The organism is Myxococcus xanthus (assembly GCF_006402735.1).
Classification (GTDB): Bacteria; Myxococcota; Myxococcia; order Myxococcales; family Myxococcaceae; genus Myxococcus; species Myxococcus xanthus_A.
Genome location: NZ_CP017174.1, coordinates 8,105,745 through 8,565,375 on the forward strand (window position 1 = coordinate 8,105,745; position 459,631 = coordinate 8,565,375).

General features: G+C 69.7%; 402 protein-coding genes, 2 pseudogenes and 3 riboswitches (2 of these 407 only partly in view). Of the genes and pseudogenes, 194 read left to right on the plus strand and 210 right to left on the minus strand.

The genetic code is table 11. The annotated features are described in order from the left end of the window. The 3 genes in view from BHS09_RS33300 to BHS09_RS33310 are tightly spaced (at most 35 nt apart) and all read right to left on the minus strand, a layout consistent with a single transcriptional unit that may run on beyond the window. Positions 1-260, minus strand: the 5' portion of a protein-coding gene (locus BHS09_RS33300; protein WP_020478006.1) for an anti-sigma factor family protein. 49 nt of this gene lie to the left of the window's left edge; the window shows 260 of its 309 coding nt (coding positions 1-260); it begins with the start codon at positions 258-260; its stop codon lies beyond the left edge, outside the window. Continuing rightward, positions 257-871: an RNA polymerase sigma factor gene (locus BHS09_RS33305; RefSeq protein ID WP_140795401.1), complete on the minus strand. Its 615-nt coding sequence runs from the start codon at positions 869-871 to the stop codon at positions 257-259. The genes BHS09_RS33300 and BHS09_RS33305 overlap by 4 nt, the downstream gene beginning before the upstream one ends. A gap of 35 nt (positions 872-906) precedes the next feature. Then, on the minus strand, positions 907-1,491 hold the full coding sequence (locus BHS09_RS33310) for a DNA-3-methyladenine glycosylase (protein ID WP_140800041.1): 585 nt from the start codon (positions 1,489-1,491) through the stop codon (positions 907-909). 107 nt (positions 1,492-1,598) lie between these two features. Here BHS09_RS33310 and BHS09_RS33315 point away from each other — a divergent pair, with 107 nt between their 5' ends. Next, on the plus strand, positions 1,599-3,149 hold the full coding sequence (locus tag BHS09_RS33315; protein WP_140800042.1) for a 4-alpha-glucanotransferase: 1,551 nt from the start codon (positions 1,599-1,601) through the stop codon (positions 3,147-3,149). Positions 3,150-3,204: 55 nt separating this feature from the next. Here BHS09_RS33315 and BHS09_RS33320 read toward each other — a convergent pair whose 3' ends face one another. Next, complete coding sequence (locus BHS09_RS33320; protein ID WP_140795404.1) at positions 3,205-3,516, minus strand: hypothetical protein; 312 nt, start codon at positions 3,514-3,516, stop codon at positions 3,205-3,207. A 156-nt stretch (positions 3,517-3,672) separates the two neighbouring features. On the opposite strand from BHS09_RS33320, the gene BHS09_RS33325 reads away from it, so the two are divergent. Further along, complete coding sequence (locus tag BHS09_RS33325) at positions 3,673-5,820, plus strand: BamA/TamA family outer membrane protein (protein ID WP_140795405.1); 2,148 nt, start codon at positions 3,673-3,675, stop codon at positions 5,818-5,820. Beyond that, the gene (locus BHS09_RS33330; RefSeq protein ID WP_140800043.1) at positions 5,817-10,553 is read left to right on the plus strand and encodes a translocation/assembly module TamB domain-containing protein; all 4,737 of its coding nucleotides are present in this window, start codon (positions 5,817-5,819) and stop codon (positions 10,551-10,553) included. Before BHS09_RS33325 ends, BHS09_RS33330 begins: the two co-directional genes overlap by 4 nt. A 58-nt stretch (positions 10,554-10,611) precedes the next feature. Here the strand turns inward: BHS09_RS33330 and BHS09_RS33335 are convergent, their stop codons facing one another. Next, on the minus strand, positions 10,612-11,658 hold the full coding sequence (locus BHS09_RS33335) for a hypothetical protein (protein ID WP_140795407.1): 1,047 nt from the start codon (positions 11,656-11,658) through the stop codon (positions 10,612-10,614). 207 nt (positions 11,659-11,865) lie between these two features. Between BHS09_RS33335 and BHS09_RS33340 the strand changes: the two genes are divergently transcribed. The 3 genes from BHS09_RS33340 (at position 11,866) to trxA (BHS09_RS33350) (ending at position 14,612) form a co-directional block, all read left to right on the plus strand. Beyond that, positions 11,866-13,194, plus strand: a complete 1,329-nt coding sequence (locus tag BHS09_RS33340) for a hypothetical protein (RefSeq protein ID WP_237079978.1) — start codon at positions 11,866-11,868, stop codon at positions 13,192-13,194. 60 nt (positions 13,195-13,254) lie between these two features. After that, the gene (locus tag BHS09_RS33345; RefSeq protein WP_174258959.1) at positions 13,255-14,163 is read left to right on the plus strand and encodes a LysR family transcriptional regulator; all 909 of its coding nucleotides are present in this window, start codon (positions 13,255-13,257) and stop codon (positions 14,161-14,163) included. A gap of 119 nt (positions 14,164-14,282) precedes the next feature. Further along, a complete protein-coding gene (trxA, locus tag BHS09_RS33350) occupies positions 14,283-14,612 on the plus strand; it encodes a thioredoxin (protein WP_140800045.1) in 330 nt (109 codons plus the stop codon). 315 nt (positions 14,613-14,927) lie between these two features. Here the strand turns inward: trxA (BHS09_RS33350) and BHS09_RS33355 are convergent, their stop codons facing one another. The 8 genes from BHS09_RS33355 to BHS09_RS33390 all read right to left on the minus strand — a co-directional run bounded on the left by BHS09_RS33355 (position 14,928) and on the right by BHS09_RS33390 (position 27,291). After that, a complete protein-coding gene (locus BHS09_RS33355; RefSeq protein WP_140800046.1) occupies positions 14,928-17,672 on the minus strand; it encodes a VWA domain-containing protein in 2,745 nt (914 codons plus the stop codon). 124 nt (positions 17,673-17,796) lie between these two features. After that, positions 17,797-19,581, minus strand: a complete 1,785-nt coding sequence (locus BHS09_RS33360) for a BatA domain-containing protein (protein ID WP_140800047.1) — start codon at positions 19,579-19,581, stop codon at positions 17,797-17,799. Positions 19,582-19,639: 58 nt separating this feature from the next. Beyond that, complete coding sequence (locus tag BHS09_RS33365) at positions 19,640-20,488, minus strand: DUF58 domain-containing protein (protein ID WP_174259371.1); 849 nt, start codon at positions 20,486-20,488, stop codon at positions 19,640-19,642. An 8-nt stretch (positions 20,489-20,496) separates the two neighbouring features. Beyond that, positions 20,497-22,026 carry an ABC transporter permease gene (locus BHS09_RS33370; protein WP_140800049.1) on the minus strand — a complete coding sequence of 510 codons (1,530 nt, stop codon included), beginning with the start codon at positions 22,024-22,026 and terminating at the stop codon, positions 20,497-20,499. Beyond that, entirely contained in the window at positions 22,023-23,009 is a 987-nt protein-coding gene (locus BHS09_RS33375) for an ABC transporter ATP-binding protein (protein WP_140800050.1), read from the minus strand. The genes BHS09_RS33370 and BHS09_RS33375 overlap by 4 nt, the downstream gene beginning before the upstream one ends. After that, the gene (locus BHS09_RS33380; protein ID WP_140800051.1) at positions 23,006-24,760 is read right to left on the minus strand and encodes a hypothetical protein; all 1,755 of its coding nucleotides are present in this window, start codon (positions 24,758-24,760) and stop codon (positions 23,006-23,008) included. The genes BHS09_RS33375 and BHS09_RS33380 overlap by 4 nt, the downstream gene beginning before the upstream one ends. Beyond that, the gene (locus BHS09_RS33385) at positions 24,753-25,751 is read right to left on the minus strand and encodes an AAA family ATPase (protein WP_174260607.1); all 999 of its coding nucleotides are present in this window, start codon (positions 25,749-25,751) and stop codon (positions 24,753-24,755) included. Before BHS09_RS33385 ends, BHS09_RS33380 begins: the two co-directional genes overlap by 8 nt. Before the next feature lies 1 nt (position 25,752). Next, the gene (locus tag BHS09_RS33390; RefSeq protein ID WP_237079979.1) at positions 25,753-27,291 is read right to left on the minus strand and encodes a hypothetical protein; all 1,539 of its coding nucleotides are present in this window, start codon (positions 27,289-27,291) and stop codon (positions 25,753-25,755) included. Between the two features lie 208 nt (positions 27,292-27,499). Here BHS09_RS33390 and BHS09_RS33395 point away from each other — a divergent pair, with 208 nt between their 5' ends. The 7 genes from BHS09_RS33395 to BHS09_RS33420 all read left to right on the plus strand — a co-directional run bounded on the left by BHS09_RS33395 (position 27,500) and on the right by BHS09_RS33420 (position 32,410). Beyond that, the gene (locus BHS09_RS33395; protein WP_140800053.1) at positions 27,500-28,411 is read left to right on the plus strand and encodes a helix-turn-helix domain-containing protein; all 912 of its coding nucleotides are present in this window, start codon (positions 27,500-27,502) and stop codon (positions 28,409-28,411) included. A gap of 80 nt (positions 28,412-28,491) precedes the next feature. Further along, positions 28,492-28,614, plus strand: coding sequence for a hypothetical protein (locus BHS09_RS40000; protein WP_257792127.1), 123 nt, complete (start codon positions 28,492-28,494; stop codon positions 28,612-28,614). Between the two features lie 154 nt (positions 28,615-28,768). Then, positions 28,769-29,251 (plus strand): DoxX family protein, encoded by a 483-nt coding sequence (locus BHS09_RS33400; RefSeq protein ID WP_140800054.1) that lies wholly within the window; start codon positions 28,769-28,771, stop codon positions 29,249-29,251. 13 nt (positions 29,252-29,264) lie between these two features. Continuing rightward, positions 29,265-30,263, plus strand: coding sequence for an aldo/keto reductase family protein (locus BHS09_RS33405; protein WP_140795421.1), 999 nt, complete (start codon positions 29,265-29,267; stop codon positions 30,261-30,263). A 166-nt stretch (positions 30,264-30,429) separates the two neighbouring features. Further along, complete coding sequence (locus tag BHS09_RS33410) at positions 30,430-31,152, plus strand: MotA/TolQ/ExbB proton channel family protein (RefSeq protein WP_140795422.1); 723 nt, start codon at positions 30,430-30,432, stop codon at positions 31,150-31,152. A gap of 3 nt (positions 31,153-31,155) precedes the next feature. Continuing rightward, positions 31,156-31,590: an ExbD/TolR family protein gene (locus BHS09_RS33415; RefSeq protein WP_140795423.1), complete on the plus strand. Its 435-nt coding sequence runs from the start codon at positions 31,156-31,158 to the stop codon at positions 31,588-31,590. 16 nt (positions 31,591-31,606) lie between these two features. Then, complete coding sequence (locus BHS09_RS33420; RefSeq protein ID WP_140795424.1) at positions 31,607-32,410, plus strand: energy transducer TonB; 804 nt, start codon at positions 31,607-31,609, stop codon at positions 32,408-32,410. A gap of 10 nt (positions 32,411-32,420) precedes the next feature. Here BHS09_RS33420 and BHS09_RS33425 read toward each other — a convergent pair whose 3' ends face one another. Beyond that, positions 32,421-32,912 carry a MarR family winged helix-turn-helix transcriptional regulator gene (locus BHS09_RS33425; protein ID WP_140795425.1) on the minus strand — a complete coding sequence of 164 codons (492 nt, stop codon included), beginning with the start codon at positions 32,910-32,912 and terminating at the stop codon, positions 32,421-32,423. Between the two features lie 184 nt (positions 32,913-33,096). Between BHS09_RS33425 and BHS09_RS33430 the strand changes: the two genes are divergently transcribed. Continuing rightward, positions 33,097-34,500, plus strand: a complete 1,404-nt coding sequence (locus BHS09_RS33430; RefSeq protein ID WP_140800055.1) for a TolC family protein — start codon at positions 33,097-33,099, stop codon at positions 34,498-34,500. A 145-nt stretch (positions 34,501-34,645) separates the two neighbouring features. Further along, entirely contained in the window at positions 34,646-34,855 is a 210-nt protein-coding gene (locus BHS09_RS33435) for a hypothetical protein (RefSeq protein WP_237079980.1), read from the plus strand. A gap of 23 nt (positions 34,856-34,878) precedes the next feature. Here the strand turns inward: BHS09_RS33435 and BHS09_RS33440 are convergent, their stop codons facing one another. After that, the gene (locus tag BHS09_RS33440; RefSeq protein ID WP_140800057.1) at positions 34,879-35,928 is read right to left on the minus strand and encodes a Rieske 2Fe-2S domain-containing protein; all 1,050 of its coding nucleotides are present in this window, start codon (positions 35,926-35,928) and stop codon (positions 34,879-34,881) included. A 112-nt stretch (positions 35,929-36,040) separates the two neighbouring features. On the opposite strand from BHS09_RS33440, the gene BHS09_RS33445 reads away from it, so the two are divergent. After that, positions 36,041-36,937 (plus strand): DUF547 domain-containing protein, encoded by an 897-nt coding sequence (locus BHS09_RS33445; RefSeq protein ID WP_237079981.1) that lies wholly within the window; start codon positions 36,041-36,043, stop codon positions 36,935-36,937. Between the two features lie 6 nt (positions 36,938-36,943). Here the strand turns inward: BHS09_RS33445 and BHS09_RS33450 are convergent, their stop codons facing one another. Beyond that, the gene (locus tag BHS09_RS33450) at positions 36,944-39,769 is read right to left on the minus strand and encodes a cation-translocating P-type ATPase (RefSeq protein WP_140795429.1); all 2,826 of its coding nucleotides are present in this window, start codon (positions 39,767-39,769) and stop codon (positions 36,944-36,946) included. A 324-nt stretch (positions 39,770-40,093) separates the two neighbouring features. Beyond that, positions 40,094-41,179 (minus strand): Gfo/Idh/MocA family protein, encoded by a 1,086-nt coding sequence (locus tag BHS09_RS33455; protein WP_140800058.1) that lies wholly within the window; start codon positions 41,177-41,179, stop codon positions 40,094-40,096. A gap of 123 nt (positions 41,180-41,302) precedes the next feature. On the opposite strand from BHS09_RS33455, the gene BHS09_RS33460 reads away from it, so the two are divergent. The 3 genes from BHS09_RS33460 to BHS09_RS33470 are packed head-to-tail and all read left to right on the plus strand — an operon-like array spanning position 41,303 to position 44,051. Further along, positions 41,303-42,466, plus strand: coding sequence for a HEAT repeat domain-containing protein (locus tag BHS09_RS33460; RefSeq protein ID WP_140800059.1), 1,164 nt, complete (start codon positions 41,303-41,305; stop codon positions 42,464-42,466). Continuing rightward, positions 42,466-43,452, plus strand: coding sequence for a HEAT repeat domain-containing protein (locus BHS09_RS33465; RefSeq protein ID WP_140800060.1), 987 nt, complete (start codon positions 42,466-42,468; stop codon positions 43,450-43,452). Before BHS09_RS33460 ends, BHS09_RS33465 begins: the two co-directional genes overlap by 1 nt. A gap of 50 nt (positions 43,453-43,502) precedes the next feature. Continuing rightward, positions 43,503-44,051: a M23 family metallopeptidase gene (locus BHS09_RS33470; RefSeq protein WP_174258963.1), complete on the plus strand. Its 549-nt coding sequence runs from the start codon at positions 43,503-43,505 to the stop codon at positions 44,049-44,051. A gap of 65 nt (positions 44,052-44,116) precedes the next feature. Here the strand turns inward: BHS09_RS33470 and BHS09_RS33475 are convergent, their stop codons facing one another. After that, positions 44,117-44,566, minus strand: coding sequence for a DUSAM domain-containing protein (locus BHS09_RS33475; protein ID WP_237079982.1), 450 nt, complete (start codon positions 44,564-44,566; stop codon positions 44,117-44,119). A gap of 357 nt (positions 44,567-44,923) precedes the next feature. Here BHS09_RS33475 and BHS09_RS33480 point away from each other — a divergent pair, with 357 nt between their 5' ends. Continuing rightward, positions 44,924-45,463: a VOC family protein gene (locus tag BHS09_RS33480; protein ID WP_237079983.1), complete on the plus strand. Its 540-nt coding sequence runs from the start codon at positions 44,924-44,926 to the stop codon at positions 45,461-45,463. A 7-nt stretch (positions 45,464-45,470) separates the two neighbouring features. Here BHS09_RS33480 and tpx read toward each other — a convergent pair whose 3' ends face one another. From tpx to BHS09_RS33510, 6 genes are all read right to left on the minus strand, one after another. Beyond that, a complete protein-coding gene (gene tpx / locus BHS09_RS33485; RefSeq protein WP_140795435.1) occupies positions 45,471-45,986 on the minus strand; it encodes a thiol peroxidase in 516 nt (171 codons plus the stop codon). Between the two features lie 32 nt (positions 45,987-46,018). Next, on the minus strand, positions 46,019-46,951 hold the full coding sequence (locus tag BHS09_RS33490; RefSeq protein ID WP_140800062.1) for an ROK family protein: 933 nt from the start codon (positions 46,949-46,951) through the stop codon (positions 46,019-46,021). Positions 46,952-46,963: 12 nt separating this feature from the next. After that, on the minus strand, positions 46,964-47,515 hold the full coding sequence (locus tag BHS09_RS33495) for an NADPH-dependent FMN reductase (RefSeq protein WP_140800063.1): 552 nt from the start codon (positions 47,513-47,515) through the stop codon (positions 46,964-46,966). A 1-nt stretch (position 47,516) separates the two neighbouring features. After that, a complete protein-coding gene (locus BHS09_RS33500) occupies positions 47,517-48,887 on the minus strand; it encodes a phosphomannomutase/phosphoglucomutase (RefSeq protein WP_140800064.1) in 1,371 nt (456 codons plus the stop codon). A gap of 139 nt (positions 48,888-49,026) precedes the next feature. Further along, complete coding sequence (locus tag BHS09_RS33505) at positions 49,027-51,015, minus strand: serine/threonine-protein kinase (RefSeq protein WP_237079984.1); 1,989 nt, start codon at positions 51,013-51,015, stop codon at positions 49,027-49,029. Between the two features lie 272 nt (positions 51,016-51,287). Next, positions 51,288-52,352 carry a mannose-1-phosphate guanylyltransferase gene (locus BHS09_RS33510; protein WP_140800066.1) on the minus strand — a complete coding sequence of 355 codons (1,065 nt, stop codon included), beginning with the start codon at positions 52,350-52,352 and terminating at the stop codon, positions 51,288-51,290. 178 nt (positions 52,353-52,530) lie between these two features. On the opposite strand from BHS09_RS33510, the gene BHS09_RS33515 reads away from it, so the two are divergent. The 5 genes from BHS09_RS33515 to BHS09_RS33535 all read left to right on the plus strand — a co-directional run bounded on the left by BHS09_RS33515 (position 52,531) and on the right by BHS09_RS33535 (position 59,362). Then, positions 52,531-55,278, plus strand: coding sequence for a GDSL-type esterase/lipase family protein (locus BHS09_RS33515; protein WP_140800067.1), 2,748 nt, complete (start codon positions 52,531-52,533; stop codon positions 55,276-55,278). A 1-nt stretch (position 55,279) separates the two neighbouring features. Continuing rightward, positions 55,280-56,695 (plus strand): MBOAT family O-acyltransferase, encoded by a 1,416-nt coding sequence (locus tag BHS09_RS33520; RefSeq protein WP_140800068.1) that lies wholly within the window; start codon positions 55,280-55,282, stop codon positions 56,693-56,695. Between the two features lie 193 nt (positions 56,696-56,888). Further along, positions 56,889-57,323, plus strand: a complete 435-nt coding sequence (locus BHS09_RS33525; RefSeq protein ID WP_140795443.1) for a YciI family protein — start codon at positions 56,889-56,891, stop codon at positions 57,321-57,323. 120 nt (positions 57,324-57,443) lie between these two features. Continuing rightward, a complete protein-coding gene (sitA5, locus tag BHS09_RS33530) occupies positions 57,444-58,805 on the plus strand; it encodes a SitA5 family polymorphic toxin (protein WP_174260608.1) in 1,362 nt (453 codons plus the stop codon). A 101-nt stretch (positions 58,806-58,906) separates the two neighbouring features. Then, positions 58,907-59,362, plus strand: a complete 456-nt coding sequence (locus BHS09_RS33535) for a hypothetical protein (RefSeq protein WP_237079986.1) — start codon at positions 58,907-58,909, stop codon at positions 59,360-59,362. Positions 59,363-59,376: 14 nt separating this feature from the next. On the opposite strand, the gene BHS09_RS33540 is transcribed toward BHS09_RS33535, so the two are convergent. After that, on the minus strand, positions 59,377-59,970 hold the full coding sequence (locus BHS09_RS33540; protein WP_140795446.1) for a CoA pyrophosphatase: 594 nt from the start codon (positions 59,968-59,970) through the stop codon (positions 59,377-59,379). 18 nt (positions 59,971-59,988) lie between these two features. Further along, entirely contained in the window at positions 59,989-60,882 is an 894-nt protein-coding gene (locus BHS09_RS33545) for an undecaprenyl-diphosphate phosphatase (protein WP_140800071.1), read from the minus strand. 114 nt (positions 60,883-60,996) lie between these two features. On the opposite strand from BHS09_RS33545, the gene BHS09_RS33550 reads away from it, so the two are divergent. Further along, positions 60,997-61,467: a YchJ family protein gene (locus BHS09_RS33550; protein ID WP_140800072.1), complete on the plus strand. Its 471-nt coding sequence runs from the start codon at positions 60,997-60,999 to the stop codon at positions 61,465-61,467. Positions 61,468-61,565: 98 nt separating this feature from the next. Next, a riboswitch (S-adenosyl-L-homocysteine riboswitch) is annotated at positions 61,566-61,639 on the plus strand. Between the two features lie 91 nt (positions 61,640-61,730). Continuing rightward, positions 61,731-63,161, plus strand: a complete 1,431-nt coding sequence (gene ahcY / locus BHS09_RS33555; protein WP_140800073.1) for an adenosylhomocysteinase — start codon at positions 61,731-61,733, stop codon at positions 63,159-63,161. Positions 63,162-63,369: 208 nt separating this feature from the next. On the opposite strand, the gene metK is transcribed toward ahcY, so the two are convergent. Beyond that, positions 63,370-64,560, minus strand: a complete 1,191-nt coding sequence (gene metK, locus BHS09_RS33560) for a methionine adenosyltransferase (RefSeq protein WP_140795450.1) — start codon at positions 64,558-64,560, stop codon at positions 63,370-63,372. A 238-nt stretch (positions 64,561-64,798) separates the two neighbouring features. On the opposite strand from metK, the gene BHS09_RS33565 reads away from it, so the two are divergent. From BHS09_RS33565 to rpsN, 8 genes are all read left to right on the plus strand, one after another. Next, positions 64,799-65,374 carry a Tgt2/MlaC family protein gene (locus tag BHS09_RS33565; RefSeq protein WP_140795451.1) on the plus strand — a complete coding sequence of 192 codons (576 nt, stop codon included), beginning with the start codon at positions 64,799-64,801 and terminating at the stop codon, positions 65,372-65,374. A gap of 103 nt (positions 65,375-65,477) precedes the next feature. Further along, the gene (locus tag BHS09_RS33570; RefSeq protein ID WP_140800074.1) at positions 65,478-67,616 is read left to right on the plus strand and encodes a site-specific recombinase; all 2,139 of its coding nucleotides are present in this window, start codon (positions 65,478-65,480) and stop codon (positions 67,614-67,616) included. 112 nt (positions 67,617-67,728) lie between these two features. Beyond that, positions 67,729-70,413 (plus strand): efflux RND transporter permease subunit, encoded by a 2,685-nt coding sequence (locus tag BHS09_RS33575; protein ID WP_140795453.1) that lies wholly within the window; start codon positions 67,729-67,731, stop codon positions 70,411-70,413. Positions 70,414-70,482: 69 nt separating this feature from the next. Then, on the plus strand, positions 70,483-71,079 hold the full coding sequence (locus tag BHS09_RS33580; RefSeq protein WP_140795454.1) for an MXAN_6521/LA_1396 family lipoprotein: 597 nt from the start codon (positions 70,483-70,485) through the stop codon (positions 71,077-71,079). A gap of 11 nt (positions 71,080-71,090) precedes the next feature. After that, positions 71,091-71,585, plus strand: coding sequence for an MgtC/SapB family protein (locus tag BHS09_RS33585; RefSeq protein ID WP_140795455.1), 495 nt, complete (start codon positions 71,091-71,093; stop codon positions 71,583-71,585). A 162-nt stretch (positions 71,586-71,747) separates the two neighbouring features. After that, a complete protein-coding gene (gene rpmG, locus BHS09_RS33590) occupies positions 71,748-71,861 on the plus strand; it encodes a 50S ribosomal protein L33 (RefSeq protein WP_140800075.1) in 114 nt (37 codons plus the stop codon). Continuing rightward, positions 71,858-73,105, plus strand: a complete 1,248-nt coding sequence (zigA, locus tag BHS09_RS33595) for a zinc metallochaperone GTPase ZigA (RefSeq protein WP_140795457.1) — start codon at positions 71,858-71,860, stop codon at positions 73,103-73,105. The genes rpmG and zigA overlap by 4 nt, the downstream gene beginning before the upstream one ends. Further along, positions 73,105-73,419 (plus strand): 30S ribosomal protein S14, encoded by a 315-nt coding sequence (gene rpsN, locus BHS09_RS33600; RefSeq protein ID WP_140800076.1) that lies wholly within the window; start codon positions 73,105-73,107, stop codon positions 73,417-73,419. The genes zigA and rpsN overlap by 1 nt, the downstream gene beginning before the upstream one ends. A 19-nt stretch (positions 73,420-73,438) precedes the next feature. On the opposite strand, the gene BHS09_RS33605 is transcribed toward rpsN, so the two are convergent. From BHS09_RS33605 to BHS09_RS33635, 7 genes are all read right to left on the minus strand, one after another. Beyond that, the gene (locus BHS09_RS33605) at positions 73,439-73,888 is read right to left on the minus strand and encodes a hypothetical protein (RefSeq protein ID WP_237077712.1); all 450 of its coding nucleotides are present in this window, start codon (positions 73,886-73,888) and stop codon (positions 73,439-73,441) included. Between the two features lie 133 nt (positions 73,889-74,021). Further along, complete coding sequence (ptsP, locus tag BHS09_RS33610) at positions 74,022-75,875, minus strand: phosphoenolpyruvate--protein phosphotransferase (protein ID WP_140795459.1); 1,854 nt, start codon at positions 75,873-75,875, stop codon at positions 74,022-74,024. Between the two features lie 46 nt (positions 75,876-75,921). After that, a complete protein-coding gene (locus BHS09_RS33615) occupies positions 75,922-76,200 on the minus strand; it encodes an HPr family phosphocarrier protein (protein WP_002633201.1) in 279 nt (92 codons plus the stop codon). A 17-nt stretch (positions 76,201-76,217) separates the two neighbouring features. After that, a complete protein-coding gene (locus BHS09_RS33620) occupies positions 76,218-76,988 on the minus strand; it encodes a PTS system mannose/fructose/sorbose family transporter subunit IID (protein WP_140800078.1) in 771 nt (256 codons plus the stop codon). Continuing rightward, a complete protein-coding gene (locus tag BHS09_RS33625) occupies positions 76,985-77,701 on the minus strand; it encodes a PTS sugar transporter subunit IIC (protein ID WP_140795461.1) in 717 nt (238 codons plus the stop codon). Before BHS09_RS33625 ends, BHS09_RS33620 begins: the two co-directional genes overlap by 4 nt. Positions 77,702-77,705: 4 nt before the next feature. Continuing rightward, complete coding sequence (locus tag BHS09_RS33630) at positions 77,706-78,191, minus strand: PTS sugar transporter subunit IIB (protein ID WP_011556464.1); 486 nt, start codon at positions 78,189-78,191, stop codon at positions 77,706-77,708. Positions 78,192-78,224: 33 nt separating this feature from the next. Then, a complete protein-coding gene (locus BHS09_RS33635; RefSeq protein ID WP_140795462.1) occupies positions 78,225-78,644 on the minus strand; it encodes a PTS sugar transporter subunit IIA in 420 nt (139 codons plus the stop codon). 429 nt (positions 78,645-79,073) lie between these two features. Between BHS09_RS33635 and BHS09_RS33640 the strand changes: the two genes are divergently transcribed. Then, positions 79,074-79,577 (plus strand): peroxiredoxin, encoded by a 504-nt coding sequence (locus BHS09_RS33640; protein ID WP_140795463.1) that lies wholly within the window; start codon positions 79,074-79,076, stop codon positions 79,575-79,577. Between the two features lie 50 nt (positions 79,578-79,627). Here the strand turns inward: BHS09_RS33640 and BHS09_RS33645 are convergent, their stop codons facing one another. Beyond that, positions 79,628-80,587 (minus strand): TPR end-of-group domain-containing protein, encoded by a 960-nt coding sequence (locus BHS09_RS33645; RefSeq protein ID WP_237079987.1) that lies wholly within the window; start codon positions 80,585-80,587, stop codon positions 79,628-79,630. A gap of 373 nt (positions 80,588-80,960) precedes the next feature. Here BHS09_RS33645 and BHS09_RS33650 point away from each other — a divergent pair, with 373 nt between their 5' ends. Next, positions 80,961-81,623: a protease gene (locus BHS09_RS33650; protein WP_237079988.1), complete on the plus strand. Its 663-nt coding sequence runs from the start codon at positions 80,961-80,963 to the stop codon at positions 81,621-81,623. A gap of 54 nt (positions 81,624-81,677) precedes the next feature. On the opposite strand, the gene BHS09_RS33655 is transcribed toward BHS09_RS33650, so the two are convergent. Together BHS09_RS33655 and BHS09_RS33660 are read right to left on the minus strand one after the other, a co-directional pair. After that, the gene (locus BHS09_RS33655; protein WP_140800081.1) at positions 81,678-82,598 is read right to left on the minus strand and encodes a diacylglycerol kinase catalytic domain-containing protein; all 921 of its coding nucleotides are present in this window, start codon (positions 82,596-82,598) and stop codon (positions 81,678-81,680) included. 16 nt (positions 82,599-82,614) lie between these two features. Beyond that, complete coding sequence (locus BHS09_RS33660; protein ID WP_140800082.1) at positions 82,615-83,580, minus strand: SPFH domain-containing protein; 966 nt, start codon at positions 83,578-83,580, stop codon at positions 82,615-82,617. A 344-nt stretch (positions 83,581-83,924) separates the two neighbouring features. Here BHS09_RS33660 and BHS09_RS33665 point away from each other — a divergent pair, with 344 nt between their 5' ends. From BHS09_RS33665 to BHS09_RS33750, 18 genes are all read left to right on the plus strand, one after another. Continuing rightward, on the plus strand, positions 83,925-84,632 hold the full coding sequence (locus BHS09_RS33665; protein WP_140795467.1) for a metallophosphoesterase family protein: 708 nt from the start codon (positions 83,925-83,927) through the stop codon (positions 84,630-84,632). Positions 84,633-84,816: 184 nt separating this feature from the next. Next, the gene (locus BHS09_RS33670) at positions 84,817-85,539 is read left to right on the plus strand and encodes an imm11 family protein (protein WP_140800083.1); all 723 of its coding nucleotides are present in this window, start codon (positions 84,817-84,819) and stop codon (positions 85,537-85,539) included. 117 nt (positions 85,540-85,656) lie between these two features. After that, positions 85,657-86,835: a serine/threonine-protein kinase gene (locus BHS09_RS33675; protein ID WP_140795469.1), complete on the plus strand. Its 1,179-nt coding sequence runs from the start codon at positions 85,657-85,659 to the stop codon at positions 86,833-86,835. Positions 86,836-86,877: 42 nt separating this feature from the next. After that, entirely contained in the window at positions 86,878-87,954 is a 1,077-nt protein-coding gene (locus BHS09_RS33680) for a PEGA domain-containing protein (protein ID WP_140800084.1), read from the plus strand. A 53-nt stretch (positions 87,955-88,007) separates the two neighbouring features. After that, positions 88,008-90,017, plus strand: a complete 2,010-nt coding sequence (locus BHS09_RS33685; RefSeq protein WP_140800085.1) for a TonB-dependent receptor plug domain-containing protein — start codon at positions 88,008-88,010, stop codon at positions 90,015-90,017. A gap of 272 nt (positions 90,018-90,289) precedes the next feature. Continuing rightward, positions 90,290-91,045, plus strand: a complete 756-nt coding sequence (locus BHS09_RS33690; RefSeq protein WP_140800086.1) for a hypothetical protein — start codon at positions 90,290-90,292, stop codon at positions 91,043-91,045. A gap of 40 nt (positions 91,046-91,085) precedes the next feature. After that, positions 91,086-92,312, plus strand: coding sequence for an ROK family transcriptional regulator (locus tag BHS09_RS33695; RefSeq protein ID WP_140795473.1), 1,227 nt, complete (start codon positions 91,086-91,088; stop codon positions 92,310-92,312). Next, positions 92,309-93,163: a glycoside hydrolase family 16 protein gene (locus BHS09_RS33700; RefSeq protein ID WP_140800087.1), complete on the plus strand. Its 855-nt coding sequence runs from the start codon at positions 92,309-92,311 to the stop codon at positions 93,161-93,163. Before BHS09_RS33695 ends, BHS09_RS33700 begins: the two co-directional genes overlap by 4 nt. Then, a complete protein-coding gene (locus BHS09_RS33705; protein WP_140800088.1) occupies positions 93,160-94,800 on the plus strand; it encodes an ABC transporter substrate-binding protein in 1,641 nt (546 codons plus the stop codon). The genes BHS09_RS33700 and BHS09_RS33705 overlap by 4 nt, the downstream gene beginning before the upstream one ends. Before the next feature lie 5 nt (positions 94,801-94,805). Beyond that, positions 94,806-95,786: an ABC transporter permease gene (locus BHS09_RS33710; protein WP_140800089.1), complete on the plus strand. Its 981-nt coding sequence runs from the start codon at positions 94,806-94,808 to the stop codon at positions 95,784-95,786. Then, the gene (locus BHS09_RS33715) at positions 95,779-97,539 is read left to right on the plus strand and encodes a dipeptide/oligopeptide/nickel ABC transporter permease/ATP-binding protein (protein ID WP_140800090.1); all 1,761 of its coding nucleotides are present in this window, start codon (positions 95,779-95,781) and stop codon (positions 97,537-97,539) included. Before BHS09_RS33710 ends, BHS09_RS33715 begins: the two co-directional genes overlap by 8 nt. Positions 97,540-97,660: 121 nt before the next feature. Then, the gene (locus BHS09_RS33720; protein WP_140795478.1) at positions 97,661-98,656 is read left to right on the plus strand and encodes an ABC transporter ATP-binding protein; all 996 of its coding nucleotides are present in this window, start codon (positions 97,661-97,663) and stop codon (positions 98,654-98,656) included. Next, positions 98,637-100,007 carry a GH1 family beta-glucosidase gene (locus BHS09_RS33725; RefSeq protein ID WP_140800091.1) on the plus strand — a complete coding sequence of 457 codons (1,371 nt, stop codon included), beginning with the start codon at positions 98,637-98,639 and terminating at the stop codon, positions 100,005-100,007. The genes BHS09_RS33720 and BHS09_RS33725 overlap by 20 nt, the downstream gene beginning before the upstream one ends. Next, positions 100,004-103,219: a glycoside hydrolase family 2 TIM barrel-domain containing protein gene (locus BHS09_RS33730; RefSeq protein ID WP_140800092.1), complete on the plus strand. Its 3,216-nt coding sequence runs from the start codon at positions 100,004-100,006 to the stop codon at positions 103,217-103,219. The genes BHS09_RS33725 and BHS09_RS33730 overlap by 4 nt, the downstream gene beginning before the upstream one ends. Before the next feature lie 10 nt (positions 103,220-103,229). Then, positions 103,230-103,784, plus strand: a complete 555-nt coding sequence (locus BHS09_RS33735; RefSeq protein WP_237079989.1) for a hypothetical protein — start codon at positions 103,230-103,232, stop codon at positions 103,782-103,784. Next, positions 103,781-104,425: a hypothetical protein gene (locus BHS09_RS33740; RefSeq protein ID WP_140800094.1), complete on the plus strand. Its 645-nt coding sequence runs from the start codon at positions 103,781-103,783 to the stop codon at positions 104,423-104,425. Before BHS09_RS33735 ends, BHS09_RS33740 begins: the two co-directional genes overlap by 4 nt. Before the next feature lie 99 nt (positions 104,426-104,524). Beyond that, the gene (locus tag BHS09_RS33745) at positions 104,525-105,889 is read left to right on the plus strand and encodes a hypothetical protein (protein ID WP_140800095.1); all 1,365 of its coding nucleotides are present in this window, start codon (positions 104,525-104,527) and stop codon (positions 105,887-105,889) included. 357 nt (positions 105,890-106,246) lie between these two features. After that, entirely contained in the window at positions 106,247-107,653 is a 1,407-nt protein-coding gene (locus BHS09_RS33750) for a fibronectin type III domain-containing protein (protein ID WP_140800096.1), read from the plus strand. Between the two features lie 16 nt (positions 107,654-107,669). Here the strand turns inward: BHS09_RS33750 and BHS09_RS33755 are convergent, their stop codons facing one another. Beyond that, positions 107,670-110,459, minus strand: a complete 2,790-nt coding sequence (locus BHS09_RS33755; RefSeq protein ID WP_237079990.1) for a serine/threonine-protein kinase — start codon at positions 110,457-110,459, stop codon at positions 107,670-107,672. Between the two features lie 116 nt (positions 110,460-110,575). Here BHS09_RS33755 and BHS09_RS33760 point away from each other — a divergent pair, with 116 nt between their 5' ends. Further along, positions 110,576-111,577 carry a hypothetical protein gene (locus tag BHS09_RS33760; RefSeq protein ID WP_140800097.1) on the plus strand — a complete coding sequence of 334 codons (1,002 nt, stop codon included), beginning with the start codon at positions 110,576-110,578 and terminating at the stop codon, positions 111,575-111,577. Positions 111,578-111,598: 21 nt separating this feature from the next. Here the strand turns inward: BHS09_RS33760 and BHS09_RS33765 are convergent, their stop codons facing one another. The 4 genes from BHS09_RS33765 to hprK form a co-directional block, all read right to left on the minus strand. Continuing rightward, a complete protein-coding gene (locus tag BHS09_RS33765) occupies positions 111,599-112,276 on the minus strand; it encodes a hypothetical protein (protein ID WP_140795486.1) in 678 nt (225 codons plus the stop codon). A 101-nt stretch (positions 112,277-112,377) separates the two neighbouring features. Then, positions 112,378-112,983 carry a hypothetical protein gene (locus BHS09_RS33770; RefSeq protein WP_174260609.1) on the minus strand — a complete coding sequence of 202 codons (606 nt, stop codon included), beginning with the start codon at positions 112,981-112,983 and terminating at the stop codon, positions 112,378-112,380. Between the two features lie 124 nt (positions 112,984-113,107). Then, complete coding sequence (rapZ, locus tag BHS09_RS33775) at positions 113,108-113,971, minus strand: RNase adapter RapZ (protein ID WP_140800099.1); 864 nt, start codon at positions 113,969-113,971, stop codon at positions 113,108-113,110. Continuing rightward, the gene (gene hprK / locus BHS09_RS33780; RefSeq protein WP_140795488.1) at positions 113,968-114,933 is read right to left on the minus strand and encodes an HPr(Ser) kinase/phosphatase; all 966 of its coding nucleotides are present in this window, start codon (positions 114,931-114,933) and stop codon (positions 113,968-113,970) included. The genes rapZ and hprK overlap by 4 nt, the downstream gene beginning before the upstream one ends. Before the next feature lie 192 nt (positions 114,934-115,125). Here hprK and BHS09_RS33785 point away from each other — a divergent pair, with 192 nt between their 5' ends. Both BHS09_RS33785 and BHS09_RS33790 read left to right on the plus strand, forming a co-directional pair. After that, a complete protein-coding gene (locus BHS09_RS33785) occupies positions 115,126-115,476 on the plus strand; it encodes a histidine triad nucleotide-binding protein (RefSeq protein WP_140795489.1) in 351 nt (116 codons plus the stop codon). 46 nt (positions 115,477-115,522) lie between these two features. Next, complete coding sequence (locus tag BHS09_RS33790; protein ID WP_237077718.1) at positions 115,523-116,293, plus strand: YoaK family protein; 771 nt, start codon at positions 115,523-115,525, stop codon at positions 116,291-116,293. A gap of 1 nt (position 116,294) precedes the next feature. Here BHS09_RS33790 and BHS09_RS33795 read toward each other — a convergent pair whose 3' ends face one another. The 15 genes from BHS09_RS33795 to BHS09_RS33865 all read right to left on the minus strand — a co-directional run bounded on the left by BHS09_RS33795 (position 116,295) and on the right by BHS09_RS33865 (position 137,186). Next, entirely contained in the window at positions 116,295-118,532 is a 2,238-nt protein-coding gene (locus BHS09_RS33795) for a fused MFS/spermidine synthase (protein ID WP_140800100.1), read from the minus strand. A 69-nt stretch (positions 118,533-118,601) separates the two neighbouring features. Next, positions 118,602-119,384, minus strand: coding sequence for an ABC transporter ATP-binding protein (locus BHS09_RS33800; protein WP_140800101.1), 783 nt, complete (start codon positions 119,382-119,384; stop codon positions 118,602-118,604). A 4-nt stretch (positions 119,385-119,388) separates the two neighbouring features. Beyond that, positions 119,389-123,312 (minus strand): serine/threonine-protein kinase, encoded by a 3,924-nt coding sequence (locus tag BHS09_RS33805; protein ID WP_140800102.1) that lies wholly within the window; start codon positions 123,310-123,312, stop codon positions 119,389-119,391. 85 nt (positions 123,313-123,397) lie between these two features. Next, the gene (locus BHS09_RS33810; protein ID WP_140800103.1) at positions 123,398-125,083 is read right to left on the minus strand and encodes an FHA domain-containing protein; all 1,686 of its coding nucleotides are present in this window, start codon (positions 125,081-125,083) and stop codon (positions 123,398-123,400) included. Between the two features lie 142 nt (positions 125,084-125,225). Then, positions 125,226-125,729 carry a QcrA and Rieske domain-containing protein gene (locus BHS09_RS33815; protein ID WP_140795495.1) on the minus strand — a complete coding sequence of 168 codons (504 nt, stop codon included), beginning with the start codon at positions 125,727-125,729 and terminating at the stop codon, positions 125,226-125,228. A 32-nt stretch (positions 125,730-125,761) separates the two neighbouring features. After that, positions 125,762-126,526, minus strand: a complete 765-nt coding sequence (locus BHS09_RS33820) for a cell surface protein (RefSeq protein ID WP_140800104.1) — start codon at positions 126,524-126,526, stop codon at positions 125,762-125,764. Further along, positions 126,523-127,842 carry a hypothetical protein gene (locus BHS09_RS33825; protein ID WP_140800105.1) on the minus strand — a complete coding sequence of 440 codons (1,320 nt, stop codon included), beginning with the start codon at positions 127,840-127,842 and terminating at the stop codon, positions 126,523-126,525. The genes BHS09_RS33820 and BHS09_RS33825 overlap by 4 nt, the downstream gene beginning before the upstream one ends. Before the next feature lie 143 nt (positions 127,843-127,985). After that, a riboswitch (cobalamin riboswitch) is annotated at positions 127,986-128,197 on the minus strand. A 20-nt stretch (positions 128,198-128,217) separates the two neighbouring features. Continuing rightward, complete coding sequence (locus BHS09_RS33830; protein ID WP_140800106.1) at positions 128,218-129,303, minus strand: FecCD family ABC transporter permease; 1,086 nt, start codon at positions 129,301-129,303, stop codon at positions 128,218-128,220. After that, a complete protein-coding gene (locus tag BHS09_RS33835) occupies positions 129,300-130,193 on the minus strand; it encodes an ABC transporter substrate-binding protein (RefSeq protein WP_237077719.1) in 894 nt (297 codons plus the stop codon). Before BHS09_RS33835 ends, BHS09_RS33830 begins: the two co-directional genes overlap by 4 nt. A gap of 19 nt (positions 130,194-130,212) precedes the next feature. Then, positions 130,213-131,829: an MXAN_6577-like cysteine-rich protein gene (locus tag BHS09_RS33840; protein ID WP_140800107.1), complete on the minus strand. Its 1,617-nt coding sequence runs from the start codon at positions 131,827-131,829 to the stop codon at positions 130,213-130,215. Next, entirely contained in the window at positions 131,801-133,864 is a 2,064-nt protein-coding gene (locus BHS09_RS33845) for a TonB-dependent receptor plug domain-containing protein (protein ID WP_140800108.1), read from the minus strand. The genes BHS09_RS33840 and BHS09_RS33845 overlap by 29 nt, the downstream gene beginning before the upstream one ends. Before the next feature lie 59 nt (positions 133,865-133,923). Beyond that, positions 133,924-134,170, minus strand: a riboswitch (cobalamin riboswitch). A gap of 6 nt (positions 134,171-134,176) precedes the next feature. Further along, the gene (locus tag BHS09_RS33850) at positions 134,177-134,533 is read right to left on the minus strand and encodes an FHA domain-containing protein (protein ID WP_237077720.1); all 357 of its coding nucleotides are present in this window, start codon (positions 134,531-134,533) and stop codon (positions 134,177-134,179) included. A 273-nt stretch (positions 134,534-134,806) separates the two neighbouring features. After that, positions 134,807-135,088 (minus strand): hypothetical protein, encoded by a 282-nt coding sequence (locus BHS09_RS33855; protein WP_140800109.1) that lies wholly within the window; start codon positions 135,086-135,088, stop codon positions 134,807-134,809. 14 nt (positions 135,089-135,102) lie between these two features. Next, entirely contained in the window at positions 135,103-135,759 is a 657-nt protein-coding gene (locus BHS09_RS33860; protein WP_237079991.1) for a hypothetical protein, read from the minus strand. Positions 135,760-135,875: 116 nt separating this feature from the next. Further along, positions 135,876-137,186, minus strand: a complete 1,311-nt coding sequence (locus BHS09_RS33865; protein ID WP_140800111.1) for a Vgb family protein — start codon at positions 137,184-137,186, stop codon at positions 135,876-135,878. Positions 137,187-137,282: 96 nt separating this feature from the next. On the opposite strand from BHS09_RS33865, the gene BHS09_RS33870 reads away from it, so the two are divergent. The 9 genes from BHS09_RS33870 (at position 137,283) to BHS09_RS33910 (ending at position 151,183) form a co-directional block, all read left to right on the plus strand. Then, positions 137,283-138,521, plus strand: a complete 1,239-nt coding sequence (locus BHS09_RS33870; protein ID WP_237077722.1) for an FIST signal transduction protein — start codon at positions 137,283-137,285, stop codon at positions 138,519-138,521. Positions 138,522-138,537: 16 nt separating this feature from the next. Then, positions 138,538-141,132: a PAS domain-containing sensor histidine kinase gene (locus tag BHS09_RS33875; protein ID WP_140800112.1), complete on the plus strand. Its 2,595-nt coding sequence runs from the start codon at positions 138,538-138,540 to the stop codon at positions 141,130-141,132. A 238-nt stretch (positions 141,133-141,370) separates the two neighbouring features. Then, the gene (locus tag BHS09_RS33880; RefSeq protein ID WP_171410524.1) at positions 141,371-141,622 is read left to right on the plus strand and encodes a hypothetical protein; all 252 of its coding nucleotides are present in this window, start codon (positions 141,371-141,373) and stop codon (positions 141,620-141,622) included. Then, complete coding sequence (locus BHS09_RS33885; protein WP_140795507.1) at positions 141,619-141,969, plus strand: ComEA family DNA-binding protein; 351 nt, start codon at positions 141,619-141,621, stop codon at positions 141,967-141,969. Before BHS09_RS33880 ends, BHS09_RS33885 begins: the two co-directional genes overlap by 4 nt. Positions 141,970-142,121: 152 nt before the next feature. Next, on the plus strand, positions 142,122-143,825 hold the full coding sequence (locus BHS09_RS33890) for a dipeptidase (protein WP_140795508.1): 1,704 nt from the start codon (positions 142,122-142,124) through the stop codon (positions 143,823-143,825). A gap of 204 nt (positions 143,826-144,029) precedes the next feature. Then, positions 144,030-145,205, plus strand: coding sequence for an ADP-ribosyltransferase domain-containing protein (locus tag BHS09_RS39740; RefSeq protein ID WP_237079992.1), 1,176 nt, complete (start codon positions 144,030-144,032; stop codon positions 145,203-145,205). 242 nt (positions 145,206-145,447) lie between these two features. Then, complete coding sequence (locus BHS09_RS33900) at positions 145,448-146,011, plus strand: MarR family winged helix-turn-helix transcriptional regulator (RefSeq protein WP_140795509.1); 564 nt, start codon at positions 145,448-145,450, stop codon at positions 146,009-146,011. A 250-nt stretch (positions 146,012-146,261) separates the two neighbouring features. After that, positions 146,262-149,405 carry a DUF4175 family protein gene (locus BHS09_RS33905; RefSeq protein WP_140800113.1) on the plus strand — a complete coding sequence of 1,048 codons (3,144 nt, stop codon included), beginning with the start codon at positions 146,262-146,264 and terminating at the stop codon, positions 149,403-149,405. Continuing rightward, entirely contained in the window at positions 149,402-151,183 is a 1,782-nt protein-coding gene (locus tag BHS09_RS33910; protein WP_140800114.1) for a peptidase MA family metallohydrolase, read from the plus strand. Before BHS09_RS33905 ends, BHS09_RS33910 begins: the two co-directional genes overlap by 4 nt. Positions 151,184-151,195: 12 nt before the next feature. Here the strand turns inward: BHS09_RS33910 and BHS09_RS33915 are convergent, their stop codons facing one another. Further along, complete coding sequence (locus BHS09_RS33915; RefSeq protein ID WP_237079993.1) at positions 151,196-151,636, minus strand: tetratricopeptide repeat protein; 441 nt, start codon at positions 151,634-151,636, stop codon at positions 151,196-151,198. Positions 151,637-151,899: 263 nt separating this feature from the next. Between BHS09_RS33915 and BHS09_RS33920 the strand changes: the two genes are divergently transcribed. The 3 genes from BHS09_RS33920 to BHS09_RS33930 all read left to right on the plus strand — a co-directional run bounded on the left by BHS09_RS33920 (position 151,900) and on the right by BHS09_RS33930 (position 153,535). Further along, complete coding sequence (locus tag BHS09_RS33920; RefSeq protein WP_140800116.1) at positions 151,900-152,331, plus strand: DUF1622 domain-containing protein; 432 nt, start codon at positions 151,900-151,902, stop codon at positions 152,329-152,331. A 164-nt stretch (positions 152,332-152,495) separates the two neighbouring features. Next, a complete protein-coding gene (locus BHS09_RS33925; protein ID WP_237079994.1) occupies positions 152,496-153,170 on the plus strand; it encodes a DUF4142 domain-containing protein in 675 nt (224 codons plus the stop codon). An 86-nt stretch (positions 153,171-153,256) separates the two neighbouring features. Further along, entirely contained in the window at positions 153,257-153,535 is a 279-nt protein-coding gene (locus BHS09_RS33930) for a hypothetical protein (RefSeq protein ID WP_237079995.1), read from the plus strand. Between the two features lie 67 nt (positions 153,536-153,602). Here BHS09_RS33930 and BHS09_RS33935 read toward each other — a convergent pair whose 3' ends face one another. Continuing rightward, a complete protein-coding gene (locus BHS09_RS33935) occupies positions 153,603-155,639 on the minus strand; it encodes a S9 family peptidase (RefSeq protein ID WP_174258967.1) in 2,037 nt (678 codons plus the stop codon). A gap of 190 nt (positions 155,640-155,829) precedes the next feature. Here BHS09_RS33935 and BHS09_RS33940 point away from each other — a divergent pair, with 190 nt between their 5' ends. Next, entirely contained in the window at positions 155,830-156,450 is a 621-nt protein-coding gene (locus BHS09_RS33940) for a DsbA family oxidoreductase (protein WP_237079996.1), read from the plus strand. A gap of 3 nt (positions 156,451-156,453) precedes the next feature. On the opposite strand, the gene fliB is transcribed toward BHS09_RS33940, so the two are convergent. Beyond that, complete coding sequence (fliB, locus tag BHS09_RS33945) at positions 156,454-157,737, minus strand: flagellin lysine-N-methylase (protein WP_140800119.1); 1,284 nt, start codon at positions 157,735-157,737, stop codon at positions 156,454-156,456. A gap of 9 nt (positions 157,738-157,746) precedes the next feature. Continuing rightward, on the minus strand, positions 157,747-161,136 hold the full coding sequence (locus tag BHS09_RS33950; protein ID WP_237079997.1) for a TIGR02266 family protein: 3,390 nt from the start codon (positions 161,134-161,136) through the stop codon (positions 157,747-157,749). A 192-nt stretch (positions 161,137-161,328) separates the two neighbouring features. Here BHS09_RS33950 and BHS09_RS33955 point away from each other — a divergent pair, with 192 nt between their 5' ends. Next, entirely contained in the window at positions 161,329-162,471 is a 1,143-nt protein-coding gene (locus BHS09_RS33955; RefSeq protein WP_140800121.1) for a hypothetical protein, read from the plus strand. Between the two features lie 86 nt (positions 162,472-162,557). Further along, a complete protein-coding gene (gene mltG / locus BHS09_RS33960; protein ID WP_140795519.1) occupies positions 162,558-163,577 on the plus strand; it encodes an endolytic transglycosylase MltG in 1,020 nt (339 codons plus the stop codon). Positions 163,578-163,586: 9 nt separating this feature from the next. Here the strand turns inward: mltG and BHS09_RS33965 are convergent, their stop codons facing one another. Both BHS09_RS33965 and BHS09_RS33970 read right to left on the minus strand, forming a co-directional pair. Then, the gene (locus BHS09_RS33965; RefSeq protein ID WP_140800122.1) at positions 163,587-164,378 is read right to left on the minus strand and encodes an enoyl-CoA hydratase/isomerase family protein; all 792 of its coding nucleotides are present in this window, start codon (positions 164,376-164,378) and stop codon (positions 163,587-163,589) included. A 27-nt stretch (positions 164,379-164,405) separates the two neighbouring features. Further along, positions 164,406-165,776, minus strand: a complete 1,371-nt coding sequence (locus BHS09_RS33970; RefSeq protein WP_140800123.1) for a hypothetical protein — start codon at positions 165,774-165,776, stop codon at positions 164,406-164,408. Positions 165,777-166,049: 273 nt separating this feature from the next. Here BHS09_RS33970 and BHS09_RS33975 point away from each other — a divergent pair, with 273 nt between their 5' ends. The 7 genes from BHS09_RS33975 (at position 166,050) to BHS09_RS34005 (ending at position 174,217) form a co-directional block, all read left to right on the plus strand. Continuing rightward, a complete protein-coding gene (locus BHS09_RS33975; protein ID WP_011556536.1) occupies positions 166,050-167,078 on the plus strand; it encodes an AAA family ATPase in 1,029 nt (342 codons plus the stop codon). A 13-nt stretch (positions 167,079-167,091) separates the two neighbouring features. Further along, positions 167,092-167,970, plus strand: coding sequence for a DUF58 domain-containing protein (locus BHS09_RS33980; protein WP_140795522.1), 879 nt, complete (start codon positions 167,092-167,094; stop codon positions 167,968-167,970). Beyond that, positions 167,967-170,066, plus strand: coding sequence for a BatA domain-containing protein (locus BHS09_RS33985; protein WP_140800124.1), 2,100 nt, complete (start codon positions 167,967-167,969; stop codon positions 170,064-170,066). The genes BHS09_RS33980 and BHS09_RS33985 overlap by 4 nt, the downstream gene beginning before the upstream one ends. Positions 170,067-170,580: 514 nt before the next feature. Then, entirely contained in the window at positions 170,581-171,216 is a 636-nt protein-coding gene (locus tag BHS09_RS33990; protein ID WP_011556539.1) for a sporulation delaying protein family toxin, read from the plus strand. 74 nt (positions 171,217-171,290) lie between these two features. Then, complete coding sequence (locus tag BHS09_RS33995; protein WP_140795525.1) at positions 171,291-171,872, plus strand: SdpA family antimicrobial peptide system protein; 582 nt, start codon at positions 171,291-171,293, stop codon at positions 171,870-171,872. After that, positions 171,866-172,858, plus strand: a complete 993-nt coding sequence (locus BHS09_RS34000; RefSeq protein ID WP_140800125.1) for a sporulation-delaying protein SdpB family protein — start codon at positions 171,866-171,868, stop codon at positions 172,856-172,858. Before BHS09_RS33995 ends, BHS09_RS34000 begins: the two co-directional genes overlap by 7 nt. A 273-nt stretch (positions 172,859-173,131) precedes the next feature. Beyond that, on the plus strand, positions 173,132-174,217 hold the full coding sequence (locus BHS09_RS34005) for a YcjF family protein (protein WP_140800126.1): 1,086 nt from the start codon (positions 173,132-173,134) through the stop codon (positions 174,215-174,217). 9 nt (positions 174,218-174,226) lie between these two features. Here BHS09_RS34005 and dbpA read toward each other — a convergent pair whose 3' ends face one another. Next, complete coding sequence (gene dbpA, locus BHS09_RS34010) at positions 174,227-175,612, minus strand: ATP-dependent RNA helicase DbpA (protein ID WP_140800127.1); 1,386 nt, start codon at positions 175,610-175,612, stop codon at positions 174,227-174,229. A gap of 356 nt (positions 175,613-175,968) precedes the next feature. Here dbpA and BHS09_RS34015 point away from each other — a divergent pair, with 356 nt between their 5' ends. From BHS09_RS34015 to nagZ, 4 genes are all read left to right on the plus strand, one after another. After that, positions 175,969-176,898, plus strand: coding sequence for a DUF6209 family protein (locus tag BHS09_RS34015; protein WP_140800128.1), 930 nt, complete (start codon positions 175,969-175,971; stop codon positions 176,896-176,898). A gap of 159 nt (positions 176,899-177,057) precedes the next feature. Then, positions 177,058-178,557, plus strand: coding sequence for an ATPase domain-containing protein (locus BHS09_RS34020; protein ID WP_140800129.1), 1,500 nt, complete (start codon positions 177,058-177,060; stop codon positions 178,555-178,557). A gap of 2 nt (positions 178,558-178,559) precedes the next feature. After that, complete coding sequence (locus tag BHS09_RS34025; RefSeq protein WP_140795531.1) at positions 178,560-178,925, plus strand: response regulator; 366 nt, start codon at positions 178,560-178,562, stop codon at positions 178,923-178,925. 100 nt (positions 178,926-179,025) lie between these two features. Next, complete coding sequence (gene nagZ, locus BHS09_RS34030) at positions 179,026-180,135, plus strand: beta-N-acetylhexosaminidase (protein WP_140795532.1); 1,110 nt, start codon at positions 179,026-179,028, stop codon at positions 180,133-180,135. Between the two features lie 93 nt (positions 180,136-180,228). On the opposite strand, the gene BHS09_RS34035 is transcribed toward nagZ, so the two are convergent. The 3 genes from BHS09_RS34035 to BHS09_RS34045 form a co-directional block, all read right to left on the minus strand. Then, entirely contained in the window at positions 180,229-180,720 is a 492-nt protein-coding gene (locus BHS09_RS34035; protein ID WP_140795533.1) for a hypothetical protein, read from the minus strand. Between the two features lie 303 nt (positions 180,721-181,023). Further along, positions 181,024-181,788 (minus strand): thioredoxin-dependent thiol peroxidase, encoded by a 765-nt coding sequence (bcp, locus tag BHS09_RS34040; RefSeq protein ID WP_237079998.1) that lies wholly within the window; start codon positions 181,786-181,788, stop codon positions 181,024-181,026. A gap of 61 nt (positions 181,789-181,849) precedes the next feature. Then, positions 181,850-182,350, minus strand: coding sequence for a hypothetical protein (locus BHS09_RS34045; RefSeq protein WP_140800829.1), 501 nt, complete (start codon positions 182,348-182,350; stop codon positions 181,850-181,852). A gap of 67 nt (positions 182,351-182,417) precedes the next feature. On the opposite strand from BHS09_RS34045, the gene BHS09_RS34050 reads away from it, so the two are divergent. Then, positions 182,418-183,065, plus strand: a complete 648-nt coding sequence (locus BHS09_RS34050; protein WP_140795535.1) for a hypothetical protein — start codon at positions 182,418-182,420, stop codon at positions 183,063-183,065. 52 nt (positions 183,066-183,117) lie between these two features. Here BHS09_RS34050 and BHS09_RS34055 read toward each other — a convergent pair whose 3' ends face one another. Continuing rightward, a complete protein-coding gene (locus BHS09_RS34055; protein WP_174258968.1) occupies positions 183,118-184,437 on the minus strand; it encodes a response regulator in 1,320 nt (439 codons plus the stop codon). 114 nt (positions 184,438-184,551) lie between these two features. Between BHS09_RS34055 and BHS09_RS34060 the strand changes: the two genes are divergently transcribed. From BHS09_RS34060 to BHS09_RS34085, 6 genes are all read left to right on the plus strand, one after another. Continuing rightward, complete coding sequence (locus BHS09_RS34060; RefSeq protein WP_174258969.1) at positions 184,552-184,902, plus strand: MXAN_6627.5 family MYXO-CTERM protein; 351 nt, start codon at positions 184,552-184,554, stop codon at positions 184,900-184,902. A 10-nt stretch (positions 184,903-184,912) separates the two neighbouring features. Next, complete coding sequence (locus BHS09_RS34065; RefSeq protein ID WP_140795538.1) at positions 184,913-185,956, plus strand: class I SAM-dependent methyltransferase; 1,044 nt, start codon at positions 184,913-184,915, stop codon at positions 185,954-185,956. A 111-nt stretch (positions 185,957-186,067) separates the two neighbouring features. Further along, entirely contained in the window at positions 186,068-187,513 is a 1,446-nt protein-coding gene (locus tag BHS09_RS34070) for a UbiA family prenyltransferase (RefSeq protein WP_174260610.1), read from the plus strand. A gap of 13 nt (positions 187,514-187,526) precedes the next feature. Further along, entirely contained in the window at positions 187,527-188,921 is a 1,395-nt protein-coding gene (locus BHS09_RS34075; protein ID WP_140800132.1) for an FAD-binding oxidoreductase, read from the plus strand. A gap of 24 nt (positions 188,922-188,945) precedes the next feature. Next, positions 188,946-189,683 (plus strand): SDR family oxidoreductase, encoded by a 738-nt coding sequence (locus BHS09_RS34080; RefSeq protein ID WP_140800133.1) that lies wholly within the window; start codon positions 188,946-188,948, stop codon positions 189,681-189,683. A 115-nt stretch (positions 189,684-189,798) separates the two neighbouring features. Then, on the plus strand, positions 189,799-191,160 hold the full coding sequence (locus BHS09_RS34085) for a DoxX family membrane protein (protein WP_140800134.1): 1,362 nt from the start codon (positions 189,799-189,801) through the stop codon (positions 191,158-191,160). A 1-nt stretch (position 191,161) separates the two neighbouring features. On the opposite strand, the gene BHS09_RS34090 is transcribed toward BHS09_RS34085, so the two are convergent. The 8 genes from BHS09_RS34090 to BHS09_RS34125 form a co-directional block, all read right to left on the minus strand. Then, positions 191,162-192,199, minus strand: a complete 1,038-nt coding sequence (locus tag BHS09_RS34090; protein WP_237079999.1) for an MBL fold metallo-hydrolase — start codon at positions 192,197-192,199, stop codon at positions 191,162-191,164. A 234-nt stretch (positions 192,200-192,433) separates the two neighbouring features. Further along, the gene (locus BHS09_RS34095; RefSeq protein ID WP_140795544.1) at positions 192,434-193,531 is read right to left on the minus strand and encodes an NAD(P)/FAD-dependent oxidoreductase; all 1,098 of its coding nucleotides are present in this window, start codon (positions 193,529-193,531) and stop codon (positions 192,434-192,436) included. Positions 193,532-193,612: 81 nt separating this feature from the next. After that, complete coding sequence (locus BHS09_RS34100; RefSeq protein WP_140800136.1) at positions 193,613-195,391, minus strand: fatty acyl-AMP ligase; 1,779 nt, start codon at positions 195,389-195,391, stop codon at positions 193,613-193,615. After that, the gene (locus BHS09_RS34105) at positions 195,388-195,669 is read right to left on the minus strand and encodes an acyl carrier protein (protein WP_140795546.1); all 282 of its coding nucleotides are present in this window, start codon (positions 195,667-195,669) and stop codon (positions 195,388-195,390) included. The genes BHS09_RS34100 and BHS09_RS34105 overlap by 4 nt, the downstream gene beginning before the upstream one ends. Then, on the minus strand, positions 195,662-196,237 hold the full coding sequence (locus BHS09_RS34110; protein ID WP_140795547.1) for an isoprenylcysteine carboxyl methyltransferase family protein: 576 nt from the start codon (positions 196,235-196,237) through the stop codon (positions 195,662-195,664). Before BHS09_RS34110 ends, BHS09_RS34105 begins: the two co-directional genes overlap by 8 nt. Further along, entirely contained in the window at positions 196,231-197,313 is a 1,083-nt protein-coding gene (locus BHS09_RS34115) for a type III polyketide synthase (protein ID WP_140800137.1), read from the minus strand. Before BHS09_RS34115 ends, BHS09_RS34110 begins: the two co-directional genes overlap by 7 nt. Before the next feature lie 239 nt (positions 197,314-197,552). Beyond that, entirely contained in the window at positions 197,553-199,139 is a 1,587-nt protein-coding gene (locus tag BHS09_RS34120) for an MXAN_6640 family putative metalloprotease (RefSeq protein WP_237080000.1), read from the minus strand. Further along, entirely contained in the window at positions 199,136-200,074 is a 939-nt protein-coding gene (locus tag BHS09_RS34125) for an HmuY family protein (protein ID WP_261344754.1), read from the minus strand. The genes BHS09_RS34120 and BHS09_RS34125 overlap by 4 nt, the downstream gene beginning before the upstream one ends. 165 nt (positions 200,075-200,239) lie before the next feature. Here BHS09_RS34125 and BHS09_RS39745 point away from each other — a divergent pair, with 165 nt between their 5' ends. Then, complete coding sequence (locus BHS09_RS39745; RefSeq protein ID WP_237080001.1) at positions 200,240-200,416, plus strand: hypothetical protein; 177 nt, start codon at positions 200,240-200,242, stop codon at positions 200,414-200,416. Position 200,417: 1 nt separating this feature from the next. On the opposite strand, the gene modC is transcribed toward BHS09_RS39745, so the two are convergent. From modC to modA, 3 genes are read right to left on the minus strand one after another with little or no spacing between them, the layout of a single operon-like run. Continuing rightward, positions 200,418-201,488, minus strand: coding sequence for a molybdenum ABC transporter ATP-binding protein (modC, locus tag BHS09_RS34135; RefSeq protein WP_140800140.1), 1,071 nt, complete (start codon positions 201,486-201,488; stop codon positions 200,418-200,420). Beyond that, complete coding sequence (gene modB / locus BHS09_RS34140; protein ID WP_237077732.1) at positions 201,485-202,138, minus strand: molybdate ABC transporter permease subunit; 654 nt, start codon at positions 202,136-202,138, stop codon at positions 201,485-201,487. Before modB ends, modC begins: the two co-directional genes overlap by 4 nt. A 20-nt stretch (positions 202,139-202,158) precedes the next feature. Beyond that, positions 202,159-202,917 carry a molybdate ABC transporter substrate-binding protein gene (gene modA, locus BHS09_RS34145; RefSeq protein ID WP_140800141.1) on the minus strand — a complete coding sequence of 253 codons (759 nt, stop codon included), beginning with the start codon at positions 202,915-202,917 and terminating at the stop codon, positions 202,159-202,161. 96 nt (positions 202,918-203,013) lie between these two features. On the opposite strand from modA, the gene BHS09_RS34150 reads away from it, so the two are divergent. Together BHS09_RS34150 and BHS09_RS34155 are read left to right on the plus strand one after the other, a co-directional pair. Next, complete coding sequence (locus BHS09_RS34150; protein ID WP_140795554.1) at positions 203,014-203,532, plus strand: MarR family winged helix-turn-helix transcriptional regulator; 519 nt, start codon at positions 203,014-203,016, stop codon at positions 203,530-203,532. A 117-nt stretch (positions 203,533-203,649) separates the two neighbouring features. Further along, positions 203,650-205,188, plus strand: coding sequence for a trypsin-like peptidase domain-containing protein (locus tag BHS09_RS34155; RefSeq protein WP_140800142.1), 1,539 nt, complete (start codon positions 203,650-203,652; stop codon positions 205,186-205,188). Here BHS09_RS34155 and BHS09_RS34160 read toward each other — a convergent pair. Next, on the minus strand, positions 205,169-205,810 hold the full coding sequence (locus BHS09_RS34160) for a YdcF family protein (RefSeq protein ID WP_174258972.1): 642 nt from the start codon (positions 205,808-205,810) through the stop codon (positions 205,169-205,171). The genes BHS09_RS34155 and BHS09_RS34160 overlap by 20 nt on opposite strands. Before the next feature lie 259 nt (positions 205,811-206,069). On the opposite strand from BHS09_RS34160, the gene BHS09_RS34165 reads away from it, so the two are divergent. Together BHS09_RS34165 and BHS09_RS34170 are read left to right on the plus strand one after the other, a co-directional pair. Continuing rightward, the gene (locus BHS09_RS34165; RefSeq protein ID WP_174259083.1) at positions 206,070-206,456 is read left to right on the plus strand and encodes a hypothetical protein; all 387 of its coding nucleotides are present in this window, start codon (positions 206,070-206,072) and stop codon (positions 206,454-206,456) included. 117 nt (positions 206,457-206,573) lie between these two features. Next, positions 206,574-207,125, plus strand: a complete 552-nt coding sequence (locus tag BHS09_RS34170) for a hypothetical protein (RefSeq protein WP_140800143.1) — start codon at positions 206,574-206,576, stop codon at positions 207,123-207,125. Between the two features lie 24 nt (positions 207,126-207,149). Here BHS09_RS34170 and BHS09_RS34175 read toward each other — a convergent pair whose 3' ends face one another. Further along, positions 207,150-208,013, minus strand: coding sequence for an endonuclease/exonuclease/phosphatase family protein (locus BHS09_RS34175; protein WP_140800144.1), 864 nt, complete (start codon positions 208,011-208,013; stop codon positions 207,150-207,152). A gap of 273 nt (positions 208,014-208,286) precedes the next feature. On the opposite strand from BHS09_RS34175, the gene BHS09_RS34185 reads away from it, so the two are divergent. After that, positions 208,287-208,508: a hypothetical protein gene (locus tag BHS09_RS34185; RefSeq protein WP_140795560.1), complete on the plus strand. Its 222-nt coding sequence runs from the start codon at positions 208,287-208,289 to the stop codon at positions 208,506-208,508. Positions 208,509-208,546: 38 nt separating this feature from the next. Here the strand turns inward: BHS09_RS34185 and BHS09_RS34190 are convergent, their stop codons facing one another. The 3 genes from BHS09_RS34190 to BHS09_RS34200 all read right to left on the minus strand — a co-directional run bounded on the left by BHS09_RS34190 (position 208,547) and on the right by BHS09_RS34200 (position 210,635). Continuing rightward, positions 208,547-209,170, minus strand: coding sequence for an MXAN_6652 family MXYO-CTERM-anchored protein (locus BHS09_RS34190; RefSeq protein WP_140795561.1), 624 nt, complete (start codon positions 209,168-209,170; stop codon positions 208,547-208,549). Positions 209,171-209,242: 72 nt separating this feature from the next. After that, positions 209,243-209,980: a TetR/AcrR family transcriptional regulator gene (locus tag BHS09_RS40005; RefSeq protein ID WP_140800145.1), complete on the minus strand. Its 738-nt coding sequence runs from the start codon at positions 209,978-209,980 to the stop codon at positions 209,243-209,245. After that, positions 209,961-210,635: a DUF4336 domain-containing protein gene (locus BHS09_RS34200; RefSeq protein WP_140800146.1), complete on the minus strand. Its 675-nt coding sequence runs from the start codon at positions 210,633-210,635 to the stop codon at positions 209,961-209,963. Before BHS09_RS34200 ends, BHS09_RS40005 begins: the two co-directional genes overlap by 20 nt. A gap of 159 nt (positions 210,636-210,794) precedes the next feature. Between BHS09_RS34200 and proS the strand changes: the two genes are divergently transcribed. The 4 genes from proS (at position 210,795) to BHS09_RS34220 (ending at position 215,797) form a co-directional block, all read left to right on the plus strand. Continuing rightward, complete coding sequence (gene proS, locus BHS09_RS34205) at positions 210,795-212,246, plus strand: proline--tRNA ligase (protein WP_201800543.1); 1,452 nt, start codon at positions 210,795-210,797, stop codon at positions 212,244-212,246. Positions 212,247-212,428: 182 nt separating this feature from the next. Further along, complete coding sequence (gene thpR / locus BHS09_RS34210) at positions 212,429-212,986, plus strand: RNA 2',3'-cyclic phosphodiesterase (RefSeq protein WP_140800148.1); 558 nt, start codon at positions 212,429-212,431, stop codon at positions 212,984-212,986. Positions 212,987-213,065: 79 nt separating this feature from the next. Further along, a complete protein-coding gene (locus BHS09_RS34215; RefSeq protein WP_140800149.1) occupies positions 213,066-213,683 on the plus strand; it encodes a YiiX family permuted papain-like enzyme in 618 nt (205 codons plus the stop codon). A 53-nt stretch (positions 213,684-213,736) separates the two neighbouring features. After that, positions 213,737-215,797 carry a putative metal-binding motif-containing protein gene (locus BHS09_RS34220; RefSeq protein WP_140800150.1) on the plus strand — a complete coding sequence of 687 codons (2,061 nt, stop codon included), beginning with the start codon at positions 213,737-213,739 and terminating at the stop codon, positions 215,795-215,797. 6 nt (positions 215,798-215,803) lie between these two features. Here the strand turns inward: BHS09_RS34220 and BHS09_RS34225 are convergent, their stop codons facing one another. From BHS09_RS34225 to BHS09_RS34265, 9 genes are all read right to left on the minus strand, one after another. Beyond that, positions 215,804-216,571, minus strand: coding sequence for a methyltransferase domain-containing protein (locus BHS09_RS34225; protein ID WP_140800151.1), 768 nt, complete (start codon positions 216,569-216,571; stop codon positions 215,804-215,806). 100 nt (positions 216,572-216,671) lie between these two features. Then, positions 216,672-217,418, minus strand: a complete 747-nt coding sequence (locus tag BHS09_RS34230; RefSeq protein WP_237077734.1) for a hypothetical protein — start codon at positions 217,416-217,418, stop codon at positions 216,672-216,674. A 151-nt stretch (positions 217,419-217,569) separates the two neighbouring features. Then, positions 217,570-218,325 (minus strand): ABC transporter ATP-binding protein, encoded by a 756-nt coding sequence (locus tag BHS09_RS34235; RefSeq protein WP_140795570.1) that lies wholly within the window; start codon positions 218,323-218,325, stop codon positions 217,570-217,572. Continuing rightward, on the minus strand, positions 218,322-219,206 hold the full coding sequence (locus BHS09_RS34240) for an ABC transporter ATP-binding protein (protein ID WP_140795571.1): 885 nt from the start codon (positions 219,204-219,206) through the stop codon (positions 218,322-218,324). Before BHS09_RS34240 ends, BHS09_RS34235 begins: the two co-directional genes overlap by 4 nt. Beyond that, the gene (locus tag BHS09_RS34245; protein ID WP_140800152.1) at positions 219,203-220,267 is read right to left on the minus strand and encodes a branched-chain amino acid ABC transporter permease; all 1,065 of its coding nucleotides are present in this window, start codon (positions 220,265-220,267) and stop codon (positions 219,203-219,205) included. Before BHS09_RS34245 ends, BHS09_RS34240 begins: the two co-directional genes overlap by 4 nt. Further along, the gene (locus BHS09_RS34250; RefSeq protein ID WP_140795573.1) at positions 220,267-221,187 is read right to left on the minus strand and encodes a branched-chain amino acid ABC transporter permease; all 921 of its coding nucleotides are present in this window, start codon (positions 221,185-221,187) and stop codon (positions 220,267-220,269) included. Before BHS09_RS34250 ends, BHS09_RS34245 begins: the two co-directional genes overlap by 1 nt. Then, positions 221,187-222,392, minus strand: coding sequence for an ABC transporter substrate-binding protein (locus tag BHS09_RS34255; RefSeq protein ID WP_140795574.1), 1,206 nt, complete (start codon positions 222,390-222,392; stop codon positions 221,187-221,189). The genes BHS09_RS34250 and BHS09_RS34255 overlap by 1 nt, the downstream gene beginning before the upstream one ends. A gap of 123 nt (positions 222,393-222,515) precedes the next feature. Beyond that, positions 222,516-223,235, minus strand: coding sequence for a YsnF/AvaK domain-containing protein (locus tag BHS09_RS34260; RefSeq protein ID WP_237077735.1), 720 nt, complete (start codon positions 223,233-223,235; stop codon positions 222,516-222,518). Positions 223,236-223,269: 34 nt separating this feature from the next. Further along, positions 223,270-223,656: a hypothetical protein gene (locus BHS09_RS34265; protein WP_237080002.1), complete on the minus strand. Its 387-nt coding sequence runs from the start codon at positions 223,654-223,656 to the stop codon at positions 223,270-223,272. A 338-nt stretch (positions 223,657-223,994) separates the two neighbouring features. Here BHS09_RS34265 and BHS09_RS34270 point away from each other — a divergent pair, with 338 nt between their 5' ends. Further along, positions 223,995-224,813 carry a YsnF/AvaK domain-containing protein gene (locus tag BHS09_RS34270; RefSeq protein WP_174260612.1) on the plus strand — a complete coding sequence of 273 codons (819 nt, stop codon included), beginning with the start codon at positions 223,995-223,997 and terminating at the stop codon, positions 224,811-224,813. A 57-nt stretch (positions 224,814-224,870) separates the two neighbouring features. On the opposite strand, the gene BHS09_RS34275 is transcribed toward BHS09_RS34270, so the two are convergent. The 5 genes from BHS09_RS34275 to BHS09_RS34295 form a co-directional block, all read right to left on the minus strand. Then, on the minus strand, positions 224,871-226,316 hold the full coding sequence (locus tag BHS09_RS34275; protein ID WP_237080003.1) for a serine/threonine-protein kinase: 1,446 nt from the start codon (positions 226,314-226,316) through the stop codon (positions 224,871-224,873). A gap of 120 nt (positions 226,317-226,436) precedes the next feature. Continuing rightward, positions 226,437-226,733 (minus strand): hypothetical protein, encoded by a 297-nt coding sequence (locus BHS09_RS34280; protein WP_140800155.1) that lies wholly within the window; start codon positions 226,731-226,733, stop codon positions 226,437-226,439. Between the two features lie 70 nt (positions 226,734-226,803). Continuing rightward, on the minus strand, positions 226,804-228,627 hold the full coding sequence (gene dnaK, locus BHS09_RS34285; RefSeq protein ID WP_140795578.1) for a molecular chaperone DnaK: 1,824 nt from the start codon (positions 228,625-228,627) through the stop codon (positions 226,804-226,806). 5 nt (positions 228,628-228,632) lie between these two features. Continuing rightward, entirely contained in the window at positions 228,633-229,505 is an 873-nt protein-coding gene (grpE, locus tag BHS09_RS34290; RefSeq protein WP_140800156.1) for a nucleotide exchange factor GrpE, read from the minus strand. A gap of 92 nt (positions 229,506-229,597) precedes the next feature. Next, entirely contained in the window at positions 229,598-230,107 is a 510-nt protein-coding gene (locus tag BHS09_RS34295; protein ID WP_140795580.1) for a transcriptional regulator, read from the minus strand. 218 nt (positions 230,108-230,325) lie between these two features. Between BHS09_RS34295 and BHS09_RS34300 the strand changes: the two genes are divergently transcribed. Further along, the gene (locus BHS09_RS34300; protein WP_140800157.1) at positions 230,326-232,347 is read left to right on the plus strand and encodes a lamin tail domain-containing protein; all 2,022 of its coding nucleotides are present in this window, start codon (positions 230,326-230,328) and stop codon (positions 232,345-232,347) included. Positions 232,348-232,402: 55 nt separating this feature from the next. Here the strand turns inward: BHS09_RS34300 and BHS09_RS34305 are convergent, their stop codons facing one another. From BHS09_RS34305 to BHS09_RS34320, 3 genes are all read right to left on the minus strand, one after another. Beyond that, positions 232,403-232,690 carry a DUF3349 domain-containing protein gene (locus BHS09_RS34305; protein ID WP_140800158.1) on the minus strand — a complete coding sequence of 96 codons (288 nt, stop codon included), beginning with the start codon at positions 232,688-232,690 and terminating at the stop codon, positions 232,403-232,405. Between the two features lie 114 nt (positions 232,691-232,804). Then, complete coding sequence (locus BHS09_RS34310; protein WP_140800159.1) at positions 232,805-233,602, minus strand: hypothetical protein; 798 nt, start codon at positions 233,600-233,602, stop codon at positions 232,805-232,807. A 579-nt stretch (positions 233,603-234,181) separates the two neighbouring features. Further along, positions 234,182-235,387: an IS701 family transposase gene (locus tag BHS09_RS34320; RefSeq protein WP_140800833.1), complete on the minus strand. Its 1,206-nt coding sequence runs from the start codon at positions 235,385-235,387 to the stop codon at positions 234,182-234,184. 370 nt (positions 235,388-235,757) lie between these two features. On the opposite strand from BHS09_RS34320, the pseudogene istB reads away from it, so the two are divergent. Beyond that, positions 235,758-236,321 (plus strand): annotated as a pseudogene (gene istB, locus BHS09_RS34325) (IS21-like element helper ATPase IstB); the annotation flags it as partial. A gap of 144 nt (positions 236,322-236,465) precedes the next feature. Here istB and tnpC read toward each other — a convergent pair. The 5 genes from tnpC to BHS09_RS34350 form a co-directional block, all read right to left on the minus strand. Beyond that, on the minus strand, positions 236,466-237,986 hold the full coding sequence (gene tnpC, locus BHS09_RS34330) for an IS66 family transposase (protein WP_140800160.1): 1,521 nt from the start codon (positions 237,984-237,986) through the stop codon (positions 236,466-236,468). A 46-nt stretch (positions 237,987-238,032) separates the two neighbouring features. Next, on the minus strand, positions 238,033-238,437 hold the full coding sequence (tnpB, locus tag BHS09_RS34335; RefSeq protein ID WP_140795585.1) for an IS66 family insertion sequence element accessory protein TnpB: 405 nt from the start codon (positions 238,435-238,437) through the stop codon (positions 238,033-238,035). After that, complete coding sequence (gene tnpA, locus BHS09_RS34340) at positions 238,403-238,717, minus strand: IS66 family insertion sequence element accessory protein TnpA (RefSeq protein WP_140795586.1); 315 nt, start codon at positions 238,715-238,717, stop codon at positions 238,403-238,405. Before tnpA ends, tnpB begins: the two co-directional genes overlap by 35 nt. Before the next feature lie 205 nt (positions 238,718-238,922). Next, on the minus strand, positions 238,923-239,345 hold the full coding sequence (locus BHS09_RS34345; protein WP_140795587.1) for a hypothetical protein: 423 nt from the start codon (positions 239,343-239,345) through the stop codon (positions 238,923-238,925). Between the two features lie 95 nt (positions 239,346-239,440). Then, the gene (locus BHS09_RS34350; RefSeq protein WP_140801119.1) at positions 239,441-240,868 is read right to left on the minus strand and encodes an ISKra4 family transposase; all 1,428 of its coding nucleotides are present in this window, start codon (positions 240,866-240,868) and stop codon (positions 239,441-239,443) included. 915 nt (positions 240,869-241,783) lie between these two features. Here BHS09_RS34350 and BHS09_RS34360 point away from each other — a divergent pair. From BHS09_RS34360 to BHS09_RS34395, 8 genes are all read left to right on the plus strand, one after another. Beyond that, a complete protein-coding gene (locus BHS09_RS34360) occupies positions 241,784-242,476 on the plus strand; it encodes an RNA polymerase sigma factor (RefSeq protein WP_174258974.1) in 693 nt (230 codons plus the stop codon). Next, positions 242,473-243,231 (plus strand): hypothetical protein, encoded by a 759-nt coding sequence (locus tag BHS09_RS34365; RefSeq protein WP_174258975.1) that lies wholly within the window; start codon positions 242,473-242,475, stop codon positions 243,229-243,231. The genes BHS09_RS34360 and BHS09_RS34365 overlap by 4 nt, the downstream gene beginning before the upstream one ends. After that, the gene (locus BHS09_RS34370) at positions 243,228-244,961 is read left to right on the plus strand and encodes a caspase family protein (protein WP_140800161.1); all 1,734 of its coding nucleotides are present in this window, start codon (positions 243,228-243,230) and stop codon (positions 244,959-244,961) included. The genes BHS09_RS34365 and BHS09_RS34370 overlap by 4 nt, the downstream gene beginning before the upstream one ends. A gap of 11 nt (positions 244,962-244,972) precedes the next feature. Beyond that, positions 244,973-246,835, plus strand: a complete 1,863-nt coding sequence (locus BHS09_RS34375; RefSeq protein WP_237080005.1) for a DUF7151 family protein — start codon at positions 244,973-244,975, stop codon at positions 246,833-246,835. Between the two features lie 46 nt (positions 246,836-246,881). After that, on the plus strand, positions 246,882-248,507 hold the full coding sequence (locus tag BHS09_RS34380) for a DUF7151 family protein (protein WP_140800162.1): 1,626 nt from the start codon (positions 246,882-246,884) through the stop codon (positions 248,505-248,507). A 30-nt stretch (positions 248,508-248,537) separates the two neighbouring features. Next, positions 248,538-250,415 (plus strand): DUF7151 family protein, encoded by a 1,878-nt coding sequence (locus BHS09_RS34385; protein ID WP_237080006.1) that lies wholly within the window; start codon positions 248,538-248,540, stop codon positions 250,413-250,415. A 219-nt stretch (positions 250,416-250,634) separates the two neighbouring features. After that, positions 250,635-252,242, plus strand: a complete 1,608-nt coding sequence (locus tag BHS09_RS34390; protein ID WP_237080007.1) for a DUF6311 domain-containing protein — start codon at positions 250,635-250,637, stop codon at positions 252,240-252,242. 58 nt (positions 252,243-252,300) lie between these two features. Beyond that, positions 252,301-253,689: an ATP-binding protein gene (locus tag BHS09_RS34395; protein ID WP_140795596.1), complete on the plus strand. Its 1,389-nt coding sequence runs from the start codon at positions 252,301-252,303 to the stop codon at positions 253,687-253,689. Between the two features lie 88 nt (positions 253,690-253,777). Here the strand turns inward: BHS09_RS34395 and larC are convergent, their stop codons facing one another. The 9 genes from larC to thiL form a co-directional block, all read right to left on the minus strand. Next, positions 253,778-254,950, minus strand: a complete 1,173-nt coding sequence (gene larC / locus BHS09_RS34400; RefSeq protein ID WP_174259377.1) for a nickel pincer cofactor biosynthesis protein LarC — start codon at positions 254,948-254,950, stop codon at positions 253,778-253,780. A gap of 5 nt (positions 254,951-254,955) precedes the next feature. Next, positions 254,956-255,708 (minus strand): nickel pincer cofactor biosynthesis protein LarB, encoded by a 753-nt coding sequence (gene larB, locus BHS09_RS34405; protein WP_090488050.1) that lies wholly within the window; start codon positions 255,706-255,708, stop codon positions 254,956-254,958. Positions 255,709-255,733: 25 nt separating this feature from the next. After that, the gene (locus BHS09_RS34410) at positions 255,734-256,336 is read right to left on the minus strand and encodes a chemotaxis protein CheC (protein ID WP_140795598.1); all 603 of its coding nucleotides are present in this window, start codon (positions 256,334-256,336) and stop codon (positions 255,734-255,736) included. Next, complete coding sequence (locus BHS09_RS34415; RefSeq protein WP_140800165.1) at positions 256,333-258,831, minus strand: chemotaxis protein CheA; 2,499 nt, start codon at positions 258,829-258,831, stop codon at positions 256,333-256,335. The genes BHS09_RS34410 and BHS09_RS34415 overlap by 4 nt, the downstream gene beginning before the upstream one ends. A gap of 53 nt (positions 258,832-258,884) precedes the next feature. Next, positions 258,885-259,253: a response regulator gene (locus tag BHS09_RS34420; protein WP_011556618.1), complete on the minus strand. Its 369-nt coding sequence runs from the start codon at positions 259,251-259,253 to the stop codon at positions 258,885-258,887. A gap of 70 nt (positions 259,254-259,323) precedes the next feature. Further along, complete coding sequence (locus tag BHS09_RS34425) at positions 259,324-259,746, minus strand: chemotaxis protein CheW (RefSeq protein WP_011556619.1); 423 nt, start codon at positions 259,744-259,746, stop codon at positions 259,324-259,326. 43 nt (positions 259,747-259,789) lie between these two features. Then, positions 259,790-260,422: an MmcQ/YjbR family DNA-binding protein gene (locus BHS09_RS34430; protein ID WP_140800166.1), complete on the minus strand. Its 633-nt coding sequence runs from the start codon at positions 260,420-260,422 to the stop codon at positions 259,790-259,792. Next, positions 260,419-261,804 (minus strand): methyl-accepting chemotaxis protein, encoded by a 1,386-nt coding sequence (locus BHS09_RS34435; RefSeq protein WP_140795601.1) that lies wholly within the window; start codon positions 261,802-261,804, stop codon positions 260,419-260,421. Before BHS09_RS34435 ends, BHS09_RS34430 begins: the two co-directional genes overlap by 4 nt. 56 nt (positions 261,805-261,860) lie before the next feature. After that, positions 261,861-262,808, minus strand: a complete 948-nt coding sequence (thiL, locus tag BHS09_RS34440; protein ID WP_140800167.1) for a thiamine-phosphate kinase — start codon at positions 262,806-262,808, stop codon at positions 261,861-261,863. Between the two features lie 127 nt (positions 262,809-262,935). Here thiL and BHS09_RS34445 point away from each other — a divergent pair, with 127 nt between their 5' ends. After that, positions 262,936-264,465, plus strand: coding sequence for a hypothetical protein (locus BHS09_RS34445; protein ID WP_140800168.1), 1,530 nt, complete (start codon positions 262,936-262,938; stop codon positions 264,463-264,465). Positions 264,466-264,488: 23 nt separating this feature from the next. Here BHS09_RS34445 and BHS09_RS34450 read toward each other — a convergent pair whose 3' ends face one another. From BHS09_RS34450 to BHS09_RS34470, 5 genes are all read right to left on the minus strand, one after another. Further along, a complete protein-coding gene (locus tag BHS09_RS34450; RefSeq protein WP_140800169.1) occupies positions 264,489-265,883 on the minus strand; it encodes a di-heme oxidoreductase family protein in 1,395 nt (464 codons plus the stop codon). 96 nt (positions 265,884-265,979) lie between these two features. Then, positions 265,980-266,810 (minus strand): hypothetical protein, encoded by an 831-nt coding sequence (locus BHS09_RS34455; RefSeq protein ID WP_140800170.1) that lies wholly within the window; start codon positions 266,808-266,810, stop codon positions 265,980-265,982. Between the two features lie 143 nt (positions 266,811-266,953). After that, positions 266,954-267,541, minus strand: coding sequence for an NYN domain-containing protein (locus BHS09_RS34460; protein WP_140795606.1), 588 nt, complete (start codon positions 267,539-267,541; stop codon positions 266,954-266,956). Between the two features lie 70 nt (positions 267,542-267,611). Then, the gene (locus BHS09_RS34465) at positions 267,612-269,120 is read right to left on the minus strand and encodes an ATP-binding protein (protein ID WP_140800171.1); all 1,509 of its coding nucleotides are present in this window, start codon (positions 269,118-269,120) and stop codon (positions 267,612-267,614) included. Next, entirely contained in the window at positions 269,117-269,836 is a 720-nt protein-coding gene (locus tag BHS09_RS34470; RefSeq protein WP_140795608.1) for a GTP-binding protein, read from the minus strand. Before BHS09_RS34470 ends, BHS09_RS34465 begins: the two co-directional genes overlap by 4 nt. 288 nt (positions 269,837-270,124) lie before the next feature. Between BHS09_RS34470 and BHS09_RS34475 the strand changes: the two genes are divergently transcribed. From BHS09_RS34475 to BHS09_RS34495, 5 genes are all read left to right on the plus strand, one after another. Further along, the gene (locus BHS09_RS34475; RefSeq protein WP_140795609.1) at positions 270,125-270,661 is read left to right on the plus strand and encodes a GNAT family N-acetyltransferase; all 537 of its coding nucleotides are present in this window, start codon (positions 270,125-270,127) and stop codon (positions 270,659-270,661) included. Positions 270,662-270,910: 249 nt separating this feature from the next. After that, a complete protein-coding gene (locus BHS09_RS34480; RefSeq protein ID WP_140795610.1) occupies positions 270,911-272,617 on the plus strand; it encodes a type IV pilus twitching motility protein PilT in 1,707 nt (568 codons plus the stop codon). A 1-nt stretch (position 272,618) separates the two neighbouring features. Beyond that, positions 272,619-273,728 carry a type IV pilus twitching motility protein PilT gene (locus BHS09_RS34485; RefSeq protein WP_140795611.1) on the plus strand — a complete coding sequence of 370 codons (1,110 nt, stop codon included), beginning with the start codon at positions 272,619-272,621 and terminating at the stop codon, positions 273,726-273,728. A 36-nt stretch (positions 273,729-273,764) separates the two neighbouring features. Next, positions 273,765-274,154, plus strand: a complete 390-nt coding sequence (locus BHS09_RS34490) for a VOC family protein (protein ID WP_140795612.1) — start codon at positions 273,765-273,767, stop codon at positions 274,152-274,154. Between the two features lie 63 nt (positions 274,155-274,217). After that, positions 274,218-274,781: a regulatory protein RecX gene (locus BHS09_RS34495; RefSeq protein WP_140800172.1), complete on the plus strand. Its 564-nt coding sequence runs from the start codon at positions 274,218-274,220 to the stop codon at positions 274,779-274,781. Positions 274,782-274,841: 60 nt separating this feature from the next. Here the strand turns inward: BHS09_RS34495 and BHS09_RS34500 are convergent, their stop codons facing one another. The 8 genes from BHS09_RS34500 to map all read right to left on the minus strand — a co-directional run bounded on the left by BHS09_RS34500 (position 274,842) and on the right by map (position 282,090). Continuing rightward, positions 274,842-275,045: a YtxH domain-containing protein gene (locus tag BHS09_RS34500; RefSeq protein WP_140795614.1), complete on the minus strand. Its 204-nt coding sequence runs from the start codon at positions 275,043-275,045 to the stop codon at positions 274,842-274,844. A gap of 75 nt (positions 275,046-275,120) precedes the next feature. Beyond that, entirely contained in the window at positions 275,121-275,492 is a 372-nt protein-coding gene (locus tag BHS09_RS34505; protein WP_140795615.1) for a hypothetical protein, read from the minus strand. A gap of 113 nt (positions 275,493-275,605) precedes the next feature. Then, positions 275,606-277,060 carry a S28 family serine protease gene (locus BHS09_RS34510; RefSeq protein WP_140795616.1) on the minus strand — a complete coding sequence of 485 codons (1,455 nt, stop codon included), beginning with the start codon at positions 277,058-277,060 and terminating at the stop codon, positions 275,606-275,608. A gap of 156 nt (positions 277,061-277,216) precedes the next feature. Continuing rightward, complete coding sequence (locus BHS09_RS34515) at positions 277,217-277,885, minus strand: hypothetical protein (protein ID WP_237080008.1); 669 nt, start codon at positions 277,883-277,885, stop codon at positions 277,217-277,219. Positions 277,886-278,076: 191 nt separating this feature from the next. Continuing rightward, a complete protein-coding gene (locus BHS09_RS34520; protein ID WP_140800174.1) occupies positions 278,077-279,822 on the minus strand; it encodes a hypothetical protein in 1,746 nt (581 codons plus the stop codon). Then, positions 279,819-280,421 carry a hypothetical protein gene (locus BHS09_RS34525; protein WP_140800175.1) on the minus strand — a complete coding sequence of 201 codons (603 nt, stop codon included), beginning with the start codon at positions 280,419-280,421 and terminating at the stop codon, positions 279,819-279,821. The genes BHS09_RS34520 and BHS09_RS34525 overlap by 4 nt, the downstream gene beginning before the upstream one ends. A gap of 134 nt (positions 280,422-280,555) precedes the next feature. After that, on the minus strand, positions 280,556-281,212 hold the full coding sequence (locus BHS09_RS34530) for a DUF2231 domain-containing protein (RefSeq protein WP_174258977.1): 657 nt from the start codon (positions 281,210-281,212) through the stop codon (positions 280,556-280,558). 95 nt (positions 281,213-281,307) lie between these two features. After that, entirely contained in the window at positions 281,308-282,090 is a 783-nt protein-coding gene (map, locus tag BHS09_RS34535; protein WP_140800176.1) for a type I methionyl aminopeptidase, read from the minus strand. 77 nt (positions 282,091-282,167) lie between these two features. On the opposite strand from map, the gene BHS09_RS34540 reads away from it, so the two are divergent. Both BHS09_RS34540 and BHS09_RS34545 read left to right on the plus strand, forming a co-directional pair. Next, positions 282,168-282,446, plus strand: a complete 279-nt coding sequence (locus BHS09_RS34540; protein ID WP_140795622.1) for a LysR family transcriptional regulator — start codon at positions 282,168-282,170, stop codon at positions 282,444-282,446. 88 nt (positions 282,447-282,534) lie between these two features. Further along, the gene (locus BHS09_RS34545; protein WP_237080476.1) at positions 282,535-284,760 is read left to right on the plus strand and encodes a TonB-dependent receptor; all 2,226 of its coding nucleotides are present in this window, start codon (positions 282,535-282,537) and stop codon (positions 284,758-284,760) included. Positions 284,761-284,763: 3 nt separating this feature from the next. Here the strand turns inward: BHS09_RS34545 and BHS09_RS34550 are convergent, their stop codons facing one another. The 3 genes from BHS09_RS34550 to BHS09_RS34560 form a co-directional block, all read right to left on the minus strand. Then, entirely contained in the window at positions 284,764-286,752 is a 1,989-nt protein-coding gene (locus tag BHS09_RS34550) for an ATP-dependent DNA helicase (protein ID WP_140795624.1), read from the minus strand. Positions 286,753-286,915: 163 nt separating this feature from the next. Then, the gene (locus tag BHS09_RS34555; protein ID WP_140795625.1) at positions 286,916-287,662 is read right to left on the minus strand and encodes a hypothetical protein; all 747 of its coding nucleotides are present in this window, start codon (positions 287,660-287,662) and stop codon (positions 286,916-286,918) included. Further along, a complete protein-coding gene (locus tag BHS09_RS34560; protein WP_174258978.1) occupies positions 287,659-288,657 on the minus strand; it encodes a site-2 protease family protein in 999 nt (332 codons plus the stop codon). The genes BHS09_RS34555 and BHS09_RS34560 overlap by 4 nt, the downstream gene beginning before the upstream one ends. Positions 288,658-288,868: 211 nt before the next feature. On the opposite strand from BHS09_RS34560, the gene BHS09_RS34565 reads away from it, so the two are divergent. The 3 genes from BHS09_RS34565 (at position 288,869) to BHS09_RS34575 (ending at position 290,861) form a co-directional block, all read left to right on the plus strand. After that, positions 288,869-289,216 carry a hypothetical protein gene (locus tag BHS09_RS34565; protein WP_140795627.1) on the plus strand — a complete coding sequence of 116 codons (348 nt, stop codon included), beginning with the start codon at positions 288,869-288,871 and terminating at the stop codon, positions 289,214-289,216. A 78-nt stretch (positions 289,217-289,294) separates the two neighbouring features. Then, on the plus strand, positions 289,295-290,098 hold the full coding sequence (locus tag BHS09_RS34570; RefSeq protein ID WP_140795628.1) for a hypothetical protein: 804 nt from the start codon (positions 289,295-289,297) through the stop codon (positions 290,096-290,098). A gap of 46 nt (positions 290,099-290,144) precedes the next feature. Next, entirely contained in the window at positions 290,145-290,861 is a 717-nt protein-coding gene (locus BHS09_RS34575) for an HAD family hydrolase (RefSeq protein WP_140795629.1), read from the plus strand. Positions 290,862-290,916: 55 nt separating this feature from the next. Here the strand turns inward: BHS09_RS34575 and BHS09_RS34580 are convergent, their stop codons facing one another. Next, positions 290,917-291,399, minus strand: coding sequence for a transcriptional regulator (locus BHS09_RS34580; protein WP_140795630.1), 483 nt, complete (start codon positions 291,397-291,399; stop codon positions 290,917-290,919). Between the two features lie 134 nt (positions 291,400-291,533). Here BHS09_RS34580 and BHS09_RS34585 point away from each other — a divergent pair, with 134 nt between their 5' ends. Then, complete coding sequence (locus tag BHS09_RS34585) at positions 291,534-292,643, plus strand: lipid kinase (RefSeq protein ID WP_237080009.1); 1,110 nt, start codon at positions 291,534-291,536, stop codon at positions 292,641-292,643. A 79-nt stretch (positions 292,644-292,722) separates the two neighbouring features. Continuing rightward, positions 292,723-295,572, plus strand: coding sequence for a carboxypeptidase regulatory-like domain-containing protein (locus BHS09_RS34590; protein ID WP_140800178.1), 2,850 nt, complete (start codon positions 292,723-292,725; stop codon positions 295,570-295,572). 6 nt (positions 295,573-295,578) lie between these two features. Here BHS09_RS34590 and hrcA read toward each other — a convergent pair whose 3' ends face one another. Beyond that, entirely contained in the window at positions 295,579-296,610 is a 1,032-nt protein-coding gene (gene hrcA / locus BHS09_RS34595) for a heat-inducible transcriptional repressor HrcA (protein ID WP_140795632.1), read from the minus strand. 234 nt (positions 296,611-296,844) lie between these two features. On the opposite strand from hrcA, the gene yedA reads away from it, so the two are divergent. Continuing rightward, complete coding sequence (gene yedA, locus BHS09_RS34600; RefSeq protein ID WP_140800179.1) at positions 296,845-297,828, plus strand: drug/metabolite exporter YedA; 984 nt, start codon at positions 296,845-296,847, stop codon at positions 297,826-297,828. Between the two features lie 3 nt (positions 297,829-297,831). On the opposite strand, the gene BHS09_RS34605 is transcribed toward yedA, so the two are convergent. The 5 genes from BHS09_RS34605 to BHS09_RS34625 all read right to left on the minus strand — a co-directional run bounded on the left by BHS09_RS34605 (position 297,832) and on the right by BHS09_RS34625 (position 303,559). After that, positions 297,832-298,737 carry an NADP-dependent oxidoreductase gene (locus tag BHS09_RS34605; RefSeq protein ID WP_140795634.1) on the minus strand — a complete coding sequence of 302 codons (906 nt, stop codon included), beginning with the start codon at positions 298,735-298,737 and terminating at the stop codon, positions 297,832-297,834. Between the two features lie 151 nt (positions 298,738-298,888). Beyond that, positions 298,889-300,754 (minus strand): hypothetical protein, encoded by a 1,866-nt coding sequence (locus BHS09_RS34610; protein ID WP_140800180.1) that lies wholly within the window; start codon positions 300,752-300,754, stop codon positions 298,889-298,891. 71 nt (positions 300,755-300,825) lie between these two features. After that, complete coding sequence (locus BHS09_RS34615) at positions 300,826-302,352, minus strand: caspase family protein (RefSeq protein WP_140800181.1); 1,527 nt, start codon at positions 302,350-302,352, stop codon at positions 300,826-300,828. Beyond that, complete coding sequence (locus BHS09_RS34620) at positions 302,349-303,062, minus strand: hypothetical protein (protein ID WP_140800182.1); 714 nt, start codon at positions 303,060-303,062, stop codon at positions 302,349-302,351. Before BHS09_RS34620 ends, BHS09_RS34615 begins: the two co-directional genes overlap by 4 nt. Continuing rightward, the gene (locus BHS09_RS34625; RefSeq protein ID WP_174258979.1) at positions 303,059-303,559 is read right to left on the minus strand and encodes a sigma-70 family RNA polymerase sigma factor; all 501 of its coding nucleotides are present in this window, start codon (positions 303,557-303,559) and stop codon (positions 303,059-303,061) included. The genes BHS09_RS34620 and BHS09_RS34625 overlap by 4 nt, the downstream gene beginning before the upstream one ends. A 169-nt stretch (positions 303,560-303,728) precedes the next feature. On the opposite strand from BHS09_RS34625, the gene BHS09_RS34630 reads away from it, so the two are divergent. Beyond that, on the plus strand, positions 303,729-304,901 hold the full coding sequence (locus tag BHS09_RS34630) for an ankyrin repeat domain-containing protein (protein WP_161605193.1): 1,173 nt from the start codon (positions 303,729-303,731) through the stop codon (positions 304,899-304,901). A 100-nt stretch (positions 304,902-305,001) separates the two neighbouring features. Here BHS09_RS34630 and BHS09_RS34635 read toward each other — a convergent pair whose 3' ends face one another. From BHS09_RS34635 to BHS09_RS34645, 3 genes are all read right to left on the minus strand, one after another. Beyond that, the gene (locus BHS09_RS34635; protein ID WP_174258980.1) at positions 305,002-306,984 is read right to left on the minus strand and encodes a hybrid sensor histidine kinase/response regulator; all 1,983 of its coding nucleotides are present in this window, start codon (positions 306,982-306,984) and stop codon (positions 305,002-305,004) included. 122 nt (positions 306,985-307,106) lie between these two features. Further along, positions 307,107-314,543 carry a HAMP domain-containing protein gene (locus BHS09_RS34640; RefSeq protein WP_140800184.1) on the minus strand — a complete coding sequence of 2,479 codons (7,437 nt, stop codon included), beginning with the start codon at positions 314,541-314,543 and terminating at the stop codon, positions 307,107-307,109. A gap of 199 nt (positions 314,544-314,742) precedes the next feature. Then, on the minus strand, positions 314,743-315,627 hold the full coding sequence (locus BHS09_RS34645) for a hypothetical protein (RefSeq protein WP_140800185.1): 885 nt from the start codon (positions 315,625-315,627) through the stop codon (positions 314,743-314,745). Between the two features lie 120 nt (positions 315,628-315,747). Here BHS09_RS34645 and BHS09_RS34650 point away from each other — a divergent pair, with 120 nt between their 5' ends. Together BHS09_RS34650 and BHS09_RS34660 are read left to right on the plus strand one after the other, a co-directional pair. Next, positions 315,748-318,057, plus strand: a complete 2,310-nt coding sequence (locus BHS09_RS34650; protein WP_237080010.1) for a TonB-dependent receptor — start codon at positions 315,748-315,750, stop codon at positions 318,055-318,057. Between the two features lie 986 nt (positions 318,058-319,043). Beyond that, entirely contained in the window at positions 319,044-319,616 is a 573-nt protein-coding gene (locus tag BHS09_RS34660) for a bZIP transcription factor (RefSeq protein ID WP_140795643.1), read from the plus strand. Positions 319,617-319,644: 28 nt separating this feature from the next. Here BHS09_RS34660 and BHS09_RS34665 read toward each other — a convergent pair whose 3' ends face one another. The 4 genes from BHS09_RS34665 to BHS09_RS34680 form a co-directional block, all read right to left on the minus strand. Beyond that, entirely contained in the window at positions 319,645-319,950 is a 306-nt protein-coding gene (locus tag BHS09_RS34665; protein ID WP_140795644.1) for a cyclic-phosphate processing receiver domain-containing protein, read from the minus strand. Positions 319,951-320,049: 99 nt separating this feature from the next. Further along, the gene (locus tag BHS09_RS34670) at positions 320,050-320,397 is read right to left on the minus strand and encodes a TipAS antibiotic-recognition domain-containing protein (RefSeq protein WP_140800186.1); all 348 of its coding nucleotides are present in this window, start codon (positions 320,395-320,397) and stop codon (positions 320,050-320,052) included. A gap of 79 nt (positions 320,398-320,476) precedes the next feature. Beyond that, the gene (locus BHS09_RS34675) at positions 320,477-320,704 is read right to left on the minus strand and encodes a hypothetical protein (RefSeq protein WP_140800187.1); all 228 of its coding nucleotides are present in this window, start codon (positions 320,702-320,704) and stop codon (positions 320,477-320,479) included. A 30-nt stretch (positions 320,705-320,734) separates the two neighbouring features. After that, the gene (locus tag BHS09_RS34680) at positions 320,735-321,604 is read right to left on the minus strand and encodes a 2-oxo acid dehydrogenase subunit E2 (RefSeq protein ID WP_140800188.1); all 870 of its coding nucleotides are present in this window, start codon (positions 321,602-321,604) and stop codon (positions 320,735-320,737) included. A gap of 117 nt (positions 321,605-321,721) precedes the next feature. On the opposite strand from BHS09_RS34680, the gene BHS09_RS34685 reads away from it, so the two are divergent. Both BHS09_RS34685 and BHS09_RS34690 read left to right on the plus strand, forming a co-directional pair. Further along, the gene (locus BHS09_RS34685; RefSeq protein ID WP_140800189.1) at positions 321,722-322,624 is read left to right on the plus strand and encodes a DUF1684 domain-containing protein; all 903 of its coding nucleotides are present in this window, start codon (positions 321,722-321,724) and stop codon (positions 322,622-322,624) included. A gap of 113 nt (positions 322,625-322,737) precedes the next feature. Continuing rightward, positions 322,738-323,901: a PQQ-dependent sugar dehydrogenase gene (locus tag BHS09_RS34690; protein ID WP_140795649.1), complete on the plus strand. Its 1,164-nt coding sequence runs from the start codon at positions 322,738-322,740 to the stop codon at positions 323,899-323,901. Positions 323,902-323,953: 52 nt separating this feature from the next. Here the strand turns inward: BHS09_RS34690 and BHS09_RS34695 are convergent, their stop codons facing one another. Continuing rightward, on the minus strand, positions 323,954-324,724 hold the full coding sequence (locus BHS09_RS34695) for an SDR family NAD(P)-dependent oxidoreductase (RefSeq protein ID WP_140800190.1): 771 nt from the start codon (positions 324,722-324,724) through the stop codon (positions 323,954-323,956). A gap of 113 nt (positions 324,725-324,837) precedes the next feature. On the opposite strand from BHS09_RS34695, the gene BHS09_RS34700 reads away from it, so the two are divergent. Beyond that, complete coding sequence (locus tag BHS09_RS34700) at positions 324,838-325,752, plus strand: LysR family transcriptional regulator (RefSeq protein ID WP_140795651.1); 915 nt, start codon at positions 324,838-324,840, stop codon at positions 325,750-325,752. An 18-nt stretch (positions 325,753-325,770) separates the two neighbouring features. Here BHS09_RS34700 and BHS09_RS34705 read toward each other — a convergent pair whose 3' ends face one another. From BHS09_RS34705 to BHS09_RS34735, 7 genes are all read right to left on the minus strand, one after another. Then, on the minus strand, positions 325,771-326,940 hold the full coding sequence (locus BHS09_RS34705; protein WP_140795652.1) for a tetratricopeptide repeat protein: 1,170 nt from the start codon (positions 326,938-326,940) through the stop codon (positions 325,771-325,773). A gap of 194 nt (positions 326,941-327,134) precedes the next feature. Beyond that, complete coding sequence (locus BHS09_RS34710) at positions 327,135-329,453, minus strand: M56 family metallopeptidase (protein ID WP_140800191.1); 2,319 nt, start codon at positions 329,451-329,453, stop codon at positions 327,135-327,137. 4 nt (positions 329,454-329,457) lie between these two features. After that, positions 329,458-329,841 carry a BlaI/MecI/CopY family transcriptional regulator gene (locus BHS09_RS34715; RefSeq protein WP_090487935.1) on the minus strand — a complete coding sequence of 128 codons (384 nt, stop codon included), beginning with the start codon at positions 329,839-329,841 and terminating at the stop codon, positions 329,458-329,460. 127 nt (positions 329,842-329,968) lie between these two features. Next, positions 329,969-331,381: a hypothetical protein gene (locus BHS09_RS34720; RefSeq protein ID WP_140800192.1), complete on the minus strand. Its 1,413-nt coding sequence runs from the start codon at positions 331,379-331,381 to the stop codon at positions 329,969-329,971. Positions 331,382-331,514: 133 nt separating this feature from the next. After that, positions 331,515-332,009, minus strand: a complete 495-nt coding sequence (locus tag BHS09_RS34725) for a hypothetical protein (RefSeq protein ID WP_140795655.1) — start codon at positions 332,007-332,009, stop codon at positions 331,515-331,517. Between the two features lie 152 nt (positions 332,010-332,161). Then, a complete protein-coding gene (locus BHS09_RS34730; protein ID WP_237077746.1) occupies positions 332,162-333,712 on the minus strand; it encodes a phospholipase D-like domain-containing protein in 1,551 nt (516 codons plus the stop codon). 131 nt (positions 333,713-333,843) lie between these two features. Beyond that, on the minus strand, positions 333,844-334,083 hold the full coding sequence (locus tag BHS09_RS34735; RefSeq protein ID WP_140795657.1) for a chaperonin: 240 nt from the start codon (positions 334,081-334,083) through the stop codon (positions 333,844-333,846). Positions 334,084-334,553: 470 nt separating this feature from the next. Between BHS09_RS34735 and BHS09_RS34740 the strand changes: the two genes are divergently transcribed. Both BHS09_RS34740 and BHS09_RS34745 read left to right on the plus strand, forming a co-directional pair. Further along, a complete protein-coding gene (locus BHS09_RS34740; protein ID WP_140795658.1) occupies positions 334,554-335,129 on the plus strand; it encodes a hypothetical protein in 576 nt (191 codons plus the stop codon). Positions 335,130-335,188: 59 nt separating this feature from the next. Next, positions 335,189-335,974 carry a hypothetical protein gene (locus BHS09_RS34745; RefSeq protein ID WP_237077747.1) on the plus strand — a complete coding sequence of 262 codons (786 nt, stop codon included), beginning with the start codon at positions 335,189-335,191 and terminating at the stop codon, positions 335,972-335,974. Positions 335,975-335,990: 16 nt separating this feature from the next. On the opposite strand, the gene BHS09_RS34750 is transcribed toward BHS09_RS34745, so the two are convergent. The 8 genes from BHS09_RS34750 to BHS09_RS34785 all read right to left on the minus strand — a co-directional run bounded on the left by BHS09_RS34750 (position 335,991) and on the right by BHS09_RS34785 (position 341,495). After that, positions 335,991-336,419 (minus strand): hypothetical protein, encoded by a 429-nt coding sequence (locus BHS09_RS34750; RefSeq protein ID WP_140796718.1) that lies wholly within the window; start codon positions 336,417-336,419, stop codon positions 335,991-335,993. Positions 336,420-336,442: 23 nt separating this feature from the next. Then, complete coding sequence (locus BHS09_RS34755; RefSeq protein ID WP_140795660.1) at positions 336,443-337,087, minus strand: anti-sigma factor family protein; 645 nt, start codon at positions 337,085-337,087, stop codon at positions 336,443-336,445. 72 nt (positions 337,088-337,159) lie between these two features. Then, positions 337,160-337,774 carry an RNA polymerase sigma factor gene (locus BHS09_RS34760; protein WP_174258981.1) on the minus strand — a complete coding sequence of 205 codons (615 nt, stop codon included), beginning with the start codon at positions 337,772-337,774 and terminating at the stop codon, positions 337,160-337,162. A gap of 81 nt (positions 337,775-337,855) precedes the next feature. After that, positions 337,856-338,788: an Immediate early protein ICP0 gene (locus BHS09_RS34765; protein ID WP_237077748.1), complete on the minus strand. Its 933-nt coding sequence runs from the start codon at positions 338,786-338,788 to the stop codon at positions 337,856-337,858. Between the two features lie 75 nt (positions 338,789-338,863). Then, positions 338,864-339,367 carry a hypothetical protein gene (locus BHS09_RS34770; RefSeq protein WP_140800193.1) on the minus strand — a complete coding sequence of 168 codons (504 nt, stop codon included), beginning with the start codon at positions 339,365-339,367 and terminating at the stop codon, positions 338,864-338,866. Position 339,368: 1 nt separating this feature from the next. Next, positions 339,369-340,274 (minus strand): oxygen-dependent coproporphyrinogen oxidase, encoded by a 906-nt coding sequence (gene hemF, locus BHS09_RS34775; RefSeq protein WP_140800194.1) that lies wholly within the window; start codon positions 340,272-340,274, stop codon positions 339,369-339,371. Between the two features lie 82 nt (positions 340,275-340,356). Beyond that, positions 340,357-341,115: a hypothetical protein gene (locus BHS09_RS34780; protein WP_140795665.1), complete on the minus strand. Its 759-nt coding sequence runs from the start codon at positions 341,113-341,115 to the stop codon at positions 340,357-340,359. 89 nt (positions 341,116-341,204) lie between these two features. Next, the gene (locus tag BHS09_RS34785; protein ID WP_140796719.1) at positions 341,205-341,495 is read right to left on the minus strand and encodes a DUF3467 domain-containing protein; all 291 of its coding nucleotides are present in this window, start codon (positions 341,493-341,495) and stop codon (positions 341,205-341,207) included. 75 nt (positions 341,496-341,570) lie between these two features. On the opposite strand from BHS09_RS34785, the gene BHS09_RS34790 reads away from it, so the two are divergent. From BHS09_RS34790 to BHS09_RS34845, 12 genes are all read left to right on the plus strand, one after another. Next, the gene (locus tag BHS09_RS34790; protein ID WP_140795666.1) at positions 341,571-342,377 is read left to right on the plus strand and encodes an alpha/beta hydrolase; all 807 of its coding nucleotides are present in this window, start codon (positions 341,571-341,573) and stop codon (positions 342,375-342,377) included. 65 nt (positions 342,378-342,442) lie between these two features. Further along, positions 342,443-343,171: an ABC transporter ATP-binding protein gene (locus BHS09_RS34795; protein ID WP_140795667.1), complete on the plus strand. Its 729-nt coding sequence runs from the start codon at positions 342,443-342,445 to the stop codon at positions 343,169-343,171. Continuing rightward, complete coding sequence (locus BHS09_RS34800) at positions 343,168-345,708, plus strand: ABC transporter permease (protein ID WP_140800195.1); 2,541 nt, start codon at positions 343,168-343,170, stop codon at positions 345,706-345,708. Before BHS09_RS34795 ends, BHS09_RS34800 begins: the two co-directional genes overlap by 4 nt. Positions 345,709-345,711: 3 nt before the next feature. Further along, positions 345,712-346,950: a lipocalin-like domain-containing protein gene (locus BHS09_RS34805; protein ID WP_140800196.1), complete on the plus strand. Its 1,239-nt coding sequence runs from the start codon at positions 345,712-345,714 to the stop codon at positions 346,948-346,950. A 189-nt stretch (positions 346,951-347,139) separates the two neighbouring features. Next, positions 347,140-348,015 carry a toxin-antitoxin system YwqK family antitoxin gene (locus BHS09_RS34810; RefSeq protein WP_237077749.1) on the plus strand — a complete coding sequence of 292 codons (876 nt, stop codon included), beginning with the start codon at positions 347,140-347,142 and terminating at the stop codon, positions 348,013-348,015. A 165-nt stretch (positions 348,016-348,180) separates the two neighbouring features. Beyond that, the gene (locus tag BHS09_RS34815; RefSeq protein ID WP_140795671.1) at positions 348,181-349,821 is read left to right on the plus strand and encodes a ligand-binding sensor domain-containing protein; all 1,641 of its coding nucleotides are present in this window, start codon (positions 348,181-348,183) and stop codon (positions 349,819-349,821) included. Positions 349,822-349,988: 167 nt separating this feature from the next. Continuing rightward, complete coding sequence (locus BHS09_RS34820; protein WP_140795672.1) at positions 349,989-350,213, plus strand: hypothetical protein; 225 nt, start codon at positions 349,989-349,991, stop codon at positions 350,211-350,213. Between the two features lie 92 nt (positions 350,214-350,305). Further along, positions 350,306-351,796 (plus strand): glycerol kinase GlpK, encoded by a 1,491-nt coding sequence (gene glpK / locus BHS09_RS34825; RefSeq protein WP_140795673.1) that lies wholly within the window; start codon positions 350,306-350,308, stop codon positions 351,794-351,796. Then, positions 351,793-353,151 carry a hypothetical protein gene (locus BHS09_RS34830; RefSeq protein WP_237080011.1) on the plus strand — a complete coding sequence of 453 codons (1,359 nt, stop codon included), beginning with the start codon at positions 351,793-351,795 and terminating at the stop codon, positions 353,149-353,151. Before glpK ends, BHS09_RS34830 begins: the two co-directional genes overlap by 4 nt. 53 nt (positions 353,152-353,204) lie before the next feature. Next, the gene (locus BHS09_RS34835; RefSeq protein ID WP_140795675.1) at positions 353,205-353,516 is read left to right on the plus strand and encodes a 4a-hydroxytetrahydrobiopterin dehydratase; all 312 of its coding nucleotides are present in this window, start codon (positions 353,205-353,207) and stop codon (positions 353,514-353,516) included. Beyond that, positions 353,513-354,805, plus strand: coding sequence for a hypothetical protein (locus BHS09_RS34840; RefSeq protein WP_140795676.1), 1,293 nt, complete (start codon positions 353,513-353,515; stop codon positions 354,803-354,805). Before BHS09_RS34835 ends, BHS09_RS34840 begins: the two co-directional genes overlap by 4 nt. A gap of 227 nt (positions 354,806-355,032) precedes the next feature. Then, positions 355,033-356,541 carry a hypothetical protein gene (locus BHS09_RS34845; RefSeq protein WP_237077751.1) on the plus strand — a complete coding sequence of 503 codons (1,509 nt, stop codon included), beginning with the start codon at positions 355,033-355,035 and terminating at the stop codon, positions 356,539-356,541. Between the two features lie 74 nt (positions 356,542-356,615). Here BHS09_RS34845 and BHS09_RS34850 read toward each other — a convergent pair whose 3' ends face one another. The 6 genes from BHS09_RS34850 to BHS09_RS38945 all read right to left on the minus strand — a co-directional run bounded on the left by BHS09_RS34850 (position 356,616) and on the right by BHS09_RS38945 (position 360,897). Further along, a complete protein-coding gene (locus BHS09_RS34850) occupies positions 356,616-357,017 on the minus strand; it encodes a cell envelope biogenesis protein TolA (RefSeq protein ID WP_140800198.1) in 402 nt (133 codons plus the stop codon). Positions 357,018-357,184: 167 nt separating this feature from the next. Next, on the minus strand, positions 357,185-358,273 hold the full coding sequence (gene dapE / locus BHS09_RS34855; protein WP_140795678.1) for a succinyl-diaminopimelate desuccinylase: 1,089 nt from the start codon (positions 358,271-358,273) through the stop codon (positions 357,185-357,187). Between the two features lie 25 nt (positions 358,274-358,298). Further along, a complete protein-coding gene (locus tag BHS09_RS34860; protein ID WP_140800199.1) occupies positions 358,299-358,949 on the minus strand; it encodes a cupin domain-containing protein in 651 nt (216 codons plus the stop codon). Positions 358,950-358,989: 40 nt separating this feature from the next. Then, entirely contained in the window at positions 358,990-359,814 is an 825-nt protein-coding gene (locus BHS09_RS34865) for a 2,3,4,5-tetrahydropyridine-2,6-dicarboxylate N-succinyltransferase (RefSeq protein ID WP_140800200.1), read from the minus strand. 53 nt (positions 359,815-359,867) lie between these two features. Next, positions 359,868-360,185, minus strand: coding sequence for a hypothetical protein (locus BHS09_RS34870; RefSeq protein WP_237080012.1), 318 nt, complete (start codon positions 360,183-360,185; stop codon positions 359,868-359,870). Between the two features lie 475 nt (positions 360,186-360,660). After that, positions 360,661-360,897 carry a SelT/SelW/SelH family protein gene (locus BHS09_RS38945; protein WP_237080013.1) on the minus strand — a complete coding sequence of 79 codons (237 nt, stop codon included), beginning with the start codon at positions 360,895-360,897 and terminating at the stop codon, positions 360,661-360,663. 187 nt (positions 360,898-361,084) lie between these two features. Between BHS09_RS38945 and BHS09_RS34880 the strand changes: the two genes are divergently transcribed. Both BHS09_RS34880 and BHS09_RS34885 read left to right on the plus strand, forming a co-directional pair. Then, positions 361,085-362,527, plus strand: a complete 1,443-nt coding sequence (locus tag BHS09_RS34880; protein WP_140800201.1) for a pyridoxal phosphate-dependent decarboxylase family protein — start codon at positions 361,085-361,087, stop codon at positions 362,525-362,527. Positions 362,528-362,608: 81 nt separating this feature from the next. Then, positions 362,609-363,328 (plus strand): glycosyltransferase family 2 protein, encoded by a 720-nt coding sequence (locus BHS09_RS34885; protein WP_140796721.1) that lies wholly within the window; start codon positions 362,609-362,611, stop codon positions 363,326-363,328. A 42-nt stretch (positions 363,329-363,370) separates the two neighbouring features. Here the strand turns inward: BHS09_RS34885 and BHS09_RS34890 are convergent, their stop codons facing one another. Both BHS09_RS34890 and BHS09_RS34895 read right to left on the minus strand, forming a co-directional pair. After that, positions 363,371-365,470 (minus strand): monovalent cation:proton antiporter family protein, encoded by a 2,100-nt coding sequence (locus BHS09_RS34890; protein ID WP_140795682.1) that lies wholly within the window; start codon positions 365,468-365,470, stop codon positions 363,371-363,373. A 136-nt stretch (positions 365,471-365,606) separates the two neighbouring features. Further along, entirely contained in the window at positions 365,607-366,056 is a 450-nt protein-coding gene (locus tag BHS09_RS34895) for a hypothetical protein (RefSeq protein WP_237080014.1), read from the minus strand. Between the two features lie 387 nt (positions 366,057-366,443). On the opposite strand from BHS09_RS34895, the gene BHS09_RS34900 reads away from it, so the two are divergent. The 4 genes from BHS09_RS34900 (at position 366,444) to BHS09_RS34915 (ending at position 370,946) form a co-directional block, all read left to right on the plus strand. Further along, positions 366,444-368,288, plus strand: coding sequence for a hypothetical protein (locus BHS09_RS34900; RefSeq protein WP_140800203.1), 1,845 nt, complete (start codon positions 366,444-366,446; stop codon positions 368,286-368,288). A gap of 187 nt (positions 368,289-368,475) precedes the next feature. Then, positions 368,476-369,027, plus strand: a complete 552-nt coding sequence (locus BHS09_RS34905) for a putative ABC transporter permease (protein WP_140795685.1) — start codon at positions 368,476-368,478, stop codon at positions 369,025-369,027. A 166-nt stretch (positions 369,028-369,193) separates the two neighbouring features. Then, positions 369,194-370,228 carry a rod shape-determining protein gene (locus BHS09_RS34910; protein WP_120598366.1) on the plus strand — a complete coding sequence of 345 codons (1,035 nt, stop codon included), beginning with the start codon at positions 369,194-369,196 and terminating at the stop codon, positions 370,226-370,228. 106 nt (positions 370,229-370,334) lie between these two features. Further along, a complete protein-coding gene (locus BHS09_RS34915; RefSeq protein WP_140800204.1) occupies positions 370,335-370,946 on the plus strand; it encodes a hypothetical protein in 612 nt (203 codons plus the stop codon). Between the two features lie 12 nt (positions 370,947-370,958). Here the strand turns inward: BHS09_RS34915 and BHS09_RS34920 are convergent, their stop codons facing one another. Then, complete coding sequence (locus BHS09_RS34920; protein ID WP_140795687.1) at positions 370,959-371,693, minus strand: glutathione S-transferase family protein; 735 nt, start codon at positions 371,691-371,693, stop codon at positions 370,959-370,961. 208 nt (positions 371,694-371,901) lie between these two features. After that, on the minus strand, positions 371,902-372,915 hold the full coding sequence (locus tag BHS09_RS34925; protein ID WP_174260116.1) for a zinc-dependent alcohol dehydrogenase family protein: 1,014 nt from the start codon (positions 372,913-372,915) through the stop codon (positions 371,902-371,904). Between the two features lie 118 nt (positions 372,916-373,033). On the opposite strand from BHS09_RS34925, the gene BHS09_RS34930 reads away from it, so the two are divergent. The 4 genes from BHS09_RS34930 (at position 373,034) to BHS09_RS34950 (ending at position 376,441) form a co-directional block, all read left to right on the plus strand. Further along, entirely contained in the window at positions 373,034-373,951 is a 918-nt protein-coding gene (locus BHS09_RS34930; RefSeq protein WP_140800205.1) for a LysR family transcriptional regulator, read from the plus strand. A 134-nt stretch (positions 373,952-374,085) separates the two neighbouring features. Then, positions 374,086-374,385 (plus strand): DUF378 domain-containing protein, encoded by a 300-nt coding sequence (locus BHS09_RS34935; protein ID WP_140795690.1) that lies wholly within the window; start codon positions 374,086-374,088, stop codon positions 374,383-374,385. A gap of 290 nt (positions 374,386-374,675) precedes the next feature. After that, positions 374,676-375,599, plus strand: coding sequence for a bestrophin family protein (locus BHS09_RS34945; protein WP_140800207.1), 924 nt, complete (start codon positions 374,676-374,678; stop codon positions 375,597-375,599). Positions 375,600-375,715: 116 nt separating this feature from the next. Next, positions 375,716-376,441, plus strand: a complete 726-nt coding sequence (locus BHS09_RS34950; RefSeq protein ID WP_237080015.1) for a hypothetical protein — start codon at positions 375,716-375,718, stop codon at positions 376,439-376,441. 46 nt (positions 376,442-376,487) lie between these two features. Here the strand turns inward: BHS09_RS34950 and BHS09_RS34955 are convergent, their stop codons facing one another. Further along, entirely contained in the window at positions 376,488-376,865 is a 378-nt protein-coding gene (locus BHS09_RS34955) for a VOC family protein (RefSeq protein ID WP_140800209.1), read from the minus strand. Positions 376,866-376,964: 99 nt separating this feature from the next. Further along, positions 376,965-377,696, minus strand: a complete 732-nt coding sequence (locus tag BHS09_RS34960; RefSeq protein ID WP_140795695.1) for a helix-turn-helix domain-containing protein — start codon at positions 377,694-377,696, stop codon at positions 376,965-376,967. 126 nt (positions 377,697-377,822) lie between these two features. Between BHS09_RS34960 and BHS09_RS34965 the strand changes: the two genes are divergently transcribed. Further along, positions 377,823-378,221 (plus strand): hypothetical protein, encoded by a 399-nt coding sequence (locus BHS09_RS34965; protein ID WP_140800210.1) that lies wholly within the window; start codon positions 377,823-377,825, stop codon positions 378,219-378,221. Positions 378,222-378,237: 16 nt separating this feature from the next. Here the strand turns inward: BHS09_RS34965 and BHS09_RS34970 are convergent, their stop codons facing one another. Then, positions 378,238-379,530: a type I restriction enzyme HsdR N-terminal domain-containing protein gene (locus BHS09_RS34970; protein WP_140800211.1), complete on the minus strand. Its 1,293-nt coding sequence runs from the start codon at positions 379,528-379,530 to the stop codon at positions 378,238-378,240. A 201-nt stretch (positions 379,531-379,731) separates the two neighbouring features. Here BHS09_RS34970 and BHS09_RS34975 point away from each other — a divergent pair, with 201 nt between their 5' ends. Beyond that, positions 379,732-380,613 carry a symporter gene (locus BHS09_RS34975; RefSeq protein WP_237077757.1) on the plus strand — a complete coding sequence of 294 codons (882 nt, stop codon included), beginning with the start codon at positions 379,732-379,734 and terminating at the stop codon, positions 380,611-380,613. Here the strand turns inward: BHS09_RS34975 and ppsA are convergent. Beyond that, positions 380,610-382,949, minus strand: coding sequence for a phosphoenolpyruvate synthase (ppsA, locus tag BHS09_RS34980; RefSeq protein ID WP_140800213.1), 2,340 nt, complete (start codon positions 382,947-382,949; stop codon positions 380,610-380,612). The two genes, BHS09_RS34975 and ppsA, sit on opposite strands and share 4 nt — an antisense overlap. A 300-nt stretch (positions 382,950-383,249) precedes the next feature. Here ppsA and BHS09_RS34985 point away from each other — a divergent pair, with 300 nt between their 5' ends. The 3 genes from BHS09_RS34985 (at position 383,250) to rpsD (ending at position 386,701) form a co-directional block, all read left to right on the plus strand. Then, a complete protein-coding gene (locus BHS09_RS34985) occupies positions 383,250-384,305 on the plus strand; it encodes an NAD(P)-dependent alcohol dehydrogenase (RefSeq protein WP_140795699.1) in 1,056 nt (351 codons plus the stop codon). 282 nt (positions 384,306-384,587) lie between these two features. Next, the gene (locus tag BHS09_RS34995; protein WP_237080016.1) at positions 384,588-385,928 is read left to right on the plus strand and encodes an MATE family efflux transporter; all 1,341 of its coding nucleotides are present in this window, start codon (positions 384,588-384,590) and stop codon (positions 385,926-385,928) included. 140 nt (positions 385,929-386,068) lie between these two features. Beyond that, positions 386,069-386,701 (plus strand): 30S ribosomal protein S4, encoded by a 633-nt coding sequence (gene rpsD, locus BHS09_RS35000; protein WP_140800216.1) that lies wholly within the window; start codon positions 386,069-386,071, stop codon positions 386,699-386,701. Between the two features lie 62 nt (positions 386,702-386,763). Here rpsD and BHS09_RS35005 read toward each other — a convergent pair whose 3' ends face one another. Continuing rightward, on the minus strand, positions 386,764-387,765 hold the full coding sequence (locus tag BHS09_RS35005) for an alpha/beta fold hydrolase (protein ID WP_174258984.1): 1,002 nt from the start codon (positions 387,763-387,765) through the stop codon (positions 386,764-386,766). A 248-nt stretch (positions 387,766-388,013) separates the two neighbouring features. Between BHS09_RS35005 and BHS09_RS35010 the strand changes: the two genes are divergently transcribed. Continuing rightward, positions 388,014-389,684, plus strand: a complete 1,671-nt coding sequence (locus BHS09_RS35010; protein WP_140800217.1) for a carboxylesterase family protein — start codon at positions 388,014-388,016, stop codon at positions 389,682-389,684. Between the two features lie 127 nt (positions 389,685-389,811). Here the strand turns inward: BHS09_RS35010 and BHS09_RS35020 are convergent, their stop codons facing one another. After that, positions 389,812-390,267: a hypothetical protein gene (locus BHS09_RS35020; RefSeq protein ID WP_237078927.1), complete on the minus strand. Its 456-nt coding sequence runs from the start codon at positions 390,265-390,267 to the stop codon at positions 389,812-389,814. Then, positions 390,254-390,605 (minus strand): annotated as a pseudogene (locus BHS09_RS40400) (hypothetical protein). The gene BHS09_RS35020 and the pseudogene BHS09_RS40400 overlap by 14 nt, the downstream one beginning before the upstream one ends. Before the next feature lie 339 nt (positions 390,606-390,944). Here BHS09_RS40400 and BHS09_RS39770 point away from each other — a divergent pair. The 6 genes from BHS09_RS39770 to BHS09_RS35060 all read left to right on the plus strand — a co-directional run bounded on the left by BHS09_RS39770 (position 390,945) and on the right by BHS09_RS35060 (position 398,271). Continuing rightward, positions 390,945-391,226: a hypothetical protein gene (locus BHS09_RS39770; RefSeq protein WP_237080017.1), complete on the plus strand. Its 282-nt coding sequence runs from the start codon at positions 390,945-390,947 to the stop codon at positions 391,224-391,226. A gap of 655 nt (positions 391,227-391,881) precedes the next feature. Further along, positions 391,882-392,160: a hypothetical protein gene (locus BHS09_RS35040; protein ID WP_140800219.1), complete on the plus strand. Its 279-nt coding sequence runs from the start codon at positions 391,882-391,884 to the stop codon at positions 392,158-392,160. Between the two features lie 146 nt (positions 392,161-392,306). Further along, entirely contained in the window at positions 392,307-392,978 is a 672-nt protein-coding gene (locus BHS09_RS35045) for a DUF5819 family protein (RefSeq protein WP_140800220.1), read from the plus strand. A gap of 15 nt (positions 392,979-392,993) precedes the next feature. Next, positions 392,994-393,983, plus strand: a complete 990-nt coding sequence (locus BHS09_RS35050; RefSeq protein ID WP_140800221.1) for an HTTM domain-containing protein — start codon at positions 392,994-392,996, stop codon at positions 393,981-393,983. A gap of 218 nt (positions 393,984-394,201) precedes the next feature. Then, entirely contained in the window at positions 394,202-396,709 is a 2,508-nt protein-coding gene (locus BHS09_RS35055) for a carboxypeptidase-like regulatory domain-containing protein (protein WP_140800222.1), read from the plus strand. Positions 396,710-396,810: 101 nt separating this feature from the next. After that, a complete protein-coding gene (locus BHS09_RS35060; RefSeq protein WP_161605194.1) occupies positions 396,811-398,271 on the plus strand; it encodes a serine hydrolase domain-containing protein in 1,461 nt (486 codons plus the stop codon). A gap of 9 nt (positions 398,272-398,280) precedes the next feature. Here BHS09_RS35060 and BHS09_RS35065 read toward each other — a convergent pair whose 3' ends face one another. Both BHS09_RS35065 and BHS09_RS35070 read right to left on the minus strand, forming a co-directional pair. Further along, a complete protein-coding gene (locus BHS09_RS35065; RefSeq protein WP_140800224.1) occupies positions 398,281-398,700 on the minus strand; it encodes a thiol-disulfide oxidoreductase DCC family protein in 420 nt (139 codons plus the stop codon). Positions 398,701-398,798: 98 nt separating this feature from the next. Then, positions 398,799-400,886 carry a prolyl oligopeptidase family serine peptidase gene (locus BHS09_RS35070; RefSeq protein WP_140800225.1) on the minus strand — a complete coding sequence of 696 codons (2,088 nt, stop codon included), beginning with the start codon at positions 400,884-400,886 and terminating at the stop codon, positions 398,799-398,801. A gap of 235 nt (positions 400,887-401,121) precedes the next feature. Here BHS09_RS35070 and BHS09_RS35075 point away from each other — a divergent pair, with 235 nt between their 5' ends. The 3 genes from BHS09_RS35075 (at position 401,122) to BHS09_RS35085 (ending at position 403,367) form a co-directional block, all read left to right on the plus strand. After that, positions 401,122-401,355: a hypothetical protein gene (locus BHS09_RS35075; RefSeq protein WP_140800226.1), complete on the plus strand. Its 234-nt coding sequence runs from the start codon at positions 401,122-401,124 to the stop codon at positions 401,353-401,355. 11 nt (positions 401,356-401,366) lie between these two features. Then, entirely contained in the window at positions 401,367-402,098 is a 732-nt protein-coding gene (locus BHS09_RS35080) for a 2OG-Fe dioxygenase family protein (RefSeq protein ID WP_140800227.1), read from the plus strand. Between the two features lie 156 nt (positions 402,099-402,254). After that, entirely contained in the window at positions 402,255-403,367 is a 1,113-nt protein-coding gene (locus BHS09_RS35085; protein ID WP_237080018.1) for an acyltransferase family protein, read from the plus strand. 6 nt (positions 403,368-403,373) lie between these two features. Here BHS09_RS35085 and BHS09_RS35090 read toward each other — a convergent pair whose 3' ends face one another. Next, entirely contained in the window at positions 403,374-403,880 is a 507-nt protein-coding gene (locus tag BHS09_RS35090; RefSeq protein ID WP_140800228.1) for a hypothetical protein, read from the minus strand. A 36-nt stretch (positions 403,881-403,916) separates the two neighbouring features. Here BHS09_RS35090 and BHS09_RS35095 point away from each other — a divergent pair, with 36 nt between their 5' ends. Beyond that, positions 403,917-404,165 (plus strand): hypothetical protein, encoded by a 249-nt coding sequence (locus BHS09_RS35095; RefSeq protein ID WP_020477966.1) that lies wholly within the window; start codon positions 403,917-403,919, stop codon positions 404,163-404,165. A 3-nt stretch (positions 404,166-404,168) separates the two neighbouring features. On the opposite strand, the gene BHS09_RS35100 is transcribed toward BHS09_RS35095, so the two are convergent. Further along, positions 404,169-405,554 (minus strand): bifunctional lysylphosphatidylglycerol flippase/synthetase MprF, encoded by a 1,386-nt coding sequence (locus BHS09_RS35100; protein WP_140800229.1) that lies wholly within the window; start codon positions 405,552-405,554, stop codon positions 404,169-404,171. A gap of 210 nt (positions 405,555-405,764) precedes the next feature. Between BHS09_RS35100 and BHS09_RS35105 the strand changes: the two genes are divergently transcribed. From BHS09_RS35105 to BHS09_RS35120, 4 genes are all read left to right on the plus strand, one after another. Beyond that, positions 405,765-406,343 carry a Wss1p-related putative metallopeptidase gene (locus tag BHS09_RS35105; protein WP_140795714.1) on the plus strand — a complete coding sequence of 193 codons (579 nt, stop codon included), beginning with the start codon at positions 405,765-405,767 and terminating at the stop codon, positions 406,341-406,343. Positions 406,344-406,356: 13 nt separating this feature from the next. After that, a complete protein-coding gene (locus BHS09_RS35110) occupies positions 406,357-408,909 on the plus strand; it encodes a M1 family metallopeptidase (RefSeq protein WP_140795715.1) in 2,553 nt (850 codons plus the stop codon). Beyond that, entirely contained in the window at positions 408,906-410,270 is a 1,365-nt protein-coding gene (locus BHS09_RS35115; protein ID WP_174260613.1) for a DUF6986 family protein, read from the plus strand. The genes BHS09_RS35110 and BHS09_RS35115 overlap by 4 nt, the downstream gene beginning before the upstream one ends. 168 nt (positions 410,271-410,438) lie before the next feature. Then, the gene (locus tag BHS09_RS35120) at positions 410,439-411,569 is read left to right on the plus strand and encodes a hypothetical protein (RefSeq protein ID WP_237080019.1); all 1,131 of its coding nucleotides are present in this window, start codon (positions 410,439-410,441) and stop codon (positions 411,567-411,569) included. Between the two features lie 154 nt (positions 411,570-411,723). Here BHS09_RS35120 and BHS09_RS35125 read toward each other — a convergent pair whose 3' ends face one another. The 4 genes from BHS09_RS35125 to BHS09_RS35140 form a co-directional block, all read right to left on the minus strand. Further along, on the minus strand, positions 411,724-412,791 hold the full coding sequence (locus tag BHS09_RS35125; protein WP_140800232.1) for a DUF2804 domain-containing protein: 1,068 nt from the start codon (positions 412,789-412,791) through the stop codon (positions 411,724-411,726). 130 nt (positions 412,792-412,921) lie between these two features. Further along, positions 412,922-414,094: an ABC transporter permease gene (locus BHS09_RS35130; protein WP_140800233.1), complete on the minus strand. Its 1,173-nt coding sequence runs from the start codon at positions 414,092-414,094 to the stop codon at positions 412,922-412,924. Beyond that, positions 414,091-414,828 carry an ABC transporter ATP-binding protein gene (locus BHS09_RS35135; protein WP_140795720.1) on the minus strand — a complete coding sequence of 246 codons (738 nt, stop codon included), beginning with the start codon at positions 414,826-414,828 and terminating at the stop codon, positions 414,091-414,093. The genes BHS09_RS35130 and BHS09_RS35135 overlap by 4 nt, the downstream gene beginning before the upstream one ends. 13 nt (positions 414,829-414,841) lie before the next feature. Further along, positions 414,842-416,359, minus strand: coding sequence for an alpha/beta hydrolase (locus BHS09_RS35140; RefSeq protein ID WP_140800234.1), 1,518 nt, complete (start codon positions 416,357-416,359; stop codon positions 414,842-414,844). 84 nt (positions 416,360-416,443) lie between these two features. Here BHS09_RS35140 and BHS09_RS35145 point away from each other — a divergent pair, with 84 nt between their 5' ends. From BHS09_RS35145 to BHS09_RS35165, 5 genes are all read left to right on the plus strand, one after another. Continuing rightward, positions 416,444-417,286, plus strand: a complete 843-nt coding sequence (locus BHS09_RS35145; protein ID WP_140800235.1) for an LEA/WHy family protein — start codon at positions 416,444-416,446, stop codon at positions 417,284-417,286. Between the two features lie 105 nt (positions 417,287-417,391). Then, positions 417,392-417,784, plus strand: a complete 393-nt coding sequence (gene panD, locus BHS09_RS35150) for an aspartate 1-decarboxylase (protein WP_011556755.1) — start codon at positions 417,392-417,394, stop codon at positions 417,782-417,784. 109 nt (positions 417,785-417,893) lie between these two features. Then, entirely contained in the window at positions 417,894-418,337 is a 444-nt protein-coding gene (locus BHS09_RS35155; protein ID WP_140800236.1) for a hypothetical protein, read from the plus strand. A 3-nt stretch (positions 418,338-418,340) separates the two neighbouring features. Further along, complete coding sequence (locus tag BHS09_RS35160) at positions 418,341-418,973, plus strand: EcsC family protein (protein WP_140795724.1); 633 nt, start codon at positions 418,341-418,343, stop codon at positions 418,971-418,973. A gap of 159 nt (positions 418,974-419,132) precedes the next feature. After that, positions 419,133-419,720 (plus strand): MarR family winged helix-turn-helix transcriptional regulator, encoded by a 588-nt coding sequence (locus BHS09_RS35165; RefSeq protein ID WP_174260614.1) that lies wholly within the window; start codon positions 419,133-419,135, stop codon positions 419,718-419,720. A gap of 51 nt (positions 419,721-419,771) precedes the next feature. Here the strand turns inward: BHS09_RS35165 and BHS09_RS35170 are convergent, their stop codons facing one another. Both BHS09_RS35170 and BHS09_RS35175 read right to left on the minus strand, forming a co-directional pair. Continuing rightward, positions 419,772-421,484 carry a carboxypeptidase-like regulatory domain-containing protein gene (locus tag BHS09_RS35170; RefSeq protein ID WP_140800238.1) on the minus strand — a complete coding sequence of 571 codons (1,713 nt, stop codon included), beginning with the start codon at positions 421,482-421,484 and terminating at the stop codon, positions 419,772-419,774. Positions 421,485-421,489: 5 nt separating this feature from the next. Beyond that, positions 421,490-422,353, minus strand: coding sequence for an exonuclease/endonuclease/phosphatase family protein (locus BHS09_RS35175; RefSeq protein WP_140800239.1), 864 nt, complete (start codon positions 422,351-422,353; stop codon positions 421,490-421,492). Between the two features lie 313 nt (positions 422,354-422,666). On the opposite strand from BHS09_RS35175, the gene BHS09_RS35180 reads away from it, so the two are divergent. The 5 genes from BHS09_RS35180 (at position 422,667) to BHS09_RS35200 (ending at position 426,321) form a co-directional block, all read left to right on the plus strand. Continuing rightward, on the plus strand, positions 422,667-422,990 hold the full coding sequence (locus BHS09_RS35180; protein WP_237080020.1) for a hypothetical protein: 324 nt from the start codon (positions 422,667-422,669) through the stop codon (positions 422,988-422,990). Between the two features lie 47 nt (positions 422,991-423,037). Continuing rightward, on the plus strand, positions 423,038-423,643 hold the full coding sequence (locus tag BHS09_RS35185; RefSeq protein WP_237080021.1) for a hypothetical protein: 606 nt from the start codon (positions 423,038-423,040) through the stop codon (positions 423,641-423,643). Between the two features lie 136 nt (positions 423,644-423,779). Further along, complete coding sequence (locus BHS09_RS35190) at positions 423,780-424,418, plus strand: hypothetical protein (protein ID WP_140800242.1); 639 nt, start codon at positions 423,780-423,782, stop codon at positions 424,416-424,418. 117 nt (positions 424,419-424,535) lie between these two features. Further along, on the plus strand, positions 424,536-425,237 hold the full coding sequence (locus BHS09_RS35195) for a hypothetical protein (protein ID WP_237080022.1): 702 nt from the start codon (positions 424,536-424,538) through the stop codon (positions 425,235-425,237). A gap of 112 nt (positions 425,238-425,349) precedes the next feature. After that, positions 425,350-426,321: an Ig-like domain-containing domain gene (locus tag BHS09_RS35200; RefSeq protein ID WP_140800244.1), complete on the plus strand. Its 972-nt coding sequence runs from the start codon at positions 425,350-425,352 to the stop codon at positions 426,319-426,321. 1 nt (position 426,322) lies between these two features. Here the strand turns inward: BHS09_RS35200 and BHS09_RS35205 are convergent, their stop codons facing one another. Together BHS09_RS35205 and BHS09_RS35210 are read right to left on the minus strand one after the other, a co-directional pair. Further along, positions 426,323-427,642 (minus strand): MFS transporter, encoded by a 1,320-nt coding sequence (locus BHS09_RS35205; protein WP_140800245.1) that lies wholly within the window; start codon positions 427,640-427,642, stop codon positions 426,323-426,325. A gap of 42 nt (positions 427,643-427,684) precedes the next feature. Then, positions 427,685-428,272: a Crp/Fnr family transcriptional regulator gene (locus tag BHS09_RS35210; protein ID WP_140800246.1), complete on the minus strand. Its 588-nt coding sequence runs from the start codon at positions 428,270-428,272 to the stop codon at positions 427,685-427,687. Between the two features lie 65 nt (positions 428,273-428,337). Between BHS09_RS35210 and BHS09_RS35215 the strand changes: the two genes are divergently transcribed. Further along, positions 428,338-429,585 (plus strand): sterol desaturase family protein, encoded by a 1,248-nt coding sequence (locus BHS09_RS35215; protein WP_140800247.1) that lies wholly within the window; start codon positions 428,338-428,340, stop codon positions 429,583-429,585. Between the two features lie 7 nt (positions 429,586-429,592). On the opposite strand, the gene BHS09_RS35220 is transcribed toward BHS09_RS35215, so the two are convergent. Beyond that, positions 429,593-430,432, minus strand: a complete 840-nt coding sequence (locus BHS09_RS35220) for a hypothetical protein (protein ID WP_140800248.1) — start codon at positions 430,430-430,432, stop codon at positions 429,593-429,595. Next, positions 430,429-432,885, minus strand: coding sequence for a TonB family protein (locus BHS09_RS35225; protein WP_140800249.1), 2,457 nt, complete (start codon positions 432,883-432,885; stop codon positions 430,429-430,431). Before BHS09_RS35225 ends, BHS09_RS35220 begins: the two co-directional genes overlap by 4 nt. A gap of 116 nt (positions 432,886-433,001) precedes the next feature. Between BHS09_RS35225 and BHS09_RS35230 the strand changes: the two genes are divergently transcribed. Then, positions 433,002-433,889: a hypothetical protein gene (locus BHS09_RS35230; RefSeq protein WP_418763972.1), complete on the plus strand. Its 888-nt coding sequence runs from the start codon at positions 433,002-433,004 to the stop codon at positions 433,887-433,889. A 7-nt stretch (positions 433,890-433,896) separates the two neighbouring features. Here the strand turns inward: BHS09_RS35230 and BHS09_RS35235 are convergent, their stop codons facing one another. The 7 genes from BHS09_RS35235 to BHS09_RS35265 form a co-directional block, all read right to left on the minus strand. Next, complete coding sequence (locus BHS09_RS35235; protein WP_140800251.1) at positions 433,897-435,132, minus strand: hybrid sensor histidine kinase/response regulator; 1,236 nt, start codon at positions 435,130-435,132, stop codon at positions 433,897-433,899. A gap of 195 nt (positions 435,133-435,327) precedes the next feature. After that, the gene (trxA, locus tag BHS09_RS35240) at positions 435,328-435,705 is read right to left on the minus strand and encodes a thioredoxin (protein WP_140795740.1); all 378 of its coding nucleotides are present in this window, start codon (positions 435,703-435,705) and stop codon (positions 435,328-435,330) included. Positions 435,706-435,718: 13 nt separating this feature from the next. Continuing rightward, on the minus strand, positions 435,719-436,042 hold the full coding sequence (locus BHS09_RS35245) for an FKBP-type peptidyl-prolyl cis-trans isomerase (protein WP_011556774.1): 324 nt from the start codon (positions 436,040-436,042) through the stop codon (positions 435,719-435,721). 150 nt (positions 436,043-436,192) lie between these two features. Beyond that, the gene (locus BHS09_RS35250; RefSeq protein WP_140800252.1) at positions 436,193-437,404 is read right to left on the minus strand and encodes a hypothetical protein; all 1,212 of its coding nucleotides are present in this window, start codon (positions 437,402-437,404) and stop codon (positions 436,193-436,195) included. Between the two features lie 90 nt (positions 437,405-437,494). Beyond that, the gene (nadE, locus tag BHS09_RS35255) at positions 437,495-439,387 is read right to left on the minus strand and encodes an NAD(+) synthase (protein WP_140800253.1); all 1,893 of its coding nucleotides are present in this window, start codon (positions 439,385-439,387) and stop codon (positions 437,495-437,497) included. A 78-nt stretch (positions 439,388-439,465) separates the two neighbouring features. Continuing rightward, a complete protein-coding gene (locus BHS09_RS35260; RefSeq protein WP_026114049.1) occupies positions 439,466-440,122 on the minus strand; it encodes an LON peptidase substrate-binding domain-containing protein in 657 nt (218 codons plus the stop codon). Positions 440,123-440,168: 46 nt separating this feature from the next. Further along, a complete protein-coding gene (locus BHS09_RS35265) occupies positions 440,169-440,780 on the minus strand; it encodes a hypothetical protein (protein ID WP_140795743.1) in 612 nt (203 codons plus the stop codon). 52 nt (positions 440,781-440,832) lie between these two features. On the opposite strand from BHS09_RS35265, the gene BHS09_RS35270 reads away from it, so the two are divergent. Continuing rightward, positions 440,833-441,822, plus strand: coding sequence for an alpha/beta hydrolase family protein (locus BHS09_RS35270; RefSeq protein ID WP_140795744.1), 990 nt, complete (start codon positions 440,833-440,835; stop codon positions 441,820-441,822). A 27-nt stretch (positions 441,823-441,849) separates the two neighbouring features. Here BHS09_RS35270 and espC read toward each other — a convergent pair whose 3' ends face one another. Continuing rightward, complete coding sequence (gene espC, locus BHS09_RS35275; protein WP_140800254.1) at positions 441,850-444,378, minus strand: serine histidine kinase EspC; 2,529 nt, start codon at positions 444,376-444,378, stop codon at positions 441,850-441,852. A gap of 131 nt (positions 444,379-444,509) precedes the next feature. Here espC and BHS09_RS35280 point away from each other — a divergent pair, with 131 nt between their 5' ends. Then, entirely contained in the window at positions 444,510-444,731 is a 222-nt protein-coding gene (locus tag BHS09_RS35280) for a DUF5683 domain-containing protein (RefSeq protein ID WP_026114050.1), read from the plus strand. Between the two features lie 57 nt (positions 444,732-444,788). Here BHS09_RS35280 and BHS09_RS35285 read toward each other — a convergent pair whose 3' ends face one another. From BHS09_RS35285 to BHS09_RS35315, 7 genes are all read right to left on the minus strand, one after another. Continuing rightward, entirely contained in the window at positions 444,789-445,910 is a 1,122-nt protein-coding gene (locus BHS09_RS35285) for a HupE/UreJ family protein (protein WP_140795747.1), read from the minus strand. After that, positions 445,907-447,082, minus strand: a complete 1,176-nt coding sequence (locus BHS09_RS35290) for a tetratricopeptide repeat protein (protein ID WP_237077769.1) — start codon at positions 447,080-447,082, stop codon at positions 445,907-445,909. The genes BHS09_RS35285 and BHS09_RS35290 overlap by 4 nt, the downstream gene beginning before the upstream one ends. Positions 447,083-447,259: 177 nt before the next feature. Next, a complete protein-coding gene (locus BHS09_RS35295) occupies positions 447,260-447,847 on the minus strand; it encodes a putative glycolipid-binding domain-containing protein (RefSeq protein ID WP_140800255.1) in 588 nt (195 codons plus the stop codon). Between the two features lie 15 nt (positions 447,848-447,862). Next, the gene (locus tag BHS09_RS35300) at positions 447,863-448,522 is read right to left on the minus strand and encodes an HAD family hydrolase (protein WP_140795750.1); all 660 of its coding nucleotides are present in this window, start codon (positions 448,520-448,522) and stop codon (positions 447,863-447,865) included. 86 nt (positions 448,523-448,608) lie between these two features. Continuing rightward, a complete protein-coding gene (locus BHS09_RS35305) occupies positions 448,609-449,193 on the minus strand; it encodes an ExbD/TolR family protein (RefSeq protein WP_140795751.1) in 585 nt (194 codons plus the stop codon). 25 nt (positions 449,194-449,218) lie between these two features. After that, positions 449,219-449,707, minus strand: coding sequence for an ExbD/TolR family protein (locus BHS09_RS35310; protein ID WP_140795752.1), 489 nt, complete (start codon positions 449,705-449,707; stop codon positions 449,219-449,221). Positions 449,708-449,829: 122 nt separating this feature from the next. Further along, positions 449,830-450,567, minus strand: coding sequence for a MotA/TolQ/ExbB proton channel family protein (locus BHS09_RS35315; protein WP_140795753.1), 738 nt, complete (start codon positions 450,565-450,567; stop codon positions 449,830-449,832). A 325-nt stretch (positions 450,568-450,892) separates the two neighbouring features. Between BHS09_RS35315 and BHS09_RS35320 the strand changes: the two genes are divergently transcribed. Both BHS09_RS35320 and BHS09_RS35325 read left to right on the plus strand, forming a co-directional pair. Continuing rightward, a complete protein-coding gene (locus BHS09_RS35320; RefSeq protein WP_140800256.1) occupies positions 450,893-451,780 on the plus strand; it encodes a GspE/PulE/PilB domain-containing protein in 888 nt (295 codons plus the stop codon). 244 nt (positions 451,781-452,024) lie between these two features. Continuing rightward, a complete protein-coding gene (locus tag BHS09_RS35325) occupies positions 452,025-453,140 on the plus strand; it encodes a bifunctional methionine sulfoxide reductase B/A protein (protein WP_174259380.1) in 1,116 nt (371 codons plus the stop codon). Positions 453,141-453,148: 8 nt separating this feature from the next. On the opposite strand, the gene BHS09_RS35330 is transcribed toward BHS09_RS35325, so the two are convergent. The 3 genes from BHS09_RS35330 to BHS09_RS35340 are packed head-to-tail and all read right to left on the minus strand — an operon-like array spanning position 453,149 to position 458,768. Next, a complete protein-coding gene (locus BHS09_RS35330) occupies positions 453,149-455,065 on the minus strand; it encodes an ATP-binding protein (RefSeq protein WP_237080023.1) in 1,917 nt (638 codons plus the stop codon). Next, positions 455,055-457,037 (minus strand): GAF domain-containing sensor histidine kinase, encoded by a 1,983-nt coding sequence (locus BHS09_RS35335; RefSeq protein WP_237077771.1) that lies wholly within the window; start codon positions 457,035-457,037, stop codon positions 455,055-455,057. The genes BHS09_RS35330 and BHS09_RS35335 overlap by 11 nt, the downstream gene beginning before the upstream one ends. Positions 457,038-457,091: 54 nt before the next feature. Next, entirely contained in the window at positions 457,092-458,768 is a 1,677-nt protein-coding gene (locus BHS09_RS35340; protein WP_237080024.1) for a right-handed parallel beta-helix repeat-containing protein, read from the minus strand. 401 nt (positions 458,769-459,169) lie between these two features. On the opposite strand from BHS09_RS35340, the gene queD reads away from it, so the two are divergent. Together queD and ydfG are read left to right on the plus strand one after the other, a co-directional pair. Then, a complete protein-coding gene (gene queD / locus BHS09_RS35345; RefSeq protein WP_140795758.1) occupies positions 459,170-459,532 on the plus strand; it encodes a 6-carboxytetrahydropterin synthase QueD in 363 nt (120 codons plus the stop codon). A gap of 39 nt (positions 459,533-459,571) precedes the next feature. Beyond that, a protein-coding gene (gene ydfG, locus BHS09_RS35350) for a bifunctional NADP-dependent 3-hydroxy acid dehydrogenase/3-hydroxypropionate dehydrogenase YdfG (RefSeq protein ID WP_140795759.1) crosses the window boundary here: on the plus strand, positions 459,572-459,631 show its 5' end (the start). The gene runs 690 nt beyond the window's last position; only the first 60 of its 750 coding nucleotides appear in the window; the start codon lies at positions 459,572-459,574; the stop codon falls past the right edge of the window.

A 459,631-nucleotide genomic window follows, 5' to 3' on the forward strand; every position in this document is an offset into this window, starting at 1 on the left:
GAGACTTCCTTCGGCATCTTCGCCACCAGCGCCTTCTTGCATAGCCCGGGCGTGGCCCGGTAGGTGCGCAGGAAGTCCACACAGGGGCTGCACCCGCGCAGGTGCTCACGCAGGTGCTGTGTGTCCTCGGGAGACATCTCTCCGTCGAGGAATTGCAGCAGGAGGTTGATGGAATCTTTGCAGTTGTACATCCGAACCTCGGCTGGCTGCGGCGCGCCCTCGTTCCTCTCGATGATGCCGAGCGCTTCGTCGCGTTTCACAACTCCCGGCTGTCCCGGTTGTAGAAAGCGTCGATGGCTTCACGGAGCGCGAGCCGTGCCCGGTGCAACCGGCTCTTGATGGCGGGGATGGAGTCCCCCGTTGCCTCTGCAATCTGTTCGTAACTGAGGCCCTCCACGTCTTTCAAGAGGAAGACCTCCCGGTACCCCTCGGGCAGGCGGTCCGAGGCTTGCTGGATGGCGGAGCCCAGCTCGGCGTCCAGGGCCTTCTCCTCGGCGTCCCGGCTCCAATCCGTCTGGGGATAATCCGCCAGGGAGCCCCGCTCGGTGAACTCCGGGCCCTGGAGCTCCTGCTCGGCTGCCTGGGCCACGCGGCGGTGGCGCAGGCGCATGAGCGCATGGTTGGCGGCGATGCGGTGCACCCAGGAGCCGAAGGCCGCATCCCCCCGGAAATCCTTCAGGTGTTGGTAGGCGGACAGGAAGGTATCCTGGGTGATTTCGGCCGCGTCGGCCTCCGAACGGGTCATCCGGAGCGCCAGGCCATACACCTTGTCCCGGTGGGCATCCACCAGGGCCTCGAAGGCGGAAACGTCTCCATCCTGTGCGCGAGAGAGGAGCTGACGGTCCTCTTCCCTGATGGCCTCGTCGGACATGGCGGGGCGCACCCAACCAGCCAGAAAGCCCGCCGTCAAGCGGGCTTGCGGCGCCCCGGTGGCGGCCCCTTGCTGACATGTTGACTGTCCCGGACCCACAAACGGAAGGGTTCGGCGGCCCACGCCCCGGCGTAGTCCACGCCAATCCGAGGCCCCCGGGACACGGCTGACTCGGGAACAGGCGTCCCGGGTCGCAGGTGCAGCGCGGGCGTGCACAGGCCCCGCCGGTTGTGCGCCCGGGTGAGGCCCAGCGCCTTGCACAAGCGGCCCGGCCCGTCCGTGCGCGTCCCCGGGGGAAGGCCCTCCACCGGCTCCACCGCCCGCACCAGCACCGCCGCGCCCACCCCCGTGGCATCCGTCACCACGTTGAAACAGTGGTGCATGCCATAAATCAGATAGACGTACGCCACGCCGGCCGGGCCGAACATGACCTCGGTGCGAGGGGTGAGCCCCTTGGCCGCGTGGCACGCCAGGTCGTGCTCGCCGATATAGGCCTCCGTCTCCACGATGCGGCCCACGCGGCACTGTCCGCCCTCCTCCACCACCAGCAAGGTGCCAAGCAGCTCCCGGGCAACCACCAGCGCGGGACGGGCGTAGAAAGACTCCGGCAACCAGTTCACGCCTGGATGTTAACGGCCCTTCCGTTCGGAAAGCGAAGAACCCAGACACACTCGGAGAGCGTCGGCAGTTCCCACCGGCGCGGGGCTGGGGCAGATTGCATCGCACCATGTCCACACCCGGCCGGCTCTCCGGTCTTTTGCTCCCGCTCTTCTCCCTCCGCTCGCAGACCGACTTTGGCATCGGTGACTTCGGTGCCCTGGAGGGACTGTTCAGCTGGATGAAGGCCGCCCGCCAGCGGATGCTGATGGTGCTGCCGCTGCTGCCCACCGCGCCGGGTGACCCGAGCCCCTACGCGACGCGCTCGGCCTTCGGCCTCAATCCCCTCTTCATCGACCTGCAGCGGCTGCCGGAGTTCACCGCGGCCGGCGGCGAGGCGGCCCTGTCCGACGCGCAGCGCGCCCAGCTGACCGAGGCGCGTTCGGCGCCGCGCGTGCGCTACGATTTGGTCTTCCCCCTCAAGGACGCCGCCTTCGCGCGCGCCTTCGACGTCTTCGAAGCGCAGCACTGGGCGCCCCAGTCCGAGCGGGCGAAGGCCTTCCGCCAGTGGCGCGACGCCCAGGGCGAGTGGCTGGAGAGCTACGCGCTCTTCACCGCCATCAGCGAGCAGGAGGACCGCCGCCCATGGTGGGAGTGGCCGGAGCCGCTGCGCACCCGTCAGCCGGAGGCCCTGGCCCAGAAGTCCCGGGAGCTGGAGCGCCGCGTGCGCTACCACGCCTGGCTCCAGTGGGTGGCCGAGCAGCAGTGGAACGAGGTGCGGACGCAGGCCCGCGCCCAGGACGTCCTCCTGTGCGGCGACGAGCCGTTCATCATCGGTCAGGACAGCGCGGACGTGTGGGCGCACCCGGACATCCTGCGGCGCGACGCCCGCCTGGGCGTGCCTCCGGATGACTTCTCCGCCACGGGTCAGGACTGGGGCCTGCCCTACTTCGACCTGGCGGCCATGGAGAAGGACGACTTCGCGTGGCTGAAGATGCGCGCGAAGAAGGCGGCCAGCTACTACGACTTGCGCCGGGTGGACCACGCGGTGGGGTACTTCCGTCAGTGGATTCGCGACGCGCAGACGCCCACCGGGCGCTTCATCCCGCCGGACGAGGAGAGCCACCGCCGCCTGGGCGAGAAGACCTTCCGCCTGCTGTCCGAGGGCGCCGGCATCGTCGCCGAGGACCTGGGCGTGATTCCGCCCTTCGTGCGCCACATCCTCGCGGAGCTCAAGCTGCCCGGCTACCGGGTGATGCGCTGGGAGCGCGATGACAACCACTACCGCGACCCGCGCCAGTTCCCAGCGGTGTCCCTGGTCACCACCGGCACGCATGACACGGACACCGTGGCCGAGTGGTGGGAGGGCGCGGGCGACCACGAGCGGCAGGCGGCGGCGCGCTCGTGGCCGGAGCTCAACGGCGTGGCCATCACCCGCGAGTTCACCCCGGACGTGCACCGGGCCATGCTGGCCTCGGCGCTCAACGCCAACAGCGACCTGTGCGTATTGCCCTGGCAGGACGTGCTCGGCACCCGGGACCGCATCAACCTGCCCGGCTCCATGAGCGATTCGAACTGGGCCTACCGCATCGAGCAGAACGTGAGCGACCTGCTCACCGATTCGCGCACGCGCGAGGCCGCCGAGCGGCTGGCCTGGCTCACCGCGTCCGCGCGGCGCTGAGACACCGTCCGCCCGGGGGGCCCAACGTCCGCGGATACGCGCGGCCGCGACGGCCTCACGGTTTGATGCACTTCACCTGGGCCGGGAAGCCGTCGAACAGGGCGCAGGTGCGGTTGGAGTTGGCGCACTCCAGCCGCTCGCAGATGTCGTCGAAGACGCAGATGGGCGGCGAGCGGCCGAACTCCAGGAAGATTTCCGTGCAGAACTGGTACGGGTCCACGCAGCCGAACGAGCCGCAGTAGGGCGCGTCCGACAAGCTCTCGCCCTCCTTGGGGCGCACCGCCTCGTCCTCGGAGACACCACACGAGGACGCGCATACCGCGAGCACGGAGAACACCAGGCTTCTGATTCGCCGGGACTGGGCCATGGCCCCCCATCTTGGGCCAGGCGGGCGCGGCTTGCACGTCTTCGCGAGGCGTCATTCCGCGACACCGGACACTGGGGTTTGACCCGACGTCCCGGTATGCGACAAAGCACTGTCATCCTGGACGGAAGAAGTGTTGGGGCCGCGAGCCTTCCGGCTATGAAACATCCCGTGGCCGCCGACCTGCTCAGATACCTCCGCCTTGCCACTCCGCTCGCGCTGCTGCTCACCGCGGCCTGCGCCACCACGAATGCGCCGCCCCCCTCGGGACCCAAGGTCACCGACCTGGAAATCCAGGGAACGGACCAGGTGAGCGAGGGCGCCATCAAGGACCACATCCTCACCACCGCCACGCCCTTCTGGGGCTTCTGGCCCTTCGGCGGCCCCAGCTACTTCGACGCCAACGCGTGGCAGGCGGACCTGCGCCGCATCGAGCGGTACTACCAGGCCCAGGGCTACTACCAGGCGAAGGTCACCAACGCCGAGGTGAAGCCGGACGGTGACGACAAGGTCGCCATCGACATCAGCGTGCAGGAGGGCGAACCCACCCGCATCAGCGAAATCCAGGTGACGGGCCTGGACACCCTGCCAGAGGACGTGCGCGAGGAGCACCGCAAGTACGTGCTGGACGGACTGCCCCTGCACGAAGGCGACGTCTTCAAGGAAGAGTCCTGGGAGGAAGCGAAGGTCCGCGTCCAGGAGCGGCTGCGCGAGCTGGCCTACGCCGAGGCCGAAGTCGACGGCGAGGTCCGGGTGGACGTGGACACAAGGCAGGCGGTGGTGGAATTGCGCACCCGGCCCGGCATCCGCTATCGCTTCGGCAACACCTTCGTCGCCACCGACGCCAATCCCCAGGTGCCTCCGCGCCGCATCATCGAACAGGTGACGGGCGCGCTGAAGAAGGGGGACTGGTACAGCGAGACGGCGCTGGCCAACGCGCAGGCGCGCGTGTTCCGCATGGGCGTGTTCGGCGCGGTGAAGGTGAACCGTGGCGCGCCGGACCGCGAGTCCGGCACGGTGCCGGTGGTGGTGGACGTGCGGGAGGCGCCCTTCCGCTCCGTGCGGCTGGGCGGCGGCCTGGGCGTGGACGCGGCCCGGCAGGAGGTCCGCGCGGTGGGCGAGTGGACCCACCGGAACTTCGGCGGCGGCCTGCGCCGCTTCACCGTCCGAGGCCGGCTGGGCTACGCCTTCATCCCCAACGTCCTCAGCTTCAACAAGGACGGTCCTGTCTTCGACGTCACCGCCGAATACGAGCAGCCCCGCTTCCTCTTCCGGGACTTGCGGGCGCAGAACTCGCTCAGCGTGGAGAAGGGCCTGGAGCAGGCCTATGACTTCTGGGGCGGCAGGCTCCAGACGGGTGTCATCTGGCAGCCGCACCCCGACTTCTCCATCTTCCCGTCGTACAACCTCCAGGTGTACCGGCTCAGCGGCCGCGTCAGCGCCGACTCCCGCGTGCCGCCCATCGTCCTGGGCTGCGGCGAGGGCCAGGCGCAGTGCAACGTGGCGCTCAGCTTCCTGGAGCTGGCCTTCACCTGGGACCGACGCGATGACGTCATCGAGCCGCGCGACGGCTACTACATCTCCCTCTCCGTCCAGAAGGGCGGAGGCACGCCCCTCATGGGAGACTTCAACTACGTCCGCCTGCTGCCCGACCTGCGCGTCTACCGTTCGTTCGGCGAGGACAAGCGGTTCATCCTGGCGGCGAAGGTGCGCGCGGGCACGCTGAACCCCGCGGGCGGCGGCCAGAGCTCCATCGTCACCCGCTTCTTCTCGGGCGGTGGCACGTTCATGCGCGGCTTCAACGGCCAGCGCCTGTCTCCCCTGGCCGCCCTGCAGCGCACGGCGGACGTGGACGGCGACGGCAACCCGGATGTCGTCCAGGACGAGGAATGGGACACCGTGCCCGTGGGTGGCAACAGCCTCTTCGAGACCTCGGTGGAGATGCGCTACCAGTTCACGGAGAGCCTGATGGTGGCGGCCTTCTATGACACGGGCCTGGTGGGCATCGAGGACTTCTCCCACGCGAACCGGCCCAAGCTCTTCGGCCCCCAGCACTACCACGCCGTGGGCATGGGCCTGCGGTATCTGACGGTCGTCGGGCCCATCCGGCTGGACATCGCCCGGCGGTTGAACATTGGCGGGGGATTGCCCGTTTCCACCCCGGGATACATCTATCCCGAAGCCGGAGGCTGCTTCGGCATCGGAAGCCGGTGGAGACCCACGGGCCCGACGACGCCCAGCGGCGCGTTCGCGGGCGCTCCGGACGGGCTGTGCGCGCTGCACCTGTCGATTGGAGAGGCGTTTTGACGCAATCCCCCCCGAGCGCCGCGCCTCCCCCACCCCGCCGGCCCGCGCGCTGGGGCCGCCGCGTGCTGTGGGGTCTGCTGGGCCTCGTGGGCCTCATCGTGCTCGTCGTCGCGGGCGTGCTCGTCTTCGCCACGACGTCGCGCGGAGAGGCCTGGCTCGTCCAGAAGGGACTCGCGCTGGCCCATGAGCAGCTCTCCGGCCGGCTGGAGCTGGGGCGCCTGGACCTGTCCCTGGGCGGCGTCATCCTCGAGGACGTGAAGCTGTATGACCCCGAAGGCGAGCTGGTGGCGGAAATCGCCCGGGTGGACGTGCGCGCGCGGCTGGCGGGGCTGGTGCGCCAGCACGTGAACCTCCCCTCCGCGCGCATCGAGCGTCCGCGCCTGTATCTGGCCCAGGACGAGCGCGGGCTGAACCTGACGCGCGCGCTGGAGCCCCGCACGCCCAGCCCCGAGGAGCCCTCCACGGGCCGCGGCTCGCTGGTGCTGGACTTGCGCGAGCTCGTGCTCGAGGACGGCTACGTCGACTTCCGCCAGGCGCTGCCCGAAGGCGGTGAGCGGCAGGTGCGGCTGGAGGACCTGGATGCCCGGGGCTCGGCCCGCTACGCCGCCGCGACGCAAGGCGTGGGCGCGAACCTGGAGGCCACCGCGAGCCTCGCCCGCCCCGTGCCCGGGCCCGTGCGGCTGGCGCTGAAGGCCCGCGGCGAAGAGGGCGCCTTCGAAGGCGATGTCGACCTGGAGGCCGCGGGGCTGGTGCTGGACGCCAGCGGCCGCGCGAAGCTCCCTCCAGAGACGCCGCCGGGCGTGCCGGAGGGCCAGCTCCAGGCAGGACTGGAGCTGCGGCGCCTGTCCGCGCCGCCCGACCTGCTGCGGGCCTTCGTGCCCACCTGGCCGTTGCGGGTGCCGGTGTCCGCGGAGGGCTCCGCCGGACTGGACGGCGACGCGGCGCGGGTGGACGTCACCGCGAAGGCCGCCAGCGCCTCCCTGTCCGTGAAGGGCGGAATGGATTTGGAGCGGATGCGCACCGACGGCCTGTCCGTGAAGGCGCGCGACGTGGACCTGTCGGAGCTGATGGCGCAGGGCCCCAAGACGCGTATCGCCGCGGACCTGGACGCGAAGGGCGGAGGCACGAGCCTGGAGTCGATGGAAGGCGAGGTGAAGCTCACCGTGTCCCCGTCCGAATACCTGGGCCAGCCGCTGGGGCCGGTGGAGTTGGAGGCCAGCGCGAAGGAGGGCCGGTATTCGCTGATGCGGCTGCGGATGCTCGCGCCGGGCGTGGCCCTGCAGGCCAAGGGAGACGGCACAGCGGAGTCGGTGCACCTGGAAGGTGGCCTCACCGCCGGCAACCTCGCCCTGCTGTCACAGATGCTGTCCAAGCTGATGCCGGGTGTGGTGGCCCCCATGGCGGGCAACGGCACGTTGGACTTCTCCGTGAAGGGCCCGCTGCGCACGCCCGCCGTGAAGGTCGACGGTGGCTTCGCGGCGCTGCGGTACGGCGACGTGGCGGCGCAGGACGTGTCCCTGAAGCTGGAGATGCCGGACGTCAGCCACCCCCTCACGTCCAACGCCACGCTGGTGGTGTCCCGGCTGAAGGCGGGCGGACGGGACTTGCGCGACGTCGCCGTCACGCTGGCCACGCAGGAGCGTGCGCTGGAGGCCAGCGTGCGCGTGGCGGGAGACGCGGAGCTGGGGCTCACGCTCAGTGGCCAGGTGGACGACAATCGCCAGGGGCTGGCCATCCGGCAGATGGCGCTGTTCTGGCCGGAGGCCACCTGGACGCTCCAGGCGCCCACGCACCTGGGCTTCGGCGGAGGCAACGTCGAGGTGGCGCCTGCGCTGCGGCTCGCGTCGGAGGGGCAGACGCTGTCGCTGCAGGGCGCGATGCGCGGCCAGCGCGTCAACGCGCGAGTGGAACTGGGCGCGTTCGATTTGTCGCGGCTGCCCCGGTCCTTCGTCCCGGAGTCGCTGGGCCTGGGCGGCAGGCTGACAGGCCACGCCGCCGTCAGCGGGACGATGGCGCGCCCCGACGCGGAGACCGACCTTCGGCTGGAAGACGGCAGCGCGCGCGGCTACGAGGGGCTCCAGGCGGAGCTGAAGGCGCGCTACGTGAAGGACCGCGCCACCGGGACGCTGGCGGCCAGCCTACCCGTGGCGCGGCTCGCCGCCGAGTTCGACGTGCCGGTGCAGGGTGTGCTCAAGCGCCGGCGCGATGCGATGTCCGTGCGCCTGAACCTGGAGGACCTGGACATCGCCGGCGCCATGAAGCTCGCGGGCCAGCCCGAGAGCGCCAGCGGCCGGCTGGCCGGCACGCTGACCGTGGAAGGCCCCGCGCGTGAACCCCTGCTGGACTTCACCCTCCGCGGACAGGACGTGCGCTACCAGACGCCGCCGCCGGGCTTCTCGCTGCCTGTGCCGCTGGCCTTCCAGTTGCGCGCCGCGTCCGACCGCGAGGACCAGACGCTGGATGCGCGCCTGGACGTGGAGGGCCTGGGCTCGCAGACGTACGTGGCCCTGCGGACGCCCTTCACGGTGGGCGGGCTGATGGCGAAGCCGCCCACGCCCGATGAGCTCTTCGCGACGACGCTGGGCGTGGAGGCCCGCGTGACGCAGCTGCCCCTCACCCTGCTCAAGGGCATGAGCGGTGTGCAGCAGCCGGGCGGCACGGTGACGGCGCAGCTGGACTTCGAGGGCTCGGTGCTGGTGCCCCAGGCGACGCTGCGCGTGCAGGCCAACGCGGTGACGATGAACGGGCTGCCGCCCATGAACGGGCAGCTCAGCGTCGTGGGCGGCGACAAGGACGTGAAGCTCACGCTGAACGCGCGGCGCCAGGACGGACCGCTGGCGCAGCTGACGGCCACGCTGGCGGCCCCGCTGGGCGCGCTCCAGGACCGCGAGGTCTACGGCTACATCCCCTTCGACATCACCGGCCGCGTGGGCCCGGTGCCGCTGCAAGAGATTCCCGGCCTGGCCACCCCGGCGTCGCCCGTGGCAGAGGGCGCGCCGCCACCGCAGGGCGGCCGGCCCCAGGGCATCCAGGGCGTGCTGGCCATGGAGCTGGGCGCGCGGGGCACGCTCGACACGCCGCAGATGGAGCTCACCGCCGGCGTGCAGGACCTGGGCGTGGGCAACACGGGGCTGGGCCAGGTGCGCCTGAACTACACGTACAGGGACACCCGCTCCCGCTTCGACCTGCTGCTCACCGAGCCGGGCGGCGGCACCATGCTGGTGAACGGAGGCCTGGGCCTGGACGTGTCACTGCCCGCGCTCAACCGGGGACTCCAGACAGACAACGCGCCGGTGGAGGTCGCGCTCAAGGCGCGCAACTTCAACCCGGCCTTCCTGTCCGGCACGGTGGAGATGCTGCGCAGCATCGGCGGCGTGCTCCAGGCGGACGCCAGCGTCGCCGGCACGTTGGGCGCGCCCAGCATCAACGGCAGCCTGGAGTGGAAGGACGGCAAGCTGGGGCTGATGGGCCTGGGCGAGTACCGCGACATCCAGCTCGCCCTGAAGGCCAGCCGCGAATCCATCGCCGTCACGACGCTGTCGGCGAAGGCCGGCAACGGCTCACTCAACCTCAACTCGCCGTTGACCGCGGTGCTCAACGCCCGGAATGAGTACGAGCTGTCCAGCCCCGGAACGTCCGACCCGCCGCTGGTGATGCGCAATTTCCCCATCATCGTCGACGACCAGCTCATGGCGCTGGTGAGCCTGCGCGCGAAGGTGGAGGGCACGCTGTCCCGGCGACTGGTCAACCTGCGCAACGTCACCATCCCCGAGGCCACCATCGAGCTGCCGGAAGCCAAGCGCAAGGACCTGCAGGCGCTGGAGCGGCCCGGTGACGTGATGCTGGTACGCAACGGCGAGCCGCTGGACCGCAAGAAGCGCAAGGAAGCGGCCCAGGCGCGGCCCCCGGCGAATCCCGACGAGACACCCGTGGAAGGCGCGGCCCCGGCGGAGGGCGTGGCGGTGGAAGACGAGGAGGAAACGGCGACGCCACCCATTGTGTTCTGGGTGAATGTGAATGCGCCCCGCAACCTCTGGGTGAAGGGCTCCGACATCAACGCGGAGCTGGGGCTGTCGGATGACTTTCGCGTCGAATACACGGACGTGGCGCGCCTGTTCGGTGAAGTGCGCGTGCTGCGCGGACGCGTGGACGTGCTCGGCCGCCGCTTCGACATCCAGCGTGACAGCCAGGTGCGCTTCACCGGCCCGGCCATGGCGCCGTACATCAACGTCACCGCCGAGCACCGCAACGACAGCGCCAAGGTCACCGTGTTCGTCACCATCCGGGGACAGGGGCGGGAAATCACGCTCAAGCCCACCAGTGACCCGCCGCTGCCGGAGTCGGAAATCTACACGCTGCTGGCGACGGGCCGGCGCACGCTGGAGCGCAGCTCCGGTGCCTCCATGAACGCCAGCGCGCAGGCCGCGTCCGTGGTGGGCTCGCTGGTGGCCAACGAGGCCCGCAAGGCCCTGGCCGCGAAGCTGCCCCTGGACGTGGTCTCAATCGAGGCGGGGGCCTCCGGCATCGCGGGCACCAAGCTGGAAGTCGGCACCTACGTGACGGACAAAATCTACGTCGGCTACACCGGCCGCGTGGGCGCCAACCTCCAGCAGGGAGAGAACGCCAACGCGGTGCGCTTCGAGTACCAGTTGGGCACGCGCTGGAGCCTGGAAGGCCAGTACGGCGACGCGCGCTCGGGCGGGTTGGACCTCATCTGGACCAACCAGTACTGAGGCTCACTGGGACACGGCGGGCTCCTGTCCTTCCGGGCGGGAGCCGCCGCTTCGACGACTAGAGGCCGTACATCGCGAAGCACGAGCCCGCGGGGCCCGCGCCGGAAATGGGCGCGCTCGGCGCGCTCAGCCACGCGCTGTTGGCGCCGCACTGGTGCCACTGCTGGTCGCCCGTGGACTGCACGCAGGTGCGCGCCGGCACGGAGCGGCCCAGCGTGGCGGAGGAGCACCAGCCGTAGGACGCGGTGCAGTTCGTGGGCTTGGTGGTGCTGCCCGCGGTGAAGGCGCCCGACTGGCACTGCCGCCACATGGCGTCCGACGAGCTCTGCACACAGCCGAGCTCCGGCACGGTGGCGTCGGCCGTCTCGGAGTAGCAGCCGGAGGCGGAGCCCCACGCATAGGCCGACTCGTAGCGGTGGTAGACGACGGACACCAGCGACGAGCCGCCCACGTTGGTGCGGCCGCACTGGAGGGCATACGCGCCCACCCAGGGCGTGTACGTGTAGAGCGCCGCCGTCGCCTTGTTGACGGGACGCACCGAGCACGGGTCCGACGTGGACTTCGTCACGCCCACGCGCCAGCCGGAGATGGTGGCACGGCCCGCGTCCAGGTCCGTCAGGTAGCCGCGCAGCTTCTTGGCGGAGCAGTCAATCTGCTTGCCGAAGCCCACGTATTGCGCGTCACAGCCGCTGGTGTCCGGACAGCCACAGCCGGTGGCCTTGGCCAGGTTGTTGGAGTTGCCGCTCTGGACGAGGCTGGACTCCACCTGGATGCGGGCCAGCATGTACAGCGGGCTGATGCCAAAGGCCTTGGAGCGCTCGACGATGAGCGCGGCGGCCGTCTTGTTGCTGAAGGCCGGGTCCCGGTAGTTCGCCAGGAACGAGTTGTTCTGCTGGAGGAAGGCCTGCACCTGCGCGGTGGTAATCCACTGGCCACCAGTGATGTCGGTGTCCTCCAGCAGCCGGTGCATGTCGTACTTCGTGGTGGCCTCCAGCAGCACCTGGCCAGTCAGCTCGTCGATGACGGGCTCATCTGCCGCGTCGATGGGACCACAGCCGGCCGCCACCAACGCGGGCACCAGGAGCAACCACAATCGCGTCTTCATCGCGTCCTCGGGGGGATGGGCCGCGAACCCGGAGAGCGGTGCTCACCGTCCACCGGACACGGCCAGGGGGAGTCCGAGGCTCCAGCCGCGTGAAACATTATTCAAGAATTTCTTATCTTTAATGCCTGACGGATTATTGGTGTCCTGTTGAATCCGTCACCCAGGCCACACAGCCAGAGCGCAGGCGCCGGGAGTAGCGTACCCGCCATGAGCCACTTCCACGCTCCACCGAGGCCGAGGCGACTTCTCTCCCTGACGATGGGACTGCTGCTGGTGGCGGGCTGTTCCAGTTCGGACGGTGACAGTCCCGGGCCCGGGCCCTCGGGTGGAGACGCGGGCACGGGTGCACCGGACGGCGGCGGCCTGGAGCCTTCCGGCTGCCTCAATGAGACCTTCTTGTCGTCGCTGGGGAAGAACCGGCTGCTCGTGGGCGCGCAGATGGCGGACGGCACCGCGGCCAGCGCGCCTTTCGACATCCACTATCTCTACATCGCCGGTGGGCTGTTCGACTCGCCCACCGCCTGCACGTCCTGCACGTCCGGGTGCAGCACGTCGGGCACGTCGTGCCAGGGCGGCGGCTGTGCGTGGTGGGGCTGCTGGCAGGACGTGTCGCGGCCGCCCGGCGATTACGTGCGGGGCTTCGTGTCCCGTGCCCGGGCGCGCGGGCAGCTTCCGCTCATCACCTACTACCAGCAGTTGCTGGGCAGCGGATTGGGCGAGGGCGAACAGCAGCTGGGCGCGCTCAACAATCTGTCCTTCATGCGGCGCTATCTGGCGGACTGGCGCTTCGTGGTGCAGCAGGTGGGCGACGCGCAGGCGCTCCTCCACATCGAGCCGGACCTGTGGGGCTACGTGCAGTTCTTCCACGGCGACGCACGCCGCGTCCCCGCACAGGTGGCCAGCGCCAACGCCACGGACTGCTCGGCGATGGAGAACAACGCCGCGGGCCTGGGGCGCTGCATGATTGCCATGGCTCGCAAGTACGCGCCCAACGCGAAGGTGGGCCTGCACGCCAGCCCCTGGGCGACGCGGATGGACGTGTACCTGAACACCAACGCGTCCTTCGACGTGGCCGGCGAGGCGCACAAGGTGGCCGACTTCCTCCTGCAGGTGGGCGGGAGCGAAACGGACTTCGTCGTGGTGGAGGCCTCCGACCGCGACGCGGGCTTCTACCAGTCACAGGGCGAGGACGCGTGGTGGGACGCCACCAACGCCACCCGGCCGAACTTCCACCAGGCCTTCGCCTGGGCGAAGGCAATCTCCGAACGGATGAACACACCGAACCTGTGGTGGCAGCTGCCCGTGGGCCACATGAACCTGCCCGACACGAACACGCGCTGGCGGGACAACCGCGTGGACTACTTCTTTACCCACGCGAATGAAGTGGCCGCGGCGCACTCGGTGGGCTTCTCGTTCGGCGCAGGCGAAGGGCGGCAGACGACGCCGGAGACGGACAACGGCCACCTCGTCAGCCGGGTGCGGGCCTACGCGCAGTCGGGTGGACAGGCCCCATGCATCCCCACCCTGGCGCCCTGAGCGCCCTGCCCGTCCTGGTAGGCTGACCGCGTGCCCGCGAGCCCGCCCCTCCTGGATGACATGCTCCTCTTCACCGAGGTGGTGGCGACCGGTGGCATCACCGCCGCCGCGGAGCGGCTGGGGCTGCGCAAGTCCACGGTGAGCCGCCGCCTCGCGGCGTTGGAGGAGCGGCTCGGCGTCCGGCTCATCGAGCGCAATACGCGCGGGCTTCGGCTCACGGAGGTGGGCCGCGACTACCACGCCCACTGCGCGCGGCTGGTGGCGGAGGCTCGCGAAGTGAACCGCGCGCTCGGCGAGTCGCGTGTCACGCCGCAGGGCACCTTGCGCATCGCCACGCTCTCACTGCTGGGCGAGCTGCTGACACCGCTCATCGCCGAGCTGCTGTTGCGCAATCCCCTGCTCCGCGTGGAAGTCTCGCTCGCCGAAGCGCACGTGGACCTCATCTCCGAGGAGTATGACCTGGCGCTGCGGACCGGCCCACTCGCGGACTCCGCCATGGTGGCCCGCAGGCTCGGGCGCCTTCGCACCGGCTACTACGCCAGCCCCGCCTATCTCGCGAGGCAAGGGACACCCCGGACCTCGGCGGAGCTGCAAGGCCATGCCTGCGTCGTGCTCGCCGCTCCCGGCACCGACGAGGTCTGGTTCTTCGGCGAGGGCCGGGGCGCGAAGAGCCTACCGGTAACGGGGCGGCTGCGCGTGCCCAGCGTGCGCGCGGGGCAGGCGGCCGCGCGCGCGGGCCTGGGCGTGGTGCGGCTGCCCGCCTCGCTCGTCGCCGAGGACGTGCGCGGCGGGCTGCTCGTTCCGGTGCTGGAAACCGAAACGCCGCCGGGCATCCCTGTCTTCGCCGTCTATCCCAGCAAGCGGCAGCTCCCGCCCAAGGTGCGCGCCTTCCTGGCGCTGTTGAATGAACGCGGCGCCGCGCTCCCCTGGGACGACGCCACCGAGCCCGCGTCCTCCCGAAGCCGGTAGGGGACGTCGCGCAACACAGCGTTCCCTCGCGGGCGCTCGTCCGTTCCCGTTGAGGCCACTACACCTGTGTCCACACCCAGGCAGGGCCCACGCGCCCGGCCGAACGAGGAGGACACGCCATGACGACGAACGTCATCCCGCTGGACGACGCGCACTTTCAACGGGAGGTGCTGGAGTCATCCGAGCCCGTGCTGGTGGACTTCACCGCTACCTGGTGCCCGCCGTGCCGTGCGCTCGCCCCCGTGCTCGACGCGATTGCCGCCGACTTCCGGGGCCGGCTGAAGGTGACCAGCCTGGACGTGGACGACAATCCGGAGTCCGCGATGCGCTATGGCGTCCGCTCCGTCCCGGCGCTGCTGCTCTTCAAGGAGGGCAAGGTGGTGCGGCAACTGCTGGGCGCCCAGCCCCGCGCCAAGCTGGAGCAGGAACTGCGCACCCACCTCGGGTGACGCGGCGCCCCTCTTCCTTCAGGCCGTATTCGGCGTTGTTGCTCGCCCTGCCTGTGCCCAACACCCCGGGCCAGCCAGGGCGTGCGCTACCGCACCACATTCCACCCGCAGATAATTTTAGACCAATGTTGCAAATCATACACTGTTCGTGTATCCACTCACTCGCCCTGTGAGTCTCGCAGGGCGCGGGTCGCCCCACATCTCCGATCCCCCCTTCTCGTTCGGGGCGACTCGTACCCACCGCGGACAGTCGCCCTCACCCGTGCCAGCCCCTTCCAGTCCGGGGCGGCCCGCTCCTCTACCAACGCTTTCGTCTCAACGGTCCAGCCGCCGGCGGGCCCGGGCTCGCGCGGCGTCCAGCGCGGAGTCCACGCTGCCCTCGGCCGGCTTCGCTGGCGCCGGAGCCGCGTCGCCCTGATGGGTGGGCGGAGCTGACGTCGGGGTTGTCCGTGTTGCCGGAGTGGACGACGGCGCCGCGGGTGTCGCGGGGACGGACACGGAGCGCTCGCGGGTCCGCGGCGCACGCAGCCGCGGCGCGGAGAGGAAGCGGCGCACGGCCACCTCCGCCAGCAGCAGGGCCAGCGCCAGGGCCACCAGCCACGGCGCCAACGCCACGCGCCCCAGCGACTCCGGGGCCTCCATGAAGAGGCCCGTCATGGACAAGCGCTCCACGCCGCCTCCCACGGCCGCGATGGCGCGCAGCAACTCCAGTCCCGCCTTCGCAGAGCCGGGCTCGAACTCCGGCGCGTAGGGCAGCGTGACGGGCGGCGCGCGGAGCACCTTCGCGCCCAGCCGGACCACCGGGTGCCACGTTCCACTGCCCTCCAGCGGGTACTCGGCGACGAGCCGGTCTTCATCCTCCCACCGCATCGGACGCTCCACTGGCGCGGCGCGTCCGTCGCCGGGCAGGAGCACCATCGTCGGTGCCGCGCCGGGCAGCGCCTCGCCCGGGGGCAGGTCCAGCGTCACGCGCAGCAGGTGCCCCCTCCGCTCGGTGCGCACCACCGCGTCCCCGACGGGCGCCGCGCCCGCCAGCGTCCAGCGCACCATCCCCTCCAGGGCCGCGCGCAGGGAGGACCACGTTCGCAGCTCGCCGGTGTACCGCCCATCCACCTCCGCGGTGAAGGCCACCGTGCGTCCCGCGCCTCGCGGCCACATCGCCAGGATGGGCGCGCCATTCGTGTCCAGGGTGCGCAGCGCCACGTTGGCGCGGGGCTTGAGGTAGGTGAGGTTGTAGCCGCCCACCTGGGGCAGCCCTTCCGCGGACAGCCGACCGAGCAGCGGCAGGTCCGGCGCGCCTTCCAGCGACGCGGGCTCATCCACGAAGGTGGCACGCGCCACAGTGAGCGTCTCCTGGCTGAAGATGCGCGGCAGGCTCATCGCATCCTCGGCGAAGTAGACGCGTCCACCGCCCCGGTGGGCCACTTCCCGGAGCAGGTCCGCGTCCGGGTCCGAGGGCACGCCCAGCCCGATGACGGACACCGTCACGTCCTGCTCGCGCAAGTGAGCCAGCGTGCGTTGGTAGTCATCGGGCTCCTCGGAGTCCGCGGCGTCGGAGAACAGGAGGATGTGGCGCGTGGGCTTCTCGCTGCGGAGGATTTCCGTGCGGCCGGCGCGGAGCGCCTCGCCCACGTAGATGCCGCCACCACCACTGAAGCCGCGCGCGACGGCATCCAGGGGCAACCCTGCCTCCACCGGGCTGAGCGGGAAGATTTCATGGGCCGCCGTGTCCACCATGTGCACGGAGACCTCGTCCTTGGGGTTGAGCAGCGTCAGCGCTGCCACGACGCCCTCGGCGGCCAGCTCCATCTTCGTCCGCCCATCCGGGACGGTCATCCCCATGGAGCAGGAGGCATCCATCAACACGCTGAGCGCCAGGGACGCGCGGCGCTGCTCCTCGCGCATCTCCAGGGACACCGGGAGCAGCGGCTCCACGGGCGAGCGCCGGAACCCACCCTCGCCGAAGCTGTTGCGTCCGCCGGTCATCACCAGCCCGCCTCCGGCCTGCTCGACGTAGGCCGCCAGCGCGTTGAGCCCCGGCTCGCCGAGCGCATTCGCGTCCACGTTCTCCAGCACCACGGTGCCCACGCCGTCCAGGTCATCCAGCGTGAGGCGGAACGGCGTGCGCACATCGAGCTGCAACCCCGAAGCGGCGAGCGACTGCGCGAGCGTGCCCCGGGACTGATTCGTGAGCAGCAACACCCGGGGCGGGCCCTCCACGCGGAGCACGGCGACGCCCCGGTCGTTCTCCACGACGCCGTCGCCGGGAGCGGCCACGGAGAGCTGGTAGCGGACCAGACCGGGTTCCTCGACCAGGTCGCGCAGCGGCAGCACGTTGGGGCCAGGCTGGAAGTCGAAGGGCCCCTGGAGGAGCACGCGGCCATTGCGCTCCAGCCGGACGGTGCCGGTGACGGCGGAGGAGGCATGCACCACGGCGGAGAACTGGAAGGGCTCGCGCTCGGAAACGGCGGCGGGGACGTCCACGGAGACGACGGCCACATCGAGCGGCGGTTCGGGGCGGGCGATGTGACGCCAGTCCACGGCGAGGCCCCGGGCCGCCAGTCGTCGCGCGGCGCCGCGTGCATCCACGCCCGTGGCGCGGCCATCGGACAGCACCAGCACGCGCCCGGTGCGCTCGTCGGGGATGAGGGCGCTCGAGGCATCCAACGCGGCGGACAGGTCGGAAGCCTCCACGTCCACGGGGCGCGTGAAGCCGCCAAAGCCACCGAGGGTGGAGAGGGGTTGCTCGACGCGCGCGTCCCGGCCGAAGGTGATGACGCCCACGCGGTCCCCGGGACGGCGCTGCGATTCCAGCAGGGTGATGAGTTCCTGGGCCGTGCGGTCCATGTCGCGAGGCATGGACGCGGAGCGGTCCACCACCACGACGACGTCACTGCCCGCGTCGGCCAGCCGCAGTTCGGGGCCTGAGAGCGCGCCGACGACGAGCACCAGCAGCGCGGCGCGCAGCCACATGGGCGGGCCCGGCCGGCGGCCGTACTTCCAGAGGAAGAGCCCCAGCGGCAGCAGCAGCACCCACGCCTGCGGGAGGGAGAAGGTCATCCGCGGCTCCAGCGCAGGGAAGCCATGGCGGCATCAATCGGCACGGGCACCGGGCGTCCCATCACCCACCACGCGTTCACATCACGCGCCTTCATCGAATCCTCCCGTCGCACCGATGACGCGCTCATGAAGCGCCCCCGGTCCTTGGTGCACTCGCTCCGGAAGCGCCCGGCGTCTCTCGCCGCGTGAGGTAGAAATCCGCCACCAGCGCGGCGAGCAGAAGAACCAGGGGCCATCGGGCCCGGCCCGGCGCGCTGCCTCCCGCGTCGTCTTCCCCTGCCTCACGTGCCGGCACCTCCGCGCGTCCGCGCTCACGCAGGTCCGACTCCCGGGCGTCCAGCGCCAACACCTGCGCCGTGTCCACCACGTCGCCGTCACGCTCCAGCGAATAGGTCCCAGGCCCGGTGGGAGGAGACAGCGTCACCTCGCCCGCGCCAAATACCGGCCGGCGGCCCCCCGGCCCCACGAGCGAGTAACGCGCCCCTGCGAGCGTCACCACCGGCAGCGGCTCGCCCAGCATCAGCTGCCGCCGAGGAAAACCCTCCCGCGTGCGGCGGGCCTCGCGCACCAGGTTGCTCAGCAACACCGGCCACGCGGACACGCGCTGCACGTTCGAACGCGACAGGTCCACGTTGACGTGAACCCGGCCGTCCACCTCCTCGGACACCAGCACCGCGTCCCCGGCGCTCACCAGCGGCTTTCCAGGCGGATTGTCCCCCGCCGTCCACCGCACGCCCGAAAGCTGCACGTCATCCAGCAGCGGGTGCCCCTTCTCGGAGAAGAACGGCCCCACGAACGTGCGCGGCGCGCCGCCCGCCCCCACCGTCACCCGTGCATCCGTCCCCGGCGGCCCCAGCACCAACACCACGTCCGTCGCCGAGCCCTCCGCTCCGCGCGCCACCTCCGGCGATACCGCGAGGAACCGCTCCAGTGCGGTCTGCTCGGGAGCCCCCAGTCCCTGCGCCAACGCCACCGCGATGGGCCGCGTGGGCGCGGGCGGCAGCCGCACCTGGCCGTCCTCGGGCAACGCGTCGTCCGGAAGCGACACCTCGACATCGCCCGCTTCCTGGAACGTCAGCCGGACCGTCGCGGTGCCCTCCTCCGGAAGCTGCACGCGTTCCAACCGCTCCGTGCCGGCCTTCGCACCGGCCCCTGGCAACGCGCGGACCCGAACGTCCACCTCCTCCGGCGCCTCCCCGAAACGCGCCACCCTCAGCGTCACCATGGCCGTGGGCCCGTCATCGCGCCGCTGCGCGGAGACCAGCGCCACGTTGCCTCGCGCGGTCCCCAGCGCCGTCCACCGCACGGACTCGGGCACCAGGGCCGCGTTCACCGGAGGAACGTCCGTGAAGAAGGCCACGCGCCGTCCCGCCCCCGCCAGCTCCTGCGCCCAGATGAGCGTGGGCAGCGGGTCATGGTCCGCGCCCTGCGCCTGGAAGGACTCCAGCGCGGCCAACGCCCGAGAAGGCTCCGCCTCCGGGCCCGCGAGCATGCGCGGCGTGACGCCACTGGCCAGCAGCGTCACCTGCGTGGCCTCCTCCGACTCCACACGCGCCGCCGCCTCGCGCCGAACCTGCTCCAGCACCGTCACGCCGTCCGGCCCACGAGCTGACATGGACAGGCTCCCATCCACCACCAACACCAGGTGCCGGACCCGCGCCGCATCCCCCCACCGAACGTCCGCCAGGAAGAGCGCGGCCGCCACCACCGCCAGCACCTCCAGCAGCAGTGAGGCCTCCCGCGTGAAGCGCTCCCAGCGAGGCCCCGCCTCGGCACGGGGACTGGGCCTGCGCCAAAGGAAGAGCGCGCTCACCACCACCGGCTTCTGCCGGCGCCGCAGGAAGTACGCCGCCACCAGCGGGGCGAGCGCGCCCAGGGCCAACAACCCCCACGGGAAGCCGAAGCTCACGCGTCACCTCCCACTGCGCGCTCCATGCACGAGGCAACGTCGTCCACCCGGCGCCCCCTCACGACGCACCCGCCGCGAGGAACAAGGGCCGCAGCGGTCCCGCGACCAATGCACCCAGCCCATCCTGAGCCCGTGCGGTGAGCAGCGCTCCACGAGCACGCAAGGCCGCGCCCCTCAAGCCGCGCTGGTGCTCCGCGAAGCGGCGCGTGTACGCGGCCAGCACCTCATCCGTCAGCAACTCCTCCAGCGCCGCGCCGCTCTCCGAATCCACCAGCCGGGCTCCATCTCCACCCGCGGGGTCCAGGTCCTCGGCATCCAGCACCTGCGCTAGGAAGAGACCAGACGCGCCCCGGGCCAACCGCGCACAGAGCGCCGGCAGGTCCGCTTCGAAGAGGAAGTCACTCACCACCACGCGCAGCCCACACGGCCGCAGCGGCGGCAGGCGCCCCAGCGACTCCGGCAGTCCGTCCCGCGCGTCGAAGTCCGCCACGTCCAAGGCCGCCCGGCACGCCTGTCCCTGAGCACGCTCCGGCCGGGAACCTGCCACCAGCAACGTGGGCGTCAGTCCCTGCCGCGCCGCCACCTCCACCGTCAGCAGCGCCACCTCCCGCGCGCACGCGGCCTTGCGCGGAGACAGCGCCATGGAGCGCGAACCATCCAGCACCACCTCCACGCGCGGAGACACCTCGTCCTGGCGGATGCGCAGCACGAGTTCTCCCGTGCGCGCCACCGCGTTCCAGTCCACCTGCCGCAGGTCATCTCCAGGCTGGTACGCACGGAAGTCATGCAGCTCCAGCGCGCTGCCCGCGGACGTGGCACGGACCTCCCCCACGAGCCCCCGGTGGGGCCCCCTGGGCAGCGCCAGGGCCAACCCCGGAACCAGCCGCGCGACAGCGGATGCGTCCATCCGCTCACTCACGACCTGTGGGCCCGCCGCTCACGCTCCACGAGCATCCGGTCCGTCCCGAAGGCCGCCACCAGCGCCACGCCCACGACCGCTCCCAGCAAGTCCCAGGACATCTTCGACCCGGACGCCCCGTAGTCGTACGTGGCGAAGTTCGCGATGCCCACCACGGGGTTGAAGAGATTGAGGACGGGGTCATCCCCATCGAATCCCATCAACACCGCCACCAACGGAGGCAGCGCCGAGGCCAGCGCCACGGAAGCCACGAACATCAACCGCACCGCCACGGGCGTGGCCAGCCGGTCCGGGCGCACCTTCCGCCCCAGCCACACCGCCAGCGACAGGAAGAGCACGCCGTACGCCGGCAACGCCAGGGTGGCCATCCGCAGGGAGAGGCCCTTCAGCGGCAGGTTCGAGGACCCCACCTGCAAGCCCCAGAACAGCACGCCCCAGGCGCACAGCAGGAACACCATCCAGCGGAAGCCCCGCAGCGCGCCGGGCCGCAGCACGGACCAGGGCCGGGTGGTCGCGCGCAGCGGGCGCGCCTGGCCATCCACGTCCGCGACCACGAACATGCCCACGCCCATCAGGTGGACGCCGCCCAGGAGCGCGAACATCTCCGGCACACTGTGCTTGCGCCCCGTCAGCCACCAGATGGCACAGCCGACGAGCATGCCCACCAGCACCTGCACCCCCACCGCGCGACGCGGCCCCCGCGTGTAGTCCTCCGTGGGCAGGGACAGCCGGGATGCGGCGGCCTCGAAGAGCAGCCAGCCGTCCATGAGCATCAGCATCAGCGTGATGCCCACCAGATAGAGGAGGTCCACATCATTCAGGAACCGGTCCCCCATCTCCGATATCGCGAAGGCAGCGCCCAGGCCCTGCACCAGCGCCAGGCCCAATGCGCCCAGCAGGCCGAAGTGGACGAAGGCACGCCCCATGCGGCCGTCGGCCAGCGTCGCCGCGCACACGCTGGCCACCGTGAGGAATACGAGCCACGCGCCGCCCAGCGCCAGCACCACCAGAATCGTGGGCAGCGCGATGCCATTGAGGAAGTAGCTGAAGAGGAGGAAGGGCCCCGCCGCGGAGGCATACAGGGCCGCCTGCACCAGGAATGACGCCACCTTGCCCCGGAGGATGCGGCGCGGCCCCAGACCGGTGAGCACCAGCAGCACCCACGTCTCGTCCTCGCGCTCACGCGCCAACGAGCGGTAGGCGCTGTACGGGATGACGAAGAAGTGCGCGACGCTCAGGCAGACGAAGAAGGCGAAGAAGTAGCCTTGGCCACGCCGCGAGTAGGCGCCCTCGCGCGTGTCCACGTAGGCCACCAGCGCCACCGCCAGGCACGCCAGCAGCATCAACCCGAAGCACACCCAGAAGACGCGCGTGCGCAGTCCCTGGCGGAGCTCCTTCACCACCAGCGGGTTGAGCCGGTCCCCCCACCGCTGCGACCAGGGCTCCGCGCCCGCGACCTGGCCACCACCCGAAGCCATCGGCTCCGGGGCCGGAGGGCTCATCGCCGTATCCACGGGCGCGCTCACGCCACCCTCCCCTTCGTCACCGTCATGAAGGCATCCTCGAGGTTCCGCTCCCGCGCGCTGAAGGCGCACACGGGAAGCCCCGCGGCCACCAGCGCCGCCAGCAGCACCGCCGCAGCCGCGTCCACCTGCGCGGGGCCCGCGCCCGCATCCAGCTCCAGACGCACGCGCAGCGCCTCGCCCTCCCGCGCCACGCGCTTCACGCGCGGCTGCTCCAGGAGCAACCGCTCCGCGCGCTCCCAGACGGCGTTGCCCGCGTCGCCCACGGCCAGCCGCACCGTCAGCTCGGGCGTCACCGCCGCGCCCACCTCCTGCTGCTGGAGCAGGTCCGCCACCTTCCCGGTGGCCAGTAGACGCCCCTGCTCGATGATGGCGCAGGTGTCGCAGATCTCCGCCAGCTCCGTGAGGATGTGGCTGGAGATGATGACCGCCTTGCCCTGGTCCGCCAGGGCGCGCAACAGCTCGCGCAGCTCGATGCGGGCGCGCGGGTCCAACCCGTCCGCGGGCTCGTCCAGCAGCAGCAGCGACGGGTCGTGCAGCAGCGTGCGCCCCAGCGCCACGCGCTGCCGCATGCCCTTGGACAACGCGGTGGTGAGCCGGTCCGCCAGGGGCGTGAGTCCGGTGAACCCCATCACCGACTCCACCCGCTGCCGGCGCGCCGCGCCCTTCAGTCCATAGGCGCGCGCGAAGAAGTCCAGGAACTCGAAGACGGTGACGTCGTCATAGGTACCGTACCGGTCCGGCATGTAGCCGATGAGCGGACGCGCCCGGTCCGGCGCATCCACCAGCGAGTGTCCGTCCAGCAGCACCTCGCCCGACGTGGGCACATCCAGCGTGGCCAGGATGCGCAGCGTGGTGCTCTTGCCCGCGCCGTTGGGCCCGATGAAGCCCAGGATGCTGCCGGCCTCCAGGGAGAACGACACGTCATCCACCGCGCGCAGCGGCCCGTAGTCGCGCCGCAGTCCCTTCACCTCCAGCAGGCTCATGGCCGCCCCCCTTCCGACTGGCCTCGCACCAGGTGGATGCCGGCCTCCAACTGCACGTCAACGGCGGACGAGGGCGCCGGCCCCAAGCCTCCCAGGCGCGCGATGAAGCCACCCTCCGGAAGCGGAGCGCGGAAGTTCTCCTCGCCCCCTGACAGACGTCCCTCGGCGAACGACTGCCCGCCCACGCTGGACACCAACTGGCTCACCGGCGTCGCGCTGGCGGGCAGCGGCTCGCCCAGCGTCCCTTCCGCGCCATCCTCCAGCGCGGGCAACGCGTAGCTTTGGTTCCCCACCCGAACGTAGCCCTGCTCCAGCCGCGCCCCCAGCGCGTTCTGGACGCGGACGGTGCCGCCCTCCCGCCGGACTACGAGCCGCGCGCGAGAAGGCAGCACGGCCACCTCGCCCCACTCACGGTAGGTCCGTGGCGGCAGGAAGCCATGCGTCACCGTCAGGCCATTCGTCCAGTCCAGGTCCGCCAGCATCTCGTCGGTGTTGTCCGGTGCCAGCAGCGCGCTCGTCGCCGGGAAGCGCACCGGCCCCGAAGACACGTTGGCGTACCAGGCGGAGACGCCGAGCGTCACCACGCGCGAGCGCTCCGCGTCCAGCCACGTGAGGCTGTAGCGCGCGGAGTGCACGGCGAAACCATCCACGAGCACCGACCAGGTCACGAGCGCCACACAGGTGAGGACCGACACCAGGGGCACCGCCACGAGCACCGCCACCGGCCCTCGGCGCCGCGCCAGCATCAGCCCGCCCGGCCCCACCGCCAGCACGAAGGCGAAGATGAGCAGCAGGAACCGCCCCACGGGCGTGTTGGCATGGTCCAGCAGCGGCGTGATGCCCCCGGCGAGCAGGTTGCTTCGCTCCCACCGAGGCGCGGCCCCCGCGGGATTCACAACCCCTGGGATGACCTCCCCCAGCATCGCGTTCAAGACCTGTCCGCATTCGAGCGCGGCGCCACACAGCCGCACCCGCCCAAAGCCATACGGCACGGCATCCCTGGAGCCTTCCGCGGTGAACAGCGGCAGATGCTCCGTCAGGCTGCTCGACACCTGCGGCAGGACGAGCCGTCCGCCCGAGAGGACGTAGGACTCCAGCACGGCCCAGACATCCGCGGGCACGGAAGCCAGGTCTCCCGGCACCATCACCACGGAGTAGCCCACGTAGGAGGACAGCTCCCTGGGCGCATCGCGCGGGTCAACGGTGCGCACGGAGAACAGCGGGCTGCCGGTCGCCTCCACCCGAGGCACCCCCGACGTGTCGTCGAAGGCCTTGAGCGTCCCCAGCACCAACACCGTCCCTCCCGTGGAACGCTCCACATAGATGGGGGTGTGGGCGGGGAGCGTCAGCGGAGACAGGCCGGGCGACTCCACCAGGATGCTCCCCGCCTGAGCTGTCGCTGGCACCGGCAGCCAGGTGACGAGCCGCCGCTGCGGCGGCACCTCCACGGTGCGCTCGGAGGTTCGCTGCCCCGAGTTCGAATGTCCCTGGAAGGTCAGACGGACCTGGAGGGGCACGAGCCCCGTGTTGTGGAGCACGACATCGATCGGGGTGTAGCCGCGCTCCGGCTTCAGCGCGCTGGTCCGGATGGAGACGCTCAGGGGGCCGTGGTTCCGCGTATCAATGGTTCCGGAAGCATCGCGATACCCGTAGCCCGTGGGCGCAGCCTCTCCCACGAACGATGTGGCGAAGGCCCGTGAGCCTCCCAGGACGCAGAGCAGGACACTCGCCGTCAGTACCGCGCTACGCACGCGGCACCTCGGGGATGGCCTGGAGCAGCGCGCGCACCACGTCCGCCGCGCTGACCTTCTCCAGCGAGGCCTCGTAGGCGAGCACCAACCGGTGATTGAGGGCGGAAGGCGCGGCGGCCACCACGTCATCGAAGCCCACGTTGGGCCTGCCTCGCAGCAGCGCCAGCGCGCGCCCGGCGGCAGCGAGCGCGAGCGCCGCGCGAGGACTGGCGCCATAGCGGACGAAGCGGCGCACGGCGTCGGGCGCCGACGGTTGGCGTGGGTCTGAGGCCTCCACCAACCGGCCGATGAAGTCCGCCACGGGGCCCGGCAGGTGCACGCGGTCCGCGGCGGCGAAGAGGCGGCCCAGGCCCTCCGCGTCCAGCACCGGCGACAGCTCCGGCGGCGCGCCACGCACGCGCGTGGTGAGCAGCGCGCGCAGCGTCTTCGCGCCTACGGGGGGCACCTGGATGCGGAAGAGGAACCGGTCGAGCTGCGCCTCGGGCAACGGATAGGTGCCCTCCAGCTCGATGGGGTTCTGCGTGGCGAGCACAAAGAAGGGGTCCGGCAACGGACGCGTCTGCCCCAGCACGGTGACGCTGCGCTCCTGCATGGCCTCCAGCAGCGCGGACTGCGTCTTCGGGCTGGAGCGGTTGATTTCGTCCGCCAGCACCAGGCTGGCGAAGAGCGGGCCTTCGCGGAAGACGAAGTCGCGGCGGCCGTCACCTTCCAGCACGTAGGTGCCGGTGATGTCGCCGGGCAGCAGGTCGGGGGTGAACTGGATGCGGCGGAAGGGCAGCGACAGCAGCCGCGCCAGCGCCTTGCACAGCTCCGTCTTGCCCAAGCCAGGCAGGCCCTCCAGCAGGACGTGCCCGCGCGCGAGCACCGCCACCACCACCTGCTCGACGACGGATTCCTGGTCCAGCATGACGGTGTTCAGCCCGTCCTTGAGCCGGGCCGCCACCTCCGCCGCTCCCTGTGCCTCGGCGGGACTGAGAAGCTCCGCTGCCACGTCATTGCCCCCTTCCAGACGACTCGCCACCAAAGTACCGCCTCACCATGTCCCGGTTGCGGGGAAGCAGCGGCGCCGCACCGGGCCCCGCCGTCGCATCGCCCCGCGCCTGGGTGCCCTGCGCTCCGCCCGGCCCCGCCGGCCCCGCGCGACGCCTCGGGTCCGCGGCCCGGAGGCCCCAGAGCTCCTCGCCCTCGTCGCCCCCATGTCCGGGAGGCAACGGCTCGAAGGCGAGCCGCTCCGGGTCCATCTCCGCCTCGTCACCAAAGACGAGCGGTTGGCTTCCGCCGCCGCGTGACACGCCCGCGCCGTTCCGCACGCCCCGGCTCGCATGCCCCTGCTGGCCGGAGTTGGATTGCCCTTCGCCCTCGCCGCCGCGCCCCGACTGCCCCTGCCCTTGCCCTTGCCCCGAGTTCTGGCCGCGAGAACCCTGGCGACGGGCCTGCGAATCGGAACCGTTGCGGCTGTTCGAATCGAAGCGGTTCTCCAGCGACTGACGCCTGCGCTCCAGCGCCTCGCGCAGGCTGGCAATCTGGTCCGGTGAACCGGAGGCCCGCGCGCGGGCAGCGGCCTGCGCCTCACTCCGCGAACCTTCCGTGCCCTGCTGTCCCTCGGCGCCCTGCGCTCCTTGTCCGGACGCGCGCGTGGCATCCGCCTGTGCCCCTTCGCCGTTCTCGGATTCACGCGGCGCCCCGCCCTCCTCCGTTCCCTCCGCGTCGTCGGACGAGCCGCCCTCTTCGCCGCCTTCCAGCGCCATCAGCGCCTGCTCCAATGCCTCGCGCTCACGCGTGGCGGCCTCGGCGCCTCCCGCGGCGCCCAGCGCATCCTCCAACGCCCGCGCGGCCTCCGCGGCCTGGGCCAGCTGCGCGGCGGCCTCCGCGGCCTGCTCGGCCAACCGCTTCTCCAGCGCGTCGGCGGCCTCCCAGTCTCCGGCGTCGAAGCGGCCCTCGGCGACTTCCTCGGCCAGGCGCCGCAGCTCGTCCTCGACGGCCGCCTCCAGCACCTCTTCCTTGGCGAGCGCCTCCGCCTGCGCCTGGACCGCGGCCACCTTCGCCGCGGCGGCGGCATTCACGGCGCGGCCTCGTGGCGCGGACAGGGGCAACAGGAAGCCCGCCACCGCGAACAGCACCGCGCCCGCGAGCGCCGCGGCCGGGCGCAGCCACTTCACGTCGGGAGGCTTCACCCCACCCGCGAACTGATTGACGGCCAGCTCCCACTCCCCCACCGGGCGCTCCAGCCGGGTGAGGAGCAGCCCGCCCGCGTTCGCCGACCGGTCCGCGAGCACCGCCGCCTGCTCCAACGACACCCGCCGGGAACGCGCACGCCAGAACCACGCGCCCAGCCCCAACGCCAGAAGCGGAGGCAGGGCCCACACGAAGGCGCCGCGCAGAAGGAACCGGGCCAGCACGCAGGCCGTGGCGGTGGCCCACATCGGGACGATGCCGGCCTCCGCCCATGCCACCGCGTTGAGGCGCCGCTGCACGCGCCGGATGGGCGCGAGCACCAGGGCCTGGAAGCGGCGTTCTTCACTGGCAGCCATGAAGCGGCGAGTGTCGACTACTCGGCCCACTCCCCACAAGCGACGCGACGCCCAGCCGTCGCGGTCCGGGTGTGAGCGGTCGCATCCCGCCGTGCATTGACGCCCCCTTCCGCCGCCTGGCACGGACCGCCCGAGCCTCGCGGACACCGACGCAGCATCCCCGCGGAGGAAGTGCCCATGGCCGCGCCTGCACGCGAGACTGCCCCAGGTGCCGCCCCGCGCGGCAAAGACGGCCCACGCACTGTCCCCCAGTGCCATCAAGCCCACCGGACTGCTGCTACAACCCCTCTTCCGGATGCTCCTCGCCCGCCCTCCAGAACTGGCGCCCCAGGCGCCGTGGCCGGACATGCCACTGGTGGTGTGGCCCACCGCGCTGGCGATGTGGGGCCCCGGCGACGCAACGACAAAGCACGCCCACCACGCCATGCACCTGGTGCTGTGCCGGCAAGGCGCCCTGTGCGTCCGCGCGCAAGGCATGAAGACCACCGAGCAGGCAGCCGGAGTGCTCGTGGGCCCGGACATTCTCCACGCGCTCGACGCACGAGACAGCGAGGTCATCCTCCTCTTCGTCGAACCCGAGAGCGACGACGGCGCGCGACTCCAGGCCGCGCTCGACGGTCCGATACGCCTGTTCGACACGACGCAGCGCGATGCCCTCCTCGGCGGGCTGCCCACGGCGGGAGCGCTGGCGCACGAAGCGGTCGGCGGATGGATGGAGTCCACGCTGGCCGCCCTCTCCGGGACGCCCGAAGCCCCCCGCCACCTCCACCCGCGCGTGCGCAAGCTGCTGCGCCACCTGCGCGCGGAGGCCGCGCCGGAAGACACCTCGCTCGAAGCCCTGGCCCAGGTCGCGGGCCTCTCGCCCGGAAGGTTGATGCACACGTTCACCGAATCCGTCGGTGTGCCGCTGCGGCCCTACCTCCTGTGGCTCCGGCTCCAGCGGGCCGCGGGCGCCATCGCCGCGGGCCGCACCTTGGGTGAAGCCGCCCACGCGGCCGGCTTCTCGGATGCGGCGCACCTGACGCGCACCTTCCGGCGGATGTTCGGCACCACGCCGTCATCACTTCAGCGCCGTGGACCGCGCGTCCAGGCGCAGGGCCGCGACGCCGCGGCCCGCTGAGTACCCCGCACCTGTGGCGGCAGGCGCTACGGCTTCCGCGACGCTGTAGCGCGGCCCGTCACTCGTCCCGCCAGGCCCGCATGCTGGATGGCGTCGCGGCCCGGAACAAGGTCTGGTGGCCCATCGTCAGGGCCGTGGTCCGGGCCACCGTCAAGGTCATCGTCAAGGTGATGGAAGCCGTCAACCAGCGCGACAAGCGGTAGCGGCAAGGCCGGGGGCGGCAGCACGACGCGCGCCGCCCCCGCCTCTCGGATCGCAGCCAGTTCGTTCAAGCGAACGCCAGCACCGGGGCCCCATCCTGAAGTCAACGGCACGGCAGGCCACACCCTCCCGTGCCTCTCTTCAGGAGCACACCCCATGTCCTTCGCCATTCTCCTGCTGTCCTTCTTCCTGCTGCTGCACCTGCCGCCGCTGCGGCGCATCCCCGCGCTGTCCACCCCCACGGCGCGCGCCGCGGTCGCCGCGGGGCTCTTCTTCGTGGGCGCGGGCGTCATGCACTTCGTCATGCCCGCGCGCTACGCGGCCATGATTCCGCCGCGACTGCCGTCACCCGCCTTCTTGGTCTACCTCTCCGGAGCCGCGGAGGTCGCGGGCGGGCTGGGGCTGCTGCTGCCACGCACCCGTCGACTCGCGGCGCTGGGGCTCATCGCGCTGCTGCTGGCCATCCTCCCCGCCAACATCCACGAGGCCCAGGCCAACACCGCCGCCCATGTGCTGCCCTTCCCGGACTGGTACTTCTGGCTGCGCATCCCCTTCCAGCTCGTCTACGTCGCCTGGGTGGCATGGGCTGGCGGCTGGTGGCCCGTCAGCGGCCGTGCACGCCTGGCCGCCCACGGTTAGGCTCGCGCGCACCATGCACTTCCGCAAGCTCGGCCGCAGCGGCCTCGTCGTCAGTGAGATTTCCTACGGCAACTGGATCACCCACGGCTCCCAGGTGGAGGAGGAGGCCGCGTTCGCCTGCGTGCGCGCGGCGCTGGACGTGGGCATCACCACCTTCGACACCGCGGACGTGTACGCGGCGACCCGCGCCGAGGAGGTGCTCGGCCGTGCCCTGAAGGGTCAGCGCCGCGCCGGCTACGAGCTCTTCACCAAGGTGTACTGGCCCACCGGCCCTGGAAAGAATGACCGCGGCCTGTCGCGCAAGCACATCCTGGAGAGCATCGACGGCTCACTGCGCCGGCTGCAGACGGACTACGTGGACCTGTACCAGGCCCACCGCTTCGACGTGGAGACGCCGCTGGAGGAGACGATGCTCGCGTTCGCCGACATCGTCCGCCAGGGCAAGGCGCTGTACATCGGCGTCTCCGAATGGACGGCCGACCAGATTCGCCAGGGCGCCGCGCTGGCCCGCGAGCTGCGCGTGCCCTTCATCTCCAACCAGCCGCAGTACTCCATGCTCTACCGCGTCATCGAGCCCCAGGTCATCCCGGCCTCCGACGAAGCAGGCCTGGGGCAGATTGTCTGGTCCCCCATCGCCCAGGGCGTCCTCACCGGCAAGTACCTGCCCGGCCAGGCGCCCCCCGTGGGTAGCCGCGCCACGGAGGCCAACGCTGTGCGCTACGGCATCACCCGCTTCATGACGGATGACGTGCTCACCCGCGTGCAGCAGCTCGTCCCGCTGGCGAAGGATGCCGGCCTCTCCATGGCCCAGCTCGCCGTGGCCTGGGTGCTCCAGAATCCCAGCGTCTCCTCCGCCATCGTCGGCGCCTCCCGGCCGGAGCAGGTGCATGACAACGTGAAGGCCGCGGGCGTGAAGCTGGAGCCGGAGCTGCTGCGCCGGATTGACGCGGTGCTGGGCCCCGCCATCGAGCGAAATCCAGCCCTGACCGACGTCCCCGCCCAGCGCCCCTGAGCCCGCCCCACCCGGGCGGGCGCCTGAGCGTCCGCTTCCGGGAGGGCGGCACCCAACCCGAGCCGTTCCATTTGACTTTCCGCGCCAAGGGAACAAGACATGGGCCCGCAAGTTGGCAACCGGGTTGCGAGTACCCCGTGGCCCACCTTTACCCAGGCTTCCCTTCATGACGCCCTTCCTCTCCCTGGCCCAGACGAATCACACCGAGCTTGGCTGGCTCAGCAGCAAACTGCTCGGCGTGACGCTCACCTCCGCCGAGTGGGTGCTCTGGGTGCTCGTCATCCTCTCGGTGCTCTCCATCGCCATCATGCTGGAGCGCACGGTGTACTTCGCCCGCCACCGGCTGCCGGACTCGGAGGCCCTGGCGGTGCGGCTGGCCCGCGGCGAGTACGACGTGGCCCGCAAGGCCATTGAAGGCAAGACGGGCATGGAGGCCGCCATCATCCGCGAGGCCCTGGCCTCCGCCGACCAGGGCGCGGACACGGTGGAGCAGGTGATTGCCTCCACCCTGTCGCGTGAGCGTCCCCAGTACGAGCGCTTCCTGTCGTACCTGGGCACGCTGGGCAACAACGCGCCGTTCATCGGTCTGTTCGGCACGGTGCTGGGCATCATCAAGGCCTTCAATGACCTGGGGAAGATGAACGCCCAGGGCGGCGGCGGGGCCATGCAGCAGACCGTCATGGCCGGCATCTCCGAAGCGCTCGTCGCCACGGCCGTGGGTCTGGCGGTCGCGATTCCGGCGGTGGTGGCCTTCAACGTCTTCAACCGCCAGCTCAAGACGCTCACCAGCCGCGCCAATGCCCTGGGCTACGCCCTGGTGGGCAGCATGCGCGCCCAGCGCCCCGCGTCCAGCACGGCCACTGCGGCTCGCGCCGCGGAGGCCCGCTAGGCCATGGCGGGCGGCGCGCAGGACAACGACGACGAAATCACCGGCATCAACGTCACCCCGCTGGTGGACGTGGTGCTGGTGCTGCTCATCATCTTCATGGTGACGGCCAACTTCATCGTCCGTGAGACGGTGGAGGTGGACCTGCCCCGCGCCGCCAACGGCGGTGAGACGGTGCAGGGCCTGGTCAACGTGGTGCTGGACAAGGAGGGCAAGCTCTTCTTCGACGGCACCGAGATGACCGAGAAGGACCTGGAGAAGCGCGTTCAGGAAGCGGTGGCCAAGGACAAGGAGACGCGCGCCATCATCAGCGCCGACCAGTCGCTGCCCTACGGACGCGTCATGCGGCTCATCGACGTGGTGAAGGGCCAGGGCATCGCCAAGTTCGCGCTCAACATCGAGAAGGACGTGGCCCCCGCGGCCGCGCCCGCGACCCCCTGAGGCAAGGCGTCACTTCATGAGTCAGGCGGTCCTCGACAACGCTCCAACGCCCCGACGCGACCGCTCACTGGCCGTGGTGGGCGTCTTCCTGCTCGTGTCGCTGGGGATTCACGTCGGCGGCTTCTGGGCGCTCGGGGAAGGCGCCTCGCGCACCCTCCCCGCGGCCAAGCGCCCCGTGGAGATGGTGATGGTGGAGGTGGTGAAGCCGCCCCCGCCGCCCCCCGAGGAGCCGAAGCCGGAGGAGCCGCCCAAGCCGCCGCCCCCCAAGCCCAAGGTGGTGAAGCCGCCGCCGGTGAAGGTGGCCGAGGCCCCCAAGCCGCTGCCCCCGCCGCCCGTGGACGCGCCGCCGCCGCCCAACGACACCCCGCCGCCGGAGCCGCAGGCCAAGCCGCCGCCGCTCGTGGTGGGCATGACGATGTCCTCCACCACCAGCGCGGGCTCGTTCGCCGCGCCCGTGGGCAACACCGCGTATGGCAGGACGGGCCCCACCGCGAAGGACCCCAAGGACGTGAAGGGGTACAGCGCGCCGAAGTACGCCCCCATCTACCAGGTGGACTCCGAGCCCACGGTGGCCTCCGAGGTGAAGATTCCCTATCCGGAGGAAGCGCGCCGCGCGGGCGTGGAGGGCACCGTCACGCTCTCCATCACCATCGACCACGAGGGCAAGGTGGTGGCGGTGAAGATTCTCAAGGGGCCCGGCTATGGCCTCAACGAGGCGGCGAGGGATGCCATCCGCCGCTTCCGCTTCAAGCCCGCCATCAAGGGCGGCGAGCCCGTCTCCACGGAGATGAAGTACTCGTACACCTTCCTGCTGGACTGACGCGGGGCGCCTACTGCGCGCCCAGCGCGCGGCGCATGATGTCGCGCAACGCGCACAGGTCCTCTTCCGGCAGGCCGCAGATGGCGTTCGGGGGCTCGAAGATGCGCTCCAGCAGCCGCTCGCGAAGCGCCGCGCCGTCCTCCGTCAGCACCAGCATCTTCACCCGCCGGTCCTGCTCGGAGCTGCGGCGCGCCACCAGCCCGCGCGCCTCCATCCGGTCCACCAGGCCCGTGACGTTGGACGCGTCGCACGACAGGTAGGCGGCCAGCGTGCTCATGGCCAGCGGCCCTTCTCCCAGCTGCCGCAACACGTGCGCCTGCACCGGCGACAGGTCGAACTCCGCCGCCAGTGCGGGGAAGTTGCGCATGTGCGTGTGCATCAGCTCGAAGAGGAGTGTCCACGCCTGGCGTGGCAAGTCACCCGCGGGTCCGGCCTGCCCGGGCCCACTCCCCGGCTTCGTCTTCCGCTCCAACTGCTCGCCGCTCCCATTCATGCCTCTCATGTTATGTCACCTGAGCCACCTAAACAATTGACTTCATCAACTATTGAGAGCTACTACATTCCGGAGCTTCCAAATTCGGACGTCATGGACTATGGCTGCCGACCCGAGGCTCGAACCCGTAGCAAGTCCATCCTGGACGCAGTGGCCCGCGCCGGCGCGGGCCCTTGAGGAGGTAGAGGCGGTCATGAGTTCATTCCTGGCGCTGTCCCTGGCGGCCACCCTGGCCGCGGCACCGCCGCCTACGCTGACCCTGGAGGACGCGCTCAACCGCGCCCGCAAGGAGAACCTGGACCTCAAGGCCGCGCAGGCCCGCCTCGCTCAGGCGGATACCGCGTCGCGCAAGGCTTGGGCCGGCTACCTCCCCAACGTCACCGTCAACGGCGCCGTCATCCGCAACTCCATCGAAGCGGTGATTCCGGCGGGTCCGCTCGCGCCCGTGGAAATCGTCATCCAGCCGCGGGTGCAGATGCAGGCCCAGGGCCAGGTGCGGCAGGCCATCATCGCCCCGCAGCTGTGGGCCGGCATCCAGGCCGCCTACAAGGCGGAGCGCGTGGCGGAGCTCAACGTGGAGCAGGCGCGGCGCGAAATCTTCTTCGGCGTGGCGCAGGCGTACTACGGCACCGTGGCGCAGGCACAGGCCGTGGCGGTGCAGGAGCGGCTGGTGGAGCTCAACGGCGCGCGCGCCAAGGACACGCAGGTCCGCTTCGACGCGGGCACGGTGACGCGCGTGGCGCTGCTGCGCGCCGAGCAGGACCTGACCCGCGCGGAGCAGGACCTGATCCGCGCGCGCAACGCGGAGGCGTCCGCCAAGCTGGTGCTGGCCACCCTGCTGGCGCTGGACAACCCGAACTTCGACGTGGCGCCGCCGCCGGAGCCCCAGGTGCCGGAGAAGACGGACACCGACGTGCTCGTCGAGCGCTCGCTCGAGCAGCGCGCGGACGTCGCCGCGGCGCGTGAGTCCGTGGAGCTGGCGCAAATCAACAAGCGCGGCGTGTGGCTCAGCTACCTGCCCAACGTGCAGGTCTCCGGCACCTACAACATCAGCAACGCGGCGGGCTTCGTCGGCTCCAACCGCTTCTGGTTCATCACCCTGGGCGCCAGTTGGACGTTGTGGGACGGCGGCCTGCGTGAGGCCAACCTGCAGGAGGCCTCGGCCGTCATCGCGGAGAACCGAGCGCTGCAGCGCAAGGCGGAGCTCACCGCGCGCCAGGAAGTGAATACCGCGCAGCTCGACCTGGAGAGCGCCCTGGCCAACCGCCTCAAGGCCTCGCAGGCCGTGGAGTTGGCGCGCGAGTCCCACCGCCTCACCGAGGTCTCCTTCAAGGAAGGCGTGGCGACGTACCTGGAGGTCGCGGACGCGAACACCGCGCTGACGCAGGCGGAGATTGGCCTGGTGGGTGAGCGGCTGCAGGCCTCGCTCGCCGGCCTGCGCCTGCTGCGCGCGGTGGGCGTGTTCGGCGCCCGTCCCCTGACGACGGACCTGAAGGTGGAGACCTCGGAGGCGCCGTTCCTCCAGCCGCTGCCGGAGCAGACGCAGCCGACGCAGCCCACCCAGGAAGGGCCGGCGGACGCCCCCCGGCAGCAGTAATTCCGCGCGGCATCCCGGCGCCCGCCATTCCCAGGCGCCGGGTTGCCCGCCGTGGAAGGCGGGCGCCGAGCGCCGGTTGTGAGCGGCCTTCGCCAACCCCACCCTCGTGGAGAGAGGCATCACACCCTTTCCCGAGGAGGACGTCATGGCGGAAGGACAGTGGGGCAACTGCAAGGGCTGCCGTTACTTCGCCAACCAGAACCCCCAGAGCGCCGGCGAGACGCACCGCTGCATGCAGCCGGAGCTGGCCGAGTTCGAATTGGAGGTGTCCGGAGAAAGCGGCTGCAACGCCTACGAGGCACGCACCGGGGTGGCCACTCCGGCGTATGAAGAGCCCTCTCCGTCACTGCACTGAGCGCGAGCGCGCCCTGGGGGCCTTCAGCCGCCCGGGGCCTCGCGGGGGAGCGGCACCACGGCCCCCGTCATCTTCGGACCGGCGCCGTAGTAGATGCGCTCCAGGAGCCGCCGCTGGTGCACCAACGGCGTGTCGAAACGGTCCAACCGCATGCCCTTGTGACTGTATGGCGTGTCCGCCACGGTGGTGATGAAGCGCGCGTCGTCGCGCACCTCCCACCAGGTGAGCACCATGGCCGCCCGCGCCGCCACGGGGAGCAACGGGCGCAGCAGCGGCTGCTCGGTGCGCAGGAATGAGAAGACGTGCAGGCGCGTGGTGCGCGCCGTCTCCGGCACGAAGAAGATGTTCGCGCGGGTGATGAAGGGACGCGGCGAGCCGTCCGGCGCCACCCAGCGAATGGTGTACTGGCTGCGCACCGGGTCGAAGCGCGTCACCCAGTCGTTCTGGAAGAAGTCGCCCCTGCGCACCCCCAGCACCGTCATGATGGGCGCGGGCCGCTGCGGCGCGCGGTAGTGCACCTCCGTGCGGTCCTCCAGGTTGCGCGCCTCGAACTCCACCCGGTCCGCGTTCGGGTCGTCCCAGCCCAGCCGGGTGTGGACGTAGGGCGTGTGCTCGTCCTCGCTGAAGTTGTCGAGCGACACGTGCAGCGGCGCCGCGAAGTGCGTGGAGAACGCGCCGCCGAAGACGTAGCCCTCATCGCCCATGTCGGGCATGGCCGAAAGCGGCGTGTCCCGCTCGGCCAGCCAGAGGTAGCCGTAGCGCTCCACCACCTGGAAGCTTCGCGCGTCACAGTTGCGCAGCTCCGGCTGGCTGGGATTGCTGCCGCGCCCCTCCGCGTCGAAGCGCCAGCCGTGGTACGGACACTGGAGTCGGCCGTCCGCGCGCACCGTCCCCTTGGACAGCGGCGCGAAGCGATGGGGGCAGGCATCCGCGAGCGCCGCGGGCTGTCCCGTGCCATCCCGGAAGAGCGCGTAGGCGCGGCCCGCCACCTCCACGCGGACCGGCCTGGTGCCCAGCGCGCGGGCGGAGAGCACCGGATGGAAGTGACGGATGACCTTGGGGGTAGGCTCCATGGGGGCCCAGTATAAGTCGACGACTATCCCTGCTTGAAATGGACTCCGAGTTACGCGGGGTGAACTGGAGGACCGGGCAGCCCCCTTCCCCCTGGGTTATGCTCCCGCCCCCGTGGCCACCCCTTCCGCTCCTCGCCGTCGTCCCCACGTCTTCGCCGTGCTGCTCGCCGTGGCCGCGTTGCTGGGCGCGGGAGGCGCGCTTCATGTCCAGGGCCGCTTGCCCGCGCGCGTGCCCTCCCCCGCCACCCCGTTCAGCTACCACGACTACGAGAAGGTGCTGCGGCACGTGCGCCCGGACGGGGACGTGGACTTCGCCTCGGTGGGGCGCGAGCGCAAGACGCTGGACGGCTTCGTCGACTCTCTGGCGTCGTTCTCCCCCCACAACCGCCCGGACGTCTTTCCCACGCCGGAGGACGCGCTGGCCTACTGGCTCAACGCCCACAACGCGCTCGTGCTCCAGCAGGTGGTGGACGGCTACCCGTACCTCGAAACCGTGCAGCAGCCCATGCTGGGACGCTTCTTCTGGGGCCGATCCTGGACGGTGGGCGGTGAGCGGCTGACGCTGTGGGCGCTGCACAACCGCGTGCTGCGCCGCGAGTTCGCCGACCCGCGCATCCACCTGGCGCTCTTCCAGGCCGCGCGCGGGGGCCCCCGCCTGGACGGCTCGCACTTCCAGCCGGAGTTCCTGGACTCGCAGCTCAACGAGGCCGGACGCCGCTTCGTGGGCGACCGGCGCAACGTGCGGCTGGAGCGGGACACCGTCTACCTGACGTCGCTCTTCGAGGAGTACCGCGAGGACTTCCTCGCCGCGCTGCCCGAGGGCCGCGGCGGCAACGTGCTCCAGTTCGTCTGGGCCTTCCTGCCGGACACCTGCGAGGAGCGCCCGGGCTGCGACACCCGCGGTGACCTGGACCGCGCCTGCGGCCCCCGGCTGGACCAGTGCCGCATCGCCTTCATGGAGCGGGACTGGACGCTGCCGGACGCCGCCGCCCGGCCCGCACGTCCCTGAGCCGCCTCACGTGGGAACACGCTCGCGCAGCCGCGCGGCGCCGCGTCCTGATGAAGCGTCCGTGTCATCCTTGCGCTGCCGCAGCCACTTCTCCAGTCCCACCACCGGCAGCACGACCGCGCCCACCAGGATGGACAGGCCCACGTCCTCCAAGCCGAGGGGCGCGGTGCCGAACACGCGCTGCATGAAGGGCAGGTACATGAAGGCCACCTGGAGCAGCACCAGCAGGCCCATGCCCACGAACACCGAGCGGTTGCTGAAGAGGCCCACCTTGCGCACCGAGCCCATGAGGCTGCGGCACATGAACAGGTAGAACATCTGGAAGCTGATGACGGTGTTCACCGCCATCGTCTGGGCCTCGGCCAGCGCGTGCGCGTGTCCCGTGCGAGGAATGTCCCGGCGGTACTCCCACAGGAAGAGGCCGATGGCGCCCGCGGCCATCAGCAACGCCACCAGTCCGGTGCGCATCACCACGAAGCGGTTGAGCACCGGCGCCCCGGGGGCCCTGGGTGCCCTGCGCATGACGTCCGGCTCCCGGGCCTCGAAGGCCAGCGGCAGCGCCAGTGACACCGTGGCCACCAGGTTTATCCAGAGCAGCTGCGTGGGCAGCATGGCCATCAGCGGCACCAGCCGTCCGTCCACCTCCTGGATGGGGAAGAGGGACACGCCGAACAGCAGGATGAGCGCCAGCCCCAGGTTGGTGGGCAGCACGAAGGCCAGCGACTTGATGAGGTTGTCGTAGACGCGCCGCCCCTCCTCCACCGCCGCGACGATGGAGGCGAAGTTGTCATCTGTCAGCACGATGTCCGCCGCGTCCTTCGCCACCGCCGTGCCGGTGATGCCCATGGCCACGCCGATGTTGGCCTGCTTGAGCGCGGGCGCGTCGTTGACGCCGTCTCCCGTCATGGCCACCACGTGCTGCCGGCGCTGGAGCGCACGCACCAGCCGCAGCTTGTGCTCGGGCGCCACCCGCGCGAAGACGTTGGAGCGCAGGGCCACCTCCTCCAGCGCCGCGTCATCCGTGGCGGCCAGCCGCGCGCCGGGGATGCCCTCCTCCCCCGGCTTCAGCAGCCCCAACTGCGCGCCGATGGCCGCCGCAGTGGAGGGGTGGTCACCGGTAATCATCTTCACCGTGATTCCCGCCTCGTGGCAGGCGCGCACCGCGGCCATGGCCTCCTCGCGAGGCGGGTCAATCATCCCCTCCAGGCCGAGCAGCCGCAGGCCGCCCTCGACGTCCTCCATGCGCAACGCGACGTGTGACACCGTCACCTCCCGGTATGCCACCGCGAGCACGCGCATGCCCTGCCGCGCCAGGCCGTCCACCTCCGCCAGCACCGTGCTGGACGAGCAGCCGTCCTCCAGCGCGCAGCGGCGCAGTACGACTTCCGGCGCCCCCTTGAGCAGGATGCGGCGGCCGCCCTTCCCGTCGTCGTGCAGGGTGGCCATGAACTGGTTCTCCGACTCGAAGGGGATGGCGTCCACGCGCGGGTGCGCCTGCCGGGCGTCGTCCACGTGCATGCCCGCCTTCTCCGCCGCCACCAGCAGCGCGGCCTCGGTGGGGTCGCCCGTCATGTCCCACTGTCCATCGCGGGGCTGGAGCGCGGCGTCGTTGCACAGCGCGCCCGCCAGCAGCAGCTCACACACGTCCGGCGGCGGCGCCTCCAACGGCTGGCTCCCCCGCGTCAGCGCCCCCTTGGGGGAGTAGCCCACGCCGCTGAGCGCGTAGCGCCCGTGGGTCGTCCACAAGGCCTGCACCGTCATCTCATTGCGGGTGAGCGTGCCCGTCTTGTCCGTACAGATGACGGTGGTGCTGCCCAACGTCTCCACCGCGGGCAGCTTGCGGATGACGGCGCGCCGGGCGGCCATTCGTTGCACGCCAATGGCCAGGGCGATGGTGACGATGGCGGGCAGCCCCTCGGGAATCGCGGCGACGGCCAGCGTAATCGCCACCACGACGGCCTCGCTCACCGCGTAGCCGCGCACCAGCCCCACCGCCAGCAGCGCGGCGGAGATCACCAGGATGCCCAGGGTGATGTACTTGCCGATGACGGCCAGCGCCTTGGTGAGCGGTGTCTGGAGGTCGGTGGCCTCGCGGAGCAGCGTGGAGATGCGGCCCAGCTCGGTGGCCTGCCCGGTGGCCACCACCACCGCGGTGGCGGAGCCGGACGTCACCAGGGTGCCACCGAAGAGCAGGCTGGCCCGGTCTCCCAGCTCCGCGTCCTCCGGCACGGGCGCCACGGCCTTCTGCGCGGGCACGGACTCGCCCGTGAGCGCGGCCTCCTCCACCGTGAGGTTGCGCGCGGAGAGCAGCCGCATGTCCGCGGGCACCTTGTCACCCGGCGCCAGCTCCATGACGTCGCCCGGCACGCCCTGCGCCGCGGGGACCCGCAGCTTGCGGCCCGCGCGAATCACCGTGGCGTTCTCCGGCACCATGCGGCTGAGCGACTCAATGGCCTTCCCCGCGCGGTACTCCTGCACGAAGCCGATGAGGGTGTTGAGCACCACCACCGCGGCCACGACCAGCCCGTCCGTCACCTTGCCCATGATGACGGCCAGCACCGCGGAGGCGATGAGCACCCAGATGAAGGGGCTGTTCACCTGCCGCCACAGGAGCTTCAGCGGACCGTCGCCCTGCGCGCGCTCCAGCACGTTGGGCCCATGGCGCGACAGGCGCTCGCGCGCTTCCTCGTCCGTCAGCCCTTCCGCCGTGCTTTCAAGCGACGACAGCACCTGTTCCGGTGGCAGCGAATGCCACGGGGGCTTCGTGCCGGCAGGCGGTCTGGCGAGCGCTGGTGCACCCGGTCGTTCGGGTGCGGCGGGCTGGTCTTTCATCCGGTGGCTCCTTCCGATGCAATCTGGCAACGGTCGCGCGCATCTCCACCTGGGCAGTGGGCGGGTGGACATCGCGCTGCCCTCCAGGGCCATTGTTCCGGTCTCCCAGGGAAAGAAAGGCGCCCGCGGGGCGAGGCACGGCCCAATCCCCCACGGTTTTCCGCACCCCGAGGACGCCTGCCATTCGCACTGCGATTGCAATCACTCTGCAACGAACAATGGGTCCGGGAGGCGCAAGTGATTGTGAAGCAATGGAGGCTTCACCCTCCTCCTGAGGCTGTCGCCCTGAAGCCCGCCGTGTCCTCCGGGATGGGAGGGGAGCACTTACGTCCCAGAGGACAGGCGAATCCACCGGCGCTCGGCATGGGAGCGCCGGGCCGCGTCCAGCACCTGCTGATTGCGCCAGCCGTCCTCCAACGTGGCCGCGTCCTCCACCGAGGCGCGGCCTTCTCGCAGGGCCTGAGTCATCGCGCCCGCCAGCGCCAGGAAGCCACGCGCCCACTCGTTGTCCGGCAACCCGGGTGGCAGCGGCGGTTCCGCGGGAAGCGCCACCCGCTCCCAGGAACGTGTCCCCACCGTGGAGCGCCACAGCTCGCGGCCCTCCACGCGCAGGCCCCCGCGCTCGCAGGACACCTCGACGCCGTGCACGGGCTTGCCGGGGGACACCATCGACAGCTCGATAGCGGCTGTCGTCGCGCCGAAGCGGAGCAGCAACCGCGCCTCGTCGTCGCTCGTCACCGGGCGCGACTGTCCCGTGAGCGCATCTGGCCGCGCGGGCGTGTGCGTGGTCAACTCGCCCAGCACCTCGTCGGGCTCGGCGCCCAACATGAAGCGCAGCGTATCCACCGCGTGCGAGCCGATGGCCCCCAGGAGGCCGCCTCCTTGCGACGCGTCCGACCACCAGTCCCACGGCCGCTCCGGCGAGGCGCGGTTGTCGTTGCGGTAGAAGACACGCGCGCCGCGCACCTTGCCCAGCTCACCGGAACGCAGCAGGGCGCGCATCCGCTGCCGCGTGGGCAGGAAGCGCAGCTCATGGTCCAGCAGCGCCAGGACACGCCGCTCACGGGCCGCGTGCCACATGGCCTCCGCTTCCCTCGCATCCAACGCGGTGGGCTTTTCACACAGCACCGCCTTGCCCGCTTCCAGCGCGGCCAGGGTGATGTCCCGGTGCAGCGCGGGCGGCGTGGAGATGCACACGCACGTCACCTCCGGCCGTGACACCACCTCACGCCAGTCCGTCGTCACATGCGGCACGCCCAGTTGCCGGCCTGCCTCCTCCACCTTCTCGCGCCGCGCGCTGGCCAGGCTCACCACCTCCACGCCCGGCAGTGCGCGAAGCACCGGGATTTGCGTGGTGCGCGCGAAGCCCGCGCCAATGACACCCATCCGAACCGTGCGTGCCGTGGACATTTCTGTCTCCCTTGAAGCGATGACGCGGCGCGCAGGCTGAGTTCTGGGTGTCCCCATTGCCAAGGCCCTCGAATTCAAAGTATCCAAGAATTCGCAGAATTCACTGATTCAACCCCTCCCCTGATGACTTCCAGAAACCTTCGTTGGACCGTGGCCGCAGGTGTCTTGCTGGTCGCGGCGGCCGTGGCGTTGCTGTGGCCACGGACTGTCCCCTCTCTTTCCAGCGAGCCCGTATCAGCCGAGCCCTCCGCTTCGGCGGCCTCCGGCCCTCGCGGCACGCCCGGTGCCCCGGGCACCACGCCCACGGAGCCCGAACCCGCTGTGGAGCAGATCCCCATGCCCGGGTGCTGGGACGGCCTGCACGCCTTCGACGCCTCGGTGTCCATGGACTCGTTCCGGCAGGCGCTGACGACGGCCATCGGCAACGGCGACCGGTACCTGGCGGCGTACCTCCAGGAGCGGCTGACGGAGCTGGTGGGCAACGACGCGACCCGCGCGCTCCAGGTGCTGGAATGGGCCAGGAGCGCCAGCGGACCGGAGCTGAGCATCTACATGGACGCGCTGAAGGCCGCGCCCGCGGTGCATGCGCCGCAGGTGGCGCAGAGCCTGCTGAAGATGGGCGAGGACCCAGGCGCGCCCTTGCAGACGCGCTCCGCCGCGCTGGATGCGCTGGAGACGCAGCGGAAGCTGGCGCCCGGAGACATCCAGCGGCTCAAGAAGCTGGCACTGGACGAGACGCTGGACTCCACCGCGTGGGTGGCCACGCGCACGCTGGGCCGGGTGATGAAGGAGGACTTCGAGCGCACCGGCAACTACGCACCCTACTGGAAGGAGCTCCTGGACATCGGCGGCACGTCCGACGACATGGCCGTGCGGCTGCTCGCGCTGGAGATGCCGTCGTATTCGAACCCCATCATCGGCGCGGAGTCCCTTGACTCACTCAAGCGCATCCTCTCCAACGACCGCGAACGGGACGTGCGGGAGATGGCGGCCTTCCGGCTGGGTGTCACCAGCGAGCCGGAGAAGGCGATGGAGATCCTCCGCGCCGCCTTCCTGGCCGAGCATGACCTCTGCGTGCGCTGGGCCATCTTCCGATTCGCCGTGCGCGCGGGCGGCGACAAGGCGCTGCCGATGCTGGAGCAGTTCGCCGCGAAGGACCCGCGCTTCACGCAGGACTACCTGGAGTTCCAAGCCCTCTACGCGTCGGGCACGGTGGACTTCGCCCGCATCTGGCTGGGCAAGCGCGAGCACCACAACTGCCTGGTCGAAGAAGGAGCGCCGCACTGATGTCCCCCCTGTCGATGAAGCGAATGGGGCGCGCGGCGCTCCTGATGGCCCTTTCGTCCCTGACTCCCGTGACGGCGCGCGCCGAGGCAACGCTCCGCCCCGCGCAATGCACGGTGCAGGGCATGCTGGACGACGTGCGCGTGGCGATGAAGAACGGCTCCCCCGCGCTGAAGCGCTACGTGAAGATGCGGCTGAAGGAAGCCGCGCTCGCCATGCCCGCGGAGTCACTGCTGGCGGCGCTGCAAGGTGAGCGGGACCCGGAGGTGCTGGAGGCCCTGGGCGCGGCCCTGGCCACCAAGGCGAGCAACGCGGAGAACCCAGGCCTCATTCAGCCGCTGCTCGTCCGGGCCACCGGGGATTCGGACCCGGCGCTGCGCGCGGCGGCGGTGCGGGGCCTGCGCGGCGTGCCCTCCGTCGAGTTCATGGAGAAGAACGGCGGAGTGGTGACGTACGAGCAGTTGGTGCGCGACGCGTCCCCCGAGGTGCGCGCGGCGGTGGCGGACAACATCGTCTCCGAGAGCGCGGACGTCTACAGCGGCCATGACCGCCGGGTGTCGGAAGCGGCGGTGTCGGTGGCGGCGGTGTCGGAGGACCCGGAGGTGGCGGCGAAGCTGCTGCGCGAGGTCTCCATGGAGGCCGTGGGCCACGAGGCGGTGGAGCAGGTGACGCGCCAGCTGCGCTCGGAGAACCCGGAGCTGCGAGCGGCGGCGGCCACAGCGCTGGGCGGTGTGCCCGGCGGCGAGTCCGCCGGTGCGCGAGGCTCGCTGGTGGACCTGTTCCGCGAAGACAAGGACCCGGCGGTGCGCAAGGCGGCGCTCCAGGGAATTGCCCGGCTGGGGCAGGCCCACGCGGTGCCCGTGCTGGAGTCCTTGCGCGGCGTGGATCGCGCCATGGATGCGGAAATCGACGCCTGGGTGTCCGTCCTGAAGCTCAACCTCCAGGAGTGGGAGCTGGTGCTGCGCGAGAAGCAGCGCCGCCGGAGGTGACCCCTGCTTCACCGCAGTACGCAGCGCTACACCAACGAGGGAGTCTCTTGATGAAGACGATGAAGCTGACCATGGCGGGCCTGGTGCTCGCCGCCGCGGGCTGGGCCACCTCTGTCACGGCCGCCACGGCCGTGGGTCCCATCTGCGACGCTGCCGCGCGCGTGGGTTCCACGACGTACTACTCGTGCTCGGGCAGCAGCCACAACGCGCTCGACATGAGCAACGGCACCTGCAGCGTGTGGAACCACCGCGGGATGATCAACGTCAGCCGCTACTACGCCTACTACGGCGGCTGTGCGAACAACTGCAGCGGCGGCACGAGCTGCAACGGCGGCGCGGGTAACTACTACGTCGTCACGGGCGGCAGCGGCTGGGACTTCCGCCAGCTCCACCTGAACTCCAACGTCTCGTCGGGCTCCAAGACGTGCGACCGCTGCGCGCTGGGCCTCGTGGGTTCCACGGGCAACTCCACGGGCGCGCACGTCCACGCGGACAACCGCCAGTACGGCACGCGCAAGACGGCCTGGTACACCAGCGTCGGCACCACCTGCGGCTCCAGCGCGAACTGCAGCAACCGCGTCGGCACGCCCACGCTGTAGTCACTCCGCAGCCTGATTCACCCACACCCCGCCCCGTCCATGTGCCGCGAAGCACCTGGGCGGGGTCACTCCAGGTGACTGAGCTCTGCTTCCGCGTGCTGCCGGTAGAGGGGAACGACTTCCACAGCGAGCACCTCTTCCAAGCATTTCCGGGCGCCGGTCATGTTCCCCGCCTCCACGAGGCGATTGGGCTCAGAGATGGCGCGCATCAAACGCTGCGAACCTTCTCGAGTGCGGCGGCGTATTTCGCGAACCAGCACGGCGCTCCCAGCGGGCGTCATCAGTGCTCGCGGGACCTCCGCATCGGGCACCACGACATCTCGTGCGACGGTGCGGAGCAACTCCGTCACCTCGGGTGTGAGTTCCAGGGCCGCCTCACTCGCAAGCTGACGCTCCAATGCGGCGACCTTGTCCCAATCGTGCGCTTCACACATCAACGGACCTTGCCCCTTCGCGAGCAGATCGGCCGACGATGCAGCATCTTCCGAATCAGCCTGAGCGGCCTCATTGAGCACGCGAGCGCCATTGAGGAGTCCCGCGGCCTCCGCCGCACTGAGGCACACCCAACCGCCTAGAGCCCCAACAGCAGCACAGAAGCTGGCACGGACAATTGAATGCGCTGTTTTCGCGTCGGCACAGACATGGCGCGAATTCAAACAGAAGCATCGGCACGCCAGGGGGCAGCGGTTGGGTTGGCAGCGAATGACCGACTCCGCCTGGATGGCCCCTGGCCGACAAGCAGTGTCCGCCACCCACGAATGAACACCCGCCTACCCTGTGGGGCCCCGCACATTGACGGGACACTTCGTCACACCGCACCGTGGAGGAGCCCAGCAGTCTGGCGTTCCATCCCATTCAGGAGCGTGCGCGCCATGCCATCGACCTCTCCCGGAGCACGCGGCATCGACCATGTCGGCGTGACGGTGCCGGACCTCGAAGCCGCAACGGCCTTCTTCATCGAGGCCCTTGGCGCCGAAGTGCTCTACGACACCTTGGCGAAAGGCCAGCCGCCACAGGAAGGCGCTGACCTGCAGCGACGCCTGCGCTTCCTCCCAGGCTCCAGCATCCGAGCGATGCGGCTGCTCCGCCTGGGCAACGGCCCCAGCCTCGAGTTGTTCGAATACGCAGCCCCCGAGCAGCGCCCACCGGCACGCCCCAATGACTTGGGCATCCAGCACCTGGCCGTCTACGTGGATGACATGGACGCGGCGCTCGCGCGCTTCCAGGCGGCGGGAGGCGAGGTCTTCTCGAGCCCCCACGAACTGCCAGCGCTGGAGAAAGGCCCGGGCAACGCCTTCTGCTACGCCCGAGCCCCCTGGGGCACCATCATCGAGTTCATCACCTACCCGTCGCCCCAGCCCTACGAGCAGCAGACCGCGCTGCGGCGCTGGAAACCGCCGGAGCGCGGCTGAACCTCCATCACAGCGCCGCGCGGACCGCCTTCATCGCGCCGTCGTAGTCCGGCTCGTGCGTCATCTCCGGGACAATCTCCCGGAACACGACCTTGCCCGCACGGTCCACCACGAAGGTGCTGCGCGCGAGCAGCCCCAGCTCCTTCATGTACACGCCGTACTTCTCACCGAACTCGCGGTCCTTGTAGTCCGACAGCGTGGTGACGTTCTGGATGCCCTCGGCGCCGATGAAGCGGCCCAGCGCGAAGGGCAAGTCCAGCGTGACGAACCACACCTTCACGTCCGGCCCCAGCGCCGTGGCTTCCTTGTTGAACGCGCGAAGCTGCGCTGCGCACACCCGCGTATCCACGCTGGGCGCCACGCTCACCACCACCACGCTGCCCTTCACGTCCGACAGCCGCACGGCGTCGTTGAGCCCCTTGAAGACGGTGAAGTCCGGAGCCGCGTCCCCCACCTTCACCTCGTCCCCCACCAGCGTCACCGGCTGCCCCTTGAACGTGACGATGCCCTTGTGCTCGGCCATGGAATGCCTCCTTCTCCGGAAAGGGGCGCGGACTACTTCACCAGCAACGCCGCGCCAATCAGACCGCTGTCGTCTCCCAGCTCCGCGTCCGCGATGAGCAGGCCCTCGCGCGACGTCGTGGAGGACCAGGCGCGCACGCCCTCCTCCACGCGGCGCCGCAGCCCCGGGCAGTGGCTCAGCACGCCGCCCCCCAGCACCAGCCGCGCCGGGTTGAGCATCGTCACCTGGTTGGCCACGGCCAACGCCAGGAACTGCGCCGCCCGCTCATAGACTTCACCGGCCGCCACGTCGCCCGCCTCCGCCGCCTTCTCCAGCGTCACCGGCGTGATGCGCGCCGGGTCTCCGCCCGTCAGCCGAGCCACCTCCGGCGCATTGCCGCTCGCGAGCAGCTCCCGCGTCTGCGCGATGAGGTTGTGGCCACCGACGTAGGCCTCCAGGCACCCCAGCTCACCGCAGCCGCAGCGGCGTCCTCCGGGAACCACCTTGATGTGGCCCAGCTCGCCCGCCACGCCGCCACCACCGTCCACGAGCCGTCCGCCCGCGATGATGGCGCTGCCGACACCCGAGCCCACGAACACCACCAGCATGTCCTGCGCGCCCCGACCCGCGCCCGCGTGCAGCTCACCCCACGCCGCAGCGGCCAGGTCGTTCACTACACGCACCGGCTGGCCCAGCCGGTGCGTGAGCAGCGCGCCCAGCGGTACGTTGCGCCAGCCCAGGTTGGGAGCCACCGACAGCACGCCCGAGTCCTTGTGAATCTGCCCGGCGGCCGCCACGCCGCACGCGCCCAGAGGCACACCGGCGGCCCTCACCGCGTCCGAAGCAGCCTGGGCAATGGTCTCCACGACAGCGGAGGGACTGCGCTCCACCAGGGCCACCTTCGAGGCGGCGATCAACTTGCCTACCTCGTCCACCACGGCGGCGCGGGCAAAGGTTCCCCCCAGGTCGATTCCGAGCGTTGGCATGAGCGCGTCCTCTCAGGGCTTCAGCTTGGAAACCAACGCGGCCGCCAACCCTTCCACTTCCTTCTGGCGCGCCTCGTCCTTGAGCTTCCCGTCCGGGGTGAAGGCATCCGACACGCGGGCCATGTGCACCTGCGTGGGCAGCACGTGCGCCCCCACGGAGGCCATCACCTGCCGCAGGTGCGGCTGCATGCGCGCGGTGCCGAAGACGCCGGGCGTGGCGCCCATCATCGCCACCCACTTCTCCTGGAAGAGCCTGCCGGGCGGGCGGGACACCCAGTCGATGGCGTTCTTCAGGCCTCCAGGAATGGAAGAGTTGTACTCCGGGCTGGCGATGAGCAGGCCCTGGGCCTTGCCCAGCCGCTCGCGCAGTTCCTCCACGGGAGCAGGCAGGGCCTTGGCCTCCACGTCGCCGTCGTAGACGGGCAACTCCAGCGTCTTCAGGTCCACCACATCCACCTCCGCGCCCAGCGCGCGGGCGTGGGCAACGGCGATGGCCAGGAGCTGGCGGTTGAAGCTCCCCGTCCGGAGGCTGCCACTGATGGCGAGGATGCGCGTCGTCGTCATGTCAGCCCCCGACCTCGACCTTGACCTTCTCCACGGTGCCCTCGATGAGGGCCTGGATTTCCTTGAGGCGCTCGGGCGTGTTGGCCTCGAAGCGCAGCACCAGGATGGGCTGCGTGTTGGAAGCACGGATGAGGCCCCAGCCGTCGGGGAACGTCACGCGCACGCCGTCCACGTCGATGATGTCGTGGCCCGCGTCGCGCAGCGTCTCCGTGGCGCGCTTCACCATCTCGAACTTCTTCTCTTCCTTCGTGTCGAAGCGCAGCTCCGGGCTGGCGTACGTCTTCGGCACGTCGGACAGGAGCTCCGACATGGTCGCCTTCTCGTGCGTGAGAATCTCCAGCAGGCGCGCGGTGGAGTAGATGGCGTCGTCGAAGCCGAAGTAGCGGTTCTTGAAGAAGATGTGGCCGCTCATCTCTCCAGCCAGCTCCGCCTGCGTCTCCTTCATCTTCGACTTGATGAGCGAGTGCCCGGCCTTCCACATGACGGGCTTGCCGCCGCGCTTCGCGATGTCGTCGTACAGCGTGTAGCTGCACTTCACCTCGCCGACGATGGCCGCGCCCGGGCTCTCCTTCAGCACGTAGCGGCTGAAGAGCACCATCAGCTGGTCGCCCCAGAGGATGTTGCCCTGGTCGTCGATGACGCCAATGCGGTCGCTGTCGCCGTCGTAGGCGATGCCCACCTCGGCCTTCTCGCGCTTCACCGCCGCGATGAGGTCCTGCAGGTTCTCCACCACCGTCGGGTCCGGGTGGTGGTTGGGGAACGTCGCGTCCATCTCACAGAACAGGGGCACCACGTCGAAGCCCATGCTCTCGAACAGCGGCACCGCGATGGCGCCGCCCGTGCCGTTGCCGGCGTCGATGACGATGCGCATCCCCTTGCGGCCCACCTTCACCGTCTGGCGGACGAAGTGGCTGTAGGGCGTGATGATGTCGTACGGCGTCACCGTGCCCGGCTTGGGCGACACCTCGAAGTCCCGCGCCTCGATGAGCTTGCGCAGGGCTTGAATCTCGTGGCTGTGGAAGGTCGTCTTCCCCGCGCCAATCTTGAAGCCGTTGTACTCGGGCGGGTTGTGGCTGCCGGTAATCATCGCCAGGCCGTCCACCGGCAGGGTGTTGGCGGCGAAGTACGTCAGCGGCGTGGGGACCACGCCCACGTCGAACACGTTGAGGCCCGTGGAGGTGAGGCCCGCGCAGAGCGAGTCCCGGAAGCGGGTGGAGGACTCGCGACAGTCGCGGCCCACCGCGATGGAGCGCCCGCCCAGGCGACGGATGATGGTGCCCAGGCCCTTGCCCAGCAACTCCACCACCTCGGTAGTGAGGTCCTTATCGACCAGGCCTCGGATATCGTATTCGCGGAAGATGTGCGCGTTCATGAAAGTGTCCCCGCCCTCGTGACTTCAGAGGGCATGGCAGAGGGCGGCGGACTCTACACGAGCGCGGGCCAGGGGGGCACCCGGCCAGAGGGCGCCCCTGGCCCGTTGGAGGGCCAAGGGGCCGGAGAAGGCCCCCGCGCTACGGAAGCAGGGCCGCAGGGGCCACGGCCCCCTCGTGGAGCACGGGGGGCATGGAAGGCGTCAGCCCCTGCGCCCGCTGGCGCAGCTCCTGGTAATGCCTCAGCCACGACACGTTGAGCGGGTCCAACGCCAGCGCGTTCGCATAGCGAGAGAGGGCGGCGCGCAGGGCCCGCTGCACCTCCAGCGCGTGTCCCTGGGTGAAGAGCGCACGGGCCCGGGCCTCCGAGCCCGGCCGGGCCGACAGGAAGGCGTGGCGCAGGGGCTCCACCTCCTCGTCCGGCAGCCCTGCTTCCACGCAGCGGGCCAGCCCGGGCAGGTTGCCTCGAACGGCGTCGAAGCCGGCGCGGCTCAGCGGCTCGCCCAGGGTGCAGCGGGCGGACTCCACCCGACCCCGCAGGGCCTCCAGCGCGCGGCGCTGCCCGGACGGCAGCGGACGGACGCGGAAGCCCTCCAGCCGGCGCAGGGCGGCGCTGGCCCGGCGGCGAATCTCCTCGAAGTCGGCGTCGGGCCGCGCCCCCAGCAGGACATACGGGTCCTTCGCGGCCTCCGCGGCCCGGGCGAGCAGCCGCGCCAGCTCCCCATCGGGACGCGGCTCCGGCCGGCGGCCCTCCTCCAACATCCACGCCACCCACTGGCGCAGCGCCGGCGCGGGCTCGGCGAAGTGGATGAACGCGCCCGCGGCCACGCCCCAGGTCCGGGCCTCGTCTCCCGTGACATGGCGGACGACGTCGCCCTCGCACGTCACGGTGCGCCCCGCGAAGGACAGCTCCACGCCCAGGCGCGCGGCCAGCGGCGGCAGCGCGCCATCCCACGCGGCGAAGAAGCCATCCACCGACACGTCGTTGGCCACCACCAGCGTCCAGCCCTCAGCGAGACTCACGCGAACGTCCAACCCCGCGGGCGCGGCGACTCGAGGGGCCGGCGCCTCCAGCACCGGCTCCGCATGGGCCGCCGCCCGCAGCGCCAGGTGCAGCGGCGTGGCACCGTCCTCCGGAATGGCCTGGCCGAAGATGGTGACGTTGCCTTCTGGCATGCGCATCTCCGGCAGCAGCAGGATGGGCGCCTGGGACACGGGCTCTGCGTCCTCGTCGAACGTGATGTCGATGTCCACCAGCAGCTCCACGTCGTCGACCAGCGCCGCCTCGCGCTCCGCCGCGCGGGCACGCGGGTCCATGCAGCGCGCCAGTTCCTCGCGGAACGCGCGGGCATCCGGGAAGCGCTCGGCGGGCCGCGGCGCCAGGGCCCGCAGCAGCACCGCGGACAGCGCGGGTGGCACGCTGGGATTGAGGACATGCGGCTCCGGAGGCGCCAGCTCCCCCGCGCGGCCGATGCCGAAGGGCAGCCGCCCGGTGAGCAGCAGGTAGCCCACCACGCCCAGCGCATACACGTCCGCGCGGCCGTCCACGACCTCACCGGACCACTGCTCGGGCGCGATGAAGGCCGGCGAGCCCACCACCATGCCGCGAGCCCGCTCCGCGGGAGACAGGCTCGAGCTGAGGATGGCGCTGGCCCCGAAGTCGAGCACCTTCACCCGGCGCTCCCCCCGCGCATCCCGCGTGAGGACGAGGTTGTCCGCGGACAAATCCCAATGCATGAGCCCGCGCGCGTGCGCGGCCTCCACGGCCTCCAGCGTCTGCCCCAGCAACTCCACCGCCTCCACGGGCGCCAGCGGCATGGGAAGCCGGGAGAAGGACTCACCGTCGGCGTACTCCATCAGCAGGCACGGCAGACCGCCGGGCCCCGGGCGCGCGTCCAACACGCGGGCCACGTGCGGGTGGACCAGCTCGCGCAAAGCATGCGCCTCCGCGTAGAAGCGGCGCTGCATGGCCGGCTGCGCCGCCAGGTGCGGGTGCAAAACCTTCACCGCGAAGCGGTGCCCCGTGGGGAGATACTCCGCCAGGTACACCGTGCCCAGCGCCCCCGCCCCCAACCAGCGCCGGAAGACGAGCGGCCCGTGCCGCTGTCCCTCCAGGCAGCTCGCTGACACTGCGACGCCGTCATGCACCTCCGGGCAAGACGCCCCGGCCGGATGGTCCACGTCACACCGCATGCAGGCCATACCCCACCACCCTCTGTCGCCCCGGAGCGGGGCAGGCCGTGGGGGCCTTGCAACGAGCGTGCAGAGGACCCTTGTCCACTCATCGACAGAGCAAGCCCCCAACTGACCGAGGTCACCAGTGAATCAGGGGTTCACGGCCGGTAATTCTTCCAGGGTGGGAACCGGGCGTTTCTCCAGCGCACCCGGCCCCACCTGGACGCCTACAGGTACTTCGCCAGCTTGCGAGCCTTGAGCGCCTCCACCACCTTGCGCACGTCCTGGCTCTTGTCCTTCGGCACCACGAGCACCGCGTCGCCGGAGTCCACCACCACCATGTCGGTGAGGCCCACCACGGACAGCGGGCGCTTGTCGGCCAGCACCACGCAGTTGTGGCAGTCCACCACCACCGCGAGGTTGCCGGACACCACGTTGCCGTTGGCGTCGGCGGGGCGCACCTCTGGAATCGCCGCGAACGAGCCGACATCCGACCAGCCGAAGTCACCCGGCAGCACCGCGATGTTGGAGGCCTTCTCCATGACGCCGTAGTCGATGGAGGTGGAGGGCAGCCTGGGGAACACCTTCTTCAGCACCGCGCCGAAGGTCCGCTTGCCCGCGGCCTTGCGCAGGGCGTCCAGGCCCTTCTGCATCTCCGGCATGTGCTTCGCGAAGGCCTCCAGGATGACGTCCACGCGGAAGACGAAGATGCCGCCGTTCCACAGGTAGTCACCGGAGGACATGTAGCCGCGCGCCGTCTCCAGGTCGGGCTTCTCCTTGAAGGCCTGCACCTTGCGGCCACCGCCCTCCAGCGCCGCACCGACCTGGATGTAGCCGTAGCCCGTCTCCGGGCGCGAGGGCTTGATGCCCAGCGTGACGATGTGCCCCGCCTCCGCCAGGTCCGCCGCGTCCGCGAGCGTGCGCTTGAAGCCGGGCACGTCCGCCACGTGGTGGTCGGAAGGCAGCACCACCATGACACCCTTGGGGTTGCGCGCGGCCACCTGCACCGCCGCCAGGGCGATGGCGGGCGCGGTGTTGCGAGCCACCGGCTCCACCAGCAGGTTCGACTTGGGCAGCCCCTTCACCAGCTTCGCCGCGGCCTTCGCGTGCAGGGGGCCGCAGACGATGAAGGTGTCCTTCACCGAGGCGAGCCCCTTGAGGCGCGCGGACGTGTCGGTGATGAGCGGCAGCTTGGAAGCCAGCGGCAGGAACTGCTTGGGCCGCGCCTGACGGGACAGCGGCCAGAAACGGGTGCCGGAGCCTCCGGCCATGATGACGGGGTAGAGGGCCATTGCGGGTGTTGTACTCCTGAGGGCCCCAGACCAAGCCGGCGGCCATGGCGGCGCACCATACCGTTTCAGCCTTGCCGGGAAAGAGGGACTGTCGCCTGCCCGCCCTCCAGACGACGAGGCCAAGAAGGGTGGTGAGAGTTTTGACCCGCCACCAAAAAGCCAGTCTCATGCCGCGCTGTTGGACTTCCTCAAGGCCAGATCCACCGGGCTGACGCTCATCCTCACCGTCGCACTGGCGTTGGGGCTGTCGCTTGCCCCGGTCCCAGACGCCCTCCGGCCCCTCCCGAGTCTCCAGCGGGGTCCCCTGCCCGAGAAGCTGGTGGCGCTCGTCCTGCCGACCTCGCTGTCGGGCGGTCGCGCCACACGTCCGCCCGGAGAAGTGATGACGGCGGGTGCGGGCGCGGCCAAACGCCCGCCGGAAGAGACGGGAGAGGTGGAGGAGCCAGCCGACGCCGGTGCCCTGGTGGCGGAGCCTCTGCCCGCGGTGCCCACGACGCCGGGCATCGGCCTGGAGGAACTGAGCGCCCCCACCCTGGCCCGCGCGAAGGACCTGGAGGCCCTGCGCGAGCGCATGGGCTCCCAGCACGTGGACATCGAGCTGAACTGCCGCAAGGCGGGGCCAGACGGGAGCTGCCTGGAGGACGGACTGGCGCCCTACACCCGGGCCCTGGCCGAGCTGCGCGAGGACGCACGGCGCACGCCGGTGCGCGTGGTGCACCTGGGCGACTCGCTGGTGGCCTCCGACCACATCACCGATTTGGTGCGCGACCGGCTCCAGGAGCGCTTCGGCGCGGGCGGCAAGGGCTTCCTCTTCATCACCCGCCCCGCCAGCGCGGGCCGCTGGACGCGCTCGGGCCGAGGCTCGGACGGCTGGGAAATCGAGCGGCTGGTGGACTCCAAGTGGCCCCGCGACCGGGTGGGCTGGACGGGCGTGGCCTTCAGCTCGGAGAAGGGCTCCCAGAGCACGCGCTATGACGTAGAGGGCTCGCGCGTGGCGGAGCTCTTCTTCCTGGCGCAGCCCGCCAGCGGCACCGTGCAGTTCTCCGTGGACGGCAAGCCGCTCCAGCGCATCCACACGCGAGGCTTCTCCAAGAACAAGTCGGAGGCGGCCTTCGCCCGCGTGACACTGCCGCAGGGCGCGAAGTCGCTGACGCTCACCACGTCCGGCAAGGTGGAGCTGCACGGCATGACGCTGGAGTCGGGCACGCCGGGCGTCGTCTACGACACGGTGGGCCTGCTGGGCGGCATGGCGGAGGTGTACCTGCGCGCCCAGCCCGCCGCCTTCCGCGCGCAGCTGCGTCAGCGCAAGCCGTCCCTGGTGGTGATGATGGTGGGCGGCAACGAGGCCTTCTTCTACTCGCGCGACCGCACCACGCTGGACGAGGTGCGCGCGCAGATAAAGGAGCTGATGTCTCGCGTGCGCACCAACGTGCCGAACGCCGCGTGCCTGCTGATGGCGCCCATCGACGCGGGCGTGCGCACCATGAGCGGCGAGGTGGTTTCACGCCGGGGCACCCGGGAGATTGGCGACATCTACCGCGAGGAGGCCCGCGAGGCCGGCTGCGCCTTCTGGGACGCCTATGCCGCCATGGGCGGCGAGGGCTCCGCGATGCGCTGGCTCGAGGAAGGGCTGATGCTGGATGACCTCGTCCACCCGCGCGCCCGGGGCTCGGACTTGTTGGGCCACCTCTTCGACCTGTCCCTCCAACGCGCGTTCGCGAAGAGCCGGGCGCCGCTGGTGGCCGTGGCGGACCCGACCGGCCTGCAGAACGCGGACACCGCGCTGGCGCGCACGTTCGACAAGCTGAAGCGCCGCGAATCCGGAGAGGCCCTTCGCGTGGGCGTCGCGCAGCTCGGCGGCTCGCACACCGCTTCGCACTACTTCACGGACGTGGTGCGCGAGGTGCTGACGAAGCGCTTCGGCGACGCGGGCCGAGGCTTCATCGCCGCCGGCAAGGCGTCCCCCCGCCTGGAGCCCGCGGGCGTGACGCGCGCGCTGGAGGGCGACTGGACCATCGAGGACGCCGCCAAGGACGCGCCTCCTCCCGGAGGCCTGTGGGGCCTGACGGGCATCCGCGCCGTGGGCGGGCCGGGCGCGAAGCTGCGCATCCAGTTCTGCAAGGAGTGCCCGGAGGCGAAGGAGACCTCGGGCCGGTTGGATTTGTACGCGCTGGACGTGCCGGACGTGCTCGCGCCGGACATCGCGGTGGACGGCGAGCTGCTGCCGCCGGACGCGCCTCCGCCGGAGCCGTTGACCGAGCCCACCGTGCGCATCCGCTCCTTCCCTGTCACGGGGTCCTCGCACACCGTGGAGGTGACGGCGCCGAAGGACGGCAACGTCACGGTGCTGGGGGCGTCCCTGGAATACGACACGCCGGGCGTCGTGTACGACGCGCTGGGCCTTCCCGGTGCCACGGCCTCGACATTGGGGGCCATGGACGCGGCGGCGGTGGACGCGCAGTTGGCGTCGCGGCGGCCGGACCTGCTCGTGTTCTGGTACGGAACCAACGAGGCGGGCCGGTCAGGCCTGGACGCCTCGGCGCTGCGCCGGGACTACGCCGCGATGCTGACGCGGCTGCGCAAGGCCACCAACGCGGAGTGCCTGGTGATGGGCCCCACGGACCGGCTCACGCAGGACGCCAACGGCCGGTGGAGCGAGGCGCCCTCGCTGGCGTCGGTGCTGAACACGCTGCCGCAGGTGGCGAAGGACGCGGGGTGCGCGTACTGGTCGACGCGCGCGGCCATGGGCGGAGAGCGCTCCATGCTGCGCTGGCAGCGCGCGCAGCCCGCGCTGGGCCACGCGGACGGCGTCCACCTGACACCGGAAGGCTACGCGCGGCTGGCGGGGGCCTTCTCCCGAGAGCTGCTCACCGCGTACGAGGCCCACAAGAAGGCGGGCCCCACCTCGCGCGTGGAGGACAACTGACGTGCTGTCGCACAGCGTCCAGTACCTCGTCTTCGTCATCGCGGTGTTCGCCCTGTACTGGGCGGTGCACCGGCACTACTGGCCGCGCATCGGCGTGCTGCTGGTGGCCAGCCTCTTCTTCTACGCGGCCTTCACGCCCTTCCCCATCCTCATCTTCCTGGTGGGCGTCACGGTGGACCACCTGTGCGTGAAGGGCATGGGCCGCGCGCGGTCGCAGGGGGTCCGCAAGGCGCTCGTCACGGTGTCGGTCGTCTCCAACCTGGGCCTGCTCGCGGGCTTCAAGTACCTGGAGATGCTGCGACAGACGCTGCTGTCGCTGCTGGCGCCGTGGGGCATCGAAGTCCGCGCCGAGCCCTTCAACCTGCTGATGCCGGTGGGCCTGTCCTTCTTCGTCTTCCAGGCCATCAGCTACACGGTGGACGTGTACCGGCAGAAGGCGAGCGCGGAGCACTCGTTCATCGAGCACCTGCTGTACCTGCTCTTCTTCCCGCGCGTGGTGAGTGGCCCCATCGTGCGGGCGTCGGAGCTGATGGTGCACTTCCGCCAGACGCCGAGCCTCACGCCCGAGGCTGGTGGCCACGCCCTCTTCCGCATCGCGGTGGGCCTGGTGAAGAAGCTGGTCATCGCGGACGTGCTGGGCGCGGGACTGGTGGACCCCGTCTTCGCCGCGCCAGAGAAGTACGCCTCCGCGGAGTGCATCGTCGCGGCGGTGGCCTACACCTTCGAGCTCTACTACGACTTCTCGGGGTACTCGGACATCGCGATTGGCGTGGCGGCGCTGTTTGGCTTCAAGTTCCCGGAGAACTTCAACCGGCCGTACCTGGCGAAGAACATCGGCGAGTTCTGGAACCGGTGGCACCTGAGCCTGTCCACGTGGTTGCGGGACTACCTGTACCGGCCGCTGGGCGGCAACCGCGTGTCGAAGCCGCGCGTGCTGCTCAACCTGATGACGGTGATGGTGCTGGGCGGCCTGTGGCATGGCGCGGACTGGCGCTTCGCCGTCTGGGGCGCGGTGCACGGCGTGGCGCTGTGCGTGTCACGTTGCTGGGAGTGGTCGGTTGGCAAGCCCGAGTCCCCGGGCATCCCCCGCGTGGCGATGGGCATGCTGACGACATTCACCATCGTCGTGCTGACGCGCGTGGTGTTCCGGGCAGCGGACATGGCGCACGCGGGTGAGTTCTACGAACGGATGATGGCGGGCGTGCCCGGCATCGCCAACGTGAGCCCGCTGGTGTGGGGCATGCTGGCCGCGGCGGTCTTCTTCCATGCCGTGCCGATGAAGCTCTACACGGTGTCGTCGGACCTCTTCGTCCGCATGCCCGTGCCGGTGCGCGCCGCGGTGCTGGTGGTGCTCGGCCTGGGCATCCGCCACCTGTCCGCGGTGGAGACGCGCCCGTACGTGTACCTGCAGTTCTAGGCGGGTAGACGTACCGTCGGCCCCTTGGCCTCTGCGCTTGGGGGTCGCGCGACAAGTCCCTGAAAACATTGGGCCTTCACGACATTCGCAGGGGTCGTGACGGTTTTTTCAGCCGCGTGTCGATCCGCGCCGGGCTTATTCGTCGCCATTTTGAACGAGGACGCAGCGCCTCCCGAACCGAAAGGAAGAACCGATGCGCGTCATGGTCATTGTGAAGGCGACGAAGGACTCCGAAGCCAATGTGATGCCCGACGAGAAGCTGATGACCGAGATGGGCAAGTACAACGAGGAGCTGATGAAGGCGGGCGTGCTCCTGGCCGGTGACGGGCTCCACCCGAGCAACAAGGGCAAGCGCATCCGGTTCGCGGACGGGAAGAAGAGCGTCATCGACGGTCCGTTCGCGGAGACGAAGGAGCTCATCGCCGGCTATTGGCTCTGGCAGGTGAAGTCGATGGACGAGGCCGTGGAGTGGGCGCGCCGCTGCCCGCCCCCTATGCCCGGAGAGGAGTCGGAGCTCGAGATTCGCCCGGTCTTCGAGGCCGAGGACTTCGGCGCCGAGTTCACCCCGGAGCTGCGCGCGCAGGAAGAGAAGCTGCGCGCCGAGCTGGAGCAGAAGCAGAAGGCGTAACTCGCGGCGGTGTGAGCTGAGTGAGGTCCGGTGCCTCCGGACCTCCTCGGGTCGTCAGAGCCGGGTGCTAATTCCTGACGAGTGCTCCCACGGGTTCGGAGCACACGCCAGGGGGATGACATGACGTTGCGTGGAGCAGTGGCTCTGCTCTTGAGCATACTTCTCGTGGGCTGCGCGACACCGCGAGTCGTGCGCCTGGATACGGGACAGGGCGACCCCATCGTCTACATCCCGCCGAAGAACGCGAAGCCGGTAGAGGTGGACGAAGCCGCGTTCCAGAAGGTGATGACCCGGCTCGTGCTGGACATGCGCTTCTCTCTTCGCGAGGAGGCGGAGCGTCCACGCGTCCGGCTCGCCTCGTGGGACTCGGAGCCCCGGGGTGCCAGACACGACTACGGCGCCTGGTGCTCCCGCCAGGACAGTCCTGGCGAGTGCCTCACGCTCCTGGAGGGTGGCTTCTCCTTCCTGGATGCCAACGCCCGCCGGCAGATGGCGCTCGCCTTCGCCTGGGATGGCGTGTGGGAGGGCGTGCAGGACGCGGTGAAGGAGGTCGTCAACCCGCTCGCGCTCAAGGCAATGCTGACGTCGGCGATGGCCGCGTACATGTTCCTCGTCGTCGCCCCGGAGCCCATTACCAAGGTCGTCGCTGTCGCACTGACGACTTTCGTCCTCGCCTACATCGGTGTCGACGCCTTCATGAGCCTCGTGGAGGGCTGGCACCGGCTGTCCGCGGACTCTGAACGAGCAGTGTCGTTCAAGGAGTTGGAGGACGCAGGGCACCGCTTCGGCCGAGTCATGGGAGAGAACGGAGCGCGCGTGCTCATCCTCGCGCTGACGGCGGCGCTGAGTGGTGGGGCCGCGAGCATGGCCTCCAAGGGGCCGACGCTCCCTGGCTTCGCCAGCGCGGCCCTGGCCGCGGAGACACAGGCGGGGTTCCGACTGTCTGCGGCGATGGCAGGAGGCGTGCGCTCCATTTCCGTGGCTGAAGGGGTCATGACCGTGGGCCTTGCGCCTCACGCGGTCGCCATGACGGCTCGCGGTCCTGGAAGCGGAGATGCCCCCCGAACTGACGGCACAGCGCCCGCGCAAGTACTCAGCAACCAGCTTCCAGAGCGCCTTCCGAGAGAGCTGGAACTCGCGCGGAAGCTTGGGGTCCGACCCGTCAGTGTAGATTCACCCCAGTTTGCACGCTATGCCAACGAGGAACGAGTGAAGTGGGTCATTACTGAAGAGGGCCACCTGAGAATCGTTCCTCAAACATGGGACACACTCGAAATTGCGCATTCGGTCGCGAGTGGCGGGCGCCCTGTATTAGCTGCTGGTGAAGCGGAACTGGCCGTCCATGGAACCAGATACTTCGGTGTTCGAATCACGCCTCATAGTGGGCATTACATGAACGGCGCCGCCAAGGCCGTGAGCGACAGGGTACTGGAGCTCGGACGGCAAGCATTCGCTCGCCATGGCATCACGTTCCCGCCCTGACCAAGGCCATGAAAACGACTCCATCCCTGGTTGAAACCGTCTTGAGGTGGCCGCTACCGCGATTGAGGGCGTGGCTAGACGGACTCGTTATTGGGGAGCCTGTGGATGGCGAGCACTTCAACTGGGATGTCTTCGCCTTCACCATCGCCGCGCAGGCCCGTGAAGAACGAAGCCTGGGATGGGCCCACATCGCGCTGCTGGTCTACGGAGCCCTCGCGCAACGTCATTCTGACGAGACCGAATTCTCCATCAGGCTCTCGGAAATGAACCTGCGATCAGGGATGATTGCCGATTTTGGCGAGCGCGAAGGCGACTTCGTCCTCGACTCCGCCCCCATCGTCGCGTGGGTCCAGCGCCTGACGACGATGCCTCTGGAAGAGGCCGCCCGATGGATGGCCCTTGAAGACCTCCGCGCCGTCCCCATCGAGAAGCTCCGCGCCATGCGCAGGCTCAAGCACGCCCTCAAAATCCTGGCCCATGCCCTGCCCAAAACACAGGTGGAGCAGAAGCACCCCGAACTCGTCCCCTGGCTCCAGTTCAGGACCCGACTGGTCTGACGCGGCGGTGCCCGCTACCCCACCCCGCCGGGCACCTGCGTCACGTGGTTCAGGAAGTCGCGCAGGATGCGCGCCGTCGCGCCCCAGATGACGTGCGTCCCATACGTGTAGAAGTACAGGTCCCGCTCCGCCCCCAGGATTTCCTTCTGCTCCACGCGGAGGATGGACGGGTCCAACAGGCCGGACAGCGGCACCTCCAGGATGAAGGCCACCTCCTCAGCGCTCGGCTGGTACTTTCCGTCCCCGGGAATCACCCCCACGAAGGGCCGCACCCGGTACTGCGAAATCGTGGGCACTTCATCCAGCATGCCCAGCACCCGCACGCCGCGCCGGTCGATGCCCAGCTCCTCTTCCGTCTCGCGCAGCGCCGTGTGCAGGGGCGTGGCGTCCTCCGGGTCTCTACCCCCGCCCGGGAAGCTGTACTGGTCCGCGTGCGTCCGCAGCGTCGCGGGCCTGCGCGTGAAGAGCACGTGAGGTACGCCGTCCCGCTCGAACACCGGCACCAGCACCGAGGCCTCCCGCAAGGCCCACCCCGGCAGGTGCACCTCACGCGCCGGCCGCGAGGACAACCGTGACTCCAGTGCCTGGAACAGCGACTCCACACTCACGGCCCACGTCCTCTCACGCTAGTCGGTAATCTGCTTCTCCACCGGCGGCGTCCCCGGCTCCCCCGGAACCTCCACGTTCTCCGCGCCCGACATCGGGCTCAGCTTCCCCGTCTGGAGCAGCACCAGCAGCAGCACGCCCAGCGCCACGCGGTACACCACGAACACCAGCGTCGTCCGCGTGCGCAGGAACTTGAGCAGCCACGCGATGGCCGCCATGCCCGAGGCGAACGCCACCAGCGTCCCCACCCACAGCGCCATGGCCGACGGCCGAGTCTCCGCCTCCAGCAGGTGCTTGAGTTCGAAGACGCCCGCCAGCGTGGTGGCCGGAATGGACAGCAGGAACGAGTAGCGCGCCGCATCCTCGCGCTTGAGTCCCAGCGACAGGCCGCCCGTCAGCGTGGTGCCGGAACGGGACGCGCCCGGAATCAGTGCCAGCGCCTGCCACATGCCGATGAGGATGCCATCCTTCCACCGCATGTCCGCCAGCGTCCGCTGGTGCGAGGCCCGCTTCTCCACAAAGAGGAGGATGAGGGCCAGCACGATGAGGCTTCCCGAAATCACGTAGAGCGAGCGGAACTCGTTCTCGATGAACTTCTTCAACGTCAGCCCGGCGATGCCGACAGGCAGCGTGCCCACCAGGACGAACCACGCCAGCCGCGCCTCCAGCGTGCCGAAGGGCTCGCGCCGCGCCAGCCCCCGGAAGAATGCCGCCACCAGAGAGACGATGTCCTTGCGGAAGTAGATGAGCACGGCCGCCACCGTGCCCAACTGGATGACCGCCGAGTACGCCGCGCCCGGGTCCTTCCAGCCGAACAACTCCGGCGCGATGCGCAGGTGCGCCGTGGAGCTGATGGGAAGGAACTCCGTGAGACCCTGGACCAGACCCAGGACGATGGCTTCGAGGAGGCTCATAGGGTGCGGCCCCCGGATGTATGCCTGCTCTCCCCGCCCAGCAAGGGTGTTCCGCCGCCTCTGTACGCACGAACACCCACGGCCCGCGCGGGACGGGTAGGCTCGGACCGCACCATGCCCCCTGCCCCCCTCTGTCCCTGCTCCTCCGGCCTGCGCTACCGCGAGTGCTGCGCGCCCTTCCACCGAGGCGAGGCCGAGCCGCCCGACGCCGAGCGCCTCATGCGCAGCCGCTACAGCGCCTTCGCCCTGCGCGAGGTGGCCTGGCTGTGGAAGACGCTGCACCCCAGCCACCCAGACCGCGCGCGGCCCCAGGACGAGGTGCTGCGCGAGCTGCGCGCCTTCGCCCAGGCGCACCAGTACCCGAAGCTGGTCGTCATGGACCGCCGGGCGCCGGACGCGGACGGGCTGGCGCAGGTGCTCTTCTTCGCCAAGGTGTTCGAGAAGGGAAAGGACCGCTCCTTCGTGGAGCGCTCCGACTTCCGCCATGACGGCACCGGCTGGCGCTATCTATCCGGCACTGCGCTGGCCCCCAAGGAGCTGTCCGTCCCACCAGAGTCCCTCACGCTCGCCACGTTCCCTCGCTAGGTGGGCGTCTGGAAGTGGATGAAGCAGGCTGTCCGCCTGCCCTCGGAGGCGGCAGTCTCTCGTTGAAATGAAGGGGCCCTTTTCGTAGGTTCCCCGCTGACTTCGAGGAGCGCTGCGAGGCCGGACACGGCCCCAGGCTCGAAGCGGAATCACCCAACGGCGCTCACCTGTACGCGTCTCTTGCGAGGGTGAGTCGTCGCAGCATCCACACCGAACTTCCCCGAGCCCGGGACGCCGCGCCCGCTGGACCAGGAGCCATTGCCATGACCGCTGCAACCAAGTCCCTGAAGCAGGATTACGCCATCGCCGACCTGTCGCTCGCCGACTGGGGCCGCAAGGAAATCCGCATCGCCGAGAGCGAAATGCCCGCGCTCATGGCCATCCGCGAGGAGTACGCCAAGACGCAGCCGCTCAAGGGCGCGCGCGTGACGGGCTCGCTGCACATGACCATCCAGACGGCCGTGCTGGTGGAGACGCTCCAGGCGCTGGGCGCCGAGGTCCGCTGGGCGTCGTGCAACATCTTCTCCACGCAGGACCACGCCGCCGCCGCGCTGGTGCAGGCCGGCACGCCGGTGTTCGCGCACAAGGGCGAGTCCCTCAAGGAGTACTGGGACTTCACCCACCGCATCTTCGACTTCGGCCCCGCGGGCAGCGACCACGAGGGTCCGAACATGATTCTGGACGACGGTGGTGACGCCACGCTGCTCATGCACCTGGGCAAGCGCGCGGAGAAGGACGCCAGCATCCTCGCCAACCCCCAGAGCGAGGAGGAGCGCGAGCTGTACGCCGCCATCAAGGCGAAGCTGGCCGAGGACGCGACCTGGTACACGCGCAAGAGCGCGAAGATTCTCGGCGTCACCGAGGAGACGACCACGGGCGTGCACCGCCTCCAGGAGATGTCCGCCAAGGGCACGCTCCTGTTCCGCGCCATCAACGTCAACGACAGCGTGACGAAGAGCAAGTTCGACAACCTGTACGGCTGCCGTGAGTCGCTGGTGGACGGCATCAAGCGCGCCACCGACGTGATGGTCGCCGGCAAGATTGCCGTCGTCGCGGGCTACGGCGACGTGGGCAAGGGCTCCGCGCAGGCGCTGCGCGCGCTGTCCGCCCAGGTGTGGGTGACGGAAATCGACCCCATCTGCGCGCTCCAGGCGGCCATGGAAGGCTACCGCGTCGTCACCATGGAGTACGCCGCGGACAAGGCGGACATCTTCGTGACGGCCACCGGTAACAAGGGCGTCATCACGCACGACCACATGGCGAAGATGAAGGACCAGGCCATCGTCTGCAACATCGGCCACTTCGACAACGAGATTGAGGTCGCCTCCCTGGAGAAGTACCAGTGGGAGGAGATCAAGCCGCAGGTCGACCACGTCATCTTCCCGGACAACAAGCGCATCATCCTGCTGGCCAAGGGCCGGCTGGTGAACCTGGGCTGCGGCACCGGCCACCCCAGCTACGTGATGTCCAGCTCGTTCGCGAACCAGACCATCGCGCAGATTGAGCTGTACTCGCACAGCGCCAACTACGAGGTCGGCAAGGTGTACGTGCTTCCCAAGCACCTGGACGAGAAGGTCGCCCGCCTCCAGCTCAAGAAGCTCAACGCGCAGCTCACCGAGCTGAGCCAGGAGCAGGCCGACTACATCGGCGTGAAGACCTCCGGCCCGTACAAGCCGGACACCTACCGCTACTAAGCGGTCCGCCGGCGCCCTCGCCCACCCGCACCGGGGCGAGGGCCTCGCCGCGCCGAAGCCTCGAGCATCACGGGCTCTCGCGAGAAGGCGAGCCGCCTCCGCAGCTGAAACACAACGGGCCGCCTCCCTCCCAGGGAAGCGGCCCGTGTGCTTGCGGGCCCTCACGCGCCGGTGGGGCAGCGTGAGGGCCGAATCGAAGCGCCCTGTCTCAGACGGCCTTCAGGCGGCGGCCACCTGACGGCGTGGCGCTCTTGGCAGCATCCCGCAGCGCGTCCTTCTTCTCCTCGACGCGCTCCCAGGTGAACTCCTTCTCCGTACGGCCGAAGTGACCGTAGGCGGCGGTCTTCTGGTAGATGGGCCGCAGCAGGTTCAGGTACTCGGTGATTTCGCGCGGACGCAGGCCGAACGTCTTGCGGACGGCCAGGGCGATGCGCTCTTCCGGAACCGTGGCGGTGCCGAAGGTCTCCACCATGACGCTGACGGGCTCGGCCACGCCGATGGCGTAGGACACCTGCACCTCGCAGCGCCGGGCCAGGCCCGCGGCCACCACCGTCTTGGCGATGTGACGGCCCATGTACGCGGCCGAGCGGTCCACCTTGGACGGGTCCTTGCCGCTGAACGCGCCGCCACCGTGACGGCCCATGCCGCCGTAGGTGTCCACGATGATCTTCCGGCCCGTCAGGCCGGAGTCACCCATGGGGCCACCCACCACGAAGCGGCCGGTGGGGTTGATGAAGAACTTCGTCTTGTTGTCGATGAGCTTCTTGGGCAGCGCCTTCGCGATGACGTCCTCGCGGATGGCCTCCTGGATCTTCTTGTTGGAGACCTCTTCGGAGTGCTGCGTGGACACCACCACCGCGTCGATGCGGACGGGCCGGCCGTCGCGGTACTCCACCGTCACCTGGCTCTTGCCGTCCGGGCGGATCCACGGGTGCTGCTTGCGACGCACATCCGCCAGGCGGCGGGTGATGGCGTGCGCGTAGTGGATGGGGGCCGGCATCAGCTCCGGCGTCTCGTCGCAGGCGAAGCCGAACATCATGCCCTGGTCGCCGGCGCCCTGGTCCTTCTTGTTGTCGACACCCCGGGCGATGTCCTGGCTCTGGCCTTCGATGGCCACCATGACACCGCAGGTGTTGCCGTCGTAGCCCATGGAGCTGTCGGTGTACCCGATGCGGCAGATGGTGCTGCGGACGAGCTTCGGGATGTCCACGTAACAGTTCGTCGTCACCTCACCCGCGACGATGGCGAGGCCCGTCTTGACGAGCGTCTCCACGGCGACGCGCGCCTGAGGGTCCTTGGCGATGATGGCATCCAGCACACCGTCGGAGATCTGGTCGGCGATCTTGTCCGGGTGGCCTTCAGTGACGGATTCAGACGTGAACAGGAAGTCGGTAGGCATGTCGTCTCAGAGGCTGCGCTGACAGTGCGCGAAGGCCGGACACTAAACGTGGCGTCCTAGAGGAGTCAAACGCGCAAGAGGGCTGCATCATTCAACTTTTCGGAATCCGCCAGGGCACAGCGACCAGGCTGCTACGGCCGGATGGCCGCCTCCCGCCCCAGCATGAATTTCGCGAGGCGCCGGACGTTCCCTTGGGCTAACAGACGTCCGCGCATCCGCTCTGGAGGAACAGCCCGACATGAACGCCCGCTTCCGTACCCTCGCCTTCCTGGCCACCTTCGCCTTCGCCCTCCCCGCGCTCGCCGCGAAGGAAGACCCCGTCGCCAAGCCGGTGAAGACCGTGGTGCAGTCCGTGCGCTACGAGCGCGACGCCCTGGCCCTCAAGCACTTCGGCAGCGCGGAGCAGGGCAAGTTCCTGCTCGGCGATAACTGGGACAAGGGCACCGAGGCGCAGCGCAAGGAGTTCGTCGCGCTGTTCCAGGACCTCTTCGCGAACATCGCCTTCCCCCGCGTGCGGGAGAACTTCAAGAACCTGGACACCATCACCTACGAGCCCTCGCAGGTGCAGGGCGCCGAGGCCACGGTGGCCTCCACCGTCTTCATCAAGCACCCGCTGAAGACGCAGGAGATGAAGCTCAAGTACCGGCTGGTGAAGGAGGCCGCCGCATGGAAGGTCGTGGACGTGACGGTGCTGGGCTCGTCCATGCTCCAGGACATCCGGGACACGCAGGTGAAGCCGCTGATGGAGAAGGGCGGCTGGGACCTCCTGCTGGAGCGCATGCGCACGGAGCTGGCGAAGGTGAAGAAGAAGTAGCCCGCCCCCGCCCGGCGGCCGGGCCACCAGGCTCCCCGGCCGCCCCACTGTTTTCGTGGGGTCCGCGCATCGCGTAGAGTCGCCCCTCCCCCATGCCTGGCCGATGACCGACCCCGCCCCCGTGCAGTCCCCCGCCCCCAGGCAGCAGCCCTCCGCCCGCGAGGTGGACGCGTTCTGCATGCAGTACGCACCCCGGGCGCCGGGCCACTCCGCCGTGCGGGATTTGTACCGGCTGCTGTGCGACGTGCCCGAGGGCGGCCTGGAGGACCGGCTCCAGTGGGTGGAGCGCTGGATGCAGTGGCTGCGCGAGCGCATCCCCGCCCACGCGCTGGTGGACGCCTCCGAACCCGAGGTCTCCGCCGCCGACAGCCGGCTGGCCCTGATGGTGCGCGTGCTCGAAGGCGAGCCCGCCATGCGCGCCACCCTCACGCGGCTGGTGGCCGCCGTGTTCGAGGGCAGCCGGGGCCTCAAGCTCTTCGCCCAGGTGGGTCTGCCCGCCGGACAGGGCTTCTTCGCGGAGGCGTCGGACCGGCTCGCCCGTTCGCTGCTGCCCGCCCCTCCGGAGCCCGGCAAGCTGTCGGAGCTGCTGCTGCGCCTGTGCCCGGACCCGGACGACGCGGACTGGCTGGCACGGCTGTCCCCCGCGCGGCTCGCGCAGCTCGCGGCGCTGGTCGGTGAACCCGCGTCGCCAGAGCCCATGCCCGGCGCCCGCGTGCGCGCGGATTTGATGGACGCGCTGCTGCTGCTGGCGGTGCAGGTGGCGGCCCTGGGCATGGCCGAGGACGTGCGCGACCGCAGCCCGGAGACGTCCTTCCGCGCATCGCCCTTCCTGCGGATGCGGCTGGTCTGTGACGCGGTCCTGGCGCGCGACGCGGCGGCGGACACGCTGCGGGACTTGTCGCAATGCGTGGCCGACTGCCGCCAGGTGGTGGGCAGCGTGTCACGCCACCTGGAGGACGCGGGCGTCAGCGTGGACCTGGTGTACCGGCTGGAGCGCATCCGCCGGGGCCTGGAGCGCATGGAGGCCATTGCCCGCGTGCTGGGGGCCCCTCGGGGCGAAGCGCGCTGGCGCGAGGCCATGACGCTGGTGTCGGACCTGCTGCGGCGCGCGCACGCGGACCGCTCCGTGGTGGAGCTGGTGAAGCGCAACATGCGGATGCTGGCGCGCAAAATCATCGAGCGCGCGGGCCACTCCGGCGAGCACTACATCACCAGCACCCGCGAGGGCTTCCACGCCATGGTGCACTCCGCGGCGGGCGGCGGCCTGGTGACGGCGGCGGCGGTGGCCATCAAGGTGTTCCTGTCGGGCCTGGTGCTGGCGCCCTTCTTCTCCTTCATGGCCGTGGGCCTCAACTACGCCCTGTCCTTCCTCCTCATCCAGGCCCTGGGCTTCACCCTGGCCACCAAGCAGCCGTCCGTGACGGCGGCCACGCTGGCGGGCGCGGTGGGGGAAGGCGCCCGGGGCGAGCGGCTGGCAAATCTGGTGGAGCTCATCCCCCGCATCACCCGCTCCCAACTGGCGGCCTTCGCGGGCAACCTGGGCGTGGTGGCCCCGGTGGCCATCGTGTTCGCGCTGGGGTACCAGTTCATCACCGGCCACGCCTTCATGAGCCAGGCCAAGGCCCAGGCCATGGTGGCCTCGCTGCACCCGTGGAAGAGCGGCACGCTGCTCTTCGCCGCCATGACGGGCGTCCTGCTGTGGATGAGCAGCGTGGCGGGTGGGTGGTTGGAGAACTTCGTGGTGTACCGCAGGCTCCCCGAGGCGCTGGCCCACCACCGCCTGCCGCGGCGGCTCCTGGGCGAGGCGCGCGCCCGCCGGCTGGCGGCGGGCTTTCAGCACGCGGCCTCTGGCCTGGGGGCCAACGTGACGCTGGGCTTCATGCTGGCCCTGGCGCCGGTGGTGGGCCGCTTCTTCGGCCTGACGCTGGACGTGCGCCACGTCACCTTCGTGCTCGGCTCGCTCTCCCTGGCGGGCACGGCGTTGGGGCCCGGGGCGGTGCTCCAGCCGGAGTTCCTGGCGGCGCTGGCGGGCATGGCCCTCACCGGCCTCATCAACTTCTGGGTGTCCTTCTCGCTGGCGCTGGGGGTGGCCGTTCGCGCCCGTGACGTCCCGACCCGCGAAGCCCTGCCCTTCCTGCGCGCCGTGCTCGCGCACCTGGTGAAGCACCCGCGCTCGTTCCTTTTGCCTCCCAAGGAACCGGAAAACAACGTGCTGCGGGTCTCCGCGCCGCCCGCCCCCTGAAAGTGGGCCCTGGGGCGCCCCGCCATGACGCGGGCGTCCGTGGCAGGGCAGCGGCCTGCCGGCCGGGCTTTGCCTTTCGGGCCAGGGCGTTTGCCGGTAGGGTCGCCGCCGTATGAGCGGCGATAGAAATCCGAACTCCCACTCCCGTTTCGCCCACGCCTTCGCCGGACTGCTCGTCCGCAGGCCTGGGGCCGTCCTCCTGGTGATGCTGGCCCTGCTGGCCGTGTCGCTGTGGGGGACGTCGAAGCTCCACATCAACTCCAACCAGCTCGACCTCATCTCCCAGGACCTGGAAGAGGTGAAGGACGTCAAGCAGGTCATCGACATGGTGGGAGGCAGCGGCTTCCTCATGGTCGCCCTGCGCTCGTCAGACGAGGCCGCGCTCAAGCGCACCGCCGACGACCTCGCGAAAATCATGCAGGACGACAAGGAGAACGTCCGCAACGTCTCCTACAAGCTGCCCGTCGAGTTCATCCAGCAGAACATGGTCCTCTTCGTGAAGACGGAGGACCTGGTCGAGGGCAAGCGCCGCATCATGGCGTTCCTGCGCGACAAGCTGAAGCGCAGCAACCCGTTCTTCATCGACCTGGGCGGCTCCAAGCCTGTCGAACTCGACATGCAGGACCTGGTCGACAAGTACTCCTCCATTGGCAAGAAGAGCATCCGCGACGACTACAACATCTCCAACGACAAGAAGATGTTGATGATGCTCGTCAAGCCGCTGTGGGACAACACGGAGATCGGCAAGACGAAGGACTACCTCGAGCGGCTCAAGGGTCAGCTCGAGGCGTACTCCACCCAGCCCGGCAGCGTGAAGCTGGTGGAGGACTACAAGCTGATGGGCGATGACAAGACCATCGCCTACGGCTTCACCGGCTCCTACAAGACGACGGTGGATGACTCCTACGCCATCGAGGAGTCGCTGGAGCCGGTGACGCTCATCGCCCTGGGCTCCATCTTCATCATCACCATCATCTTCTTCCGCAAGCTGGCGCCCACCTTCCTCGTGGTGATTGGCACGGTGGTGGGCACGATCTATACGCTCGGCTTCACCTACGCGACGGTGGGTGAGCTGAACATGATTACGTCCATCCTGGGCGGCATCCTGCTCGGCTTCGGCATCGACTACGGCATCCACTTCGTCTTCCGCACGCGGCTGGAGCTGGGCGCGGGCAAGCCGTACGACGTGGCCATCCGGGACGCGGTGATGAACGCGGGCCGTCCGGCCGCGGTGGCCGCGGTGGTGACGGCCGGCTCCTTCTTCGTGCTGATGGTCAGCGAGTTCCGCGGCTTCAGCCAGTTCGGCTTCCTGGCCGGCGCGGGCACGCTCATCCTGGGCCTGACGCTGTTCTGCTGGAGCGCCTCCATCCTGGCGCTGGCCGGCCGCATCAACCCGGAGCTGCCCCAGAAGCTCATCGGCGTGATGAAGCCGCCGCCCACCAACTCCGCCACCACCGGCAAGGAGCTGCGCATCCCCAAGCCGAAGCTGGTGCTGGGCATCAGCACGGCCATCGTCGCGCTCATCTGCGCCGCCGCGGTGCCCTGGGCCGGTTCGGAGGAGCCGCCCAAGGGCGTGGAGCTGGGCTTCTTCGAGCGCCTCAAGTACGGCGTGAGCTTCAACTACAACACCCGCGCGCTCATCCCCGACGGCATGTCGTCCGTGCTGCTCCAGGACGAAATCAACGAGCGCTTCAACATCTCCAGCGACCCGATGGCCATCTACACCAAGGACCTGGACGAGGCCGAAGGTGTGTACCGGGAGCTGACGCAGAACGCGCACAAGTACCCCTCCATCGACCAGGTGGTGAGCATCTTCACCTTCGTGCCCCCGGCGGAGACGGCCGCGGCAAACGCCAAGGTGCTGGAGGAGTGGAAGGCGGAGATGAAGCAGTTGGAGGACGAGGGCTTCTCCGTCGCCGCGCTGCCTCCGGAGATGCAGGCCAACGCGGGCTTCTTCCAGAAGGTGCTGGACGCCAAGCCCTTCGACGTCCACGGCGTCCCGCCCAACTACACCGCCCAGTTCCGCAACCTGCCTTCCGCCAAGCCGGAGAACCACGGCTACCTCACGTTCATCTACGCGAGCGTGGACCTGATGGACGGCCAGAAGATGCTGAAGTTCTCCGATGAGACGAAGGTCATCAAGGCCGCGTACACGCCGGGCAAGTTCGACCAGGACGCGTGGGACCCCAAGACCCCCACGGTGGAGAAGGAGTTCCGCGCCGCGGGTGCCACGCAGCTCTACGCGCGGCTGGCGCGCATCGTCCTCTGGGACGGCAAGGTCACCGTGGTGCTCACCGCGCTTTGGATCCTGGCCATGCACTTCCTGGACTTCCGCAACGTGAAGCTGGCGCTGGCGTCCGTGATTCCGCTCGGCGTGGGCGTGGCGATGATGCTGGGCATCATGGCGCTGACGGGGCTGCGCCTGAACTTCATGAACATCATCATCCTGCCCATCCTCCTGGGCTTCGGGGTGAGTCACGGCCTCTACCTGCTCCACCGCTTCCTGGAAGGCACCTCACCCCTGGTGGCCTTGCGCAGCGTGGGCGCGGCCGTCGCGTCCTCCACGCTCACGGCGGTGGTGGCCTTCGCGGCGCTGCTGGCCGCGGCCCACAACGGCCTGCGCTCCATGGGTCTGGTAGCGTGCATTGGTCTCATCACCACCCTGGTGGTGTCCTTCACGGTGCTGGCCGCGGTGATGCAGCTCATGTACGACCGGCGTCAGCGCGAGTCGGGCGCGTCCTCCGGTGAGGGCGGCTCGACTGGCGGTGGCAAGGACTCCGAGCCGAAGGCGGCCTGAGCCGTCTGGCTCGGGCGTGTACCTGAAGGAGGCCCCCTTCCCGCGGAAGGGGGCCGGGAGAGGGACATCATGATGAAGCGACTGTTGCCCGTGCTCGGGCTGGGCCTGCTGTCCGGATGCTCCGCGGTGAAGAATCAGCGGCTGCGCAGTGACTACGACACGGTGGACAAGCACCAGGTGAAGCGCCTGGTGGTGGTGACGCAGCCGCTGCCCGATGGCAAGGTCGCCGTGGGCGAGCTGTGGAGCCTCATCGCCCGCCAGTGGGTGAACCAGAACCGCGACTTCCTGGTGAAGGAGAGCGCGGCGCTGCCAGACGTGCCCACGGACGCAACGTTCAAGGCCCTGTGCGTGGAGGGGCTGGAGGGCGTGCTCTGGCTGTCCCCCCAGATTCAGCTCCGGGGCAGCGGCGCGGAGGCCGCGGTGCACGCGAAGCTGGTGCGCTGCCGCGACGGCGAAGAGGTCTGGTCCGCCGAAGCCGCCGGGAGCTGGAACTCCAAGGACGAGGACTACGAGCAGCGCGTGGGCCAGTACGTCCAGGAGCTGGGTGAAGAAGTGGCGCCCTACGTCGTGCCGTCCAGCAAGCTGCTGACGGCCACGCTGGACACCTTGCCCAATCCCGAACTGAGCGAAGCGGACAAGGACGAGAAAATCGAGCTGGGTGAGTAGGCTCCCTGCTCGTGGATGAGCAGACCGTCGCGCTGAGACTGGCCCTGGCCGCCCTGCTCGGGGGCGTGCTGGGCCTGGAACGTGAGGTGCGCGGCCAGGCGGCCGGGCTGCGCACCCACATCCTCGTCTCCCTGGGCGCGTGCTGCTTCACGCTGGCCAGCGTCTTCATCGAAGTGGCGTTGGGCCCTGACACCCCCGAGGGTACCCGGGGCGACATCAGCCGCATCGCCAGCCAGGTGGTGGTGGGCATCGGCTTCCTGGGCGCGGGCGTCATCCTGCGCCACAACGGACAGGTGAAGGGCCTGACGACGGCGGCCAACCTCTGGCTCACCGCGTCCGTGGGCCTGGCCGCCGGCCTGGGCTTCTACTTCGCCGCCGTCACCACCATGGCCATTGCCCTGCTGTGCCTGGCGGGCCTGCGTCCCCTGGAGCGCGCCATCAGGCGCTACCGCAAGCGGCACCGCGCGACGCGCACCCCGGACGTGGACGAAGACGCCGAGGCCTAGCGACGCCCGCGCCCCGGACGTCCGGCCCGCGCTGTTGCTTGTGCCACATTCGCAATCAAGTTACAACAGAACCCAGGAAACCAAAAACACCGTCCCGACGTGACTCCGCGGCGGCGCATCGCCGCGGCATGCCCTGTCATGTCCGCGCGGCCGGAGCCCACCATGCCCGAGAGAAACCGCACCATCATCCAGCTCGTGTCGTCGGCGAAGCGCCAGCTGAAGAAGTACGACCCGCGCGTGCGCAAGCATGTGCTGTTCGTGGAGGGCAAGCCATGACGGCCCCCGCGGCCGCGGCCCGGCTGCCGGTGACGGTGCTCTCCGGCTTCCTGGGAGCGGGCAAGACGACGCTGCTCAACCACGTCCTCCAGAACCGGGAGGGCCTGCGGGTGGCGGTCATCGTCAACGACATGAGCGAGGTGAACATCGACGGCCGGCTGGTGAAGACGGGCGGCGGCGCGCTGAGCCGGGTGGACGAGAAGCTGGTGGAGCTGTCCAACGGCTGCATCTGCTGCACGCTGCGCGAGGACCTGCTGTTGGAGGTCTCCCGGCTCGCCCGGGAGGGCCGCTTCGACTACCTGCTCATCGAATCCACCGGCATCTCCGAGCCGCTGCCCGTCGCTGAGACGTTCACCTTCACGGACGAGCAGGGCCAGGGCCTGTCGGACGTGGCGCGGCTGGACACGCTCGTCACCGTGGTGGACGCCCTCAACTTCCCGCGGGACTGGAACGCCGCGGATGACCTCGCCGCGCGCGGACTGGCCGCGGCGGACGAGGACGAGCGCACCGTGGTGGACCTGCTGGTGGAGCAGGTGGAGTTCGCGGACGTGCTCGTCCTCAACAAGACGGACCTCGTCCCGGCGGAGGAGCTGGCCCGGCTGAAGGACATCCTGCGCAAGCTCAACCCGGACGCGCACCTCGTCACCTCCGAGCGGGGCCGAGTGCCCCCCTCCGCCGTGCTCAACACCGGCCGCTTCGACTTCGAACGCGCGCGGCGCGCACCGGGCTGGCTCAAGGAGCTGCGGGGCGAACACACGCCGGAGACGGAGACCTACGGCATCCGCAGCTTCGTCTTCCGCGGCCGCGTGCCCTTCCACCCCGCGCGGCTGTGGGACTTCATCCACGAGAGCTGGCGGGGCGTGCTGCGCTCCAAGGGCTTCTTCTGGCTCGCCACGCGGATGGACATCGCCGGCGTCTGGGCCCAGGCGGGCGGCGCCTGCAGCTTCGAGCCCGGCGGCGTGTGGTGGGACGCGATACCCCGCGCCGAGTGGCCAGAGGATGCCCAGGCGCGCGCCGACATCGAGCGCGAGTGCGTGGGCCCACACGGAGACCGGCGGCAGGAAATCGTCTTCATCACGCAGGACGCGGACCATGAGGAGATGGCCCGGCTGCTCGAGGCCTGTCTGCTCACGCCGGCGGAACTGGCGCGCGGCCCCCAGGGCTGGGCGCGCCTGGAAGACCCGTTCCCCGAATGGCAGGTGCAGCGGACGGACGCGCCCGCCGAGGACGAGGAGCATGCCTGATGCAGCCCGCCCTCCGCCCCCTCGCGCCGCCCACTCATGCCTTCGTGTGGACGCCCGAGGAGCTCGCGGACATCTACCGCGCGGCGCTGAAGGCGCGCATCCGCGACCTCACCCTGTCCCATGAAGAAAAGCGCGCGGCGCAGGACGCGGTGGCGTCACTGCCCCGCGACTCGAACCCCAACCGCGTGACGAACCGCTGCGCGCTGACGGGAAGGCCTCGGAGCAACCTGAGGCGCTTCGGCCTGTCGCGCATCGCGTTCCGTGAGAAGGTGCTCCAGGGAGTGATTCCCGGCGTCATCAAGTCGAGCTGGTGAGCAACGCCTCGGCGGCCGCTCAGTGGCGCGTGTACCGCCGCGCATCCGAGGGAGGCGCCTCGCGACGAGGCGCCGCATCGCCTTCCTCGCTGGCCCACTGCCGCGCCATGCCGGAGGACTCTCGGGCCGATGCCGGCACCGGGGACTCCTCGTCGGTGTCGTCGTGCGCCCAGCCCAGTCCGCCCGTCAAATCGTGCTGGAGCGGCAGGCCCGCCGTGGTGGAGGTCCGCCGCGCGGGCGCCAGGGCCTCCGGCTTGAGGTCCGGCAGGTGCGACAACTCCTCACGCAGATAGACATCCTCCCCGTCGATGTCCGCCACATCCGAAAAGGCCATCCGGCAGTCGCGCGTGAAGAGGCGCCCCCTGCCAATGAAGAATCCCGCCGCGTCCGCGGCGATGATGGTGCCCACCTTCTCACCGTCCCGGTCTCTCGCGGTCATGCCCATCTGGATGTTGGCGGGATTGAACATGCTTGCTCCTGGGGCGACCCCCTGTGCTCGTCCCAGCAAGTTGCACACGACGGCTCGCGTCCGGAATCCCCTTCGGGTCCGGTAGCCATGTTGGCAAGCCACCGCCGTCCGCCCCGCCCTCACGGGCGGGGGGTCAGGCCGTGTTCCGTCCCGAGGGCGGAGTCCCATGCTCGGAGGGCTCGTGGTCCGTGGGCTCCACGTTCCCTACACCCGGCGCGCCCGGCTCCATCGTCTCACTGAAGCGGCGGTCCATCTCCGTGCGCACATAGCGCTCGATTTCCTCCGCCGTGGTCAGCTCCATGGCGTTCTGCAACAGCTCCATGGCGGCCGCGCGGCTCACCCGGCGAAGGAAGCGCTTCACCACCGGAATCTGCCCCGACGTCATGGACAGCTCGTCGAAGCCCAACGCCAGCAGCACCAGGGTGTAGAGCGGATCTCCCGCCATTTCCCCACACATGGACACGGGGATGTTGGCCGCCCGGCCCGCGTCGATGATGCCGCGCAGCTGCCGGAGCACGGACAGGTGCAGGGGCCGGTAGAGGTAGGCGACCTCGCGATTCTGGCGGTCGATGGCCAGCGAATATTGGATGAGGTCGTTGGTCCCCACCGAGAAGAAGTCCGCCTCCTGGGCCAGCCGGTCGGCGATGGTGGCCGCGCTGGGCGTCTCCACCATGATGCCCACGGGGAAGCGCTTGCCCACGGGGACACCCGCGCGGCCCAGCTCCGTGCGGCAGGCCTCCAGCTCGCTCCGGGCCTCGCGCAGCTCGCTCACCCCGCAGATGAGGGGGAACATCAGCCGCAGGTTGCCGTGCACGCTGGCGCGCAGCAGGGCGCGCAGCTGGGTGCGGAACAGCTCCCGGTTGGACAGACAGTAGCGGATGGCCCGCAGGCCCATGGCTGGGTTGGGTTCCTTCTCGTGCTTCGTCTTGCCCGGCACCTTGTCGCCGCCCAGGTCCAACGTGCGGATGGTGACGGGGCGCCCGCCCATGGCCTCCAGCACCTGACGGTAGGCGCGGTAGTGCTCCTCCTCGGTGGGCGCCGTCTTCCGGTCCAGGAACATGAACTCGGTGCGGTACAGGCCAATGCCTTCCGCGCCGTGCGCCAGCAGTGAGGGGATTTCCTCCAGGAACTCGATGTTGCCGTTGAGGCGAATCTGGAAGCCGTCGGTGCTGACGGCGGGCAGGTCCTTGGTCGCCAGGGCCAGCCGCTCGCTCTCCTGGTAGCGGCGCTGCTCCTCGCGGAAGACGGCGAGCTGCTCGTCCGAGGGGTTCACCAGCACCACGCCCCGGATGCCATCCATGGCCACCAGGTCACCCGGCGAAATCTGTTCGCTGGCCCGGCCGGCGCCCACCACGGCGGGCGTCTCCCGCGCGCGGGCGACGATGGCGGTGTGGCTCGTCTGGCCGCCCAGGTCCGTCACGAAGCCCCCCACCCGGCCGCTGCGCGCCATCAGCGCCGCGTCCGCGGGGGACAAGTCATGTGCGACGACGATGGCCTCCGCGGGGACTTCCACTTCCTCATCCACCACCTGCCCCATCAGGTTGCGGATGATTCGGTCGGCGACGTAGTCCACGTCCGAGCGGCGCTCGCGGAAGTACTCGTCGGGGATGTTGTCGAACAGGTGCTTGATTTTGCGCGCCACGCGCCGGACGGCCCACTCGGCGTTGATGCGGTCCTCGATGATGAGCCGGTTCACCTCGTCCACGAGCATGGGGTCGTGGAGCATCAAGCGGTGCGCCTCGAGGATGAGGGCGTGGTCGCTGCCCTCGGTGCGCGTAATCTGTTCCTTCAGCTCGGCGAGCTGGCGGTCGGACAGGTCAATGGCTGTCTTCATCCGCATCCGCTCGGGCTCGACCTCCGCCTCCGCCAGCCGCAGCTTGGGCGTGCGGATGCGTTTGCGGTCCAGGATGAAGGCGTGCCCCACCGCCACGCCGGGAGAGGCACCGATGCCCAACAACCTCAGAGTGGGGGTGGCCTGGCTGCTCACGGTTCCTTCCGTTCCTGTCCGTCTACCGCGTTTTCCGACCAACCCTTCACTGCGCCTCGCCGAAACGGTCACCAATGAGCTTCGCCAGTTCCTGGAGACAGGCATCCGCGTCGTCGCCCTTGCAGGTGAGCTTCACCTGGGTGCCCTGGGCGGCGGCGAGCATCAGCACGCCCATGATGGATTTGGCATTGGCCCGCTGTCCCTGGGCTTCGATGGTGACCTCGCTCTTGAACCGGTTGGCCACCTTGACCATCTGCGCCGCGGCCCGGGCGTGCAGCCCCAGCGCGTTGATGATCTCGTACGTCCCTTCGACCACGCTTGCCATCGCGACTCCCACTCTCCTTAGAGGAATGCTCCCGCCACGCAGGCCAGACCCGCCGCGACATAGAGCACCACGTAGTTCGGCACCCGACGGCTGACCAGCACGTAGGACGCCACCCCCAGGGCCAGACATCCGGCCGCCAGCAGGGGCGCATACAGCCCACCCGCGTTGGCCCCGAATGACACCGCGAGCCAGGCGGCCACACCGCCCGCGCTCGCCGCCGCCACCGCCCGCAGCCGGGCCCCCCGCGCGGGGAGGTTGGCGCGAGCCACTGCTTCCACCAGCCTGTCGCCCAGCGTCAGGCCCAGCCGGTACAGGCGCACCCGCAGCAGCAGGTGCACCAGATTGTAGAGCACCAGGAACAGCGGCACCGCCCACACGCCCAGCAGCGGCACCAGCGCGGCGCTCACCGCCCCCGTCGCGGGCTTGAGGGACAGCCAGAAGAAGCCGTCCCCCAGCGCGGCCAGGGGCCCCATGAGCGCGGCCTTGAAGGCCACCACCTTGTCCGGCGTCTCCTCGCCCCGGGCAATGCGCTCTTCGTGGTTGATGACGCCGCCGACAATCGCCGCCGCGACGTAGGGGTGCGTGTTGAAGAAGACGAGATGCCGGCGCACCGCCTCCTCGCGCGCGGGCCCCTGGGGGTACAGCGCCGCCAGCGCGGGATAGACGGCGTAGGCCAGCCCCAGGTTCTGCATGCCCTTGGGGTTCCACGACGCCTGGAGGAAGAGCGAGCGCAGGAAGACGCGCAGCAGCACGCCGAAGGGCAACGTGGCCTGAGGCGTGGTGCTCATCGGTCCTCCAGGAGGAGGACGCATACGACGGACGCCGTCACCACCGCCGCACCCAGCCCCGCGTAGAGCGGCGCGCGCCGCGCGTGGCTGCCCTGCGCCGCGATGGCCGCCGCCACGGACGCCATGGCCGGCCAGGCCCACGCCAGCCCGCGCACCACCACGGGGGGCAGCGCCTGGAGCAGCGGCTCGATGAAGAAGCCCAGCAGCGCGCAGAGCGCGGTGAGCGTGCCGTACACGGCGAAGTGGGGCCACATGCCCCACAGGTTCTGCCGCATGGCGCGGGTGATGTTCCCGGCCTCCGCGGAGGCCAGCGCCACCCGGGCCAGCCGCGCGGTGTAGCCCTCCAGCAGCCGGTCACCCTTGCGGCCCACGCGTCCCAGGCCGATGAAGAGCAGCACGGCGAGCGACCAGATGGCCGGCGTGGAGCCCGCGCCCGTGGCCGCGGACAACGTGGCCGCGGCGGCGCTGGTGCCAGTGGCCGCCAGGGTGTCGTTCTCCGGCAGCGCGGCGCCCAGGTTGGCGGTGCCCAGGAAGAACAGCTCCAGCAGCATGCCGATGGCCAGACCCGACGCCACGTCATCGAGCAGTGCGCCCATGACGGTGGCGGCGACCAGGGGCCGGGACATCATGGCCTGGAGGAACGCCTTGCGCTCCAGTGCCACCAGTCCGCCCCACAGTCCCGCAAGCGCCACCTGGGTCCAGACGACGCTCACGCGCTCACCCGGCCTTCGCCCACCGCTCGCGGAGGTCCGGCAGGTCCACGGGCTTCTCGGCGGGCACCGCGCGGGCCGCCACCCGGACGCCCTGGTCGGCCAGTTGCTGGAGCGTCGTCAGCTCGGCCTCCGCCAGGAAGACGGACGGGGAGACCTGCCGGCGGCCAGTGCCGAAGTGCACGTTGCCCAGATTCAGCTCATCCATGGCCAGCCCGTGCGCATGCGCGAAGGGCACCGAGGCGACATCCCTCAGCAACACCAGGGTGCGCACACCGTCCTTGGACAGGGCGGCGAAGTCCACCTGGGACAGGGGCAGAATCTGCACCTCGATGGCGCTCTGGACGGCCAGGGCCATGGCGGCTCGGATGAGAGGACTGGAAGCCGCCTCGTCATCCGCCACGACCACCCGGGAGACTTTGAGGAACGGGAGCCAGGCCTCGACGACCTGACCATGGATGAGGCGGTTGTCGACGCGGACCAGGGTGATCACGGCAGTCTCGAATCGCCGACCCGCGCGGGTCCGTCAAGTTCGCGGCTGCTGTGCCTCGCGAAGCAGGGCGGATGCGCAGGTGATGTTGCGCTGGCCATGGGAAGCCAGCTGGTTGGCCATCTCCGGGAGCGACAACTCTTCCGAACGGAGCGAGTTCGCCTTCAGCAGCATGGGCAGGTTGACGCCAGCAAGGACCTCCACATTCATTCGCTGACACATCATCAGCGACTCCTTACAGGGCGTACCTCCGAAGAGGTCGGCCAGGATGATGACACCCGCACCCTCATCCACGCGGGCAATCGCCTGCTTCATCTTCGCCCGGATATCCTCGACAGGAGTCCCAGGCTCGATGTTGCAGGTTGCCACCGCGGGAAGCTCTCCCACGATCTGCTCCGCGGTGGAGACCAGCTCCTCCGCCAGACGTCCGTGCGCTGCGACGACGAGGCCGACCATGTCCGCTCCTGACCAACCCCCCGAAGCTGCGTCCTACGCCTGAACGGTGCGGCGCGCAACTCCGGCGAAAGTTTCCGCCCTGACCTCTGACCTAAGCTGCCTCTTCCTGCCTCGAAAGCTAAGACGAGCACAGCGGTGGTGCCCGAAATTTCGGGTCCGGCCGCGCACAGGGCTGTCGCCTGCCGGACGGGGGAGCGATACCGCTTCCCCCACACTCTATGAGATGCGCTGGCGACTTCCAGGGTGCGTCGAGAAGGACGCCAATCATTAGGCGCCGTATCAACCGCTCGGGAGGCAAGCAGGCATCCAGAGGTCGTCTTTGACGCCCGTTTTCGGCACGGCGGATTACTTGTGGGGATGCGGCGGGCCGGATGGGATGTGCCCGGCGTTGAACGCACCGGCCTGACTCCGGGGCGACGCGAGGACGTCATGGCCAAGACGAAGCTGCTGAAGCAAGGCGATGCGGTACCGGACATCACCCTCACCGGCGCGGGCGGGCAGTCGGTGCGGCTGCGAGACCTGGTGGGGCAGAAGGTATTGGTCGTCTACTTCTATCCGAAGGACGACTCGCCCGGCTGCACGGCGCAGGCCTGTGGACTGAGGGACCAGTACGAGGACTTCGTCGCCGCGGGCGCGGAGGTGGTGGGCATCAGCGGTGACTCGGTGGGCTCGCATGAGGGCTTCGCGGCGAAGCACCGGCTGCCCTTCAAGCTGCTCAGCGACGCGCGCGGCGAGGCGCGCGAGGCCTTCGGCGTGTCCACGTCGTTCCTGGGCCTGCTGCCCGGGCGCGTCACCTTCGTGGTGGACCGCTCAGGCATCGTCCGCGACAGCTTCGAGTCGCAGGTTCGCGTCGGCGAGCACGTGCGGCGCGCGCTCGAACTGGTGCGCGCGCTGGCGCAGGAAGGTGGCGCGCCGGCCTCCGCCGCGAAGTAGCGGGCGGAGGGGCACGCGCGGTGGCTCCGGGCCCCAGCGCCCCGCTGCGGCTAGCGCCGCAGGACGGTTGGAATCTCCGCGAGCGGCGGGAAGCCCCAGCGCGCGCGCTCCTCGTCCGTGACGTTGGGGTCCACCGGGTGGAGCGTCATCTCCTTCGATTCCGGGTTGAAGCGGTACTGGGTGCCGAAGCGCTGCGGAAGGTTGGCGTTCATCAGCCAGCGGTCCCAGGCCGCCGCGGCCAGCCACAGGCCGCGCGGGTGGCCCCGCTTCGCGGCCTCCGCCCCCATCTGCCGGGCCATGGCGTAGTCCTCCGGCGTGTTGCCGTGCTGGAAGATGAACCCCGCGGACATGAAGTCCGCGCCTTCCTTCAACGCGCCTTCGGCCAGCAGGGCCTTCACGCGCTCGCGCCGCTGCGCATCCCGCTCGGCGACCCGCTTCCACGCGTCCGCCCCATCGAGCGGCCCCTGGCGGTCACTCTGGTCCTCCACGAAGAGCGTCTTCAGCTCTGAACTCGAGGTGGGATGGGGGTCCGGGAGCGTGGTGATGCGCTCCACCTGCGCGAGGTACACCGGCTCCTCGCGCAGCGGCTCCAGGTCCGCGTCCTGCAACAACCACCCCACGTCGCGGAAGCCCAGTTCCACGGACTGGGCCAACCTGCGCAGCGCGACGTCCTTCCGGCCGAGCCGGGCCGCCGAACACGCCGCGGAGTACGCGGCGTTCGGGTCCCGATTCCCCGCCTCCAGGGCCTCTTCATAGAGGGCCAGCGCTTCCGCGAACTTCTCTTCTCGCGACAACGCGTCCGCCTTGCGCACCTGCATCCAGCCGGGCATCGGCGCGGCGGGCGGCTCCATGTGGGGCAGTCCGGCGGCGTCCGTGGAGGTCGCGGAGGCTTCAACCGGCTGCGTGGCCACGGGAGCCTCGGCGGGCGGCGCGGATTCGGGAGCGGAGGCCGGCGCATGGGCACACGCTGACATCAGCAAGCAGACAAGGGAGGAGATGAGCGTTCGCATGGCCAGCATCCTAAAGGACCCGCACCGCGCTCCGGTACGCCTTGCACGTGTGCCAGCACCGCACGCGCGAATCCCATGCGCGGACGGACGGGGCTGATCGCGTGCGTCACCGCGCCATTTCACTTGGGCGAAAGCGCCGGCGTACCCAGAGGAATGGACACAGGACGCGCGTTGGCCCAGGCCTTGCTCAATGCCTTTCTGTCTCGCGATGCACGCGAGGCGGAAGGAGCGCCGTCATGATGTTTCCCGATGAGAACTGGTTCGACGAAGTGGTGTTCAACCTGGGCCCGTTGATGGCTCTGAAGGTCGTAGGCGTGGTGATGCTGCTCGTCACCTATGCCCACCCATCGTGACGTGGCGGCACACCGCTTCCGTGCGCAGGGATTGCGCCGCGGTGGACGGCCACGGCTTCATCACGCAGAACACCGGACTGCGCGCGTTCCAGGCGCGTTATCGTGGGCCCATGTTCAACTCTTCCGGTAGGCGGTGGGGCGTCGCGGTGCTGTCCCTGGGAATGCTGGGCAGTGCGTGCGCGGCGCGGCAGGACGTGACTCCATCCGCTGAAGCGGCGCAGCTGACGCAGGAGACCCCGGCCATGGCAACGACCTTGACGTGCACGCTGAGCGGCCCGGCGCAGGTGCGCGCGGGCGAACCCGTGGAGCTGGTGTTCGAGCTCAGCAATCCCACGGCGCAATCCCTGCGCGTGCTCGGCTGGCACACGCCGCTGGAGGGCGTACGTAACAAAATCTTCGACGTGTCCCGTGACGGTGGCGCGCTCGAATACCAGGGGCCCATGGCGAAGCGCGGGCCGCCCACGGCCGGCAGCTACGTCACCCTCTCCCCCGGTACGTCGGTGGAAGGCAAGGTGGACATCGCTCGCTTCTATGACTTGCAGGCGCCGGGAACGTACCGCATCGCGTTCCGAGGCCCGCTGATGGACGTCGCCCGGGAAGGCGAACCGGTGCCCGCTCCGAATGGCGGATTCCGCCCTGCGGAAGTGCCATGCCCCGTGGTGGAGGTCACCGTCACGCCCTGACGGCAAGGACGCGAGCCTCGCGCGGACCGCTCTTCCGCGCGGGGTGGCGCGCCGTCAGCCCGCCACCAACATGGCACGCTGCCGCGCGGGGCGGATGCGAGCGGTGGCACCCGCGCCGAAGCGGAGGAAGTCCTCCTCCACGCCGTCGCTGAAGATGACGCCCTCCGACGCCATCCGCGACTCCAGCACCAGCTCGCGCTCCTCCGTCACGTCGCCCATCACCAGGCTGGCGCCCGAGTGACGGCTGGCGAAGGGCTCGCGCACCACGAAAATCAGCTGCGGGTCCTCCCAGCCCAGGCGCACGGGCGCGCACGGCACCCCACCCGCATGGGCCGTCACGCCTCGCGCCAGGTTGAAGATGGACGACAGCCACCCGGTGGCGCCCGCGCCCGTGGACACCACCACGCCGCTGGAGGACTGGGACTCCTCCTGGTCCCCGGTGCGCAGCCGGTAGCGCGCGGACACGTGGGAGCGCGCCCCGATGAACAAGTCATTGAAGGCCAGCAGCCGCTGCCCGTCATCCAAACGCGCCTCCGCCAACGTCACGCGCTTGAAGGCCGCCTTGCCCTCCAACACGCGCCGCACCGCCCCGCGCGCCCCCGAAACCGAATGGGGCAACAGCACGCCGTCGAAGCGCTCCGGGTCCGGATTCACGCCCACCAGCGGCTGCTCCCCCACGTACTTCGCCACGTTCGCCACCAGCCCGTCCTGCCCCGCGACGACCACCACCTCCTTGCCGGTGAAGAGGAAGGTGGGCACCAGGCTCCGGTCCACCTGCTGCACCGGCAGCCCGAAGGACAGCGACTCCCGCAGCGAGTCCACGTTGCACCGATAGGTTTCGTCCTCGCGGGTGAACTCATCGAAGTCCTGCCCCGCTTGCTCCACGTAGAACTTCGCCTGCTTCTTGGTGTTGAAGCGCTCCACCAGGCCCGCCATGCGCGTGCGGCGGGTGACGAGCACGATTTTCTCGTACATAGTCCCCTCCCCGGCCTCAGCGCTCGCGGCCCGTCGCGCCCACCAGCGAGCGCAGGAGGTCCGGCGACACGTTCAGCTCGCCGATGCGCTGCGCGTTCTCCGCCATCTCCCGGAAGGCCAGGGCGATGTTGAGCGCCGGGTCCCCACCACCCGCGGACGTGGCCATCAGCGTCTTCCAGTCCACCCCACGCACGGGCGCCAGCGTCTTCTCCAGCGCGTACGCGCGGGCATCCGCGGCCTGCCGCTCGTTGTCGCTCCAGCGCGTCATCAGCGCGGCGCGCTGCTCCTCCACCGCGATGTCCGCGGCCATCTTCGCCTCGCGAATCTGCCGCTGCCGCGCCTCCACCGCCAGCTCCGTGGCCAGCTCGCTCTCCTTGATGCGCCGCTCCTGCTCCACCGCGGCGTTGCGGCGCGCGTAGATGGCCTCATCCGCGTTGCGTTGCAGCGCCTCGCGCGCCTCGGCCTCCAGCGCCCGCGCCATCTCCGGCGCCGGCTTCACCGACAGCAGCGAGAAGGCCATGACCTCCACGCCCAGCGCCTTCACCGGCTCCGCCACGGCCAGGGCCGCGAGCACCTGCTGCTCAATGGCGTCCGAGCGCACCAGCACCTCGCGCAGCGTCAGCCCCTGCACCACCGAGCGCGCCCGCACCTGCGCCACCTGCACCAGCCGCTCCTCGAGCTTCTCCGGGTCGTCCGAGTGGTAGCGCCCCGTGGGGCCCAATGAGTAGTCCAGCAACGATGCAAGCCGGCGCGGGTCCGTCACCCGCCACGTGAGCTGCCCTTGCAGCGTCACCGCCTGGAAGTCCCGCGTCACCTCGTTGAACACGAAGGGCACGTCCGCGCTGGACAGCGGCACCGACACCAACGTCGCCGACGGCTTCCAGTAGAAGAACGAGAGCCCCGCCCCCTCCCGGACCACCTTTCCCGCCTCGAACCGCATCACGTACGTCGTCGGTGCCGCCTTCATGTAGCCGATGACCATGGGCCCTCCGTCCCGCTTCGTGTCTTTAGAACACCTAGTTAGTGTCAAATGGACACGATTTCAAGTCAATGTGCGGAAGCGCGAGGTGCGGGCCCACGGATGTCCGGTGCCGAAACGCGGTTCATCCGCGTTGCGACACAAAGCACACAGGTCTCATGGACGAATGCGCCGGTCGTGCGCAGGGTGGCGAGAGCCCCGGATCTGGCTTCATTGATGCCGGGCCAAGAGGAAAGGTGCATCGTGGCGACACACGAATGGCATCCGGTTGCAGCGAGATTTTCGCGCACCGACCATTCCGCTGCCGCACGCAGCCCCTACCTTTCCAGGGCACTTTGGGAGAGCGCATGCGGATCGCGGTGATTTCGGACCTACATCTCGGGCGGCGTGATGCCGCCGACCACTTCGGGCACGACGACTCCGGCTTCCTGCGGTTCCTCCGTTTCTTGGAAGGCAACTTCGAGCACATCGTGCTGTTGGGGGACATCTTCGAAACGCTCACCCCGCGCACGCCGGGACGGAAGGTGGCCGAGCTGCTGGCGGCCCGCGCGGCGCATCCGGAAATCGTCCGGCGCTTCGAGCTGCCGCGCTACCACTACATCCACGGCAACCACGACCTGGTGGCGGGCACCGTGCTGGGGGCGCCCGACCAGATGATTCTGGAGGCGGACGGCGTGCGGATGCTGTTCACCCACGGACACCATCACGACTGGATGATTCGCAAGGCGCGCCTGCTGTCGGAGGCGGCGGTGTGGGCCGGGGCGTGGCTGCGGCGGATGCGGATGCGGGCGATGTTCCGCTGGTTCCAGGCGCTGGACTTGAAAATCACCAACGCGCTGCCGGACCCGGCGCGGTGCACCTTCCAGCGCTGGGCCATGGCGCGGGCCAACGCGCATCACGCGGACGTCGTCGTCACCGGCCACACCCACCTGGGCCTGCGGGTGGAGCACGGCAGCAAGCTGTTCCTCAACAGCGGCACGTGCTCGGAGGGGCAGTTCTCCTTCCTCAGCCTGGACACCCGCGCCGCGAGCTACTCGCTGCACACCACCTGGTAGCCGCCGGGCCGCGGGCGGGCAGGAAGGCGGCAGGGAGCCCGGTCCACCGCTTCTTCCTCCCCCATACCGCGGGCGGGGGAAGTAACATTGGCGAATGTTCAGGCGGCTCACCGAGGCGCTCCGCGTCCTGACGCGACGCTCCCCGACAAGAGGCCCCGGCCCCACGCCGGGTGCCCCCCGGCAGATGCTCCTTTCAGACGTGCCCGCTGACGGCCGGCCCCGGACGAAGAAGCCGGCCGCGCGCCGGTCACCATCACGCACCACCCGGCTGGCGCGCTACTTCGACCTCCACGACGACTTCCGCATCCCCGGCCGGCCCGAGCTGAGCGACCCGGTGGCGGTGGATGTCCGCCGGAAGCTGGACTCCGTCTGGCTCTTCACCTCCGGCACCCGGGTGCGGAGCATGGGCAAGCTGCGCGTGGCGGTGACGCCGCCCGGACTGCCGCTGGACTTCTCGCTCGCGGGCGCGGGGCTCACCCCCGTCGTCTCCGCGCGGGTGGCCTCCGTCTTCCGGGAGCTGGCCCCCGATGACGTGCAACTGCTGCCAGTGGAGGTGGAGGACCGCGACGAGCCCCACTTCATCCTCGTCGCCACCCGGCTGGTGCGCTGCATCGACGACCGGGCCTGCGAGGAGGTCATCCACTACACCGCCGAGGACGGACTCCCCGAGCGCGTGGGGCACTACCGCAACGTCCGTGGACTCCGGGTCGATGCCACGAAGACGAACGGCGCCCGGGTGTTCCGCACCTGGGGCTGGCCGGTGAGCCTCATCGTGTCCGAGGGCATCAAGGAGGCCCTGGAGCATGCCGGCATCGCCGGCGCGCGCTTCGCAGAGGTGACGAAGCCGCCGCGCAAGCCCCGCCGGAAGAAGACAGCCTCCAAGAAGTCCCGGCCCAAGCGCCGCTGAGCCCACGCCGCCTCCAGCCCTTGCGGTTGCAACAGAGTTGCCACCTGGCTGGAAACTTGTGAGGTAGGAGCACTAACAATATCTTCCTCGTTTTCCAGCAAATACCTGGGGACGGCGTTGGATAACGAGGACAGCTCTTTCGGCAAGTACCGGCTTGTCCAGCAGCTGGCGACCGGCGGGATGGCCCAGCTCTATCTGGCCTCCATCGACGGACCCGACGGGTTCTCCAAGTCCTGCGTCATCAAGCGCGTCCTGCCGGAGTACGCCAGCCTGGAGTCGTTCAGCCGCATGTTCGCGGACGAGGCGAAGGTCGCCGCGCTGCTGACGCACCCGAACATCGTGCAGGTCTTCGACTTCGGGCGGGTGGACGGCCAGTACTACCTGGCCATGGAGTGGATTCAGGGACACTCGTTGGACCGGTTGCTGCGGCAGGCGATCCGAAGCGGCCGGGTGGTGGGGACTCGGGTGGCGGTGGACGTGGGGCTCGCGGTGGCGGACGCGCTCGCGTACGCGCACGCGAAGACGCTGCCGGACGGAACGCCCCTCAAGCTGGTGCACCGCGACGTCACGCCGGGCAACGTGCTGGTGTCACGCGACGGCATCATCAAGCTGGCGGACTTCGGCATCGTGAAGAGCGCCGTCAACGCGGAGCGCACCGTCGCCGGGGTGGTGAAGGGCAAGTACCCGTACATGTCCCCGGAGCAGATCACCAGCAAGGAGCTGGACCACCGCTCCGACCTGTATTCGCTGGGCATCGTCCTCTACGAGGCCGCCACCGGGCGCCGCCTGTTCAAGCGCGACACGCTGGAGGCCACCATCATGGCCGCGTCCCAGGCAAACGTGCCGCCGCCGTCGGAGGGGACGCCCGACTTCCCCTCGGAGCTGGAGCGCGTCCTCCTCCGGCTGCTGCAGAAGGACCCCGCCGCGCGCTACCAGAGCGCCCGGGAGCTGCGCGATGACCTGGAGCGCTTCCGCGCTGCCCAGCAGTGGGCGTCGGGAACGCATGAGATGGCGGCGCTCGTCGCCGAGCTGTTTCCCCCCGGCATCACGGGCCAGCCGCCCACCGCGCTGCCCGCCTCCAGCACCTCCCATGGCAGCAACTCCGCCACGGGCCGGACGCCCGCCCCCAGCGCCGAGCCCAAGCGAGAGCTGAGCAGCACCTCCGCCGCCACGCGGGCGCATGGCGCCGTGGAGGCGCCGCTCGACACGGGCACCCAAGGCTTTCCGTGGGGAATCGCCCTGGCCGCGGGCTGCGCGGCCGTGGGCACAGCGCTGTTCTGGTTACTGGCCCCCTGAGCGGTTGCCGCCCGGCGCTGACGGCGCGGCAACGAGACCCTGATGAAACAGAAGACGTGGATTGCCGTCATCATCCTAGGCACGCTCGCCGCCAACGCGGTGGCCTACCGCGTGGTGCGCAGCCGGCGCGACAGCGCCCCCGAGGCCACGCCGGACGCCATCACCCGCACGCCCACCACCCCGCCGCTCACCACCCCGCCGCCCACCGCGCCCGCGGAACCACCGGGAGAGGACCCGAACGAGGGCCTGGCCCGGGCCCGCCGCGCCGCGGGCCTGGCCGCGCTGGAGGACCGCGACTACGACGCGGCCGTCTCCGACTTCACGGAGGCGCTGCGGCTGCGCAAGGGCGACCAGGGCGACCTCGTGGAGCTGCTGCGCATCGCGGCCGAATTGCGAACGCGAGAGCAGGCGCGTCAGCAAGGCGAGCAGGCCCGTGCCCAACGCGAGCCCACGCCGGCGCCCACCCGCTCCGTCCAGCGCACGCGTCCAGCGCGCGGTACGGCCCGGGCTCAGCCTCGCCAGGAGTCCACTTCCGCGGACGAGACACGCGGCGGATTGCTGCTGGTGACGTCCACGCCCCCCGGGCTGATGGTGCGGGTGGACGGCAAGCCCATGGACCTCACGCCGGCGCGGCTGCCGCTGCGCGCGGGGACGTACCGCGTGGCGCTCGCGCAGGGTGAGCGCACGCTGGCCGAGGAGACGGTGGAGTTGGGCGAGGATGACGTGCGCTCCCTCAACCGCGACCTCACCGCCGAGCTCGCTCTCGCGCCAAGGCCCTCGGCGACCGTACCGGCTCCCGTGGAGTCGCCGCCTCCCGCAGCGCCCGCGGCCACCAGCCCCGCTGCCACCGCGGCGCGCGCCGAATCGCCTCCCACCGCCGAGCCGTCCGTGGCCACCGCCGCCCCCACGGCGACGGGCAAGGGCCGCCTGGATGTGACGTCTCCCGGCCTCTACGGCGAGGTGTGGATCAACAACCGGCCGTATGGCTTCCCGCCGCTCGTCGCCCAGGGACTTCCCGCGGGGCCCGCGCGCCTGGAGGTCCGCGTCAATGGCGTGGTGAAGCGGAAGCTCACCGTCGACGTCGTGGCGGACCAGAGCACCGCCGTCCGCATCCGCTGACCTGAAGGCCGTTCGCGCGGCGAGCCGCGCTCCCTTTCCGCATCGAGGTCGATATGCGCCGCTGCCGTAGGTGGTCCGAACCTTCAATCAGAGCCCTGCTCCTCCTGTGCGCCAGTCCCGCGCTCGCCCAGGACACCGACGCGGGGAACCTGGGTGACGAGGAGCCGGAGGTTCACAGCCAGGTGGCCTCCTTCGCCGTCACCCGGCTCCAGGAGTCCCCCGCCGTCGTCACGGCGATGAACGCGGAGGAGATTCGCAACTCCGGCGCCCGCGACTTGATGGACCTGCTGCTGCAGATTCCGGGCTTCTTCTTCGGCGTGGACACCCAGGGCGCGGTCGGCCCCGGCTTCCGCGGCCTGTGGGGCTACGAGGGCAAGGTGCTGCTCGTCGTGGACGGCAAGGAGATGAACGAGCAGCTCTACTCCACGATGCAGTTGGGCAACGAGTTCCCCATCGAGCTCATCGAACGCATCGAAGTGGTGCGCGGCCCCGGCTCCGTCATCTACGGCGGCAACGCGGAGCTCGCCGTCATCAACGTCGTCACGCGCGGCGTCCAGGGCAGCACTGACCTGATGGTGTCCGGCATGTACGGGCAGATGGGCAGCGTGCACGGCCGGCGGGGGCTCACCGTCTCCGGCCGCAAGGTGTTCGAGTCCGCGCCGGGCCTGAGCATCTTCGCGTCCGCCGGACTGTCGCAGGCCCAGCGCAGCAGCGGCGTCTTCCAGGACTTCTTCGGCAACTCCGCGCAGCTGGGTGGCAACTCGCGGCTGGACCCGACGATGGTGCAGGCGGGCGTGGGCTACAAGGACCTGCAGCTCAGCGTGCTGTACCAGCGCTATGGCACCTCCGCCATCGTCGCCTTCGACGAGGTGTTGGAAGCGCCCGCGCCCACCCACTTCGAGTCCCTGCACGCGGAGCTGAGCGACAGGTTCCGCCCGGACGAGCGGGTGGAAATCATCCCCCGCCTCAACCTCACCTTCTCCAAGCCCTTCAGTGACTCGGACCAGGGGTCGCCCTTCTTCTACGACAAGCAGGTGCTGCGCCTGCGAGGGCGGACGCTGGCGCGCTGGGCGGCGCTGGACTGGCTGCAGCTCACCGGCGGTGTGGACGTGACGTCCGACCAGGGGCGGGTCAACGGCCCGGTGGGCGTGGGCCTCCAGACGGGCTTCGGCCCCGAGGAGGCCGACAGCGTCTCCTACGTGAATCTGGCGGGCTTCGTGGAGGCCTTCTCCGTCAATCCGTTCGTCAACGTGGTGGCGGGCGCGCGCGTGGAGAACCACAGCGCCTTCGGTGAGTCCTTCGTGCCTCGGCTGGTGCTGCTGCGCAGCTTCGGTCCCTTCAGCGGCAAGGCCCTGTTCAGCCGCGCCTTCCGCGCGCCGAGCATCGAGAACATCAGCCTGGGCGCCGACGTCCGGCCCGAGCGCACCACCGTGCTCGAGCTGGAGGGCACGCTGCGCATGGGAGAAGGCCACGCGCTGAGCGCCAACGCCTTCGACATGGGCGTGGCGGACCCCATCATCTATTCATACGACGCGGTGACGAACACGGAGGCCTACCGGAACCTCGGGCGCCTGGGCAGCCGCGGCGTCGAGCTGGACTACCACGTGCGTGGAAGCTGGGGCCGCGCCGCCCTCAACTATTCATTCTACACGCCGTCAGGCCGCAATGACGTGGAGGACTACCAGGTCCCCGGACAGCCCAACGCCTTCACGGGCATGCCCACGCACAAGGCCGCGCTCACCGGCAGCATCAAGGTGCTGCCCTGGCTCACCGTCAGCCCCACCGCCGTCCTCGTGGGCAAGCGCTACGCCGTGGACGCGCCGGATGACGAGGGCAACGCGGCGGTGGAGGAGTTGCCCACGCAGCTGCTGCTCAACCTCTTCGTGCGCGCGCAGGACGTAGGCACGCGCGGGCTGGAGATTGGCGCGGGCGTCTACAACCTGACCGGCACGAACTTTCGCATCGCCCAGCCCTACAACGGCGGCCACGCGCCCATGCCTGTCTTCTCTCGCGAGTTCATGGTGCGCGTCAGCTACCTGCTGGACCCTGTCAGCGACGAATAGCAGCACGTCCAAACCTGACGTCCGGCACGGCCCACCTTCCCTCCGGAGGGTGGGCCGTCTGGCTTTGAAGCAATGCGTCACGGGGAATGGACTGTCACAGACTTGCAATCACCGGATTCTCGCTGGTACTTTCTTCGCCACTCGAAAGAACTCGCGTTCGTTCGCGGCTGCTCCACGCATTTCCGACGCGCCGCAACAGTGAACGGCGACTCCCGAAGCACCCTGGTTTCTTCGCAGTGAGAACGAAGTCTTCCAGCCGTGGAGGGCAGCGCATGCATCCGAACAAGCGTTTCGCGTGGGCGTGGGTGGCGGCGGGCGTTTTCGCGGTGTCTGGTCTGGTGGCGGGATGTGACCCTGAAGAGGACCCCACGCCAACGCCTGACGCAGGACAGCAAACCCCGGATTCAGGTACGCAGCCTGACTCAGGCACCCCGCCGGACTCTGGTACGCCGCCGGACTCGGGCACGCAGACTGACGCCGGCACGGAGCCGGACGCGGGCACCGAGCCCGACGCCGGTACCGAGGAAGACGCCGGTACCGTCCCCACGCTGCCGCTGGCCGTGGACGGCACCTGGATTCCCAGCGGCTACATGGGCGACGGCGCGCGGGGCGGCGTCACCTACGACGGCACCGAGTGTCTGCCTGGGCGGGCGGGTTCGCAGCGGGGAGCCTGCCACAAGTTCACCTGGACGCCTGGTTTAGACGGCTGGGCGGGCGTGTACTGGCAGTATCCGGAAGGCAACTGGGGAACCCAGCCCGGCTTCAGCGTCCCGGACGGCGCCAACACCGTGTCCTTCTACGCCTGGGGCACGGAGGGCGGCGAAGTCGTCTCCTTCATGGTGGGGATGAACTCCGCTGACGGTTTCGAGGCGAAAGTCGAGAACGTGGCGCTCACCACCACCCCGACCCAGTACACAATCGACATCAGCCGCGTCCGGTATGGACAGGTGGTGGGTGGCTTCGGATGGACCGCTGCTGGGAGGACGACTCCGCTCGTCTTCTTCATCGACGACATCCACTGGCACTGACACCCACCCCATCCTCGCGGCGGAACGGAGCGAGAGGACGATGCGAGTGGGAACGGCGGTGACGACGGTCGATGCGGCGGGCATGCGCGCGCAGAACAGCAGCCTGCTGCTCAACATGATCTGGCGCGAGCGCCAGATTTCCCGGGCGGAAATCGCCCGGCGGACGGAGCTGAGTCCGTCGACCGTCTCCGCCATCGTGGCGGACCTGGAGCGCTCCGGCCTGGTGCGCAGCATTGGCGCCGGCGTGTCCCGGGGCGGCCGTCGCCCCACCCTCATCGGCTTCTGCGATGACGCGTTCAGCCTCATCGGCGTGGAGATGGGCGCCACCCACGTGACGGCCGCGCTCACCGACCTCCGAGGACGGGTGCGCGCGTACCGGCACGCCAGCCATGCCGTCCGTGAGGACCCCAAGGGCACGCTCCAGAAGGTGCGCGAGCTGGTCCAGGAGGTCCTGGACGCCGAACGCGTACCGCGCCGCTCTGTGGCAGGCATGGGCATCGCCGTGCCCAGTCCCGTCCACCCGGCCGCGCCCGGAAAGCTGTCCCCGCTGCTGGTGCCGGCCTGGCGCGACTACGACGTGCAGGAGTCCCTGCGGAGCGCGTTCGGCCTGCCGGTGTTCGTGGACAACGACGCGAACCTGGGCGCGCTGTCGGAGTGCTACTGGGGCGCGGGCGTCAACGGCGAGGACCTGGCGTACATCAAGCTGGCCACGGGCATCGGCTCCGGCCACATCATCCACGGCGACGTCTACCGTGGCGCTGGCGGCACCGCGGGCGAAATCAGCCACATGGCGGTGGACTCCTCCGGCCCGCAGTGCGTGTGCGGCCTGCGCGGCTGCCTCGTCACGCTCATCGGGTCCGCGGCCCTGCTGGAACGGGCGCGGGAGCTGATGGGCCGCAAGGACAAGCGCGCCCTCACGGTGCGCGAGCTGGTGGAAGGCGCGCGGGCGGGTGAGCCGGCCGCGCGTCAGGTCATCGACGGGCTCGGGCACTACCTGGGCATCGCCGTGGCCGGTCTGCTGAACCTGCTCAACCCCGCCATCGTCGTGCTCGGCGGTGAAATCTCGTCGGTGGGAGACCTGCTGCTGGACCCGCTTCGCGCGTCGGTGCGCAAGCGGGCGCTGTCCACCTCCATGGCGGAGACGCGCATCGTCACCTCCGCGCTGGGAGACCGCGCCATTGCCGTGGGCGCGGCCACCCTGGTGCTCCAGGCGGCGCTGCGTGACCGAACCCTCTTCCCCCTCCAACACATAGGCAAACCTGCATGACGCTCCAGCGCCTCCTCCCCGTGGCCCTGGCCCTGACGGGCCTCGCCTGTGACCCGGCCGCCAACCGGGTGAACCGCCCTGGCACCCCGCCGCCCCTCACCAACCCGCAGCCCAGCACGGACTGGGAGTTGGTGTGGCAGGACGAGTTCGATGGACCGGAGGGGACGCCGCCCTCACCCGAACGGTGGGTGCACGACGTAGGGGGACACGGCTGGGGGAACGAGCAGCAGGAGTTCAACACCGACCGGACCGAGAACACCGCGCATGACGGCGCCGGCAACCTGGTCATCACCGCGCGCCGCGAGCGCTACAACGGCCGGGACTACACCTCCGGGCGCATCCGGACGCAGGGCCGCTACGAAACCACGTATGGCCGCATCGAGGCGCGCATCCAGCTGCCCGTGGGCCGCGGCATCTGGCCCGCCTTCTGGATGCTCGGCGCGAACATCAACAGCGTCGATTGGCCGGAGTGCGGCGAAATCGACATCATGGAGTACCGGGGCCAGCTGCCGTCCATCCTCCGGGGCTCGCTGCACGGGCCGGGGTACTCCGCCGGCAACAACCTCGGCCAGGACTACGTCGTCAGCGGCGTCCGGCTGAACGAGGACTTCCACGTCTACGCGGTGGAGTGGGAGCCGAACCGCATCCGCTGGTTCCTGGACGGCACCACCTTCTTCGAGGCGACGCCCGCCCAGCTCCCCGAGGGCGCCCGCTGGGTGTTCGACCAGCCCCAATTCATCATCCTCAACGTCGCGGTGGGTGGAAACTTCGTGGGCCCGGTGGGCCGGGACACGGTGTTCCCGCAGCAGATGAAGGTGGACTACGTCCGCGTCTACGCGAGGCCCACGTGAGGGTCGCGCTCTGGGCGCTGACACTCCTGCTGGTGGCCTGCAAGGTGGAACCCCGCCCGCGGCCGCCCGGAGTGCTGTTCGTCTCCGTGGAGCAACAGAGCGCCTGGGTGCGCAACTTCAACCCGCTGTTCGCGGGCGCGGGCTCTCGTTGGCCCACGCGTGCGGGCGTCTACGAGTGCCTTGAAATCTTCAGCCCCGCGGTGGGCCAGTGGACGCCCTGGCTGGCCACCGGCCACGCGTGGTCCGAGGACCGCCGCACGCTGCGCTTCGCCCTCCGCCCCGGCGTGCGCTGGTCCGACGGAAGGCCCTTCACCGCGGACGACGTGGCCTTCACCTTCCAGTTGCTCAAACAGCACGCGGCGCTGGACGCGGGCGGCGTGTGGCGCTTCGTGGAGGACGTGCGCGCGGAGGACGCGCACACGGTGGCCTTCCAATTCTCCCGCATCTACATCCCCGGCTTCGCGGAGCTGGCGCAGCAGCCCATCGTCCCCCGGCACGTCTGGGAGAAGGTGGCGGACCCGGTGACGTTCACCAACCCGCGGCCGGTGGCCACCGGGCCCTTCACCGAGGTCACCGTCTTCCGCAACCAGGTCTACGAGCTGGGCCGCAATCCGCACTACTGGCAGCCCGGCAAGCCCGCCGTCTCCGCGCTGCGCTTCCTGGCCTTCCCCACCAATGACCAGGCCAACCTGGCGCTGGTGGAGGGGGAAGTGGACTGGGCGGGCAACTTTGTCCCCGCCGTGGACCGCACCTTCGTCGCCAGGGACCCGGCGCACCATGGCCGCTGGTTCCCACTCTACGGCAGCACCGTCTTCCTCTACCCCAACACCACCCTGCCGCCGCTGGACGACGTGCGCGTGCGCAAGGCGCTGAGCATGGCGCTGGACCGCGAGCGGCTGGTGGAGATCGCCATGTACGGCTACACGCGGCCGGCGGACGCCACCGCGCTCAACGACGCGTACGCCGCGTGGCGCGACGCGGACGCGGCCCAGGGTGCTTGGGTGAAGCACGACCTGGAGGCGGCGAAGCGGCTGCTGGACGAGGCGGGCTTGAAGGAAGGTCCAGACGGGCTGAGGCGCAAGGCGGATGGCCAGCCGCTCGCGCTGGACATCGAGGTGGTGGGCGGCTGGTCCGACTGGGTGCGCGCCGGGCAGGTGGTCGCGAGGGACTTGCGGAAGCTGGGCGTGCAGGCGCAATTGCGCACCTACGAGTTCGGCGCGTGGTACGCGCGGCTCCAGAAGGGCGAGTTCCAGCTGGCCATCTCCTGGTCCCTGGACGGCCCCACGCCGTACACCTTCTACAAGTGGCAGCTGTCCCCGCGCACCGTGCGCCCGGTGGGCGAGGTGGCCGCGTCCAACTGGCACCGCTTCGGCGATGAGGAAGCAGACGAGCTGCTGACGCGCTTCGAGCGCACAGACGCCGAGGACGAGCAGCGCGCGCTGATGGCGGCGGTGCAGCGGCGCTACTCCGAGCTGGCGCCGTCCATCCCCCTCTTCCCCAACCCGTCCTGGGGCGAGTCCAACTCGCGGCGCTTCACCGGCTTTCCCACCGAGCAGAACCCCTACGCGCGCCTGTCCCCCCATGCCGAGCCCGACAGCCTGCTGGTGCTGACGTCGCTCGCCCCGCGGGAGCCCTGAGAGCCATGGCCTACGTCCTGCGGAGGTTGGGCTTCTACCTGCTGGCGGCCTGGGCGTCGCTGACGCTCAACTTCGTCATCCCCCGGCTGGCGCCCGGCGACCCGGCGTCCGCCATGTTCGCGCGCTTCGAGGGCCGCGTGCAGCCCGAGGCCATGGTGGCGCTGCGTGCCGCCTTCGGCTTCACGGAGGCCCCCTGGTACGTGCAGTACGCCACGTACCTGAAGCACCTGCTGCGCGGCGATTTGGGCCTGTCCTACGCGTACTACCCCGCGCGCGTGTCCGAGGTGATTGGCACCGGCCTGCTGTGGACGCTGGGGCTGGCCGGGTGCGCGGTCATCATCAGCTTCACGCTGGGCTCCATGCTGGGCGTGCTGGCCGCGTGGAACCGCGGCGGGTGGCTGGACGCGACGGTGGCCCCGGCGCTCGCCTTCCTGGGGGCCTTCCCCTACTTCTGGCTGGCCATGCTGGCCCTGTACCTCTTCGGGTTCGGGCTCGGCTGGTTCCCGCTGCGGCACGCGTACTCGCACGACCTGGAGCCGGCGCTGTCCTTCACCTTCGCGGCGGACGTGGCGCGGCACGCCTTCCTGCCCGCGGCCTCCATCGTCGTGGCCACGCTGGGCGGGTGGATGCTGAGCATGCGCAACACCATGGTGGCCACGCTGGGCACGGACACACTCCGGCTGGCGCACGCGAAGGGACTGCCGCCCCGGCAGGTGATGCTGCGCTACGCCGCGCGCAACGCGCTTTTGCCCAATGTCACTGGCTTCGGCATGGCGCTGGGCTTCGTGCTGAGCGGCTCGCTGCTGACGGAGATTGTCTTCTCGTACCCGGGCACCGGCTACCTGCTCATCCTGGCCGTGCGCAACCAGGACTACCCCCTGATGCAGGGGCTCTTCCTGACCATCACCTTCGCCGTGCTCGCCGCGAACTTCGCCGTGGACCTGCTGTGTCTGTGGCTGGACCCGAGGACCCGCGCCCATGCGTGACCTTCTTCGACGGCTGCTGCGCCAACGCAAGGCGGCGGTGGGCGTGAGCATTCTGCTGGGCTTCATCGTGCTCGCGCTCCTCGGGCCCTGGCTGGTGATGGACCCCACGGAGCTGGTGGGCCGTCCCCACCAGCCACCCTCCTCCGCGCACTGGTTCGGCACCACGGGCCAGGGGCAGGACGTGCTGGCGCAGACGGTGGTGGGCGCGCGTGAGACGCTGGCCATCGGCTTCGCGGTGGGCGCGCTCGTCACGCTCATGGGCGCGCTCATCGGCGTGACGTCCGGGTACCTGGGCCGCCGCGTGGATGACGTGCTGACGCTCACCACCAACGTCTTCCTCGTCATCCCCGGCCTGCCGCTGGCCATCGTCCTGGGCGCCTACCTGCCCTCCGGCCCCTTCCGCATGGTGGTGGTGCTGTCGCTGGCCGGCTGGGCCTGGAACGCGCGCGTCTTCCGCGCCGAGGCCATGGCCCTGCGCAACCGGGACTTCGTCTCCGCCGCGTTCGTCGCGGGGGAGAGCCGCTCGCGCATCGTCGTCCGGGAGCTGCTGCCCAACATGGCGTCGCTGCTGGGCTCGTCGTTCATCGGCAACACGCTCTACGCGGTGGGCGCGCAGGTGGGCCTGGAGTTCCTCGGCCTGGGCGACGTGGGCGCGGTGACGTGGGGCACCAACCTCTACTGGGCCGGCAACGACGCGGCGCTGCTGACGCGCTCCTGGTGGGTCTTCGTGCCCACCGGTCTGTGCATCGCGCTGGTCGGCTTCTCGCTGACGCTGCTCAGCTCCGCCATCGACGAGGTGACCAACCCGGCACTGAAGGCGCCTCCGGTGGCGACCACCGCCGTGCGCACGACGCGGTCCTCCTCGGCGGACGCGGCGCCGCCGTCCGGCGCCCTGCTGAGCATCCGGGACGTGTGCATCGAGTACGCCACGGAGCGTGGGCCCGCGCGGGTGGTGGACTCGGTGTCCTTCGACATCGCGCCCGGTGAGGTGTTCGGACTTGCGGGTGAGTCCGGCAGCGGCAAGTCGACGCTGGGCTACGCGCTGCTGCGCCTGCTGCCTCCGGCCGCCAGCATCACGCAGGGCCGCATCATCCTGGATGGCACGGACGTCACCGCGCTGGATGAAACCGCGCTGCGCGCGTACCGCTGGAGCCAGGTGTCCATGGTCTTCCAGAGCGCGATGAGCGCGCTCAACCCGGTGCTCACGCTGGGGGACCAGTTCCACGACACCCTCGCCGCCCATGGGCGGACCACCCGCGCCGCGGCCCATGCGCGCGCGCGGGAGCTGCTGGCCATGGTGGGGCTGGCGCCTCAGTTGGTGGACGCGTGGCCGCACCAGCTCTCCGGTGGCATGCGGCAGCGCGTGGGCATCGCCCTGGCGCTGGCCCTGGAGCCGAAGCTGGTGGTGATGGACGAGCCCACCACGGCGCTGGACGTCGTGGTGCAGAAGGAGCTGCTCCAGCGTGTGCTGGAGCTGAAGCAGCGGCTGGGCTTCGCGGTGCTCTTCATCACCCATGACCTGCCACTGCTGCTCGCGCTGTCGGACCGCGTCGGCGTCCTCCAGGGTGGCAAGCTGGTGGAGGTGGACACCGCCGAGCGCCTGCGCACGGAGGCACGCCACCCGTACACGCGCCTGCTGCTGTCCTCCTTCCCTCACCTGAGCGCGGCGGACGCGCTGGTGCCGGCGGACGTGACGCTGGCGGGCTCGGAGCGCACGGTGGCCCAGGCCGCGGCGCAGGGGGGTGGACGATGAAACGGCTCGCCATGCCAGCCAACCTGCCGCTGAGCGCGACCGGTGCCCAACGGGCAACGCGCCTGACGCTGGCGCCCACCCTGCGCGCCTCGGCGACCGACGCTCACCTGGAAGGTGGCCGATGAGCGCCCCGCTGCTGGAGGCCACGGAGCTGCTGCGCACGGTGCCCGTGGGCGGCTTCCTCTCCCGTTCGCGCCGCACCTTGCTCAACCGCGTGTCCTTCACCTTGGAGCGCGGAGAAATCGTCGCGCTGGTGGGCGAGTCCGGCAGCGGCAAGTCCACCCTGGCCCGGGTGCTGGCGCGGCTGGACACGCCGGATGCCGGCAGCCTGCGGCTGGGCGGCGAGGACGTGCTCACCCTGGAGCGCGGCGGCGCATCGCTCGCGTACCGGGGCCGCGTGCAGATGGTCTTCCAAGACCCCTTCGCCTCACTCAACCCCGTCCACACCGTGGCCCATCACCTGGAGCGCCCGCTGCTGCGCCATGGCCGGGCTACACGCGCCGGACTCAAGGACCGCGTCCACGCCCTGCTGGAGTCCGTGGGCCTGACGCCCGCGGAGCAGTTGGCGCGGCGCTACCCGCATGAGCTGTCCGGCGGCCAGCGGCAACGCGTGGCCGTGGCGCGCGCGCTGGCCGTGGAGCCGGACGTCATCATCGCGGACGAGCCCACCTCCATGCTGGACGTGTCCACGCGCCGGGGCGTGCTCCAACTGCTACGCGGTCTGACGCGCGAGCGCGGCATCGGCATCCTCTTCATCACCCACGACCTGGCCAGCGCGCGCCACCTGGCCGACCGCGTCCTGGTGCTGTACGCGGGCAGCGTCGTGGAGTCCGGCAGGACAGCGGACGTACTCGCCGCGCCCCGGCACCCATACACCCGGCTGCTCCTGTCCGCCGTGCCGGATGGCGCGGACTTCCTCAACACCCCGCTGCCGGTGCGGCCCGCCACGGGCCCCATGCCGGTGTTCGGCTGTCCCTTCGCGCCCCGCTGTCCCCATGCGGACGCGCGCTGCCACGACACCCTCCCCCCCTCTCACGTCCACGGCGCGGCCCACACGGTCCGCTGCCATCTCGAATCCTCGAAAGGAGCCTCCGACAATGCGGCAGTTCCCCAATGACTTCCTGTGGGGTGTGGCCACCTCCGCCTTCCAGATTGAGGGCGCCACCAGCGCCGATGGGCGCGGTGAGTCCATCTGGGACCGCTTCGCCGCCACCCCTGGCAAAATCAGCGACGGTTCGGACGGCAAGGTCGCGTGCGACCACTACCACCGCTGGCGCGAAGACGTGGCGCTGCTGCGCTGGCTGGGCGTGAAGTCCTACCGCTTCTCCGTGGCCTGGCCCCGCGTGCTTCCCACCGGGCGCGGCGCCGTGAATGCCGCGGGCCTGGACTTCTACTCGCGGCTGGTGGACGGGCTGCTGGACGCGGGCATCGAGCCCTTCGTCACGCTCTACCATTGGGATTTGCCCCAGGCGCTCCAGGACCTGGGCGGCTGGCCTTCCCGCGACACCGCGAGCGCCTTCGTCGAGTACGCCGACGTGATGAGCCGCAAGCTGGGCGACCGCGTAAAGCGGTGGATTACCCACAACGAGCCCTGGTGCATCAGCGTGCTCGGCTACGGCAACGGCGAACACGCCCCCGGTCACAAGAACTGGGGCGAGGTGCTGGCCACCGCGCACCACACGCTGCTGTCCCACGGCCAGGCGGTGCCCGTCATCCGCGCCAACGTGAAGGACGCCGAGGTGGGCATCACCCTCAACCTGTCGCCCGCGGAGCCCGCGTCTCCCAGCCCCGAGGACGCGGAGGCGTGCCGCCGCCATGACGGCAGCTTCAACCGCTGGTTCCTGGACCCGCTCTACGGCCGCGGCTACCCGAAGGACGTGGTGGAGGACTACGTGAAGGACGGGCACCTCGCCTCGTCCACGCTGCCCTTCGTTCGTGACGGCGACATGGCCGCCATCGCCGTCCCCACCGACTTCCTGGGCATCAACTACTACTCGCGCGCCATCATGCGCAGCGACCGCATCCCGGAGTCGCAGAACGCGCCGCGCACCGTGCACCCCGAGCCCGAGCGCACCGACATGGACTGGGAGGTGTACGCCCCCGCCCTCACTCGGCTGCTCGTGCACCTGCACACCCACTACCAGCCCGGCCCCCTCTACATCACTGAGAACGGGTGCGCCTACGCCACCGGCCCCAGCGAGGACGGCCAGGTACATGACGACAAGCGCGTGGCGTACCTGCGCTCGCACCTGGAGGCGTCACTGGAGGCCATCCACCAGGGCGTGCCGCTGGCGGGCTACTTCGCCTGGTCGCTGATGGACAACTTCGAGTGGGCCTTCGGCTACCAGAAGCGCTTCGGCATGGTCTACGTGGACTACGACTCGCAGCGCCGCATCCCGAAGGACAGCGCTCACCTCTACAAGGCCCTGGTGGAGAAGAACGGGCTGGATGTGGAGCTCGCCGCGTGAACGCCCTCGTCCTCGTCACCAGCCTCGCGCTCACACTGGGTCAGGTGCCGCCGCCCAGCGGGCCGGAGACGCCCCCGCCTCCGTCGGACGCGCCGGTGGTGCGGGTGTCCCCCGTCACCGTCAACGCGGCGGCGCAGGCGGTCCGCGTCCACCAGGACGAGCGCGGCTTCAAACTCCAGGTCAACGGCCGGGACTTCCCCATCCTCGGCATGAACTGGGGCTACACGCCCATTGGAGAGAACTACCGGTACTCGCTGTGGACGCAGAAGGAGGACTTCATCCGCGCGGTGCTGCACCGCGAGATGACGCTGCTGCGCGACATGGGCGTCAACGCCATCCGGCAGTTCGACGACATCCCGCCGCAGTGGGTGACGTACATCCACAAGAACTACGGCATCTACACCGTGGTGAACCCGCTGATGGGCCGCTACGGCACGAACGTGGACGGCGTCATGGTGCCGAACACGGACTACTCCAACCCGAACCACCGCCGCGCGCTGCTCAACGACCTGGCGCAGAAGGTGGAGAAGTACCGGGACGTGCCCGGCGTGCTGATGTGGATGCTGGGCAACGAGAACAACTACGGCCTGCACTGGACCAGCTTCGAAATCGAGGCGCTGCCCGGTCAGGAGGACACCGCCCGCGCGGAGCACCTCTACTCGCTGATGGGCGAGGCGGTCCGGACCATCAAGAAGCGCGACACGCTGCACCCCGTCTCCATCGCCAACGGTGACCTCCAGTACATCGACCTCATCGCGCGGCTGATGCCCGAATTGGACATCCTGGGCTCCAACGTCTACCGCGGCCCCTCCGCCCGTGACTTGTTCGACGAGGTGCTGCGCAAGCTGAACAAGCCCGTCATGTTCACCGAGTTCGGCGCGGACGCCTACGACGCCAAGGCCGGCCGCGAGGACCACCTGGCGCAGGCCGAATACCTGCGCAAGCAGTGGGAGGAAATCTACTCCCAGGCCTACGGACAGGGCCGCGCGCAGAACGCCCTGGGCGGCTTCGTGTTCCAGTGGGTGGACGGCTGGTGGAAGTACAACCAGGAGGCCAACCTCTCCATCCACGACACCACCGCGTCCTGGCCCAACGGCGGATACGAATCCGACTTCGTGCCGGGCCAGAACAACATGAACGAGGAGTGGTTCGGCATCTGCGCGCTGGGCCCCGAGGACGAGGCCGGCATCGCGCGCATCCAACCGCGCACCGCGTACTACGTCCTCCAGGCGGCCTTCCGCATGGACCCGTACGCCCCCACCACCACCCCCGACACCATCCGCGAGCACTTCGCGTCCATCCGCCCCACGGAGATGTCACGCGGCTATGAGTCGTCCATCGCGCTGGCCCGGGCGGATGACCTCAGCGCGGTGCGCGTCTCCAACCTGCGCCTGATGATGGACAGCTCGCTGTCGCGCGGGAGCATCGCCACGGTGCGGCCCAACCAGGTGGCCGCGGACCACACGGAGTCTGTCTTCTTCGACCTTGCGCTCCAGCCGACCTCGGGCGTGTACGGGCGCGCCTCGTTCAACGTCGTGGGCAACGTGGCGCAGAACCGCCTCAACAACATCTTCTATGAGAACCGCGGCACGCCCCCCGCGCCCGCCACGGCCAACGGCGGCGCGGGCCAGGCCCCCGTACCCGGCGTGGGCAACCCGGCGGGACAGCAACCGCTCGGCCTGGACCGGCTCGCGCTGTACCAGGCCGAGTTCAAGCTGGACCGCGCGGACTTCCAACTCGAGGGCTTCTACCGCACCGCCCACTACCACTGGGGCGAGGAGGGCGACTTCTTCGGCCTGTACCGTGAGGCGAACTACGGCCCCGCGCTGGACATCTACAAGGGCAACGCCCCCTTCGGCGTCGTCTTCACCGGGAAGAACAACCTGGAGGGCCTCAAGGTGGCGGTGGGCCCGGAGCTCTACTGGGGTGCCAACCCGTCCATCGTCGCCAAGTACCGGCGGAACGTGGGGCCGGTGACGCTGACGCTGATGCACCAGGAGGACATCGCCCGGGGCTCCACCCAGCTCACCGCCTCGGTCATCCGTGAGCGCGTGGCGCGCAGGTCGACGCTGTCGCTCGGCTGGACGAAGGGGCCCATGGCGCTGGAGGTGGGCGGCATCCTCGCGGCCCCGCAGCGCGTGGGCGAGGAGTTCACCTGGTCTCGCCCCACGGACGGCCCCAGCTATCTCAACAGCGGCTACGAAGTGATGCGGGATGAAATCCGGATGCTCGACACCCTGGGTGCCAAGGCACGCCTCACCTATGACCTGGGCGCGGTGCGCACGTTCATCCAGGGTTCCTACCGCGGTCTGGTGGCGGACGGCGGTCCGGAGCAGGGCATCCTGCTGACGGGCTGGAGCCTGCGCGAGAGCGGCCGTGGCAACCACTTCGGCGGACAGGCCGGCGCGGTGGTGCAGGTCGGCAGCGCGTTCCAGGTGTCGCCCAACCTGCTGTACCAGAAGCCCCTCATCGGGCCCAACCCACGCATCGAGGACGCGTTCGACCCGGAGTCGGGGCGGTACTTCGCCGGCGTGCGTCCGCGCAACGTGCTGGTGGATGCCTTCACCGTCCTGGACAACCGCGAGACGCTGGGCGCCGAGCTGCTCCTCACCTTCGACCCCACGCCCGGCACCTGGTTCTGGCAGTGGGACCGCGACATGCGCGAGGACGCGCCCTTCGCCGCGGGTCTGGACCTGGTGTACCGGCGACAACCAACATCTCGCGACGCGGGCATCGCCATCCTCGCGGACGGCAGCATGGTGGCCTTCGGCAACGCGCCGTCCGCCCGGGACGAATGGGAGGCCACGCTGCGAGTGGTGACCAACCCGATGCAGCGGCTGAAAATCTTCGGCGCCGCCTTCGCCGGCAGCAACCAGTCCTCCGGCGAGGACAACCGGCAGGTGAGGCGCTTCGGCGTGGATGCCTCCGTGTTGTGGGACACGCTGATGCTGACCACCCAGCTCCACTTCAACAACTGGGGCCCGTACGACTACCACCGCGTCTTCAACCTCACCTACCCCATCCAGCTCGGCGGAGACCTGTCCTACGGCCTCAAGCGTCCGGTGATGGGAACGGTGACGACGCGCTTCGGCCTGCGCGGCCTGGTGCGCATGCTGGACCAGTACTCGGAAGGACTCAGTGCGACGGCGCTCGACCAGGGACTCGAAGGCCGCGAATTCGAGGTGGGCGCGTATGCCATCCTGTCTCTCTAACGGAGGACGTATGAAGACGTGGCTTCTGCTGGCCTGCGCCGGAGTCGTCACCGGCTGCTACGACCCCGCCAGCTTCGTGTATGGCGAATCCCTGGACGGGCTCACGCTCCAGTTCCACAGCCCGGACGTCGGCATCTACCCGGACCAGTCCGTGCTGGACGACCCGAACAATCCGTTCCGAAGCAGCACGCCCGGCACGGAGACGAAGTGGGACATCGAATCCCGCGCCGGCAACGTGGCCGCGTTCTATTCGTGGGCCACGTTGCTGGCCCGCGAGCCGGGCGGCGAGGCCCAGTTCTACGTGGGCAACAACCTGCTCGCCATCTACCAGAACGGTGAGGCGCGTCAGGAGGACCTGCCGCAGGTGCGGCTCCAGGCCATCCGCGCGTACCAGACGATGCTCGATTCCTTCCCGGACGCGGTGACGTACGACGCCACGGGCACCTACGCCTACGACCTGGCGACGCCCGCGTACAAGGGCATCGTGGAGATGGGGGGCGCGGTGCAAGGCGGTTGGGTGCTGATGAGCACGGCTGGCGGCGGAGACCGGGCGGTGCGGCCATGAGGCGCGCGGGCTTCGCGGTGCTCCTGCTCGTGGCGAGCTGCCGTCCCGACCCGGGCGTGCCGGACTACACGGACCAGGGCTACAACCGGCCCGACGCGGGCGGGGGACCCAACGACGAGGCGCTCCCGGGCCCCTACCCCTATGTGGAGGGCCAGCGGCGCCTGGGCGTGGGCTTCTACGAGGGGGGCCGCTCCCAGGACATCCCGGTGGACAACACCACCGTGCACATCTACCTCTACGAGGGCACCCTCTCCCTGGAGCCGTCCACCACGCGCATCGAGGGCCGACAGGCCGACCTGGTGGTGCACGCGGGCAAGACGTGGCTGGGCTTCGGCGTGCACTGGAGCACGCCGCGCAACCTGGATGGATGGACGACGCTGCACGTGAGCCTCAACTCGGCCGACCCGGGCTTCGCCAACGTGTCCATTGGCATGAACGACGACCAGAGCGTCCAACTCCCCGCGTCACGATACGGTTACGCGAATGACGGGCAGTGGCACCACCTGGCCATTCCGCTGGCGGACTTCGTCGCGGGCGGGTTGCAGCTCAACGCGGTGCAGGCGCCGTTTGTCTTCATCGCCGGCGCGGGTCCGGCCGCGGACACGCTCCTGCTCGACAACGTGTATTTCACCGCGGACTGAGCCCATCCCTCCGTGGAGCCCGGCCCTCTTCGGGGGCCGGGTTTCACGGAGATGTCATGTTGGGGTGGTATCCACGGGTTTTCAATCTGGAGGATACTCATGCAGCTCCGCAGTCTTGCTCTCGCTTGTCTTGCCGCATTCACGTCGCCCGGCTGTTCCGACACGGTCCCCGAGCCGGTGGTCGAAACAGGCGTCGTCACCGCCGAGGCAACGGCACCCACCCGCATCTACGCGTCCGAAGGCGCGCTCGAGCTGAGCTTCGAGACGCTCGGCACCTTCGAGGAGCGGGATGGGGAGCGCGCGCTCGTCCTGCGCGCCACCGCGAACCGATACCTGCAGCACGTGTTCAGCTTCGTCCCGGACGACGCCTTCGGCACGGCGGCCATCATCAGCGAGCGCCGCTTCGAGGTCGTCCTGAAGGAGGGGCACGAGCTGAACACCGTGCTCTCTGGCCTGCCGCTCTTCATCACCGTCAATACCTTCACGGGCACGCCGAACCAGTACACCGCGCGCATCGTGGTGGCGCCGCGCTTCTATGACTTCCGCGGCGCCAGCGGCATCTACGTGGAGACGGAGGTCAACCCCGTCTACGTGCGCAATGGGGACGACGTCCTCGTCTACCGTGGGCACGTCAGCGCGGCGGCGAACTCGCTCCTGGTGACAGCGCCCGACGGGACCCCGACGGTCACCCGAGTGAGCGCGGACCAGTTCCTGCTCGACTGGCGGTACCCGGCCGTCTACCAGGCCATCGACCCGCATACCGTGCCGCTCACCTTCAACGCCGCGCTCACCGGCGGCGGTACGGCGCAGAAGACAGCCCGGCTGGTCGCGCGCGTCACCGAGCTGGCGCTCACGTCTGGCGACGCCTACGAGGTCTGGCCCAGCCAGCCCTGCCTGCCTTCGGTGCACGCGTGCGTTTCGTCGCGCCCGCAGGGCACGCAGGACTTCTCCGAGTGTGGCACCTACCGGCAGGTGTCCCGCTGCATGTACGCGGGCGTCTGTGAGGGTGGAGCGACCTCGCCCCTGGCGCTCACGGCCATTGACGCCTCGGTCCTGGAGCCGGAGCGCCTCCAGTGGAACTCCACGTCCACGGGCATGAGCTGGCACCACCTGGAGCCCGTGGACGCGTACAGCATCCCGGAGTGCCCCACCGAGCCCAAGACGATTCAGTCCGTCATGGCGAAGCTCACCGCGCTGAACCCCCAGCTGCCGTACCCGGACACGGGCAGCTTCGTCGATCGCAGCGAATTGTGGCAGGTGCTGTTCTTCAATCCCTGGCGGGACGGAGACCAGCTGCTGGCCGCTGTGGATGCCTTTGCCGGCGGCGGCGAAGTGCAGGCATGGATTTCGACGTACGAAGTGCCCTGCCACAACTGCCACGACAACGAGGCCTGGGCAGTGCTGTTCTATCCAGACAGCGGCAAGGTGCTCGTCTTCAAGGGCAACCACGGCTACGACTCCTGAGGAGCACGTCCACTTTCCGCCAGGACTTCAATTTGAACTCCTGGCGGAAAGATGGACTCTCCTTGCGTTGAGTTGCAGACATCACCTGACTTCCCCGAAACTCCCGCGCCAGCTGTCTCTCATCACCTTCCAGCGTGGGAACTCATGCGCATGAATCGCCTTGGACTGGCGTGTGTCTCGATGTGCCTTGTCTTGTCGGGCTGTGCCGACGGCGGGCCTGATGTCATCAACGAACCCAAAGACAATCCAGCGCCACTGGGGCCCAACGGTACCCCAGGCGAAGGTGGAGGCTGGACTGGGCAACCCACTGGCGAAGACGAGACACCCCGCGAAGTTGACGATACCGACTCGGACGACGTGGTCATCACCCACACCGAGCGCTTCTACACGTCCGTGGGCATCGCGGTCCGGAGCAAGGACCTGTCCGCCAATCCTCCCGAGCTCCTCGTCCGCACCCGGACCGGCTTCACGCGCTATACCGGCGCGCCCTCCTCGGAGGGCTACCGCTTTTCCGGTGTGCCCCAGGGGGAGTACTACCTGAAGACGGGCCACTTCTACGTCGTCTCCGACGAGCGGCGCATGGAGATTGGCCGGAACTTCCTGGGACGTCAGGACGCCGTCCCAACCCCTCACTTCACCACGCCCCTGTACCTGAACCTCACGAACCTCGCCCCCTGGCAGCATGGAGACGGGCTCGCCAATGGCAGCCGGCTGCAGCTCGTCTCCGGTCAGGTCGACCTCACGGCGGACGTGGCCATCTACGACTTTGTCACCGAGGGCCAGACGCAGCTGAATGCGTATGATGTGTCTGCCTACGGCATCTCGGGCAACTTCCCCGTATTCGAGGCGGCGAAGGGGGACCGGCTGTACGTGAATCAACTCACGAACGTCTTCGGAGACCTTCTTCCGACGGGTGAACGCCTGGCCGCATCCGCCGTCATCCGCAGCACGCAGCTGCCTGCCTTCAACTTCACCGCGGATGGAGTGACGCCGCTCGTCCTCATCGGTGCCCTGCAGGACGTCCCCATGTCGGATGTCTCCTTCGAGTGGCGCCTGGGCAACTACGCCTCACTCACCACGGAAGTCCACCCCGCCGCCACGCCGCGCTTGCCGTCATTCTCCATCGAGCCTTCGGCCCACGGCCCTCAGGCGGGCTGGGTCGGCTACTCGGGAGAGCTTTTCAACTTCATGCTCCCCGCGGGCGCCTCGTACACGCTCGCGGACCGATTGCCGTATGGAAACCCCTACCCGTCGTCGTGGCGCCCGGTGGGCACAGTGACTTATTCGTACCGCATCCTGGAGACCCTGCCGGGCACCACCAGCACCACGCGCTCCGTCGGTGGCTCGGTCCTGACGTCGGACTACCTGGAAAACCTGGTGGCGAGCCCCATCGTGCCCGCGCTGACGCCGCCGCGCGGCCTGGCCATCGACGGCATTCCCGCGACGTCCCAGCGCGTGGTGGGCAGCACCAGCCCCATCATCACCTGGCAGCCGCCCGCGAATGGCGCGCCCACCGCCTATCGGGTGAACCTCCAGCGCTACACCACTACCAGCACAGTGACCCAAACCCTCTTCTACCTGCCGGGCACCGCCACCGAGGTACGGCTCCCCGTGGGAACGCTGGCGCCCGACGCCATCTACACGGTGCGAGTCACGGCCATGGACGGCCCCCAGCAGGAGGTGACGCGAGAGCCCTTCACCATCTTCGAGAAGCTCCCCCTCCACATGGCGGACACGGTCAGCTCTTTCTTCACCACGCCGTGAGCCACAGCCCCCGTCCCTAGCGGCGCCTCCGCTGCTGGGGACGGGCGGGCTTCGTCTTCGCCTCCGGAGGCAGCGCCTCCAACCAGGCCCGCACCGCTTCGGCCTGGAGCGTCCGGCCCGAGGCCGTGAAGCGCTCACGCGCCTTCGCCGCCTCGGTCCGCGCTTCCGCGCCCTGCCCTTCCTTCCACAGCGCCCGCGCGAGCGCGAAGCCCGACTCCCCCAGCGAGTCCTCCTGCGCATCCGTGAAGGCCACCGCCTTGCGCAGTGGCACCAGGGCTTCGCGCGTGCGCCCCAGTCCCAGCAGGGCCTGCCCCACGCCGTCGTAGGAGTACTGGAGGTCCTCGTCGTCGGGCTCCAACTGGGCGCGCTTCACCGCCAGCGCCGCCTCGTAGACCTTCAGCGCCTCTTCATTACGCCCCAGCGCGAGCAGGCTCATGCCCTCCTCGTCGAGCGCCTCAGCCAGCTTCAGGTGACTGTCGCCCAGCAACTCACGGTGCAGCGCCACGGAGGCCCGGGCATGCGCCAAGGCCCGCGCGAACTCCCGCTGCTCACGCAGCGCCATGGACAAGCCCTGGTGACGCCGGGCCACGTCCAGGTGCCGAGGCCCCACCGCCGCCTCCGTCTGGCGCAGCGCCTCCTCCATCACCCGCGCGGCCTCCGGGAAGGCCCCCACCTCCAGCAGCACCCGCCCCAGTGAGAACGTCACCCGCGCACGCTTCGGATGACCCGGCACCAGCGCGTCCGCCAGCACGGCGTTGGCCTCCTCCAGCAACGCCCGGGCGTCTGCTGTCTGTCCGCGCATCAACGCGAGGTTGGCTTCGTTCACCAACAGGTCGCCTTGCAGCACCGCGTCCCCGCCCAGCCGCTGGAGGGTCGCCTTGCCCAGACGTGCCCATTGCGAGGCGTGCTCGAAGCGCTCGCGCTCCCCCTCCACATAGAGCAACTTGTTGAGAATGGAGACCTCCAGCCGGTCCGTCCGTCCCGACGTGGCGTCATAGACGGCCTGCTCCAGCAGCCCCGCGCCCTTCTCCTTCTCCCCCAGCACGGCCTGGAGCCACCCCTGGTGGAAGCGCAGCTCCGCCGTCAGCGGCGCGTACCGCGCGGCCAGCACCCGCGACTCCACCGCGTTCGCCGCCGCCAGCGCCTGGGGATAGCGGCTGGTGTCCACCAGCGCCTTCACCTCCGACAACGCGCCTTCCAATGACTCCAGCTCCGCGCGCATGGCCGGATCCGCGGGCCGGGGCTGCTGGCTCGCCAGGGCCTCCACGTCCGCGCAGTCCTCGGGCGAGGGCAGCGCATACGCCGCGTCCAGCGCCTTCTCCACGCCCGCCTTGTCCACCTGGGCCAGAGCGCCCACCAGCGCGCGCAAGTCCTTGTGCCGCCGCTCCAGACACACCACGCGCTGGGTGAACAGCGCCTCCGGCTGCACCTCGTGCAGGCGCGTGGCCTCGCACGCGTCGGTGCGCTGCCGCGCCCAACGGCTGGCATAGGCATCCAACACCTGCCCTACCCGGCCCGCCATATCCCCCGCCAGCGGGCTGCCCGTGGCCGCGAAGGCCGAGGACAGCCGCTGCCTCGCCGCGGGCCCCCAGCTGTCCGCCAATAACCCCTCCGCGCCCGCGCAGACGTTGGACTGAAACCACAGCCCGCCTCCCACCGCGCCCACCAGCGCCGCCGTGGCCACGGCCATGCCTCCCGCCTTGCGGGCCCGTGCGCGCTGCTGCTCTTGCGACAGCGCCTCCAGCAGCGCCCCCATGGAGGCGAAGCGCGCCTCCGGCGCCAGCGACAACCCTCGCATCACCGCGCGCCGTACCCAGGCGGGGACACGGGCGTCGCTCGGCGGCTCGTGGATGGGCGAGGGCTCCCGCCCGGCTCGCTCCAGCGGCGCCGTCACCTTCGCGGGTGCGGACCGCAGCGCCTTCGCGGCCCGCGAGAGCTCGTCAGGGTCAAAGGGACGCTGGTTGTAGAGCGCCCGGTACAGCGCCGCGCAGAAGCTGAACTGGTCCGAGCGCGCGTCCAGGGACTCGCCGCGAAACTGTTCGGGGGACATGAACGGCGGCGTGCCCAGGACGACGCCCGTTTCGGTGAGCGGGTCATGCAGCGGGCGCGACGCCTCCGAGGCGGCGCGCACGCGCGCCAGCGTGGGCTGTTCGTCCAGGGGCAGGTTGTCCACGGGGCGCGCCAGGCCGAAGTCGGTGACGCAGACGCGGCCGTCACGCCCCACCAGCACGTTGGCGGGCTTGAAGTCGCGGTGCACCAGCCCGGCCGCGTGCGCGGCCTCCAACCCTCGTCCCGCTTGCAGGTACTTCTCCAGCACCTCGCGCCAGGAACGGGGCTTCTCCCGTCGCCAGTCCGCCAGCGTGCCACCGGCCACCAACTCCATGGTGAAGAAGACCTGCGCGTCCCAGGTGCCCACCTCGTAGATGGGAATGACATTGGGATGGGAGACACGCGCCATGGCCTGCGCCTCGCGCAGCAGCCGGGCACGCCCGCCCTCCTCGTCCGCGGAGCGGGCCTCCACGCTCAACAACTTGAGCGCCACCTTGCGGTCCAGGTCCGGGTCATAGGCCGCGAACACCGCGCCCATGCCGCCCTGCCCCAGCAGCTTCAACGGAATGAAGCGCCCCACCCGCTGGCCCAGCGGGCTCCGCGAGCGCCAATCCCCAGCCGCGTCGCGCGCGGAGGGAGGCTCCGCCGTATGCGGCGCGCTGCGCGGCACCGCCCCCTGCACATCCGCTGACACGACCTGCGTGGACAGCTCTGGCGAATCATCAGCACCCGAGCCCCGGTCATCGGTGTTGGCCATGGCGCAAGTGTACCGGGAAGCGAGCGACCTCCTGCGCCCATGAAGGATTCACACGCAACAACACACACATGCCGCCGATAATGCGAACAGGCGAAGGAAGTCCGGGAGGGTCCGCCATGACCAAGACTGTCACCATCGTGTTCAACTCAGCGCGTCAGGCCCTGTCCACCCCCTTCCAGCCGGCTGTGTTGAAGGACGTCCGGCCGCCCATGGAGGCCCCGCTCGCCAAGCCAGTGAGCAGCCCGACCCCCGCGGCGCCCCGCCCGGAGCGGGACTCCTTCCAGGACACGAAGCCCGCGCCCAAGGGCGTGCCGCGGCTGTCGGTGCCGGACAGCACGGGGACCAGCGAACTCCCCTACCTGCGGGACCTGGCACCCGAGAATGAAGCGGCGCAGGCCCAGGCCGACAAGGGCTGGGCGCCCACCGCATCCGTCATCGCGCAGCGCTCCGACACGGGCTGCGGCGAGGCGACGCTGGCCTTCCTGAGCCGGGCGAGCCGCAGCGTGACGAAGGGCAACCTGTGCGAGAAGCAGGAGCGGGAGTCCGTCCGCGAGCGCGCGTCGCAGGTCAGCGGCGCCCGGTCCGTCCACGCCCCGGTGGACGTCAACCTGGATGATGGCGCCACGCCCACGGAGATGGCGACCGCGCTAGGGGGCCTGGGCATCGAAGTCACCGACGGCTTCGCCGACTTCGACGCGGCGGCGACGAGCAAGGTGATGAAGGCCGGTCAGTTCGGCCTGGCGCTGGTGGACTCCAATGCCATCCTCAATGGCGCGCTCGCGCCCGAGCAGCGGCGCAACGGGCCGGGCCAGCTCCACTGGGTCACCCTCGACGGCGTCAACAGCAACGGGACGGCCGACACGTCGGACGACTTGTTCCGCGTGAAGGACCCCGTCAATGGCGAGTACTGGGTGGCCGCCAGGGACTTGGAGCGCGCCGTCCAGGCCGGCAAGGAGCACCACGGCAGCGGCGGCATCTTCGCGTTGGAGAACCGCACGGACGTGGGCGAACAGAGGGAGCGTGACACCCTGGCCCAGCTCAACCGTGAGCGCACCGCGTCCTTCGCGGACAAGAACGGCGTGGGCAGCAAGCGCCTCAGCCTGGGCGAGTCGAGCTGAGGCGCGCGCCCGGAACCTGTCTCAGTAGGTGTAATAGACAGGCGGCGTGGTGCTGGTGAAGAAGTTGTAATACGTGGCCACGTAGTTGGGGCGGTTGCCTACCTCACCCGGCAGCGGGCCACCCTTCGTCCCGTAGGCCACCAGCGTCGCGCCGCCGTCCGTCTGGTCCAGCGCGCAGGAGCTCACATGGTTCGTTCCGTACATGACGACGATGTCATGCGAGCGGACCATGCCGAGCGTCGCCGGGTCGATGTGGTTCACCTGACAGCGATTCATCGAGCTGCCACTGGGCGTGGGCTTGTACGAGAAGGCCGTGGCCACGCCGTAGCTGTTGGCCAGGAGCGCGAGGTACGGAGTGTTGTAGGACCTTCCCAGCGTCACGCTGCCCGCGCCATGGGCGCACGTGCTGGACGCCGCCCGCGTCACGACGATGTCCAGGCTCGGAGGCATGGAGCCGGGCACCGGCACGGAGGAGATGGTGTACGTGCAGCCCTGCGTGGTGCCGGTGACCAGCGCGGCCTCCTGCTGCGCCAGCGCCTCCTGCTCGGGGGCCTCCTCGGGGGCGCCACAAGCGGCCAGGGACACGGCGGCACAACACCAGACGGTGGACTTGAAGACTTGCATGTCGGGACTCCGGTACGGAGAGGATGGGGACTCATCCCCACCTCTCCAAAAGCTGACAGAGTCCTTGTCCAGCATTCAACTGGAGCAAACTGCAACACAACTGCATTGCAATTTGGCAACATCAATCCCTGGCGCCATCACGACCCTGGGTCCCGCGCTACCGAGCGCGCAATGACTCAGTAAGCGTAGAAGACAGGCGCCGTGGTGGTGGTGAAGAAGTCGTAGTAGGTGGCGACGTAGTTGCTGCCGCTGCCCGTCTCACCGTAGATGCGGCCATTCTTCGTGCCGAAGACGACCAGCGTCGCGCCGCCATCCGTCTGGTCCAGGTTGCAGCTGTAGATGTTGCCCGACCCCAGCCACACCGCGACGCCCGAGCTGCGCACCACCGCCAGGGTCTCCGGGTCAATCTGCCGCACGCTGCAGGAGGTGGGCGAGCTGCCGCTGGGCGAGTACTTGCCCGTGTACGTCACGGCCAGGCCGTAGCCGTTCGCCAGGAGCGCGCGGGCGGGAAAGGCATAGGAGCCCGAATCCAACGTCACGCTCGCCGCCGGCCAGGGGCACGTGCTGGAGGCCGCGCGCGACAGCGACACGCTGTACCGCGGCGGAACGGTGCCGGGGACCGAATCGGCGGTGATGGAGTACGTACAGCCCTGCGTGGTGCCAGTGGTCAGCGCGGCTTCCTGCTGCGCCAGCCCGGTCTGCTCCGGAGACTCCTCGGGGGCGCTACAGGCGGCGAATGACGCAGCGGCACAAAGCCAGACAGCGGACTTGATGAATCGCATGCGGGGACTCCCTTGTTGAAAGAGGGATGGGGATTCAACCCCATCCCTCCAAAACCCGACAGAAATTCTGTCTGTCATTCAACGGGAGCAAATCGCAACGCAGCCGCATTGCAATTTGGCGGCGCTATTCCTTCTCGATGTCCCGGTCCCAGAGCTGGACGCGGGTGTCTTCGTCCGTCAGGCGCCGGGTGAGCTCCGCGGCGATGGCGACGGAGCGGTGCTTGCCCCCGGTGCAGCCCAGGGCCACGGTGAGGTACGCCTTCCCCTCCTTCTGGTAGCGGGGGAAGAGGAAGCGGCAGAGGTCCACGACCTTCTCGAGGAACTGCTGCGTCTCCTCACGCTCCAGCACGTAGGCCGCCACCTTCGACACCTTGCCCGTGAGCCCCTTCAGCTCCGGGACGAAGTACGGATTGGGCAGGAAGCGCACGTCCAGGACGAGGTCCGCCTGGGGCGGCACGCCGTAGCGGTAACCAAACGACATGATGGACAGGCTGGGGCCCGCGGCGGGCTCCGGGCTGAAGCGCGCCTGCACCATGCGCTTCAAGTCATGCACGTTCAGCGTGGACGAGTCGATGACCTGGTCGGCCAGCTCGCGCAAGTCACGCAGCGCCTGGCGCTCCGCCTTGATGCCCTCGGCGACGGTGCCGTTGGGCGCCAGCGGGTGGCGGCGGCGCGTCTCGCTGAAGCGGCGGATGAGGCTGTCGTCGCTGGAGTCCAGGAAGAGCACTTCCACCTGGTGCCCGGCGCGGCGGACCTCGGCGAGGATGCGGGGCGCGTCCTTGAGGAAGACGCCTTCGCGGACGTCCACCACCAGCGCCATGCGCTCGAAGTGGCCGCCCCCCGCCAGCTCCGTGAGCTTGGGCAAGAGCAGCACCGGCAGGTTGTCGATGCAGAAGAAGCCCGAATCCTCCAACGCGCGGATGGCGGTGGACTTACCGGACCCGGACATGCCGGTGATGATGACGATTTGTTTCGCGGGGGCGGTCACTCGACCTCTTCTCCCAGGGTGCGGCGCATCGCCCCTTCGGCGATGGCCCGATTGAGTCGCTCGGCGAACTCTCTCGCCGAGTGGTGGCCCTGTAGCTTTAGCAACTGATTACGCGCGGCGACCTCGATGATGGTCGCCATGTTGCGGCCCGGACGAACAGGCACCACCGACAGGGGGATGTCCACCCCCACAATCTGGAGATGCCGGTCCTCCACGCCCAGCCGGTCGTACTCCTGGTGGGGGTCCCACTCCTGGAGCTCGATGACCAGCTCGATTTTCTTCTGTTCGCGGATGGCGGCCACACCGAACAGGTCCTTGATGTTGATGATGCCCAGGCCGCGAATCTCCATGTGGTGCTTGATGACCGGGTTGCCAGCGCCGTAGACGGCCCCCTTGCGGCGGGTGACGTCCACGATGTCGTCCGCCACCAGGCGGTGGGCCCGCATCACCAGGTCCAGGGCAATCTCGCTCTTGCCGATGCCGCTCTTGCCCAGCAGCAAGATGCCCACGCCGAACACGTCCATCAACACCCCGTGCAGGCTGCTGGACTCGGTGAGGGCCTCTTCCAGGAAGGTCTGCACTCGCATGATGAACTCGCTGGAGAGCAGCGGCGTCGTCATCAGCGCCAGGCCCGCGCCTTCACACGCGGAGATGAGGGCCTGGGGAATGTCCAGGTCCTTGGTCACCACCACGCACGCCAGTTCCTCCTCGCCGAAGAGCTGCGCCAGCGACTCGCGCTGCCGCTCTTCCGGCAGCGTGGCCAAGTACGAAATCTCCGTGTTGCCGAACACCTGGACGCGGTGCGGATGCAGGTGCTCGGTGAAGCCCGCAAGCGCCAGCCCCGGCTTCTGGATGCGCGAGGACACCACGATGCGCGACAGCCCGCCGCCGCCGGCAACGAGATTGAGCCGCAAGTCGTAGTCGCGGTCCTCGAGGAGCTGGGAGATGCGGATGGATTTCATCGTCAGGGCGTGGATATCACCGGTGGGGCCCTTTGAGGGGGACAGCGTTCCTTGGGCCCTCAACGAGAGGGGCCCAGGTAGGAGACCCGGGGCCCGGCCGCCCCACCGGGAGGCAAAATGCGGCTTCCGACAGGCAACGGAAGGCCACGGAAGCCATTCCGTGGGGCTCCGGCCGCTGGTAAGCCGGAAATCATGTCCGACTGTCTCTTCTGCAAGATTCGCGACGGGCTCATCCCCGCCAAGGTGGTCTACCGCGACGACGTGTGCGTGGCCTTCGAGGACATCAATCCCCAGGCCCCCACCCACGTGCTCTTCATCCCCCACAAGCACATCCCCACCGTGAACGACATCACGGCGGAGGACCGCGAGCTGGTGGGCCACCTCTTCACCGCGGCCGCCAAGGTGGCCCAGGAGCGCGGGCACGCGGACCCGAGCGACGGCTACCGGGTGGTGATGAACACCCACGTGCACGCCGGCCAGACGGTCTTCCACATCCACCTGCACCTGCTGGCCGGGCGCCCGCTGGGCTGGCCGCCGGGCTAGTTCCGCGCGCCCCTGCCCGAGGCCGGTGTTAGCCTCGGGCACCGCGATGCCCTTCTCATCGGAATCGTCTCCCGGGAACCGGCGAGCCTACACACTGCTGTCACTGCTGCTCGCGGGCGTGGCGGGCCTGGTGAATACCACGGGCTTCGTGGCGCTGGGCCTGCACACGTCGCACATGTCCGGAAGCATGGCCACGCTGGGAGAGTCCCTTGCCTCGGGCAACGTGGCCCTGGCCTGGCTGGCCGCGCAGCTCCTGCTGTCCTTCGTGGTGGGCGCCGTGTCCGCGTCGGTGCTGCTGGAGGCCTCGCGCGAGCGCCCCCGGGGCCGCCACTCCTCCGCGCTGCTGCTGGAGGCGCTCACGCTGGGCGGCATCGGCGTCTGGCTGTCGTACCACCCCAGTCCACACGAGCCGACGCTCATGTGGGGCCTGGCCTATGCCATGGGGCTCCAGAACGCGCTCGTCACCCGCGTCTCCGGCGCCGTGGTGCGCACCACGCACGTCACCGGCATCCTCACCGACATCGGCATCCAGGTGGTGCGGCTGGGTTCCTGGCTGCGCGAGGGAACGCGGGGCCAGGGCTTGCCGGGCCTGCGACGCCGCCTATGGGCGCTGCCCACCGCTGTTGAATTCGAGCGGACGCGGCTGCACCTGGGGCTCGGTTCCGCCTTCCTGGGCGGCTGCACGCTGGGGCCGCTGCTCTTCGCCCGGCTCGGCGCGGCCACCCTGGCGATTCCCTGCGGGGTGCTGGTGGTGCTGGTGGCGCTCGACCTGAGCGCCGTCGCCGACTCCGGCCCCCAGGCGATGCCGCGCGCCTGAGTCACTCCGTCCCGGGCTGGGCGGACGCGGGGCCGGGCGGGCCGGAGGACGCCTCCACGTCCTTGACGCTCGCCGAGGGCCTGCCGCGGCGGAGCACGTGCAGCACGCTGCTCTTCTCGTCCGTCCACGTGAAGTCGGGGTCCTCCCGCAGGCCCAGCCGGCGCACGCGCGCGGAGGCCCGGGTGAAGGTGGGGCCCCAGGAGAACTCGCGGTCCGGGCTCAGCACCATCCAGTTGCTGCGCAGCGCGTCCCCTTGCGTCTCGTTGACCACCAGCGCCGCGTGCAACCCCAGGGCCCGCGCGTGAGCCAGCGTCAGCGGCACCAGGTCCAGGTGGACGTTGCTGATGTGCAGCGCCAGCACGCCATGGGGCGCCAGGTGCGCGCGGTAGAGCGCCACCGCCTCCTGGGTGAGCAGGTGCACCGGCACCGCGTCCGAGGAGAAGGTGTCCAGCGCGAGCACGTCGAAGCCCTGCGCGCCGCCCGCCTCCAGCTCCCGCTCCAGGGAGATGCGCGCGTCCCCCTCCACGAGCTCCACCTTCGCCGGCGTGTCTCCCAGATAAGAGAAGTAGCCGCCCTCGCCTTGCGCCAGCGCGATGACCGCGGGGTCGATTTCGTAGAAGCGCCCGGTGTCCTCCGCTTCGAGCAACGCGGCGCTGGTGCCCACGCCCAGTCCCAGCACGCCCACGCGCAGTCCCGCGGGCAGCCCCACGGCTTCGCGCAGCCGGCGCTGCTCGGCGATGGCCAGCCCCAGGCCCGCCTCCGGCGTGTAATACGTCGTGGGCACACTCCTGCGCTCGGGCGTCACGTACTGGAGCCCGTGGGTGATGGCGCCATGCAGGAGCGTGAAGCGGTGGTCCTCCGGCGAGCCCACGCCCTGCTCCATCACCCGCACCACGCCGAAGAAGTTGCGTGAGGCGAAGCGCGCGCGGCCCTGCTCGCGGGCCATGGTGTACGTCAGGTGTCCGGCCACCAGGAGCAGCATGGCGCCGCGCAGGACGCGCTGCAGCCGCTGCGTCCGCGTCGTTTCGCCCTCCTGTTTCGCCATGCCCACCAGCGCGACGACGCAGCACGCGCCCAGCGACAGGGGATACTCCCAGTAGGCGCTGAAGACGGCGGGGGCCAGCACGCTGATGAGCAGCCCGCCCAGCACGCCGCCCGCGGACACCCACAGGTAGAAGGCGCTGAGGTGGCGCGGCGGAGGACGCAGCCGGTACAGCTCGCCGTGGCACACCATGCCGCCCGCGAAGAGGGCCACTGAGTACGCGGCCAGTTGGAGCGCGAGCGACGACTGCGGCCCCTGCGTCTGCGCGTGCGCCACCCCTGCGCCCGAGGCGATGAGCAGCACCGCGTAGACGGTGCGCGAATAGAAGGACTCGCGGGAGAAGGCGAGGATGAAGGTCAGCAGGTAGACGGCCAGGGGCAGCACCCAGAGGAAGGGGCCGGCCGCCACGTCCTGGGAGAGCTGGTTCGTCGTCGCCAGCAGCAGCACCGACGCGCAGGTGCTCAGGCCGAGCCACGTCATCGTGGCGCGCACGGTGGGGCGTGCCACCTCGGCGCCGGCCTCCGCCCCGGGGCCTTCCGTCAGCGGCGTGGCCGTCACGGGCGCGGCCGTGGCGACGGGCGCCGTGTCCGGCTGCTTCATCACGTCCAGCGCGCACACCGCGCAGGCCACGGCGAAGAAGATGAAGCCCACGCCCCAGCCCCACGCCTGGGCGCCGCGCCCCACCCACGGCTCCACCAGGAAGGGATAGCCGAGCAGCGCCAGCAGCGAGCCCGCGTTGGACAGCGCATACAGCGGATAGGGCGAGCGGCCCGGCCGCGCGCGGGCGAACCACGACTGGAGCAGCGGGCCGGTGGTGCTCAGCACGAAGAAAGGCAGGCCGATGGTGACCGCCAGCATCGCCAACAGCCGGGGCACGGCCAGCGCGGTGCCCTCCGGACGCCACTCAGGCCCGGGCGCCACCGGCGAGCCCGCCAGCAACGCGCGAGCGCCCAGCAGCAGCACCGCCACCACCAGAAGGCCCAGGTGGACGCGGGCCTGCGTGCGAGGTGCCAGCCGCGAGGCGAGCCCGTGCGCGTACGCGTAGCCCCCCAGCAACACCGCCTGGAAGAACAACATGCACGCCGTCCACACGCCGGGCGTTCCGCCGTACCACGGCAATGAATAGCGCCCCACCAGGGGTTGCACGCCGAACAGGAGGAACGCACTAGCGAAGATGGCGATGGCGTAGCGGGACATGTTGGCGGTCCAGGCTTTCCCGCCCGGCACGTCCGGTCAACTGCCCGGCGTCCGGGGGGCGAAGAAGGTTCAGCGCGAGGGGGCTCGGGGCGCGAAGAGCCGGGCGCCAGACGGAGCCAGCGCGGTTTCCATGGGCAGCCCGTAGAGCGTTTCCAGGGAGGAACGCTCCAGCACCGCGTTCGCCGGCCCCTGCGCGAGCACCTGGCCGTCCCGGAGGAGCAGCACATGAGTGGCGAAGGCGGCGGCGAGGTTCACGTCGTGCAGCACCGCCACCGCGCCCAGCCCCGCGTCCACACGCGCGCGCACGCGGTCGAGCGAGCCCACTTGATGGGCCACGTCCAGGAAGGCGGTGGGCTCATCCAGCAGCAACAACTCGGGCTGCTGCACCAGTCCTCGCGCCAGCATCAACATCCGGCGCTCGCCTCCAGAGAGTGCCTCCGCGGGCCGCTCGGCCAGGTGCGCGATGCCGAGCTCCGTCATCACCTCCCGCGCGAGCGCCACGTCGCCCGCGGACGGCAGGCCCCAGAGGCCCAGGTGCGGACTGCGGCCCATCAACACCAGCTCCAGGCCGCTGAAGCCCTCCGTGGATTCGAAGGTCTGCGGCACCCACGCCACCTTGCGGGCGAGCGCTCGGGGCGCCCAGGCGGCGCGCTCGCGGCCTAGCAGGCGCACCTCTCCGCGCGTCCAGGGCCCCATGCCCAGCACCGCGCGCAGCAGCGTGCTCTTGCCCGTCCCGTTGGGGCCGAGCACCGCCCACAGCTCACCGGGCCGGACCTCGCACGCCACACCATGCAAGATGGGACGAGGACCGTAGCCCGCGACCAGCGCCCGGGTGACGAGCAAGGGCTCCACGGGACTAGTACAGCTCCTTCTGCTTCTGCAGCAGGTAGCGCTTCATCGCCCGGACCTTGCGCAGCGCTTCCGGGTTGTCGCTGCTGCCCGCGGCATCCACCTCGCTCTTCACCTCGGCGTACCGCGTGCACCAGAGGCCGAGCACCACGCACGAGTGCTCCGCGTTGAGCTGGTTGAAGAGCGCGTTCGTCTCGCGCCACTCCCTCTCCAGCACGGTGAGCTGACGGGCGCGAGCGGAGCGAATCTTGCGGACCGGCGCCGCGCGCTTCGTGGGAGCCTCGGTGTCCTTCTGCTGCGTGTCCAGCGGCGCGAGGAAGGAGTCATCGAGCGCGTCTCTGCCTTCCGTGGCACCAGTGGGCGGAGCGGGGGTTCCCGGCGTGGCACCGGCGGGCGGCGCGGCGTTGGGCGTGGGGATTCCCGGCGTGGCACCGGCGGGCGTGGAGGCTCCCGGAGCCTGCGCTGCGTTCCCCTCGGGAGGCGGGCCGTTCTCGTTGGCAGCCTTGCCCGCCTGCGCTTCGTCGGGAGCGGAGGGACGCAGGGGCTGCGCGGGCGGCGGCCCCTCGGGCTCCTTCGGCATGAACTGGCGCAGCACCTGGGCGCGGAGCTCCGGGGGGCCCAGGAAGAAGGCTCCGACCACGGCCAGACTGACGAACAGCAACACCAGCACGAGCACCAGCGGGCCCTTGCGACGACGCTCGGGGCGCTCGGGCATCGTCGTGCGGCGGGTGTCCTCCTTCGCGATGCGCTCGGCCGAGCGCGTCTCCGGGCGGACGGGCATCGTCGTGCGCCGCGTCTCCTCGTTGGGCGTGAGGGAGACGCGGACATCGTCGTCGCTCTCGTCCTCTTCTTCCTCCGTCACGACGGGGGCAGGCGCGGTGGGGCGCACAGCGGAGACGGAACCTGTCCTGCGCGCGGTGCTGGCCGGTGCCATCCCCGGCGAAGACGGCCGGGCCCGCCGAGACCTGGGCCGGGAGACGCCGGACCGCTCCTCGTCCTCGGAGCCATTCACGTCATTGAAGAGGCCCGCGTCCAGCACCACGCGCGGATGCGTGTCGTCATGACGGGTGACGCGAGGGTCCGTGTCGGCGTGATGCGCGACGCGGGGCTGGGTGTCGTCGTGGCGCTCGGTTCGCGACGGGCGGTGGATGCGCGGATGCGTGTCGACGTCGGCGATGCTCGCCGCGGATTCCTCGTGCCCCACATCCTCGGTGGAGAGCACGGGCAGCTCCGACGAAGCGCCTTCATGTGACTGCGCGTCAGTCGAAGAAAGGCCGGCCTCGGCTTCGTCCTCGGGGGAGAGGGCCCGCCCGCCGTGAGCGGGGGTGGTGTCCACGGCGGGCTCATCCACCACGGGCGCGGAGCGGGAAGCCGTCGCTCCCGATGCAGGCGCGGCGGGAATGGCTCGCGAGGGCGTTGCCCCCCTCGGAGGTTGAGGTGCCCCCAGCGAAGACATGCCCCGCGAGGGCGTCATGCCAGCCTGGGCGGGAGACACCGCAGCCATCACCGCCGAAGCCGTCCGAGCAGGTGCGGAACCCGATGATGTCGAGGCGGGTACGCTCGCCGAGGACAGGGGCCGCGCTGGCGTTCCGGTCTGAGAACCCACAGCGGGCATGCCCGCCGACGACATCGAGCGCGGCGGCGCAACGTGCTCCGCCCCCACGGCCGGCATCCCCGCCGAGGACATCGTGCGCGGTGGCGTCCCGTCCTCCGAGGACATGTCCACGGAAGACGCCGAGTCTGAAGCGTCCTCGTCCTGCGCATCCAACGCAGCCACTTCCACGGAGGAAATGGCGCGAGACGAAGTCCCCGCCTGCGCGCCCACAGCGGGCATGCCCGCCGACGACAGGGAGCGTGAAGCCGCGGCCTCATCCGGCGAGCCCACCGCGGACGTCGCGCGAGCCGGCGTCGAGCCCGGCGGAGGCGGCTGGACGGCCGCCATCACCACCGAAGCCGTTCGAGGCATCGGGCCAGAAGGATGCGGCTCGCTGAATGCCGCCTCGTCCTCCCGCGACGACAGCTCCTCGACCGGCGCCGCACTCCCAAACGCGCCCTCCCGCGCCGAGGCGGAGTCCTCGTCGTCGGACAGCGAGGGTTCATCGTCCTCGTATCCGGCAGCCCCCTCCGAGACCTCAACGGCAGGCATTGACTCCAGCGCCGACGTGCGAGGCAACGGCGCGGGAGCAGGCACGTTGACCGCGGGCATCACCACCACGCCGGTGCGAGGCAGCACCGCTGCGGACGCGTGAGGCTCGGCCCCTGGCGGCGGAGGTCGCGAGTTCACCGTGCCCTGCGACCCACGCGGCGGCACCGCGGGCGTGGGCGCGCCCACCAAGGCAATCACGCTCGGGCTCGCCTCGGACGCCCTGCCCCGGAGCGACTCGGCCTTCGCATCCGTCGACTCCACCTGGACGGACGCGTCCTCGGGAGAAGACGGCCCGCCCAGGCTCGGCATCGCCAGCTCGGTCGGCCGCATGTGCGACGGAAGCAGCGCACGCGCGGCGGCCACACCCGGCGGCACCGCCTCGGGCGGCATCGACGTCATCTGGACCTCGCGCGTCATCGCGGGCGCGCGAGGAATCGGAGCAGACGAAGGACTCACCCCGCCGCCGCGAACGAAGGCCTCGGGCCCCACCTCCACCGAGGGCGCCGTGTCCTGGCGCACGCCCCGCGCCCGAGCCTCTTCCTCCAGCGCCTCGATGGGGAACGCGGGCCGGGTGGACTCGTCCATCGGAACACCCGGGCGCGTCTCACCGTCCGTCACCGGACCACCGCCCTCGCGGCTGCGGGGCGTGGGGAAGAACGACAGCGGCTCCACCGGGCCATCCAGGCGGATGGTCTTCGCCGGCAGCATCGCGTGCGTCATCTTCGGCGCCAGCGGATCATCCGGCATCGAGGCCAGCGCACGGACCTCTTCCGTGGACAGGCGCGGCACGTCCTTGAGGCTCGCCAGGAGACGCCGCTCGGACTGGAAGTCCGCCGAGAACAGCTCGCGCATGAAGCGGCTGACGCTCTCCGGGCCCGCGCTCGAATCAATCTCCATCAGGCAGGCCTGGAGCCGCCCGCGGAACTCCTCCGCCGTCTGGAAGCGCTGCGACGGCTCCACCGCCAGCGCCTTGGCCACCAGCGCCGTCACCGCGGGCGGAGTGAGCGGCTCCACCTGGTCCAGCGGCGCGATTCGCGGGTTCGCCACCAGGGACATGAGCTCACCCGGGTGGATGCCGTCGAACGGGTTCTTCCCGCAGATGAGCTCGTAGAGGCAAAGCCCCACCGCGTACAGGTCGCTGCGGCGGTCCACCGGCTGGTGCCGCGCCTGCTCCGGCGACATGTAGAGGAACTTGCCCAGGATGATGCTGGGGTTCGTCTTCGCGGCCGACAGCCGGCTCTTGGCGAGCCCGAAGTCGATGACCTTCACCTCCCCTTCGTAGGAGATGAGGATGTTCTGCGGCGAGATGTCCCGGTGGACGAGCTTCAGGTCCTCCCCGTCGTCGTCCTTCTTGCGGTGCGCATAGGCCAGCGCGTCCAGCACCCGGCCCATGGTGTAGAGAATGAATGTGACAGGCAGCGGCATCTGCCTGTCCCGCACGCGCGCGGCCACCTTGCGCAGGTCCTTGCCGTCCACGTGCTCGAGCGCCATGTAGGCCTCGTCCTCGTGGAGGCCCATGTCCAGCACCTGGGCAATGGAGCCGTGACTCAGGCGGACCAGGGTGCGGGCCTCGCCCACGAAGCGCTCGACGAAGTCCGTGTCCGCGGCCAGCTGCGGGAGGATTTTCTTGATGACGCAGAGCTTCTCGAACCCCTGCGCCCCCTCCAACCGCGCGAGGTAGATCTCGCCCATGCCCCCCGTCGCCAGATGGGACAGGAGCGTGTACCGGCCAAAGGGCTGGGGCCGGAAGGGTCTCAACCGGGCGGGTTGGGTTGACGAGTTCATGCGGTGCGGGGGTTCACCACGACGGGGTCCGTATTGAACCCTTTCCCGGTACGTCCCAGCAACCCGTCAACCGGACGCGGCCCCCTCAGCGGAAGCCGGGATTGGTCAACTGGCCTACATCCTCTTCCAGCACCTCGAAGGCCGCTACCTTGTCCTTCGGGGGGCGGATGAGGCGCTCGCCCAGCGGCTGGACGTCGAAGCGAGCCCCCACGGTGGCCAGGACCTTGCCGGTGATGAGCACCTGGCCCGGGCTGGCGGTGCCGGCAAGCCACCCCGCAATCCCGACGCCGTCCCCCACCACGGTGTAGTCCGGGCGCACCTCGGTGCCGATCATCCCCACCAGGGCCCGGGTGCTGTGCAGGGCGATTCGCAGCTCGCAGCGCTCGTCCAGGGGCCGGCGCGCCATGGACCGCTCCCACTCGGAGCGCAGCGCCAGGGCGGCCCGGACGGCCCGGATCGAATCCTCGCCCTTCACGTAGGGAACGCCGAAGAGGGCGCGCAGGGATTCGCCCCGGAAGCCCTCCACGGTGGCCTCGAAGCTGAAGACGATGCCGCTCATCCGCGCGTGGAAGTCGTTGAGCATCTGCGTGGCGCGCGCGGCGCCGATGCGCATGGACAACACGGAGAAGCCCACGAGCTCCGCGTGCAGGATGGTGAGGTTGCGCTCCTCCAGGCCGGGCAGCTTGCCGCCCTGCTTCTGGGCCTCGGCGGCGCGGCGCTCGGCCACGTCCGGCGGGTGGAAGCGCTCCAGGTTGCGCCGCAGCCTGTCCGCCGCGGGACTCCCCTCTCGCGGGGAGAACTTCTGCACGCCGGTGGCCACCAGGTGCGCCACCGCGGTGCAGGTATCCAGCATCGACTCCACGCTGGCGTCACCCTTGGCCGACAGGTTGACGTAGAGCACCCCCGCGTAGGGCGGCTCGGTGCCGATGGGGATGCACAGCACCCGGTCCACGCCGTAAAGGATGACGCTCTCCCGGCCCGCGAAGCGGCGGTCATCGCGCACGTCGCCCACGGCGAGCGCGCGGCCCTGACGCAGGGCCTCCTCCACAATGGCATCCGAGACGGGTACCTCGCCCTTGGCCAGCCGGCCGCGGTGGCGCACGGCGGCGGGCACCATGGCGCCCGTGGCGTGCTTGAGCAGCACCACCGCCGTGGTCGCGTCGGTGACCTCCAGCAGCCGGTCCATGGTGGAGTCCAGGAACGACGACAGCGTCGTGGCCGACGAGAGCGCCTCCGCGGTGCGGAACAACAGCACCAGCGTCTCCTGCCCCACGCGTGGGCTCGCGGCGGGCAGCGGCGCGGACGCGGAGAAGCTGTCGTCGAAGGAGACCGGGCCCACGTTGTCCAGGAGCCGCAGCACGTCCGCGTCGCGCACGTTCTTCGCCAACAGGACGGAGGGGCCCACGTCCTGGCCGTGGCCGAAGCGCACGACGCCACCCGCGCCCAGGTCCACCATCTCCGTGGCCGCGTTCTCCACGGTGTTGGGCTGGCGCACGGAGAGGACGTTCTCGCCCAGCGCCACCGAGTCTCCGGCGGCGAGCTGCCGAGAGCCCTGCAAGGGCGCGCCGTTGATGCGGCTGCCGTTGCGACTGCCCAGGTCTTCGATTCGCAGCACGTCACCGTCGACGTACAGCCTCGCATGCCGGCGTGAGACGAGATCGCCGCCCAGGACGATATCGTTCTCGTCCGCGCGGCCGAGGCTCGTCACGCCCTCAGGCAGATCGTACGACGTGTCGAAGTAGCCGGGCCCGTTGATGATGATCTGCCACATCGAATGCCCGACATTACACGACTCTCCCGCCTGTTGAGAGAAGGAGACACTGACTCAGTGCGGGTATTCGGTAACCCGGCGTCAGGACGCGTCTCTTCGCACCGCGTCATTTCACCTGCGGTACGGATGCCCGAACAATTGATCAGCGGGGCCGGTGGATGAACAGGGAAGCGCCCTGTCTCACCACGGGGAAGGCCGCGAGCGGTCGAGTCGCCGGGCCATTCAGCACCTGCCCCTCCTGGGTGAAGCGGGAGCCATGACAGGGGCATTCCATGACGCCGTCGGCCGGCACCCAGTCCACGGCGCAATCACCGTGCGTGCAGATGCGCCAGAGCGCCGTGTAACAGCCAGGTGACGTGTGGACCACCACCACGTCCAGCAGCGCCTGGGGGATGCGGACCTCCGCGGCGCCGCCGGGGACCTCCAGCGCGGGGTGCTCCACCAACGAGACTTCCACCCAGCCCTCGCCGGGCGGGCCCGACGGTACCCGCGGCGCACAAGACGGGCCCGGCCCTCCCGCATCGGGAGGGTCGAGCACCACGGCTTCCCGCCACCCGTCACCACACCCCGCCCCGAACGCCGCCAGGGCACAGGTGCCCTTGAGCAGCGTGCCGAGCGCGGCGCGGCGGTCCACCTCCCCTGTCATGGACAAGGGACATGGACGTGGCGGGAGCCCCTTCACGGCGTGCCGCTCCGAAGCGACACGCCGTTCACCACCGCGACGGCGTCCAGGTCGAAGCCTCCGGAGGTGCCGCCGTAGCGGTTGTTGCCCGCGTCGACGATGCGCACGTACTGCGCGCGGCTCAGGCCCACCGTCGCCAGGTCGAACCCGTCTCCGCCCGCAACCGCGGGGTCCGTGGCGCTGACGCCGTTGGCCGGATTGGCCTGGACGGTGGCGACGCCCGCGCATCCCGGGTAGCCGCCCGCGGCGTCCGTGGTGGCACACGGGAATTCGTGCCAGGTGACGCCGTCGTCGCTGACGGAGACGATGCCCCGCTCGGAGTACGTGGCTGCTCCGCCCGCGACGCGGAAGGTGTTCTCGAACACGAGCAGGTCCACGCCCGGCCCATCCATCACGGCGATGTCGGTGAAGCGCAGAACGATTGTGCCGCCCCGGCCCAGCGAGAGCACGTCCAGCGAGCCGTTGTCCGGCCCCAGCCCCGACGGAGGCCCGAGCACGACGTCCGGGAAGCGGTCCTGCCCGAAGCCCGCGAAGTCGCCGGGCTCGAAGAGGACGACTTCGTCCGCGTACGGGTCCTCGGGCGGAAGTCCGGCATCGGGCTCCAGCGGTGTGGAGCCATCCGGCTGTCCCGCGTCGTCCCGCACCGGGTCCGTTCCCGCGTCTTCGCCGACGCCGGAGGAATCGTCACCGCACGCGGTGGCGCCCAGGAGCACGGCGAGCGCCGTGCCCCAGGCGAAGCGGTGGAGGCCGCGATGGCTCACGGCACGGCCCGAATGCGGACCAGCCGCTCGCCGTTCACGTCCTCGATGCCCACCAGCAGGTCCGAGCCCAGGTGGGTCAGCTGCGTCACGGAGGTGCACTGGTCCACGAACGACAGCACCGGCGTGCGCTCGCCAATGACGACCTGACCCGGGGTCGCGTCCGCGGACAGGCTATAGCGGGACACGTCCGTGGTGACGAACTGCCAGGTGGCATCGTAGGCCCCCCGCTTGACGACGACGCCGTCACCGAAGGCGGAGGCCGCGTTGAAGTCGCTGCCCACGTCAATCTGCGGCTGCGCATCCAAGGCGAACGGCGTGTTGGAGGAGAGCGCCGCGCTCACGACAGAGGGCGCCACCGCGTAGGCCACGTTGGTGTAATCCGGCGGAACGGCGAAACCGAACACGGAGACGCCGTTGTTCGCCACGGCACTGAAGCCATTTCCGCCAGCGGTCTGCGGGAAGTCGGCCACCTTCACGGAGGCCATGGGGTCCGAGGAGGTCACCAGCGCATAGATTCCGAAGCCGTTGATGGCGGACAGCCCCGTGCTGTTGATGAGGAAGGCGGACGTCGTGCCCGACGTGAACGCGGCGGCGCTCATGTTGCCCGGCGAGTTGACGTAGCTCGAGTTGCCAGGGGTGACGACGTCATAGAGCGAGACCGTGCCCGCGCCACCCGACTTCGTGTAGCCGGCCAGCAGCCGCTCGGCGCCATGCACGAGGAAGCGGTTGGGGAAGATGCCCGACGTGGCCCCGCGGTCCTCGGGCGCCAGGACGTTGAACAGCGGCGACGAGGAAGGCGTCAGGTCCGGCCAGATTCCCAGCGAATAGACGTCCGCGCTCGTATCCCCTTGCACGGCATAGACCGCGTACGTGGGGCCCGGCGTGACGGCCACCGCCAGCACGTCGTCCGGCATGGGCGCGGAGCCCGCGGTCTCGAAGCCCGCCTGGAGCTGAAGCGTGCCGAGCACCGGGTCGTACGGCGCCGTCTCGCACGTGTACTCCGTGCCAGCGTCCGTCTCCGTACCCGCGTCCGGCTCCGTGCCCGCGTCCGGCTCCGGATTGGTGCCAGCATCGGACTCCGGGTCGGTGCCCGCGTCTTCCCCGGGGACCTGCTGGATGGGCCGCGTCTCACACTTCTCCGAGGCGCACGTCCACTCCTGGCCCGCGGGAGCGGGGCCGTTCTCGCTGCGGCAGTCGTAGACATCCACGCATTCGGAGCCACAGCCCGTGGTGGCAACCGCCAGCACCAGACTGGCCGTGGCGAACATCAGGGACTTCGTGCGGGCTCCTGCGCGCTTCACATCGGCGTACTTCATCGGTGTCCTCGCTCCCTCTTCCGCCCCCACGGGCGAATGGGCTTCCAGGAGGACACGGCCGAAGGCAAAGCCCCGGCGGACCTTTCGCGCCGGACAGCACCGCCCCCGCCGCCTCCCCTCGGAGGCCTCGGTGATGTCCGTGCCAGGGGCACGGGTCTTCGGCAGGTTTTCGGACTCGCAGGCGCGGGTGCACGGAGCACCCACCTACTTGCCGTCGCTTCCCAGCCCGCTTCGGGCCAGTGCTTCACGTGACGGCGTTCGTTCCTGCTCACCGCTGCGGGGCAGTCCCGGATTCACACCGGGTTCCCTTGAGTCACCGTGGTTCCACGGCGACACCGAGGACGCGGGCGGGGATATGGCGGGTGCAAGCCATTGTCAATGACTGGTCCCCAGACGCACCCGCCGCCGGAGCAGCGCGAGGAACAGCGGGCCGCCCAGCAGCGCGGTGACGACGCCCACGGGAGGCTCGGCCCCGAACAAGGGGAAGGCCAGCCGCGCCAGCAAATCCGACAGGACGAGGAAGGCCGCGCCTCCCAGCGCCGACAGTGGCACCAGCAGCCGCTGGTCCGGCCCGAAGGCCAGCCGCAGCAGGTGCGGCACGATGAGGCCCACGAAGCCAATCAACCCCGTGAGCGCCACCGCGCCCGCGACGCTCGCGCTGGCGGCCAGCAGCAACCAGCGGCGCGTCGCCGCCACCGGAACCCCCAGGGACGCCGCGTCATCGTCACCCAGCGACAACAGGTTCAACCGTGCGGAGAGCACCCACATGACGCCAATCGCGCCGGCCTGAAGCAGCGCGGAGAGCGCCAGCGTGCCGCCGCGCTCGTACCCCAGCGCTCCGGCGAGCCAGTAGAGGATTTCCCCCAGCCGGTCGGGGGCGGACAGTGTCTTCACCAGTGTGATGGCCGCGGAGGCGAACGCGTTGAACACCACGCCGGTGAGCAGCGCGGCGTAGGGCGCGCGCGACGCGGAGCCCCGGCTGGCGGAGAGGACGAAGAGGATGGCGGCCCCCGCGCCCAGGAAGGAGAAGAGCGCGGGCGCGGACAGACGCGCCATGGCGCCGCCCAGGCCCGGTGCCACTTCCCCCACGGTGCCGAGCCCCACCGCGAGCGCCAGCGTCGCCCCCATCGCCGCCCCGCCGGACACGCCGAGCACGAACGGGTCCGCCAGCGGATTGCGCAAGAGCCCCTGGAGCGTGGCGCCCGAGGCCGCCAGCCCCGCGCCCACGATGGCCCCCAGCAGCGCGCGCGGCAGCCGCAGCGACCAGAAGATGACGGCGTCCGTGGACGTGGGCTCCGTCAGTGCGGCGGTGAGGGAGATGGACTGCTCACCGAAGCGCACCGCCACCGCCAGGCACCCCACCGCCAACACGAGGAAGCCTCCGAACAACATCACCGCGCGCGAGGCACGAAACCCTCCCGCTCCGCCATGTGCACGCTGGGATGTCGCCGGCTCGCTCACGGCGCGGCCTTACCCGTTCCTTCCGGATGCAGCAAACGGAAGAGTTCCTCCAGCCCCCGCCCCAACGAAGGTCCCGGCTGCAGCAGCGACATGGAGGGCAGGTCCACCCAGCGCGCGCTGGACAGGCCAGGCAGTGCCCTCAGCTTGTCCTTGCCCACGTCCACATCCGCGGCATCCACCACCACCGTGGCCCGGGCACGCACCACGCGCTCCACCGAGTACACCGGGTACGCGGAGCTCGCGTCCGCCGCCACGTTGATGCCGCCCGCGTCCCGGAGCAGTTCGTCCGCGAAGGAGCCAGGCCCCGCTACCACGAGCGGCTCGAAGCCATAGACGAACAGCACCCGCGGCGCGGGCAGCTTCTTCGCCGCCTCCCGGATGCGCGTGCGCGTGGCCTCGATGCCCACCACCACCGCCTCCGCCTCCTTTTCCCGTCCGAGCGCCTTCCCCACCGCGCGCATGGCCGCGAGCACGTCCGCCACGGAGTGGAGCGGCAGCAGCAGCACGGGCACGCCCAGCTCCGCCATCTTCTCCACCGGACGCTGGTTGCCCGGCCCGGGCTGCACCAGGAGCAGGTCCGGCTTGAGCGCAATCACCGCCTCCACGGAAGGGTCCGTGAAGCCGCCCACGCGCGGCAGCTTCGCCACCTCCTTCGCCTCGTCGAAGCGGGACACCCCCACCAGCGTGCTCCCCGCGCCCAGGGACAGCACCATCTCCGACAGCGAGGGCGCCAGCGTCACCACGCGCCGCACCTTGGAAGGTGCTGGCGGTCCCAGCGTCCTCAGGCTCGACGTCTCCGCCGCGCTCACCGTACCGGCGAGCAGGCACAGCACCGTGGCGAGCAGGACGGACATGCCCGAGCGGGGACGCGAAGTGGAAGTCGTGTTCATCGGCATGGCGTGCGCTTCCTCAGTGCAGGGCGGTGACGTCAATGGCATTGGACACGGGCCGGCGCGGGTCCGTGGGACACGCCTCCAGCGCGGGCCCCAGCGCCTGGGGCGAAGAGAAGCCGCGGCGCTCCACCAGCCGCCCGTCCTCCACCGCCACCACGAAGACGCGGCCCGCGTTCGTATCCGCCAGGTACACCGCGCCCTCCGACACCGCGAAGCGGCTGGCCACGGAGATGTTGCAGCCTGGCGTTCCGGGCTCACACCCCGCCTTGAGCGCGTACGCCGCCACGGGTGCGTCGTTCTTCACCAGCACCAGCCCGGAGGCGCGCACGGCGCTGGCACTGTGCCCGTTGGCCTCGTCGTACTCGGCCTCGCCCAGGCAGGCCACCACGAGCTGGTCACCCACGGCCTCCACGTAGCCCGCGTTGAGGCAATCCGCCGCGCCCAGGTCAATGGCGCTCACGCTGCCGCTCGCGGGGTCGATCTTCGCGAGCATGCCCGGGCCATTGGGCTTGTAGCCGTTGTAGGGATTCAGGTTGGTGAGGCTCACGTACACCCCCGCCTCCGTCGCCGCGACGGAGTAAGGCAGCGGCAACACCGTGCCGCCATCGAAGGGCTTCAGGTCCAGCCCGGTGAGCGAAATCGTGTCCACCTTGCGCGGCTGCTCGGGGTTGGAGATGTCCACGCGCGCGACGGCATTGCCGAACTGGAACATGGAGCCGCCCGTGCCGAACAATGGGACGTACAGCGTGGTGCCCCACTTCGCCAGCGCCTGCGGGCTGGTGTTGGCCCCCAGGTTCACCTGCGTCACGGTGCGCAGGCCCAGCCCCGCGCCCTGGGAAGGGCCCTCTCGCTTGAGCACCTGCAAGGTGTTGTTCACCGAGTCCACGACGTAGACATAAGGCGGGTCCACCAGGATGTCGTTGGGCGAGCCCGCCACCCCGCCCAGCGAGTCCTCCTCCACCACCGTCCCCAGCGCGCCGCCCGCCGCCTGGAGCAGCTTCGAAGCCGTGGCGTCCGCGGCCAGCACGTAGCCGTCCCAGGACGCGAGTGTCTGCACGCCCGAGCCGAACTGACGCCGCGGCCCGAGCTGGTCCGTCCCCGCCTGGATGCCCACGAGCTGCCCGTGGGTGTAGCAGGCCGCCACCACGTCGTAGCCGCAGCGTCCCTCGTGACACGTCTGCACGTCCGGACACACGTTGCCGCAGGCGCCGCAGTTGAGCACGTCCGCGCGCACGTCCACGCACGAGTCCCCGCACCGCAAGCTGCCTTCGGAGCAGCCCTCGCGGCACACGCCGGATTCGCACACGAGCCCGGCGGAGCACGCGTTGCCACAGGCGCCGCAGTTCGTGGCATCGCTCGCCGTGGCCACACACGCGCCACCGCAGGACTCCGTCCCCGGACGACAGCCACAGACGCCGGCCTGACACGTCTGGCCGGCGCCGCACGCGTTGCCACAGGCGCCGCAGTTGGCGACATCGCCGCCCAGGTCCACGCAGGCGTCGCCGCAGACGGACAGGCCGGAGGTGCACACCGCGCCCTCCTCGGGGCACCCGGTGAGCAGCAGCGCCGCCACTGCCACCAGCAGCAAGGTCGGAAGGAATGGCTCAGGGGACAGGGGACGCGGGCGAGGCATGGGGCTCCCGAGTGGAGGAGGAAGACGGTGACGCGCCTGGCTCGAGCGCCACCGCGAGCGTCACATAGGCGGCGCGTCCCGGCAGCGGGAAGCCCGTGAAGTCGAAGGTCCGGACGTCGAGGAGGTTCTTCAGCTCGACGGACAGGGTGAGGTCCGGCCCATGGAGGAAGGTGCTGGACGCGCCCGCGCTCACCAACGTGCGTGATGGCAAATCGAGCGAGCCGGTGCGGTTGATGAGCTGAGCGGACTGGTAGAGCACTTCCGCGCGGGCGTTGAGCCAGTCCGGCCCCGCGCGCACCCGCCCCACCCACTTGTGCCTGGGACGGTACGGCAGGTCCTTGCCGAAGAAGCGCGGGTCCCCGTAGCGGTTCTCCGTGCGCAGATACGTGTAGCCCGTGCTGGCCAGGAGCCAGGCGAAGGGCCGCGCCTCGCCCTCCAGCTCCAGACCCCACACGCGCGCGGTGTCGAAGTTGTACGGGCGCGCCATCAGCGGCGGGTACAGCTCATAGGCGATGAGGTTCTCGTAGAGCGCCGCGAAGCCGCCCAGCGTGAGCCCCCAGCGTGGCGCCGCGTCCTCGGAGTCTTCCGGACCGGAGCGCCACATCACCGCCGCGTCCGCGTACAAGGCGCGCTCGGGCTTCAGCCCGGGGTTGGGCAGCAGCGTCCCCTGCCGGATGTACAGCTCCAGGAAGGACGGCGCGCGGTGGGACTGCCCGGCGTTGGCGCGCAGCCCGAAGCCGCGTCCCAGTTCGACGGATGCACCCAGCTTCGGCGACAGCAACCAGTACGGCCCCACCCGCTCCAGCCGCAGCGAAGGCACCACGTCCAGCGCGCCGCCGAAGAGCCTCACCTCATCCATGGCCATGACGCTGGCGCGCCACCACGACGCGGCCTGTGCGCCCTCCTCCTGAGTCACCGTCTCACCCGAAGTCGCCACCGTGACGGTCAGCGACTGGCGCTCTCCCAGCGGCCTGCGACCCTCCAGCTCCACGCCGCCCACCGAGTGCCGCTGCGCGCCGCCCGCGCCGGGAATGCGCCCCGTCACCTCCAGCCCGTCACGCCGGAAGAAGCCTCGCGCACTCCCCTGCCCCAACCCGTCGAGCACGCCCGACCAGCGAAGGCCCAGCGCCAGCCGCCCCAGCTCCTGGTCTCCGGTGGACTGGGGATTCTGCACGGTGCCCGGAATGGCGCGGTCCTCCAGGGACAGCTCCGCGAGCGCATCCAGCCGCGAGCCTCCCGCGAGCCGCCTCCGGTAGCGCAGGAGCGCGCCCCCCCCCTGCGCGTTGTTGCGGGCACGCCGCTCGGAGACCTGGGGATTGCCATCCACGGCGGGCAGTTCGTCCACGTCGTAGGCGAAGTCACCATCCGAGCGGCCCGCGTGCACCAGCAGCAGCGCCTGCCCGCCCAGCATCGGCCCCGTGGCGGCGACGTGGCCCAGCGCCGTGCTCCAGCTCCCGTAGGTCACCTCACCACTCGTGCGCAGGTTCGGCCCCGGTGCGCGGGTGATGATGTTGATGGCGCCGCCCAGGCCGCCCGAGCCATAGCGCGCGCCCGCGCCACCTCGCAGCACCTCGAAGCGCTCCACCAACGCGGAGGGAATGAGCGACAGGTCCGACAGGCCGCCCGCGCCGTTGAGCGGAATCCCATCCAGGAACACGAGCACGCCGTTGGACGACGCGCCCCGCACCACCAGGCTCTTGCTCTGTCCGTAGCCACCGGAGTCCTGCACCGCGAGCCCCACCGAGCCCACGAGCAACTCCGCCGTGTCGCGCGCCTCGCCCGCTCGCTCTCGCGCATCAATGACGGTGATGGCGCCCGTCGGGTCCCTCCGCTCCGGAGACTCGGGCGGAGGCGGTGTCCTGCCGCGGACCACCGTAGTGCGCGTGGGGGCGGACCCGGGTGCGGCGGAGGGCACTTCCCCAGAGGCAACCACGGCCGCGGGCGGGGCAGCGGCCTCGGAAGGCTGCGCCCTGACGGGACATGGAAGGCTGAGCACCAGGCACACGACAGGCCCAGCGAGGAAGGTCCACCGCATGCTCCGCCTTCCGCTCCCTCCGACGAAGAGAGAAGGCCAACCGCCCGGGCCCGCGAAAGGCTCGGCCGCACCCCTGGGCAGGTCTCCTGGCTGACGGACTCTGGCGACTGGCGCACGCTGCGTCATGCCAGAAGAGGACTTCCGCCTTCCCCCGGAACGGCGCTCGGCCGCGGATGGAGTGGCGACAAACCGAAGCCCCCGGCCCTGACCTCAGGGCTGCCCGTTCACAGTGGCGGGACCGCGCCGGACTCTCACCGGCTTCCCTCTTGAAAGCCCGACATGGGCACCCAAGGGCGCGCCCTTTGTAGGAGGTCACCTCCGGCGGGTCAAGCTCACCGGGGGCGTCAGCGAGGACACGCGCACGGACTGCTCGAAGGCATACGTCTGGAGGAACAGGAGCTCCACGTTCCCCAGCGTGAGCCGGGAGCGGCACAGCAGCGGCGCGGGCCGGCCCGGCAGGATGAGCACCCCATCCTGGTACGTCCCCCGCTCGCTCTCCAAGTCCGTCACGCACCACAGTCCGGTGTGCGGCTCACGACGAAGGCGCGCATGCAGGCGGGACACCGTGGGCTCGGCGAGGACGATGTCGCACTCGGCGCCGCTGCCCACCGTCACCTCGGCGTCCGCCGGGCGGAACCGCGGGCGCACCTCCAAAACCACGGGCGCCATGGCGCAGGGCGTCGATGCCTTCTCGGTTGACCGGGACGCCCCACCGAGCGGCCGCGTGGAAGCAGGCTCCCACAGCAACACGGGCCAGCTCCCATCATGGGCCCGCGCATCGCGAGGAGCTGGCTGGAACACGCGCACCTTCCTGTTCACCGGATGGACGCGCGCAACATGGACACGAGACGCCGGCGGCGCCAGTTCCTGGAGCCTCATGACGTGCGATTCACCGTCGAGTCCCACCGCGTGGGATGTCCACCCACGCCTGCCACCAGTCGACTACGGAACGTCCGGAGTCCCCGCGTCCTCGCAAGTCACGCCCGAGCCGGCATCCGGCTCGACCTCCGCGCAATCCGGAAGCGCCAGCTCCAGGCCCTCCTCACCGAGGAGCAGGGCCTCATCGTCATCGGTGGAGAAGGTGCCCGTCCCACCGTCCGCGACACGCATCCGCGCGATGGGGTCCTCCACGGCGCAGCCTCCGCTCCAGGCCAGCAGTGCCAGGACGAGCAGGTGCCGGAACGTCCCGCGAGGCGCGTGCGATGCGAAGTCAGTGCGGTTCATCGGGCGGCCACCTTTCACGGGAAGACCATCATCGCGACGCTCAGTCGCGGCCGGACGGCCCATCCCTCATGGAGCGGTTCGAACCCCTGCGCGCTCTGGAAGCCGATGAGGGGGCGGCCGAAGACGACGTCCATCGCCAGCGAGCCCTCCACTGCGAAGTACTTCGAGAAACGCCAGCGCAGGGAGGTATCCGGCCCCGTGAGGAGCGCGGGGACGAAGCGGGGGCCAGCGGTGTCCAGTCCGCCCACGCGGGCAAAAGCGGTCCGGCCGAAGAGGAGGAAGCCCGCCCCCGCGCCCACGCTCCAACGCCACTCACCCGAGCGGAGCACGGGCGTGTCCAGCCAGAAGCCGAAGACGTACTGCTCCAGCTTCACCTCGGTGCGGGTCTCCACCATGCTCGACGGGAGACCCGCCAGGAACTGGAAGCGGAAGCGCAGCCGGGGAAACTCCCAGCCGGCCCCGAGCAGCCATCCCTGGTAACCCGCCGAGGCGTAGCCGTCGAGCGATGCGAGGCCGCCCGCCAGGAGCTGCCACTGCACGGATGAAGACTCCGGGGCCACCGGAGCGGCTTCCGCCCGGGGAACATCCGCCGTGTCCGCCGCCAGCGAAGCGGAACCCGCGAGCAGCCCTCCCACCACGCCGAGTCGCAGCAAGACGGTGCCCGATGCCATGTGGGCAACGCTACCGTCCTGGCAATGGGGGACGGAAGCCCCCCGCCCGGCCACTCAACGGTTCGTTGCGCGCGGAAAGTGCCGAGCGGCCAGTTCCTCGCGCCAACCGGCCCGTGTCACGGCAGCCGGTGGAACAGCGGCAGGTTCGCGGGGGCGGGATACACCGCGACGCCATGCGTGGCCCCGAGGTCGGGGCTGGAGATGACGACGTCGGGCGTGGGCGCTCCGGAGACGCTGAGCTGGCTCGGGCTCAGCCGGGAAATCTTCCCGGAGTTGTAGGCCATCCAGAGTCCCCCTCCTTCGTCGAACGCGAGTTCCTTGGGGCCGCCCGCGTCAATCTGGATGCTCGGGACAACGCTCACCGCGCCGGAACCCTCCTGGTCGGCGGGCGTGAGCCGCACGACGACGCCGCTCGCGCCATAGGAAACCCACAGGTTTCGCTCCCCATCGAAGGCGAGCCCCGCGGGGCCCGCGAAGCTCCTGCCCGGAGCGGCTTCCATCACGTCGATGCTCGCGACGGGCGTCACGGTGCCGGACGCCTGGAGGCTCGATGCAGCCACCTTGTGGACGCGGGAGGCCCCGGCCCTCACGTCTCCCACCCAGAGGTTGCCCATGGCGTCGAACGCGAGCGTGGAGGGGTCCCCTAGCCCGCTCAGCACGACCTGAGGCGCCGGAGCGGTGCCGGAGACAAGCTGGGCCGCGCCAAACCGGACGACGGTGTCGCTGAACCCGATGGAGGTCCAGAGGTCGCCAGCGGCATCGAACGCAATGGCGATGGGACCAGGGCTCCCGGCGCTCAACACGCCGCCGCGCATGATGACGTCGGGGCTCTTGACGCCAGAAGCGCCCAGGTCGCTGGCCGGATAGCGCCTCAACTCACCCGACCCCAGCGCGGCCCAGAGGTTGCCACGCTTGTCGAACGCGAGCCCCGAAGCGCGGGGAATGCCCGGGCTCGAACCGAGCTGGACGGAGGCCGACGGCGCGCCCGTGACCTCCAGGTCCGCGGCGGCGAAGGCCTCCACCTCGGCCGCCCCGTTGCTGGTGGACAGCCACAGCCGCTGGCTGCTGGGGATGAGCGCGTATTGAAGGGTCGCGTTCGCCACCTCGCCATCCAAGACGCATAGCTGGCGCGCTGGCGCATCATAGGCGGCGCGAACCCGGCCGCCGCTCCCCGCCACCGGCTCGGGGGAGAGCGTCCACATGCCCGCCGTGAGCCCCGCCAGCCGGCCGCCCGCGCGCACCTCCCGGGACTCACTGCCTCGGCGGATGATGACGTGAGGGCTGGCGGAGGCCGGCAGTCCCTGGATGGCCAACTCCAACGCACCCGTGCCCGTCTCGGGACACCCGCCTGGGTCCGGGTCCGAGCTATCGCCACACCCCACGGAAATCACGACGGCCAGGACGAAGAGAATGCTTCCGTTTCTCACGAGGTCCCCCCTTTCAAGCGCACGCTGCGCTCACTCGATGAGCATGGGGATACAACTGGGCGCACGAGGGGGTGTCAACCAAGGCAGGCCCGAAAGGTGCCCGCTTCGGCCGAACGAAGCCGGCTCAACCTGCACGCCAGCACGCGCGTGAATATCGATTCCAGTGGGATGCGGATGCAGATTGGAAAGAGCAGCTCGCCCGATGGCGAAGTCGCCGCCCGGGAGGCGATCGCGGAGGCGCTGCGAGACGCGGACGCGCCCACCTTCGCCCTGGTCTTCTGCACGGACCAATATGACGCGGATGACCTGGCGGCGGCGCTCCGGCGGGAGCTCCGGGACCTTCCCTGGGCCGGATGCTGCGCGGCGGGTGTTTTCGCGGGGACCGAGCTACTGCTCCAGGGATTGGTGGTCGCGCTGTTTCGCGGGGTGGACTTGCAGGTCGGGACGGGGATGGGTGGGCCCGTCAGCAAGGACCCCAGAGCGGCCGGACGTGACGCGGTGGCGAGGGCCATCGAGAAGCTGCCTCCCATGCCGCCGGAGCGCCGCCGTGCGCTGCTCGTCTTCCCGGACGGGCTGAGCGGGAATCCAACGGAGGTCGTGCGCGGGGCGCAGCAGGAGGCGGGGGCGGGCGTCGTCTGGGCGGGGGGCGGAGCGGGAGGCAACCTCCAGAGCGCCACGACGGCCCAGTTCACGGATGGGCAGGCATACCGGGACCAGGCGGTGGTGATTGCCTTTGATGCCCAGGCGCCGATAGGCGTCGGGATTCAGCACGGCTGGTATCCATACGGCCCACCGACCCAGGTCACGAAGGCCCACGGCGCGACCGCCATCGAGCTCGATTACGAGAGCGCGTTCGAGGTCTACCGGCGCACGGCCGCGAGCCGCGGAGACGCGCTGGACGAGCAGGGCTTCGCCCGCTTCGCGATGACCCACCCGCTGGGGATTCCCCAGGCCAATGGAGAGTTCGTGATTCGCGATCCAATCTCCATCGGCCCCGATGGCTCGGTCCGCTGCGTCGCCGAGATACCTGATGGCTCGTTGGTCCGGGTGATGGAGGGAGCGCGCGCGGACCTGATGGACGCGGCAGCGGGTGCGGCCAACCTGGCTCGGAAAGGAACCCCTGGCGCGCTGGGCGGCGCGGTCGTGTTCGATTGTTTCTCGCGCTACCCCATCCTGGGCGAGGAAATCCGGGACGAGCTTTCACGCGTCCAGGAGGCGCTCGGGGAGACCACTCCGCTCGTGGGTTGTCTGACCCTTGGCGAGGTGGGGGCCATGGGAGGTGGAGTTCCGCAGTTCCACAACAAGACGGTGGTGGTGCTCGCCCTTCCAGGGTGATGGGACGAGGTCGGACATGGCGGACCCCTGCGAGGACGCGGACCGGAAGCTCACCGAGGAGCGACTCGCGCTGCTGAGCGTGCTCCAGGAACTCACCGTCGCGGCGCTCGACCTCTTCGACCCGAGCAAGCCCGCGGACGCCTTCATGGACCGCGTCGCGGAGCGGCTGGGGTGCATGGTCGCGCTCTGGGTCCAGGTGAACGCGCGGGGACAGGTCGTCCTTCTGGGCGCAAGTGGACTCTCCGCTGCGTCCCGCCAGCTTCCGATTCCCGCCCGCGCCGAGCCCGGAGGGAAGCAAGCGCCCGTCGAGGTGAACCTGCCCTTTCCGGAGCTGGAATTGCCGGGGCTCGTGCGCTGGTCCACTCCAATCATCGGGACGGACGCGGCGCACAGCGCCAGCGCGCTGCTGATGTACTTCGACCGCGAGCCGCACCTGCCGCGACAGTACCGGGGCATGGTGGAGCGCCTCGGCGGCGTGCTCCGGACCGCGCTCATGCACCGGCAGCTCTTCACCCGCATCCTGGACAGCGAGCGCGCGCTCCACCAGCAGAAGACGCTGCTGGAGTCCCTGAGCGAAGCCTCCGACGAGGGCATCCTCATCTCCACCCAGGAAGGAAGGACGCTCACGCACAACCGCCGCCTCGTGCAGATGTGGGGGTTGGAGGAGGAGCTCCTGTCCGCATCCTACGAGGCGTGGGTCCTTGCGGCGGCGGAACTCGTGGAGGAGCCCGCCCGGTTCACGGCGCGCGCATCTTTCTTCATCGAGCACAGCGACGCGTCGGGACACGACGAGCTTCGGCTCAAGGATGGGCGGATATTCGAGCAGTACGACGCCCCGGTGGTGAGCGCGGACGGCCTCTACTATGGGCGGGCCGTCTACTTCCGGGACGTCACCGCTCGACGGCGCACGGAGCGGGACCTCCAGCACGAGCGGGACTTCAGCTCGGCGGTCCTGGATACGGCCCGCGCACTGGTCATCGTCCTGGATGCGGAGGGCCGGATCGTCCGCTTCAACCGCGCATGCCAGGAGATGACCGGCTACTCCTTCGAGGAGCTTCGCGGCACGCGGTTCTGGAAGCAGCTCCAGGCCCCGGAAGAAGTGGCGCGGGTCGAGCGGGACTTCGCCCAGCTCTCCGCGGGCCAGGGGCACGAGCAATATGAGAGCTGCTGGCTCACGCGAGCGGGAGAGCGCCGCCTCATCTCATGGTCCAGCAACGTCCTCCGCAGCCCGACGGGAGCGGTCGAGTACATTATCGGCATCGGCATCGACATCACCGAGCAACGGCGGGCCGAGCAGGAGCGCGACCAGACCTTCCTGCGTGAGCAGCAAGCGCGGGCCCGGGCCGAGGAGCAGGAAGGAAGGTCCGCGTTCCTGTCGGAAGCCTCGGGCCTGCTCGCGGGCTCGCTCGCCCCCGAGGACGCGCTGCGAAACGTGGTGGCGCTGACCGTCCAGCGGTTCGCGGACTGGTGCACGGTCGACCTGCTGGACAACGACCAGTCCCCCCAGCGGATCGCCGTGGCCCAATCCCAGACACTGCGGGCCAGGTGTCCCGCGAAGGCGGCCCCCGCGCCACCGGACCTCAATGCCACGCACGGCCCTGGGCGGGTGCTCCGCCGCGGCGAGCCGGAGTTCTTCCTGGAGGGTTACGGCTCCGCGGCCCCCGGGTGCGGAGTCCTCGAGTTCCAGTCCTGGCTGTCGGTGCCGCTGCTCGCGCGTGGCCGGACGCTCGGCGCGCTCACGCTCGCCCGGTTGGACGGCGGGAGCCGCTATGGCCTGGCCGAGCTCACCCTCGCGCAGGAGCTGGCCCGCCGCGCGGCAATGGCCGTGGACAACGCCCGGCTCTATCAGGAAGCCCAGCAGGCCATCGGCCTTCGTGATGAGTTCCTCTCCGTTGCCTCTCACGAGCTGAAGACCCCGGTCACCTCCCTCCAGTTGTCCGTGCAGGGCTTGCTGCGCCGCGCCCGGTCGGGAGCGCTCCGCACCGCGTCGACGGAGACAGTGACCCACTCGGTCGAAGGCATCGAACGCCAGGCGATGCGGATGGCGAAGCTCGTCAACACGCTGCTCGATGTCTCGCGCATCCATGCCGGGCGGCTCGAACTCGAGCTGGAGGAAGTGGACCTCGCCGCGCTGGTCCGAGACATCGCGGCGCGCTTCGCACCCGAGCTGGCCCTCTCCGGCACCACGCTCCGGGTTCATGCCGACACGCCAATGCCAGGAATCTGGGACCGGTCGCGGCTCGATCAGATTGTCACCAACCTGCTCTCGAATGCGCTCAAGTACGGCGAGGGCAAGCCCATCGAAATCCAGGTCGGCGGGGATGCCAGGACCGCCCTCCTGGAAGTGAGGGACCAGGGAATCGGCATCCCGGCGGAACAACAGGCGCTGATCTTCCGGGCCTTCGAGCGCGCGGTGTCATCGCGCCACTACGGAGGGCTGGGCTTGGGCCTCCACATCGTCAGTCAGCTCGTCGAAAGGCTGGGAGGGGCGGTCCGGGTCCAGAGCGAGGCGGGACGCGGCGCCACCTTCACGGTCGCGCTTCCACGCAGCGGCCCCGCCGCGCCGCTGCCGGCTCCGGCGGACATGCACCTGGACGCGAACCATGCATGAGTGCGCGTTCGCGCCCTCCCGTGCCTGGCGCCGCGCTCTCGTCCGCTGAGAAGCCACTGGCGCGTCGCTGTCCGTCCTCGCCGCTGGACGGTTCTCACATCCGCGCACGGTGTGCGGAGAGCGCCCCGAGGAGAACACCATTGGCACGCCGGCTGCTCAAGCGCTCCCCGACCTCAGGCGGTCAAGCCGACGAGGCAGCCGCGCCGTGGTGGCGCGATGCGGAGTGTGGAGGTGGATGATGCTGACGGCGGGTAAGCGACTGGCGGTCTTCTCCATTCGCGAGGGCAAGGGCGGGAGCATCTGGGTGCGGGCGGGGAGCGCCTTCGTGAACAAGGACGGCTCGCTCAACGTGTTGCTGGACGTGCTGCCGCTGGACGGGAAGCTGCACGTCCGCGAGGCGGCGGAGAAGCGCGACACGGCGGGAATGAGCGGCGGCCGCTACGCGGGCGAGCTGGGGCTGGACGCGGCGCCGGTAGGTGGCCACTCGTGAGGGCGCTGTGCGCGGTGGTGGTGGGCCTGCTCTTGTGCGGGCCCGGGGTGGCGGAGGCGGCGAAGCTGCGCACGCAGCACACGGGGACGGTCAACCTCAACGAGGCCAGCGCGGCGGAGCTGGATTTGCTGCCGGGCGTCGGGGAGAAGGCGGCGCAGCGCATCATCGAGCACCGCCAGAAGCGGCCCTTCAAACGCGTGGAGGAGCTGGTGCGCGTGAAGGGCTTCGGCAAGAAGAAGTTCCTCAAGCTCAAGGCGCACCTGGCGCTGAGCGGGCCCACGACGCTGCGAGTCGAACAGGTGCCCGCCCCTCCTGAGAGAAAGGAGGTGGGCACGACGAACGACTGAGACTGAAGCTCCGGCAAAGGGGGCCGCCGCCCGGGATTTCTCTCGTGGCCTGGTGCGGCGGCCCTGGGGTGCACGGGCCCATGAGGGGCAAACAGGGGGGCGCCCCTTGGGAGCGGTAGCCATCCGGGAGTGGATTGGTACCATCCGGCGCCATGAACCGACGCCTGACGAACCTGCTCACCGCGCTGCCTGTCACCGCCGCGCTGGTTGCTCCGCCCGTGCTCGCCTGCACCAGCATGCTGGTCTCCAAGGGAGCCACGGCGGATGGAGCCACCTTCATCACCTACGCCGCGGACGCGCACGAGCTGTACGGCGAGCTGTACTTCACGCCCGCGCGCCGCCACGCGCCGGGCGCCATGCGCGACATCATCGAGTGGGACACCGGCAAGTTCCTGGGCCGCATCCCCCAGCCCGCCGCGACCTATTCGGTGGTGGGCAACATGAACGAGCACCAGCTCTCCATCGGTGAGTCCACCTTCGGCGGCCGCGAGGAGCTGGCGGGTCCCGCGGGCATCGTCGACTACGGCTCGCTCATGTACATCGCGCTGGAGCGCGCGAAGACGGCGCGCGAGGCCATCCAGGTGATGACCACCCTGGTCGCCGAGCACGGCTATGCCTCCACCGGTGAGTCGTTCTCCATCGCCGACCCGAAGGAGGCCTGGCTGCTGGAGATGATTGGCAAGGGCAAGGGCGAGAAGGGCGCGGTGTGGGTGGCCCGCAAGCTGCCCGACGGGTACCTCTCCGCGCACGCCAACCAGGCGCGCATCGGCACGTTCCCGCAGAACGAGAAGCAGACGACGCTCTACTCGCCGGACGTCATCTCCTTCGCCCGGGCGAAGGGTTGGTTCAAGGGCGAGGACAAGGACTTCAACTTCGCGGAGACGTACAACCCCATCGACTTCGGCGGGCAGCGGTTCTCCGAGGCGCGCGTGTGGAGCATCTTCCGGCGCGCGGCGCCGTCGATGAAGCTGGGCGCGGAGTACGCGGACGGCGCGGCGCCCCAGAAGCGGCTGCCGCTGTGGGTGAAGCCGGACAAGAAGCTGTCCGTGCAGGACACCATGGCGCTGATGCGGGACCACTTCACGGGCACGCCGCTGGACATGACGAAGGACGTGGGCGCGGGCCCCTACGCGGCGCCATACCGCTGGCGGCCAATGACGTGGGAGGTGGACGGCAAGCAGTACGTCCACGAGCGCGCCATCTCCACGCAGCAGACGGGCTTCTCCTTCGTCGCGCAGATGCGGGACTGGCTGCCGGCGCCCATTGGCGGCGTGCTCTGGTTCGGCGTGGACGACACCTTCACCACCGTCTACACGCCCATGTACGCCGGCATCCGGCAGGTGCCGCGGAACTTCGCGCAGGGCGTGGCCAGCCGCGGAGAGTTCTCCTGGGACTCCTCCTTCTGGGTGTTCAACTGGGTGTCGAACCAGGCCTACGGGCGCTGGAGCGACATGGTGAATGACCTGCAGAAGGAGCAGGGCGCGCTGGAAGGCCAGTTCCTCGCGGACCAGGCCGACATCGAGAAGCGCGCCCAGGAGCAGTTCAAGCGCAGCCCCGAGGAGGCGCGCCAGTACCTCACCGACTACTCGCTCCAGCAGGGTGAGAAGGTCCACACCCGCTGGCGCAAGCTCGGTGAGACGCTGCTCGTGAAGTACATCGACGGCAACGTGCGCGATGAGATGGGCAAGGTGAACCATCCCAAGTACCAGGAGGCCTGGTACCGGCGCATCGTCCAGGAGAATGGCAAGGCGCTGCAGATGCCCGCCAAGCCCGCGGAGCCCGCCGCCGCGCCGGCTCCCGCGCCCGCCCCTGCTCAGAAGCCGGCGCCCAAGCCCACCGTGGCCCCCGCGCCATAACCCCCCGTCCTGGAGCGGGGAGCCTTCTCCCCGCTCCATGGCCGGCGCTGCATCCCGTGCGCGTCAGCCCCAGGCATCCGTCATCAGGCTGATGATTCCTGCTCCACCCCCCTCTGGACACAACCTCGGCCACACCGGCGCCGAGAATGGGGAATAAGCGCACATCAACCTCCTGGCACTCACCAGGATGAGGGGGACAGAGCCATGGGTCGCATCACGAACAACACGACGACGAAGACGTCCAGCATCACGCCCACGCGGACGACCGGTTCGCCGCCTCCGCCTCCGAAGCCGTCTTCGTCGACGTCCTCAGGCAGTCCGACGCCGCCGGATGCCTTCGTGACCGGCACTCGCACCAACACCGTCCGTCCGCCGAGCCTTACGCCGCCGCCGCCTCCCAACCTGGGCGGCCCTCGGCCGACGACGCTGGGCGGCGCGAAGGCGCCCGTCACCACCCCGCCGACGACCGTCCCCGTCGCGGTCGGCCCCGCCGTCCTCCGGGATGACTCGGTCATCGCCCCCTTCGTGGCCCAGGGCGTGCCCCGGGGCGCCATCAAGAACATCAGCGATGGCGGCTTCTCCGCGCTCCAGGGGTTGCAGCGGAACCAGGGCGACGCCAGCTCCGCCGACTTCGCCACCCTCAAGGCGGAAGTCGGCCCCAAGGCCGACCTCATCCGCGCGGTGTTCGCCCAGGGCGGGCCGCACGTGAAGGCGGGTGACGCGGAGCGCGTCAAGCTGGCCAACGTGTTCAACGAAGGCTTCACCGTGGACAACGCCACGGTGGAGAACTACCGCAAGCAGATGAGCGTGCTCACGGAGGGGAAGTTCGAGCCCTACGTGGAGATGGCGAACACCCACCTGACGCAGAACCAGAAGGACTACCCGAAGACGGCCACCAGCGTGGCGAACATCAACGGGCTCTCCGACGAGGGCAAGGTCTCCATCTACAAATACACGCAGGAGAAGTTCAAGCCGTACAACGGCCAGGTCCTCTTCCCGCTGGCAAAGAATGGCGCCGGCCCCACGTCCCAGGCGCTGCGCAACAACCTGGATGGCATTGCCGTCACCCGCGCGGCCCTCAACGAGCTGCCGAAGTTCCAGGGCACCGTGTTCCGCGGCGACAGCAAGAAGTACTACGACGCCTACACGAAGGACGCCGTCATCACCCGGGATGCCTTCACCAGCACGGCGAAGAACCCGGACGCGAAGTTCGATGGCGACGCCATCCTCGAAATCCGGACCAAGACGGGCCGCGACATCCAGGGCGCCTCGCTCAAGCCGGGTGAGGAGGAGGTGCTCATCCCGCCCGGTGCCACCTTCAAGGTCCTGGACCGGGACGACACGGGCTCCATCCTCCGGCTCACGCTCGAGGAGGTCTGAGCACTCGCCCGCCCGGCACCCGGCCTTCATGGCGGGGGGGGATGGCCCACGGCGGCCCTCCCCACCGGGTCCGCCGCGGCCCATGTCGCCGCCCGGGGACTGCCTGAGCCTTCGAAAAGCCTCCGGCTTGACGTCTGGTCTGCGAGCGGTCAACAGCCAACGGTTTTTCAGCAGCAGGTCGGACGGCGACGCGATAGACCTGCTGCGACTCAAACCATTGGCTTGAGACACGGAGGCAGCAGGTGACGGCAGAAGAATCCCCGAAGGAACCGGCAGAAGAGCCGCTGGGACCCCACGAAGGTGAGCGGGCCTACAAAGGGCCTCCCCTCGGTGAAGTGCTCGAATTCATGCGTCTGCTCTGGGCCGTGGACCACGGGCTCCAGTCCACGTCGAAGCGCATGGAGTCCACGCTGGGACTCACGGGTCCGCAGCGCCTGGTCATCCGCCTGGTGGGGCGCTTCCCCGACATCACCGCGGGCATGCTCGCGCAGATTCTCCACGTCCACCCCAGCACCCTGACGGGCGTGCTCAAGCGCCTGGAGAAGCGGGGCCTGCTGGAGCGCAAGTCCGACCCGCTCGACGGGCGCAAGGCGCTGTTCTCCCTGACGGACGCGGGGCGCTCGCTCGACATCCCCTCCGAGGGCACGGTGGAGTCGTCGGTGCAGCGCGTGCTGTCGCGCCTTTCGCGGCCTCGCATCCTCGCGACGCAGGAAGTGCTTACCGCGCTGGCCCAGGAGCTGGGCGGCGTCCCCATGCCCGAAGTCGAGTTCGACGAGGCGGGCGCCCGCAAGCAAATCGTCCGATGAGCCGGCGGCCCGCCCGCTCCCTTGCCACTGCCGGGGACGCGTGTGGTGGGCTTCGTAGGAAGGGCGAGCCTGGTAGACCGCGTTACCTCCCGGACCCTCGCCCTTGTGTCTCCTTCCAGCGCCAGACACCTGGAGCCCCTCGAACGGGCTCCTGGGTCGTTATGCTTCGCAAGAAGGGGCCGGCTGCTAGAAAATCGGGAAATAGGCAGCCCCACCAGGGGTTGCCTCGTCACTGAGCGGACAGGACAGCGTGAACCTCGACACACCGCAGACACCAGGCCCCGAGCTCCCGCCCCCGCCCCCTCCCCCTCCGACACCTCCCGCGTCACAAGCCCGCCCTCCTCTGGAAGCCCCCGGTGTGGAGGCGTTGCTCGCCACCGTCCAGGGCCGCCAGCGCCGGTACCTGTGGCTCCAGGGCGGAATGCTGGGCGTGGCCACCGTGGCGCTGTTGCTGGTGGCCGGCGGCTTCCTGGCGCTGGCGGCGCCGCGCGCGGGCGCGTCCCTGCTGTGGACGGCGCTGCCACTGGGCGTGGCCGTGACGTGCGTCTTCGGCCTGTGGCTGGCGCGCCGCCGCGTGGGAGACGACGTCCTCACCGCGCGCATGGTGGGCGAAAAGCGCCCGGAGCTGTCGCTGGACGTGCTGGCCGCGGTGGAGCTGATGCGCGAGCCGGACGCGCCGGGCAGCGGCTCTCCGGCGCTCGCGAGCGCCTTCCTCCGGGAGATGGACACGCGGGCGCGCACGGTGGACGTCCGCACCGTGGTGGACAGCCGCCCGGTGCGTCAGGTGGCCCTGGGCGCGGGCGGCGCGCTGCTGGCTCTGCTGGTGCTGATGGTCGTGCTGGGTGACCGCTGGTCCGCCGGCATGGCGCGCATCCGCGAAGTGGCGGCGAGCCCCAAGGCCCAGACGCAGGTGGAGCCCATCACCGGTGACATCGAGCTGACGTACCGCTACCCCGCATACACCGGACTGGCCCCGCGCACGGTGCCCGGAACGAACGGTGAAATCAGCGCGCCGGCGGGGACGGAAATCCTGCTGAAGACGCGCTCGGACCGTCCGGTGGAGCGCGCCGAGCTGGTGGTCAACGGACAGGCGCTGCCGCTGAAGGTGACGGGCAACCGGGACCTGGAGGGCAGCTTCGTCGCGAAGCAGTCCGGCCACTACCGCTTCGCCTTCTACGGAGCGCGGGACAAGGCGCTCGCGGTGGGGCCGGACATCGCCCTCACCGTGGAGGCGGACAAGGCGCCCGAGGTGTCGCTGCTCACGCCCACGGTGGAGCTGGAGATCGACCCGGGCGACCAGGTGGCGCTCAAGTACGAGGCGTCGGATGACTACGGGCTGTCCGGCATGGCGCTCGTGTTCCGCGCGCCCGGCGCCCAGCAGGAGACGCGCGTGCCGCTGCCGCGCGAGGACGGCCGGCGCCACCGGGGCACGTACTCGTGGAGCCTGGACAACCTCAAGCTCGACCCGGGTGACCGGATTACCTACTACGTGGAGGCGCAGGACAACGACACGGTGGAGGGCCCCAAGAAGGGCGTCAGCCGCACGCAGGTGCTGCGCGTGTACTCCGCGGCCGAGCACCGCCGCGCCGCGCTGGAGAAGGCGGAGCAGCTGTGGGGCCGGATGGTGGACCACCTCGCGGACCGGCTGGAAGGCCCGGAGCGCGCGAAGCTGAAGGACCCGCAGGCCATCACCGCCGGGGCCACGGTGGACACCAGCGGAGAGAGCCTGGTGGCGGACATGAGGACGCTGGCGCAGGAGCTGGCGCGCGAGCGCGACGTGCCCACCGAGCTGGTCTCCGCGCTGAGCAACATCTCCGAATCCCTGGGCAGCCACATCCGCGGCACCGCGGAGCTGCGCCGTCTCTACCTGCGCACCCAGCGCGCCCGCGGCGAGGACTGGGGCACGGGCAACCGCCTCACCGCCGTGGTCAACGAGGAGATTACGGAGCTGGAGAAGGACATCCTCTACCTGGAGTCGCTGCTGGACCGGCAGAAGCTGGAGGCGCTCCAGGAGATGGCCAAGCAGCTCTCCAACGAGCGGCGCGAGCTGGCGAACCTCATCGAGCAGTTCAAGTCCAACCCGGACGAAGCCTCGCGTCAGGCGGTGATGGAGCAGATTCAGCAGCTCAAGTCGCGCATCCAGGAGCTGATGCAGCGCATGGCGGAGATGCGCAAGGGCATCCGCGACGAGCACCTCAACGCCGAAGCCCTGTCCGAGATGATGAAGGACCAGGACATGCGCAGCGCGCTCGACGACGTGGAGAAGCTGATGCGCGAGGGCAAGGCGGACGAGGCCCTGGCGAAGCTCCAGGAGTTGGGCATGCAGATGGATGAGATGCTCGAGAACCTGGACCAGGCGGGCGACGAGTTCGGCGGCGAGCAGCACCCCGAGCTGGCCGAGAAGTTCGGCAAGTTCATGGAGGAGCTGCAGGGCACCGTGCAGGAGCAGCAGCGCGTCGCGGACCAGACGAAGCAGCTTCGCGACCAAGCCCGCTCACAGAACCGCGAGCGGCTGTCGGAGAAGGGCGAGTCCATGAAGGACAGCCTGATGCGCAAGGTTCAGCAGGCGCAGGAAGACTACAAAGCGCTGGAGCCCAGCCAGCTCAACAGCCGCGCCGCGCGTCCGCTGGAGGAGGCCCAGGCGGAGCTCCAGAACGTGGAGAACGCGCTGAAGGTGAACGACTACGACCTGGCGGCGGAGGCGGCGGCCCGGGCGGAGGACGCGGCCCGGCAACTGGCGATGATGGGCGAGCAGCAGCGCCACCTGGACGAGATGTTCGGCAACCCGGAAGAGGTGGTGAAGCAGTCCACGGAGCTGGCGCAGCGCCTCAACCGCGACGCGCGCAACGTGTCGGAGGTGAACCGGCAGCTCCAGTCGCTCTTCCCGCCTCCGGGCTCGCAGCTGTCGCAGCAGGAGAAGCAGCAGCTCCAGCAGTTGGGCGAACAGCAGTCGCAGCTGGAGGAGCGCGCGCAGGGCCTGCGTCAGCAGATGGAGGAGATGCAGCAGATGGCCCCCATCTTCGGCGAGGAGGCCACGCAGCAGATGGAGGGCGCCGGCCAGCGCATGGGTGAGGCCGCCCGCCGGATGCAGGGCAAGGACCCGGGCCGTGGCTATGGCGAGCAGCAGGCGGCGCTGGAAGGACTGCGCCAGTTCCAGCAGCAGATGCAGGAAGGCCAGCGCGGCGGCAAGGGCGGGCTCCCGCTGCCCATGGGCATGGGCCGCCGCCAGCAGGGCAACGGGAGAGACCCGAAGCAGAAGGTGGAGCTGCCGGACGAGGATGCCTTCCAGGCGCCGAAGGAGTTCCGCAAGGACCTGCTGGACGCGATGAAGCAGGGGGCTCCGGAGAAGTACCGGGAGCAGGTGAAGCGCTACTACGAGGAGCTGGTGAAGTGAGCCGCCACGCGCTGACGCATTCTTCCAGATTCGGGGCCCTCGTCGCGGCGATGGCCGTGGGGCTCCTCTGCGTGCCCCAGGTGGCGTGGGCCCAGTCCAGCTCGCTCAAGGACGAGGTGAAGGAGCGGCTGGGCCGCGTGGAGACGGAGCTGGACGACTGGGACGTGCCCGGCGCCCGGCGCGAGCTGTCCGAGGTGGAGCAGCTCCTCCCCGCCGACGTGGAGCCGCTGAAGTACTTCCAGGGCCGGGTGGCCTTCGAGGAAGGCCGCTACGACGACGCGGTGGCGCTCCTGGAAGGCGCCAACATCGAGGACAAGCCGGGCAGCTACCTGCGGCTGGCCAAGGATACGCGCGCCATCACCAAGGACCACGAGCGCGCGGAGAGCGAGCACTTCATCTTCCAGTACCCCAAGGGGAAGGAAGCGGTGCTGGTGCCCTATGCGCTGGAGACGCTGGAGGGCATCCATCGGGCGATGAAGGAGGACCTCGGCTGGACGCCGCCGGGCGGCAAGATTCGCGTGGAGGTGGTGAGCAACGCGCGAGAGCTGTCGCGGGTGAGCACGCTGACGGAGAAGCAGATTGGCACCACGGGCACCATCGCCATCTGCAAGTTCAACAAGCTGATGGTGACCAGCCCCAAGGCGGTGGCGCGCGGCTACGACTGGCAGGACACGCTGGCGCACGAGTACATCCACCTGGTCATCAGCCAGATGAGCCGCAACACGGTGCCCATCTGGTTGCATGAAGGACTGGCCAAGTTCCTGGAGTCGCGCTGGCGCGGCAAGGCGGGCCTGGCGATGACGCCCTCCACGCAGGCGCTGCTGGGCAAGCGGGTGAAGGCGGACACGCTCATCCCGTTCGAGAAGATGCACCCGTCCATCGCGCTGCTACCCACGGCGGAGGACGCGGCCACCGCGTTCGCGGAGGTGTTCTACGCCATCGACTACGTGCACAGCGTCAAGGGCACGGCGGGTCTGCGCGCCATCATCCAGGAGCTGAAGGCCGGGCAGAAGGACCGCAAGGCGGTGGAGGCGGCCATGGGCATGCCCTTCGCCCTCTTCGAGAAGTCCTGGCTGGCGCACATCAAGAAGCAGCCCTTCCCCACCGAGCTTCTGCCGCGCGAGGACCGCGTGGTGCTGAAGGAGAACGCCAAGGGCAAGGTGAAGGACGACAGCGAGAAGAAGGGGCGGGAAATCTCCTTCGGTGACTTCCAGGAGGTGACGGAGGTGCCGGCGCGCAAGTTCGCACACCTGGGCGAGCTGCTTCGCGAGCGCAACCGCGTGAAGGCCGCGGCGGAGGAGTACGCCAAGGCGCACAAGCTGGTGGGCGACAAGTACGAGTCGGTGTCCAACAAGTACGCGCTGGCGCTGCTAGAGCTGCGGCGGTTGGATGAAGCGGAGACAGTGCTGCGCGGCAGCCTGCGCGTGCACCCGGGCTCACCTTCGACGAACGTCCACCTGGGCCGAATCCTGCTGTACCGGAAGGACTACCCGAAGGCGAAGACGGCCTACCTGGAGGCGCTGGCGTCGGACCCGTTCGACCCGGAAATCCACCTGGCCCTCACGCGCATCCACGGCTCCATGGGTGAGACTGCGCTGGCAGGCCGCGCGCGGCAGGCGAGCGCGCTGCTCACGGGGCTCAAGGTCGAAGAGGTGGACCGCGTGGCGCAGCAGTTCCTGCGTGACGAGAGCGGGCTGTCGGAGATGAACGTGTCGGGAACGTCGGACACGGAGGCGCCGAAGGAAGCGCAGCCCGAGAAGCCGGACGCGGGGAACTGAGGCGCGCTTCGGCTACACGTCCTGCTTATAGATGTGGATGGCCCGCTTCAGGTTCTTCCGAACGCCTCGGCCTACCTCGTAGGCATATGCCACGAAGAGAAGGGCCTTCACGTCCCCAAGCCGAGCACTGGCCCTGTAGAGCGCGATGGACTCCTTCAACCGTGCCTTGCGGGAACTGTTGGCGAGCATGGCTGCCAGATTCATCCGAGCCGGTGGGAATCCCAGGGCCAAGGCGCGCCGGTACCAATGCTCGGCACGCCGCAGGTTCGGCCGACCCAGATTGAAGGCGGCGACCCCATCCGCGGCCTTCCGCGTCCAGCGAAGAGCCTGCGGCACATCCTGACGGATGCCGTCTCCGTGCTCGAGATGGAGTGCGACATTCGCCTCGACGGCCAACGGCGTGACGACGGCCTTGCGGCTTCGGCGAACCTTCTTGTCCTGCTGTTGAACCAAACGTCGGCTCCCTGGGACTTGGGTAAGAGCTCCTTCGCCCGGTGCACCTGAGCGCAAGCACGGCATCGTAATACCGAGGCGCTGCCGCAGCGGCGACCGAGCTGTCTTTCACGTTCGCATGAGGAAGCGGGCCTGACCTTCGCCCGGGACTGCCAAGCTGCGCCTCCATCCCTGGCGCTCCACTGGAGCGGGCATGCGCCCCTTACGCAGGCCGCCCGTGGCCGAAGCGTCCGCCATGTCTAGCTTCCCGCACGGGAGGCCCGATGGAGGTCAAATCCCTCGTCTCGCTTGCCGCCCAGCTCATGGAGTGGGCCGGCGTGGGCAGCATGGTGCTGGGGGCGGTGCTCGCCCTCGCCTTGCTTGTCACGGGCAAGCCGCTTCCCGCCGGTGAGGCCTACCGCCGCTTCAGGCTGAACCTGGGCCGCGCCATCCTCCTGGGCCTGGAGTTCCTCGTCGCCGCCGACATCATCCGCACCGTGAGCCAGCGCCCCACGCTGGATGGAGTGCTGGTGCTCGGGCTCATCGTCCTCATCCGGACCTTCCTCAGCTTCACCCTCACCGTGGAACTGGAGGGACGCTGGCCCTGGCAACACCGCGAGGACATCGCTGGTCCTGTTCATCCTCCGCCAACGTCGTCCACCCCGCAGCACCATGTGCCGCCCAATCCCGACGCACCACGTCCGGTGAAGCACTGAACGCAGTGGGTCGGCCACGTGGGCAGCGCCACCGTCGTCCGCCGCACCCTGCCCTCCCCTGTCGTGAAGTGGCACACGGACGTGTCCTCTCGCGCCGTGCATCTCGCGCCAACGCCGCTCCAACGTGCGCGCCCGCGTTTCCCCCACACAAGGAGCAGCACTTCATGAAGCATCCCCTTCCAGGGCTCGTCCTCGCCGCCTCGCTGTTCACCCAGGGCGCGTCATTCGCTCAGTCCGGCATGCCCGACAGCCCACCCTCCCAACAGGACACGGTGTCCGTTCAAAAGGGCATGGCCACGTACCGCGGCTACACCGCCCCCACGGACGAGAAGGCGCTGCTCGACCGGCTGCACCTGGCGAACCAGCACGAAATCAAGGCGGGCCAACTCGCCCAGCAACACTCCCAGAATCCAGACGTGAAGGCCTTCGGAACCATCATGATGAAGGCGCACACCGCGCTGGACCAGAAGCTCACGTCCTACGCGCGCAGCAAGGGCCTGAAGCTGGCCGAATCCCCCAAGCCGATGAACGACGCGGAAGAAGCCTCCATGGCCAAGGACAAGGCCACGATGGAGCAACTCCAGGTCATCCGCGGCGCCCCCTTCGACTCCGCCTATCTGGCCTCACAGGTCACGGGACATGACGCCGTCCTGGGCATGGTCCTCACCGCCCAGAAGGCCATGCCCAAGGCCACGCCCGAACTCGCCGCCCTGCTCAAGGACCTCAGCAAGCAGGTGCCCGCCCACCGGCACCAGGCCTGGAACATGCTGGGCAAGCTGGGAGGCGACACGGGCGTGGGCGGCTCCGGTCCGGCGCACCCGCCCCCGCCGAAGCCCTGACCCGAAGCGCGGCGCACTCTCACACGCCGTACACACCTGAATCCCGATGATGAAGCCGGGCACGCGCACGAGGCATGATGGTTCGCATGATGCCTCGGACGCTGACCCTGACCTTCGTCGTCACCGTGAGCGCGCTGCTGTCCGGCTGCTTCAGCGACACGGACACCATCTGCGAGAAACGGAAGGAGTGCTTCACGGACACGCTCAACGTCCAGTCGTGCGAGGACGACCTCAAAGCCTGGATGGAGCGGCAGGACCAGGACCGCCGCAGGGACCAGCTCGCCGCGTGCGGGGACTGTGTCGGCAGCAAGACCTGCTCGCAGATTCGCACCGCCTGCATCGGCGCCTGCTTCGGCGTTCCCTGAGCCCTGAATGACAGCGGGGCCCGCATCTCACGATGCGAGCCCCGAGTCCTACGACATCACGCAGCGGCTACTTGCGCGTCCACTGGTCCAGCCAACCCAGGACCTCGTCGTGCCACTGCACGCTGTTGGCCGGGCGCAGCACCCAGTGGTTCTCTTCCGGGAAGTAGAGCAGCTTGGAGGGAATGCCCTTGCGCTGGAGCGCCGTGAAGGTGCCCAGGCCCTGCGTCTCCACCACGCGGAAGTCCTGGCCGCCGTGGATGACCAACATCGGCGTCTTCCACTTCGCGATGTGCTCCACCGGGTTGTGCTTGCTGTAGCCCTCCGGGTTCTCCCACGGCGTGCCCTTGTGTTCCCACTCCGGGAACCACAGCTCCTCGGTGTCGAAGTAGCCCATGCGCTCGTCGAGGATGCCGTCGTGGTTCACCAGGCACTTGAAGCCGTCCGGCCAGTTGCCGGCAATCCAGTTGATCATGTACCCGCCGTAGCTCGCCCCCAGCGCGCACATCTTGTCCTGGTTGATGAAGCTGTAGCGCTTGAGCGCCGCGGCCAGGCCCTTCTGCAGGTCCTCGAACGGCTTGCCACCCCAGTCATCGGAGATGGAGTCCGTGAACGCCTGCCCGTAGCCGGTGGAGCCGTGGAAGTCGACCATCACGGCCACGTAGCCACGCCCCGCGTACACCTGCGGGTTCCACCGGTAATGGAAGTGATTGCCGAACGAGCCCTGCGGCCCACCGTGAATGATGAACGCCAGCGGGTACTTCTTCTTCGGGTCGAAGTTCACCGGCTTCACGACGTAGGCGTGAACCGTCTCGTTGTTCCAACCCGGGAACGAGAACTGCTCGAAGTCACCGAAGCGGATGCGGGCCAGCGCGTCCTGGTTCACCTGGGTGAGCTGGCGCGACTCCGAGCCATCCACGTTCATCACGTGCAGGTCCGCGGGAGAATCCAGGTCGTCATACACGTAGACCAGACGGCCTCCCGCGGCCGGCTGCGGCGCGTCCGCGGCGCCGTCCTTCGTGAGCTGGGTGGGCTTCCCCGTGGCCACGTCCAACGCGAAGATGGGCTGCTGGCCGACGTGCCCGGCGCTCGCGAAGAGCGTCTTGCCGTCCGCGCTCCACGCGAGGCTTCCGACGGAGCGGTCCCAGTCCTGGGTGAGCACGCGCTCCTGACCACTGGGCCAGGTGCGGAGGATGACGCGGTAGCGGTCCGCCTCGAAGCCGGGGCGCGACATGGCCAGGTAGGCCAGCGTCTTGCCGTCCGGGCTGAACACGGGGCTGGTGTCGGTGGCGCGGTTCTTCTCCGTCAGCTTGCGCGGCTTCGCCTTGCCATCAATCGGCGCGACGAAGAGGTCCAGGTCGGTGGACCAGGCCTCGGCGCGGCCCACGTCCCGCGCGGCGAAGACGATGCTCTTGTTGTCCGGTGTGAAGGTGAACTCCTCCGCGCCGCCAAAGGGCTTGGAGGGGCTGTCCGCGTCCATGCCCTTCATCACGTCCACGGGCGCGCCGCCGGCCACGGGGACGACGAAGACGTGCGAGCGACGTCCGTCCTTCCACGTGTCCCAGTGCCGCGCGAAGAGCTTGTCGTAGGTGCGGCCGGTGGCCTTGCGCTTGGAGCGCTCCTCTTCACGCTGCGGGGTGCACTCCAGCGTGGGGCAGTCCGGGAACACCTCCAGCGCCACGGCCAGCCGGGTGCCGTCCGGCGACACACGGAAGGCGCCCACGTCCAGGGGCAGCTTCGTCACCTGCACGGCCTCGCCGCCGTCCACGGCCAGCCGCCACACCTGCGAGGAGCCGCCGCGCGAGGACAAGAAGAAGAGGCTCTTGCCGTCCGGCGCCCAGGTGGGCTCGGAGTCCGCGTCCGGATGCGAGGTGAGCTGGCGCGGCGCGGCGTTTCCATCAACGCCGACGAGCCACAGGTCCGTGCGTCCCCGGTTGGCCTCCATGTCCGTGGTGCGCAGGACGTAGGCGACCTGCTTGCCGTCCGGCGAGACGCGCGGACTGCTCAGCCGGCGCAGCGAAATCATGTCGTGGTGGGTGAACGGCTGGGGCCGGGCCGGCGCCGGAGTGGCGCTCAGGGCCAGGGCCGCGAGAAGCGACAGCGGCAAGGGAGTCTCCTGGTTCAGTCGCACCGCGGTCACCCCACCCGAGGGGTGCGTCACGGGCACGGTTGTCGGGGGTGGACGCTGCCTGCTACGGCCCGCGCTGTCCACCTCCGCGTACCCGGGGTGCCACCCACGCGCATCCCCGGCGCACTCCGTCATGACGCGGCGCTTCGACGCGGTTAGACACGGGCCCATGAGCGAGCCCATCACCATCCGCGTCTGGTCCGATTACGTCTGCCCCTGGTGTTACGTGGGCTACGCCGAGGTCCAGAAGCTGAAGAAGGAGTACGACGTCCAGGTGGACTGGCGTCCCTTCTACCTGCGCCCGGAGACGCCCCCTGAAGGCCTCCCCCTGCCGGACTACGTGCGCGAGAAGATGAAGGACCCGAACAACCCGCTGAAGCTCCGCGCCCAGGCAGCCGGGCTCACCCTGGTGATGCGGGACATCACCCCGTCCACCCGCCGCGCCCACGAGGCCACCGAGTACGCCCGGGAGCAAGGCCGGCTGGAGCCGTTCCACGCCGCCCTCCTGCGCCGCTACTGGAGCGAGGGCCAGGACCTCTGGCAGTGGGACACGCTCCGCGGCGCCGCCCAGGAGGCGGGCCTGGACCCGGACGAGGTGCAGCGCGTCGTCGAGGAGGGCCGCTACACGAAGGCCGTGGAGGACTCCATCCAGGAGGCGCGGACCATCGGCGTCAACGCGGTGCCCACCTTCGTGCTTGGGGAGCGCTTCGGCCTCCAGGGAGCGCAGGAGTACCCGGTGTTCCAGGAGGCCATGCGGCGGCTCGGCGCGACGCCCCGCGCGCGGCCCTGAGCGTCAGAGCCCCTTGAGCAGCACGAGCATCCGGCCGAGCGTCTCGTCGCCCCCGCTCCCCGCCAGCCCCTGGGCCAGGGCGTGGAGCTGGGGCGCCTGCTCGACGTGCTTGGCGATGAGCTGGAAGCACTCCACCGCGGCGGCATCGAGCCGGGCCCGTGACTCAGCCGTGTCCGCCGCGACTTCCGCGCAGAGCGCCACCACCGTGGGGTGGCCGAAGAGCGTCCAACAGAGGACGGCTTCGCGCAGCGCCATGCGGAACACGTAGTCCAGCACGCGCGGCGCGTCCGTGAACGGATGGCGCAGCCAGTGGTTCACCGCGTGGTGGCGCAGGTACTGCTCCACCCGCTGCGCCAGCCCGGGTGACAGCCGCTCGCGGCGCTCCGCGTAGCGGCGCCACGCGTCGTCGGGCAACAGGTCCGCGCCGCCGTAGGACTCCAACACCAGCCCCACCAGCGTGTGGAACCGCTCGCTCCGGACCGCGCCCAGGCGGGACTTCAGCACCGCGGCGCAGATGCCCACCCACGGGCCTCCAGGCAGCGCCAGCGCCGCGAAGCCACCGTGCAGCGCCGTCAGCGTCTCGGGCAGGGTGAAGGTACGCAGCACTTCCGCCAGCAGGGCCTCCGCGCCCTCGCGCGCGCCGCCGTGGAACACCTCCGTGCCCCGGCAGTAGAAGCCGTCCAATCTGAGGCCCAGCTGCCCCAGCGCGAAGAGCCTCGCGGCGAACGGCAGCTCGCGGCGCTGGAGCACCGACAACGCGGTGGAACGCACGGCCGCCGCGTGCTGCGTCCACGCGTCCTCGGAATCGCCGCCGCCCAGGGACCGCGCAATCTCCGGACGAAGCGCGAGGTCCTCGGACACGGGCACGGTGTCCACGGCGTCCTCCGCCAGCAGACACAGGCGAGCAACCTCTGGACACGCGAGCGAACCGCTCACCTCCAGCCCGTGCGCCCAGCGCGTAGCAACGCGAGGAAAGGTGGCGCACGCATCCGGCAGCGCGGCCTCACCATAGGCGCGGTGCAGCGAGCACGTCTTCCGAGCATCCAGGAACACGCAGTGCCCGTCCTCGCGCTTCGCGATGACGGCCTCGTCGCCGGGGCTGGCGTCGGGCTCCGGCCGGATGAAGGCCTCCACCCGCTCCGCGTCCGGGCCGCCCGCCACCGCCTGCTTCAAGCGCTGAAGGCGCGGCTCGCTGACGAGGACGACGAGCCCCGCGCAGCAGGTGTCCTCGCAGGCCTCCGCGAGGCACCTGAAGCGCGTCATGTACCGGGGCACGGTGGCCGTCATGGCGGCACGCTACTTCCTGCCCAGCGCCTTCTTCACGAAGCTCCAGAAGCCGCCCGCGCGCTCCTTGAGGTCGGCGCCGCGGCGCTCCTCGGCGGCCTTCACGGACTCCTTGCTGACCTGGAGCTGCTTCTGAAGCTCCTCCGGCGAGTAGCGCGTCGCCAGCGTGGCCTTCACTTCCTTGCGTGTGGAGTACTCACGCGCCTCCACGTGCAGCACGCATTCGGAGTCCAGCTTGAGCGTCACCGCCACGCGCACCGAGCCCTTGGGCCCCTTGGGCAAGCCTTCGATGCGCACGGTGCCCAGGTACTCGTTGGCGGAGATGTGGCTGTCCTCACCCTGGAAGATGGACAGCTCCAGGAAGACCTCGTTGTCCTTCGTCGTGTTGATGGCAAAGGAGCGCTGCGCGGGCAGCGGGCTGTTGCGCTCGATGACGCGCTTGAAGGCGCCACCGGGCATCGCCACGCCCACCGTCATCGGCAACACGTCGATGAGCACCACGCTGCTCACCTTGTCCACGGAGCCCGAGTAGAGCGCCGCGCCCAGGGCCACGGCTTCGTCCGCGTTGACGCTGGCCTGCGCGCCCTTGCCGAAGAGCGACTTGAGCTTGTCGCGCACCAGCGGCATGCGGCTCATGCCGCCCACGAGGATGATGTCGTCCACCTCGGCGGCCTTCAGCTTCGCGTCCAGGAGCACGTCGCGCACCACGTCGATGGTGCGGCTGAGCAACGGCTCGCAGATCTTCTCCAGTTCCTGCCGGCTGAGGACCACGCGCAAGTCACGCGGCCTGCCCGAGTCGTCCATCATCAGCATGGGGATGTGGACCTCGAAGGTGCTGCGCTCGGACAGCCCCATCTTCGCGCGCTCGGCCGCGTCACTCACGCGCGACAAGGCGATGCCGTCCCCCGTGAAGGCGATTCCTTCCTTCTCCTGGAAGCGCGCCAGCAGGTAGTCGACGATGAGGTTGTCGAAGTCGATACCCCCCAGGAAGATGTCGCCGCCGGTGCCGAGCACCTCGAAGACGTTCTTCTCGATTTTCAGAATCGTGGCGTCGAAGGTACCGCCGCCCAGGTCGTAGACGAGGACCTTCTTGTTGAGGTCTCGGTTGAGGCCGTAGGCGAGCGCCGCGGACGTGGGCTCGTTGAGGATGCGCTCCACCTTGAGGCCCGCGAGGATGCCGGACTTGCGCACGGCCTCACGCTGCGGCTCGGAGTAGTACGCGGGCACCGTCACCACCGCGCGCTCCACCTTCTGGTTGAGGTGGGCCTCCGCCATCTCCTTGCACTCGCGGAGGATGATGGCCTGCACCTCTTCCAGCGACAGGGCCGTGTCCGCCAGACGCACGGCGGCGCGGCCGGCGGAGTCGGGGACGATGTCGTAGTGGAAGCGCTCGCGGACCTGGTTCACCACGGCGCTGTCGTAGGGACGGCCGACGAGCCGCTTCGCGCCGTAGATGGTGTGCTGGGGACGCAGCACCAACTGGTTCTTCGCGCGGTGGCTGACCAGCAGCTTGTTCTGCGCGTTGAGCGAGATGACGGAGGGAATCGTGTTGTAGCCCTCGCGCGAGCGCAGCACGAGCGGCCGGCCGTTGGAGAGCAACGCCACGCACGAGTTCGTGGTGCCCAGGTCGATGCCGATGACGGGCCCCGTGCCGTTGAGCGGCACCGGTGGAGGCAGGAACACCGTCTTCGGCAGGCCGTGTTCATCCAGGCCGGGCGCCTGCGCGGCGGCCTTGGCCACGGCGGGCGCGAGCACCGAGGGCGTCGCCGCCGGCGCCGGTGCTCGAGGCGCCTCACGGCGCACTTGGGGAAGCCCTTGAGGAGGAGGCGGCGGAGCCGCGGGCGGCGGAGGCAGCGGACGGGCCGCCATGGGCGGCTGTACTGGCGCGGGCGGAGGAACCAGCGCCGCGCGCGGCGGCGGTGGAGGCGCGACGGGAGGTACTTCCTCCACGTCCTCGGACAGGTCGAGGTCGAAGTCGATGCCGCCGCCCCCGGAACTGGCCGGAGCGGGCGCACGCGGCGGAGGCGGAGGCGCCGCCTTGCCCACGTCCTCGGACAGGTCGAAGTCGAAGTCGATGCCTCCGCCCCCCGCGCTGGCCGGAGCGGGGGCGCGCGGCGGCGGAGGCGGCCCCTTCCCCGCGTCATCGGCCAGGGCGAAGTCGAACTCGAAGACGCCCCCGGCCGAGACAGGCGCGGGAGGAGGCGCCGCCGGTGCGCGCGGCGGTGGAGGCGCCACGGGCGGAGGCGGGCTCACGTCCTCGGACAGGTCGAAATCGAACTCGATGCCACCGCTCCCTGCGGGAGACGCGGCCGGAGCCGGCGGTGCCTTGGGTGCCACCGGGGCACGCGGCGGAGGCGGCGGAGGCGCGGCCTCCGCCTCGCTCAGGTCCAGGTCGAACTCGAAGCTGCCGCCACTGGAGACAGGCGCCGGCGGAGGTGCCACGCGCACGGGTGGAACCGCGGGCGCACGAGGCGGCTCCGCGACGGCGTCACCCAGGTCGAGCTCGAACTCCAGGGCCCCACCACCCGCCGACACGGACGACGGCTCGACCTCCAGGGAGATGCCGACCTCGATGGGAGGATCGTCGAGCGGCGCGCCCATGGCCACGGGCGCATCACCCGACGGGCTCTCGATTTCGAACTCGAAGCCCGGCAGGGGCTCATCGATGTCCAGCGTGGCCACGGGCGGAGGCGGCGTGCTCGCGATGAGCTCGTCGAGCGGAATGTCCACGTCATTCGCGGCCACCGGAGGCGGCGGCGAATAGGAGACGGGCACGCGGCTCGGAGGCGGTGTCCTCGGCTCGTCCACCACCGACGGGACCAGGTCGAGCGGCTCGTCCAGGATCGGCGCGGAGGAACCACCCTCCGGCTCCAGGTCATCGAACAGGGAGTCGAGCGCGATGCCTCCCACATCCGCGGGCGCGGCGGCGGGGCGCACCTGCACAGGGGGCGCGGGACGGGCCTGGACCGGAGGCGCGGGACGGGCCTGCGCCAGGGGCGCGACGGCGGGCGCGATGGACGGCGCAATCGCGGGCGCCACGGACGGTGCAATCGCGGGCGCCACGGACGGCGCGATGGCGGGCAGGGGCTGGACGGCGGGCGCGCTGGAATCCGCGACGGTCTTCCGCATCAACATCATTTCGACGAGCGCGCGGCTCGCCATGTCCAACTCCTCGAACTGCAACCCCATGCCCGGAGGCCCCGCGGGGTCACCGACTTCGCGCACCCAGCGGACCAGCGCGGAGCCACGCAGCACCCGCACGCCTCCCGCAATCTGCACCTCGAACTTGACGGGCGTCCCCACCGCCTGCGGGGTGCGCGAGCGGATGAACATCCCACCCGGGCTCAGGTTGGTGGCGAACTCCTCCGCGAAGCTTCCCACACTCTCATGCTTCAGCTTCACCAGCAGGCCAACTGCTTTCCTGTCCGTGGTGCGCCTGCCTTGATCCATGGCGAGGACAATCGCGGTACGCGACCCGCCGCTCAAGTAGGTTTTGCCCCCTTGGTCCCCTGCCCAGCGAATGGGCGGCGGCAGGTGGGCAGATCACCTACCTGCACCTTCCTATATCCTCCGCGGCGTCCCTTGGGAGCCCTCATGAGCGCCATCCCACTCGCAGTCCCAGCTCCCGCCCGCGCGGGCTGGCTCGTCGACCGGCGGCACGACCTGATTTCCACGGGGGGCGGCCTCGGAGTGAGTCTGGCGCTGGTCGGACTCCATGTCTGGGGTGGCGTCAGCAGTCTGGTGTTGTGGTGGGCGTGGGTGCTCGCGCTGGATGGGCCGCACCTGTTCGCCACGGTGTCGCGGACCTATCTGGACGCGCGGGAATGGCAGACCCGGCGGCGTTTGCTGCTGGGGAGTCTGGCGTGGTTCGCGGCGGGCCCGGTGTCGTTCGGACTGTCGGCGCTGCTGGGCACGAAGCTGCCCTTCGCCCTCTTCATGACGGCGGCGGCGCTCTGGGCCTACTGGCACGTGGTGAGGCAGCACTACGGCCTCATGGTGCTGTACCAGCGCAAGGGCGGTGAGTCGCTGCCACTGGACCGGCGGCTCGACAGCGTGACGCTGTACACGGGGCTGCTGGCGCCCTTCGTCGCGTTCGCGGTGTCACATCCGGGCGCGCGCAAGCAGCTGGGCCTGGTGGGTCCGCCCACATGGGAGCCGGTGGTGGCCGGAGCCTGCTTCGCGACCGTGCTGGCGCTGGTGATGCTCTACGCGGGCCGGCAGGTGCAGCGACACCGGGCAGGTCTGAAGGTGAATGGTCCCAAGCTGCTGATGATGGGCGCGGCGATGGGACTGTCGGCCGTGGTGTTCTGGCCTCCGTTCGCGGCACGCATGGACTTCATCATGTTCGCCGTGGCGGTGACGGCGTTCCACAACGTGCAGTACCACGGCGTGGTCTGGTTCTATCACCGCAACCGCTACCACGCGGCGGGTGTGGATCCGGCGCCGTTCGGATGGGCGCCGAAGGTGAGCCAGCGCTTCATCATCTACGCGGGGTGCGGCATCGTCTTCACGCTGCTGTACCGGGGCCTGGGTTGCGGCTTCGGCGCGCACCCGGGCTGCGGCGGCTTCGACTTGAAGGTGCCCCTGGGCGCGGGCCTGACGCTGCGCAACCTGATGGAGTGCTTCATCTGGGGCTTCGCGCTCCACCACTACTACCTGGATCAGAAAATCTGGCGCGTGAGCCGGGACACCGGGTTGAACCGGGACTTGAAGCTCGGGACGGTACCGGCCGCCTGACCTCCGACCCGCCTGGCGCCCAGGAGGTGACATCTGGATGCCGGAACCCAGGCACGGCCCGAATCCGGTGATAGCGTGCGCCGCGAATGAAGCGGATTCTCTGGGTCCTGGGTGCAGCCTTCGTGCTGCTGGTGGCGTCCGGCGCGGGCGCCTTCTTCTGGATTGAGCAGCAGGCACGCACGGCCGCGGCGCCCCCTGGCGCGGACGTGGTGGAGTTCACCGTGCCCAAGGGCACGTCCGGGCGAGGCCTGGGCACGCTGCTCGAATCGCAAGGCCTCATCCGTGACGCGCGGGTGTGGCGCTGGCACCTGTACCGGCGCGGCAGCTTCGCCCCCAAGGCGGGCCGCCATGAGGTCAGCGCGTCAATGACGTTGGCCGAGCTGGCCACGGAGCTGGAAGGCAACCCCATTCCCGAGGACGTCCCGTTCGTCGTCGTCGAGGGCTGGCGCCTGCGCGACACGGACGCGGCGCTCGTGGCCGCGGGCTTCATCAAGCCGGGCGCGTACATCGCCGCGGCCAGCAAGCCCAAGAACTTCACCGCGCCCTTCCCCCTGCCCTCCACGGGCACGCTGGAGGGCTACCTCTACCCGGAGACCTACGGCGTGATTCCGGGCAAGTTCGATGTGGAGGCGCTCATCCAGCGTCAGCTGGACGCCTTCGCGCAGCGCTTCTACGCGCCCAACCGCGATGCCATCCCGAAGAGCGGTCGCACCCTGCACGAAGTGGTGGTGATGGCCTCCATGCTGGAGCGAGAGGAGCCGCTGCCCGACCAGCGCCCCCTGGTCGCCGGCATCCTGTGGAAGCGCGTGGACAAGGGCTACCCGCTCGGCGTGGACGCCACGTCGCGCTATGAGCTGGCGCAGTGGAATGACCGCGTCGCCTTCCTCAAGCGCCTGCGGGATCCACAGGACCCGTACAACACGCGGCACAAGAAGGGCCTGCCGCCCGGCCCCATCGGCGCGCCCACCGTGGCCTCGCTCCAGGCCGCGATGTCGCCCAAGCCGAGCGAGTACTGGTACTACCTGCACGACGCGCAGCGCATCCTCCGCCCGTCGCGCAACGCGGAGGAGCACGAGGCGCTCCGCCGCAAGTACAACGTGTACTGAGGCGTGAACTCAGCGCCCCTGGAACACGGGGGCGCGCCGCGCGGCTGCAGCGGCCAGTCCCTCGCCCAGATCCTGGCTGCCGTAGCTCTCCGCCTGGAAGCGAGCCTCCTCCTCCAGCGCACGCTGGAGTTCGGCCCGTTCAATCCCCAGCCGCTGCTTCAGCGCACGCACGGCGAGCGGCGCGTTCGCGGCAATCCGTCCCGCGAGTTCATTGGCGCGACTGAGCACCTGTCCCGCCGGTGCTGCCTCCAGTGCCAGTCCCAGCTTCACCGCTTCCTTGCCATCGAAGCGGCGGCCAGTGAGCAGCAGCTCCGCGGCGGCTTGCGCTCCCGCCCGGCGCGGCGCCAGGTATGTGGCGCCCATGCCCGGATGCAGGCCCAACTGGACGAAGTTGAGCGCCAGCTTCGAATCCTCGGCCACGAGGCACACGTCACACGCCAGCGCCACACACAGCCCCGCGCCAATCGCGGGCCCGTCCACCGCGGCGATGACGGGCACCGGAAGGTCCAGCACGCTGAGGTAACGCGCGTAGAAGCCGAGCATGAACGCGCGCGCATCCTCGAAGGACACCTGGCGCAGCCGCTCCAGCATCTTCAGGTCCCCACCGGCGGAGAACGCGCCTCCCGCCCCGGTGAGCACCACCGCCCGGACATCGTCACGCCCCTTCAGCTCGGCGACGCGCGCGCACAGCGCGTCTCCCAACTCGGGCGTCATCACGTTGCGTCGGGCGGTATCATTGAGGGTGAGGGTAGCGACGGCACCCTCCACCTCGAGAAGGACCTCTGCGGCTGGAGCGGACATGGCCGCGCACTGTAGCGGCCCCGGCCGTTACGGCACCACGAGACGAAGGAAGGCGTCCTGGTTCCAGGTGTCGCCCGCCCCATCGCGCTGCCAACCGGTGACCGCGAGCCCACGGCCCGGCACCGTGGCAACACCCGCGGTGGTCAGCGAGCACACCCCGCTGGCGCAGGGCTGCGCCTCCAGCGTCTGCTCCCCCAACCACGTCCCCGAAGCCGCGTAGCGCGTCAGCACGCTGCCGCACGTCACCGCGACGCCGCCCGAGTCCTCCACCGCGACGGACGCGCCCAGCTCGGTCACTGGCCCACACACGGGCTGGCGCACCCAACGCGCGTTGCCATCCGCGCCCGCCGTCAGCACGAAGGCCCCCGAGGAACCGAGCGACGCCTCGCCCCACACCAGCAGGCCGATGAAGTCACCCGCCGCCACGAGCGTGCCATCCGCCGCCGCCGTCACCGAGGTGATGCGCCCCTTCACGCCCGGCAGCTCCTTGCCCCACAGCAAGCGCCCGGACGCATCGAACGCCAGCACCACGAAGCCGCGCACACCGGGCGCGCCGAACGTCTGGCCGTCCACCTCCAGCGCGTCCACGAGTTGTCCGGCCAGAATCGACTGTCCCGAAGGCGCCAGCGCCGCCGCGTGCAGCGCGGTGTCCATGTTGGCGCCGTGGAAGCGCCGCGTCCACAGCACGGAGCCGTCCGCGGCGTAGCGCGTGAGCACGGGGTCCTCGATGAACTCCCCCTCCCACTCCTCACCCGCGGCGAGCACGCCGCCCTGCGCGTCCGCCGCGATGGCGTAGACCTTCTGTCCCACGCGGTGCTGCCAGACAGGTGAGCCCTCCGCGTCGAACTTCACCAGGAAGCCGTCCTGCGCCTCGCCCAGTCCGAAGTCCGCCGAGTAGAGGAACGCATTGCCCGACAGGAACGTCGCCGCGTCGCTCGCCGCCACGCGCGTGTCGGAGAAGCGGTTGCGCCCCCACTCACGCGACCAGCGCGGCGTCCCATCCGCCGCGTAGCGCGCAAGCGTCAGCGCCAGCTTCTCGCCTTCCACGGGCTCGCGCTCACCGTCCTGACGCGGCGTGCTGTACACCACCACCGCCACATCTCCGGAGGGAGCTGTGGCCACGCCCGTCCCGACGTCGTCCTGGGGCCCACCCACCACCAGGTTCCACGGCGAGGCCGCGGCCGGAATCGGACGCTGCGGGAGCCCGCTGGAGTCCTGCGGCGCCGTGGGCGTCACGGCCACCCCGGGGGTGCCTTCGTCGCCGTCACGCGGCGCTTCGGCCAGAGGCCCCCCGTCCCCGCTGCTCCCGCCGCACCCGCCCGCCACCCACAGCAGGGCAACTGGAAGAAGCCCCGTCCAGAGGTTGCCACGCCCACCACGCCGCCGAAATGACCCCATGACACGCTCCAAGGAGCCTGCTCCCGTCCACCGGAAGCGAGGCCCTGGGAACCTAAGCAGCGTGTCCAGCCCCCGGCATTCCCCCCCAGCCCAGGGGCACTGTCACATGGCAGGGGGGCATGCAGGCGATCAGCGCGCCCATGTGCCCCGGCGTGCCGGGGTGTGCGGCAGCGGAATAGGTCTGCCCCCGAACGGTTGGCAGCGCACGCCTTGGCGCAGGGGTGGCGGAATCCTTTGGTCCCAGCGCCGCCCACGAATTAAGAGAACCCTTCCATGGAAAGCGCCGCCCCCGACTCTCTGCCCGTGCCCGACGCCTCAGGCGACGACCTCCGTGCCGTCGAGGAGCTCGCCCAGGCCCGCAACGAAATCGTCGCCCAGATTGAAAAGCGCGTCGTCGGTCAGCGCGAGGTGGTGGAGCACCTGCTCATCTCCCTCTTCAGCCGCGGCCACTGCCTCTTCGTGGGTGTGCCGGGGCTCGCCAAGACGCTGCTCATCTCCACGCTGGCGGACGTCCTCAACCTGTCCTTCAACCGCATCCAGTTCACGCCGGACCTGATGCCGTCGGACATCACCGGCACGGACATCCTGGAAGAGGACCGCACCACCGGCCGGCGCACCTTCCGCTTCCTCCAGGGTCCGCTGTTCGCGAACATCATCCTGGCGGACGAGGTGAACCGCACCCCGCCGAAGACGCAGGCCGCGCTGCTGCAAGCCATGCAGGAGTACCGCATCACCGCCGGTGGCCGCACGTACCCGCTGGAGCTGCCCTTCCTCGTCTTCGCCACGCAGAACCCCATCGAGCAGGAGGGCACCTATCCGCTGCCCGAGGCCCAGCTCGACCGCTTCATGTTCCTGGTGGACGTGGGCTACCCCACCGCCGACGAAGAGGTGCAAATCGTCAAGAGCACCACCGGCGGTCCGCAGCCGAAGCTGGAGAAGATTCTGTCCCCCGAGCGCATCCTCGCGCTCCAGGAGTTGGTGCGCCGCGTGCCGGTACCGGACCACGTGGTGCGCTACGCCGTGGAGCTGGTGCGCCACACGCGGCCCAAGGAGCCGGGCGCGCTGGACTTCATCGCGAAGAACACGTCCTGGGGCGCCGGCCCCCGCGCCAGCCAGTACCTGGTGGTGGCCGCCAAGGCGCGCGCCATCCTCCACGGCCGCTTCGTCGCCACCGTCGAAGACGTGCGCGCCCTGGCCCGTCCCGTGCTGCGCCACCGCGTGCTGCCCAACTTCACCGCGGAGAGCGAGGGCATCACCTCCGTGAAGCTCATCGACCAGCTCCTCACGGTGGTGAAGGGCTAGCCAAGCCCGCGCCATGCTGCTCGACGCCCAGACACTGGCCCGCCTCCAGGGAGTGAAGCTGCGCGCCCGCGCGGTGATGGAGGGCGTGTTGTCCGGCCTCCACAAGAGCCCGCATCAGGGGCAGAGCGTGGAGTTCGCGGAGCACAAGGAGTACGCCCCCGGCGACGAGCTCCGCCACCTGGACTGGAAGGCCTACGGCAAGTTCGACAAGTACTACGTCAAGCGCTTCGAGCACGAGACGAACCTGCGCGCCGTCATGGTGGTGGATGCATCCGCCTCCATGGGCTACCGCAGCGGCGCGCTGAGCAAGCTGGACGTGGCCACCACGCTGGCGGGCGCGCTGTGCTACCTGCTGGTGCGCCAGCAGGACGCGGCGGGCCTGGCGCTGATGGCGGGCGGCAAGTGGAAGGACGTGCCGCCGCGCGCGTCGGCCGGGCACCTCAACGTGCTGCTGGACACGCTGGAGCACACCGAGCCCACCGGCACCACGGACCTGGGCGGCGCGGCGGACCACCTGGCGGAGGTGTTGCCCCGGCGCTCCAGCGTCATCGTCCTGTCGGACCTGCTGGACGAGAACCAGGACGCGCTGCGCCGCATCCTCGCGCTGCGCCAGCGAAAGAACGACGTGTCCGTGTTCCACCTGGTGGACCCGGCGGAGCTGACGTTCCCCTTCGACGACCCCACGCTCTTCATCGACATGGAGGGCCAGGGCCGCATCGAGGTGAACCCGCGCGAAATCAAGGAGAGCTACCTGGAGGAGTTCAACGCCTTCCTGGCGAACGTGAAGACCGCGTGCGCCGAGGCGGACGTGGACTACGACCTGGTGCGCACCGACGACAAGCTGGATGACGTGCTGCTGCGGTACCTGTCGCGGCGCGGGAGGCGCCGGTGACCTTCGGCAATCCGTGGATGCTGCTGGGCGCGCTGGGCGCCCTCATCCCCCTGCTGGTGCACCTGTTCGACCGGCGCCGTCCCCGGCCGCACCCCTTCGGACCGCTGGCCTTCGTGATGCGCAGCCAGAAGCGCACCGCCAGCCGCCTCAAGCTCAAGCGCCTGCTGCTGTACGCGCTGCGCACGCTCATCCTGCTGGCCATCCCCATTGCCCTGGCGCGCCCCGAGCTGACGCGTGACGCGGCCGCCGCGCAGGTGGTGAAGGGCCCCGCGGCTACCGCCATCATCCTGGACGCGTCGTTGTCCATGCGCTGGTCGGACGGCACGCCGCTCTTCGAGCGCGCCCGCGACGAGGCCCGCGACGCGCTGAAGGACCTGCTGCCCGAAGAGCCCGCCACCGTGCTGGTGTGCACGCAGTCCCCCGCCGCGCCGCCGCCGCCGGGCTTCGACCGCGGCCGTCTGCGCTCGCTGGTGGATGAAGCGAAGGCCACCCACGGCACCGCGGACCTGTCGCGCTGCCTGGACATGGCGGCCCGCGCGCTGGAGGAGAACCCCATGCCCGCCAAGCGGCTGGTGCTGGTCTCCGACATGACGGCCGCGGCCTTCCGCCTGGAGGCGCCGCCGCCCACGGTGAAGGGCCCCACGGGCGCGCCCGTGAAGCCAGAGGTGGTGCTGCGCGACGCGGCCGAGGGCCACGAGGTGCTGAACAACCGCGCCATCGTCGACCTCAAGGTGGAGCCCGCGCTGCAGGCCGGCCCGCGCACGTTCCAGTTCACCTTCACGGTGCGCAACTTCGGCGCGGAGCCGGTGAAGGACCTGGAGGCCGCGGTGCGCGTGGGCGAGTCCACGCTGGCCAAGGGCTTCGTGGACATCCCCCCGGGCGGCACGACGCAGAAGACGCTCACCGTGCGCTTCCCGCAGGGCGGCACGGTGCTGGGGCAGGTGACGCTGGCGCCGGACGCGCTGGTGGAGGATGACCGGCGTTCGTTCGTGCTTCCGGTGCCCCGCGCGCTGAAGGCGCTGGTGGTGAATGGCTCGCCCCACGCGACGCGCTACCGGGACGAGGCCTTCTTCGTGGACGCGGCCCTCACCGCCCCGGGCTCGCCGGTGGAGGTGGCCACGCGCGACGCGGAGGTGGGGCTGCGCGAGGACTTCTCCACCTACGACCTGGTCCTGCTGCTCAACGTGCCCGCGCCGAGCGCCGACGAGGCGCAGAAGCTGGCGGCCTTCGTGGAGAACGGCGGCGGACTCTTCATCAGCATGGGCGACCGGGTGAACCCGGAGGCGTACAACCAGCGGCTGGGCCCGGTGCTGCCGCGTCCGCTGCGCCTGGTGCGCACCAGCGCCGAGCGCGACGACCCGGACGCGGACACCAAGAGCGCGCGGCTGGCGCAGGTCTCCGTGGAGCACGTCCTCTTCTCGCCCTTCACGGGGAAGGCGGAGGAGGGGCTCGTGGGGGCGCGCTTCTACAAGTACATGCTGCTGGAGGCGGACTCCCCGGGCGCGACCGGCGCCAGTCAGGTGCTGGCCACGTACGAGGACGGCGCGCCAGCGGTGGCCGTGGCGCGTAAGGGCAAGGGGCGCGTGGCGCTGCTCACCAGCACGGTGGACCGCGACTGGAGCGACTTCTCCATCCGCACCTCCTTCCTGCCGCTGATGCAGCGCTTCGCCGCCTACCTCACCGGCTCGCTGGACGAGCGCGAGGAGGTGCGCGTGCGCGTGGGCGAAAGCGCCACGCTGCGTCCCGAAGGCGCCCAGAAGGTGTCCTCGGTGCGCGCGCCGGACGGCACCGAGGTCTCCGTGAATGAGCAGCCGGAAGGCGCGCTGGTGGCCGGGCCGGTGACGGAGCCGGGCGTGTACTCGGTGCTGGGCGCGGACGGGAAGGTGCAGCCGGACCTGTCCTTCGCCGCCGTGCTCGATCCTTCCGAGAGCGACCTGGGACGTGTGCCGACGGACACCCTCACCGCCTACTTCGGAGAAGAGACGGTGAAGGCCTCCACGGGTGACGCGGACAAGCCGACGGTGCCGCTGTGGACCTGGCTCATCCTGGCCGCGTGCCTGGCGTTCTTCTTCGAAGGCACGCTGCTGCGCAAGTAGCCGTCACCTGGCCCGGAGCCGGCGCATCATGACGCCGCCCGCGACATCGCTGGACGGGTTGGCGTTCTCACAGCACGCCGTCAGACCCTTCTCGCAGTAGAAGCACGCGCCGCAGGCGGAGGTGGCTCACGCCCGGGGCCACCTCCTCCACAACGCCGGCGAACTCGCTGCGTGCGCGCATGTGATTTCTGCTCCTTTGTGGGCAAAGGGATGAGGACCGCGCACCGATGCGGCAAGGCGGGAGCGGCGCTCGTGTGTGTGCCCCCTGTCCTGGCTGGGCGCTCTGACGAGGGAATGCCCGGAACCAAGCCTGGAACCAGACCCGCTAAGTCCTCTCAACACGCTCAAATTGAAATAGTCGATATCCGCGAAACTGATACGCATGCGTATAATTTTAAGTAATTCTATGGATTGTACACAAATCCAATTTACCCAAAAATCGTGACTTACCCGTGACGCACCCGGCCGGCCGGCGTGCCTCGCGGGCAAACACCCCGTTGCCCTGGAGCACACCTTGAAGCGTTCCACCTTGAAGCTGACCTCGGCCGTGACGGCCTTCATGACCTTCTCCACCTTCGGTATCGGCTGCGGTCCCGCGGATGGCAGCAGCGGCCCGTCGGCCGGCATCACCCAGAACCAGGCCCTGTCCGGGCAGAACCTGTTCAAGGGCATGGCCTTCGGCCTGGGCCCCGCGGCGCACTACTTCGACGACCTCTGGCAGCGTCCGGAGATCAAGGCGAAGCTGGGCGACGAGACGCTGGCCAAGCGCGAAGAGGCCGCCGAGGCCGTCATCGCGAAGATGAGCGCGCTGGACCCGGCGTTCTTCGAGCGCTTCGGCAACGACCTGCGCAGCGGCAACCACCTGGTCATCGACCAGCTGCTGACGGACACGCGGGAGCTGACGGTTGCAGCGGCGAACGCGCTGCGCAAGGACGCGGGCCAGGCGGGTGAAATCAACGCCGCCGCCCTGCAGCAGGTCGAGGCGGGCCTGTACCTGTACGTGGAGACGGCCGTGGCCGTCGCCATCGTGCTGATCCTCATCCTGACCCAGATCGACATGACCCCGGTCATGGAAGGCCCGCAGTCCAGCCAGCTCCAGCGTGACGTGTGGGTGGACATGCTGGCGAAGCGGTTCGCCGCCGCTGAGTAGTCGGAGCACTCCGGGGAGTGTCCATCGCCCTCACCGGTGGGCACTCCCCTTCTTCCTCTTCCCCGAGCACGGCCGTGACCGAGTCCACTCCTCCCTCTCCCCAGACCTCCCCAACGCGCCGCCTGGGCCTGCTGGCCCTGGGACTCATCCTGGGCTGGACCACGCTCACGGTCTACGCCCTGCACGCGGCGCTGCCCTACAACCCCATCGAGCTGCCCTTCGAGAAGCACTTCAACATCAAGCTGCTGCTGCCAGAGGGGTGGGCCTTCTTCACTCGCGACCCGCGTGATGACCGGATGCTGCCCTACCTCCGCACCGCGGACGGCCAGTGGGCCTGGGGAAGCGACACGCCCAACTTCCAGTGGAAGAACGCCTTCGGTATCAACCGGGCCGCGCGGGCGCAGGGCGTGGAGCTGGGGCTGCTCCTCCACGACACCGCGGCCCTTCCCCGGGAGGACTGCAAGGAAGCCCCCGCCGTCTGCCTGGAGCGCGCCCCCGTGGCCAAGACGCTCCGCAACACCAGCCCGCGGCCCACGTACTGCGGCCAGCTGGGCATCGTCTTCCAGCGGGCCGTTCCCTGGGCCTGGAGCCGCACCAACCAGGGGAAGCCCATCACCATGCCCTCGAAGGTCCTGAGGTTGGACGTCGAATGCTGACCGCGCTTGGAAACCGTGCCCGCGCCTGGGTGGCGGGCCCCTCCCCCTGGAGCAATGTCTACGGCCTGGCGCGCACGCTGGTCGCGCTGGGGACGGGTGGCACGCTGGCCTTCAGCGACACCACGACGCTGTTCCGGCCCGTCGCGGGCATCCCCGAGGCCCCCGTCTGCGAAGGCATCCGCGCGGCGTCCTTCTTCTGCGTGCTCCCCTCCGGCTGGCTGGAGGTGGCGCGATGGGCGGCGGTGCTGCTGCTGCTCGTCGTCGCCTCCGGCTGGCGCCCGCGCGTCACGGGACTGGTGCACTGGTGGGTGGCCGTCAGCATGCCGTGGTCCGCGTCGCTGACGGACGGCGGTGACCAGATTGCCGCCATCCTGGCGCTGCTGATGCTGCCCCTGGCGCTCACGGATGACCGGCGCTGGCACTGGGACGCGCCCCGCGAATCCACGGGGAACGACGAGGCGAAGCGGCTCATCGCCCGGTCGGCCTGGGTGATGCTCCGCCTCCAGGTGGCGGGCATCTACTTCCACGCCTCCGTCGGCAAGTTCAAGGTGACGGAGTGGGTGGACGGCACGGCCCTGTACTACTGGCTGCTGGACCCCAGCGTCGGTGCACCGGACTGGCTGGCCGGTGTGATGCTCCCCGTCCTGAGCAGCCCCGTGGTGGCGCTGCTCACCTGGTCCGTGCTGCTGCTGGAGCTGGGGCTCGCGCTGGGCCCGCTGCTGAACCCGTCCCTGCGCCGCGTGCTGCTGCCCCTGGGTATCAGCTTCCACCTGGGCATCGCCGTGTTCCACGGGCTCATCAGCTTCGTGCTCGTCATGTGCGGCGCGCTCATCCTGCTGCTCCGTCCGTTCGACGAGCTCTTCCGCTTCGAGGGCCTCCGCGCCTGGGTGCGACACATGCGGACCCCGCCCGTGCCCACCGCCACGCCGTCCCTGGAGCCAGTAGCGGTGCAGGTGGCGTCGGTGCCCCCCACCGACGGCGCATGAAGCGCTGCGACGTCGCCGCCGCCCTGGCGCACCCCAAGACTGCGGCCTTCGCGTCACGGTGAGCGGGCCACGAGGGCTCTCTCGCTCTCTCGCTCTCTTGCCCTCAGGCAGGCACACGTCGCCACGGGCAGGGCTTGGAAGTCCGTCCGTCCTGGGTCCAGGAGCCTTCCGCGCCGCGCGGGTCCACCGCCGGCTCGCGGAGGCTTTCCGCTACGCTGATGTACCCTCCCCTGATTCGGTGGGAGGGCTCACCAGCGGAGGCGGCGGCAGCCCATGGACATCCATCTGGCGGAGGAGATCCGCAAGCAGGTTGAAGAGGCCTTCCGCAAGCGCGGCCGGGTCAACATCGTCATCGCGGGCCGCAGCGGCGTGGGCAAGAGCACGCTGGTCAACGCGGTGTTCCACGGCCGCATCGCGGACACCGGCCAGGGCCGCCCCGTCACGAAGGAGACGCGCGAGTACACGAAGGACGGCATCCCCGTCAGCATCCTCGACACCCGCGGCCTGGAGATGGGTGCCTTCCAGGAGACGCTGAAGCTGCTGGAGGAGCTGGTGGCCGCGCGCGCCAAGGACGCGGACGCCACGCGCCACCTGCACTGCGCCTGGCTGTGCATCAGCGAGGACTCGCGCCGCGTGGAGGACGGGGACGTGAAGGCGGTGGAGATGCTCGCGCGGCACATGCCGGTGGTCGTCGTGGTCACCAAGGCGCGCAGCGACCAGGGCTTCCGCGCGGAGGTGCAGAAGCTGCTGCCCATGGCCCGTAACGTCATGCGCGTGCGCGCGCTCCAGGAGACGGACGACGAGGGCCATACGCTCCAGCCCAAGGGCCTGGTGGAGCTCGTCGAGCTCACCATGGAGCTGGTTCCCGAAGCCCAACGCAACGCCTTCGCCGCCGCCCAGCGCGTGAGCATTGGCCAGAAGCGCAAGCGCGCGCACGGCATCGTCGCCAGCGCCGCGGCCGCCGCCGGCCTCATTGGAGCCGTGCCCATCCCTTTCGCCGACGCCGCCCTGCTCGTCCCCACGCAGGTCGGAATGCTGGCGGGGGTGAGTAGCGTCTTCGGCCTCCCGCTGACGGAGGCCTTCCTCTCCACGCTGGTGGGCGCGGGCATCACCGGCCTGGGCGCGACATTTACCGGCCAGTCCATCGTGTCCGGACTGCTGAAGCTCGTCCCGGGCCCGGGCACGGCGATTGGCGCGCTCATCTCCGCCACCACCGCCACCGCGCTCACCACGCTGTTTGGCGAGGCCTACGTCGCCGTCCTCTCCAAGTTGATGGAGAAGCGCTGTGGTGAGTTGCCCACGGAGGAGGAGGTCATCCAGGCCTTCCGCGAGGAGATGTCCCTGCGCGGCGCCGCGTAGACGCCCGGGCTACTTCACGCGCTCGATTTTGTACCGGCGGCCCTTGATGCGGCCTTCGCTCAGCCGCTGGAAGGCCACCCGCGACACGCGCCGGGCGACGGCGACGTAGGCCACGTGGTCCTGGATTTCAATCTTGCCCACGTCGGTCGCTTCGAGCCCGCCCGCCTCGCCCGTGAGCGCGCCCAGGATGTCGCCGGGCCGCATCTTGTCCTTGCGTCCGGCGGAGATGTAGAGCGTGTCCCACGTCGTCTCCAAAGACACCGCGTTGCGAGGATCCGCCGAGGGCAGTGACTCCACGTCCCCGCGCTCCAGCTTCACGCCGGTGGCCAGTTGGATGTCGTCCACCTTGCGGCCGTCGCGAGGCGTGACGATGGAGACGGCCAGGCCCGCGCGGCCCGCCCGGCCCGTGCGGCCGATGCGGTGCACGTAGGGCTCGGCCTGCATGGGCAGGTCGAAGTTGATGACGGCGTCCAGCGCCTCCACGTCGATGCCGCGTCCCGCCACGTCCGTGGCGATGAGCACCCGCGTGCTCTGGTTGCGGAACTTCGCCATCACCCGGTCGCGCTCGAACTGCTCTAAATCCCCCTGGAGTCCGTCCACGCTGACGCCCGCCGCGGAGAGCGACTTCTTCAGCTCCACCACCGTCGCCTTGAGGTTGCAGAAGACGATGGCGGACGCCGGCTGGTAGTGCCGGAGGATGCGCAGCAGCAGGGCCTGCTTCTCCTCGGGCTCGCAGTCGTAGCGCACCTGCTGGATGTCGGGACCCGCGGTGGTGGACTCCACCGTGACGCGGACGGGTTGACGCTGGAAGTTGCGGCTCAGCGCCTCGATGTCCGGCGGGAAGGTGGCCGAGAAGAGCACCGTCTGCCGCCGTGGCGGTATGACCCCGAGGATGCGTTCCATGTCCTCGCGGAAGCCCATGTCGAGCATCCGGTCCGCCTCGTCGAGCACCACCGTGGACAGCTGCCGCGTCTCCAGCGCATCGCGGTCCAACACATCCAGCACCCGGCCCGGCGTCCCCACCGCCAGGTGCGCGCCCTTCTCCAGCGCCTCCAACTGCGGACGGATGGGCTGGCCGCCCGCGAGCACCAGCACCTGGAGCCCGGGCAGCCGCCGTCCCAGCCTGCGAATCTCGCCCGCCACCTGCGCGCACAGCTCACGCGTCGGGCACAGCACCAGCGCCTGCACCTTGCGGTGCTGCAACTGGACTTTCTGGAGGAGTGGCAGCGCGAAGGCCGCCGTCTTGCCGCTGCCCGTCTGAGCCTGGCCGACCAGGTCCCTGCCCTGGAGCAGCACCGGGATGCTCTGCGCCTGGATGGGCGTGGCCGTCTTGAAGTCGAGCTCCTCCAGGACCTGGAGCAGGGGGGGAGATAGCGCGAGCGCGGAAAAATCCATTCGAGGCCTCGATGAGCGGAGGCACGAAAGGAGCCTCGGGTTCTGCAGGCCCCATGTCACACCCAGCGAAGGCAGGACAAGTGAAGCCGCCGACCTCGCCCAGCCGCCCGCACCGGATTGCCCGGCGCACCTTCCGCGCAAAATCAAGCTTTACCTGAAATCACCAACGCCTCCACGCCCTCCTTCCGCGTCCGACTGGCCATGCTGTCCACCCTTGTGCTCGCCACCGCCGGTAGCGGCATGAAAGAGCCGTCCGCCGTGAAACCGCACGCCCCCTGACAGTGCGAGCGGCCGGCAGCGCATGCACAAGGAAGTCCTGTTAAGTGGCGCTATCCAAATCTTCTGGAGAACCCCAAATGAAGACGTCTGTCTGGAAGTATCTGGCCCTCGCGTTGCCGCTGATGGCGGCCTGTGGCGGAGCTCCTCAGCAGCAGGAGGAGACGTCTGCCAACTCCACGGAGTCACAGCAGGCGCCGCTCACCACGCCCACCGCCACGGTGCGCTTCCTCAACGGCTGGACGCATTCGCAGCACGGCGCCATCGTCCGCGGCGGCACGCTCGTCGTCGACTACGACCTGTACCGGATGACGGACTGTCACCACAGCACCTACGCCGGCCAGCAGGCGTGGGACACGCTGGCCTATGTCCGCTTCCTCCCCAGCGGCCAGCTCTTCAGCGGCAGCGTGAAGCAGGCCACGGGCAGCACCTCGTTCGTGAACAAGCCCTTCGAGGTGACAGTGCCCTCGGACGCCACGAGCGTGGAGACGTGGTTCTTCACCTCCGGCCGCACCTGCGCGCCGAAGTACGACAGCAACTACGGCCAGAACTACGTCTTCCCCGTGGAAGCGCAGTCGCCCTCCGCGGTGGTGTGGGCCGGTGACTGGGGCGGCAGCTTCGCGCGCGACTGCGAGCACCGCGACGGGTTGGCGGACCCCATCGTCATCGACAGCTACGTCATGGAGCGCGCCTGCAAGTTCGTGGACGCGGACGTGTACGTGCCCGGCGTGACGGATACCGCCACCGCGCGTCCGCAGCTCATCCATGCGCAGGTGGAGTTCAGCGTGGACGGCGCGACCACGCAGCACCAGTGGCTGGCCTACCAGGGTCGGGTGGGCAACAACTACCGATACCGCTGGAACCTCGCCGCGGAACCGCTCGCGTATACGCCATGGAACGCCTATGCATTCGGGTTCCGCTATTCAACGGACGGCGTGAGCTGGTATCGCATCGCGAGCGGCGCTGGCCCCACGGGCGGCCCCGCGCGGACCGTTCAGCGTAGCTTCTGAGCCGGTCCGCCGCTGTTGACTGCCGCTGGGGCCCCACGCTTCAGCAGCACGTCGGAAGAGGCGACGTGACAAGAAGTGTTCCCCTGAGAAGGCGAGCGCACTGCTCCCATCATTCCAGCGGGGCCACACCGGGGCCGGGCCCAGGAAAGGGAACGCGAAATGACCGAAGGCACTCCACGCGTGACGGAACGGATTTCCACGGGCATTCCAGGCCTCGACACCGTGCTGCACGGAGGCTTCCGCAAGGCCCGCACCTACATGCTGATGGGCCTTCCGGGCTCGGGGAAGACCATCTTCGCCAATCAGGTGTGCTTCCACCACGCGAAGCGCCACGGCGGGCGCGTGCTCTACCTGACGCTGCTGGCGGAGTCGCACACGGAGCTGGTCGGCAACCTCGCCTCGCTGTCCTACTTCGACCCCACGCTGCTGCCCAACGCCATCACCTACCTGAGCGCCTTCACCGTGCTGGAGCAGGGCGGACTGGACGCGTTGGCGGAGCTCATCCGCAAGGAGACGAAGAACCACCAGGCCACGCTGCTCGTGCTGGACGGACTGGTGGCCGCGGAGGAGGTGGCGCCGTCGCAGCAGGCCATCAAGAAGTTCATCCATGGCCTCCAGGTCGTGACGGGCCTCATGGGCTGCACGACGCTGATTCTCACCACCGGCCGCGGACAGGGCCTGCGCGCCGAACACACCATGGTGGACGGGCTGCTGCTGCTCCGTCAGCGCATGTTCGGCGTGCGTGCCGTGCGCGAGCTGTTCGTGCGCAAGTTCCGTGGCAGCCCCTATCTGCTGGGCAAGCACAGCTTCGACATCACCCAGGACGGCATCATCATCTATCCCCGCCTGGAGTCGCTCGCGGAGTCCGGGCCTCCGCCGGGGCCGCCGCTGGACGCGAAGTGCGCGTTCGGCATCCCCGGGATGGACGCGATGCTGACCGGGGGCGTGGCCCAGGGCTCGACGACCATCCTCCTGGGGCCGTCGGGCAGCGGCAAGACGCTGCTGGGGTTGAACTTCCTCGCGGAGGGCGCCCGGCGGGGCGAGCGCGTCCACTACTTCGCCTTCTACGACTCCCCCGAGCGGATGGTGGCGCAGGCGGCGGGCATCGGGCTCGACCTCAAGCCCCTCATCGACCGGGGCGACTTCGAGGTCAGCTTCCGGCCGCCCACGGAGAACCTGCTGGACAAGCTGGGCGTGCAACTGCTGGACATCATCCGGACCCGCGGCGTGCGCCGGCTCTTCCTGGACGGCTACGACGCGCTCCGCAGGGCGGCCGTCCGGCAGTCCCGCGTGTCGCGCTTCCTGGCCGCGCTGGTCAATGAGTGCCGCATGCGCGGCGTGACGCTGCTCTACTCCGTCGAATCGGTCTCCGCGTTTGGCCCGGAGGTGACCTTCCCGATGAGGGGCATCTCCATGGTGGCGGAGAACGTCCTCTTCCTCCGCCAGGCCGAGCTGGACTCCCGGCTGCGCCGCTTCGTCACGGTGCTGAAGCTGCGCAACAGCCCGCACGACACCTCCCTGCGCGAGCTGTGCATCAGCACGAAGGGGATGGAGGTGACGGGTGCCTTCACGGATGTCGAGGCGATGATGACCGGCGTGCCACGGTCGACCACGTGGTCCGAGCCCCGGCGTCCCGGCGGCGGGCGCCAGGAGCCGTAGGCATGGGCCCCATCCTCATCGTCGATGACGAGTTCGGCATCGTCGAGGCCATGCGCGACCTCCTGAGCGACGAAGGCTACCGGACCGCCATCGCGCTCAATGGGAAGGAGGCCTTGGAGCGGATGGCCGAGGAGCGCCCCTGCCTGGTGCTGCTCGACTACATGATGCCGGTGATGAACGGCCCGGCCCTGCTGGAGGCGATGGAGCGCAATCCCCTGCTGCGCGACATCCCGGTGGTGATGATGAGCGCCAGCCCGCCGGACTACTGGAAGCACCTGCGCTGCGCGGCCTTCCTGCCCAAGCCCTTTTCCCTGGATGGGCTGCTGGTGGTGGTGAGGCGCTTCGCCCAGGGAGCCATCCTCCAGTAGCGCGCCTCACCGCCCTGCGGCCTGACAGGCAGCCGACGCTTTTCGCTGAACGGTGTTCCTCCCGAGCGCCCGACCCCTGGCTTCTGCCAGACTGCGCGCCGTGACGACTTCCTCCCCCCTCTACCGCGACTGTGCCCGCCTCTTCATGGTGGGCTTTCCCGGCACTCACATCGACAGCGAGCTGGCCGCGCTGATGGATGACGGCATCTACGGCGCCATCCTCTTCAAGCGCAACGTGGGCAGCGCCGCGGACACGGCCGCGCTGTGCCACGCGTTGAAAACACGCGCCAGCCGGCCCTTCATCCTGTCGGTGGACCAGGAGGGCGGCCGTGTGGCCCGGCTTCGTGGCGCGCCCTTCACCGCGCTGCCGCCCATGCGTGAGCTGGGGCAGCGCGGCGACGCGGCCCAGGTGGAGCGCGTGGGCCGGCTGCTGGCGTATGAGCTGCGCGCGCTCGGCTTCGACTGGGACTTCGCACCGGTGCTGGACGTGGACACCAACCCGGCCAATCCCGTCATTGGCGACCGCAGCTTCAGCCGCGAGGCGGAGGAGGTGGCGCGGCTGGGCGTGGCGCTCGCGCGGGGACTGGAAGCGGGCGGCGTGGCGTCGTGTGGCAAGCACTTCCCCGGCCACGGCGACACCACCACCGACAGCCACCTGACGTTGCCGCGGCTGCCGCACGATTTGGAGCGGCTGCGCAGCGTGGAGTTGGTGCCCTTCCGCGCCTTCGCCCAGGCGGGGCTGGCGTCCCTGATGACGGCGCACGTCCTCTTCGACGCGCTGGACCCGGGGGTGCCCGCCACCATGAGTCAGCGCGTGCTCCAGGGTGTGCTGCGCGAGGAGCTGGGCTTCGACGGGGTGCTCGTCAGCGACGACCTGGAGATGAAGGCCATTGCCGGCCACTACTCCGTGGAGGAGGCCACGGTGCAGGGCACGCTCGCGGGCGTGGACCTGTTCCTGGTGTGCCACAACGCGGACGTGCAGCGCCGCGCCATCGAAGCCCTGGTGAAGGCGGTGGAGTCCGGTCGCGTGTCACGGGAGCGAATCGCGCAGGCGCACCGGCGGCTGGACGCGCTCAGTGCCCGCTTCGCGCACCCGGCGGAGGACCGGCTCGCCCTGCTGGGGAGCCCGGAGCATCACGCGCTCGCCGAGGGGCTCGTCAGCACCTTCACCGGCCGCGACCCGACCGAGGTGATGCTGGCCTCCCGCTGAAGGCGCGGTGGCCGGAGTGCCACGCACGCTCCCGGCGCCCTGCACCGGGAGCGGCTGGAAGGGGCGGCGCGAAACGTCCGCCCCGGGGTGACTTCAGCGACGGTGGGGGCCGCTGCGGTCCTGCCAGCCCAGCGGGCTGTAGCCGTTGTAGTGGCCACCCCGCTTGCCGCCCAGCGCCGCGCCGTCCTCACCACCCAGGCCCTGGGCCGCGGGCGAGTACGCGGCGCCGCCCTCCACGTGGTACCGGTCACCCATCATCTTCCCGGCGTCGTCCACGATGGAGCGGCCCTGGGTGCCGTCGTTCTTCGCCGTGCGCGGGTCGATGCTGGAGCCAATCTGGTCGATGGTGCCGTTGTAGCCCCGGTTCGCCGGCAGCGTCCAAGGAGGCAGCGGCTTGTTGGTGTTGCCACCCTCGATGTTCTTCATCGAATCGGGCTGGTCACCGCGCTGGGCGACGAGGCTGCCCCGCGGCTCATCCGGCTGAGTGCCACCCGTCTCCGGAAGGCCCCGGCAGCCCACGGCCAGAACCGCGCCCGCCACCAATGCCGCCACCGAACCCCACCGCCGAATATTCCGCTCGCGCATGTCGACTCCTCCGAGTCCCTTCAATCTGGTTGCTCGTACTTCCCGAAGATGGGGCACGCCGGGCATGGAGACCACGGGGTGACTCCATGTCCGCATGACGACGGACCGCCCGAACCCCACATATAGCCCCAGCGGCGACGGGGAGCAGCCCTCTTCGGCGCTCCCAGCGCCCGCTCCGCTGAGGGCTTCTTCTTCGTCGAGGAAGCCCACTTCGAGGTCGCGGGCTTCTTCCCCGCCCGGAGCCGCCGGGCCCAATGGCGATTGCTTGCTGGAAGACGTCTGGGCCGACGTCCGCCCAGAGAGCTACTTCCTGGAGGCCTTCTTCGCCGCCGCGGACTTCTTCGCGGGCGCCGCCTTCTTACCGGCGCCCGGCTTCTTCCCGGCCGAGGTCTTCTTCGCGGTCGCGGGCTTCTTCGCAGTCGCGGCCTTCTTCGCCGCACGGGGTGCCTTGGCGGCCGGAGCCGCCTTCTTCGCCGTCGCCTTCTTGGTCGCGGCGGGCTTCCCCGTGACAGTCTTTCCCGCCGGAGCCTTCTTCGCGGCGGCCACCTTCTTCCCCGCGGGCGCCTTCTTCGCGGCGGACTTCTTCTCAGCACCGGCCGCCGCCGGAGCTTCGCCCTTCAGCGCGGCCAGCACCTCGGCGACGTGGCCGTTCACCTTCACCTTGGGCCACACCTGCTTCAGCACGCCATCCGGGCCGATGAGGAACGTCGCCCGGGTGATGCCCAGGAACTTGCGGCCATAGAGCGACTTCTCCCCCCAGACGCCGTAGGCCTCGGACAACGTGTGGTCCACGTCGGCCAGCAGCGGGAAGGGCAGGTTGAACTTGGTCGCGAACTTCCGGTGGCTCGCGGTGCTGTCCGCGGACACGCCCAGCACCACCGCGCCCGCGGCCTCCAGCGCCGAGTGCTCGTCACGGAAGCCACATGCCTCCACGGTGCATCCGGGGGTGTCGTCCTTCGGATAGAAGTAGAGGACGACACTCCGGCCCGCGAACTGCGCGAGCGATACCGGGTTTCCATCCTGGTCGGCGAGTTGGAACGCGGGGGCCTGGTCACCTGCTTGGGGCATGGGCATGCGGGCTCATTAACCACAAAGCCCGCGCCACTCAACGTCCAGCGACAGCGCCCCGCTAGTGCGCGGGATGCCCCGCTTCACCGCCATGGTCATGGCCATGCTCCCCGGGCGGATGGCTGTGCGCCTCCAGCCGGACCAGCTCCTTCCGGCAGTCCGTCAGGGCCTGGTGCAAGGGCTCCCGGTCCGCGCCCTCCGGCGTCTGGCCCAGCCGTATCGCCAGGGCCTCGCACGCGGCGCGCTTGGTATCCACCTCCGACGTTCCGGGGCCCGTGGCGCCCGGCGTGGCCAGGGGGCGCGGCGGCAGCTTTCCCCGCAAGCGACGGATGGCGGCGATCCGCTGCTCCGCTTCCGGGCGGACCTTGGAGTCCTTGGGAATCGCCTCGAAGGCGTTGATGACGGGGTCCCATGCCGGGTCCAGGGGGGACACGCGGCGGTCAATCAGCTCGCGGTAGGACTTCTCTGCCTCCCGGAGCTGGTCGGGCCCCTTGTCGCAGCCAGGCGACAGAAGCAGACAGAGCGCGAGCGGTATGACGGCGGACAGCCGTCGGGTGGTCATCCTCATGAAGGGTCGGTTCTCCTCTCCTGCTGGCCTCCCGATTGAAGCACGGCTAGGGTGCCGCGTCGTGCAGCCCATTCTCCTCGCCTTCCTGCTTGGCCTGTCCCAAGGCATGCTCCACGCCGTGGGCCCGGACCACTGCGCCGCCATGGCCACCCTCGGAACCCTGGGGGGAGGCCGGCGCCGCGCCGCCATCGCCACCGCCGTGCGGTTCGCGCTGGGACACGCCGTCATGCTGGGCGGCATCGCCGCGCTCTGCATCCTGGCGGGCGTGGGCCTTTCAGAGACCTTCGAGCGCTGGGCCGAGATTTTCGGCGGCGCCGTGCTGGTGGCCCTCGCAGTGGCCGCCCTGCTGTTCCCCAGCAGCCTGGACCACGGCCACCCGCACCTGCCCGGCCACACCCAGGAGCCTCACCAGCACGTGCACACGGTGAGCACCACCGCTGGCGCGCTGATGGCCGTCAGCGGCGTGCGCTCGCTGCTGCTGGCGCTGCCTCCCCTGCTGGTGGGTGGCAGCATGAGCGCGGCCGCATGGATGTACCTGCCCGGCTTCGCGCTGGGCATCCTCATCGGCATGGGCGTGGTGGGGCTGATTTTCGCGGAGGGCATCGCCCGGCTGAACGCGCAAATCACCCTCTGGGTGCAGCGCGTGGTGGCCGTGGGCTCCGGCGCGCTGGGCCTGTTCTGGATTGGCTCGCGGCTGGTCGGCGGCTGAGCCCCGGCGCGGCGTCCCCACCCATGATGGCGGGGACGGACGGCGCGGCGGCCTACCCGCGCTTGTCCAGGATGCCCAGCGACATCATCGCCACCAGGAAGCCGTAGACGACGTGCTCGGGGCGGTTGGCGAAGGCCAGCAACTCCGCCACGGTGCGGTTGCCGTCGATTTTCGGCAGCAGCTCCGCCTCCCACCGCTCCAGCTCCACTTCGTTGAGCTGGTAGGCCGGGGCCACGGCGGGGATGAGGCGGTCCTCCGGCTGGAGCAGGCGCCGCAGGCGCTCCGGCTTGTAGAGCTTCTTGATGCCCCGGACGATGAGGTTGGCCGGGTGCACGTCCAGCTTGATGGACTCCGCGCTCGCCTTCTCCCGGAAGCTCAGCACGTACGTGCCTTCATCCCACGCGAAGAGCGAGTAGATGACGGCCTTCACCTGCTGGCCCACGTAGTAGAGGCGCTCGGTGTCCTTGAGCAGCCCACGCTCCACCAGCACGTCACCGGTGCGGCGGTTGGACTGCGCGGCCACCGCCGACGCGTCCTGGAGCTGCTCCGGCTTGATCTTCCCCACGCGAACGAGGAACTGGCCAAAGCGGTCCGCGAGCAGGTTGGAGAGGGCGAACACCGGCGTGCCCTTCTCGAAGTAGACGACCTTCTTCACCTTGCCCTTCTGCACGCCCAGCTCGCCCGTCTCGCGGGAGAGATAGAACGCGGTGAGGAGCGAGGGCAGGTTGTCCCGGATTTCACCGCGGCGGCTGCCCGGCGCGCCCGCGGGCGGCGGGTCCGGCGGACGGCCCGGCGTGGGCGGGCGCACATGCGTGGCCGGCACCTTCTGCATGGGGCTGGCCGTGAGGTTGGCGCCGCGAATCTCCGCCGTGATGTTGCCGCCGCCCGTCACCTTGATGCGGCCGGTCAGCTCCATGGCGTCCTGCGGGCCTTCCTCCTCCACGTCGATGTCCAGCTCCACCTCGAAGGCGTCCTGGAGCGACGCGGCCGCCGCAACGGGCTTCTCCGGAGGCAGCACCTTCGTCATCGCCTCGAGCAGCTTCTGAGCCTCGAAGGGTTTCTCGAAGTAGCCGGCGGCCTGGTACTTGGTGCGCGACTCGACAGCGTGCTTGCCACCCTTGAAGACGCCGGTGATGAAGAGGAGCGGGAGCTGGGGGTTGTCCTTCCGCAGCGCGTCCGCGAGGTGGTACCCCATCATGTCGGGCAGCAGGATATCGAGCACGGCCGCCGCCGGGGGCTGGGCCTTGGCCAGCTCCACCGCCTGCTTGCCGCGGCTCGCACCAATGACCTCGTAGCCCGCCTCCTCGAAGAGCTGCGTGAGGAGGGACAACAGCTCCTGATTGTCATCGACGACGAGGATTCGGGGTGCCATCGCGGGGCGTACCGTACCAGATGCGAAAGGAAGGGTCAGACAATCTGCCCCCGGGTGCTCCAGCCACCGCGGAAGATGCATCCGACCCTCCATGCGGTTAGGGTGACGCCCTCGATGTTCCCCATCCGCTCCCACCTGCGGCGCCTGCTGGCCTGCCTTCCCCTCCTGCTGCCCCTCGGGGCCATGGCCCAATCCGACGGAGGGCTCGACGCGGGCCTCCCCGACGCCTCCGTGGGCGAGGGCGGCGCGGACCGGGACAACCCCGAGGGGGACGACAGTACAGGCAGGGTGAATACGTCCTGCCGTAGCACCCGGGATTGCTCTCCCCGCTTCTCCTGCGATGACGGGCGCTGCCGCTACACTGGCGTGCGCCAGGCAGACCAGCAAGGCTGCGTGCTGGGTGCCCAGGCCGCGCTCCTCGTCGTGGGCCTGGCCGCAGTGGGCGGGTACAGGCGCAGGCGTTAGGAGCACACGCATGAGGCTGGGGCTCAAAGCGGACAACCTGCTGGAGCGCGTGGCGGACTGGCTCAACCTGGCCCCACAGCCGGTGGCCCATGCCTTCTTCGGGATGATGGCGTCGCGGACGCTGATGGCCGGCGTGCGGCTGGGCGTCTATGAAGCCCTGACGGACGGGCCCATGTCGGCGGAGACGCTGGCGGAGCGGCTGAAGCTGTCCCAGGAGGGCACTCGCACGCTGCTGGAGGCCCTGATTGCGTGCGAGGCCGTGGAGCGGCAGCGCGGTGGACGCTACCGGCTGGCCCCTCGCGCCAGGCGATGGTTGGACCCACGCTCGCCCCGCTACGTGGGCGCCTTCCTGGAGTTCAACTACGCCCAGTGGGACTGGTGGAACGGGCTGGAGGGCGTGGTGCGCACCGGCCAGGCGGTGGACATCCACGGCTTCGCGCCCGACGACGCGCGCTGGCGCGACTACATCCACGCCATGCACCAGCTGGCGCGGCTGGCGGCTCCGGAGGTCGTGGCGGCCATCCCCCTGCCCCGTGGTGCGAAGCAGGTGTTGGACCTGGGCGGCGCGCACGGCTGGTTCGCCGCCGAGCTGTGCCTGCGCAACCGGGGCCTGAAGGCCACGGTGTTGGATTTGGAAGGCAGCGCCCGCGTGGGCCGGGAAATCATCGCCTCTGCGGGGCTGAGCCACCTCGTCACCCATCGCGAAGGCGACATCCTCACCGCGGAGCTGGGCGGCCCGTACGACGGGGTGATGCTCTTCCAGGTGATGCACCACCTGACCCCCGCGCAGAACGTGGCCCTGCTGCGACGGGTCCGCGCCTCACTGGCGCCCCGGGGGACGCTGGCGGTGCTGGAGTATCTGCGCGAGAGCGTCGACACGCCCACCAGTGCGGCGCCGTTGATTGGCTTGCACTACTTCCTCACCTCCGGCGCGGCCGCCTACACGCCCGCCGAGGTGGAAGGCTTCCTGGACGATGCGGGCTTCCGCATCGAGCACAGCCGCCCCATCCGGCACCTGCCCCTGCAGACGCTCCTGGTGGCCCGACTGGACTGAGCGTCCACCCGACCGCTGAACTGGCGTGCCTGCCCGCGGAGGCCTGCCCACACGGGAGACGCCTGCGCTACCCTGCCCGTCCTTTTGACGGCTCCCGTCACACCGTTGCCCATGCTTCCGCAAACACCACTTCCCGAGGACCCTCCGGACGTCCCTCTCGCTGTCGACCTCGACGGGACGCTGGTGCGCACGGACACGCTGCACGAGAACCTGCTCGTCCTCTTCAAGCGCGCGCCCTGGCTGCTGTTTCTGGCGCCGCTGTGGGTGCTCAAGGGCAAGGCCTTCTTCAAAGCGGAAGTGGCCCGGCGCGCCGCCCTGGACGCAGCCAGCCTGCCCTACCACGAGGAGCTCCTGACGTTCCTGCACGAGGAGAAGGCCCGAGGACGCCGGCTGGTGCTGGCCACCGCGGCGGACCGGCGCATCGCCGAAGCCGTGGCCGCGCACCTGGGTCTCTTCTCCGACGTCGTCGCCAGCGAAGCGCCGGTGAACCTGTCCGGCGCGCGCAAGCTGGCGAAGCTGAAGGAGCTGCTGGGCACCTTCGACTACGCGGGCAACGACGCGGTGGACCTGCCCTTGTGGCGTGAATGCCGCCGCATCGTCGTGGTCCACGCGCCGGCCGGAGTGCTGAAGCAGGCCCAGGGCCTGGGCCGTGACGTCCACCGCGTCTTCGAGCGCCCCGCCACCCGCCTCCGCACCTGGGTGAAGGCGCTGCGCGTGCACCAGTGGGCGAAGAACGCGCTCGTCTTCGTGCCGCTACTGGCCGCCCACAAGGCCACCGAGCCGGACAAGCTGATTCAGGCACTGCTGGCGTTTACGGCCTTCAGCCTGTGCGCCTCCAGCGTGTACGTGCTGAATGACCTGCTGGACCTGGACTCCGACCGGCGACACCCGACGAAGAGGCAGCGTCCGTTCGCGGCGTGCACGCTGTCGGTGAGCACTGGCGTCATGCTGGCCCCCGTGCTGCTGCTGGCCGGCGCCGCGGTGTGCCTGCTGTTGCCGCCCGCCTTCGCAGCCCTGCTGGGCACCTACTACGTGCTGACGCTGGCCTACTCACTGCGGCTGAAGCAGGTGGTGATGTTGGACGTGCTGGTGCTGGCCGGGCTGTACACGGTGCGCATCTTCGGCGGCGCGCTCGCGGTGGGCGTGCCCACGTCCAGCTGGCTGATGATGTTCAGCATGTTCCTCTTCCTCTCGCTCGCGCTGGTGAAGCGGCTGAGCGAGGTCCGGCGCCTGCGGCAGTCCAATGAGACGTCCGCGCATGGCCGTGGCTACCTGGCCCAGGACTACGAACAGCTCGCCAGCCTGGGTGCGGCTTCGGGACAGGTGTCCGTGCTGGTGCTGGCGCTCTACATCACCTCCGATGAAGTGACGGCGCTGTACGCCCACCCAGAGCGGCTGTGGCTCATCTGCCCGGTGATGCTGTACTGGGTGGGCCGGGTGTGGCTGCTCGCTCACCGCGGGCTGGTGAACGAGGACCCGCTCGTCTTCGCCCTGAGGGACCGGGTGAGCTACGCCGTGGGGCTCCTGTGCGCGTTGGTGCTATGGGCCGCCACGTGAGAGGTCTGGCGCGATGAAGTCACGGGAGTCCTGGGGGCGTTACCCCCAAGTCGAGCAGCAGACGCACGCCCTGGTGTGGCGCACGGACGCGCTGCCCCGGAAGGACGGTAGCCTGCTGCCCCACGGACTGGGGCGCAGCTACGGCGACTCGTGCCTCAACGCGGGGGGCACGCTGCTGCTCACCTCGGGGCTCGACCGCTTCATCGCCTTCGACCCGGCCACGGGTGTGATCCGCTGCGAAGCGGGTGTGTCGCTGGACACGATTCTGCGCCTGGTCGCGCCGCGCGGCTGGTTCCTGCCAGTGACGCCGGGCACCAAGTTCGTGACGGTGGGCGGCGCCATCGCCAACGACGTGCACGGGAAGAACCACCACCGGGGCGGTACCTTCGGCCGCTTCGTGCGGCGCTTCGAATTGCTGCGCTCGGACGGCAGCCGCCGGGTGTGCGCGCCGGACGAGAATCCGGACTGGTACGGCGCGACGATTGGCGGCCTGGGCCTCACCGGCCTCATCACGTGGGCCGAAGTGCAGCTCACGCCCATCAGCAACCCGTACGTGCTTCAGGAGACGGTGCCGTTCGGGAACCTGGATGGGTTCCTCGACGTGGCCCGCGCGTCGGAGAAGGACTACGAGTTCACCATGGCGTGGGTGGACTGCCTGGCCCGGGGAAAGAAGCTGGGACGGGGGCTCCTGTACCGGGGCAACTTCGCGCCGCCGCAGTTCGACGGGCTCCCGCTGGCCAGGAGCCACCTGTCGCATGGCGTGGGGCTGGCGGTGCCCATGGACATGCCGGCCTTCTGCCTCAACCGGCTGTCGGTGTCCGCTTTCAACTGGCTCTACTACCACCGGCAGAACGGCAAGCCGAAGCAGCGGCTGACGCACTACGACCCGTTCTTCTACCCGCTGGACGCCATCTACGCGTGGAACCGCATCTATGGCCGGCGCGGCTTCCTCCAGTTCCAATGCGTGGTGCCCTACTCCACCGCGCGCGACGCGCTGAAGGAAATCCTGGAGCGCAGCTCGCGCGGCGGACTGCCCAGCTTCCTCTCCGTGCTGAAGACGTTCGGTGACATTCCCTCGCCGGGGTGGCTGTCCTTCCCGCGCGAGGGCGTGACGCTGGCCATGGACTTCGCCAACCGCGGCGAGAAGACGTGGAAGCTGGTGGAGGACCTGGACCGGCTGACGCGGCAGGCGGGCGGCGCGGTGTACCCGGCGAAGGACGCGCTGATGAGCCCGGAGAACTTCGCGGCGTACTTTCCGCAGCGGGAGCGCTTCATGCAGTACGTGGACCCGTCGTTCTCCTCGTCGTTCTGGCGGCGGGTGAATCCGGTGTCCCTGCCCTTTTCCCTGGCCGCGGAGCGAGGCGAGACGGCATCCCCGCCGCCGCGGTCCCTGCTTGCCATCCGCTGACCTTCTTTTCGAGATTCGCTCCCCATGAAGAAAGTGCTCGTCCTCGGCGCCACCAGCGCCATTGCCCAGGCGACGGTGCGGCTCCTGGCCGCGCGCGGGGCCTCGCTGTACCTCACCGGCCGCAACGCGGCGAACCTCGACGCGGTGACGAAGGACGCCGCCACGCGCGGCGCGGCGAAGGTCGAGTCGCAGGTGGTGGACCTGAACGACTTCGACACCCACGAGGCGCTGGTGGAGGCCGCGTACACGGCGCTGGACGGGCTGGACGGCGTGGTGCTGGCGCACGGCGTGCTGGGTGACCAGGCGGAGGCGCAGCGCTCGTGGGCGGCGACGGAGGCGGTGCTGCGCACCAACTTCCTGAGCGCGGTGTCGCTGCTCACAGTGCTGGCCAACCGCTTCGAGGCGCAGAAGGCCGGCACGCTGGTGGTGATTTCGTCGGTGGCGGGCGACCGCGGCCGGCAGAGCAACTACGTGTACGGCGCGTCGAAGGGCGCGCTCAACGTCTTCCTCCAGGGCCTGCGCAACCGGCTGACGAAGTCCAACGTCGCGGTGGTGACGGTGAAGCCGGGCTTCGTCGACACGCCGATGACGGCGCACCTGCCGAAGAACAAGCTGTTCGCCTCGCCGGAGAAGGTGGCGCGCGGACTCTTGAGCGCCGCGGACTCGCGGAAGAACGAAGTCTACGTGCCCGGCATCTGGGCGCTCATCATGCTCATCATCCGGACGATTCCGGAGACAGTTTTCAAGCGCATGAAGCTCTGAGCAGACATGGCCGCCCTCTGGCGCTGAGACAAGGCCCGTCTGGGGAGCGCCGCTGTGACGGGGGCGACTGGAAAGCACCTGGGGCACTCCGGATAGACTGTCAGGCCAGCCCACCATGAGCGCCACGGCCCCACTGTCCCCGGTCCCCGAGCCCCAGCCCGCCGCGTCCGAAGCGGGCGTGACACCTCATGCTCCCGCGCCCGAAGCCTGGGGTCTCGCGCGGCGGCTGGCCTTCCGCTTCGTCTTCGCCTACCTGGTCCTCTATACCTTCCCGTTCCCCTTGGACATCATTCCGGTCCTGGGCGACTTCATCACCTCGTTCCAGGACGGGCTCTGGAAAGCCGTGGTGCCCTGGGTCGGCAAGCACGTGCTGCGGCTGTCCACGGACATCACCGTGATGCCCAACGGCAGCGGCGACACCACGTTCGACTACGTGCAGGTGCTGATGTTCTTCGTCGTCGCCGTGGCGGTGACGGGCGTCTGGTCCGTCATCGACCGGCGCCGCACCGAGTACGTGAAGGCCCACGACCTGCTGCACACGAACGTCCGGTACGTGCTCGCGATGGCCATGCTGTCCTATGGGCTGGCCAAGCTCTTCAAGTCCCAGTTTCCCTTCCCCAGCCCGGAGCGACTGGTGCAGCCGCTGGGAGACTTCTCCCCCATGGGCCTGCTGTGGAACTTCATGGGCTTCTCGAAGGGCTACAATGTCTTCACGGGCGGCGCGGAGTTCCTGGGCGGCTGCCTGCTGCTCTTCCGGCGCACGACGACGCTGGGCGCGCTCGTCGTCGCGGGCGTCATGGTCAACGTGGTGGCGCTCAACTTCTTCTACGACGTCCCCGTCAAACTCTATTCGTCCCACCTGCTGTTGATGTCGCTGTTCCTGGTGCTGCCCGATGCCCGGCGGCTGCTCGACGTGCTGGTGCTCAACCGCGCCACGCAGCCTCGCCCGCTCCAGCCGCCCTTCCCACCTTCGCGCTGGCTGAGTGGCGCCGGGCTCGTGATGAAGGTCCTGGTGGTGGGCGGCATCGCCTACGGGTTTGGGAGCTCGCGGCTGGAGTTCATCCGCAAGTACGGGGACTCCGCGCCGCGGCCCCCGTTCTACGGCTACTACACGGTCGACTCCTTCACCCAGGATGGGCAGCGCCTGGAGGCCACGTCCGGAGATGCCCGGCGGTGGAAGGCGGTGGCCGTCAACCGCTTCGGCCGGATGATCATCAAGCACCAGGACGACACCGTGAAGTCCTTCGGCGTGGAAGAGGACGCACCGAAGAAGACGCTCACCCTCATCGACGGCCAGGACGACACCGCGAAGAAGTTCGTGCTCACCTACACGCGCTCGGACGCGAACCAGCTCGTCCTCCAGGGCACGCTCCACGAGGCCGCCATCGAGGTCCGCCTCACGCGGGTGGATGAGTCCAAGTTCCTCTTGCTCAACCGGGGCTTCAACTGGATTCAGGAGGCCCCCTTCAACCGCTGACTCAGTCCAGCGCGGGCACGTCGCGGCCCTCGCCGAAGCCCAGGGCCCAGAAGCGCGGCCGGACGGGCTCGCGCGCCAGCAGCCACAGCAGGTGGTACTTCGCCTCGTCCTGGCCATCCAGCGCGAGCTCGAAGGTGCCGTAGTGCATGGCCACCGACGTGGCCGAGCGCAGCACCTTGTGCGCCTGGAGGGCTTCCACCGGTCCCATGTGGACCGGACGGAACGCTGTGGGCCGGTAGGCCCCAATGGGCAGCACCGACAGCCGCATGGGACCGAAGCGCTCGGCCATCATCGCGAAGTGGGGACCGAAGCCTGTGTCGCCGGCGAAGAACACCGGCCCGCCGGATGTGGCGAGGACGTAGCCCGCCCAGAGCGTCGCCGCGCTGTCGGTGAGCCCGCGGTTGGAGCGGTGCTGCGCCGGCACCGCCGTCACCGTGCGGCCCGGCGCCACCTCCGTGGACTTCCACCAGTCCAGCTCCACCACGTGCCGGAAGCCCTCGCCGTCCAGCAGCGACTTGTTGCCCAGACCCACGATGAAGCGCGGATGGTGCGCCTCCTCCAGGCGCCGCAGCGTCGGCAAGTCCATGTGGTCGTAGTGGTTGTGACTCACCACCACCACGTCGATGGGCGGCAGGTCCTCGAAACGGATGCCCGGAGGCCGCACGCGCTTGGGGCCGATGAAGGGCACCGGGCTCGGACGGTCCGAATAGATGGGGTCCGTCAGCATGTTGAGCCCGTCCGCCTGGACGAGCACGGTGGCGTGGTTGATGAACGTCACCCGGAGCTGTCCCGGCCCCATGCGCTCCGGAGGCGGCTTGCCTGGAGCGAATTCCTCGTAGGCCCGCCACGGGCCGCGAGGCCCCTTGCGCAGCGCCTTGAAGACCTCGTCTGGACTCAGGCGCTTGACGGGCTCCAGGTTCTGGAAGTGCTCACCGTCGAAGTGCTCCGTCACCGGGCCCTGGTGGCGGGGGCCCGCGAAGAGGCAGCCCCCAAGCCACGGTGCTGACAGCAGCAGCACCAGCGACAGGAGTTTCGTCATGGGCCGGGAAGTACGGTCCAGGGACATGGGTGCGGTGCTCCATCCAGACAGGACTGGGAAGACGCCCGCGCGGCCCGGGCTCGGCGTCCATGTCTCGGCGCGACAGTGGACCGGGTTTGCGCCCGTCCGGCAACCGGTAACACACGTCTGGGGACGCCACTGCACAGCGGGTGTCACGCACCGGTGATGGGCGGAGGAGAACGCCAACGCCTCCGCGCCCCTCAGCCCCCACGCTCACGTCACGATGCCGTGCAGGATGCGCTCGAACAGCCAGGGCGTCTTCCCCAGCAGCCGCACCACGGGACGGCGAAGCCAGGGCCGTCGCGCCAGCATGAGCAGCGCGCCCGTCGACCGGGAGTACTTGCGGAAGACCCGCTGGAAACACTGCTCGTAGGGCATCAGCGCCTCGCGCGTGGCGCCGTGGACGAGCGCTTCCGGTAGCAGGTTCCCCAGCGACTCCGCGCACACGAAGGCCAGCGACAGGCCCTCGCCGGTGATGGCATCCACGTAGCCCGCCGCGTCTCCAACCAGCGCGAAGCGGTCGGCGATGCGCGCTCGGGACACCCGGGCCAGCGGTCCCGCGCCGCGCGGCTGGGAGTCCGGCGCCGAGCCCGAAAACCGCTCCGACAGTTTGGGGAAGCGGGCCAGCAGCGTCTCGAAGCTCACCCGCCCTTCCACCACGCCGTCCTCCCAGAGGAAGGCCAGGCCCACGCGCCGCACGCCCGCGGGCGTCACGTAGGCCTCCACGCCATGCGCGAAGTGGATCTCCACATAGGGCGTCCACGGCGCGACCTGGAAGTGTCGTCGCAGGCCGAAACGGCGCGGTCCCGTGGGCTCCATCTCCAGGCCTTCCGCGCGGCGCAACGGTGAAGCCAGCCCATCCGCGGCCACCAGCATGGCGGCCGCCACCGGGCCTTCGGCCGTATGCAGCACCACACCATCGCTGTCTCTCTGGTGGGACAGCACCTGCGTGCGCTCGCGCAACTCCACGCCCACCCTGCGCGCCCGCGACACCAGCGCCGTGGCCAGCGCCACGCGCCGCACGCCCAGCGCGCCCTTGCCCGGGAACAGGCCCTCCGCCGTGCTTCCATCTTCCTGGACGTAGCGGATGCCCACGCAGGGATAGCTGCCCTGGTCATCCAGCAGGGGCAGGACGCCCAGCCGCTCCAGCACCGCCATGCCGGGAGGCAGCAGCCCTTCGCCACAGGCCTTGTCCACCGGCGCGACGCCACGCTCCAGCACCACGGTGTTCAACCCGCGCAATGTGGTGGTGATGGCCACCGCCAGCCCCGCGGGCCCTCCGCCCACAATGGCGACGTCATACCGCTTCATGACGAGGCATCCTCCGGGACTCGAACTCCCATGACGGCGGGCCTCACGCCGGCGCCGGGCTCGACCGCGCGGACAGCCGACTCACGTGTCGCGCTCCGCGCGGACCATGGCCAGGGCGCTCTTGGCCATCTCCATCGCGAGCCCCACCGCGCCCACCTTCTTCGGAGGCGCCAGCTCCTCTGCCAGGTAGCGGCGCAGCGCCTCGGCGCGGCGCAGCTTGCCGCTGGACGTGCGCGGCAACGTTCCTGGCACGAGCATCCGCACGGTGTGAGGCCGCACGCCCGTGGTCTCCACCACCGCCGCGCGGATGCGCTCCTCGACCACGTCATCCGCCTCCTGCCCCGAGCGCTCGGCGAGGATGAGCAGCGCCTCGTCCTCGCCACCTTCGGGCGTGAAGCCCAGCGCCACCGCGCAGCCCATGCGCACGCCCGCCACGTTCTGCAGCGGCTCCTCGAACGCCTGCGGCGCGTGGTTCGCGCCTCGGATGATGACCACGTCCTTCGCCCGGCCCGTGAGGAACAGCTCGCCCTCCGCGATGAAGCCCAGGTCGCCCGTGTCCAGCCATCCGTCCCGCGTCAGCGTCCGGTCCGTGGCCTGCGCATCCGCGAAGTAGCCGGCCATCAGGGACGGCCCCCGCGCGAAGACCCGGCCCACGCACCGCTCCGCGAGCGCCTCGCCCGTCTCGCCGCGCACCTCCACCTGGAAGCCCGCCACGGGCATGCCCACGCTCACCAACTCACGCGAGCCCTCCGCCACCCGGCCTTCCCGGGCCAGCAGCCCCGCGTCCACGCCCAGCGCGCGCGGCCCCCGCCCCTCCGGCGGGAAGGTGACGGCGAGCGACGCCTCGGACAGCCCGTACACCGGCCGCAAGGCCCGCGCGGAGAAGCCCCACCGCTCGAAACGCACCGAGAAGCGGCGCAGCGTGTCCACGGACACCGGCTCCGCGCCGTTGAGCGCGTGCCGCCACGACGACAGGTCCACCCCGTCCAGCTCCGCGTCCTTCACCCGCTTCAAACACAGGCCATAGGCGAAGTTGGGCGCGGGAGAGATGTAGCCCCGGTGGCGAGACAGCGCGCGGAGCCACAACGCGGGCCGTGCGAGGAAGGCCTCGGGGGGAATCAGCACCAGGCGTCCCGGGTAGTACAGCGCGGACAGCAGACAGCCGATAAGCCCCATGTCGTGGTACAGCGGCAGCCAGCTCACACCCACCCGGGGCACCCCCGCCCCCAGCGGCATCGCCATCTCCAGCGCCGCGACCTGCGCCAGCAGGGCTTCGTGCGTCAGCGTCACCGGCTTCGGATCCACCGTGGAGCCGGACGAGAACTGGATGAGCCCCAGCGCGTCCGGCCGCACCGCGACCTCCAGCACATCGTCCCCCCGGGATACGTCCTCCACCGTGTGGCAGCCCAACCGGGGCCGCGCGCGCTCCACGCTGGGCCCCAGCAGCAGGCGCACGCGGGAGTCCGTCAACACCATCACCGAGCCCGTCACGTGAAGCATCCGCGAGGTCGCGCGGTGGTACTCCTCCAGCCGCCCCAGCCGCACCGGCGGGTACAACGGCACCGGCACCGCGCCGGCGAGCAACGTGCCGAAGAAGGCGTCCATGAAGGCCGGCGACGTGGGCAGCAGCAACGCCACCCGGTCACCCTCGCTCACGCCCAGCCGGGCCAGCCCCGCGGCGGTGCACTTCGCCCGGCGGTACACGTCCGCCCAGGGCATGGACACCTCGCGCTCGGACGCATCCACGAAGGTGAGCCCCAGCGGCGACGTGCGCCCGGTGTCCGCGAGCGCCGCGTTCACCGTCAGATGCCTGGGCGGAGGCAACGCCGGGCCCACCAGTCGCGAGCCAGCGTCCTTCACGGCAGGGCCTCCTCCGGCAGGGGCTCCACCGGAGCCGCGACCCGCTGCGCCACCAGCTTCGCCAGGTCTCCCACCGTGCGCACGCCCTGCGCGTCCTCTTCGGACAGGCGGATGCGGAAGCGGTTCTCCAGCCCCACCGCCAGCACCGTGAGGCCCAGGCTGTCCAACTGGAGGTCGCGCACCAGGTCCTGCGAGGGCTCCACCGCGCCCTTCCACTCCAGCTCATCGGTGACGATGCGATGAATCTCCGTCATGACCTCCAGTTCGCGCTCAGCCACGTGGCACCTCCGGAATGAAACGAGGGCGATGGGAGAACGCCTGCGCGTACACCTCACCCAGCGCCGCCTCTTCCGCGCGGATTCGCACGTAGAGCAGCGCCGCATTGCCCACTGAGAAGACAAGCGCCGTCCACCATGCACCGTGGATGAGCGGCACGCACGCCAGTTCCAACACCACCGCGACATAGTTGGGATGGCGCAGGAAGCGATAGGGCCCGCCCGTCACCGGCGCCAGCTCCGGTACCACGATGATGCGCGAGTTCCACCGGTCGCCCAACGTGGCGATGGCCCAGTACCGCAGCCCCTGCGCCAGCACCGCGCCCGCCAACGCCGCCCAGCCCCACGCGCCCGGGAAGCCGCGCCGCAGCAGGAACACCTCCGCCACGCACGCCACCAGGAACAGCGTGTGGAACACCACCATGAAGCGGTAGTGCCGCTGCCCCGTCTCCACCCCGCCGCGCGCGAAGGCCCGGGCGGCGTTGCGCTTGGAGAGCACCAGCTCCACCAGCCGCTCCACGACGAGCGCGGACATGAAACCCAGGAAGAGGGCTTGCGTGGAGGTCACCATCGCAGCAGCACCATCTCCGCGCCGAAGCCCGGCCCCATGGCCATCATCACGCCCCACTCCCCTGGCTGCGCGCGGACGGACTCCAGCGTCTCTCCGAGCACGAAGAGCACCGACGCGGAGGAGAGATTGCCCACCTCGCGCAGGGAGGCCCACGAGCGCTCCAGCGCCGAGGGCGCCAGCTCCAGCGCCTCCTCGAAGGCCTCCAGCACCTTGGGCCCGCCGGTGTGCGCCACCCAGTGCCGGATGTCCCCGCGCTTCAGTCCATGCTGCGCGAGGAAGCCATCCACGTTGCCCCGGATGTGGTCCTTCACGAGCCCCGGCACCTTGGCGGACAGCACCACCTTGAAGCCGGTGTCCACCACGTCCCAGCCCATGATGCGCTCGGTGTCCGGGTAGAACACGGAGCGCGACGCCACCACGCGCGGCCCTCGCGCCCCCGGGGCAGCCGCGCCTCGGAGCACCGCGCACGCCGCGCCGTCACCGAAGAGGCCGGACGCGATGATGTTCGGAATGGACAGGTCCTCGCGCTGCAACGTGAGCGAACACAACTCCACGGCGATGACGACCGCTGTGTGCTCCGGAAAGCCGCGCAGGTAGTCCGCCGCCCGGGCCACGCCCGCCGCGCCCGCCACGCACCCCAGGCCGAAGAGCGGCGTGCGCTTGAAGTCCTCCCGGAAGCGCACGCGGTTGGCCAGCCGCGCGTCGATGCTCGGCGTGGCGATGCCCGTCACGGTGACGAAGAAGACGTGGTCCACCTCCCCGGGCGTGAGCTCCGCCGCGTCCAGGGCCTGGCGCACCACCGTTTCGCCCAACTCCGTGGCCGAGCGAATCCAGGCGTCATTGCGCTGCTGGAATGTCAGCAGCGGCGGATAGGCCTCCAGGGGCAACGCCAGATGCCGTCCTCCCACCTGGACGGCGCGGTGCAGGTCCTCCAGCCGCTCCAGGTTGAAGTGGCGCGTGGCCCACAGCTCGCGGAACGCGGCGATGAGCTGCTCCTGACTGGCGTAGTGCGGCGGGAGTGCCCGCCCCACGGCACGGATGGAGGGCGAGCGGTCCTGGCCTGAGGCACTGAGCATGGCGTTCCCGGGTCATTCGCGTCGGTGGAGAGTTGACGCTTAATCGGAGATAGCGTCCAACGCGATACGGGATGTTCCCGCTTCCGTCTCCCGCGCGAACCTCGCCTGTCCGACTGTCACGCGGATGACGCACACGGCCGTTGCGGCCGACGCATCAACAACACGTGTCGGGAGCGCCCTGGGCGGTGGCGTCGAAGAAAACCGTCCCGCTCCATGCACAAGCGTTGAACGAACCTTGCTCAACGCCGGATGAAGGCCGCCACCAGCAACAGGAGCAGCGCCCACGTCAGCCCGCCCGGTGCCGACGAACAGCCACCCTCGTCACGCGGTGGCGGAAGCGGGGGCGCACCTGGAACCCCCGCGTCGACCCCACCGTCCAGGTCGCCTCCTGGACCTGCGTCGACGCCGCCATCCGGCTCACCGCCCACGCCACCGTCCAGGTCGACCCCACCGTCCGGGTCGGGTGGTGGCACGGTGGCGCAGGGCGCGCCGGAGTCCTCCCCGGAGATGCACAGCCGCCCATACCGGCCCAGGCCTTCGCGCCGTCCGTCCACCACGGCGACGATGACGTGCGTGGCGTCCTCGGCGTCCACGCGAGCGGACAGGGTCCCCACGCCGTCCGCGCGTGCGACGCGCAGCACCTGCGCCGGCGTCACCGCGGCCACCAGCAGGTGGATGGCGGGTGAGTCCTCGCCCTCGGCCGACTCGAAGGAGGCGGTGACAGAAGCCGTTCCACCTTCCACCTCGAAGTAGCGCGTCGACGCGGCCGCCACCCGCACGGACGGCTCCGACACCGGCAGCGTGCGCGGCGCGACGGTCAGCGGCGCATAGCCCTCACCGTTCTCATAACCCGCGCCCTGTGCCCGGCGCGATCCGGTGGCCAGGTTCCACAGGGCGAACTCCGCGAAGGCGGTGTCGAAGTCAGCGCCCCAGTCGCGCTGCAGCGCCGTCTCCACCAGCACCGGCCAGCGGACCGACGGCGTCACGACGCTCTCCTCCCACAGCGAGCGCACCACCCCATCCCCGAAGCGCTCGCTCAGGAACTGGAAGTAGATGCTCGTGCCATAGCTGAAGGACACCGCCGGCCCTTCCGGGTCCAGCACCAGGGTGCGGTCCGGACGCGACAGGTACGAGGCGGTGAACCGCTCCAGGTCATCCAGCGCGGGCCGGTAGCGCTCACTGGCCCAGACCGCGGTGCCCTCCGACGCCACGCTGCCCAGGCCCGGATGATAGGCGGCCTGCACCGCGTGGAAGAACTCGTGGCTGGCGAGGATGTCCACCGCCTCGCCATAGGACGGGTAGTTGTAGCCCGCGAAGTCGTTCTCCTGGAGCATGTGCCCGGTGCAGCGCGACGACGCCTCCAGACAGCCGTCCAGCCGGAAGGCTCCGTCCGCGATGCCACCGAAGTCCACCAGGTACACATCGAAGCGGCCGTCGCCGCCGTTGTCGCTCCCCACCCAGCCGTCATCCGGCGGCAGGCGGAAGCCCAGCCCTTCATAGAAGACGGCGACGCGGTCATACGCGGACGCGACGCTCTCCACCGCGTCCGGAACACCACTCCCGTCCGCGTCCGCCGCCGGCACGGCGTTGGAACCCGAACGGGAGAAGTGGATGCGGAAGCGCCCCCCAGGGGACACGACCGATTCCACCACCTCGCCCTCGTCGAAGCGCGGTGGCATCGCCGAGGGCGAGGTGGGGCGCGCTCCCGCTTGCAGCCCCGCTTCCCACGTCACAAACGAATCGTGCCGTTCGTGCGGTTCACGCGAAGCCTGCTGGACAGGTCCACACCCGAAAGGGATGAGCAGGAGCAGCGCCCGGAGCTTCATGGAAGGAAGGCCCACTTCACGCGGAGCTGCCCCGAGCCGCTCGGCGTCCCCGACGGCAGCTCGTTCGTCGCGTTGCAGTGCTCCTGCACGGCCAGCTCGTAGTAGGACTTCACCTCGAACTTCACGTGGCGCCCGTCGGCCAGGCGGATGATGAAGACATCCCCCGACATCCTCACGCAGCCCTCGTAGGACCAGAAGCTGCTCAGCGCCATCGTCGGCCCGGCGAGCCCCGAGTTGTCCGGGATGAACTCACACGTGTCGGTGTACCAGGCGTCGGACTGGAAGGTCAGGTCCGAAGGCACGGACGTCACGGTCTCAAAGCGGGTGCCCGTGGGCAGCCGCGCCACGCCAATGCAGGACGGGCCGGACGTGCCGCCGTTCAGCCGGATGTAGTAGCGACGGAACGCGATGTCCCAGCCGTGGTCGCCCAGCGACGTCTGGTCGTCGATGCTGACCCGGGCCAGGCCCTCGGGCGTGAAGCGAGCGTAGGTGTAGGACTGATTCACCGTGAGGCCACCGGCGCGGGCGTCGATGTACGAACGGAACTCGCCCGCCGGCGCCTCCTCCTCGTACATCGCCGTCGTCGACGGCGTCGTGAGCAGGTTCAGCCGGTCGATGCTCTGCTCGCTGCAGGGCACATCGCTCTGGCACAGCGGCTCCGTGCCCGCATCCGGCTCAGGCTCCGTGCCCGCATCCGGCTCAGGCTCCGTGCCCGCGTCCGGCTCAGGCTCCGTGCCCGCGTCCGGGTCCGTTCCAGAGTCCGGCGTGGGGTTCGTCCCGGAGTCCGTCTGTCCGGCGTCGGGCACCGGGGTGGGGGCTTCATCAGACGAACCACAGTTCACCAACAGGGCCAGCGCCATCGCCACGGCGGCCAGCACCCACAGGCCCTGCTTGCCGGCCTTCGTGTGCATCGTTTCTTCGGTGTGAGTCTTCATCAACGGCCCTCTCCCTCGGATGGTGCGGAGCCGGAGACCACCGATGGCCAGGACAAGACGCACACGGCGCTGTGCCATTCCGGCCCCCACGCGTGGCACCATAATTGATAACGATTCTCATATTCAATATTTGACCCGCGAAATCATCGTCCTTTTGGAGCGCCCATGCCGGAAATGACCGCAGTCCTCGCAAATACCCTCGCGCCGTGGTTCGCGAAGCCCACCCGCGGCACTTCGGTGGAGACGCTGGCCCCCGGCAAGGAGCTGCTCGACGAGCGCGGCTTCGCGAAGCGCGACGTGCGCAGCAAGGCCTGCTGGGCGGGCGGCAAGCGGGGCCTCTGAGTCAGCGCAGCCGCCGGCACGCGGACGTCTTCACCGCCAGGGACACCCGCGCGCCGGGCACCACGCCCAGCTCACGCACCGACGCGGACGTGAGCCACACCACCCAGCGCACGCCCGCCACCTCCACGGTAGCCGCGTCCTCGCCCGTCGCCACGGGCTCCACGTTCACCACCGTGCCCGTCATGACGTTGCGCGCGGAGACGCCCGTCAGCGGTTGGATGGACAGCAGGATGTCCGCGGCCGGCACGGCATAGGCCGCGCGCGTGCCCGGCGCCAACGCGGGCGAGTCCGGCACCCACAACGACAACCCGCCCTGCATCCGAAGCCGCAGCCCGCCGTCGTCCGGGCGCTCCAAGACTCCTTCGAGGATGTTCTCCTCCCCTTCCCCTTCACCGGCGAGCAGACCTCGCGCCGCCGCGCCCAGCACCTCGGCCGCGGGCCCGGCCGCGCGGACCTGCCCCTGGTCCAGCAGCAGCGCCTCCCGCGCCAGCACGCGCGCCTCGCCCAGCTGATGCGTGACGTACAGCATCGGCACCCGGGCCTCATCGCGCACGCGCAGCAGGTACGGCAGCACGCGTTCCTTCAGCGCCACGTCCAGCGCGGCGAGCGGCTCGTCGAGCAGCAACAACGCCGGGTCCGTGGCCAGCGCGCGCGCCAACGCCACGCGCTGCTTCTCGCCCCCGGACAGCGTGGCCGGGTAGCGGCGCAGCAGCGGCGCCAGCTCCAGAATCTCCACGGCCTCGTCCACGCGAGAGGCCCGCCCCGGCCGCACGCCGAAGCGCACGTTCTGCTCCGCCGTGAGGTGCGGGAAGAGCAGCGCATCCTGGGGCACGTAGCCCATGCGGCGCTGTTCGGGCGGCACGTCGCTTCGGGCAACGCTGTCCAACAACACGCGGCCCTCCAGCACCACCCGGCCCCGGGCGCCGCGCCGCAGTCCCGCGAGCACCTCCAGCAGCGACGTCTTCCCGGAGCCCGAGCGCCCCATCACCGCCACCGACGCGCCATCCAGCCGCGTGCCCACCTCCAGCGTGAAGCGCGCCAGCGGCAACCGGATGTCCAGCTCCAGGCTCACGCGCGCACCCTCCGCCCACGCCGCCGCGTCACCGCCTCGGTCGCGAACACCGCCACGAAGGCGAGCAGCGCCGCCACGCCCGCCAGCCGCAGCGCCTCCGCGTCCCGCCCCAACTGCGTGCGCTGGAAGATGGCCAGGGACAGCGTCTGCGTACGGCCTGGAATGTTGCCCGCCACCAGAACCGTGGCGCCGAACTCACCCAGCGCGCGGGAGAACGCCAGCAGCGCGCCCACCAGCACGCCGCGCCAGGCCAGCGGCAACGTCACCCGGAAGAAGGCGCGCGTGCGCGAATCGCCCAGCGTGCGGGCCACCGCCACCAGCCGCGGGTCCACCTCCTCGAAGCCCGAGCGCGCCGAGCGCACCAACAACGGGAACGCCATCACCGCGCTCGCCAGCACCACGGCCTTGGGCGTGAAGACGACCTCCACGCCCCACGCGTCCAGCACGCGCCCCAACGGGCCGTTGCGCCCGAGCAACTCCAGCAGCACCAGCCCCACCGCCGTGGGCGGCAACACCAGCGGCAGCGTCAGCACCGTCTCCACCACGCCCTTGCCCGGGCCCTCCCACCGCGCCAATGCGTACGCCACCGCGAGCCCTGGCGGCAGGATGAGCAGCGTGGCCAGCGTCGCCACCCAGAGTGTGAAGGACACCAACGCCGCGACGCCCTCCATCAGGGAGCCCGCGCGCTGGGAACGCCGAAGCCGTGGCGTGCGAAGACCTTCCGAGCCGCGTCCGACTGAAGGAAGCGCACGAACGCCCGCCCGGCCTCCGGCGCGGCGCCCTTCGTCAGCGCCGCCGCCGGATACACGATGCGCGGCACGTCCTGCTCTGGCACCTGGAAGGCGACGCGCACGCGCTTCGAATGCGCCGCATCCGTGGAATACACGACGCCCGCGTCCACGCGCCCCGTCTCCACCGCCGCCAGCGCGGCGCGCACATTGAGCGCCGGCACGATATTCGGCGCCAGCGCCTTCCAGAGCCCCGCCTTCACCAGCCACGCCTTCGCATACACGCCCGCGGGCACCGCCTCCGGGTCCGCCAGCGACAGCCGCTTCAACCCACGCAACCCAGCGGGTGAGGACGGCGCCGACTTCGCGTCCACCGGCACCACCACCACCAGCCGGTTGGACAGCAGGTCCACGCGCGTCGAGGGCGCGACCAGGCCCGCCTTCTCCACCGCGTCCATCTGCGCCGTGTCGGCGGAGAGGAAGACGTCCGCGGGCGCTCCGGCCACGGCCTGACGTGCGAGGTCACTCGAGGCCCCCAGGGAGAACTCCACCGAGTGGCCCGTGGTCTGGGTGAAGGCCGGCGCCAGCTCCTGGAGCGCGTCCGAGGTGCTCACCGCCGCGAACACCAGCACCGTGTCGGCCCGGGCAGACACCCCCGACAACAGCGTGGAGACGGCACAAAGCAGGAACAGATGACGCATGGCGTAGCACCTCGCATATCCGGACAACTCGCGTTGCATTGTCGCCAGGTCAGCGCCCGTCTGGACAACAGATTGACCCGCCCATGCGGGGCCGCTATGGGATACTCCGTGCCACGGAAATTCCACAAAGAGGATGAAGACGTTTCCGAGGACCTGGAGAAGCTCCAGAACCTGCTCCTCGCACTGGGCCGGCGCAGTTCGCTCCGTGACCCCATCGCCAGCATGTGCGAGCAGCTCCAGTTCACGCCACCTCAGGTTCACGCCATCCTCTGGCTGGGTCAGGACGGCCCGCTCACCATGGGCGAGCTGGCGCGCCGGCTGGGCGTCACGGAGAAGACCGTCACGGGTGTGGTGGACCGGCTGGAGCGCCAGGGGCACCTGCTGCGCGAGCGCAGCGCCACCGACCGCCGCGTCGTGCACTGCCGCCTGACGGAGGACGGCCAGTCGACCTGGGAGAGGCTCAACCGCGTGGTCGTCCATGGCATGCACCAGTTCCTGGGCATCCTCGACGTGGGAGACCGCAAGGCCCTCTTCCGCATCCTGGAGAAGCTGGTGAAGCGCATGAGCGCCCCGCCCACGCCGGCCACGCCCGCGCCGCGTGAGCGCACGGGCTGACAGCCGGGCCCCCGGCGGGGCCCCAGCCCTCCAGGCTGCCTGACAGGCTTCATGCCCGGGTGGTCAGCCCCCCTGCGTCGCGCGGCGGTCGCAGCTTCCGACGGGGGGAGGAAGGCGATGAGGGTACACGCGCGCGGGGTGGCGGTAGGGGTGCTGCTGAGCCTGGTGGCCTGCCGGAAGGACGCGGAGGAGCCGCCTCCTTCCACGGTGACCTCCGCGCCGAAGCCGGCCGAGCCTCCCCCGCTGCCCACCGGACGCGCCGTGGCGCTCGCCTCCGTCGCGCCCCTGGTGGCATCCGTGAGTCCGGCCGTCGTCAACGTGGAGGTGCGCCTGGGCGCGCCCACGCCCGGCGAATCGAAGGACACGCCCTGGGGTGGTGACGGTCCCTCGCCTTTCGGAGGTTTGCCGTTCGACGGTCCCCCTTTCGGCGACGCCCCCGAGGACCCGCTGTCTCCCTTCGAGGCTCCCTCGCCCTTCGCACCGCCGGTGCGCGAGGGCATCGGCTCCGGCTTCATCATCGACGCCAGGGGACTGGTGCTCACCAACCACCACCTCGTGGAAGGCGCGGAGGCGATCCAGGTACAGCTCGCCGACGGGCGCGACCTGGAGGCGCGCGTGCTGGGCTCGGACCCGCTCACCGACGTGGCGGTGCTCCAGCTCGAACGCCTGGACGGCGGCAAGCCCTTGCCGGTGGTGCGGCTGGGAGACTCGGATGCGCTGCGTGTGGGGGACTGGGTGCTGGCCATTGGCAATCCCTTCGGCCTGACGTCCAGCACCAGCCTGGGCATCCTCGCAGCGAAGGAGCGCGACATCGCGGCGGGCCCCTTCGACGACTTCCTCCAGACGGACGCCGCCATCAACCCGGGCAACTCCGGCGGGCCGCTGTTCAACCTGAATGGCGAGGTGGTGGGCATCAACACCGCCATCGCTGGCCAGGGCTCGGGCATTGGCTTCGCGGTGCCCAGCAACCTCGTCAAATCGCTGCTGCCCCAGTTGGAGAAGAAGGGCACCGTCACCCGGGGTTGGCTGGGGCTGATGGTGCAGGACATGACGCCCGATTTGGGCGAAGCGCTGGGCGCGCCGGTGCAGGAGGGCGCGGTCGTCACCGACGTCACGGCGGAGACAGCGGCGGCCCGAGCCGGGCTGCGGCCGGACGACATCATCGTCGCCGCGGATGGGCAGCCCATTGACTCGGCGGGCGCGCTCACGCGACTGGTGGCGCTGAAACCACCGGGCGCGGAGCTCACGCTCGCCCTCTACCGGGACGCGAAGAAGCGCGACGTGAAGGCGACGCTGGGCACGCGGCCCGACCTGGAAGGCGTCGCCGAGAAGGAGCCGGCCGTCGGGGGCTCGCAGCGCCCCGCCGAGCATCGCGTGGGGCTGAGCCTGATGGACATGGACCCGGCGCTGGCGGAGTCCCAGGAGCTGCCGCCCTCCGGCGCCTTGGTGACGGAGGTGGCCCCCGCCTCCATGGCCGAACACGCCGGCATGCTGCCGGGCATGGTGGTGGTGGAAGCCGCGAACAAGCCCGTGCGCGGCGCGAAGGACGTGGTGACGGCGCTGCGGAAGACAAAGCCCGGCAAGTCCGTGCTGCTCCGCGTGGCCCTGCCGGGTGGCGCGCTGGAGCTGCGCGCGCTCACGGTGCCGGAGGAGTAGGCGCGCGCGCCAGCAGCACGCGGGGATGCAGGAGCAGCGCGACGGCCTCGCGCACCGTCCAATAAATGCGGTCGAACGTGTCCAGGTTGCGCTCGGTCTCCAGCGCCGGACTGGTGGCCACCTCCCAGCCATACAGCCGGAAGTAGTTGCGCGCGCGCAGCAGGTGATACGGGTCCGACACCACCACCACGCGCCGAGCCCCCAGCCCGCGCAGCACCTTGGCCGTGAGCCGGGCATTGTCGTCGGTGGAGTGACTGCCCTCCTCCAGGACACACGCCTCCGCCGGGACGCCCATCCGCGTCGCCAGCGACAGCATGGCGCGCGCCTCGGAGGGTGGATTCACGCCCACGCCGCCGGAGAAGACGAGCCGGGGGGCCACGCCGCGATGGTACAGCGCCACCGCGTGCTCGGTGCGCGCGCGCAGCGCCCCGGAAGGCACGCCCCCGGGCAACACGCGCGCGCCCAGCACCACCAGCACGTCCGCGGGCGCGGCCTGCTCGCGCTGACCGAAGCGGTCCACCACCCAGGCGAGGCCGAAGACGCCGCACGTCAGCACGCCCGCGCCCACCATCAGGAGCCGAAAGAGGCGCGCGGTGCGCGGCGTGAGTGACGTGGGCGGCACCCTCCGCACGCTAGCCTGAAGTCGTCCCTCCGCCACCGCGCCAATCCACGCCGATGCCTGGAGGCCACACCGCCGGGGTGGCAAGGCTTGCCAGCGCTGGCGCTTCACCTGAGCGCATGTCCCGACGGGCCCTGGGAAGGCCCGGGGAATGAACCGCATCTCGGCCGCGGCGCGTCGTGACCCGGCGCGTGCGCGGCATGACACGCGGGCCCGGGCGGACTGGACGTGGCCCCATGGGTGCGCTCCAATCCCCCGGGTGATGACTCCTGAAGACGCAACGAAGGCCCTGTCGGATGTGGAGCTGGTGCCCTGCGCGGAGATGGCGCTGATGGACGCGCGGCGGCTGGTGGACGCCTGCCTGGGCGCGGACGTGCCGGCGCTCGTGCATCGCGAGGCCTGCAGCAAGCCGGGCTGCAGCCCGAAGTTCCAGGTGCTGGTGCGCCCCGAGGACGGCCCTCGCGTGGCAGCCCTGCTCCAGCAGCGGTGGATGGACAGCATCGAGCGCGAAGGCCTGGTGCCCATGGGACGCACCGCCGCTCCGGCTGCTCCCATCCCCGAGGACGGCGAGCCGCCCTGCCCGGCCTGTGGCACCGCCGCGCCGCTGCTGGAAGGCGCCTGTAGCGACTGCGGACTCCAGCTCGATTGAGGGACGAGCGGACGCGAGCGGCTGTCACGTCACCGCTTCGTCTCATGAAACATTTACAGCACACTGTGGCCTGCAAACCCAAACGCGGGGCGTCCGCGCCCCCCGCGGAGAGCGTGAATGGAAGTCAAAGGCGTCGCCTTCCTGGCCCGGCAACAGTTGATGGTGCAGACCCATGGGGAGGCGGCCTGGAAGGCGTTCCTCACCGACTTCGCGAAGAAGGAGCCCTTCTACTCCAAGCCCGTGATGCCGGTGTCGCGCATGCCGGCGGACGCGTTCCTCCGGCTCAACGACGAACTGCTGGCGCGCTTCTACAACAACAACCCGAACGCTTATTGGCAGTTCGGCGTGAAGTCCGCCGAGTACGCCCTGGGCCAGGGGCAGCTCAAGGCGATGTTCAGCCAGGGTGACTTCCGGCGCTTCCTGCTGTTCACCCCCGGCATCTGGAAGGGCTACTTCACCGAGGGCGACCTCAACGTGCTCCCTGGTCAGGACCACACCGACCTGCACATCACCAACGTTCCCCGGCCGCACCCCTACTTCGAGCTGTCCGTCATGGGCTTCGCCTCCGGCGGACTGGCCTACCTGGGCGCGCAGAACCTCGAGCACCAGGTGCTCAAGGGCTTCACGCGCGACGACAACGAAGTGCTGTACCGCTTCAACGTCGGCTGACGCCCGCGCCGGCCCGCGCCTTACTCAAGGCGCGGTGCCGGTGGCCGCGCGCTCGGCGACCACGGGCATGGCTTCCGGCTTCAGCCGCAGGTCCGCCACCACGGGGTAGTGGTCGGACACGTCCACGCGCAGCACCCGGCTGGCCACGGACGTGAAGGCATCACACGCCAGCACGTAGTCGATGCGCAGCGTGGGCAGGAAGAGCGGCAGCGGATACGTGCCTCCCGTGCCTCCGGTCGCAGCGGCGACGTCATGCAGGGCCCGCCGCAGCAGCCGCGTGGAGCGTGAATCCGGTCCGTCGTTGAGGTCCCCCATCAACACCTTGGGCCGCGAGTCCTGTGCCATCAGCCGCGCCACGTACGCGCTCTGCCGCACGCGGGTGTCGCTGTTGAAGGGCCGGCGGATGAGGTGCGTGAGGTAGACGCTCACCTCGCGCCCGTCCACCTCCACCACCGCATGCGCCACCGTGCGAGGCTCCGCGCCGCGCGGCCCTGGCAGCGGGTACTGCGCCAGCGCCTCCAGCGGGAAGCGCGACAGCACGGCGATGCCGTAGGCCCCGCCGAACAAATCCGTGGTGCGGAAGTGGGCGCGGTGCTTCAGGCCGGTGAGGCGGGACAGCTCCTCCGTCTGGTCCAGGCCGCGCGCGCGGGTGGACCCCACGTCCACCTCCTGCAAGGCGACGACGTCCGGCACCGCGGCGCGAATCACGTGCGCCACGCGCTCCAACCCGCGGGCACCGGATTGGATGTTGAAGGTCATCACCCGCAGCTCTCCCGGGACGCGCCGTACGGCGGCGACGGACTCGATGGAGGCGAGGTGGCTAGGGCCGGTCACACACGCGAGCGGCCCCATCAGGAACAGGATGGGGAGGAGGCGGCGAAGGCTCATGGGCGGAAGGGGCGCGATGTTAAGCCCCCTCCGCGGACCTGTCGCCCTGCCCCCCAGGCTCGTCCGGAAGGCAGCCGGCCTGGCGGGCCATCAGCAAGCAGGGTGGCGAGGCCGTGTCCGCCCTCCACGGGAGGGGCCCGACCCGGGAGCCGGCCTGCGTCCGGTCCGGGCCACCCTTCCCCCTGCTCCATCCCACGCCCAACCTGTTTCTTCATGAAAACGACACTGGCATCCGATTCGTCTGGCCGGTCCCGCTGGCGCTCGTGGGCGCTGATGGCCATTCCCGCCGCCCTGCTGCCCGTGGGACTCCTGCGCTACCGCGCCCGGCGCCGCGCACGCCGACCAGCGCCCCTGCGCAGCGCCGTGGGACTGGGACTGGTGTCCGTGGCCATCCTGCGGCTGGCGGGCAACTCCCGGCGAAAGATTCGACGGGTGCCGCCCTTCGCCGCCTTCCTGCCCGACGAGTTCACCGCCTCGGTGGCCTCCGGTCACTGACGGCGCTGTCGCGCACGGAGGCCTCCTTTCAACGAGGCCTAGCGGCGGCGGCGCAGGCGGGTGCCGAGCAGCACCAGGGCCGCGCCCAGCAACGGGATACCGCCCGCGGCGGCGCAGCCACCGCCGTCATCACCACCACCGTCGCCGTTGCCGCCGCCAGTCGCCACGGTGACGTTGAGCGTGGTGGCCGCGGAGGCGTCTCCCTGATCGGTGCCGTTCTCGTTCACCGAGTTGCCCGCGCCGTACAGGGTGACGGTGCCGGGAGTGGACGGCGCCACCAGGGTGAAGTCGAAGCGGGCCGCGCCGCCGGAGAACGCCTGGATGTTCTTGTGGGTGACTTCCCCGCTCAGCTTCTGCGAACCCGTGCCCGGGTTGAGCGTGCCGCCGTTGTCGCTCACCGCCACGTTGTAGCCCGCGCCGGAGGCCGGACCGCCCCGGACGACGAGCGTGTAGTTGCCGGTGGCGCCCGGCGCCAGCGTGGCGGGCCCTTCGATGGTCACCGTGGGCGCGCTGCCGCCGGTGTGGCACTCTGCACAAGTGAGGCTTGAGCCCTGCTTGCCGCTTCGGCCACTGATGCCCATGGAATTGGCGAACGCGGAACCGGAGACAAGGCACGCCGACACAACGCCGGCAACTCCGAGTGATGCAAGGTACGACCGCATGAAGCCTCCAAAAAGGAACGACGGGAAGGAGGCTCTCTACATAGCGCGCCCCTCCCACCCTTCACAGCCACCCTAACGGCCGCTACTGCGCAGCAATACCGCACAGGCCTCGTCACGAAGTTGAGACAAGGTGAAGCGCGTTCCCACACCGGAGTGCTCCAGTCCGGCCCCCAGGGAAAGCACCCCGTGCGCCACGGTCCAGGCCAGGTTGGCCAGCCGACGCGGCTGGAGCCCCGGGGCCAGTCGGCCCGCGCGCGCATCCGCCTGGAGCCGCGCCTCCAGCACGTCATTCAGCTGTCCACTCAGCGCCAACACCCGTGATTGGTGGGCCTCGGATTGCCGCCCCATCAACTGTGGCCACAGATAGACGACGCGGAAGCCGTCCAGGTCCTCCGAGTACAAATCCACCCGGGCCCGAACCAGCGCGGCCAGGGCCTCCACGCCGCTGGCCGCGGCCGTCACCGCCGCCTCCAGCACCTTCACCTCGCGCTCCAGTCCCTCCACCGCCAACGCCCCCACGAGGTCCTCCTTGGAGCGGAAGTAGTAGAAAAGTGAAGGCTTGCTCAGGTCCGCCTCCGCCGCCACGGCCTCCAGGGTCAGTCCCAACACCCCGCCCCGAACCAACACCGCCCGTGCGGCGACGAGGATGGCCTGACGGCGTCCCTCCTGACGCCGCGCCTTGCGCGCCTCGCGCTCGGAGGGCTCGGCGGTGGGAGCCGGCGCGGGGATGGGCGCGGCGGGTGACGCGGCCGGGCGACGGCGGCCCGGCGCGGGCTTGCGGCCACCGCCGCTAGAACCGGGCAAAGGCATTCCGCACCGCCTCCCGGCCGCCCTGCTCCACCACGTCACCGTGACACACCACCACGCGCTCCACGTCCCAGGCCTGGGCCCGCGCCAGGGACGCGCGCACGGCCTCCCGGTCCTTGATGACGGAGCGGATCAGCATGGTCGGCGCCAGCCGCTGCCACGCGCCGCTCAGCTTCAGGTACATGCGGGTGAACCACGAAGGCGTCCGGTGCACGTTGAACGCCAGGTCGGTGACGAACAGCGTCTGGCTCGGGCGGTGGAAGAAGAGCAGTTCGTCCACCTTGGGCATCCCCTGGACGAGCACCTGGTCCAGGACGCTGGCCCAGCTGGCCTCGGCCGTGTCACCCAACTCCAGGTCGATGCGCAGGTCCGGCCGCTTGCGCCGCAGCGCCGCGGGCGCGGCCACCTTCGCGTCTGGATAGGCCGCCGCCCAGTCCCGCACGTACAGGTGGTGCATCAGGTTGGGCGCCACCAGGAAGCGCACCGGCCCGAGCGCATCCACCGCCGCCCTTGCCTCCGGACTGAAGCGGACGGGCGAGTGGAGCCACAGCCCCCCATCCGGCAGGCGAACGGCCGTCATCCGGCCCCCCAAATCCATCCCCCCGATGCGGAACTCCACCGCGAGCACGTGCACGTCGTCGGCCACCTGGCGAAACATGACTGCCTCCTGGATGCGGATTCAACCGGAGCTCATTATTCTGACCATTGGTCGAAAAATACAATCCCGTCCAGGAAGAGACCCAGTGCCCGTCCGGGTGACGGGGCCGTTGATTTCCGGGTGGGCCCGGCGTAGGCAACCGTCCTCTTTCCACGACTTTTGAAGGGTGCTCCGCACATGGCCGAGAAGCTCACGCCCCGCGAGAAGGGCTTTTCCGAGTGGTACGTCGACCTGGTCCAGAAGGCGAAGCTCGCCGACTACTCGGACGTGAAGGGCTGCATGGTCATCCGGCCCAATGGCTATGCGCTGTGGGAGAACATGCAGCGCGTCCTGGACAAGATGTTCAAGGACCTGGGCCACAGGAACGCCTACTTCCCGCTGCTCATCCCCGAGAGCTACCTGAAGAAGGAAGCCGAGCACGTCGAGGGCTTCAACCCGCAGCTGGCCGTCGTCACCCACGCGGGTGGTTCCAAGCTGGAGGAGCCCTACGTCATCCGGCCCACCAGTGAGACTATCATCAACCGCAGCTTCGCCAAGTGGATCCAGAGCTACCGGGACCTCCCGATGCTGCTGAACCAGTGGGCGAACGTGATGCGCTGGGAGATGCGCACGCGCCTGTTCCTGCGCACCACCGAGTTCCTCTGGCAGGAAGGCCACACCTGTCACGAGACGGAAGAGGACGCGGAGAAGGAGACCCGGCAGATGCTGGAGGTCTACCGGACCTTCGCCGAGGACTACATGGCGATGCCGGTGCTGACCGGCCAGAAGTCGGAGTCCGAGCGCTTCGCCGGCGCGCTGCGCACCTACAGCATCGAAGCGATGATGCAGGACAAGAAGGCGCTCCAGGCGGGCACCAGCCACAACCTGGGACAGAACTTCGCCAAGGCCTTCGACACCCAGTTCCAGGGCCGCGACGGCAAGATGCACCACGTGTGGCAGACGTCCTGGGGCGTGTCCACGCGCCTCATCGGCGGCCTCATCATGACCCACTCGGATGACGCCGGCCTCATCGTCCCGCCGAAGCTGGCGGCCACGCACGTGGTCATCATCCCCATCTTCGGCAAGGCCTCCGACGCGGAGAAGGCGCAGGTGCTGGAGAAGACGAACGCGCTGGCCGCGGACCTGCGCAAGGCCGGCCTGGGCGTAGTGCTGGACGACGACGACACCAAGAGCCCGGGCTTCAAGTACAACGAGCACGAGCTCATCGGCACGTGTCTGCGCATCGAGCTGGGGCCCAAGGACCTGGCCAAGAACTCCTGCGTCATGGTCCGCCGCGACGTGCGCCAGAAGGAGTTCGTGTCGCTGGACGAGGCCGTGTCCAAGGCCCAGGCCATGCTGGACGCGATGCAGAAGGACCTGTTCACCAAGGCCAAGTCCTTCCGCGACTCGCACACCTTCGAGGTCAACTCCTACGAGGAGCTGAAGGAGAAGGCGGACCAGGGCTTCCTGCTGGCGCACTGGAACCTGGACCCCAAGGTGGAGGCGCGCATCAAGGAGGAGACGGGCCTGACGACGCGCTGCCGTCCCTTCGACCTCAACCAGGAGCCGGGCAAGTGCGTCGTCACCGGCGAGCCTTCGCCGGGCCGCATCGTCTTCTCCAAGGCGTACTGAGTCCCTGTCGCATCAGGGGCCGGCGGTGGGGCACGACACCGCCCGCCGCCGGCTCGAACTGGAAGGCGCCCCCCGCAGCGCTCCTGGTGGCACCGGACACGAGCAGGGCGACACCCACCGGCTCCCATGCTGAAGAGAGTCGAAGGACTGTGTCTCGCCCACGATGTCAGGAGCCGTGAGTCATGCGCCTGTTCACCGCCGTCACCCTGGGGCCCGCCATCGAAGCGCGCACCACCGAGGAGTTGCACCGGCTGCGCCCCCTGGCCCCCCAGGCCCGCTGGGTGAAGCTGGAGGGCCTCCACCTCACGCTCGTGTTCCTGGGCGACGTGGATGACGCACGCCTGCCCACCATCCACGACGCCCTGGCGCCGATCGGAGCTCGGCATTCCCCCTTCGTGCTGTCTGTCGTCGGTGGCGGCGCTTTTGGCGCGCCCGCCCACCCACGCGTGCTCTGGGCGGATGTGTGCGGCGCCACGGACGCGCTGAAGGCCTTGCAAGCGGATACCGCCCAGGCGCTCCAGCCGCTTGGCTTCGAGTCCGAGCATCGCGAGTACACCGCGCACCTCACGCTGGCCCGCGCGAAACACCCGCGTGGAGACGCCGCCCTCCTCGCATGCGTCCAGGCGCTGAAGGACACGTCACTGGGCGAAGGGCGTGTGGACCAACTGGTGCTCTTCGAGAGCAAGGGCGGCCATTACCTGCCCCGAGTGGAGGTGCCCCTCACCCGCACGCTGGGGTAGCGGCACCCTCGTGACGGCTGGCATCCAGGCTGCACTCTCCGCACTCCGGAAGCAGCCAGGCACCTGAAAGGACTCGTCAATGCGGTGGATGGTCATGCTGATGGTGTGGTTCGGGGCCCACAACGCGGGCGCGGCGCCACATGAGGGCCTGGAGGCCAGGTTGCAGACGGGAGACATCGTCCTGCACACCTCGCGCTCCTCGCAGTCACAGGCCATCCAGAAGGCCACGCAGAGCCCCCTGTCCCATGTGGGCATGGTGGAGGTGACCGAACAGGGCGCGTGGGTCGTGGAGGCCGTGCAGCCGGTGCAGCGAATCCCGTTCTCGAAGTGGAAGGCCCGGGGCGTGAAGGGCGGCATCCTCGTCCTACGCCCTCATGAACTGAGCGAGGCGCAGCGCCAGCAGGCGGTGACGGCGGCCAAGGCGCACCTGGGCAAGCCGTATGACTGGCACTTCGGTTGGGGGGACGACGCGATGTACTGCTCGGAGCTGGTGCGCAAGGCCTACGCCCAGGGGGCGGGCTTGGAATATGGGAAAATGGAGCGGCTGGACTCGCTCCGCGTGAAGGGCCTGGAGCACCAGCTCCGCGAACGTTACGGGAAGCGGGTTCCCCTGGATTTGGAGCTGGTGACGCCCGCTAGCATCGCCGCGGATGTACGCCTGGAAGTGGTCCACTCCGACTTCCCGTCCGTGAGGTAGGTGCGGGCTCGCGAGGATGCAGCGGCGGGGCACGGACGCGATAGAGTGTCCGCATGCGACGCGTTCTGGTGCTCCTCCCTCTCCTCGCGCTGGCCAACTGTAAGAAGGACGAAAGCCCTGGCGCTGCCAAAGTCACGGTGGACTACTCGGGCTTTCTGCCCGGCTGCGTTCAGGTGAACGCACGCGACGAGGGCAGCGGCAAGGAGCTCTCCACCACCGTTGCCGGCAAGGGCGAGCCCACCGGAGGCTCGCTGACGGTCGCGGTGATTGCGCCCAGCGGCTGGGGCTCGACCATCCAGGTGGAGGCGCGCGCCTTCGAGCAGACCTGCGAGGCCGCGAGCCCCGTGGTGACGCGGTCCACGTCCGTGACGCTGACGCCAGGAACCCCCGTCCCGGTGGCCCTGTCCCTCCAGGCGACGGATGGGGACGGCGACGGTTACGTCTCCGTGCTCACGGGCGGCACGGACTGCCATGACAACAACCCGAACATCCACCCGGGCGCGACGGAGCTCTGCAACAACGTCGACGACAACTGCAACGGGCAGTCGGACACGGTGGAGCTGCGCCTGGGCCAGAGCTGCACGGAGGGCGAAGGCTGTGAGGGCGTCCGTGCGTGCGGTGGGAACGGCGAGGTCATCTGCAACATGCCGCTGGCCGCGTATGCCTACCCCGACGTGGACCAGGATGGACACGGCGACCGGAACGCCGCTCCCGTCGCCTTCTGCGCCGGAATCCCGCAGGGCTATGTCACGGGTCCCGCGGACGACTGCAACGACAACAACGCCAGCATCCGGCCAGGAGCGACGGAGCTCTGCAACGGCGTCGACGACAACTGCAACGACCAGATTGACGAGACGTTCACCGACCTCGGCACGGCGTGCACCGCGACCGCCCAGTGCCCCGGCGTCTACGTCTGCGACGCCTCGGGCATCGCCACCACCTGCCAGCCCACGGCGACGCCCAACGACTGGTTCCTGGACGGTGACGGAGACACCTTTGGTGATGGCACGGCCGTGACGTCCTGCGTCTCGCCTGGCGCGGGCTACGTCGAGGCTGGTGGTGACTGCAACGACGGCAACCCGTTCACCTACCCTGGCGCGCCGGAGTTGTGCGACGGCCTGGACAACAACTGCGACGGGAATGTCGAAGGCCCCGAGGTCTGCCCGAGCGGTGGTGCCAACTGGGCGGCCCGGACCGTGGGTGCAACCAATCAGGAGTGGCGCTCCATCTTCACGGAGGTCTCAGGTGATGTGACTGTCGTGGGCAATCAGGGAGGCGTCGCGATTCTCACGCCGGGCTCGACCACATTCCAGACCAACGCGACCAACTGCGGCGACAACAACAGGGGCTGGAACGCCGTCTGGACGGACATGGCCAACCAGGGCCGCCTCTACCTCGGCTCGTCGGGAGGTAGCCTCACCTTCCTGGACAGGAGTCAGAATGCCTGCACCCAGACGCATGACATGTCCCGATGGATCCGAGGGCTCGTCGGCTTCCGCCGCGAAGGGACCCTTGAGATTCATGGGGTCACTGAGAACTCCGGCTCAGCGAACCAAGGCCTGACTTTCACGTGGACCGGAGAAGCCGGGGCGAATGAGCTGAAATTCGGAACCACCACTGTCGGGCCGCTGCACGACGTCCACGGACGTTCCCGGTCATTGCTGTTCGCGGTGGGCGGCTTCGATGGAGGGTCCAGCAGACCTCGAATCTACCGTTTCAACACCAACACCAGTCAGTGGCAGTCGGAGAGCGTGGAGACCGCAATCTCAGGCCTGGGCCGACTTCGCGGCGTCTGGGTGGTGAACGACAAGGTCGCCTTCGCCGTCGGTGACCATACGGGCGGGAAGAACACGGTCCTCCAGTGGGACGGCAGCAACTGGAGCAGGCTGTCCTTCCCCGACACTCACAAGGAAGAACTGACCTCCGTCGTCGCCTTCGGTTCGAAGTCCGTCTACGTCACCGCGTTCAACGGCCGCATCTACCGGTACGACGGCACGGGGTGGCAGATTGTCTTCGAGAACACGAGCCTGCGCTTCAACGACATCGCTGGCACCAGTCCCGCGGACCTCTGGGTCGCGGGCAACGCGGGTCAGATTCTCCACTGGCCCCAGTAAACCGGCTCACCTCACCCGCCGCGCCACCACGAAGCGGCGGGTGAACGGGAACGGCGTCCCATACGGCTGCGCGGGATAGGACTCGCGCAGCAACGGGCGCAGCGTCTCCACGAAGGCGCGCGCCTCCTCCTCCCCGAGCGCCGCGAGCACGGGCCGCAGCGTCGTCCCCAGCAGCCACTCCAGCACCGCGTCCTCGCCCGGGAGCACGTGCAGGTACGTTGTCTCCCAGGCCTCCACCGTCAGCCCCAGGCCGAACAGCCAGGACGCATACACAGGCAGGGACTCCACCGGCCTGCGCCGCACGGGCGCCAGGACAGAAGCGAAGCGCGGCAAGGCCCGCACCTCGTCGACACGCCGGTGCGAAGGCGCATCGAAGTTGGCCGGCACCTGGAAGGCCAGCACCCCGCCGGGCGCCAGCTTCGCCACCAACCGCCCGAGCAACACCTCGTGGTCCGGCAGCCAATGCAGCGCCGCATTGGACACGAGCACGTCCAGCGGCGCGGGAGGCTCCCAGTCCGCGAGGTCCGCTACCTCGAAGCGCACCGAGCCCACGGACGCACCGCGACGGGCCGCCTCAATCATCTCCGAGGACGCATCCACACCGGACACCTGGGCGGACGGCCAGCGCTCGGCCAACACGCGCGTGAGGTCCCCGGTGCCACACCCCAGGTCCGCGACCTGGGAGGGCGACGCCGCGTCCACCCGCGACAGCAAATCGAAGAAGGGACGCTTTCGCTCGTCGCGAAAGCGTGAGTACTGCGCCGGGTCCCACATGGCGGCCTCCTGTCATGGGAGAACCTAACGCCCAGGGTCCTTCAGCGCGGTATCGCGGGACACGCTCCCCAGGAAGGAAGCGTGTCCCAGGGACAACGCTCTACTTGGCGCGGCGGCGACGGGCGCCCGCGTCCGGCGCGCTCCCGGCGTCCTCGCCACCCTCCACGGCGGCCCCGGTGCCGTCGGCCGCACCGGCCGTCCCGGCGTCCGTGCCCGCGTCGGCCTCCGGGAGCTCAATCTTCGGCGGCGGGTTCACCAGCGTGAGCGAGGTGAGGAACTCGTCCGCGCCCGGCGCGCCGATGCCCGCGTTGTAGACGGTGATGAGGTTGTACACGCGCGGCCCCACCAGGAAGCTGCGGCCCTTCACCTCGCCGCTCGGCGACGCCAGCATGTAGGCCTTGCCCGGGTAGCCATCCAGGGTGATGTCCTCGGAGCTCTTCAGCTCGCCACCCACCTGCCCGGCGATGCCCTGGATGCCGCCGTTGATGAGCGCCTCGGCGGGCACCGTGGCGACGAACGCCTCCGGGTAGTCCACCGCGTTGACGATGTAGCTGACACCGCCCTCATTGGCCGCGTACGTGACGAGCGTGGCCTTGTCCGTCCGCTTCGGCAGGGCGGCCTCGCTGCGCTGCGCCTGCGGCGGGGGCCCCGGCAGCTTCACGGTGAAGCCCTCGGGAGCATCCATGACGTTGAACGCGACGGCGGGGGTCTCCTCTCCACCCTCGTTGGCGACCTCCTCGATGGTCGAGGTGGCTTCCCGGTTATCGGGCTTCTGCTGACCGGCGCACGCGGCGGCAATCAGCGACAGGGTGGCGAGGCTGGCGACAAGGCGGGACAACGGGGACATGGGCACACTTCCTGAGTGTGGTTGAACGCAGCGCGTCGAAGGACGCTAGACGAACTTCCTGGTTGCTGACTACCCGACTTTGGGAGGGGAGCCATTTTCATTGCGCGCCGGACTCTACCGGAGCGTCGGCGAGAGGACGTAGCACCCGCCACTACTCGCCGAGATACGCACGCCGGACCTCCGCGCTCTCCAGGAGCGCCTTGCCCGGCCCCGCCATCACGACCTCGCCCGTCTCCAACACATAGCCGTAGTGCGCGGCGTTGAGCGCCAGATGGGCGTTCTGCTCCACCAACAGCACGCTCACGCCCGTGGCATTCACCTCGCGCAGGGTGCGGAAGATGGCCTCCGTCACCTGCGGCGCCAGCCCCAGCGAAGGCTCATCCAACAGCAGCAGCTGCGGCTTGCTCAACAGCGCGCGCGCAATGGCCAGCATCTGCTGCTCGCCGCCCGACAGCGTCCCCGCCATCTGCTTGCGGCGCTCCTTGAGCACCGGGAAGAGCGTGAAGCTCTTCTCCAGGTCCTGCTGGATGCCGGAGGTGTCCGTGCGCAGGTACGCGCCCAGCTCCAGGTTCTCCTGGACGGACATGTTGGGGAACACGCCCCGGCCTTCCGGCGCGTGCGCCATGCCGCGCGGCACCAACTGGTGCGCCTTCATGTTCGTGGTGTCGTGCCCGTTGAACTGGATGCGTCCGGCGCTGGGCTTGAGCATGCCGCTCACCGCGCGCAGGGTGCTCGTCTTGCCCGCACCGTTGGCGCCGATGAGGGCCACCACCTCGCCCTTGCCCACCGTCAGTGACACACCCTTGAGCGCCTGGATGGCGCCGTAGTGCACCTTGATGCCGTCCACCGACAGCAGCGGCGGGAAGGCCTGGCGCTCCCCCAGCGTCTTCACCTGCGCGTCGCTCACGCCGCCCCTCCATGGCTCTCCAGATAGCTGTCACCCAGGTACGCCTCGATGACCTTCCGGTCGCTGCGCACCTGCGCCGGCGCGCCCCGGGCAATCGTCTCGCCGTGGTCCAGCACCGTGATGGATTCGCAGATGCCCATGACCAGCTTCATGTCGTGCTCGATGACGAGCACCCCCAGCTTGAAGTCGTCCCGAAGCTTGCGGATGAGCACCATCAGGTCCGCCTTCTCACGGGTGTTCATGCCCGCCGCGGGCTCGTCCAGCAGCAGCACCTTGGGCTGCGTGCCCAGCGCGCGCGCGATTTCCAGCCGGCGCTGCTCGCCGTAAGGCAGGTTGCGAGCCTCCTCGTCGCGGCGGTGCGACAGGCCCATGACCTCCAGCAGGTGCTCCGCCTGCTGCGTCAACTCCCGCTCCTCCTGCTGGAAGCGAGGCGTCAGCAGCAGCGCGCGCCACCAGTCGCGGTAGTTGATGAAGGCGCCCTTCACCTTCGCGCCCAGCCCCACGCCTTCGGGGTGCAGCGAGCCCTGCGCCCGGCACGCCACCTTCACATTGTCCAACGCGGTGAGCGCGCGGAACAGGCGGATGTTCTGGAAGGTGCGCGCCAGCCCCAGGTGGTTGATTTGATGCGGCAGCCACCCGTTCACCCGCTGCCCGCCCACGCGGACCTCGCCCTGGGTGGGCTGGTACACGCCGGTCAGCACGTTGAACGCCGTGGATTTACCGGCGCCGTTGGGGCCGATGAGCCCCTGCAGGTCACCCTGCCGCACGGAGAGGTTGAAGTCCGTCAGCGCCTTGAGGCCGCCGAACTGGATGCTCACCCCATCCGCCTGGAGCAACGGCGCTCCGGCCTCCGCCTTCGTCTCCTGCACGGCCGCGCTCACGCCAGCCCCCTGCGCTTGCGCGGAATCCACCGCGGCAGCACGTCCCAGATTTCCTTCGTCCCGAACAGGCCCTGGGGCCGCGCCAGCATCAGCACCACCAGCAGCAGGCCGTACACGGGCATGCGAATCTGGTCCACCTTCTGCGCCAGGCTGCCTTCAGCCCCCAGCAGGGTGAACAGCGAGCGCATGCCTTCGGGCAGCAGTGTGAGGAACGTGGCCGCGATGATGGCGCCCGTCGTGGAGCCCAGGCCGCCCAGCACCACCATGACGACGATTTCCATCGACTTCACGAAGGTGAAGGAGCCGGGGTTGATGATGGGCACGAAGTGCGCGAACAGCGCGCCGGCGATGCCGGCGAAGAACGACGAGATGACGAAGGCGCGGACCTTGTAGCCCGTGGTGTCCACGCCCATGGCCTCGGCGGCCACCTCGTCCTCGCGGATGGCCCACAGGCTGCGGCCGTGGCTGGAGCCGGTGATGCGCCGGGCCACCAGCACCGTGAGGAACACGAAGAAGTACACCATGGCCGGCGAGGACGTCTGGGGGATTCCGGAAAGGCCCAGCGCCCGGCCGAACGCGTCCGTGTTCTGCACCACCACGCGGATGATTTCGCCGAAGCCCAGCGTGACGATGGCCAGGTAGTCCCCGCGCAGCCGCAGCGAGGGCAGGCCCACCAGGAAGCCGCATAGCGCCGCCGCCAGGCCGCCCACCAGCAGCGACACGACGAAGAACACCTGGTCGCTGACCGCCACCGACAGGAAGGAGAGCGCCACGTCCTTGAGGTTCAGCGACAGGACGCCGGAGATGTAGGCCCCCACCGCCATGAAGCCCGCATGGCCAATGGAGAACTGCCCCGTCATCCCGTTCACGATGTTGAGGCTGACCGCGAGGATGATGTTCACCCCCACCACCGACAGCAGGTAGGAGGCGAAGGGCGCATCGCTCATCAGCCACTGGAACAGCGCCAGCACCGGCAGCGCCAGCAGCACGGGCAGCAGGCCGCGCAGCGACGCGGGGACGGCGGAGCGGGCCTGGGGGACGGGAATCGCCGGAGTCTCCATCAGACCTTCTCCGCGGCGACGCGGCCGAAGAGGCCGCCCGGCTTCACCAGCAGCACCAGGATGAGGAAGCCGAAGGCCACCGCGTCACGCCAGGTGCTGGCCGCGTAGCCCACCACGAACTCCTCCACCAGGCCCAACACCAGGCCGCCCACCACGGCGCCCTGCACGTGGCCGATGCCACCAATCACCGCCGCCACGAAGGCCTTGAGGCCCACGTACAGGCCCATCAGCGGGCTCACCGACGTGTCCTTGATGGCGTAGAGCAGGCCGGCGCCCGCCGCCAGCGCGCTGCTCAGCATGAACGTCAGCGCGATGACGCGGTCGGTGGGGATGCCCATCAGCGCCGCCACGCGGTGGTCCCAAGACACCGCGCGCATGGCCTGGCCGAAGCGCGTGCGGAACACCAGGTACTGCAGGCCCACCATCAGCGCCACGGCGATGCCGAAGCTGATGACCTGCCAGTTCCACACCACCACGTCCCGGTCGCCAATGACGAGCCACTCCACCGGCTCGATGACCTCCGGGAAGGCCCGCGGCGCCGCGCCCGGCAGGAAGCCGATGTCCAGTTGGAAGCCGTAGGACAGCGCGAAGGAGATGCCGATGGCGGTGATGAGCGCGGTGAGGCGCGGCTTCTCCCGCAGGGGGCGGTACGCGAAGCGCTCGATGAAGAACCCGAGCAGCGCGCAGCCCAGCATGGCCACCGCGAACACGACGGCCACGCCCAGCAGGGAGCTGCGCATGTCGCGCCCGAGCGCGAACGCGGTGGCGTAGCCCATGTAGACGCCGACCATCATGACGTCGCCGTGGGCGAAGTTGATGAGCTTCAGGACGCCGTACACCATCGTGTAGCCAAGCGCGACGAGCGCGTAGATGGTGCCGGCGGCCAGGCCGTTGATGAGGTGCTGGAGGAGCTGCGCCATTAGGGATTGATGGTCGTGACGTACTGCGTCTTGCCATCCTCGACCTTGAGGACGACGGCGGACTTCACGGCGTTGCGCTGGGCATCCAGTGTCACCGTGCCCGCCACGCCCGGGAAGTCCTTCGTCTGGGCAATGGCGTCACGCACGGAGGGGCCGCTCAGGTCCTTGGCGCGCTCCAGGGCGCCCACCGCCACGCGGGCGGAATCGTAGCCCAGCGCGGCCAGGGCGTCCGGCACCGCGCCGTACGCGGCCTTGTAGTCCGCGATGAACTTCTGCACGCGCGGATCCGGGTTGTCCGGCGAGTAGTGGTTGGAGAAGTAGCTGCCCTCGATGGCGCTGCCGCCCAGCTCGAAGAGCTTCTCGGAGTCCCAGCCGTCGCCGCCCATCAGCGGAACCTTCAGGCCCACCTCGCGCGCCTGGCGGGCGATGATGCCCACCTCGCTGTAGTAGCCCGGCACGTAGATGCCTTCCGGCTGCGACTTGCGGATGGCGGTGAGCTGGGCGCGGTAATCCGTGTCGCCCTGGCTGTAGCTCTCCACGGCCGTCACCTTGCCGCCCATCTCCGTGAACTTGCGCCTGAAGACGTCCGCCAGGCCAATGGAGTACGCGCTCTTGTTGTCCTGGAGCACCGCCACCGTGTTCAGCTTCAGGTTCTCCCGCGCGAACTTCGCCATCACGAAGCCCTGGAACGGGTCGATGAAGCAGACGCGGAAGATGTAGTCACCCTTCTCGGTGACGGTGGGGTTGGTGGAGGACGGCGTAATCATCGGCACGCCCGCCGCCTGCGCCTTCTCCGCCATGGCCAGCGAGTTGGACGACGCCACGTCACCGAGGATGAGCGCGACCTTGTCCTGCGTAATCAGGCGCGTGGCGGCCTGGGCGGCCTCCTCGGGCTTGCTCTGGTTGTCGTAGACGCGGATGGACAGCTTCTTGCCCTTCACCCCGCCCGCGGCGTTGGCCTCCTTGAGGGCCAGCTCGATGCCGTTGCGCGTGGAGATGCCGAAGGTGGCCTGGCCACCGGTGAGCGAGCCCACCTGGCCCAGCAGGATGGTGTTCGCGTCCGCCGGAGCGCCCCCGGGCGCCGCCCCCTGCCCCTGCGCGGCCTGAGTACCTCCTTCACCCGAAGGAGCAGGCTGCGTCTTCTTCTCGCAAGCGGCCACCATGACGGCGAGCGCGGCGAGGAGCATCGGGGCAAGTCGTCGCATGCGGGGCTTCCCTTCTCGGAAACTGACACGGCAAAGCCCTGGTTTTCTAGGGGACACCTCTCCATGGGTCAAGCGTGCAGCCGTCCCGAGCCCCCGTCACACACCCCCTGTGCGGCGCGTCAGTCAGGAGTGCAGCCCGTCCAACGGGCCGTCGTGGAGCACCTCACCCCGCTCCTCCACCTCCGCCGTCTCTTTCCGAACGGTGGCGTGAACCTGCCGGAGCACCTCGTCGGTGTACCGGGAAACCGCAACCTCCTGCCAGACATGCACGGACCTGGTGACCTCCACCCGCTCCTCGCGCAGGGGGATGACGAAGGTGCCCGCCTCGAAGGGTACCAGCCCCTCCAGCACCGGCCGGGCGGACGCCACGGCCTCTGGCGCCGGCGGGCCCTCGGCGTCCACGGCCTGTTCGGACACCCGCTCCACCACCAACTCCTCGCGGCGCACGGGCACGGAGAAGTGCCGCACCTCGGTCCGCACCACCTTGTGGATGCGCACCTGTCCTGCCTCCCGCACCACCACGTGAGGATGGGCCTCCTCGCGGGCCAGGGGCACCACGAGCTCGCCGGGCGTCGCGAACTCGGCGGAGAGCACGGATTCGGGGTGACCTGACCGCGCCTGCGCCGGGCCTTCCTGCGCCAATGACACCTCGTCCCGCGTCAGCCCCAGGTGCACGTCTTCTCCGCGCACGTCCACCACGTCGCCGTAGCGCGCGGTGAAGGACTTCAGCCGCAGCAGCCCTCCTTCGATGGCGAAGGTCTCCCCGCCACAGCCCACCACGGTGCCCAACCGGGTCCCATCCGCCGTGAAGACCCGCATCCCTTCCCGTACGTCCGTGCGCATCGGAGGACTCCTCTCGTGTGGTGTGGTTCGCGGCTCACGCCTGCGTGGGCAACCCGGGCTCGTTCCAAGGATGCTCCCGGCCATTCGGCCCGCGCCGGAGCACCCGCTCCAGGGGCGTGCTGGGGCGCTCCGGGTCCGGGGCCGTCTCCAGCGCCGCGGGCTTGCAGACAGCGGGCGGCGGGGCGGGCACCAGGGCCAGGACTGGAGGCGGCCGGAGCCGATGGCGCGCGAGCCGGCCCGCCACCAGGGCGCCCAGCATCCCGGAGGCGCAGGCCACGCCCACCACGGGGCCTCGCAGGTCCGGGCGGAGCAGCCGGTGGATGCCACGCACCACCAGGTGCGCCCCCACGCCCGCGGCCGCGCCGCCCATCCACGAATCACTCCAGCGCCACGGCTCCCAGGTTCCCTGCCTGCTCCTCATGACGGTCTCCCGTTGGGTGCTCACGGCACGCGGCCCGGACGCACCTCGCTTGAAGATGGGGTGGGCCGCCGCACCCTGAGAAGCCCCGGACCACGGCCGCCGGCGCGGTGTCGCCAGGGCAGGCGAAAGGACAGGCGGGCGTTCGGGCGGGCAGGCACGGTGCCAAGCCAACTGGCACTGTGTCCTCGGCCCCTGTCACCGGGACCGAGCGCTCACACCTTCCATGATGACCGGGGTGGAAACCCCAGGGCCTCGCGCTCGCACGCGGGGCCTCCACCAGCGCCGGGGTCCAAGGTGTGGCCAGCAGGTCCACCCGCCCCGGTCACGAGGAGCCAGCCATGTACCAACGCAGCGACGTCAACGAAGGGATGGTCGTCCGCAGCATCGACGGCGAAAAGCTCGGCAAGGTCTTCGCCGTCGGCGACGGCGAATTCCACATCGAGAAGGGCCTCTTCTTCCCGAAGGACTACCTGGTCCGGTACTCGGAAATCAGTCGCATCGACGGCTCGGAAATCATCCTCAGCCACGGCAAGGAGATGCTGAGCCGGCTGACGGAGGAGGACCGCACGGGCACCATCGCCGGCACGGGTGGCGGCGCGGGCGTGGGTCCGGGCGCGGTGGGACTGGGCGCCGACCGGGCCGCGGCCCGCGCCAGCACGGGCATGGACGCCACCACGGACACCGCGGGCCTGAGAGCCACGGACACCGCGGTGGGCGCGCGGGGCATCCACGGCCGAGAGGAGGACATCACCATCCCCCTGCACAGGGAGGAGGTGGACGTGCTCAAGCGGGACGTCCAGGCCGGTGAGGTCCGTGTCCACAAGGACGTGGTGGAGGAGGACCGGGAGATGGACGTGCCGGTGCGCCGCGAGCGCGTCCGCGTGGAGCGCCGGGACGTGAGCCCGGGACGCCCGGCGATGAATGCCTCGTTCCAGGAGGAGACCGTCGTCGTCCCGCTGCGCGCCGAGGAAGTCGAAGTCCAGAAGCGCACCGTCGTCGACGAGGAGGTCGTCATCCACAAGGACGAGGTGGATGAGGAGCGCCACATCTCCGAGCACGTACGCCGGGAAGAGGTGGACGTCCGCACCGAGGGCAGCGACGAGCGGGCTCGTACGCTGAACGCGCCCTCCGACGACCCGCTCAAGCGTGGGTACTGAGCGCGCCCCCGGCCCCTCTCTCCTCCCGGGAGGGGCCGGGTCTCCCTCCCCGCTTCGTCAGGGTGAGGACTTCCGGAGCCGCGGTCGCATGATGGGCGTTTCGTCCCGGGACAGCCCTCCCGCGGAGGCAGGCCTGGAGGGCGGGCGGTCCAACTGCATGAACTCGCGATGCCGGTCGGGGAAGTGCTTCGCCATGAGCCGCACCAGCTCCGAGTCGTTCGCCGGACGGCAGGCATCCGCCAGCCGGTCCGCCATCTCCCGCGCGCTGCCGAAGCGCGCCTCGGGGCGCTTGGCAAGTGCAGTCTCCAGCACGTCCCAGAGCGCCCGGGGGATGCGCGAAGGCCGCGGCGGAAGGGCCTCGTCGCAGATGGCGTGCATGGTGGCCAACTCGTCGGGCTTCTCGAAGGCCCGCGCGCCGATGAGCGCCTGGTAGAGAACGAGCCCCATGGCGAACAGGTCGCTTCGCGCATCCAGCTTCATGCCGCGCGCCTGCTCGGGGGACATGTACAGCGGCTTGCCCTTCACGATGCCCGGCAGCGTCACCGTGCGCTGGGCGCGGGCCTTGGCCACGCCGAAGTCCAGCACCTTCACCCGCCCGTCGAACCCCACCATGAGGTTGTGCGGGGACAAATCCCGGTGCACCAGCTCGAGCGGCGCGCCGTCCTCGCCTTGTAGCACGTGCGCCGCATGCAGCCCCGCCAGGCCCTGGCACACCACGGCCACCGCGTGCGCCGTCTCCAGCGGGCCCTTGGCCGAGCGGAGGAGCCGCGCCAGGTCCACGCCGCGCACCAGCTCCATGGCGATGTAGTACGCGCCCTCCGCCTCGCCGAAGTCGTAGAAGTGCACCAGGTTGGGGTGGGAGAGCCGCAGGCCGATGCGGGCCTCGTCCAGGAACTGCTGGACGATGGAAGGGTCCGAGGACAGGTGCGGGAGGATGCGCTTGAGGGCCACCAGCCGGCCCAGGCCCTCCGGGCCTCGGGTCCGCGCCACCAGCACCTGCGCCATGCCCCCGGTGCCCAGCGGTGTGACCACCTCATAGCGGCCAATGTGGCCCCGTGAGGCCGGAGGCGGCTCCGCGGTGAGCGCGTCCAGCCGCTCCAGCGCGCCCTTGCCGTCTGTCAGCGCGAGGAAGCCCAGCACGGCGGTGTCGAGCTGTTCGCCAATGGCTTCCACCAGCTTCATCACCAGCCCGCCGCCGCCGTCGAAGGCGCCCTCCACCACCAACCCCAGGCCTCCCAGCTCCAGGCTGCCCAGGGCCAGCCGCGTGCAGAAGAGCGTCCGGCCCCCATCCAGCTTGCGGACACCTCGCCAGTGCGCCGCCTCCAGGACGTCCACCCCGGGCTCGCCCAGCACCCGCGTCAGCACCGGGCCTCGCGTCCCTCGCAGGGACACGAAGCCCGCGCGCGCATGCACCAGCCGGGCACACTGCGTGAGAAACACGTCGAGCCCGGAGTCCAGGTCCAAGCCCCGCTCCAGGCAGTCCTCCAGGATGACGTCGGCCATCCGATGCACGGAGACCAGACCCCGGAGAAAAACGACCTCTTCCTCTAAAGAGGGAAAATCCACGGGCCCATTCAACACCCGGGACGTCCTTTTCAGGAAACCCGAAGCCGCCGGGACGACTTACACGCGCTCCCGGTCCTTCAACGGCGCCACGGCCGGAAGGTGCTCGGGCGCGCCGGAGCGGAGCGACCGGGGCAGGTGGTCATCCATCAGCCCGTGCACCTCCAGAACACGCTCCAGGTGCGCCACGCGCTCACGGAGCAGCCGCACCTCCATGCCGCCGTGCTGGGATTCCTTCAAACGGATGAAGGCCTCCACCAGGGGCTTGAGGGAGAAGCGAAGCGTGAGCCCGAAGAGGGGCACCCCCACCACCATGGCGGTGATGAGGAACATGACGATGCCTTCGGTGACGTCCATTGATGCGCTCCAGGGGGACTGACTGCGCGGCAGGCAGTCTACGCTGGAGCGCGGAGGCGATTGCGAGCCTTCAGCTCGCCTGGCCCGTGTAGATGGCGTCCGCGATGCGGTAGGCGCTGCCTTCCAGGCGCTGGAAGGATTCCTTGAGCACCGCCACGTCGGAGGTGTTGAGCACCTCCTTGAGGCGCGCCAGGTCCGCCTTGATTTCCTCGCGGTCCTTCTCCGACAGGAGGCTGGCGTACTCCTCCAGGCTCTTCTCCGTCGTGTAGATGAGGCCGTCGGCGTTGTTGCGCAGCTCCGCCAGCTCCTTCTTCTTCTTGTCGTCGGAGGCGTGCGACTGGGCGTCGGAAATCATCGCCTGGATTTCCGCCTCGGACAGGCCGGAGTTGCTCACCACGCGCACCTGCTGGACCTTGCCGGTGCCCAGGTCCTTGGCGCTGACGTGGACGATGCCGTTGGCGTCGATGTCGAACGACACCTCGATTTGCGGCACGCCGCGCGGCGCCGGGGGGATGCCCACCAGTTCGAAGCGCGCCAGCGTCTTGTTGTCCGCCGCCATCTCACGCTCGCCCTGGAGCACGTGCACGCTCACCAGCGGCTGGTTGTCCACGGCGGTGGAGAACACCTGGCTCTTCTTGCAGGGGATGGTGGTGTTCTTGTCGATGATCTTCGTGAACACCCCGCCCGCCGTCTCGACACCGAGCGACAGCGGCGTCACGTCCAGCAGGAGGACGTCCTTCACCTCGCCCTTGAGCACGCCGCCCTGGATGGCCGCGCCCACGGCGACGACCTCGTCCGGGTTGATGCCCTTGTGCGGCTCCCTGCCGAAGAACTCCTTCACCTTCGCCTGCACGCGCGGCATGCGCGTCATGCCGCCCACCAGCAGCACCTGATTGATTTGCTGCGCGGGAATGCCCGCGTCCTTCAGGGCAATCCGGCACGGGTCGATGGTGCGGTCGATGAGGTCCGTCACCAGCGCCTCGAAGGTGGCGCGGTCCACCGTCTCGGTCAGGTGCTTGGGACCGGAGGCATCGGCGGTGATGAACGGCAGGTTCACCTCCGTCTCCGGTGCGCTGGACAGCTCGTGCTTGGCGCGCTCGGCGGCTTCCTTCAGGCGCTGCAGCGCCATGCGGTCCTTGCGCAGGTCCAGCCCGTTGTTGGATTCCGCGAAGCGCTTGGCCAGGTAGTCGATGAGGCGCTGGTCGAAGTCCTCGCCGCCCAGGAACGTGTCGCCGTTGGTGCTCTTCACTTCGAACACGCCGGCGTTCAGCTCCAGGATGGAGATATCGAAGGTGCCGCCGCCCAGGTCGTAGACGGCGATGCGCTCGGTGCCACCGTCCTGCACCTTGTCCAGGCCGTAGGCCAGGGCCGCGGCGGTGGGCTCGTTGATGATGCGCAGGACATTGAGCCCGGCGATGCGGCCGGCGTCCTTGGTGGCCTGACGCTGGCTGTCGTTGAAGTAGGCGGGGACGGTGATGACCGCCTCGGAGACCTGCTCACCGAGGTAGTCCTCTGCCGTCTGCTTCATCTTCATCAGGACGATGGCGGAGACCTCCGGCGGGCTGTAGCCCTTGCCGCGAATCTCCACCCACGCGTCGCCGTTGGGGCTGGAGGCCACCTTGAAGGGCGACACGCCAATGGCCTTCTTGCCTTCGGGCGAGTCGAACTTGCGGCCGATGAGCCGCTTCGCCGCGAAGACGGTGTTCTCCGGGTTGGTGATGGCCTGCCGCTTGGCAATCTGCCCCACCAGGCGCTCGCCGGAGTCAGTGAAGCCCACCATGGAAGGCGTGGTCCGGCTGCCTTCGCTGTTGGGGATGACCACCGGCTCGCCGCCCTCCATGACGGCGACGCACGAGTTGGTCGTCCCAAGGTCGATTCCTATCACCTTGCCCATGTTGGTTACTGACTCCCCCCGGAAGAGTTCTCGGACTGCGTGGGCGCGGCGGGCGCCTCGATGTCGGTGGCGGGTTCGGCGACGGCCGGCGGCTCGGTGGCGGCGACCGGTTCAGCCGGCGCACGCGCGACGACGACCATGGCCGGACGCACCAGCCGTTCATTGAGGTAGAAGCCGCGCACGACTTCGTAGGCGACGTGGCCGGCGGGGACGTCCGTCGTCTCCACCTGCTGGATGGCCTCGTGGATGCGCGGGTCGAACAGCTGACCCTTGGCGCTGAAGCCCTTCACGCCGTGGCGGCCCAGCGCGTCCTCGAAGGACTTGCGCGTCATGGCCACGCCCTTCTCGAAGCTGTCCAGGTCCGGCGACTTGGTCGCGGCGTCGAGCGCGCGGTCCAGGTTGTCCATCACGGGGAGCAGGTCCTTGAGCAGCTTCTCCGAGCCGAAGCGCTGGACCTCCTCCTTCTCCTTCTGCGCGCGCTTGCGGTAGTTCTCCAGGTCCGCGGCGTGACGCACGGTGCGCTCCTGCGCCTCCTTCGCACGCTCGTGGGCCTCGCGCAGGCGCTCCATCGTCTCGCGCCCCTTGGCCTGGCTGAACTCGAGCTGGGCCTTGAGGGACTCCACCTCCTGGCGGAGCGCCGCCACGTCCTCGGACGGGGGCGCCTCGGCGTCAGACGGCGGAGAACTGGTGTCGGCGGGGGACGCGGACGCTTCGGCCTCCACCGGGGTGGACGGGCCTGAAGCCTCCACCTCGATGACGGTCACCTCGTCCTCTTCGTCCATATGACGCTCGACGCTGCGAACCGCCGCGTCGATGACGTCCTGCCCGATTTCTGTCTGGATTCTGCTCTTGTCGTTCGAGCCGGCCACGGCGCGCACTATCTCACGCGCCGCGGGACCTTCCAAATGGCGAGAAGGACAAAGGAAACCGGCCTGCCCCCGGGCAAGCGGGCTTCACGCCCAGCGGAACTTCACGCTCCGGCGGTGGTCTTGGCGGCGGGCTTCTTGGGCCGGCCAATCGTCTTCTTGGAACCCGAAACAGCCTTCTTCGCCGTCTTCGTGGCGGCTCCCTTGGCTGCGGGCTTCTTGCGGCCAATGGACTTTCCCCCGGCCTTCTTCGCGGCGGGGCGGGAGGCGCTGGCCTTGGGAGCCTTGGCCTCGGCTGCGGGCTCGGCTGGCGCCTTGGCGGGGCGCGAGGGGGGGGCCTGCTCGCCGCCCTCCTCGTTCGTGAAGGCGCGCTCGACGGCGCCCTCGACCTGACGCACAGCGACTTCAATCTTCTCCGCCGCCACCTTGCTGGTGCTGGCGGCCCAGGTGCGCAGCTGCTCCAGGCCTTCCTTCACCTTGGCCTGGTTCTGAGGGTCCTTCACTTCCTTGAGGAGGCGCTCAGCCTCGCCGCGCAGGTCATCGGTGGTGCGCTTGAGCTCGTCACCGGTGCGCTTGAGGAAGTCCATCAGCTGCTTGTCCCACTTGTTGGCCATGTGCTGTCTCCTCCATGGGGCAGTCATCCCCCCCGAAAAACCATTCCACTCCACGGCTGCCCGGAGCGCAAAACCTTCCAGCGCTTGCTTGAAACACGAACGATGTCGGCGGCCATTGCCTTTCGTGCCACGCGCCTCGTGCATGCGAGCGTCCGTCGAGGCTAGAGTGGGCGCGTCGCAGGCCCCACTCCTCGAGGCCCGCGCTGGAGCCCGCCGACATGCCGTTTTTCCGAATGGCGGGGATGCTCGCCGTCCTCACCCTGCTGTGCTCCTGCTCCGAGGGACGTGGAACCTCGGGAGCGCCCCGTCTGCCCGCGGTCGAGCTGTCTCCGACGACGGTGGGCCTTGCCTACGAAGCCATGTTCACCGCGTCCGGGGGCGAGCCGCCCCTGCGATACACGGTGTCACCGCCGCCGCCGGGCTTCTCCTTTTTTACGGGAGAGGGGCGGCTGCTGGGCCCGGGCAGCGAGGCAGGTGACTTCTCCATCACCGTGACGGTGCGGGACGCGGACGGCCTGGAGAACGTGCGGACGTATGCGCTGAAAATCTATCCACGCCCGGAGGTCACCAGCGACGGGCTCCCCGCCGCCACGGAGGGGGGCAGCTACGAGCACGTCCTGGTCGCCACCGGTGGGCGACCTCCCCTTCAGTGGGAGTTGGTGGGGGGCTCGCTGCCCACGGGCATCGCGTTGAGCCCCGAGGGATTGCTGACGGGGCAGGCCCAGGGACAGGGGACCTATCCCATCACCCTGCGGGTCCACGACGCCCACGGCGCCGAAGCCGAGGTCCAGCTGGGGCTGGAAGTGGTGGGTCCCGGGCAGACGCCGGATGGGGGCGCGCCGGATGGGAGCTTCCCGCTCTCGGTGGGGAACTGGAACATCGAGTGGTTCGGGGACCCGGTCTATGGGCCCAACGACGAGCCGCTGCAGTTGGCCAATGCCCAGGCCGTCATCGCCGACGCGGGCGTGGACTTCTGGGGACTGGCGGAGATTGTCAGCACGGCGCAGTTCAACGAGCTGAAGGCGCGCCTGCCGGGCTACGACGGATTCCTGGCGGATGACGGCTCGCGGGTGTCGGCGGGGACGAGCTACTACTCGGCCAACGAGCAGAAGGTGGGCGTGCTGTTCAAGTCGGACGTGGTGCAGGTGCTGCGGGCGGAGGTCGTGCTGTTGAACCACGACTACGACTTCGGCGGGCGCCCTCCGCTGCGCGTGGACCTGCGCATCCAGCGCGGTGGCGCCAGCGTGGACGTGACGGCGTTGGTCATCCACATGAAGGCGCTCGCCGGTCCCGACGACTACGCGCGGCGCCTGTCGGCCTCCGGGTGGCTCAAGGACTACATGGACCTCCGCCTGCCCACGCAACGGGCCATGGTGGTGGGTGACTGGAATGACGACGTGGATGTGTCCATGACGACCAATCCCAGCACCGGGCTGAAATATGAATCGCCGTACCGCAACTTCGTGAACGACTCGGCCGACTACAGGTTCACCACCCAGGCACTGTCCGAGGCAGGCATTGGCAGCACGGTGAGCCGCAGCACGTTCATCGACCATCAGCTCGTCACCAACGAGCTGTGGGCCAGCTACGTCCCCAATTCGACCCAGGTGCTGCGGCCGAGCATCACGGGCTACCGGGACAACACGTCCGACCACTACCCCATCATCAGCCGCTTCAACTTCGGCAATGCGGGAGGCGGTGGAACGGGGACGGGCGGGACGCAGTACAAGGTGTTCATCAACGAGTACCTGCCGCAGTCGCATAACAAACCGGGCACCACGACGCCGGATTATGACCAGCAGTTCGTCGAGCTGGTGAACACGGGCACCACGGCGGTGGACCTGGGCGGCTGGAAGATTCACGACGCCAGCTCCTACGCGGGCGAAGACGACACGCGGCACGTATTCCCGGCGGGGACGATGATTCAGCCGGGCAAGTCGTACGTCGTGTACTCGGGCCCGACGGCGGTGCCCGCAGGCGTGACGAACGCCACGGCGGCCTCGGGAGGAGGGCTGTACTTCAACCGGGGCGTCAACACGGGCAGCAGCGGCGACACCGTGCTCCTGGTGCGGCCGGACAACACCGTGCAGGACAGCGCGGGTTATCAGGACACGACGGTGGGCATCTCCTACAACCGGAGCCCGGACGGGAGTTCCACCGGGACCTGGGTGCCGCATACGCAGCTGTCGGCCGGCGTTGAGGCTTCACCTGGGCGGAGGGTGAACGGCACGGGGTTCTGACGGGAAACAGCGAGGTCCAAGGAGCCAGCGTCCCGGCCTGCCAACTCAAAGCTGTTCAGTCTTCCAGGCCCCATTTGCCCAGCCCGGCAGAAACAAGCCGGGCACGAACGGCGGCAACTGAATCGGGAGCCAGGCCAACACCTGCGCCTGCCGCATAGACGTCATTCAGAACGACGCCACGATCGAGTCCCGTGAGTTGACTCACGACCTCCACAAGATGCTCATCGGCCATATGCGGGTACAGCACTGCCAGGAGCGGCAGGTAGCTGGCCTCTGTGATTCCATTCGGGAATGCTCTGCTGATCAGGCTCGCAGTACTCACGAGATGGGATGGAATGCTCATGGCGTACGGGGCCTTGCAGTCAGAAACTCATCCTGGAGCTACCACGCCTTGACTGCGTTCGGACGCTCCTCCCACTGCTTCAACGCGTTGACGACGCGAGGCGGAGCACGCCGCCTACCTCTTCGGCTGAATGTCTACCTGAACCTGTGCCTGTGACATCAGAAGGAACTTCAGGTCGCACAGAGAGGCCTCCACGGTGCTCGTTCCCGGCCGAAGTGCCTGATACGAGAAGGCCGTAGCGGACTGCTTCATCAAGCCCAGTTCCTCTGGGTTGGCCAGGAACTCGATGCGCAGTTCTTGCGATGGCTGGGACTGCTTGAGGTGGACTTGGAGCTCCACCTCCTCGTCCACGTGGAGCTTGCTCTTCGACACCGTCACCTTGTCGATGCGCGGCAGGCGCTGGGACACGCCCTTCTGAACGTGCCGCTCCATGAAGCCTTGGAGCAACCGAGCCATGGGCTCCACCGAAATGCCGCTAGTATCCCGCAGTTCCACGAACACGTTGTGGAAGACCCAGAACACGGTCTGCAGCGGCGTGCCGGGCATCTGCACGGAGAGTTCCCCCAACCAAGCCGGCCCCCGGACATAGGGAATCTTCGCCATGGAGGTGGTGGACACGCCAGACAGGAAGCGCTCTCGCGCGACTTGGGCCCCGCTACTGGAGACGTGAACCTTGAGAATGAAGGTAGCCGTGCCCCGGCGGAAGCTCCACTTGCGCATGACCAGGCCGCCGGCCAGGACGTAGACATCCTCCGAGAAGGCTTTCCAGCCCGCCTCCTGCGTGGGGAGGAACTCCTTCACGCCGTCCCAGTCCGCCACCACGCCCACGTCCGGGTCCGGGCTGAAGACGACCTGTTCGTAGCCGATCCGGTCTTTGAACTTCTTCAACTTCTGCGATTTGACAAGCAGCATTCGCTCTCCCCAGGCAATCGAGCCAAAAGCCTTACGCAAGAGAATTATGGCTCGTGATTGTCTTCAATATTCCATTTGGAGTGAGGAGTCATCGTTACCTTCCGTGTGCTGCCAGCGTGCCCCTTCTGCTCGCTGTCGTTGGCTGCGGTTCGGCCACAGTCGGCCCCGTAGGCGTGAAGCCCTCGGCGAAGTGGGTAGGCCCAGCAGTGCCGAGTCCGGCCGGAGGGACGGTGCAGACAACCATTTACTATGGTCCCTGGCTGTGCAGCGCGGCATGGATGGAGCGGTGCCAGCGGCGGTGTGCGACACAGGGGCGCACGCTGCTCGGTTGCATCTGGCTGGCGGACATCAAAGGGGACTGGGAGGGACGATTCATAGCCCTTCCAGCGGTCGCTGGCGGTCGCCTCGCAATTAACACTACTGCGTCAGGGGCCCGAGGGGTTGACCGGGAGGCCTGACAGGCGACGTGAGGCGCGACCCAGGTTCGTGCGGTGGCAGGTGGGGCATCGCGGCAACCAGGTGGCAATCACCCGCGCCATCGCAAGCCGTACGGTGATGAAGCTGTCGTGGAAGTGGCGTTCAGGCCGAGAGTGGCTGCGCGTGGGATTCAGCCGCCCTTCGGGCCGAGGGGGGAAAACGCCGCGTGCGTTCCGACACGAGGAAGGCGTAGCAACACAGCGCGACGGAGACATGGTGATGCCAGCCAGGGAAGCGGCGGCCTTCGTAATGGTCCAGCCCCAGCTCCCCCTTGAGGTCTTCGTAGACGCGTTCGGTTCTCCATCGCTGCATCACCAGACGGATGAACTGCCTCTTCGTCCGGCCATGTGGCAGGGATATCAGAAAGTAGTTTGCGGGCTCGGGCTCACCGTCTCGCCACTCGAGGAGCAACGCCAGGGGCTCCTGCTCTCGCTGGGGGACGCCCGCGGCGACGACGCGGCGCAGGGCAAATCGTGCCGACAAGGCGTCTTGCGTGCCCTGGCGCCAGGTGCACCGTCGGAAGCCGCCTCGTTCATGAATGCGCCAGGCCAGGTCCGAAACACTTCGCGCGTCCTTTCGGGGACGGCCCTTCGCATCCAGGAGGCGGACGGTCGTCTGCGCAGACACCGCGACTGCGTAATGCAAGCCCAGTGCGCGAAGTCGCGCACGGAAGCCGCTGGAGTTGCCGTAGGCGCTGTCCGCCAAGAGGACGCCCGGAGGCACCCCGTCCTCCACGGCCCGCTCAATCATTCGCAGCGCCAGTTGGGGCTTGGTTTGGAAGGCAACCTCGGCGGGGATGCGGGCCTCGCGGCGGCGCACCTCGTCGTTGGCCCAGCAATCGGGGAGGTACAACTCGAAGTCGACGGGTAGGTGCTCGGTACGAGTGGCCACGCTGAGGCTGACGCCAATCTGGCAGTTGGCCACCTTCCCCGCCGAGCCGGTGTACTGCCGCTGGACGCCCACCGAGTGCTTGCCCTGCTTGAGAAAGCCCGTGTCGTCCACAATCCACGCTTCCACCGACTCCCGCCGCGTCATCGCCTCCAGCGCGTACCTCGACGCCTCGCGCCACACGTCCCGGTCGCTCCACCTCGAGTCCACGGCGAAGTGCAACAACCGCTGGTGCATGGCATCCATCCGCTCGGGGTTCGGACACGCGCGGGCGGCGATGGGCTCCACGCTCTTGCGCTCCCCATCCCCCAGCAGGCCCATCGCGTAGAGGGCGAACGAGCCGCGCCGACTCTCCTCGCCGAGGACCTCGCCGATTTGCTGGAAATACCTCTCAAGCCGCTGCACCGCGGCGGCGTTCATGAAGGAGTCCATACCTGCTTCATGAGTGGGGCGGATGGCGGCCGATGCAATGAGAGCCTACCCGCCCAGCCCTCCGCCGCACACTCCCCCTTCGGCCTACCCCTGACGCAGTAGTGCGACTCCTACGGCGGCCTCAAGAATCTTCTGCGCCAAGGCCTCGACTTGCAGCCGCTGCCCCTGGCACTCGCCGCCCCGGCGACGTCCTCCCTGCCTCAGCCGCGTTTCGCACGCAGCGTGGCCGAGCTGCTTCACCACCCCGCCGTGCCCCAGGAGTCTGAAATTGAGTCCCACTGACGAGTTGATTCCCATACTCAAGAAGCTGCGCCTGTCCGGCGCCCTCCAGTCCCTCCAAGTGCGCACCCAGCAGGCCGTGGACGACAACCTCTCCCACTCCGAATTCCTCTACCGCCTGCTGGGCGACGAGGTGGAACGTCGCGACTCCAAGCAACTCTCCCAGCGCGTGCGCCGTGCCTCCTTCGAGTACGCCCGCACCCTCGAGGACTTCGACTTCCACTTCAACGCCAGCGTCCCCAAGGCCAAGGTGCTGGAATTGGGCACCTGCGCCTTCCTGGAGCGCCACGACAACGTCCTCATCGTCGGCCCCACCGGCGTCGGCAAGTCCCACCTGGCCCAGGCCCTCGGCCACCGCGCCTGCCGCGCGGGCTTCAGCGCCCTCTACGTCGGCGCCCACGAAATGCTCATGCAACTGCGCGCCGCACGCGGCGAAGGCAGCTACGACAAGCGCCTCTTGCGCTTCACCTCTCCCGACTTGCTCATCATCGATGACCTCGGCCTGCGCGGCCTGACTCAGGACGAGCCGATGGACCTCTACGAGGTGGTCCGCCAGCGCTACGAGCGCCGCAGCACCGTCATCACCTCCAACCGCTCCATCGAAGAGTGGCCGCCCCTCTTTGGCGACCCACTCATGGCCAGCGCCGCCATGGACCGGCTCCTCCACCACGCCCACGTCCTCGTCATCGAAGGCGACAGTTTCGTAACCGTCCGGTCAGTGACGTGGCGCGAGCGGTTGCAGATGGACGAGGACCGTGGTCGGCGAGCGCCGCAAGGAGCGAGCTGTTCAGAGGCTGGGCTGGAGGGGGGAATCGGGCGGGTCGGCGGCGCGTCTCCGCTTCCACTCGTGAGGCAGCAGCTCACTGATGCGCGAGTTGGGGTGCGACTGCACACGCAGCATGACGTCCGCGAGGTACTCCTCGGGATTGACTTGGTTGGCCTCGCAGGTGGCCACCAGGGCGTAGAGGCCCGCGAGGTTTTCGCCCGCGGCCTCGTGGCCGACGAAGAGGAAATTCTTCCGGCCCAGGGCAGCCTTCCGCAGCGCCGATTCCGCGCGGTTGTTGTCGAGAGGAAGTCGCTCATTCTCGACGAAGCGAGTGAGGGCCTCCCACTGCTTCACCGCGTAGGAAATGGCCTGGCCCAGCGGACTCTTGGGCGGGTGGTGCGGGGCCTGCGCCTCCAGCCAGGTACGCAGTTGCGCGAGGACGGGGGCGCTGTGCAGTTGGCGCAGCTCCCGGTGGACGGCGGTGCGCACCACGTCCGCCTCACGTGCCTGCGCCTCCACGCGGTAGAGCTCGAGGATGAAGGCCAGTGCCTCTCGCGCCTCGGGGGCGGTTGCCAGCGCATCGAAGAATCGGCGGCGGCAATGGGCCCAGCAGCCGACACGTACCCGGCCCTTTGGCAGCGTCACCGCGTTGTAGCCGGTGTACGCGTCCACCACGAGCGCGCCTGGGGTACCGCCCAGGACTTCCTTGGGCGTTTTGCTAGCCCGGCCCATGCTGAAGCGGTAGCCGATGAGCCACTGGCCTTCGTCGTTCTGGGTGAGGAAGGTCCAGAGGTAGCCCAGGCGCGTCTTCTTCACGTCCAGCACCCGCAGCGGCGTCTCGTCCGCCCACACCACGTCCGCGGACGCAATGCATTGCAGCAGGTGACGGGAGAGAGGCAGAAGCACCGAGGCGGCCTGATGGAAGAGGTCCGTCAGCGTGCTGCGACTCATGGGGATGCCACCGCGTTCGACTCGTTGAGCGAGCCGGTGCAAGGGCATGGCATCGGCGCACTTCGACGTCACCACGTGGGCAATGAAGCCGGGGCCGTACTCGCCCCTGTCCACCACCCTCGCCGGAGGCGGAGCCGTGACGACGCCCCGGCCGCACGCGCACGCCAGCACTTCCTGCACGTGCACCTGCCTCTCGAAGCGCGCCGGCACGTACTCGTACACCACCGAGGTGCGTCCCTGGCCCAGCGGCTTCAATTCATCGCCGCCGCACGCCGGGCACTGGCGCTCCTCGGAGGGTACCGCGTGGCGAATCTCCCGCGCGGGCGCCTCCTCGGCTTTCCGAGTGGCCCTCTCCCGGCGCTTCTGCTTCGCGGCCTCGGCCCGAGCCGCCGTCGAATCCGCGTCCCCTCGCAGCTCGGCGGCCACCGTCGGCAGTTTCTCCGCCCGCCTGCTGAAGACGTGACGCTGCAGGGCTGCCAGCTGCCCCTTGAGCGCGTCCACCTCCCCGCCAATGCGGCTCACCTCGGCCTTGAGTTCCTCCGCCTCCTCGCGCCAGGGGCAGAAGTGGTCTTGAGGAAGCTCTCGCGGCACCCGGCCTCAACACGCCGCCGCTGAGCCGCGTCCCGGGCTGGAGCCGTCACGTGCCAGTCCGCCCGGGAGGCGTCCAGGCGGGCTGGCGCCTCACCTGGGCCACGTCGATGCCGTCCAGCAGCATCGCCAACTGCGTGGCGTCCAGGTGCACCACCTGCGCGCCCGCGTCCACCGGCGGCAGCCGGAAGCGCCCCGTCTCCAGCCGTTTGTACAGCAGCACGAAGCCGCCCCGGCTCCACGTCAGTACCTTGATGCGGTCTCCTCTCCGCGACACGAAGGCGAAGAGGTGCCCCGAGTAGACGTCCTCGCCCCAGGCTGTGCGCACCAGCGCCATGAGGCCATCGATGGACTTGCGCATGTCCACCGGCTCCGTGGCCAACACTACGCGCACCGACGCAGGCAGCGCGAACACCGCCTCACCGCCCCAGCGCCGCGACGAGGTGGGCCACATAGTCCACGTCGGTGCCCAAGGAGAATCGCAGGCGCGCTCCGCTGGCCACCACCACCTCCAACATCGACTCCGTTGCCGGGGGCGTCGTCGCGACTTCCACAGGCAGCAAGCGCATCGCCTCGCCCTTCTCGGCCTGCTGACGCCGACGCCGGTACACCCACGACTGAAGCGTGCTCAGCCGCACTCCTCGCTGCGCGGAGAACTCCTTCTGCGTCAGCCCGCTCGCCTCAAATGCTTCGGCGACCCGGAACCACTCGTGCTTCTCCACCGGCTTCGACATATGCGCCAGGGTCCATGGCGGCGACTCCCCACTCAACGCCCCTCAGCACGTCGTTGGCCGGACGCTTACGCATTTCCCGAGGCAAGGCACGCTTCCTGCTCCGATTCTTGCACACACGAGGCCGAACGGAGCGGGTTCCTGCCACTTTCCCGTCCTCTCGGCCCCTGCATGCACTCCAAGTCACGCGGGGCTCACTCCCCATCGCTTAGTCTTTCAACTCCCTAGGTCCCAGGAGCCCATCAATCCAAGCATCAACATTCGCAATCCCTGTTCGCCGAATGGCGCGAACGGCCTCTGGCAAAAGTTGGCGCTCAATAACCTCAACCCGCTCGGGAAAATAAAAACGCTCAACAGACCACCACTCATCAAAACAATCCAAACTAACGGAAGTAGCACCAAACAGCTGAACATACTCCTCCTGAGCACCATACTCAGACTGAAGCCAAGCCAAGAAGAGAAGCTTCACCTGCGCCAAATGCTCGTCGCGGTTCCACGGCGAACGATCCGGCTCTCCCTTGCGCCACAATTGTGGCTCCAATAGCCATTCAACATCACCAACCCCCAAATCACGCACACGCACATAAAGCGACTCCTGGGGTCGAATCAGGTAATATGCCTCATGAAGCACGTTAAGCCTCTCCCTATCGCCAAAGGTCTCTCATCATTCCCTGAAACGAAGGACTCATCTCAAGCTTCTTCTTGAGGGTGTGGCTCCCATCCTGATCAAGCTGCGCGCCGCACCTCGGCCCTCTGCGGTGCAAGCGTGAGGTGCATGGCTGCGTCCCACCGTTCGGAGAGCACCAGGGCGCGCAAGTCCAGGATGTGCTGGCCGGACGCCTCCTTCCAGCGGGCGCCGGGGCGCTTCATGCGCAGGGAGACGAGAGACTTGCAGGTGGCCTCCACGTTGCCGCTGCCAATGGGAAGTCCCCGTGCGCGTGCCTCGGCATAGTGCATTCGCTCGCCGTGGTTCTCCAGGTAGGTGAGGGCCTCGTGCACCGGCTGGCAGTCACCGAGGACGACATGCCGCTTGCCGCTGGCGTGCAACGTCATGGCAATGGTCCACGACGCTCCGGGCGTGTTGAGCAGGGACAGCTTCCACTTCTCACGCAGCGCGGAGGCCTTCTCCTCCCCAGCCACCACGCGCGCCGCACTCCCAAGCTTCTCCATCAGGTGCCAGAAGTCCACCAAGCGCGCCGGCTTCTTGGCCGCGGGGGCGTGGGTGGCCAGCGCCTCGTCCAGCAGGGCGTGCAACTCAGGAGCGCCATCGGTGAGGACGACGACGGACAGGCCGCGCCGTCTGGAAACCAGGGCCTGGACGTCGCGGGCCAGGCGCTCGGTCACCTCGCGGGCCTCGCCCCGCGGCATCCGCCCGTAGCGCAGGGTGCCCAGCGCTTCGCCGTGGGCGTCGTGGAAGGTGAGGCAGGCCGCGTAGGCCATGCGCCAGACGACGTCCACCGGGCGCGTGGGGGCGCCCTTGCGAGGGTGGCCCACTGGCCGCCGCTTCGGCTCCTCCATCGGCACGGCCACCCTGTCCATGCTGGCGCTCACGCCGCGAGTGCCTCGGGGCACTCTCAGCTCCCGGGCCAGCGCAGCCTCCACCCGAGGCCGCTGGCCGCCATACAGCGCTCCCACCGCATGCCCCACCCGCTCGAAGGAGGCTCGGCAATACGGCAGCACACCCACCTGACGCGCCGTCGCTTCTGCCTCCCGCGAAGTGCCTCGCGCCAGCAGGTACGCCATGGGCACCGCCGCCTCCGGTAACCAGCCGTCAGCCACGCACCCGGCTTGGACGCTGACGGTGTCCACCGTGGGGCCATTGCGCTCGCCCACCCGCCGGTAGAGGCTTCTCTCTATTTCGACGGGCCCTTGCCGCGTCTTGTACGTTGCCGGGTACCGTCCGACTCGCACGTAGGACTGGCCTTCGATGAGGACTCGCGCCGCGTCGAGGTCGAGCCCTCGAAGCAACCTCCGCTTCATCAACCGCTCCGTTTGTTCCGCTCCGGCATTCACCTCCTGCCATGCGGCGTCGAACGCGGCCAGGTCCCCTCTGCTCGCTCCCTCCACCCCTCGGTGGGCGCGCTTCAGCGTCTCCTCCAGCGCCTTGACGCTGTCCTCGAATCCTTCCGGCACTTCGATGGTCACCTTTGGCATCGTTGGATGTCCTCCAGTGGCACAACCCACCAGTGGCCTCGCATGCTGCCGACCATCAGGCCTCCGGTGGTCCCCTTGCCTGTCAGCTCGCTCGCTGCTCAGTGCCAGATCCACACCCCTTGAAGCCTTGCAGGCCACCCGAATGAGAGCGGCCCATGCCGAACACCCGCACGCGATACCGCCCAGTCGGCCTCAAGGAGGCGGAGCTCATCCTCGTCAGTGGATGCTCGGCGTTCCCCGCCCCGACTGCCCGACCAGCCCATCTTCTACCCGGTGATGAACGCCGAGTACGCACGGCAGATTGCCCGGGACTGGAATACGCCGGACGCGGGCTCCGGGCACGCGGGCTTCGTCACGGCCTTCGACGTGGGGGGCGGACTACGCCTCACGCTTTCCCGTGCGAACCGTGGGCAACAGTCTCCACCAGGAGCTGTGGGTCCCCGCCGAGGAGCTGGCCACCTTTAATCAGCACATCCAAGGCCCCGTGCGATTCACGGAGGCCTGGTACGGCCCCGGCTACCTCGGTCCGGACACCTCACTGGTTCCTCTTGAGCGCCAGCTCCTGGCCCTGTTCGAGCAGAGCAGCGACGCCCTGTCATTGCTTCAGGCCAACACCGCCGTCTGTCTCTTCAACTCCGCCTGGTGGTCCTCCACCCCGGCGTCAGCCCAGGGACTAAACCCATCCGACCATCTTCGGCTGCTCGACCGCCTCCGCCACGCATGGGTAACCCTGCACCCCACATGGCCCCTCCCGGTCCCGGGTGCGAATCGTCAAACGGACCCACAATGAAAATGCGCCCCATGCGTTATTAGGCGCGACCCATTTTGCGACCCCGTTCCGTATCCCATTTTGAAGGGATGACGGACGGCCGGGCATTGGGCTCGAGCCGGCTCGCGACGAGGGACGGAGCTACCGTGCTGCCTGGAAACGACCGGTCCGTCTTGGAGGCTTTCCGCCGGGGGGAGACGTCCGTCCTCACGCAGGTGTACCGGACCTATTCGCCGGAGGTGCTCCGCTACCTCTCGCGAAAGTTCGCGGTGGGCACGGACGGGGGGACGCGGACCGCCGCGTTGTCCGCGCTGGATTTGGACGCCGCCCATCAAGAGACGTTCGTCCGGGCCTTCCGGCCCAACATGCGGCAGGCCTACGACGGGGTTCGCCCCTACCTGGGCTTCCTCCTCACGGTGGCGCGCTCGACGGCCATCGACCTGATGCGCGCATCGGGACGCGTGTCCCGCGAGGCCGTCCCCATGGACGACGCGCCCGAGCTGACACACCTGCCCACCGAGGGCCGGACGCCAGAAGAAGAGGCCCTCAGCACCGAAGTGCGCGACCTGGTCCGCGCCTTCCTCGACACACTCACGGACGAAGGCCGCGCCCTGGCGCAGCTGCGTTTCGTGGAAGGACTTTCGCAGGAATCCGCCGCCCAGCAACTCCAGCTCACCCGAGGCGAAGTCCGGGTGCGCGAGCGGCGGATGCGGACGCAGTTCACCGAGCATTTGAAGGACTCGGGCTGGCTGGACGCATCGGCCGAGCCCGGGCGGATGGAGCTGGGAGTCCTCCTGGCCTCGCTCGCCCTGTGCGCAATAGGGAGCATGCCCTCATGAGGTGGTACGAGAGACATATCGACGCCAGCCTGACCCGGTGGTCGCTGGGAGACCTGTCCTCCCACCAGTCCGCTCGCCTGCTGCGCCACGCTCACGCCTGCCAGCGCTGCGGCACCCGCTACGAGCGCTGGGCCCAGGCCCACCGCGCCCTGGAGGGCAATGACATCCACGCCCCCTCCTCCGTGGAACTCCAAGCATTGTCACTCGGAGGACTGGAGGCCGCCCTCGCCGCGGCCGCGCCGGAACAGGCTCCGTCCCGGTGGCCCTCCCTGGCCCTGCTCGGCGGCGCGCTGGCCGCTGTCTTCCTCGCGGTGGTGCTTGTCCCCACCGCCACGACGACGCCCGGCGAGTTCGTCGCCCGCGGCGAAGGCACCGCGCCGCCCGGCGTCGCCCTGCGAATCTTCTGCGCCACCCCGGGCCAGGCCCTGCGCGAGCTGCACGCCGGAGGTGCCTGCCGCGCCGGTGCCATGCTGGCCTTCGCCGCCGGTGGACATGCGCCTTTCACTCACGTCGCGGTCCAGGTCCGCGGCGCCAAGAAAGCGGAGGTGACGGCCGGTCCCTTCGCCCTGTCCGGAGGCTTGGGCAAGGAAGCCCCCCTCGAGCTGACCGTGCCCATGCCGGAGACGGCGGGCACCGTCGAAGTCGTCGCCGTCTTCGCAGGCAGCCCGGCCGAGTCCCTGGCGACCCTGCGCGGTGAACAGACAGAGGGCACGGTGGTGCTCAAGCAGTCAGTGAGGGTAGAGGAAGCTCCATGAAAAAACTGGGAGTGCTCCTCGGCGCCGCGGCACTGCTGCTGGCCCGTGGTGCCTCGGCCGAAGCCGTGGTTCGCCGCGCCCTGGTCATTGCCCATAACGGGAGCGACGACCCGTCGCTCCCGTCGCTGCGTTTCGCGGACGATGACGGCGTGCTGTGGGCGGAGACGCTTCAACGCCTGGGCGTGGAGACAACGCTGCTGGTGGACCCGGACGAGGCGACCCGCGCCACGGCCCGGCCGGTGCTCGCGGGCGCCCGGCCCCCAACGCCAGACGAGGTGAAGCGCGAGGTCGCCCGTCTGCGCGCGGCCAACCTGGTGGACCACGAATTGGGACGCCAGACAGACGTGCTGCTCGTCTACGTCGGCCACGGCAACACGGACGAAGCCGGACGCGCGTACTTCACCCTCGCGAGTGGACGTCTGGATAAAGCAAGCCTTTACGCGGACGTGGTGGACCCGCTCGGCGCCAGCTACGTCCACCTCATCGTGGACGCGTGCCGCGCGTCAGGCGTCGTGGGCAGCCGGGGCGGTCAGACAGACGCGGCGGTGCTCGCGGAGCTGCGCGGCATGCTGGCCCGCGAGCAGCTCGCCACCCGGCCCACCGTGGGCGCCGTGTTCGCGGAGAGCGAGGACGGCGAGACGCACGAGTGGTCCCGCATCCGCGCCGGTGTCTTCAGCCACGTGGCACGCTCTGGCCTCATGGGCGCCGCGGACATCAACGGCGACGGCAAGGTGGAGTACAGCGAGCTGGGCGCCTTCGTCACCGCGTCGCTCCAGGGCGTGAAGGGCCTTCCCTCGCGCCTGTCCCTCCACGCCTTCGCCCCCACCCGCGAGCCCCGGCGTCCGCTGGTGGGCCCCGCGCCGAAGGGCCCTAGCCTTCCGCTGCCCTCCGGGCTCGAGCACTCGCGCATCTCCGTCGAGGACTCGGACGGACGGAGGCTGGCCGACGTGCGCCGCTCCAAGGAACAATACGTGCTGCTGCGCCTGCCCGAGCGCGACGTGTATTGGATTCGCACGCCCACGCAGGAGGCCCGCATCACCCTGGCCGAGCTGTCCACCAGCGGCATCATCGACCTGGGCGACCGAGAGCTCCAGGAGCGCGGCCCCGCCGAGGAGGCCCTGCGCAAGGGCTTGTTCGCGGTGCCGCTCGACAAGGACTTCTACGAGCGCTACGTGGCGGCCTCTGGGCTCGCGCCCGTGGGCCTGTCCCAGGCGTTTCCTCCGAGCGCGGGCGGCGCCTTTCCGCGGTTCATGGCGCGACAGTCCGACGCCACGGTGGGCTGGGACCTGGGCTGGACGGGACAGCAGGCACCGCTCGGCTTGAGCACGCTGGCCACCGGCCCCACCGTGACGTGGCGGCGCGAGGCCCCCCTGCCTTCGCTCTACTACGGCGCGCGTGCCACCTATGGCCTGACGCCCCTGGCCACCGACGACATCCGCACCCACCGGGGTGCGCTGCTGGGGCTCCTGGGCGCACAGGCACCGGCATACCTGCGCGTGCCGCTGTTCCTGGAGGCGGGAGCGGGCTGGGGCTTTCTGGGAATCACTCGCGGACAGGTGCGCATGGGCGACCCCACCGTGCTCTCCACGTACACCGCCGCGGGGGTGACGGGAGCGCTGGCGGGCGTGCGGCTGCGTCTGGCGGCCACGCTCACCTACGACCGCGTCACCCTGGACCAGCGCAATTACTGGGACCGCGCGTTCGGCTTCGAACTGGCGCTGCGACGCTGAGGGACCTGCTCATGAAACGCACGTGGATAGCGATGCTCGTGCTCGTCACGGGGTGTGACGGCATCGAGTTGGAGCGGCTCGTCCGGCAGCACCCGCCACTCACCCGGCTGGTGCCCGAGCCCGCGGGCGCCAACTGCGTCCACGGTGGCCATTTCGTCCGCACGGGCCTGGACCTGAACGACAACGGCGTGCTCGACGACGGCGAAGTGACCGTCACCCAGTACGCGTGTGTCACCTCCATCCCCGGCGTGCTGATGCGCGTGCAGGACGAGCCCCCAGGTGAGAACTGCACCGAGGGCGGCAGGGTGTACCGCGCGGGCCAGGACTCGAATGGCAATGACGAGCTGGAGGACAGCGAGGTCACTCGCGAGGTCTACGGCTGCGCCAGCTCGGAGGCCGTGGTCACCCGCGTGCGGGCCCGGGAGCCGTTCGTCTTCCCCTGCGGCGAGCATGGCGCCGTAGTCGAGGCCGGGCAGGACCAGGACGGCAACGGCGTGTTGGACGACTCGGAGGTCCGGGCGACATCCAACCTCTGCGTGATTCCCTCCGAGGTCCGGCTGCGCCAGTCTCCGGCTCCGGCTGGCGCCGCGTGCCCCACGCCCAGCACCCAGGTGGACGTGGGCACCGACACGGACGCGGACGGCCTGTTCGAGGACGAAGAGGTGATGTCGTCCATGTTCGTGTGCCAGCCCCTGCACACGCTGGATGGCACCTACCGCGTGCGCAACGCGGTGGACCTCGTGGCGCTGGAGGGCATCTCCCGCGTCCGCGGCAGCCTCTACTTCGACTCCGGGTCCGTCACGGAGGCCCGCCTCCCCGACTTGATGATGGTCGAAGGCACACTGGAGCTCATCGACACGTCGCTCGAACACGTGGAGATGCCCTCGCTGCGCCTCGTGGGAGGCCCGCTCCTGGTCGCCAGGAACTCCGCGCTGACCACGCTGACCCTGGGCAACGGCAGCCGCTCCCTGCTCTGGGTCTGGGGAGATTTCAGCCTGGTGTCCAATCCCTTGCTTCGCACGCTCGCGGGGATGACCGGGGCCCAACCCAGCAGCAACATCCTCTTGAGAGACAACGCTGCCCTGGAAGAGGGTTACTTCACGTACGTCTCCGCACACTCCGGCAACATCACCCTGGAAGGCAACGCGAAGCTCTCCACCCTTCCCTTCCGGAACCTCGAATGGGTGGGCGGCTCCCTGAGCATCATCGGGAATGCTTCGCTGAGCAACCTGAGCGGAACGGTGTTGCAAAAGGTCGTGGGAGACCTGGTCATCGAGGACAACCCAATCCTGACCGCGTTGTCTGGCATGCCCGCGCTGACATCCATTGGCGGTGGCCTCCGCGTACGGGACAACGCCAATCTGCGCTCGGTCCAAGGCATGGACGAACTCACCCAGGTGGGCACGCTCGAATTCGAGCGCAACCCGGCGCTGGAAGCCGCGGGGGAGTTCCCCAAGCTGGCGCGCGTCACCTCCGGCATGCGGTTCAATGCCAACGCCGTGTTGAAGGACCTGTGGGGGCTCCAGAACGTGCAGCACAGCGGTTTCCTGTTCATCGGCAACAACCCACAACTCTCCCGGCTGATGGGGTTCGACCGGCTGCTCTCGCTGAAGGTGCTGACCTTGGAGAACAACGCGAGCCTCACCGACCTGTCGGACCTCGCCCTCCTCCAATCGGTGGAGGAACTGTATGTGCTCTCCAATGAGAACCTGCTGCGCCTGGACCTGAATGCCCTGGAGAGCGTCACCAGCATCTTCACCGTCACGGAGAACCCCCGGCTCCCCACCTGCCTGGCCGTGTCGCTCGCCGCACGGGTCAACATGGGCGGCGCGCCGGAGATTCGCGGCAACGACAGCTCAACCCCCTGCGATTGAAGGCCTCCCGGCGGCAGCCCCCGTCACGAGGAAGAGAGAAGCACCCATGCGATGGACCTGGATGGCGGTGGTGCTGCTGGCGGCGGGCTGTGACGGCATCGACCTGCGCAAGCTCGTCACGCAGCATGAGGCACGCACGCGGGTGGACACGGAGCCGGCTGGCGACCACTGTCCGCTCGGCGGCCGGGCCTTTCTCGCGGGACTGGACCTGAACGACAACGGGGTGCTCGACGACACCGAAGTGACGAGCACCGAGTACGTCTGCACCACGCCCACGCCCGGGGTGCTGGTCCACATGCAGGACGTGCCCCCTGGCGAGCAGTGCCCTCACGGGGGCCACGTGTCGCGGGCGGGCCAGGATGTGAACAGCAACGACATCCTGGAGGACGGCGAGATCACCCGTGAGGTGTACGGCTGCGCCGAACCGGCCTCCGGCAGCTTGCTTCACCGCGCCCGGCATCAGCCTCCGGTGGACCATGTCCCCCCGTGGCTCTGCGGCTGGGGCCGCACGTGGGTGGAGGCCGGTCCTGACGCGAACGGGAATGGTCTGCTGGACGACGACGAGGTCCGCGCCATGGAGAGCGTCTGTGTGGACCCGACGCTGCTCATGTTCGTTCAGGTGCCCGAGCGCGCCGGTACGACGTGCCCTCACGGTGGCACCGGCATCCAGATAGGTGTGGATTCGAATGACGATGGCATGCTCACAGGCCCCGAGGTCCACAGGACCGCCTTCGTTTGCGAGGCCTTGCACACCATCCACGGCCACTACACCGTGCGGACGCCCGCGGACCTCGCGGCGCTCCAGCGCATCTCCCGCATCCAGGGCTCGCTCCTGATTGACGACACGTCCCTCACCGAGCTGCGCCTGCCGGGCCTGTCGGTGGTGGACCACACCGTGCGCCTTTGGAACAACCAACTGCTGACCGAGGTGGAGCTGCCAGGTCTGCGCTTCGTGGGCGACGACGTCGATGTGACGGCCAATCCAGTGCTGAACGTGCTGCAGGTGGGCGGCGCCGATGTTCATCGGCTGTTCGTGGGACGGAGGGTCCTCGTGAGCAACAATGACCAACTCCGCAGCATGAAGGGACTCCTGAGCGTGTCGCCCCGGGTGGACCTGATACTGATGGACAACGCGGCCCTGACGTTCAATCCCTCCGAGGAGACGCCGCTCGTCAGCGTCGACAACCTCATGGGCTCGCTCACCGTCTCCGGAAACGACTCACTGCGAGCGCTTCCCTTCTCGAATCTCGTCCACGTCGGCGGAGGCGTCGACATCATGGGAAACAACGCCCTGGTGTCCCTGGAAGGCCTCAACCCCTGGACCATCGGCGGCGCGCTCGACATCAGCGACAACGCATCCCTACGGAGAATCTCCGGCCTCACGAAGGTGCGTCAACTGACCACGCTGACCGTGAAGGGGAACCCCGCGTTGACGAACCTGACGGACCTGAGCGCCCTGGGTACGCTCCAGTCCTTGCGCGTAGTGGGCAACGCGAGCCTCACCCGGCTGGGCCTGACCGGGCTGCACCAGGTCGACCAGGCCTTTGACGTCACGGACAACCTCGAACTTCCGTCATGCCTCGCGACGTCGCTCGCGGCGGCCGTGTACACGGGCGCCGCCGGGGAGCTCCACATCAGCGGCAACGACGACACCGCCACCTGCGGTGAGTGACGCTCCGAAAGGGTCTTCGAGATGCGATGGATGTGGACGTGGGCGATGGTCCTGGTCGCCGGGTGTGACGGCATCGACCTGCGCCGGCTCGTCGAGCAGCACGAGGCGCGCACCCGGGTGGCCAACGAGCCCTCCGGCCCCAACTGCGAGCGCGGAGGGAAGGCCGTCCTCTCGGGGCTGGACCTTGACGATGACGGCGTGCTCGACGACGACGAGGTGACGGGCACCGAGTACATCTGCGTCACGCCCTCGCCGGGCATCTTGGTGCGCACACGACAGCTTCCACCCGGCGAGCCCTGTGCGCTGGGTGGACAGCTCACGCGGGCGGGGATGGACCTGGATGCAGACGGCATCCTTTCGGATGACGAGGTGACTCGCGAGGTCCACGGCTGCATGGAGTCGGCGCCGGTCCTCGCCCGCGTCAGGCCGTTGATGACCCACCCCATGGTCTGCCGGTACGACAACGCGCTCTTGGAGGCCGGCGTGGACCTCAATGAGAACGGCGTGCTCGATGAGCATGAGCTCCGGGCGGCCGCCCGCTTCTGCGCGGACCCCGCCGTGACGCTGCTGCGCCAGCGGCCAGAGCCCGAGGGCCCGAACTGCACCACCGGAGGCGCCTTGGTGGAGGCGGGCGTGGACACCAACCAGAACACGGTGCTCGACGACGCCGAAGTCCTCGCGGGCAGCTACGTGTGCCAGCTGTCGGCGACCCATGACGGGACGTACGCGGTGGAGAACGCGGCCGACCTGGAGGCGTTGAAGTCCTTCTCCATCATTCGCGGTGAGCTCGCCATCGAGCACACGGACGTCACGACGGTGGTGCTGCCCGGCCTCGTGTCGGTGGAAGGTCCGCTGTCCATCCACGACAACCCGGCGCTGACGCGGGTGGAGCTGTCTGGGCTTCGCTACGTGGGGGGAACGTTGAGCATCCGCGGCAGCAACCCGCTCAACGAGGTGCGCGTCGGACCGCAGACGCCGGAGGCGCTTCCAGCCGTTCGCGTCGACAGCCTGACGCTCTACACGCTCCCCGCCTTGTCCTCCCTGAGCGGCGTGGCCGCCGTGGCGCCCTACTTCGACCTCACCGTGTGGAACACCGGCGTGCTGTGGAGCCCCGACACGTTCCCCCACGTCCAGGTGCTGGCGGGCACGCTCACCGTCCACAAGAACGCCGCGCTGGAGAAGCTGCCGGTGTCCCGTCTGAAGGAGGTGGGAGGGAGCGTCACGATTTCGGACAACCCGATGCTTCAGTCCCTGGAGGGGCTGGGACCTTTGACGAGAGTCGGCGGTGTGCTCGACCTCTCCAGCAACAACGCCCTCACGCACCTCACCGGGCTGGAACACCTGACGGTGGTGAAGGACCGCATCATCGTGATGAACAACGCCCGGCTCTTGGACCTCCGCTTCGATGCCCTCTCCGAGACAGGCGCGCTCGCCGTGGCGGGCAACGCGCTGCTGGAGCAGGTGGGCCCGATGCCATCACTGCTCCGGGTGCAGGGGGACGTCATCCTGGCGGAGAACCCACGGCTGCTGCGCGCGACGGACCTGCCGGAGCTCCAGAGCATGGGAGGCGCCCTGTTCGTCACCCGCAACCCACTGCTGACCGACCTGTCTGGCTTCCAGCAGGTGACGTGGATGGACGGGCTGTACGTCACGGGCAACGACGCGCTGGAGAACCTGGGGACCCTGGGCTCGCTCCACACCGTGGGCACCTTGGAGCTGCGGAAGAATCCGGCGATGACGGCGCTGAACCTGGACGCACTCGCGCGCGTGCGCGACGCGTTCATCGTCACGGAAAATCCCCGGCTCCCCTCGTGCCGGGCCACGATGCTCGCGGACGACGTGTACACCGGGCCGCCGGAGGAGCGCCTCATCGGGAACAACGACAGCGTCACGCCTTGCCACCTCTAGGCTGGCTGGAAGCGCGCATCCCGGGACGGTGCTTGCCCGTGCGGGAAGCGCGGTCCTACAGTGCCGGCCTCCACCAAGGCCGCCATGACGATCCCGAGTCCACCGGCGTCGAGGGAATCCGCTTCACCGGCGCTCGCCCCGACTCCGCCCGCCCCTTCCGTTGCGCCTTCTCCTTCACCCGCGAGCCGATGGGCGCCCTGGGGCGCCGCGCTGGGGGGATTGGCGTGGTTCCTCTGGCTCGGCGGTGGCCGGGCGATTCCGCCCACGCGCATCGACTGGATGATACGCGAGGACTGGGCGGCCTCCGGCTTCGGCTGGCTGTTCTACCGCAACGCCCCATGGGGCCTGCCGCTCACGAGCTCGCCCAACCAGCTCCATCCGCATGGCACCTCCGTGGCGCTCACGGACGGAAATCCCCTGCTGGCGGTGCTGTTCAAGCCCTTCAACGCGCTGCTGCCCGCTGACTTCCAGTATCACGGCCTCTGGCTGGCGCTGGGTTTCGCGCTCATGGGCTGGTTCGGCGCGAAGCTGGTGTCCGTCGTTTCGTCCCGCCCCACGCACCAGTTGCTGGGCGGTCTGCTCCTGGCCCTGGCTCCACCCATGGCGGCGCGACTGGGGCATCTGACGCTGTGCTCGCACTGGCTGCTGGTGGCCATGATGTGGCTGCACCTGCGCGACACACCGGACGCCCACGCGGCGAAGCGGAGCCTCCTGTGGGCCGCCGCGTTGAACGCCGTGGGCGCGGGCACACATCCGTACCTGGTGGCCATGCTCGCGCCGCTGGCCATGGCGCTGACCGTTCGACTCGCCCTGGGCCGCGTCATCAGCTGGGGGCGCGCGCTGCTGGCCTCGGTGGGCATCGTCGTGCTGGACGTGCTCATCTTCGCCCTCTTCGGCTACTTCGTCGGCAGCAACCTGGGCGCGGAGGGCTTCGGCCAGTTCTCCGCCGACCTGACCACGCTGTTCAATCCCACGGACTGGTCGCGGCTGCTGCCCTCGCTGCCCGTGGCGCGGCGGCAGGGCGAAGGCTTCGGCTATGTGGGCGCGGGGGCGCTGCTGCTCGTGGTGCTCTCCGTCGTGGGCGCGGCGCTTCGCTTCCGTTCCCTGCGGGACCTGCCCTGGCGGCGGGGACTGCCCTTCGCGGTGGCGGTGCTGCTGCTGGCCGTCTACGCGCTGTCGTCCCGGGTGACGTGGACGGGCCGGCTGGTGGTGGACCTGGGCGGGCTGTACGAGCCCTTCTCGCGGCTGACGTCCGCGTTCCGCGCGTCCGGGCGCTTCATCTGGCCGCTGTGCTACGCGGTGATGGGCGGCGCCCTCCTCCTGTGGCTGCGGCAGTGGCGCGAGCGGGCGTGGGTGGGGACGGCGGTGCTCGCGCTGGTGGTCGCCGTGCAGGCCTACGACGTGCGCCAGGACAAGAGCGAGCTGCGCCGACGACCGGAAGGCTTCCGTCGGCTCCAGGCCCCGGAGTGGGCGGAGCTGAAGGGCCACTACCAACACCTGGCCCTCTTCCCGCCGCAGGTGCAGTGGGTGTGCCCCTACAACGAGCCGCTGGTCAACGCGACGGGGTACATGGCCTACCGGCTGGGCCTCACCTTCAACAGCGGCTACGTCACCCGGACCCCACCGTCGATTGCGGAGGAGTGCAACGCCACCATGCGCCCTGGCGGCGTGGACGGGGACACGGTGTACGTCGTGGTGCGTCAGCAGGTGGGCGCCTTCCTCCGGGCGGGCGCGCGCTGCGGGATGCTGGAGGGGTTGCCGGTGTGCGTGGCCGGGCAGCGGAACGACGCCTTTGCTCAGACATTGACGCGGCAACCCTTGCGATAGCGCGGGGCCCCGCCGAATCCGATGGACTCCCTGGCGGGGACAGGCAGCATCCCGGCGTATGGGAAGTGACGACATCGTCGCGGCGTTGCGCCAGGTTCCGCTGTTCGCCCAGCTCACCGGAGAACAGCTCCGCTGGATGGCGGACCATGGCCGTCAACTCCACTTCCCCGCTGGCACTCGTATCGCAGAGCAAGGCGCCGCCGCGGATGGCCTGTCCGTCATCATGGAGGGCCACACGCAGTGGAGCCGCCGCACCGGCACGGAGAGCGTGCCCACGTTCACGCTGGAGGCCGGCGACCTCTTCGGCGAACTCATCCTCTTCCTGAACGCGCCCTACCCCCACAGCGGCGACGCGGTGACGGACGTGCGCCTGTTCCGAATGGAGCCGGCCACCTTCTGGGAGCTGCTGCGGCTGGCGCCCGGACTCAGCCGGGGGCTGATGGAGCTGGCCTCGCAGCGCTCCCAGCAGCAGGCGCAAGACGTCCGTCCCCAGGTGGAGCTGCTCCCCGTGGGACGCATGGCGGCCGAACTGGGCGCCGAACTGGGCAGCCCCGCCGCGGCGGCCCGGCGGAGCGCGGCGCGGCTGGGCGAGCTGATGGCCACGGTGTCCGCGCGCGCCATGGCCCTGGGCGACCACGGCTTGTCCCTGCCCCAGCGCAGCGTCCTGCTGGCGCTGCCTCGGGAAGCGGCGGAACGCGGGCGGTCCTCTCCGCCGCTGGAGCCCCTGGCCCGCGCCGAGCGCGAGGAAGCGCTGGGCTCCTGGTTGGAGGCGCGCGGCGTGGCGGATGCGTGGGAAGCGGCGCCCGCGTTGGTGGCCTCCGGCCTGGACGTCTCGTGGCTGGAGTCAGTGGCGACGCGCGTGGGCGGGGCGCTGCTGGGCGACGTGCTCGCGTGGCTGGTGGTGGCGGTGAGCTGTGACGTGCTCATGGCGGAGGTGGCGCGAGGAACGGCGCGCGTGTCCGCACTGGTCGAAGGCGTGAAGGCCTATGCCTTCATGGACCCGGTGCCGCGTGAGGACGTGGAGGTCCACGAAGGCCTGGAGCGCGCGCTGGCGGTGCTGGGCCACCGGCTGCGCGGAGAGAACCTCACGGTGGAGCGTGAGTACGACCCGCGCCTGCCCCGACTGAAGGCGGAAGGCGTCGCGCTCGACGAGCTGTGGACGCAGCTGGTGCTCAATGCGCTGGAAGCCCTGGGCGAGCGCGGAGGCCGCGTGCGGCTGCGCACCTGGAAGGATGCCGCGCACGTGGTGGTGGAAGTCTCCGACGACGGGCCGGGCATTCCCAAGGACTTGCTGCCCCGCATCTTCGAGCCCTTCTTCAGCACGAAGCCCCATGCGGCGGGCATGGGCCTGGACGTCTGCCGGCGCATCGTCGAGCGCCATGGTGGCGACCTGTGCGTGCGCGCCGAACAGGGCGGCACCCGCATCCAGGTGCGATTGCCGGCGTAGCCACCGCGGTCAGGGCGCCCGCGCCCGGGACTTCATCGCCCCCTGACGAAGCTGTCCGCGAAGCCCTCGGAGATGGAGTCCGCGGCGCTCAGTCCTTCGAGCCGAGCGCCGCCACCGCCGCGGCCATCACCTGCTTCACGGGGACGCCCGCGGCCTCCGCCACCTGGCGGCAGTCCTCGAACTCCGGGTGGGCGTTGAGCACCGCGCCCTGGCGCAGCCCGCGCTTCACGCGGACCTTGCCCCACGGCGTCTCCACCTCCACCCAGTCACGCTCCAGCGCCTGACGCTCCACGCGGTGGTAGCGCACGCCCAGCGTGGTGGACTCGCGCAGCACCACGTCCACGATGGCTTCGCGCGCACCGCCCTCCACCAGCGCGCTCAGCAGGTGCCCCGGCCGGCTCTTCTTCATCACCACCGGCGTCACCCACGCGTCCAGCGCGCCCACCGCAAGCAACCGCTCCAGCAGGTGCCCCAGCAGCTGCGGCGTGGCGTCATCCAGGTTGGCCTCCACCACCCAGAGCCCTTCATTGCCGGCCTGCTCCAGCCGGCCCAGCGACGCGCGCAGCACGTTGGGCCGGTCCTTGAAGTCCTTCGTTCCGACGCCGTAGCCCACCTTCTCCACGATGAAGTCCGGCGGATGGCCGATGTGCGCCAGCACCTTGAGCAGCGCCGCGCCCGTGGGCGTCGTCAGCTCACCCACGCCCTCGAAGCGCACGGGCACGTCACGCAGCAACTCCAGCGTCGCGGGGACGGGAATGGGCATGGCGCCATGGGCCACGCGGATGGTGCCGCTGCCCAACGGCGGCGGCGCCGCATGGACCTCCGGGTTGCCCAGCAGCTCCAGCACCACCGCCGCACCACAGATGTCGACGATGGAGTCCACCGCGCCCACTTCATGGAAGTGGATGTCGTCGATGGACACGCCGTGGACCTTCGCCTCCGCCTCGCCGATGGCGCGGAACACCGCCAGCGCCCGCTCCTTCGCGCGCGGGGGCAGCGTGTCCGCCTCCTCGATGAGGCGCCGGATGTCCGCGTAGGCGCGGTGCGGATGGGCCTCGCGCTCATCCAGCACGACGTCCAGGTGCGTGCCGCTGATGGCGTGGCGCACCGCGCGGCTCACCGCCAGCTTCCATCCCGGGACGCGCAGGCCCGACAGCGCGCGCTCCAACTCGGCCGGAGCAATGCCCAGGTCCAGGCCCGCCGCCAGGAACATGTCCCCGGCGATGCCACCCACCGGCTCCAGGTAGAGGATGCGTCGCATGGTGCTCACCTGCGTCCCTTCGTGCGGGAGATGAGGGCGGCGTAGAAGCCACCGCCGAAGCCGTTGTCGATGTTCACCGTGGCCACGTTGGAGGCGCACGAGTTCACCATGGCCAGCAGCGCGGACACGCCCTTGAAGTTGGCGCCGTAGCCCACCGACGTGGGCACCGCGACCACGGGAATGCCCACCAGTCCGCCCAGCGCGCTGGCCAACGCGCCCTCCATGCCCGCCACCACCACGGCGGCGTGGCACTCCTGGATTTCCTCGCGGCGCCGCAGCAGCCGGTGGATGCCCGCCACGCCCACGTCATAGACGCGCCGGACCTCCGCACCCATGGCCTCGGCCGTCGTGGCCGCCTCTTCCGCCACGGGGATGTCGCTGGTGCCCGCCGTCACCACGGCCACGCGGCCCGCGCGCACCTTGCCCTGCTTGAGATGGAAGATGCGCGCCACCGGGTGGTACTCGCCCTTGGGGAAGCGCGCCACCAGCGCCTCCGCCTTGTCCGGCTGGAGCCGCGTCACCAGCACCGTCTGCTTGCGCTCCACCAACGCCCCGACGATGCCCAGCAGCTGCTCCACCGTCTTGGGCTCACCCAGCACCACCTCCGGGAAGCCGAAGCGCAGATTGCGGTGCGTGTCGAGCGTCGCGTACCCCAGCTCCGCGAAGGGCAGGTCCTTCAACTTGCCCACCGCGTCGTCCACGGAGACGCGGCCGGACTTCACGCTGCCCAGGAGCTGTTTCAGCGCCTTCTCATCCATGGGCGCCCGTGTAGCTCGAAACGGGCTACACGCCCAGCCGCGCCAACAGGTCGCGGATGCTGTCCCGCGCCAGCACCAACAGCAGCTGTCCACCCACCGGCGGCGCCGCGGTCGCGAGGAAGCGGGCCTCCAGCACCACCACGCTGCTGGCGTCGCCCTCCACCTGCCCCACCGCGTCGGACACCACGTCCTGCGCGCGGCCTCGCCGCACCGTGGGCACCGTGGGCACCAACTTCCAGCCCGTCAGCCGGCCCATGGCGGACAGGCAGGCGCTGGCGACGATGTTCGCCGTCTCCGCCACCACGCTGTCCCGTTCGGCCTGATGAATCGCGGGCTGTCCCTCCAGGAGCAGCGCTTCCAGCGCGGCTCCGTCCTGCTGGGGCAGCACCAGCAACAGGGCACCCCGCAGCCCGCCCTGGATGCCGAGCCACCCCGATACCACCGGCGCGGCTCCGCCCAGAAGCTCGGCGGCGTCGGAGGGGCCAGTCAGCAGCACGCGGGGGATGGAGAGGTCCACCTTGCGTCCCCCCATCAACCGGGAGAGCGCATTGGCCGCGTGGCCACAACCAATGTTGGCCACCTCGCGCAGGGCGTCGAGTTGCGCGTCGCTGTGCAGGGGCTGGCTCACGCGGACAGTAACCTCGGCACGTCCAGGATGAACACTGGACGCCCACTTCCCAGAATGGTGACGCCGGACAGGCCGGGCAGCAAGTCCAGGGGCCGCGACAGCGGCTTGAGCACCACTTCCTCCTGTCCCAACAGGCGGTCCACCGCCAGGGCCACCCGGCCGGAATCCCCGTCCATCACCACGAAAGGCCGGGTTCCCAGCCTTCGCGGGGCAGGAACACCCACCAGCGCGTCCAACGAGTGGACCGGCAGCAGCGAATTACCATGGGGCAGCAGGGCCGTCTCACGGCTGCGGCTCAGAGACTCCCCGTCCGCCTCCGTCGCACCCACCACCTTGGCGATGGGCAGGCCGAAGACCTCCTCGCCCACCTCCACCAGCAGCAGGTGCACCACCGCGACCGTCAGTGGAAGGCGCAGGGTGAAGCGGGTGCCCCGGCCTCGCTCGCTGTCGATTTCGAGCGTGCCGCCGACGTTCTCCACCACGCGCTTCACCGCGTCCATGCCCACGCCGCGGCCGGAGATGTCGGTGATGTCCTTGGCGGTGGAGACGCCCGGAAGGCACGACAGCATGAAGGCCTCGCGGTCCGTCATGCGCGCCGCGGCCTCCGCCGAGAGCAGGCCCCGCGACACGGCCGCGTTCTTCAGCTTCGCGGGGTCCATGCCGCGGCCGTCGTCCTCCAACTCGATGATGACGCGGTCCCTGGCGCGCTTCACCGCCACCAGCACCCGGCCTCGTGGGCCCTTCTTCGCGGCGGCGCGCTCCTCGGGCGCCTCCAGGCCGTGGTCGATGCAGTTGCGCAGCAGGTGGAGCAGCGGGTCCGACAGCTCCTCGAGGATGGCCCGGTCGAGTTCGATTTCCGCGCCGGTGATGACCAGGTCGACCTCGCGCTCCTTGCGGCGGGCGATGTCTCGCGCCGCCCGGGGCAGCCGGTCGGTGATGAGGGACAGCGGCGTCATGCGCGCCGTCATCACCTTGTCGTGCAGGTCCTTCACCAACGTGTGCAGCCGGTAGACGCCCTCTTCCAGCGCGGGGCGCGTGTTCTCCGGCAGCACCTTGCCCACCTCGCGCAGGCGGGCCGTGGCGAGCATCAGCTCACCCACGGTGTCGAGGAAGTAGTCGAGGAGCTCCGTGCGCACGCGCACCGTGCGCGACGCCGTGTCCGCGGGCGCGCGGGCGCCGTCGGGGACAGGCACCAGGGTGGGCTGCACCACGGGCGCGGCCACCGCGGGCTTCACCGAGATGACCTCCACCTCGGCCACGTTCTTCAGCGCCGCGTGGATGCCCGCTTCTCCCGCCGGGGTCTCCAGCTCCAGTTGGATGTTGCCGTCTGGAATGCGGCCGGCTTTCAGCTCCTCCAGCGCGGGCCGGAGGTCCACCAGCGTGCCCAGGTTGGTGAGGCGCTTGTGGACGAGGAAGGCGCGCACGCCGGGCACCTGACAGGTGGGCGCGATGCGCAGCCGCACCGCCCAGCGCTGGGCCAGCGTGTCCGGGAGCGGCGCGCTGGCCGCGGCCTTCAGGGAGTTGGCCAGGTCGGGCGTTGGGGCCGCGGTTCCGGCGTCGGTGACGGGCGCGTCCGAGGCCCGGCGCGCGGACAGCGGGACCACCACGCCTCCGGTGGCTCCGTTCGGGGCCAATGGGGCGCTGGTGCCGTGCGCTCCATTCGGCGCGCTGGAGGTGGCGGAGGTACCGGGCCCGCCGTTCATCAGATTGGGACTGGCCGGGCCGGAGGTCCCCACCGAGCCGGTCCCCGCACCGTCAACACCGGTGCCGCTGGCTACGCCTGGGCTGGCGCTGCCACCCGCGCCTCCGTCGACGCTGCTCCGGGTGCCGCTGCCAGCAGCTCCGCCACCGTGCGTCGAGCCAGGGCTGGCACCGACGCCTGTGGGGCCCGAGCCACTTCCTGCTGCGCCGCTCGTGCCGCCACCGGTGCTTGAGCCGCCAGCTCCTCCCGTACTGCCCGAGCCTCCGCCAGCTCCGCCCGCCGGGCCCGAGCCATCCGAGCCAGGCCCCGAGCCTCCGCCGGGGCCATCCGAGCCCGTGCCATCCGAACCGCCGCCCTCCGGCTTCAGCGCTGTCACCTTCGCGACGCGCGTGGCGGCCGGGGCGTGGCCCGTCATGGTGGTGACACGCTGGCTGAGCTGCGTCAGGAGCGCCGCGGAATCATCCGGCTGCTTGCCCTCCGCCACCGCGCGCACCTGCGCGAGCATGGTGTCGGCGGCGGTAAGCAACAGGTCCACCAGGTCGCGGTCCAGGCGGCCGCGGTCCTGACGGACGGCGTCCACGAGGTCCTCCACGCGGTGCGCCACGATGGCGATGGGCTCGAAGCCCATGGACGACGCCATGCCCTTGACCGAGTGGGCATGGCGGAACATCGAATCCACCGCGCTGGACGAGCCCTCGCGCTCGAGCTCCACGAGGTCACGCCCGAGCGCCTCCAGGTGGTCGGTCGCCTCGGAGATGAAGAGCCCGAGGTAGCGGGACATGTCCATCGTCATGGACCCGGCCTCGTGTCAGGAAAGGTGGACAGCCCGCGCCAGGGCGCAGCCGCTCACGTCTCGCCCAGGACCTTCTTCACCACGGCCAGCACGTCCTCGGCCCGGAACGGCTTGACGATGAAGTCCGAGGCGCCCGCCTCGATGGCCTCCATCACCAGGCTCTCCTGCCCGAGCGCGGAGCACATGATGACCACCGCGCTGCTGTCTGCCTTGATGATCTCTCGCGTGGCCTCGATGCCGCTCTTGAAGGGCATGACGATGTCCATCGTCGTGAGGTCGGGCTTGAGCTCCTTGTACTTCTCCACGGCCTCCAGGCCGTTGGCCGCCTCACCGACGACCTCGAACCCCCCAGACGCAAAGATGTCCTTGATCATGTTGCGCATGAAGATGGCATCGTCGACGACCAGGACCCGCTTAGCCATGTGAAGAACTCCGCCTCCGAATCACCTAGAGGAGCGCGGACACTAGCATCCGCGCTTTCCAGGGGGCTACTCACTTGGAATGGGTGAACAAGGCAACCACCGCGGCGTCCAACCCTTCTGGGTCCAGGACCGTCACTCCCAGGCCACCCAGCCTGGCGACGCCCCGGATGGCAGGCGTCATCTTTCCTGGCGCCGTGCTCACCCGCTCCACCGCTTCGATGCCGTCTACGTCTGTTACCAACAGTCCCAGGTCTCTCCGCCCACGGTCCAGTAGAACCACCCGTCCGGGCGGGGTAGGACCCTCGGGAAGACTCAGAAGCTGCCGCAGCTCTACCACTGTCACGACCCTGCCGCGCAGATTCATTACGCCTGTAATGGCCAATGGCGCACGCGGCACGCGGGTGAAGCGCTCGGGAGGCACGACGACCTCCCGGACCGCCGAGAGCGGCAGTCCGTAACGCTCCTTCTCCACCCGGAAGATGACGTGCCGCACAGGAGTAACGTTCTATCCGCTCTGGAATGACCGGCCCGACTCGCTACCGCTTCGACCGGGACGAACCCGCCGCGCCCCGCTTCGCCGTGGACGTCTGCTTCGCGCCGGCCCGCACGGCGGAACCTTCGCGCGCCGAGGCCCGCTTCGCCACGGATTTCTTCCCACCCGCCGCCGCCTTGCCCGGTGCGGGCTTCTTTCCGGCAACCGCCGGCTTCACCGCCACGGCCCGCTTCGCCGCCGCGGGCTTCTTGGCACGCGTCGAGGACTTCGCCTTCGGAGCCTGCGCCGCGCCCGGAGCCATCAGCGCCTTGAGCACCTTCTGCGGCGCCACGGCGCGGAAGCTCTCGTGAATCCACTGGGCCAGTAGCCCGATGGGGACCTCGCTGCCCGGCTTGAAGCGGGAGGACACCCAGCCGCTCTTGCCCAGGCCGTAGCCGGTGGGCGCGGTGAAGGGCAGCGTGAGCGCGGCCTCGTTGGACTCCGGGAGCTTGGTGGTGACACCCAGCCCGTCGTTGTCCAGCACGAGGATGGCGAACATCTTCCCCTTCACCTTGGCCGTGCGGTGGCCCCAGGGGAACTCCTCGGTGACCTCGGGGAGCGCGAGCATCACCTCGCGCAGATGGTCCTCCGCGGCCTTCAGCTTCGCGTCGACGTTGTCCGAGGGCGTCTGGCTCATGAGCCCAGGCGGAAGCTGCGCACGACGCTCTGCAGCTCGACGGAGAGGTTGGTCAGCTCACTGGCCAGCGACGTCATGCGGGACACGGCGGCGGTCTGCTCCTGGATGACGGCCTGGATGGCCTCGGTGGAGGACGCGTTGTTGCGCGCCACCAGCTTGATCTCCTCGATGGCCTTCACCATCTCCTCGCTGCCCTTGAGCTGCTCGCGGGCGCTATCGGAGATGAGGTGCACCTTCTCGGAGCCCTTGCGGATGGTGTCGGTGATGGCGCCCATGGAGCGCACGATGTTGGTCAGGTCCTCGCGGCCCTCGGCCAGCTCCGCGATGCCTTCCTTCATGGCGCTCACGACGGAGGTGGACTGCCCGGAGATGTCGCGCGCCAGCTTGGAGATCTGCTCGGCGGAGCGGCCCGCGCTCTCGGCCAGCTTGCGCACTTCATCGGCCACCACCGCGAAGCCGCGGCCGTACTCACCCGCGCGCGCCGCCTCGATGGTCGCGTTGAGCGCCAGCAGGTTCGTCTGCTGCGCCACCTGCGTAATCGCGTCGACGATCTTCGAGATTTCCTGCGTCTTCTCGCCGAAGGCGAACACCTGCTGGCTGGCGGACTCGATGCGGTTGAAGACCTTCTTCACCTTGTCGCCGGCCAGCCGCGCCGCCTTGGAGCCGTCCTCGGCCGCGCTGCTCGTCTCCGCCGTCGTCCGCGCCGCGTCCTCGGCGCTCGCCGTGGTGCGCTGGATGCTACCGGCCATCTCGGTGATGACCTTGGACGCCTTCGACACCAGCTGCGACTGGGACTCGGCGCCGCCAGCAATCTTCTCCATCGACGAGCCCACCTCCTCGGTGGAGCCGTTGACGTTCTCCGCCGAGCGCTGGAGGTCGATGGCCGTGTCGGCCACGCTCTTGGCCGTCTCTTGAATCTTGCCCACCAGCTCGCGCAGGTTCTCCTGCATGCGGGTGATGGCGCCCGTCAGCTCGTCAATCTCGTCGCGCTTGCTGCCGCCCTCGGCGGCCACCGGCTTGGACAGGTCGCCCTGCGAGATTTCGTACGCGGAGCGGCTGAGCACCTTCACGCGGGTGACGCGCGCGAGCCACGAAGGCAGCAGCGCGGCGGCGGCCCCGGTGATGATGATGGCGACGCCAATGCGCACGGCGTCCTTCCCCCCGGCGCTGAGTGAAGGGAAGACGAAGCTGATGAGGCCGTCCGACGCGTACATCCACCCCGTCAGCGCCAGCCCCATCAAGACGTAGCCGTTGAGAATCTTCCGGTGAAGGGAGACCTCGCGGGTCGCGCGAGGTCCGTCCACGGCGCGCAGCAGTCGCTGCAGGGGCTCGCGGCGGGGAGTGTGTCCGGGGACTGTGTCGTCGCGGAGGGGACGGCGCACGGGTTGCTTTCGGGGGATGAGAAGCGTCTCGGGTTTAGCCTTGCTGCTCCGCAGGGTCAATCCATCGCCCGAGGTCGGAAGTGATCGAACCCCTCTGGCGGTGGGAGAACGCGGCCTGTCCTGTCCCGGCCCACCCACCCGCGCCCCTCTGTGAAGTGGCCGATGAGGGTGATGGCGTGCCCTCCTGTAGCGCACGCGCGCTCGAATGCCCGGCTGCGTCCCGGGGGAACGGCCAGAAGCAGCTCGTAGTCCTCGCCCCCCGCCAGCGCCCCTTCGGGCCCCAGGGCCTTGCGCACCGCCGCCGACAGCGGCAGCCGCTCCACCTCCAGCTCCGCGCGCACGCCCGAGGCGGTGCAGAGATGACCCAGGTCCTGTGCAAGTCCGTCGGAAACATCCAGCGCGGCAGATGCATGGCGCGCGGCGAGCAGGCCCAGCGCCACGCGAGGCTCGGGGCGGCGCTGACGGCGCACGGCGGCGCCCCGGCGCAGCCCCGCACGAAGGTGCTCCAGGCCCAGGCGCGCATCGCCCAGCGTGCCGGAGACATAGAGGAGGTCCCCGGGCCGGGCCCCCGCGCGGGTGAGGGGCGCGCGTGACAGCTCGCCCGCGGCGGTGATGGTGACGGACAGCTCGCGCGCGGAGGTGAAGTTGCCACCCACCAGCGCAATCCGGTGCGCGGCGGCCAGCGCGGCCATGCCTCGCGCCAGGCCCGTGAGCTCCCGCAGGGGATAGTCCTTCGGCAGCGCGAGCGCGCAGACGAACCAGCGCGGCGTGGCCCCCATGGACGCCAGGTCCGACAGGTTCACCGCCAGCGCCTTGTGGCCGATGTCCGCGGGGGAGAACGCGGCGCGCGTGAAGTGCACGTCCTCCACCACCGCGTCCGTGGTGACGCACTGCGCGCCACGTGAGGGGGGCAACACCGCGCAGTCGTCCCCGGGCCCCACGGGCACACGCGCGGCCGGGAAGTGCGCAAGGAACCGGCGGATGAAATCGAACTCACCAGACATGGACGCACACGTAAGACCAGACGGCGTGTCAGGGCAACGACACTTTTTGGCACTTTGGGCAGACGCATCATTTTCCCACCAATCCAAGACAACATAAGGATTGGGTTTCCATCTCCTGGGGGATTTCATGTCGAAGATTGGCGAGCGGCTGCCTTTCGTTTCCACGTCCAAAACCCAGACGAGCCCCACGGGCAAAAAGGACGTCAGCACCCAGCAGTGGGTGGACCTGCTCGGCTCCGTGCTTCCAACGCAGAGCGTGACGAAAGCGGCTCCCGCGAGCACCTTCGCCGCCCAGGCCCCGGGGACCTCGGGTACCCCGCAGCCCCCCTTCGGCAAGGAGATTCTCCCCTCCGCCCTGGGCCCGCTCAGGGATGAGCGCCTGGCGGCCTGCGTTGACATGGCTTTCCGAGAGGTCTTCAAGGGAGACCGCTGGCCGAGCGGTCCCGAGCGCTCCAAGTGGTTGGACTTCGCGCGGGAGCTCCGCAACAAGAACCCCGAAATCACCGCCGAGGAGGTCCGCTACGCCATCCAAGACAAGCTGCGCTTGGAGCGGGACGGGCTGGACGCCCATTCGCCGGCGAACACCGACAGGTTCATCTCCGAGGCCCTCGCGTGGGTCAGCCAGTGCTACGACGACAAGGCGCCCCCTCCCACGGAGGCGGACATGCAACACTGGCGCGCCTTCGCCGCCGACCTGATGAGCAAGAATCCGAAGACGACGCCGGAGGAGCTCAAGTACGCCATCATCGACGCCGTCCGGGCGAAGGTCCTGGGGACAGACGCGGTGACGCCGGAGAACATCGACAAGTTCATCCAGGACGCCGTCAAGTGGGTCACCCAGTGCTACGAGGACAAGGAGCGCGAGGCCACGCCCACGGAGCTGAAGGAGTGGCGCGCCTTCGCCCAGGAGCAGTTGAAGAAGGACCCGGAAATCTCGCCCGAGCACCTCAAGTACGCCATCACCGACGCCATGCGCGCGAAGATGACGGGGACCGGTGAGGCGACGCCGCTGAACATCGACAAGTTCATCGAGGACGGCGTCAAGTGGGTCACCCAGTGCTACGAGGGCCAGGAGCGCAAACCCACCACCGAGGAGCTGGCGCACTGGCGCGACTTCGCCCGGAAGCACCAGAAGGAGAACCCGGACATCACGCCCGAGGCGCTCAAGTTCGCCATCCAGGACGCCATCCGCGTGAAGGCGACGGGCATGGACAGCACGGGCAGCACCCACATCGACAAGTTCATCCAGGACGCCGTCAAGTGGGTGGCCTTCTGCTACGAGGGGCAGGAGCGCGACGCCACGCCCGAGGAGATGCGGCGCTGGCGCGCCTTCGCCAACGAGAAGAAGAAGGAGAACAAGGACATCTCCCCGGAGGAGCTCAAGTACGCCATCCAGGACGCGATGCGCAGCGAGAAGATGGGGACGGACGCTCCCGCCAGCAATCGCATCGAAGACCACATCCGGGCGGCCTACGGCTGGCTCATGCACATCAACGGTGCCGGGCCCTCTCAGCCGTCGAGCGAGCCGACTCCCAACGAGCTGCACGAATGGAAGAAGTTCGCCGAGAAGAAGTTGAAGGAGACGCCTGAGATGACGAGCGAGGAGCTCCGGTACTACATCCTGGACAGCCTCCGCACCGCCATTGCCAACAATTGACGGCGACGCCCCCGCGCTCGCCGTCAGAGCGAGCGCAGGAAGGCCACCAGCGCCTCGCGCTCCGCCTTGTTCAAGGACTTGAAGCGCTCACGGGCACGGGCGCCTTCGCCGCCGTGCCAGAGGATGGCCTCCTCGAAGCTGCGCGCGCGGCCGTCATGGAGCATCCGCACCTGACGGTTCACCGTCTCCAGCAGGCCCAGGCCCCACAGCGGCGGCGTTCTCCACTCGGTGCCGCTCGCCTCACCATCAGGGCGGCCGTCCGCCAGCTCCGGTCCCATGTCATGCAGCAGCAGGTCCGTGTACGGACGGATGCGTTGGTGAGACAGCTCCGGGACGTCGTCGACCGTGCCCGTGGTGAACTCCCGCTGGTGGCACGCCGCACAGCCCGCCTGCTGGAAGAGAACCTGTCCCTTCATCACGGCGGGCTCCAACACGTCGCGCCGCGCGGGCACGCCGATGAGCCTCAGGTACAGCGCCGTCCGCTCCAGGACGTGGCGCGACAACGCGGGCCCCTTGGCGGCCACCCGCGACAGGCAACCTTCCTGCTTCGCCGTGCAGTTGCTCTCCGGGTAGAGCGGTGACGTCAGCCCCAGGTCCTCGGAGAAGGCGCTGGCGACCTGTTGCTCCAGCGTGGGCTGGTTGGCCTTCCATCCGAAGCGGCCCAGCTCCGCCTTGCCGGAGTGGACACTGACCACCCGGTTCGGACGGCCGGAGATGCCATCCCCATCACGGTCTTCCGTATCCGCAAGGGCGAGGATGGCTTCATCCGGAATGGCCGCCAGCAGCCCCAACCCGAAGAGCTGGGAGGGGATGCGCGGCGAGAGCATCACCTCGGGAGCCAGCTTCCCATAGCCCAGTTGGGTGATGCGGTAGCGCGGCTGGCGCAGCGTGTACGGCGTCCCGTCCGCGTACTTCCCCTTCACGTCCGTATAGGTGACCTGGACCGTGCCCTCGGCGGGGACGCCCGCGGTGCCACGGTCATTGAGCTGCACGCCGTAGACGGGCTCGTGGTGCCCCGCGGGCGCATCCTTCGCGGGCACGCTCAGCCGGACGAGCAGCGGCGCCTCCGGGCCCACGTCGGGCAGCGGGCGGCCCCGCCCGTCCTTGAAGTGACACGCACCACACCCGGCGGCGTTCGTCAGCGGGCCCGCCAGCCCTTCTTCATGGGCGGCCCAGTCCCGCATGAACAGCAGCTTGCCTTCGCGCATCTGGAACCAGCGCGTGGGCGCCAGGTTCCCCAGCGCTCGGCCAAAGGCATTGTGCGAGGCGTCGAACACCGTGGTGCTGCCCCCCGCCAGGACCGCGTCGTCCGGGCGCCCGGGCACCTCCAAGGCGGCCACGCCTGGCGCCGTTGCGTCCTCCTGCCTGGGAGCTCCCGCCGTGAGCAGCAGGGCCGTCAACCACCACGATGCCTTCATGGGACGCTCTTCGGAGAGGGGGCTTGGAACTGGAATGACAACAGCCCGGAGCGGGCTTCCCCCCTGCGCCCGCTCCAGGCCGGAACGACGCGGCGACTACTTGCCGGCGGGGATGATGGACTCGCCGGTGATGACCGTCGAACGCGCGGTGGTCTGCACGTCGATGCGGTTGAAGTTGAGGTACGGGTAGTTGGACGGGCCCGTGATCTCCTCCTGCATCACGATCTGGTCGGCCCGAACCGTCTGGCCGTTCGGCAGCCGGACCCCCGGCTCCGCGACGGTGTGCTGCCACAAGCAGGCGCTGTGGAGCTGAGCGTTAGCGAAGCCCACGGTCATGCGGCACACCGTGTTGCAGTAGTTGCAGTTGGAGTACCCGTTCGCGTAGCAGGACGCCTCACACTGGGCATACGTCTGGTTGCGCGGGCGGCAGTTCGGCGTCCAGCCCGGGTTGGGGACCATGATGCCCACGGCGCCCGTGTCACCGCTGCGGATGCCACCCACGGCGGCCTGGAGCCGGCCGTTGTAGTACGCGAGCACGGAGTAGGTGGTCGCGTCACCAGAGCCGGTGAACGTCGCGGAGTACGAGGTGGACTCCCGCGACGCGTTGACGGAGGAGGTGCTGACCGGCACCTCCTCGGCGTAGGCGGTGAAGAAGTTGCGCTGCGCGCCGTCCGACACGGTCTCCGCCGTCCAGGCCGCCGCGGGCGGCATGTAGATGGCGACGCCGTTCTTGACGGACGGCTCCTTCTCCTGGCTGTCGATGCGAACGCCCTTCTCCGAGCCGCTCACCTTGGCCGCGCCAAGGCCACAGTGCTGGAGCCCCTGGAACTCCACGCAGTCGTCGGCGGCGTGAGCCTGGCTGAGCGGAAGTGCGAGCGAGAAGACGGCGGCCCAGAGGGCAGTTCCAACGCGACGAGACGAACGCATGAAAAACTCCTGATGACCCAGGGGGTATCCCTGAAATCAGGAAATGCCGATTCAAGCTTCATGCCATGTTTACCGCACTCTCAGAACGCACCGGGCTGTGACAAGAATCACCACAGCCCAGGCGAGTCATGTGACTGCCTTTGCTACAAGAACAGACCCGGGTCGAACTCGTCCACGTTGACAGGGAGCATGCGCGGCAGGGGCCGGTTGAACACCTTGGCGTTCAACTCCAAATCCAGAATCTTGAGCCCGGAGGGGACGAGTTCCCGGAAGCGCTGGCTGACGTATTCACGCAGGCCGAGCACGGCCACCTGGCGCTTCTCCTCCAGCATGGGCTTGAGCGCGTCCGCGAAGTCCGCGCCGTCATGGCTGGCGAGCACCACCGCCGCGCCAGGGCGCTGGGTGCGGATGTTCTCCAGCAGCTTCAGGATGCCCAGGTCCACCACCTTCTGGTCGGGGCGGCCGTAGAGCAGGGCCACATCGCAGCCGGCGGACTTGAGCGCGCGCACGAAGCCAATCATGACGTCCGGCAGCTGCTCTCCGCGGGCGTTGAGCACCACCACGCAGCGCACGGGCGCCGGGAAGTTCGTCTCACAGAAGGACACGAGCCGGTCGAACTGGACGCGGTCCTGGGACTCGGGCTTGCGTCCCACCACGTTGGACACAGCCCAGTCGATGTTCTCTGCGTCGATGAGTACGTAGGAGGCTGCGGGGGGGCGTCCGGAGAGCATGCGCGCGAGGATACGCGGGAGCCCTTCCGGCCGGGGAACTCAGTTCAGTCCCCCGGTGCGTCAGGTCGCATCAGAAGCGGTCGTGTCCGCTGGGCGACGGCGTGGGCGCCAGCGCGGAGAAGCCGCCGTGCTCCGACAGCGGCGGCTGGAGCGGCAGCACCACGGTGAAGCGAGAGCCCCGGCCGAACTCGCTCTCCACGGACACGCGGCCGCCGTGGCCTTCCACCAGGCTCTTCACGATGGCCAGTCCCAGCCCCGCGCCGCCGTGCTCGCGCGTGGAGCTGCCGTCCACCTGGTAGAAGCTCTGGAAGATGTTCTCGAACTGGTCCTCGCGGATGCCCATGCCGGTGTCTTCCACGCTCAAGCGGTAGCCCGGCGCGGCCAGCTCATTCTGCGCGGTGGCCTCCGACAACACCACCGACACCCGGCCCCCGGACGAGGTGAATTTCACCGCGTTGGCGAGCAGGTTCACCACCACCTGGCGCAGCTTGTCCGCGTCCGCGGCCAGGCGCGGCTGGGGCAGCGGCGGCAAGCGCACCTCCAGCTCCACGCCCTTGCGCTGCGCCTGGGGCGCCACGCTGGACACCGCCGTCTGGATGACGCTGCCCAGGTCCACCGGGCCCATCACCAGGCGCAGCCGTCCGGCTTCAATCTGGCTCAGGTCCAGGATGGAGGAGATGAGGTTGAGCAGCGACTCGCCCTTCTCCACGATGGTGCGCACGTAGAGCAGCTGCTCCGGGTTGAGCGCGCCGGCCAGGCCCTCAGCCAGCATCTCCGAGTAGCCGATGATGGAAGCCAGCGGCGTGCGCAGCTCGTGGCTCACCGTGCCCAGGAAGGTGGACTTCAGCCGGTCCAGTTCCTTCAGGCGGGTGTTGGCCTGCGCCAGCCGGGCGTTGTTGGCCTCCAAATCCCGGTGCGTCTCCAGCATCGCCTCGATGTGGAGCTGCGTCGCCAGGAAGGCGCGCTGCCCGCTGGCCACCAGCGCGGCCAGCACCTGCCCGAAGTGCACCAGCACCTGCGCCGCGGTGCGCTCGGGCACGCGCCGCACGCGGCCCACCAGTTCGTGCGCGCGTGACAGGTCCACCCCGGAGATGTCCGTCAGCGACGGCGGGAAGTCCGCCAGCTCCTCCGGCGTGAAGGGGCCCAGGATGACGCGGCCCAGCGTGTCGCCATCCCAGCACACCGGCATCACCAGGTAGCGCAGGCCGGTGAAGCACGGCAGCGCGATGATGTCCGCCGCCTCCGCGCCATCACCACGCGCGGGCCGGGCGCCCTGCACCGGAGCCACCGGTCCGTCCTTCACGCGGGCCACCGTGGCGGTGCAGCGCGAGCGGCCCTCCGGGAAGCCGAACACGTACGAGCAGAAGTCGCCGTGGCCCACCTTCACGTCGGCCAGCTTGCCGCCCGCGGTGTCCATCACCTTGATGCCCACGCGGTACAGCTCGCTGAAGCTCCGCACCACCTCCACGAAGGAGGGCAGGTCCAGCATGTCCGCCAGCGACAGCCTCCGCTGGAGCACTGACTCACGGCGCGAGGCGCCCACGCCGTCCGACGCCCCGTTGCCCGACGCGCCGTTCATCGCCCGTCTCCGCTGCGCGATTCATCCGCCGCGCGCCCGTACATGGAGGCCAACGCCGTGCCCGTGAGGTCCATGCGCCGGAAGATCTGCCCCAGGAACTCCGCCTCCGTCAGGCCCAGGTTGCGCGCCAGATGGGCGCGCATGTCGAGCCGCCGGTAGGCTGCCTGCGCCACCGCGTGGAAGGTCTCCAGCACGCCTTCGCCCCGCAGCGCCACCGCGCCCACCACCGCCTCGCCGCCACGCCGGCGCGACTCCTCGATTTCGGCGTCCGTCCGCGCGTCCGGCAGGTCCTTCTTGTTGAACTGGATGACCACCGGGACCTGGCTGGGGTCCAGGTTGTTCTCCTTCATGTTCTCCTGGAGGTTGCGCCAGTAGGCGTTGTTGTCCGCCGTGGCGCCGCGCCGGCTGTCCGCGATGAAGACCACCGCGTCCGCGCCCTGCAGGACGATGCGCCGGGTGGCGTTGTGGATGACCTGGCCTGGCACGGTGAAGAGCTTCACCTTCACCTTGAAGCCGGAGGACGTGGAGAAGAAGACGGGCAGCAGGTCGAAGAAGAGCGTGCGGTCGTCGTGGGTCTCCACGGTCAGCAACCGCCCTCGCACCTCCGGGGACGCTTTCGCGTGGAGATGACGCAGATTGGTCGTCTTCCCGCTGAGGCCGGGCCCGTAGTAGACGATCTTGAGCGTCAGCTCTCGCTGGGCGTGGTTGAGTTGCAAGGTGGGGCTCTGGCTGACGGTCGAGCGGAGGAGTTTGACGCCTTCGCGCCTGACTGCGGGTTTTTATAGTGGGAAGCGGCTCGGCACGGAAGGCCGGCAGGGTGCCAGGCGTGGAAGCGATGCTCATCCTCGGAATGGGCTGAACGCATGGCCGGTTCGACGAAATCCGGCTCCTCACCAAGGAGAGGAGGGCCTCTCCTCACTTCATGGGACAATGTGCGCGGAATCACTGCGTGCACCGGTGCCGCCGGAGCGGTTAGGATCGCAACTCGACGGAGGAGCAAGGCGATGACGATGAAGCAGGTGGACGCAGGCGTGGAGGTGGCCCCAGCACCGGTCCTGGATGTGGCTGGCCTCCCCAACGACCTGATGGCGGCGGTGAAGTTCGGCCTGCCCACCGACGAAGACATGACGGCGGTGGCGGACCTGCGCGCCAGCTCCGAGCCCTGGAAGACCCGGGGTGAGACGCTGGAGGAGAGCCTCAAGGCCCTGACGCAGCTCAAGCCCTTCATCCATGTGGCGAAGCTGCAAAGCCAGCTTGTCGGCTATGTCACGGTGGAGCGGGACGGCCCGGTTCCGGGCGCGGCGTACCTGCGCAACATCGTGGTGAAACCCGAGCTGCGCCGCAAGGGCCTGGGCAACATCCTGCTGGAGCAGGCGCTCAAGGCGGCCCGGGACATGTACCGGAAGACCATCGCCCTGCGGGTGGACCCGTCCAACTCGCCCGCGGTGAGCTTCTACCGCAAGGAAGGCTTCACCACGGTGGCCACGGTGGTCTCCAAGAAGTCCGGGAAGCTTCGCCTCCTGATGTCCCGCGAGCTCTAGGCCGCAGGACGTATTGCCTCCGGGCGGGAGGCCCTCCTCCCGTCCGCTGCTCCGAGCGGGCCCCTGGTGGGTCCCGGAGCGCCCTCCCCCGCCTTCCAGGTGACAGTCTCCGTCAGGCACGGACGATTTCCATCTGTCCGGAAGCAGGCGGGCAGTCCTGGGACAAGGGGTGGCCGAATTCCGCGCGATGTCGTCTATCCTGCGGTTCCCCCGCGCCCGCGCGCCGTCGCGGCTGAGCCGACATCCCGCATGAAATCGCTCGCAGAACTGTTGCGGCACCTGTCGCGTCCGGGTGTCACCGAGTTGACCCTGGCCACCGGACGTCCACCGATGATCCGCGGCGCCAATGGCTATGAGCCGGTGGACCCCACCGCCGCCACGGCCGAGGACATCACTCGCGCCCTGCAGGCCATGGTGGGCGTGGCCCGGGCCTCCACCGTCACGGAGACGCCGGTCCAGTGGTCTGTCAATGCCACCGGCCTGGGCTCGCTGTCCATCGCCGCCATGCGGCGAGGGGACCTCATCCACCTGCGCCTCAGCCGGGCCGCCGACGCGGGGGCCGCCGCCCAGGCCGCCGCCGCCACCGCGCGTCCCGCGGCACCTGCTCCCACGCAGCCCGAGCCCGCCGCGCGTCCCGCCGCTCCAGCGCCCGTGCAGGCCGCGGCACCGCCCTACCGGACGCCCGAGTCCGCCCCTGCTCCGGCCTACCGCACGCCCGAGCCCGCCGTGGCCCAGGCAGCCCGTGCGCCCGAGCCCGCGGCGGCCCGTCCCATGGCCGCGCCGGCCCGGACCTTCACGGGCGCGGGGCGCGAGCTGGCCGTGCTGCTGGAGGAAGGCCGCCGGGGCCTGGCCAGCGACGTGCACATCATCGCGGAGCGCCCGCCCCTCTTCCGCTTCGCGGGCGAGCTGGCGGCGCAGGGCCCGGTGCTGGACGCGACGACGGTGGAGAAGCTGCTGCTGCCGGTGGTGCCGGAGCGGCTGCGGCCGGTGCTGGAGCGCGAGGGCAGCTGTGACTTCTCCCTGGAGACGCCGGAGATGGGGCGCTTCCGGGTCAACGTCAGCCGGCAGCGCACCGGCCTCAAGGGCACCTTCCGCCTGATTGCGCGGGAAGTGCCCACGCTGGAGTCGCTGGGCCTGCCCGCGGACATCGCCAAGGCCACGCACCACCACCAGGGCCTCATCGTCATCACCGGCCCGTCCGGCCACGGAAAGACGAGCACGCTGGCGGCGCTCGTGGACCTCATCAACCGCGAGACGTCCCACCACGTGCTCACCGTGGAGGACCCGGTGGAGTTCGTCCACCCGCGCAAGCGCGCGCTCATCAGCCAGCGCGAGGTGGGCTCGCACACCAAGACGTTCGCCAGCGCGCTCAAGGGCAGCCTGCGTGAAGACCCGGACGTCATCGTGGTGGGCGAGCTGCGCGACACGGAGACGGTGCGCATGGCGCTGTCCGCCGCCGAAACAGGCCACCTGCTCATCAGCACCATGAACACGCCGAGCGCGGCGAAGACCATCGACCGGCTCATCGACCTCTTCCCTCCGGGAGACCAGCAGCAGGTGCGCCTGTCGCTGTCCAGCGGCCTGCGGCTCATCGTCAGCCAGCGGCTGATGGCGGGCGCGGACGGCAAGGGGCTGGTGGCCGCGGCGGAGGTGCTGCCGGGCTCGGTGTCGCTGGGCAACCTCATCCGCGACAACAAGACGTTCCAGATTCCGTCGCTCCAGCAGCGCGGCAAGAGCCTGGGCATCATCCGCTTCGAGGACTCGCTGGCGGACCTGGTGCGCGCTGGGAAGGTGAAGCTGGACGTCGCCAAGGGCTTCGCGGACAACCCGGACGAGCTGGAGGCGGTGGTGACGGGCAAGCGGTCCGGCGCCACCGTGGCCGCGCCGGAGACGCAGCAGGAGAGCGCGAGGCTGCTCAGCAAGATGGGCTCGCTGATGGGAAGGAAGGGCTCCTGAGATGACAACGCCCCGTCTGGCTGTCCTGTTCGATGCGCTGCTGGAGCAGAAGGGCAGCGACCTGCACCTGGGCGTCGGCTACCCGCCCATGGGCCGCATCCGCGGCGAGCTGGTGCCGCTGCGCGAGCAGCCCCTCACCGCGCCGGAGATGCAGGCGCTGCTCTTCGAAATCTGCTCACCGGAGCAGCAGCGGCAGATTGTCGAGGACCTGGACCTGGACTTCGCCTACAGCTACGGGACGAAGGCCCGCTTCCGCGCCAACTACTTCAACAAGATGACGGGCCTGGCGGCCGTCTTCCGCACCATTCCCAGCAAGGTGCTGTCGCTGGAGGACCTGAAGACGCCGGAGGTGGTGCGCAAGCTGTCGGAGCGCCGCAGCGGGCTGGTGCTCGTCACCGGCCCCACGGGCAGCGGCAAGTCCACCACGCTGGCCGCGATGATCAACTACATCAACAAGACGCGGCCCGCGCACGTGCTCACCATCGAGGACCCGGTGGAGTTCGTGCACGAGTCCATGCGGGCGCAGGTGACGCACCGGGAAGTGGGCCCGCATGCGTCCAGCTTCGCCACCGCCATCCGTTCCGCGGGCCGCGAGGACCCCAACGTCATCCTCATTGGCGAGCTTCGCACCAACGAGACGATGAAGCTGGCGCTCCAACTGGCGAGCTTCGGCGTGTTGGTGTTCGCCACGGTGCACACCAACAGCGCGCCGGCCACCATCGACCGCATCATCAACGCCTTCCCCGCGGACGAGCAGCAGCAGGTGCGCGGCATGCTGGCGGAGAGCCTGGCGGGCATCGTCGCGCAGCAGCTCATCAAGACAGCGGACGGCAAGGGCCGCGTGGCCGCGCTGGAAATCCTGGTGGGCGGGCCCGCCATCGCCTCCATGATTCGCGAGGGCAAGGTGTTCCAGATTGCCTCGAAGATGCAGGCGGGCCAGGGCCAGGGAATGCAGACGCTGGACATGCACCTGGAGCGGCTGGTGAAGGACGACGTGATTACGCCCGAAGCCGCGCTGGAGAAGGCCCAGGACAAGGAGAACCTGGCCAAGGTCATCTCCCGCCTCAAGCCGAACTGGCAGGTGCCGGAGTCCCTGAAGTCACTGGGCTAGCGCGCCACGGGCATTTCGAAGGACAGGAGCACGGACATGAAGAAGCCAGCGGTAGGGAGCGTGGGTTGGATGGACCTCACGGTGAAGGACGCCGTGGCGGTGAGGGACTTCTACAAGGACGTGGCGGGCTGGTCCGCCACCGGCCTGGACATGGGCGGCTACGAGGACTTCGTCATGATGCCCCCGGGCGGCGGCGAGACGCCCGTCGGCGGCATCTGCCACGCGCGGGGGCCGAACGAGGACCAGCCCACCGGCTGGATCCTCTACATCATCGTGGCGAACCTGGAGCACAGCCTGGAGCGCGTCACCGCGATGGGCGGCCGCGTGCGCGGGAAGATTCGTGGCGCCGGCCCCTCGGGCCGCTTCTGCCTCATCGAGGACCCGTCCGGCACGGTGTCCGCGCTCTTCGAGCAGGCAGGCGACTGACGGCTCGCACGCGCCTGGCGTTCCTTCCGGGTGTCGGACCTGGGTGGTAGACCCAGGTCCGACATGGATGAGGCGCGGGGAGGACAGGACAGGAAGAAGGAGCGCGGGCCCAAGCGGCCCCGGAAGGTGTCCCCCACCTATCTGGAGAACGCGGCGCTGCACTACCTGAAGCGTTACGCGGCGACGAAGAGCCAGCTGCAGCGCGTGCTCCTGCGCCGGGTGGACCGCTCCATCAACTTCCATGGCGGTGAGCGCGGCGAAGCGCTGGCCTGGGTGGAGGCGCTGGTCGCGAAGCTGGTCCGCAATGGCCTGCTCAACGACGAGGCCTATGCCCAGATGAAGGCGCACTCACTGCGCGCCTCGGGCCGCAGCACGCGGGTGATTGCCCAGAAGCTGCGCCTCAAGGGCGTCCCCGCGGAAGTCGTGGCGAAGAAGGTCGCCGACGCCACCCACGAGGTGTCCGAGGAAGATGCCGCGCGAATCTGGGCGCGGAAGAAGCGGCTGGGGCCCTTCCGCACGCAGCCCGGCACCCGGGAGGAGAATCGGAAGCGGGACCTGGCCGCGCTGGCCCGGGCGGGCTTCTCCTTCGGCATCGCGAAGAAGGTCATCGACTCCAGCCCGGCCTGAGCCGGTCCGGTGAAACAGCGGCGGCCCGCCCACTCGGAGCGGACCACCGCGCAAGCACGCTCAGTTGTCGGTGGCGTCTTCGATCTTGTCCCCGGCGTCCTCGGCCGTGTCCTGAATCTTGTCGCCCGCCTCATCCGCGGCGTCCTCGGTCTTCTCCACGGCGCGCTCGGCGTCGTTCTCCGCGCTCTCCCGCGTGTTGCGGTGACAGCCCGTGCCCACCACCAGAACGCCCAACGCCGCGGCCATCAGCATGTTCTTCAGCATTCGTTCATCCCTCCAGAAAGTGCGGCGGAAGATAGTCACGGCCGCCTGGACGCCAAGGAGGGGCTGAACACAATGTCAGAACACGCACATGAAGTCCGGCCCGCAGGTGCCCTGCAAGCCCTCGCAGAGGCAGTTCCAGTCCCCGCCACAGCGCATGGCCGGGCACACCTCGCCAGGCCCGCCGCCTCCAGGCCCGCCGCCTCCGGAGCCCCCACCGTCATCGTACTGGCAATAGAAGTCCACGCAGACCGCGCTCACAGCCTCGGGGCAGGCGACCTCGCAATGCCAGTCATCACCGCACTTGGCGACGGGACAGAAGAGGAGGCTCTCCGTGCGGGGCTCGCGCGAGACGAGCTCCTCGGAGGGCGGAGCAGCGACGGCGACGGTGGCGGACAGGCCCAGCAGGACGGCGACGGCCCAGGACGACTGCGCTGGCTTCGAAGGCATGGACAGGCTTCCTCTCGGGTGGCTGCGCAGGTCCACCACCAGGCGGAACCTCACACAGAGGGTGCGAGTCTACCACTCCCACAGCCACACCGCGTCAGAGGACGCCGCGCCCGCTACCGGGCGCGATAGGCCTTCATGCGCGCGTCGCTCGACTCGCGGCGCCGCAGGGCATCCATCCCCGTCGGGAGCTGCACCGGGGCGTCCGCCCACTCCGACAGGCGCCCGAGCAGGAAGCTCCGCTGCGGCTCCGGCAGCGCGCTCAGCGTGCCGAAGAAGCCGATGCTGTCATCGGCGATGACGCGGTACGCGTCGTTGCTCGTCGTGGTGCTGAAGGCGCTGGCGGACCAGGGGCTCAGGTCTCCATAGACGAGCAGCACCCGCTTGGCCTCGAAGCGGGTCCACGCCTCCAGCAGGCCACCGGACCAGGGCTCGTACTGCTTGCGCACGCCCGTGGGCGGGAAGCGCGTGGGGATGTGCTCACCCGCGTAACGCAGCAGCGGCCGCAGGTGCACCTCCGGGTAACCCGGGCCGCCCAACTGCGTGGCGCCCTGGTAGTAGAGCGGCGCCGACTCCTCCAGCGCCTGGTCGGAGAAGGTGAACTCCAGCGTGGAGACGTAGCTGAAGAAGGCGAAGAGCTCGTCCGCGCTCGCCTCCGGCGAGGGCAGCGCGTCACACGTCCCCGCCATGCCGTAGTACTGCCAGAAGATGAAGGGCACCTCGATGACGGCGAACTCGAAGGCGCGGTCCTTCCCCAGCGTGTTGAAGGTGAAGCCCTGGGCGTCGTAGCCATCCATGAAGGGCAGCAGCTCGTCGCGGCGGGTCAGCGCGGCGTACTGGAGGGACGCGAGCTGCTGGCGGCAGGCCGCGTCGCCCACCTTGGTGAGGATGAAGCGCCCGTGTCGCGTGTCATGGAGGCCCCGGTTGTGCTGCGCCGAATAGGTCACCGTGGCGTGGACGTCGTTCGGGAAATAGAAGCGGTGGGCCAGCGCGGCGGTGCCCCCCTTGAAGACGCCGGTGGACAGCCAGCGCCCGCCGTACAGCGGCTTGAAGGCCTCGACGAGCCGGTGGGCATCCGCCGCCGCCTGCCACATCGTCAGCTTCCGCCAGTCCATGTCGGCCGGCTTGGACGCGCCGTAGAAGCGGTGCTCCACGGTGAGCTGGTTGCCCTGGAGCAGGTCCGTGGGCTCGGCGGGGATGGGCTCCTCGAAGATGGCGGTGCCTTCCGTGTCCAGCACCATGGGCGCCGTCTCCGAGCGGTGCATCAGCGTCACCCGCTGCGGGAAGCGCGTGCCCCAGGGGCGCAGGTGGTCCACGGGCTGCTCGTAGTCCATCGTGAAGAAGCGGAAGCCGTTGACCTCGACATCGGTCAGCACCGTGAGGCCGGCGATGGACTCCAGCCGGGTGCGGATGTCCGCGCTCGACAGGTCCACGGAGACGGGCGCGGGCGCGGTCCCTTGCTCCAGCGACTCCAAGCCCTCCGTCGTCGAGCCGCCACAACCGAGCAGCCATGCGCCGAGCAGGCCGCCCACCGCGAACCCCGCCCAGTTCCGCTTCAGCCCGCTTCGCATGGTGTCGTCCCTCAGGTGTCCGTTGAAGCCCTCGAAGATAGCAGGCCAGGGCCCACACCACACATGAAGCGATTGGGCACAGCATGCCTACATATCGGTCCCGCACAACGAGCGGTAAGGCAGACTATTTCCAGAAACGGCATACAGCGCCGTGACTCAGGGTCCGGGCTGCCCCTGTTCGAGCAGGCCCTCGCGCACCAGCGTGAAGACCGCCTGCCCACACAGGCCCTGCACATCCGCCGTGGCACGCGCCACCCGAACGACATAGCGCACACCGTCCAGGGTCAGCCGGGCCGGCTGTCCTACCTCGGCGGTCACCGTGGTCCCCGGGCCTTGCGAACGACTCGCGTGAGTCACGCGGAGTTGGACGTCCAGCGCATGCGTCCCATCCGCCAGCGTGCAGCCCGCGTCCTCCCAGCGGAAGTTCAGCTCCGGAACGAGCCCAGGAGGAAGCAGCACGTCACCCGCGATGGTGGTGGGAGCATTCGGCACCGTGAGCAGCAGCAGCCGGCCCTCCGCGTCCCGCAGGGTGTCCCCCGACAGCAGCACGGGAAGCTCACCATCCTCCTTCGTCGGACAGGACGCGGGCTCGCGATGGCTGGTCCACTGAACGACCTGCCCTGTCAGGTCCGACAGCACGTCCGGCACCTGGAGGCTGTAGCTCACTCCGCCGCGCACCGGCCCCGCCTCGTACTCCAGCACCGAGGCCCACCGGTCCTGGTGCCGGTACGCGCCACGCAATTGCCGGGCGACGGTGAAGCGGCGCTCCAGCCGCGTGTCCGTGCGCTGCTGCACCGCGTCCTCGGGCTCTTCCTTGAACGCCACGTCCACCTGGGCCGCGCGCCAGACTGGGACACACGGGCTCTCGCGTTGGAGCGAGGCCAAGGCGCGCCCGGCGTCGGGGACTGGCTCGGAGCACTTCATCTGGCAGCCCATCAGGCCGGCCAGGAGGAGCCCCGCGGCCCCATGCGCCCATCTCGCCGGGGCGCGACAACGTCCCGGACGAGGTCGCAGACTCAAGGGCACTCAGCGTACAGCGTCGTGCCGTCGGTCGACACGTAGAAGTCCTGTCCCTCCACCTGTCCCCGCGCCCGCAGCCGCTCCCGCGTGCGCTCCACCGTCAGACGCCGCGCCGCGACGGGTGGCTCCGCATGGGGCACGCGCGGCTGGAACCGCACCGGCCCACCCTTGTCGTCCGGGGCGTACCTCGTCAGCAGCGCACGGCGGGTGCCGTCGTCCGCGTCGCCGTCGTCCAGGAAGTCCAGCTCCACGGCGCCCCACTCATTCACATCGCAGTCACACGAGCCGCACCCAGGGAAGCCGCATCCCAGGAAGCCGTTCCGGCAGGAGACACACTTGCTCTTGGGGGACGCGCTACACGCCGCGCACGCATTGCCTCCAAACGAGTACGTGTGCGAGCCCGGCGAGCCCACGCCGAGCATCTGGTAGCGGTAGTTCATCACGCTGGCGTGCACCACGCTGGTCTGCCCCGGCACGTCGTTGCCGTTGTGGTCCAGCGCCAGGTTGTGGCCCAGCTCGTGGATGAAGGTGCCACGCTGTTCCTGGATGCTCGGGCTACTCCAGCAGCCCAGGCTGATGATGAGGTCATTGCCCAGCACCTCCGCCTTGCCGGATGAACACGACGTGCTGCTGCCCTGCCGGTAGGCCCACACCGCGTAGTGGAAGTAGGGCCGCCGCTCCGGGTTCCCGGTGGAGAACCCGCCCTGCTTCAGCGAATAGAAGTCCACGCCGCCGCTGCACGCGCCGAAGCACACCACTTCATGCCAGGGCAGCGCGCTGTCGATGAAGGCATGCAGCCGCGCGCCCGCGTCCCGCGCGAACACCGCCGCCGCGTCCGCCACCAGCCCGGCATAGGGCTTTCGCGTGAGATAGGGATTGGTGGGGTGCTCCATCCAATCCACCTCCACGTAGAGGTCCTTCACCGTGGGGCTGCCCCACTCGGAGAAGGAGAAGCCGTCATTGCCGAACAGCTCCAGCGTGTCCGGTATCCCATCCCCATCCGAGTCCTTCGAGTCCGGGTTCATCCCCACCAGTGGCTCCAGGGCATTGGAGATGCCGTCCTCGTCCTCGTCGTTGTCGCTGAAGATGGTGGACCACAGCGCGTCATCGTGGACGAAGCTGGCCGTGCCCGTGCTTCCGGGAAAGCGGCCCACCACCACGCGCTGGGCGCCCGCGTTCTGTGTGCTCGCCGCGACGACCAGCGGGTAGGAGCGAGGCCCGCTGTCATCGTCGTGTTGCAGGTACTCCGCGTTGGAGCGCAGCAGGAAGACCAGGTGGTCCCCCGCGCCCGGCGTCGTGGACGTGGCCCGGAAGGTGTCCTTCACGTTCCAGGCGAAGCTGAGCGGCACGCCGCCGAAGGGCTGGTTGCTCAGGAGGAGCTCTCCGTTGCGATACAGGCTGGCCGTCCCGCCGCGTCCTTCCGCATAGGCGCGCACCCAGACGCGGTAGAGCCCGGAGTCCGGCGCGGTGAACGTCACGCAGGAACGCGCCGCGCCCGCGCAGTCGTCGCCCATGGCCACCTGGCTCCAGCCGCCCCGGTCCCGGAGCACGTGAAGGACGGTGTCCGGCGCGGTGCCCGTCAAATCCCGCGTCTCGAAGGTGTACGTCTGCCCCGCGTCCAGCCACGTGCTCAACCAGATGAAGCTGCCCCAGTCACGCGAGGCCACGTAGTGCGGCCCGGCCAGCACCAACGCGGGCGCCAGCAACACCAGCATGAGGAGACTCCTCGGAAGCGTCGTCATCGCGTCTCCTCCGCGTGGAAGAACGCTTCCTTGAAGGCGTCGTGCTGACGCGACTTTTCCTCTGGCGGAAGCGACCGCCACTTCACCTGCTCCACGGTCAGCGCCTGTTGGTAGCGCGCATCCACTTCTCGCGCGCGGAGGTCCTCGGCCGAGGGCTCCGGCGGCGTGGCCAGCTTCGCCACCAGGTTCAGCGCCGCCAGATAGCGCCGCTCCTTCACCACGCGCGCTTCGGGCGTGGCGTCCATGAAGGCGCGCTCAGTGCGCGTCACCAGCACCGCGAGGTCGTCCACAGGCTCCTCTCGGAGCAAGGCCAGTTCGTCAGGTGTCAGCGGAACCAGCGCTCGCGCCGCGAACCGCTCCCATTCCGGCGTTTCGTCGCGAAGGCTCGCCACCTGTACCGCGCGGCCGGTGTCATCCTTCGCGGGCTCGACGTGGAAGCGCGGCCCGGCGGCGACCTTGGGTGGCGATGCGGGAGTCCGGGCGACTTCGGGCGGTGTTCCTTCCTTGCCGAGCGCCCACTGGGGAACCAGCCACGAAGCACCTGCTCCGACCAGCATGATGCCCAGCACTACCGCTGCGACTTCCCCTCGTGCGCGCATGCGTCGTCCCCCACTCGATGGCGCGCAGCTCTAGCGCCATTTGCATGGGACGGCAAACCCACCCCGCAGCAGTCTGTGCAGGGGCATCCACGCCACACGGAAGTGTCATGACATGGACGCCGGACGGGTGGGCGCTACGCCTGAGGAATGGGGCGACCCGGGCCGTGGAACACCACGACGGGCGCGGGCAACGTGAGCGATTCGTCCTCTGGCGTCGTGCCCGTGGCGCCCTTCGCGAGTGGATGCCCACCGGCGAGCACCTCACGCATACGTGTCACCAGCCACTGCGCTCCACGAAGCGCGTCACGCACCAGCAGTAGCGGCGCGTCGCGTGACAGCAGCGCGGGGGAGGTCGCCTTGCTCGTTGAATCGGGCTGTCCCACGCCCAGCTCGTAGACCATCTTTCCTCCGAGCGTCGCCGTGCAGAGCGCCAGCCCACAGGCGCCCAGCGCCAGCGCCACGGTGGCCGCGGTGGGCTCGCGCCGCAACCGCCACACCGTCACCCCCAAGGCACCGAGCAGCACGGTGGCATTGCCCACGCCATGCAGGAACGTCATGTCCCGGGCACGCGGCGTCTCCAGCCGGACCTCCTGGCTGGCCGCCAGTCCCGACACGCCCGCGAGCAGGCCGCCAATGGAGCCTGCCACCCAGATGCGGCGTGCCACCCGGGCCCAGGCGCCGTCGCCTGTCGTCACCGAGATGAGGTCCGCAACCGCCGCCGTGGGCAGCAGGGCCAGTGGCATGTGCACCAGTGCCGGGTGCAGCTCGTACAACAGCATCTCCTTCTTCATCGCGCGGCCTCCTGCCCTCGTCCTCCAAGGGTAGGCACCCCGAGGACCCATGGCAGGGACGGCCGCCTGCCCGCCCTCCCAGGGCGGGGAAGCGTTCAGCAGGCGATTTCGAGCGAGAGGGCGAGCTCGGGCTGGGTGAGCACCTCGCAGCCGTCGGGGGTCACCAGGATGGTGTGCTCGAACTGCGCGGACAGGCTGCCGTCCTCCGTCACCACCGTCCAACCGTCGGCCAGGATGCGGATGTCCGGCCGGCCCAGGTTCACCATGGGCTCCACGGTGAGGACCATGCCCGAGCGCAGCTTGATGCCCGAGCCTCGCTTGCCGGTATGGGGGACGGTGGGCGGCCCATGCATCTGGTGGCCGATGCCATGCCCGCCGAACTCCTCCACCACACTGCAGCCCTCCTTCTTCGCCAGCTCCTCGATGGCCGCGCCGATGTCTCCCAGCCGCGCGCCATGGCGGACGACGGCGATGCCCGCGTCACGGCAGCGGCGCGCGACGTCCACGATGCGACGGGCGTCTTCGGACACCTCCCCGATGAGGAAGGTCGCGGAGGTGTCTCCGTGGAAGCCGTCCAGGCACGTCGTCACGTCCACGTTGATGATGTCCCCGCGGACCAACTGCTCACCTGCGTTCGGAACGCCGTGACAGACGATGTGGTTGCGGCTGGTACAGACGGTGGCCGGGTAGCCCTTGAACCCCAGCTGACTGGGCTTGCCACCCCGGCGCGCCGTGTCCTCGCGAACCCACTGGTCGATGTCCGCCGTGGTGACACCAGGTGTCAGCTTCGAGGCAACGAAAGCCAGCGTACCGGCGGCTGCCTGACTCGCTCGGCGCAGACGTTCGACGTCCGTGCCCTTGAACAAAGGAATGCTCATGGCCGCCAAGGTGAGGGGCCGGGGTGCCTGGCGTCCAATGCTGTTTCGGTATGGCCAATAGCGCTAGAGTGGCGAACGTGAGCCTCACGCACATCCAGTCCTTCGTCGCCGTTGCCGAGGAATGCAACGTGGGCCGGGCCGCGCGCCGCCTGCACCTGACGCAGCCGCCGCTCAGCCGTCACATCCAGGCGCTCGAGGACGAACTCGGAGCACGGCTCTTCGAGCGGACCCGGGGTGGCATGCGCCTGCTCCCCGCGGGCGAAGCCTTCCTGCAGCACGCGCGTCGCATCCTGGCGGAGGTGGACGCCGCCATGCTCACCGTGCGGGACGTGGCGGGCAGCCGCGCCGGCGGATGACGCAGCCAGGTCCGGTGCGAGCCTCGGCCTCTTGAGTCTGGAGCGTGCGTTCAACATCGGACGGACAGGTGCCTCCTTCGGCGGCGTCATGCGCCCGACGACCTGGGACCGGGTTGTCGGGCTGCTAGAGCGAGCATCGATGCCCGACCTCCTCGTGACTCATCGGAGTCCTCACGTGCGTCCTATCCGGGTGCTCGCGCCCCTGCTCTGGGTCCTCGCCTCCTCCACGGTGATGGCGGCGCCGACTCCTGAGGCTCAGGAGGTTCCCGACACGAACGGGCAGCCGCCGGCAGACGCGCCCACGCGGGAGCCGACGGAGGCAGCGGACGCTGACGCTGGGCGGACCGTCGTCACGGGCTCGCGGCGTCCCAGGCCGGCGCGGGACGTGCCCGCCACCACCACGGTCCTCCCCCGCCCGGAAATCGACCGGAGCCCCACGCTGACACAGGACGCGCTGGTCCGCACCGTGCCCTCCGCCGCCACCTTCCGCCGCACGCCCAGCCTCGTCTCCGACCCGACGGCACAGGGACTCAACCTGCGCGGGCTCGCGCCTTCGGGTGTGGCGCGAAGCCTCGTGCTGCTCGACGGCATTCCCGTCAACGACCCGTTTGGTGGCTGGATTTTCTGGCGCTCGCTGCCACGGCTCGGACTCGAGCGCATCGAGGTCGTCCCCAGCGGAGGCTCCGCCCTCTACGGCAGTGGCGCGCTCGGCGGTGTCGTGCAGCTCGTTTCACGCGACGTCACCGGAACGCAGTTCGACGCGGATGCCACCTACGGCAACGCGCATACGGGCATGCTCGCGGCACGCGGGGCGGAGGCGTGGGGCCCCGTCCGCGCCTCGCTGGAGGCAGAGCTGCTCAACAGCGACGGCTACCCCATCGTCAGTGCCGCCCAGCGCGGCGCCATCGACGCGGACACGCCCAGCAGCCATGCCGTCCTCAACGGGCGCGTCGAAGCGGATGCCACCGATGCGCTCACCCTCTCCGCTCGCGCCGGTCTCTTCCGCGAGAACCAGAACGGCGGCACCCAGCTCACCACCGCGCGCGTGGAGCTGGCGCACTTCGGCGCGGGCGCACGGCTGCGCACCGCGCACGGCGGCACCTTCACGCTGGACCTCTTCGGCCGCGTGCAGCGCTTCGAACAGGACCGCGCGCGCATCACCCAGGACCGCTCTTCCGAGGCACTGGCCGCCAGTCAGGACGTACCGGCCAACGACCAGGGCGCGTCCCTCGTCTGGACCGGCCCGTCCTGGACAGCCCTGGGCACGCACGTCCTCACCGCCGGCCTGGATGCGCGCCGCATGGCGGGCACGTCCTGGGAGCAGCTCTTCCCTCCCGCGCCCTCGGAGACCTCCCTCCGCCTGCGCGACACCGGAGGCACCCAGCTGTCCGGCGGTGTCTTCATCGAGGACCTCTACACGCCCTCGCCCGCACTGGAGCTCAGCGCCGCGCTCCGGATGGACGTGTGGCGCAACCAGAACGGTGAGCAGCGTCTGGAGCGCGCCAACGGCGCGGTGGACACGACAAGCTTCGACGACCGCACCGAGCAGCAGCTCAGCCCACGGTTGGGCTTGCGAGTACGTCCGTTGGAAGGGCTCACCCTGCGCGCCTCCGCCTATCGTGCGTTCCGCGCCCCCACGCTCAACGAGCTGTACCGCCCCTTCCAGGTGGGCACCCTCCTCACCGCCGCCAACGCCAACCTGGGCGCGGAGCGGCTGTGGGGCGCCGAGGCCGGCGTGGAGGCCGAGTCCTCCTCGCTGGGCCTCACCACGCGCGTGACGGGCTTCTGGAACGTGCTCGACGACCCCATCACCAACGTCACGCTGGAGCAGCCGCTTCCGGATGGATCCACGCGCCAGCGGGAGAATCTGGGACAGGCGCGGGTGCGCGGCGTGGAGGCGAGCGTGGACTGGAAGCTGGCACGTCAGTGGACGGCGCTGCTCGCGTACACCTTCGTGGACCCCGTCGTGACGCGCTCGCCGGGACAACCCGGGCTGGTGGGCAAGCAACTCGCGCAGGACCCCCGACACCGGGGCACCGCCATCGTCACCTTCCACGACCCCGACATCGTGACGGCCACGGTGCAGCTTCGCGTGACGGGCGCTCAGTTCGAGGACGACCTCAACGAGCGCCCCATGGGCGGCTACGCCGTGGTGGACGTGTCCGCCAGCCGCCACCTCTTCTGGAAGTTGCACGTCTTCGGCGCGGTGGAGAACCTCTTCGACCGCGAGTACCTCGCGGGCCGCGCCGGGGTGGACACGTTGGGTCCACCCCTGCTGGCGCGCATCGGCCTGCGGCTGCGCGACGCGCCCTGATGCTCAGCGGAGGGTGCGCACCGGCCGCACCGGTCCGTTGAACCAGCGGCTCAGCGACACCACGTCCTCCATGCGGCGTGCGGGCGGGAGGCTGTCGAGGAAGACGCGGCCATACGCCTTCGTCACGATGCGCCGGTCCAGCATCGCCACGATGCCCCGGTCCGACTGCGTGCGGATGAGCCGGCCGAAGCCCTGCCGCAGCGCCAGCGCCGCGTGCGGGAGCTGATACAGCTCGAAGGGCTCCTCGCCCCGCTGCTGGAGCTGTTTGATGCGCGCGGCCACCAGCGGGTCTCCCGGCGACGCGAAGGGCAGCCGGTCGATGATGACCAGGCTCAGCGCGTCACCCGGCACGTCGACGCCCTCCCAGAAGCTGTGCGCCGCGAAGAGGACGCTCGGAGTCTCGCGGAAGGCCTCCAGCAGTTGCTGCTTGGGGCGCTCGCCTTGCAGCAGCGACTGATAGGGCAACCGGGGCGCCACCAGCTCATAGGCCCGCACCATGTTGCGCAGGGACGTGAAGAGCACGAAGGCGCGCCCACCCGTCACCTCGCAGAGCCGTTCAATCTCCTCCGCCGCCTCCTCGATGAACCCCGGGGCGGCCGGGTCCGGCAGGTGCGTAGGCAGGTACAGCGCCGCCTGTGACGGGTAGTCAAAGGGACTGGGCACCGCCAGCGTCCGCACGCGCGTCACCGGCTGGCCGTCCTCGCCGTACAGGCCCATGCGGTTGGCGAAGAAGTCGAAGCGGCTGTCGGCCGCCAGCGTCGCGGACGTGTACACCACCGTGTCCAACGCGCCGTACATCCGCTCGCGCAGCTCCTTCGCCACGTCGATGGGGCTGGCGCGCAGGAAGAGGCCCTTGCCCCGCTGCTCCGCCCAGTAGACGTGGTCCGAGGACTCGGCCTTCTCCAGGAAGGAGAGCTGCTCCTCCATCTCGTCCGAGCGGCGGGTGATGGCGGCCAGCTCCGGCTCGCGCTCGCCCACCGTGAAGGCGGACAACGCGGCCAGCGCGTCACGCACGCCCTCCAGCGGCGTGGACAGCTTCGCCATGACCTCCGAGCGCAGCGCCACGGAGGCCTCGTGGCCGGACAGCCCCAGCGCCCGGGGCGCCTGCGCGAAGAGCGCATCCGCCCCCGCGCGCAACCGGGCCGCCAGCGCGCGCAGCATGGCGTGGCGGGCGTCGTCCTCCTTCAGCGACGCCACCGCGTCCCGCGCCAGCTCCTCCAGCCGGTAGTTGGACACGCTGCAACCGAAGTGGCCGCTGGCCGCGTCTTCCAGCGCATGGGCCTCGTCGAAGATGACGGCCTCGTACCAGGGCAGCACGCCCTCGGTGCGCTTGCCGGAGCTGCGCAGCGCCAGGTCCGCGAAGAAGAGGTGGTGGTTGACCACCAGCAGGTCCGCCTGCTCCGCGCGCTTGCGCATGCGCGTGACGAAGCACGTCTCGTACTGCGGGCACTTGGTGCCCACGCACGTCTCGGACGTGGTGGACAGGCGCGACCAGGCGCTGAAGGACTCGGGCAGGTCCAGCTCGCTGCGGTCGCCGGTGTCCGTCTCCTCCGCCCACGCCTTCAGCTTGGGCCAGTAGCGCGACTCCTCGCGCGAGCCGAACTGCGGCTCCTTGGAGAAGGCGTCATAGCGGTGCAGGCAGAGGTAGTTGCTGCGGCCCTTGAGGTACGCGGCCTCGAAGCGCAGGCCCATCTTCTCCCGCATCAACGGCAGGTCCTTGAAGAAGATCTGGTCCTGCAAGGTCTTGGTGGCCGTGGACACGACCACCCGGCGTCCCGACAGCAGCGCGGGCACCAGGTAGGCGAGCGTCTTGCCCGTGCCGGTTCCCGCCTCGGCCAGCAGGTAGCTGTGCTCGGCGAAGGCCCGCTCCACGGCGCGCGCCATCTGAAGCTGCTCCGGGCGGTGCTCGTACGCGGGCAGCGCGACCTCGAGCGCGCCTCCCGGACCGAGCAGGCTGTCGACGGACGGAGGGGTGGAGACGGAGAGCGACATCGGCACCGAGGGGGAGACGGGAAGCGGCCGGACAAAATAGCAGCGACCGCCGTTTCAAGCGCGTTTCCGGCCGCGGCCGCGCCGCCTGGCCCGGGTGGCTGCCTGCTCCTCCGTCAGCGAGCCGCACCGCCCTCGGCGGCACGGCGCCCGGACAGCCCGGCGCTCAGTACCCCGCGCTCAGCGTGCGCAGGTGCTGGAAGACGAGCACGGCCAGCACCAGCACCACGATGAAACCCACGCCCACCGCCACCGTCTTCAGGCGCCGGAAGACGCTGGGGGTTCCGGCGGGCTCCACCGATGACGGCACCACCAGGGTGGCCCTGCGCACCACCTCATCACGGCCCCGCCGGGCGACGGCATCGTCGGGCGCACGCGCCAGGCGGATCCGGTACAGCCGCCCCGCCATGGCCAGCTCGCCCCGCCCCACCGCCAGCGTCATCAGCCGGTCATGGGCGTCCCAATCCTCCCAGCGCGCCGCCAGCTTGCGCCACGCGTCCGCCAGCACGTCCGAGAGGGGATGCTCCTCGGGCTGGTAGTTGACGTAGACGAGCCCGCACTGCGGGCAGGACAGGGCCTCCTCGCGCCGAGGCGCCACACACTTGGGACAGACGCCAGGGGGCGGCTCGAAGAGCGCGTCGTCCGTCAGCGGCACCGACTCCGAACGCACCACCCGCAGGGCCGGCGTCACTGGCGCGGAAGCGCTCCAGCTGTCGGAGGGCGGCTCCACCGGCACCGGCGCCGACCCCGCGGCGGGAGCAGCCCGCACCTCCGTTCGCGGCGCGGTGGTGGCCGGCGGACCCACGCGGCTGTCCACGCCGCAGCGGCCACACGTCACCACGAGTCCCCCGGCTTCCGTCCGGTAGGTCTCCAGCGGCACGAGCCGCTCGCACGCGTCACACTGGAACTTCATGTCATCACCTGGCGCAGGGGAATGGGCATGGCGCAGCCGATGAGTGCCAGCAGGCACAGCGCGCAAATCCACTTCCGCAGTGGACTGAGCGGTGCCTGGGGTTCCACCACCTCGGGATGGCCGAAGCCTACCAGCTTGCTCGTCACCAGCAGCCATAAGCCCCAGGACGCGGTGACGAAAAGGGTGAGGACCAACAGCACCAACGCCACCGCGCGGCCCACCCAGTGCGCGCGCCGGCCCCACAGCGCATAGGCCAGGTGCCCGCCGTCGAGCTGCCCCACGGGCATCAGGTTCAGCAGCGTGACGAGCAGCCCGAACCAGCCGGCGATGACCACCGGATGGACCAACACGTCCTTGCCCTCCGGGAGCGGTCCCAGGGCCAGGCGCGTCAGGCCCTGCATCAACAGGCTGTCACCGAAGAGCGTCTGCACGCCGTTGAAGGGTGTCTCCGGCGCGGGCGGCGCGTTGGTGACGCGGTCCATCACCCAGGTGAAGACGTCCCGGCCAATGGCCCACAGCGAGCCGTCCCCCGGGAAGGTGGTGGACGGGATGTCCGGCGCATCCACCACGGAGGAGTGAGCCAGCCCCCAGAAGAGGATGGGCAGGGCCACCACCAACCCCGCGAGCGGTCCCGCCGCGCCAATGTCCACCAGGGCGTTGCGGTTCGGGATGCGGTCGCGAATGCGGATGACGGCGCCCAGCGTGCCCACGCCGAGCACCGGCAGCGGGATGAAATAAGGCAGGGATGTTTCAACCCGGTGACAGCGCGCCAACACGTAGTGCCCCATCTCATGGGTCCCCAGGATGGCCAGCAGCGACAGGCTGAAGGCCAGCGCGCGGAAGGCCGCTTCGGGGGACACCTCTCCCAGTGAGTAGGGCCGCTGGAAATGGAAGTAGAGCAGGTACGAGGTGAAGGTGGTTCCTACCGTCAGCACCAGGAGCAACAGGTGCACCCAGTAACGCGGCGCGGGGCGGGCAGCGGAGACGGTATCCATGAAGGGAGCCTCGAGGTTGGCTAGCAAGGGGAGATGTGCATTGCAACGCGCAGCCGCCCAACCGGACCGATACCGAGTGTCCCGGACGGACCTTGACATGGAGTCGACATCTGCTACGACCCCGCCCGCTTGAAGGTTTCAAGACAACGGCCGGTTGCCCTCCAAGGCGTCCGGCCACCACACAAGCATCCAATTCAAGAGGGGAAAGATCATGAAGAAGCTCGTCCTGTCCGCCGTTGTCGCCAGCAGCATGGTTGCCTGCACCAGCGTTGAGAGCGCCGTTGTCTCCGGCACGGAGATCGCCTCCAACGGTGAGGCCGTCGCCGTTGTTCAGGCCAACGCCCTGGGCCTGACCGCCATCTTCCACATCGTCGACATCGTGCAGAGCGACCTCGACACCGTCATCAACAAGCTGCTCATCGCCGAGGCCAAGGCCATGGGCGCCTCCAAGGTGGAGCTGCTGACCGCGGGCACCACGGCCCGTCACGGCATCTACGCCCTGACCGGCACCATCATCGGCGTGACCAGCTCCAGCGCCGTGGGCGTGGCGGTCAAGTAGTCCACACCGCGCAAGCCGCGCGGTTCATGCGGAAGGCCCCCTGGCGACAGGCGGGCCTTCTTGCTTTTGTGCCCTCCCATGCGTGAACGCCTCCTCCTGTTGTGTGCCCTGACGGCCCTCACCGGCTGCCCCAAGAAGGGCGGCGATGACACGGCCACGCTGCTGCCCGAAGTCAAAGCCGGGCTCGCCGCCCGCGAAGCGAAGCTGAAGAGCTACCGCATCGCCGGCACCGTGCAGGACGCGGGGCTGGAGCCGGTGACGTTCACCTTCGAATACCGCGCGCCGCAGCGCCTGCGTGGCACGCTGGGCCCGCCCGCCTCGCGCACCTTCGCGTGGGACGGCGCGCACTTCTTCCAGCAGCTCGACGGGGAGAAGCGCTTCAGCACCTTCACCTCGGAGCTGCCGCCCGCGAAGCTCGCCGGCTTCCTGTCGGAGACGTTCCACCCCTTCATGCCGGAAGGCTTCCGGACGCCGCTCTTGCTGAGCCACGCGACGGTCCGCCGCGCCACGCACCCGCTGGCGCCGCAGGCGGTGGAGCTGGTGCAGAAGCTGGAGGGCGACGCCGCGGGACTGGAGATGGTCTACGTGCTGCGCTGGCCCCAGCTGGACTTCCTGGGCCGGCGCACCGTCTCACCAGACGGCGCCGCGGCCGAGGAGCGCGTGGAGGAGGAGCACTGCGACGCGGCCTTGTCGCTGTGCGTGCCCAAGCGCCTTGGCCGGTGGCAGGGAGGCAAGCGCGTGGGCGAGACGGTGCTCACGCGCGTGGAGCTGAACGCGGCCCTGCCCAACGACGGCTTCACCCTCACCGCCCCCGAAGGCTACGACGTACAGACGCGGACATTGGTGGAGTCCACCCCCGCCACCCAGCCCACGGACGGTTGACCGCCAACCCCGGCATCCCCACCTTCGGGGCCGAGGGACAAGGCACATGGTGGAAAACGTCATCTTCGACGTGGATGGAACCCTGGTGGATTCGGTGGACGAGCACGCCGAGGCATGGCGGCGCGCCTTCCTTCACTTCGGCCGGGACATCCCGTTCGCACACGTGCGCAGCCAGATTGGCAAGGGCGCCGACCAGCTCATCCCCGTCTTCTTCAACGACGAGGAAGTGGAGCGCTTCGGCAAGGAGTTGGACGAATACCGCGGCAAGCTGTTCCTGGACGAGTTCCTGCCGAAGGTGCGTCCCTTCCCCCGGGTACGGGAGCTCTTCCAGCGGCTGCGCGCGGGCGGCATCCGCATCGTGCTGGCCTCCAGCGCGAAAGAGCAGGAGCTGAAGCACTACGTGAAGCTGTGCGGCATCGAAGGCCTGTTCGAGGCGAAGACGAGCACGGACGAGGTGGACAAGAGCAAGCCCCACCCGGACATCTTCGAGGCCGCAATGGCGCGGCTGGGCAAGCCTTCTCCGGACGTGACAGTCGTCGTGGGCGACACGCCCTATGACGCGCTCGCCGCCAACAAGTTGAGCCTGCCCTCCGTGGGCGTGCTCGCTGGCGGCTTTCCTCCGGATGACCTGCGCGCCGCGGGCTGCCGCACGCTGGTGAAGGACCCGGCGGCGCTGCTCGCGCGCTACGAGGCGTCCCGGCGCGAATGGCCCTGGAACGAGTCCGACACCAGCCAGGTGGCCAAGGACGACGAGCGGCGCTGAAGCCGCGCCCCCGCCCTTCCCCACCCCACGAGAGGGATGGGGAAGCGGCGGCGTGCTAGCTGCGGGTGCGGCTGCGCGAGCCGCGGCTGCTGGTTCCGCGACGCGTCCCGCTCCGGGACTTGGAAGCAGGCCGCTTCGCGGTGGTGGTGCGACGGGCGGTGGCGCGACGGGCCGCGGTGCCCTTGGCGGCGGTGGACTTGGAACCCGAACGCGTCGCTCGAGCAGTGGGCTTGCGCGTGCGGCCCGTGGCGGCGGTGGCGCGGCGACGGGTGCCGGCGCGCTTCGCGGCGGTGGCCTTGCCTCCCTTGCGGCCCGCCTTGCGCGCGTTCTTCCGCGCCAGGGGACGGCTGCGCGCGACCTTGGCCTTGCTGCCCGAGCCGCCCTTCTTCATCCCGCCGCCCGTGAGCTTGTTCACGGTGGCCCAGGCCCGGGACTCGGCCGTCTCGTCGGAGGCGCCGCGCTTCTCGTAGCCCTCTTCGATGTGCTCAGCCATCCGCTTCTGCTTCGCCGTGTACTTCGCCTTGCTTCCTCGTGCCATGCGACTTGCTCTCCAGGCCTGACTGACACCTGCATGGGGCCAGCTCCAGCGCAGAGGTGAGCAGTCACCCACCCATCCGGAAGCGCGCAGCCGGATGGACCTGTTCACCCGGCGACGCACGCATGCATGCCCACGTGGCACCCGACATCGGGAATGCACCGGAGCACGGGGCGACTCGCGGCGAGGGTGCGCGCACGACACCGCCTCGCATCCCGCTGGCCGGACGGACCGTGCGTGCACAGATTGGCGGGCGACACGAAAGAGGAGGCACCCTGGAACCCGCCCTCATCAAGCCCCCATGCAGGCCCGTCCTGGATGACGGCCCCGCGGTGTTGGTGGTGAACACGCGCTCGCGTTCAGGGCGTGAGGCCTTCCAGGCCGCCAGGGAAACGCTCGTGGCGCGGGGCGTCTCCATCGTCGAATGCCACGCGCTGTCCCGAGCGGTTCGGCTGGACGCGGTGGTGGAGCGGATGGTGGCACGGGGCACCCGCCGCCTCATCGTGGGAGGAGGCGACGGCACCCTGAGCCGCGCGGTGGTCCGGCTGCTGGGCCGCGACGTGACGCTGGGCGTCCTCCCGCTGGGCACTGGCAACGACTTCGCGCGCTCGCTGGGAATCCCGCCCGACATCGAGGCCGCCTGTGACGTCATCGCCCAGGGCTACACGGCCCGCGTGGACGTGGGCCTGGCCAATGGGCGCCCCTTCCTCAACGCGGCCAGCCTGGGACTTGCCACCGGCATCGCCAAGCGGCTGACGAAGCGGCTGAAGCAGCGCGCGGGCAAGCTGGCCTACCCCGTGGCGGCCGCGGCGGAGATGAAGGACCTGCGCCCCTTCCACATCCGGCTGAAGGCGGATGACCAGGAGCTGGCGCTGGACGTGCTGCAGCTGGTGGTGGGCAACGGCCTCTACCACGGCGCCGGAAACATGGTGGCGCCCGATGCCCGGCTGGATGACCGGCGGCTGGACATCTACGCCATCGCCGCGCCCTCCGCCGCGTCGGGGCACGAAGGCACCGGCCTGGGCCAGCTCCAGGACATCGCCACGTTGATGCGGGTGGCCCTGTCCCTGCGCTCAGGCGAGCACGTTGAGCACCCCGCTGTCACCGCCCTGCGCGCCGCGCGGCTCTACGTGGAGGCCGACCCCGTTCAGGAGGTGAACGCGGACGGCGAGCTCGTGGGCAAGACACCCATGCGCTTCGAGGTGGCCCCCGCGGCCCTGCGCGTCTACGCGCCCGCGCCCTCCTGAAGTTTCGGTTCACTGCGAGGCTGGCCTACACTGTGGGCAGCCGCGACGGCGACGGCCGGACGCGGGGGAGGCCGAGCCCGTGCGCCATCGAACCCCCTTCTTGATTGCCTTGTGCCTGGCCATCGCGGCGGTGCTGCTGCTGTGGTTCCGCATGCCCGTCCCCGCGGCCCCCGCCGACGCGCGCCCGGAGGCCGCGGCGTTGACCGCGCCAGCGCCCGTCACCAGCGGCGCCCAGTCCCGCGCCAGCACGCCGCCCACCCCGCCGCTGGAGACCGCCCCCAACGCCGAGCTGGGCGCCTTCGTGGTGCGCGTGGTGGACGCCCAGGGCCCCGTGACGGGCGCGCGCGTGCGGGCCTACCTGCGGGTGGGCGCGGACGGCACCGGGGCCACGCCGTGGCGCCGCGCGGGTGACGGCACCACGGCGGACGGCGGCGTGCTCCGCCTGCCCGCGGCCCCCGGCGACTACCTGCTGTCCGCGCATGCGCCAGGCCACGGCCCCGTGCGGATGGAGGCCACGCGGCCGCTCGGCGAGGCGGAGACGGCCGTCGAGCTGCGCCTGCCCGACGGCGTGACGCTGAGTGGGCGCACCGTGGCGGAAGGGCGCGAGGAGCCGGTGCCGCTCGCCTCACTGAGGCTGCGGCCCTACCCCGGGACGCCCACGGCCTGGGCGGCCCCCACCGGCTTGCCGGAAGAAGCGGCGGAGACGACGAGTGACGCCCAGGGCCGCTTCGCCTTCACGCAGCTGGCGGCCGGACGCTACGAGCTCACCGCCGAGGCGCCGGGCTTCAGCCGCCGCACCTTGCGCCTGCTCCAGGTGCCGCAGGCCGGTGAAGTCGTCGTGGGGCTCTGGGGCGCGAGCACCCTGGAGGGCTTCGTCGTCGACGCGAAGGGGCAGCCCGTCGCGGACGCGGAGGTGGTGGCGACGGGAGGCACCGCGCCGGTGCGCGTCACCACCGGGGAAGGTGGCGGCTTCGCGCTGGAGGTCAACGCGGGGACGTGGGTCGTGTCCGCGCGCCGAGGGGACCAGCTGGGCCGCGTGCCGGGGCCGCTGTCCGTCGCGCCAGGCGAGACGCTGCGCGGGCTCGTGGTGACGCTGGGCGCGGCCAGTGGCCTGACGGGCACGGTGTCCACGGTGGAGGGCGCGCCGGTGCGCGGGGCCATCCTGGTGGCGTCTCCCGCGGGCGGCCAGGGCGAGCTGGGCCGGTCGGCGTCCGAGGACGATGGCGGGTGGCGGATGGACGTCCCTCCCGGCGAGTACGACGTGACGGTGCGCGCGGCGGGGATGACGGGCCGCGTGTTCGAAGCCGTGGTGGTGAACCCGGGCGGCCACACGCCCCTGGACGTGCGGCTGGAGCCCGCGACGGCGGCGCTGGAAGGCCTGGTGGTGGACTCGGAGGGACGGCCGCTGGAAGGCGCGCAGGTGCGCGCCGAACCGGAGTCCTTCTCTGGCGTGGCGCACACGGCGCTCACCGACGCCGAGGGCGCCTGGAAGCTGGAGGGACTGGAAACGGGGCCCACCTCCGTGCGCGCGCGGCGCGAGGGCTCGCAGCGGTGGACGTCCCGCATGGAGACGCTGAAGGCGGGAGTCGTCACCCGCGTGGACTTCACCCTGGCGGACTCCGGCTCCGTGTGGGGGCAGGTGACGCGCGCGTCGGGCGGGCCGCTGACCGAGCCCGCGCTGGTCCACGCAGTGCCTCGGGGCGGCTCGGGCACGGCCTCCACGGAAACGGATGCACAGGGCCAGTTCCAGCTGGAATTGCCCGCGGGCGTCTACCAACTGGTCGCGCTGCTCCACCAGACGCCCGCCATCTACTTCCACATGGAGAGCGACCCGTTCGTGACGGTGCCTTCAGGCGGCGCCGTGCGGCAGGACCTGCTGTTGAAGGAGGACTCCGTGTTGTCCGGCGTCGTGCTGGAGCCCTCCGGGGTGCCCAGCCCGCTGGCCATCGTGGCCGCCATCCAGGGCGGGGACTTCCCCATGACGCGCAAGGAGCGCGCGGACGAGTCGGGCCAGTTCGCCATGCCGCCGCGCCCCCAGGGCGCCCAGCCCCTGGAGCTGGTGGCCCACAACGCGGGGCGCGTGGGGCGGCTGCCCGCCGCGCATGAGGACCAGGCGCCGCTCACGGTGCGGCTGGAGCCCGCGGCCACCCTGCGCGGGCGCGTGGTGGCGGGCAGCGGCGCGGCTCCGGATGGCTTCGTCCTGGAGCTGCTCGAGGCCAACGGTGAGGCCCTGCCCTGGGCCGGCGCCTGGCCCACCACGCGGCGCTTCGCTGGCAGCACCTTCGTGCTTCCAGACGCGCCCGCCCAGGCGCTGAAGGTGACGGTGCGCACCGAGGACGGCCGCACGGGCGAAGCCCAGGTGACGCTGCGGCCCGGGGGCACCTCGGACGTGGAGGTGCCGCTCACCGGCGGCGTGGCGTCCATCTCCGGGCGCGCGGTGTGGAGCAAGGGGGGCGGCCCTGCGCCAGGGGTGGCGGTGTTCCTCGACAAGGCCGTGGGTGGGCGCCCGGATGCCTTCACCGGGCAGGACGGACGCTTCCGCCTGAGCGACGTGCGCCCGGGCATCCACACCGTGCGGCTGCTGCCGCCGGAGGGCCGCGTGGAGACGCGCACCGTGAAGGTGGCGGAGGCGGAGGCCACCGACGTGGGTGACGTCACGGTGTCCCCGCGCCGGGCCACGCCGGGCACGCTGGGCGCGGGCTTCAGCGAGGACCGGGGCCACGTCGCCTTCGCGTGGCTGACGCCGGACGGGCCCGCGGCGCGCGCGGGCGTCAACGTGGGGGACCGGCTGGTGGCGGTGGATGGCCAGGTGGTGCGCGACAGCACGGAGGCGGAGTCCCGCACCCGGGGTGCGCCCGGCACGCCCGTGCGGCTCCACGTCCGGCGCGCGAATGGTGAGCAGGAGGTGCTCGTCACCCGCGCGGAGTGAGGCCCGCTACACCTTCTCCAGCACGCGCGACAGCACCTGCGCGGTGAAGTTCACCAGCGGAATCACGCGCCGGTAGTCCATGCGCGTGGGGCCGATGACGCCCACCGTGCCCAGCACCTGCTCCTGGTTGCCGTAGGGGCTGGCGATGACGGTGACGTCGCCGGCCGCGGAGAAGTCGCTCTCCGCGCCGATGAAAATCTGCATCTCGTTGGCCACCTGCACCCGGTCCAGCAGCGACAGCAGCTTGTGCTTCTCATCCAGGGCCCTGAAGAGCGCGCGCATGCGCTCCACGTCCGCGAACTCCGGCTGCTCGAAGAAGGAACCCGTGCCCTGGATGAGCACCCGCTCCGTGGACGCCAGGTCCGTGGCCGCCGCGCCCAGCTTCAGCGCCTTGGCCGTCAGCGCGTTGTAGAGCGCCTGCTCCTGGTCCATCTCCGCGCGGATGCGCTCGCGCGCCGACTCCAGCGGCACCTCCCGCAGCAGCTCCGACAGGTAGTTGCTCGCCTTGAGCAGTTCGTCGGAGGTGATGGGGAACTCCACGGTAATCGCCTTGTTGTGCACCTGGCCGCTCTGCCCCACCAGGATGGCGAGCACCCGGTCCTCGCGCAGCCGGACGAACTCGATGCGCCGGAACACCGCCGACTCCGGCCGCGGCGCCACCACCACGCCCGCGTGGCGCGTCAGCGAATGGAGGATGCGGCTGGCCTCGCCCAGCATCTCCGCCAGGTCGGCCTCGTGCGCGAGCCCCGCGTGGATGAGCTCCCTGTCACGCGGCGTCGGGTCCTTCAGCTTCACCAGCGTGTCCACGTAGAAGCGGTAGCCCTGGTCGGTGGGAACACGCCCAGCGGAGGTGTGGGGCTTCTCCAAGAAGCCCAGCTCCTCCAGGTCCGCCAGCACGTTGCGCATGGTGGCGGAGGACACCTCGAACCCCGACCTGCGGGTGAGCTGCTGACTGCCAACCGGCCCGCCCGTGGAGATGTACTCCTGGACGACCGCCCGGAGGACTTCCTTCTCACGTTCACCCAGCTCTTCGGACATCCCTGGCGCTCACTCCGGAGCCACCGGTGCGGCGGCATCTCCGCCCTGGCTCCATGGGAAAGTCTAAGGAAGCGGCCCCGGGCATTCAATCCGGGAGCCGCCCTGTCCCTACGGGCAACCCGGCGCGACATTCCCGACGCGACCATTCCAGCCAGCCGGACGGCCGCCCCGACGCACGAGCGTGCTGCCCGTCACTGTACTTCCCCGGAAAGGGCCCGGCTGTGACGTGTGGCAATGCCCACATGGCCGGCGAAATTCGCCGGCGATACAAGCCGCGCCGTGCCCGCCTCGCGTGCCGCGTCCCTCCCCGTCTCACAGCCAGCCCCCGTCAGCCTGCCCTCTGGAGACGTCCTTCCCGGAGGTGCCCAGCGCGGGTGGCTCATCGCCAGCCTCCTGTCTCTATACGTTATTTGGGGCTCCACCTATCTGGCCATCCGGTGGGCGCTGGAAGGCGGCATGCCGCCGTTCCAGATGTCAGGAGTGCGCTTCGTGCTCGCCGGCGCCCCGCTCTTCGCGGTGCTGTGGCTGCGCGGGGCGCCCGTGCCCACGGCCCGTCAGTGGGGCGCCAGCGCGCTGGTCGGACTGTTGCTGCTGGGCGTGGGCAACGGGGGGCTCGTCTTCGCGCAGCAGTCGGTGCCGTCGGGCGTGGCCGCGCTGGTGGTGGGCAGCCTGCCCTTGTGGACAGCGCTCTTCGGGGGGCTCTTCGGCCAGTGGCCCGGGCGCGCGGAGCGCTGGGGACTGGCCGTCGGCTTCGGCGGCATCGTCCTGCTCAACCTGGGCAGTGACATGGGCGGCGGCCTGCTGCCGACGCTGGCGTTGCTGGTGTCGCCCATGAGCTGGGCGCTGGGCTCGGTGTGGAGCCGCCGGCTGCCCATGCCGCAGGGACTGATGTCCACCGCGGCGCAGATGCTGTGCGGTGGCGTCATCATGCTGGGATTCGGCCTGCTGATTGGGGAGCGCCCCACGGCCATGCCCACGCCCAAGGCGGTGCTCGCGTTCTTCTACCTCGTCATCTTCGGCTCGCTGGTGGGCTACAGCGCCTATGGCTACCTGCTGCGCAACGCGCGCCCGTCGCTGGCCACCAGCTACGCCTACGTCAACCCGGTGCTGGCGGTGTTCCTGGGCGGCCTCCTGGCGGGCGAGACGATGACGCCCACGGCCTGGCTGGCCATGGGCGCCATCCTGGGCGCGGTCGTGTTGCTGACGCGCAAGAAGTGACGCTCAGTTGACGAGCAGCACCTTGCCCACGCCGCTCTGCTCCGCCAGCTTCTGCGCTTCCTTCACCTGCTCCAGCGGGAAGCGCTTGCTGACGGGGATGACCAGGTCGCCCTTGGCGACGGCCTGCCCCAGTTGCGTCAGGCGGCGCGAGTCCGGGTGCGTGAAGATGGCGCGCACGGTGATTTGCCGCCCCTTGGCCTCGGGAGGCTCACCCAGGACGCTGCCGAGGGTGCCGCCGGGCTTCACCTTCTCCAGAACGCTGGCCACCACCTTGCCGCCCACGGTGTCCGCCACCGCGTCCAGCATGGGCAGCTTCGCGAACTCGTCCGCGACGTCGAGCGCGAAGACGCCGTCCACGCCCAGCTTCTGCGCCTCCGCCTTCTGGTTGGCGCGCACGCCGGCCAGCACCTTCGCGCCCCGGGCTTTCGCCGCGAAGACGGCGGCGCGGCCCACCGCCCCCAGCGCGCCGATGACGAGCACCGTGTCCCCCTTCTTGGGGTTCACCGCCTCTTCCATCAGTTGCACGCCAGTGAGCGTGACCAGAGGGAGCGCGGCGGCGTCCTTCAGGTCCATGGACTCAGGGACCTTCGCCCAGGACTCCACGGGCGCGACGACCTTCTCCGCGTAGCCCGCGTTCACCACACCCATGACGCGGTCGCCTGGCTTGAAGTCGTTGACGCCCGGGCCCACCTCCATGACCTCACCGGCCACGTCCCGCCCGAGGATGGTGGGGAACTGCACGGGCATCATCGCCTTCATGTCCCCGCGGCGAATCTTCCAGTCCACGGGGTTGATGCCCGCGGCGGTGACGCGGACCTTCACCTCGCCCGGCCCCACCTTCGGCTCGGGCATGTCTTGAATGGCGAGCGCATCCACGTCTCCATAGGACTTGAGCACCACGGCTTTCATGCGGGCCTCCCAACGCGAAAGAGCTGACGTCGCGCGAAGGGTAATCACTCATGGAGGCCGCCCACTGCGGCGCCTGCCCGTCCCTACCTCCCCCTTGCTGGAAGGGCGGCCGGCGGGTCCGGGGCAGGCGAGCTTCAGGATGGAAAATCGATCATTGGTTCGGACGGTAGATGCTCAACGAACCACTGTAAGACACCGCTATCACCGGCTGGCCCGCCACATCCAACGCCAGGGTCGAATACGTCTGGTGGCCTGACCTCGAGGCCAGGTCCGTCGACAGCGCTCCCCGAGCGTACCAGGAGACGTAGGTACCCTGCGTCGAGTCACCACCGATGAACGTCACCAGCGCGCGTCCCTCGGCATCCACCGCGACTGACGGGCAACGGCGTCCTTGCCTCTGGAACGAATGCTCCGCGGACGTCACGACACGGCGGTCCCAGGCCGCACCAGACCATTGAGCGACCACCACCTTCTGATGGTAGGCACGGGCATCCAGCTCCGCCCAGACCGCCACGGGCCGTCCATCGGGCGTCGTGGCCAGCGCGGGTTCGGAGACCTGATGATTCAAGGCATCCAGGCCTTCGTGGATGAGCCGGCCTCCCACCGCCACCCAGCCGGAGCCGTTCCAGTGTCGGACGTACAGTCCCGCTCCGACTTCCGAGGACTCTGCTTCCGCCCAGGCAAGGAAGACGCCCCCCGAACCATCCACACTCAACGCAGGAGCCCCTGTCGACACGGTGGCTTCCGGGCCCATCCCCACCCGCTGCACCGCTCCCAATGGCCGCCACTGGTCGGCTTCCCAACGCTGCACGCGAATGCCGTCAGCGGCGCTCCAAGCCACGACCGGACGACCTTCGCTGTCCACGACGAGGCTGGCGCCAGACAACTCCGCCGCTTCAGGCGCGTTCAGGCGTCCCCCCAGGGGCTGCCAGGTGGGTGGCACCCACTGGAAGACGTGGAGCGCCGGACTGGCATGCGCGGATTCGTGGTGCTGGAACGCAATCACGGGGTGGCCATCCGAGCCCAACGCGAGCAGGGGGTCAGAGACACCTGCCGCCTCGGACGCGCCCGGCACGACGACCGGCTCCCCGACCTGCTGCCAATGGCGTTGCTGCTGGCGTCCCACGACGATGTGCGTCCCAAGCTTGGCCCCATCGTGCTGCCCCTGGCCGGAGACGTCGGCCAGCGCGAGTACCGCATCCCCGTCCGGCCCCACGGCCAACGCCGGCCGGCCTACGACCGAGAGGGGCGTGTATCCCAACCCTGGAGACCAGGTCGACAGGTACATGGGGTCTCTCATGAAAAGGGGGACGCTCCAGGTCCAGGAGTAACGCGGCCCCTTTTCCGGGTTGAATTGCGCGGGGTTCCCAGCCAGGTCCGTGATGTTTCCCAGGGGCAGCGAAGCCGAGCCCTCCGCTGGCAGCAGGTCGGGAACGCCGATTGGCGCGAACACGAGCAAGCCACTGTGGGCCAAGGACATGCGGGGCGTCAGTTCCCGGTCATTGACCCGGACGCTGGCCGTCACATCTTCGTCGCGGGCGAACCGGACGGGCTCCGAGAACTTCACCTGCAGGGTCGATGCATGACTGGGGAACAAATCCGTCGACCACGGAGATGCCTCCACTACGACGGGCCCCGTGCGGTCCACCGACACGGGGTGCTTCGGGCTCATGAGGGTGTGGCCCTTCCATTGAGTTCGAGCCTGGAGTTGATAGATGCCCTCGGGTTTGTCCGTCGTGTCCCACGTGAATTCGAAAGGCGGCAGCAGGGTGGCCAGCAGTGCGCCATCCAGGAAGAGCTCCACCGTTTCGGGTTGCCCCCCTTGCATCTGCACCGTCACGAGGAGGCTTCCGTTGACGTGCTCCATTCCCCGCGCGTTGTTGATCTCCAGCCGCATGGAATCACCAGGGGAGTGATTCGGTGGAGTCCCGTCGGAAAGGTCACCACAGCCGAGCAGGGACAGCGTGGCGATGAGGAGGGAGGAACGCGCGGAGGGCAAGGAGAGAGAGCGAGGCATCAGGGCTCCAAGGCATGCGGTGTCGTGCGCCCTTTGGACACGCGAGCCTGGACGCATGGGAACCTGGAGCTTCAGAAGTTCCATCCCAGCCCGACACCAGCGCTCGCGAGCGGCGTCAGCTCCGCTCCCTGGGGCAGCGGCATCACGGCCCCACCCACCGAGCCGGTGACGACCAGGGACATCCGTTCGACGCCAATCCACACCGAAGCGCTCACGCCACCGTACGGCGCCGTCCCCGACCTGGATGCACCCGACTCATCCTGCAGGACGAAGAGAGCGCCCAGCTCCGGGCCGAGCACCAAAGCACCCCACCGGCCATGGAACCTGCGCCCCGTGCCCAGCCTCAGTGACCACTCCGTCTGACGGAGACCTCGGCTCATCACGGACGTGCTGGCGCGTCCGGCGGCCGTGCCCCACGCCACGTCGAGAAGGCCCGGGCGGAGGGGCACGTTGAACAAGGCCTGGAGCTGCCCCCCCATGCCCGGACCGAAGTGGCTGGCCGTCCGCGTCGCGAAGGAGCCACCCAGGTGCACCGCGCCTCGCCAGCCGCTGGAGCCCTTTTCCTTCATGACGACCAGCGCCCCCTTGCGGAGCAGCGGCTCATCCACCAGCACATGCCCCTTCTCCGGCACCGCGACGCGCAGCTCCAGCCACGAGGCGTCCCGCCGCGAGCGCAGGCGGTAGCTCCCCGGCGGCAGGGCCAGCATCACCGGGCCACTCCCCTTGGAGAAGACGCCCATCACCACGCCGTCCTGCTCCGAGGCCACCACCCACTCGCCCGGCTCGGGCACGGTGATGAGCAAGCGGCTGGGCGCGAGCACGGGTTCGGTGAGCACCAGCTCGCCCTGCCCCTTCAAGTCGAAGTGGAAGTTCGGGTGCTGGGTGCCCGCGCGGGTCAGCAACGTGGACTCCACCGTCCTCCCGTACGCGTAGGCATAGGACTCCTGGAGCGTGACACGCCCATCCCGGTTGAGGTCACCCGCGCCCCGAAGTCCCGCCAGCAGGTGGTGCGTGAAGAAGGAGCCCTGAAGGTCGTCGGCCTCCTGCGAGGCCTCGTCCGCGCTCGATGACGTGACGATGACGCGCCCCTTGATGGCGGGCGCGGACCACTGCACCAACCGCTCCTCCACCGGCTCCAGTCCCTTGATGCGGGTGGCCGCGCCGGAGCGGCACGAGTCGATGAACATCACCGCCACGCTCACCGGTGATGCTTCCATGAACGCCACCAGGTCCTTCACGGGCAAGCGCGTTCCGGAGAGGTGCAGCGCCTCGCCATCCGCGTGGCTCGACACGTAGACGAGCAACTGGTCGCCCGGCGTGGCATCGCGCGCCATGCGTTCGCGCAGCGTCCCCAGGGCCGCCTTCACACGGTTCGCATCCGCGCCCAGGACGACCTGGGCATCCTCCGGGTGGAGCCCGCCCGCGTCTCGGAACAGGGTGAACATGCGGCGCGCGTCCGCATCGGCGAAGCGCAGGGGCTCGTCCGAGGCCAACCCCCGGTTGGCGCCGATGAGGAGCGCATAGCGCCTGGGGGGCGGTGCTTCTCCGGCGGGAGCCTGGGACAGCAGCGCGGCGGTCAGCAGCGAGAGCAGCATCATGGGCTGGCGTTCACGGGGACGGCGAGACGGTAGTGGTGTGCCGCGCCTTCCAATGGCGCGGGGGGCTGGCAGTCCGTGGACTGCTTCCGCGCCGCGCAGGCGGCGGCGCGAATCGCCAGGGCCGCCCGGCCCGGTTCGGCCGGCAGCGGGGCATCCGAGAAGAAGGCATCCAGCACGAAGTCTCCGGGCGTGACGATGAAGGTCGGCGGCATCACCAGCGCGGCCGGGTCTCCCGACTGCATGCCCCGCGAGGGCCACAGGAGCGACACCTTGCCCGCCGCATCCGTGGCGAACACCAACGCATACCGGTAGGGCGCCGTCTTCAGCGAGAGCGTCACCACGTCTCCGGGCGACAGCGGCGCATCCACGGCGCCGTCCGCCTGCCTCACCACCGAGACGAAAGGACCGCCCTTGACGCGGACGCCTTCCGGCGGCTCCCGCAGCACCACCACCGACGCCAGCCCCAAGGCCAGGGCCAGTGGAACCGCCCACCGCCACGTCCCGAGGAACCCACGCGCAGGTGCGGCACGCTGCGCCAGCACCCGCGTCCGCGTCCACGCGAACTCAGGCGCCTCACGCGCCGCGCCCGCCGCCTCGCGCAGCCGCGCCAGCCGTGCCTGGCACTGCTCGCACGCGGCGAGATGCGGCGGAGGAGCCGCGTCGCCCACGACCAGCTCATCCAGCGCGAGCCTCGACAGATGCCCGCTCATGGCCGGGGCTCCAGCGCGAGCTCCCGCGCGCGAGCCCGAACCTTCTCCAGTTCGCGCCCCACCGTCTTGCGCGACAGGCCCACCACCTCCACGATTTCCTCCTGGGTGAGCGCGTCCACGAAGTGGAGCGTCGCAATCTGGAGAGCCCGGTCATCCAGCTCGCGAGCCAGCACCCGCAGCAGGTTGCGCGCCTCCACTTCCTGCGGGTCCGCGCCCGCCTCCTCCGCTTCGGAGGGTGCCTGGGCGGGGACGTCCTTCAACGCCCGGCTCCGCAGCATGTTGAGGCAAACATGGGTGGTGACCCGGAAGATGTAGGTCATGGGGCGTGCCTCCGCGCGAAACGCCCCACCCGCCTGGAGGAGCCGGCAGAAGACCTCCTGCACGGCGTCCCAGGCATCCGAATCGCGGCCAAGCAGGGTCCTTGCCCTCCCGTGGACGGTGGGCGCGTACTTTTCATAGAGGTCGGCGAGCTCCGAGGCGCCTAGTCCCCGGGCCATTTTCTCTCCACGCTCCATTGGACACGCGACCGTGCCAGCGTGGGAACATCCCCCCTAGAAAAAACGCGGCCGGCCCCTTCGTCTTGAAGCGCGGGTGGCGCCCACCAAGCTCCGCGGCCATTCGCCGGTGATTCAGCCCTTCTCCACTCACGCTCCACAGGAAATCGCCGTGTCCCAAGCCTTGTTCGAAGCCATTGCCCGCGGCGATGCCGCCGCGGTCCGCACCCTCGCCGCCACCGCGAGCCCCGCCCTCCGCGACGAATTCGGACGTCCACCGCTCAGCGCGGCGGCCTCGCGTGCGGGCACCGCGGATGTGGAAGTCCTCCGGGCCCTGCTGGACGCGGGCGCCGACGTGAACGCGGTGCAAGGCGAGGACAGCGACGAGGAGACAGGTTGGACGGCGCTGCACCAGGTCTGCCTCCAGGGCACGTTTCCGAACGCCATCCATGCGGCGCGACTGCTGCTGGAGCGCGGTGCCACGCCGAATGGCAACACGAAGGATGGCGGGTTCTCCCCGCTCTTCTTCGCACTGAAGACGCACCACCTGGGCATCGCGGAAGCGCTGCTGAAGGCGGGGGCCGACGCCGACGCCCCGTTCAAGACGGGCAGGCCCTTGCACTCGCTCGTCCACTTCTATCGTGAGCGCAAGACGGGGAACTATCAGCCGGGCGAGGCCGAAGCGATGGCGACCGACGCAGTGACGCTGCTGCTCGCGCACGGCGCCGACGCGGCGGCTCGCGACGAGCAAGGTGAGTCCGCGCTGGCGAAGGCACTTCTCCACAAGTTGCCAGCGGAGTTCGTCCTGGCGCTGATCGCCGCGGGGGCGCCGCTGGACGAGCGCGTCGACCTGGGCAAGAAGCCGGCGACGCTCCTCGTCTCGCCCGCGGCCATGGCGATTGGCCTGGGCCAGCCCGTGGAGGTGCTCGTGGCCATGCTGAAGCGAGGCATCGACACGACGCAGCCCACGGAGCCCGACGCGCAGAACCTGCTGCACTACGCCGCGATGAAGCGCAACGACGCGGTGCAGAGCATCCTCCAGCTTCGGCCCGAGCAGGACGTCAACCCACGGGACGACAGCGGCGCGACGGCGCTGTTCCTCGCCGCCTGGAGGGGACTGAGCGCGAGCGTCTCCGCGCTGCTTGAGCGGGGAGCGAACCCAGCGCTGGCGGACGAGGGCGGCAACACGCCGCTGCACACCGCGGCACGCAACGGGCATGGCGAGGTCATCGAGCTGCTGCTGGCGGCAGGGGCCGATGCGCGGCTGCGCAACGCGGCCGGAGAGAGCGCGGCGGACCGCGCCCGCCAGCAAGGACACACCCAGCTGGCGGAGCGGCTGAGCTGAAGCTCGCGCCTCCAGCCGAGCCCTGAGCGCGAAAGGCGCCGGCATCCCGCCACCGGCGTCCACCCACTGGACGGACGCCGGGACTTCGCCAGGGACGCGCTCAGTTCGTGGAGCGAGTCGCCGCTTCCGTGGGAACGGCGACGGAAGGCGCCTCCGTCTCGCGCGGCAGCCAGACGTGAAACGTAGAACCTCCGCCCGCCACGCCCGGGGACTCCACCCAGATGCGGCCGCCGTGCTGCTCCACGATGCCCTGGCTGATGGTGAGCCCCAGGCCCAGACCGCCGTACTTGCTGCCGTGCGCGCGGCCGAAGCGCTCGAAGATGAGCGCCTGCTTCTCCTTGGGAATGCCCACGCCGGTGTCCGTCACCGACAGGTGGACGCCCTCGTCGCGCTCACCCTGCACCCGCACCCACACGGGCCCGCCCTCCGGCGAGTAGCGCAGCGCATTGGACAGAAGGTTCGTGAGCACCTGGTCCAGCCGGCCCCGGTCCCACGTCCCCTCGAGCTGTTCCGACGCCTCGACGTGGATTTCATGGCCTTGCGACAGCACCGCCATGCGGTCCCGCGTCTCGTGCACCAGATGGCTCAGGTCGAACCGCTCCAGCTCCAGCGACAGGCGCCCCGCCTGGAGCCGGCTGATGTCCAGCAGGTCCTCCACCAGCTTGGCCATCCGGTCGATTTGCCGGTTGATGATTTTGAGCGACTTGCCCGGCCCGGCCTCCGTCTCACCACCCAGCTTCAGCAGCGCCAGGTGCGCGTGGCCCTTGGCCGCGGCCAGCGGCGTGCGCAGCTCGTGGCTGGCCGCCGCGAGGAAGGAGTCCTTCGCCTCGCTGGCCAGCCGCAGCGCCGTCTCCGCCCGCTGCCGCTCGGTGATGTCGCGCGCCACGGAGATGAAGCGCCCGGGGCCACCGTCCGCCGCCACGTACTGGAGCACCACCTCCACCGGCACCTCCGAGCCATCCCGCCGGCGGTGGCTGGTGGAGTACGTCTGGCTGGGCAACGTGCCACTCACCAGCGGCGCCAGCAGCTTGCGGAAGCCGGCCTCGTCGAAGGCGCTCTCCACCTCCAGCACCGACAGGCCCACCAGCTCATCGGCGCTGGCGGCCAGTTGCTTGGCCGCGCCCGCGTTGGCGTAGGTGAGCGTCAGCGAGTCCGGGGAGAACATGAGGACGCAGTCCAGCGTCGCGTCCAGCGTCGCCTTGAAGCGCCCCAGCGCCTCCTCCGCCCGGCGCTTGTCGTCAATGTCCGTGGCCACGGCAATCCAGCCGGCCAGCAAGCCATTCTCGTCCCGCTCCGGCACCGCGCGCGCCAGGTGCCAGCGGTACACACCGTCGAAGCGGCGTAGGCGGAACTCGCGCTCCACGCGCTGTCCCATGCGGATGGCCTGCCCCCACGCGGCGCGCATGGCCTCGCGGTCCGCCGGATGGACGAACTCCAGGAAGGTGTTGAGTGAAAGCGGCTGGTCCGCCTGGATGCCGGTGTAGTCCCGCGCGGCGCGGTTGGCGTAGGTGAAGCTGCCGTCCGAGCGCGCCGCCCACATCACCTCCGGTAAGGACTCCGTGAGCCGCAGGTGACGCAGCTCGCTCTGCCGCTCCAGCGCCTCGCGCTCGCGCTGCCGGAGGAGCACCGCCTGCCGCTGAATCTGCTGCTCCTTGAGGAACAGGTCCACGAAGACGCTGACCTTGGAGCGGAGGATTTCCGGGTCGAAGGGCTTGAGCAGGTAGTCCACCGCGCCGTGCGCGTAGCCCTTGAAGACGTGGGCCGCGTCGCGGCTGAGCGCGGTGAGGAAGATGATGGGGATGGTGCGCGTGCGCTCGCGCTGCTTGATGAGCGTGGCCGTCTGGAAGCCGTCCAGCCCCGGCATCTGCACGTCCATCAGGATGACGGCGAAGTCGCGCTGAAGCAGGAACTTGAGAGCCTCCTCACCGCTGGTGGCCTTCACCAACTCCTGCCCGAGCGGTTCGAGAATGGCCTCGAGCGCGAGCAGGTTGGACGGATGGTCGTCCACCATCAGGATGCTCGCTCGGGGCTGGGAAGGCCCTTCCTGGTTGCGGTCCGCGGAGATGTGTTCGCTAGGCGTCATTGAAGTCGGCGGATGAATCTGCCCCGGTCCCACCTGTTCTCAAGGTGGAAGAGGCTAGGCGTCCCCTCGACCGGACCCAAGCCCGGAAGAGAGGCGCCGTACGGTAACCATCACTCAGCGAATCAAGCCGTCACCCACAGACGGATGAGCTCCAGAAGCTTGTCGGTGTCCACCGGCTTGGGCAGGTAGTCGCTTGCGCCGGCCGCCATGCACTTCTCCCGGTCGTCCTTCAGCGCCTTGGCCGTCACCGCGATGATGGGGAGGCTGGAGTACTTGAGGTCCTTGCGGATGGCCCGCATGGTCTCATAGCCGTCCATCTCCGGCATCATCACGTCCATGAGGACGATGTCGACGTCGCGGTGCTGTTCGAGCATCTCGATGGCCGCGCGCCCGTTCTCCGCGAACACCACCTGCATGCCGTGGTTCTCCAGCACGCTGGTGAGCGCGAAGATGTTGCGCATGTCGTCATCCACCACCAGGACCTTCTTGGCGGACAGCTCCGTGTCCTTCTCGTTGCGCTGAGCCAGGGCGGCGCGGGCGCGAGGCGGCAGGTTCTGGTCCAACCGGTGGAGAAACAGCGCCGTGTCGCTGAGCAGTTGCTCCGGACTCTTCGTCCCGCTCTTGAGGATGACACTGCCGGTGTAGCGGCGCAGCCGGGCTTCGTCCTTGGGCGTCAGCTCCTTGCCGGTGTAGATGACGATGGGCAAGTCACGGAAGCGGTTCTGCGTCTTGACCTCCTCCACCAGCCGGATGCCGTCGGTGTCGGGCAGCATCAGGTCGATGACGACGCAGTCGAACTCGCCCGTCTCCAGGTTCTGGAGCACCTCCTCGCCGGTGGCCACGGCCGTCACCTCGACATCGCCGCCTTCGCTGAGCAGCTTCACCAGGCTGTCGCGCTGGACGTCGTCGTCCTCCACCAGCAGCAGCCGGCGCTCCTTGCGCTCCAGGAAGCTGGCCAGTTGGTTGAACACCCGCTCCAGGCCCTCCTTGCTGACGGGCTTGGTGAGATAACCGAAGGCGCCCTGTGAGTTGCCCTGGTTCTTGTCCATGACGCTGATGACGTGCACGGGGATGTGGCGCGTGCGCGGGTTGCGCTTGAGCCGGTCCAGCACGCTCCAGCCGTCCACCACGGGGAGCTGGATGTCCAGGGTGATGGCGTGCGGCTGGAACTCGTTGGCCATGGACAGGCCGGTGTCCCCGCGCGTGGCGACCAGGGCCTTGAAGCCCTTCTCCCGCGCCATCTGCACCATGATGCGGGCGAACTTCACGTCGTCCTCGATGAGCAGCAGGACGCGGTCCCCTTCGCGGATGTGGTCGCGGTCATCCTCCACGGCGACGGGCGTCAGCAGCGACTCGATGGGCGGCGGCAGCGCCGCGTCCAGCACGTGGCCACTGTCCGCCACCGGCGGCGCGGGAGGCGTCTCCGCGCGCGGCAACTCCGGCGTCGGAGGCGGCGGAAGCCGGGGCGGGGTCTCGAACGAGGACGGCATGGACGGCAGGCCATCCTCCTCCGGACTGATGTACTCGGGCGGCAGGTAGAGGGTGAAAGTGCTGCCGCGGCCGGGCTCGCTGGTCACCTGGATTTCGCCGCCCAACAGCTTGGCGATTTCGCGGCTGATGGACAGGCCCAGGCCCGTGCCGCCGTACTTGCGCGCGGTGGAGCCGTCCGCCTGCTGGAACGCCTCGAAGATGAGGCGCTGCTTGTCCCGCGCGATGCCGATGCCCGTGTCCGTCACCGCGAAGCCGAGCACGTACCGCGAGCGCCGCAGAATCTCGTGGTCGAAGTGCGTGCCCGGCTCGGCCAGCTTCACCTTCAGCTGGACGCTGCCCTCGTCGGTGAACTTGAAGGCGTTGGACAGCAGGTTCTTCAGCACCTGCTGGAGCCGCTGCGGGTCGGTGCGGATGTGGCGCGGCGCGCCGGGCCCCACCTCCACGGTGAAGGACAGGCCCTTCTGCTCCGCGACAGGGAGGAAGCTGCGCTCGATGAACTGGTTGAGTTCGGTGAGGACGATGTCCCGCGGCTCCACCTGCATCTTCCCGGCCTCTACCTTGGACAGGTCGAGGATTTCGTTGATGAGGCTGAGCAGGTCTCCGCCGGAGGCGTAGATGGTGTTCGCGTACTCCACCTGCTTGGTGCTGAGGTTGCCGTCCTTGTTGTCCGACAGCAGCTTGGCCAGGATGAGCAGCGAGTTGAGCGGCGTGCGCAGTTCGTGGCTCATGTTGGCCAGGAACTCGCTCTTGTACTTGGAGATGACGGTGAGCTGCTCGGCCTTCTCCTCCAAGCTGACGCGGGCGCGCTCCACCTCGTTGTTCTTCTCCTCGACGCGGCGGTTCTGCTCCTCCAGCAGCGTCGCCTTCTCCTCCAGCTCGATGTTGCTGCGCTTGAGGGCATCCTGCTGCTGCGTCAGCTCCTTGGACTGGCTCTGGAGCTCCTGCGTCAGGTCCTGCGACTGGAGCAGCAGCTGCTCCGTGCGCATGTTGGCGATGATCATGTTCAGCACCACGCCAATGGTCTCCGTGAGCTGATCCAGGAAGATTTGGTGGATGGCGCTGAACGCGTGGAAGGAGGCCAGCTCGATGACGGCCTTCACCTCGCCCTCGAAGAGGACGGGCAGGACGATGATGTTGAGCGGCGCGGCCTCGCCCAGCCCGGAGGAGATGGTGATGTAGTCCTCCGGCACATGGGTGAGCAGGATGGTCTTCCGCTCCAGGGCGCACTGGCCGACCAGTCCCTCACCGAAGCGGAACCGGTTGGCGATGTGCTTGCGCTCCCGGTACGCGTAGGTGCTGGTGAGCTTGAGTAGCGGCGTGCCGGCCTCGGCGCCGTCCACCAGGAAGAAGGCGCCGTGGTGCGCGGAGACCAGCGGCGTCAGCTCGCTCATGATGAGGCGGCTGACGGCGTCCAGGCTCTTCTGGCCCTGCATCATGCCGCTGAACTTCGCCAGGTTCGTCTTGAGCCAGTCCTGCTCCTGGTTCTTCTGCGTCGTCTCACGCAGGTTGACGATCATCTGGTTGATGTTGTCCTTCAGCGCGGCGACCTCGCCCTCGGCCACGACGGTGATGCTGCGCGTGAGGTCACCCTTCGTCACCGCGGTGGCCACGTCGGAGATGGCGCGCAGCTGGCTCGTCAACGTGCCGGCCAGCTGGTTCACGTTGTCGGTCAGCTGCCGCCACGTGCCGCGCGCACCCGGCACGCGGGCCTGGCCGCCCAGCTTTCCTTCGATACCCACCTCGCGGGCCACCGTCGTCACCTGGTCGGCGAAGGTGCCCAGCGTGTCCGTCATGTTGTTGATGGTCTCCGCCAGCGCGGCGACCTCGCCCTTCGCCTCCACGGCCAGCTTCTGCGTCAGGTCGCCGTTGGCCACCGCCGTCACGACCTTGACGATGCCGCGCACCTGCGTGGTGAGGTTGGAGGCCATGAAGTTCACGTTGTCCGTGAGGTCCTTCCACGTCCCCGCCACACCGGGCACGCGGGCCTGGCCGCCCAGCTTCCCTTCGACGCCCACCTCGCGGGCCACCGTGGACACCTGCTCGGCGAAGGTGCCCAGCGTGTCCGTCATGTTGTTGATGGTCTCCGCCAGCGCGGCGACCTCGCCCTTCGCCTCCACGACCAGCTTCTGCTTCAAGTCACCGTTGGCGACGGCCGTCACGACCTTGACGATGCCGCGCACCTGCGTGGTGAGGTTACGGGCCATGAAGTTCACGTTGTCCGTGAGGTCCTTCCACACGCCGGACACGCCGCGCACCTCGGCCTGACCGCCCAGCTTGCCCTCGGTGCCGACCTCGCGAGCGACGCGCGTCACCTCCGCGGAGAAGCTGTTGAGCTGGTCCACCATGATGTTGATGGTGTCCTTCAGCTCCAGGATTTCGCCCTTGGCGTCGACGGTAATCTTCTTGGACAAATCACCATTGGCCACCGCCGTGGTCACCAGCGCGATGTTGCGCACCTGCGCGGTGAGGTTGGAGGCCATGCTGTTCACGTTGTCCGTGAGGTCCTTCCACGTGCCGGCGACGCCGGGCACCGCGGCCTGACCGCCCAGCTTGCCGTCCGTCCCCACTTCCTTCGCGACGCGCGTCACCTCGGCGGCGAAGGCGCGCAGCTGGTCCACCATGGTGTTGATGGTGCTCTTGAGCTCCAGGATTTCGCCCCGGGCCTCCACGGAGATTTTCTGCGACAGGTCGCCGTTGGCCACCGCCGTGGTCACCTTGGCGATGTTGCGCACCTGGTCCGTGAGGTTGCCGGCCAGGACGTTCACGTTGTCCGTGAGGTCCTTCCAGGTGCCGGCGACGCCGGGCACCGCGGCCTGACCACCCAGCTTGCCCTCGGTGCCGACTTCCTTCGCGACGCGTGTCACCTCGGAGGCGAAGGCACGGAGCTGGTCCACCATGGTGTTGATGGTGTTCTTCAGCTCCAGCACCTCGCCCTTCACGGAGACGGTGATTTTCTGCGACAGGTCGCCGTTGGCCACCGCCGTGGTCACCTTGGCGATGTTGCGCACCTGGTCCGTGAGGTTGCCGGCCAGGACGTTCACGTTGTCCGTGAGGTCCTTCCACACGCCGGACAGGTCCTTCACGTCGGCCTGACCGCCCAGCTTGCCCTCGGTGCCGACTTCCTTCGCGACGCGCGTCACCTCCGCGGCGAAGGCGCGCAGCTGGTCCACCATGGTGTTGATGGTGCTCTTGAGCTCCAGCACCTCGCCCTTGGCGTCGACCGTGATTTTCTTGGACAGGTCACCATTGGCGACCGCCGTGGTGACTTCGGCGATGTTGCGCACCTGCGCCGTGAGGTTGTTGGCGAGCAGGTTCACGTTGTTGGTGAGGTCCTTCCACGTGCCCGCCACGCCCGGCACCTCCGCCTGGGCGCCCAGCTTTCCTTCCACGCCCACCGTGCGCGCCACGTCCGTCACCTGCTGCGCGAAGATGGACAGCGTCTGCGTCATCGCGTTGATGGTGTCCGCGAGCGCGGCAATCTCGCCCTTGGCATCCATCGTCAGCTTCTGGTTCAGGTCGCCGTTGGCCACCGCCGTCACCACGCGCACGATGCCGCGCACCTGCGTGGTGAGGTTGACGGCCATGAAGTTCACGTTGTCCGTGAGGTCCTTCCACACGCCGGACACGCCGCGCACTTCGGCTTGACCACCCAGCTTCCCTTCGGTGCCGACTTCCTTCGCGACGCGCGTCACCTCGGCGGCGAAGCTGTTGAGCTGGTCCACCATGGTGTTGATGGTGCTCTTGAGCTCCAGCACCTCGCCCTTGGCGTCGACGGTAATCTTGCGAGACAGGTCACCCTTGGCGACAGCCGTGGTGACTTCGGCGATGTTGCGGACCTGGTCGGTGAGGTTGTTGGCGAGCAGGTTCACGTTGTTGGTGAGGTCCTTCCACGTGCCCGCCACGCCCGGCACCACCGCCTGAGCGCCCAGCTTGCCTTCCACGCCCACCGTGCGCGCCACGTCCGTCACCTGCTGCGCGAAGATGGACAGCGTCTGCGTCATCGCGTTGATGGTGTCGGCCAGCTCGGCCACCTCGCCCTTGGCCTCCATCTTCAGGCGCTGGGTGAGGTCACCGTTGGCCACCGCCGTCACCACCTTGGCGATGCCGCGCACCTGGGTGGTGAGGTTCACGGCCATGACGTTCACGTTGTCCGTGAGGTCCTTCCAGGTGCCGGACACACCGCGCACCTCGGCCTGGCCCCCCAGCTTGCCGTGGGTGCCGACCTCGCGCGCCACGCGCGTCACTTCCGAGGCGAAGCTGTTGAGCTGGTCCACCATCGTATTGATGGTGTTCTTCAGCTCCAGGATTTCGCCGCGCGCATCGACGGTAATCTTCTTGGACAGGTCGCCATTGGCCACCGACGTCGTCACCAGCGCGATGTTGCGCACCTGCGTGGTGAGGTTGGAAGCCATGTAGTTCACGTTGTCCGTGAGGTCCTTCCACACGCCGCCCACGCCCTTCACGTCGGCCTGGCCGCCCAGCTTGCCGTCGGTGCCCACCTCGCGGGCCACGCGCGTCACCTCGGAGGCGAAGGCGCGGAGCTGGTCCACCATGGTGTTGATGGTGTCCTTGAGTTCCAGCACCTCGCCGCGCACGTCGACGGTGATTTTCTTGGACAGGTCGCCCTTGGCGACGGCCGTCGTCACCTCGCCGATGTTGCGCACCTGGGCCGTGAGGTTGCTGGCCATCAGGTTCACGTTGTCCGTGAGGTCCTTCCACGTCCCGGCGGCGCCGGGCACCTGGGCCTGGGCGCCCAGCTTGCCTTCCACGCCCACCGTGCGCGCGACGCTGGTCACCTGCTGCGCGAACACGTTGAGGGTGTCCGTCATCGCGTTGAGCGTGGCGCCCAGCGCGGCAATCTCCCCCTGCGACGGCACCATCAGCTTCTGGGTGAGGTCGCCGTTGGCGACGGCCGTCACCACCTTCACGATACCTCGCACCTGCGTGGTGAGGTTGGAGGCCATGAAGTTCACGTTGTCCGTGAGGTCCTTCCAGGTGCCGGACACGCCGGGCACCGCGGCCTGACCGCCCAGCTTCCCTTCGGTGCCGACTTCACGCGCCACGCGCGTCACTTCGGAGGCGAAGCCGTTGAGCTGGTCCACCATGGTGTTGATGGTGCTCTTGAGCTCGAAGACCTCGCCGCGCGCGTCCACGGTGATTTTCTTGGACAGGTCGCCGTTGGCCACCGCCGTGGACACCTCGGCGATGTTTCGCACCTGGGCCGTGAGGTTGTTGGCCATCAGGTTCACGTTGTCCGTGAGGTCCTTCCACACGCCGGACACGCCGCGCACTTCGGCCTGACCGCCCAGCTTGCCGTCGCTGCCCACCTCGCGCGCCACGCGCGTCACCTCGGCGGCGAACGAGTTGAGTTGGTCCAGCATCGCGTTGACGGTGGTGCCGATGCGGAGGAACTCGCCCTTGACGGGCTGGCCATCAATCTCCAGCGCCATCTTCTGGGTGAGGTCGCCCTGCGCCACGGCCACCAGCACGCGCGCCACCTCCGTGGTGGGCTGCACCAGGTCGCCGATGAGCGAGTTGATGGAGTTGATGCTGTGGGCCCAGTCGCCGCGCACGTCGCCCAGCGACACGCGCTCGCCCATGCGGCCCTCGCGGCCGACCACGCGCTCCACGCGGACCACTTCCTGCGTCAGGGTGGCGTTGAGCGACACCACGGCGTTGAAGGCGCTGGCGATCTCCTCCATCACCGGGTCGGCGCCGCCGCCAGGGAGCCGCACGGAGAAGTCCCCCCCGTGCACCGAACGAAGCGCGGCGAGCAGGGGCTGCAGCGGATGGCCGCCGCGCCCCTGGCCGCGCGGAGTGGACGCGCGAGCGCCACGGCCCCGGCCGTTGCGGCGGGCGGGCTTCGGTGCCGCCACTTCGAGGTCCGCTGGCGAGGTGGTGCGGGTTCGTCCTCGGTCACCGCGCAAGCGGTTGACCGCGGGGCGCTCGGAGGGGGCCACCTCGCGGGTGGGCGCCTCCGGGCGGGAAGTGCCGTTCCCCGAAGGCTTGCGTGCGGAGGCACGCTTACGGCCGTTGGAAGAAGACTGGGGAACCTTGGTGTCGTCCACGCGAGAAACCTCTGATCGGGATGAACGCTGCTGGCTGCGCTGAGCGGCGCCCGGGCTGGGGCGAATCTCCAGGGAGTTCGCGGGCTTGTCGATTCAATGCAGGCCCCGCGGAACGCTGAACGTTCACCAATGAACGCAGTGGTTCAGAGGCCCGGACCGCCCGTGAAAGACACCCGGCGCCGCACCTCCTACCAACATCTCAGGGGGCAGGGGCCGTGCACGGAAATCCGTCGCAGCCGTGCACATAGAGGGGCCGTCCGAGGAGCCTCCGAGCGGGCTCCCCTGGCGGGCGCTGCACCGGCTCGTACCGGGTGGTCCGGAGATCCATCGCGAAAGCCTGCTCGTCCCCCTGAGCGCAAGCGATCAGGACGCGCTCGGGGCGCTCGAGCCACCACAAACCCGCTACTTCACACGGCAACTCCACGGGGAGTGGCGTGAGGGTTCGTGCTTCGTAGAAGCGGAGCGAGGCCTCGTCGAGCACGGCGGCGAAGGTGCCCTCCGCTCCCACGGACAGCCGTGCTTCCGCCCCGGATACCGGCACCTGTCCCAGCACCGCTCCGTCAGGCGCCACCGAGACGAGCTGCCCCTCCGCATCGAGCGCCAGCACCCCGCCCTCGTGGCTGACGAGCGATACTGGGGAGAAGTCGCCCATGCGCATGGGCTCGGCCCCGTCGTCGCGCCAGAGCTGTCCGGCCTGCGACCACCAGAGGCGATTCTCCCGGTCGAAGGTGACGGCGCGTACGCCCGCCAGGGGGAACCGCTGGGAGCCCTCCGGCAGGGTGCAGACCGCCATGGCCTGGGCGCCGTAGACGGCGGCGCGCGAGGCATCCGGCGAGACGGCCCAGCCCAACAGGGGGCGTTGCAGGAGACGGGCGAGACAGTGGTTCAGCGCGCCGAAGTGCGGATCCGAGGTGGGCGCGGAGATGAGGTAGGGCAGGCTGGTGGTGGCGATGTAGACGAGCAACCCGAGCGCGGCGGCGGTGGCCACGGTGAGCGGCCATGGACCGGCTCGGCGCAGGCGAGCCTCCTTCGCGGAAGCGCGCGCCGCCTTGCCTCCTGACACCGGACTCTCGCGTCCACTCACGGCGGCTCCTCGCGGCGGCGTTCCTGACCTTGCCGGGGGTTGTGTCAACAGCGGCCCGGCGCCACGTCCCAGTTCGTTTCCCCACGACAGCACAGAACGGGACCGAAGGGTGGCCGTGCCATGCTGTTCCGGAGGGGAGACAACGCACGCATGGTGGGGGAGAAGGCGCTGCGAATCGTGGGAGTCGCCCTGGCCGCGCTGCTGACGGTCGGTGCGGCGGAGAATCCACGGAGTGCCATTCTGGGCACGGTCATCGATGCCCAGTCACGGCAGCCCGTCGCGGAGGTCGTCGTGACGGCGAGCCTGTCCGCACAGGGCGGTGAGCGCATCGCCGTGACCCAGTCCGATGGAAGGTATCGGATTCCCGACCTGCCCCCGGGCGACTACACACTCCGCTTCGAGCGCGAGCTGTTCGAGCCCTACTCCCTCCCCCTCTCCGTCAGTGAAGGGCGCGCCTTACGCGTCAACGTCGAGCTCCAGCCGACGGAGCCAGGAGAGGCCGTTGGATTGTTCTGCGGAGGCCCGACTGTCGACACGGGCAGCTCGACACTTCGGTTCATCCAGTGGCGAGAAGACGTCTCGCGCGTTCCGGTCAGTCGCCCAACGAAGTGGGCTGGCGCCATGCGCACCTCGGACAGCCTCGCGGAGTGGGTGCCCGGCACGGTGGACAGCGTGGACGGACGGTCCTTCAGCGGTGCCACTCCCTTTGAAAACGAATACCTGCTGGATGGGCTTTCGACTCGCGATCCGACCACGGGCCGCAACCTGCTCCCGCTGAGCCAGGAACTGGTCAGCGACATCAGCGTGCTCACCGGCGGATACATGCCGGAGTACGGACGTACCACGGGCGGTATCATCGACCTGAAGCCAGTGGTCATCTCCAATGAGCTGCATGGTGAGGTCTTCGCGAACTGGGCACCGGGCGCGATGGAAGGAGCATCGAGCCCCGCGACAGGCCCCCGCCCCGCCGTCTCCTCGAACGGCGCGCTCCGTCACCTGGGGGACTTCGGCGGGACACTGGGAGGTCCGCTGCGCAAGGACCAGCTCTGGTTCTTCGCGGGCATCGTCCCCGCGCTCAGCCGTGTCGAACAGGATGCCGGTTTCATGGACCAGCGCAGCATCCAAGCACTGGCCAGGCTGACGTATGCCATCAACCACAGACATTGGACGTCGCTGACGGTCGTCACCGCGCCCGCGTTGATGCGGGGGATGGACGGCGCGCAGGCTCCGTGGGAGGTGGACAGCGACACGGTCATGACCGTGCTCGCCTACAACGCCATGGTCCTCGACGGACGCGTCACGCTCGATGCCAAGGCGAGCTGGCTGGGCCACGATGTCACCCGGCTCTCGCCTGTTGGCCCTGCGGGCGTCGACACGGACCGATTCCAGGCGAAGACGCAGGCCTCCTATTGGCTGAAGGGCCTGGGACACCATGTGCTGGCAACAGGCCTGGAGCTCGAACACGTGGTCCAAGGCCCATCGCAGGCCGCCGGCATCACCAGCAGCCTCTTGAGCGGGTTCGTGCAAGACCGATGGACCTTGAACGACCGGCTCACGCTGAATGGAGGCCTTCGCTACGACGCGCAGTTCCTCGATGCGGACGAGCGTGGAAACATGACGCATCACCAGCTCTCACCGCGAGTCGGGCTCGTCTTCGACCCCGGTGGGAACGGCCGGATGAAGCTGTTCGCGCACGCCGCGAAGTATCAGGGGATGGTCCCCCTGGGGTTGCTCACGCCGAACGTGCGCATCGCTTCGCGGCTCGCGCCGACGTCGTCTTCCGAATTCGTCGCGGGCGCTGAGCATGAGCTCTCCCTGTTCGCGCAGGCAGGTGTGACCTATACGCGCCGCCGCCTGGATGATGCGCTCGCGACCATTGTTGACGACGGTGCGGGCGGGTCCCTCTTCGTCAATCCCGGCGCGGGCCCTGCGGCCAACTTGCCGAAGGCAACGCGCACCTACGATGCCGTCTCGGTGGAGTTGGGCCGCAGCTTCTGGGACGGCTGGCAGGCCCAGCTCCGTTACACATGGTCTCGGCTTCATGGGAACTACACAGGTCCCTTCGGCGCCGAAGGTGGACGGCCGCTGTCACAATCGCGGTTGCTCGGAGCGGACCGGCCCCATGTCTTCAAGGCCTTTGCATCCAAGGAGTTCACGCTCACGCGGAAGCTCACGCTCAACGCGGGCCTCGCATACCTGGGCGCGACTGGAACACCGCGCGAAGCGGACAGCACGCGGACGCCCTGGGTCCACACCATCGATGCTCAGCTGAGCGCTCGCTACGGTACTGCCGACCAGCACTTGGTGACGCTGAGCATCGACGCGTTCAATGTGCTCAATGCCCAAGCTGTCCTCCGTGAGGAGACGTTGCGGCCCTTGCAGTACCAGGCGCCACGGCAACTCCGCCTCGGGGTTCGCTACGCCTTCTGAGGCAGACCGCCTCCGGCCGGGGGTGGCCGGCTGCTGTTCGGAAATGTCGGGACATTTGGCGCCGGCGAAAACCCCCGACAGTTCCGAACAACAAGCTCTGGAGTCGCTCCCAGCACCCGGGAACGGTCAGCGCTCTACGCGCTGCTGATACAGCAGACCAGGAGGCTGCTCATGCAACAGGGCCATGCCTATGAACGTTTTCGATGTTCCCGGGCCGTCATGCCCCAGGGCGGGAGCGTCCTAGAGGGTGGGCTCTTCAGGGGCTTCCTGACGCCAACGCTCCCTGCATGCGGCCATCCTCCTGGCTGTTCGCCTGTTCCCGCGCTTGCCGCCTCGCCCCCGGACCGCACCTTTTCAAGGAAAAGGGAAAGGAACCGACCATGCGACGCGCCATCACCCATGCCGCCCTGACCTTCAGCCTCCTCACGTCGTCGGCTGGGCTCGCCCAGTCAGCAGGCGGTGGCTCGGCCGGAGCCGGAGGCACGGCGTCTGGCGGAACGCCGGGCGTCGTCCAGCCACAGGGCGCCTATGAACCAGGCAACTTTTCGCCTCCGCCGCAACTGGCTCCCGGCGACTCGGGAAGAAACTCGATGGACACGATTGAGACCAATACCGGCGCGGAGCCCGTTGCCGCGCCACCGGCGGGCGCGACACGCGGGTCCACCCCACAACCGGGTATTGGCGGCAGCGGACAACCTGACACATCCGCGAACGCCGCCGACGGCACCTGGGGAACTGGAATGAACGTTCCTTCCACGAGCACGACCGGCACAGGTGGGTCGGGCATGAGTGGCACCGGTGGAACGGGCACGACCAGCGGAAGCACGAACACGGCAGGCGCGAACTCCGGCGTTAGCGGTACGGCGACCGGCGGCAGCGGCGTGTCGACAGGCTCCAGCTCCGATGTCGGCGGTACGGCGACCGGCGGCGGCCTGACAACAGGCTCCAGCTCCGACGACAGCGGTACGGCGACCGGCGGCAGCGGCATGACGACCGGCTCCGCGACGGGTGGCGCTGCCGGCAGCAACACGATGGGACCCCAGCCCTCTGCGACGGGCCCGGGCAGTTCGACAGGTGGCAGTGAAACACCGGCTGGCGCGACCACGGGCGGCGCGGTCAGCGACGGCGCAGCGGAGACTCAGGCAGCCAGCGGCGCGCGGCCCGAGAACCTCGAGCAAGAGGTCGCGCGGCTTCGCGACCAGGTCCAGCGGCTCGAAGCCGAGGTGAACACCTTGCGGCGCGAGGGCACGGGGACGGGCGGCTCAGGGACGCAGGCCACGGCGTCTGACGCGGACACGGGGACCACGGTGCTGGCCAGCGTCGTCATGCAAGGGCGGGTGGCCTCCGTCGGAAAGGACCACGTCGTGGTCCGCGACGCGGAGTCCGGAGACACCTTCAACCTCTTTGTGACCAACACCACCCGCATCAGCGCCAACGGCAAGCGCGTCTCACCGCAACAGCTCTCCGAGGGCACGCCCGTGCAGGCCGCGTTCAACTACATCGCGGATGGTGACACCTACGCCACGCAGATTCGGGCCTATCCCGGCCGCAGGCGCTGAAGCCCCGCCCCTTCACCTGGGGACGAGCTCAACCACCCTGCCCTTCCTGGACGAAGCGCTCGATGCGGGCGATGGCCAGCGTCATCTTCTGTCGCGCGGAGCTGTTCGCCGAATGCACCTGGACCCGTGGCGGCACGAAGCCACGGGTCGCCACGGCCTCTTCCAGCCACAGCAAGACGTCATATCCGGTGCCATGCGCGTCGTCGCCCAGGTCGTGGTCCAGGCTCAGCTCCGTCACCTGCCCGGACTCCAGCAGCGAAATCGCTTCTTCGGGCCACCACACACGCACCCAGCCATCGGGAGTGGCCCGTTCGTCATCCAGATAGACCTTCATGGCATCCACGCCTCGCGTTCGGTGACACAGCGGTCCAGGGACGCGCCTGGAGCGCCGTGACTGAATCCAACGACGACGAAGCTGGCGGCCTCACCACGGCTACGCCTGCCCCTCCAGACTGGCCATCGCCTTGCCGATGTAAGCGAAGAGCGCAGGGTCCAACCCGTGCTTCGCCGCGACCTCGGGCTCCTGCTGATGCGTCGCATTCAGCGCCCCTTCGATGCCAGGGTCGCCTCCCGTGAACGCCTTCAGCAGCTCCCGCCAGCGCATGGCCAGCGAGCGCACCGGCTCGCTCGTGGGGTCCGTGCCCTGGTCCATCTCCGCGCGGACGCGGGCGATGAGATGGGGCCACTCGGCCTCGACCTGGCGGATGGCCTCCTCGCCCAGGGCCTCGCGGTGGGCCTTCAACTGCTGGAGTTGCTCCGGCGTGTAGTGCTTCTCGAACATGATTCACACCTCATCCCGCCACGGCAGTGTGGCGTGATGAGATGGGTACGGCCTCACGCGGCGTGAGGATCAAGCGGATTCAACGCTCGTCATCCGAAGCGCCGCCCGCGAGCTTCCGCAGCTTCGCCGCGAACGGGCTCTCTTCTCCAGCCCGCAGCGTCCCGCCTGCCATCCGCTGCCGCCGCGCCAGCGCGAGGCCTCCCTCGGCGGGCCCTTCCAGCGCCTCCTTCTCGAAGCGGTCCTGCCCACCGAGCGCGCGCCCCACGGGGCGCGAAGCACTGACACGGCGGTTCGTATCCACGGACATGAAGGCCCCTTTCGAAGCAGCGGCCCGATGCTACCCCACCTCCGCACCGCTCGCAGCCCCGCCCTCGTCTGGCGAAGCCGAGCCCCACGTCCCCTCCGGCGCCTCCAGCGCGGCGCCGATGTCGCGCAAGACACGCGCGGCGTCCTCCACGCCGATGAGCCGGGCGTCCCAGGTGCAAGTGAGCGTCATCACCTGCCCAGGCACCAGCGCGCCCGCTTCCACCACGGGCTCCGTCCGCACCGCGCCCGGCGCCAGCAGGAGGGGCACGCGCGTGTATGGCACCAGGGCCACATAGCCCCGCTCCAGCCCCAACGAGCCCAGACTCGTCACCGCCACCGAGCCGAACGGGTCCCACGGCATGCCCACCCAGCGCAGGTCCACGTTCAACGTGAACCAGACGAAGGACAACATCCGCAGCGCCAATCCCATCAGGAAGCCAGGGATGAGCGAGGAGCGCCGCTTGCCACGTTCGATGACGGCATCCCGGCGCGCTCGGACCGCTGCGATGCGCGAGGCCATCGTCTCCGCGAACGCACCCAGTGACAGCGAGTCCGCACGATGCACCGTGGCCGTCGTCAGGTCCGCGCGCCCCGTCTCCGCGGGCTGCACCACCAACACGCAGACGCCGACCTCCTTGCGCCGCCAGGGGCGATTCCAGCGCATCAGGACATTCGCTTCGGGATGGCGGCACAGCGCATCCGCGGCGGCCTTGGCCACCAGGTGCGTCACCGTGAGGCGCTGTCCCGTCCGGGCGCGGAAGGCTTCGAGGAAGGCCACCGCTCGCTCCATGCGCACCTCCACCGCCGCATAGGCGCTGGGGTCTCCCGGCGAACGCCATGTCCCCAGGGCGAGCTTGCGGAAGGCACCGGCCGGCGGTGCGGGCTGAAGGTCGAGGTGCACGGGCAACGTCCGCCTTCGCACGGAGCCCGGTCCCCTGCAACTGTGGGCCATGTCCGGAACCCTGCGCCTGGCCCGCCGCCCTGTTAGACAGGGGCTTCCCTCCCCCGAGGCCCCGACATGACGCCCATCGCCCTGGCCCTGTCTCTCGCCCTCCAAGCCTCGCCAGCCCCCCAGAACATGTCCCAGCCCCCCGCGCCCACCGCCGATGACTTGCAGACGTCCACCCGCGCCTGGCACGAGCAGCGCGTCCAGCGACTCCAGGCGGAGGACGGCTGGCTCACCCTCGTGGGCCTGTTCTGGCTCAAGGAAGGCGAGCAGACAGCGGGCTCCGCGCCCGAGAGCGACCTGGACTTCCCCGCGGGCACGCCCGCGAAGCTGGGCACCTTCACGCGGCAGGGCAACACCGCGCGCTTCCAGCCCGCGCCCGGCGTCACCTTCACCCGCGACGGCCAGCCCTTCACGGGCGGCGCGCTCCAGTCGGACGAGAAGGGCACGCCGGACGTGCTCAAGCTCGGCAACGTCAGCTTCCAGCTCATCCTCCGAGGCGACAAGCTGGGCGTCCGCGTGAGGGACTCCGGCGCGGCGGCGCGCAAGCAGTTCCAGGGCATCCCCACGTACCCGGCAAGCAACGCCTGGCGCATCGAGGCGCGCTTCGAGCCCGCGCAGACGCCTCGGATGCTGCAGGTCCCCAACGTGCTGGGAACCATCGACGAGATGAAGGCCCCCGGCACGCTCGTGTTCACCGTGGCGGGCAAGGAGCACCGGCTGACGCCCGTGGAGGACGGCTCGGGCAAGCTCTTCATCATCTTCGCGGATGAGACCAACCGCGACGCGACCTACGGCGCGGGCCGCTTCCTCTCCGCGGACATGCCCACCGACGGGCGCGTCGTGCTCGACTTCAACCGGGCCTACAATCCGCCCTGCGCATTCACGAAGTTCGCCACCTGCCCGCTGCCTCCGCGCGGCAACCGGCTCGCCACGCGCGTGGAGGCCGGCGAGAAACGCTACGCGGACCACTGACGCCGGGCCTGCCTCCAGGTCTCAAGCAAGCAGCCCGGCACGCGCGTCCGTCCCTGGACGCTCCGTGCCCGGGAGGCTGGCGCATCCACGCGCTCGCGGACATTAGTCCACTCATGCGCGCCTCTTTGACGCTCCTCCCCGCTCTCGTGGTGCTCGCCCTGTCCGCCTCCGCCTGCCGCAAGAGCCAGGCGCAAGGCACCGCGTCTCCCCAGGACTGCATCCTCGTAAAGAAAGGCTGGGGTGCCGACGGCACCGTGCCCTTCAATGTCGAGGTGGTGGCGCGGGGCCTGGAGACGCCGTGGGGCATCGCGTGGCTCCCCGGAGGCGACGCGCTCGTCACCGAGCGCCCGGGCCGCATCCGCCTGCTCAAGGACGGCGTCCTCCAGCCGCGGCCCGTGGCGACAGTGCCCGTCGCGGACGCCGCGGAGGGCGGCCTGCTCGGCATCGCGACCCACCCGGACTTCGCGAACAACCGCCAGTTCTACATCTACGTCACCACGGACGCGGGCGGCACCGAGGAGAACCGCATCGAGCGGTGGACGCTGTCGGAGGACCACACCACGGCGACACACGAGCGCGTCATCTTCGGCGGCATCGCCTCCGCCAAGTATCACGACGGTGGGCGCCTGCGCTTCGGCTCGGATGGCATGTTGTACGCGGGCACCGGTGACGCGAGAGACCCGGACCGCTCGCAGAACGCGAACGACCCGGCCGGAAAGCTGCTGCGCCTCACGCCGGAGGGAGCGGTGCCCCAGGACAATCCCATCCCTGGCTCGCCCGCGTTCCTCACCGGCATCCGCAACCTCCAGGCCTTCGACTGGCGCGACGCCTCCACGCTGTACATCGCGGACCACGGCCCCAGCGGCGAGACGCTGCGCCGGGGACACGACGAGGTCAGCGTCGCCCGCCGCGGTGACAACCTGGGATGGCCCGGCATCTACTCGTGCGAGACGCGCGAGGGGCAAATCACACCGTCCATCACCTACAAGGACGCCATGCCCCCAGGCGGCGCCGCCATCTACACCGGAACGGCCATCCCCGAATGGAAGGGCTCGCTGCTCATCGGCACGCTGGGCTCACGCCACCTCCAGCGCGTGGAGTTCGCGCCGGATTCGAGCCGCGTGACCAGGCACGAAGTGTACCTGCGCAACACCCACGGCCGGCTGCGCGAGGTCATCATGGGGCCGGATGGCCACCTCTACGTCACCACCAGCAACTGCGACGGACGCGGTGACTGCGGCCCGGACAAGGACGTCATCCTCCGCCTGAAGCGCTGAGCACGGGCCTTCAGCGCTCCAGCCTTGTCCAAGGACGCTGGAGCGCGCGCCGTCAGAGCATCATCCCACCCGAGGCCTCGATGCGCTGGCCCGTCACCCACGCGCTCTCCGGCGACAGCAGCATGGCGACCGCATCCCCGATGTCGTCGGGCTGACCCACACGGCCGAGCGCAACCTGGGCGGCCAGGGTCTTGTTCAGCTCCGCGTTGTCACGGACGACGCCGCCCCCGAAGTCCGTCGCGGTCGCGCCCGGCGCGAGCACGTTGACGGTAATCCTCCGGGGTCCCAGCTCCTTCGCGAGGTACCGGGTGAGCGCCTCCACGCCCGCCTTCATGGTCGCGTAGGCGGCGTGGCCAGGGGAGGTGAAGCGCGCGAGCCCGGTGGAGATGTTCAGGATGCGCCCACCATCCGCCAGCACCGGCAACAGCCGCTGCGTGAGGAAGAACGCCCCCTTGAGGTGGACGTTCATCAGCGCGTCGAACTGGGCCTCGGTCGTCTCCGCGAAGCTGACGTTGATGCCCATGCCCGCGTTGTTCACCAGGAAGTCCAGCCGCTCGCGCCCGAAGTGACGGCCCAGCTCCGTCCGCACCGCTTCCACGAAGGCGCCGAAGCCCCGCGTGTCCCCCACGTCGAGCGGGAGCGCCACCGCCTTGCCGCCTGCTGCTTCAATCTGCTTCACGACCGCCGCCGCTTCGTCCGCGCCGGTGCGGTACGTCAGGATGATGCCGGTGCCCCGGGCCGCCAGCTTGAGCGCCATGTTCCGCCCCAGTCCACGGCTGCCCCCCGTGATGAGAGCCACGGGCATGTTCTTCGAGGTGCTCATGTCCAATCCTTTCAGGTGACGCGGCGGTGCGCCGCACCTGTCCATGAATAGTGAGCCATGAGCGGATTGAGAAAGAGGCTGCGCTCCGACACACTGTTTCGATTGGAGAAACAATGAGCCTGGACCTCGATTCGCTGAAGATATTCGTGAAGGTGGCCGAGCTCGGCAACTTCACGCGCGCGGGTGAGCAACTAGGCATGCCCAAGGCGCGGGTGTCCCTGCGGCTGAAGGCGCTCGAAGCGGAGCTCGGCTGCCAGCTCTTCCAGCGCTCGACGCGCGTCGTGCGGCTCACGCCGGATGGAGAGGAATTGCTGCCCCGGGCGCGGCGGCTGGTGCAGGAGGCGGATGAGCTCGGCACGCTGTTCCAGGCGGCCAGGGGCTTGCGCGGGCGCGTGCGCATCGACCTGCCCGTCAACGTCGCGCGCGAACTCATCCTCCCGCGCCTGCCGGAGCTGCTCGCGCGGCATCCCCACCTGGAGGTCCTCATCAACACGACGGACCGGCGCACCGAGCCCTTCCGGGAGGGCTTCGACTGCGTGCTGCGCGTGGGCGCACAGAGGGACTCGGAGCTGGTGGGGCGCAAGCTCGGCGTCCTGCGAATGATGAACTACGCCAGTCCCGCGTACCTGAAGAAGTACGGCACGCCGCGCAAGCTGGAGGACCTGGACCGGCACCTCGTCGTCCACTACTCCCCGGGGCTCGGCGCGGAAACGCCCTCGTTCGAGTACCCGCACGAAGGCGGCTACCGCGAGTGGCCGATGCGCAGCATGGTGACGGTCAGCAGCGTCGACGCCTACGTCGCGGCGTGCCGGGCGGGGCTCGGCATCATCCAGATTCCAAGACGCAGGTCGCGTCTCGATGTGGGCGAAGGCGAGCTCGTCGAGGTGCTGCCGGAGCTCACCTGCATGCCCATGCCCGTTTCGCTCTTGCACACCTACGGCAGGAGCCTGCCGCGCCGGGTGCGCGTGGTGATGAACTGGCTCACCGAGCAGCTCACGAACTACTTCGAGCCGCACGAGGAGGGCTGACGCCCTCCCGCCGGTGCGTCAGGCGCCGAGCTGCTTCAGCAGCTGCTCGGCCTGCGCGCGCACTTCCTCGGCGCCCAGCGCCAGCGCCTGCTTCGCATGGCGCGCCGAGAGTTCCTTGTCAGAGGGGAAGGTGCCCAGGGCCAGGTTGAGGTGCGTGCCCGCGTCGTTCGGGTGCGCGCCCAACACGGGCGCCAGCAGTGCCGCGACCCGCGAGTGCTCGTTATCCTGCATCAGCACCACCGCGAGGTCGTTGGTGGGACCGGGGTCCGTCGGAACCGTGGCCACGGCCGCCTCCAGCAGCTTCACTGCCTCGGCGCGCTCGCCCAGGGCGAGGTGCATCTGCGCCAGCGCGTGCTGGGCCTGCCAGCTTCCGGGCGCCTGCCGCAGCACCTCCGCGAAAACATCCCTGGCCTCGGCGAAGGAGCCAGCGCTCATCGTCGCCAGGCCGTACAGGTAGAGATAGGTGATGCTGGAAGGGTCCAGTTTGCGCAGCTCCTGAGCCACGCGCCTGGCGCCATCCGAGCTGCCTGCGGACAGGTACAGCTTGAAGAGGTCCTCCAGCACCGCACGCTGAAGCCCACCCCGGGCCTTCTCCAGCGCCTGCGTGGCGGCCTGGATGGCCAGACCCAACTGGCCGCAAGCGGCATGAGCCCGCGACAGCATCAGCAGCGGCATGGCCTCCTGAGGCGCGCCCTCGGCGGCCCGCAGGAAGTGAGACACCGCGCCATCCGGCTCGTTCTGCTGAAGGCGGATGCGTCCCAGCTCGAAATGGACGTGGGTGCTGCCAGGTGAAATCTGGAGCACGGACTCGAAAGCGGCGCGCGCTCCCGCCAGATCCCCGCGCTCGAACAGCAGCGAGCCCAGGTTGAAGCGCTCGAAGTAGCCCGCGGTAGGCGCGGCAGCCAGCGCCTTGAGGGACTCCAGCGCTTCCGGATTGCCCGCCTGGGCGCGCAGCATGGCGAGGTGCGCCTGCCCCTCCGTGTGGTCCGGCTTCGCCTTCAGCAGGCGGAGCACGGCGGCTTCCGCATCCGCCGCCGCGCCGGTGCTCAGGTGCACTCGAACCAGGCCCAGGAGGCAATCCACGTCGTTGGGATCAATGGAGAGCCCCTTCTGGAAGCTCTTCACCGCGTCCTGGGTCTGTCCCGTTTGGAGGAAACGACCCCCTTCCTGAGCATGCGTCGAAGCCATGCATCAGGGTCTACCACGGGGTGCCGAGTCCGGGCAGTTCACGGAGCCACTTGCCCGTGCGGTCTCGCCTGCGGAACCGAGCGCCCGCCCATACTCGCAGCGGCATCCGCCTTCGCCTCGAAGTGCGAGGGCTCGGTCTGCCACCCCGGCGGGAGGTATTGAAGACCCACCCTCCTTCGAGAACAACGGGCGCCTCAGGTGGGCATCGGCTGGCCCAGGCCCTTGCGCAGCGCCTCGTCGATGAGGCCCTGCACCTTCGTCTCCGCCTCCTTCACGCGAGACTGGTGCTGCTCGCTCAACTTGGACTGCTCCAGGTGCAGGGCGTGCTGCTTCTCACTGAGCTGGTGCTGCTCCTTGCTCAGGATGGACTGCTTCTCGGCCAGTCCCGCCATCTTCGTCTCCAGGGCCTTCATCTCCTCTTCCAGCTCGCGGTCCTGCTTCTTCAGCTCGGAGCGGCGGCGCTCGCGCTCGGCTTCGGGCAGGGCGTCCAGGCGCGATTCCTCCAGATGAAGCCCGGACTGCTTGTAGGCCAGGTCACCCAGCTTGCGTCCCAGCCCGCCCTGCTCGTGGCCCAGGGTGGCCTGCTTCTGGCCGAGCACCGCCTGCTGCTGGCCCAGGGCGCCCTGCTTCTCTCCCAGCGCGCTCTGCGCCTTGCCCAGCTCGCGGGTAGTGGAGAGCGCCTCGCGAACGGACTTCAGCGTGGCCGCGTCGCGGATGATGAACGCCTCGCCCTTGCGGCGGACGAAGAGAATCTCTTTGTCCTTCTGCTTGAAGGTGCGCGCCAGCTCCAGGTCGACCGAGCTGCCGTTCATCATTGCCATGCCGTCCGCGAGCAGCACGTAGCCGCTGTCCGGGTCGCCAGGGGGTGGCGGCGTGGGTGGAGACGGAGGCGTGGGTGGAGACGGAGGCGTCGGCGGAACGGCGGCGATGTGCGGCGAGCCCCCCACGATGCGCCGCGGTGTGACGACAGCAAGGCGCGGAGCAGAAGGTGCCTGCGGCGTTCTGGGAACGGACGGCGACAGAGCGACAATGGGCGGCGCGGGCGGCAACGAAGCGGAGCCGGGCGACGCGGGCGGAGCGCTCTTGGCAGCGGTGGCTCCGGATTGCGTGCTCGGTGCCGGCGTGCTCTTGGCGGTGGCGGCTCCGGATTGCGTGCTCGGTGCCGGCGTGTCCATAGCGACGGTGGACGCAGGCTTCGGCGACGCGGTGCCGCTCTGTCCTGACGCCGCCGACTCGGGCGCCAGGCGAGGTGCACCACCCGCTTCGCGTGCAACGACCTGGAAGGGCACCAGCGCAGCGACGCCCATGGCGGAGAGCGCCACCCTCAACAGGCGCCGGATTCGAGGGGGAACGGCATCGACATGCTCCAGCATGCTCAACCTCCTGTGCAACGCATCAACGTGAGATGAAGCCCCCAGCGCAGCGGCCGTGCCGGGAGTTCTGGCGATTCCAAAGGCGAGAATCAGTTCGCCATAGTCCGCGAGTTCCGCATCCGTGAGCCGGATGGCCTCGGCGTCACACGCCTCCTCACGGGCCAGCGCGTACTCGCGAGCCGCTCGCCGCGCGAGCGGATGGAAGAAGAAGAGCGACTCCGCCAGCGCGGGCACCCAGCCGAGCCACAGGTCACCGCGCCGCAGGTGCGCCAGCTCATGTGCCAGCGCCATGCGCAGAGCCGCCACGGGCAACCGTCGCACCGCCTTCTCGGGCAGCACCACGACTGGAGACAGCAGCCCCGTGGCCAGCGGGCTGGCCACCGATTCGGAGACCAGGAGTCTCGGTACGCGCCGCAGTCCCGCGGCAGCGGACAGCTCCCGCACCTCCGCCTCCAATCCAGGGTGAACCAACGGGCGTGCGGACTGGCGCAGGCGACGCACCGCAAGCCCGCCCTTCACATGGCCATGCACCTGCCACAGCACGCCGGCCCCCCACACCGCCAGAAGCAGCCCCACGATGGCGCGGCCCCACGGGAAGGGGGCACCAGGCGAGGCCACCGCGCCCGCATCAACAGCACCGGCTGGAAGCTCTGGCATGGCGCCACGCCGCGCAGCCTCCACCTCAAACGCCGCGAAGGCCGTGCGCTCCCACGATGAGCCATCCATCGACGAAGAAAGCACCGAACCGTGCATGGCCGATTCATCCACGGTCACGGACACCGCGGAGTCCACGCCCTCCCCTGGAGTCCGTAGCCGCTGAGCGTCCACCGCCACGGGCTTCGATACACGCGACACCGTCTCCCGCGCGGAAGCCCCGCTCCACCAGGACTCCACCCGTGCCACGCCAGCAGCCACCTGCGCGGGCAGCACCGGCAACGCGAGGGAAGGCAACCACCCCAGCGCCACCACGAACTTCAGCGCAACCAACCACCAGAGCCCCGCTCGCAGCGACGCCGGCAGCTTCGGCCACGCCCTCGCCACCGCCCACACCAGCACGGCGCAAAGCGCCCCCTGCCACGACGCCCGCCACAGACCCGACGACGCCCACGCCCCTACGTGCGACAGCCAGTCCGTGCCCATATCGCTATCCCTTCCGCTTCTTCGAGCGCAGCCGCGCCACGACGTCCTGGAGCTGCGCCAGGTCCTCGTCGGACACGTCCTCGGCCTCGGACAGGTACGCGGCGAACGGCGACAGCGAGCCCGATAGTGAGCGCTGCACGAAGTCCCCCACCACGTCCCGCAGCAGCTCCGACGCCGGCACGGGTGAGGCGTACTGGAACACGCCCTCCACCTTGCGCCGCGTCAGGTAGCCCTTGAGCCGCAGCCGCTCCATGACGGTGAGGATGGTGGAGCGCGCCAGCCCCTGCGCCTCGCCGAAGCGCTCGGCCACTTCGCCCACCGTCGCCGGGCCGTGTTCGGCCACGTACCGCAGCACCAACAGCTCCTGCTCTCCCACCGGCTTCTTCATGGACCATCCCGTGACGACAGCTGTAGTCACGAAGAAGGTACGACTGACTACAACCGTAGTCAAGCCGGGCAAGAAGACAGCGGCGGCAGGGCCCTGAAGGCCCGTCCGCCGCTCGAGTCACTGCCGTTCAGCGCTGGAAGTCCACGCCGACGCCGGCGCCCGCGGTGACACCTCGCACGAGCGTGCCGTCCGGCTGTGGGAAATGAACGGTTCCGCCGGAGCCCCAGGCATAGAAGTGGTTGAGGATGCGCTGGCGCAGCTCCACTCCCGCCGAGTAACGCGGCCGGTCTCCCAGGCCCGTCAGCACCACGCGCGCCAGCGCCCGCGTCCTGCCGCCCGGCAATTCGAAGCCAGCGGACACATCCGTGTCCGTCCTGCCAAAGCCGAAGTACTGCGCCGCCACGCTGCCCAGCAGGAGCAGCTCGTTGGGGTTCCCCTTCGCGACACTCAGCTCCGCGTAGCCAGCGAAGCCCGACGGAAGCACCTCGTCCGCGATGGGCGTCTCCGACAGACCGACGCCGGAGAAGCGGCCCAGCTCGTAGTCGGGACCGAACATGCCGAAGCGGAAGCGGCCCCCCTGCTTGCGGCCCTGGACCGTCACGCTCACCTGCGTGCCACTGGCCATCTGACCTTCCAAGGCCACGCCCAACAATCCGCCGAAGGCCGGCGTGTAGGCCTTCGTGAAGCGCGCGCCGCCGCCCAGCAGGGCCCACGCGCGCAGGCGCTCACCCTTGTACAGGGCAATGTCTCCGCCCACCGACGCCAGGGTGAGGTCGGGCGAAGTGCCGCCCGCGCGGCCCGCGTCATGTGCCGCGGACAGCCGGATGAGGTAGCGGTCGAAACGATTGGCGTCGTCACTGGCCATGCGGCCGATGTCCAGCAGCGCCTCGCCCACGAAGATGCGCGCGGCGAGCACGTCACTGGCCAGAATCTCCGCGCGGACCGCGCCCTTCACGAAGGTGAGCGAGCCACCCGCGGGGTGATAGTCCGGCGCCAGCGTGTTGCTGTAGCGGCCCACCAGATAGCCGCGGCCCAGTGTCTCTTCGGAGAAAGGCTCGACGCGGAGGAAGAAGGGGCGACCCTCCTGGCCGATGCGCAGCATGCGCACCACCTGCCCGAGGTCACTCAGCTCATCCCAGTCCTCACGTCGCAGGCCGCCGCTGTAGTCCTCCGTGGTCGTGGGCGCTTCGTCCACCACCCGCAACCGCAGGTTCGCCCCCAGCCGCAGCACGAAGGTCTCCCCGTGCGTCAACCCCAGCGAGGGGTAGATGCGCGCGAAGAAGTCCTGCCCCCCGCCGCGAGGCCCTGAGGGAAGGCTCAGACCACCGACCTCCAACTGGCCGCTGAAGCCGAAACCCACGCCGCCCGTGCGGGTACTGCCCGGAGGCGCGGGCTCATCCAGACGCGCGGCGGAGACAGGGGCACCTTCCCCCCGCGATGTCGAGGGGACCTCCTCCGAAGTCACCTCCTCCACGGTAGAGCTGCCGTCGTACTGCGTGGACACCAGGGCGAGAAGAGCGAAGAGGGGGGCGCCAGTCATCGTCCCTCGACTCTACCTGTCCATGGCTCGAGACGAAGCAGGTGACTGCATCCGCGTGTGGGTGCCACTGCGGACCGTCGGCACACGCGCCCCCGCCTGGCGTCAGCGGGCGACGCGCGACCTTCACGCCGCGTCAACGGCTGCCGTCGACTTCAACCTCGTCGGCTTCCACTTCCCGCGTCTCTACATCGCTGGCGTCGAGCTCCTCGACCTCGGACTTGCCGTCCACCGGCTCGCGCTGGATGTTGCCGGAGCCGCCCACGCCATCCTTGCGGGCCTCTTCACTCTGCTGACCGCCCAGGAGCGGGCCATCCTGTACGTCGTACTTCTCGCCCTCCGGCGTCGTCACCGAGGTGCCCGCGCCCATGCCGGGGCCACTGCCACCGGTGGCCTCACCATCGTAGACGGTGGGCGCGTCCTGCCTGTCCCGGCGCTCGTTTTTCGTCACGTCCGCGGCCTCACCGGCGCTGCGGTCATCCCATTCAGGAGACGTGTCCACGGACTCGGGCGCCGTCGTCTCCGTGCCCGAACCACCGATGGCGCTGTCATCCGCGCGCGTGTTCGCCGAGTTGCTCGAACAACCCCAGAAGGCCAGCGCCGCCGCTGCGGCCATGAGAGGAAGCTTCATGGTGAATCCCCCTTGCGTGAGAGAAGTTGTGCTCTCGACAAGGTGGCGCCCCGCGCGGCAGGGACAACCCGCCGGCCGTGCCCGTGCTCCCGGGCCCGTCCCAAGGCAGGCGGGCGGGCAGGGCCTTGGCGGCCTCCCGCCTCCGCGCGCGGCTACCCCTCGTCCTGCGCACAGGGAAGGATGGCGCGGTGCTGGCGCTCGGTGCCCGTGCCCACCAGCCAGCGCGACAGCAGGCGGACACCGGAGGCGAACAGCCCGTCCTCGGCGCGGTGGAGCGCCTCGAAGAGGGACTCGTCCAGCACCGACTCCTCGGGGTCGATGATGAGTTCCTCCGGCTCCAGCGACTTGAGCAGCGGGCTCTGGTCGAACACCGTCGACATCGGGTGGACGCGCAAGCGCTGCAGCCCCATGACGGCCACGTCGTCCAGCCAATCCACCAGTGCGCTGTCCGCGGCCGCCAGCAGGCGCAGGGCCGCCATGCCCGCAAGCCCCGCGTGCTCGGCCATCAGCGACACCCGGATGCGGCGGATGGCGCGCATCGTCGCGTCATTGGGCGCCTCCGCCTCCCAGCTCAGGTTCAGCTCCGAATCCAACCCGAGGCTGCGGTTGGTGGTGTTCGCCGAGCCCAGCGTGAGGAAGCGGTCATCCACCACCATCACCTTCGAGTGGATGTACGTGTAGATGTCCGTGCCGGTGCGCACGTCGTGCCCCGCGGAGCAGTACACGCCAAAGGCATGTCCCGTCTCGTGCGCCACGCGCTCCAGCGCGCGCAGCAACCGCACCTGGGCAATGCCCATGGCCAGCTGTTCGCGCAGCGCCTCCGGCTGCTGCGGCAGCACCAGGACAACCTGCAGCCGTCCCCGCCAGGGGGACCGCATGCGCTTCACCAGCGCCTGGAAGATGGCCCGCGAGGAGAAGTACTGGTTTTCGATGTAGATGAAGCGCTCGGCCGAAGCGATGGCGTCCAGATACAGCACGGCCACCTCCTGCACCGCGGGCTGCGGCGGGAGGAGCGTCTTGCCGAAGGTGCGGCTGATGGCCACCGGCCCCGGCGGTGCCGGCAGGCTCGGCGTGAAGTCCACGTCATCCCGAGACACCCTGGGCAGCCGCAGCTCACCGCCGCCCGAGTGCGCCCAGCGCGCCTCGAACAACTCCGCCAGGCGGTCCACCACCGGCCCCGTCAGCACGGACTGCACGTCATGGTAGGGGCCGTGCGGATCCCTCCCACTGTCACAGCGCAGCTCCGAGTGCACCGGGTGCTCCCGGTCATCCCACCGGCAATCACAGACATCCATGCCGCCGGTGAAGGCCACCGCGCCGTCGATGACGACCAGCTTCTGGTGATGCGCGCCATACAACGGACTGGAGGCGTCGAAGCGGAAGCACACCTGCCCGTTCGCCGTCCAATTGAAGATGAGCCGCTGCATCCACTCGCGCTCCATGGCGAGCAGCAGGCTGAAGTCCCACGCCAGCACATAGACGCGCAGCTCCGGGTTGGCCCGGCACAGCTCGTCCAGCATCGGCAGCAGCCGTGACTCGCCGCGCGCCTCGCGAAGGTCCTCGCCTCGCAGCAGCGCCACGTCGCTGTCGAACTGCCAGCCGGTAATCGCGATGTAACGACGGGCCTTCTGCGCGGCCCGGTACAGCTCCCGGTAGTAGTCGCGCGCGTCCACCAGCACGCCCGCGTCGCTCGCCTCCTCCACCGTCCAACAATTCCGTCCGGGACTGATGATGCGTCTCACAGGTGCGTCCCTTCCCGTCCCCGCCTCGGCCTCCCTCACCTGGCGCCACCGCCAGGTCCTCCTGCACCGCACACGCCCCGGATTGGCGTGTGTCAGCCGACGAAGACGATGTGCTTGCCCGTGGCGACCGTCATGTCCTTGGAAGACATCACCTGCGCCACCTTCTTCACCTCGCCGCCCACCGTGTCGAAGGCCGCCGCGATGAGGTCACCCAGCGTCACCTGCACCTGGCGGGCGCTCCGGCCAGCCCCCTTCACCGCGCTCGCCGTCGACACCTTCATCTCCTGGGCCTTACGACGGATGACCTGTCCACGCTTCTGAGTCTTCGCCATGATTTCGTCTCCAAGGGTGAAGGGGTTTGCTTGTGCTGCTCCCTTCAGCAACCAGCGTGCCGACCGCCAACCCCGCGATTTTCCGAAGGCCGGCTGCTTGCCCCCCCGCCCCGGGGACCGGACTTCTGACTTTTTTTCAGCCCTGTCCCGGCAGGCTTCCGACGGAAGTTCTTCCATGGGGCCTGAAGGCGGCGTCCGGCCGCTGGGGCACTCCGCCGGGGCAGGTTGCCCCGCTGGGGCATCCCGCCCCACGCGGCCCTCGGATGCTCGCTCCCGCGCGCCGCGTGGCCTCACGCCCACTCACAGCGAAGCCCAGGTCGCCTCCTGTCATACCGACCGCGCGGGTCGTTATTGCGCCACGGGGAATCCCATATCGAATCTTCCGGAAAATTACAGACATGTAAGTCTATTTGAAAATATAGGAAAAAGCCGCTTCAATACGTGTCACTCCTCACGAGGGCGTTACCCGTATGGAATTGAAGACTCCCATCAGCGCCACCGCACCGACCCTTCAGCCCATGTCGTTCCAGGGCATCGAAGTCATCGGCCAGTCGATTCTCGCCATCGTCAACGGAATGGAGCTCGCCCAGTCACGCGCGTTGCGCATCCTGGGGGAGAACGGCATCGCGCCGCTGAAGGCGGATGCCTGGTACCCCATGCCCGCCCTGCTGAAGTCGTTCCAGCTGGTGTTCGACAAGATTGGCCCCAGCACGGTGAGGACCATTGGCCGGAAGATTCCGGACAGCGCGCACTTCCCGCCGGACATCGACACGCTGGAGAAGGGGCTGCGCGCGGTGGACATGGCGTACCGGATGAACCACCGCGGCAAAGGCACCATCGGCGGCTACCGCTTCGAGCCGGTGGACCGGCGAAACGCTCGCATGGTGTGTGACAACCCCTATCCGTGTGACTTGGACCTGGGGCTCATCGAAGCCATTGGCGACCGGTTCCGTCCCAAGGATTCGCTTTGGGTGCGTATTGAACATGAGGCCAAGAGTTGCCGGCGGCGCGGCGACAGCGCCTGCACGTACAGCATCAATTGGTAGCGGAGTCCCGCCAGCGGGCCGGGGGCGGCGCATCACCAGACACCCCAGGGAGGTCCATCATGAAGGAAGTGCTCCAACACATCGCTGTGCGCGAGGCGCGCTTCGCAGCGCACCCCTTCTTCTCCGACATGCGGATGGACCGCCCCATCGAACAGGTGATGGCCTTCGCCCCGCGCCTGACCTTCTGGGTGATGACGTTCCAGGACGTGCTGCGCCTCAATGCGCACTTCATCCAGGACGCGCACCTCAAGGCGCTGGCCACGCGCCACCATGCCGAGGAAGGCGGGCATGACCAGTGGTTCGAGGACGACATCTCCGCGCTCACGGGCGGCTCGCTGAGCATCGGCACCATGTACGGCCGCGCGCACGTGAAGACGCGTGACGCGGCCTACGCCATCATCAGCGAGGTGTACCGCCCCGTGGATGACCGGCTGCGCATCGTCCTGCTGTGGGCGCTGGAGTCCACCAGCCATGTCTTCTTCAGCCGCACCGCCATCATCAGCGCGGCGCAGGGCGCGGACGACCGGCTGAAGTACTTCTCCGACCACCACATGCAGGCCGAAGCGCAGCACGCCATGTTCGAACAGGAGCTGGCGGCGGAGCTGGAGGCCATGCGGCTGTCCCCGGAGGTGCGCGCGGACGCCCTGGCCATGGTGGACCGCATCTACGCGGCGTTCGACACCATGTTCGACGGGCTGCGCGTCCACCTGGAGCGGGAGCACGCCGAGGCCCCCGCACCGGGCCTCCAGGCGCACACCGCCACCGAGGAAGTCCTCCCCCTGGAGATGGAAGAGGACCTGGAAATCATCGTCCTGGAGGCGGACGGGGAAGCCCGCGCAGCCTGAGGCGGCGCTGGGGGAACTACCGCGAGGGAGGGGAGAGCACGAGGATGAGCTCCCCGCCCACGTACTTGCCGGCCTTCTGGTAGACGGCGCCCTGGCGGCCCAGCTCCACGTCCAGCGTGGGCTGACGGGGAATGGCCACGCGCACCGTGGCCGTGCCGTCCTTGATGCCCTGCAACTGCAGCGTCGCGTTGGCGCCGTTGGGCAGCTTCACCTCGGAGGCGCTCTTCGCGCTCACCGTCAGCACCTCATTCGAGAGGCGCTTGAACGAGGTGAAGCTGAAGTTCTGCTTCTGGAACTGCTCCTTCATCTTCTCCAGTTCGGGCGGGTCGACCTCGGTGCCCTTCTTCGAGGCGAGCACCACTTCGACCTGGACCTGGACTTTCGCGTCTTGTGCACTGGCGGCCATGGGCAGCAGCAGGCCCAGCCCCAGCAGCGCCCACAGCATCCGGCCCGACGACTCGTGTCTTCTCACAAGGAACCTCCCGACGGCCTGGGGGCGTCGGGGGCCGGGCGCGCGGGGCCGTTGCGCCCGCTTGCGTCTGGTTGACCGACACCAGTCTGGTCCTTCCGCTCACCCTTCTCCGCGCCGGGAGACAGGACGTCCGAGTCCTCGTCCACCAGCCAGATGATGGTGCCCCCATTGTCCGTCTCCATCACCACCGGCGCCACCTCGGCGTTGCGGTAGGGCTGGATGGACTTCACCGTCATGCGCTCGGAGGCGTACCCCACCGGCGCCCGGTCGCTCGTCAGCAGGGGTACCCCCACCAGTAGCAGCACGGCCGCGGTGGCCAGCGACGAAATCATGGCGGTGCGCTGGTAGAGGAACATTTCGGACACTGCCAGCTTCAGCCGCTCCATGAGGGGCGGCTTGTCCGGCGTCACCCGCGCCATGACGCGCTGGGTGAAGTCCTTGAAGTCCACGTCGTCCAGGGCCATGTCCAGGCCCACCCGCAGCAGACCGGATTCCGCGCGAAGGTCCGCCGCCCGCCCGGTGCAGTCCCGGCAGGCCGCCAGGTGCCGCTCCACGTTGACGCGCTCGCCGGAGCTCAGCTCTCCGTCGACGTACGGGGACAGCATGGGTACGAAACGCTCACACGCGGGATTACCGGCCATTGGTTCCACCTGCTTGCAGGAAGGGGCTGCGAAAATTGGGACGGGCAGGTCCCTCAGATATTCGAGGCCCGCTCACTCACTGCCCACACCGCTCTTCGCTTCGTCCAACTCCAGGTATTCACTGAGGATTTTCTGGACCTTGGCCCGGGCATGGAAAAGCCGGCTCATCACCGTGCCCTTGGGGATGTCCAGGGTGCGGGCGAGGTCGTCGTAGGACATGCCCTCGATTTCCCGCAGCAGGAGGATGGCCCGGTGCTTCTCCGGCACCGTGGACAGGGCCTCCTGGATCTTCTCCGCCAGTTCGCGGCGCAGGGCGCTCTTCTGGGGATTGGTGCCCAGCCGGCTGCCCAGGGCGCCGATGCGGGCCTCGGACAGGTCCACGGCCTGGCTCTCGTCGAACTCCACGACCTCGCCGCCCCCGCCACGCTTGCGGATGACGTCGATGCAGATGTTGACGGTGATGCGGTAGAGCCAGGTGTAGAAGGACGAGTCGCCCTTGAAGTGGTCCAGGTACTTGTAGACCTTGACGAACGCCTCCTGGGAGACGTCCATCGCTTCCTCCTTGTCCTTCAGCATGCCCAACGCAACGGCGTACACCTTGCGCTGGTAACGCTCGACGAGGAGCTTGAAAGCGCGCTGGTCGCCGGTCCGGACGCGCTTGACGAGAGTGAGGTCGTCGGTTGCCAAGTGGGTGCGGCAACCTAGCACAAGCGGACACAATCCAAGGAGATTCGCGCTGGCGAAGGCGCCGCCGCCGGGCCGACGGGCCTAGAGGCTGACGAGCGCCGCCACGACCAGCGCGATGGCCAGCAGCACCAGCAGTGCGCCGAACGTCACCCGGTCCCACTGCCCCTCCGCCACCGCCCCGTCGTCCGGCCCCGCGCGGAAGCGGTGCAGCACGTTCCACAGCATCCGCGCGCCCAGGCGGCGGTTCGTTCCGCGTCGGCGCCGGGCGTCCCCGTCTTGCGGCTCGTCCTCCGATGAAGAGGCCTCGTCGCGCGGACGCAGCGCGGGCATGACCGGGCCGTGAAAGGCCGTGGCCGCGCGGGCACCGGCCGCCTGGACAAGCGGCTGCTCGGCTGGCCGGGCTGCGGCCTCCTCGGAGTGGCGCACTTCGGGAGGCGGCTCCAGCCGCACCTCGGCGGCCCGCATCCGGGCTTCGGCGGGGGTGCGGGCTTCCATCACCCACAGGCCCCGCGTCACGCCGTCCTCGCCGGTGTGAGCGTCCCGCAGCTCGGCGAAGCCCTGTCCCTCCAGCGCCTCGCGGAAGGCCTCGCCCGCCTCCGGCTCCGGCGGGTGCCGCGCCGCCGCCGTGGCGTAGGCCGTGTAGAACGCCCACAGCCGCGTGGCCCGCTCCGAGCCCGACACCTGCGGAGGCGACAGATGCGAGGCCAACAGCGCCGCGTCCGCCCCGAAGCGCTGCCCCAATGCCTCCTGCCCCGGCGTGTCCTCCAGGCCCGGTGGCACCAGCTCCGCCACCGACTTCACCGGCGCGCGCTCCTGGCCGCCCATGGGTGGGTGCAGGGACGGCGGCAATCGCGGGCGGAAGTTGTCCCCCGGCCGGGGCGGCTGCGCCGGCGGACCCCAGTCCTGGGGCTGAGGCCCCTGCGCGCCCGGACCTTCGGGGCGTCTGGCGCCACCACCGCCCCCCAGCGAGCGGAGGGCGCGGTCAATCACGTTGGGGATGCGGAAGGAGGACATGGGCAATGCCTCACGCTGACTTGGGGCCCGGCTTCCTGATTTTCGGCGGACGGAAGCGCCGGGTTGCGCGGCGGACTACTCGCCCTCGCGCTCCACCTCGATGGGCGTCGTCATTCCGTTGGCATCCAGACGAACGCGGTAGAGGGAGTTCAGCCCGTCGCCGTCGAAGTCACCCCGCGCGATGCAGGACACCTCCGGCTCGCCCACGGGGCTCTCCTGCACCACCACCTGATACTGGAATTGGACCTTTCCGTCGGGCTCGAAACCAATCCGTTGAAAGGCTTCGTCCTTGGGGAAGGGCACGGCCCTGCCGCCGCGCGGGACCTCCTTCGGCGTGGGGCCCGCGGAGACGTAGACGCCGTGCTCGTCACGATAGGCCTGGACGGCGTCACACAGCGCGAGCACGTTGACGCGGGCCTCGGCGTCGCTGGGGGGCACCGCCTGTGTGGCGGGGCGCCTTTCCGAACACTGCGTCACCAGCAAGTGGCCCGCGGTCACCGCGAGCACGACGACGACGAGGATGGGGTGGGCCCGCCTCCTCCGGACCGGCGCATTCCAGTCCGACTCATTCCAAGCCATCTCAGCCTCCGCTCGCCCAGTCGCGTGGCTGGCGCAGCACCTCCACCAACCGAGCCTCCGGCGTGCCGGGCTCGGGGTGGTGGTCGTAGCGCCAACGGACCTGAGGCGGCAGGGACATGAGGATGGACTCGATGCGCCCGCGCGTCTCCAGTCCGAAGACGGTGCCCCGGTCATAGACGAGGTTGAACTCCACGTAGCGCCCGCGCCGCACCTCCTGCCAGAAGCGCTGCCCCTCCGTCACCGGCGTGTCCTTGCGCCGCTCGGCGATGGGCAGGTACGCGTCCAGGAAGGCCCGGCCGCAGTCCTGGATGAAGGCGAACTCCTTCTCCAGCTCCCCGCCCATGTTCTCGAAGAAGATGCCGCCCACCCCGCGCGTCTCCTCGCGGTGGCGCAGGTAGAAGTACTTGTCGCAGGCGCTCTTGAAGCGCGGGTAGTAGCCCGCGTCGTGCTTGTCACAGGCCGCCTGGTGCACGCGGTGGAAGTGCGCCGCGTCCTCTTCATAGAGGTAGTAGGGCGTCAGGTCCGCGCCGCCGCCGAACCACGCCTTCCCGCCCTGATGGATGAAGCGGTAGTTGGCGTGCACGGTGGGCACATGCGGGTTGCGCGGGTGCAGCACCAGGGAGATGCCACCCGCCCAGAAGTGGCGGCCCTCGCCCTGGAGCTTCTGCGCGAACTGTTCCTCCAGTTCGCCGTACACCACGGACGTGTTGACGCCGGCCTTCTCCAGCACGGCGCCGTCCTCCAGCACCCGGCTGCGTCCACCGCCGCCGCCCGGCCGGGTCCAGGAGTCCTCGCGGAAACGCGCCGAGCCGTCCAGCCGCTCCAGGCCGCCGCAGATGTCGTCCTGCAGCGACCGGATGAAGCCCGTCATCCGCTCCTTGAGGCTCTCCACGTCCACCGTCGTCATTCGCTCTCCCGAAGGCTCGGCGCGCGGGGCGCCCGCGTCAGGCCTACACCAACTTCCCGGCCCCGGGGAGAACTCCCGCGCACTACTGCTGCATCGAGTATTCGTCCGGGGCCTCGAAGTCCACGGGCGGGACGGCCGGCGCCATCTGCCCCGCCGCGTCGAAGGCCTGGATGCGGGCCCGGTAGCTGCGGCCGTCCTCCATGGCGAAGGTGCCGCTGCAGGCCTCATGGCCGATGAAGGCGGTGTTGTTGCTCACCGGCACCACGTACTGCTGCACGCTGGGGCCAGGACGGCGCGGCTCCAGCTTCACCACCAGGTACGCCGGGCTGTCCTCCTTCAGCGACAGGTTGAGCCGCACGAAGCGGGCGGTGCCCTGCGCGGTGCGGCGAAGGAAGCCCTCGGAGACGGCGGGCCGCTTGAGCCAGCGCGGAGCCTGCTTGTCCGGCCCCTTGCCCGTGCGCCACTCGGGCAGCATGGTGCCCCGGCCGTTGAGGAGCGCCACGTTGGGCAGCACCTCATCCACGCGCAGCGTGTAGCGCTTGTCCTCCTCCATGGCCCCGGCCGGCTTGAGGATGACGGTGACGCGGCCCAGGCTGCTCTCCCAGCCGCGCTGCACGGCCACCTCGACGACGTGGCTGTCCGACACCAGCCGCAGCTTCTTCCCCACCAGCGCGGCCACCTGGGGGCGCGCCGTCCCGACGCCCTCCAGCAGGAAGCGGGAGTTGGTGGGGATGATGGAGCCCGGTGTGGGGAAGAGCTGCACGCCATCCCCCAGGCACTGAGCCGCAGCGGAAGAGGCGTAGAGCGATACGAGCAAGGGGACCAGGAATCTCAGCACCATGACCCCGAGTCTGCGCGCCACCGGGCCCGAAGGCCAGCGAAGCGCCCGTGGAAACACGCGACGTGCGGGTTCCCCGGCAAAAACGGCGCTCAGTGCATGCCGCCGTCTTCCTCTGGAATCGCGATGGGGCCGAACTTCGCCTCGTAGCGCTGGATGTTGTCCTGCATCGCCGCCACCAGGCGCTTCATGTGCTTGGGGTTGGTGATGATGCGCGAACGCACCCGGGCCTTGGGCTGTTGGGGCTGGACGTAGATGAAGTCCAGGGTGAACTCGGTGTCGGAGTGGTTCACCAGGGCCATGTTGACGTACTGACCATTGGCCACGTCATCGTCCATCTGAATCTGCAACTGCATGTCCGGGGGCTTCGGAGTGTCCGCCATGAGGCAGGGGGCATAGCGCCTGCGCTCGCGCGTGGCCAGTGTCACGGCGTGAGCCCGCTCCCAGAAGCCGCCCCCATGGACCCGCGAAAGACGGCGCCCTTCGAGCTGGGCCGGGGCGACGAGGTGTGCCTGCTCCTGCACGGCTTCACGGGGAGCCCCTGGGACGTACGACCCCTGGGCGAGGCCCTGGCGGCCCGCGGACTGCGCGTGGTGGCGCCGCGCCTGCCCGGCCATGGCACCACCCCACGGGCCCTGCTCGACGTCACCTGGCGTGACTGGCTGGCCGCGGCGGAGCACGCCCTGCACGCGCTTCGGGGCCACCGGAGTGTGTTCGTTGCGGGCCTGTCCATGGGCGCGCTGCTGGCGCTCGAGCTGGCCGCGCGGCATCCGGAGGAGATACGCGCGCTGACGCTGATGGCGCCCGCCGTGCGCTTCCGGGGGCCGCGCATGTTCCTGGTCCGGCAACTGGCGCGCACGCCCGTCCTGGAGTGGACGCGTCCGTGGGTGGCGAAGACGGGCACCGACATCTCGGACCCGGAGGCGCTGGCGGAAGCGCCCGTGCTGCCCGCCTTTCCCGTGGCCCGGCTGCGTGACTTGTGCGCGTTGCAGGCGCTGGCCATCCGGGACGCGGCCCGCGTGCGCTGCCCCACCCTGGTGGCGGTGGCGGAGCAGGACCACGTCGTGGACCCGGAGGGCGGGCGGTGGCTCGCACGGCGCCTCACCGCGGCGCCGTCGGTGCGCGTCCTGTCGCTGCGGCAGGGGTATCACGTCATTCCACGGGACACGGCGGGGCCCTTGCTGGCGGCGGAGGTCGGAGACTTCCTGGCGCAGCAGCGGCGCGCCTCGTGGTGGGAGTCCGCGTCGCCCGCCGCTGGCGCCTGAGTGGGGTGCGGGCATGCGCTGAAGGTCGAGCGACGGACAGGGCATCCGTGTATGGAGAAGCCCCCATGTCCCCGCCCGACTCTCCTCCCCTGGTCGAACTGCGCGACGTCACGAAGGCCTATGCCGAAGGCGACACCACGCGCGAGGTGCTCTCCGGCGTGCGGCTCTCCTTGCGTCGAGGCGAATTCGTGGTGCTGCTGGGACGCAGCGGCTCGGGCAAGTCCACGCTGCTCAACCTCATCAGTGGCATCGACCTGGCCAGTCAGGGCGAGGTCCGCGTGGATGGCCGCGACCTGGGACGGATGAACGAGCGCGAGCGCACGCTGCTGCGGCGCGAGCGCATCGGCTTCATCTTCCAGGCCTTCAACCTGCTCCCCACGCTGACAGTGGAGGAGAACGTGCGGCTGCCGCTGGAGCTCAACGGCCATGGCGGCGCGGAGGCCAGTGCGCGGGCGCGGGCGTTGCTTGAGCAGGTGGGGCTCGGAACCCGCGCCAACAGCTTTCCCGACCGGCTGTCCGGCGGCGAGCAGCAGCGCGTCGCGGTGGCCCGCGCGCTGGCGCATGAGCCACCGCTGCTGCTGGCGGACGAGCCCACCGGCAACCTCGACGAGGCCACGGGACGGCAGGTGTTGGACCTGCTGGAGGCGCTCACCCAGAAGGGCAACACCTGCGCGCTCGTCGTCACCCACGAGCCCGGCCTGGTGGCCCGCGCTCACCGCGTCCTGACGATGGAGGGCGGCCGGCTGGTGGAGGTGGAGCACACGCCCATCCGCGCGATGAAGGAGGCGCTGTGAAGGGGCTGCTGGTCCGCTCCAGCCTGCGCCACCTGGGTCGCCACCCGTGGCTGACGGCCCTGTCGCTCTTGGGCATCGCGCTGGGCGTGGCGGTGGTGGTGTCCATCGACCTGGCCAGCGGCAGCGCCCTGCGCGCCTTCGAGCGCTCCACCGACGCGGTGGCCGGACGCGCCACGCACCAACTCGTGGGCGGCTCCACGGGCGTGCCGGAGGCGGTGTACCAGGCGCTGCGCGTGCGCCCCGGCGCCCCCGTGGCCGCGCCCGTGGTGGAGGGCTACGTCCAGGCGGCGGTGGGCGACAAGCGCACGCTCACCGTGCTGGGCGTGGACCCCTTCGCGGAAGGGCCGTTCCGCGACTACGCCCGGGGCGAGGCGGTGGGGAACGTGAGCGCGCTGCTCACCGAGCCGGGCGCTGTGATGCTGAGCGCCCGCGCCGCGCGGGCCCTGGGCCTGTCCACCGGCGACACGCTGCCGGTGCGCCTGGAGGGGCTGGAGAAGCCACTGCGCGTGGTGGGCCTGCTGGAGCCCGCGGACGAGGACACCGCGCGGGCCCTGGAGGCGCTGGTGCTCACCGACGTGTCCACCGCGCAGGAGCTGCTGGGGCACACCGGCCGGCTGACGCGCGTGGACCTGCGGCTGACCGGCGGCGACGCGCAGGAACAAGCCGTGGCGGCCACGCTGCCGCAGGGCCTGGAGCTGGTGCGCGCCGCCGCGCGGGCGGGCACGGTGGAGCAGATGACGCGGGCCTTCCGCACCAACCTCACCGCGCTGTCGCTGCTGGCGCTCGTGGTGGGGATGTTCCTCATCTACAACACGATGACGTTCTCCGTGGTGCAGCGGCGCGGGCTGCTGGGCCGCCTGCGCGCGGTGGGCATCACCCGCCGCGAGCTCTTCGCGCTGGTGCTGGGCGAAGCGGCCGTGCTGGGCGCGGTGGGGACGGTGGCGGGGCTGCTCCTGGGCGTGTTGCTGGCGCGAGGGCTGGTGGAGCTCGTCACCCAGACGCTCAATGATTTGTATTTCGTGGTGAGCGTGCGGCGGCTGACGCTGGAGCCCTTCACCCTGTTCAAGGGGCTTGCGCTGGGGCTGGGCGCCACGCTGCTGGCGGCGCTGGTGCCCGCGTGGGAGGCCGCGCGTTCGCCGCCGGTGACGACGATGCGCAGGTCCACGCTGGAGGACGTGTCGCGCGGACGGGCGCCCCGGCTGGCGCTGCTGGGGCTCGGGGTACTGGCCGCGGGCACCGTGCTGCTGCGGTGGCCGACCCAAGCTCTGCTGCCCGCTTACGGAGGGCTCTTCTCGGTGCTGCTGGGCGCGGCGCTGCTGGTGCCCTGGGCCACGCAGACGGTGTCCTCGCTGGCGGCACGTCCGCTGGGCATGGCCTTTGGGCTGCTGGGCCGCATGGCCGCGCGTGGCGTGCACACCAGCCTCAGCCGCACGGCCGTGGCCCTGGCGGCGCTGATGGTGGCGGTGGCCACCACGGTGGGCGTGGGCCTCATGGTGTCCAGCTTCCGGGGCACGGTGGTGTCGTGGCTGGACACGTCGCTCCAGGCGGACGTGTTCATCTCGCCGCCCTCGCTCGTGGCGCGGCGCGGAGGCGCGACGCTGCTCCCCGGACTGGCGGAGACGCTGCGGGACACGCAGGGCGTCGCGGGCAGCAGCACCCTGCGCGTGGCGAACGTGCGCGTGGACGGCGTGCCCACGGACCTGATGGCCGTCGACTTCTCACGCACGCCGGTGCGGCCCTACACCTTCAAGCAGGGCGACGCGGAGACAGCGTGGCGAGAGCTGGAGTCCTCGCCCGACACGATTCTCGTCTCGGAGCCCTTCGGCTTCCACCGCGACGTGGGCCTGGGGGACACCGTGCGACTGGCCACGGACAAGGGTCCCCGCGACTTCCGCGTGGTGGGCGTGTACTTCGACTACGGCTCCGACGTGGGCACGCTGCTGCTGCCACGCACCACCTACGAGCACTGGTTCGACGACCGGGGCATCAGCGGCGTGGCGCTGTACGCGGCGCCCGGCCAGGACGTGGACGCGCTGGTGGCCTCGGTGCGCGAACGCGCCGGAGACACCCAGGCGCTGCTGGTGCGCGCCAACCGCTCGCTGCGGCAGGCGTCCCTGGACGTCTTCGACCGCACCTTCACGATTACGCAGGTGCTGCGGCTGCTCGCCATCGGCGTGGCCTTCGTGGGCGTGCTGAGCGCGCTGATGGCGCTGCAACTGGAGCGGGCGCGAGAGTTCGCCGTGCTGCGCGCCACCGGCCTGACGCCGGAGCAACTCTGGGGACTGGTGTCGCTACAGACAGGGTTGCTGGGGCTGCTGGCGGGACTGTTCTCCGTGCCGTTGGGCGTGGGGCTGGCCTACGTGCTGGTGCACGTCATCAATCAGCGTTCCTTCGGCTGGACGCTGCAACTGGCCCTGACGCCCCAGACACTGGTGCAGGCCGTGGTGCTGGCGCTGGTGGCGTCGGCGCTGGCGGGCCTCTACCCCGCCTGGAAGATGGCGCGCGCCAATCCCGCGCTGGCGCTGCGGGAGGAGTGACACATGAGCAACGGCCGGGGACTCGTCGTGGGAACGGCGGTGGTGCTGGTGGGACTGGCGGCGGCGGTGGTGGCCATCACGCGCGAGCAACCACTGCCCGCGCTGCGCCAGGGCGGCACGCTGACCGTGGCCAGCGCCATGAGCGGCAGCACGGAGGGCTACGCGCGCGCGGTGGAGCCCCGGGACTTCCACTTCCCCGAGGACCACGGCCCGCATCCGGAGTACCGCACGGAGTGGTGGTACTGGACGGGCAACCTGGAGACCGAGGACGGGCGCGCCTTCGGCTACCAGTTCACCCTGTTCCGCAACGCGCTCACCCCCGAGGCCGCGCCGCGTGACTCCGCCTGGGGCGCGAGCCAGGTCTACATGGGGCACTTCACGGTGACGGACGTGGCCAGTGGCGGCTTCCACGCTGCGGAGCGTTTCAGCCGCGTGGCGCTGGGACTGTCCGGCGCCACCTCGCAACCCTTCAAGGTGTGGCTGGAGGACTGGGAGGCGGCCAGCGCGGGCCCGTCCACCTGGCCCATGCGGCTGCGCGCGCAGACGGACGCGGTGACACTGGAGCTGCTCCTGGAGCCGGGCAAACCACCGGTGCTCCAGGGCGACCGGGGCCTGAGCCAGAAGAGCGCGGAGCGCGGCAACGCGTCCTACTACTACTCCATGACGCGCATGCCCTCGCGCGGCACGGTGCGGGTGGACGGGCGCACGTACGCGGTGAAGGGCCACAGCTGGCTGGACCGCGAGTGGAGCACCAGCGCGCTCGGCGCGGACCAGGTGGGCTGGGATTGGTTCTCGCTCCAGCTCTCCGACGGCAGCGAGCTGATGTACTACCAGCTCCGTCACCGGGACGGCTCGCCGGACGCGTTCAGCTCCGGCCTGTGGGTGCCCCCCGAAGGCACGGGTGAAGCGGTGCGCGTCAGCCGCGACGACATGAAGCTCACGGTGCTGGACACCTGGAAGAGCCCACGCAGTGGCGGCGAGTACCCGTCACGCTGGCGCATGCAGGCGGATTCGCTGGGCCTGGACCTCACCGTGACGCCGCGCCTGGCGGACCAGGAGCTCCCCGTCAGCGTGCTGTACTGGGAAGGCACGGTGGGCCTGGAGGGGACGCGCGCGGGCCAGCCCGTCACGGGGCGCGGGTATGTGGAACTGACGGGCTACGCGGACACGCAGGGGCCTCGGCGCAGGGAGTCCCAGGCGCGCGGCACGCCGGATGCGGAAACCACGCGGAACATCCGGTAGCCCATCCTCGCCTCCAACCCGGGGGCACCCCGTTCGCCAACTCCAGACAGCCGGAATCGCCGAACGGCCAGGGCAAACGCTTTGCCGCCTGCCTGGATTGCCCGGGCGTCCGCTCCAGTGGCACGAAGCAGGTGTCAGGGGCCTTCACCGGCGCGGGCCCGGTGAGAACGGGAGCGGACCATGCAACGGATGCGAGCAAGCTTTCTGATTCGGGGCGTGGACGGCAGGCTGCGACACGGCAAGGCGCTCTTCTCGGGCCTGGCGTATTCCTTGAGGCACGACGGCACGCTGGATTCGCTGATGACGGCCTCGGAAGGTGTCCTCACCGGCCCTTCCACCGACTGGCTCCCGTTGCCGGAAGGCGGGCTGCGCGTGAACAGCGCGCTGCTGGAGATGCCCGAGGACTACGGCCCTCGCCTCTTCCAGGGCCGGCCCTTCACGGGCGTCGCCTATGCCTTCACGCGCAACGGCTACTGCACCTCCGAGGTGGAATACGCGGGGGGCTTCGCCACCGAGGTGTCCGAGCGGCGCTGGTACGTGTCGGGACAACCCAAGATGCACGTGGACGGCGGCGAGTACACGTCCTGGTTCCCCGACGGACGCATCCAGCGCCGGGGCTTGAAGGGTGAGCTCGTCTACGGCCTCAACACGCGGGACGACGGCCACCTGAGGGAGCTGGTGCTGCGGGACGCGCGCTTCCTGGACATGGAGATACTGAGCGCGCTGACGCCGACGGAGGAGTTCCAGATGCTCGGCGGCGCGGTCGACACGGCGATGCTGCACACGCTGCGGGAACAGACGGACATCGGCGCCGTCCCAAGACTCCGGCTGGTGCAGACCCGCGTGGGCGCGGAGGGCGTCGAAATCCTGGCCGCCTTCAAGAACCTGCGGGAGGTCTGGTTCGACGGCAACCCGGGCCTGGGGCTCCAGGAGGCCCGGAAGCTCGAGCGGCTGCGGCCCGGCTGCGTGGCACACCACGTGGACCCCGACGCGCTCCCGCCCATCCGCAGGCCTCGCGCCCTGTCCTCCTCGGCCAACGGACACACGGCACGTCCCCGAGGGTGAGGCGTCCGGGTTCCCCGTGAGGACAGCGCGGAGCCCTACCGCTTCCTCGGCCTTTCCCTCCCCCCACCCCACGGCCCGCCATTCAACCCCTGGCATCCTGCTTGCCTCTGGAGTCAGGACGCGAAGTGACGCGTCCAAAGACAGACTCCGGAGGCGGACCCAGGTATGAGCGGACTTAGACAGGGCAGTTGGTGGGCGGGCATGCTCGGGCTGGCGTTGCTGCTGAGCTGTCATGGCGGCGAACAGCTCCAGTCGCCGCCGTCCACAGACGATGGGATTGGCGGCGGGAACGGAACACCCCCACCCGAGCAGCCGGGAGATCCACCTCCGGGCGAAGGCGAGGAGCCGCCGCCCGTGGGTGAAGAGGTTCCAGACTCGGGGACGCCCGTGGACCCACCACCGGTGGAGCCCGACGCGGGCACGAACGGTCCCGTGGGCGGCGGCGAACCCATTCCTCCGGACAGCGCGAACTGGCGCTTCTGGAGCACCGCCGAGGGTGGCCCTCGCGAGGTGCTGGGCGTCACCCAGGACGAGGGAGGCAACATCTGGGTCGCGGGCGGCGAGGACGGCCTGTGCCTCCTGCGTCCGGGAGCCACCGCCCTGCGCTGCTACACCCTGGCGGACGGCCTGAAGCCCTGGGCGCCGTGGAAGGGCAAGGACCCGGCGCCCGAAGCGCGCTACCTCAAGGTCCTCTCGGTGACGGGTGGCCCCGCGGGCACTGTCTTCGTCGGCTACGAGGGCCGGCCCAACTGCGAGAGCGAGTTCTACAAGGCCCCCGGCGTGTTCGAGGACCCCGCCATCTTCAAGAGCGGTGATGCGGACCGCGTGGAGCTCCAGGCGGACGGAACGCTCCGCGTGGTGCACTACGACCTCCACTCGCCCGCGCACTCGGTGCCCGGCTATGGCCACCGCGAGAAGCTCTGCTCGGTGAACCGCATCGTCTGGGACAAGGCACGCAACAGCCTGTGGTTCGCGTCCAACCATGGCCTGGCGTGGGGCGAGCCCGACTACCAGGGCGGCGAGGCGTGCGCCAACGCCGAGGTCGTCGCCGCCAACGCGTGGGTCTACACGGGGGGCGAGAATCGCCAGCGCTGCAAGTTCGGCGTCATGGAACACGTCCATCCCGCCATCGCGATGGGCGACGGCACCAGCGAGGAAAGCCGGCTCGCCGGAGACGTCTGGGGCGTGGCGGTGCGGCCCGACGGCGACGTCTGGCTGGGCACGCACATCCGGACCACGCGGTTCAAAATCATGACCAACGCCGTGGGCCACGAAGGCACCGGCGCCCCATGGAACTTCGAGGCGGCGCGCAAGCAGAGCGAGGAGAAGAAGCACCGCGCCAACCGCATCGACCTGTGGCCGGACGCCGTGGCCGAGCCCCAGTTCCCCACCCACGCCCAGCGCAAGGACGACCTGGTGAGCGACCTGGCGCTGATGCCCGACGGCACCGTCTGGGTGTCCAGCTTCGCGTGGGGCCTGGCGAAGCTGAGCGACGCCGGGCTGGTGACGGGCTATCTGCTGGAGGGCGACGGCGACCGCAACGTCTCCTCGCTGGAGCTGGACCCGCGCGACGGCAGCCTCTGGATTGGCCACCGCTGGGGCAAGGGCCTGAGGCGCATGCACCGCGAGGGGGAGTTCGTCAGCCACAACCCGGCGCTCGGAGGGCTGTCCGCCCTGCCCGTCTGGGACATCCAGATGGTGGGCAGCGGTGACGCGCGCAAGGTGCTGGTGGCCTTCAGCGCGCAGCGGGATGCAACGGGCACCATCGTCCGCCCCGGTGCCATCGGCATCTATAGCGGGAAGTAGGCAAACCGCCTGGCTGCCTCCCGTGCCTGCCAGGGGCGCGGGAGGCACTTCCTTCGGCCAGGGCTGCCCCGGGCGAAGGGAAGCGTCAACTTGAGAGCACTCCGCGCCCGCGGGGCGTCTCCGCCCTGGCGGGGGCTTTCAACGCATTGACGGACAGAGGAGCCACCATGTCGCTACTGGACAACATCTTGGGGAATCGTCGCAGCTCGGGCTTCGGTGGATGGAACCGTGGCCGGAGCAGGTACGGACGCCGCGGCTACGGCGGTTACGGCCGCGGCCGGGCGGCCTCGAGCGGCGCGTTCGGAAGCTCACTGGGCCGCATCGCCCTCGGCGGGCTGGCCGCGTTCGGCCTCCGGAAGGTGCTCGGAAACCGGCGCCCCTACGGCTACTAGCCGCGCCGCCGGGCAGGAAGCTCGCCTGCCCGGCCCCTCGACTGGAGTAGGGTCCCTCTCCGCTGGCATCCACCATAGGGAGGGCACACCCCATGCCGAAGGCGAAGTACGTCCTGGCCCTGGACCAGGGCACCACTGGAACGCACGTCTCCATCCTCGACACGAAGCTGCAGGTGGTCGGCCGCTCCTACAAGGAGTTCACCCAGCACTTTCCCAAGCCGTCCTGGGTGGAGCACGACCTGGACGAAATCTGGGCCAGCAGTGAATGGTGTATCGCCCGGGCGCTGAAGGACGCGGGCCTTCGCGGCAAGGACATCGCCGCCATCGGCATCACCAACCAGCGCGAGACGACGGGCCTTTGGATGCGCGGCAGCGGACAGCCGCTGTCCCACGCCATCGTCTGGCAGGACCGCCGCACCGCCGAGCAGTGCCGCCGGCTCAAGGAGCAGGGCGTGGAGCCGCGCGTGCGCGAGGTGACGGGGCTGGTGGTGGACCCGTACTTCTCCGGCACCAAGCTCACGTGGATGTTCGACCACCTGAAGGGCGCGCGCGCGAAGGCGGAGAAGGGCGACGTGTGCTTCGGCACCATCGACACCTGGCTCGTCTACAAGCTCACCGGCGGCGCGGCGCACGTCACCGACGTGTCCAACGCCAGCCGCACGCTGCTGATGGATTTGACGACGCTCCAGTGGAGCGACGAGATGCGCGCGATGCTGTCCGTCCCGGCCGCGTGCCTGCCGCAGATTCGCGGCTCCGCGGAGGTGTACGGCACCACGCGCGGCATGCGCAGCCTTCCGGACGGCATCCCCGTGGCGGGCATGGCGGGTGACCAGCAGTCCGCGCTCTTCGGCCAGGCGTGCTTCGAGCCCGGCGAATCCAAGTGCACCTATGGCACCGGCGCCTTCCTGCTGATGAACACCGGCTCGGAGCCGGTGCGCTCGTCGGCGGGCCTGCTCACCACCGTGGCGTGGCGGCTGGGCGGAACGGGCACCACCACGTACGCGCTGGAGGGCAGCAGCTTCATCGCCGGCGCGGCGGTGCAGTGGATGCGCGACGGGCTCAAGGTCATCAAACGCGCGCCGGACATCGAGGCGCTGGCCGCCAGCGTGAAGGACTCCGGAGACGTCGTCTTCGTCCCGGCGCTGGCGGGCCTCGGCGCGCCGCACTGGCGTCCTGAAGCACGCGGCCTCTTCGCCGGCATCGACCGCTCCACCACCGTGGCCCACATGGCGCGCGCGGTGCTGGAGGGCATCGCGCTGCAGATTCATGACCTGGCGGAGGCCATGCGCCGCGACAGCGGGCGCGACATCCCCGTGTTCAAGGCGGACGGCGGCGCGGCGGCCAACAACCTCCTCATGCAGTTCCAGGCGGACGTGCTGGGCGTGCCGCTGGTGCGCCCGCGCAACCTGGAGACGACGAGCCTGGGCGCGGCCTTCCTGGGCGGCCTGGGCGCCGGCATCTGGGACAGCCCAGAGGCCATCCGCCGCGCGTGGAAGGCGGAGAAGACGTTCAAGCCGAAGATGAAGGCGGATGCCCGCGAGCGGCACCTGGCCAAGTGGAAGCGGGCCGTGGAGCGCGCGTGAGGCGGGCACCCAACGCCCTTCGGTTGCTGACGGCGCTGCTCGCGTTGGGCACGGGGGTGGGGTGCCCCATGGGCCCCTGTGAGCCGCACCCGCCATCTCCCCTCTTCGACGGCGCCATGGTCGGCGTGGGCCAGCCGCAGGAGCTCGTCGTCGACGCCGTCATCAACAGATGCGCCGAGGGAGACGAGCGGCCCCAGTCCGTCACCGTGGAGGTGAGGGACCCGCAGAACCGCCTGGTCCCCGCCACCGCGGAGCTGCGGCCCATGGGTGGGTCCGCGCTCGTGCGGTTCACGCCGGAGCAGACGGGGCGCCACCACCTCGTCGTCTCCTTCGCTCCGGTGGGCAGCGTCCGTCAGTCCTCCCTCTACGTGGTGGAGGACCACAGCGACGCCGCGCTCCAGGCGGACTTCTCCACCGTGGTGGAGTGCCTCGGCGTGGACCGGACGTCGGCGGGAACGTGGCTGTGCGGCAGCCGGGCGCTGCGCACACCGGACCAGGAACCCCAGCCCTTGGGCGACTACTTCGCCCCCGCCGTCGTGGCCGACGACGTGGTGTGGCTGACGGAAGCCGCGCAGGTGCGCCGCTATGTCGACACCGGAAGCGGGCCCCTGGAAGCCTCCGCCACGGCACCCTTCCCCGCCCTGGGCGCCCCCGCCGATGCGCCGCCCCATGCGCGGCTCGCCACCCCGAGCGAATTGCTGCTGCTGGATGAGACGCATCTGCACCGCTACGTCTTCTCGGAGGAAGAGGGGCTGCGCGCCATGGGCTCCGCCCCCGTTCCCCCGTCGCGGCTGGCCACGTTCAGCGATGGGATACCCTCGCTGCTGATGCGCGCGGGCGAGCGGCTGCTGGTGGTGCGCATCGCCGAGGCACCGCCTCCCGCCGGAATGGCCAGCGAGGCCTGCCCCTACCAGCTCGACGCCGCGGGCGCGCCGGAAGCCGTCCCCGACGAGCCCTGCCACAGCGTCCCGGGACTGCCCACGGGCCACGAGGAGGGCGTGCTATGGGCGCGCGCCGCCTCCGGCACGGAGAACCTGACGCTGCTCCGGTACTCGGCGGCGAGCGGCCGCCTGGTCCTGGAAGGCGTCCTGGAGATGAGCACATCCTTCCAGGCGCAGGGCGCCAGTCGGCTGCGGACGACGGGCTTCGGAGTCCCCGTGATTTCCGCGGCCATGAGCTCCTCGGGTTCCTACGCCGTGCCCCGTTGGCGCGCGGAGACGGGCACCATCGTCCTGGAGCTGCTGCCATCCCTTGACGCGCGCCAGCCTCCCTTCGTCAGTGGGCGCTACTTCTACCTGGAGCACTGGAACATTCTGTACGGCGTGAAAGTGTACGCGCGGCCGTCCACCCCGTGACGATGGACGGCGGGTGTCTTCCCTCAAGCCCGGGAGCGGGTAGAAAGGCGGCCATGGCTTCCAAACCCACGCTGCTCGCTCCCGAGGCGCTCCAGTCCTTCCTCTCGCAGCACACCGAGTGGAAGCACGAGGGCGGGATGATTCGCCGCACCTTCGAGGCCCCCACCTTCCTCGCCGGCATCGCCTTCGTGGAGCAGGTGGCGCAGGCGGCGGAGAAGGCGGACCACCACCCGGACATCGACATCCGCTGGCGCAAGGTGACGCTGGCGCTCGTCACCCACGACGCCGGAGGCCTCACCGCCCGCGACACCGCGCTGGCCACCGAGGCGGACCGTCTCTTCACGGAGGCCACGCGCGCGCAGTGAGTCCTTCCAGGTTGGCGGCGCGTCCGACGGGACGCGGTGGCGGGGGGTGGAAAGCGTTCGGGTGCGCGCTGGTGCTGGGCGCCACGTCGGCGGCATGGGCGCAGGAGACGCCCCCGCCGCTGGAGCCTCGCCCGGAGCGGCTGTACCTCAACCCCGGCGCGCTGCTGGGCTCCGCCCGCATGGTGGCGATGGGCGGCGCGTACGTGGGCATCGCCGAGGGCGCCGCGGGGCTGCCCAGCAACCTGGCCTCGCTGGCGCACCGGGGTCCGGCCTTGGAGAAGGACTGGGATTTGGGCGTCACCCTGTCCTGGTTGGATTTGCCCTTCACCGGCTCGCGCAAGCGGGACGTGGACAACGACGGACAGCCCGACGAGTCCCACGACAGCCGGCAGCTGCTGGGCGGCCTGCTGCTCCAGTACAAGCGCTTCGGCATCGGCTTCGCGATGCGCAACAGCGTGGTGTCCTACTGCGCCACGGCCGCATGCGCGGGGCCGGGTGAGCGCATCCGCGTGTCGCTCACGCAGTCGGTGCTGGCGGGGGCCATGTCCTTTGGCCAGGACGACTTCATCCTCGCGCTGGGCATCTACGCGGCGCAGGCCTCCTTCCGGCTGGACTCCGGAGGAACGGACCTGCGCTACGGGGACACCGGCGTGGCGGTGGACATCCTGTACCGGCCGCATGGGCGCTCCTGGCGCATGGGCGTGACGGTGCGGCCAGAAGTGGTGGGAGACTGGCGGCGCGAGGCGAACCAGGCCCCGGAGTTGGCGGGGCGCACCCTCTTCGGCGCGGTGGTGTCCCCCGCCGTGCTGTCGGTGGGCGCCAGCTGGCGGCTGGGCGAAGGCGCGGAGCGCTACAACCGGCTGTCCCCCGCGGCGCGGCGACAGCTCCTCGTGGAGGGAGACGCGTTGCCGGTGCCGGAAGCCGAGCCCCTGGACGCGCCCGCCGGGCGCTGGCTCATCAGCGCCCAGGTGGACCTCATCTCCAGCGTGGACAACGCGGTGCCCGCGCGCACCTTCGCGTCCACGGCGGACGAGGCCACGGTGGGCAAGGGCACCTCCTTCGCGCCGCGCATCGGCGTGGAGCATGACACGGTGCCGGGCATGATTCGGCTGCGGGCCGGCGCGTACGCGGAGCCGTCCCCGTTCGACAAGCGGCCCGCGCGCCCCCACGTCACCGGCGGCTTCGAGGTGTTCGTCTTCCGCTACTGGGAGGACTGGTCCGTGACGGCCTCCTTCGACCTGGCGCGCCGCTACACCAACGTGGGTCTGTCCGTGGGCTTCTGGCGCTGAGGCACCCCAGGCGCCACGGCCGTGGCACCCCAGACCCCTGATGGGGAAACGGGGTGCCACCTTCGGGGTGACATTTCCCACTGTCAGCGAGGCCGCCGCGCGCATCCGGGCGGCCGGGCAGGCAGACGCCCCAGTGGGTGTTGCTGACACAGACACGCATGCCGACCCTCCCCTGGGCGGAGCGGGGGGACTGCATGCATCCAGGGTGGCGATGGGTCCGGACCGTCGTGAGTGCGGCGGTTCTGGGTGGGGCGGGGATGTTGTTGGGCTGTGGTGGAAGCACGAGCGAGCCTCCCGGCGAGGAGGACTGTACGGAGGGCCCCGTGGGAGACTGCGTCGCGCCTCCCGAGGAGGCCCCCAATCCGGAGATTCCTCCGGAAGAGAGGCCACCCGGCGTGCCACCGCCACCACCTCGTCCACCCCCGCCACCGGCGGGGCCGGGCAGCACGCTGTGGCTGCAGCGCGAAGGCACGCCCCAGGACGACCTGGCGCTGGGCGCGGCGGTGGACGCCAGCGGCGACGTCCTCACGCTGTCGCTTCACGACATCGATGACCTGGACAGCCTTCAGCCCACGGATAACCGGGCGAAGCTGGTGCTGACGCGGCGCGCGCCCACGGGCGAGACGCGCTGGCAGAAGGCCTTCGACATAAGGGCCCCGGAGGCGCCACTGGCGGTGCGCGCGTTCGTCCGGGGCCGCATCGCCGCCGACCCGGCGGGCGGCATCGTCATCGCCGGCACCACGGAAGGCGTCCTGGACCTCCTCAGCCACAAACTGGGGGACGGCACCTTCGTGGTCCGGATGGACGCGGACGGCAACGTCCTGTGGACGAACACGCCCCCGGGTACCGGGCTCGCGGTGGCGGACCTGGCGGTGGACGCCCAGGGACGGACGCTGGTGGCCTTCAACGCGCCGGGCGGTTCGGACTTCGGCAACGGCGTCACCGGCGCTGGCGCGGTGGTGGTGACGTACTCGCGCGAAGGTCTGGCCGAATCCGCCCTGTCCGTGGGCCAGCCCCAGGGGGGCGGGCGCGTGGCGCTCACGACGCTGGCGGTGGATGGCGCCGGGCGCATGGCGGTGGGCGGCCAATATGACGGCACGGTGCGCTTCGGCAGCCAGCAGGTGAGCGCCGCCGAGGGCGGCAGTCCCTTCGTCGCGTTCTACCGGCAGGGTGGGTTGACCTGGACCAAGGCCTTGAGTCACGCGAGCGGCACCATGCGCGACGTGGCGCTGGACGGCGAGGGCACCGTGGTGGCCGCGGGCCCCTTCCTGGGCACCGTGCGCTGGGGCGACATGCAGGTGCCGGGGCATGCGTTCCGGGAAACCTCCTTCGTCGTCTCCGCCAAGGCGGACGGACAGGAGACATGGGCCAAGGGTCTGGGAGACGGGCTCCAGGTGGACGCGCTCGCGCTGGCGCCCTCCGGAGAACTGATGGTGGCGGGCTTCACCTTCAACCGCATCGAGGACGGCGTGGCGGGCAAGGACGGCATGGGCTCGGCGCAGCCCGTGGCCCTGCGCTACGACGCGGCGGGCACGTCGCTCCTCACGACGATGTTCCTGTCGGATCCGCCCCAGCCGAGAGGCGAGCTGTATGGCCTGGAAGCCATTCCCTCCATGGGCGTGCTGCCCGACGGGGATGTCTTCCTCTTCGGCCACACGGACCGCGAGACTGACTTCGGCACCGGACGCCAGAGCTTCGCGCGCGGCGATGTCTTCCTGCTGCGGCTGAAGCGCTGAGCGGCGCCTGAAAACACCAAGGGCCATGGGAGTCCAGCCCCCATGGCCCTGAAGTGCGTGTCCGCGTCATTGCCTCAGCGGCGCGTGGTGCGCCGGGCCGGCGACTTCCGGGCGCCACCGCGCGTGGTGGTCCGCTTCGTCGCGGTGCCGCGCGTTCCCGTCTTGCGCGCGGTGCGCCCCGCCGTCCCCGTCTTCCGCGTGGTGGCCTTGCGCGCGCCGCGGCCGGTGGCACGGGTAGCGGACTTGCGCGTGGCGGACTTGCGGGTGGCCGTCTTCCCGCGTGCCGCCGTCTTCTTCGCGCGCGGAGTCCCACGCTTGGTGGTGGCCTTGCGCGCGGACTTCCGCGTGCTGCCCGTACGTGAAGCGCTCTTGCGCTTCGTGGCGGTGCGGCGCCGCGGCGTGGGCGAAAGGCCCGCCTCCGCCGGGGAGGGAGAGACATCGTCGGTCAGTTGCGGATTGACGGACTCGTTCGTCATTCAGTCGGCTCCGGTTGGGGAAGACTGCAGGCGATGCATGAACAGGGTACGCCCATGCACGCCAGGACGTGTGCGGTGAAGGCACGCAGATGAACGACAGCGGACGAATGACGTGCACCGCGCGGGGTCCTCATGCCCTGGAGGGCATGTCCCGCGACGAATCCCCGTCAGCTCGCGCCCGTGAGGAAGGCCGCGAGCTTCTCGTACGCGTCCGCGAGCGGCGGGATGGGCGCGCTCTCGTTGGCTTGATGCGCCTGGGCCGTCTCACCGGGCCCGAAGTTGATGGCGTCCACGCCCCACTCGCCGAAGCGCGCCACGTCCGTCCAGGCCTGCTTGGAGGCCGCGGGCAGGCCGGTGAGAGCCATCAACTTCTGGAACAGCGGGTTGCCCGCCACCACCGGGCCGCTGGGCGACGCATCGGTGAACTCCACCTCGGCCCGCCCGGCGACGAGCGCGTGCACGTCCGCCTTCGCCTGTTCGATGCTCTTGCCCGGCGCGAAGCGGTAGTTGAGGTTCAGCTCGAAGGCTTCAGGGATGACGTTGCGCGCGCGGCCGCCCTTGGCGAGCGTGGCGTTGATGACCTCGTAGAACGGGAAGCCGGCGACGTTGACCTCCACGCGCTGACGCCCGAGCAACTCCGCGAGGAACGGCCCCGCCTTGTGGATGGCGTTCTCCCCCTGCCACGGCCGAGCGGAGTGCGCGCTGCGCCCGGTGAAGCGCACGGTGACCTGCATGGAGCCGACGCAGCCCACCTGCACCACGCTGTCGGTGGGCTCCATGGCGATGCCGAACCGCACCTTCGCCAGGTCCGGCCGCTTCTCGTACAGCGGGATGAGGCCGCTTTCGGCGTAGGCCCCCTCCTCGCGCTCGTAGAAGAGGAAGGCCAGATTCACGGGCAGCGTGTCGCGGCGCAAATCCTCCGCGAGCGCCATCATCACCGCGAGCCCGCCCTTCATGTCCGAGGCGCCCAGTCCGAAGACGCGCTCGCCCTCGATGCGCGCCTCGCGGCCCGCGTCGCTGGGGTGCGCGGGCACCGTGTCCAGGTGACCGATGAGGGCCACCGTGGGGCGCGCATCCTCCAGCTTGCCGAGCAGCAGCGTGTGGCCGACCCGGAACACCTCCTCCCGAGGGAAGTGCCGGAGCGCCCAGCGCTCCACATGGTCGGCGATGGGCCCTTCCTGGGTGATGGGACTGGGGATGCGGCACAGCTCGAGCGTGGTACGAGCCAGCCGCGTGGCGAGGTCGATGGAAGCCATACGCCTCCCACCATAGCGCCGGGCGTCAGCCGTCCGCGAACGCTTCCTCGAAGCTCGTCACGCCCTCCAGGACGGCGGCACACAGACACGCCGGCCCCTCCGTCAGCGCCGTGAAGCCATGCGCGCTGCCGTCCGTCTTCTCCAGCTCCTCGCCAGGCCAGACCTCGTGCCCTTCGTCCTCGCGGAAGCCGCCCTCCAGCACCAGGTTCCACTCGCGGCCGTGGTGTGTGTGCCGGGGGTAGCGCACCCCGGGGTGGAGCCGGAGGATGGCGGCCATCGTCCCTTCTCGCGCGGGGCCCGTCTCCACCGGCATCAGCTCCGAGCCCTCCACCGGTCCGGGCATCCACGCCGCCGGGTCGCTCACGGCGTCCAGCAACGCCAGCGCTCGCTCGCGCGAAAGGTCGAAGAAGGCCGCCACCCGGTCCGCGAAGCGGGCAAGCCGCCCCGGACCCTCCATCTGGTCCATCAACCGCGTCAGCACCGCGGGCGGCGGCACCACCAGCGACGCCAGCGCCGCATGCGTGGACACCAACCGGTCCGCCACCTCGCGGCACCGCGCGCACTCCGCGAGGTGCTGCTCGACGGACGCCCGGGCTGGGGCCTCCAGCATCCCCAGTGCCCATTCGGGCAGGATGTCGTCCAGATGGTGCGCCATCGTCACGTTCCGTCCCGTCACACGCCTTCTACGGCGCGCGCGGGCTGCTGGATTTCAGCCATTACACCGCCACCGCGAAGTCGCGGAGCGCCGCATTGAGGCTGGTCTTCTGGTCGGTGGACTTCGTCCGCTGACCGATGATGAGCGCGCACGGCACCATGTACTCGCCGGCCGGGAACTGCTTCTCCCGCATGCCGGGAATCACCACGCTGCGCGCGGGGACGCGGCCCTTGAAGACGCGCTCCTCGGGGCCGGTGACGTCGATGATTTGAGTGGACGCGGTGAGCACCACGTTGGCGCCCAGCACCGCCTCCTCCTCCACCACCACGCCCTCCACGACGATGGAGCGGCTGCCCAGGAAGGCACCGTCCTCGATGATGACGGGCGACGCGGAAGGCGGCTCCAGCACCCCGCCCAGCCCCACGCCGCCGGACAGGTGGACGTGCTTGCCCACCTGGGCGCAGCTGCCCACCGTGGCCCACGTGTCCACCATGGTGCCCGCGCCCACGCGCGCGCCGATGTTCACATAGCCCGGCATCACCACCGCGCCCTTCTCCACGAAGGCGCCGTAGCGAACCGTGCCCGGGGGCACCACGCGCACGCCCGCCGCCTCCAGGCCCTTCTTCAGCGGCACCTTGTCGTAGAACTCGAAGGGGCCTACCTCCATCACCTTCATCTCCGACACCGCGAAGAACAGGAGGATGGCCTCCTTCACCCAGGCGTTCACCTTCCAGCCGTCCACGCCCTTCTCCGCCACGCGGAGCTCACCCGAGTCCAGCCGCGCCAGCGTCTCGCGCACGGCGGCCACGTGGGCCGCGTCCTTCAACAACGTCCGATCCGCGAACGCGGCGGACACCCTCTGGGACAGCTCTTCGATGGGGGCCATGGCGCCTCCTTGAAGCACAAAACCCCGCGCCGCGCCGCACCTGGTTGAAGGGCTCAGACGGGAGTGGACGCCTCATCCAGCTCGGCCAGCGGCAGGGTCTGCGTGGGAATCTCCGCGTGTGCGCCCTTGTCGGCCGCCACCACCCGGCCCGGCATCTGCCCCTCCAGGAACACCGAATCCCGGGAGACATGCCGCACGCGGGCCAGCGGGAACTCCGTCCACCGCCGGCTGAAGGGCCAGCGCCGCGCGTAGAGGTGTTCCCGGCCGATGAGGGCCACGTAGCCCAGCATCGCCCCGCTTTCGTCCCGAACCCGCAGTCCACTGGTGAGGGAGCGCCGCTCGTAGGGCGACGCGACTATCGGCCACGCCATGGGTGTCACCTCCTGTGCCCCAAAGCTGGGTGCCCCACGCCATGTCCGGGAGCGGTCCACCGGGGTCTGATTCCCGCCCGGCTGCCCGGCCGCCTGCCGCGCGGAGCACTCGAATTTTCCTAGGTTTCTTGGATTTTCAGCAACCTGCTGGGAGAACTCCTTCTGCGTCAGCCCGCTCGCCATGAGATGCCCCTGGTATGCCCCCAGGGATACCTTGTTCCCGAGCTTCTCGACCTCGGCGCGAGTCATTGCAGGATGCAGTCGCGCAAAGACAGACTTCTCCGCCGCCGCCAGGGTCGTGACCCCAAGAAGAGCAGCAACGCCCAGGACTCTCGTGGCACAGCGCCGTGCAGACATTGAAGCTCCCCTGCTCAACCATGGCGAACCTCGTCCGCGCGAAGTGGGCGCGTCGTAAGGCCGGCCCGCACCTCACTCGCACCCAGCATCGCACGAAGCGACAGAGGCAGCCTGCACGCTACCGCCCCAGCACCTTCGCCACCGCGTCCACCACCTCGTGGTCCGTGGGGAATGCGAGCGACGCCTTCCGGATGACGACCTTGCCATCCACGGCGACCTCGTAGCTGCCCGAAGGGCCCGGCAACAACTCCGCCTCTACATCCAACTCATCCTTCAATGCGACCGCCGCACGGGCGGCCCGAGGCCTGTAGCCTCAAGCGGTACAGTAGGTAATCGTCACCTTCGGGTCGGCCATGGCCATCCTCCTCACATGAGCGGGGCACACGGGATGCGCGCCCCATGAGCCAGACTTAGTGCGCGCCGCCACCACACGTCACCCTGCCTGCTCACTTGGCCCCTCTTACCAAGGGTTCTCCGCACACCCGGTAACGGACGAAGGGACCATTCCGCCCTCGCACCTGCACGGCTAGGGTCGCCGCGCCATGACGGACTTTCGAGCGCGAATCGCCGCCGCCTACGACGCTGACGCATTCCGCCGGGAATCCCACCGGTTGATGGACACGCTCTCCGACTACCTCGCGCGCACCACCCGCGCCGAAGGGCCCGTGCTGCCCTGGGCCGCCCCCGCGGTGAACGTGGACCGCTTCGCCGCGGCGTTCCCCGAAGCCCCCACGGGCGACTTCGCCGACCTCATCACCCGCGTGCTCTCCGGCTCCAACCACCTGCACCACCCGCGCTACGTGGGCCACCAGGTCACGGCCCCCGTGCCACTGGCCGCCCTGTGCGACGCGGTGTCCTCCCTGCTCAACAACGGCATGGCCGTGTACGAGATGGGCCCCGTCTCCACCGCCATGGAGCGCAACGTCCTGCGCTGGATGGCCGCGCGGCTCGGCCTGCCGGAGACAACGGACGGCGTGCTCACCTCCGGCGGTTCCCTGGGCAACCTCACCGCGCTGCTCGCCGCCCGGCAAGCCAAGGCCGGCTACGACGCGTGGAACGGCGGCGCCCACGCCGGCCCACCCCTCACCGTGCTGGCCGCCCAGACGACGCACTACAGCCTCGCCCGCGCCACCCGCATCATGGGCTTTGGCGAAGGCGGCGTGACGCCCGTCCCCGTGGACGAACACTTCCGCCTGCGCCCCGAGGCACTCGACGCCGCGCTCGAGTCCGCCACGCGCGCTGGACGCAAGCCCATCGCCGTGGTGGCCAGCGCGGGCTCCACCGCCACCGGCGCCTTCGACCCGCTGGAGCCCGTGGCCGACTTCTGCGAGCGCCACGGCCTGTGGTTCCACGTCGACGGCGCACATGGCGCCTCCGCCGTGCTCAGCCCCGCCCACCGACACCTCGTGCGCGGCATCGACCGCGCGGACTCCGTCATCTGGGACGCCCACAAGGGCCTGCTCATGCCCGCGCTGGTGACAGCCGTCCTCTTCCGCGACGGCGCCCGCTCCTTCGAGTCCTTCTCCCAGGAGGCCAGCTACATCTTCCACGGCGACGCGGAGCGCCCCTGGAGCGACGTGGCCCTGCGCACCCTGGAGTGCACCAAGGAGATGATGGCCCTCAAGGTGTACGCCTGCCTCGCGGTGCTGGGCACCCGGCTCTTCTCCGACGCGGTGACGGAGTCCTACGAGCAGGCCCGCCGCTTCGCCCAGCGCCTCTCCGCCGCCAGCGACTTCGAGGTCGCTGTGCCGCCCGAGTGCAACATCCTCTGCTTCCGCCACACCCCCGCGCACGTCCCCGCCGAGCAGTGGGACACCCTCCAGACGAAGCTGCGCGAGCGATTGGTGACTCGCGGGGATTTCTACCTGGTGCAGACGAAGCTGCCCCAGGGCGTCCATCTCCGCGTCACCCTCATCAACCCGCTCACCACCGATGCGGACCTGGACGCCCTCATGGACGCGCTCCGGGCCGCGGCGCTCCGCTGATCGCCGCGCCCGACCCGGCCCACACCTTCCGTGCCAGAAGATCGCTCCATGACGCAAAATGCGGTACAGCCGCAAAACGCCATGCTCGTCTCACTCGTCATCCCCGTCTACAACGAGATTCCCACCCTCGCCGAACTGCTGCGCCGCTGCGTCGCCGTCGACTTCCCGAAGGAGCTCGTCCTCATCGACGACTGCTCCAAGGACGGCAGCCGCGAACTCCTGCGCCAGCTTCAGGAGCAGGGTGTGGGCTTGTTGGGCGGTACGCCGCGCAACCGCAACGAGGTGCGCGTGCTCTTCCAGGAGAAGAACCAGGGCAAGGGCGCGGCGCTGCGGCGTGGCTTCACCGAAGCCACGGGCGACATCATCATCGTCCAGGACGCGGACCTGGAATACGACCCGCGCGACATCCCCAACGTCATCCAGCCCATCATCGACGGGGATGCGGACGTCGTCTTCGGCAGCCGCTTCACCGGCACGCCCCGGCGCGTCCTCTATTACTGGCACACCGTGCTGAACAACGTGCTCACCACGCTGTCCAACATGACCAGCGGCCTGAACCTCACCGACATGGAGACCTGCTACAAGGCCTTCCGCGCCGAGGTGCTGCGCTCCGTGCAGGTGGAGGAGGACCGCTTCGGCTTCGAGCCGGAAATCACCGCCAAGGTGGCCCGCGGCCGCTGGCGCGTCTTCGAGGTGCCCATCAGCTACCACGGGCGCACCTACGAAGAGGGCAAGAAGATTGGCTGGAAGGACGGCGTGCGCGCCCTCTACGCCATCGCCAAGTACAGCGTGAAGCGGTAGGCGCCGGGGGCGGAACGAATCCCGCCCCCAACCCCGTGTCCCTTACACCTGGGCGCCCGTCGGCTCAGGAGCCGAGGCGGGCGCCGGTGAACCGGTGAGCAGGCTCTTGGCCGCCTCCACCGCGTCGTGCGTGCCCGTCAGCGCCAGCACGTCACCGGGCTGCAGCACCTCCTGCGCGGACGGCACGGACACACTCGAGTCCCCGCGCCGGATGGCCAGCACCGTGGCCCCCGTGAGGCCGCGGAGGTTCACCTCGGCCAGCGTCTTCCCCGCCGCGGGACTGGAGACCTCCAGCCGCACGGGCACGGGCTCACCCAGACCCGGGAGCACCTTGGAGACGTGGTCCAGCGCGTGCTCATCCGCGCCCGGCTCCCGCGAGTGGGACTGCGCCGCCAGCGCCTCCACGATGACCTGCGCGCCCGCGCGGACGTGGCCGTGCAGGTTGGTGGCGCCCCGCCAGAACGTCACGCCCAGCGCGCCAATCAGGGCCAGCACGACGAGGGGGCCCATGGCGCCCCGGAGGAAGGGCTGCGTAATCGCCACCACCGGCACGCTCACCAGCAGGATGATGCCCAGTTGCAGCGTCACCAGCAGCACGCGCCGGGGCGCCGCCGCCAGGTCCACCCGCCCGTCCTTCCGCCCGGGCAGCGCCGCCTCTGCCAGCTCCTCGCCCAACCGGCGCGCCACCTGCACCACGCCCACCAGGAACGGGATGGAGAGCAGCACCGCGCCACCCAGGATGATGTAGCGGGACAGGTTCTCATCGATGCCCAACCGCTGCTCGATGAAGGAGCCCAGCTTGCCCGCCGTCAACGACGTGCCAATCACCAGGACAATCAGCAACACGGCGTCCAGCACCATCAACCGCGCCAGCCGCCGCACCGAGGCCCCAAACGTCTGGCGCCGGGGCGCGTCGCGCAGCCGCTCAACCCAGGTGCCGTACAACGTCACGAACGTCTGCAGCGGCTTGGGCAGCTTGCGGTCCACATAGCTGGCCACCGGCCCCGACACGCGAATCAGCAGGGGCGTCGTGAGCGTCGTAATCGCGGAGACGGCCACCGCCACCGGGTAGATGAAGTTGCCCGTGGCCTTCAGCGTCAGGCCCAGGCCCGCGATGATGAAGGAGAACTCACCAATCTGCGCCAGGCTCATGCCCGCCTGCACGGAGGTCCGGGTGCTGTGCCCCGTGAGGAACGCGCCCAGCGTCACGCTGAAGAGCTTGCCCACGATGACCACGACCGTGAGCACCAGGATGGCGGCCCAGTGCTCCGCGATGAGCGCCGGGTTGATGAGCATGCCCACGGACACGAAGAAGATGGCCGCGAAGATGTCCTTCACCGGCTGCACCAGGTGCTCCACCACCTTCTCCTCGCCGGACTCCGCCACCAGCGAGCCCGCCAGAAAGGCCCCCAGCGCCACCGAATACCCGAAGGCCTGCGCCAGCAGCGCCACCGCGAAGCAGATGCCCACGCTGGCCACCAGGGTCGTCTCCGGCTTGTTGAGCTTCACCACGTAGCGCACCGCGCGGGGGATGGTGAACAGCCCCACCACCACCAGCCCGACGAGGAACGCCACCAGGCGGCCCGTGGTCAACGACAGCTCACCCAGCGACAGGCCGGTGCCAGAGGACACGGCCGTCAGCGTCGCCATCAGGAGGACGGCGATGAGGTCCTCGACGATGAGGACGCCCACCACCAGCTCCCGCAGCCGGCCCCGGATGTTCTGCTCGTCGAAGGCCTTGGCGATGATGGTGGTGCTGGACACGGCGATGAGCGCGCCAGTGAAGAGGCTCTCCAGGGTGGTCCACCCGAAGGCGCGCCCCACCACGAAGCCCAGCCAAATCATGATGCTGCACTGGATGACGGCGGTGACTCCCGCCGTGGGCCCCACCGCGAACAGCTTGCGGAGGCTGAACTCCAACCCCAGTGAGAACATCAGGAGGATGACGCCCAGCTCCGAGAGCGTCGTCACCACCTCCGGGTTGGCGACGAGCGGAATCGGCAGGTACGGGCCGACGACGAGGCCGGCCAGGATGTAGCCCAGCACCACGGGCTGGCGAAGCTTCTGGAAGAGGACCGTCGTCACTGCCGCGACGCACAGGACGACGGCAATGGCTTGGAGGACCTCGTGGGCTCCATGCATCGGTACACCTCGAAAAAATAACCCAGCGGAAGATTGAGATTCGGACTGGTCCGGCGGCGTGCGGCGGACCGCGCATCATGCGGGAGGAAACGAAAGGCAGGCGCGTTGCCCGCCAGCCCGATTCCGAGCGCCGTCTTCAGCCGCGCGCGGGAGGCCCGCGCAACGACTGGGTGACGAGCGTCGGCCGGTCACCGGCGTTGCCTCCTCGCACCATCAGGGCCGCGGAGCGCAGCAACCGGACGGTGTCGGTGGCAACGGCCCGCCGCCGTTCTCGAGCCTGACGGTGGGCTTCATGGAAGCCCGGCTGGAAGGACTCTCGTTCCCGGCCCAGGGTCGGTTTCGTCTTCGCCCCGGCCGGGGCGCTCATCACCGCGGCCCAGGTGTCGCTCCCCACCCCGGCCAGGCGCCCACAGCGCAACTGGCGGGTGCGCTTGCCCACGAAGGCCGCGCCGCCCCGGTCCACCCGCGCGCCGTTTCCCTCGGAGGGCCCGTACACGGCGTGGACCTCGGCGGCCACCACCCGTTCCAACACGTTGATCCACGGCACGGACGCAAGCGCCGTGCCCAGGGCAATGGCCAGCAACATCCCGTGCGCGCGTCGCCCGGGTGGGGATAGCGGAGCTGTCGGGCCGGCGGAGCACATCCGCTTCTCCTGTATTACGCGGGTGCCACCCAGTAAAGCGCTCCCCCGCGGCGGGAAAACGCCAATTCAGCGCTCGGCGGCCAGGTTTCTGCCGCGCCGACGAAACTCTTCCGCCTCATTTCCTGAGAATCCCCGCAGCCCTCACACAGTACCCGCTCTTTCTAAAGGGCAGGAGCCGTCCATGCCTGCTTTCAAGACTCGACACTGCTGAGGGCCTCGGCTGGCCCGCCACAAGGCCACAGCCGGCACCACACCCCTGAAGCGCGCACGTGCCGCGTCCCGCCCCCGCGAGACGACCCACGCCGTGACAGCCTGGAGAAGGAAGCCCCCATGGGAATCGGAAAACTGATTGGCGGAGCGGCGGACGCGGCGAAGCGGGCCGCCGAGGCCGCGGCGAAGCGGGCGGCGGAAGCGGCCCGGCGCGCGGCGGAGGCGGCGGCGCGCAAGGCCGCGGAAGCCGCGGAGCAGGCGGCGGCCAAGGCGCAGGAGGCCAAGGAGAAGATCTCCAACGTGGCCCAGGAGCGGACCCGGGACGTCTTCGAGGGCGCCAAGGACAAGGCCGGTGACGCCGTGGGCGGCGTGGCCAACGCCACCAAGAACGTCGTCGAAGGAACCAAGGACCGGGTGCAGGACGCGGCGGGCAACGTGCGCAACGCCGCCGGTGACGTGTTCGAGGCGGGCCGCACCGCGACCCAGCGCACGCTGAGCGCCACCGGCGTCGCGGCCACCGTCACCGCGAATGGCCTGGGCAATGTCCTCCAGGGGGCGGCGGAGCGGGCGGGCCCGGTGCTCGACAAGGCGACCGACATCGCCGCGGACGGCCTGGACCTGGCGGGCCGGGCCATCCAGGACGCGCCCACGCTCAACCCCCTGCAGGGTATCGGCAACGACATCATCGGCGGGGCGCTCCAGGGCGCGGCCGACGTGGTGCGCGACCCGGTGGACACGGCCCGGGCCATTGGCGACGCCGTCAACCTCAACCGGCAGGTGGACCAGCTCAAGCCGGGTGAGAGCACCTCCATCAGCCTCTACGCCGAGGCCAACGGCGCCACGCTGGCCGGCAAGGTGAAGGGCACCCTGGGCGTCAGCCGCAGTGAGGAGGAAGGCGGCGGCTACACCGTGTCCGTCACCGGCGAGGTGGGCGCGGGCGTCGCGGCCAAGCTGGGCGCCAAGGGCGCGGCGGACGTGGGCGCCGAGGCCTTCGGCACCGCCGGGGCCACGGTGGAGTTCCAGTTCGACACGGCCGAGGAGGCCAAGAACGCCACCCGCATCATCGCGGCCTCCACCGCCACCGCGGGCGCCGCCGCGAGCAACCCCGTGCTGGGCGCCGGCGTGAATCAGGTCCTTGGGGATCCCCTGTCGGACCTGGCGGGCCTGACGAAGAACATGAGCGCCGTGGAGTTCAAGCTGGGCGCCGAGGCCAGCGTCAACGCCGAGCTGGGCATGAAGGGCCTGCCGGAGGCCATCAGCGCGGGCGCCGGCGCGGGTGCCGGAATCAACCAGAGCACCACGGCCCGCATCGAGATGGAGGGCGGCAAGCCCCAGAAGCTGACCCTCAAGCAGAGCCTCGAAATCAACGGCAACGCCAGCGCGTCCGCGGGCGTGGGCATCCCCACGGGCGGCGGGGACTCCGTGTCCCTGCCCACCAACGCGTCCGCGGGTGTGTCCGGTTCGCTTGGGGTGGAGCTGGAGCAGAGCGTGGAGCTGCCCGAGGGCTTCAACCCGACCGACTTCATCAAGGACCCGAAGGGCACCGCTCGCGAGATTGGCGCCAGCGTGCGTGACACCCATGAGGCCAAGCTGACGCTGACCGACTCGCGTCAGGCCAACGCGTCCGCGCTGGGCCTGGGCGGCGCGACGGGCCGCGAGGTGAAGGCGGAGATCAGCGGCAACATCAACGACATCGCCACCAGCGGCGCCTTCGGCAGCATCGCCCGGGGCGACGTGGGCCAGGCGCTGGACCAGCTCAAGGACAAGGTCGAAATCAAGGCCACCGTCCAGGACAAGCACAAGGTCACCGGCGACTTTGGCGTAGGCATCCACGCGGGCGTGGGCGGCGGCGAGGTGGGCATCTCCACCGAGCGCACCTACGTGGGCGAGGAGCAGGACCTCAACGCGGCCCAGCTCGCCGAGCTGTACCTCACGCAGCGCTGGTCGGCCGGCATCCCCGGCTGAGCCAGCGCCGCCGGGGGCCCGCCCGCCCTGGGCGGGCTCCTGGGCGTGTGGGCCCGTGTCGTCGGGCCCGACTCCCGCACAACGGGGACAGGCACACCGTCCGCCATGGCACAGCCGAGGCAGGCGGCCAGCACCGACCCCAGGGGGCGGGAGTGCCCCTTCTGCGGGGCGGACTTAGCTTTCCGAGGTGCTTTCAAGATTCCTCGTCTACGGGTGTGTGGGTTGGGTGCTCGAGGTGATGTTCACCGGCACGGGGGCCGCGCTGAAGAAGGACCGGAACGCCACGGCGCGCACGTACCTCTGGATGCATCCCATCTACGGAGGCACGGCCCTGGCGCTGGAGGAGGTCTCCGCCCGGCTCAAGCCCCTGCCCCGGCCGCTGCGGGCGCTGGCCTACACGGGGCTCATCTTCGGCGCGGAGTACGGCACGGGCTGGCTGCTCAAGCGCCTGCTCGGACGCTGCCCGTGGGACTACGCGCCGCACAAGTGGAGCGTGCACGGCCTCATCCGGCTGGATTACGCCCCAGCCTGGTACCTTACCGCCCTGTTGTTCGAGCCCGTGCGTGACACGCTGCTCCACGTCACCAGCGCGGCCCTGCGCCAGACGCCCGAGTACCGCGACGCCGAGGCCCAGGGGACGCTGCCGCCCACGGCGCTCCCCGAGGAGAAGCCGCTGGAGGCGGGGGTGGTGGCGGCGCGCCTCGAGTCGGTGCAGGCCGAGCCCACGCCTATTCCCTGAAAGCCGGGAGCGCGCCTGCGTCCGCTGGCCGACTGCCCCCCAGGCGGATGTGAAGGCCGCTACCGGCTTTTCTTCCTCCGTGCTGCGTCGCGTAGTACCTTGGCCCGCGTCTGCCCCCGCTATGACGGGGAAATTCCGACGACCCCCCGAAAGTTCCCGCCCCCGTATGTTTGACTGGCTTCACACCCTCTTCTCGCGTGACCTCGCCATCGACCTCGGCACGGCGAACACGCTCATCTACATCCGAGGCCAGGGCATCGTCTCCAACGAGCCCTCGGTGGTGGCCGTCCAGCATGACTCGCGCGGGGGCAAGAAGGTCCTCGCGGTGGGCAAGGAAGCCAAGGAAATGCTCGGGCGCACCCCGGGCAACATCGTTGCCATCCGTCCGATGAAGGATGGCGTCATCGCGGACTTCGAAATCACGGCCGCGATGCTGCGCTACTTCATCCAGAGCGCGCACAACCGCAAGACGCTCGTCAACCCGCGCATCATCATCGGCATCCCCTCCGGCATCACCGAGGTGGAGCGCCGCGCGGTGCGCGAGGCGGCGGCCAACGCGGGCGCCCGCGAGGTCTACCTCATCGAGCAGCCCATGGCGGCGGCCATTGGCGCGGGCCTTCCGGTGACCGAGCCCAGCGGCAACATGATTGTGGACATCGGCGGTGGCACGTCCGACGTCGCGGTCATCAGCCTCGCCGGCATCGTGTTCGCCAAGAGCGTGCGCATCGGCGGCGACAAGCTGGACGAGGCCATCATCCAGTACGTCAAGCGCAAGTACAACCTGCTCATCGGTGAGCGCACGGCGGAGCTCATCAAGATGGGCATCGGCACCGCGTACCCGACGGACGAGGTCATGACCATGGAGATCAAGGGTCGCGACCTGGTGGCCGGCGTGCCGCGCACGCTGACGGTGTCCAGCGACGAAGTGCGTGACGCGCTGGCGGAGCCCGTCAACGGCATCGTCGAGGCGGTGAAGCTGACGCTGGAGCGCACTCCGCCCGAGCTCGCTGGCGACATCGCCGACCGCGGCATCGTCCTGGCCGGTGGCGGCGCGCTGCTGAAGAACCTGGACACGCTGCTGCGCGAGGAGACGGGCCTGCCCGTGTTCCTCGCCGAGGACCCGCTCTCCGCCGTCGTGATTGGCGCGGGCAAGGCGTTGGAGTCGCTCGACATCCTCCGGCAGGTCTGCCAGCCGGGCTGAGCCTCCGGGCTTCGGCTCCACGGCGCCACCTCTCACGAGGTTGGCGCCGTTTCGCTTTCAGGGGCCGTGTTTGACAGGCGCGCGCGCGGTGGACTGTGGTGCCGCCATGAGAACGTCCACCGTGCGTCCCAGGCTGTCCGCGTTCACCGCCGCCGCCCTGCTGGTGGCCTCTCCCGCCCTCGCGGACTGGTCGGCGGACGTCACCACGAAGATGACGCTGGAGGCCGGCAAGAAGCCGCCTCCGGACATCCAGGGCAAGGTGTACGGGCGCAAGGGACTGCTGCGCATGGACGCGGAGCTGCCCGACGCGTCCGGCGGCAGCATGTCCATCCTGTTCGACTTCGAGAAGCGCACGGGCACCACGCTGATGCATCCGCACAAGGTGGCCACCGAGCGGAGCCTGGATGACCTTCCGGTGAAGCTGCCCGCGTCGTGCACCAGCAAGACGCAGAGCTACGACGCCTGCTTCAAGGAGCAGGGCTACAAGCAGGTGGGCTCGGAGAAGGTGAACGGCCACCCCTCCGCCGTGTACGAGGGCACCATTCCGGGCGCGACGGGCGTGCCGACGCACCAGAAAATCTGGCGGCCCACGGACCTGCCCGAAGTCCCGTACGTGCGTGCACGCACCACGAGCCCCTCGGGACAGGTGCTGGTCCGCCAGCGCATGGGCCAGCAAGGCTTCCATGTTCCGCAGGGCACCACCCCGCCAGCGCCGTGACGTGCGCGTGGCTCAGGGACGGCGGTGCTTCGCATAGAGGCCGTCCCGCCACTCGAGCAGGTCCGGGAAGCGGGAGGCGAGCGCCGCGTCGCTCCACACCGCTCGCGTGCCGGGGCCCAGGGGAAGGTAGCCGTCGTCCGCCGCCCTCACGAACTGGAGCATCAGCGCGGCCGTGATGTCCGCGTAGCTGAAACGCGACAGCAGGTAGTCCCGGCCGCTCAGGGCTTCACGCAGGCGCTCCAGCGTGGGGATGACCTTCTCATGAACGGCGGCGGCGATGTCCGCGGGCGCCTGGTGCTTGCGGGCCACGAAGCGCGCGCCCAGCCTCGCGGACGGCGCCAGGACAGTCCGGAGCCCCATGGGCAGGAAGGCGGGGAGGCTCTCCACCTGGGCCTGACGATTCTCTAGCAACGCCGCCACCACCTTGGCGCGCGCCGCGGAGAGCACCTGCTCGCTGTCGTCCTCCCAGCGCTGAATCACCGGGAGGTCCGCGGCGGGGAAGAGTGGCTCCCCCTGCCCCAGTTCCTCCGCGCGCCGCGCGATGACGAACGAGCCGGGAAAGGCCTCGCCCTCGTCGATGAGCAATGGCACGGCGGGCCTCACACCACGCGGCGTGCGCCAGCGCAGCAGCGGCTCACCGATGAGCGGCAGGTGTTCGCGGTAGCGATAGGCGACGCGGTGGTGGTCCAACGCCCAACGGGTCTTCTCCGTCCAGGGCGAGTAACTGAGTCCGTAGAGTGTGCGCATGCCGCCTGGGACAGTACGCCCGGGCGCCTGCGCGACTCCAGACCCGCTGACGATTCAAACCCTTACAGCGCCACCCGCGCCCATCGTTATGTCTTCCGCCAACGCATGCCGTGGTCCTTCACCCTCGCACGCGTCTGTCTTTCCTCCTGGAGCACCACCACCGGGGCCCCTGAGCGCGTCGTGGCGCACGCCTCGGCGCGGGTCCAGGTCAAGCCGTGATGACCAGTTTGCCAAACGGCCCGCGGTCCAGATGTTCGAGCGCCGTGGGCAGCGCATCGAGCGAATAGACAGTGTCGACCACGGGCTTCAATGCCAGCCGGTCCACCGCGCGCACCAGGTTCTCCAGCCCGCGCCGGTGTCCGACGAAGATGCCCTGGATGACGCCGGAGCTCAGGAACAAGGGCTGCACCGGGAAGCGGCTCTCGAAGCCCTCGAACACGCCGATGAGCGAGACGCGCCCATCCGACGCGAGCGCCTTCACCGACCGGCCCAGGTTGTCCCCACCCACCAACTCCAGGATGTGGTCGGCCCCCGCGCCTCGCGTCAACTCAAGCACCGCCGTGTGCCACTCCGGGGTGTGACGACGATGGATGCCGTGCGCGGCGCCCAGGGCCTTCACGCGGGCCAGCTTGTCCTCGTCCCCCGAAAGCACGATGACCTCCGCGCCCATGGCGGCGGCAAGCTGCACCGCGAACAGGGACACACCTCCCGTGCCCTGCGTCACCACCGTGTGCCCCGGACGCAGCCCGCCCAGCTCCACCAGGGACGTCCACGCGGTGAGGCCGGCGCACGGCAACGTGCTCGCCTGCACGTCATCCAGTGTCGCGGGAGACGCCACCAGCCACTGCTCCGGCATGACGACGTACTCCGCCAGAACGCCCGGCGCGTTTCCGCCCAGGCTGCGCACCGTCCCACGCGGCACGGGCCCCTCCACCCAGTCCGTCTGGAAGTTGGCGATGACGCGCGCCCCTTCCTTGAAGCGCTGCACGCCCGTGCCCGCCGCGACCACCACGCCCGCCATGTCCGACGCCGGCGTGAAGGGCTGGTGCGCCGTCAGGTAGCCGCCCCCGTCGAGCATCAGCTTCTCGCGGTAGTTGAGGGAGACCGCCGACACGCGAATCAACACCTCACCGGCACCCGGAGAGGGAATCGCCACCTCCGCCAGTTCCAGGTGCGCCCGTCCCGCCTGCGTCGCCTGCCAACGCTTCATCGTTCCGCCCATGGTCCGCTCCGCGTCCTGCATGAAAGTGATGCGGGAGCTATACGGACGAAGCAGCGTCGCCAGTGGCGACACTTTGTCGAGTCACTGGAGACGCGCGGGCACCAATGGGAGCAGCGTCATGATGGACCGCCTTGGAGGCGTCTTCGCCTTCGTCCAGGCCGTGGAAGCAGGAAGCTTCGCGCTCGCCGCGGAGCGCATGGGGCTCTCACGCTCGGCCGTGGGGAAGAGCATCGCGCGGCTGGAGGAGCGGCTGGAGACCCGGCTGTTCCAGCGCACCACGCGCCGGCAGAGCCTCACCGAGGACGGCCAGGCCTTCTACGAGCGCTGCGTACGCGCATTGGCGGAGCTCGAGGCGGCGGAGACGGCGCTGGACTCAGGACGGCGCGCGCCCACGGGCCGCCTGCGCGTCAGCGCGCCCGTGATGTTCGGCCGGCACTGCGCCGCGCCGCTGCTGCGCGAGTTGGTCCTCCAGCATCCGGGACTGGAGCTGGAAATCGCCTTCAGCGACCGGATGGTCGACCTCGTCGAGGAAGGCTACGACCTGGCCCTCCGCGTCGCGCCGCTGGCGGACCACGCGGGACTGACGGCGCGCCGGCTGGGCGTCCAGACGATGTCCGTCTGCGGCGCGCCCGGCTACCTGAAGCGCCACGGCCGCCCGAAGACACTTGAAGACCTGGGCCAGCACGACGCGGTCGTCTATGGCCGCAACGGCGTCAACAAGCCCTGGCGATTCCCGGACGAACAAGGCGGCGAGCAGCGCATCACCGTCCAGGCGCGCCTGCGCTTCGACGACGTGGAGACCATCATGGACGCCGCGGTGCAGGGGGCCGGGCTGGCGTGGCTCCCTCGCTGGCTCATCGCGGAGCACCTGCGCGGCGGCAGGCTCGTCGAGGTGCTGGAGACGCAGCGCCCCTATGGCAATGAAATCTACGCGGTGTGGCCTCAGAGCAAGCACGTGACATCGAAGGTACGCGCGGCCATCGACCTCCTCGTCGCGCGCATTCCCGAGCGACTGAAGGACACCCACTCCCGCTGAGCCGCACGGCAGTCGAAGCACCGAGCCGGACAATCGGTGCTGGTGGAGTAGCCAGGACGCGTCCGGGCAACACCTTATCCGAGAGGCATCACCCACCTGCACGGGTGGAACACACCTAGCCAAGGATACGAGCCATGGAACGAGCGGACGCGGACCGAACCAGAGGAGGGCTCGCCAAGGCGATGGCCGTCCTGGCCATCATCGGCGCCATCAACTGGGGCCTGATTGGCTTCTTCAATTGGAACCTCGTGAACGCGCTGTTCGGCGGCGATACACGGACAGCGATGAGCGCGCTCAGCCGTCTCATCTACTCCGTCGTGGGTCTGTCGGGCATCGCGCTGGCACTCACCTTCCCGTGGAAGAAGAGCCTGGGAGCCACCACAACGCCGAGAACAGACGTGGGGTTTCACCGCAGAACCGAAGTGCGTCCATGACTCCGGCGGGCCCGCTGTTCTCACGGGCCCCTGAGTCCACCTCGGGTGATACGTTCGGCATTCCGCAACACTGCGGTTCCGCCTCGGCCCGCCCATTCCGGGCCGGGGCCGCCGCGCGAGGAAGCTGTCGCCATGGCGTCTGGTCCTTTGCAGACCACACCATCGGACGGATTCACGACGGACAGTGGTACACGCTTACCAGCGGGCCCCGCTCTCCCTAATCGCCTGGACACATCCCTCAGAGGAGCGCTTGCGACCCGGAGGCATTTGGCGCAGGAAGGCCCCTGCCCGTGATTGTCCGTCCTCGCCTCAGCTCGCTTCGGCTCCTCTTCGTCGTGCGCGGGACCATCCTCCCGCGCGTCCTGCCCCACGTTCTGGGCATCGCGGCGCTCTCCGCGCTCGTCGTCTGGGCGTACCGGCAAGGCTATCTGAATCTGCAGATTTCCTCACCGGCGCCGCTGTCCCTGCTGGGCATCGCCCTCTCCATCTTCCTCGGGTTCCGGAACAACGCCTGCTACGACCGATGGTGGGAGGCCCGGAAGCACTGGGGCGCGCTCATCATCGAGCTGCGCTCGTTCTCCCATGAGGCCATCGCGCTCCTGGGGGACGACGGCAGCGGAGCGCAGCAGGCGGTGCGCAGGCTGGTGAGGCGGAACATCGCCTTCGCCCACGCGCTGGCCGCGCACCTGCGCGGTCACGACGCCCGGGAGGACATCAGCCGCCTGCTGCCGGCCCCTGAGTCCTCGCGCGTCCTGGACAGCCCGAACCGCCCCAACGCCCTGCTTCGGGAGCACGACCGGGAACTGGCCACGCTCCTCCGGGAGAAGCAGCTGACCGACATCACCTGGAGCGAGCTGCGGACGCGCGTGCATGGCTTGATGAACGTGCTCGCCGCCTGCGAGCGCATCCGCTTCACGCCCCTGCCCTTCACGTACACGGTGCTGCTGCACCGCACGGCCTACCTGTTCTGTCTGCTGCTGCCCTTTGGCCTGGCGGAGGCGCTGGGCTGGTTCACGCCCGTGCTCGCCGCCATGATTGCCTACACCTTCTTCGGGCTCGACCGGCTGAGCGACGAATTGGAGGAGCCCTTTGGCAAGGAGCCCAATGACCTCTCCTTGCTGGCGATGGCGCGCACCGTGGAGATGAACCTGATGGAGGCGTTGGGCGAGCCGCAGCCCGAGCCGCTGAAGCCGCGCGACTTCATCCTCCCCTGACCGGCCCGCGTCACGCTTCCAACACGTCGGCTCCGTAGGGTGGCTTCCGCAGTCCCCACCCCACCCTCGGAGAAGACCCCGTGCGTGTCATCGCTTCGCTAGCAGCCCTTCCTCGATTGCTCGCTCTGACATTGTGCCTGTTCGGCGCCCAGGCCCTGGCGAGCTACGCATCGGTGCCGGACGGCACTGTCCTCCTCAGCTCCGGCAACACCAACCGCTACCTGGTGGCGGGCGGCGCGAGGTTCTTCATCCCCTCCACGCAGTGGAGCCTGTATTCCGGCGCCAACCTGGTGGTGATGTCCCAGTCCGCCATTGATGCCATCACCCAGATTCCCCAGGACGGCACGCTGCTTCGCGAGCATGGCTACGCGGCCATCTACGTCGTCGTAGGAGGTACGATCTGGTGGATTCCCTCCCCCACGGAGCTGGACCACTGGGATGACTGGAAGACCATCAACAACGTCCCGCGCCAGTGGGAGACGGCCTTCCAGGATTACAGCGTCCAGGTGCTGGTGCGCGAGCGCACGGGGACCCAGGTCTATGTCTGGATTGCGGGAGCGAAGTTCGCCATCACCAATGCATCGGACCTCGCCTACTACGGCGGCGAGCCCAACGTGAAGACGGTTCCCCTGGGTACACTGGCCAGCTACACCAGCGAGCCCTTCTGCGGAGTGTCTCTGCGCGAGCGGTCGAGCAGCACCGTGTATTACCTCGGGTACCACGCGTATGCCCCCACCACCCTGAGGAAGTACGCCGCGCTGTGGGCCGCCGATGGCGTGGTCCCAGACGGCGCACTCGCCTCATTCCCGGTGACCACGGGCGAGCCGGCCTGCATCTGGTAGCGCGGTGAGCCCGGGAGGAGGGCGAGCCCTCCGCTCTCCTCCCCTGTCAGGCAGGGACTTGCAAGACGGCCAGCACGTTGCCTGAAGGGTCCTTGAACCAGGCAATGGGCGGCCCCCTGTCACCACGGACGATGCCCTTCGCATCCGCGTCGAAGCCGTCGTACCGCTCGAAACGCACGCCGCGTTGGGACAGCGCGTCCACCGCCTTGTCGATGTCATCCACGGGGAAGTTGAGAATCGTGAACGACGCAGGGGTGTGGTTGTCCTTGGGATAGACGAGGATGTCCCTGCCGCCCGCGATGTGCAGCGTCAACATGCCGTCCGACTCGGACGTCTTCAGGCCCAGCGTCTCGCCGTAGAACTTCCGGGCCGCCGCCACGTCGCGCACCGAGAAGCCGCTGAACGCCTTCGTGTCTCCGAACATGCCTGACTCCCTGGCTGGATGGCCGCCGTACCCGGCGCTCTCCTTCAGGTGGACATGGACCGCGCCCGACGCAACGACGGGCCCGCGGGGAATAATCCATCACATCGGATGGAACTGCTCGATGGTGATTTCCTCCACCAGGGCATCCTGGGGGGCGCCGAAGCTGGTGAGCGTGGTGTACCAGTGTGTCGTCGTGCCATCCCGGGTGAACGTCAACGGAACCAGCACCGAGCCGGCGTTGGCGGGCCGCAGCGCGGTCAACGCCTCGACACCTGGCTGCGCCAGGACACGGGCCAGGACCGATGCCACGGGTGAGCGGGGGCCGCGCATGCGAGCGCCCTCCCGCAGCCGGTGGAGCAGATACCCGGCAATCTCCTCCCAGTTGCCAATGGCCGAGCGCACGGGTCCGGGCACGAAGACGAGGTCCATCAGGTTGACCTGTCCCAGCGCCTCGCGCGTCTGCCCCATCATCGCGAGCGCGCCCGAATTCGCGTCGAGCACCGTCGAGCTCGAATCCACCACGATGGCGGGATACGGCTCATGCGACGCGAGGATGAGTCCCGCGGCCCGCCGGACCTCCGCCAGCTCCGGGCTGTGCCAGCCGCGCTCGCCGAACTGAGGCGCGAACCCCGCCGCCACCAGCAGGGCGTTGCGGTCCCTCAGCCCCAGCCCCAGGGCCTCCGCCAGCCGCAGCACCAGGTCCTGACTGGCCCCGGAGCGGCCCGACTCCAGGAACGAAAGGTGGCGCGCCGATACCTGCGCATCCAGCGACAGCGCCAGCTGGCTCTTGCCGCGCAGCGTTCTCCATTCCTTGAGCAGGGGTCCAATCATCGCCGTGTCCCTTTCCGAGCCCAGACTGCCCCAGGCCGTGACGCGGGACGATGACCTTCGAGGTAATTGAGAACATTCCCTGCCAGGAACACTGTGCTCCCGTTCCCAGCCACCCGGAGAGCCCAGATGATGACCCACTTGCTGCGCAACCCCCGCTTCGTCTACCGCTTCGACGCCGCCGCCTCGCTCCTCATGGGCGTGGCCTTGTTGCTCCTTGCCCCCAACCTCACCCAGCTCGCGGGCTGGCCCCTGCCGTCCAGCTTCCTGTTCGGCGTGGGCCTCTTCCTGCTGCCGTGGTCGGCCTTCAACCTCTGGGTCGGGCTCAAGCAGCCCGTCCTGGGAGCAGCGCTGGTGCATGTCCTGGTGGACGCCGCCTGGGTGGTGGGCAGTGTGCTGCTCGTCGTCATGCATGCCCAGGAGCTCACGCCCCTGGGGACCGCGCTGCTCGCCGGGCAGGCCTTCGCCGTGGTGGGCGTGCTGACCCTCAAGGCCATGGGACTCACGTCGCTTCGCGCGGCGGCGTGAGCACCGCGGCGGAGCGTCAGCCCGTGATGACCTTGAGGGCGGGCTTCCCGTCCTCCTGTGTGGCGGCGTCTGGAGACGGTGGTTCATCACGCACCGTCTTGGACAACTCCAGGCTCCGGGTCATCAGCGCCTTCAGCGCCCAGACCTGGGGCACCGATTCGACGAAGACACGGCTGATGCCCAATCCCGCGGGCGCCGCCTCCACCTCGAAGCCCGCGGCAATGGCGCGGGCCTCGTCCACCGGCACCCAGGTGACGATGCTCTTGCGCTTGCCATTGCCGAAGAACCGGGCGAACCACTTCGTGGGCCGCTTGAAGGACACGTTGAAGTAGGACGCCGTGTCCCGGTAGAGGATGTCCTCGGCGACGTGGCCGTTCTTGACGCAGATGTCCCGCACCACGCCGAAGAACTCCAGCTCCGTCTCGGTGGTCTCCACGGCGGCGCGGCTCTTCTCGTCAGGCGCGGCTCGGCCATCCGCCTCGAAGGGCTTGGCCGAATCCGGCTTCACCACGTTGGCGCCCTCCTGCGCCGCCGCGGGCTCCGCGCCCTCGTTGAGCCGCTGGATTCGCTCCTTGAGCTTGTTCAGGAAGTCGTCGCCCATGACCCGCAGCAGCGTCGGCTCGATGGCTTCCTTCGCGACGTCCGCGAGCCGCTCCATCACCGCGGTGGTCCGCTTGCCCTTGTAGATGTCCTCCGTGAGCCACTTGAGGAAGGCCTCGTGCTCACCGGGCGCTTTCAGGGCGGACGCGAGCTTGTCGATCATCCCCTGCCGGTAGCGGCTGTTCTCCGCGTCCGTAATCAGCGTCGTCGCGTTGAAGGCTTCACGGCTGAACTTGGACAGGAACTTGGCCACCTTCACCCAGTCCGACTTCGTGTCCTCCAGGGAGAACGTGAAGAAGGGCTCCGGGTCCATGACGTTGGGGTTCTCCAGGTCCCCGAAGAAGAGGTAGTGGCACCCGTCGGTGATGATGCCGAAGTGGAGCTCCGGCAACTGCGCCAGGTAGCGCGCCAGTTGCTGCGCGCGGGACTTGAGGTCGGTGCCCAAGGGCTTGGTTTCGATGACGATGAGCGGCTTGGTGCCCGTCTGGTCGAAGATGGCGAAGTCCATGCGGTCCGGCAGCTTCTTGCCGTCTCCCTGGACGAAGTCCGCTGTGTATTCCAGGCGGACCTCCCGAGGAACGCTCGGGTCGTAGCCGAGGCTCCGGATGAACGGGACGACCAGCGCGATCTTCGCGGTCTCCTCGTTGGAGATGAACGCCTTGTTGTCCTGATAGCGCTTGACCAACTCCAGCAGATGGTTCGCGTCCATGGCACGTCCCCCTGCCCGGGCATGCGAGGCGTCCGGGCGCGAAGGTGATTTCAAGGCGCGGGGGCCTTGGCGGCCATCCCCCCCAGGGGTGAGGCCCGCCCTCTTGACGCCGCGACCACATCGAGGAACGCGCGCACGGCTGGCCGCCTTGGCATACCCGCAGAGACGCGCCGTGCGCATCCTCCATCCATGGACGTCGGGGTGACCGCCGCGCTGAACGTGCGGCACGGAGTCGAGTTCGCGGTCCAGCACCTCGTCGTGCTCATGGGGTTCGTCCTCGGGCTCGCCGTCGACGAGAGCGCCGTGAAGCGCGCCATGCGGCTGCCTGCCTACGCGCGAGGCCTTCCCCTCATCCTGTTGGGAGTCCCGCTGCTCGCCCTGCTCGTGGTGAACCTCCTGCCCCTGCCTCCCATCGCCGCCGGCATCCTCCTGTTGATGGCCGTCAGCCCTGGTGTGCCCAACGTCGCCGTCGCGGCCTACCGGCAGCGTGGCGACTTGAGCCTCACGGTGGCGCTGTCCCTCACCCTGTCCCTGGCGGCCATCGTGTGCCTGCCGCTCTCCCTGCGGCTGCTCAGCGAGTTCTTCCCCGCCGTGTTCAAGGCCCCAACCACCGTCCAGCTCCTCAAGCGGGTCATGCTGCCCTTCCTCGTGCCGCTCGCGGTGGGCTGGGCACTGCGCGCCTGGCGGCCAATGCTGGCCAGGCGACTGCTGCGTCCCATGCTGTGGCTCTTCAAGGCCGTGTTCGTCGTCGCCATCCTGCTCCTACTGTTCATCAGCGGCCCGAGGCTGCGCGACGTGGGCGGATGGATGGTGCTGGGCATGCTGGTGATGACCCTGGGCTCCGCGCTACTGGGCCACGTGGCGGGAGGGCCCCGGCCTGAAGACAGGACCGCGCTCGCGCTCGCGGCTGTCTTCGGCAATCCCTCCATCGCGCTCGCCGTCGCGACGGCCAGCTACCAGGACTTGAGGCTGGCGCCCTTCCTGGCCGTCTATCTGCTGCTGCGCACGCTGGCGCTGCTCCCCTACCTGCTCTGGAACAAGCATCACCTCCGGCACGGAGTGCCCCACCCCGGCCGGACCTAACAGCCCTGGAGCGTCGCCCGCTTCGAGGCGGCCAGCAGCAGCCGCTGCTCCGCGGCCGCAATCACCCGCTGCGTCGCGAGCACCGCCGCCGGGTCCACGGAGATGGACGTAATCCCCGCGCGTACCAGGTGCTCCGCGAAGTCCGGCCGGTTCGACGGCGCCTGTCCACACAGGGAGGACGTCAGGCCCGCTTCCTCGCACCCGCGAATGATGTCGCCAATGGCGGCGAGCACCGCGGCGTCCGCTTCGTCGAACAGCTCGGCGCACGACTCGGAATCCCGGTCCACGCCCAGCATGAGCTGCGTCAAATCATTCGAGCCGATGGACACGCCATCAATCCCACACTTCGCATAATCGTGGAGGCGGTAGACGATGGAAGGCACCTCCGCCATCACCCACTTCCTCAAGCCCCGCTGCCGCCCCAGCGGGCTGCGGGCGATGAGCTCCAGACACGCCTCCAGCTCCCAGAGCGTGCGCACGAAGGGCAGCATCACCTGGAGATTGGGCGTCTGCTCGCGGACCCGCGCGAGCACTTCCAGCTCCAGGTTGAACACGTCGGGCTCGCGCAGGTACCGGTAGGCACCCCGGAAGCCAATCATCGGGTTGGACTCCTCGGGCTCGAACTCAGCGCCGCCCTCCAGTCCGCGGAACTCGTTCGTCCGGAAGTCCGTCGTCCGGTACACCACGGGGCGCGGATGGAAGGCCCGCGTCGACTGGAGCAGGGCCGCCGACATGCGCTCCACGAACTCGCCGCTCCGGCCCTCCGCGATCAGCTTGCGTGGATGCACACCGCCCAGGGCCTCCGTGAGCATGAACTCGGCGCGCAGCAGGCCCACACCATCCACCGGAAGCGCCGCGGCCTCGAGAGCCTGCGCGGGCAGGGCCAGGTTGACGTAGAGGCGCGTGGCCAGCACCGGGGCCGTTCCGACCGTGGATGCGGTGGCAGTCGCCTCCACCGCCCGTGGACGTGGCGCCTCCTGTCCCTCCCGGACTTCTCCTGTCGAGCCATCCACCGTCACCGCCTCGCCGTCTCGCAGCGTGCGCGTGGCGGTGCGTGTGCCCACCACGCAGGGTTTGCGCAGCTCCCGGCTGACGATGGCGGCGTGGCACGTCATGCCGCCCCGGTCCGTGACAATGGCGGCGGCCCGCCGCATGGTGGGGACCCAGTCCGGCGACGTCATCTCCGCCACCAGCACCTCGCCCGGCTGGAGCTGCCGTCCCTCCGCCGGTGACGCCAGCACCCGCACGCGGCCGGCCGCCACACCGGGCGACGCACCCAGTCCCCGCACCAGCGCCTTGCCCGCGTGGCCTTCCTCCGACGGTGGCGCGGCGGGCTTTCCCAACGTGGTAATCGGACGCGTCTGCACCAGGAACAACCGGCCGCGCTCCTCCGCCCACTCGATGTCCTGCGGCGCACCGTAGTGCTGCTCCACCCGCATTCCCAACCGCGCCAACTCCAGCACCGCCACATCGCTCAGCACGCGCTCGTGGGCCTGTTCCGGACTCAGTGTCTCGCGCAGCGTGTGTCCTTCGGCATCGCGCACCAGGCGGACATTCTTGTCGCCCACCCGGACCTCGCGCACGCGAGGCTCCTTCTTGGTGACGCAATACGTATCCGGCTCCACCTGCCCGCCCACCACGACCTCACCCAGCCCCCAGGCGGCCTCGATGACGATGCGGCCGGTGTCTCCCGTAGAGGGGTCCGCGGTGAACATGACGCCCGCGCGAGCCGCATCCACCATGGCCTGCACCACCACGGCGATGGCGGGTTCCTCGGTGAGCCCTTCCGCCTTGCGGTAGGCCACCACGCGCTCGCCGTAGGCCGAAGCCCAGCATGCCCGCAGCGCGTCCATCAGGGCGTCCTCGCCAATCACATGGGTGAAGGATTCGTGCATGCCCGCGAAGGACGTCGCCACCGAATCCTCGGAGGTCGCCGAGGAGCGCACCGCCACGGCCCGGTCCGCGCCCAGTTGCTGATACGCCTCCAGGATGGCGGCGCGCAGCCGCGCTGGGACGGGCACGCTCCGCACGTGCTCACGGAGCTGCTGCGTGACCTGGGTCAGTGACGAAGGGTCATCCGGGTCCACCTGCGCCCAGAGGCGGCTCAGCCGGGCACGTACCGGTTCCATGGCCTCCTGGAAGGCGGCGGCGGTGATGACGAAGCCCGGCGGAACAGGCAGCCCCGCCCGCGTCATCTCGCCCAGGTTCGCGCCCTTGCCCCCCGCCAGCGCGACGTCCTCGCGAGACAGCTCGCTGAACCAGAGCAGACGAGGCGCGGCGGCCACCTCCGGATGCTCGGCTTGCCGTGGCTTCTCCGTGTCCGGTGAGACGTTCATGGTACCGCCCCCTGAAGCAAACGCCTGACTGCGCGGACGCTGCGCACCGGCGCTCGCGCACGAGGTCCTCATCCCCGCGTGAAGCGGGCGCGACTCACGAGGACGATGCGGCCGGTACGAGGTGATGACATCCATCCGGGCCCGGAGCGCGCGGGCCCGAGCCGCCGTTACAGTCACATGCGCCCGAGCATGCGCTCGGCAAGAACCCCACCGCCGCATCTCCACGCCCGCGCCGATGACGCCTTCCGGCACCGTGCCGAGACTTCACGAGTGGACACCCACGAACCACCGGGGGAGAGCATGCGAGCCAATGTCTTTCAGGCTGTGAACCGCTTCGGCATCGAAGAGGTGGAGCGTCCCCGCGCGGGAGCCGGCGAGGCGGTCATCCGGATGACGATGACCACTGTCTGCGGCACGGACCTGCACATCGTCCGTGGCGAGTACCCGGTGCGCCCGGGGCTCGTCATCGGTCACGAGCCCGTGGGTGTCATCGAGGAGCTTGGTCCCGGCGTGACGGACTACCACCCGGGGCAGCGTGTCCTCGTGGGCGCCATCACCCCGTGTGGCCAATGCAGGGCCTGCCTGTCCGGTCACCTCTCGCAGTGCGGCCACGGCGCGGGCTGGGAGGCCCTGGGAGGCTGGCGCATGGGCAACACCCAGGATGGCGCCCAGGCCGAGTACATCCGCATTCCCTCCGCGCAGGCCAACCTCGCGCCCATTCCAGATGGGCTCACGGACGAACAGGTCATCCTCCTGTCGGACATCGCCTCCACGGGCTTCAGCGGCGCGGAGGCAGGCGGCGTGCGCATCGGCGATGCCGTGGTCGTCTTCGCGCAGGGGCCCATCGGCCTGTGCGCCTCCATTGGCGCGCGGTTGATGGGCGCCTCGCTCGTGGTCGGCGTGGACGGCGATGAGGCGCGGCTGAAGATGGCGCGGAGGATGGGCGTGGACGTGGTGCTCGACCACCGTCAGCAGGACGTCGTGGCCGAGGTGAAACGACTCACGGGCGGCGGCGCCGACGTGGCCATCGAGGCGCTGGGCACCCAGCAGACTTTCGAGAGCGCGCTGCGCTGCCTGCGGCCCGCGGGCACGCTGTCCAGCCTGGGTGTGTACTCGGGCAAGCTCCAGTTGCCCTACGACGCGTTCTCCGCCGGCCTGGGGGACTACCGCATCGTCACCACCCTGTGTCCAGGAGGCAAGGAGCGCATGCGCCGCCTCATGGACCTGGTGCACCACAAGCGCGTCGACCTGTCGCCGCTCATCACCCATCGCTTCAAGCTCGCGGACATCCAGGAGGCCTACGCCCTCTTCGGCGAGCGCCGCGACGGCGTCTTCAAGGTGGCCATCCAACCGTGAGCCCCGCCCCACCCCGTGGGGCAGCCGCTCGAAGGCGAATCCTACAGACGTGGTGAGTCTCACGCGGGCTGCGCTGGAAGCCGGCGAGGAGGAAGTGCTCGCCGATGACGTGAGCCGCATGACCAAACAAGGCTTGTCCTCCGGTGGCTATCCTGGTGCGCTGAGCCCGTGAGGTGACGTCCCATGGGTGACGCAGCCAGCAGCGACGCAACCCCAGTGCAGGATGCAGCGCACGGGTCCACACCTTCCGCGCTCCCCGGACGCGCATCACTTCAAGACGCGATGCTGCGGGGCCCTCTGCTGAAGCCCCTGCTCCAGCTCGCCGTGCCCACCACGCTGGTCCTGATTGCCCAGTCGTTGGTGGGCGTGGCGGAGAACTGGTACGCGAGCTTCCTGGGCACGGAGGCGCTGGCGGGTGTCTCCCTCGTCTTCCCCGTCGTGATGTTGATGACGATGATGTCCAACGGAGGCATTGGCAGCGGCGTGGCCTCCGCGGTGGCGCGAGCCCTGGGCGCGAACCAGCGCGACGATGCGAATGCCCTGGTCTGGCATGCCGTGATGCTGGCGTTGGCCATTGGCCTTGTCTTCAGCGTCCTCGCCTGGATGACCGGCCCCGCGCTGTACACGGCGCTGGGGGGACGGGCGGGAGCACTGGACGCCGCGCTCCAGTATTCGAACTACGTGTTCGCCGGCTCGATTCCCTTCTGGCTGGTGAACCTGCTCGCGGCGGCCCTGCGCGGCGCGGGCGAAGTGCGCGTCCCCGCGCTGGTGACCCTGGTGGGCGCCGCTGTCTTCCTCGTCGTGACGCCAGGGGTCATCTTCGGCTTCGGCCCGGTGCCCGCGCTGGGGCTGGCGGGCGCTGGGCTCGCGATGACGTTGTTCTACGTGGGCGCGGCGCTCTGGCTGCTGCGCTACATGGCATCCGGACGGGCCGCGGTCCGCCTCACGAAAGGGCCGCTGGAGCCGCGGCTGCTTCGCGACATCCTGCGCGTGGGTCTGCTGACGGCGTTGAGCTCGCTGCAACCCAACCTGATGGTGATGGTCATCACCGGCGCCGTGGGCCTGTTCGGCGTGGAAGCGCTGGCCGGCTACGGCATGGCGTCACGCCTGGACTACCTCATCATCCCGATTCTCTTTGGCCTGGGCACGGCCGTGCTGACGTTGGTGGGCACCAACGTGGGTGCGGGTCAGCACGAGCGCGCCCGGCGCATCGCCTGGTTGGGCGGCGGGCTGGGCTTCGTGGCCGCGGGAGCCATTGGACTGGCCGCGGCCCTGGCGCCCGAAGTCTGGCTCCATGCCTTCAGCCGTGAGCCGGCCGTCGTGGCACCTGGAATGGACTACCTGCGCATCGTGGCGCCGTTCTACGGACTGCTGGGCCTGGGCTTCGTGCTCGCGTTCGCCGCCCAGGGCGCGGGCCACGTGCTGTGGCCCTTCCTGGCGGGCACCTCGCGGCTGGTCATCAGCGCGGGCGTGGGGTGGTTCGTCGCCGCGCGGCTCGATGCGGGGCTCTCCGCGTTGTTCGCCATGGTGGCCGCCGGACTGGTGGCCTACGCCGGCGTCACCGTCGTGGCGATGCTCGCAGGCGCCATCTTCCGCCGGGAGACGGCGCCGCGCGGCACCTGAGCCGCGCTGTCCAGCCCGCCGCCTTCGTCCCCACCTCGAATTCCGGACTTGACCGCCGGCCCGACCTGAAGATATTGAAATTGATACTGATTATCAACTTCATCTCCATTTCAGACATCGGGAGATGGTCGGAGGAACACGTGGCACGCGACTTGGGACCGCGGGGAAAGATGTGTCGTCGGCTGGGGATTCCGCTTTCGCGCATCACCGCGAAGGACCCGGACAAGGACCCGGTGCTGCGCCGGCCCTATCCCCCTGGCCAGCACGGTGCCACCGCGCGCACCAGCGTGAGCGACTTCGCGCGCCGTCTGCGAGAGAAGCAGAAGCTGAAGCTGTACTACGGCCTGATGGAGAAGCAGTGCCGCGCGGCCTTCCAGGAAGCGAGCCGGGCGCCGGGCAATACCGGCACGGTGTTGCTGCAGTTGCTGGAGAGCCGGTTGGACTCACTGGTGCTTCGAGCGGGCCTTGCCACCAGCATCCGCCAGGCCCGGCAGTTCGTGCGCCACGGCTACCTTCATGTGGACGGCAAGCGGGCGGACATCCCGAGCTACCGCGTCAAGCCTGGCAGCGAAGTCCGCTTCCACGCGGCGCACCTGAAGCTCGCCGTGGTGCAGGAGTCCTTCAGCCGGATGAAGTCGCGGTCCGTGCCCACCTACGTCCAGGTACTGGGTGAGGGCGAAGGGCTGCGCTACGTGCGCCTGCCGGAGCGGGAGGAAATCCCCGTGGACGTGAACGAGCCCTTCATCGTGGAGTATTACGCGCAGCGGAGCTGAGCCGTTCTCCGTGGCGGTCTGTCCGGGCATGTGGCTCGGACAGACAACGCTGGCGGGGCCTGCTACGGCGCGGGGGTGGCGGCGAAGAAGTCGCGCATCCGCGTCACCACCTCCGCCCGGTTCGTCAGCCAGATGTAGTGCCCCGCGCCTTCCAGTTGCAGGTGTCTCCAGCCAGGCTGACGCCGCAACGCGTCCTCCAGGTCCGTCTCGTGCTGCTGGATGTCGGGCAGGAAGTCGCGGGCTTTCTCCCGGAACTCCAGCGGCAGCGACTCGGCCGCCACCAGGGCCTCTACCCAACCCGCGAAGCCCTGCCCATCCGACAGGGACAACACGGGCCCCTGCACGCGCCCGAGGTCCATGATGGCCGCGCCCCGGACGGACTGCTCCGTGGCACCAGGATGGCGGCGCTCGCGCAGGTAGGCCCCTGTCGCGGCGTCGAACACATACGCCTGTTCGACTTCGTGCGCGGGGAGCCCTCCGCCCAAATCTCGCGCCAGCCGCTCCGCCACCGCCTGCCGTGAAGGAAGGCCGTCGAGCACGGAGAACGGCAGCGGAGGCAACGGCTCGCCCTCCAGGAACGCGGCAATCTCGCCCCGGCTGTCAGTGGCGTCCAGGTAGACGAGTGCCTCCACGCGCTCGGGATGGTGGAGCGCCAGCCACGTCAGCTCCCCCCCCGCCAAGGAGTGGCCCGCGAACGACGCCTTCGACAGCCCCAGCTTGTCCAGCGCCCCCAGGACGTCCGTGGCCAGCGTGGCGGTGTCGTAGCCGGTGTCGGGCCAATCCGAGGCGCCGTAGCCACGGCGGGTGAGCGCGTAGACGTGGTGCGTGTCCCGGAACTCGAGCGCCAGCTCGTCGAAGATGTGGGCCGTGCTGCCCATGCCCGCGAGGAACATGAGCGCCGGGCCGTGGCCGCCATAGTCGAGCACCTCCAGCTCGACGCCCCGGACCGCCTCCACACGCGTCACCTGGTGCAGGGACGGCGTGTCATCGGGCCCAGGAACCAACGGAGAGGAATCACAACCCGCCCACAAGAGAAGCGCGGTACCCACGAGGTTCGTTCGCATGCGCTTGGGAATACTGGCGAGCGCCTTCGCCAAGCACCAGCGCACGCCGGGGCTGCCTCGCCCCTTGCCCGCATGGGGCGGGAATGGTGCCGCCATGACTCGTGGCCCTGCGGGGATGTGCCCCCTCAATGTGCGGAGCCAGGCCCACACACCAAAAACACAGATATACGAGTATTCCAAGTTTTCAGCTTTGACACTACCATTGCTCCGGCCACCGGAGCCCACTCACAGCCACCATTGGATTCTTCATGCATATTCATGACCGCATCAGAAAGACACTCTTCGCGCTCGCAATGCTTGCCGGGTGTGGCAGTCCCGAAGCCGTGGACCCTTCCGGCGACGCCACCGCGACGGCGCCGCTCCTCACGAGCAGCAAGCTGACCCTCACCGCCTCCATGGTGCAGCCCGACGGCGTTCGTCCCGTCGCGGGTCCGTACCAGAACCTCTTCGATGAGCAGGCGCTCATTGGAGACCCTCGCGGGGGAACGGGCTCCGCGCCCGTCACGACCTGGGGTGACGCCATCTTCGACGATTCCGCGTACCCCATGGGTCTCATCATCGACCTGGGCGCGCTGTATGACATCACGGAGATTGGCGTCTTCGACACCTTCGACAGCGGCAGCGTGTCCTTCGCGGCCGGCGAGCCGGGGGCCTGGACGCCAGTGACGAACATCACCCTGACCCGGTGGCAAGCCTGGTGGGTCGTGCCCGTCACCCAGCGCACGCGGTACCTCCACCTTTCGAGGACCCGCTATGCGGGCATGAATGAAGTCGTCATCTACGGCGCCCCCGTGACGGGCGAGCCGCCCGCCAACCTTCCGCCCACGGTCTCCGCCGGGGCGGACCAGACGGTGATGCTGCCCACGAATGCCGCGCCCCTCACGGGCACCGCGACGGACAGCGACGGAACCGTCGTGACGCGGCAGTGGACCCAGGTGTCCGGTCCCAATACCGCGACACTGACGGGCGCCACGACGCTCTCCGCGACGGCGTCCGGGCTGATGCAGGGGCTCTACGAGTTCGAGCTGACGGTGACGGATGACGACGGCGCTACCGCCAGCGACAGAATGAAGGTCCAGGTGACACCCGCGCCCACGGGCCGTGGCACCACGCAGGAGGTCTACAAGTCACCCTCGACGCCGGGCGGCTACGGCTATGTCGTGTACCTGCCTCCCGGTTACGACGAAGGCTCGAACTGGCCCGTCGTCTTCTTCCTCCACGGGATGGGCGAGCAGGGAGATGGAGGCGTCAACCAGCTCAAGAGGGTTCGTGCGCACGGGCCGCAGGCGTACATCGACCGGGAAGGAAAGGACTATCCCTTCATCCTGGTCTCTCCGCAGACGAGCACGTCGGGATTCTGGAGCGCCTACGAAGCCCAATACAACCTGGACCCCTTCTTCGAGCACATCCTGGCGACGTACAAGACAGACAGGAAGCGCGTCTACCTGACGGGCCTCAGCATGGGCGGCGCGGGGACGTTCAACTACGCATCGCTCTTCCCCTCGAAGCTCGCCGCCGCCATCCCCATCTGCAACGGAGGCTACGGTTCGAGCGCCGCGGATGCCCTGAAGATGGTCCAAGCGAACCTCCCCATCTGGGGCTCACACGGCCTGCTCGACAACGACATCTTCTACACCGCGACCGCCGCCTGGTTCACGCACCTGGGAACCGCCATGGGCGGCACCGGTGGCGTCATGAGCACCTACCCCTCCCCGGCTCGTACAGGGACGGCGTTCTTCCGGCCCGGGAGCGGGCAGTGGGAGTGGATTGATGGACAGACGAACACCGACACCACGGGCGCCGAGCCGGTGAAGCCCGTGCTCTTCACCCTCTTCCACGATGGCAATCACTACATCTGGGACCGGGTCTACAAAGAGCCCAAGGTGTTCGCCTGGATGCTGGCCCAGCAGCGCCCCTGAGGGGCGCACCGCCACGGACTTCAACGCGGCTCGCGCGGCGTAGGAGGCTCCTCGTGAGCGTCATGCGCGGCGCGGGCCTGCGTCACCGCCTCCCGGCGGCGCAGGGCCCTGGTCGCCAGAGCACCTCTCAGACTTCCTCGCAGACATCTGGCGGGAGCCGGGCCAGGAGAACGTCCCGTGCATCTCTGGGTGACTGAGACCGGCGCGCATAGGCAATGCCGCCCACGAGCGCCACCAGGGCCAATCCCAACCAAGGCCACCGGATGAAGAATGAGAACGACGATTGCCCCGCCACCACCTCACAGTGAGGAACGAGCGAGTCGGTCGCCACCAGCCAGGATGTGACGAACGCCATGGGGCCCATGAAGGCAGCCGCCATCACGGCCCACGCGACGGAATCCAACACCCGCGGGAGACGGCCAACGCCGGACGCAGGCGCCGCCCGCAGGACATCTCCCGCCTGGCGCGGGCCCCACAGCAGCCAGTACCACACGCCCAGCCCGGCGGACATCGCCAGCACGAGCACCCACCACAGGTTGGACTCCCACCACAGGAACGGGGACGGCTCGTCATAGAAGTTCATCCACACCCCTCCAGTGGGCGACTGTCGCTCCCGCTCCAGAGCCTACATCAAAGCCGAGGGTCCACCGGCTCACTCTCCAGGGCGAGGACACCCAAGACACACTCGCGTACGCGGCGCATTCGAGCCCTGTTTCCGAGAAGAAGCGACGCCCCGTGCGCGTGTAGCAGACGCCCAGCTCGCCCGTCGTGACGCCGAAGCGCCGGAGGTCCGCCGCCTCGTCGCGGGCGACCACAACCACCGCGCGCGCCCACGTGCTTCTCCTCGCACACGACCTTCGTCACCCCTTCCTTGCGGTAGTAGGCGGACGCCTCTGCCGGGTGCTCTCCACGCTGCTCCATGACTGCGGTATGCCTCGCTCAGCTACCAGACAGTGGGCGTCATTCCAGACTTCAGCGCTGCTGCGCCGTCCACTGCCTTGGCTGCCACTGGCTCTCCATTCACGTTCACGACAACATCCCAATGCGCTCTTCGCGCTCGTAATCCGCTCCGGCTCACGAACACCAGGCTGACCCTCGCAGCGGCCAGCTACGGCCTTGTCGTGCATCCCCCCGGCTACGAGGAAGGCTCCAACTGGCCCGTCGTCTTCTTTCTCCACGGGATGGGCGAACAGGGAGACGGCCCCCTCATCGCCGACATCAAATACCGACAAAGTTCCCATCTACCTGGCAGGCAGCAACATGAGCGGCGCGGGGGTGTTCAACCATGCGACGCGCTTCCCCTCGAAGCTCGCCGCCGTCGTCCCCGTCCGCAACGCGGGCTACGGCTCGACCGCAGCGGAGGCCCTGGCGCTGGTCCAAGCGGACCTTCCCATCTGGGGCTCGCATGGCCTGCTCGACAGCACCATCTTCTACACGGCGTCCAGCGCCTGGTTCACGCACCTGGAACACCCCACGGGCGGCACCAGCAGCGTCCCTGAGGGGCGCACCGCCATGCACTTCAGTGCGGCCCCCGCTGCGTAGGAGGCTCCTCGCGAGCGCCCCACGCGGCGCGGGCTTGCCGCGCGGCCTCACCACGCCCCCAGGCCGCCGGCATGTCGCGCCGCGAGGCATGCGACCCATTCTCCGAGAACACACAAGCCACGGCACCAACACATCCACGTATCAGTGAAACATGGCGAGCCACCGCCCATCGCACTGTCCATGCCACCAGCACATCACACCAAGGAAAAGCCGACTTGCAAACAGCTCCGGAATTATGCAGCATACCTGGAGTCCACACATTTGACTCATCTAGCGCGTTGCCACGCCATCCATGTGGCTTGGTGCGTCCGAGCCGCGCCAGCGGCCCCCTGCTCTTCGCGACCTGACTCCTCGAATGCAACGGCTCATCACGCACTCGGACTCCCCCAGCACTTCATGGGGCACCTCACGATGAAAGTTCGCGCCGCGCTCACGCGGGCACCTGGTCACTGTCCCCCTTCGACCCTTTCGCGACCCGGTTGGTTCGTCCGCGCCCCCGCGCACCGATGTCTGACGAGCAAACCCGGCTGATACAAGCCGCATTAGGGCTGTGTCGTGTCGCACGGCACCGACTGCAGTCAGTCCGTCTGCAGGCCGGAGACGGGCCGCTACTCCGAATGTCTCGGTGGGCGAGCCCACAACGAGGAGCAACACCATGAAGATGAAGATCGCAGCCGTCGCCGCCACCACCCTGCTCGCGGCGTCCAGCTTCGCCCAGACCCGGTCTCTGGCCGCCCCCTCCTCTTCGCGCGTGGACGCGGCGCTGACCGCGAACGCGGTGAAGGGGCCGCAGGAAGTCGCCGTCGTCCCGGCGCTGGCCGTCGCTTTCGTGGCCGGCGCGCTCGCGGCCGAGGTGCTCCACCACCACTTCCAGGATCAGCAGCGCCCCCAGTTCGCCCCGACGACGTCCCCCGACGTCCTGTTCGACAACTGATGTCGAAGTAATCCCACGAGGCGTGGTCAGCCCTAGCGTGTGCTGACCGCACCCCGCGTCGATGGTGCTCCAGTCATCTGGAGCACCATCCTCGTGGACATGAGTCGAGTCTCAAGCACGCCTCACCCCGAGCTGAGAACACCGCCATGAAACAACAGCGAACCTGGCCATTGGCGCTCGCCTTCGCCGCGGCGTGTATCACGCTGGGGGTCCACTTCGGATTCACCCTGCTGGACGTGTTGCCGGCCAACCCCATCAACGTGAGGCTGCGGCCCATCGTCGACGCCTACATGCAGCCCGCCTTTTCGCAGCACTGGGGCCTGTTCGCGCCCAACCCGCCCTACGAATCCAAGATGGTGCTGGTCAGCTGCCGGGTGCGGGGAGCGGACGGGAGCATCGAGGAGACGCCGGTCGTGAATGTCAGCCTGCGCCTCCAAGAGATGAACCGCTCGTTGCGGCTGACGCCCGCGACCTACCTGATGCGCTCTCAGGTCGGCCCGCTGCCTGTCTTGTTCCTGCGCAAGTCGGACCTGGAGCGGCGCATTGAGGACAAGGCGCTGCCGGAGCTCGATGTCCTACGCAAGAACTATCAGGAGCACCGGGACCAATCCTACCGCAAGGGACAGGTGCTGATAACGCGCGTGGCCTCCGCCGAGTGCCGCCGCCTCTATCCGAACCAGGAGGTGGTCGAAGTGCGCCCCATGGCGATGCTGGAGTCCGTGCCCAAGTACTCGCAGCGCTACATGGAGTCACCGACGCTCGAGCACCGCCCCTTCGACTTGGGCTGGCAGCCCTACGTGCAGGTCGCGCCCCTCTAACCCAGAGCCTCCGTCATGACCTCCCGTGCTCGCTTCGAGGACTTCCTCAGGCAAATCTCCGTCCCGCGAATGCGCGTGGGCGCGTCCCTCTTCCGCGTCGTCTCCGGCAGCGCGTCACTGTACTTCCTGATGACGTGCCTTCCCTACCGGCACTACTTCTTCGGGCCGAACGGCATCTACCCGAAGGACCAGTCAGCGCCAGCGCCCGCCCTGCTGTCGATCTTCAACTACGTCACCACCCCGCTCGCCCTCGACGCGCTCTACCTCCTGACCTGCGCGGTGGCCCTCACCTGGACCCTGGGCACAGCCACCCGGTGGCTCACGCCCGTCCACGCCGTCCTCATGACGTCGCTGTTCAACCGCAACCCGGCCCTCGCCGACGGCGGCGACAACGTCTTTCGCATCGTCATCTGGTTCGCCTGCTTCGCGATGCTCGAGGGCGCCCGCAACAAGGATGGCACGGAGAAGTCCCACGAGCCCTCCGTGGCGGGACTGCTCCACAACGCAGCCATCCTCGCCATGGCCGCGCAGATCGCCATCGTCTACATGTCCGCCGGCCTCACCAAGGTGCTCGGCCCGAGCTGGCGTGACGGCACCGCGCTCTACTACTCGCTGACGGCGCACGAATACCGGATGGGCGGTATCTCCGACTTCATCCGTCGCAACAGCGGCATCGTGCTGCTCGGCACGTACACGACCGTCTTCTTCCAGGTGCTCTTCCCGGCGCTGGTGGTGGCCAACAAATGGACGCGCCGCTTCGCGGTGGCGTGCGGCCTGTTCTTCCATCTGGCCATCGCGGGCACGATGAACCTCCTCACCTTCGCGGCCCAGATGCTCGCGGTCGACCTGTTGCTGCTGACCGACGGTGAGTATGCCTGGATGAAGCGCGTTGCCCAGCAATGGCTGGCTCGGCTGCGCCTCATGGTGGCGCCCACCGTGGCGGGCCCACCCGCGAGCACCGCACAAGCCGCCACGCCAGGCGCCTCCGAGGGCGACCCTCCATGAAGCACGGCATCCTGGAGGGGAAGGAAGCCCCCCACACAGGTGCCCTTCTTCGCCGACGAGCGCCCAGCCTTCGGCTCAACCCACTCCCCCGGCGTCCCGCTCAACCGCGGAGCTCCTGAGCGCGCCCCCCTGGGCAACGGACGCTCCGCGTGCCGACCGCCACCCCTGAGGGTGCTCCAGGCAGACGCCTGGGCCCCCCTTCGCCTCAAGGCAGGGCCATGAAACCTTCACCAGGACGCGTCGCGCTCGGCGTCGCGCTACTCATCGCCGCGGGGCTCGTCGTCTGGAGTCTCTCCGACGCGCCCCCCTCCCCCGAGGCGCGACTCACCGCGGAGACCGGGCGGTCCACCCCGCCCGTCAGCGCTTCCACAGCCAGGCCCTCGCGCGTCGGCGCCGCCCCCTCCATGCCAAGCGCGCCCGGCGACGAGCCCACGCCCGAGCTGGAGGACGCGCTCCTGGAGGGGACTGTCGTCAGCGCGGACGGCGCCCATGTGCCAGGGTGCCAGGTCCGGGTGGAGCAGGCGGGCGACGCGATGAACGAGGTCAGCGACGAGCAGGGGCGCTTCCGCTTCATCGTCGCGACACAGCGGGACCTGAGCCTCTCGGCGGATTGCGGCTCGCAGGCCAGCCCGCAGGTGAGCATGCGCCTGGACGCCGACCGGCAAGTCACGTTGCGGCTGGCGCCGACCCGGGGGCTGCGCGTCATCGTGCGCACCCAGCGCGACGACAGCCCGCTGCCTGGCGCGAGCGTCCAGTTGCTACAAGCGGGCACCCCGGAGGAGGTGGCGCTCGCTGACGACACCGGGCTGGCCACGCTTCGCAGCGCAGCCTTCGCCGACCGGCTGCGCGTCTCCGCCCGGGGTCACGTGACGCAGGAGGTCCCCCCACGCGGCTGGGGCGAGGCGCAGGCGGACACCGCGCCCCTCGTCGTGCGCCTGGCGACCTCTGCCGCGCTCACCGTGGAGGTGCTGGACGCGCGGGGCGCTCCCGCGCGCGGGGCGACGGTGCGGTTGACCCCCAGGCTCGGCATCCGCGGCGACACGCGCTCACGCGAGACAGGAGCGGATGGGACTGTCACCTGGGATGACCTGCCGCGGAGCACCTTCGAGGTCGAGGCGCAGCATCCCGAGCTGGGCCTGGGGCGCGCCCCCGCGCTGAGCTGGACCGGCGCACGCGCAGAGAAGCTCCAACTGAGGCTGGGCAGCGGCCCGGCCATCGCCGGGCGGGTAATGGACGTCACGCGTGCGCCCATTCCGGACGCCACCGTCGTGCTCAAACGGCGCGTGGAGTTCGGCGCCAGCCCCGAGCTCACCGTGCGCACGGACCCCTACGGCCAGTTCCGAGTGGCGGGCGTGGTCGCTGGCGCCTACCTGGCCTACGCCCGCAAGGAGGAGCTGTCCTCCACACTCCTCACCGTTCAAGGGGGCGACGAGGGCGTCGAGCTGACGCTCCAGGAGGCGCGCGACATCGAGGGGCACGTCGTCACCCGCACGGGCCAGAATGTCCCCCGCGCCGCGCTCGTGCTCCGCACCACCGGAGGCCACACCGTGATGGAGGGCCAGGCGGATGAGCGGGGACGCTTCCGCCTGCGAGGGCTCGGCGAGGGCCGCTTCGAGCTGTCCGCGACCCGCGCCTCCGGCGGCGGACTCGTGACGAAGAGCGTCTCAGCGGGAGACAAGGTCATCCTGGAGGTCCCTGAGGTGGGCGCGTTGTACGGCCGCGTCCGGACCACCGACAACCGCGCCCTCACCTCCGTCATGGTGAGCTTCGTGTCCCACGGCGAGCGCGTCGCGCAGGTGCTGGGGGGCGGGTCGTTCCACGTCGCGGGCGTCCCCTCCGGCAACGTGGTGTTGGAGGTGCGGGCGCCGGGCTACGCCGCGGCGCCGCTGCGCACCGCCGTGGTGGTGGAGGGCCGCGAGTCGGACGCGGGCGAGTTCCTCCTCACGCCAGGCGGAACGCTGGAAGGCATGGTGGTGGACCCAAGCGGCCAGCCCGTCCCGGACGCCACCGTTCACGCCGGTAGCCGGCTCATTGGCTCTGCTTACTCGCTCGTGTCCGAGGACGCCGCCATCCTGGGGCAGACGGCCTCCGCGCGCACGGACGTCCAGGGCCAGTTCCGGCTGGGGAACCTGCCCGCCGATGCACGGGTCCTGGCCGCGGAGCACCCCACGCTCGGCCGCAGCGCGCCCACGCCGCTGAGCGGCACGGAGCCCGTGCTGAAGCTGCTGGCCACCGGCCGCATCGCGGGGACGGTCCAGTTGGGGGGACAGCCCACCGCGGGCCTGCTCATCAGCGTCATGCTCAGCAGTTCGACGACGGCTCAGTTGATGGCCACGACCGACGCGAGCGGGGCGTTCCATATCGAGGGCATCCCTGAGGGTGAGCACATGGCGGGGGTGAGCCTCATCCGCAACGGCACGTCCAGCACGCGCTCGCTCAACAAGGTGCGCATCGCCGCGGGGCAGACCACCCGGATGGACCTGTCCCTCCCCATGGGAGAGGGCTCCATCCACGTCATCTACCGCGACGCCCGCCCCGGCGAGGAGCCCCTGCGCGTCAGCATCGCCGGCCCCACGATGGACTCCCGGCTGCTCTCCGCCGACGGGAGCACGACGTTCTCCGGCCTCGCTCCCGGCTCCTACAGCATATGCCTCCTGGTGACCCCGACCACGCCGCGCTGCAACCCCGTCACGGTCAGCGAGCGCGCCGAGGAAGTCGTCTTCTGACGCCTCGGAGCGCCGGCCTGAGGGCGCGAGCCCGCGCCGCGAGCCTGCTGTTTCCGTGGCGGCTGGGCGTCGCGTGCCTCGCCCTGCTGCCGGGGCAGGCCTTGGCCACGCACGGCGCGGAGCCCCTCCCCCAGCGGCTCCAGGCCTTCGTGGACCAGACATCCCTGTCCGGCGTCGTCTGCGCCTTCGACGACACGGGCACGCTCGCCGTGGCGAAGCGGGGCGTGGCCGACGCGAGGACCCAGGCGGCGCTCACCGAGGACTCGCTCTTCCGCGTCGGCTCGCTGTCGAAGATGGTGGTGGCGCTCGCGCTGCTCCGCATGGCGGAGCGGGGAGAGTTCGACCTGGGTGACACCGTGGCTCCAGCGCTGACCCGGGTGCTGGGCGCGGCGCCAGCGGACACCGAGCGGCTGCCCACCCATGACGAGCTGCTGCACCACACCTCCGGGCTGAAGGACCCGCCCCCGCTGTGGCTGCCCTATCTACTGGGAGAGGACCGCCGCGTGAGCACCGCGCGGGAACTGCTGCCCCTGGGCCTGCGACTGGCGAAGGCCGCCCCTCCAGGCGAGCGATTCAGGTACGCGAACCTCAACTACGCGCTGCTGGGCGAGGCGCTGCGCCTGCGCACGAGGACGACGCTCGAAGCCGCGCTCCAGGCGCAGCTCCTCGCGCCGCTCGGCCTGCGAGACATCGGCGTGAGCCCGGACGAGGCGCAGCGCGCCCGGTTGAGCCAGGGGCACTTCTCCCTGCTGGGGCGGCTTGTCACGCGCGAGGCGCTGCTGGGCACGGAGGCGGACGCCTTCCGGGACACCGCGGCCTCCGGGAACCTCTTCGCATCATGTGGTGACCTCGCGGTGCTGCTGCGCGCCGCCTTCTGGGGGCCCCTCTTCGAGCAGGAGGAGACGCGGCGTCAGTGGCTGCGCCCCGCCCTGGAGAACTACGCTGGGGGCGTCGTCGTTCGTGTGGAGGAGAGCCGCGCGCGGGCAGGTCACGCGGGCGCGGTGCCAGGCTTCACCAGCTTCTTTGAAGTCCACCCCGAGGCCCGCCGGGGCTTCATCGTGCTGAGCAACCTCGACCTGTCCGCCGGCGACCCGGCGGCCCTCTCCCGCCCGCTTCGGCGGCTCGTGCTGGGGGACTCCGAGCCCACCGCCACCGAGCCCAGCGCGCGCCATGCCCCGCTGCTCGGACCGCTGCGCCTGGGACTTCACGCGGCGCTCGCCCCTACTCCCTTCGGGAGGATGGCGCAGACGCTCATCGCCGCGGGGCTCCTGGTCCACCTGCTGCGCAAGCGGGGCCGCTCCCGCGTCGAGGCGTTGACGGAGTCGCTCGGCGTGGTCGCTCTCGGCTTGACGCTGGGCGCGCTCACGGAGATGTCGCTGGGGATGCGCGGGGCCGTGCTCGCGGCACTCGGGCTCGGGGCCGCGGTGATGCTCCAGCGCGCGGCGCCCACCCCGTGGCTGCCCCCACGACGCTCACAACGGCTCTCCGCCGCGCTGAGCCTGGCCCTGGTCGTGGCCTGCCTCGCCGTCGGCGTCTACTGGAGCTGGCTCCCGTTCGCGTAGCGGGGCAGCTCAGAGGAAGCGGGCGCGCAGCTCCGGCGTGGGCATGCGGCAGGAGTCGGCCTTGCCGAACATGCGGTAGCGGTTGCGCGCCACGAGCCGGTAGACGGCGTCACGCAGCACGCGGGGCACCACCATGAAGGCGTAGAGCAGCACCCAGCCCCCGCCCAACCGCCGCGCGATGCGCAGGGCCGCCGTGGAACGCTCGTAGACCTCGCCGTCCTCCACGAGGATGAAGCTCTGGGGCTCCACCTCCGGGACACGCCCCAACGGAGCCAGCAGCGCCGCGGCCTGCTCGGATTGGAGCGCGGCGAAGTGGAAGTAGGAGCTCGGGTCCCTGTCGATGATGAAGTTCACCGCGCCATTGCAGAGGTTGCAGACCCCATCGAAGAGCACCACCGCGCCTGCCTGCTTCGCGTTCGCCGCGTCCATCGCACAGCCTCCGTTCCAAGGCTGAATATAGGCGAATGTCAGGCCCTGATGTACGGCGGCAGCGGGGCTCCCCACACACCACTGCCAGGCACCTGACTTCAGTCCATCAACTGCCGCGACAAGTAGACGTGGTGCAACGCCCACCGGCGCGCGTTGAGCATCGGGTCCGAGTCGTTGGAGTGCCCGCCGTCGGTGTTCTCGTAATACAGGTACGGCAGCCCCATGGCCTCCAGGCGCGCCGCGAACTTGCGCGCGTGGCCCGGGTGGACGCGGTCATCCTTCGTGTTCGTGGTGATGTACGGCGCGGGGTAGCGCACGCCCTCGCGGAGGTTCTGGTAGGCGGAGTACTTCGAAATGAACGCCGCGTCCCCGGGCACCTCCGGATTGCCGAACTCCCCCACCCACGACGCGCCCGCTGGCAGCAGGTGGTAGCGCATCATGTCGATGAGCGGGCTTTCGATGACAGCCGCGTTGAACAGGTCCGGACGCTGCGTCATCGCCACGCTGGTGAGGACACCGCCGTTGGAGCGGCCGTAGATGCCCATGTGGCGCGGGGAGCTGACCTTCCTCCGCACCAGGTCTTCCATCACCGCCGCGAAGTCGTCGAACGCGCGCTGGCGGTGCTCCCGCAGGGCCGCCTGGTGCCAGCGCGGACCGAACTCGCCTCCGCCCCGGATGTTGGCGACGACGTAGGCCCCGCCGCGCTCCATCCACAACTTGCCCTCCTCCGGCAGGTAGACGGGCGGCTTGGACACCTGGAAGCCGCCATAGCCATACACCAGCGTCGGCAGCGTGCCGTCGAGCTTCCGCGCCTTCGGCCGCACCAGGAAGTACGGAATCCGGGTGCCGTCCTTCGACTTCGCCCAGGACTGGTCCACCTGGAGCTTCGAGGCATCGAAGCGCGCGGGCAACGACTTCACCTTCTTCACCGTGCCCGCCTTCGCATCCGCCAGCCACAGCGACGTCGGCGCGAGGAAGCCCTGGGACTTCACGAAGAAGCGGTCATGCGATGACGACGTCACCGTGATGGCGACCGAGGCGTTCTTCGGCAGCGCCAGCCGTTTGCGGCTCCAACGGTTCTTCCCCGGCGTGTAGACATCCAGCGCGCCCTTCACGTCCTCATAGAGGCTCACCAGCACCTGGCCCCGCGTCGCCGCCACCGATTCGATGGCCTGCCGCGCTCCCGGCTGGAAGAGCAGCGTGGGCTTCGCCTTCGCTGGGTCCGCTTTCAGCGCGGCCAACGGGTACGCCAACAGCGCGCCCTGCTTGAAGCGGCCCCAGTCCTCTTCAATCGTGAAGACGACCTGCCCGTCCACGAAGGCGTGGAGCGAGGACTTTCGGGGAAACGGGAGCCGCACGGGCGCCGCGTCTCCCAGCAGGTAGTACTCCGACTCGAAGAAGGTCACCGCGCGGTTGACCAGCACCGCCCGCAGCGCGCCGTCCGCGTCCCGCAACAGGACGGGAGACGCGGAGACGTCGGTGCGCTCACCCCGGAAGGACTCCTGCGCCTCCGACAGCGGCGTGCCGCGCTTCCAACGTTTGAGCACGAAGGGATAGCCCGACTCCGTGAGCGTGTCCCCGCCCCAGTCGCGCCCCACCAGCAGCGTGTCCAAGTCCAGCCAGGATGCGGACAGCTTGCCCTCCGGGACCTGGAAACCGCCTTCCACGAAGTGCTTCGCGGCGGCGTCGAACTCGCGCAACTCGACGGCGTCCTTGCCTCCGTTGGACAGGGAGACGAGGCAGCGCTGGTCCGCGGGAGGCAGGCAGTTGCTGCCCTTCCAAATCCAGTTGGCCTTCTCGGCCTTCGCCAGCGCGTCCACGTCCAGCACCGTCTCCCACGGTGTCTGGGCGCGCGTGTAGCCGTCCAGCGAGGTGTGCCGCCAGATGCCTCGGGGGTTGCCGCGGTCCTGCCAGAAGTTGTCCACGCCGCCAGCCCGGAAGCCGGGTGAGGGAATGCGGTCGGTGGAGGTGAGCAGTTCGAGCGCCTGGGCGTGGAAGGTCTCGAAGCGCGGGTCCTTCTCCAACACCGCGAGCGTCCGCGCGTTCTGTGCGCGAACCCATTCGAGTGCCTTCTCGCCCTGGACCTCCTCGAGCCACAGAAAGGGGTCCTGGGGTGGGGCCTCGGCCGTCGCCACGGAGGAGGTCAACAACCCGGTCAGCAACGACGCCACGTACGCCCTTCTCATGTCCTCATCTCCCGATGCCCGAGGTGCCCCCCCAACAGACCGAGCCGCCGCTCATTCCCCCGACCATAACGCCTGTGCCACGGCGGCCGTGCTGGCGGGGCCGCGAGCGCCCGTCGCGCGCGCATCGCATCGGGACTGGCGGTGATGGCCTGCAAGGGAGTATGGGTCCCGCCACATACGCCCCCGGAACGGCCGGCTCCGCGCGTGGTGACCTCAGGAGTGGAAGCAGGTGGTGATGACAGGCCCCAGCGACAAGGGAGAGCGGCTCTGGCCGTGGGTGCGCGCGGCGGGAGGAGGCCCCACGCTGCCGCTCTTCCAGCGCCTTGGCGACCGCGTCACCTGCGGCGTGGAGGATGGCTTCACTGTGTGCGTTCCCTCCCGGGACAGCGACTTCCGCGAGGCCTTGAAGCGCGCGCCTCCGGCTCCCTTCCTCCAGCCCCTCCCCGCTTCCGCGGGCCCGTCTCCCTGAGTCCGACGCCCATGAGCTTCCAGCCCCCCGTCACCCCCGCGTCCGAAGTCCCCACGGCCCTCAGCGGGCATGGCTACGCCGTGCTCACCCGCGACGGCCTCTGCGAGCTCGCAGGCATCGACTCGCCCGCGCTGGACGCACTGCGGCCATCCTGGAACGAGCTGCCGCTGGATGGCTTCCTCCGGGATGGTGGCCGCTACCGCTCACGACGGCACTCCTGCTTCATCGTGGACGGCGCCTCGGTGACGCAGGTGCCTCACCGCGCGCACTGGCAGCCCGTGGAATACAACGCGCTTCACGGCGGCATGGAGCGCTGGTTCGAGCCCGTGCAGCCCGACATCGTGTCCCAGCCGGTGTGGGCGGGGCTGATTCGCGGCATCGCCGCGTGCTGCTCCCAGCTCAAGGGCGAGCGCCCCTGGTACGTCGAGGCCCACCAGTTCCGCATCGACACCACCGACGGTATCGGCCGGCCCACACCCGAGGGCGCGCACCGGGATGGCGTGGACTTCGTGGCGGTGCTGCTCGTGGGCCGCGAGGGCATCAAGGGCGGTGAGACGCGCGTCTTCGAAGGCGACGGTCCCAACGGCCTGCGCTTCACGCTGACGGAGCCCTGGTCCGCGCTGCTGCTGGATGATGAGCGCGTGATTCACGAGAGCACGCCCATCCAACCGCAGGGAGACACCGGCTACCGGGACACGCTGGTACTCACGTTCCGGGCCGGGGGGTTCCAGGGCCCCGCGTAGCGTCCGGGAGCGCCGCTGCTCGCTCCAGGACACGTGCATCTCCGGTCCACGTGCTTGCCTGACACACGCGCGCGGGCGAGCGGGGTGCGTGCGTTGACTATCGGCCAGAGGCTGTCCTGGCACATCATCCTGCGTTACACCGGCAGGGGCGTTGTCGTGAACGTCCGCTTCGCGGTGGCCGAAACGGAGCTCCCCCTCCCGTTCAGCCTCGAGATGGGCTTCTCTACTGAGGTTGTGACGACCGCTGGCCGCATCCCGCTGTTCGAGAACGTGCGAGGCATCCTCATCACCCTGGTGGTGATGGGGCATGCGCTCGAGCCCCTGCTCGGCCGGGAGCCGCTCGCGAAGGCGCTCTACTCCGGCCTGTACCTGTTCCACATCCCCGCCTTCGCGTTCCTCTCCGGCCACCTGTCCCGCGCGGACAGCGGGCCCCGTGCGCTGAGCGCCATCGCCTGGGGGCAGCTCGCGCCGCTGGCCGTGTTCCAGGTGCTGTACGTCACCTTCGACGCGTGGGTGCTCGGCCGGGGCTGGAGTTCCCACTGGCTGGTGCAGCCGTATTGGCTGCTGTGGTTCCTGCTGAGCCTCGGGTGCTGGCGGCTGATGCTGCCCCTGCTCCTCCGCCTGCCCAAGCCGCTGATGTGGGCCGTAGCGCTGGCGCTCGTCGCGGGCCTGCTCCCCTGGGTGGGCTACCTGTTCGGCCTGTCGCGGACGTTCGTGTTCCTGCCCTGCTTCGTCGCCGGTCACCTGACGCGAAGGGAGTGGCTGCTGGCCCCTCGAAACACCCGAGGCTGGCGCTTCGTGCTCGCGGCGTCCCTGGCCGTGGGCCTGGGCGCATGCATCGGGGCGGTGGCCATGGGTGCCCTGCCCGCGCCCGCGCCACAGTGGCTCTACGGGAGCAGCGGCTACGCGGTGCTCGGTGCCACGGCGCTCACAGGCATGGCGGCGCGCGCGGCGCTCTTCTGCGGTGCACTGGCGCTGACATGGGCACTCTTCACGCTCAGCCCGCGTCAGGAAAGCACGCTCACGCGGCTGGGTGGACGGAGCCTGGCGCCATTCCTCCTGCACGGCTTCGTCGTGCGAGCCGCCGAGCACGTGGGCGCGTACGCGTTCCTCCAGGGGCCCGTGGGCGTCGCCCTCGCGCTGGGCGCGGGGGCGCTGCTCACCGTGCTGCTGGGCCAGCCTTCCGTCGTCCAGGCCACGCGCCCGCTGTGGGAGCCTCGGCGGCTCTTCCAGCGGAAGCGTGACGCCGTGCCGGGCCTGGGGCGCTGAGCGGGCCTACTTCTTCCCGGAGTCCAGCTTCACGCCCTCGCGCTTGGCGTAGATGTACGCCTCCACGGCGCGCATCCGCGGGTCACCATCCGCCAGCGGCCTGCCGCGCGCCGGGTTCTCGATGCACCCGTTGATCATGTCGCGCACCAGCGCCACGCGGCCCAACTGCACCTGGTATGCGGTGAGCGCCTTCGAGTCGTCGGTGAGGAAGCGGTCGAACCGGGCGTTGCCGGAGTACAGCGTGCGCTCGAAAGCGGCGATGCCGTCGCCAGGTCGTCGACGTTCACCTCGCTGCCGAAGACCCTCTGGAAGTCCCTCATGTACTCCGGCTGGAACGGACAGCTTCCACAGCACCGCGGACACGCCCGGTGGCAGGTCGGCGGGCGGAGGCGCCGCTTCCTTCGCGGCCGCGGGGAATCGAGACGCCGGGCCAAGCCAGCTCTTTCCAGAAACCACCACTATTCCCGCGCCGCGGTCCAGATTGTGTTCGCCCTTGCGTGGGCTGCCGAACATCCCGGGCGCGTGCATCTTTCGCGAAAGGAGGGCGTCATGTGGGACCCAGGAGAGCTGCGCGAGGGCATGGCCGTGAGGGACGAGCACGGGCGGAGGCTCGGCACGGTGGTGCATATCGGAGACACGCACTTCGAGCTGGAGCAGGGCTGGCCGCCCAGCCGCGACTTCATGGTGAGCTTCCACCTGGTGGCGCGGGTGGACCATGGTGAGGTGTTCCTCCACCCCGGCCATGGCGCCACCGTCCCCACGGAGGACGAGATGCCCGACAGCGGCGCGTACATCTGACGGCTAGCGTCCGGGCAGGCGCAGGTCGCGGGAGCTGAAGAGCAACCCGGACGCCGTCGCTGGCGCGAGCACGGCCAGGGCGATGATGGCCCCGTCCAGCGGGCTCCGGGCGAGCGGCACGTTGTAGGTGACGGCCTGGACGAACGTCAGACACGCGTCCGCCGCCGTCAGCCCGCCCAGCACCGTGGCCAGGGAGTCCCGCCAACGCCGCACCAACGAGAAGAGCCCCACCGTCAGGCCCACGTCGAACACCACCCACGCCCACTGCACCTGGACGGACGGGAACCAGCGCGCCGTGGAGGGCAGCGCCAGCAGCGCGGTCCACGGAACGAGCAGCACGGCGAGCGCGTGCACCAGCAGGCGCGGACGCCGCAGCAGCGTGGCGATGCCGAAGCGCAACAGGCCGCCCTGCGCGAAGGCCCGCAGCGCGTCGTACACCGCCGCCAGCCCACCCCGGGGCTCAGGATAGGACAGATGGATGGGCACCCAGGCGTCGGGGCGGAACTTCCCCTTGAAGGCGCGCAGGCCCTCGAAATCGAAGAGCGGCCGGCCGCACGCCCGCGCCAGTCGCAGCCATGGCCGCACGGGCCCCGCGAGCGGCGCCAGTCCCAGCGTCACGTAGCGCCGCCCGGTGGCGGTGGCCGCGCGCATGGCCGCGTCCACCAGCGCCTCCGCGGTGCCATTGGGCGCCTCCGGGTCCCGGAGCAGGTCCTGGAGGAACCAGCCTTCGCGGGCATACACGGGCGACACCGACAGGAAGCCCACCACCTCGCCCTCCACCTCCGCGACGAAGGCATGCCGCTCGCTCGCGAAGGCGTGGGGACGAAGCTGGACCAGGAAGCCCATGGGCGCCATGCGACGGGACGCCAGCCAGCGCGCCTTGAGCAACTCCACCGCTCGCCGCGTGGGGTGCAGCGGGTCTCCCAGCTCCGTGACGGGCACCTCGCGGACCTTCACGCCTCGCACGCGAGCGCGGCGAAGCTGCTCACGCAGGCTGCGGCTGCCCCGCACCACGTCGTCCCAGTGGGCCGGGTCCCAGACGGGCTGCTCGCCGATGGGCAACGACGCCATGGGGGCCAGCTCCATGAAGCGCGGCTCGGTGGCGAAGAAGCACACGCGCCGGTCCACTGCTCGCGCGGCCACGCGGAAGCCCTCCGCCACCGAAGCCAGCCGCTCCGGCGCGGCGATGGGCGCCCCGGCCGCCACCCAGGCACCGCCCGTGTCCACGTACGCCACGCACGCGTCGCCCGCCGGGTCGAACCAGTACCGGAAGCCGGGCTGCAGCACCTGGAACGAGGTGGCGTTCCAACCGTACCGGCGCAGCAGCGCCAGCACCTGCTCGCGTGGCTCCGGGCAAGCCGGGGCCTTCTCTTGAGAACGTCCTTCCACGCGCGGTAGAAGGTATGTGCCCCGCCCCGTGGACGGCAAACGAGAACACCGCCGCGCGACTGGGTCATCGTCAGCAACACGGTGGCCCGCTCCGGCCTCGCCCTGCCCCAGCTCACCCAGCCCTTCCCCAGGCTGGGCGGCGCGCTGGAGGCCGGCGGCCTGTAGCCAGCAGCGGGCGCGGGTGGGAAGCTTGTGCCGGACCGGCGCACCGTGACCTTCGCCTACTACGACACCCTCACCCCCGCCCAGCAGCGCGTCTACCGGATGAGTGACTCGGTGAGCGCGCTCCGGCTCCGCGAGCCGCGGACGCTGGAGCCCCTGGTGGCCGCGCTGCGCGAAGCCCTGGCCACGGGCCGGCAACCGGAGACCGAGCACGCCACCGCCCGGCTGAGCGACGCCCTCTGCGAGCGGCTGGACCTGTTCGCGCCGCGGGTGGAGGTGCTGGAGGTCCGCCCCTCCTCCACCACCGGCGAGCTGCACGGCATGTACACCCTGGAGCGGGGCCGTCGCCCTCGCATCCAGCTGTGGATGCGGACCGCGAAGCACGCGCGGGTGGTGGCCTTCCGCACCTACCTGCGCACCCTGCTGCACGAGCTGTGTCACCACCTGGACTTTCTTCTGCTGGAGCTGCCAGCTTCCTTCCACACGGAAGGCTTCTTCCAGCGGGAATCCAGCCTCTTCCACCAGCTGGTGCCCCGCCCGGCCCGGCCACGGCGTTCCGGGGCCAGGAAGGGTGTGACGGCGGACACCCCTGACATAAGTCCAGGCAGGCGGCGGCGCGGAGGCTAGATTCCGCGTCCCTATGGCGCATCCGACCGAAGACAAGAACTTCCGCCTGCCGACCTCCATCCGTCCCCGCCGCTACGCGGCCACGCTGACCCTGGACCTGGACGCGAAGTCCTTCTCCGGCCAGCAGACCATCGACCTGGACGTGGCGGCGCCGTCGAACGAAATCATCCTGCACGGCATCGCCCTGGAGCTGAGCGACGTGACGTTCCGCGCCGGTGGCCAGCAGCGCAAGCCGGCCTCCATCCAGCCCGCGCAGGCGAGCGAGACGGTGGTGCTCCGCTTCGATGAAGCGCTGCCCACGGGCGCCGCGTCGCTGGACGTCGCGTGGACGGGGCGCTTCACGGAAGGGCTGCGCGGCCTGTACCAGGCGGGCAAGGTGGCGGCCACCCAGTTCGAGGCCGCCGACGCGCGCCGACTCTTCCCCTGCTTCGACGAGCCCGCCTTCAAGGCGCGCTGGGCCCTCACCGTCCGCGTGCCGCAGGGGCTCACCGTGCTGGGCAACGGCCCGGTGGTGAAGGACACGCAGGAGGGCAACCTGCGCGCGGTGACGTTCCAGGAGACGGAGGTGCTCAGCAGCTACCTCATCGCCCTGGTGGTAGGCCCGCTGGTGGGCACGGACGCGCAGGACGTGCAGGGCGTGCCGGTGCGGACCTGGGCGCTGCCGGAGAAGGCGCACCTGACGCGCTTCGGCCAGGACGTGGCGCTGGCGGTGCTGCCCAGGCTCCAGGACTACTTCGGGCTGCCGTATGCCTTCACCAAGGTGGACCAGGTGGGCATCCCCGACTTCGAGGCCGGCGCCATGGAGAACGCCGGCCTGATTACCTACCGCGAGGTGGCGCTGCTGCTGGACCCGGCCACCGCGCCGCTGTCGGTGAAGAAGCGCGTGGCGGAGGTGGTGACGCACGAGCTGGCGCACCAGTGGTTCGGCAACTGGGTCACCATGGTGTGGTGGGACGACCTGTGGCTCAACGAGGCGTTCGCCACGTGGATGGCCTTCAAGATTGTCGACCAGTGGCGCCCCGAGTGGCGCATGTGGCTGGACTTCGACGCGCACCGCGCCAGCGCGCTGCACCTGGACGCGCTCAAGTCCACGCACCCCATCCACGGCGAGGTGCGCAACGCGGGCGAGGCCGGTGAGAGCTTCGACGCGATTACGTACGAGAAGGGCGGCGCGGTGCTGCGGATGATTGAGGGCTTCCTCGGGGAAGACCCCTTCCGCGAAGGCATCCGCCAGTACATGCGCAAGCACGCGCGCGCCAACGCGGTGAAGGAAGACTTGTGGAATGCGCTGGGCGACGCCGCGAAGCAGCCGGTGGAGGAGCTGGCCACCGCGTGGGTGGGCCAGAGCGGCTTCCCGTTGGTGACGGCGACGCTGAACGGGCGCGGGCTGTCGCTGTCGCAGCGGCGCTTCTACAGCGAGCCCGGTGTGCAGAGCGGTGAGGTGTGGCCGGTGCCGGTGGTGCTGCGCTACGAGGACAGCACCGGCGTGCGCGAGCAGCGCGTGCTGCTGCGGGACGCCCAGGCCACGGTGAAGCTGGAGGGCGAAGGCGCAGTGAAGTGGCTGACGGCCAACGCGGGCTCCACCGGCTTCTACCGGGTGGCCTACGACAAGCCGGGCCTGGAGAAGCTGGCGACGAACCTGAAGTCGCTGGCCCCCTCCGAGCGCACCGCCCTGCTGGCGGACCAGTGGGCGCTGGTGCGCGCGGGCCAGGCGTCGGTGGCGGACCTGCTGGACCTGGTGGGCCGCTTCGGTGACGAGGAGGACGACTCCGTCCTGGACGAGCTGGTGGGCCGGCTGGCCTACATTGAAGGCCGGCTGACGGACGGCGAGGACCAGGTCCGCTTCCGAGCGTGGGTGGAGAAGCTGCTGGGGCCCGGGCTGAAGAAGCTGGGTTGGCAGTCCGCGCCGAACGAGGCGGACCCGGTGAAGCTGCGGCGCGCGTCGCTGGTGCGCGCGGTGGGTGGCCTGGCGCGCAGCCAGGACGCGCTCACCGAGGCCCGGCCTCGCGTGGAGCGCATGCTCCTGGGACAGCGGGACGCGCTGGAGCCCAACCTGCTGGACGCCGCGGTGGGCATGGTGGCGCGCGCGGGCGACGCGGCGCTCTTCGACACCTTCCTCCAGAAGATTCCGTCCGAGCCCGACCCGGCCACGCAGCGCCGCTACCTCATGGCGCTCACCGCCTTCGAGGCCCCGGAGCTCACCGAGCGCGCGCGCGGGCTGCTCTACACGGACACGGTGAAGACGCAGGACGTGGCCAGCTTCGTGGCGGGGCTGCTGGGCAACCGCGTCGGTCGCGACGCGTGGTGGGCGCAGATGCGCACGCAATGGAAGGACGTGGTGGCCCGCACCGGCGGCGCCCCCATGCTGCTGCGCCGCATCGTCGAGGCCATGGGCATGCTGCGCACGCGCGAGCACCTGGAGCAGATGCAGGCCCTGCTCAAGGCCCAGCCCATCCCCGAGGCGCAGCAGGCCACGGCGCAGACGCTGGAGCGGCTGTCCCAGGATGTGGCGCTGCGTGAGCGCTGCATGCCCGAGGTCTCCGCGTGGCTGAAGCGCCAGCCGTGAAGACGACGCTGACAGAAGCGAGCCTCTCGGGTGTGCGGGAGGCCCTGCGGCGGGCCAACGCGGGGTTCGAGCGCGCCTACCCGGGGGACTCGACCCAACGGCAGCCGGTGCACGTGGTGTACGGCGGCGCGCACCTCTTCCGGGCGGAGACGGCCCGGAAGCTGGGCGGCATCGCGCTGAACACGCTCAAGTCGTACGCACCGGATGCGCCCGTGCTGGCCCACGGGCTGGGACTGCCCCAGCGCGGCCGCTTCGCCCAGCGCGTCTACGCGCGCGTGGTGGCCAAGCTGGAGCGCGAGCCGGTGGAGGACCTGCGCATCGACTTCGAGGACGGCTACGGGCACCGCTCCGACGCGGAGGAGGACGGGCACGCCGTGTCCGCCGCGGAGGAGATGGCGCGCGGGCTGGCCCAGGAGCTGCTGCCGCCCTTCATCGGCATCCGGGTGAAGTCCTTCACCGAGGAGCTGTTCGACCGCGCCACGCGCACGTTGGATTTGTTCCTCACCACGCTGCTGGAGCGCTCGGGTGGGAAGCTGCCGCCCGGCTTCGTCGTCACGCTGCCCAAGGTGTCGCTGCCGGAGCAGGTGGCGACGCTCGCTCGCGTCCTGGAGGTGCTGGAGACGCGGCACGGGCTGCCGGTGGGCACGGTGGGCATCGAGCTGATGGTGGAGACACCCCAGGCGCTCTTCGACCCGCAGGGCCGGCTGCACCTGCCCACGCTGGTGGCCGCGAGCGCGGGCCGCTGCACCAGCGTCCACCTGGGCGTGTACGACTACACCGCCGCGCTGGGCGTCAGCGCGCATGCACAGACGATGCTGCACCCCGCCTGCGACTTCCTGCGGGATTTGGTGCAGGTGTCGCTGGCGGGCACGGGCATCCGGCTGGCGGATGGCGCCACCAACGTCATGCCGGTGCCACCGCACCGGGCGAAGGAGGACGAGCCGCTGCTGCCCACCGAGCGCCGGGAGAACATGGAGGCGGTTCACCGGGTCTGGCAGTTGTCGTACCGGCACATCCGGCACTCGCTGGAGCGGGGCTGGTACCAGGGGTGGGACTTGCACCCGGGCCAGCTCCCCGTGCGCTACGCGGCGGTGTATGCGTTCTTCCTGGAGGGGCTGGACGCGGCCTCGCGCAGGCTCAGGGCCTTCATGGAGAAGGCCGCGCAGGCCACGCTGGTGGGAGACGTCTTCGACGACGCGGCCACCGGGCAGGGCCTGCTCAACTTCTTCCTGCGGGGCCTGAGCTGCGGCGCGCTCACCCAGGACGAGGTGCTGGCCGCGGGCCTCACGCTGGAGGAGCTGCGCAGCCGCTCCTTCCGCGACATCGTCGCGTCACGCCGCGCCCAGGCCACTTCCGGCTAGGCCGCGGCTCCAGGCTTCGTCATGCGACGTCTCGCGCTCCTGCTGTGTTTCTCCTCCGCCTGTGCCGGGCCGTCCGTGACGACGGTCCGGCCGGAACCCTCCGTGCCGCAAACGCCCGCCGCGCCAGCAAGGCCCCCACCCCCGCCGACCGGCCCTTTCGCGCGCGAGTTGGCTCCGCTGCCCAAGCAGCGCGTGACGTCCACGGAGGGCATCTTCACGGCCGAGGTCGAAGCCGTGGCGGCGCCCAAGCTGACGCGGCACGAAGGCTCCACGCGCCTGGAGATTCCCCTGGGCACGGAGGCGCCGCTGAGCTGCTTCGTGTACGAGCGCCCCATCGACGCGGCGGGCGCGGTGCTCGCGGTGGCGAAGGCGGTGCAGGGCTACAAGGGCGTCACCGTGCGGAGCCTGACTCCCACGGACGTCTCCGTCGTCGCGGGTGCGCCGGTCATGTTCGTGGACGTGGACTATGAAGTGGCCACGTCCGGCGACAGTGTGGGCGCGGGCAGGCTGAAGCTGATGGTGAGCGCGAGCCCCGAGCTGCCCCTGCTCTGCGCGCATGACGAGCCCGGCTACGCGCGCACCTTCCAGCGCATCACGACGGGCATGGCCTCCACGCTCCAGGTGCCGGGCCATCCTCGGGCGCCCGCGCCCATGGCGGAACTTCGGGTGCTGAAGCTGGATGGCCGGCTCGCGGGCTTCGACTGGCGCACCGGGCGGAGCTTGGACGGTGGCGCGCAGCGCACGGAAGCATCCTCGAGCTTGCTGCTACCAGGGGCCTCGAATGGCCCACGCGCGGAGGACCGCACCGTCACCACCATCACGGATGACGCGGGCGAACTATTGGAGCAGCGCCACGCCCATGCCGAGAACGGAAGCCTCACGCTCCAGGTGACGCTCCGGCGGGAGCGGCAGCCCAAGCCCCCTCCAAGCGCGACGCCCACCAGGGTGTATCGCTATGAGGGACGGCAGGGCACCCGGCCGCTGAAGGGAACGTTCACGTCGAAGCGAGGACTCGCCACCCAGGCGATGGTCCGCATGGGCGTGCGCGAAGGGCTGCTCACGGGCGAAGCGTCCGAAGTGTCCTTCGACGTCTACCGTCCGGCGGAGCTGCTCTCCGGGCCCACGGAGGTCGTGCTGCGCCGGGCGCCCTCCGCCGGGCCACGAGCCCTGACCGTCACCATGGGTGCAACCAGCGAGGAGGCACGGGCCAACGCGAGCGGCGCATTCGAGTGGACCGAGCGCATCCTCCCGGAGGGCCGCCTCACGTCCGAACTCGTCCACACCGTCCCACCGCCCTGAAGCAAACGCCTGGACGCTTCAGGCGCGGCGCGCAGCACAACCGAGCGAAGAAGGACTCCCGCGTCACTTCATCCACGCCAAGCCACCGCGAGCAGCAGCGCGTTGGAGGAAACGGCGCGTGTCCTCCAAGCGCACCGCAGGCGGGGCGGACACCTCACCAGAGCATGTCCTGGTCCTCGGTGACGCCGGGGACGTTGGACAACTCCAGCGTGCGGCTCCCCACGCGCACCGTGCCGTTGAAGAAGCCCACCGGCTGCGCGAAGTGGCTCACGACGAGGCGCACGTTCCGGTCCTCGCGGTGCACATGAAGGGGCTGGAAGCGCAGGTCCACCGCGCCATCCACCGTCGCCAGACGCCACGGCGCCATCAGGTCCTTCGCGTCGTATTCGAAGCGGGCGCGCGCCAGCGGGTACAGCTTGTCCCCCAGCCACAGCGCGTTCTCGTTGGCGTCCGCGTTGCCCTCGTTGAAGCCCTCCACGAGGTTGATGCCCACCGGCATGCCGTCCGCCAGCCGCCCCGCCGCGAAGGCCCAGCGCCACGCGGTGTGCCGCGCCAGGTAGCCCTGCGTGTAGTCCATGCCGCCCACGCCTCCGTCCAACCGGAAGCGCTTCCCGCCTGCCTCCAGGCTGCCGAAGGTAAGCAGGCCGTTGCTCTTCATGGTGACGTTCACCAGCCCGTCACCCTCCACCGGCGCCACCACCGTGAGCGCGGGAGGACCGCCGGCCACCATCAAGTCGCCCTCCCACTGGAAGGACTGGAGGCTTCCGGTGCGCAGCCGGCTGACGTCCACCGCCACCCGGTAGCGCTCGTCGTCCTCGCCGCGCTGCACCGACAGCCGTCCGCCCAGCGTGCGGAAGGAGGCCTTGAGGCCCTGACCGGGCTTGTCGCCCAGCTCCACCATGGGGCCGGGCGTGCCCAGGAAGCTCACGTCACACAGCGGCTTGCGCTCGCGCAAGTCCAGGGCCACCGCGAAGGCGCTCGACGTGTAGCCCAGGTCCACCACCGCGCAGAGCGCGGCGACCTCGGGCGTGGCCGCGAAGGTGTAGTGCCAACGCTTGCGCTTCAGCAGACGCGTGGTGCGGCCCGGGGCCCACTGCCCTTGCAGGCGCGGCAGGTCCACTTCGGGCAGCTCACCCTGGTAGGTACCGAATCGGGGCTCCCCCCCGGAGGTGGCCACGGACACTGGCGCGGGAGGGAACAAGGCATCTTGCTCTGGCTTCATCTGGCCCCATTGGAAGGCAAAGGCGCGTGGCTGTCATGTCAGGCCGCCGCCCAAGCGCCACCCGCCGACAGTGACACCTGAGAGGTTGTGCGGAGCGTAACGCAACAGCGGCGCGCTGGGGACCCTCTCGTCAGCCCCGGCCGAAGACGATGCGCTCCTGGGTCAACAAACGAGCGGTGACCGCCAGCGACAACACCGTGAGCAGGATGCTGGACGCGCCAGCGATGAGGAACGGCAGCGCGCCCATCGGCTCACCGCGCATCACCTCGCCCGCGAGCACCTCCTGGCCCAGCACCGGCACCGCGAACATCCACATCTTCGGCTGGAGCGGCGACAGGGCCAGCACCATGCCCGGCAGCATGGGCACCACCATCAGGAGGGACAGGTACGTCTGCGCTTCCTTGAAGGAGCGTGCATAGGTGGACACCCACACCTGCACGGCGGAGGCGGCCAGGGCCAGCGGCAGCACGGCGGCGGCCATGCCCAGGGCGGCGGGCGCGTCGAAGCGGGCCTTCACCCCCAGGTCCTCCAAGGGCACGCGCCGCACCACCAGCATGTAGGCCACCAGCGTAATCAGCACCGCCGCGACGGCCATGACCACGGTGGCCAGCCACTTGCCCGTCACCACCGCGCTCCGGGGTGCCGGGTTGAGCAGCAGGGGCTCCAGCGAGCCGCGCTCGCGCTCACCCGCCATGGCGTCGCTGGCCACCTGCATGCCGCCCGCGAAGGCGGCGATGACCAGGAAGAGCGGCACCATGTTGAGCAGCCCCGCCGCGGTACGCTCCGGCGTGGACAGGTCCGCCTCCTGCACCCGCACGGGAATGGCCAGGTCCGGCGAGACGCCACGCGCATAGAGGCGCTGGTTGCCCAGCATCTGGGCATACGCCTCCAGCAGCCCCCGCGCGCGCAGCACCGACTGGCGCGCGGACTGGCGCGAGCTGTCCACCACGAGCTGCACCTCGGCGGTGCGCCCGGCGGAGTACGATTCGGCGTAGTCGTCCGGCACCACCAGCACCGCGTCCAGCGAGCCCGCCCGGATGCGCGACTCGTAGTCCTCCGGCGCCTCTTCCAGCTGCGCGCCGTAGCGCTCCAGAAAGGCCATCAGGCTGGGGGCGTGCTCCCGCCCCACCACCGGCAACGCCAGCGGCCGGTCCTGCCGGTACCAGGAGGCCAGCAGGTTGAACATCACCATGAACACGACGGGGCCAATCAGCGGCCACATCAACGCGGTGAGCACCGAGCGCCTGTCGCGCAGGTGGTCCTTCAGCTCCTTGCGGAAGACGGCGAAGGACAGCCCGCTCATTGCATCAACCCCTGGTCCGTGCCGATGGTGGCCACGAAGGCCTCCTCCAGGCTGTCCTTGCCGGTGCTCGCGCGCAGCGCATCCGGCGTCCCGTCCGCCACCACCCGCCCGTGCGCCACCACCACGATGCGGTCACACAGCGCGGCCACTTCCTGCATCACGTGGCTGGAGAACACCACGCACCGGCCTTCATCCTTCAGCCGCCGCAGCAGCGTGCGCACCGAGCGCGTGCTCATGACGTCCAGCCCGTTGGTGGGCTCGTCCAAGAGCACGTTGCGAGGCCCGTGCACCAGCGCCCGCGCCATGGCCACCTTCACGCGCTGGCCCTGGCTGAAGCCCTCCGTGCGACGGTCCGCGATGTCCCGCATGTCCAACAGGTCCAGCAGTTCGTCCACGCGCTTGTCCAGCGTGGCGCCAGACAGGCCGTGCAGCTCGCCGTAGTAGCGCGCGTGCTCGCGGGCGGTGAGGCGCGGATAGAGGCCACGCGCGTCCGGCAGCACGCCCAGCGCCCGCCGGGCATCCTGCGGCCGCTGCACCACGTCCACGCCGTCCACCAGCGCGGTGCCGCGGTCCGGCCGCACCAGCGTGTAGAGCATGCGCATGGTCGTCGTCTTGCCAGCGCCGTTGGGGCCCAGCAGGCCGGTGATGACGCCGTCCTCCGCCGTGAAGGACACGTCCTCCACCGCCGTCACCTTCTTGCCAAAGCGCTTGTGCAGGTTCCTGGCTTCAATCATGGCGCGCGCGTCCTCACGGCACCGGGCCGGCGAAGGAGGTGAAGAAGGGGGGACGGGTGAGCTTGGCGCCGCACGCGGACGACAGCCCCTCCACGCTCCCTTGGGTCAGCAGGTCCACCATCAGCGTGCGCGCGCAGTCCGCGCCCATCGTGTTGTGGCCCACGCCGGGCACCACCACGTGCAAGCTGTTGGAGAGCGTGCGCTTCGCCTCCTCGGCCCACCCGGGCGGCGTCACCGGGTCCAGTTCGCCCGACAAGAGCAGCGTGGGCACCGACGACACCACCGGCTCGCGGTAGCCCTGGGGCAGGCTCCCACGCGGCCAGTCCGCGCAGACGGAGAGCACTTCCCGGCCCATGGTCGGACCGAACCAGGTGCCCTGCGACTCGCGCACCAACGCCGCCTCGTCGTAGAAGGGCGCGTCCTCCGCGCACACGACGGCGAAGTAGAGGCCATGGCTCACCGTGCGTCCCAGGTTCTCCGTCAGGCCCACGCTGAGCGCGACGAAAGGGGACCAGTCTCCCTGCGTGGCCCGGTCCAGCATCAACGGCACCAGGGAGGACATCTCCGGGCTGTAGAGCTGCGCGAAAAGCTGCGCCAGGAAGGCGCGACGCGACAGGACGACCTCCTCCAACACACCGGTGCGCGGGTGCGCCACCTGGGTGCGCGCGGGCGTGGTCTCCAGCGTCGTCAGCAACGCCTCCGTCCTGGACCGCAGGTTCGGATACGCCTGGGTACACGCCGCGTCCGCCTCGCAGTTCGCCAGCAGCCGGTTCAGCGCCTGCTGCGCGTCGCGGGGCGCGAACAGCGGCAGGTACAACCCCATGGGCGCCACGCCGTCCAGGATGGCGGTCCGCACGCGCTCCGGGTGCTGCCGCATGTACACGAGCGCCGCGCGCGTGCCGTAGGACACGCCCCAGAGGTTGAGCTTCTCGTAGCCCAGCGCCTCGCGGACCTCGTCCAGGTCATCCATGGCGACGGGCGTGGTGTAGTGGCGCACGTCCGCGTCCCAGCCCTCGCGGCACTTGCGCACCTCCTCCGCCGCCTTGCCTTCCTCGAGCCTCGAGGACAGACCGTCCTCCGGCGAGTCCGTCTTGCAGTTCAGCGGATTCGAGTCCCCCGTGCCCCGCTGGTCCACCAGCACGATGTCGCGCTTGCGGCGGATGCGCTCCACCGCCATCAACACCTGCGTCGAGCGCGACGCTGACTGGCCCGGTCCACCCGCCAGCAGCACCAGCGGGTCCGGCTGCGGCTGCGCCGCCAGCGCCGGCACCACCACCACGCGAAGGGGAATCTTGCGGCCCGTGCGAGCGGCCCGGTCCTCGAAGACCTCGTAGGTCCCACACTGGGCCTGCGTGGCCAGCCCCTCCAGGCGGCAGGGCTTCAACGACAGCGTTCGCCGCTCCGCGGGGTCCTGGTTGCTCTTGGAACAGGACACCGATGCCGCAGCCAGTAGCCCCAGGGCCAGCAAGGCGCGCCAGGGCGGAAGATGGGAGGAGATGTGTGCACGGACCCCGGGCAAGGGTGCCTCCATCTGGGTACGGGAGGCACCTCACATACCACCTCTACGGCATTGCATTGAATCCCGCGCGGAGCAGGTGCGTCCGGTGATACGCCCATGCCCACCATGAAACGTGCCCTTCTCCTCCTGGCCGTCCTTGGACTCACCACGCTCAGTGGCTGCGCCGCCTTGCAGAAGATGCTGAAGGGGGCTTTCAAGAAGCCCACCCTCTCCTTCAAGACGGCCCGGCTCGCGGATGCGTCCTTGTCCGACGCCACCATCAACCTGGTCTACGAGCTGAACAACCCCAACGGCTTCGGGTTGAACCTGGCCGAGGTGGACTACGCCTTCTTCGTGGAGGGCAAGCAGGTGGTGGCCGGCAAGCCACGCTCGGGGCTGGCGCTCAAGGCCAACGGCAAGAGCGAGCTCGTCTTCCCCGCCAACGTGAAGTTCGCGGACATCGTCCCCGTGCTGGAGACCTTCCTCAAGCAGGACAAGGCCGCCTTCAAGGCCCAGGGCACGCTGGGCGTGAAGACGCCCATCGGCGTGCTGAGCTTCCCGCTGGCGAAGGAGGGCACCTTCGAGGTCCCCAAGATTCCGCAGGTGTCCTTCCAGGCGCCGCGCATCAAGGACATCACCCTGTCCGGCGCCACCGTGGAATTCCCGTTGTCCATCACCAACCGCAACAGCTTCCCGCTACCGGTGGCCGGCATCACCGGCGCGCTGAAGGTGGCGGGCGCGGATGTGGGCACGCTGTCCACCGGAAACCTGGGCAAGCTGGACGGCAGCGGGACGAAGCAGGTCACCCTGCCCCTCACCATCAACTTCGCTCGCGCGGCGAACGCGGCCTTGGCCCTGCGCTCGGGCGGAAATGCGCAGGTTCGCCTGGACGGCAAGCTCACCTCGGAATCCCAGAGCGTTCCCCTGAGTCTCAATCAGCTCGTCAATTTCGTTAAGTGACGCCTGCCTGCACTGCGGGCAGGGGAACTGAACACAGGGTTGTCCCAGGGCGCCTCAGACGTTACGGTGGGGCGTCCTTGCCGCTTTTCCAAGGTCGAGACACACATGCGCCGCATCCTCTTCAAGTCGAAAATCCACCGCGCGACCGTCACCCAGGCTGACCTGGATTACGAAGGGTCCGTCACCATCGACCGCGACCTGCTTCGCGCCGCCGACATCGTGGAGAACGAAAAGGTCGCGGTCTGGAACATCACCCAGGGCACGCGCCTGGAGACCTACGCGCTGGAAGGCGAGGCCGGCAGCGGCGTCATCTGCATCAACGGCGCGGCGGCGCACCTGAACAAGCCGGGCGACCTGGTCATCCTGGCCACCTTCGCGGAAGTGGAGGAGGCCGAGGTGGCGAACTGGAAGCCCACCGTGGTGTTCGTAGACAAGGACAACCGCGTGGTGCCCGGGCAGACGAAGGAGATTCCGGGCCCGCAGCGCCGGTCGGCCTGACGTCTCGCGCCGCGGTGTCCCGCTGGCTGCTTTGCCCCATCGAACGCCTTTTGCCATGCTCCACCCATTCTTAAAGGGTGGGGTCATGGGCCCCGGAGGAGTCGATACGATGAGGCGGTCGTGGGTGAGCGCTGGCGCGCTCTCGCTGGTGCTGACAGGTTGTACGGGCACGGGGGCCTTCCGTCCGGATCCGAACAACGACGACCCGCTCTACGGGGTCATCCCTGTCGTGAAGGCGCCGCCGCAGAGCCGGTGCGAAGCGCTGGGCGAGTCCTCCGCGCGAGGCTCGTGTGATGACGCCCTCTACCTGGCCACCGAGTACACCCGCCGGCTTTCGGTGGGTGATGAGATCTGCCTCGAAGGTGGCTACGGCGAAGACCCGGGCTCGGCGTGCAGGGCGCGCGCGGCCATCATCGACACCTCTCCCAACCAGGTGAAGCTGGAGGTGCGCGGTCCGAAGCCGGACTCGCGCTGGTTCAACGTGGAGATGCGGCACGCCTGGTACGAAGAAGGCGCGCTGGTGGACCTCTACCTGTCCGAGCGGGGTTATTGAGGGATGGGTATCTACGACAGCGTGGCCGAGCGGCTGGCCTTCATGAAGAAGATGACTCCGGCGGAGCTGAAGAAGCTCGGCTCGGCGCGGCTGTCGGACATCGTCCTGCAGGAGGTGGCGCGCTCGCGTGTGCGCATCACCACCCTGGAGAAGCGCTACCCGCAGGCGTCGCCGCGGGAGCTGGCCCAGCGCATCGTGGACGAGAAGAAGAACCTCGCCAGCATGGTGGGTGGGGTGAGCGGGGTGTTCGGGCTGGTGGCGTTGCCGGCGGACCTGCTCTTCATGGCGTACCTGCAAATCATCCTGCTCACGGACGTGGCCACCCTCTACAAGGTGAACCTCAAGACGGAGCGGGCGCGCGGGGAGATGCTGGATTTGTTCGGCTACGCCAACGGCCTGGGCCCGCTGCCCCGCGCCGGTCCCAAGGTGCTGGGGAAGCTGGCCGCCATGCTGCTGGAGAAGGGCGGCATGCAGACGCTGGGGCGGGCCATGCCGCTGGTGGCCGCGCCCGTCACCGCCTACTTCAACAACCAGCACATCCAGATGGTGGGAGAGCAGGCCGTGCGCTTCTACGAGGGCTTCGACAAGGCTCACGCCAAGGCGAAGGCCCAGCGCAAGAAGGCCAGCGGCGCCTGACGGACCGCGCCCCGCACATTTCTTTCGGTGGGTCCGATATGCCTTCTGTGCCGGACCGTTGATCGCCCAGGCGGGGCCTTTGCCCCCTTGGAAGACGGGCGTTCATCGGGACTCCTCGGCCGGAGGGACGATGACGCCCGAGAGACGGAGGCGACCAGGATGTCCGAGCTCTCGGCGGAAGTGCGGGTGCAGGTGGCGCGGTTGAGGAATCTGCTCATCGACGTAGCGCGCTGCGGTGCGTTGGGCAGTCCCCTGGGTGCCCTACCCCATACCGAGCTGGACCCGATGGAGGTCCAGGCCATCTGGTGGCTGAAGGCGGAGAGCCTCCTTCCCGTCAACATCCTCGCGGAGCGGCTGGGCGGCATTGCTCCGCCCCGGCTGAGCCGGCTGCTGGACCGGTTGGAGGCCGCGCAGCTCGTCCAGCGCGAGCGCTCCGTGCGGTATGACCGGCGGCGCGTGCGGGTGAGGCTCACGGAGCAGGGCCGCGCCCTGGCGGAGCAGGCGGACTCGGTGGTTCAGGAGCGCATGGCCCGGCTGCTGATGCCGCTGGAGGGGGAACAGCGCAGCGCGCTGATGGACCTGCTGGAGGGGTGGGTGGAAGCCCTGGGCGGCAAGAACCGCGCGCCGGAGTTGGCCGCCGCCGAGGAGGGCGAGACGGATGCCCCCACGGCCGATGAGCTGGAGCCCGCCGCGGCGCCCAGGCGTACTCGCGAGGAGATGATGGCCATCATCGCCAACGCGGCCTGACGTGCGCGGCCCAGGCCCTGCTCGTGGCCATCGCCGCGAGCGGGGTCTTCCCTAGAGCTGAACGCGCACCTCGCCCCCTCGCCGGCAGGCCTCGGCGACTTCCCCTGTCCAGGGCGCGTATCCCTCCGCCTCCACCTCCAGGTGAAGGCCGAACGGCCTCACGCGCCCCAACCGCCAACGTCCCTGCGCATCCGTGAGTCCCCACGTGGGAGGGAGTGAGCCCACGTCACTGGAGGCGGTGACTCGCGCGCCGAACACCGGCTTGCGCCCATCCGTGACGAGCACCTCGCAATCGTTCCCCTCCACGTCCACCCGGAAGGTGACGGTGCCGTCCACCCTGTCCTCGCCCACGTCCGCGGCGGTGCTGCTGTAGACCTCCAGAACAGAGAAGGACACCAGCACTCGATAGCGCCCCGGCTCCAGAATGGACACGGCCATCCCATCCTCTTCCTGAATGTATGCGCCGGCGGAGGCCAGCTCCCACTGCTTCTCGTGGCGCCACCGCTGGAGGATGAACACGGGATAGGGCTTCTGGGTCCGCGCTTCTATCTGTGCCCGCATGGCGGCATCCATGCGCAGCACGAGCCAGCGGTAGGCCTTCACGCGCCACGTCACCTCGGCATCACTCACACCCGGCTCGGGCCTGAAATCGAAAGACTGCTCCGTCGCGGCCACCGGACGCCTGGAAACCGGCGACGCCACCTCGACGCGGAAGCGGGACGGCTCCCAGGACGGCAGCCCCGACACGACAAAACGCCCATCCGGCGCGAGCGGAATCTCCACGTCCTCTGGACCCAACAACCTCGCGCCTTCCGGTGGACGGAACGTTCCTTCCAGCTCCACCTTCCCCCGCAGCGTCACCGTGTCACCCACGCCCTCGGGAAAGAGCGAGCCCACGTCCAACACCACCGACTCCAAACGTCCCTCGCGCAGAGGCACCTCCACCCACCGGCTTTCCCGCCCCGCCGCGCTCCGGAGCACCAGCCTCACCGAGGGGTCCGTGGGCAATGGCAGCAACTCCAGCGACTTCCCCACGAGAAGCGGAAGCGCCACTCCGTCCGAGAGGGCGGAAGCGATGTCCGGCGCGACATGCCGAATCACGGGCAACAGTTCGCTCGCGCGCTCAGCGTCGCGAGCGTCCCGGGATACGCCACGCACCACACGAAGTGAGAACGGGCCATGCTCGGGTCGCACTCCCGCGAGCCGCACCCGCACACCGGTAGGCGCCCGGGCAGACAGCACGGCCTCCACGATGCCCGTGGTGACCCTCTCCTCGGGAACCACGTCGCCCAGCCAGAACGTTCCATCCGCTGCCCAGGCCACCACCCGGTAGAGCGGTGCCACTGGCACGAGCACCGGTCCCAACGTCCCCCCCGTCGCGGACGGCGTCACCTCCACGGGCCGCCACTCCGACACATTGGCCAGGTCCTCCAGCCGCCCAGGCCCGGCGCCCGCGCGCCCCTCGCGCTTCGACACTTCCCACATGTGCCGGTCCGCGTCGGAGATGGAGGCCACGCCCACGCGGGCCTCTCCCTGGAAGGGCACATCCCCTTGCAGCACCACGCGCAGACGCAGTCCCTCTGGGGGCGAGGGCTCCGGCGCCACGGGTGGCGGCGGATTCACGGGCGTCGCGGCTTCCACGCGCTCAGCGGGTGCGCGGGGAGGCGCCACCGGCGCGGCGACGTCCGCGGGCCACAGCCACCACATCGCGAGCGCAGCCAACACCAGCGCGGCGCCCCCCAAACCCCATGCGCGATGCTTCAAGGGTCTCAGTCCGTATCGCTGGTGGAATACAGCGTCAGGTAGATGGGCGCGTGGTCCGACAGGCGGGTGACGAAGTCCCGCGTGTCCCCGATGTAGTCGCGCCCCGCCGCGGAGAACTCCGTCACGTATTCGGGCTGCATCCAGAAGTGGTCATAGGCATTCACGTAGCCACCACTGAGGTTGATGGTGGTAGCCACGTTCAGCTGGCAGGTCACCGTGGGAGACAGCGCCACCAGGTTCGCCCAGGACGCCGTCGTGCATGCCATGTTGTGGTCCCCCACCAGGATGACGTCCTGGTCGGTGCGGCTGGCGTCCTGCACCGACTTGAACACCGCGCCGATCTGCTTCACCTCGGCGTCGCGGTCGGCGGGGTTGCCCCAGACGGTGTGCCAGTTGATGAACGTGTAGTCCGCGCCCGTGGGCGTGTGCCGCACGCGGACGATTTGCGGCTCGCGCTCGAACGTGTCGCCGGTGTCGTCGTACACACTGGATGACAGCAGTGACACCGTGTCCTCCCGGTACAGCACCGCGTAGATTTCCTTGTACGATGAGCGCCCGATGAGCGGCGTCTGCGCATAGCGCCACTTCACGCCGGAGACCGCGTTGAGCTCCGCCACGATGGCCGGAACCACGCTGGTATTCATCACCTCTTGCAGGAACACCAGGTCACAGCCGTTGTTGGAATTGCTGTTCGCGCCGTACTGCCGCCAGATCTGCTCCGCGTCCTCGCGGTACGTCTGCTCCGCGGTCCACCCCTCATGACGCAGGTTCCAGCTGACGGCGCGCAGATACGAGCCCGCCTGGGCCCACGTGGGAGCAGCCAGGACGACCAGCACCACCACGCGCAGCAAGAAGGACGGAAATCCCATGGAGTGACCTCGGCGTGAGAAGGGCGGCCATGCGGGGCGGCCGCACGCGCGGACCGAGCGCGTGCAACGGTCCTAGTGGATGAGGTTCGTGACCGGCAACCAACTTTCCTGAAACACAAGAAATACAGGGTCTTCCGAGACCCACCCGCGGCGCGCTTCGTCCTCCGCGCACGTCCCCACGCCACCGCTCCACCCATCAAATGCAACTTTATTGCATATGTCTCAAGATGGCATATTGTCGCGAGCGTTCCTGGAATGGGGATCTGGCGGGGACGGCAGAGCTCTGTCCTTCCGCGAAGGAGGGCGCGTCATCGTGAGCCGACTCATCTGGAGTATGGGATTCGCGGGACTGGCGCTGGCCTGCGCCGTCGCGGCCTGGCTTCACCGGCCGGTGGAGCTTCCGTCCCAGGCCGCGGAGCCCGAGGCTTCCACCCCGCTCGCCCAGGCCCCCACAGCGCGGCCGCGCTCCGTCGCGCGCGTCACCTTTCCGGACAGCGACTCATTCCAGGAGTCCTTCCGCCGCACCGCCGACCTGCGGCTCGGCGAGGGCACCACGCACATGCAGCTGCCCCCCGAGCGCCGGGCTTCGGGCGAGGTCGTGGCCGCGTGGCTCGTCCTGCGTCCCGCCACGCCCTGAACACACACCTCTGCCACCCCGCAGTACCCCTCCAAGGAGCAACCACCATGAAGCTGGAGTTCCCCTTCAAGCAGTCCCTGCTCGCCACCAGCGTGGCCGTCCTGCTCGCCGGCTGCGGCACCCCCGTCGAGGAGGAGTCCCCCATGGCTCCCGAGGCCGCCGCGCTGGAGAGCAGCGAGGACGCCCTGCTCAGCATGCTCCCCGCCTGCGAGGAGCCTGAGGAGTTGGAGCACGTCGTGGAGCACGCGTGCTACCACGCCGAATACGGCCCCTTCGAGCCCGTCACCGCCGCCGCCCTGGGCGCGCCCGTCCTGGTGGATGTCAGCCAGGCCCACACCGCCTACCAGGTCACCCTGCCGAAGCGCTCGCCGTTCAACTACGCCGGACGCGTCTCGTTCCTCCCGGACGAGTCGGGTGAGTTCGCCTTCATCCTGTCGCGCAACCGGGGGCTGCGCATCTTCGAGGCCGCCACCGGCACCGAGGTGGCGCGCGAGTGCCGCTACACCGTCCCCACCGACGTCTGCTCCAGCCTGAAGGCGGCCACCGTCGCGGACCTCGAAGCCAACACCGAGTACCACCTGGAGTTCCGCTCCATCCTCCCCTCCAACGCCGCCTTCACCCTCATCATCGAGGAGGCGGGTCACCACCACTGACCTGACAGGCGAAGCGTCCTCGGGGCCCACGGCGGGAGCTTCCTCCTCCCCCGCCGTGGGCCTTCGCATTTTCGCACCTGGGAATCAATTGCACCTTGATTACATTTGAACCCAAGAAGCATATAGGAAGCACCTCATGCGCCCGACCCTCCGAGTCCTCTTCCTGGCCGCGTGTGCCGCGGCGGCCGTCGCCTGTGGTGGTGGTGACGAAGACCCCACCCCCGTCGAGCCCGGCGGCCCCTGCGAGCCCAACGGCCACATCCACCGGGAGCCCACGGGCGACTGGTGCCACTGCAACAAGGGTTACGTGGCCGCCGATGATGGCCTGGCCTGCGTGCCGGACCCGAACCACGTCCCAGGCGACGGCTTCGACTTCGGTGACGAAGGCGAGCACGCCTGCTGGCACGTGACGAACGGTCCCTTCGTCACCATCAACGCCACCACCGCCCGTCATCCCCGCGTGGACGACTTCCACACCTACTACACGGTGAAGCTCCTCCCGGAGAACGGCCAGTATGTGGGGACGTTCAGCTACAAGGCCTTCGCCACCGGCAACTTCGTCGTCTACCTGAGCAGCCCGGACGTGCCCGTTACCCTCACCGAGACGGCCATCAGCACCACCGTGCCCCAGGCCGGCGCCCAGGCCACCGGAGACTTCTGCGACGGGTTGAAGCACATGGTCGGCTACGAACTGACGGACCGTGTCCAGTACACGCTCCAGCTCGGTCCCACGTCGCTGCCCGAGCTCCACATGGTCATCGAGCACGTGCAGTAGCGCATCCGAGACGAACCGACCTTTCGCATTGTTGCAACACAGATACTATTAAGTCATGAGTGGCAACTACCGGCGCTCGCGGCTTGCGGAGCCCGGCTCACGAAAGGAAGCCTCATCATGAAGTTGACCCAGCGGACCCTTTTCAGCGCATTCCTCGGCCTGTCGCTGGCCGCCTGCGGCCCCATGGACGATGCGGGGCAGGACTTCACGTCGGAGCAGGAGCAGCCCCTGGAGGCCACCTGCACCAGCGTGGACAACACGGCCATGACGACGCACGCGTGCGCCCACGCGTCCAACCCTGGCGACAACGTGAACGTGAATGGCGTCACCGGGGCGCCCGACATCAGCACCCAGCACAAGCACTACACCGTGACGCTGTCCGGCAGCGGCACGGGCAAGGTGACGTACATCCCCGTGGCCAGGGCCTCGGCGGGCTCCACCGTGGAGTCCGTCGCGTTCTACGCCACGCAGAACGTCATCATCACCGCCGTGGACAAGAGCGTCACACCCAACGTCACGCTGACCGCGCTGGTCAGCACCAACGGCATCACCGAGAGCACCTGCACGCTGCACCACGCGCGAGTGTTCGACCTCACGGTCGGCCACACCTACGAGCTGAACATCACCGCGCCCACCACCTCGGTCGGCATGGTGCCCGAGTACCTGTATGACAACCGCGGCCGCTACTACCGGGACGCGGACGGAGATGGCTACGGCGCCAACAGCCCGCTCTACCGCTTCGCCTGTGAGGCGCCCACGGGCTACGTCACCCAGCGCTTCGACTGCGACGACACCAACCCCACCATCTTCAACTGTTAGCCCGTCACCCACGGGGTGACCTGGGCATCACCGCAGCCCCTCCACCGGGGCGCCCCGCTCACCTCGGGGGGCGCTCCGGCCCTTCTCCCCGCCTCCCACCAAGGCCCCCCCGATGCGAACCGCCGCCACCACCACTCTGCTCGCCACGTGCGCCCTGCTGGCCCTGGCCGGCTGTGACAATGACGCCCCCGTCCCCCCGTCGCCGTCGCCCGACGCGGGCACCCGGCCGGATGCGGGAACCGAACCGGATGCGGGCACGCAGCCCGACGCGGGTTCGGTCCAGGGCCCCGCGGTCATCGGTTCCACTCCCTCGGAGGGAGCAACGAACGTCCTGCCCGTGGAGCTGTTCAAGGTGGACGCGACGACCACCGGGGTGCGCAAGCTCGTCACGCTCACCTTCGACACGCCCATGGACACCACAGCGGCGGAGGTCACGCTCGTCGACCGGACGACTCCGGCCAATGCCCCTCGCACGCTGACGGGCACCTGGTCCGAGGACGGCCTGACGCTGTCGGTCGCCATCCCCCGGCCCGAATCCGACCTGCCGCCGCTCGAGGAGGAGACGGCGTACACCCTGGAGCTCGGCGCGCTGCGCGGCGCGGAGGGCCACGCGGTGGACACGTCGCATGCGGGACTCGGTGATGGACGGCTGGACTTCACCACCGGCCGGCGCGACGGCACCACCGAACACGCCTGCGCCCACGCACTGCTGGAGCGCCCGGCGTCCGTCACCGCGAGCGCCTCCCCCACCATCTACCCCGCGACGGATACCTCCCACGAGTTCTACGCCCTGACGCTCCCCACCAGCGGCACGTCCTTTCTGGGCTACACGGAAGTCGTTTCGGGAGAGAGCCGGGACGAGCCCGTCATCCTGTACCTCAACCACCCCATCCCGGTGGCGGTGCACGACACGACGGAAGGCGAGGACGCCGTCGCCTCCGCGCTGGAGCCCGCCCGGCCCGTCTGTCTGCCCGCCATCACCCACACGCTGAAGTTCACCGCCCCCGGCGGCGACCGCTTCCTCCGGCTCACCTTCGGTCCAACGGAGCAGGAGACGTTCACCTTCGTCTTCGAACGCTACTGAGTCAGGCCTCGGTGGCGGGGTGCAGTTCCGCGCCCCGTCCCGCGCGCAGCAGGTGCAGCGCGAGCCCCACGCCCATGACGCTCACCGCTGCCACGTAGTGCGCGGGGGCCAGGGGCGACACCTTCATCATCAAGGTGACGACCAGGGGGGTGAGTCCACCGAAGACGGCGTAGGCCATGTTGTACGAGAAGGAGAGCCCCGAGAAGCGCACCGGAGCGGGGAAGGCGCGCACGATGGCGGTGGGGACCACCCCCACCACGCCGACACAGAAGCCCGCCAGCGCCGACAGCGGCACCAGCGCAGCCGGTGACGCCGCCGCGCCCAGGTACAGCGCATACGCCGCCGCGAGCATCAGTACGCAGCCCAGCCCCAGTGACGGGCCCACGCCCATCCGGTCCGCGAGCAGGCCATACGCCACGCAGCCGAACGTGAGGCTCAGCGTCGCCACACTGCTGGCCACCAACGCATGCGTGGCGGTGATTGAGTGCAGGGTCTGCATCAACGTGGGCGTCATCAGGATGACCACCACGATGCCGGCGGTGAGCACCCAGGTGAGCAGCATGGACATCACCACAGCGCCGCCGTGGCCTCGCAGCACGGCCTTGAGCGGCAGTTCCTGCACCAGCGCCTTGCGCCGCCGCAGCTCCTCGAAGACGGGCGTCTCCGCCAGCCAGCGGCGCAGGAACACCGCCAGGAAGCCGAACACGCCGCCGATGACGAAGGGCGCTCGCCAGCCGTAGGCATTCACCTGCTCGGGGCCCAGCAACGAATTCACCGCCGTGGCCACCAGCGAGCCCAGCAGGATTCCGAACGTGAGGCCCGCGGTGAGCGTTCCACACGCCAGCCCCACCCTGCGCGATGGCACGTGTTCCGACACGAAGACCCAGGCCCCCGGGACTTCGCCGCCCACCGCCGCGCCCTGCACCCCACGCAGCAGGAGCAACGCCAGGGGCGCCGCGTAGCCCGCGGTCTCATAGGTGGGCAGCAGACCAATCAACAGCGTGGGCACCGACATCATGAACACGCTCAACGTGAACATGCGCTTGCGGCCCGCCCGGTCCCCGAAGTGGGCCATGACGATGCCGCCCAGCGGGCGCGCCAGGTAGCCCGCGGCGAACAGTCCGAAGGCCTGCAGCTGTCGCAGCCACTCCGGCGTATCGGGCGGGAAGAAGCGCTCGCCGATGACCTTGGTGAAGAAGACGAAGATGATGAAGTCGTAGAACTCCAGCGCGCCACCCAGCGCCGCCAGCGTGAGCGTCCGGGCGTCGTCACGGGTCAACGGCCGCTGCGGGAGGTCCTGCGAGGATGGGAGGGAGGACATGGCGGTCGGCCTTCGATGAAACCATGGACCGCGCCGCCGCGCTCACTCCGCCCGCTTGCGGCGTCGTGACACGATGCGGCTCAAGGCCACCTCCGTGATGCCCAGGTAGGCCGCGACGTCCCGCTGAGGGACACGCCCGTGCAGGTGGGGATGCTCCTGCCAGAAGCGCTCCAGGCGCTCCTCCGCGGACAGGTCGAGGAACTCCTGCTCGCGGCGCTCCTTCAGGATGTAGTGACGCTCCGCCACCCGCCGGGCGAGCTGGGCCCAGCAGGGATGGCCGGCCTCCAGCGATTGAAGGTCATTCGCCTGGAAGGCCAGCACGCGGCCCGGCTCCAGCGCCTCGATGGCCGTCATCGAGGGTTGGCCCTGCAACATCTCCGCGTAGGCGCCAATGAACTCACCCTCGGCGCGGAAGGCCTTGATGGACTCCTCGCCCCGAGCGGAGACGCGCACCGCGCGGAAGACGCCCTGGAGCACCAGCCCGAAGCGGTCCGCGGCGTCGCCCGGCCGCAGGAAGAGCGCCCGCTTGTCCAGCGCCTGCTCCCGCGCCAACGCTTCCGCCTTCAGCCATTCGCTGGCGGGAAGCGGCGCGAGCGCGGTGATGTGCTCGAAGAGCTTCGGATATCTCAAGCGGAAGGCACCTGGGCTTAACCCAGGTTAAGGCGGCCTTCCTCCGGGCGCCATACACCGGCGGCATGAGCATCAACGTCTACGCCGTGGCCACGCCCTTCGTCATCGTCCTGGCGCTAGGGGAATTCGCCTACTGCGTCATCCGACGCAACGGGTACTACGCCTTCCAGGACTCCATCGCGAGCATGGGCACCGCGGTGCTCAACCAGTGCGTCAACGTGGCGGTGGCGCTGCTGGTGCTCCCGCTCTTCATCCAACTGGGGCAGTTCGCGCCCTGGCAGCTGGGTGCGTCGTCGCCGCTGGAGCTGGTGGCGCTCTTCCTGGGCGTGGACTTCCTCTTCTACTGGTTCCATCGCTTCGGGCACCGCACCAACATCGGCTGGGCCGCCCATTCGCCGCACCACTCCACCGAGGAACTCAACTACGCGGTGGCCCTGCGGGCGAGCGTGACGCAGCGCCTCTTCTCGTTCCTCTTCTACTGGCCGCTGGTGCTGGTGGGCTTCCCGCCCGAGGCCGTGCTGGCCATGGTGGCCTTCCACCTGGTGCTCCAGTTCATCCCCCACACGCGCGTCATCCCGAAGATGCCCCGGTGGATTGAGTCCTGGCTCAACACGCCGTCGCACCACCGCGTCCACCACGCGCGCAATGACGTCTACATCGACAAGAACTACGCGGGCTTCCTCATCATCTGGGACAAGCTGTTCGGCACCTTCGAGGAGGAGAAGGAGGCGTGCTCCTACGGCCTCACCTCCCCGCCCAACACCTGGGACCCCACCGTCATCAACTTCCAGGCATGGGGGAAGCTGGTCAGCGACGCGGTGGCCACCAAGAGCCACTGGGACCGGCTGCGCATCTGGGTGATGCCCACCGGCTGGCGGCCCGCGGACCTGCCACCGCGCCCCGCCGTGGGCTGGCAAAAGGACGGCGTGGAGTTGAAGTTCCAGTCCACCGAGCTGCCCGGCGTCCGCGGCTACCTCGTGTTCCAGTTGCTGGCGGCGATGCCCTTCATGCTGCTGGTGAGCCACCACGCCTCGCCGCTGTCCGGCTGGCAGAAACTGGTGCTCAGCCTGCTCTTCTGGGCCATGGCCACCGCGTGGAGCGGGATGCTGGAGTCACGGCGCTGGAGCCTTCCGCTGGAGCTGGGGCGGGTGCTCGCCATGGGGGCAGCGGTGACGTGGTGGCTGATGCACACCTCCGCGCCGCAGAGCTGGACCGCGTTGTGCGCGGCGTGGATGGGCGTGTCGCTCGTCTGGCTGGTGGTGGTGCGCGGCGCCAGCCAGGGCGCCACGCCCGTGCCGCAGGGCTCGCGCTGAACGCGCGTCAGGCGGGCTCCCACGTCCCGGCGAAGGCCGTGTAGCGGCGCACGTTGAGCGTCAGCGCCCGGTACACCTGCGTGTCGGGCGTCAGGTCCACCACCTCGCCGCCCTCGGGCACCGTCACGCGGTCGAAGTGCGCGCCCTCGAACCAGCGGTGCGGCTGCACCTCCACGACGAAGCGACCGCCCTCGTCGAGCTCCGCCGCGATGGGCACGAAGTCCACGCGTTGCAGCTCGACGGGCGGCGGAAAGTCCAGGGCCACCCTGAACGGGACGTGCGTCTCCTGCCGGGAAGCGGTTCCTTCCAGAATCATCGACCGGCCTCCCAGCGCCGCCCCTTCCGCGCCCAGGGCCCGGGACGGCGGCTGGAGCAGCAGCGAGAAGGAGCGCGCCAGCCCGGCGATGCCCGGCGAGCGCCCCAGCTCCCGCACCTCACCCGCCTCCGCCAGCAGGTCGAACACCACCTCGCGGTCCCACTCGCCCAGCACCGTGCCGCCGGAGAAGAAGTGCCCGTCGTGGGCGTGCGCGGTGGGCAGCAACCACTGTCCCAGCCGTCGCAGGACGCGCGGCGTCGAGGCCGTGGGCTCCAGCGGCGAGGCATTCTCGAAGATGTAGATGGGGCCCAGCACCATCACCCCGGACGACAGGCGGATGCGCCAACCCGTGTCGGTGGTGAACTCGCCGAGCGACTCCTCCCCGGGCGCCTTCGCGGTGCGCAGGCCCATGCGGAACGTGACGCCGCGGCCTCCCGTGCCGGAGAGGCCACACGCGGACGCGCTTCCCACGAGCGCGGTGCCCAACATCCACGTGAAGGCGCGGCGGGTGGTGTACAGCGGGGACGTCATGGCGAGTCCTCCTGGAGGTCCAGGTGCAGGGTGAGCGTGCCCATGAAGGTGCGAGGTGCGCCCGCGGTGAAGTGACGGGTGGCCATCAGCGACGGGGGCGCGTCCGGACCGCGGAAGTTGGACACGTAGTTGAACTCCGACTCGCGCCAGCGCGTGTCGAGCAGGTTCTCCACCGACAGGCCCACCTCCACCGCCTTCCACCGGGCCCGCGTGCCCACGTCGAACAGGAAGATGGGCGCGCTGTAGCGATCCAACGGCAGTGGCCGGGGGCCGATGGCGCTGTGTCCCAGGGCCACGTTCCAGTCCACCTGCTGACCCGCGACGCGGGTGGTGCCTCGCAGCGACGCATCCACGCGGCCCAGCAGCTCCGGGATGTAGGGCATCACCGTCCCGTCCCACAGCTTCCATGCCGAGGCCCCGGGCTCCGGCAGCGTGGCGCGCGCCCAGGCCAGCGAGGCCTGGATGTCCACCCTGTCCTGCAACGTCCCGCGCGCGCTGACGAAGGCGCCCAACCGCTGCGAGGCGCCCACGGGCTGGTTGCGGCCCACCGTCTCGTCGAACACGAAGTCCTGCGACACGCGCGTGGCGAAGAAGGCGCCGCGTGCCTCCAGCGCCAGCGGCCCGTCCAGCCGCCAGCCCAGTCCGGTCTCGCCCGAGGCCACGCGGGCGTAGGGCGCCAGCTCCGCGTCGGACAGCGCGGCGGCGTCGCTGGAGCGCGCGCCCAGGCCCGCGCTGGTGAGCCAGGTGAGCCGGGGCGTCAGGCGAATCTCGGCGGAGGCGCGCGGGCTGGCGAAGAAGCCGTAGGCCTCCAGGGACTCGTCGGGGAGGCGGGGACCATCGCGGTCCTCGGTGGGCCGGTTGTGGTCGTCCACGCCGAAGAGGAAGGTGTCCAGGCGCACGCCGCCGCGCAGGGTGAGCCACGACAAGGGGGCGACTCGCAACGAGGCGTAGGCTCCCAGGTTCGTGGTGCGGACCTGGTTGTCGAAGACGGTGGCGTAGGGCACGCCGCCGCTGTCCCTCAGCCGGCGCGAGCGCGTGCGCACGTCGTCGTAGCGGGCCACGTAGCCGAGCTCCAGCGGCTGCGGCTGTCCCAGCAGCGTGAGCCCCGGCGTGTAGCGGCCTCGCAGGCCCATGGTGGAGCCGCGGTAGTACCCTTCCGTGTTGTCACCGCGCTGGCGCTCTCCGTCCGGCGGGGTGGTGTCCAGCAGGAAGCCCGTGAAGTTGTCGCGGATGCGCGTCTGCCGCAGGATGACGTAGCCCTGCTGGACGAAGCGCCCGCCGCGCTTCAGCCGCGACTGGAGTTCAGCGGAGAGGATGTGGCGCTGCCCCGCGCCGCCCTGGTTGGGGTCGTAGGAGCAGAAGAACTGCGAGTCCGAATCTGGAGCGCATGGCATCCGGGAGTCCACCACGTCCGTCTCCCGCACCACGCCCGGCGATGCGAAGCGCGAGCCATAGCTGGTGCCGAACAGGCGCAGCCGTGACTCGTCTCCGACGCGGAGCTCCACCTGCGCCATGATGCCCGCGTTGGCGTAGGAGCGGTTGGGGCCGAAGCCGTGGCCCTGACGCAGCAGCAGTCCCACGAAGGTGGCTTCACTGGCCTCCGGCGGCCCCCAGAGCAGGGACAGCCGCCGCGCGGCGTAACTGCCCGTGGAGAGGGACGCGGTCAGGCCACGCCGCGCCAGCCCGAGCTGGTACTCCACCGTGCCCGCCACGCCGAAGTCGCCTTGGGATGGGTCATAGGGCCCTTCGGTGACGCGCAGGGACTCCACCAACTCCGGGATGATGAAGTACGTGTCCGCGTAGCCGTGGCCGTGCGCGTGGGACACCTCGTTGAGGGGAACGCCGTTGAGCCGCAACTCCACGTCCTTGCCCTCTCCCGCGTCGAAGCCTCGGATGTAGATGCTCTCCGCGTGGCCCTCGCCGCCGTGGTTGGCCAGCATGACGCCGGGCGCCAGCAACATCAGGTCAGACGCGGAGCGGCGCGGCACGTCCGCGAGCTGTCCCACCGGAATGTGGAAGTCGCCCACGGCGACCGGCGGCGGTGCCTGGGAGGCGCCACGGACCGTGGTGGAGAAGGATGGTGGCTGCGGCGCCACGGGCTCGATGTGGTGGCCATGTACCGGCGGCTCGAAGGTGACGGGCACATCCACCCGCACGTCGATGGCCTCCTCGCCACGCCGTGCCGGCTGGAACCGCCAGCGCAGCGCGGCACCCATCGCGGCGCGATCAAACGACACGCCAGCGGACTGCCGCACCTCCACCTGGGACACCTCGCCCGCGCGGTCGATGGTGAGCCGCAACAGGACGGTGGCGGGCACCTCGGGCGGAGGCACCTCCGTGGGCAGCACGGGCCCAGGCGCATCCAGCAGAACGGGTGGAGTCACAGGCAACTCGCCCGTGGCGCTCAGCACGCAGAGCACCAGAGTCGGAATCCACACGGGTGATGACCTCACTAGGTTCCGGAGCGACCCGCCCTGGAGCGGAATTCATGCATCCGGGTTGCATCCACACCCCAGATACACCACACCCCAATTGACTCGCAACCATGTTGCAATTAACTATTTATTGCATGAACGCGAAGCGGCGGCAGTCCCGGAAGTGGTGGTGCGCGGCCCTGGGGGTGTGGGGCCTGGCGGGCACGGCCTGTGACAACGTGGCCACGGGCGACGTCCAGGTCACGATGAGTGGGGGTGACGGCACGCAGCGTGGACTCCCGGACACGCTCTTCCAGGATGGCTGGTCCATCCAGTTCACCCGCTACCTGGTGTCGCTAGGCGACGTCACCCTCACCTCCGCTTCTGGCGAAACCCACAGCAGCAGCCGCCACGTGCTGGTGGACGTGCAGAAGGGCGACATCCCCCTGGTGGATTTGACGGGGGTTCCGGCGGGCCGCTGGGACGTGGGCTTCCGGGTGAGCCCGCCCGAAGCGCGCACCGAGCTGGCGGACGGGCAGGTCTCCGCGGAGGACCTCGCGATGATGCGCGAGCGCGGCTTCAGCTACTTCGTGGAAGGCCACGCGACGAAGCAGAACGAGCCCGTGCTGCGCTTCCGAATGGGCTTCCCCGTCAACGCGCTGATGAACAACTGCATCAACGGCGCGGACGGAACGCAGGGCATCATCGTCCCCGAGGGCTCCGTGGCCCGGCCCGAGGTCACCATCCACGCCGAGCACATGTTCTACGACCGGCTGGGCACGCACCGGGGCGTGCAGCTGCGCTTCGAGGCCATCGCCGCCACCGCGGGCGAGGACAACGTCATCACCCCCGGGGGGCTCGCCACGCAGGAGCTCACCGACCTCCGGGGCCGCGACGGCAACGAGCTGCGCGACGCCCAGGGCCAGCCCGTCATCTACCAGCCTGGCGCGTTCGACGTGCGCACGCTCCAGGAGTTCATCACCCAGAGCGTGGTGGACCAGGCCCACCTCAACGGCGGCGGCGTCTGCACCGTGGTGAAGTGACGGCGCGTCACGCCGTCATGGGCGAGGGGGAAGCCCCCGCGTCGCTCGCACCGCCGGCGGGCAACCGCGCGTCCGCCCGCCGGGGCAGGCAGAGCCGGAAGGTGGTGCCCTCGTCTTCCGAGGAACGGACCGTCAGCCGCCCCCGGTGCGCCTCCACGACGGCCCGGGCGATGTAGAGCCCCAGGCCCAGGCTGGTGCGGGCCGGCTCCCGCGAGTCCGCGCCCCGTTGGAAGGGCTCGAACAGGTGCGGTAGCAGCGAGCGAGGAATGGGCGCGCCCTCGTTGTGGACCTCCAGGAAGACGGCGTCCGGCTTCTCCCAGGTGGAGAGGCGGACGGCGGACGGCTCCGGGCTGTACTTCAAGGCGTTGTCCAGCAGGTTGGCCACCACCTGCCCCATGCGCTCCAGGTCCCAGACGCCGTGCAGGCTGTCGCGTGAGAAGTCGCACCGGATGATACGGCCCGGCCGGGACACCTGCAGCTCGTCCGCCACCTCGCGGCACAGCTCGTTGAGGTCGCCCGCCCGAGGTATGACGGGGATGCCGCCCCCCAGCCGCGAGCGGGTGAAGTCCGTGAGCAGGTCCACGATGTGCTGGATGCGCTCGCCGCTGCGCGCCACCCGCTCGAACGCCTTCTGCTGCGCCGGCTCCAACGCGCCACTGGCGAGCTGACTCTTCGCCGTCGTCAGCACGACGGAGAGGGGCGTGCGGATGTCGTGACCGACGATGCCCATGAGCTGCTGCTCCAGCTCGGAGGCCCGCTGCGCCGCTTCCTCGGACCGGCGCCGCTCCGCGAGCTCCACCGCCTGCCGCTTCACCTGCTCGCCGCGAAGGTGCAGCGCCACGAAGACCCGCACCTTGGCGCGCAGGATGTCCGGGTCCACGGGCTTGAGCAGGTAGTCCACCGCGCCCTGGGCATAGCCCCGGGTGACGAAGGCCGCGTCGCGGCTCTGCGCGGTGATGAAGAGGATGGGCAGGTAGCGCGTCCGCTCGCGCGCCCGGATGAGGTGCGCCGTCTCAAACCCATTCAGCCCCGTCATCTGCACGTCCATGAGGATGCAGGCGAACTCTCCGCGCAGCAGCTCGCGAAGCGCCTCCTCGCCGGACCGGGCCAGCACCAGCTCCTGACCGAGCGGCTCCAGGATGGCTTCCAGGGCCAGCAGGTTGGCGGGCGTGTCGTCTACCAGGAGGACGCGCGCGCGCGGCGTGTCCTCACCCGGTGGGTCTCGAATAACGGAATGCGGCATCGAATCCAGGTGTGCGGTGGGAATACGCGGCCTCGCTGGCCGACCCATCCGGGCCTGACCGATGCGAGCCACGCTCCGACAACACACCCCGGGGCCCTCACGTTCCAGCACCCCAGGTGCACGGGCCCTGAAACGCAGCGGGTGGCCGGCGGCGGACATGCCACCGGCCCCCCACCCGGTACCTGGCGGCAGCCGTCAGGCCTGCGGCGGCTCACCGCGCTTGGCGATGACTTCCTTGCGGACCTGCTCCATGTCCAGGGCCTTCACCTGCTTGAGCAGGTCCTCCAGCGCGGCGGCCGGCAGCGCCCCCGGCTGCTCGAACAGGAGAATCCCGTCACGAAACACCATGAGCGTGGGGATGGAGCGAATCTCGAACGCCCCGGACAGCTCCTGCTGGGCATCCGTATCAATCTTCCCGAAGACAATGTCCGGATGTTTGTTCGAGGTCTGCTCGAAGATGGGTGCGAAGGCACGGCAGGGGCCGCACCACGACGCCCACCAGTCCAGGATGACGATGCCCTCTTTGGACACCGTCTCCTTGAAGTTGTCCTTGGTGATTTCGACCGCCGCCATCAGGTCCTCGCTTTCAACGGACGTCCAGGAGCTCCACCTCGAAAAGCAGGGTGGAGTTGGGGGGAATAACGGGCGGGAACCCTCGCGCGCCATATCCCATCTCCGGCGGGATGGTGAGCTTGCGCACGCCGCCCACCTTCATGCCGGCCACGCCCTTGTCCCAACCCTCGATGACCTGCCCGGCGCCCAGGCGGAACGTGAAGCCCTGGCCCCGGTCCCGGCTGCTATCGAACTTGGAGCCGCTGGTCAGCGTCCCCACGTAGTGCACGGTGACGGACTTGCCGGCCGTCGCCTCCGTGCCGGTGCCCACCTTCACGTCTTCCACATTCAAACCCATCCAACGCTCCTCTGACCGCGTGAAAGGACGGCACCTTAGCGCGACCTCGGCGCCCGTGCCCCCCTGGAAAACACAGCGGCGCGGGCCCGTTGGCTACCGGGCACCGCGCCACCGATTCCTGCTCAAACCACCTGGGGCTTCGTCTTCGCGTCAGAAGGTACCGCCGACGCTGACCGTGCCCTGGTAGCTGCCGCCTCCCTCGAAGTCACCGCCGCCGCGATCGATGCCCGGGGCGAAGTCCTTGTCGAAGAGGAAGTTGTAGTTGGCGCGCGCGTCCACGACGAAGTGGCCGACGTGGCCTCGCAGACCCAAGCCCGCGGGCACGTTGCCCACGGTGTCATCGCGGTACCCCAGGGACTCACCGCCCCGGAAGTTGTAGTCGTTGATACCGATGCCGCCCAGCAGGTACGGCTGCCACGCCGTGGGCGCGATGCCCAGCGTCAGGACGGCCTGACCACCGTTACGCACGAGGTCCGGTCCGCTCGCGCCCGTCTCCGCGTGGCGGATGTTGTTCAGCGCGCCCGTGTAGCCCAGCTCGAGGCCCAGCACCTTGGACGGCTTGATGGCGGCACGCACGCCCGCGGTGGCACCGGGGCTGAGCTGCGGAGCCAGCGCGCCGGTGTAGCCCTCCACACCACCGCCCAGCATCACCGAGAGGCCTTTCATCTTGTTCTTTTCCTCGCGCTTCTCCGCCTTCATCGGCTCGGCGCGCTCGGCCGACGGCTGGAAGTTGGAGGGAGGCGGCGTCGTGGCGATGCCGCTACCGCCCGTGGCGGACTCCGGAGGCGGGTACGCGGACTCCGGCTCCGGGTAGACAGGCTCCGAGGAAGGCTGCCCGCTGCCGCCCGTGCCCAACGGCGGCGCCGGCGGCACCACGAGCTGCTCGCTGTCATGCGTGCCCTGGGGCGCGGCGGGAGGCGGCGTCATGGACTCCTGGCCGCTGCCGCCCGTGCCCTGCTGGCCCACCGGTTCGCAGCGGACGGGCACGTTCATGTAGACCTCGCCCTGCGCGTTCGAGGGCTGCTGGCCGCTGCCGCCGATGCCCATGCTGTCCTGCGACTGCTGACCGGAGACGTCGGGAACAGGCTCCGTCTCCAGGATGATGGTGTCGTCCTCCTGCAGCAGGTCATCACCGCTCAGGTCATTCTGCTGTGCCTGGGCCACCATCACGTCTTGCTGGCTCTGGCTGGTGCTGGCCTGCGGTGGCGGGCAGTCGCCGTCATCGGCAACAGCAACGCCTCCGTACATGAGCGCCGCAACGGCGCCCGCCAGAATCTTCGCTTTCATCCATGCCTCCGTCGTCGAGTGGCAGACATGAAGGTTGTTTCCCGCGCCACATCCGGCAAGGCGCGGCGACGGCACTCACCCCCGGGGGTAATTGTCCGGGGAGCAGGCCACCGGGCGTGGTGGACTGCCCACACCTGCGCGATGCGGGCAGCGGACGGCAGCGTGCTACCCCTGCCGCATCCACTCCGTGCCGGTGACGACGGGCAACTGCAACGCGCGCTCCCGGTCCAGGTCCAGGTTGCCGATGTGGAGCGACAGCGGTGACTGCACCCACTTGTAGATGGACTGCTGGAAGAGGCGGACGAACTTCTCCACGTAGCCGCTCAGCCGGGATGACGGCACCTCCGGGAACATGGCGGTGAGCGCCTGGAGGATTTCGGCGGGCGTCAGCTTCTCACTGCCGTACAGGTAGAAGCAGGCGTCGAGGATGGGGAAGGGCATCAACTCCTCTTCGCCCACCTGGTCATGCGCCAGCTCCGGCCCCGCGGGCTTGGCGAGCACCTTGCGAATGCCCTCATAGCCCGTGGTGTCCTGGAGGTAGTCGAGCAGGTACATCACCACCGTCTTCGGGACGTTGGCGATGACGGCCAGCGCGCCCATGAGGTCACCCCCGATGGTGGTGTAGCCCACGGACTTCTCGCTCATGTTGCCCGTCTGCAGGAAGAGTCCGCCGCAGGAGTTGCTCCAGTTCCACATGCGCTGGGCGCGCAGGCGGGCCTGGATGTTCTGCTCGGTAATCGGCGTGACGTCCTTGCCGCCCAGCATCGTCTTCGCGACGGCGCGCTCGCGCTCGAAGGCCTCGTCGATGGACACCACCTGGAAGGCCACGCCCAGCTCGCGCGCAATCGTCTCCGCCGCGTCGCGCGTGGCGTCGCTGGAGTAACGGCTGGGCATGTAGAACGCCTGGATGAGCGAGCCGGGGTTCTCCGGCCGCGCGCGCTTCGCGTACCGGTGCGCGATGAGCAGCGTCAGCAGCGAGTCCCGTCCGCCCGACAGCGCGATGCCCAGCACCTTGAAGGCGCGCGTCTTCTCGAAGTAGTCGCCCACGCCCAGGGAGAGCGCGTCCAGGATGTCCTCGCACAGCGCATCCCGCGCGGTGCGGCGCGTGTCCGGGGACGGCAGGAAGAAGCTGCGGTGGGGGGGCACCGGGTACGTCAGCGAGTCGCGCTTCGTGTGCACCGCCTGGGTGCAGTCCAGCACCGGCACCGCCTGGCCGCCTTGCGCCAGCCATGACTCGCGGTCCACGCGCCAGGTGGTGGCCTCGGCGCGCAGGCGCAGGGTGCGGTCCAGGTCCACCACCGCCGCCGCGTAGCCTTCCTGGAAGCGCGGCGTCTCCATGACGTGGCGGCCGTTCTGGTTGAGGAAGCCGCCGCCGTCGAAGATGAGGCCGTCGTTGCTGCCCACCGCGTTGCTGTAGGCAATGGTGCACTGATGGTCCGCCGCGCGCGTGGCGATGAGCTCGCGCCGCGTCTCCACGAAGCCCAGCCGGAAGGGCGACGCGGACAGGTTCACCACCAGCTCCGCGCCGGAGTACGTGCGCCGCCGCATGGGGCCGTCCGCGCTCCAGATGTCCTCACACACCTCCGGGGACACCACGCCGAAGTCGAAGCGGAACAGGTAGTCCCCCAGCGGCACGCCCCGGTGGACCTCCGCCATGCCCGGCTGACCGCGGCCGAAGGTGCGCGCCTCGTAGAAGACGCTGTAGGTGGGCAGCTTCTCCTTGGGGACCAGGCCCAGGATGCGGCCACCGGCCACCACCGCCGCGCAGTTGAGGCGCAGGCCCTGGTGGGCCACGCCCACGCCCACCACGAAGACGGTGGGCAAGGGCGCCGTCTCACGCGCGAAGCGCTCCAGCTCCGGCCACTGGCGGTCCATGAAGCCCTGCCACTGCACCATGTCCTCGGCCGGGTAGCCGGCGATGAGCTGCTCCTGGAAGACGCCCAGCGTGACGCCCTCCGCCGCCATCTTCCCCGCCAACGCCAGCGCCTTGTCCGTGTTCCGGGTGAAGGACCCCACGGTGGTGTTCACACTGGCAAGCCCGAGCTTCACGAGCCGCATGGTTGCTCCCGTCCCTTTCGATGACGCGTCTGGCGCGCAGCAATGCGCGGCCCGCCGGACAAGGCAAGCGCAACCCGCTCAGTTCAAGGGGCCGGTGGGCCGCAGGGGCTGGAGCCTGCCGATGAGCGCCCCCACGTCCTCCAGCACGCCTTCCAGGCGCTTGCGCACGTCCAGCTCCGCCAGCAGCTCCTGCCGCCGCTCCGGCTCCGGGATGACGGCGGAGGCCACCACATCCGCGAGCATGCCCCCCTGGGCCCGCGCGGCCACCGGCAGCAGGTTCTCCGCGAAGGACGGCGGGACGCGGCCGGCCAGCTCGAAGACGGCCTGCCGCAGCTGCTCCTCCTCAGGGCCCTCGTAGGGCACGTCCGGCAGCACCTCCGCGAGCACCTCCCGGTAGGCCTTTTCCGTCGTCAGCTCGGACGTCATGCGGATGCGGCTCACGCCCTGGAGGAGGATGTTGTAGCGCCCCTCCTCCACCTGTTCGTCCCAGACGATGACGCCCGCGCACATCATGGGCAGCATGGGCGGACGGCCCCCATAGTTGCCTTCCCAACCGGGCTCGAGCTGGGACAGCGCCAGGACGCGGTCGCCCGCGAGCGCGTCCCGGACAAGGGCCCGGTAGCGCGGCTCGAAGATGTGCAGCGGAATGACGGTGTGCGGGAACAGCACCGCCGACGGGAGGGGGAAGACCTTCAGCGCGCTGGCGGCACGCTCGATGCGTTCTTGAGCGGTCATGGGGGGCACCTTGCAGTGATAAGCCCGGCTCCCCCCAGCCGCATTCCTAACGAGCCCGGGAATGATACGCCCGGTCCCACCGCAAATGGGGCACGTGCGCTTCCAACCACTGGAGGGCCACATGCGAGGCCTCGTTCTCCACGGCCCCCTGCCGGATGGACGCGGCGGACAAAGCGAGGACATGCCCCGCCCCCGCGATGTCCTCCGCGTGACAGCCCTGCGCGCGCAGCCGCCAGGCCAGACTCCAAAGTGGCGGCGTGGTGCCGTGGCGCCAGAAGTGCAATTCCAGGTCACACCGCAGCGCTTCCGTCTCACTCCGGGCACGCGCGGCGGAAGAAGCGAGGGACACCTCCAAACCGTCCTCTTCGAACTGGAGCGCGTGCTGGACCGCGTGCGTGCACGCGACCACCTGACGCCACAAGTCCCACCCGGCCCGGGGCACGCCCACCTCGAAAGGCAGGTGGAGACAATCCCCCGGGGCCACGCCAGCGCGCGGAAAGAGCCGCGCGGGGCTCGCGTGACTGCACACCGCGTCCGTGGGGAAGCACCGCTGCATGTGCCGCCAGAACACCTGGACTTCCTCGGGCTGGATGTCCCCCTGGCGGAACCAGGCTCCCACCCGGGGCAGCGACTGGAACAATCCCTTGAATGAATCCATTGATTTAATCATTTGGTTAAAATGGTCGCGGCGTCAAGGGCGGGGGCATAGGATGGCGCGGGTGCTGCGAACCCATCCGGTGGACGTCCTCTTCGCGGGCCTGTCCCGCCGTGCCCGGCTCTTCTCCCAGGGCTGGGGTGATGAGCAGTTCCTCGAAGAGGTCGCGGCGGCCGCGCCGTTCCAGCAGCGGCCTCCGCCCATCGCGCCCGAGTGGAGCGCGCCCCGGCTCCAGCGCGGTCTCCAAGTCCGGGATGGCACCTTCCCGTCTCCGCTGGCCCGGCTCGACGCGGCAGCGCGCACGGCCCATGTCCGGTGGCTGAGCGCGGGGCAAGGGCCCTCACGCGGCGCCTGCGTCGTGCTCGCTGCGTCCCGTGAGGAGGGCTTCTCCCTGCGAGAGCGCATGTACGCGCCGCTCGCGCGGGAAGGCATCGACCTGTTCCTGCTGGAGAACCCCTATTACGGCCTGCGCCGCCCCGTGGGGCAGAAGGGCGGCGCGCTGCGCACCGTCAGCGACCACGTCTTGATGAACCTGGGCATGGTCGACGAGGCCCGCGCGCTGCTCGCGTGGCTGCGGAGCATGGGCCATGCGCGTCTGGGCGTGGCGGGCTACAGCATGGGCGGCTACATGGCGGCGCTGACGGCGGCTGTCGTCCCGGAGCCGCTCGCCGTGGCGGCGCTCGCGGCTGGAGCGTCTCCTGTTCCCGTCTTCACGCAGGGGCTGCTGTCCTGGTCCATTGCCTTTGCATTGCTGGATGGCCCCCGGCGCGACGCGGAGCAGGCCCGGAGTCGGCTGGGACGGATTTTCGACCTGGCGAACCTCACGCGCTTCCCGCCTCCGCGGCAGCCCGAAGCGGCCGTCCTGGTGGCCTGCCGACGTGACGGGTTCGTGCCCGGTGATGAAACGCTCGCGCTGCACGCGCACTGGCCCCGAAGCGAGCTGCGCTGGGTGGACGCCGGGCACGTCACCGCGCTCTTCACGGAGCGGGCCGCGCTGTGCGCCGCCATCCGGGACGCGCTATCGCGGGTGGATGCCACGACGTGAGCACGCGGCCCGGAGCGCGCGCATGCCTCAGTGCCGCACACCGCCAACGGCCGCCACGGGCGACGCCTCATCCACGCGCGGCTCCGGCCCCATTGCGTCCACTGCCGCCAGGGCCGTGGCCACCGTGCCCATGAGCAGGTCCGGCCGCACGGGCTTCTCCAAGACGCGGGTGGGCACGGTGTCGATGAACGCGCGGGACTCCGGCGTATAGGCACCGCCGGAGATGAACACCACCCGCGCGGCCTGGTCCGGCGCGTGGGCGCACAGGTGCTGGTAGACGGCGGCACCGTCCGTCTCCGGCATCTGCAAGTCACACAGGATGACGTCGAAGCGGTGGCCCGCGTCCACCAGCGCCAGCGCCTCGCTGCCCCGCGTGGTGGTGACGACGTCGTGGAAGGGCTCCAGCAGCAGCCGCATGGACTGCGCGAGGCGCGGCTCATCATCCACCACCAGCACCCGGCCCCGCCGGGCCGCGGACGGCGGAGGCAGACTGACGCGTGGCAACGGCCGCGGCGGCGTGGACGCCTGCAGGCGCGCGGGCGGCAACAGCACGCTGAAGACGGAGCCCCGGCCCGGCTCGCTGCGGACCTCCAGCTCGCCCCCGTGCGCGCGGACAATCTGCTGGCAGATGGCGAGCCCCAGCCCCGTGCCCTCGCCGCTGGACTTGGTCGTGTAGAAGGCCTCGAAGATGCGCGGCAGCACGTGCGCGGGAATCCCCGCGCCGCTGTCCACCACGTCCACGCGGGCCCGGCCGGAGGCATCCGTGCTGGTGCGCACGCGCACCTCGTTCATGGACGGGTTGCCCTCCGGGATGGCCTGCATCGCGTTCACCAGCAGGTTGAGCAGCACCTGCCCCAAGCGGGCCTCGCTGCCCGACACGCGCGGCACCGGACCGAACTCCTCCACCAACCGGGCGCGGTGGCGGAGCGCGTGGCTGATGATGCGCACCGCGGGCGGCACCAGCGCGTTGAGGTCCACCAGCCCCGGGTCCTGGTTCCCCTGGCGGCTGAACACCTGGAGGTCCCGGACGATGAGGCGGATGCGCTCGGCGCCTTCCAACGCGCCCCGCACGTTGGCCATCGCGTCGCGCATGCCCGACATGCCGCCCTGGCTCAATCCGCGCTCGGCGGCCTCCAGGTTCAGCACCAGGTAGGCCAGCGGGTTGTTGATTTCGTGCCCCACCCCGGCCGCGAGCGTCCCCACCGCGGCCACACGTTCGGCCGCCACCAGGCGGGCCTGGAGCTCCTTGGTCGCGGAGATGTCGCGGTGGGTGGCCACGAAGTGGGTGATGTCCTCGCCCGTGGCGCGCACCGGGGACAGCAGCACCTCGCTCCACACGAGGTCGCCCTGCTTGTGCGCCAGCTTCACCTCCGCGAACACCGGCTCGCCCGCGAGCAGTGACTGCCGCGTGCGCTGACGGAACTCCGGCTCCTGCGCGCCGTAGAGCGAGCACGGGTCCTGGCCCACCAGTTCCTCCAGCCGGTATCCCAGGAGCGAGCACAGGGCCTGGTTGGCGAACACGGTGCGCAGCGCGCCTCCCGCGAGGACCTCCGCGATGAGGACGCCTTCGTGCACGCTCCGCACGGTGGTGCCCAGCAGTTGGAGCTGGCCGATGGCGCGCTGACGCTCGGTGCTCGCCGCCGCCAGCAGCAACCCGGTGACGGCGTTGGCGGCGATGAAGAGCTGCAGCACCAGCAGGTCCTGCGGCAGGTCATCGGTGGCGAAGGGCCCGTGCCCGCGCGCGGTGCCCACGATGGAAGCGGCGGCGATGCACAGCGTGGCTGCCGCCGCGCCCCGGGGACCGAAGCGAAGCGCGGCCCAGGCGGACATGGGGAAGAGGAGGAAGGCGGCCGCGTGCGCCGCGCTGTGCGGCAGCTCCGGCACGAAGAAGATAACGCCTCCCAGCACCGTGGTGAGCCCCGCGAGCACCAGCGCCTCGCCGCCTCGTCGCGGCCAGGACCACCGCTTGAACAGCATCAGCGCTGGAGCCACTACCAGCACGCCCATCAAGTCCCCCACCCACCACACGCGCAGGCCCGCGGCCAGGGACGTCCACGGAAGCCGCCCGCCCAGCACGAGGCTCGCCGCGCCCACCAGGGCACTCACACCCAGGCACAGCGCGCCCGCTCCCGCGCACAGCGCGACGACGTCGCGGATCCGCTCCAGCCCCCTGTCGAACCCCACCCGCCGCAGCAGGCCCACGCCGAACACCGCCGCCAGCGTGTTGCCCACGCCCACGCCGAGCGAGGCCACGGCAGGCACATCCGCCAGGACCGACATGACCGACGCGCCCACGAAGACACCGGGCCAGCGTGACACCCCCAGCACCACCAGCGCCGCCAGTGACACTCCCGCCGGAGGCCAGGCCGGACTGATGTTGCTCACGGTGGCCACCTGCTGCCCCAGGCCTCCCGCGAGGAGATACACGACGACCAGGCCCAGCATCTCCATCAGATGCCGGCCGTTGACTCCACCTGCACTGGCTCGGAGCAGCCCGAAGATGACCCATCCCCCCGACACCCGCCCGCCGACCCGGCAGGTATCCATGAAGGCCATGCTAGCCGGGGCACCGCCGGTATTGCACCTGCCCCCAGGTTGACTGGAAGGCAACCGTCCAGGAGCCGATAGGCGAAGTGCAATGGCTTCGGAACTCGCCCGTAGGGGAAGACAAGGAGGTCACCCGAACCATGTCGCGTCCCGCAATCGCAGCCCTGCTGTCGTTTCTCATCCCTGGCGTGGGGCAGATCTACAACGGGGACCTGCTCCGGGGCCTGTTCTGGCTCATCATCACCCCAGGCTTCTGGATTGGCACGGGTGGGTGCCTGGGCTGGGTGTGCCACATCGTCGCCGCTGTCACCGCCCACAACCGGGCGGAGGACAAGGACAAGTACAGAGTCACGGTCGTGTGATGCGGCCATGTGGCCCCACCGCTGACACGCGGGCGGAGCACACGGCTCTCCCGCGTGTCAGGTAACCGACACGCCCAGGCCCAGGGCGCGCTCCGCCAACCAGAGGCACGCCAGCAGCGCGATGGCCACCGAGCCGCCCACGACGACCGCGCGGCGGTAGAGCGGCGCCTGTCGCAAGACGAAGGCCAGGGGCAGCAACGCGGCCACGAAGGCCACCTGTCCCAGCTCCACGCCCAGGTTGAAGCCCAGCAGCGCCAGCGCGAGGCTTCCCGCGGACAGCCCCATTCCCGCCAGGACCGACGCGAAGCCGAAGCCGTGCAGCAGCCCCAGCACGAAGGCCACCGTCCAGCGAGTCCCCCACCCCAACGGGCGGACATTGTCGAGCGCCGCCACCAGGATGCCCAGCGCGATGGCGACCGACACGAAGCGCGGCGGCAGGGATGCCCAGCCCAGCGTGGCGGCCACCAACGTCAACGCGTGCGCCACGGTGAAGGCGGACACCACCTTCACCACATCCCATAACGCCGTGCCGAAATCCGAGACGGCCACCCACCGCCCGTCCGCGTCACGGCGCAGGACGGAGGGCAGCAGCAGCGCGAAGAGAAAGAGCAGGTGGTCGGCCCGAGTCACGACGTGCAGCACCCCCTCCACCGTCATGCGCTCCGCGGTGCGCCAGGGAGACTCGTCCCGCACGCGCACCCGCGCGAAGTGCTGGGACGCGGAGAAGATAAGCGGCTCGCGCGCGCCCACGCGCACGATGCCCCGGTGAAGCGGGTCGCTGTCGAACAGCAGCGTGTAGTCCACGTCCAGCCGCGCGGCGGAGCCGGTGCAGCGCGCGTCGAAGTCCAGCACCGCATAGGCCCCGTCCGAGTGCCGCCTGATGTGCAGCCCGCCCTGGGAAACGAGCGCACAGGGCGCACCTTCCGCCCCGAGCACCAGCCGGCCGAGCACATAGCGCCGGATGTCGGCCTCGCGCGCCAGCACCTCGCCCCAGGTGATGGCGCCGTCTCCGCTCGCGTCCAACCCGAGGACGTCGTCCAGGTCCTGGAGCGACACGTCCCACCGGCCGGAGATGCCTTGGCCGTCCGCCTCGGTCAGTCGCAGGTAGCTGTCGCTCGGCTTTTGCGCCTGGGCGGACAGGGAGGCCAGCAGGAGCGACAGCAGGGCAACGCGGCTCATGGCAGCAGACTCCGCACGCGCTCGGCCAGGAAGACGAGCCCCGGGTCCTCGCAGCCCGACGCTTGAAGGAAGTCCAGCGCGGGCCGGGCCGCCTCCGGTCTGCCCGCCGCCAGCGCGGCTTCGATCAACAGCCGCACGTCCCATGGCTCACGCTGTGACGCCCACACGGCCTGCGCCAGCCGGAGCGCCTTCTCCGGCGCCTTCTCCACCTGGAGCGCGAAGCGGGCCTCCTCGCGCGCGAGGAGGCTGTCCCCCCGCAGGCGGCTCTCCTCGAAGCGGCGGGACAAGGCGTGGGTGACGTCGGGCGCGCGAGACGACCCGAGCGCGTTTTCCGCCAACACGTGGCGCAGGAGCAACCGGTCGTCCTGCGTGTGGTCCATCACCACGACGGCCGCCTCACGCGCTCGGCCCGCGTCCAGCAGCAGGTCCGCGTAGGCCGCGCGTGCGGCGTAGTCCTTCGAATCCAGCGAGAGCGCCCGGAGGAAGTAACGCTCCGCCAGACCGGCATCCCCCGCCAGCGCGGCGGCCTCCGCCAGCGTGGCCAGTGCGCGCGTGCGCGTCTCCTGACCGTGCCCGCTGTGCCGCAGCGCCTCCGACAGGAGCGCGTGCGCCTTGCGCGAATGCCCCGCGAGGCTTCGCACCCGGGCCTCGCACACCGCGACCGTCAACGAAGCGGTCAACGCGGTGAGCCTCGCGCAGCTGCGGGCCGCCTCGGCATGCTCGCCTCGAATCCCCAACACCTCCGCGCGCAGCAACCAGGCGTCGACGTTGCCGGGGTCCTCCTTCACCACCGCGTCCAGGTCCTCCAAGGCCGCCGGAAAGTCGCGCCGCGCGTGGTGGAAGGTGGCGCGTACCAGCCGCACGCCAGGCGGCGGCGTGGCCAGGTCCCACCACGGACGCAGCGCCGCCTGTGCGCGGCCCAGGTAGCGAGGCTCTCCCAACACGCGGCTCGCCTCGATTTCCAACCGCGCCAGGCGCAGCGCCATGTCCAACTGTCCGGCGTGCCCGGCCAGGGCCTTGCGAAGCGCGGCACGCTCGCGGGCGCGCGCATCCACACCGACGGCCGGCACGCGCGCCAACACCTCCTCGGTGTCCGGGGGAATGAAGGGCTCTCGCTCCCCGAAGGAAGGCGAGCGCCCACAACCGAGTACCCACGCCGTGGTCAGGACCACGGCGCGTCTCACTGCGGAGGAGCGGCGGCACATCGGAGCTCGCATGGGCTCCGCACTGTACGCAGCCGTTTTTCGAATGGCGGCCGCATGGGGACATGGGTCGCCGGAGCAACACACCGCTCAGGGTCGCCGCCCTCTACTCAACAGCGAAGCGGGACTGGAGTGCGCCCGCCGGCGTCAGTCCCCGGTGACGGCGATGCGCTCCCAGCCAGGGAGATAGTTCGTCACCAGCCCGTGCGCGTCGACGTCCACCTCGGCGACGAAGCGGCCATCGTTGCTCTCGTACCGGTAACGCGTCGGGGTGAGCCGCGTGTAGCGCTGGGGCAGCACCTCCAGCGCAAGGTTGGGGATGCGAATCCACGCGGTACGCACGTCCGCCGCCTGTCCCACGCCCAACCCAAGTCGGCGGATGGGCAGGGTGTTGGTCGACGGCGTGCACGCCACGTCGATGTCCGAGCAGCCTCGGAGGTGGACCAGCTCCTCTTCGCCCTTCCACCAGCGTCGCTCCGCGTCCGCGCGGAGCTGGAGCCGTGCCTCGCCCTCCCCGCTCCGGCGCAGGACGTGGACCTCCTGGGTCTCCCACGCCGCGTTGGTGGTGATGGTGTACTCCACGAAGTGCGGCAGCCCGTTGTCCACGAGCACCACCGAGCCCGCGAGCACCCACCCATCCGGGCGCTCTCGCAGCTCGAAGTACTCACTGCCGGGAGACAGCAACCGCCGCCAGACGAGCGCACGGGGCCTGCGATGCGAGGCATCAACGTTCATGGGTCTTCCTCCTGTTCAAGGCCTCGCATCCCGCAGCGCCGCCAGCAACTCCGCCGCGGTGGCGGCCACCACGCGCGCGCCGTGGGCCTTCAGTTCGTGCACCTCGCGGAAGCCCCAGGCCACGCCCACGCCGTACATCCCCGCCGCGCGCGCCGTGTCCATGTCGATGGACGTGTCCCCCACGAAGCCGCAGGCCGCGGGCGGTACGCCCAGCTCCGAGGCCAACGCCAGCGCCGCCGTCGGGTCCGGCTTGCGCGGCAGCTCCGGCCGCTCACCGTACACGGCGGCGAAGGAGACCTGTGGCAGCAGGCGTGCGACCAGGCGCTTCACGAAGTCGTCTGACTTGTTGCTGAGCACCGCCAGCTTCGTGCCCTGCGCGGCCAGCGCGGTCAGCATCTCCGGGATGCCCGGGTAGTGCGCGGTCCGGTCGAAGAGGTGGTCGTCGTAGTAGGCCTTGTAGGTGGCCAACACCGGCTCGATGAGCGCGTCCTGCCCCGAAGGCACCGCCCGGCGAATCAACTCCCGGACACCGCTGCCCACGAAGCGCAGGTAGGCGGACTCCGGATGGGTGGGCAGGCCGTGGTGGGCCAGCGCGTGGTTCGTCGCATCGGCGATGTCCCCCAGCGAGTCCACCAGGGTTCCATCCAGGTCGAAGATGACGGCACGAAGCAGCATGAAGACGAGTCCTTCTTCAAAAACGAAAACGCCCTGGCCACGAGGACCAGGGCGTCGCGGGGCCCAAAGGCCCAATCACCTGGAAGCTACGGGGTGGCCTTGGCGCTGGCGTCCTTCTCCGCGTCGCCACCGCCCGCCGTAATCACCGCGAAGTTGATGTTGTTGTAGCCCGCCGTGGCGCAGCTGAACATCACCCGCTTGATGATGGAGTACTCCACGTCCTTGTGGGCCTGGATGTTGATGTCGCCCTTGAAGGTGTTGGCCGTGTCCTGCGCCATGGAGTGGAGGTCCTCGTACTGCTTCTTCATGTCGCGGAGCTTCTCTTCCAAGGACGGGATGTTGAGGTACTCGTCCTTGGTGAAGTCCTCCACGCGGCCAATGATGGTGCCGGAGACGCTGATCTGTTCACCGGAGACCATCACCACCGGGTGCATCTCCACTTCCTGGACGTTGACCGCCTCGGGAAGCTCGATGTCCTTGGTCATGTTCAGCACCTCGCCCGTCGCGGAGAAGTTCGCGATGAGGAAGAGCACGATGATGATGAACATGTCGACCAGCGGGGTGATGAGAAGGTCGGAGTAACCGCTCTTCTTCGCGGCCGCGCCGTGCCCGAACACCTTGGAGTGCTGGAGCCGCTTGCCGTATCGCTTGCCTGGAACCTGAATGGCCATGACGTGTCGTGAGCTCCGTGAGCGGCTAGCCCATCGCCGCGGACACCGACACCTGGGGCAGCCCAGAGCCGATGCACTCGTCGATGATACGGACCAGGTCCTCGTAGCGGACCTTGTCTTCAGGTTGCAGGGTGATGGCGGACTGGTCCGGCAGCTGCGCCTTCAGTTCCTTGAAGCGCGCCACCAGCTTGGACAGGTCCGTCTTGCCCTTCGCATCCTTGGTGAGGGGAATCGGCTCGAAGGCGCTCTGGTCCGCGGTCAGCCGCAGCTCCGTGGGCGTGATGAGCAGGTTGAGCTGGACCGTCTTGGTCTGCTCTTCCTGCTGCTGCTCCTCCTCCGTGGAGGGGCCACCCGCCTGCGAAACCTGGAGCCGGCCAATCTGGGTCCAGACCGCCGTCATGATGAGGAAGCTGATGGTCACCGCCATCAGGTCGATGAAAGCCGTGAGGTTGATAGAGGTGTCGAGCGACTTTTTGCCGCCTTTGCCTCCACCTGTGTCCATTCCGCCGGCCATGGCGTTCTTCTCCTTCGGCCGCGCTCAGTGAGCGCCGGTGAGACTGATGGGAGCGCGCCGCGCGTCCCCACACCCGTGGGGACAGGCCAGCGCGCCCGGACTCCGGGTTCCCGAAGGACTTCCTACTCCTCGTCGCGAGCCGACGTGGGGACGTTCAGGTTCTTGAACTTGTCCTTGTTGGCCACGATGAGGTTGAGGACGGAGACGCTGGTCTCGTTGATGTCGTTGATGAGGCTCTGCGTGCGGCCCGTCAGCACGGAGAAGGAGATCAGCGCCGGGATGGCCGTGAGCAGACCGAAGCCGGTGCAGTTCATGGCTTCAGAAATACCGTTGGCGAGAATCGTCGCCTTGTCGGCCGGGTTCACGTTGGCCACGGCCTCGAAGCAGGCGATGAGACCGGACACCGTTCCGAGCAGACCGGCGAGCATCGCCGCGTTGCCGAGCATGGCGAGGTAACCGGTGCGGGCCTCGATCTTCGGCGTCTCGCGGAGGCTGGCCTCGTCGAGCGCGGCCTGGACCTCGTCGTTGCCCTTCGGAACGTTCATCAGGCCGGCCTTGATGACGTTCGTCAGCGGCGTGGACTTCTGGCCAGCCACGTAGTTGATGGCCTTGTCCAGGTCACCGGCGTAGATGTGCTTCTTCAGGCCACGAAGGAAGGCCTCCTTGTTGATGGAGGCCTTGCCGAAAAGGATGATGCTTCGCTCGACCATGATGGCGAGTGCCACGATGAGGCAGGCGGCAATGGGGTACATACCCCACTGGCCGGCCTCCCAGCGCATGGCGACTTCTTCGAAGAAGCCCCGCTGAGGGCCGCCGACATTCGCCAGCACGGTCAGGTTCGTCACAGACGCCAGGTTCATCGAGTGTTGCCTCCACAGGCAGCTTGGCCCGCTCTAGCGGACCTTCCAGACCTGACGTCCCCCCGAGCGGACGGTCCACCCGGTTGGGCGGCAGGAATGGATGTTGAAAACGGTGTGCCGACTTTAGGAATGGGCGTCTGGGGTGTCAAGGCAGGGGCAGTGGCGTTAAGTGCTGAAATCTCACAGGAATTTTGCGCTGAGCCCCCTCTTGCCAGGCCGTCCTCCAAGCAGCATTGCGGGCATTTTCGGGGGTATTCCCAAGTGCCTCCGGATGTGACACCGCGCTCGCTTCCTGGGTTTCGTCGCGCGTGTTAAGGCCGGATTCATGGCGAGGAAGCGCATTGGCGAGCTCCTGTTGGAGCAGCGGGCGATCAGCGTCGCCCAGCTCGAGGCGGGGCTCGCGGCTCACCGGAAATCAGGACAACGTCTGGGGGCCACCCTCATCGCGCAGGGTGCGATCACGGAGGCCACGCTCGCGGACGCGCTGAGCCAGGCCCTGGGGCTGCCGCGAGTGGACCTCGCGGCCACCACGCCAGAGTGGGCGGCGGTGCACATGCTGCGCGCGCGCTTCTGCGAACAGCACGACTTGTTCCCCATCGCACTGGAGAGCACGGGCGGGCGCAAGCAGCTCGTGGTGGCGATGAGTGATCCGCTCAACGTGACGGCGGTGGAGGAGATTGAGTTCACCACCGGCCTCAAGGTCAGCCCGCGCGTGGCGCCGCTGTCCACCGTGCGCAGCGCCATCCTCCGCTACTACCACAAGGTGCCGGTGGCCTCGCCCTCCGCCAGCCGCCCCGCGCCCGCGAGGCCCGCCGCGAAGCCGGTGAAGGCCACGCCGCCAGTGACACGCCCCACGGCGCCGCCGCCCGAAGAGGATGACGAGGAGGTCATCATCGGCGAGGAGCTGCCGCCCGGCGAGGCGACGCAGCGCACGTCCCTGGCGGAGCTGATTCGCGCCCGCGAGGAGCAGAGCAAGCAGAAGCGCGGACAGGGCGGCGCCGCGAAGCCCAAGGCCGCCGTGGCGAACGCGGGCGGCGTGCTGGACGATCTGGACTACCTCTTCGGACAGGCGCGGGAAGACACTGATCGCGTCGAGGAGCTGGAGCGGAAGTTCTGGGCGCTGATGCGCATCATGGCGCGCAAGGGCCTGCTCACGAACGAGGAGTTCACCCGCGAGCTGGACGACGAGGACAAGGCCAGCGGCGAGTCGTGACGATGCGCCGGGGCCGGAAGGAATCGGCTCGTGACGGTTACGTGGTGGAGCGCCAAGAGCCGGCCGCCGCTACATAGGAACGGAGGCGCTCACGTGCGCGTGTGGCACAGGACGTCTCCGCGGGGCGCCCGCCAGCATGCCCGGCGAGCCCAGGCCCGGTGACACCGCCACGGAAACCACCTCGGGGCCTCGCGCGTACACACAGAAGCACCCGCACTCGCGGGAACTTCCGGAGCTCGCGTCCATGCCCACCGCCTCCACATCCTCGTCCCTGGCCCGCCGGCTCATTCCGCTGGCCCTTGCGGCGCTCGCCGTGCTGTCCGCGTGCACCGAGGCCCGCGGGGCCGCGCCCACCGCGCCAGGCCCCACCATCCAGGACACCCGCCGCTACGAGAAGCCCTCGGACGCCGAGCTGCGGCGCACTTTGTCCCCGCTGGCCTACTCGGTGACGCAGCAGGGAGCCACGGAGCCCGCCTTCCGTAATCCCCTGTGGAACCACCACGAAGAGGGCCTCTACGTCGACGTGGTGAGCGGCGAGCCCCTCTTCTCCTCGCGCGACAAGTTCGACTCCGGCACCGGCTGGCCCAGCTTCACTCGCCCGGTGGACAGCGCTCGCGTCGTCGAGAAGCGGGACAGCACGCAGGGCATGGAGCGCGTGGAGGTGCGCTCGAAGGCCGCGGGCTCACACCTGGGCCACGTCTTCGGGGATGGGCCCCCGCCCGCGAAAACACGCTACTGCATCAACTCCGCGGCCCTGCGCTTCGTCGCGGTGAATGACCTGGCGAAGGAGGGTTATGGAGCCTGGCTGCCACTCTTCGGCCGCCCCGTTCCGGCCGCCGGCACGAAGCGCCAGGACGCCTCGCCCTTCACGGAGACGGCGCTGCTGGCGGGCGGGTGCTTCTGGGGCATGGAGGACCTGCTGCGCAAGATTCCCGGCGTCGTCCAGACGGAGGTGGGCTACACGGGCGGCTCCAGCGCCTTCCGCAATCCCACGTATCGCGACGTGAGCTCGGGCAAGACGGGCCACGCTGAATCCGTGCGCGTCGTGTTCGACCCCACCCGGCTGACGTACGAGACGCTGCTGGAGCAGTGGTTCTTCCGCATGCACGACCCGACGACGCTCAACCGTCAGGGCAATGACGTGGGCACGCAGTATCGCTCCGCCATCTTCTACCTGTCCGACGCCCAGAAGCGCGTCGCCGAGGAAGTGAAGGCGCGGGTGGATGCCTCCAAGAAGTGGCCCCGACCCGTCATCACGCAGATTGTGCCCGCGGGCGCCTTCACCCCCGCCGAGGACTACCACCAGGACTACCTGGTGAAGAACCCGGGCGGCTACACCTGCCACTACATGCGGGACTGAGCGCGGGCTCAGCCCTGCTGGAGCGGCAGGCGCACGATGAAGGTGGTGCCCTCGCCCATGGTGCTCTCCACCGTCAGCCGGCCACCGTGGTTCTCCACGATGCCCTGGCAGATGGAGAGCCCCAGGCCGGTGCCCCTCCCTTCCGGCTTGGTGGTGAAGAAGGGCTCGAAGATGCGCTGCAGGTGCTTGGACTCAATCCCCGTGCCCGTGTCGCGCACCTTCACCACCGCGTCCTGCCCGTCACGGCCCGTGGCCAGGATGACGGAGCCTCCCGGCGGCATCGCGTGGCACGCGTTGGTGATGAGGTTGACGAACACCTGCACCAGGTTGGCGCGCACGGCGGACAGGGGTGGCAGTTCGCTGTACTCGCGATGGATGCTGACGCGCGCCTGGGCAACCACGTGCTCGCAGAAGCCCACCGCCATGTCCACGACGGCGTTGAGCTGCACCCGCTCCGGCCGGTCCTGCGCCGGGCGCGCGTAGCTGACCAAGTCTCGCGTGAAGCGGAGGATGCGGTGGCTGCTCTCCAGGATTTTGCGCAGCTTCTCCTGGTCCGCCGGGTTGGCCCCCGGCGTCATCCGCGAGCGCTGGAGCAGCGCGTCCGCGTACGTGGCCACCGCCGTCATCGGGTTGTTGATTTCGTGCACCACGCTGGCGGCGAGCTGACCGATGGAGGCCAGCTTCTCCGCGTGGATGATGCGCTTCTCCAGCTCCTTCACCACCGTGATGTCCTGACCGATGGCGATGACGCCTTCCACTTCCCCGTGCTGGGAAAGCTTGGAGGAGGTCGCGAAGGAGACGCGCACCTCCGCTCCGCTGCTCGTCATCAGCCGTGTCTCGAAGCTGTTCACCGGCTCGCCACGAATCGCCGCGGCGATGAGCTGGTTGAGCCGCAGGTGCTCGCTCTCCGGGATGAGCGAGAAGAAGTCCCGGCCCAGCACCTCTTCCTTGCCGAAGCCGGTGAGCGCGCTCAGCGCCTGGTTGAAGACGACGACCTGCTTGTCCCGGTTCGCCACCAGGATGAGGGCGTTGGCCTTCTCCAGCAGGTCCTCCAGGTACTTGCGGACGAACGTCAGCTCATCGATGAGCTTCGCGTTCTTCACCGCCACCGCCACCTGGTTGGCGAGCTGGAGCAGCACGCGCTCGTCATGCGGCACGTCGGAGACGAAGTCCGCCGGGTACTCCATGTTGATGGCGCCGAAGAGCTGCCCGCTGGCCACCAGCGGCGCGCTCACGCCATGGGTGCTGTCCTGGAACAGCAGCGGGACTTCGCCCAGCACCACCACGCGGTCCACGGGCAGGGACGCGCGGTCCAGGCTCGTCTTCTCCACCGCGCGCTCCATCAGCACCAACGGCTCGTGCGCGCCTTCCTTCAGCCGCCCCTCCGCGTAGAGCGACGTGAGGCCGCCCGTCCGCGAGTCGGTGATGCGGATGCAGAACGAACGCCCGGGGAACAGCTCCTTCACGCCGCGCGCCACCGCGGCGACCAGCTCCTCCTCGCCGCCGGCCTCGGCCACGCTGCGGCCCAGGTCCAGCAGCACGCCTTCGGTGCGCGCCTGCTCCAGAAGGGCCCGCTCCGCCACCACCAGCCGGTTGCGAGACAGCTCCGGCTCGTTGCGCGCGCGGACGGCCACCACGTCGCCCCGGCGGGACAGCGTCAGCACCACGCCGGGCAGGTCGGGCAAGAGCTCCACGTCGCAGCTGGCGCCATCCGCCGGCACGCTGGCGCCGGACAGGGTGCGCGCCACTTCCTCCACGGACGCGTGCTGGTCGGCGCAGAAGCGGCGGAAGGCGTCGTTGACGGCGACCAGGCGCAGGGCCGGGTCGCACATGGCCGCGGGGGCGTCGAGCGCCTCGAACAGGGCCTGGAAGGACTCGGGGGCAGGGCCGCCGGCGATGCGCACGGCTCGGGTCTCAGTCTTCATGGGAGGTGGCCTTGTCCAGGTCGAGAATCTGTTGCGCCCCCATGTAGGACTTCGTCTCGTAGCGGGTGATCTTCCCAATCTTCCGGACGATTTCCGCCATGCGCTCCGCCTCGCGGTAGATGATGTCCACCGGCTTCCAGGCGAAGTCGTCTTCCTTCAGCTTCCGCTTCAGCAGCTCGGCGTAGCCCATCACCGAGGTGAGCGGCTGGTTCAGCTCGTGCGCGGCGGTGCCAGCGAGCGCGACGATGACCGCGCTCTTCTCGCTCTCCTCCAGCCGCGTCTCCACGTCGGACAGCTTGCGCTCCAGCTGCATGCGCGCGCGCATGTCCGTGAAGATGCCCACGCTGAACACCTCACGCCCCCCTTCGTAGACGATGGAGGCCGTCAGGTTCACCGGCACCCGCTCACCGGAGCGGTGCACCAGCTCCTCCCGGATGAGGGACAGCCGGCCCTTGCCGCCGTGCTCGGGCGCCCGAATCATGGCCATCACCCGCTTCGCCACGCCCGGCGGATAGAGCTGGTGCACGGAGAGGCCGCCGCCCAGGGCCTCCTGCGCGGTGTAGCCGCACAGCGCCTCCGCGCCCTTGTTGAAGAGGATGATGCGCCCCTTCAGGTCGGCCGCGATGATGGCGTCCACCGACGAGTCGATGAGCCGCTCCAGGAAGTCCTTCGTCTGGAGCAGCTCGTCCTCCAGCCTTCGCGCGTCCGTGACGTCGCGGAAGGAGAGGATGGTGGCCGCCTCCTCGTCACGCAGCGGCGCCGCGGACATGGACAGCGTCAGGCGGCGCCCCGTGCGGGTGCACACCTGCACGTCCGCGCCGGAGCGGGCCTCGCCGCGCGCGGCGGTGGTCACCAGCTCCATCAGCACGTTCTCATCCACCGGCTGAGTCACCTGGTGCAGGTGGCGGCCCCGCGCGTCGGGGGCGTCCACGTCCAGCATGGCCGCGCCGGACGGATTCAGCGACAGCACGCAGGCCTTGTCGTCGAGGATGGCCACGCCTTCACTGACGTGCGCGAAGAAGAGCTGGTACGGCTTGAACGAGGCCGCCTGCTCCTCCGCGGCCAGGCGGGCCGTCTTCTCCGCCTCCGTCTGCCCGCGCACGGACTGGAGCACGGACGCGTTGCGCAGGGCCACCGCGGTGGCGTGCGCCACGGTGGTGAGGAAGTCGATTTCCCGAGGCGTGAAGGTGCGCCGCCGTCCCGCCGCGCGCAGCAGCAGCACGCCGCGCACCTGCCCGCGGATGGGCAGCGGCAGCGCGGCGATGGCGTGGATGCCCCGGGCGGCCACCGCGCGCCGCTCCACGTCTCCCAGCAGCGGGTGGGTGGAGGCCTCCTGCATCACCACCGGCTTGCCCGTTCGCATCACCTCGCGAATCTCGGGGTAGCGCGACAGGTCGATGCGCAGGTCCTTGAGCGTGGGGTCATCGCTGGCGGCGACGATGATGCCCTCATCCGCGCTGCGCCCCAGCATCACCAGCGTGGCGCGCGCGATGTCCAGCTTCTCCGCCAGCCGCCGGGTGACGCCGTGCAGCAGCGCCTCCACGTCGGACGTCTCCGCGTAGTCCGCCGTGAGCTCCAGGAGGAGTGCCAGGTCCTCCTGGCTGCGCGCCTGTTCCTCGCGCTCCACGTGGCGCTCGGCGGCGCACTGGAGCCGCCAGGCCAGCTCGTGCATGGCCACCGGCGCGGTGAGGACGTCCGCCGGCTTGAGGGACTGCGCCGCGGCGAAGTGGCTTTCGCCCGGTGCCACCAGCACCACCAACGTGAGGTGGGCGGCGAGGGCGGCGTCCAGCAGGGCCTGCCCCGCGGCGAGCCCTCCCGGCGCGGTGAGGTCCACCAGCGCCAGGGAGGCCTCTTCGAGACCACCCACCACGCGTAAACCCGCACGCGCGGCGGCCGCGGCCAGCAGCTCCCGCGCGGGTGAGTCCGAGGGCACCAGGGAGATGCCTGATACGAATTCCAGCGAGGACGGCACGTGGAGAGTGGGGTCCAGGGCAGAAGGGGCCCCCACTCTACACGCCCTGAGGGCTCAGGGGCAGTCCGACTCGAAAGCGCCCTGGTCCGGGCCTGGCCCGCACCAGGTCAACCCCAGCGACAGCCCCGCGTTGAGGGCGGGCGAACCCGACCCCAGGCGGAAGTCCCCGGTGTCGATGTTGACGAAGCCAGGGGCCTTCTCCTGGGAGCGGCCGTCCAACCCGCTCTGCGAGCGCCACTGCGAGAAGCCCATGTCCACGCCGTTCAGCCGGAAGAGGGCCGAGCCCGAATTGCGGAAGTAGAGGTTGGCGTCCACCACCGCCCCCGAGCGCCCGGGGCCGCCGCGCACCGCCACCCCACAGCCGGAGAAGACGTTGTTGCGCACATCCAGGCTGGCGCTGGCCCCGGTGTCGCCATGGCCAAAGGTGAGGCACGGCCCAGGCATGTTCCAGACGGTGTTGTGGTGAACCTTCACGTTCGACGTCGTGTCCACGCGGATGCCGCTGCCCTCCTCACCGCCGCCCAGTCCGTCCCGCACCAGGTTGCGGCGGATGACGATGTTGGTGGGCGGCGAGCCCTGGCGCACCCCGCCGATGCTGATGGCGCGGCCGTTGTTGTAGAAGACGTTGTCCTCCAGGGTGACGTCCTTCGCGGACAGGTGCACCACCACGCCCTCGCCGCGCGAGGTGGACGACGTCTTGTGGCCCCAGATGATGTTGCCGCGCAGCGTGACGCGGGTGCACGTCTTCACGTCGACGCCATTCTCCCGGTTCTCGTGCAGCTCGTTGTCCTCCACCAGGAGGTTGTCGAAGGGCGCGCCGGAGATGGTGGCGCCGCCCTCGGGGCCGATGCACTGCACCGCGTCCCCGGAGTTGTGGTGGATGTCGTTGCCACGCACCACCACGTTGCGCGCCGTCGTCTGGACGACGACGCCGTGGCTGTCATCTCCGTTGCGGTTGAAGTGGGAGATGGTGTTGCCCTCGATGAGGACATCACTGGCCTTCTCACACACGTTGACGCCCGCGCCCGCGGTGCCGTTCTTCAGCGTGGAGCCGCGCAGCACGCCGTGGTGGGAACCCACGCCGCGGAACAGCACCGCGAAGGAGGCATTGCCCGCCGCGTCGATGGTGAGCCCCTCGATGCTCCAGTACGCACCGCGCACGTCCACCATGGCGGAGCCACTGCCGGACGGCTTCAGCACCGGCTTCGCGCCCGGCGCGGCCCGCAGCGTGAGCAGGTTGGACGCCGAGCCGCCCTTCTCCTCCAGCTTGAGGCGCTCGGCGTAGGTGCCCGTCTTCAGGTAGATGGCCTCGCCCGGCCGCACCAACTCCAGCGCGCGCGTCACCGTTCGCAGCGGCGCCGTCTCCGTGGCGGAAGCACTGTCACTGCCGTTGGGCGCCACCCAGAGGATGCGCGAGTACTGGGGCACGGGCTCGGGTTCAGGCGGAGGCTCCGGTTCTGGCTGTGGTTGGGGCTGGGGCTCTGGCTGAGGGGTCGGATCCGGGATGTCGACGATGACGGGTGGAGGCTCCGACGTTCCAGGGTTCGTCGTGTCGTCGTCATCGTTGGTGGGAGGTGTGCCGGGAACGGACGGGTTGCCCGTCGACGGCGTCTCGCTGGAGCCCGGAGGTGAGCCACTTTCCTGGGTGAGCTCCCCCTTCCCATTGCAGGCCAACAAGGACAGCAGGGCAGCGGAGCAGAGGGCCGTGGACCACGGCGAGCGGTTGCGCATCCTGGCGGACTCCTGGTGTGGGTCGCGGCGCGGGAGGCGCTCGCGAGGACGGCCGCCAATTCCGAGCCCCGCGCTGTTCATTCCCTCCGAGCGCGGCAACCCCTGCCTGCCGGGACGTAGAGGGAGGAGACAGGAAACGTGGTTTCGCGGGGTTGGGACGGATGCTCCGCTTCACCGACAGGTGGGCCTTCACGGGGAGCTGAAGTGTGATGTGTGCAACGCGCGCGGGAATATTCCCGGGGGATTTTCACACAGAGCGAAGGGCCGAGCCGGGCGTCCCCGGGCGCGTGGGCGCGCGGCGGGGCGAGACATGCCGGTGTTTCAGGGAGGCAGGGCGTACCTTGACGTCGGGAGGAACGCGCGGGATATGAGCCGCCTTCCACCCGCTGTCAGGAGACACCTTGGACATCTTCAAGGAATTCACCTTCGAGGCCGCGCACCGGCTTCCCAACGTGCCGCCTGGGCACAAGTGCAGCCGGCTTCACGGCCACAGCTACCGGGTGGAAGTCCACGTGCGTGGCCCGGCGGGCGAGCAGTCCGGGTGGGTGATAGACTTCACCGACATCAAGGATGCCTTCGAGCCCCTGCGGCTGAAGCTGGACCACTACTACCTCAATGAGGTGGAAGGTCTGGAGAACCCCACCAGCGAGAACCTGTCGCGGTGGATCTGGAAGCGCCTGCGTCCGGGCCTGCCCCTGCTCAGCCGGGTGGTGGTGCGTGAGACGTGCACCAGTGGCTGCATCTATCAAGGCGAAGACGACTGAGCCGGACCCTCGCGGGGCTGGCTCCACGAGGGGACTGCCATGAACGTTCTGATTACCGGGGCCACCGCAGGATTCGGTTTGGCCATTGCTCGCCGCTTC

Bases quoted from the DNA above. Each gene is read 5' to 3' on its own strand.
- BHS09_RS33305 (WP_140795401.1), bottom strand. From the start codon at position 871: ATGTCCGACGAGGCCATCAGGGAAGAGGACCGTCAGCTCCTCTCTCGC.
- BHS09_RS33315 (WP_140800042.1), top strand. From the start codon at position 1,599: ATGTCCACACCCGGCCGGCTCTCCGGTCTTTTGCTCCCGCTCTTCTCC.
- BHS09_RS33320 (WP_140795404.1), bottom strand. From the start codon at position 3,516: ATGGCCCAGTCCCGGCGAATCAGAAGCCTGGTGTTCTCCGTGCTCGCG.
- BHS09_RS33325 (WP_140795405.1), top strand. From the start codon at position 3,673: ATGAAACATCCCGTGGCCGCCGACCTGCTCAGATACCTCCGCCTTGCC.
- BHS09_RS33335 (WP_140795407.1), bottom strand. From the start codon at position 11,658: ATGAAGACGCGATTGTGGTTGCTCCTGGTGCCCGCGTTGGTGGCGGCC.
- BHS09_RS33340 (WP_237079978.1), top strand. From the start codon at position 11,866: ATGAGCCACTTCCACGCTCCACCGAGGCCGAGGCGACTTCTCTCCCTG.
- BHS09_RS33345 (WP_174258959.1), top strand. From the start codon at position 13,255: ATGCTCCTCTTCACCGAGGTGGTGGCGACCGGTGGCATCACCGCCGCC.
- trxA (WP_140800045.1), top strand. From the start codon at position 14,283: ATGACGACGAACGTCATCCCGCTGGACGACGCGCACTTTCAACGGGAG.
- BHS09_RS33355 (WP_140800046.1), bottom strand. From the start codon at position 17,672: ATGACCTTCTCCCTCCCGCAGGCGTGGGTGCTGCTGCTGCCGCTGGGG.
- BHS09_RS33365 (WP_174259371.1), bottom strand. From the start codon at position 20,488: ATGGACGCATCCGCTGTCGCGCGGCTGGTTCCGGGGTTGGCCCTGGCG.
- BHS09_RS33375 (WP_140800050.1), bottom strand. From the start codon at position 23,009: ATGAGCCTGCTGGAGGTGAAGGGACTGCGGCGCGACTACGGGCCGCTG.
- BHS09_RS33390 (WP_237079979.1), bottom strand. From the start codon at position 27,291: ATGGCTGCCAGTGAAGAACGCCGCTTCCAGGCCCTGGTGCTCGCGCCC.
- BHS09_RS40000 (WP_257792127.1), top strand. From the start codon at position 28,492: ATGCTGGATGGCGTCGCGGCCCGGAACAAGGTCTGGTGGCCCATCGTC.
- BHS09_RS33400 (WP_140800054.1), top strand. From the start codon at position 28,769: ATGTCCTTCGCCATTCTCCTGCTGTCCTTCTTCCTGCTGCTGCACCTG.
- BHS09_RS33405 (WP_140795421.1), top strand. From the start codon at position 29,265: ATGCACTTCCGCAAGCTCGGCCGCAGCGGCCTCGTCGTCAGTGAGATT.
- BHS09_RS33410 (WP_140795422.1), top strand. From the start codon at position 30,430: ATGACGCCCTTCCTCTCCCTGGCCCAGACGAATCACACCGAGCTTGGC.
- BHS09_RS33415 (WP_140795423.1), top strand. From the start codon at position 31,156: ATGGCGGGCGGCGCGCAGGACAACGACGACGAAATCACCGGCATCAAC.
- BHS09_RS33420 (WP_140795424.1), top strand. From the start codon at position 31,607: ATGAGTCAGGCGGTCCTCGACAACGCTCCAACGCCCCGACGCGACCGC.
- BHS09_RS33425 (WP_140795425.1), bottom strand. From the start codon at position 32,912: ATGAGAGGCATGAATGGGAGCGGCGAGCAGTTGGAGCGGAAGACGAAG.
- BHS09_RS33430 (WP_140800055.1), top strand. From the start codon at position 33,097: ATGAGTTCATTCCTGGCGCTGTCCCTGGCGGCCACCCTGGCCGCGGCA.
- BHS09_RS33435 (WP_237079980.1), top strand. From the start codon at position 34,646: ATGGCGGAAGGACAGTGGGGCAACTGCAAGGGCTGCCGTTACTTCGCC.
- BHS09_RS33440 (WP_140800057.1), bottom strand. From the start codon at position 35,928: ATGGAGCCTACCCCCAAGGTCATCCGTCACTTCCATCCGGTGCTCTCC.
- BHS09_RS33450 (WP_140795429.1), bottom strand. From the start codon at position 39,769: ATGAAAGACCAGCCCGCCGCACCCGAACGACCGGGTGCACCAGCGCTC.
- BHS09_RS33455 (WP_140800058.1), bottom strand. From the start codon at position 41,179: ATGTCCACGGCACGCACGGTTCGGATGGGTGTCATTGGCGCGGGCTTC.
- BHS09_RS33460 (WP_140800059.1), top strand. From the start codon at position 41,303: ATGACTTCCAGAAACCTTCGTTGGACCGTGGCCGCAGGTGTCTTGCTG.
- BHS09_RS33465 (WP_140800060.1), top strand. From the start codon at position 42,466: ATGTCCCCCCTGTCGATGAAGCGAATGGGGCGCGCGGCGCTCCTGATG.
- BHS09_RS33470 (WP_174258963.1), top strand. From the start codon at position 43,503: ATGAAGACGATGAAGCTGACCATGGCGGGCCTGGTGCTCGCCGCCGCG.
- BHS09_RS33480 (WP_237079983.1), top strand. From the start codon at position 44,924: ATGCCATCGACCTCTCCCGGAGCACGCGGCATCGACCATGTCGGCGTG.
- tpx (WP_140795435.1), bottom strand. From the start codon at position 45,986: ATGGCCGAGCACAAGGGCATCGTCACGTTCAAGGGGCAGCCGGTGACG.
- BHS09_RS33490 (WP_140800062.1), bottom strand. From the start codon at position 46,951: ATGCCAACGCTCGGAATCGACCTGGGGGGAACCTTTGCCCGCGCCGCC.
- BHS09_RS33495 (WP_140800063.1), bottom strand. From the start codon at position 47,515: ATGACGACGACGCGCATCCTCGCCATCAGTGGCAGCCTCCGGACGGGG.
- BHS09_RS33500 (WP_140800064.1), bottom strand. From the start codon at position 48,887: ATGAACGCGCACATCTTCCGCGAATACGATATCCGAGGCCTGGTCGAT.
- BHS09_RS33510 (WP_140800066.1), bottom strand. From the start codon at position 52,352: ATGGCCCTCTACCCCGTCATCATGGCCGGAGGCTCCGGCACCCGTTTC.
- BHS09_RS33525 (WP_140795443.1), top strand. From the start codon at position 56,889: ATGCGCGTCATGGTCATTGTGAAGGCGACGAAGGACTCCGAAGCCAAT.
- sitA5 (WP_174260608.1), top strand. From the start codon at position 57,444: ATGACGTTGCGTGGAGCAGTGGCTCTGCTCTTGAGCATACTTCTCGTG.
- BHS09_RS33545 (WP_140800071.1), bottom strand. From the start codon at position 60,882: ATGAGCCTCCTCGAAGCCATCGTCCTGGGTCTGGTCCAGGGTCTCACG.
- BHS09_RS33550 (WP_140800072.1), top strand. From the start codon at position 60,997: ATGCCCCCTGCCCCCCTCTGTCCCTGCTCCTCCGGCCTGCGCTACCGC.
- ahcY (WP_140800073.1), top strand. From the start codon at position 61,731: ATGACCGCTGCAACCAAGTCCCTGAAGCAGGATTACGCCATCGCCGAC.
- metK (WP_140795450.1), bottom strand. From the start codon at position 64,560: ATGCCTACCGACTTCCTGTTCACGTCTGAATCCGTCACTGAAGGCCAC.
- BHS09_RS33565 (WP_140795451.1), top strand. From the start codon at position 64,799: ATGAACGCCCGCTTCCGTACCCTCGCCTTCCTGGCCACCTTCGCCTTC.
- BHS09_RS33570 (WP_140800074.1), top strand. From the start codon at position 65,478: ATGACCGACCCCGCCCCCGTGCAGTCCCCCGCCCCCAGGCAGCAGCCC.
- BHS09_RS33575 (WP_140795453.1), top strand. From the start codon at position 67,729: ATGAGCGGCGATAGAAATCCGAACTCCCACTCCCGTTTCGCCCACGCC.
- BHS09_RS33580 (WP_140795454.1), top strand. From the start codon at position 70,483: ATGATGAAGCGACTGTTGCCCGTGCTCGGGCTGGGCCTGCTGTCCGGA.
- rpmG (WP_140800075.1), top strand. From the start codon at position 71,748: ATGCCCGAGAGAAACCGCACCATCATCCAGCTCGTGTCGTCGGCGAAG.
- zigA (WP_140795457.1), top strand. From the start codon at position 71,858: ATGACGGCCCCCGCGGCCGCGGCCCGGCTGCCGGTGACGGTGCTCTCC.
- rpsN (WP_140800076.1), top strand. From the start codon at position 73,105: ATGCAGCCCGCCCTCCGCCCCCTCGCGCCGCCCACTCATGCCTTCGTG.
- BHS09_RS33605 (WP_237077712.1), bottom strand. From the start codon at position 73,888: ATGTTCAATCCCGCCAACATCCAGATGGGCATGACCGCGAGAGACCGG.
- BHS09_RS33615 (WP_002633201.1), bottom strand. From the start codon at position 76,200: ATGGCAAGCGTGGTCGAAGGGACGTACGAGATCATCAACGCGCTGGGG.
- BHS09_RS33620 (WP_140800078.1), bottom strand. From the start codon at position 76,988: ATGAGCACCACGCCTCAGGCCACGTTGCCCTTCGGCGTGCTGCTGCGC.
- BHS09_RS33635 (WP_140795462.1), bottom strand. From the start codon at position 78,644: ATGGTCGGCCTCGTCGTCGCAGCGCACGGACGTCTGGCGGAGGAGCTG.
- BHS09_RS33640 (WP_140795463.1), top strand. From the start codon at position 79,074: ATGGCCAAGACGAAGCTGCTGAAGCAAGGCGATGCGGTACCGGACATC.
- BHS09_RS33645 (WP_237079987.1), bottom strand. From the start codon at position 80,587: ATGCGAACGCTCATCTCCTCCCTTGTCTGCTTGCTGATGTCAGCGTGT.
- BHS09_RS33655 (WP_140800081.1), bottom strand. From the start codon at position 82,598: ATGTACGAGAAAATCGTGCTCGTCACCCGCCGCACGCGCATGGCGGGC.
- BHS09_RS33660 (WP_140800082.1), bottom strand. From the start codon at position 83,580: ATGGTCATCGGCTACATGAAGGCGGCACCGACGACGTACGTGATGCGG.
- BHS09_RS33665 (WP_140795467.1), top strand. From the start codon at position 83,925: ATGCGGATCGCGGTGATTTCGGACCTACATCTCGGGCGGCGTGATGCC.
- BHS09_RS33670 (WP_140800083.1), top strand. From the start codon at position 84,817: ATGCTCCTTTCAGACGTGCCCGCTGACGGCCGGCCCCGGACGAAGAAG.
- BHS09_RS33680 (WP_140800084.1), top strand. From the start codon at position 86,878: ATGAAACAGAAGACGTGGATTGCCGTCATCATCCTAGGCACGCTCGCC.
- BHS09_RS33685 (WP_140800085.1), top strand. From the start codon at position 88,008: ATGCGCCGCTGCCGTAGGTGGTCCGAACCTTCAATCAGAGCCCTGCTC.
- BHS09_RS33690 (WP_140800086.1), top strand. From the start codon at position 90,290: ATGCATCCGAACAAGCGTTTCGCGTGGGCGTGGGTGGCGGCGGGCGTT.
- BHS09_RS33695 (WP_140795473.1), top strand. From the start codon at position 91,086: ATGCGAGTGGGAACGGCGGTGACGACGGTCGATGCGGCGGGCATGCGC.
- BHS09_RS33700 (WP_140800087.1), top strand. From the start codon at position 92,309: ATGACGCTCCAGCGCCTCCTCCCCGTGGCCCTGGCCCTGACGGGCCTC.
- BHS09_RS33710 (WP_140800089.1), top strand. From the start codon at position 94,806: ATGGCCTACGTCCTGCGGAGGTTGGGCTTCTACCTGCTGGCGGCCTGG.
- BHS09_RS33715 (WP_140800090.1), top strand. From the start codon at position 95,779: ATGCGTGACCTTCTTCGACGGCTGCTGCGCCAACGCAAGGCGGCGGTG.
- BHS09_RS33720 (WP_140795478.1), top strand. From the start codon at position 97,661: ATGAGCGCCCCGCTGCTGGAGGCCACGGAGCTGCTGCGCACGGTGCCC.
- BHS09_RS33725 (WP_140800091.1), top strand. From the start codon at position 98,637: ATGCGGCAGTTCCCCAATGACTTCCTGTGGGGTGTGGCCACCTCCGCC.
- BHS09_RS33735 (WP_237079989.1), top strand. From the start codon at position 103,230: ATGAAGACGTGGCTTCTGCTGGCCTGCGCCGGAGTCGTCACCGGCTGC.
- BHS09_RS33740 (WP_140800094.1), top strand. From the start codon at position 103,781: ATGAGGCGCGCGGGCTTCGCGGTGCTCCTGCTCGTGGCGAGCTGCCGT.
- BHS09_RS33745 (WP_140800095.1), top strand. From the start codon at position 104,525: ATGCAGCTCCGCAGTCTTGCTCTCGCTTGTCTTGCCGCATTCACGTCG.
- BHS09_RS33755 (WP_237079990.1), bottom strand. From the start codon at position 110,459: ATGGCCAACACCGATGACCGGGGCTCGGGTGCTGATGATTCGCCAGAG.
- BHS09_RS33760 (WP_140800097.1), top strand. From the start codon at position 110,576: ATGACCAAGACTGTCACCATCGTGTTCAACTCAGCGCGTCAGGCCCTG.
- BHS09_RS33765 (WP_140795486.1), bottom strand. From the start codon at position 112,276: ATGCTGGACAAGGACTCTGTCAGCTTTTGGAGAGGTGGGGATGAGTCC.
- BHS09_RS33770 (WP_174260609.1), bottom strand. From the start codon at position 112,983: ATGCGATTCATCAAGTCCGCTGTCTGGCTTTGTGCCGCTGCGTCATTC.
- hprK (WP_140795488.1), bottom strand. From the start codon at position 114,933: ATGAAATCCATCCGCATCTCCCAGCTCCTCGAGGACCGCGACTACGAC.
- BHS09_RS33785 (WP_140795489.1), top strand. From the start codon at position 115,126: ATGTCCGACTGTCTCTTCTGCAAGATTCGCGACGGGCTCATCCCCGCC.
- BHS09_RS33790 (WP_237077718.1), top strand. From the start codon at position 115,523: ATGCCCTTCTCATCGGAATCGTCTCCCGGGAACCGGCGAGCCTACACA.
- BHS09_RS33795 (WP_140800100.1), bottom strand. From the start codon at position 118,532: ATGTCCCGCTACGCCATCGCCATCTTCGCTAGTGCGTTCCTCCTGTTC.
- BHS09_RS33805 (WP_140800102.1), bottom strand. From the start codon at position 123,312: ATGAACTCGTCAACCCAACCCGCCCGGTTGAGACCCTTCCGGCCCCAG.
- BHS09_RS33810 (WP_140800103.1), bottom strand. From the start codon at position 125,083: ATGTGGCAGATCATCATCAACGGGCCCGGCTACTTCGACACGTCGTAC.
- BHS09_RS33815 (WP_140795495.1), bottom strand. From the start codon at position 125,729: ATGACAGGGGAGGTGGACCGCCGCGCCGCGCTCGGCACGCTGCTCAAG.
- BHS09_RS33825 (WP_140800105.1), bottom strand. From the start codon at position 127,842: ATGAAGTACGCCGATGTGAAGCGCGCAGGAGCCCGCACGAAGTCCCTG.
- BHS09_RS33835 (WP_237077719.1), bottom strand. From the start codon at position 130,193: ATGAACACGACTTCCACTTCGCGTCCCCGCTCGGGCATGTCCGTCCTG.
- BHS09_RS33840 (WP_140800107.1), bottom strand. From the start codon at position 131,829: ATGCCTCGCCCGCGTCCCCTGTCCCCTGAGCCATTCCTTCCGACCTTG.
- BHS09_RS33845 (WP_140800108.1), bottom strand. From the start codon at position 133,864: ATGCGGTGGACCTTCCTCGCTGGGCCTGTCGTGTGCCTGGTGCTCAGC.
- BHS09_RS33850 (WP_237077720.1), bottom strand. From the start codon at position 134,533: ATGGCGCCCGTGGTTTTGGAGGTGCGCCCGCGGTTCCGCCCGGCGGAC.
- BHS09_RS33855 (WP_140800109.1), bottom strand. From the start codon at position 135,088: ATGAACCGCACTGACTTCGCATCGCACGCGCCTCGCGGGACGTTCCGG.
- BHS09_RS33860 (WP_237079991.1), bottom strand. From the start codon at position 135,759: ATGGCATCGGGCACCGTCTTGCTGCGACTCGGCGTGGTGGGAGGGCTG.
- BHS09_RS33875 (WP_140800112.1), top strand. From the start codon at position 138,538: ATGGCGGACCCCTGCGAGGACGCGGACCGGAAGCTCACCGAGGAGCGA.
- BHS09_RS33880 (WP_171410524.1), top strand. From the start codon at position 141,371: ATGCTGACGGCGGGTAAGCGACTGGCGGTCTTCTCCATTCGCGAGGGC.
- BHS09_RS33890 (WP_140795508.1), top strand. From the start codon at position 142,122: ATGAACCGACGCCTGACGAACCTGCTCACCGCGCTGCCTGTCACCGCC.
- BHS09_RS39740 (WP_237079992.1), top strand. From the start codon at position 144,030: ATGGGTCGCATCACGAACAACACGACGACGAAGACGTCCAGCATCACG.
- BHS09_RS33920 (WP_140800116.1), top strand. From the start codon at position 151,900: ATGGAGGTCAAATCCCTCGTCTCGCTTGCCGCCCAGCTCATGGAGTGG.
- BHS09_RS33925 (WP_237079994.1), top strand. From the start codon at position 152,496: ATGAAGCATCCCCTTCCAGGGCTCGTCCTCGCCGCCTCGCTGTTCACC.
- BHS09_RS33930 (WP_237079995.1), top strand. From the start codon at position 153,257: ATGATGCCTCGGACGCTGACCCTGACCTTCGTCGTCACCGTGAGCGCG.
- BHS09_RS33940 (WP_237079996.1), top strand. From the start codon at position 155,830: ATGAGCGAGCCCATCACCATCCGCGTCTGGTCCGATTACGTCTGCCCC.
- fliB (WP_140800119.1), bottom strand. From the start codon at position 157,737: ATGACGGCCACCGTGCCCCGGTACATGACGCGCTTCAGGTGCCTCGCG.
- BHS09_RS33955 (WP_140800121.1), top strand. From the start codon at position 161,329: ATGAGCGCCATCCCACTCGCAGTCCCAGCTCCCGCCCGCGCGGGCTGG.
- mltG (WP_140795519.1), top strand. From the start codon at position 162,558: ATGAAGCGGATTCTCTGGGTCCTGGGTGCAGCCTTCGTGCTGCTGGTG.
- BHS09_RS33965 (WP_140800122.1), bottom strand. From the start codon at position 164,378: ATGTCCGCTCCAGCCGCAGAGGTCCTTCTCGAGGTGGAGGGTGCCGTC.
- BHS09_RS33970 (WP_140800123.1), bottom strand. From the start codon at position 165,776: ATGGGGTCATTTCGGCGGCGTGGTGGGCGTGGCAACCTCTGGACGGGG.
- BHS09_RS33975 (WP_011556536.1), top strand. From the start codon at position 166,050: ATGGAAAGCGCCGCCCCCGACTCTCTGCCCGTGCCCGACGCCTCAGGC.
- BHS09_RS33980 (WP_140795522.1), top strand. From the start codon at position 167,092: ATGCTGCTCGACGCCCAGACACTGGCCCGCCTCCAGGGAGTGAAGCTG.
- BHS09_RS34000 (WP_140800125.1), top strand. From the start codon at position 171,866: ATGCTGACCGCGCTTGGAAACCGTGCCCGCGCCTGGGTGGCGGGCCCC.
- BHS09_RS34005 (WP_140800126.1), top strand. From the start codon at position 173,132: ATGGACATCCATCTGGCGGAGGAGATCCGCAAGCAGGTTGAAGAGGCC.
- dbpA (WP_140800127.1), bottom strand. From the start codon at position 175,612: ATGGATTTTTCCGCGCTCGCGCTATCTCCCCCCCTGCTCCAGGTCCTG.
- BHS09_RS34015 (WP_140800128.1), top strand. From the start codon at position 175,969: ATGAAGACGTCTGTCTGGAAGTATCTGGCCCTCGCGTTGCCGCTGATG.
- BHS09_RS34020 (WP_140800129.1), top strand. From the start codon at position 177,058: ATGACCGAAGGCACTCCACGCGTGACGGAACGGATTTCCACGGGCATT.
- BHS09_RS34025 (WP_140795531.1), top strand. From the start codon at position 178,560: ATGGGCCCCATCCTCATCGTCGATGACGAGTTCGGCATCGTCGAGGCC.
- BHS09_RS34035 (WP_140795533.1), bottom strand. From the start codon at position 180,720: ATGCGCGAGCGGAATATTCGGCGGTGGGGTTCGGTGGCGGCATTGGTG.
- bcp (WP_237079998.1), bottom strand. From the start codon at position 181,788: ATGCCCCAAGCAGGTGACCAGGCCCCCGCGTTCCAACTCGCCGACCAG.
- BHS09_RS34045 (WP_140800829.1), bottom strand. From the start codon at position 182,350: ATGACCACCCGACGGCTGTCCGCCGTCATACCGCTCGCGCTCTGTCTG.
- BHS09_RS34055 (WP_174258968.1), bottom strand. From the start codon at position 184,437: ATGGCACCCCGAATCCTCGTCGTCGATGACAATCAGGAGCTGTTGTCC.
- BHS09_RS34060 (WP_174258969.1), top strand. From the start codon at position 184,552: ATGTTCCCCATCCGCTCCCACCTGCGGCGCCTGCTGGCCTGCCTTCCC.
- BHS09_RS34065 (WP_140795538.1), top strand. From the start codon at position 184,913: ATGAGGCTGGGGCTCAAAGCGGACAACCTGCTGGAGCGCGTGGCGGAC.
- BHS09_RS34070 (WP_174260610.1), top strand. From the start codon at position 186,068: ATGCTTCCGCAAACACCACTTCCCGAGGACCCTCCGGACGTCCCTCTC.
- BHS09_RS34075 (WP_140800132.1), top strand. From the start codon at position 187,527: ATGAAGTCACGGGAGTCCTGGGGGCGTTACCCCCAAGTCGAGCAGCAG.
- BHS09_RS34080 (WP_140800133.1), top strand. From the start codon at position 188,946: ATGAAGAAAGTGCTCGTCCTCGGCGCCACCAGCGCCATTGCCCAGGCG.
- BHS09_RS34085 (WP_140800134.1), top strand. From the start codon at position 189,799: ATGAGCGCCACGGCCCCACTGTCCCCGGTCCCCGAGCCCCAGCCCGCC.
- BHS09_RS34090 (WP_237079999.1), bottom strand. From the start codon at position 192,199: ATGACGAAACTCCTGTCGCTGGTGCTGCTGCTGTCAGCACCGTGGCTT.
- BHS09_RS34095 (WP_140795544.1), bottom strand. From the start codon at position 193,531: ATGAAGCGGTATGACGTCGCCATTGTGGGCGGAGGGCCCGCGGGGCTG.
- BHS09_RS34110 (WP_140795547.1), bottom strand. From the start codon at position 196,237: ATGGTGACCTCCACGCAAGCCCTCTTCCTGGGTTTCATGTCCGCGCTC.
- BHS09_RS34115 (WP_140800137.1), bottom strand. From the start codon at position 197,313: ATGCTCAGTGCCTCAGGCCAGGACCGCTCGCCCTCCATCCGTGCCGTG.
- BHS09_RS34120 (WP_237080000.1), bottom strand. From the start codon at position 199,139: ATGAAGCTCCGGGCGCTGCTCCTGCTCATCCCTTTCGGGTGTGGACCT.
- BHS09_RS34125 (WP_261344754.1), bottom strand. From the start codon at position 200,074: ATGAAGACTCACACCGAAGAAACGATGCACACGAAGGCCGGCAAGCAG.
- BHS09_RS39745 (WP_237080001.1), top strand. From the start codon at position 200,240: ATGCCGGAAATGACCGCAGTCCTCGCAAATACCCTCGCGCCGTGGTTC.
- modA (WP_140800141.1), bottom strand. From the start codon at position 202,917: ATGCGTCATCTGTTCCTGCTTTGTGCCGTCTCCACGCTGTTGTCGGGG.
- BHS09_RS34150 (WP_140795554.1), top strand. From the start codon at position 203,014: ATGGGATACTCCGTGCCACGGAAATTCCACAAAGAGGATGAAGACGTT.
- BHS09_RS34155 (WP_140800142.1), top strand. From the start codon at position 203,650: ATGAGGGTACACGCGCGCGGGGTGGCGGTAGGGGTGCTGCTGAGCCTG.
- BHS09_RS34165 (WP_174259083.1), top strand. From the start codon at position 206,070: ATGACTCCTGAAGACGCAACGAAGGCCCTGTCGGATGTGGAGCTGGTG.
- BHS09_RS34170 (WP_140800143.1), top strand. From the start codon at position 206,574: ATGGAAGTCAAAGGCGTCGCCTTCCTGGCCCGGCAACAGTTGATGGTG.
- BHS09_RS34175 (WP_140800144.1), bottom strand. From the start codon at position 208,013: ATGAGCCTTCGCCGCCTCCTCCCCATCCTGTTCCTGATGGGGCCGCTC.
- BHS09_RS34185 (WP_140795560.1), top strand. From the start codon at position 208,287: ATGGCCATTCCCGCCGCCCTGCTGCCCGTGGGACTCCTGCGCTACCGC.
- BHS09_RS34190 (WP_140795561.1), bottom strand. From the start codon at position 209,170: ATGCGGTCGTACCTTGCATCACTCGGAGTTGCCGGCGTTGTGTCGGCG.
- BHS09_RS40005 (WP_140800145.1), bottom strand. From the start codon at position 209,980: ATGCCTTTGCCCGGTTCTAGCGGCGGTGGCCGCAAGCCCGCGCCGGGC.
- BHS09_RS34200 (WP_140800146.1), bottom strand. From the start codon at position 210,635: ATGTTTCGCCAGGTGGCCGACGACGTGCACGTGCTCGCGGTGGAGTTC.
- thpR (WP_140800148.1), top strand. From the start codon at position 212,429: ATGCGCCTGTTCACCGCCGTCACCCTGGGGCCCGCCATCGAAGCGCGC.
- BHS09_RS34215 (WP_140800149.1), top strand. From the start codon at position 213,066: ATGCGGTGGATGGTCATGCTGATGGTGTGGTTCGGGGCCCACAACGCG.
- BHS09_RS34220 (WP_140800150.1), top strand. From the start codon at position 213,737: ATGCGACGCGTTCTGGTGCTCCTCCCTCTCCTCGCGCTGGCCAACTGT.
- BHS09_RS34225 (WP_140800151.1), bottom strand. From the start codon at position 216,571: ATGTGGGACCCGGCGCAGTACTCACGCTTTCGCGACGAGCGAAAGCGT.
- BHS09_RS34230 (WP_237077734.1), bottom strand. From the start codon at position 217,418: ATGTCCCCGTTGTCCCGCCTTGTCGCCAGCCTCGCCACCCTGTCGCTG.
- BHS09_RS34245 (WP_140800152.1), bottom strand. From the start codon at position 220,267: ATGGAGACTCCGGCGATTCCCGTCCCCCAGGCCCGCTCCGCCGTCCCC.
- BHS09_RS34250 (WP_140795573.1), bottom strand. From the start codon at position 221,187: ATGGCGCAGCTCCTCCAGCACCTCATCAACGGCCTGGCCGCCGGCACC.
- BHS09_RS34255 (WP_140795574.1), bottom strand. From the start codon at position 222,392: ATGCGACGACTTGCCCCGATGCTCCTCGCCGCGCTCGCCGTCATGGTG.
- BHS09_RS34260 (WP_237077735.1), bottom strand. From the start codon at position 223,235: ATGCGCACGGACGTACGGGAAGGGATGCGGGTCTTCACGGCGGATGGG.
- BHS09_RS34265 (WP_237080002.1), bottom strand. From the start codon at position 223,656: ATGAGGAGCAGGCAGGGAACCTGGGAGCCGTGGCGCTGGAGTGATTCG.
- BHS09_RS34270 (WP_174260612.1), top strand. From the start codon at position 223,995: ATGTACCAACGCAGCGACGTCAACGAAGGGATGGTCGTCCGCAGCATC.
- BHS09_RS34275 (WP_237080003.1), bottom strand. From the start codon at position 226,316: ATGGCCGACGTCATCCTGGAGGACTGCCTGGAGCGGGGCTTGGACCTG.
- BHS09_RS34280 (WP_140800155.1), bottom strand. From the start codon at position 226,733: ATGGACGTCACCGAAGGCATCGTCATGTTCCTCATCACCGCCATGGTG.
- dnaK (WP_140795578.1), bottom strand. From the start codon at position 228,627: ATGGGCAAGGTGATAGGAATCGACCTTGGGACGACCAACTCGTGCGTC.
- BHS09_RS34295 (WP_140795580.1), bottom strand. From the start codon at position 230,107: ATGGCCAACAAGTGGGACAAGCAGCTGATGGACTTCCTCAAGCGCACC.
- BHS09_RS34300 (WP_140800157.1), top strand. From the start codon at position 230,326: ATGCCGTTTTTCCGAATGGCGGGGATGCTCGCCGTCCTCACCCTGCTG.
- BHS09_RS34305 (WP_140800158.1), bottom strand. From the start codon at position 232,690: ATGAGCATTCCATCCCATCTCGTGAGTACTGCGAGCCTGATCAGCAGA.
- BHS09_RS34310 (WP_140800159.1), bottom strand. From the start codon at position 233,602: ATGCTGCTTGTCAAATCGCAGAAGTTGAAGAAGTTCAAAGACCGGATC.
- BHS09_RS34320 (WP_140800833.1), bottom strand. From the start codon at position 235,387: ATGAACGCCGCCGCGGTGCAGCGGCTTGAGAGGTATTTCCAGCAAATC.
- tnpB (WP_140795585.1), bottom strand. From the start codon at position 238,437: ATGTGGCCCACCTCGTCGCGGCGCTGGGGCGGTGAGGCGGTGTTCGCG.
- tnpA (WP_140795586.1), bottom strand. From the start codon at position 238,717: ATGTCGAAGCCGGTGGAGAAGCACGAGTGGTTCCGGGTCGCCGAAGCA.
- BHS09_RS34350 (WP_140801119.1), bottom strand. From the start codon at position 240,868: ATGCCAAAGGTGACCATCGAAGTGCCGGAAGGATTCGAGGACAGCGTC.
- BHS09_RS34365 (WP_174258975.1), top strand. From the start codon at position 242,473: ATGAGGTGGTACGAGAGACATATCGACGCCAGCCTGACCCGGTGGTCG.
- BHS09_RS34370 (WP_140800161.1), top strand. From the start codon at position 243,228: ATGAAAAAACTGGGAGTGCTCCTCGGCGCCGCGGCACTGCTGCTGGCC.
- BHS09_RS34375 (WP_237080005.1), top strand. From the start codon at position 244,973: ATGAAACGCACGTGGATAGCGATGCTCGTGCTCGTCACGGGGTGTGAC.
- BHS09_RS34380 (WP_140800162.1), top strand. From the start codon at position 246,882: ATGCGATGGACCTGGATGGCGGTGGTGCTGCTGGCGGCGGGCTGTGAC.
- BHS09_RS34385 (WP_237080006.1), top strand. From the start codon at position 248,538: ATGTGGACGTGGGCGATGGTCCTGGTCGCCGGGTGTGACGGCATCGAC.
- BHS09_RS34395 (WP_140795596.1), top strand. From the start codon at position 252,301: ATGGGAAGTGACGACATCGTCGCGGCGTTGCGCCAGGTTCCGCTGTTC.
- larC (WP_174259377.1), bottom strand. From the start codon at position 254,950: ATGCGACGCATCCTCTACCTGGAGCCGGTGGGTGGCATCGCCGGGGAC.
- larB (WP_090488050.1), bottom strand. From the start codon at position 255,708: ATGGATGAGAAGGCGCTGAAACAGCTCCTGGGCAGCGTGAAGTCCGGC.
- BHS09_RS34415 (WP_140800165.1), bottom strand. From the start codon at position 258,831: ATGACGATGGACATGTCCCGCTACCTCGGGCTCTTCATCTCCGAGGCG.
- BHS09_RS34420 (WP_011556618.1), bottom strand. From the start codon at position 259,253: ATGGCTAAGCGGGTCCTGGTCGTCGACGATGCCATCTTCATGCGCAAC.
- BHS09_RS34430 (WP_140800166.1), bottom strand. From the start codon at position 260,422: ATGAGCCAGACGCCCTCGGACAACGTCGACGCGAAGCTGAAGGCCGCG.
- thiL (WP_140800167.1), bottom strand. From the start codon at position 262,808: ATGTCTGGTGAGTTCGATTTCATCCGCCGGTTCCTTGCGCACTTCCCG.
- BHS09_RS34445 (WP_140800168.1), top strand. From the start codon at position 262,936: ATGTCGAAGATTGGCGAGCGGCTGCCTTTCGTTTCCACGTCCAAAACC.
- BHS09_RS34450 (WP_140800169.1), bottom strand. From the start codon at position 265,883: ATGAAGGCATCGTGGTGGTTGACGGCCCTGCTGCTCACGGCGGGAGCT.
- BHS09_RS34455 (WP_140800170.1), bottom strand. From the start codon at position 266,810: ATGCGTTCGTCTCGTCGCGTTGGAACTGCCCTCTGGGCCGCCGTCTTC.
- BHS09_RS34460 (WP_140795606.1), bottom strand. From the start codon at position 267,541: ATGCTCTCCGGACGCCCCCCCGCAGCCTCCTACGTACTCATCGACGCA.
- BHS09_RS34465 (WP_140800171.1), bottom strand. From the start codon at position 269,120: ATGAACGGCGCGTCGGGCAACGGGGCGTCGGACGGCGTGGGCGCCTCG.
- BHS09_RS34475 (WP_140795609.1), top strand. From the start codon at position 270,125: ATGACGATGAAGCAGGTGGACGCAGGCGTGGAGGTGGCCCCAGCACCG.
- BHS09_RS34480 (WP_140795610.1), top strand. From the start codon at position 270,911: ATGAAATCGCTCGCAGAACTGTTGCGGCACCTGTCGCGTCCGGGTGTC.
- BHS09_RS34485 (WP_140795611.1), top strand. From the start codon at position 272,619: ATGACAACGCCCCGTCTGGCTGTCCTGTTCGATGCGCTGCTGGAGCAG.
- BHS09_RS34490 (WP_140795612.1), top strand. From the start codon at position 273,765: ATGAAGAAGCCAGCGGTAGGGAGCGTGGGTTGGATGGACCTCACGGTG.
- BHS09_RS34495 (WP_140800172.1), top strand. From the start codon at position 274,218: ATGGATGAGGCGCGGGGAGGACAGGACAGGAAGAAGGAGCGCGGGCCC.
- BHS09_RS34500 (WP_140795614.1), bottom strand. From the start codon at position 275,045: ATGCTGAAGAACATGCTGATGGCCGCGGCGTTGGGCGTTCTGGTGGTG.
- BHS09_RS34505 (WP_140795615.1), bottom strand. From the start codon at position 275,492: ATGCCTTCGAAGCCAGCGCAGTCGTCCTGGGCCGTCGCCGTCCTGCTG.
- BHS09_RS34510 (WP_140795616.1), bottom strand. From the start codon at position 277,060: ATGCGAAGCGGGCTGAAGCGGAACTGGGCGGGGTTCGCGGTGGGCGGC.
- BHS09_RS34520 (WP_140800174.1), bottom strand. From the start codon at position 279,822: ATGACGACGCTTCCGAGGAGTCTCCTCATGCTGGTGTTGCTGGCGCCC.
- BHS09_RS34525 (WP_140800175.1), bottom strand. From the start codon at position 280,421: ATGCGCGCACGAGGGGAAGTCGCAGCGGTAGTGCTGGGCATCATGCTG.
- BHS09_RS34530 (WP_174258977.1), bottom strand. From the start codon at position 281,212: ATGAAGAAGGAGATGCTGTTGTACGAGCTGCACCCGGCACTGGTGCAC.
- map (WP_140800176.1), bottom strand. From the start codon at position 282,090: ATGAGCATTCCTTTGTTCAAGGGCACGGACGTCGAACGTCTGCGCCGA.
- BHS09_RS34545 (WP_237080476.1), top strand. From the start codon at position 282,535: ATGCGCCCGACGACCTGGGACCGGGTTGTCGGGCTGCTAGAGCGAGCA.
- BHS09_RS34550 (WP_140795624.1), bottom strand. From the start codon at position 286,752: ATGTCGCTCTCCGTCTCCACCCCTCCGTCCGTCGACAGCCTGCTCGGT.
- BHS09_RS34555 (WP_140795625.1), bottom strand. From the start codon at position 287,662: ATGAAGTTCCAGTGTGACGCGTGCGAGCGGCTCGTGCCGCTGGAGACC.
- BHS09_RS34560 (WP_174258978.1), bottom strand. From the start codon at position 288,657: ATGGATACCGTCTCCGCTGCCCGCCCCGCGCCGCGTTACTGGGTGCAC.
- BHS09_RS34565 (WP_140795627.1), top strand. From the start codon at position 288,869: ATGAAGAAGCTCGTCCTGTCCGCCGTTGTCGCCAGCAGCATGGTTGCC.
- BHS09_RS34570 (WP_140795628.1), top strand. From the start codon at position 289,295: ATGCGTGAACGCCTCCTCCTGTTGTGTGCCCTGACGGCCCTCACCGGC.
- BHS09_RS34575 (WP_140795629.1), top strand. From the start codon at position 290,145: ATGGTGGAAAACGTCATCTTCGACGTGGATGGAACCCTGGTGGATTCG.
- BHS09_RS34580 (WP_140795630.1), bottom strand. From the start codon at position 291,399: ATGGCACGAGGAAGCAAGGCGAAGTACACGGCGAAGCAGAAGCGGATG.
- hrcA (WP_140795632.1), bottom strand. From the start codon at position 296,610: ATGTCCGAAGAGCTGGGTGAACGTGAGAAGGAAGTCCTCCGGGCGGTC.
- yedA (WP_140800179.1), top strand. From the start codon at position 296,845: ATGCCCACATGGCCGGCGAAATTCGCCGGCGATACAAGCCGCGCCGTG.
- BHS09_RS34605 (WP_140795634.1), bottom strand. From the start codon at position 298,737: ATGAAAGCCGTGGTGCTCAAGTCCTATGGAGACGTGGATGCGCTCGCC.
- BHS09_RS34610 (WP_140800180.1), bottom strand. From the start codon at position 300,754: ATGCCTCGCTCTCTCTCCTTGCCCTCCGCGCGTTCCTCCCTCCTCATC.
- BHS09_RS34615 (WP_140800181.1), bottom strand. From the start codon at position 302,352: ATGATGCTGCTCTCGCTGCTGACCGCCGCGCTGCTGTCCCAGGCTCCC.
- BHS09_RS34620 (WP_140800182.1), bottom strand. From the start codon at position 303,062: ATGAGCGGGCATCTGTCGAGGCTCGCGCTGGATGAGCTGGTCGTGGGC.
- BHS09_RS34625 (WP_174258979.1), bottom strand. From the start codon at position 303,559: ATGGCCCGGGGACTAGGCGCCTCGGAGCTCGCCGACCTCTATGAAAAG.
- BHS09_RS34635 (WP_174258980.1), bottom strand. From the start codon at position 306,984: ATGACGCCTAGCGAACACATCTCCGCGGACCGCAACCAGGAAGGGCCT.
- BHS09_RS34650 (WP_237080010.1), top strand. From the start codon at position 315,748: ATGCTGTTCCGGAGGGGAGACAACGCACGCATGGTGGGGGAGAAGGCG.
- BHS09_RS34660 (WP_140795643.1), top strand. From the start codon at position 319,044: ATGACGACCGGCTCCGCGACGGGTGGCGCTGCCGGCAGCAACACGATG.
- BHS09_RS34665 (WP_140795644.1), bottom strand. From the start codon at position 319,950: ATGAAGGTCTATCTGGATGACGAACGGGCCACTCCCGATGGCTGGGTG.
- BHS09_RS34670 (WP_140800186.1), bottom strand. From the start codon at position 320,397: ATGTTCGAGAAGCACTACACGCCGGAGCAACTCCAGCAGTTGAAGGCC.
- BHS09_RS34675 (WP_140800187.1), bottom strand. From the start codon at position 320,704: ATGTCCGTGGATACGAACCGCCGTGTCAGTGCTTCGCGCCCCGTGGGG.
- BHS09_RS34685 (WP_140800189.1), top strand. From the start codon at position 321,722: ATGACGCCCATCGCCCTGGCCCTGTCTCTCGCCCTCCAAGCCTCGCCA.
- BHS09_RS34690 (WP_140795649.1), top strand. From the start codon at position 322,738: ATGCGCGCCTCTTTGACGCTCCTCCCCGCTCTCGTGGTGCTCGCCCTG.
- BHS09_RS34695 (WP_140800190.1), bottom strand. From the start codon at position 324,724: ATGAGCACCTCGAAGAACATGCCCGTGGCTCTCATCACGGGGGGCAGC.
- BHS09_RS34700 (WP_140795651.1), top strand. From the start codon at position 324,838: ATGAGCCTGGACCTCGATTCGCTGAAGATATTCGTGAAGGTGGCCGAG.
- BHS09_RS34705 (WP_140795652.1), bottom strand. From the start codon at position 326,940: ATGGCTTCGACGCATGCTCAGGAAGGGGGTCGTTTCCTCCAAACGGGA.
- BHS09_RS34710 (WP_140800191.1), bottom strand. From the start codon at position 329,453: ATGGGCACGGACTGGCTGTCGCACGTAGGGGCGTGGGCGTCGTCGGGT.
- BHS09_RS34715 (WP_090487935.1), bottom strand. From the start codon at position 329,841: ATGAAGAAGCCGGTGGGAGAGCAGGAGCTGTTGGTGCTGCGGTACGTG.
- BHS09_RS34720 (WP_140800192.1), bottom strand. From the start codon at position 331,381: ATGACTGGCGCCCCCCTCTTCGCTCTTCTCGCCCTGGTGTCCACGCAG.
- BHS09_RS34725 (WP_140795655.1), bottom strand. From the start codon at position 332,009: ATGAAGCTTCCTCTCATGGCCGCAGCGGCGGCGCTGGCCTTCTGGGGT.
- BHS09_RS34735 (WP_140795657.1), bottom strand. From the start codon at position 334,083: ATGGCGAAGACTCAGAAGCGTGGACAGGTCATCCGTCGTAAGGCCCAG.
- BHS09_RS34740 (WP_140795658.1), top strand. From the start codon at position 334,554: ATGGAATTGAAGACTCCCATCAGCGCCACCGCACCGACCCTTCAGCCC.
- BHS09_RS34745 (WP_237077747.1), top strand. From the start codon at position 335,189: ATGAAGGAAGTGCTCCAACACATCGCTGTGCGCGAGGCGCGCTTCGCA.
- BHS09_RS34750 (WP_140796718.1), bottom strand. From the start codon at position 336,419: ATGCTGTGGGCGCTGCTGGGGCTGGGCCTGCTGCTGCCCATGGCCGCC.
- BHS09_RS34755 (WP_140795660.1), bottom strand. From the start codon at position 337,087: ATGGCCGGTAATCCCGCGTGTGAGCGTTTCGTACCCATGCTGTCCCCG.
- BHS09_RS34765 (WP_237077748.1), bottom strand. From the start codon at position 338,788: ATGTCCTCCTTCCGCATCCCCAACGTGATTGACCGCGCCCTCCGCTCG.
- BHS09_RS34770 (WP_140800193.1), bottom strand. From the start codon at position 339,367: ATGGCTTGGAATGAGTCGGACTGGAATGCGCCGGTCCGGAGGAGGCGG.
- hemF (WP_140800194.1), bottom strand. From the start codon at position 340,274: ATGACGACGGTGGACGTGGAGAGCCTCAAGGAGCGGATGACGGGCTTC.
- BHS09_RS34780 (WP_140795665.1), bottom strand. From the start codon at position 341,115: ATGGTGCTGAGATTCCTGGTCCCCTTGCTCGTATCGCTCTACGCCTCT.
- BHS09_RS34785 (WP_140796719.1), bottom strand. From the start codon at position 341,495: ATGGCGGACACTCCGAAGCCCCCGGACATGCAGTTGCAGATTCAGATG.
- BHS09_RS34790 (WP_140795666.1), top strand. From the start codon at position 341,571: ATGGACCCGCGAAAGACGGCGCCCTTCGAGCTGGGCCGGGGCGACGAG.
- BHS09_RS34795 (WP_140795667.1), top strand. From the start codon at position 342,443: ATGTCCCCGCCCGACTCTCCTCCCCTGGTCGAACTGCGCGACGTCACG.
- BHS09_RS34805 (WP_140800196.1), top strand. From the start codon at position 345,712: ATGAGCAACGGCCGGGGACTCGTCGTGGGAACGGCGGTGGTGCTGGTG.
- BHS09_RS34810 (WP_237077749.1), top strand. From the start codon at position 347,140: ATGCGAGCAAGCTTTCTGATTCGGGGCGTGGACGGCAGGCTGCGACAC.
- BHS09_RS34815 (WP_140795671.1), top strand. From the start codon at position 348,181: ATGAGCGGACTTAGACAGGGCAGTTGGTGGGCGGGCATGCTCGGGCTG.
- BHS09_RS34820 (WP_140795672.1), top strand. From the start codon at position 349,989: ATGTCGCTACTGGACAACATCTTGGGGAATCGTCGCAGCTCGGGCTTC.
- glpK (WP_140795673.1), top strand. From the start codon at position 350,306: ATGCCGAAGGCGAAGTACGTCCTGGCCCTGGACCAGGGCACCACTGGA.
- BHS09_RS34835 (WP_140795675.1), top strand. From the start codon at position 353,205: ATGGCTTCCAAACCCACGCTGCTCGCTCCCGAGGCGCTCCAGTCCTTC.
- BHS09_RS34850 (WP_140800198.1), bottom strand. From the start codon at position 357,017: ATGACGAACGAGTCCGTCAATCCGCAACTGACCGACGATGTCTCTCCC.
- dapE (WP_140795678.1), bottom strand. From the start codon at position 358,273: ATGGCTTCCATCGACCTCGCCACGCGGCTGGCTCGTACCACGCTCGAG.
- BHS09_RS34865 (WP_140800200.1), bottom strand. From the start codon at position 359,814: ATGGCCCCCATCGAAGAGCTGTCCCAGAGGGTGTCCGCCGCGTTCGCG.
- BHS09_RS34870 (WP_237080012.1), bottom strand. From the start codon at position 360,185: ATGGCGTGGCCGATAGTCGCGTCGCCCTACGAGCGGCGCTCCCTCACC.
- BHS09_RS34880 (WP_140800201.1), top strand. From the start codon at position 361,085: ATGACGGACTTTCGAGCGCGAATCGCCGCCGCCTACGACGCTGACGCA.
- BHS09_RS34885 (WP_140796721.1), top strand. From the start codon at position 362,609: ATGCTCGTCTCACTCGTCATCCCCGTCTACAACGAGATTCCCACCCTC.
- BHS09_RS34890 (WP_140795682.1), bottom strand. From the start codon at position 365,470: ATGCATGGAGCCCACGAGGTCCTCCAAGCCATTGCCGTCGTCCTGTGC.
- BHS09_RS34895 (WP_237080014.1), bottom strand. From the start codon at position 366,056: ATGTTGCTGGCCATTGCCCTGGGCACGGCGCTTGCGTCCGTGCCGTGG.
- BHS09_RS34900 (WP_140800203.1), top strand. From the start codon at position 366,444: ATGGGAATCGGAAAACTGATTGGCGGAGCGGCGGACGCGGCGAAGCGG.
- BHS09_RS34910 (WP_120598366.1), top strand. From the start codon at position 369,194: ATGTTTGACTGGCTTCACACCCTCTTCTCGCGTGACCTCGCCATCGAC.
- BHS09_RS34915 (WP_140800204.1), top strand. From the start codon at position 370,335: ATGAGAACGTCCACCGTGCGTCCCAGGCTGTCCGCGTTCACCGCCGCC.
- BHS09_RS34920 (WP_140795687.1), bottom strand. From the start codon at position 371,693: ATGCGCACACTCTACGGACTCAGTTACTCGCCCTGGACGGAGAAGACC.
- BHS09_RS34925 (WP_174260116.1), bottom strand. From the start codon at position 372,915: ATGGGCGGAACGATGAAGCGTTGGCAGGCGACGCAGGCGGGACGGGCG.
- BHS09_RS34930 (WP_140800205.1), top strand. From the start codon at position 373,034: ATGATGGACCGCCTTGGAGGCGTCTTCGCCTTCGTCCAGGCCGTGGAA.
- BHS09_RS34935 (WP_140795690.1), top strand. From the start codon at position 374,086: ATGGAACGAGCGGACGCGGACCGAACCAGAGGAGGGCTCGCCAAGGCG.
- BHS09_RS34955 (WP_140800209.1), bottom strand. From the start codon at position 376,865: ATGTTCGGAGACACGAAGGCGTTCAGCGGCTTCTCGGTGCGCGACGTG.
- BHS09_RS34960 (WP_140795695.1), bottom strand. From the start codon at position 377,696: ATGATTGGACCCCTGCTCAAGGAATGGAGAACGCTGCGCGGCAAGAGC.
- BHS09_RS34965 (WP_140800210.1), top strand. From the start codon at position 377,823: ATGATGACCCACTTGCTGCGCAACCCCCGCTTCGTCTACCGCTTCGAC.
- BHS09_RS34970 (WP_140800211.1), bottom strand. From the start codon at position 379,530: ATGGACGCGAACCATCTGCTGGAGTTGGTCAAGCGCTATCAGGACAAC.
- ppsA (WP_140800213.1), bottom strand. From the start codon at position 382,949: ATGAACGTCTCACCGGACACGGAGAAGCCACGGCAAGCCGAGCATCCG.
- BHS09_RS34985 (WP_140795699.1), top strand. From the start codon at position 383,250: ATGCGAGCCAATGTCTTTCAGGCTGTGAACCGCTTCGGCATCGAAGAG.
- BHS09_RS34995 (WP_237080016.1), top strand. From the start codon at position 384,588: ATGCTGCGGGGCCCTCTGCTGAAGCCCCTGCTCCAGCTCGCCGTGCCC.
- BHS09_RS35005 (WP_174258984.1), bottom strand. From the start codon at position 387,765: ATGCGAACGAACCTCGTGGGTACCGCGCTTCTCTTGTGGGCGGGTTGT.
- BHS09_RS35010 (WP_140800217.1), top strand. From the start codon at position 388,014: ATGCATATTCATGACCGCATCAGAAAGACACTCTTCGCGCTCGCAATG.
- BHS09_RS35020 (WP_237078927.1), bottom strand. From the start codon at position 390,267: ATGAACTTCTATGACGAGCCGTCCCCGTTCCTGTGGTGGGAGTCCAAC.
- BHS09_RS39770 (WP_237080017.1), top strand. From the start codon at position 390,945: ATGAGCGGCGCGGGGGTGTTCAACCATGCGACGCGCTTCCCCTCGAAG.
- BHS09_RS35040 (WP_140800219.1), top strand. From the start codon at position 391,882: ATGAAGATGAAGATCGCAGCCGTCGCCGCCACCACCCTGCTCGCGGCG.
- BHS09_RS35045 (WP_140800220.1), top strand. From the start codon at position 392,307: ATGAAACAACAGCGAACCTGGCCATTGGCGCTCGCCTTCGCCGCGGCG.
- BHS09_RS35050 (WP_140800221.1), top strand. From the start codon at position 392,994: ATGACCTCCCGTGCTCGCTTCGAGGACTTCCTCAGGCAAATCTCCGTC.
- BHS09_RS35055 (WP_140800222.1), top strand. From the start codon at position 394,202: ATGAAACCTTCACCAGGACGCGTCGCGCTCGGCGTCGCGCTACTCATC.
- BHS09_RS35065 (WP_140800224.1), bottom strand. From the start codon at position 398,700: ATGGACGCGGCGAACGCGAAGCAGGCAGGCGCGGTGGTGCTCTTCGAT.
- BHS09_RS35070 (WP_140800225.1), bottom strand. From the start codon at position 400,886: ATGAGAAGGGCGTACGTGGCGTCGTTGCTGACCGGGTTGTTGACCTCC.
- BHS09_RS35075 (WP_140800226.1), top strand. From the start codon at position 401,122: ATGACAGGCCCCAGCGACAAGGGAGAGCGGCTCTGGCCGTGGGTGCGC.
- BHS09_RS35080 (WP_140800227.1), top strand. From the start codon at position 401,367: ATGAGCTTCCAGCCCCCCGTCACCCCCGCGTCCGAAGTCCCCACGGCC.
- BHS09_RS35090 (WP_140800228.1), bottom strand. From the start codon at position 403,880: ATGTTCGGCAGCCCACGCAAGGGCGAACACAATCTGGACCGCGGCGCG.
- BHS09_RS35095 (WP_020477966.1), top strand. From the start codon at position 403,917: ATGTGGGACCCAGGAGAGCTGCGCGAGGGCATGGCCGTGAGGGACGAG.
- BHS09_RS35110 (WP_140795715.1), top strand. From the start codon at position 406,357: ATGGCGCATCCGACCGAAGACAAGAACTTCCGCCTGCCGACCTCCATC.
- BHS09_RS35125 (WP_140800232.1), bottom strand. From the start codon at position 412,791: ATGAAGCCAGAGCAAGATGCCTTGTTCCCTCCCGCGCCAGTGTCCGTG.
- BHS09_RS35130 (WP_140800233.1), bottom strand. From the start codon at position 414,094: ATGAGCGGGCTGTCCTTCGCCGTCTTCCGCAAGGAGCTGAAGGACCAC.
- BHS09_RS35135 (WP_140795720.1), bottom strand. From the start codon at position 414,828: ATGATTGAAGCCAGGAACCTGCACAAGCGCTTTGGCAAGAAGGTGACG.
- BHS09_RS35140 (WP_140800234.1), bottom strand. From the start codon at position 416,359: ATGGAGGCACCCTTGCCCGGGGTCCGTGCACACATCTCCTCCCATCTT.
- BHS09_RS35145 (WP_140800235.1), top strand. From the start codon at position 416,444: ATGCCCACCATGAAACGTGCCCTTCTCCTCCTGGCCGTCCTTGGACTC.
- panD (WP_011556755.1), top strand. From the start codon at position 417,392: ATGCGCCGCATCCTCTTCAAGTCGAAAATCCACCGCGCGACCGTCACC.
- BHS09_RS35155 (WP_140800236.1), top strand. From the start codon at position 417,894: ATGAGGCGGTCGTGGGTGAGCGCTGGCGCGCTCTCGCTGGTGCTGACA.
- BHS09_RS35160 (WP_140795724.1), top strand. From the start codon at position 418,341: ATGGGTATCTACGACAGCGTGGCCGAGCGGCTGGCCTTCATGAAGAAG.
- BHS09_RS35165 (WP_174260614.1), top strand. From the start codon at position 419,133: ATGTCCGAGCTCTCGGCGGAAGTGCGGGTGCAGGTGGCGCGGTTGAGG.
- BHS09_RS35175 (WP_140800239.1), bottom strand. From the start codon at position 422,353: ATGGGATTTCCGTCCTTCTTGCTGCGCGTGGTGGTGCTGGTCGTCCTG.
- BHS09_RS35185 (WP_237080021.1), top strand. From the start codon at position 423,038: ATGAAGCTGGAGTTCCCCTTCAAGCAGTCCCTGCTCGCCACCAGCGTG.
- BHS09_RS35190 (WP_140800242.1), top strand. From the start codon at position 423,780: ATGCGCCCGACCCTCCGAGTCCTCTTCCTGGCCGCGTGTGCCGCGGCG.
- BHS09_RS35195 (WP_237080022.1), top strand. From the start codon at position 424,536: ATGAAGTTGACCCAGCGGACCCTTTTCAGCGCATTCCTCGGCCTGTCG.
- BHS09_RS35200 (WP_140800244.1), top strand. From the start codon at position 425,350: ATGCGAACCGCCGCCACCACCACTCTGCTCGCCACGTGCGCCCTGCTG.
- BHS09_RS35205 (WP_140800245.1), bottom strand. From the start codon at position 427,642: ATGTCCTCCCTCCCATCCTCGCAGGACCTCCCGCAGCGGCCGTTGACC.
- BHS09_RS35215 (WP_140800247.1), top strand. From the start codon at position 428,338: ATGAGCATCAACGTCTACGCCGTGGCCACGCCCTTCGTCATCGTCCTG.
- BHS09_RS35220 (WP_140800248.1), bottom strand. From the start codon at position 430,432: ATGACGTCCCCGCTGTACACCACCCGCCGCGCCTTCACGTGGATGTTG.
- BHS09_RS35230 (WP_418763972.1), top strand. From the start codon at position 433,002: ATGAACGCGAAGCGGCGGCAGTCCCGGAAGTGGTGGTGCGCGGCCCTG.
- BHS09_RS35235 (WP_140800251.1), bottom strand. From the start codon at position 435,132: ATGCCGCATTCCGTTATTCGAGACCCACCGGGTGAGGACACGCCGCGC.
- trxA (WP_140795740.1), bottom strand. From the start codon at position 435,705: ATGGCGGCGGTCGAAATCACCAAGGACAACTTCAAGGAGACGGTGTCC.
- BHS09_RS35245 (WP_011556774.1), bottom strand. From the start codon at position 436,042: ATGGGTTTGAATGTGGAAGACGTGAAGGTGGGCACCGGCACGGAGGCG.
- nadE (WP_140800253.1), bottom strand. From the start codon at position 439,387: ATGCGGCTCGTGAAGCTCGGGCTTGCCAGTGTGAACACCACCGTGGGG.
- BHS09_RS35260 (WP_026114049.1), bottom strand. From the start codon at position 440,122: ATGACCGCTCAAGAACGCATCGAGCGTGCCGCCAGCGCGCTGAAGGTC.
- BHS09_RS35265 (WP_140795743.1), bottom strand. From the start codon at position 440,780: ATGGATTCATTCAAGGGATTGTTCCAGTCGCTGCCCCGGGTGGGAGCC.
- BHS09_RS35270 (WP_140795744.1), top strand. From the start codon at position 440,833: ATGGCGCGGGTGCTGCGAACCCATCCGGTGGACGTCCTCTTCGCGGGC.
- espC (WP_140800254.1), bottom strand. From the start codon at position 444,378: ATGGCCTTCATGGATACCTGCCGGGTCGGCGGGCGGGTGTCGGGGGGA.
- BHS09_RS35280 (WP_026114050.1), top strand. From the start codon at position 444,510: ATGTCGCGTCCCGCAATCGCAGCCCTGCTGTCGTTTCTCATCCCTGGC.
- BHS09_RS35285 (WP_140795747.1), bottom strand. From the start codon at position 445,910: ATGAGCCGCGTTGCCCTGCTGTCGCTCCTGCTGGCCTCCCTGTCCGCC.
- BHS09_RS35295 (WP_140800255.1), bottom strand. From the start codon at position 447,847: ATGAACGTTGATGCCTCGCATCGCAGGCCCCGTGCGCTCGTCTGGCGG.
- BHS09_RS35300 (WP_140795750.1), bottom strand. From the start codon at position 448,522: ATGCTGCTTCGTGCCGTCATCTTCGACCTGGATGGAACCCTGGTGGAC.
- BHS09_RS35305 (WP_140795751.1), bottom strand. From the start codon at position 449,193: ATGGCCATTCAGGTTCCAGGCAAGCGATACGGCAAGCGGCTCCAGCAC.
- BHS09_RS35310 (WP_140795752.1), bottom strand. From the start codon at position 449,707: ATGGCCGGCGGAATGGACACAGGTGGAGGCAAAGGCGGCAAAAAGTCG.
- BHS09_RS35315 (WP_140795753.1), bottom strand. From the start codon at position 450,567: ATGAACCTGGCGTCTGTGACGAACCTGACCGTGCTGGCGAATGTCGGC.
- BHS09_RS35320 (WP_140800256.1), top strand. From the start codon at position 450,893: ATGGCGAGGAAGCGCATTGGCGAGCTCCTGTTGGAGCAGCGGGCGATC.
- BHS09_RS35325 (WP_174259380.1), top strand. From the start codon at position 452,025: ATGCCCACCGCCTCCACATCCTCGTCCCTGGCCCGCCGGCTCATTCCG.
- BHS09_RS35330 (WP_237080023.1), bottom strand. From the start codon at position 455,065: ATGAAGACTGAGACCCGAGCCGTGCGCATCGCCGGCGGCCCTGCCCCC.
- BHS09_RS35340 (WP_237080024.1), bottom strand. From the start codon at position 458,768: ATGCGCAACCGCTCGCCGTGGTCCACGGCCCTCTGCTCCGCTGCCCTG.